Origin of the sequence: Kribbella antiqua, assembly GCF_004345665.1 — a bacterium.
GTDB lineage: Bacteria > Actinomycetota > Actinomycetes > Propionibacteriales > Kribbellaceae > Kribbella > Kribbella antiqua.
On record NZ_SLWR01000001.1, the window covers coordinates 56,983 to 504,091 of the forward strand.

A 447,109-nucleotide genomic window follows, 5' to 3' on the forward strand; every position below is an offset into this window, starting at 1 on the left:
ACCCTCGCCAACGTCAAACGACTCGGCCAACTCGTCTACCTCACCTCCAACCTCACCTGACCCGCGCTCTCTTGAACTGACCCAACTACCTCACTCAGGTGCGAGGTGGGCTGACCCGGGGCGATGGCATGCGCAGCACGCCGCGGGCCAGGGCGGTGCCCGGACCGGGCAGGCGGTGGACGCCGCCGATTCTGGCGCGCGGACTGGGGCGATAAGCGCGGCTCATCGGACCAGCGGACCTGCCAGCGTGCGCGACGGTCGGTAGGGCGGTAGAAACCTACGGGGCGGCGTGGCACGATCTGGGGTGTGACGGGCACGGGTGGGGATGGGCAGCGGCTGAGTGATTTGGCGCGGTTGCGGCGGGTGAAGGACCGGATCGACCGGGAGTACGCGCAGCCGCTGGATGTGGAGGCGCTGGCGCGGGGTGTGCACATGTCGGCCGGGCATCTGAGCCGTGAGTTCAAGCAGGCGTACGGCGAGTCGCCGTACAGCTACCTGATGACGCGGCGGATCGAGCGTGCGATGGCGCTGCTGCGGCGTGGTGACCTGAGCGTCACCGACGTGTGCTTCGAGGTCGGCTGCCAGTCGCTCGGCACTTTCAGCACCCGTTTCGCCGAGCTGGTCGGCGTGCCGCCCAGCGTCTACAAGCGCGAGGCGGCGAGCGCGACGGAGGGGATGCCGGCGTGCGTGGCGAAGCAGGTGACCAGACCGATCAGAAATCGAGAAGCGCCGGCGGCCGAGTCCCAACTAGCGTGACCGCCATGGACATCACCATTCACTCGACCTACCTCCCGCAGGACGACCCGGAAGCCGCGATCGCGTTCTACCGCGACGTCCTGGGCTTCGAGGTCCGCAACGACGTCGGCTACCAGGGCATGCACTGGATCACGGTCGGCGCGCCCGGCCAGCCCATCTCGATCGTCCTCTACCCGCCTGCCGCCACCCCGGGGCTCACCGACGACGAGCGCCGCACCATCACCGAGATGATGGCGAAGGGCACTTACGCCAGCATCAACCTGGCCACCAAGGACCTCGACGCGACCTTCGCGAAGCTCGAGGCCAGCGACGCCGAGGTCGTCCAGGAGCCGACCGACCAGCCGTACGGCGTCCGGGACTGTGCGTTCCGCGACCCCGCCGGCAACATGGTCCGCATCCAAGAGCTGCGCTGACCGACCGACGTGCCCCGTGATGCACGCCGCCTGGTCCCGGCCGCCTACCGGCCGCTCCTGGGAAACCGGATCTTCCGGCGGCTGATCCTAGGATTCGGCGTCTCGTCCCTCGGGGACGGGATGAGCTTCGTCGCGGTCGCGTGGCTCGCGATCGAGCTCGCGCCGCCGGCCAACGAAGGGTTGTGGGTCGGCGGCGCGGTGGCCGCGTACACCTTGCCCGGCGTCATCGGCGCACTGGCGTTCGGTCGCCGCCTGCGCCGGGTTTCGGCCAGACGGCTGCTGCTCGCCGACAACGTCGTACGCGGTGTGTTTCTTGGTGCTGTGCCGCTCGCGTGGTGGGCCGGGGCGCTGACGCCGCCGTTGTACGTCGTACTGCTCGCGGTCTCGTCGCTGCTTCACGCGTGGGGGAACGCGGGCAAGTACACGCTGCTGGCCGAGCTGCTGCCGGAGGAGCAGCGGCTGGCGGCCAACACCTTCGTGAGCACGCTCAGCTTCGCTGCCACCATTGCCGGGCCTGCGATCGCCGGTGTGCTGGTCACGTTCGTCAGCTCGGCGCTCGTACTCGGGCTGGATGCCCTGACTTACGTCTTCCTCGTCGTAGTCGTCGTACGCACGCGACTGCCGGAGTCGGGGCAGGTCTCACCGGTAGACAAGGCGGCACGTGGCGGGCTGGCGCTGCTGCGAGCCCGACCCGAGCTGCTCGGGCTACTGACTCTGACGTGGTTCTTCAACTTCCTGTACGGCCCGGTCGAGGTCGCGCTGCCGCTGCACGTGACCAATGACCTGCACGCACCGGGCACGCTGCTCGGCCTCTACTGGATGCTGTTCGGCATCGGCGCCGTACTCGGTGGGCTTGCGCTCGGTGCGTTGCAGCAGTTGCCGCTGTGGCCCGTGACGCTCGCGATCGTGGTCGGCTGGGGGCTCACTCTGCTGCCGTTCGGATTCAACGTGCCGACGGCCGTCACGGTTGCCTGCTTCACGCTCGGCGGTGTGATCTACGGACCGTTTGTACCGCTGTCAGTGACGCTGATGCAGGCGAAAGCACCACCGCAGCACCTGGCAGCGATGCTTGCGGCCAGTAACGCCGCACTGCTCACCGCGTCACCAGTCGGTACGGCGCTCGGCGGGCCACTCACCGCCGCCTTCGGCCCCCGTGCCACCCTTGGCGGCTCAGGACTCGCCACAGTGGCCCTCGCTGTGGTCGCAGGCATCCTGCTCCTGATCAGACGGTCAGGAATCGAGAAGCACCGAACCTGACGCCACAGCTAGCGTGTGGCGTGTACCAGTACCGCGCAACAGATGGAGAATGACGACCATGGCCACGAGGACCCGAACGCAGCCGCCCGCGCAACAGCATGTTGCCGACAGCCACGATCTGATCCGCGTGCACGGCGCGCGGGAGAACAACCTCAAGGACGTGGACATCGAGATCCCGAAGCGCCGGCTGACGGTGTTCACTGGGGTCTCCGGCTCCGGTAAGAGCTCGCTGGTGTTCGACACCATCGCGGCCGAGTCGCAGCGGATGATCAACGAGACGTACAGCGCCTTCCTGCAGGGGTTCATGCCGAACCTGAACCGCCCGGAGGTCGACGTACTGGACGGGCTGACCACCGCGATCATCGTGGATCAGGAGCGGATGGGTTCCAACCCGCGCTCCACCGTCGGTACGGCGACCGACGCCAACGCGATGCTGCGGATCCTGTTCAGCCGGATCGCCAAGCCGCATGTCGGGCCGCCGACGGCGTACTCGTTCAACGTCCCGAAGCGGACCGCGACCGGCTCGATGGTCGCCGACAAGGGCGCCGGCGAGAAGACCGTCGTACGCAACGCCGTCTACCACGGCGGCATGTGCCCGAAGTGCGAAGGCATGGGCTCGGTCAACGACTTCGACCTGACCGCGCTGTACGACGAGACCAAGTCGCTGAACGAGGGTGCGCTGACCATCCCCGGCTACAGCATGGAGGGGTGGTACGGGCGGATCTTCCGCGGCTCCGGCTACTTCAACCCGGACAAGCCGATCAAGAAGTACACCAAGAAGGAACTGCACGACCTGCTCTACCGGGAGCCGACCAAGGTCAAGGTCGAGGGGATCAACCTGACCTACAGCGGCCTGATCCCGCAGATCCAGAAGTCGTTCCTGTCCAAGGACGTGGACGCGATGCAGCCGCACATCCGCGCCTTCGTGGAGCGGGCGGTGACGTTCACGATCTGCCCGGACTGTAACGGCACGCGGCTCAGCCAGGAAGCTCTGTCGTCGAAGATCAAGGGCAAGAACATCGCCGACCTCTGCACGATGCAGATCAGCGACCTGGCCGAGTGGATCCGCGGCCTCGAGGACCGTTCGGTGGCGCCGCTGCTGACCGGGCTGCAGCACCTGCTCGACTCGTTCGCCGAGATCGGACTGGGGTACCTGTCGCTCGATCGGCCGGCGGGCACGCTGTCCGGCGGCGAGGCGCAGCGGACCAAGATGATCCGGCACCTCGGCTCGTCGCTCACCGATGTCACGTATGTCTTCGACGAGCCGACGATCGGCCTGCACCCGCATGACATCGAGCGGATGAACGGCCTGCTGCTGCAACTGCGCGACAAGGGCAACACCGTGCTCGTCGTCGAGCACAAGCCCGAGACCATCGCCATCGCCGACCACGTCGTCGACCTCGGCCCGGGCGCCGGTTCGGCGGGCGGAACCGTCTGCTTCGAGGGCACGGTGGAGGGGCTGCGGAAGAGTGACACCATCACTGGTCGCCACTTCGACGACCGGGCGCGGTTGAAGGACTCCGTGCGTACGTCGTCAGGCGCGCTGGAGGTGCGCGGTGCGACGACCCACAACCTCCAGGGCGTGGACGTCGACCTCCCTCTCGGCGTGCTCTGCGTACTCACGGGAGTCGCCGGGTCCGGCAAGAGCTCGCTGATCGACGGTTCGGTCGCCGGTCGCGAGGGCGTGGTGGTGATCGACCAGGCGGCGATCCGTGGCTCGCGTCGAAGCAACCCAGCGACGTACACCGGACTGCTCGACCCGATCCGCAAGGCGTTCGCGAAGGCCAACGGGGTGAAGCCGGCGCTGTTCAGCTCCAACTCCGAGGGCGCCTGCCCGACCTGCAACGGCGCCGGCGTGATCTACACCGACCTGGGTGTCATGGCGACGGTGGAGTCGACGTGTGAGGAGTGCGAGGGCAGGCGGTTCCAGGCGTCGGTGCTCGAGTACACGCTGGGCGGCCGGAACATCGCCGAAGTACTCGCTATGCCGGTGACGGAGGCTTTGGAGTTCTTTGGCGACGGCGAGGCCAAGACGCCGGCTGCGCACAAGATCCTCGACCGGCTGGCTGACGTCGGGCTCGGGTACCTTTCGCTGGGGCAGCCGTTGACCACGCTGTCCGGCGGTGAGCGGCAGCGCCTGAAGCTGGCCGCGCAGATGGGGGACAAGGGCGACGTCTACGTCCTCGACGAGCCCACGACCGGTCTGCACCTGGCGGATGTCGAGCAGCTGCTCGGTCTGCTCGACCGGCTCGTCGACTCTGGCAAGTCCGCCATCGTCATCGAGCACCACCAAGCGGTGATGGCGCACGCCGACTGGATCATCGACCTCGGTCCCGGCGCAGGTCACGACGGCGGCAAGATCGTCTTCGAGGGCACACCCGCAGAGCTCGTCGCCGCCAAGTCGACCACCACCGGCAAGCACCTGGCGTCGTACGTCAGCTGACCTCGGTGCTGGCGGACAGCAACCTGTCCGCCAGCACTCGGCAGCGATCCCTGAGCTCTGGCGGGTCGAGTGCCTCGAACGGGTGGCCCAGCAGGACAACGTGCATGAGCACGAAGTCGAGGCTGCCGGCACCACTCAGCACCTCGCAGGTCTCGCTGTCACGCTCTCGTACGACGGCAGCCGACGCCGGCAGCTGCGCACGCACAGTCTCAGCCGACGCATGCAGCAGGAAGCGCGCCTGGTACCGGTACACCCGGCTCGCCACACTCTCCTGCACGTACGACGCCGCGTCAGGAGCCTCACGTGGATGGAAGTGCCAGGTCCGCGCGGCCACCTCGGTCATCCGGTCGACTCGAAAGCTCCGCCAGTCGTCGCGATCCAGGTCGTACGCGAGCAGGTACCAGCGCCGGTCCGACGCGACCAGCCGATACGGCTCGACCCGCCGACGTCGTACCTCATCCCCAGACGGGTAGTCGAACCCAGCCTCGACCTCGTCGCGGCACGCCCTGGCCAGCGCCATCAGTACGTCGGAGTCGACCGGCGTCCGGCCTCCGCCGAACGACTCGACCGAACCGGACAGCGCCCGTACCTCGTGACGTAGCCGAGTCGGCAGCACCCGGTCGAGCTTGGTCAACGCCCGTACGGCGGCCTCGCCGGCTCCGGCGACCTCGCCACCCGCACCGGCGAGCAGGGAGACCGCAGTGGCGATCGCCTCGTCGTCGTCGAGCAGCAGCGGCGGCAGGTCCTGGCCGGGGCCGAGCTGGTAGCCGCCGCCGACGCCCTGGCTGGCGTGAACCTGGTAGCCGAGGGTGCGCAGCCGCTCCACGTCACGCCGTACGGTGCGCGGGGTGACGCCGAGACGGGCGGCGAGCTCGGGGCCCGTCCAGACCTGGCGTTGCTGGAGCAGGCCGAGCAGCGTGAGCACCCGCTCCGTCGTACCCCGCTCGTCCTCCATGGGCTCACTCTGCCAGAGATAGCGGACCGATCCTGTCCGCTAGAGGTGTCAGAGTGGCCCCATGAACGGAGTCAGGCACATTCAGGTCACCTTTGATGCACACGATCCGCAGGCGCTGGCGGGGTTCTGGCGCGAGGTGCTCGGCTATGAGTTTCCCGCGCCGCCCGGAGTCGAGCTGCCCGAGGGCGCCGACCCGCTGGCCGCGTGGGACGAGTTCCTCGACCGGATCGGCGTACCGAAGGAGGAACGCAACACTCGGTCAGCCCTCGAAGACCCAGCCGGCGAGGGTCCGCGTCTGTTCTTCCAGCAGGTGCCGGAGGACAAGGTCGCCAAGAACCGCGTCCACCTGGATGTCCGGGCAGCTCCTGGGCTCCAGGGCGATGAACGGATGGCGGCGCTGGAGGCCGAGTGCTCTCGCCTCGTCGCGTTGGGCGCAACGCGAGTGCAACGCTTCGACCCTGACCCACCACTGGGCTTCGGCACCATCGTCATGCAGGATCCCGAAGGCAACGAGTTCTGCCTGGACTGACGCGCTCGGTTGTTGAGGTCAGCCGCGGCCGCCGCGGTCGCGGCTGCTCTCGGTGCTGTAGCCCGATCGTCGCTCCTGCTCGCCCGACGCGGCCGGCTGGCGTTTCTCCAGGGACACTGGCGGGTTGAGCCCGGCATGCGCTGCGAGCGCAGTACTCTCATCGGCCACGCTGACGGCGGGATGCCGGGCGACCGTCAGCCACTTGTCGGTCTCCTGCACTTTGAGATCGGCCGTGGTCAGGTCGGTGTGGGCACGCTGATGGACATCCTCGAGCGACGGAACACCCGTTTTCTCGGGTTCCCCGAGCCGGGCCGGGGACATGGTCGCGTCGACGGACTTGAGCTTGGTCTCGACGCTCTCAAGACGTGCGACCGCGGTCTGTGCGGCGTCGCGAGCGTTCGTGGCGGCCAGCGAGAGCAGGTTCACCCGGTCGGACAGCACCTTGGCCAATTGCTGGTCGTGTCCTTCGATCTGCTGCAGTGACTCGAGCCCTCGCTGCGCGCTCTCGAGGCTCTTCACGGCCTTGTTCAGTTCGCCGAGGGCGGGAGGACCTGCGTAATAGAGACGGTTGAGGCTCGGGCCGCTCAGAGTACGCCGGGCGGTCTCGACGGCCTCGGAGAGGGAGCGCGAGAGGTCCCGGGCTCTGATTCTCCACTGATGCCGGCCGGGAAACTCGTCCTCGGCGACCTGGCGGGTGCTCAAGGCGGCGGTGAGCTGGTAGCTCAGGGTTCGCGTGTACGACGACTGCTCCAGCCTGAGCTTGGTCTTCTCGACGGTCTGCGCCGCGTTCCGCAAGGAGACCTTAGCCGCCTCGAGATCGCCCGCAATGCCGTCTGACAATGTCCTCGCTGCTTCGTCGGCCATCTGGGGAGCGTACTGACGCAGGAGTCCAATCAGCTTGGGAAGCGCGGCCGGTAGTCGCGCGTGACGTGGCGGATCTTTCGGTAACCCACGAAGGCGAGCAAGGCCACGGTCACGACCGCGGTGATGACACCGACGATCGTTCGGAGCGTGTCGCCGGCGCCCGAGGCCTCGCAGATGACGGCGGCCAGGACGCCGGTGACGACGGCGTTGATGGTGCCGATGACGACCGGTGATCCTGAGAGCCAGTGGGTCAGGCCGACTCGGCTGCGGAAGCTGTAGGTCTTCAGCATGCCTGGCGCGTCGTCGTGGTGGCTCGCGACGAAATACGGCTCGAGCTCTGGCGCGAGCTCGACGTATGCGTGCCGTAGGCGGTTCATCCCGATGACCAGCCAGGCGTCCTCGATGTCCGCCTCGATCAGGCGGAAGTACGTGCCGACGCCGACGAGTAGCGCCACCGGAAGAACCAGCAGCGCGAACGTCTGGAAGCTCTCTCCGAAGCCGGTCGCGTTCGCCACCAGCGAGAGCGCGATGACGGTAGCCGAAAGGACTGTCAGGTACGTCCCGGTCCGGCTGAAGATCTCGTTCCACGTCATACTGCGAGTCGCCAGCAGACTCCAATGCTCGGTCGCCAGAAACTGCGCGTGCGGTTTCGCCTCCAATTCGAGGCCGTCAAGCGTCGGCGGGTTCATTCGCCCACCATTCCCCGTCAACGAGCAGTGAACAAGACGGCGTTGAGGAAATGGCGAAGCGGCCCGCCGGGCGGACGGTTGGCAGCACGGCAGCCTACGGGGTTAGCGGTACTGGATTCTGTAGGCGGCGTGGGCGTCTCCCTGGGACAGGCCGACGTTCGAGATGCCGAGGACGAGTTGGTGGCCGTTGGCATCGTTGTGGTAGGTCACGTACGTCGTACCCGCAGCGCCTTCAGCCGCCACGCGGCGCCAGGACGGGCCGCCGGTGGGGGAGATGTGGGTGAGGCTGCTCACCACCGCCGGTGTTGCGTAGTACGACATCCAGGTCTTGTCGCCCCGGCCCCAAGCCCGCACCAGGTTGTCGGACCAGGCGACCGGGCCCCAGGCGCGTGGCTCTTCTTGGAACCGTGCCGTGTAGGCGGCGTGCCAGCCGTCCGATTCGCGCAGCCCGACGTTCTGGACGCCGATGGTCAGATTCCCACCGCGCGCGTCGTCGTGGTAGGTCACATAGATTGTCCCGGCAGCACCTTCGGCCGAGACCCGCCGCCAGTGAATACCACCCGGCGTCGCCTGCCCGAACAAGGTTCGGGCCGTTGCCGCGGACGCGTAGCAATCGGTCGCCGGGCGATCGCCGCGGCCCCAGGCACGTACCAGCCGATCGGCATAGCTGACAGCATCCAATCGCGCGGGCGATGCCATCCCATTACACGTCGCTGTCGTGACGGCAGCCGACGCCGCCGACCCACTAACCAGCACCAACGGCGCCACGATCGTCAACGCTGCCGCCGCTCCCAGAACCTTGATCCTTCGACGCACGATCGACCTCCCGAGTCGGATGTAGCCCTTACCCATGGGACGCCACAGCCCACCCCAGAGTTGGTTACAGCCGCCGCTCGATTGCCGACAACCGTCGTTCGGCGACGCCGGGGGCGGGAGCGGGTGAGGGGTAGCGTTAGGGGCATGCCTGACTTTGTTATGCGGCGGTGGGAGCTGACGCCGCATCCCTTTCCGCAGGCTCCGCTGCATGTTCATGACGGCGGCGACGAGGGGTTTGTTGTGCTGAGCGGACAGCTCGACGTCACGCTCGGGACCGACGTACGGAGGCTCGGTCCCGGAGAGTTCGTCGTGGTCCCAGCCGGTACGGCGCACACCTTCGCGACGGTCGACGACATTCGCAGCGTCGATTCTGGTGACGATGACACCGCAGATCGATGCTCTGGTGCGCGAGTTGCACCAAGTCCCCGAACACGAGCGTCCCCTGGTCTGGGCACGTCACAACTCCCGCCCGCTCTGACGCACGCCGCGACTCCACACTGGGGTTCCCTCAGGGGACTCAACATGCTACGGTCTCCTAAAGGAACTCCGGAAAGGATTACGACGATGCTGAACGCCGACGTACGACGCCACCTGGACGGCACCTCGATTGCTCACCTCGCCACCGTTCTGCCGGACGGTTCGCCTCACACCGTTCCGGTCTGGGTCGCGACGCATGGCGACAAGATCGTCTTCCTCACCGGCCCGAACTCCCGCAAGGCCCGCAACCTCCGCCGCGACCCGCGGGTGGCGCTGTCCCTGGCACCCGCCGACAACCCGTTCGAGCCCGTCGTCATCCGCGGCCGGGTCACCGAATGGATCGAGGGTGACCCGGCCTGGGAGATCATCGACCAGATCTCCGCGAAGTACATCGGTGCGCCGTACTCCCGGGACCTCGACCGCATCGTCGCCGTCGTGGAGCCCGAGCACCAGACCGTCGGCGTGAGCTAACTCGTGAGGACCACCAGCCGCTGAGTCGCCCGGGTCATCGCGACATAGCGGTCGACCGCCCCCTCGATCCCGTCGCCGAACGTCTCCGGATCAATCAGTACGACGAGATCGAACTCGAGCCCCTTCGACAGTTCCGGCGTCAGCGAGCGGACGCGGAGCGTCGTACCGAACTCGATGTCCTTGGCGCTGATCACGCAGGCGATGCCGTCGGAGTGCTCGGCGAGCCAGGCATCCAAGATCGACTCCAGTTCAGCGGTGGATCCGTGCGTGACGGGCACGCCGCTGCTGCGGATCGAGGTCGGCACGTTGGCGTCCGGAAGCACCGCACGGATGACCGGCTCGGCTTCGATCATCACCTCTTCCGGCGTCCGGTAATTGATGCTCAGGGACGCCAGGTTGATCCGGTCGAGCCCGATCCGCTCCAGCCGTTCCTGCCACGACTCCGCGAACCCATGCCTGGCCTGAGCCCGGTCCCCGACGATGGTGAAACTGCGGGACGGGCAGCGGAGCAGCAACATCTGCCACTCGGCGTCGGTCAGCTCCTGAGCCTCGTCCACGACGATGTGCGCGAACGGGCCGGCGAGCAGATCCGGGTCGGCGGTGGGCAACGCGGTCTCGTCGATCAGGGCCTCCCGGATGTCCTGCCCGCGCAGCATCGGCACCCAGCCCTCGTTGTCGTCATCGGCCTCGAGAATGTGGTCGATGACATCGGCCATGCGTTCACGTTCGGCCGCGGCGACCGCCTTTTGCCGGCGCTTCCGCCGGGAAGCCTCCGGGTCGCCGAGCCTCTGCCGCGCCGCGTCCAGGAGCGGCAGGTCGGACACCGTCCACGCCTGGGGATCCGCGCGCTGCAGCTTCTTGACCTCCTCCGGGCTCAGCCACGGAGCACACATCCGCAGGTACGCCGGCACCGACCAGAGATCGCCAACCAGGTCAGTCGGTTCGATCAGCGGCCACGCCTTGTTGAAGGTATCGACCAGATCCTCGTTCTGCTGAAGGGATCTGCGCAGCATCTCCTCCGAGACGTCGTCATCGTCGTACTCGTCCGCGTGCTTGTCCATCAGGATCGTGAGCAGCTCTTCCCACACCTGATCGCGCACCTCGTTGTGCGGCGTACTCGGATCTGCGGATCCAAACGCCTCGGCCCAGTCGGCAGGGCTGAGCCGGATGTCGGACCAATGCGTCTCGACCGTCATCCCCTTGGCCGGCACCTCTTCGTAGAGCAGTACGGCCGGTTCGATCGCCTTCACCATGTCCGCGGAAGACTTGAGCGCGGCCACAGTCGGGTCTTCTTCGTCCGGTGCCGTGGCTCCCTCGGGGAGGAGATCCCGCAGGGTGCAGGTCTGCACGCCTTCCTCGCCGAGGCTCGGCAGGACGTCGGAGACGTAGGCCAGGTAGGGCTGGTGCGGACCGACGAACAGTACGCCGCCACGGCGGTGCCCGAGGCGTGGGTCGGAGTACAGCAGGAAGGCAGTGCGGTGCAGGGCGACGACGGTCTTGCCTGTACCTGGACCGCCGTCGACGACGAGAGCGCCCCGGGATCCCGCCCGGATGATGGCGTCCTGGTCGGCCTGGATGGTGCCGAGTACGTCGCGCATCCGGTCGGAGCGGTTGCTGCCCAGGCTGGCGATGAAGGCTGACTGGTCGTCGAGCGCGGCGTGGCCCTCGAACCCGTCTTCGGTGAACACCTCGTCCCAGTAGTCGCTGATCCGGCCGCGCGTCCACCGATACCTGCGGCGGCTTGCCAGGCCCATCGGGTTGGCGTGGGTCGCGCCGAAGAACGGCTCGGCCGCCGGGGAGCGCCAGTCGATCAGCAGCCGGCGACCGTCGCTGTCGGTGAGGCCGAGCCGGCCGACGTACACGGTCTCGCCGTCGTCCGCGCTGACGATGCGTCCGAGGCACAGATCTAGGCCGAAGCGGCGCAGCGTGCGAAGGCGAGAGGTCAGCCGGTGGATCTCCAGGTCCCGGTCCAGCGCCTCCTGGCCGGAGCCGCCGGGGGCCTTGCGGGTGGCGTCCAGTCGGTCGGACAGGTCCGCGATCGACTGCTCGAGCGTTGTCGCGATGGCTGCGAAGTGCTGCTCGTCGCCGGCGATCAGGGTCGGGTCGGCCTTGGGGGAGAGGTTGTCGGGAAGGTCGAACGCGCTGGTGGTCAGGGGACTCATGGTCATCGACTCCTCTCGAGCAGCAGCTTGGCGGCGACTGCTGCGCCGTCAGTGCGGATCGTTGCGGCCATGCCGGTCGCACGCTCGGCGGTTTCGGGGCTTAGGGCCGTCTTGAGCGCTGTCGACAGCGACTCGAAGGTCGGCGTCGGTCCGTCGTGTGCCGCGCCGATGCCCAGCTCAGCCACTCGTCCGGCCCAATACGGCTGGTCTGCTCCCTGGGGTACGACCACCTGAGGCGCTCCGGCCCGGGTGGCCGTTGTCGTCGTACCTGCTCCACCGTGGTGTACGACGGTTGCCACCCGGCTGAACAAGGCCTGGTGATTGGCCTCGCCGACGGCGAAGCAGTCGTCCTGGTCGTCGATCAGGGCAAGGTCGGCCCAACCACGCCCGACGATCGCACGGCGGCCCTGCGCGCGAATCGCCTCGATAGCCACCTCAGCGGCGTCCGACGATCCCCGCATCGGCATGCTGCCGAAGCCGACGTACACGGGCGGTTCGCCGTTGCGCAGGAACGCTTGGAGGTCGGCCGGAAGTGGGCGTTCGTCCGGCAGAATCCACGCTCCGGTCTGTACGACGTCGAGCTCCGGATTCGGCCGCCACGGGTCCAGTGCCGGGTCTGTTGCCAGCCACGGCTGATCTCCGAGGACGTACGCGCGTACATCGTCCACCGGAAGCAGACCGATCGACGCCCGGTTGGTGTTGAGCGCATCACCGAACAGCACGTTGTTGCTCTCGGCATCCAAGTCCCACAGGACTCGGTTGTCGGTCACCTCCGGCGGGAACGCCCGGCCTGGATAGGTCAGTGGCGGGCGATGCGGCGATGGCACGGTGAGCTGCTGGAATGTGACGGACACGGAGTAGATGCCCAGCTTCTCGGCAACCGACAGCGCGCCCGCCGCGGCCGGCGTCATCCCGGTCGCCACCAGGGCGTCGCATCCCTCGGCCGCGGCGGTGACAGCGTCGAACTGGCTGGCGATGACCTCGGCCGCGCGTTGAGAGATGGATGACGGCTTCGGCGCCGACTTTGTCAGCGCTCGTGCTGACGGGCCGACCGGCACCATCGCTACGCCGACACCCGCGAGCCGCTGCGCGAAGTCCTCATCCGCCGGTGCACAGATCCGTACCTCCGCGCCTCGCTCCCGCAACCGAACCGCCAACGCCACCAGCGGCTCGACGTCCCCGCGCGACCCATACGTCGACAACACCACACGCATTCAGCGACTCCAATTTCCGCAGGTTTTGGCGTACGGTCCGCAATTTTGCGGCACAGACCGGGCCTTGCGGCAAGTCCCCCCATGCGCTATAAGTTAGACATGGCAAGGAGAGTATTTCCTCCTTGCTTTTTCTTTTGTGTCGGCTGCTTTACGGCGGCTAGCATCCGTGGATGAGCTTCCGGATCGATCGCGTCATCGAGGAACGGGCGCCTGGTGACGCCGGGCTGGCCGTGCTGCTGGGATCCGCGTTCGCCGAGCTCGTCGCGCGGTGCGCGCAGCCCGAGGCGATTGCGCTGTATGAGTCGAGCGGATACGTCCCGGCGGCGCCGTGGGGCAAGTACGTCGACCAGCCGCTGACCCGCTGCTACGCGAAGGCGCTGTAGCGGTGCACTTCAGCGAGTACGACACGAGGCTGGCGGCGTACGCCGTGATCGTTGACTCGGACAAGATCCTGCTGACTTGGTTCGTCGGCAATGACCACGCGCCGGCCTGCTGGTCGATGCCGGGTGGCGGTGTCGAGTTCGCCCAGTGGGTGCCACTGGGCGAAGCACGCTCGCTGTCGCCGCGCGCCGACATCGTCGACGTCGCTCTCAACACGACCCGTTGAAGGGTTCCGCGACCTCATCGTGGAACGGCAGCCGTTCCACGATGAGGTCGCGCGATGGAGTCAGCCGGCCTGAGGCTGCGGCTTGAAGCGGCGGACCTCATGCGGCCAACCGCATGCCTCCGCGACCTTGCCCGCCCACATCTTGGCGGCCTCGTCGTCGGCCACGTTCACCAGCGCGAACCCGCCCAGATACTCCTTGGTCTCGACGTACGGTCCGTCGGTGATCAACACGTCGCCACTGGTGGGGTCGGCGCTGTAGACCGGGCCGTCCTCCTCCTCCAGCCCTCCGGCGAAGACGTAAACGCCGGCAGCCTTCATCTCGTCCACGACCGCCCTGGCGAGTGGCCCACGCCCGCCGAACCACTCCTCGGTGTGGTCGCCCACCCACTGCTGGTTGAAGTAGATGAGGTACTCGGGCATGTCTGCTCCTTCAGCTCCAGCGGACCCGCTGTCCGCCTCCACCTACGCTACGAACGGCGTCCGGTCGATACGACAAGCGATCGGCAAGAAGTTTTCAGGACCTCCACCGCTCGGCCTCCGCCCCTGCAACTGGCTACGAGTAGCCAAACCGCAGACCTCAAGGCCCGACAAATGCACTCATCCCTTTGCTGAGGGAGTGGCAGAATGTTGTGGGGCCAGCACACAGAACTCGTTGCCGTCGGGGTCGGCCATGACGACCCAGTCGACGTCGCCCTGGCCGATGTCGATGCGCTTGGCGCCGAGTGAGATCAGACGGTCAACCTCGGCTTGCTGATCGCCGCCGGCCGGGGGAGCGAGGTCGAAGTGCAGCCGGTTCTTGCCGAGCTTCGGGCTCACCGGGGGACCGCCCCAGGTGATCTTCGGACCGCCGTGCGGCGAGCGGATCGCGGTCTCCTCGTCCTGGTCCCAGACCAGCGGCCAGTCCAGCGCCTTGCTCCAGAAGTACCCGACCTCCTGGGTGCCGTCGGACGAGAGCGCTCCGATGAATCCGCAGTCGGCAAGGAAGTTGTTTCCCGCCTCGATGACGCAGAACTCGTTGCCTTCGGGGTCCGCGAGTACGACGTGACCTTCTTCAGGCAGCTGACCGACGTCGATGTGCCGGGCGCCAAGTCCGAGTGCCCGCTCGACGATCACCTGCTGGGGCTCGAGATTGCTCGTCAGATCGAAGTGGGTCTGGTTCGGACCGGCCTTCGGTTCCTCGGTCGGAGCAAACCGGATCCGGAACCCGGTGTCGTCGTTCGGCAGGATCGCGATCTCGTCGTCAGCCATCTCCCAGCCCAGGACCCCAGCCCAGAACCGCGCGAGACGAACCGGCTCGTTTGCATCAAAGCAAAGCGCGAAAAGATGAGAAGTCATCGCAGTCCGCATCTCCGATCTGTTGACTCACGGCCGCGGATAGGGCCCGTCCTACCTACTCATGAGGAAACGAACGCTATGGCGCTCTGGTGCTGCGAAGCAACGCAATAAATTTGCCGGGCTGATGACGCCCGGTTGCTGTCACGCCGCGCCGCGGAAGCGGTAGCCGAAGCCGCGAACAGACTCGATCTGCACACACGTCGAATCGTGTGATTCGAGCTTTCGGCGGAGTCGGAGAACGGCGAACTTCACCCGTTCCAGGCCGAGACCGCTGGGGTCGTCCCACACCTGGGCAAGCAACTGGGTCGGGTTCAGGATCGAGCCCCGGTGCCGGACCAGGACGGCCAGCAGGCGGAACTCTGTCGGCGTCAGTCGCACGTCTAGACCGTCCAGCCGCACCGATCGCTGCTGCGGATCGATCCGCAGCCGGCCGTCGTCGTAGACCTCGATCGCCCAGGTCGGCGGCACCGTCCGGCGCAGCAAGGCTTCCAGTCGCGCCACCAGTTCGTTGCTGCCGAACGGCTTCGTGAGGTAGTCGTCTGCTCCTGCCCGTAGTCCACGGACCTTGTCGGCCTCCTGGCCATGTCCACTGAGGATGAGGATCGGCAGGTCGCTGATGTCCCGGACCCGCTCGAGAACCTGCCAGCCGTCCATATCCCGCAGCCCGATGTCGAGCACCAGGAGATCAGGGCGCAGGGAGTGCACGGCCCGCAGACCCGCCCGCCCGTCCTCGACATGGTCCACCTCGTAACCTGACCGGCGAAGAAGTACACCGAGCGCGAGCCCGACGTCGGCATCGTCCTCGATCACCAGGACGCGGCTCATCACCGCTCACCCGGTCGCCGCCAGGGAAGCCGCACGCTGATCGTGATGCCGCTGCCCGTGTTGGCGGCCCGGATGGTGCCCCCGTGACTTTCCGTGATCGCCCGGCTCAGCGCCAGTCCGAGCCCGGTCGCGGCTGTACCAGGCCGCGGCCGGCTGGATGTCTGGTGGAAGGCGGTGAAAAGCTGGTCGAGATCACCCTCGGGATTTCCGGTGCCGGAGTCGGTGACCTCGATCCGCCAACCGGTGGGCGCCGGCACGGCCCGGAGTGTCACGGCGCCGCCTGGCGTGGCGACATCGAGCCTGTTGATGACGAGACTGGTCAGCAACTGGTGCAGGCGGCCCCAATCACAGCTGATGCGCGGTCCGTCGACATCCTCGCCGCGCAGGGCGACCGCCGCGGACCGGGCGCGGGGTTGCTGCTCGGCTACGACAGCCCGCACCAGCTCAGGGATAGAGACGAGCGCCAGGTCCAACTGCAATTCCCCTGACTCCAGCCGAGCGATGAGAGCCAACTCGTCGATGACGGCGAGCATGCGATCGCTGGTACGCCGGATGATCTCGGCGAACTGGCGATTCTCCTCGGTCAGTTCGCCCTCCGCTGCGTCGGTCAGGAAGCCGGAGAAGGCGATCAACGATGTCAGTGAGCCCCGCAATGCATGGCACACGGCAGCGACGAAGTCGTTGCCGGCAGCCGGGCCGTCGGGATGCCTCACCCGCTCGGCGAGAACCTCTGCGAATGCGCCGAGTGCTGTCAGCAGCGCATCGTCGGTCGCCGCGCCAGTCGTACGAACCGACAGCAGTTGCCCGTCGCAACCAGTTCCGATCAGCCAGACCAGGTCGGTCGCTGCGTGTGAAGGCGGACCGACCCAAGCTGCGTCGAGTCGCGCGGAGCTGATGCTGGGCACCTCCGCCAACCGAGCGACCACCCCGTGGGCGTCATCCCTGCTGCGGATGGCCATGGCCGGGGCCAGCAGAGCGAGCACTGCTTGCAGATCGGCCCGCGTCGAGACAGGCCGACCGCCTGCGCCGATGTCGAGTCGCGCTGTTGTCATCTGTCTCGCCTGTCCGCTTGTGCCGGGCGCGGCATCCTCGAGTACGCCGCGGCCCGACCTTCACTATAGTCGATACATCAGCAATGAGTCGCGATTCGCTTACCTTGGGTGAGAATGACCCTGGACAGTCCTGACAGCAAGTCCATGGATCAGGGGAAGGTGTATGGCCGCAGCGGACATCGTGCTCGTCGTCGACGACGACGAGGACATCCGGGAGGCGATCCGGCGGATCGTCACCAAGTGCGGCTACTCGGCCCTCGCTGCCTCCGACGCCCGGGCCGCCCTGCGTGCCGCGCAGGCTGTGGGCGGTCCGATCAGATTGTTGCTCACCGATGTGTGGATGCCCGGACACATCAGCGCATCCACGTTGGCAGAACAGCTGACCGGCCTCCACCCGAACCTGAGCGTGGTCTACGTCTCCGGATTGCCCAAGGAGCTCGCGGTCGGCAGGGGACTTGTGGGCGCGGACGCAAGCTTCCTCGAGAAGCCGTTCACCCCAGCTCAGCTGGTGGAGGCGATCAGGGCGGCCCTCGGCGATAACGGGACCGGCACCCAGGTAGTCAGTTCGCCGCTGGGCCAGGCGCGTCCAGAACGGCGCGGACCATCTTGAGCAGCTCCGTCTGTGAGAACGGCTTCTCGATCAAGGCGACGCCCGGCTGCAAGGTCCCTTGCGAGGTCAGCACCGGCTGTGCGTAGCCGGACATGTAGAGCACGCGGATGCCGGGCCGTAGCACAGAGACCTTGTCCGCCACGTCCTTGCCCAGCATGCGCGGCATGACGACATCGGTGAGCAGCAACTGGATCGGTTCGTCGGTCGAGCTCAGCAACTCCAGCGCAGTGACACCGTCGGGCGCGGTCAGTACCCGGTAACTCTTCCGCATGAGCACGCGGCGGGTGACCTCGCGCATGGCGTCCTCGTCCTCGATCACGAGGATGGTCTCGCCCCCGACGGAGGGTCGGCCGGCAGACTGGGGCGGCGGCTCATGTTCTGCGGCCTCCACATCGTCCGCCGGGACCACCGTGGCCGGGATCAGCATGAAGAAGGTGCTGCCTTCCCCTGGCCGGGACATGATCTGTACGAACCCGTCCATTCGCATGATGATTCCGTAGACCGTTGCCAGCCCGAGGCCCGAGCCCTCGCCCTTCGGCTTGGTGGTGAAGAACGGTTCGAAGGCGTGCTCGATCACCTCCGCCGACATGCCATTGCCGTTGTCGCTCAGCCGGAGCCGGACGTACTGACCCGGGCTGAGGCCGTGATGGTTCGCCGCATAGGCCTTGTCCACAACGACATTCGCGGTGTCGATCCGCAGTACCCCACCGTTCGGCATCGCGTCCCGGGCGTTGACCGCGAGATTGACCAGGACCTGCTCGATCTGGCCGGGATCGGCCATCACCGGCCACAGATCCGGCGCCAGCTCGGCGACCAGGTCGATCTGTTCGTCCAGGGTCCGCTGGAGCAGGTGCTTCACGTTGCTCACGACCGCGTTGAGGGAGAGCACCCGGGGCCTGACTACCTCCCGGCGGCCGAAGGTGAGCAGCTGATGGGTCAGCCCGGCACCGCGTTCGGCTGCGCCCTGGATCTGCTGAAGGTCTTTCAAGGCCGCATCCCAGCGCCCCTGGTCGGCACCGCGCACGGCCTTGATCTCCTCTTCGACGAACGAGGCGTAGTTGAGGATCACGGAGAGAAGGTTGTTGAAGTCGTGTGCCACACCGCCGGCGAGCTGGCCCAGGCTTTCCAGTCGTTGCGACTGGTGCGACCGGTTCTCCGCCTGCTCTCGGTCCGCCTGAGCCCTGAGTACCTCGCGCTCGGCCTGCAGTTCGCGCCGCTCGGTGACGTCGCGGATCGCGGCGAAGGTGATGGTCCCATTCTCGGTCGCGATCGGCGACAGCGAGATCTCGGCCGGGAACTGAGTGCCGTCTTTGCGGCGGGCCGTGAGTTCGGAGCTCCCGTCCATCAGCCGCGGCCGGGGATCGACGACGTACCGAGCCCGTTTCGCCGGGTGCAGTGGGCGGGCGCCCTCCGGCACCAGGACCTCTACCGTCCGGCCGATCAACTCCTCGCGGGTGTAGCCGAACAAGGCCTCGACTCGGGCGTTCGCCAGAACAATGAGGCCGTCGGACGTGACGCCCACGATGGCGTCCGGAGCCACCTCAAGCCATCCCACCGGCAATTCTGTCGGCTGCTCGAGCATCTGTGCCACCCCCGTGTGACGACCTCTGCACTATAAGCAACCAGGCGACCGGGGTGCGGACCTGCGCAGAAATGACACCTGTTCTGCAACCTGACGGCACCGGCGCCCGCACCACAGGCGCCGCAGTCTCAGGACCAGGCGGAACCGACGCGCCTCCGCCCGAGCCAGGTCTACGCGACTCAACAGCATCACGTGCACCACGAAGGAGATTCTGATGTTCAAGATCCTGAGGAAGAAGCGAGTTTTCATTCCCCTGGCCGCCCTCGCGGTACTCGCCGTCAGCGGTATCGCCTACGCGTTCTGGACCACCAGTGGCGAGGGCGACGCAACGGGCACCACCGGCACCAGCACCGCGATGACGGTCACCCAGAACGGCGTGGTCAGCGGCATGACGCCGGGTAGCGCGGCGCAGCCCGTCAACTACACGATCACCAACACCGCCAGCACACCGCAGTACATCACCTCGGTGACGATCACGAAGGCGAGCGTCACCTACATCAACGCATCCGGCACAGGCACCGGAACCACTGCCGCCGACCATGCGGCCGGCGCGGTTGCCGAAGTGTGCACGACTGCCGACTTTGCCGTGGTTCAGCCGAGCGCGGTAGGCCTTGATCTTCCCAACGGCGACTCCGCCTTCACCCGGGATGCCGCTACGACGTACCAGGGCAGGCTGAGCGGCACGGTCCAGTTGCGCAACACCACCTCGAACCAGGACGACTGCAAGAACACCACCATCAACCTCACCATCACCGCCGCGTAGCAGCCCGGCTGTACACCAGCCAGTGGGGTGACGGGTGAGGCCGCCACCCCACTGGCTGCTCGACATCGACGTACCGCCGACGAGACCTCGGAGACATCATGAGCAAGACACTCCAACGGCGACACGGTCGATGGCTCACCTTCCCGCTCGTCGTCTTCGCCCTCAGCATGCTCACTGCCGTCGTTGCCGTGACCGCCGACGCCTACTGGCCCGGATCAGGTGATGGAAGCGCGGCCGGCACGGCTGGGGAAGCGCTGTCGATCACGATGACCGCCGGTACGGCGACCACCCAGCTCAGTCCGGGCGGTACCGCCGGCGTGGCGCTGACGATCTCCAACCCGAACTTGTTCGGCGTCCGGATCACCGAGCTGTCCTTGGACACGGGCGCCGGGACGGGCGGGTTCGCCGTCGACACCGCCCATGCCGGATGTGGCGTCTCAACGCTGAGCTACACCCGGCAAACCAATGGCGGAGCCGGCTGGACCATACCCGCGAAGGTCGGTGCTGTGAACGGCTCCCTGCCGCTGAATCTACCCGCTGCGCTGACGATGGCCGCCGCCGCGGCGAACGCCTGCCAGGGCGCAGGATTCACCGTATTCCTGTTGGCCGGCTGATGACGATCCATGCGGCTGCGCGCCATTCCACCCGATTCCGCCAGCCCTGGCGCCTCACCGGCATTGCTGTTGTTGTCGCCGTCACCATGATGCTGGTCGCCGGCAACGCTGCGGCGTACTGGACCAGCGGTTCCACCGCCGGAGCGGGCGGAGCCGCGGCAACGACGGTGAACCAGGGCGCGACACCCACCGCCAGCGGGGTCGGGAACACACTGACCGTCGACTGGGCCGCGAGCACCCTGGCGAACGGCACGGCAGTGGCGAACTACCTGGTCACCCGGTATGACGTCGCGACCCAGACTCCGCAACTCGTCTGCACAGTCACGGCCACGACGTGCACGGACTCGGCGGTGCCCTCGGGGCAGTGGGTCTATTCCGTCACACCACGCGTGGGGATCAACTGGCGCGGCCTCGAGAGTGCGAAGAGCAATCAGGTCGCGTCGGACCTCATCGCCCCCACGAACGCCGTCACCGTAGCCGTTGTCGCGGGCAACGCCGCCCTCAGCGGTGACACGATCTTCTACCGCGGGACGGCCGCGGGCTCCTTCCGGCTGCGCAACGCAGTGACCGACGCCGGATCAGGGCCTGCCTCGAGTACGACGACGCCCCTGACTGGCGGGCCGACCTGGACGCACAGCGCGTCGACCGTTTCCACGCCCGCGGGTGGGCCGTATCTATCCACCCCATTCACTTGGCCGGTCGCGACGACCAGTTCACCCACCGAGACCATCAGCGGTCGCGACGTCGCCGGCAACACGAGCACTCTGCCGCTGACCTTCGTCGACGATTCCACCGCACCGACCGGTGGCACCGTGAGCTACGCGGCGGGCTATCAGCCAGGCAAGTCGGTCCAGATCTCGTTCACCTCCGGAACCGACACCGGGTCGGGCATCGCCGGCCGGCAACTCCAACGATCCGCGGCAGCCTCGAACGCCGGCATCTGCCCAGCCATCGGCAGCTACAGCGCCTTCGTCGACATCGGCCCGCTCAACCCCGCCTCCCCGTACGTCGACAACCAGGTGACGACGGATATCTGCTACAGGTATCGCTACGTCATCACCGACCTGGTGGGCAACCAGTACATCGCGACGAACCCGAACGTCGCCATCGTCAGCTACGCCGGGGCCGTCAGCACGACAACTGGCGCTCTCAGCCTCTGGCGCTTCGGCGAAAGCACGACCGAGCTCATCTCCGCAGACAAGTTCACTGCCCCGACCGGCACGGAGTTGTCGGTCCACACCACCGATACCAGCTGGACCAGGTGGGGGGCGGACCTCAACACCGGCGTGATCACCGCTCAGGGCCGGCTTCGCCAGACTGCGGCGCTCACCGGGGCGGCCAGCTACTACACCTCGGCCACCCCGTCGAGCCCCGACTACTCAGTCGAGGCCGATATCACCGTCAAGTCGCTCCTGGCGATTGACGACGTCGGCATTGAAGGCCGCATCCAGCTCGGCAGCGGTCTGACCGGCACGTTCTATCTCGCCCGGTACCACATCGCCGCACTGGGCGTCGCCCAGTGGGAGCTGCGCCGAAACGTCGACGGCGGCAGCAGCTCGTTGGCAACAGTCCCGCAGTCGTTGACTGCCGGGCAGACCTACCGGCTCCGGCTGGACATGGTCGGATCGACGATCCGCCTGTTCGTCAATGGTGTCGTCATCGCAACAGTGTCCGACCCGTCTCCCATCAGTCCCGCCGGTCGGGCCGGCGTTCGACTCGGATCGACCGCTGCGATCCTCGGGCAGAGCGACACAACCGGTCTTCAGCTGGACAACTTCCAGGTGAACCTGTCGACGTACCCCCGCGCCGCGGACAGCCTGAGCACCAACACCGCCGACTACAAGAACGGCGTGACCCTCGGCGTCACCGGAGCACTTGCCGGCAGCACCGACACGGCCGCCAGATTCGACGGCCTCAACGACTTCCAGCAGGCGGCTGGAACAACTGGTCTCCCGGTCGGCGCCTCGCCCCGGTCCGTGGAGCTGTGGTTCAAGACGACGAGCTCGTCGCAGCAGATGTTGTTCGACTATGGCACGCCGGCGACGAACCAGAAGTTCTCCCTGAGCCTGAACGCCGGCGGGGCGTCGATGACGGCCTGGGCAGGAGGTTCGGGCTCGGACAAGACGTTCACGCCGGCGTCCGCCGTCAACGACGGCCTCTGGCACCATCTCGTGAAGACCTATGACGGCACCTCGATCGGGCTCTACGTGGACGGCGTCGCCCTGGCGCCGCAGGCTGCCGTCCGCGCGACGGTAATGGACCCGTACGGTTTCTCCATCGGCGCAGCGCTGAACACCTTGGACCCCAACTCACCCGCGTACTTCGACGGCACGATCGACGAGGTCGCCATCTATACCGCGGCGCTGAACCAGGCGACCGTCACCAACCACCACCAGTTCGGCACGCCCTGACCGGAAGCCTTCGGCTCGCTCGGAGATGTTCGAGTCCGGCGCAGGGTGCGGTGCACGTCAGGCGAGTCAGCGGTAGCCGGGGTCGATTGCGAAGTCGGGGGTGTCGAGGGTTTCGCAGGTGCCTGTCAGGACGTTGCAGCGCATTGCTGGGGTTTCCACGGAATTGGTTGAGGTGCGGGCGATCAGGATGTGTTCGGCGTCCTCCCAGACGGCTTTGTGTCGGGTGGTGACGCCTGCTGGGACCGTGTGGGTGGTCGACTTCCCGGTCTGGACGTCGTACGTCGTGAGGAGGTTTTGCTTGCCTCGCGAGTCGCTCGTCACCAGTATCGAGCCGTCCGGTGAGAGAGTGGCCCGAAGCAACATTCCGCAGCGTTCCTGCATCACCTCGTCGAGCTTGTTGCCAGCGGCAAGCGTCACGACGGACACACAGGGAAACGGCCTCGGACTGAGGTCGGAGAAGAGCATCCGATTGGTGGTGCGCCACACCGCCAGGATTCCTCCGTTGGTGTCGATGGTGATCGGATCGGCGCCGGGCTTCCAGAGCTTGACCCCATGATCCCAATACCAAACACCATCGGGATTCCAGCCGGTAAGCGCCGCCTGGGCGTCCGCCGGCACTGACGCGACCTGCCGGTCATCGGCGACTGATACGACCACCATGCGGGTGTCCGAGCCCGATCCGGTGATGAAGGCGACCCGGTCTCCTTCGGGCGAGAGTGCGATGCCGTCGCCTCTCGACTCGCCGTACGACTGGAAGGTGCCGTCGGGCAACAAGTGACCGACTTGGTCGCCACCGCCCCCGAGCACACCTACCCACCCGCACGCGACGCGGCCGTAGGACACGAACGACTGCCCAATTCGCAGCGGCACCCGAACATCGCCGTCCTGCAAGTACTTGGGCTCACCGTTGCGCGGGTCCACGAGGTACGGCACACGCGGCGGGTCGCCCGCTGGGACTCCGCCCGACGGGGAAGCCTTCGGCGGTGACGCGATAGCGCCGGCCGGGCATGTCGTCGTTGTCGGTCCGATTGCGGATTGGCGGACCAGGAGCGGTACGACGACCGCGGCGGCCACCGCGGCTGCTGCCACTACCATCCAGGCCCGGGCAGGCAGGCCTCGGCGCCGTACCGGAGTCTGAAATGCAGAGGCGGCCTCGTCGGGAACCGTGCCTGCAGCAGCTTCCAACGCATCCGTGAGCCGCGTCTCCAGGTCGTTCATCGGTTGTCCTCCAGTTTCCGGGCGAGGGCGGCCAGTCCGCGGGAGGCGGCTGAGCGGACACTCACCTCGCGGATCCCGAGCGTCGAGGCGATTTCGGGGTCGCTCAGGCGCAGGTAGAAGCGCAGGACGAGGACCTCGCGCTGGCGAGTCGGAAGGGTGTGCAGGGCCGCAAGCACCTCGCGGCGCTCCTCGCTGAGCATCGCCTCGGACTCCGTCGACCAGACTGGCGGCTCGGAGTGGACGAGCCGGCGTGCCGCCGTACGTCTCCTCAGTACCGTGCGACTGCCGTTGAGCACGCTGGACCGTAGGTACGACACGGCCTTGGTGTGGTCGACGATCCGGTCCCATCGCCGGTACAGGCCGGCGTACGCGTCCTGAACGACATCTTCGGCAGACGGCCGATCACCGAGCATCAGCAGAGCAAGCCGAACCATCCCCGCCCAGTGCTCGCGATACAGACCGCTGACCGCCTCGTCCCGCTCCTCAGCGGCGACGGGCGACAGATGGCGCCGGTTCAGGAACACCTCAGTCACACTCCAGAGACGCACCAACCGCGAATTTGTTGCACTGAGCGCCTCACCAAATGATCATCCAGGCGCAACGACCTGTCAGGAACGCGCGCGGGCACGCTGCAAGCTTTCGTACGATCGGTGCGTGGTTCAGCCGCCAGACGACAGCCGTGAGCGGGCGGCCGCTCGCATCGAGGCCGTCACACTCCAGTTCCACCCCGACTGGCCGTACCGCGGCGGCAAGGTCATCGAGTCGATGGCCGCCCACGGCCTCTACCGCTCCCAGTTCTCGACCGGCATCTCGAATGGAGGCCTCACGGCGTTCCCAGGTGGCGATCGCTGGCGCTGGGAAAGCCGCCTCTTCGTCGGCCGCTACGACGACGGTCCAACATCAGCTCGACCTGTCTACGGCGCGTGGAACAGGAGAGCCGATCCGTATGGCGGCGGGATCCGGTTCGGTTCCTCGTACGTGCGGCTTCGGCCAGAGGCCATGACTCGCGCAACGTTCTGCTTCCCCGACTCGGCGTTCGAACCGGCCGACGTCGGCGACCTCGACGTACTCCCGCACCTGTGCCGCCTGGCCGACGCATCCGGAGCCGACGACCTCGACGAATGCGTCGAAGCACACGTGCACGGACCACACATCGTCGACCTCGCGCGCTCCCTCGGCAACGAGCTGACGCCGAGCGTCGTCGGTACTGCCGCCCGGGCCCGCACCCACCCGCCGCAGCAGATCAAACAGGTCTGGCCCTGCCTCGCCCGCTTCGGAAGAACGCGCTAGTACGTCGAATAGTTGCCGTCCAGCATCGCAGATCCCTGCGAGGATGCGGGGATGGACGGATGGCAGGAACGCTTCCCGAAGTTGTTTGCGCCCTCAGCCTTTGAGTGGGGCGGCGTCGCGAACGGTGAGCTGGAGATTCAGTTCTCTCTGGAGCTTCCACCCGACGAACTGATCAGCAACGTCAAGGTCATCGGTCGGGCCGCCGGGGGAGTCGTGGTCTGCGAGAGCGACCAGGGCTGGCGATTCCTGCCAGGTGGGACTCGAGAGTACGGCGAAGCAGTCGCAGAGACTGCCCGGCGTGAACTACTGGAGGAAGCCGGCGCGTCGATCGTCGGCGAGCTGAACTGGATCGGCGCCTTCAAGGTCAACGACCCAAGATCCACTCCGTATCGCCCGCACGTTCCACATCCAATCTCATACTGGCTCTACGCCGTCGCCGATGTCGCCCTCAAGGCGCGCCCGACGAATCCAGCCGACGGCGAAGCAGTCACCGACGTACTCACGCTGCCTCCCGCCGAGGCGGTCGACTACCTGGTTGCCTTTGACAACGGCCCCCTCACAGACGTCCTACGCCTAGCAATTGCCATGGGCCACCTTCGCTGAACCACCCAGTCTGACCCGGCGGCGGTTCAGCGCTCGTACTGCGAAACACTGGCCGCATGGACATTCGCATTGCGGGTGAGGCGGACCTGGCGCACCTGGCTCGGCTGCTCTGGTTGAATGCCGCACCTGACGATCAGGCCAAGCAGTCCGTCGAGTCATTCACGGTTGACCTCGCCACGTGGTGGACCGACTCCCATTTCGCCTTCATTGCTCAAGTTGCCGAGTCCGAGGTCGTCGGCATGGCGTGGCTGGCGCTCGTACGTCGGCCGCCGAGGCCCGGCGCCACCAGTCGCCGCTCGGCGGACATTCAAAGCGTCTTCGTCGTACCGGAGCACCGCGGGAAGCGCATCGGCTCGGCGCTCGTACAAGCTGCAACGGACCACGCCCTGCGCCTTGGGGCGAGCCGAGTGACGGTTCACTCCGGCCGCAAGGCCGTGCCCGTTTACGAGAGACTCGGCTTCGCCCCCTCCCGTCAACTCCTCCAGAAAGAAGCCGAGTGAGTGCCGACGCCGGGGGAGCACATTAATCGCTGGCACTCGCGCACCTCGGCCTGCAAGGGTGCTGGATATGGCCGAGGTTGTGGTGCCCCTGACCGTTCGAGATCTGACCGAAGAGGACCTGCCGGCCTGCGGCTGGTACGGGACCGCGACGGCTCTCGCGTACGTTGCCGAAGCGATCGAACGCGCCCGCCGCGGCGAGGTCGACTACCTCGCGGTCTGCCCGCCGTCCGGTCTGCCGGTAGCGGTCGGCGGGGCCGACTACACCAAACCGCCTGGTGCGGCGACGATTTGGCAGCTTTCAGTCCAGCCGGCAATGCAGTCGTGCGGAATCGGCACGATCCTCGTACGCGCGTTGGAGCAGCGGATCCGCGCGCGCGGACTGCGCTGGGCCGAGTTGGGCGTGGACGACAACAACTCGCGACCGCGTGCTCTGTATGAACGGCTGGGCTACGTCGTAAGCGGCACCGAGATCGGCTCGTGGGACCAGCAGGCCGCGGACGGATCCGTGGCCCGCTACGAAACGCAGATCACTCTGCTGCGCAAGGAACTCACGTATGTGGATTGAAGTACGACCGCCGGCGGCGACTCAGGTCGGTGACGCGTTCGGTGTTGAGGTGGGGGAGTTGCGGGCGCATCCGGGTGGGTTCGAGGCGGACGCCGACCTCGACCAGCCATTCGGCGAAGTCGATTTGCCCGTGCCCCCTTGGACCTAAGGGCCGCCTCGGTGCTCGTTCCCGGGTGGCCGCCGGCATGGACGGCCCCTTCCATGAGGCCTACTATGAAAATAGTAGTCCAGTCCACGAAGGTGGCCATGGCCACGCCCGAGCCCCGCATCACCCGTGCCGCTGACGCCTCGGCCTGGTCGCCGCCGCTGCCGGAGGCGTCCGGCTTCGACCATCTCGTCGTCGAGACGCCCGGCCTGCAAACTCACGTCGCCACCATCGGCGAGGGCGAACCGGTCGTACTGTTGCACGGATTTCCCCAGCACTGGTGGCAGTGGCGCGCGATAGCTCCAGTCATCGCCGCACGCGGCTACCGCGTCATCTGCCCCGACCTGCGCGGGGCCGGCTGGACCGTGGCCGACGATCCGCGGATCGAACGCGAGACCAGGCTCCGCGACGTACTCGCCCTCTTCGACGTCCTCCAGCTCGAGCCCGCCCACCTCGTCTCCCACGACATGGGCGTCATCACCGCGATGCAGCTGACCTACGAGCACCCCGAGCGGGTCCGAACGGCAGTGCAACTCTCCGTGCCGCCGGGCTTCATGAAGTTCAGCCCGAAGCTCCTCCCTGCCTTCCAGCACCTGCCGCCGTTCATCTGGCACCGCCCGGGCGCCTCACTGCGCGGAACCTTCTCCGACAGGTACGTCGCACGTCCGATGTCGGAAGCAACGGTCGAAGCCCACCTCGCCCCGATGCGCCGACCCGACATCGACGCCGCGGTGCGTCCGCTCACCCGCGGCATGGTCCTGCCCGAAGCCATGCGCATGAGCCGCGGCGTCTACCGCCGCCGGCGGCTCACAGTGCCGACCCTCGTCGTATTCGGCCGCCGCGACCACCCCTGGGCCGAGCAACTGGGGAACGTCTGCCGCAATCCGGAGCGGTACGCCGATCGCATCGAGTTCGCCTACGTCGACAACGCAGCCCACTTCATCACCGACGACGCCCCCACCGAGGTCGCCGCCCTCACCCTCAACTGGTTCGCCCAAGCCGCCTAACGGACCGGCAACTCACCGCAAACACCCGCCAACAGTGGCCGGGCGGTGGCTACCGTCCGGTCGCCACGGCCAGGGCGGTCTCGTATTCGTCAGCCGTGATCCGGACGACGCCCGCTTGGAAGTCGGCCTTGGCAGTCTCGGACGGGCTGATTCGGGCCAGCACGGTTCGCATCGAGACGGGCGGGTTCCACTCCTCGACCTGAGCCAGCAACACTCCGCGAGCAGAATCGCCCGGGTACGCCTGCGCCTCGGATGGTGTCCACTCATGGACAGCCGAGGCCAGCTCGGCGCGGCCGATGAACACGCGCTCGGGTGCGCCCAGATAGATGAGGATCTGGTCTCCGGGCGCAAGTGCGTCGCCGTGAGCCTCGTCTGCGTCGACGCCCCACATGCTGACTCCCAGGAACCCCGCGGCCAGTTCGTGCAGGGCTGGGCCGTTCGCTGCGTCCCCCTTCACGAGGTTGAACAGGTAGTGCGCCACGCCCGGGATCGTACCTCTGCGGGGTGGCGCCTTGTGTCACCGATCGCGGTGGACTTCTTCGCGTATCCGCTCACATCGGTCAACGGCGCACCCGATAGCGCAGGTGAAGCACCCGGTTGCCCTGAATCACCACGTCAGGATCCTCCAACAGGTGCTGCGCGTGGACAGACCCGAAGTAGCGCTTGCCGGACCCGAACACGACGGGTGCGACGTCCATGCGCACCTCGTCGACCAGACCCGCGGCAAGCGCCTGGCCACCGACGTCGCCGGCGGCGACCTCGACCAGGCGGTCTCCTGCAAGCTCCTGCGCCTTGACCACGGCTGCCTCGACGCCGTCGACGAAGTGAAACGGCGCCTCGGGGTCCCAGCCCTCGGGCTTCGGCCGGTGCGACACGACGACCACGTGGTCGATCCCGCTCGGAGGCTTCCCGTCCCAGCCGTCCGTCAGGTCGAAGACGTGGCGGCCGGCGATTGTCACCCCGACCTGGTCCCAGTACGCCCGGGTGTAGTCGTAGGAGGTCTGCGACACCTTCACATAGCCGCTCTCGTCCAACGGCACGTCACCGCTGGACAACCAGTCGAACAGGGGACCGGGCTGGTCGTTATCGTCCGCGATGAAGCCGTCCACCGACACAGAGGCGTACATGACCACCTTGCCCACGGGGCTCTCCTTTACTTTGGGGTGCCCCAAAATTAGCGTGTCGTGAGCTGTCGCTCTTGTAAGAAATCAATCGGCCGGCAGCGGCCAGTTGTCCAGCACGTGGCCGGGATGTTCGCGCAGGAACTGCCGCCGGACTTCGACGTACCGGGTCGGCGCGAGCCCGGTGAACTCCCGGAACTCGTGGCCGAAGTGGGCCTGGTCGAAGTAGCCTGCGCTACTGGCGAGGCCGGCCCAGTCGATCGGTTCGGCGGGGTTGATCGAGAGCACGGTGGTGGCGAAGCGGTAGTTGCGGGCCAGCCGCTTCGGCGTGACGCCGATGATCTCCTTGAACCGCTGTGCCAGATGAGTGCTGCTGACACCGGCTGCCACCCTCAGTTCGTCGATCGCCACCGCCCCGCTGGTCGCCGCGATGACGCTGCTCGTGTGGCGGACCAGCCCCAGGCCGGCGGTGTCGCGCAGCCGTCGCAGTAGCTCCTCCTCGAGCAGTGTCAGCATCTGGTGCGGTCCGTACGCCGTGGCCAGCCGGTCCCGCAGCTCAGCAATGGCGGGCCGGCCCCACACCTGCTCTATCGTCACCGGCCGGTCACACAGCTCGGCCGCGGGCATCGGCAGGAACGGTGCCAGCCCCCACGGCTTGAAGTGCACGCCGACGGACCGGGTCCGGAGTGGGTAGCCGAACTCGAACGCGCGGGTGGGCGTGGTGACCACGCAGCCGTCGGCGTACTCGGCCGCCTCGTTGTCGGTGCCGGCGCGGATGAGGAACGGCGCCCCGAGGTTGACGATGAGCAGCGCCGCTGGGCTCGGCGGCAGCGTCAACCGGGCGTACGGCGGCACGCCCTCCAAGAAGTAGAGGTCGTCGATCAGCCAGTCCAGCGGCGGTCGCGGCACTCTGGACACGTACTCCACGCCCACAGCATCGCCGCCACCGTGTTCGCGATCAACCTCGCCGGCATCGCGCGCCGGGATGGTCCAGCCGCGCTGCCTACTGTCCGGCCAGCTTGGCCACAACCGGCGCGAGTGTGTCGGCGAAGTCGGCGCCGATGACGAAATAGGAGAAGCCGATCTCCTCGCGGCGTCGTTGGATTTCTTCGGCGGCTGCCGCGGGGTCACTCGGAAGGATGACGAGCGAGTCAGCCGCGCGAAGCGCCGCGGTGTCGAGGCCGGGCGCCGCCATGAACGGAGCGACGCCGTCACCGACAGCGGCGACGTGCTGGGCGAGTTCGATGTCCCGGCCGCCAGCAAAGTCGCGTACCCGCTTCGTGGTTTCGGCCCGATCATCATCCGATGGGAGTACGAACGTGACTGCGTCAGCGACTTCGAGCGCCAGCGCCTGCGACTTCGATCCGCTCACCGCCATGACAACCGGCGTGTGCAGATCGGGGCCGTCAAACGTACGCAGGGCGGCCACGGTCTCGCGCATCCTGGCACGACGCTCAGCAGGGGAGACGGCAGGCAGCCCCAGCTCGACTTCGATCCCAGGTCGCCCGGCGCCGATGCCCATTTCGAAGCGGCCTTCCGTGAGTACTGACAGTGAGTGGGCCTCCCATGCTGTGCTCCATGGTTCGCGCAGCGCGGCGGCATAGACCCACGAGCCGATCCGCAGGTCAGTGATCGCGGCCGCGGTTGCCAGCGTTGGGCCAAGTGCTGGTTGCCACGTAGGAACGTCGGGCATCAGCAACGTTGAGTAACCGCTGTCAGCGATGCGGCGCACGCGGTCTCGCCACGTCGGCAGGTCAGAACCGATCGGCGCAACGACCCCGAATCGGAATGGTCTGGTTACTCGGCTGGCCTGGTCGTTCATCGTGGTTCTCCTTGAGTCTGGGACTTGTTCGGTCCGGTTGCTCTATCCACGAACCCGCCACCCAGAATTCGACAACCTCGCCCAAGAACGTCGACAATTCAGGCACCGGCCTCGAGTACGGCGAGGTCGCGCACCGCATAACGGTGATGCTCGGCCTCTTCCTTGAGCACCACCTTGAGGCAGCGGCGCACGACGTATTCCTGGTCGGGATACGACTCCGCCGGCTTGCGACCACAGACCCGATCGAGCTCGGCCTCGGTGAGCCCGTCGACGACACGCCGCATCGCGGCCATCCGGGCGCGCCGAGCCGCCAGTACCTCGTCGAGCGTTGGGGTGGCTTCGATGGTGAGGCCGAGCTTCGCCGACGCCTCGGGCGGCATCCCGCCGGTGGGGAAGCCCAACGGGTGGTACGGCGCTTCCTCCTCGAGCACGGCATTGCCGAGCCAGGCATCGGCGCCGTGCAGCAGGTGTCGTTGGGTCTCGACGTACGACCACTCGCCGTTCACCTGCTCGTGCAACTTTGCCTCGGGCAACAGCCGGGCGCGGTCGAGCGTGGCCTGCCACATCCTCTCGATGGCATTCCAGGCAGCCCGGTAGTCGTCGGGAGACAGGGCGTCTCGCGCGAGTGCCCGCGTGGGGTGCTGCCGGTCGAGTTCGGCCTCGACGTAGGCGGTCACGTCGACGTCGTTGACGACGACACGCTCGAAGTCGCCACCGAGGGAGACGTCGTTGCCGAAGCAATCGACGATCTTCAGACCGCTGACCTCGCAATCGCGGATCTCGAGCCCGGCGAGCTCACTCGACCGGATGCGGGCACCACGGAACTGGTCACTCTCGGCGTACTCAGCAGACATCGAAGCAGTCTTTCGCACCCGCCCCGCCCACGCCAAGCAGCGACAACGTGTCAGCGCTCTGCAGTCTCATCCACTGCTTGCTACCCCGTCGTCGTTCAGCTGGTACCGCCGGATGTTTGGAGTGACGGGAGTAGCAGGTCAGTCTGAGCAGCGTCTTCTCGACCTCGTCCTGCTCGCCGAGCAGCTACCGCCACCTTCCCTGCATTGCCACAAGCTGCAAAAAGCTTCCGCTGTCGTGTTCGGCGGCCGCAGACTTCTCGTGACCAATGAACAACTCCAAGGAGTACATGTGCGACGACTTGTTGCGACTGGTGTCGGCCTGGTAGCCACTCTTGGGACGATCGGGGTTGCCGCGCCCGCCCAGGCCGCCGAACGGCAGCGAAACCCTTCAACCTGACCTACGGCGCCAGCTACTACACGGGCAGCGTCACCTTCTCTAACCGATCGGTCACGGCCACGGGCCTGCTCCACTCGGTCTCCGGAAGCGGTTGCCGATGGGTCTCAGTAACCCCCTACGTGGGGGACACGAAGTACACAACAATCATCAACAACGAAGGTCTGTGCAACGGCGCAACCGACACCGAGACCGTCGGTGCCACAGCCGACGTGCCCGGTGGCCCCACCAGTGTCGTGGTAGGCCTCTGGACCTCTGATTCCGATGGTTCGAACCTCACGCTCGTCAGGACCACGAGCCGCATCGCCCGCTGAAGCCCAGGCTCAACGCATGTGGTCCTCTCCGGTAGCGGGGAGGACCACTGTGGGTGGAGCCGCCTTCCCACACGTGTGTCCGCGCGGACCGGCTGTCGGACTGGCTACGTACTCGGCGTAGGTGGTGGCGGCGCCTTTGGCGTGGCGCTCGATGGTCTGGGCGGTATAGCCGAGAGCTTCAGCGATGATCGCGACCGGGGCGAGTTTGGTGAGCTCGTGCAGGGTGCCCAGGCGTCCTGCGCGTGGGCTGAAGAGCGGGTGTAGGCGTTCAAGGAGCTGGGCTGGGTTGATGTGCCGGCCGGGTGCGTAGCCGGGGAAGAACCACTTGCTGGCCGGGTGGGATGCGGTGTTGCTGTGGCTGCTCACGGCCAGTTCCCGGAACAGCTCGTCAAGTGGTGGCGGGATCTCGATCGCGGCCCACCTGATCACTTGCCCGCAGCAACGACACGGAGGCCGCCGCGCGACGGATCGCCGATGTGGGCTCTGACCTGCAGAGACACCGAAATCGCACGCAGACGGGAGTCTTTGCATCAGATGCAACTCCCGACGGTTGACTGGTATCGCCGGTTGTTGGAGTGACGGGAGTTGTCCCCGTGGAGCGCGGTCGGCGGACGATGTGCGCATGGCCCACCGCGTCGACGGTCTCCTCGAGGCCGTCGACGTCATGCATCTCGACCGCCGACGGCGCGAACCTCGAGGTGTGTTCGGCACGCTTCGCCTGCCGCTGGATACATCCCGACGCGACTTCATAGTCCCCGCTACGAGCGAAGCGCCTAGAGCCAGGGGGGTCGTATCGGCCCACATAGGCGCGTGCGCGTTCTGTGGGATCTGCCCAGTACTGGTGCGGTTGCCGATGCACGTGCTCTTCACAGAACTCCCGAAGGTCAGTTCTGATCGTCTCCACCTGACGGACGGGGAGACCCTCGAAATCGCTGTTGACCTGCAGGAGTTCGGACTCAAGGTTCCAACCGGACGCATCGAACGCCCACGTGCCCCACCTCGCGTACGTGTGAAGTGGATGCTCGTAGTCACCCAAGTACATCGCCGCCAAGGCGATCCCCTTATCGGGATAGAAATCCCTGCACGTCCAGGCCAGCACGTGGCATGCCCCACTCGAGAAGAAGGCCTGATCCGTTCGTTCCCAGGAGACTCGTTGATCTGCCCGCTCGATCGCGGTTCGTCGGAACACCCCAGACGCTGTCACTGCCACGGGACGATGCTAGCGAAGCGGTCCCTCTCGAGACGGGAGTTCCTGCTCTAATGCAACTCCCGTTGTTAACTGGCAGGGACGGGAGTTGATGTGCCGGGAGTGAGCGGGCGCGAGGGATCGCGGGTCCATCATCTGGGGGTGTAGGGCAGCAACGGCTTCTCAACCGTCAGGAGGTTTTCGATCGGGCCTAGCCAGCTCGACGGGACGAGGAGCTTGTAGGTAGGCGAGTGGGAGACGACGCTCGACACGCGGAGGTCGGCGATCAAGCTGAGGAGGGCGTTGGCCTGCTCGAAGCCGAGTTGCTGGGTGAACCCGAGGTGGTGGACGGCGTCGGAGATTGCTTGGGTGTAGGCGTCTCTCTCGGTGAAGCGGCTGCAGAGGTGGACGATCGCATCGGGGGTGCGGACGATGGGACGGTGCGGGGAGGTGGCGGGGGTCACCTCGACGGTGAGGTCGCACCAGGAGGCGATCTCAATGCCCTGGCCGCTGATTTCGCCATCGCCCATTGCGGCGTGCGCGTCGCCGATGACGAACCGGCCGGACCCGATTTCGTCGTAGAGATAGAGGGTCGAGCCAGGGGCGAACTCCTTGGTATCGAGATTGCCGCCGTGGTCCCAGGGGTCGGCGATCAGTTCGGGCCGGACCAGACCGAGCCAGCCGAGCATCGGGACAACTGGTACGACGTGTTGGCCGTCGAGGATCACCTGGTCGCTGCGGAGTTCGGCGCGGCCGGCGTATTCCTGGTCCGCGGACTCGCGGAGGACGCCGCCCCACGGCTCCCAGGGTTTGGTGGTGGTGGCGAAGCCGTAATGACCGACGGGGTCCAGTTCAAGGGCGTGGAGGTGGAAGGCGAGGGTGTCGCCAGGGCTTACGCCTTCGACGCGGAGTGGGCCGGTCAGGAAGGGGCAGTCCGACCCGGGCCAGGTGCGGATCCGGGTTCTTCGACCGGGCTGAAGAATCGCGGCGTCCGGGAGATTGTGGCAGTCCAGATCGACGGGCGGCGCAGCGATGGGGTCCACCACGGCACTGTAGGACCATCGAAGTGATGACACAGGCGATTATCAGATCGAGCGTGCTGGTGCGCCGATGAATGCGGCGAGCCGGCCAGTCGCGTCGTTCTGCTCCGGGCCGCTCAGCGGAGTGTTCTTGCCTCAGCCGACTGGGCGTCGTCCGCGGCAGCGACGTAGCGGGCGTAGGCGGTTGCCGAGTCAACGGCCTGTCGTTCGATCGTGGCAGGTGAGTAGCCAAGCGCCTCAGCCAGGATCGCGACGGGTGCGAGCTTGGTGAGTTCGTGCAGCGCTCCGAGTCGTGCGGCGCGGGTGCTGAGACATCGCGGAGCCGTGCTCGTAGGTGCGCGGAGCTGAGATGACGGCCGGGGGAGTGACCGCGAAAGACCCAATTGCTGGCGGGGTGAGTCGCGGTTAGGTCGTGGCCAGGATTTCCAGCCAACCGCCGCCATGGCTCGTCGAGCAGCGACGGCAGGGCGATCTCGATACTGCCGACCTGGACAGTGATGAGGTCGTCGCTCACTTCACGTCGTCCCAGGTCAGTTTGACGATGTCCTCTACCTGTTGGCCGAAGACGAGGATCAGGATCGCCGCGGCGCGATCACGCGGCGCGAGTTCGTCGGTGTGGACGACGCGCTGAACGATGACTTCTTGGGTGGCGGCGTCCATGCGCGGGCTGGTCCCACGTCGGAGAACGCCGCCAGCAACGCGCCGTACGAGGGGCAAACATCTAATCGAAGGCCTCGCTGACCTCCACAAACCGTTTCTACGTCCCGAGCCGGTAGTTCCTGCATCTAATGCAACCCCCGTGCTCTTAGCGCCGATAAGCGACATTATGTCAACTAGTAGCGTGTTGCACCAGATGAATCACGGCGGCTACGGCTGATCCACTACCCCGCGGGCGACGCGCAAGCGTCCTGCGAGCAACCGCGCGGTCCGGCCAGGGGCTGAGAGCCCGGTGTCTATACCTTGCTCGCGACCACCATGTAGTTCTCGGCCTCAAAATCGAACGTACTCACTTCCGTCCGGAGTCCGACCCGGTGCAGCTCGACTTCGAGTTCCTCGTACCGGTAGGGCCAGCAGGACAGCAGTTCTGAGCGGACAAGAACCAACCCAGTCGCATCAACTTGCGCGATCGCAATCTCGATGTGGTGCTCCTCCTCCCAATGCGGCGCAATCTCCCAGCGGTAGACCACGACGGCATCGCGACCGTTCCGGCGGACGAGTCGGTCACTGATGTCGAGCCTGGAACCTCTGGCCCTCACGAGTTCCCAAGTGCGGGATGTGAGTACCAAGCGCCCGCCAGGGCGCAGAAGGCGTGACATCGACTCCAGAGCAGCACCCCTGCCTGTCGCGCCCGCGGCATGGTGAAGCGAGTTGCCAACGCAGAACACCATGTCGAACGTGTCGTCCTCGAAATGGTCGGGCAATTCTTCCCAGTTCGCCCGCACGGCCCGGACGGATGCCCCGAACTCCTCAGACAACTCTGCAGTCCGACGAACCATCGCTTCGCTGGCGTCAGTCGCGACAACCTGCATGCCACGACCGGCGAGGCCAACCGCCAACTGTCCGGTTCCGCACGAACAGTCGAGGACGTGAGCGTTCGACGGCAGGAGACTGAGGACGTCATCGAACGACGCAGCGAACTCGGCTGGAGGCAACTTTGCATCTGAGATGAGCCATTCGTACACCTCGGCAAGCACGTCATAATCCGTCACAACCACTACCTCCGTCACGCGGCAGACTCACGGTGGGACGTCAGTCCATCAGCGGAGCGAGCCGGGCACCAATGGTTTTCGCAAGGACAACCCGTCCGCGCATGCCCGCGGATAGCGCGAGCTGATCCGCTCGGTCATTCGCCGTGTTCGGCGCTTCGGAACTATCAATACGTCCGAACCTGATACGCAGCGTGTCCAGTAGTGGTCGGGTAGTGCCTGTGATGAGTCGTTGCCGCCGGCTTCGCTCCACTACCCCGGCAGTGACGAGGAACCCACGTTGACCTGCGGAAATGCTGCGACGATACGGCGTCTTGCGGGCGCTGGCAGCGACCCGGCACGGCCAGATCAGTAGGCCTGGCGGCTCGTACGACCGAAGTCTGGCGGCATTTGCACTGATCGTCGCTATGTTCGGTTGAGCGCGCCCCCTGGACTGCCGAAGGGCTCGGCCCGGCGCGAAGCTCTTTCGCTTCTTCAAAGGAGTAGTAAATGCTCCTCAGGTTGCATTGAGGAGGATGTTCTTCAGTTCGATCAGAGTTTCGATTCGGTAGGTGGCCTGGGAAAAGTCGTGTGTTTTTGTGAACTCGTTGTGGACGATGGCACAGTCGATGCCGGCCGCCACGGCTGAGTTCAGGCCTCTGGATGAATCCTCTACGACCAGTGTCTCTTCTTTGGTGGCGCCGAGGCGCTTCAAGCCGGTCAGGTATGGTTCCGGGTGCGGCTTGGAGAGCTTGTAGTCTTCGCGTACAAGGACGAAATCCATGAATTTTCTGATTTGGCGCTTCTCGTGGATGATGTCAAAGTCCACCCGTTTTGCAGTCGTCACAATGGCCATGCGGACATATTGTGACAGTTGAGCAAGAGTGTCAACGACGCCTTCGATCTCAATGGCTTCTGTTCTCAGATACTCCTGATAATAATCATTGCGGACCTCACGCTGCCTGCTGATGATCTGTTCGTCGATACCTGCCGCCCGGGCTTGGGCCCACGTGCCCAGCCCCTGGCTCATGTCCCGGAGGTATTGATCCTTGTCCAAAGTCAAACCAATGTCCGCCAGGGCGCGTTCTCCAGCTTTGTAATACCAGAATTCGGTATCCACCAGAACACCATCATGATCGAAGAGTATGTACTTCTTCACTCTCTCTTGATCCCTTTCCTAGGAGAGGGCGGCGAGGCAGCGTGCGAATCTCGCGAGCGGCTTGCTGTGAGGAGGTAGGTGGCCGGAATATACGTCGCGTGGTCACCCAGTCCCGGGTATGAATCCGGATCGGGAAACTCCTGGAGAGATTCAAGCGTCAGGCCGGCGTGAAGGACAGCCGTGACCAGGCTGCCGAGACTCCAGACGTAGCTACGGTGCGGAACATCGGGAGTGCCGATCCGCCGGGTAATCTCCGGGGCTTTCAGCGGGTCGGCGTAGCCGTCCCGGCCGATTCCGAAGTAGTCACCGCTGACCGACAAGGCATCCTCACCGCGGACAGTCATGACTTCCCACAGCGGATGGTGTTCACTGATCACCAGGACACCGCCAGGGTCCATCCGATCAGCGACCAGTCGCGTCCACTCGGAGAGGTCAGGCACCCAGCACAGACCGCCCCAGGATATGTAGATCACGTCAAACCCGGTGATGCGCGGGTCCAGCGTCATCATGTCCTGCTCGACGAACTCGACATCCACACCCAGCGCTTCGGCCTTCGCTCGACCGGTCGCCAGGTGTGACGGTGCAATATCAACAGCGGTCACGGCAGCACCACGCTGTGCGAACGTCAACGCCTCGTCGCCCATCGAACACGCCAGCTGCAGCACCCGCCGACCGTGTACATCGCCGACGACCGCAAGCTCCGATTCCGTCAGCGCGCTGCCGCCATCCAAGAAGAACTGCACTGGTTCGCCGACACGATGCGGAGCCAGCCGTTCCCAGTACTCTCGATTTTGGCTCACAACATCGGAAGGTCTCTGCTCAGACACGGCGCCGACGGTATCCGCTACTGATGACCCGCGCACCACGATTTCAGAACCGGAGCCGATGAGTTGCTTCTAGTGCGGCAACTCGTCACCTGCCGCTGACCTCTCCCCTTTCGACGTACCCCGCAGAACGAGCTTCATCCTCGGGGCGGAGGTCAGCACGAAGCCGGCCTTGTCGTAGACGCGCTGCCCGGACCGCGTGGCGGCGCCTGGCAGACCACCCCCAGCCTGACCCTGCACCTGCAGGCACGCCTAATGACCCGGCCCGATGTCGCGTAGCTGCGCTTCCCTGGCTGCCTTTTCGATCTTCGAGCGATGCGCATCCCAGTCGTCATCGGAGGTCGTGACCGGGCCGGCCCCTACTCCCCCATCCAGTTGCTCGCGCAGGATGTCAGCGTTACCCGCGTGCCGGTTGGTTTCGGTCAGTACGTGCACCATCACGTTGAACAACTTCACGTTCGGCCGCGGCCACCACGGCACAAAGCCCGGAGCATCGATCGGCAGCGCCTCGATCGTCGCGTCGGCGTGCTGCCACGCACGCTTGTACCCCTCGACGATGTCAGCCCGGGATTCCTGCTCCGTGACCCACAGGTGGTCGCGGTTCGCGTAGCCGGGGTCGTCGAACCGGGGCAAGCGCTCCGGATACGGCCGATCGAAGATCTCGCCGAAGTACCGGGCTTCCGACAGCGTCAGGTGCTTGATCAGCCCGAGCAGGTTGGTTCCGGTCTTCGTGAGCGGACGGCGTACGTCGTACTCGGTCAACCCGTCCAACTTGAACAGGAGTGATTCACGAACCCAGCGCAGGTCGTCATGGAGGTAGGCCTTGGCGAAGTCGTCGATCATGCGGTTCAGCGTGCCAGACTCCCCCGAGGACATTTTCTTGCGGCAGGATGTCGAGAATGGTCCGGTGGCTTCGCTCACCAGGTGAAGGGCCTCGACAAGGCATGGCCCATGACGTCAGGAGATGACGATGCCGAAGTACCTGCTTTTGAAGCACTACCGCGGCGGCCCGGAGCAGATCCGCAAGGTGCCGCCGATGGACCAGTGGGCGCCTGAGGACATCGAGGCGCACATGGCGTTCCTCAAGCACGTCACCGAGCTGCTCGAGGAGAACGGCGAGTACGTCGACGCGCAGGGGCTCACCCCGGCGCGCACCTGGGTCCGGTACGGCGGCCCGGGCGCGGCGCCGGTCATCACCGACGGTCCGCTCCCGGAGACGAGCGACCTGGTCGCGGGCTGGTGGATGATCGACGTCGAGTCCCACGAGCGTGCGGTGGAGTTGGCGGCTTACGTCTCCTCCGAGCCCGGACCCGGCGGCACGCCTCTGTACGAGTGGATCGACGTCCGGGAGGTCATGTCCGTCGCACCGTCGGAGGACTGACCCGGCGTGATCGACGGACCGGTGCAACGGTGGGACGAGGGCGCGCTGCGTGCCCTCGTCCCCCGGGTACTCGCGGGCCTGGTACGCCGGGGTGAAGACTTCGACGTAGCCGAGGACGCGCTCCAGGAGGCACTGCTGGAGGCGCTCCGGGTCTGGCCCGACAACCCGCCACGCGACCCGCGCGCCTGGCTGATCACGGTCGCCACACGCCGGCTCGTCGACGCACATCGCAGCGAAGTCGCCCGGCGCCGCCGCGAGGATACGACGTACGCCGAGCCGCGGCCGGTCGCGACGGAGGAAGGCGACGACACCCTCTTCCTGCTCTTCTGCTGCTGTCACTCCGACCTCGCGCCCACGTCCCAGGTGGCGCTGACCTTGCGCGCCGTCGGCGGCCTCACCACCCGGGAGATCGCCGACGCCTTCTACGTGCCCGAGGCAACCATGGCGCAGCGGATCAGTCGCGCCAAGCGCACCCTTCGCGGTCGCCGTCTGGACCAGCCCGGCGACCTCGCCGTCGTACTGCGCGTGCTCTACCTCATCTACACGGCCGGCCACGCGGGCCGAGTGGACCTGGCGGCCGAGGCGATCCGGCTCGCCCGCCAACTCACCCTTGCTACGGACGAGCCCGAGGCGCGGGGCCTGCTTGCGTTGATGCTCCTGAACCACGCCAGGCTCCCGGCGCGGTTCGATCCCGAGGGCCGCATCGTCACGCTCGACCGGCAGGATCGCGGCCTGTGGGACACCCGCCAGATCGCCGAGGGCGTGCGCGTCCTGCAATCGGCACTGGCTGAGGAGCGTCCGGGTCGCTACCAGGTCGAGGCCGCCATCGCCGCCTTGCACGACGACGCGGCGAGCGCCGAGGAGACCGACTGGCCGCAGATCCTTGCCTGGTACGACGATCTCGTCGCACTGACCGAGGATCCCGTACGCCAGGACCCCGCCGCCGTACTAGGCCGCGCGGTCGCCGTCGGCCATGTCCTCGGTGCCGCCGCCGGCCTGCGCGAGACCGACCGCCTCCGCGAGGTGATCGGCGACCGCCACCGCTGGCACGCCGTACGCGGACACCTGCACGAACTCGCCGGCGACCTCCCCGCGGCGGCCACTGCCTACGCCGAGGCCGCCCGTCTAGCGACCAACGTTGCCGAACACAACCACCTGATCCACCAGGCTGCCCGAGCGCGAGCCTCTAGCGCATGATCTAGTGCCAATCGACGACGGCGACTGCTTGGCTTGGCGGGCGCCCTCGTGACGTCCGCTGTCGGCGGCTGTGCGCAACCCGCCGCGTAAAGCCCCACGACACCGCGCGCACCGAAGATCCTCGTGGCCTATTTCTGGCGTGCCGATGATCATGTCGACGTTCACCGAGAGCCACGACTTCACCGGCGCGACCGTGCACCCGTTCACGACGTACGCGATGAGCGGGCTCGGCACGACCGAACGCGACTACGCACGGTCCTGCCCAGGCGGCACAATCGGCGAAGGCCTCGCCGTCCGAGGCGAACAAGCCGGCCGGTGCGCGACCTCAGGTGACCGACTGGCTCCGCCGGATCGGCCTGACCACCAGATGATGTGGTTAGGGTTGGGCCCGTGAGCGGATGGGTGATTGTCCTCAACGGTGGGTCCAGCTCGGGGAAGGGTTCGATCGCGCGGTGCCTGCAGGCGGTGCTGCCCGAGCCGTGGCTGGCGTTCAGCGTGGACGATTTCGTCGACGCGTTGCCGGCCGCGATGCAGGCGTCGGACGACGGGATCGACTTCGGCCCGAACGGTGAGGTGAACGTCGGACCGGCCTTCAAGCAATTGGATGCGGCCTGGAGTGCGGGGATCGCCGCGATGGCGCGAGCCGGCGCCAACGTCATCATCGATGACGTGTTCCTGGGCGGAGCTGGTTCGCAGCAGCGCTGGATAGATGCCTTCGGCAACCTCGACGTGCTCTGGGTCGGCGTGCGCTGTGCTGCTGACGTCGCGGCGGAGCGTGAAGCAGCCCGAGGTGATCGGACTGTCGGCATGGCGGCTTTGCAGGCCGATATCGTCCACGAAGGCGTGCGGTACGACGTGGAGGTCGACACGACTCACGCGGAGTCCATCGACTGCGCGCATACGATCGCCGGCAAGCTCGCGTGAACCAGAGGTCCGAGACCGGCGCGCAATGGTAGTGACTGCCTCGCCACTGATACGTGAAGAGCTCCATTCACTAGTCTGTCCGGATGTCTGTGTGGCGTGAGGACCTTCGCGCGGTGCTGTTCGATCTGGATGGCACCTTGGTTGACCAGGAGTCGGCCGCGGCCGGAGCAGTTGTCGAATGGGCTGCGGAGTACGGGATCACGGGCCCTGGGGTCGCCGACAGGTGGGCGAAGCTTTCCGATCGGCACTACCAGGCATACCAGCGACGAGAGCTGACCTTCCAGGAGCAGCGGCGCCGGCGGGTGAACGAGTTCCTCGGCTTGTCGGTGGACGATGACGAGGCCGACGTGATCTTCAAGGGCTACTCGGCCCGGTACGAAGCCGGGTGGACGGTGTTCGACGACGCCGTACCGGCACTACGCCAGATACGCGCGGCCGGCCTGAAGGCAGCGGTGGTGACGAACGGCAACGCGGATCATCAACGCTACAAGCTCGAACGCCTCGGCCTCACCGACGAGATCGACGTACTGACAACCCCGGACGGTCTGCCGGCAGGAAAACCCCACCCACAGATCTTCCTGCAGGCCGTAGAGCAGCTGGGAGTCTCCGTCGCGGACGTCGTGATGGTCGGTGACTCGCTGGACAGGGATGTTCGTGGTGCTCTCGCGGTGGGCATCGACGCCGTACTCCTCGACCGGTACGACGTACACCCAGATGCCGACGTACCCCGGATCCGATCGCTTGACGGGTTCAGTCCTCCGCTACGTCGTCGCCAGTGACGGAGTTGCACCCCAGGCGGTCGATGCCCTGTCGTCAGTCCCCGGTGGTCGTGCCCACCTTCGCCAGTCGTGTGAGGCCAGAATGGTGGTGCCCCGGCTGGGCGGGGCCGGGGCACCACGGGGTAGGTTAGATCTTGCCGGTGCCGGCGCCGCCGGTGACGATCGACTTCACGCTTTCGGCGGCGTCCACGACGTACGAGTACGGGATCGCGGCGACGCTCGAGGCGTTGCGGGAGGCCGGCGTACCGGAGTTCACCAGGTAGTTGTTCAGCAGCTTCACATTGCCCTGCGGTGAGTCACCGGTCTGGGTGACCACCGTGCTGCCGACGTTCTCGAAGTAGTTGCGTTCCACATAGACGCCCGCGTTGCAGGTGGACGCGACGCCGTAACCGCTGTTGCCTCGGTAGTAGTTGTTGACGACGTGCACCGGGTTGCCGAACCGGACCCGTGGGTGCCGCTGCGTGGTCCCGTCGAACCAGTTGGCGTAGTAGGTCACCCGCAGCTTGCCGATGTCCTCGCCGCCGTTGTCGTCGCTGTGCCCGATCAGGCCGACCTTGTCGTGGTTGGAGAACTTGTTCCACGACACGGTGACGTAGTCGGACGCGCGCTTGATGTCGACGGCGCCGTCGTACCCGTTGCTGAAGCTGTTGTGGTCGACCCAGACGCGGGTCGAGTACTGGACGTTGATCGCGTCGTCGCCCCAGTTCCGGAAGTTGATGTTCCGGATGATCACGTTGCTGACGCTGGCCACGTTCAGGCCGCCGCCGGTGATCGCGGCACCGCTGCCGACGCCGATGATGGTCTTGTTGGACGCGACCTTGTTCATGCCGGACAGGGTGATCGTGCCGGAGACCCGGATCACCTTGGCACCGCTGGACTGCATTTCGCTGATCAGAGCCGAGGCAGTGGTCACCGTCACCGGTGAAGCACTGCCGCCGCCGGTCGTGCCGCCACCCTGAGTGGCCCAGCCCTGCAGGGCGAACGTCGATGCCGAGGCCTTCGGCAGCGACTCGGGTACGGCGACGGTCGACACCGCGGCCGCGGCGGCAACGGTCAACGCGGTGGCCGCCGCCAGGAACGGCAACCGTCGTCGACCGAATGAAGGGCGCGTTGGGGACGCGAAGAAGGACATGAGAGAACCTCCGATTGGGGCGGTTGGCAGGCATGCCGCAGTACGCCTCGGGCACGACGGCGATGCTTACCGGGATTAATCGGAAAGCGCTTTCCTATCTACCAAACCGTACAGAAACCGGTTTCTCCCTGTCAATAGCTCGTCACTGTTCGTGTGTCGAAGCGATTCGCTTGGAAGGTCCCAATCGGAAGATCAGCCGTTGAAGTCCACGTCAGCGGTGTCCTGTACGGCGGCTGTGCGGCCTGGAGCGCGGTGGTAGCGCCAGTACAGGTTCGTGTGCGCGATCACCTTGTCCGGCGGTGGTGCGCCATACTCGGTCAGGTCCTCGGTGGTGTGTGCGTCGCCGACCAACGTCACGTCGTACCCGCGGACGAACGCACCGTGGATCGTCGAGCGAATGCATTCGTCCGTCTGCGCACCGGTGACGAAGAGTCGCCCGATGCCCGCGCGAGCCAGGACCTCCTCGAAATCGGTTTCTTCGAAGGAATCGGCAAAAGTCTTGTGGACGAGCGGCTCGGACTCCTGGGGATCCAGCTCCGGGACGAACTTCCAGGCGTCACTGCCCTTCACCAGGTCGTCGCTCGAGTGCTGCACCCAGACGACCGGCACGCCGTCGGCGCGCGCCTTGCCGACCAGGGCGCTGATGTTCTTCACCACCTGGTCCCGCTCGTAGGAACCGCTGACGACGCCTTCCTGGACGTCGATCACCACCAAGGCCGTGTTCGGCCGATCCGGCAACGTGGACACCTTGTTCCCTCCCTCTGTTCGGGTTCGGAACGAACGCTAGACCTGCCCACCGACAGTCCAGCTCCGAAGCCGCAGCCGCACGGTCGGTACGTCGCCGTCGTCGAGCTCCTCGGCCCGCCGGACCGCCGCCTTCAACGGCAGGATGTACCGACCGTCCTTGGGGAACATCGAGGTATCCCACACCGTGTCGCCGATCTCGGCCTGGACCGGGATCATCCCCCAGCCGTAGGTGACGAAGTTCGACTCCGCCTCGAAGTAGGCGCACTCCTCCTCCGGCACGGTGATGAAGTACCACGGCGCCGGCCCACGCCAGAACCAGATCTCCCCGTCGAACTCGATCTCATGCACCGCTGCTTGCCTCCAGCAACCGTTGCCCGAGCAGCCGGGCGGCCTCCTGCAATTCAGCCGATCCTATGATCCGGTACGGCGCCTTGATCGCGGTCAACTGGGTGGCGTACCAGTCGGGCTCGTCGGTGCTGGCGATCAACCGGGTGTGGTCGGCGTCGATCTCCTCCAGCCGGCCCATGCTCCGGGCGATCCAGTGCCCGACCTGCTCCACCGGTGCGTCGATCATCACCTCGATCGGGTACTTCCAGCCGAGCGCCAGGTGCTCCTCCACGGCTGCCAGTGGGTCCAGCTCCGAGGGCGGGGTGAACAGACCGTCGAGTGCGGTGACCTCGGTGACCTTGTCGACGCGGAGGACGCGCTTGGCATCCTTCGAGTGCGACCAGCAGAGCAGATACCAGCGACCCCGGCGTACGACGACAGCCCACGGGTCGACCTCCATCGTCCACTCTTCCCCTGGGCAGCGCCGGTAGCCGATCCGAATCTGCCGGCAGGCGGTGCTGTGGGAGACCAGTTGCGCGGTGATCTCGGGGTCGGGGGTACGCGCGCCTGGGTCGGGCCCGCGCGCACTGACCCGTCGTACGGCGTCTGTGGACCGCGCGACCGACTCCGGCAGGACGCGGATGATCTTGCCGAGCGCGTTGTCGACCGGATCGTCGGCGCCGCGCGGGCCCTCCAGGATCGCCATCACCAAGCCGAGCGCCTCGGTCGGGGTGAACATCAGCGGCGGCAGGCGCAGGCCGCGGCCGACCCGATAGCCGCCGTACGGTCCGCGCACGGACTCGATCGGGATGTCCGCCTCGCGCAGGATCGCGACATACCGCCGGGCCGCCCGCTCTGAGACCCCGAGCTTGTCCCCCAGCTGCTCTGCTGTGATGCCCGGACTGTTCTGGATCAGCTCCAGCACCGTCAGCGTCCGAGCCGTCGGACTGATGTCGTACGCCATGCCCCTCACCATTCCGGAAGTCAACCGTCCGGAACCGACTGTAACCTCCCACCATGGAGAACGACATCCTTCAGGAGCCGCCGGTCGCCGGCACCGAGATCGACACCCTGCTGGGCGCCTTGGAGCGCAATCGCAGGACCTTCGCCTGGAAGTGCGGCGGGCTCGATGCGGACGGGCTGAACGCGAAGCACCCGCCGTCGACGGTGACGCTCGGCGGATTGTTGAAGCACCTCGCGCTCGTCGAGGACGAGTACTTCACCGGGCGCTTGCTCGGGCACGACCTACCAGCGCCGTGGGACTCGGTCGACTGGGACACCAACCCCGACTGGGAGTGGAGCTCCGCGACGGACGAGTCGCCCGAGCAGCTCATGTCGCTGTGGCAGGAATCCGTCGAGCGTTCGCGCGCAGCCGTTCGCGAGGCACTGGCCGCCGGCGGTGCGGATCAACTCGCGAAGTACGTCTCCAAGGACGGCCGCTCACCGAGCCTGCGCTACATCCTGGTCGACATGATCGAGGAGTACGCGCGGCACACCGGTCACGCCGACCTCATCCGCGAGTCCATCGACGGCCTCGTCGGCGAGGGCGTACCAAGCTGACCGCAAGAACCGCCCCGGGTAGCACCAGACGACTGTTGCCGCGAGCAACCCAACGGACGCCCCCTGCAACGGCCATAAGTGCTCAGCTGTTGAGCGGTTTGTCTGGCAGCATGGGCGCGTGCGGGCAGATCGGTTGGTGGCGGTGTTGCTGCTGATGCAGGCGCGCGGCCGGGTGACCGCGGCCGAGGTCGCCGCGGAGCTGGAGATCTCGGTGGCGACGGCGCGGCGGGATCTCGAGGCGCTGTCGACCGCTGGCATCCCGGTTTATCCACAGGCCGGGCGCAACGGCGGCTGGCAGTTGATCGGCGGGGCGCGGACCGACCTCAGCGGGCTGACCGCACCGGAGGCGCAGGCGTTTGTTCCTGCTGGTCGGGCCGGCGGCGTCAATCGCGCCGGACGCGAAGGCCGCGCTGCGGAAGCTGGTACGGGCGCTCCCCCAGACGTTCCGCGAACATGCCGAGGCAGCCGCCGAGGCGGTCGTGATCGACCCGGCGCGATGGGGCCAGCACGTCAAGGACCGTCCGGAGCTAGCCCAGCGGTTGCAGGATGCCGTCGTACGGCGTCTCAAGGTGCGACTGGTCTATGCCGGGCGGGGGCGGGATCAGTCGGAGCGGTTGGTCGATCCGCTCGGGCTCGTCGAGAAGGACGACATCTGGTACCTGATCGCGTGGACCGACAAGGGTCAGCGAACGTTCCGGGTCGAGCGGGTGGTGTCGGCCGAGGTGACTGGCGAGTCGTTCGAACGGCCCGCGGACTTCGATCTGGCCGAGGCGTGGAGCGAGATCGTGGACCGGATGGAGGACCGCCGATCCGGGCTCACCGCGACCGTGCTGATGGCCGAACGGCACGTGTGGGTGATGCAGGACCGGCTCGGGCGGAACTGTGAGGTCGACGGGATGGACGGCGACCGGGTGCGGCTGAAGATCACCGCACCGACTCCGCTGATGATCGCGCAGGAACTGGCGGGCTGGGGTACCTCGATCGAAGTGGTCGACCCGCCGTCGGTCCAGGCCGAGCTGGCCCGTCTCGGATCCGAGCTCGTCAGTCGTTACAGCGGTACGCAGTTATGCTCGCGTGGGTGAGGGAAGTACGTGATGCCGACCAGCCGGCCGTCCAGGCGGGCGCCCCTCACACCTGCCAGCCGATTAGACCTCTGGGGTGAGTAAGGTGCGGTGGTTCGTGTCCAACCGCCACAGAGTTTCAGGAAGCGTCCGTGACCACATCCCCTCCCCAGCCCCCGCAGAACCCGTACGCCGGCCAGCCGGGCGGTTACGGTCCGCCGCCGGAGCAGCAGTTCCCGCAGTACAACCAGCCGCAGAGCCAGCCCCAGCAGAGCGGTCAGGGTCAGTACGGCGGTCAGCAGCCACCCCAGTACACCCAGCAGCCGTTCCAGCAGCAGGCTCCGCAGCCACTCGCGCCGCAGCAGCACGGAGCGGGCCAGGCGCCGTATCAGCAGACCTTCCCACAGCAGGGCCAGCCTCAGGGCCAGTTCCCGCCGCAGCAGCAGGCCGGGTTCGCGCCGATGCCGCAGGGTGCGCTGCAGTGCCGGTTCTGTGGTGCCGTTCCAGCGGTGAACGCGACCGTGCGCGGTCACCAGGGCATGATCATCGTGATGCGATGGCTCAAGCTGCAGGGGCCGTTCTGCCGCACCTGCGGCATCGCGTCCGTGCGGGACATGACCGCGAAGAGCCTGGTGCAGGGCTGGTGGGGTGTCGGGTCGGCGATCATCAACCCGTTCATCATGCTGTCGAACCTCGGCCCGATGTCGCAGTTCAAGAAGCTGCCGGAGCCCGCTCCCGGCGCTCCCGGCCGGCCGATGAACCCGGGCAAGCCGCTGTTCCAGCGCCCGGCGATCGCGATGCTGCTGCTCCCGATCGCTCTGATCGTGGCGATCGTGGCGATCAACGTCACCACGACCACCACCTCCGAGGCGAAGGTCGGGGCGTGCGTGGTGAACAACGGCACCTCGACGAATCCGAACGTGAGTGTCGTCGACTGCGCCTCGTCCGAAGCGGAGTACAAGATCGTCGGCAAGCTCGACGACACCACGGACGACAGCCAGTGTGAGCAGTTCGCCGGCTACGAGGCGTCGTACACCTCGGAGGTCGGCTCCGATAAGTACACCCTCTGCCTCGCGCCGGTCTGATCCGCGCCGGGTGCCGGTCTAGGTGTAATAACCCTCGACCGGTACCCGGGCCTCGTCGTACAGGGCAGGGCCTTCCTGCGGTACGGCGGGGAAGCCGCCGGACGGCTTGAGTCCGTCGAGCTGCTCGCCGGACAGCGCGAAGACCACGCGGCCGAGGCCGGACCGGGCGAGGGCGCCGCCGCACATGCCGCACGGCTCGCAACTGGTGTACATCGTCGTGCCGGCAGCCGTCTCGGCGCCGAGCGATTGCGCCGCCCAGACCGCCAGCTTCAGTTCGGGGTGGAAGCTGATGTTGCCGTCCGTGATGGTCGAGTTCTGCGCTTCCGCGAGTACGTCGCCATCAGGCCCGACCAGCAGCGAGCCGAACGGCGGATTCCCGTTGCGGCGTGCTTCCGCTGCCAACTCGATCGCCCGCCGGAGAAAGTCTTCGGGTGTCACGTGTTCTCCCATCGTGTGTGCGCCGCGATGGTCGCGAGCGCCTGCCAGGCCGCCTCGGGCCGTTCCGTCTCAGCAGGATCCCCGACAAAGGGATCCAGTACGACGCTCCGCGCGCCGAGCTCACGGAGTACGTCGAGATCAGCGAGCACCTGATCGAGTGAACCCTCACCCGCGACTCGGTCGTCATCGGGCAGTGGCCCATCGGTCAGCCGGAGCAGGATCCGCGGCGCGAACTCCGGCACCGGCCGCTCCTCCTCCGCCGCGATGGCCCGCAGCCGATCCATTGCTGTGCGCAACCAATCGATCCGGTTCCGCAACGGGTGCCAGGCATCGCCGAAGCGGACGGCTCGGCGCAGTCCCGCCGTACTCTGACCGCCGACCCAGATCGGGATGTCGCCACCGCCGTAGTCCTTGTCGTTCTCCCAGGCGCGGCGGAGTTCGCGCAGTACGTCGTCGGTGATCTGCCCGCGCCGGTGGAAGTCGGTGCCGAGGGCATCGAACTCCTGCCGGGCCCAGCCGACGCCGATACCGAGCACGAGCCGGCCGCCGCTGAGTTCGTTGAGGTTCGCCGCCATTCTTGCCACCAGCAACGGATGCCGGTACGGCGCGATCAGCACGGTTGTCCCGAGCCGGATCCGATCGGTGATGCCGGCCAGCCAGCTGAGCGTCGTGAAGGGTTCGTAGAAGGGCGCCGGATATTGCGCCGCGACGTCCGGGGTGATCGCGACGTGGTCGGACACCATCAGCAGACCGTAGCCGAGGCCCTCGACCGTACGAGCCCAGTCGCGCAGCCGCGCCGGATTCGTGCCGGGGCCGAAGTTGGGGACATTCACACCGAGTTCCATGCCCGTCAGACTATCCAGGCGGGATGCCTATTCTGAAGGGCACATTCGCGGCGCACGACGGCTCTAGCCGGGGAATCGCCGGTATATTGGCCGTATGACCGAGAGTCTCGATCCGACCGACTGGGCCATCCTGGTCGAGCTGCAGCGCGATGCCCGGATCTCTCTGAGCGAGCTCGGCCGTCGCGTCAGCCTTAGCGCTTCAGCCACCACCGAGCGGGTACGCCGGCTGGAGTCGCTCGGCGTCGTCACCGGCTACCGCGCCGAGGTCGACCTGACGAAGGTGGGCTATCCGGTGCTGGCCGTCGTACGACTCAAATACCCGGGCAACAAGCACGAGCCCCTTCACCGCCTGCTCAGGGAACGCTCCGAGATCCTCGAGTGCCTCCGCACCACCGGTGACGACTGCTACACCCTCAAGGTCGCCGCTGCCTCGATGCCGCATCTGGAGGAGCTCGTCAACGAGCTGACTGAATTCGGCAGCACCACCACGAACCTCGTCTACTCCCAGACCCAGCCTTACCGCGGCCCGCAGACGCCCGCCAAAACCTTGTGACGGATTCCCGCGGAGATGCGAGCGTAGCCCGGTGAACGTTCTCGGGATCGATGTCTCCCCGGTGCTGCTGACGAAGTGGGTCGACTGGCTGGCGCCGGATGTCCAGCCGTTCTTCGTCACCGCTGAGCAGGCCCAGAACTGGAACCTTCCCACAGACGAGCGCGAGCCGACCGCCGAGCAGCGGGACACCTACCGGACGTACGGCGTGGACCGCATGGCTACCCGGGTGAGCTGGCTGGACGAGTCGACGTACTCGAATTTGCCGAAGGCAACCAGAGCCGCGCTGGTCCGGGCTCAGGTGAACCACAACCGAGGAGCTGTCCCGACGGTTCGCCGCTGGCAGGCCCTGCTCGGTCCCGAAATCAGACGGCAGGCCGACGGGCATCGGTTCGTCTGGTGGAAGTCGCTGCTGCGGGACTCGGCCGAGGTCGTCCTCCCCCGGATCGTGAGCGAGGACCTGCACTCGAGCCGCCACACCGAGGTCACGACCTGGCCGTCCACTTTGCCCCGCGCACGCGAACTCGCTGGCACCTTCCCAGCCGGAAGCGGCCCCAACTGCTTCGGCACGGTCATGGCCGCTGCCGGAGTCGAGGGAGCCGCCGACGTGTGGATGCAGCGCGAGCCCTTCGACACTTGGCTGGCCGACCACACCACGCCCGGCGGACGAGACGACGTACCAGGCACTGTCTTCGTCTGGCGCGACACCGCCGGCGCGGTCCAGCACGCAGCCATCACCATCGGCGACAACTGGATGCTCCACAAGCCATCCCAGTCGTGGATGACGCCCCGCAAGATCCGCACTGTCGCCGACGTCCGCCGCAGCACCAGAACAAGCGGCTGGCACCTCAGACGGCATCGGCTGCGGTGAAGGCGGAGAGCTTAGGATGCCTTCGTGAGGTTGCTCGTCACTGGGGCCGCCGGGTTGCTGGGGAGTGAGGTGCTGCGGCTGGCCGAGCACGAGGTGGTGCCGACCTATCACACAGAGCCAGTGCCGGGCGGGGTGCGGATGGATGTCCGGCGGCGGGACGAGGTCGACGAGGTCCTGCGAATGGTACGGCCGGACGGAATCATCCACGCGGCTTTCAGGCAATCGGACTGGGCGACCACAGCCGACGGGCCGGCGAACATCGTTGCTGCTGCCCGTGGCGCGCGGTTGGTATTCGTCTCGAGCGATGTCGTCTTCGGCGGCCGCCCGGCGCCGTACGACGAACACGAGCCGCCCTGCCCGGTGACGCCGTACGGCGCTGCGAAGGCGGCGGCCGAGACGGCGATCCGGGCGATCGACCCGTCCGCCGTCATCGCCCGTACGTCGCTCATCGTCGGGTACGACGGCAGGTCGTCACACGAGCGGTTCGTCCACGCGCTGGCAGCCGGTCAGCCGGGCTCCTTGTTCACCGCGAACGTCCGCTGCCCGGTCCACGTCACCGACCTCGCGACGGCTCTGCTCGAGCTCCTCACGTCCGACTTCAGCGGCACCGCCCACGTGGCCGGCCCCGAGGCGGCCAACCGCCTCGAGCTGGGCCGGCTGATCGCCATCCGGGACGGCCTCGACGCTGACGCGCTCGCCGAGTCGCCGGGCTCGCCGTCGGAGATCCGCCTCGACGGCGAACGCACCCAGAAGCTTCTCAGCACCCGGCTTCGACCGGTGAGCGAGTTCCTCAGGCCGTCTCGTCGACCGTAGTGGTCACCGGGGTGCCGATCTCGACCGTCCGGCTGACTGTGCACAGCCGGTCGTGGGACAGCTTCACCGAGCGCGGCAGTGCCTCCCGGGCCTTGTCACCGTCCTCGCCTTCGGGGAATCGGATGGTGAACTCGACCGCCAGGTTCTCCATCCGGTTGCCCTGCTCGGAGTCGCGGACCTTGTCACCGCGGACCACCGCGCTGAACTCGGTCGGCTCGGCGCGGCGGCTGACCACCACGTCGACGTCGATCGCCGAGCAGGTGCCGATCGCGGCCAGGAGCAGTTCGACCGGGGTGAAGTCGGTCGCGTCGCCGCCGGAGCCGACGGTGATGCTGCCACCGCGCGCGTTGTGGACCCGGTAGCTGCTGTTGGCGATGCGCTCGAAGTGCACCTGCCGGAGAGTGTCGCCCATATCCGTCACATTCTGTTGCCAGTGGCAACGTTAGAGGTTCTTCAGAGCCTGGCTCAGCGGGGTGTCTCCGCCGATCAGCTCCAGGGTCCGGCCGATCGAGGCCGGGGTGTCGCAGAGGCCGGCCAGCACCGCGGCCACGTCGTCGCGGCTGATGCTGCCGTTACCGGTCTTGTCTTCCAGCCGGACAGTGCCGGTGCCTGGGTCGTTGGTGAGCGAGCCGGGCCGCAGGACGGTCCAGTCCAGGTCGCGTCCGCGCAGGTCCTCCTCGGCTGCCCATTTCGCCTTCAGGTAGACCGTGAACACCTCGTCGTCGGTGAGCGAGTCGGCCCGGTCGGCGCCCATCGAGCCGACCTGGATGTGCCGCCGTACGCCGGCCTGCTCGGCCGCGTCCGCGAACAGCGCGGCCGCTCCCCGGTCGACCGTGTCCTTCCGCGCCTTCCCGCTGCCCGGCCCGGCACCAGCCGCGAAAATCGCCACATCAGCACCGGCCAGTACGTCGGCCACCGCCCCAGCGTCGACCGCCTCCAGATCCAGTACGGCGGCCTGTCCGCCGACAGCCGCGAGGTCACCGGAGTGGTCCGCGTTCCGTACGAGCCCGACCACCTCGTGCCCGTCGCCGGCCAGCAGCTTGGTGAGCCGCAGCGCGATCTGCCCGTGTCCACCCGCAATCACCACTCGCATGCCCCGAGCCTAACCCGCGGCCCAATCAGGCAGACTGCTCACCGTGCCGCACGCAACAACTGCCGATGGTTGCCTAATCGCCTGCCAGGTCCAAGGCGAAGGGCAACCGCTCGTCCTGCTGGCCGGGCAGTCCAACAACCACACCTGGTGGGACCCCGTCCGCGCCGACTTCGAGACGTCGTACCGGACGATCACACTCGACTGGCGCGGCACCGGCGACAGTGACAAGCCGGATGAGGTTTACAGCACGAAGGGCTTCGCCGACGACGTCATCGCAGTGCTCGACGACCTGGGCCTGCCCACTGCGCACGTCTACGGCACTTCGATGGGCGGCCGCGTCGCGCAGTGGGTCGCGATCAACTACCCGGAGCGGGTGAACGCGCTCGTGCTCGGTTGTACGTCGCCGGGCGCGGCGCACGGCTTCGAGCGGAGTCAGGAAATCCGCCGGCTGCTGGCCGATCCCACCCGAGCGGTCCGGGTGCTGCTGGACCTCATGTACACACCGGGATGGCTGAAGGCGAATCCGGGTCGGCATCCGGTGCTCGGCGATCCGGACATGCCGCCGTACGCCAGGAATCGGCACCTGGTGGCGAGCAACAGGCACGACTCGTGGGCGGAGCTGCCGAGCATCAAGGCGCCGACGCTGATCCTGCACGGGACGGACGACGTGTTCAGCCCGGCCGCCAACGCGCCACTGCTCGCCGACCGGATCCCCGGCGCGCGGGCCGAGCTCATCCAGGGCGCTCGACACGCGTACTTCCACGAATTCCACACCGTTGCCAGCCGATTGGTGCTCGACTTCCTCGCTCAATCGGACTGACGCAAGATCGGGCGAAGAGCGTCCAGTACGGCGGGATCCTCGATGGTGGACGGGACCGGCTCGTCGCGGCCATCGGCGATGCCACGCATGGTCTTGCGCAGGATCTTGCCCGACCGCGTCTTCGGCAGCGCCTCGACCACCGACACGTCGCGGAACGCCGCCACCGGCCCGATATCGCGTCGTACGGCGGCCACCAGCTCGTCCCGGAGCACATCCTCGGCGATGTCCGCACCTGCCTTGAGTACGACGAGGCCGCGGGGCAGCTGGCCCTTCAGCTCGTCGTGGACTCCGATCACCGCACACTCGGCGACGGCTGGATGTGCGGCGAGCACCGCTTCCATGCTGCCGGTCGACAGCCGGTGACCGGCCACGTTGATGACGTCGTCGGTGCGGCCCATGACGAAGATGTAGCCGTCCTCGTCGAGGTATCCGGAGTCGCCGGTGAGGTAGTAGCCGTCGTACCGGCTGAGGTAGTTGTCGATGTAGCGCTCGTCGTCGCCCCACAGCGTCGGCAGCGCGCCGGGTGGCAGCGGCAGCTTGATCGCGATCGCGCCCTCCTCCCCCGCGGCCTGCTGAGTGCCGTCAGCGTGCAGGATCTGCACGTCCCAGCCAGGCAGCGGGACGGTCGCCGAGCCCGGCTTGACCGGTAGCGGCTCGAGCCCGCGCGGGTTGGCGGCGATCGGCCAGCCGGTCTCGGTCTGCCACCAGTGATCCACAACCGGTACGCCGAGATGGCCGTGCGCCCAGTGATAGGTCTCCGGGTCGAGCCGCTCACCGGCGAGGAAAAGCGTGGTGAAGTCCTTCAGCTCGTATTGCGACAGCAGACGAGCTTCAGGGTCGACCTTCTTGATCGCGCGCAACGCGGTCGGAGCCGTGAACAATGCCTTCGCGCCGTGCTCGGAGATGACCCGCCAGAACGCCCCGGCGTCCGGCGTACCGATCGGCTTTCCTTCGTAAAGTACGGACGTAGCGCCGACCAGCAGCGGTGCATAGACGATGTAGGAGTGGCCGACGACCCAGCCGACGTCGGAGGCGGTCCACCACACGTCACCGGGCCCGATGTCGTAGACGGCTCGCATCGACCACGACAGCGCGACCGCGTGACCGCCGTTATCGCGGACGACGCCCTTCGGCTTACCCGTCGTACCGGACGTGTACAGGATGTAGAGCGGATCGGTCGCCGCCACCGGGACCGGGTCGGCAGGCTGGGCGCCCGCGGTGACAGCGGTCCAGTCGAGGTCGGTGTCGCCGAGCTTCGCGAGCGCCGCCGGACGCTGCAGGACGATCGTGTGCGCAGGCTGGTGTTCGGTGAGTTCGAGCGCGGCGTCGATGATCGGCTTGTACTCGACCACGCGCGTCGGCTCGATCCCGCACGACGCGGCGACGATCACCTTTGGCCTGGCGTCGTCGATCCGGGCGGCGAGCTCCTTCGGCGCGAACCCGCCGAACACGACCGAGTGAATCGCGCCGAGCCGCGCACACGCAAGCATCGTGATGACGGCCTCGGGCACCATCGGCATGTAGACGACGACCCGGTCGCCCTTGCCGACGCCGAGCGACGCGAGCCCGCCGGCGAAGAGCGCGACCTCGTCCCGCAGTTGTGAGTAGGTGAAGCTCCGGCCGCTGCCCGTCACCGGTGACTCGTAGATCAGCGCCGTCCGGTCACCGTTGCCCGCCTCGACGTGACGATCGAGAGCGTTGTACGACGTGTTCAGTTCGGCGTCCGGGAACCACCGGTAGAGCGGCTCGTTCGAGTCGTCGAGTGCCCGGGCCGGCGGCCGCGTCCACGAGATCGCCGACGCCGCCTCCAGCCAGAACCCTTCCGGATCCGCGAGACTCCTGCGGTAGCTCTCGTCGTACGCACCCATTGGCAAACCTCCCGATCTCATCGTGGCAGGGTTGAGGCATGACGGTAAGTGCGCAGGACGTCCGCGCCGCCGCGGAACGGATCGCCGGCCGGGTACGACGGACGCCGGTGATCGAGGTACGGCCGGGACTGACGTTCAAGCTGGAACACCTCCAGCACACCGGGTCGTTCAAACCGCGCGGAGCGTTCAACCGGTTGCTGACGGCGAAGGAACACGGCGAGCTCACCGGCCAGGGCGTCGTCGCGGCCTCGGGCGGCAACGCCGGACTCGCGGCTGCCTACGCGGCGCGGGAACTCGGCGTCCCGGCCCGGATCTTCGTGCCGGAGACCGCTCCCGCCCCGAAGGTCGCGAAGTTGCGCACTCTCGAAGCCGAGGTCATCCAGATCGGGTCCGAGTACGCCGAGGCCTATCAGGCCGCGGTCCAGGCGCAAGAGCAATCAGGCGCGCTGTTGCTGCACGCGTACGACCAGCCGGAGGTCGTCGCCGGGCAGGGCACCATTGGGCTGGAACTGCTCGAGCAGGCCGGCATGTTCGACACCGTGCTGGTCGCCGTCGGCGGCGGTGGCCTGATCGCCGGCATCGCTACGGCGATGGGCGACAACGCGCAGGTGATCGGCGTCGAGCCCGAACTGGCGCCGACGCTCCATCGGGCGCTGGCGGCCGGCGAACCCGTTGACGGCCCGGTCGGCGGAGTCGCAGCCGACTCGCTCGGCGCCCGGCGCATCGGAGACCTGGCGTTCGCGGCTGCCCGCGAGTACGGCGTGCGGTCGCTGCTGGTCGGCGAGGACGCGATTGTTGCCGCTCGCAAGGAACTGTGGATCGACCACCACCTGGCCGTCGAACACGGCGCGGCCGTCGCGTACGCCGCGCTCAAGTCAGGCGTCTACCGGCCGGTCGGCGGTGAGCGGGTCGTCGTGGTGGTGTGCGGCAGCAACACCGACCCCGCGACGCTTACTTGACTTTGACCTTCGGTCGATCGTCCGCCAGCACCCAGGCGGCGAGAACGCCGGCGATCGCGCCGAACAGATGGCCTTGCCAGGAGATGCCGTCCTGGGGTAGCAAGCCGCCGAGCAGCGCACTCCCCCACACCAGGACCACGAGTACGCCGACCAGCACCTGGCCGAGGCGGCGATTGAAGATGCCGCGCGCAATCAGATAGGCGGCGTACCCGAAGACCAGGCCGCTCGCGCCGATCGTGATGGTATTCGGCGGCGAGATCAGCCAGGTGCCGAGGCCGCCGACCGTGGTGACGAGTGCGGTGACCGCGAACAGGCGGACCGCGCCGCTGATGGCGATCAGTGCGCCCAGAGTGACCAGCGGCAGCGTGTTGGAGATCAGATGCCCGAAGCCGAGGTGCAGGAACGGCGCCGTGACGATGCCGACCAGCCCTTCGGGGTCGCGGGCGATGATGCCGTACTGGTCGAGCGCACCGTGCATCGCCGTGTCGACGATCTCGCTCAGCCACATCAGCCCCACGAGCACGGCGAGCAGCTTCAGCCCACTACCGATCCGGGCGGTGTCAACCGTCCGACCAGTCCGCTTCGCGGGTGTCTGAGAGCTCATGCATCCACGATGCCGTATCCACCCAAGTCTCAGCCTGCGATCTGGCGCGGCGACAGCGAATAGTCACCTCTGCAATACTCCCGGTGGCTGTCGATGAGGTGGGGGAACGCGATGCCGGTTGCTGTCTACGTCCTGGGGTTGAGCATCTTCGCTCAAGGTACGTCCGAGCTGATGCTCGCCGGACTACTGCCTGAGCTGTCAAAGAGTCTGGACGTCTCGATTCCGGCGGCCGGACTGCTCATCTCCGCGTTCGCCGCCGGCATGCTGCTCGGCGCCCCGGTGCTGGCGGTGCTCACGCTCAACTGGTCACGCCGTACGGCGCTGTTGCTCTTTCTCGGCGTGTTCGCGCTCGCACACGTCGCCGGAGCCCTCACCCCGAACTACGAGGTCCTGCTGGCCACCCGCATCATCGGCGCCTTCGTGTACGCCGGATTCTGGTCCGTTGCCGCGGTAACGGTCGTCGACGTGGTCCCGGCGGACAGCCGAGCCCGCGCGATGAGCGTCGTCACCGGCGGTCTCACGGTCGCCACGATCATCGGTCTTCCAGCGGGCACAGTCCTGGGCCAGCACCTCGGCTGGCGCGCCGCCTTCTGGACGGTCGCAGGTCTGTGCGTACTCGCGGCAGCCGGCGTCGTGGCCACGATCCCCGGCAGTCGACCCGAGCGCGCGCCTCGGCTCACCGACGAGCTGAAGGTGCTCGCCAACTCCCGGCTCTGGCTCGCCTTCGGCACCACCGCGCTGGTCACCGCGACCATCCTCGTGGTCTTCAGCTATCTCGCTCCCCTGCTGATCCAGACGACTGGGCTGCCACCTAGTGCGGTGCCTGGCGTACTCGCGCTCTACGGCCTCGGTTCATTCATCGGGATCACAATCGGCGGGCGGATCGCGGACGCGCTGCCGTTCCACACGCTGTTCACCGGAATCGCGGGACTGTGCGTGCTGTCCGCCGTACTGGCTCTCACCGCGACCGTTCCCATCGTCGCGATCGCGGTGATCGTCCTGCTCGGCGGTTTCGGGTTCGCGACCAACCCGGCCTTGAACGCGCGCGTCTTCAGCCTCGCCGGCGACGCGCCGACCCTGGCGACCGCGACCAACTTCTCCGCGTTCAACGTCGGTATCACCGTCGGTCCGTGGCTCGGTGGCCTCGCCATCGACGCTGGCACTGGCTACGCGGCGCTCGGCTGGATCGCGGTCGCCCTCGGGCTCGTTGCCCTCGGCACGGTTGTGCTTGCCGCCCTGCTGCCGGTCAGTTCACCGGACCGCTCGGGTCGATATGGCTCGGGTCGAACTCGGCGTGCCGCTTGAACACGTACTTGTTCAGCAGCCAGGTGATCGCCCACAGACCGACACCGATCAGCATCAGCCAGCCCGCGATCTTGTAGTCCGCCGATGCCCGCCCGGACAGCGGGCTGGCCAGGTAGACGCAGAGCACGGCACCCAGCACCGGCAGCGCGGTCGGCGCGTGGAAGTGCTTGTGCTCGACCCGATCCCGGCGCAGCACCAGTACGGCGACATTCACGATCGCGAACACACACAGCAGCAGGAACGCCGTCGTACCACCGAGCGCGGCCAGATCGGCGTACCCGATCAGGAAGAACGCCAGCAGCGTCGTGAACAGGATCGCGATGTACGGCGTACGGCGCTTCGGCAGCACGCGGCCGAGCGGACCGGGCAGGACCTGCTCGTGCGACATGCCGTACAGCAGCCGGCTCGCCATCAGCATGTTGATCAGCGCCGAATTGGCGACCGCGAACATGGTGATCCAGGCGAAGACCTCGAGCGGGAAGCCCGGGGCCCCGGCCTCGACCACCTTCAGCAGCGGGGTTGATCCCTTGTTCAGGTCCTCGGGCGACACCAAGGTGACCGCCGAGATCGCGACCAGCACGTAGATGAGACCGGTGATGCACAGGCCCGTCAGCATGATCTTCGGGAAGATCTTGACCGGGTTCTTGGTCTCCTCGGCCATGTTGACCGAGTCCTCGAAGCCGACCATCGCGAAGAACGCCAGTGCGGTCGCCGCGGTGACGGAGCCGAAGGCGGTTTCTCCCGATGGGGTGTTGAAGTCGGTCAGCCTGGAGGTGTCACCGTCACCGCTGCCGATCGCCCAGACACCGATCGCGATCACGATCAGCAGACCGGTCAGCTCGACACCCGTCAGGACGACGTTGGCCTTCACGCTCTCGCCGACGCCGCGCAGGTTCACCAGCGCGATCAGCGCCATGAACGACAGCGACGTGATCATCAGCAGCGACCCGCGCTCGGGGTCGATGTCGGCGGCGGAGAAGAAGTTCGCCGCGAATGCCTTCGACGCGCTCGACGCCGAGGTGAGGCCGGAGCACATCACCGCGAAGGTGAGCAGGAAGGTGAGGAAGTGGATCCCGAACGCCTTGTGCGTGTAGACCGCCGCGCCGCCGGCCTTCGGGTACTTCGTCACCAGCTCCAGATAGCTGGTCGCGGTCAGCAGCGCCACGATGAAGGCACACAGGAACGGCAGCCAGACCGCGCCACCGACCTCACCGGCGACCTTGCCGGTCAGTGCGTAGACGCCGGTGCCGAGGATGTCGCCGACCACGAACAGCAGCAACAATCCTGGGCCCATCACCCGCTTCAGTTCAGGTCGGTCGGTTTCTACAACTGTCATCCTGCCTCCCCAGAGTCGGCGTGACCGGCGGCCTGCGACGATATGGCCCGTGATGCACCTTCGGCTCATCGTCCCATCGGATCGCAGCGAGCGCGTCCTGAACACGCTTGTCGCCGACCCGCGGGTGACCAGCATCGTCCAGTTCCCCGGCGTCGCCCATCGACCCGTGGGCGACATGATCGAGTGCGACGTCACCCGCGAGGCCACTTCGGAAATCCTCGGTTTCCTTAAGGCTCAGGGACTGTACGACGAAGGGTCGGTGGCACTCGCCGACGTCGATGCTTCGCCTTCGCGGAACGCCCGGGAGACAGAGCGGGCCGCACCCGGCGCACCCGACGACGCGGTGATCTGGGACGCGGTCGTCGACCAGGCCTACAACGAGGCCAGCGGCTCGTGGGTGTACTACGCGTTCCTCACCCTGGCCACGATGATCGCGTCCGTTGCCGTGATCACCGATTCCTCGATCCTGGTCGTCGGCGCGATGGTCGTCGGTCCCGAGTTCGGCGTGGTCGCCGCGCTGGCCGTCGGCATCGCGCTGCGGAATCGCGGCTTGACCTGGCGATCGGCAGTGTTGCTCGTCTGGGGATTCTTGCTGGCGATCGTGCTCACTGCGCTCGCCGCGCTCCTCGCCCGGGCGGTGGGCTGGATCGACGTCGGGGATGTGACCGCGGCCCGGCCGCTGACCGGGTTCATCTGGCGTCCGGACAAGTGGTCGGCGGTGGTCGCCGTACTGGCTGGATGCGCGGGTGTGTTGTCGCAGACCGCTGGGCGGGCGAACGCGCTGGTCGGAGTGTTCATCTCCGTGACGACAGTGCCGGCAGCCGGGGATCTGGCGTTGTCGGTCGCGCTGTGGGCGCCGCATCAGATCGGCGGCTCGGCCGCGCAGCTCGGCATCAACCTGGCCGGGATGACTGCGGCCGGCGTGGTGACGCTGTTGTTGCAGCGGCTGATCTGGCGCAGCTACCTGCGGATCAAGGGACAGCGAGGGGCGGGCGCGCGCGTTGAGGCTTGACCGGGCGTCCCCTGTCCGGTCCGCGCGCGCCCTGCAGAGGTAGTCGTACCCCATTCCGGGGCAGTCCGCACTCACGGTCCGGATGACGTATCCCGGACATGGCGCGAAGTCGCCAATCCCGTGCGTGGCTCAAGGGACGAGATAGCCTGTTCAGGATCCGGGCTACGGGAGGGTGGATGCTGGAGTCGCTGGGCGTGGAGCCGGCGGACGAACAGGCGTATCGGGCGCTGCTGTCAGCGCCGGGCTGCGACCTCGCCGAGTTCGCCAAGCACCTCGACCGCGACGAGCGCGAGGTCGCCGCGACGGTCGGGCGGCTCGAGAATCTCGGCCTGCTGACCACCACCTCGGACCACCCGCCGCGGTTGCTGCCGACTCGTCCCGACGTCGCGGTCGACGCGCTGGTCGCCGTACGACGTGCTGAGCTCGACCGGGTACGCGCGGAAGCCCGGGTGCTGTTGTCGGAGCTTCGGGCGCAGGAGCAGCATCGGCCGGAGAACCTGGTCGAGGTGATCGTCGGTCAGGATGCGATCGCGGCACGGTTCGCGCAGCTGCTCAACGGGACGCGGGAACAGCTGCTGGTGCTCGACCGGCCGCCGTACGCGTCGCAGGTCGACGAGTCGGACACCCGCGTCCGTGGACTGCTCAACGAGGGAGTGGTTGTCCGGGGCATCTATTCGCCCGACTCGCTCGATGTGCCGGGTGGTGTGGACGAGGCGTACAGCGCGGCCGATGCCGGTGAGACCTCACGGGTGCATCCGCAGGTGCCGATGAAGTTGGCCGTCTTCGATCGCAAGGCCGCACTGTTGCCGCTGTCGGTGGACCAGTTGGTCGACAGTGCGCTCGTCGTACATCCGTGTGCGTTGCTTGACGCGTTGATCGAGATGTTCACGCTGCTCTGGGATCAGGCGGTGCCGGTCGTGCCTTCCGCGAAGGCGGATCCGCTCGATGCGCGGCTGATGACGCTGCTTGCGGCCGGGTTCAAGGACGACGCGATCGCGCGGCAGCTCGCGCTCAGCAGTCGTACGGTCGGACGCCGGGTGGCGGAGCTGATGGAGACGCTGGGCGCGCGGACCCGTTTCCAGGCCGGCATCCACGCCCAGCGCCGCCGGCTTCTGGACGACTAGATCAGCAGGTGCCGAGCATCTGCTGCAGGGCCGTCTTCTCCGCCGACTGCAGCGACAGGCCGTAGGTGTACTTCACCCAGATCCACTCGCGCGCGTAGATGCAGTGGACCGAGGTGTTCGTCGGCTTCCACGCCGACGGGTCCTTGTCACCCTTCGACCGGTTGCTCGACGCCGACACCGCGATCAGCTGCGAGATGCTCAGGTCGTTGGCGAACTGCTGCCGGCGCGACGTGCTCCAGGTGTTGGCACCGGACTCCCACGCCTCGGCCAGCGGGACGATGTGGTCGATGTCGACCGACGAGTCGTCGTTGACCCACGTTGCGTCGTACACGCTGTACCACCGGCCAGCGGTCGGCTCGCACTGGCTGTCGACTGTTACGCCGGTGCCGTCCCGCTTCAGCACCTGGTCGCGGGTGTCGCAGGTGCCGGACTGCGTGATCCAGTGTGGGAACAGGTCCCGGCTGTAGCCGGTGGTCGAGCCCTCGGTCTTGACCGTGAGGCTCGCGAGCTGGGCGGCCGCCGTACTGGCCGACGGTGGAGTCGGTGGGTAGGCGAGCGCCGGTCCGGTGCCGAGAATCCAGGCTGTCGTGGCGGCGACAGCAGTCATCGCGAGAGTGGTGATACGTCGCATCGGTCAGGCCTCCGAAGGGTCGGGCGGGTCCCCCCTGACGTGCTGCCCTCAGCCTTCCCCGATCACGCACTGTAAGAAACTACTCACTGATGAAACCCGCGTGAACGGCCTGCGGATCAGCTCGGCATGGGTGCCGCTCCGGCCGGCTCGAAGCTCGCGAGCATCTCCTCCAGGGCACGCTGATTCGGTCCGACGAACGGATCCGCCTGCGGCGCCGTCTCCAGCAGATCCAGGAACTGCGTCGTGTGTCCTGGTGCCGGAGGCAAATGGGTGCTGAGAATGACCTCCGGATCCATCTCCCTGAGCGGCTGCACGGTACGCCGGAACGCTTCCTGGTCGACGTTGTGCACCCACGGGCTGTCGAGAGTTGCCCACAGCAGCTGGCCGCCGCGCAGCGCGTCCCGCGGAGCGTCGCTGGCGTCGCCGCAATCGGCCAGTTCCGCCGTCGGCATCGGTGCGCCGAAACAGTCGGAGCTGAAGCACGCCCGCGACCGGTCGTCGTAGAACCCGACTGTCGCTGGGCTGTCGTACAACGGCGGCCGGAAGGCAGTCAGCGTCCGGTCGCCCAGCGCGAGCGTCTCGCCGGGATTCAGCAGATAGAGCCGGTCCATCGGCAGTGGCCGCTCGGTCGACATGATCCCGGCGCCGATGAAGGTCGTGATCAGGCGCGCCTGCGGTGCCGCCTCCAGTAGATCGAACAGCGAGCCGGTGTGGTCGCGGTCCGGGTGGGTCAGCCAGATCCACCGGACATCCTTTGGGTCGACCACCGTGCCGAGTGCATCCATGAAGCCCCGGTCCGGCAGGCTCAACCCGGTGTCGACCACCAACGGCTCGGCTCCAAGCAGTACGAACGCGTTCACGGGCAGGAAGCCGATACCCGGCACCGGCAGTTGGTCACTCAGCACGCTGATGTCAGCGCCGACACGGTTGATTCGCATGATGATTCCCCCTTGCAGTCCCGCCGTCACCCACGGCAAGAAGACCGAATCCAGCCTTCTTCGGACTGTCCGCCGCCCTCTCCACGGTGTCAAGAATTCGGCGCCGACATCCGCTGTTCACAGCTCTTCACGGCGGCGAAACGACCGGCCGGTATACAGGCGACACGATCCAGTTGGCCTGTGAGGAGATGCCGATGGCAACGATTGGTGAGTACGCCGCCTCCCTCCTGCGCTCCGGCCTCGGCCGCCGCGACTTCCTTCGTGCGACCGCCGCCGTCGGCGGAGTTGCCGTTTCCGCGAGTACGTCGGGACCGGCGCAGGCCGCCGTACCTCGAGAGATCCTCCAACCGGGCAAGGGACCGATTCACGGCAAGCACTATCTGAAGTCGACGCCGGACCAGGTGCGCTGGGGATATGTGCCGTCGCTGGACAGTGAGCCAGTCCTGCGGGTGCGCTCGGGAGACACCGTCACCGTCGACACCGTCTCGCACGAGGGCATCCTGGAGGACCAGGGCCGCGACCCGGTCGAGTACTTCGCCAAGCACGGCGTCGGGAAATCGTCGGTGCTGGCCGACGCCGCCGCGATCGCCCGCGACTACGACCGGACCACGCGGAACTTCGACGTCGACGGGCCGCACGTCGTCACCGGCCCGATCTTCGTCGGTGAAGCGAAGCCGGGCGACGTCCTCAAGGTCGAGATGCTGTCGATGCTCCCGCGCGTGCCGTACGGCGTGGTGTCGAGCCGGCACGGCAAGGGCGCACTCCCCCGGCTCGCCGGCGGCGCTGTCCCGGCCGGGATCACGCTCGAGGAGATCATGCCGCCTCCTGCGACGGACGGCCGGGCGACCGGCGATCCGACGAAGTACGGCAACGTCTCCGTGTTCACCCCGATCCGCGGCGGGCGTGGCGTGATGTCCGATGGCAGGGTGACGTTCCCGCTCGACCCGTTCATGGGGCTGATGGGGGTCGCGTTCGCGAGCTCGGCGGCGCTGACGGCGCCGGAGCTGAACTCGATCCCGCCGACCCTCGGCGGCGGCAACATCGACATCAACCTGCTGGGTGTCCGGTCCACCTTCTATCTACCGGTGTTCGCCGACGGAGCGCTGTTCCACGTCGGCGACCCGCACTTCGCGATGGGCAACGGCGAGGTAGCACTGACCGCCCTGGAGGGATCGCTGCGCGCGACCTTCCGCCTCACCGTCTGCAAGAAGGGCTCGGGCGACGCCCCGTCGGTCGCGTTCGGCTACCCGTTCGCCGAGACCTCCGAGGCATGGGTCCCGATCGGCCTCTCCGACCCCGACGGCAGCCAGAACGGCCAAGGCAACGACCTCAACATCGCCATGCGCCGAGCCGTAGTCAACGCCCTCGACTTCCTCGAAACCGACCAGGGCCTAGACCGCGCCACGGCGTACGCCTACCTATCCGCCGCCACCGACTTCATGGTCTCCCAGGTAGTCGACCGCACCACCGGCGTCCACGCCGTAATCCGAAAGTCCGACTTCGGCTAACCGGCTGATGAGCGGGATGCCACCCCGCTCCATTGCGGCCGGGTCACCGCGACAGCCGGGGTTTCGCAGCGCCACCGAGCCGAGGACCGGGTTCCGGCACGCGGCCAGGACCAGCACGCGGCCTCGGCGAGAGGTCCGGTTGCCTCAGGCAACGGGTGGTCCGGTATCCGGGCAGATCACCGGCAGCGGCCGCAACCTGAGACACCAAACCGGGACCTGGAACACGTTGTTGCAGGTCCCAGGCCCCCACTTCCTGTCCCCACCCCAGCCGAGCCACCCGGATCCGGCCCGGGAATCCCACCATCCGGACGAAACCGGCCACACTCCGGGCAACCCACCCATTCACCGAGCCCGGATAGCGGGTTGTTTCACCGCTAGCGTCAAACAACCGGCCAGCCATCACATAACCCGCTATCGAGCCGGGCCAGTCACCCAAAACCAGGCCCGGCAGCCCAACACCAGCCCGCCAATCACCTCAAGAGCCGAAACCGCCCGGGCAACCACCTCAACCCCCCGAACCCCGTCCGGCCCGCAACCATCCCCCCTTGGTTTCGGCACCGGATCCACCCCGGCACGTGACCACTCCGGTGAGCTGCTCCGGGATAGCTGCCTCCTTCCCTGGTCCGGGTGGTGGGAGTCAAGAGGCGAGCTTGCTCGCTCCCGCAGGGACGCCGACGAAGGAGGCGCTCTTGACTCCCACCAGCCGGACTAGCACACTCGAGCAGCCCGGAGCCGCGCCCCCACATCCACCCCGAACTTCCCGGAGCCGCGCCCCCACATCAACCCCCGCCGTAACACGGCCGCGCAATGCATCCACCTCACCATCCGGCCGGAGCCCCTGTTACCCCCGCATCCACCTCGCACCAGCCCGGGCCGCGCCCCGGCAGCGAACTCACGCCAGCCCTGAGCGCCGCACAAGTCGTCGCAACCCAACGACGCGACCCCGCTGGAAGGCCAGCTAGTCGCGTTCCACCACGGTGAGGGTCCAGCCGGTGCTGGTGCGGTCGAGTTCGGCGTTCCAGCGGTCGGAGATCAGCTTGTGCAGAGAATTCGGGGTGCCGGGGTCTTTGCCGGATTCGAGGAGGTGGCGGGCTACGAGGCCGCGGGTGTGCTTGGCGTTGTGGGAGACGACGGAGCGTACGCCGTCGCGTTCGCGGACGACGTTCACCGACACCCACTTCGCGGCCTGGTCGCCGGTGGGGCGCCAGGCGGCGACATAGGTGGATGACCGGCAGTCAACGATCACACCCTCGGCCGCCGACAGTACGGGGGTCAGCGGGTCCCGCCACACCGACGCCAGCGGCCCGAGCCCGGGCAGCGTCGTACCCATCGAGAGCCGGTACGGCGGTACGCGGTCGGCCATTCGCAACGCGCCCCAGGCGGCGGAGATGACGAGCAGGCGGTTCCCGGCCCGGCGCTTGCTGCCGGCGGACAACGTGGAGTAGCCGAGGGCGTCGTACAGGACCCCGGAGTACAGCTCCGACACCGGCACGGCCGGCTCGGTCCGCCACCGGGTGTTGCGGTCGACATCACCTTGCAGCGAAGCGCCCACGTTCAGTACGTCGTACGCGTCGGAGGAGGCGGACACCTTCGCCAACGTCTCGAGCACCTGCTCGCGGACCGGAGTGAGCTCCGGGAACGACAGGGACGAGTGGTCAACGGCGCGACCGCGGGACCGTCCGGTCTTGCCTTCCGAGGGTGGCAGGAGGATGAGTGTCACGTGAGCTCGTCCAGGGTGGCCAGGTCGGAAGGGCTTGGGTCCCAGAGGCCGGCCGCGACGTTTTGCGCGATCTGCTCGGGCTTCGTCGCGCCGGCGATGACCGACGCGACCGCGGGTTGCGCGGCCAGACCGCCGATGGCGACGTCGATCATGGTCAGGTCCCGCTCGGCCGCGAAGGTCTCGAGCGCCTCGATCTTGTCGAAGTCCGCCCGCGCCAGCCGCTCGGGCTGGGTCGCCAGCCGGGAACCCTCGGGCGCTGCCTCGCCACGCTTGTACTTGCCGGTCAGCAGGCCGGAGGCGAGTGGGAAGAACGGCAGGATGCCGATGCCGAGGTGCTCACAGGCCGGGACCAGTTCGTCCTCTACGTCGCGCTCGAGCAGGGAGTACTGGTTCTGCGCGCTGATGAAGTGCTCCAGGCCGGCGGTCTTCGCGACCCAGTCGGCGTCGACCACCTGCCAGCCGGCGAACTGGGAGCTGCCGATGTACCGGACCTTGCCCTCAGCAACCAATTCGGAGAGCGCGGCCAGCGTCTCTTCGATCGGGGTGACCGGGTCCGGGAAGTGGAGCTGGTAGAGGTCGATCCAATCGGTGCCGAGCCGCTGCAGGCTCGACTCGACGGCCTTGCGGATGTACCGGCGGGAGCCGCGGACACCCCAGTCCGGCCCGTTCACGCCCTGCATGTCGCCGCCGAACTTGGTCGCGATCACCACCTCGTCGCGACGGCTGCCGAGCGCCTTACCGAGCAATTCCTCGCTGAAACCGTGCTCACCGCGATAGATGTCCGCGGTGTCGAACAGCGTGATCCCGGCGTCAACCGCGGCGTTCACCACCGCCTCCGTCCGGCCCGCGTCCAGCCGCCGGCCGAAGTTGTTGCAGCCCAGCCCCACCACGCTCACCGTGAGGCCCGAGTCACCCAGCTGCCGGTACTCCATATCCGTCATGTGCTCAGCCTAATGACGGCATAGAGTTGCCAGCATGCCGAGTCTCACCGTCGATGGCGCCCGTACCCGGGCCGCCGCGCTCTCCGTCCAGTCCTACGACGTCGACCTCGACCTGACCCAGGGCGAGCGGACGTTCGGATCCACCACCACGATCCGGTTCACCGCGTCCAGTACGACGACCTGGCTCGACGTGAAACCGGACGAACTGATCTCCGTGACGCTGAACGGGACGCCCGTCGACGTCGCCGGACTCAACGACGGACGGCTCGAGCTGGCCGGCCTGCAGTCGGACAACGAACTGGTCGTGGTCGCGACGATGGCTTACTCCCACGACGGTGAGGGCCTGCACCGATCCGTCGACGCCGCCGACGGACTCGTCTACACCTACGCGATGTCGTTCCTCGACGCCGGGCCGCGGATCTTCGCGTGCTTCGACCAGCCCGACCTCAAGGCGCCGTACCGGATGAAGGTGACCGCGCCGCCGGAGTGGCTGGTGCTAGGTAATGGTGCCGCGACTCAGGTCGAGCCGGGCCGGTGGGAGCTGGCCGAGACGCCGCCGCTGTCGACGTACTTCGTCACCGTCGTGGCCGGGCCGTATCACCAGCTCACCGACGAGCACGACGGGATCGCGCTGAGCGTGGTGTCGCGGCAGTCGCTCAAGGAGGCGCTGGACCGCGAGGCCGAGGACATCTTCACGGTCAGCAAGCAGTCGTTCGACGAGTACCACCGGATGTTCGGCTATCGGTACCCGTTCGGCGAGTACCACCAGGCGTTCGTGCCGGAGTTCAACGCCGGCGCGATGGAGAACCCGGGCTGCGTGACCTTCCGCGACCCGCTCGTGTTCCGCTCGGCGGCCACTGACAGCGAACGCAGCACCCGGGCCAGGACCGTCGTCCACGAGATGGCGCACCAGTGGTTCGGCGACACGGTCACGATGAAGTGGTGGAACGACCTGTGGCTCAACGAGTCGTTCGCGGAGTACATGGCGCACCGGGTGGCGACAACCGCGACCGACTACACCGACAGCTGGATCGACTTCGCCTACGTCCGGAAGTGGTGGGGCCTGCAGGCCGACCAGCGGTCGTCGACCCACCCGGTCGCCGCAGACCCGGTGAAGGACGCGCGGGCCTCGCTGGAGGACTTCGACGGCATCTCCTACGCGAAGGGCGCCGCCGTACTGAAGCAGCTCGCGGCCTACCTCGGTGACGACGTCTTCCTGGCCGGAGTACGGGCGCACATCGTCTCCAACGAGTTCGGCAACGCCACCTTCGCCGACCTGGTCGCGAAGTGGACCGAGGCCGGCGCGGTCGACCTGGACTCGTGGGCCTCCAACTGGCTCCGTACGCCGGGCGTGGACACGATCAGCGCGGTCCGCACCGACGGCGGCATCAAGCTGCGACGTGTCGCCCCGGCCGAGTACCCGGCTGTCCGGCCCCACAAGCTGACCGTCGGTGGGTACGACGAAGCCGGCCGCGGTACGACGGTCGACGTACTACTGGATGCGGACGAGGTCGACGTACCGCTGGATCCGTCGGTCGCCGTGGTGATCCCGGACGCGGGTGACGACACCTGGGCGAAGATCCGGCTGGATGCCGACAGCCTGGCCAAGCTGCCGTCGGTGCTGCCGAAGATCGAGGACGGCGTGACCCGGGCGGTCGTGTGGAACAGCATCCGCGACGCAGTCAACGACGCGGAGCTCGACCCGAAGCTCGGATTCGACGTACTGGTCGGGATGCTGCCGCACGAGACGAGTGACATCGCGGTGCAGACGATGGTCGGCTGGTCGATCACGCACCTGCTCGGTGTCTTCCTCCCCTACGAGCCGTATCGCGGTCAGCTGGCCTCGGCCTTGAGCGACCGGCTGCGGACCGCGCCGGGTGGGAGCAGCCTGCAGCTTGCGGTTGCCCGCGGGTACGTGCGGTTCACCGACGAGGCCGACGTACTGCGTGGCTGGCTGAACGGGGACGGCGTGCCGGATGGTCTCGCGATGGATGCGGACCTGCGATGGCTGGTCCTGCTGCAGCTGGCCCGGCTCGGTGTCGTCGGCGATGCCGAGATCGACGCGGAGCTCGAGCGCGACACGTCCTCCGAGGGCCTCGTGCACGCGACCCGCTGCCGGGCCGCGTTGCCGACCGCCGAGGCCAAGGAGCGGGCGTGGACGGTGATCATGACGGATGCCGACGTGGCGAACTACGAGCTGTACGCCGCCTGCGAGGGCTTCTGGCATCCAGCTCAGGCCGAGGTCACCGCGCCGTACGTCGATCGGTACTTCGCCGAGATCGCCGGCACCGACAAGCTCCGCTCCGGCTGGGTGGTGTCGACCAACGCGAAGCTGTCCTTCCCCCGGTACGCCGTTTCGCCGCAGACCGTCGGCCGGGCGTCGGACCTGGTCGCGGACGATTCCGTTGCGGCGCCGATCCGGCGCGCTGTCGGGGACAACCTCGACGACCTGAAGCGTGCTCTTGCGGTGCGTTCGGCCTTCGGTGGCTGAGCTGTAGTTCGCAGTCACACCGTGTTGTGACTAATGTGACTGGTGTGATCACAAGGACCCTGGTGAGCAGGCAAGATGTGATTTCGTGACGTAACCTCCACAATGACCGCGCGGCACGGCGCGCCGGTCTTGGTCAGGCAGCACGTCCCGGGAGAGACTGTCGAGAACCGCACAGGAGAACAAGGCAATGCGCGAGGCGAGGCTCGTCGGTCTGAGCCAGGATGGCAAGCAACTCATCCTGGCGCTGGCAGAGACGGGTGAGGAGTTCGCCATCCCGGTCGACGACCGGTTGCGTGCGGCCCTCCGCGGCGACCGTGCCCGACTCGGCCAGCTGGAGATTCAAATGGAGAGCGCGCTGCGCCCACGAGACATCCAGGCTCGTATCCGCGCCGGCGAAAGTCCCGAAGCGGTCGCTGCCGTCGCCCAGATGCCGATGGAACGCGTGATGGCGTTCGCGGGCCCGGTGCTGGCCGAGCGCGACCACATTGCCAGCCTCGCCCAGCGCGCGTCCGTCCGCCGCCGGGGTGGCGCCGACGCCCCGGCCCGCAACCTCGGCGCGTGGGTGACCGAGCGACTCCGCACCCGCCAGGTCGACCCCGCGTCGGCCGACTGGGACGCGTGGCGCCGCGAAGACGGTCGCTGGGCGGTCCGCGTCTCCTACTTCGTCGAGGCCGACGACGAGGCGGAGCAGAAGGACGAGAAGATCGCCATGTTCGCGTACGACGCTCCTGGTCGCTACGCCGTACCGGACGACGACGAAGCCCGGTGGCTGGTCGGTGAGCAGGCCCAGGTCATGCCGCCGCCGGTCCAGCCCACGCATGTCCCGGGCGAACGGCGACTGAGCGCGGTCGCCGACATCGACCTGACGATCGCGCCCGACCACGGCGCCGACAGCTACGAAGCCGGCTTCGAGGACACCATCAGCCTGCCTCGCAGAAACCATCCGGTTTCCCGGGAGACTCCGCAGGAGCCTGAGCGTGGTCCACGCCGGGTGCACTCGGTGCCGAACCCGGACGAAGAGCCGACGCTGATCGACGTACCGATCGAGCAACCGCCGACGCTGCGTCCAGCAGTTCGTGCGGTGGAGCGTCCTGCGCAGCCGCCGGCCGAGGCCGCATCCTTCGCGCCGCCGGAGGAACGCGCCGCCGCCCCCGAGAACCCCTTCACCGAGCGCCGAGTCAGCCCGGACCGCACGCCTGCCCCAGTGCGGCAGGCGCCCGAGCCTCGCACTCCCGCTGAGCGTCCGGCGGCCGCTGCTCGCCCGACTCCAGTCGACCGCCCGGCTCCGGCCGACCGCCTCGCTCCCGCCGAGCCAGAGCAGCCGCCGCTGGAGCCGGCCCTTGAACCAGCCCAGCAACCGGCCTCCGAGCCACCCGCCGCCGAGGCGCCTGCCTCTGCGACGGAGCCGGCTGCCGCGGAAGAAGCGCCCGCCGAGCCCAAGAAGAAGCCGGCCCGCCGCAACGCCAAGCGTGCCTCGGTCCCGTCCTGGGACGAGATCATGTTCGGCAAGAAAGCGGACTGAACCCGCGGTCCAGTAGGTTCGCGGCCCATGGATCTCGAGCGGACCGCCCTGGAAGCCACACTGCTGGCAGTACGACGCGATCCACGCGCCCGTGAGGCGGTCGACGTGTGCTGCCGCCCGCTCCAATCCGGCGTAACGAAGGTGGACAGCGGAGCGCGCTACTGCTCGGCTGGGCCTGTGGTCGAGGAGGGGACCAGCGGATGGCCTAGATGCTCGCCGCTCGTTGACACATCACGGACAGTCGTCCCAGATCGCGGACAGTGTTTGGCATCGCGGGGCGAAGCTGTCATGATCTTCCGCATGCAGATCCTGCTGTGTTGTTGCTGTTGTCGCTGACGCGCGCCGTCTCCGGCGCACGAGGCCCTGTCCTATCCGAGGCCCGCCCGCCGACACCAGCACTCACAGGATCTTCCGCACATGAATCTCCCGGCCTTCGCTGATCTTCTCGCGTCCCGCGGCCTCCGGCTGCTGCCCGGCTCGCACGCGGTCCCCGTCGAGCTGCTCGTTCAGTTGCCTGACGCAACGATTGCCCGGTTCACCGCCCGCGGCACCACGCTCCGGCTGCGCCGCTACTCCCCCGACGCGCTGACCGCGATCACCATCGCCGCCGAGTGCGGCTGCGGCGACCACCACCCGCAGACCGGCCCGACCCGCGTCACCCTGGGCCGGTACGCCGTACCGTTCGACGAGCGCACCATCGACGGCGAGCTCCTGTTCGGCTGGCAGCACCACGAGGCCGGCCTCCTCCGCCTCCCCGACGCCGCCACCCACTTCTTCACCCTCCTCGACCAGCTCCACGCCCCCACCCGCGAGCTGGTCCGCGTCGCCTGAGCACTCTCCACCTTGAGCACCCACCGACCACTCGCGGAGGCGATTTCATGGTCGCTCCGACGGCGGACGCCGTGGTCGAGGCGGCACCACCTTGAGCACCCGCCAACCACCCGTGGGGCGATCTCATGGTCGGTGGATGCCCAAGGTCGCACGACGGCGTACACCGGGGTCGACGCGACAGCACCTTGAGCACCCGCCAACCACCCGTGGGGCGCCTTCGTGGTCGGTGGGTGCTCAAGGTCGCTCCGACGGGCGGACGCCCGTGTCGAGGCTGCACCACCTTGAGCACGCATCGACCACTCGTGGGGCATTTTCGTGGTTGGTGGATGCCCAAGGTCGCACCGACGGGCGGACGCCGGGGTCCAGGCGGCACCACCTTGGGCACGCATCGACCACTCGTGGGGCGCTTTCGTGGTCGGTGGATGCTCAAGGTCCCTCGACGGCGTACGCCGACGCCGGCGGGCCGCAGCGTGTGAGGGTTTAGGGGCGGCGGTGGGCGGGGGCGTGGGTGTCGAAGTGGTGGCGGGCCTCTTCGACCTTGGCGAGGTTGGGTGACCAGTCGGCGAGTGTGTGGAACAGCGGCGCCAGGCTCCGGCCGAGCTCGCTGATCTCGTACTCGACCCGCGGCGGCACCTCCGCGTAGTACGTCCGCATGATCAGTCCGTCGCGCTCCAGCTGCCGCAGCCGCTGCGTCAGCACCTTCGGCGTGATCACCCCGATCCGCCGCTCCAGCTCCACGAACCGCTGCCGCCCGTACTCGTTCAGCGTCCACAGGATCGGCGTCGTCCACCGGCTGAAGACCAGATCCACCACCGGCGCGATCGGACACGCCTGCACCGGCTCAATCGCTGTGCTCTCGCTCACAAAGACGCCTCTCACCCAGTACTTTCCTCTAGGTACCTACTATCCCACGACAAGTAGCGTCCTCGTCAGATCAACCGAACGAGGAGCAAACATGATCGTGGTCACCGGAGCAACCGGAAATGTCGGCCGCCCGCTTGTCCAGGCGCTGGCCGCCGCCGGGGAAGACGTGACGGCAGTGTCCCGCCGGATCGCCGAGGTCCCGGAGGGTGTACGACGCCTGCAGGCAGACCTCGCCGAACCAGAAACCCTCAAGCCCGCACTGCATGGCGCCAAGGGCGTCTTTCTGCTCACTTCCCCCGACTTCCTCGCCGCCGGAAACCTCAGCGACGCGCTGCGGGTCATCCGGGCAGCCGGAGTTCCCCGAGTGGTGCTGCTGTCCTCCCAGGGCGTCGGCACGCAGCGACACCCCTCGAACCTGGAGGACGCCGTCAGGGAGTCCGGCCTCGAGTGGACGATGCTGCGCCCGGGCAACTTCGCCAGCAACGCCTACCAATGGGCCGAATCGATCCGCACCCGACGAGTGCTGGAAGCACCGTTCGCCGACGTGGCTCTGCCGGCCATCGACCCACAGGACATCGCCGAGGTAGCAGCCGCGACGTTGCGCGAATCCAGTCACGCCGGAGTCATCTACACACTGACCGGGCCGGCGCCGATCTCACCCCGGCAGCAGGCCGAGGTGATCGGACAGGCAGTCGGCGAGCCAGTGCAGTTCAGGGAACTCAGCCGGGACGAAGCACGCAGCCGCATGCTCACCTATATGCCAGAGCCAGTCGTGGACGCCACTCTCGGCGTACTCGGTGAACCCTCCGCCGACGAACAGCGCGTCAGTCCCGACGTCGAGCAGGTCCTGGGCCGTCCGGCGCGCACGTTTGCGGACTGGGCTGCCCGGAACGTCGCTGCGTTCAGGTAACGAGCGGGAGGAAGACGTCGTCGACCAGCGACGTCAGGGTCTCCTCGGAGAGCGGTCCGCGGGTGAGCAGCATTTCGTGGCGGAGCAGGTTGGCCGGCGCGGTGAGTACGCGCGCGGGGAGGTCAGCGGTCGGGATCTCTCCTCGCGCGGCCGCTCGCCGGACGATCGTCGCCATCACTGGGGACATCCGGGTGAACACCTCCGGATCCAGATCCGGCGCCTCCGCCAGCAGTCCATGGATGACATCCGGGCCGATCGACTCGAACCGGTCCGCCATCCGCTGCAGTACCGCGAGTACGTCGCTCCGCAGGCTGCCGGTATCCGGGACATCGTCGGTGATCGACCCGGTCCGATGGCGCATGGCCGCGAGCACCAACTCGGCGCGGTTCTTCCAGCGCCGATAGAGCACCTGCTTCCCTGTCTTCGCCCGCGCCGCGACCGCCTCCATCGTCAGGGCCGAGTAACCGGACTCCATCAGCTCGTCCCAGGCGGCGTCGAGCAGGCCGGCCTCGAGCTCGGCACCTCGCCTTCGCTCCATCGATCTCCTTGGCACTTAAGAGACCTTGCGTCTCTTCACAGTCTGAGCTTACTCTGGCGACATAAGAGACGCAACGTCTCTTAGAAGCTCAGGGAGCCATATGACCATCACAAACCGCGAAACCAGCCGACTCGACCCCGCCGTGCTCAAGCTCGCCGGCGTTCTCGTCCTCGGCGCGCTCGCCCCGCTGCTCGACAGCACCATCGTCAACGTCGCCGTCCACACCCTCGGCGCCGAACTGCATGCCGCCGTGTCCACCGTCCAATGGGTCAGTACGGCGTACTTGCTCGCCCTCACGATCGCGATCCCGCTCACCGGCTGGTCGGCCAACCGGTTCGGCGCCAAGCGGATGTGGATCATCGCGCTGGCACTGTTTCTCATCGGCTCGATGCTGTGCGGCGTCGCCTGGAACATCGGCTCGCTGATCGCCTTCCGCGTGCTCCAGGGAATCGGCGGCGGGCTCATGCTCCCGATCCTCCAGACCCTGCTCATGCGCGCGGCCGGCCGGGAGCGGATCGGCCGGCTGATGGCCGTCGTCACCCTGCCCGCGATGATCGGCCCCATCCTCGGGCCCGTGATCGGTGGACTGCTGGTCGGCCACTTCAGCTGGCACTGGATCTTCTACGTCAACGTCCCGATCTGCATCCTGGCGATCATCCTCGCCGTACGCGTACTGGATCCTGACCCCGAGCCGACCACGGCCGCCCTCGACGTACCCGGCCTGGTCCTCGTCTCCCCCGCGCTGGCCGGCATCATCTACGGCCTCACCCAGGTCGGCGAGCGCGGCGGCTTCGGCCACTCAACCGTCCTCGTGCCGATCGCCGCAGGCCTGCTCCTGCTCATCGCCTTCGCCCTGCGCCGCACCGCCGAGCCGCTCATCGACCTCAGCCTCTTCCGGACTCGCTCCTTCGCCGCGTCGACCGCGCTGCTCTTCCTGACCGGCTTCTCCCTGTACGGCGCGATGCTCCTGCTGCCGCTCTTCTACCAGCAGGCCCGCGGCGAGGGCGTCATCGCGGCAGGTCTGCTCCTCATGCCGCAAGGCCTGGGCAGCTTGCTCGCCCGCGCCGCCGGCGGTCTCACCGACCGACTCGGCCCGAAGCCGGTCGTGATCGCCGGCATCCTGCTCACCGCGCTTGGGACCATCCCCTTCGCCCTCGCCGGTACGACGTACTGGCTGCTCGGCGCCGCGCTCGTCGTACGGGGAGCAGGGCTGAGCGGGGTCAATCTGGCTATGATGGTCGGCGCGTTCCGCGACCTTCAGCCGCAGCAGATCCCGCATGGGAGCAGCACGACCCGGATCATGCAGCAGCTCGGCGGATCGTTTGGCGCGGCGACCCTTGCGGTCATCCTGCAGAGCCAGCTGACCGCGCATCCGGCGGATGTCGCCTACGCGGACACCTTCTGGTGGGCGATCGCCTTTACGGTGGTTGCCGTAGTACCGGCGCTTGCTCTCCGCCGAGACGCGCCGTCGCCGCGACGGTCTTGACATCGTCGGATAGCGTTTTCCAGTGACCGGAAATTCTCTGCCAGGTAGGAGCGAGATGGCTGACTCGACAGACCACCAGGTCGCGATCGTGGGCTGCGGCATCATCGGCCGCACCCACGCCGACACCATCGCGGCGCGACCCGACGCGACTGTCACCGCACTCGTCGACGGCGATGCCGCCGCCGCGACGGCGCTCGCGGCCCGGCTGAAGGAAGCAGGTCAGCCCGAGCCCAAGGTGTACGACGACCTCACCTCGGCGCTGAGCGGATCGAACATCTCGCTCGTCGCGATCTGCACCCCGAGCGGCACCCATGCCGCCCTGGCCGAGCAGGCGCTCAACGAGAAGAAACACGTCGTCATCGAGAAGCCGCTCGACGTCGATCTCACGCGGGCTCGCCGGCTCGGCGCGGCCGCAACCCGCGCCGCGAGCCATGGCATCGTCTCCTCGGTGATCAGCCAGCACCGGTTCGACCCGGGCAGCGCGCTGGTCAGCCAGGCGATCCGCAGCGGCCGGTTCGGTCAGCTCACGTCCGCTGTCGCGACGGTTGCCTGGTGGCGCAGCGACGAGTACTACGCCTCGGCAGGCTGGCGTGGGACGTGGGCGCAGGACGGCGGCGGAGCGCTGATGAACCAGGGCGTGCACACCGTTGACCTACTGCTGTGGTTCATGGGCCGGCCGGTGAACATCCAGGCCCAGGCCATCCGCGCGGCGCATCACGCGATCGAGGTCGAGGACACCGTGGTCGCCACGCTGACCTTCGAGTCCGGCGCGGTCGCCACCCTGCACGCGACGACCGCGGCCTTTCCTGGTGGCCGGACGCGGGTGTCGGTGCACGGCACGCAGGGCGGCGCCGAGGTCGAGAATGACCGGCTCCGGCGGTTCAACGTCGACGGCGACAAAGAGGACGCCCCGGTCGACGCCGGCGAGCCCGGTGGCCACAAGGCGCAGTACGACGACATCCTCCGCGCGATCGCGGATGGCGAGCAGCCGGGCATCACTGTCCACGACGCGATCGACGCTCTCGCCACGGTCCGCGCCGTCTACATCGCCTCCACGCTGCAACGGCCGGTCAAGTTCCTCGACGTCCTCGAGGGCAGGTACGACGATGTCGAGGTCTCCCGCGGCATCGGGCTGCCACCGAGCTGAGGTTGTGTCACGGCTCGCGGGCTGAACCCCGTCAGGCGCCGGGCGCGCGGTCGTTGAGGATGCGCTGGTAGAGGTTGCAGTCCTGCCACTCGCCGGCGATGTGCAGGTACGTCGGAGCGAAGCCGATCTGAGCGAAGCCCGTCTTCTGCAGGACGCGCTGCGAGGCGGCGTTGTTCGCCAGGGTGCTCGCCTCGATGCGGTGCAGGCGGAGCTCGGTGTCCGCGATCTCCAGGACGGTCTCGACGGCACGCGTCGCCAGCCCGCGCCCGATCGCCTCGACGGCCAGCCAGTAGCCGACGTGGGCGCTGCGGAACGGCCCGGGGACGATGTCGTTCAACGTGATGGCGCCGACTACTCGGTCGCCCTCGACCAGCAAGAACGGAACCGTCTGGCCGACCTTGTACCGCTCGAGCTGGCCGCTGAGCTTCTCCTCCTGGCCGGCCGGGGTGAACCACTTCTCCGGCCGGTCCGGTTCCCAAGGTCGCAGGTGGTCCCAGCTGCGGGTGTAGGCGTCGGCGAGTGCCTTGGCGTCGTCGAGGGCCGCGAGACGGAGCTGAACGTCGGGCGTCAGCGGGCGGGGATCGATCACCTGCGTAGCTTAGAGCTCGAGCGGTAGCGTCGGCAGATCGAGTTCGTGCCGGGCCTGGAATCCGAGCACGGTCCGCGCCGCGGTCAGGTCGATCGGCACCTCACGCCCGACGAACCGCCGCAGCCGCGGCACACCCGGCGCGAAGGCATCCAGCAACGCCTCGGTCTCGTACGGCGTATTTGTGTTGCTCGCGGCAACGTAGAAGACATGGGCCCCGGACAACGTTGCCGTCAGCCCCAGTTCGATCGCGTACGCCGCATCGCGCGCATCCAGGTAGCTCCACCCCTCCCGCACGCTGGCCCGCGGGTCCTCACGCGACCACCCGGCGTGCTCCGCCACGATGTCGGCGGTGTTCGTGTGCGGGAAGCGGAACGCCACCACATCGATCCCCCACCGGCGCCATGCCATCCGCGCGGTGTTCTCGTCACTCTGCTTCGACAGCGAGTACGGATCGGCGATATCGGACGGCAGCTTCTCGTCCAACGGGTAGTAGGCCGGCAGCGGCTTGTGCAGGTTGAACGGAACCCCGGTCGCATTGATGCTGCTGGCAATCACCGCCCGCTTGATCCCGCGCTCCCCGGCCTGCGCAAGTACGTTGAACGTCGACACCACGTTCACGCTGTAGACGTCGTACGGCGTCCCCGCGGACGGGTGCGGCAACGCAGCAAGATGCACGACCAACTCAACATCCCGCAACGCCTCGGCGACATCGGCCTCGGACCGCGTATCGCCGGTCAGGATGCGGTCTGCCTTCAGGTCAGGGTGCTCGAGATTCGACAGCGTCGTGACCAACGCACCGGCCTCGGTCAAATACCGCGCCGTGGTCAGCCCGATCCGCCCGGTCGCACCGGTGACCAGCACCCGCCGTCCGTTGAGTGGTGAACTCACTCGTCGACCCTCCCGCCTCCGGAACACCAAGAACAGCATCACAAGTATCAGAAACACCAGCAGTTCAGCACTGTTTTTGCGGTGGCCTGAGATGCACATTTGAGCTCATGGGACACACCGTGCTGTTCATGTCCATGTCGCTGGACGGCTTCATCGCCGGCCTCGACGACGACCGCAGCCAGCCCTTCGGAGCCGGCGGCGAGCGGCTGTTCGCCTGGGACGCCTCGGACGACTCCGCCCGTGTCCATGCCGAGTACGACGCCACCGGCGCCGTACTGGCGGGACGTCGTACCTATGACCTCGTCGACGGGTGGGGCGGCGACCACCACGGCGTGCCGGTTGTCATCGTCACCCACGCTGCACCGGCCAAGGTACCCGACGGCCCGTCGTCATTCACCTTCGTCACCGACGGCATCGCACGGGCCGTGGCCCTGGCGAAGGAAGCAGCCGTCGGCAAGGATGTGCTCGTCCACGGCGCCGACATCGCCCAGCAACTGCTCCGCGCCGGCCTCCTGGACGAGATCCAGCTCCACCTCATGCCAGTCCTCCTAGGCCAAGGCCGCCCCCTCTTCGGCACCACCCCCGTCGAGCTCACCATCCTCCGCGTCGTCGACACCCCAGCCGCCACCCACATCCGCTACCGCGTCTCGAGGTAGACAGCCGAGGTCCTAGACCTCATGGAGGACCAGCACCTGGTGGGACCGGATGTGCCGGACAACCTCGTAGTCCTGCACCGCACCCACCTGAGGTGGCTCACCAGACCAGTCGACCACCGCGAACTCGTCCTCGCCGATCCGCACTGTGCATTCGCGGTTCGACAGATAGAGACCTGTCACGACGCCGGAAACAACCGTGCCGACGGGCTATCGGTCCGCCCGATTAGCGGGCCGGCGACGATCAGGAGCTCGCAATGCGGCGTCCAGTGGCCACAGCCTCACCTGTCCACGGCTGTGCTGGGTCACCTCAAAGGTCGCTTCGGTGCCGGCGGCCGGCCATGCGTTCGGGTCGATCGGCAGCGTGAGTACGTCGAGATAGCCGAACCGGTGGTCGCCGAGATCGACAACCATGCCCGCCGTTCCCGGGCGGTCCGGCAAGATCCACCGGACGAACCGGCCGCGCACCTCCGTGCCCAGCGGGTACCGAGCTCTAACCTCGTCGAGTTCGTCCGGCATTCAGTCCTTGCCGGTGGCTACTGGGCGGGTCGGGTCGGTGATCCATTCGGACCAGGAGCCGACGTAGAGGGTTGCGGGGATGCCGGAGATTTCGAGGGCCAGGGCTTCGTGGGCGGCGGTGACGCCGGAGCCGCAGTAGACGCCTACTTGGGTTGACTCGTTGGCGCCGAGCTTTTCGAAGCGTTCGCGGAGTTCGGCGGCGGGGAGGAAGCGGCCGGTCTCGTCGACGTTGGCGGTGGTGGGGGCGTTGACGGCGCCCGGGATGTGGCCGGCGACCGGGTCCATCGGCTCGACCTCGCCGGCGAAGCGCTCCGGTGCCCGCGCATCCAGGAGTACGCCGGATGCCGCCACCTCCGCAGCTCCAGAAGCGTCCAGGAGAGGGATGTGACCCGCCGTCGCGATGAAGGAACCGTTGCCGTCGGCAGGTACTTCGGCGGTCACCTCTCCCCCGGCCGCCTTCCACGCCGCGAGCCCACCATCGAGAACCCGCACGTCCCGCAGACCGAAGTACCGGAAGATCCACCAGGCCCGCGCGGCCGCCGTCGAGTTCGCCGCGTCGTACACGACGACCGGGGTGCTCGGACCGACGCCGGCACGCCGCAGCGCGCCGGTCACGGTGGTTGCTGCAGGCAACGGATGGCGTCCGGGTCCGGGCGGTCCGGCGAGCTCGGTGTCCAGGTCGACGAAGTACGCCCCCGGGATGTGGCCGGCGTCGTACGCCTCCCGCCCCGGCGGACCGGCCAGGTTCCAGGTGACGTCAATCAGCACAGGCTCCAGAGCCCGCAGCTCGTCGACGGTGATCAAGGGACTCACGATGCGGCTCCTCCGAATGGCAGTACCTCGGGTGACAGGGTCGCACGGGCCCGTGCCTGGGTGAGCCGGCGCCGGTGATGCCGCCGGCACAGCACCTCATAGGAGACCTCGTGGTCGTGCCTCTCGATGTCGCCGACCACTAGCTGCTCGCCCTCTGTCACCATCTCACCGCCGATCGTACGTGCGTTGTGGCGTGGCTCGCTCACCGCACCAGCACAACGCCTCGACCTGCAGCAGCTCCATCCGGTCCGCCAGCTCCACCAGCCGGGCCGAACCCGGGAAGAGCGTCGCGCGGAAGTCGGTCAGGATCCCGAAGCAGAAGACGTCGATCTGCAGCTCGTCCACCAGCCGGGCCAGCTGCTCGACCTGCAGCGGGCTGTAGAACTGCGCCTCGTCGCACACCACGTAGTCGATCCGGCCGCCGTGCGTCAGCTCACCGACGGCGTACTCCCAGAAGTCGAACTCCGTGCGTACCTCGATCGCCTTCGCGGCCAGTCCGAGCCGGGACGAGAGCACCGAGTCCCCGGCCCGGTCGTGGCTGGTGAAAATCCGCCCGATCCGTCCGCGCGCCTTGTGGTTGTGGTCCATCTGAAGCGCCAGCGTGGACTTGCCGCAGTCCATGGTCCCGGTGAAGTAGAGCAGCTCTGCCACGGGCGCACATCCTGCCAAGTCAGCGGTCCAGCCGGTACGGCGGGGTGGCCCGCCATAACGATCGCCGAGTCGACTTGGGTTCTGAGCCTCCGGGCGGTTTGAATGGATCGTGCGCAAAGCCCTGCTCCTATTCCTCGCGGCGTGTCTCGTCACCGCGTCCGCCACGCTGCCGACGGCTGCCGCCGTACCGTCCAAGGCCGAGGCCGGGCTCCGCGCGTACTTCGTCATCACCGAGCCGAAGCAGACCGCGAAGGTCACCAGCGCGGTCGCCGGCAACGGCGGAACGGTCTATGCCACCTACGACGCCATCGGCGTGATCGTGGCCCACTCCACCGACACCGAGTTCGCGAACAAGATGCGCGGCGTCGAGGGTGTCCAGAAGGCCGGAGCCACCCGGACGTCGGACCTGCCCGCGGATGTCGACAGTCCAGCACTGCCGTCGCCGGTCACCGAGGTGCCGAGCACTTCGCCGGAGACCGACCGCCCCGACATGGCCCAGATCGGCGCGGACAAGGCCTGGGCGAAGAACCCCGGCTCGAAGTCCGTCACGGTCGGCGTCCTCGACACCGGCATCGACGACCAGCACCCGGACCTGAAGGCGAACTTCGACGCCACCAAGTCCGCGTCCTGCGCCTACGGCAAGATCGACACCCGAGCGGGCGCGTGGCGGCCGGTCGGTGAGCACGGTACGCACGTTGCCGGCACGATCGCGGCCGCCAAGAACGGCACCGGCATGATCGGTGTCGCGCCCGGCGTGAAGGTGTCGTCGATCCGGGTCGCCGAGGCCGACAGCCAGCTGTTCTTCCCGGAGAACACGGTCTGCGCGTTCATGTTCGCCGCCGACAAGGGTGTCTCGGTCACCAACAACAGCTACTACACCGACCCGTGGCTGTACCTCTGCCCGTCGGACCAGGACCAGGACGCGATCTCTGAAGCAGTACGACGCGCGGTCGCGTACACGGACTCCAAGGGCGTGGTGAACGTCGCCGCGGCCGGCAACGAGGACTACGACCTGGCCAACAAGTCCGAGGACGACACCAGCCCCAACGACTCGACGCCGACCATACGCACGGTCACCAACGACTGCCTCAGCCTGCCGACCGAGCTGCCGAACATGGTCGTGGTCGCCTCCGTCGATAGCCTGAACGCCAAGTCCCGGTTCTCCAACTTCGGCGAGAACAAGATCAACGTCGCGGCCCCAGGTGAGAACGTCTACTCGACCGTTCCCGGCGGCGGCTATCAGCAGATGAGCGGTACGTCGATGGCGTCGCCACACGTCGCTGGAGTCGCGGCACTGCTCCGGAGCGCGAATCCCAAACTGACTGCCGCCCAGGTCCGCGGCAAGCTGGCGACTCAGGCCAACGACCTGGCCTGCCCGGCCGGCTCATCGGCCGAGTGCATCGGCGACGAGGCGAACAACTCCTACTATGGCGAGGGCCTGGTCGACGCCGCCGAGGCGGTCGGCGCAGCGTCCGCACAACCAGCAGGCGCTCTCGAGATCACCAAGCCGGAGGACCAGATCGGCTTCGGCGGCATCCCTGGGATTCCGCTGCTCCTGAAGGGCTCCGGCGGAAGCGGCGAGATCAGCTACACCGCGACCGGCCTGCCGCCGGGGCTGGCCATCGACAAGGAGCGCGGCTGGATCACCGGCGTGCTCACTCCGGGCTCCGGGCGCTACAAGGTGACCGTGACCGCCCGCGACGAGTCGAAGACGGCCCAGGCCACCTTCTACTGGAACGTCTGGAGCTTCTAGGCGTCGACCAGCAGCGGGATTGCCATTTCGTCGTACGTGAGCGATCCGTGCAGGCCGATGAGTCCGGCCTCTTGCGGATAGCGCCGGCTCGCGACCAGGGCGACCGGACCGAGCGTTGCGACCACGACATCGCCGAGTCGTGGCGCGACGCGATCCTCGACGGCGCCGAACCAACCCCGCCCGACCGCTTCTTCGCGACTCAGCACGAGTGCCTTGTCCCCAAGGCGTTCCCGGTACGCCGCTTCGACGCTGCGAGCGGCGCCGTCAACGCAGTACAGGTGCCGGAAGCGTGACTCGCCTGCGATGAGTCGCAACCCATCGGTCAGCTCCGGCTCCGCGTCGAGGTCGATCCGGTTCTCCGGCGCGACGTCGACCATGCCGTGGTCAGCGACGATCACCAGTACGGCGTCTCGCGGCAGCGAGGCGCGGACTCGCTGAGCCAGCACATCCGCCGCGGCCAGCTCCTTGCGCCACTGCCCGGATTCGCAGCCGTGGTTGTGGCCGGTGTAGTCGAGCTGGGAGTCATACACATACACCAGTGACGAGCTGCCCTCGCGACTCGCGAACCGGGTCGCGTCCAACCGATCCTCGACGGTGTCCGCGCCGCGATGCTTGCTGCCCCGGAAGGCGGCCGCCGTAAGACCGGAGGTGTCGAAGCGTGCCTTGCTGACGTTGCGCGTGGCGACGCCGGCTGCGGCGATCCGCTCGAACACAGTCCCGTGCGGCTGCCACTTGCGCGGGTCCACCGGCGCATCCCACGACAGTGCGTTCAGCAACGCACCGGACTCGGGCACGATCGACGTGTAGCCGACAATCCCGTGCGCACCGGGCGGCAGCCCAGTGCCGAGGCTGGTGAGGCTCACCGCGGTCGTAGACGGCACCCCGGCGGTCAGACTGCGCCCTGTCGGTAGCAGCGACGCCAAGTACGGCGCCGCGTCCGCGTGCCGCTGCAGCAGGTTCCACCCGAGCCCATCCAGCAGCAGTACGGCGTACCGCGGTGCTGGCGGTAGTCCGAGGACGTTCTGCTCGTTTGGCACCGACAGGGCGCCGGCAACCGATGGCAGCACGTCGGCGAGCGACCCACCGCCGTACTGTGGGGCTACCGGCGTCAGCACGGCACTACCTGCTGGTGGCGAACGACAGCGCCTGCGCGAAGTCGAGCACCTGCTGGATCCCGGCCGGTCCATCGGCGGCGGCACTGATCCGCAACGAGATGTCGTCGGCCGCGACCGAACCGGTGTAGCCGTGGTCGGCTTCGCAGTTCGGGTCGGCGCAGACGGCCGGCTCGAGGTCGATCCGGTTCACCATGCCCCAGCCGATGGTCAGCACGACCTCACCACCGCCGGCGACCGCCGGGTCGGACTTGCCGGAGGCGTAGCCCGCCGGGTTCGGCACGACCCGGTTGACCACGACCGCGTTGACCCGCTGTAGCGGGATCGCCTCGGTCGAGGTCGACGCGTACGGCGCTTGGATCAGGTCGTCGGCGGCGTGCTCGTCGGTGTGCCCGACGATCAGCCGGCTCGGGGTCAGCGCCAGGATGGTGATGTGCCGCCGGACCTCGTCGCGATCGAACGTCGGCTCGTGCTGGAGCACGAACGCGCGAATCGGTTCGCCCGCGATCGCCACCGCAAGCGAGTCCGTCACGACATCTGGGTAGTAGCCGCACCGGTCGATCGCCTCACGCAGCGCTGCCGAGGCGTCTGCGAGCTCCGGTGCATTCAGATCACGCATGCCCTCATCCTTGCACGAACCCGGCCCGGGGCAATTTGGCGTTGTGGACAACCGCGATCAGTTCGCACTTGCCTTCCGTAGTACCGGTGCACCGGCTGCACCCGCGACCGCGACCAGCACAAGTCCGGCCACCACTTGCCCGATCAGGAGGAGGACGCCGGAATTCCCCTGCGTGACGATCTTTCCTCCGCTCAGGGCCAGCCCACACAGGGCACCGAACCCGACCACTGGCAGACCGACGCCGATCACCGGTACGACGGCCGCGACTCGCGCCGAGCGTTCGATCACCTGCAACGGCACACCCGACCGCCTCAGCGCCCGCGCCGGAGCTGCCTGGTCCAGCGCCGTACCAACCGCACCGGCGGCCGTCGAAGCGGCAACAGTCAGGAAGACAAGGCTCAGCAGCAGCGCAACACCGATCCGCAGGTCGTGGAAGGTGGCCTCGTCCTGGCCCTGTCCGTTCGGCATGAAGACCGAGATGAAGCCGGTGACAAAGCCACTCAGCACCAGCGCAGCCACCGGGCGGAACGCGCCCTTGGGGTCGTCAGCCAACCGCCGTCCAGCAAGCAACGCCACCGGGCCGTTCGCCAGGCCTGCCATCGTCTTGCCGATCAGTTGCACCGCCCACGGCCCGACCACCCGTACGGCGAGCGCGGCCATGCCTACGCCAATCATCAACGGGATGACCGCAGCCTTCATGCCGTAGATCCCCAGCACCACCGGACCGATCACCAGCAACCCCAGCCGCAGTGCACTCGTCGCCTTACGAGTCTGACCGCGTACGACGCCCAGCGGCGTGATGCTGACACGTCCAAGCCCAATCAGAGCGCTGATGACAGACAGGATCGGCACTGCGACCAGTACGACAAGTACGAGCCACCAGCTGACGGTGATGTCGTGCACGTACCAGCGACCGCCGCCGAGCGGGATACGCGCGATGAGCGGGCTCAAGACCGTGTAGCCGACCAGTCCGACGACTGCACCGGCCAGTCCGACCACTGCCTGCTCTACTGCGCTCAGCCAAAGCACCTGGGTCCTGGTAGCTCCAGCCAGGCGGAGTGCGGCCAGGCGGTGCTCACGACGCTTGGCGGCGACACCCGCTGCTTGACCGACAAGACTGAGGATCGGGAAGAGCACCAGGGTGATGCCGAACGCCACAGCGATGAGCAGGCCCACCATGCGACTGTCCATGACCGAGTCACGCCAACTGCTGACGTACTGCGGGTCGTCGACGCGTGCGACTCCGCGGATGACGACCAGCTCCTCCGGCGAGGACAGGCCCTTGTCGCTGATCACTCCGGTCGGCTTGGGGCCGGGCCAGTGCTTGGCCAGCTCAGGCGAGACGAAGACTTCGCCAGGCTTGGGTGTGTGGTCGAGGCCGGGCGGTGGTGGTAGCTGGTTCGGCCGCATGGTTGCGAGGTCAATACGCAGTACTTGACGGCCGTCGACTGTCTCCTCGGTCTGGCCGATCGCACCGATCGCGGACGCCGGGTCGGCTTTGTCGGCGCCGCGCCAGCCGATCCGGTCGGAGCGGTGGACGAGGCCGAGTGATCCAGCGACTAGGAAGGTGAGGAGCAGCGCGACGACTGCGGTGGCGCCGAGGGCCGCGAGGTTGGCTGCCCGGCCGCCGGGGCCTGGTCGCCGTACGAAACGGAGACCGAGATCTGTCATCGGGCTCATCGGCTGCTCACCCGCCCGTCGACGATCTGCAGCACGCGGTTGCAACGGGCCGCGACGGCGTTGTCGTGGGTGACGACGACTACTGCCGCGCCGCGGTGGGTGGCGGCACCGACGAGCAGGTCGATCACCTGGGCACCGGTGGCCGCATCGAGCGCGCCGGTGGGCTCGTCGGCGAAGACGGCCTGCGGCTCGCCGACCAGCGCCCGGGCGATGGCGACACGCTGGGCCTGACCGCCGGACAGTTCACCCGGACGACGAGCTGCCTCCGCAGCCAGCCCGACCTGCGCGAGCATCATCCGCGCCCGGCCGATCGCATCCCGTCTACTCACGCCGTCGACCATCAGCGGCAGCGCGACGTTCTCATCGGCCGGCAACTCAGCCAGGAGCTGGTTGTCCTGGAACACGAACCCGAGCCGGCGACGTCGCAGTACCGTCCGCGCCGCGTCGTTCAGCTGGTCCACCCGCTCACCGGCCAGCCAGACCTCACCTTGGTCAGGCGTGAGGATGCCGGCCAGCACATGCAGCAGCGTGGTCTTGCCGTTGCCGCTCGGGCCCATCACCGCCAGCGCTTCTCCCGACCGTACGGCGACATCGACACCGGCCAGGCCGACGACAGGACCGTAGTACTTGACCAGACCGTGGCCGCTGAGGACAGCTTGCTGCTGCATGGGAGGCTGGACTACCTGGGGACTTTGAAAGCTCATGGTGATGAGCCTTCCTGGGATCGCCTGCCGGATCGTCGGCCCGCGGACCGGTCTTGCGACCGCCTTCGGGAGCGCTTTCGTCGGGCGCGCGTACGACTGCGGTCGTACGTCAGTCGACCCGGAAGGCTGAGGGGTAGGCGTCGCGGTAGCTGAGCAACCGGCCTTGCGCGGTCTCAACGGTCTCGGCGTTGAGCATCGCGTGCACGACCGCCCGCGTGAGCGTGCGCGCCGCCGCCGCGTAGACGGTCTCGAGCGGCATGACTGCGGCCGGGTCGGAGACGCTCAGCCTGGGCCGATCGTCGCCGGCGATCCGGGTCGAGAGCGCGAAGATGCTGTCGCCGTCGACCAGCGTGTGGATCGGATCGATGGCGCGGGCCAGCCCGTCGTGGGCGATCATCGCCATCCGCTTGGTCGCCGCTTTGTCCAGCGGTACGTCGGTCGCCACCACTGCGATCACCGTGTTCATCCCGGGCCGGGAAGAGTCCGGAGCCGGCGGTGGTGGCTCCGTCGGCGTCCGCAGGTGGGTGAACTCCTCGCCGAGTCCGTAGCGAGCGCCGTAGAAGTTGCCTTCCGCATCGACCGTCGAACCCGCCGCGTTCACGATCACCAGCGCGCCGACCGTCGTACCGTCATCCATCCGGACACTGGCCGACCCCACGCCGCCCTTGAGACTGCCCGCCCGCGCGCCCGCACCGGCGCCATGGTTGCCAAGGGCAACAGAATCGCCGGTCGCCGTGGCGATCGCATCGGCGCCCCAGGCCGGCTCCGGCCGAGCCTGGAAACCGCCACCACGACCGAGGTCGAAGATCACCGCGGTCGGCACGATCGGCACCACGTCCTTCTCCCCCGGCCCGACCCGCACGCCTTCACCGCGCTCCTCGAGCCACCGCATCACACTGCCGGCGGTGTCGAGCCCGTACGCACTTCCGCCGGTCAGCACAACCGCGTTGGCGCCCTGGTTCGAATTCACCGGCTCGAGCAGATCGGTCTCCCGCGTCCCCGGTGCACCACCGCGCACATCCACGCCGGCGACCGCCGTCCCGGGCACGTGCACAACCGTCGTACCAGTCAGGTACGGCGCATCGACCCGCTCCACCTGACCGACCAGAACCCCAGGCACATCCGTGATCGCGTTCTGCGGACCAGGCTTCATGCATCCTGTCTAACACACGAAATCCAGTTGCCACCCGCATTAGCGTGAAGCGTATGAACGCCGATCTGCTCTGTGGACTGCTGGCCGAACCGTCGAGGCTGCGGACGTACTCCGCCGTCGTCCTCGGCGCCACCACCCCCGACCAGATCTCGTCAGCAACCGGACTCCCCGCCGCCACGGTCGTCAAAGCCCTTCAGCGCTTGACGAAAGGCGGCCTGATCACCGCCGACCTCCAGGCAAACGAGTCAGCGTTCAAAGACGCCGTCCGCTCCGCCCGCCCCGAGCGCGAACCACTCGACCCGGACCCAGACCGCGACGCCGTACTCAAATCCTTCATCCGCGACGGCCGCCTGACCCACTTCCCGACCGTCCCGGCAAAGTTCCAGATCATCCTCGAGTACGTCGTCACCAGCTTCGCCCCCGGCCACCCCTACCCCGAACCCGAAGTCAACACCATCCTCAACCACTACCACCCCGACCACGCCACCCTCCGCCGCCAGCTGGTAGACGCCGGCCTCCTGACCCGCACCAACAGCACCTACACCCGGCCAACTGGACCTGCCACCTGAAAGAATCCACCCTCTGACTCCATGTGATCGCCGGAGGGTGCCTTGAAGCCGTTGGGAACGGCAGTCCCAAGTCAGGTCGGGCAGTACCGTGTGCTCGCCGAGCTGGGGCGGGGCGGCATGGGCCGCGTGTTGCTGGGCGGCGGACCTGATGGCCGCCTGGTCGCGCTGAAGCTGGTGCATGAGCAATTCGCCGGGGACGCTGGATTCCGGGCCCGATTCAGCCGTGAGGTCGATGCGTCCCGGGCCGTGTCCGGTGCCTACACCGCCGCTGTGGTCGACGCCGACCCGGACGCGCCGACACCGTGGCTCGCGTCCGTCTTCGTTCCCGGCCCCTCGCTGGCCGAGGCGATCCAGACCCTTGGTCCGCTGACGGAGCAGTCGGCACTGCGGCTGGCCGCCGGACTGACGACCGCGTTGATCCAGATCCACCGCGCAGGACTGGTTCATCGCGACCTGAAGCCGTCCAATGTGTTGCTCGCGGAGGACGGTCCCCGGGTGATCGACTTCGGCATCGTGCGCGCCGTCGATGACGACCGGGCGGACATCACCCGGACGGGATGGCTCGTCGGTTCGCCCGCGTTCATGTCTCCCGAGCAGGCGAAGGGGCAGCAGATCACCCCGGCCAGCGACGTGTTCTCGCTCGGCTCCGTGGTGGTTGCCGCGTGCACCGGTACGAGCCCGTTCACCGGCGCCACCGCGCTGGAGACACTCAACAACGTAACGCGAGCTGACCCCGACCTGTCCGGGGTCCCCGCCACCATCCGCCGCCTCGTCCAACCCTGCCTGGCGAAGGATCCGGCTGAACGGCCCACGCCGGCCGACTTGCTGACGTCGATTGGCCACATCGCTCCATCCACTCAGCCATGGCCTGCCGCCGTCCACGGCCTCATCGCTCAACGCCGGTCCGACCTCGCCGTCCTCCTCACCAAAGCCCCAGGGGAACCCACGGTGGTCGACGGGGCCAATGCTCCGACCGTCGCTCAAACCCGACTGGATTCGCCCGCCGGCGCGAGCGCACCAGTTCACGTGCCGTCGGTCCGGCGGATCCGGCGGCGGGTATACCTGAGTGCCGCCGTCGGTGCGTTGGTGCTGGCCGTCGTACTGGCCTGGAACTTGTGGCCGTCGGGTCTCACCGAGGTCGGCAAGGTGAGCGGCTTCGCGGAGGTCGACCAGGTGGTCTTCAGCCAGGATGGCAGCGTCCTGGCCAGCGTGTATGACGACAACACCATCGAAGTGTCGAACACCGAAACTCACCGGCGCACCGGTCAAATCATCGGCCCACTCGGAGGTGACAATGACCCTGAGGTGAACGATGCGGCCTTCAGTCCCGATGGCAAGGTCCTGGTCACTGTCAGCAGGCAAGCGTCCGGCGTCAGCGTGCAGCAATGGAACGTGGAGACCGGGGCGCAGATCGGGCAACCACTCATCGTCAGGGGCGGGGTTTCGGCCCTCAGCCAGGATGGCCGGAAGCTGGCGATCCTTGTCGCGGCAGCCCGCATGCAGGTCTGGGACGTGGCCGGCCGCCGGCAGATCGCGCAGGTCACTGGTACGCAGCCCGAAACCAAAAGTACGGCCTCGGTGTTCAGTCCCGATGGTCAGAGCATCATCGGTAGGCCGTGGGAAGTCTCAGGCGATCAGGCCGGCCTGAACAACCTGGTACTGAGCGATGTAGGCAGCCAGAGGCCCGAGGGCCGCACCATCCGTGCTCCTTCGGGGACCAAGTTCGACGTATACGCGTTCAGCCCGGACGGCCGCTTGCTGGTCACCGCGGGCACGGATGAGACCGTACGGTTCTGGGACGTGGCCACGCGGACTCAGACACTCCAGCCCGTCAAGGTTCCTGGCATGCTCTTCCAGGCAGCCCTCAGCCCGGACGGTCGTGCCCTCGCAACCGTCGAATTCTCCGACAAGCGCCGGCTACGGCTCTGGAACGTTGCTGATGGCAAACAAATCGGCCCCTCCATCGAGGGCGTCGTGATGATGGCCTTCAGCCCCGACAGCCACACCTTCGCCACCGCCGGCAAGGACCACACCACCCGCCTGTGGAGCGTCCCTGGTTAGGCCAACGACATCCGCAACCAGTGGAACCCCCAACCACAGCATCTACACTCGCGCTCCACCACGAGCCCTCCTGGCCGGGCCCGATAACGGGATATATGACGGATAGCCCTCTATTTACGCGCTATCGGTAAAACAATCCGCTATCGAGCCGCCGAACAGCACATCAGGTGAGTCGGCGGGCTGGAGTGTCCTGGCGTGGCTTTTCGTTTGGGGCGATGCGGATGGCGGTGTCCAAGACCGTAGCGCCGTGAGCTGATACCAAGACCGAGCGGAGGTCGAGTTTGACGACCTCCTCCAGGTCGAGGGTCAGGCGGGAGACGCGGTGCAGCAGGTCCTCGATCGCGGAGATGTCGACCGGGTCCGTGCCTCGGTAGCCGTAAAGCAGCGGCGCTGCCCGGACCTCGCGCACCATCTCCGCCGCGTCCCGGGTCGTCAACGGCGGCATCCGATAAGACCGGTCCCCCAGCAGATCAGTAGCAACGCCGGACAACCCAAACGTCACCACAGGCCCGAACGACACATCCTCCAACGCCGAAATCACCACCGGCACCCCAGGCGGTGCCATCTTCTGTACGACGAACTGCGCCCGCCCCGGGTCCGCGGCGACCCCGAAGGTCCGCGTCATCTCGTCCCAAGCCCCACGCATGTCGTCCTCGTCGTGGATATGGCGCCAGATGTCCGCGAGATCCGGCCGCATCCGCCACTGCTCAGCGGTCGCCTTCAGAATCACCTCGAAGCCGAGCTCAGAAGCCCGTGCCACCGCCTCGTCCTCGCTCTGCACCGGGAACGCCGGCAGCACCTTGATCCCGTAGAAGCTCAGCAACCGCTGCTTGTCCTCGTCGGACAGATCGTCGCCGGCCGGATGCCGCTGGAGGAACTCCGCGACGAAGTCCTCCGCAGCACGGGTGTCAACATCCGGCAAGTCAGGGATCCGCGAATCCGCCCGCCGCCGCCACTCGGCGTACTGCGTCGCCTTGGCCAGCGCCCCCACGGCGTACTGCGGGTTCAGGAACGACGGGATCGACCCACGCGCCGCACCACCTTCGCCGTCCGGCACGCGCAGCGCCTCGGGAACACTCCGCGACGCGAGGAACGTCGAAACGACCGGCTTGTCCGAACCAGCAGCGGCCGCGGCAACGACCCGCGCAACCTCGACGCCGTTCGACTGCACCGGCGGCGTGTAGATCACCACAACGGAATGTACCCGCTCGTCGGCGAACACTTCCCCCAACGCCGCGCCGAAGTCCTCGGCCGTCGCGTCCGCACTCAGGTTGCGTGGCTCCCCCGCCACATCCAGCCCACAACCCGCCATCGTGTCGAGCGCGAGCAGCGTCAAAGCGTCCGAGTTGCTGACGATCGCGACCCGGCGGCCCTTCGGCAGTGGCTGGTGCGCGAGCAGTTGAGCCACGTCGAACAGCTCACCGGTCGTGTCGACCCCGATCAGCCCGCTCTGCCGGAACATCGAGTCGATCGTTGCCGGCGGCAATTGACTGCGCCGTACCATCTGACCGAGCGGCACACCTTGCGTGGCGCGGCCCGACTTCAGCGCGATCACCGGCTTCCGCCCGGCCAGCCGGCGCGCGACCCGGCTGAACTTGCGCGGGTTGCCCAGCGACTCCAGATACAGCAGCACGACCTCGGTCGCCTCGTCGCCGTACCAGTACTGCATCAGGTCGTTGCCCGACACATCGGCCCGGTTCCCGGCCGAGACGAAGCTCGACAGCCCGAGACCACGCCCGACCATGTCGGCCAGGATCGGTACGCCGAGCGCGCCCGACTGGCAGAAGAACGCCACCCGCCCGCGGCTCGGCATCAACGGCGACAGCGTCGCGTTCAGCGTCACGCCGGGCGCGGTATTGATCACCCCGAGCGCGTTCGGCCCGATCACCCGCATCCCATACGACCGAGCCAGCCCGACCAGGTACCGCTGCCGCTTCCGCCCCTCGTCCCCGATCTCCGCGAACCCGCTCGACACCACGACCAGCCCACGCACCCCCTTGGCCGCACAGTCCAGTACGACGTCCGCCACCGTCTCAGCCCGTACGGCGACCACCGCCAGGTCGATCGTGTCGTCGACATCGCGGATCGTCGGAAACGCCGGCACACCCTCGATCTCGGCGGCGTCGGTGTCGGTGTTGACGGCGTACAGGCGACCGGGGAAACCGCCGTCACGCAGGTTGCGCAGCAGGGCGTTCCCGATGGTCCCCTCGCGCCGGCTGGCGCCGATGACGGCGACCGACGCCGGCGAGATCAGTCGCGCGATCGACATCGCCTCGGACCGCTGCTCTCGCGCCTGCATCACCCCGAACGACGTGTCGGTCGGCGCGATGTCGAACTCGACCACGATCACGCCGTCCTCGAACTCCCGGGCGACCTTGTACCCGGCCTCGGTGAAGACGGTGATCATCTTCCGGTTGTCCGGCAGCACCTCGGCGATGAACCGGGCGATCCCGTTCTCCCGGGCCGCCTGGGCGAGATGCTCGAGAAAGAGCTGCCCGAGGCCGCGGCCCTGGTGCGCGTCCTCGATCAGGAACGCGACTTCCGCCGTACGGCGACCGGTCCGCTCGTAGCGACCGACGCCGATCATCTCGTTGCCGACGGTCACGATCAGCGCCAGCCGGTCGTGGTAGTCGACCTGGGTGAATCGCGCCACATCGCGGTCCGAGAGCTGGGGATACGGGGCAAAGAAGCGGTAGTACTTCGACTGCTCGGACACCCGCGCGTAGAAAGCGACCAGCAGGTCGGCGTCGTCCGGGGTGATCGGCCGCAGGTGTGCGGTGGCGCCGTCGCGCAGGACGACGTCCGCCTCGTACTCCCTTGGATAGTCGGGCGGGAGCTCCGGGCCATACTGGCCCGGTTGCTGCGTCTGCTGCTCCGGCGGTGTCACGCGGCCAGCGTACTCAAAGAGATCCACCGGAGGTTGTGAATTCCATGAGCCCTACATGTGGTGGCTGAGCGCACTCGGTGGGCTCGCCGCGGTGGTTTCCGGGCTACTGGGGCTGTCCGACGCCCGTGATGTCCTCGAGCGGATCGCGCCCGTACTCGTCTTTCTGGTCGCCGTGACGGTGATCGCGGGCCTGGCGGACGCGGCGAAGGTGTTCGAGGTGGCTGCTCGGGAGGCCGCTCACCTGGCTCGCGGGCGGGTCTGGCGGCTCTGGCTGCTCGTTGTCGCGCTTGCCACGGCGCTGACGATCGTCCTGTCGCTCGACACTTCCGCTGTGCTGCTCACCCCGGTCGTGCTCGCGATGGCTCGGCAGCTCGGCCTCCCGCCGAAGCTGTTCGCCTTCACGACCGTCTGGCTGGCCGGTACCGCCTCACTGTTGCTGCCAGTGTCGAACCTCACCAACCTGCTGGCTCTGCATCACTTCGACGAGCTGCAGGACTACCTCGCACTGAGCTGGCGACCCGCGCTCGCCGCGATCCTGATCACGGTGGCCGTGCTGGCCGTGCTGTTCCACCGCGACCTCCGGCGGTCGTACGACGTACCGCCGACGCCGCGCGCGGACGACAAGGTGCTGTTCTGGGGTTCCGCCGGCGTGTGCGTGCTGCTGGGCCCCGCCTTCGTGTCGGGCGTGAACGTCGCTTGGCCGGCTTCCATCGGCGCGGTCGTGCTGGCGGTGTTGTTCGCCGTACGACGCCGCGAGGCGCTGAGGTGGTCGCTGATCCCCGCCAAGCTGGTGGTCACGGTGGTCGGGTTGTTCCTGGTCGTCGGCGCTCTCACCGCACACGGGCTCGAAGGGATCCTCAGCCGCGTCGCCGGCTCCGACTCCGAGCTGCGGCTGAGCATCACCGCCGCGCTGGGCGCGAACATTGTCGACAATCTTCCTGCCTACCTTGCGATGGAACCGGTTGCCTCGGCCGACGGTCACCGCATGATGGCGCTGCTCATCGGCGTGAACTGCGGCTGCCTGCTCACCCTCTGGGGATCGCTCGCGACCCTTCTGTGGCGCGACCGCTGCGACGCCGCCCGCGTCGACATCTCCTGGTGGTCCTTCCTCTGGCGAGGGCTGATCCTGACGCCACTCGTTGTGACAGGAGCCGTCGTCGCGCTCGGTGGGTAATGTGCGGGACATGGCTACGGAGCAGAGCACGGCGGACGTGACGCGGGAGTTCCGGGCGGCGCGGGATTTCCTGGTCGCGCATCGCGAGGACTACGAGACGGCGTACCGGGACTTCAGCTGGCCGGCGTTCGACCGGTTCAACTGGGCGCGGGACTGGTTCGACGCGCTCGCCGTCGAGCAGCCGGATGTCGCCGCGCTGACGATCGTAGAGGAGGACGGCGAGGTCATCTCGCAAACGTACGCCGAGATGGCCGAGCGGTCCGGCAAGGTTGCCGGCTGGCTCACCCAGGCGGGACTGCAGCCAGGCGACCGGGTGCTCATCGTGCTCGGTAACAGAGTCGAGCTCTGGGAGACCATGCTCGCCTGCATCCGGGCCGGCGCGGTGATGATCCCCGCGACCACACTGCTCACCGACGCCGATCTCGCCGACCGGATCGCGCGTGGCGGCGTACGGGCGGTTGTCACCAGCAGCACGGAGGCCGGGCGGTACAAGGGCATCGCCGACCACTGCCTGCGTGTAGCGGTCGGCGAGCCAGTGGACGACTGGCTCCACTACGACAGCTCGGCGCAGTACGACGGTCCCGCGCCGGAGGTCGACACGTCCGCCAACGACTCGCTATTGCTCTACTTCACCTCCGGCACGACCAGCCAGCCCAAGCTCGTCGAGCACACTCAGGTCAGCTACCCGGTCGGTCACCTCTCCACCATGTACTGGATCGGCCTCCAGCCCGGCGACGTCCACCTCAACGTGTCCTCCCCGGGTTGGGCGAAACACTCGTGGAGCAACGTCTTCGCGCCCTGGAACGCCGGCGCGACCGTCTTCCTCTACAACTACACGCGCTTCGACGCCGAGAAGATGCTCCAGATCCTGCAGACGTACGGCGTGACGACGTTCTGCGCACCACCGACGGTCTGGCGGATGCTGATCCAGGCTGACCTGTCCGCGGTGGAGGTGCAGATCCGCGAGTGCATCTCGGCCGGTGAGCCGCTCAACCCGGAGGTAATCGAGCAGGTCCGCAACGCCTGGGGTGTCACCATCCGGGACGGCTACGGGCAGACCGAGACGACCGCGCAGATCGGGAACCCGCCCGGCCAGCCGGTCAAGCTCGGCTCGATGGGCCGGCCGCTGCCCGGGTACACGATCGCGCTGATCGACCCGTCGACCGACGAGATCGGCGACGACGGCGAGATCTGCATCGAGCTCGCGCCCGCGCCGGTCCCGCTGATGCGCGGCTACCGCGACGCCCGCGAGCTGACCGACGAGGTCATGCGTGGCGGTTACTACCACACGGGCGACGTGGCGAGCCGGGACGCGGACGGCTACATCACGTACGTCGGCCGATCCGACGACGTGTTCAAGGCCAGCGACTACCGCATCTCCCCGTTCGAGCTGGAGTCGGTGCTGATCGAACACCCGGCCGTCGCCGAGGCGGCCGTCGTACCGTCGCCGGATCCGGTCCGGCTCGCGGTGCCCAAGGCGTACGTCGTACTGGCCGCCGGGCATGAGCCGTCGCGGGAGCTGGCCGGGGAGATCCTGAGCTTCTGCCGCGAGCACCTGGCGCCGTACAAGCGGATTCGGCGGATCGAGTTCGCCGAGTTGCCGAAGACGATCTCCGGGAAGATCCGCCGGGTCGAGCTGCGCGCGGACGAGGCAGCCAAGGTCGAAGCCGGCGAGCCCGCAGCACAGGCATACGACGAGGCCGACTTCAAGGAAGGCTGATACCGGGGGGCCGTGCTTCGAGGCGGGGCGATGCTCGGGCGGCGGTGAGGTGCGTGCTGGAATGGGCGGATGTCTTTCGACACCGGGCTGGGGCTTGCGGCCGTCGTTGTCCTCCCGCTGCTGATCGCGATCGGCGTCGGCGCTTCCCGGTACGCCGGTCTGCGGCATGACAAGGGCATCCTCACCGCGGCTTTGCGAGCCGTCGTGCAGCTCGCCGCGGTCGGCGCCGTCGTCGGAGTCGCGCTGCAGCACACGCTCGGCGCTCTAGGCTTCGTTCTTTTGATGTTCGTGGTCGCAACCTTCACGAGCACGAGGCGCCTCCGCTCCAGCGCGGTCGTCCCCCGGCAGTGGATGTACTGCGCCTGCGCGATCGGCGGCGGCGCACTCGTCGTACTGCTGCTGCTCATCCTGCCCGGCGTCGTCCCGCGCAACCCGGCGACGATCCTCCCGATGGGCGGCATCATCGTCGGCGGCGCGATGACCGCCACCACCCTGGCCGGCCGCCGTGTCCTCGCCGAGTACAGGACGAGGTACGGCGAGTTCGAGGCCGGACTGTCGATCGGCCTGCTCCAGCCGGACGCGTTCAAACTCGTCGCCGGCCCGGTCGCCGGCGACGCACTCCTCCCGGCACTCGACCAGACCCGCACCGTCGGCCTGGTCACCCTGCCCGGCGCCTTCGTCGGAATGGTCCTCGGCGGCGCCTCCCCGACCGCGGCCGCGGCCCTGCAACTCGTCGTACTGATCGGATTGGTCGCCGCCGAGTCGATCGCCATCCTCATCATCACCGAGTTGCTCTCCCGCTCGGCCCTCCCGGACGGGCGTACGGTGTCCTCATGAGCGACGACAAGAGCATCTTCGGCCGGATCGACGAGCTCGTGGCCGAGGAGCACGAGCTGCGGACCAAGCACGCCGCGGGAAACATGACCGACGCCGATGAGCACTCCCGGCTGCAGGCGCTGGAGGTCGAGCTGGACCAGTGCTGGGACCTGCTTCGGCAGCGCCGCGCCAAGCGTGAGTTCGGCGAGAACCCGGACGACGCCCAGGCGCGTGACGCCGGCACCGTCGAGGGTTATCTCGGCTAGAAACCGCGCAGTTTCTGCGGAGTGATCCGGACCAGGACCGAGTACGACGCATGGAACTGGTCCGGCGTCATCCCGAGGCCGGCGATCGCGTCGGCGTACTTCGCGTTGTACGCCGCCCGCGCCTCTCCACCGATCGGATCCGGCTCGATCACCGCCGTACCGGAAATGACCCCGACGTCACCGCCGCTGTGGGTCGCGTTGAAGTTCAGCGCCACCTGGGGATGCGCGGCCACATGACGCAGCTTCGCGGTGCCGGGCTGGCTGCTGACCAGGATCTGCCCGTCGTGCCAGAGGAACCAGACCGGCTTGGGTGCCGGCGTCCCGGACGTGCCGACCGTGGTCAGCCACAGCACTACCTCGTCGTCCAGCTGCCGGGTGATGCGCTTGCCGAAGTTGGTGGACGTGTCGATCGTGAACATCGGAGCCCTTCTCGTTTGATCATCCCCGCCCCACCGCCCCGGTCGGGGATTCAGGTCGGACCCAGCCGGCCCCACTCGATCGCCGGGCAGCGGTTCATCACCATCGTCAAGCCTGCCGCGGTCGTGCGTGTGTAGGCGTCCGGATCCACTACATCGAGCTGGAACCACACCGCCTTCGCGTTGATTCCCACCGCCTGGTCCGCGATGTCACCGGCCAGCTCCGACCGGACGAACACGTCCACACAATCCACCGGAAACGGGATCTCCGCGAGCGTCGCGTACCCCTGCTCGCCGTGCACGGTCTCGGCGTTCGGATGCACCGGCACGATCCGCTTCCCGTGCCCCTGCAGGAACCGCGCCACGCCGTACGCTGCCCGGCTCGTGTTGTTCGACAGGCCCACGACCGCCCACGTCTGGCAGTCGGCCAAGATCTTCCGGATGTCGGAATCCATACCTCGATCCTCTCTCAGCCGCGCAAATCAGCCCCGCAAGTACGTGAGCACCGCGGACACCCGGCGGTCCAGCCCGTCGTCCAGTTGCAGCTTCGCAAAGATGTTCCCGACGTGCTTCCGTACGGCGGCCTCGCTGACGACCAGCTGCTCAGCGATCGACGCGTTGACCCGGCCTTCGGCCATCAGCGCGAGCACCTCCAGCTCGCGCGGGGTGAGCGCCGACAACGGCCCGTCGTTCCGTCGCCGCGCGAGCAGCTGCCGGACCACCTCGGGGTCGACCACGGTCCCGCCGTCCGCGACCCGGTCGAGCGACTCGAGGAACTCGGTGACATGCCCGACCCGGTCCTTCAGCAGGTACCCGATCCCGCCGGTCGTTGTCTCGAGCAACGACGAGAGATAGGCGTCGGCGACGTACTGCGACAGCACCAGGATCCCGATCGTGGGCAGCTCGGCCCGGATCGCCGCGGCCGCCCGCAGCCCTTCGTCGCTGTGCCCGGGCGGCATCCGTACGTCGGTGATGACGACATCCGGCGGTTCCTTCCGTACGACGGCCAGCAGCGTGTCCGCATCGCCGACGGTGTCGCGTACCTCGTGACCGGCGTGGTCCAGGATGCTGGCAAGGCCCTCGCGCAGCAGCAGCGAGTCCTCCGCCAGCACGATGCTCAGTCGCCGAGTCGGCACGGGCACTCCATCCGCAAACGTGTCGGCCCACCAGCTGGGCTGTCGATGTCGAGTCTGCCTCCCAACGCGTCCAACCGGGTCACCAGCCCGGTGAGTCCCGTCCCGGCGCCAGCCTTGGCACCGCCGATGCCGTCGTCGACGATCGAGATGATCAGCCGCTCTCCCTCGATCCGGCCGCTGACCTCGCACGTCGTCGCCTGCGCATGTTTGGCGACGTTCGCCAGCGCCTCGCTCACGACGAAGTACGCCGCCGCTTCGATCGGCGGCGGCAAGCGCGTCGGCAGCTCCATCTGAACCATGACCGGCAGCGGACTCCGATCCGCCACCTCCCGTACGGCGGCCTCCAACCCATGGTCGACGAGGACGCGCGGATGAATCCCCCGGACCGCCTCGCGCAGATCCGCCAGCGCGGCCTCCGCCTCGGCATGCGCCTTCACCACCAACCGACGGCCCTCACCCTCCGGCAGATCCAGCTCCGCGAGCCCGAGTGTCATCGTCAGCCCGACCAGCCGCTGCTGTACGCCGTCATGGAGGTGCCGCTCGATCCGCACCCGCTCCGTCTCGAACGCGTCGACCAAATCGAGCCGCGACCGCCGCAACTCGGCCAGACTCCGCCGCAACTCCTCCTGCCGCGGCCCAAGCATCGCCCTGGCCAGCGCGGCCTCGGCTCCGGCCAGGACGCCGACCAGGTATGAGCTGACGACGTAGAAGATCGGGCCGAAGGCGAGCAGGAAGATGAACCCCTCCTGCGCGCTGTCCAGGATCCACGGGCCCATGCCCATCTCGTCGCCGTCGGCGATCACCGGCGCCGCCAGCGTGATGCCCATGACGGTCGCGCTGATGCCGGCGACCAGGGCGCTGACCGGGCAGACCAGGACACCAAGCCAGAAACCGTACCCAAGCTCCCGCAGCGACGCCCCCTCGCGCCGGCGGAACTTCAGCTTCTCCCACCGCCGCAGCGACCTCGGCATCTCGGCATGCGGGCTGTCGATGCCGTCGAGCAGCATGAGCCCCGCCCGCCACCGTTCCACCCAGCCGATCACCACGCCGAGCAGCGGCAACATCGTCACGGCCAGGATGCCGATCAAGACCGGGCTCAGCAGCGCGCTCACCGCCGCCGCACCACCGATGACGGTGATCGTCAACGCACCCACCGGCACTGACGTGAACAGATAGGCATAGCTACGCCAAGGCCAGGACGACACGAGATAGCGCGGCGACGCCATCGCTGCCCATACGGTCGTAGGTCTGTTCACGCTGCCAACCCTAGATCTGCGCCAGGCCGGTGGGCGGTAGCGTGCGCGCTACTTCACGTCTCGCCTGTAGGCCAGGGTGCGGGTCGGCGATCGGCTGTTGGCTGGTGCCATGACCGTATTGATGCCACGCCTCCGGCGCGGCGGGTCACGGGGCTTTGACTCCCGGCCTTCCCTCGTCACTCCGGTCGCTTCGCTCCCTCCGCTCCTCAGTCCAGGCCGGGAGGCCCCATGACCAGTACCGCGCCGACGTACCCAACCGTCGTACCGACTCAGCCGCCGGCTCTGCTGCTGGACGGCATCACCAAGACCTACCGGTCCAAGGCCGGGTCGGTCGACGCGCTGCGAGGCGTGACCTACCACTTCGCTCAGGGTTCGTTCACGGCCGTGATGGGGCCGTCCGGGTCCGGCAAGTCCACGCTGCTGCAATGCGCCGCCGGCCTCGACCAGCCCACCACGGGGACGGTCGTGCTCGGCGGGACCACCCTGTCCGGGCTGAACGAGGTCGCCCTGACGAAGCTCCGCCGCAACGAGATGGGCTTCGTCTTCCAGGCCTACAACCTGCTGCCGTCGCTGACCGTCTACGACAACGTGGCGCTGCCCCTGCGGCTGACCGGCCGGCGCCCGAGCCGTGGCGACGTACACCGGGTCCTCGATCAGGTCGGGCTGCAAGATAAGGCCAAGCGGCGGCCGGCCGAGCTGTCCGGTGGTCAGCAGCAGCGCGTGGCGATCGCACGGGCGCTGATCACCCGACCGTCGGTGTTCTTCGCCGACGAACCGACCGGCGCGCTGGACAGCGGCACCAGCCGGCAGATCCTGTCTTTGTTGCGCGAGGCAACCGAGAGGGCCGGGCAGACCGTGGTGATGGTCACCCACGACCCGGTCGCCGCCGCCTACGCCGAGCGGGTGCTGTTCCTGTCCGACGGTTTGATCGCGGGTCACCTCGACCGCGGAACTCCGGCCCAGATCGCCGCGGCGATGAGCTCGCTGGAGCGATGATGTTCTACCTCAGCCGCCAGACGGTCAGCCGTCATCGTTCCCTGTACGCCGGTTCGTTCATCGCACTGGCTGTCGGAGTCTTCCTACTCGGCCTCGCGGCGACCGCGACCGCAGCGACGATCGCCTACAGCGGACCGGTTGCGAGAAGCATCACCGTCACCACGCTGGGCGGACGGGATCTGGAGCCGCGCCAGGTCAGGGTGCCGCTGTCCGACGCCGATGTGTCCGGCCTGCAGACCGTACTGAGCCTGGTCGGCACGATCAGCGGGTTCATCACGATCTTCGTCATCGCCAGCACGTTCGCGTTCGCAGTCGCCTCGCGGCGCCGGGAGATCGGACTCCTGCGGCTGATCGGCGCGACACCTTCCCAGGTACGGCGAATGGTGCTCGGCGAGGTGCTGGTCGTCGCGCTCGCAGCCTCACTGACCGGGGCTGTCCTTGCTCAGCTCGCGACTCCCCTGCTGCTGAGCAAGGCGTCGTACACCGAGTTGGCGCCGGTGAAACTCGAGCCGGCCTCGCCGTGGGTCCCGCTCGCGATCGCGGTCGGCATCGGGCTGGTCGTTGCGATGCTCGGTGCCCGGTCAGCGGCGCGGCGTGCGGGACGGGTGGGGCCGGTCGACGCGTTGCGGGAAGCCGCGCTGGAGCCGCCACGCATCGGACCGGTGCGGATCACCTTCGGAGTGCTCTTCCTCGCCGGGTTCATCACGTTGCTGGCGCTGATCCGGCCGTCGACCGGCGAAGGAGTGACGCCGCTGGCGATGTTCACACCGATGCTGCTGGTGATCGCGCTGACGCTGCTCGCGCCGGTCGTGGTCCCGTGGGTCGGCCGGCTGTGGGCACTGCCGCTGATCGCGTGGACCCGGGTGTCGGGTCGGCTGGCCCAGAGCAACGTGGTCGCCGCACCACGCCGGAGCGCGTCGCTTGCTGCACCGATCCTGGCCATCTCCGCGATCGCCGGCTCGATGGTGTTGAGCCTCAGCTTCGCTGCCGACAGCGCCGAGGCGACCATCCGCGACACCCTCCGAGCGCCCATCGTGGTCGAAGGTTTCGCTGACCTTGGCGAGGTGCCGGGCGTGACGGCGGTGGACGCCGGAATCCCGCTCCAGCTCATCCGGATCAGCAGCGACGACGCCGAACTCGAAGATGCCGAAGGGATCGACCCAGCCGTCGCCAGCCGTACGCGCGACCTGACCGCGATCTCCGGCGATATAAGCCGGCTCACCGGCAACACAGTTGCCGTCAGCAAGGAAATGGCCGGCTTCGACAGCTACCAGGTGGGTGACGAGATCCCGGTGACCTTCACCGACCGAAGCGCCACGAAGCTCCGCGTCGTCGCCGTCGTCAAGGACGCCCAAGGCGTCAACCCCTCGATCCTCATCCCACTCGACCTCGTCCGCCGGCACGCCCCGACCGCCCAGCCGGAGCGCATCTTCGTCGACGGGGTCGACCTCACCACGCTCAACGAGCACCTCAGCGGTACGACGGCTCACGCCGTACCAGCCGCTGAGTGGGAGGCGGAGCAGGCCGAGGGAGTCCGCGAGGGCAACCGGCTCGGGCTGATCCTGCTGCTCGGACCAGCCGCGCTCTACAGCGCCATCGCGATCGCCAACACCCTGCTGATGGGCAGCCTGCAGCGGCGCCACGAGTTCATCACCTCTCGGCTGCTCGGGGCGACGCCTGCGCAGATCCGCCGGATGGTGCTGTGGGAGTCCGGGCTGGTCGGCGCGGTCGCGCTGAGTCTCGGTACGGCGATCACGCTGACGGTCGGGATCCTGATCCGGCATGCGATGAATTCCGGGCTGACCGACGTACCGATGACTGTGCCCTGGGCGGTGCTGACGGGTATCGCGGGAATCTGTCTGACCCTGGCGGTAGGGTCCGCTCTGGCCCCGACGACGTACATCCTGCGCCGGTCGCAGCCCTCCGCCGCGGTGGACTAGACCGCACAGGCAGGGCTGAACCGCCGGGATGGCGGGTCGTGGCCGGGCAAAGGTGAGTTCACCAGGGACAATGGGCACGGCGCCGGACCGTCGCGGCGCTGTACCGGTTTGATCGAGGAGTTCGTAGATCCGCATGGCACGCCGTACCAGCACCACCGCCGAGCCCGAGGACTTCGAGGAGCGCATCCTCGACGTCGACGTCTCCGACGAGATGCGCACCAGCTACCTGGAGTACGCCTACTCGGTGATCTACTCCCGGGCGCTGCCGGACGCGCGGGACGGACTGAAACCGGTCCAGCGGCGGATCCTGTTCTCGATGGCGGAGAACAACATCCGCCCCGACCGCGGTCACGTGAAGTCGGCCCGCGTCGTCGGTGAAGTGATGGGTAAGTACCACCCGCACGGCGACGGCGCGATCTACGACGCCCTGGTCCGGACCGCTCAGCCCTGGTCGATGCGAGTCCCGCTGATCGACGGCCACGGGAACTTCGGCTCCCTCGACGACGGCCCGGCCGCGATGCGGTACACCGAGTGCCGGATGGCGCCGCCCGCGCTGGCGATGACGAACGGCCTGGACGAGAACGTCGTCGACTTCCGGCCGAACTACGACGGCCAGGAGGAAGAGCCCGCGGTGCTGCCTGCCGCCTTCCCGAACCTGCTGGTCAACGGCGCCGCCGGCATCGCGGTCGGCATGGCCACCAACATGGCCCCGCACAACCTGGTCGAGGTGATCCAGGCGCTGCGGCACCTGATCAAGACCCCGGGCGCGGACCTGGACGACCTGATGCGGTTCATCCCCGGCCCGGACCTGCCGACCGGCGGCAAGATCGTCGGCCTGGAAGGCATCAAGGACGCCTACGCCACCGGCCGGGGCAGCTTCAAGATGCGCGCCACCGCCCGGATCGAGAACGTCACCCCGCGCCGCAAAGGCATCGTGGTCACCGAGCTGCCGTACGCCGTCGGCCCGGAGAAGGTGATCGAGAAGATCAAGACCCTGGTCCAGGCGAAGAAGCTGCAGGGCATCGCCGACGTCAAGGACCTGACCGACCGCACCCACGGCACCCAGCTGGTGATCGAGGTCAAGAACGGCTTCGTCCCCGAGGCGCTGCTGGAGCAGCTCTACAAGCTGACCCCGCTCGAGGACGCGTTCCACGTCAACAACGTCTGCCTGGTCGACGGTCAGCCCCGCACCCTCGGCCTGAAGGAACTCCTCGAGGTCTACCTCGGCCACCGGTACGACGTCACCCGCCGGCGCAGCGAGTTCCGCCGGAAGAAGGCGCAGGACCGGCTGCACATCGTCGACGGCCTGCTGATCGCGATCCTGGACATCGACGAGGTCATCCAGATCATCCGGTCCAGCGACGACGCGGCCGCCGCGCGGGCCCGGCTGATGGAGATCTACGACCTCACCGAAGTACAGACGAACTACATCTTGGACATGCCGCTGCGCCGGCTGACCAAGTTCTCCAAGCTCGAGCTCGAGACCGAGAAGGGCGAGCTGGAGCGCGAGATCGAGCGGCTGACCGCGATCCTCGAGGACGAGAACCTGCTCCGCAAGACGGTGTCGGAGGAGCTGGCCGAGGTCGCCAAGACCTACGGCACGCCGCGGCGGACCGTGCTGCTGGAATCGTCCGGTGCGACCAAGACCGCCGCCGTGCCGCTCGAGGTCACCGACGACCCGTGCTGGGTGCTGATGAGCTCGACCGGTCTGCTCGCGCGGACGAACGGTGTCGAGCCGTTCGGCACCGGCGATACCCGGGCCAAGCACGACGCGATCGTCTCCGCGGTGAAGAGCACCGCCCGCGGTCAGTACGGGCTGATCACCAGCGCCGGCCGGCTGATCCGGCTCGAGTCGCTCGACCTGCCCGCCGTACCGACGACCGCGAACGCGCCGAACCTGCAGGGCGGTGCTCCGATCGCGGAGTTCGTGTCGCTGGAGCCGGGAGAGAAGGCGCTGGCGCTGACGACGATGGATCCCGAGTCCGTCGGTGTCGCTTTGGGTACGACGGGCGGAGTCGTGAAGCGCGTCGTACCGGATCACCTGAGCAACCGCGACTCGTGGGAGATCATCCGGCTGAACGACGGCGACGAGGTGATCGGCGCGGTCGAGCTGGCCAGCGGCGACGAGGAGCTGTGCTTCATCACGTCCGACGCGCAACTGCTGCACTTCCCGGCGTCGGCGGTGCGCCCGCAGGGCCGTACGGCAGGCGGCATGGCCGGCGTACGGTTGGGCGCGGGCGCGAAGGTCGTCTTCTTCGGCGCGGTCGACACCGAACGCGAGGCCCAGGTCGTCACGATCGCCGGCTCGTCGTCCGCATTGCCTGGGACCGAGGTCGGCGCGGTCAAGGTGACGCCCTTCAGTGAGTACCCGGGCAAGGGTCGCGGGACCGGTGGTGTCAGGTGCCAGCGGCTGCTCAAGGGCGAGGACGGGCTGCTGCTCGGCTTCATCGGCGCGGCCCCGGTCCGGGCGAGCGCGAGCAGCGGCGCTCCGGTCGAGTTGCCCCCGATCGACCCGCGGCGCGACGGTTCCGGCGTGCCGGTGGCGCAGCCCATCGCTGCGTGCGCCGCGGACCTGGCAAGCTGACGCCATGAAGAGACTCGTCGCGCTCGGCGCGGTGCTCGTGTTGGCGCTGGCGGGCTGCAGCGACAAGAAGGATTCCGATGGCGGCGACGGCCGGACCGAGGAGGACCCGGTCGCGCTGCTGACGGCCGCCAAGAAGACCATCGACGAGGCGGCCAGCGTGCACATCGTGCTGACCGGGCGGGACCTGCCGGAAACCGCGCAGACACTGGCTAGCGGTGACGGCGTGGCCACGCACGCCCCGGCATTCAAGGGCAAGCTGACCGTCCGTGTGGGCGGCTCGCCGATCGACGCCGAAGTCGTTGCTGTCGGCAGCAAGGTCTACGCGAAGCTGCCGTACACGACGAAGTTCATCGAGCTCCCGCCGTCCCAGCTGGCCGGTCTGGGTGCACCCGATCCGGCGATCCTGCTGAATCCGCAGAAGGGCCTGACCGCCGTACTGCCGACGCTGAAGGACCCGAAGATCAAGGGCGAGAGCCGCGACGGTGCGAAGGTGCTGACCGAGATCACCGGTTCGGTCCAGGGCAAGTCGCTGCAGGGTATCTTCCCGAAGGCGCCCGCAGACCAGGACTTCCCCAGCACCTTCAAGATCGACAAGGACTCCAAGCAGTTGGTCTCGGCAACCATCACCGGCCCCTTCTACGCCGGCGCCACCAGCAGCTACGACATCACCCTCGACCGCTACGGCGAACAGGTGGAAATCACCAAGCCGTGAGCGCCATCGCCTACCAGGCCGCTGGCCTGTCGTGATCAGTACGGCGGCTCGGCCGCGGACACAGTTGACGCTTGCCTCGATCGCGGTCGCCTTCGCCGCGGCCGACACGTATGTCGTCGTACTGGCATTGCCGGACATGATGGCTGGGGTCGGGTTGTCGGCCGATCAGCTGCAGCGGGCGGCGCCGATCATCTCCGGGTTCCTGCTCGGCTACATCGCCGTACTGCCGCTGATCGGGCGGATCGCCGACGTGGTCGGTCGTACGCCCGTACTCGTCGGCGCGCTGGTGCTCTTCGCCGTCGGGTCGCTGATCACAGCCAGTGCGTACGACCTGTCGTTGATAGTCATCGGCCGGTTCCTGCAGGGCGTCGGGGGCGGTGGACTCGTGCCGGCAACGTTGGCGCTGGTGGCCGACCTCTGGCCGGCTGAGCGACGAGGGCTGCCGCTCGGCGTGGTTGGAGCAGTGCAGGAGCTCGGTTCGGTGCTCGGGCCGTTGCTTGGCGCCCTGGTCCTTGCTGTGGCGGACTGGCGGTACATCTTCTGGCTCAACCTGGCGGTAGCCGTCGTACTGGCTGTGCTGCTGCGTGGGTTCAAGCCGCCGCCGCTGTCCGCCGCGGTCGGCTTCATCGCGTGTGCCGCGATCGGCCTCACCCTCACCGCGCCCGAACGGCTGGCCACCGGCGTCACGCTTGGCATCCCGTTTGTACCGTTCGTCGGCGACTCACGTCTCCTGACACCGATCGGCGTCGCCAGCCTCGTGCTGGTGCTGCTCTGGGTCGCCCTACTGCTGCGCAAGACCAGGCTCCACGCGGTGGCTGGTCAGATCGACCTGGTCGGTGCACTACTGCTGGCTCTCGCACTCGCCGGGGTAGTGCTCGCCTTCGCGACCGCCGACCCTGAGCGTGAGCTGATGGCACCGGCCGGGCCATGGCTGCTGCTCGCTGCTGCGGTCTTCGGCGTCGGCTTCGCGTTCTGGCAGCGTCGTACGACGCGAGCGATCGTGCCGCGCGGGCTCCTAGGTCCAGCACCAGCGTGGGGTTCGCTGGTGGTCAGCTTCCTCGTCGGAGCCGCCCTCATTGCCGCACTGGTCGACGTACCGGTGTTCGCTCGCACCACTCAGGGTGGCGGACAGTTGGCTGCCGCGCTGGTCTTGCTGCGGTTCCTGATCGCGCTGCCCGTCGGTGCGGTGGTCGGTGGGTGGTTGACGCGGCGCTACGGGCTCGGGCTGATCACAGGCGTCGGGCTCGCGTTGGCGGGCGCGATGTTCGTCCTGATGGCGTTCTGGGACCGTGACGCGCTCGATCACGCGCCAGCTTCCGTCGTACTCGCGCTCTGCGGCTTCGGGTTCGGCCTCGCCCTGTCGCCGGTCAACACCGCCATGCTCGGCGCCACCCCCGCGGACAGCCACGGACTGGTCAGTGCCCTGGTCGTGGTCGCGCGGATGGTCGGCATGCTCGTCGGCGTCTCCGCACTCACCGCGATCGGGCTGCGGCGGTACTTCGCGATCGTCGAGGACATCCCGTCCCCGAACGAGCTGTGCCCGTCCACGCCTGGTTCGTGCCGGCCGTTCGTCGACGCGCTCCGGGACGCGGCCGTTTCACAAGTTCACGCGATCTTCGCCGGGGCCGCCGTCTGCGCGTTTCTGGCAGCCGTACTGGCCGTCCTGCTGCTCGGCCGACGTGGCGTTGTGCACACATCCTGATCATCATGAGGGACAGGCGTCTCACCTGCCGTACGGTGTTGCCGTGACCGCACGAACCGACGCGACCGGGCTGCCCGGCCTGTGCTCGACCTTCTGCCGGGAGCTGCGCGAGCCGCTCGCCGGTACGGCGGTCGTGGCCAACGGCTGGTTGCTGGTCGAACAACCGGGTCCGTGGGGTGCGAAGGCGCCGACGCAGAGCCACCTCGATCCCGCGCTCGGCGGTGCGATCGACGAGGCCTGCAAGAAGGCCGATGTCAGGTTCGGGTTGATCCGCTCCCCCGGCCGCCACCCGGATGCGGTCGAGCGGTCACACCAGGTGTACGTCGCCTCGACCTTTCCCGGGCGGACTTGGCTGCTCGGTGGTTGTGTCGACGACCCGGCCGCGCTGGAGCAACTCGACCTCGAGGCGATTGGCCGTGGGGACCGGGATGCCGTGATGACCTCGCTGCCGGCCCTGTCCGTCGTACCCGAGCCGGTGATGCTCGTCTGCACGAACGGGAAGCGTGACGAGTGTTGCGCAATCCTGGGCCGCCCACTGGTTGCAGGCCTGGCGGCTGTTGCGCCCGGACGCGTCTGGGAGGCGAATCACCTCGGCGGGCACCGGTTCGCGCCGACCGCGACCCTGTTGCCGGCCGGGACGATGCACGGTCATCTCTCGGTCGAAACGGCCGTAGCCGTGCTGGAAGCCGCCGACCGCGGTGAGACTGTGCTGACCGGTCTGCGTGGCCGGTCGACGTGGACCAAACGCGGTCAGGCCGCGGAGATCGCCGTACGTCAGCTCATCGGCGAGCTGGCGCTGGACTCCCTCGGCATCGTCGCCGAGGATCTGGAGTCCGTCACTGTCCGGCACCGCGACGGCCGGACGTGGACCGTGTCCGTGACGAGTGCGCCTGCTGATCCACCTCGTCCCGAGTCCTGCGGAAAGGAACCGTTCGCCATGTCGATCCTGCATGCCGGAACCCCTGTGGCTGGTGGAGTCCGATGAGTACCGGATTCGAAGACCTGCTTGCTGCCAACGCCGAGTACGCCGCCGACTTCCACTACGGCGGTTTCGACGGGATCGCCCACGCGGGCATCGGCGTCGTCACCTGTATGGACTCGCGCATCCCGCCGCTGGAGATGCTCGGGCTGAAGCCGGGGGACGCCAAGGTCCTGCGCAGCGCCGGCGGCCGCGTCACCGAGGTCACCATGACCGGGCTCGTGCTCGGTGTCCAGCTGCTCGGCGTCCGCCGGATCATGATCATCCCGCACACGCGCTGCGCGATGGCCGCGATGTCCGAGGACGACCTGCGCGCCAAGGTCGAAGCCGCGGCCGGCAAACCGGCCGGCTACCTGCCGATCAACGTCATCCCCGATCAGGAGGAGGCGCTCCGCCGCGACGTCGCCGCCGTCCGCGAACACCCGCTGATCGGCGACGACATCCTGGTCGGCGGCTTCATGTACGACGTCGACACCGGCCGCCTCACCCAGATCGACTGAAGTGGTGCAGTAACTCGGCCGCGTTCTTGCGGACTGCCTCGTCCGGGTCGTTCGCCCCCTGGTCCGCGACCAGGGCGAGCGACTCCGGGCTGGCGAGGTAGACCGTCGACCACGCCGCGGCGACCCCACCAACCGTCCGCTTTCAGGACCGAACCACCCTCAGCCGACCCTCGCTAGCGGCGTATGTCACCGATAGCCCCTTATTTAACCGCCAGCGGTCAAACAACCCGCTATCGGACCCAGCCGGAAACCGGCGCCGGCGAGGTCGAGGAGCAGCGCCTCGACAACTGCGTAGCCGGCGAGCCGTGCGGCAGGAACAAGGTCGCCGACACCGGCCCCAGACAGAACCCTCGGCCAGGGAAGCGTGTACGGGCAAGTACGTACCCCGCGCTGGAGGTGACTACTAAAGTGATCACTACCGTGCCTACGGTGATCAGTATTGTGTTCATGAAGGACCGGCCGAACGACGCCTCGCGCCACGCGTCCAGGTAGTTCGCCCAGAGGAAATGCGACGGCAGCGGGTTGAGCCCGCGCCCGAAGAACTCGTCGTCGCTCTTCAGCGAGCTGCCCAGCGCCCAGAACAGCGGGTACAGCCACGCCAAACCCGCTGACGAGTAAGGCAACATGCGTCATCACCGTCACCGCACGCCCGCGCCTCATGCCCCACCTGCCCGCCGCTTAGCGAGGGATCGCAGTACGACCACCTGCACCACCGAGAACATGAGCAGCAGCACGCCGTAGAGGAACGACGCCGCGACAGACCCGGCGCCCGGCCTCAGGCCGCCGTACCAACGTCATCGCCGGGCTCACCGGCCCCGAAGCCATCCTCACCGGCCTAGCCGGCATCCATCCCCACCCCAACGGCTCGCTCACCGTGAAACCCGTTGCCACCGGCAACCTCCAACTCCACGGCCTCCACTACCGCGGACGAACCATCGACCTGGACGTCGCGCAAGACGCCTGCGAGGTCCGCGTCGACGGCCGGCTGGTCTCCCCCGCTCCCGACGGCACCATCCTCGCCGTACCACCGCGAACTAGACCGTGACCTCGCGGGTGTAGTCGGAGCCGGTCATGTGGTCGCAGAGGGACTGGCAGGCGGTGAAGTGGGTGGCGAAGTTCGGGGACTGTTTCCAGGTGGTGCGGGATTGGGCGTCGGCCCACTCGGCGATGGATACGTAGTGTCCCGGGGTGTTCTCGTCCCGGAGCAGGGTCGCGGTGAGCATCGCTGGGTGATCTTTGCGGGTCCACTGGAGGAACTCGGTCCAGCGTTCGACGAACTCTTGCTCTTGTCCTGGCTTGACGTGCCAGTTGCCTGATGCGTAGTGCTCGGCCATCGTGCTTTCCCTTCTCGTGGCTCGATGCATCAGACGGTAGGCATGGGGTGTTCCCCGAGCGTTCCTCCTCGTCCTACCGTGACGGTGTGGCGGTGTGCGAGATCTCGCTGCTCGGGGGATTTGCGGTGCGGGTCGACGGCCAGGCGATTCCGGAAGGCGCCTGGCGGCACACCCGCGCGGCCCAGCTGGTGAAAGTACTGGCGCTCGCAGACGGGCACCGGCTACTCAGAGAACAGGCCATGGAACTGCTCTGGCCCGACCTCGACCCGGCCGCCGCGTCGGCCAACCTTCGCAAAGCACTTCACTACGCGCGACAGGCACTCGGCTCCCCGGCGTCGATCGCGGACCACGGCAACCAGCTGGAACTCTTCCCGGCGAGCGTCGTCGTCGACGCCGAGGTGTTCGAGCGGAACGCACGCCAAGCGTTGGCCGCCCACAGCGGCTACCAAGCTGTGCGCTACCCAGGTGACCTACTGCCGGAGGACCGGTACGCCGCCTGGGCCGAGGACCACCGTGATCGTCTCCGCGGACTCCACCTGGACCTCCTTCGAGCAGCCGGGCTATCGCACGACGTACTCGCCATCGACCCCGCCGATGAGGAAGCACATCGCGGTCTCATGCAACAGGCGCTCGACGCCGGAGACCGGAGTGCTGTCGTTCGACAGTTCGAGCAGTTGCGGCACCGGTTGCGAGCTGACCTCGGGGTCGGTCCGGACCGCGCCTCCATCACGCTGTACGAGAAGGCCCTCGCCCTCAGCCCAGGTCCCCCGCCGACCCCCGGGGAGATCACGCAAAGCCTGCTCGCGCGATCCCTCGTCCAGCTCAACTCCGGTCAGCTCGAGGACTCCGCGCGTACGGCGGGACGAGCCCGCGCGCTGGCGATCGCTGCTCAGCTGGGCCGCGAAGCGGGCGAGGCCAGCGCGATCCTCGGGATCCTGGCGAACCTGCGGGGCGAGTGGCGCGAAGCGTTCCGGGTCGACTTCGAGGACTCGGTCAGGCGCGAACCCCGGCTCGCGTCCTTCGTGTTCGACGCGCACACCTGCCTGGCGGAGTTCTCACTGTGCGGCCCGAATGGCCATGAGCAGTTCGCCGGCCTCGCCGCCGAGTTGGCCTCATCTGCCCAGCACCACCGATCCATCCAGGGCGAAGCGATCGGCGAGCTGCTCGCCGGCGAGATCGCGCTGTTCTCCGGCCGGCTCGACGACGCCCATCGACGGCTGACTCTGGCGTTGCAGTTGTACGAGCACGCCGGCGCCACGTCGGGGAAGGTGCTGACGATACAGCGGCTGGCCGAGCTCGCCGTACTGGACGGGGAACGCGGTCAGGCCACCCGACTGCTGTACGACGCCCTGCCGATGGCGCACGCGGCCTGGCTCGGACCCCACCTCGTCGTACGCACTCACGCCCTGCTGGTCGAGGCCAACGACTCGGTGCAGCTGATTGAGGCCGCGGATGGTGAACTGCAGGGCGCCAACGTCTGCCCGCCGTGCTCGCTGGGATACCTCGTCGCCACATCCAAGGCCTTCGCCCGTGGCGGCGACCTCACACAGTCGCAACGCAGGCTCGACGACGCCGAGCGATTGGCCGGTCTCTGGCCCGGCGGCGCCGCTCACGCGACCGTCTGGGAGGCACGCGCGGTCCTGCGGCAAGCCCACGGCGATTTCGACCGTGCCCGAGCGTTCTGGCAAGAGGCCGCCGACCGCTTCGCCGAAGTCGGCCGCCCCCGCGACCGCGACCGCTGCCTCTCAGCTGGCAAGGATGACCGCGAAGGCATCCACCACTGACCCAAAGTGATGATCCGCAACCGGCGTGTCGATCGGGTGCTTGTGGCCGATCCGAATGGCCTGCGAGATACAGCAGTAGTCCACCGCGTCGGCGATCTTGGTGTGCTCAAGCTTCCGGCGCTGCTGTACGACGTTCCCGTTCGTCACCACTGCCACGCGCCATCCCGCCGTACGCAAATCCGCAAGCTCATCAAGCACGGCCTGCTCCACCCAGGTGAACGACGGGTGCTCGCGGTCGTAGGCATGCACCAGCTCATCCACAGACGCCCGGTGACCGACCTCTTCCTTCAACGCTGCGAAGAGCTCAGAGCGCGGCGTGAACCCACCGTTGTCATGGGCAACCAACCACTCGACGGCGTCAAGGCCTTCGCGGTCGGACCACCACTGAGCCCACGCCAGGAACGCCGTCCCGATCGATCAGCGTGTTGTCGAGATCAAAGCAGGCCAGGCGTGGACTCATACGTCGATGCGGATCTCGTCCAGTTCGGACGGCGCCCCACTCTCATTCCCGCCGCCGAAGGCGGCGCAGCCGTCAGACGTCGATTCGGGTTTCGTCGAGTTCGTAGGCTCCCTGGACCAGGAATTCTTTGCGGGGGGCTACGTCGTTGCCCATCAGGAGATCGAAGACCTGGGCGGCGGCTTCGCCGTCGTCGACGGTGATGCGGCGCAGGGTGCGGTGCCGCGGGTCCATGGTGGTTTCGGCCAGCTGGTCGGCGTCCATCTCACCGAGACCCTTGTAGCGCTGCGGCGGCTCCTTCCAGCGGACGCCCTTCTTCATCAGCTCGGCCGTCTTCCGCTGGTACTCCGCGTCGCTGTAGGTGTACAGGTACTTGTCCTGACCCTTCTTCGGGTTCGTCAGCTCGAACCGGTGCAGCGGCGGTACGGCGGTGTAGACCCGGCCGGCATCGACCAGCGGCCGCATGTACCGGAAGAACAGCGTCGCCAGCAGGCACCTGATGTGGGCGCCGTCGGAGTCGGCGTCCGCCATGAAGATGATCTTCCCGTACCGGACCTGCTCGATGTCGAAGCTGCGGCCGGACCCGGCGCCGACCACCTGGATGATCGAGGCGCATTCGGCGTTCTTCAGCATGTCGCCGACCGACGCCTTCTGCACGTTCAGGATCTTGCCCCGGATCGGCAGCAGCGCCTGGAACTCGGAGCTGCGCGCCAGCTTCGCCGTACCAAGCGCCGAATCACCCTCGACGATGAACAGCTCGGACCGGTCGACATCGTTGCTGCGGCAGTCCGCCAGCTTCGCCGGCAGCGCCGAGGACTCAAGCGCGGTCTTCCGCCGCTGCAGCTCACGATGCTGACGCGCGGCGACGCGTGTCCGGGAAGCGGCGACGACCTTCTCCAGCACGGCGCGTGCCTGTGCCTTGTGCTCACGCTTGTTCGAGGTGAGGAACGCCTCCAGCTCGCTCTGCACGACCTTCGCGACGATCCGCGAGGCGGCCGGCGTGCCGAGCACCTCCTTGGTCTGGCCGTCGAACTGCGGCTCGGCGAGCCGAACCGTCACCACCGAGGTCAGGCCTTCGAGGACGTCGTCCTTGATGATCTCCTCGCCGCTCTTCAGCAGCCGGGTGCCGTCGAGAACACTGGTGAACGTCTTGGCCAGGGCGCGCTCGAACCCTGCCACGTGGGTGCCGCCCTTCGGCGTGGCCACGATGTTCACGAACGAGCGGAGCTCGGTCTCGTACCCATCGCCCCAGCGGACCGCGATGTCGACCTCCAGGTCGCGCTCGACGTCGGTCGGCGTCATGTGGCCGGCGTCGTCGAGCATCGGCACGGTCTCGGTGAAGTGCCCGGTACCGGTCAGCCGGATGACGTCGCTGACCTTCTGGTCGGTGGCCAGGAACTCGCAGAACTCGCTGATCCCGCCGTCGTGCTTGAAATGCTCCTCGGTGACCTCGTCGCCGCGCTCGTCCCGGATCACCAGCTCGAGGCCCGGCACCAGGAACGAGGTCTGACGCGCCCGGGTGACCAGCTCGTCGTAGTTGAAGGCCGCGTCGCGGGTGAAGATCTGCCGGTCCGCCCAGTACCGGATCCGCGTCCCGGTGACACCCTTCTTCGCCCGGCCGGCCTTGCGCAGACCCTTCGCCGGGGTGAAGCCGGCGTTCGCGCCCTCGCCGTCGAACTCACCGGCCACACCGCGCCGGAACGAGGTGGTCCAGACCACACCGCCGCGGTCGACCTCGACGTCGAGCCGCGCGGACAGCGCGTTCACCACCGACGCACCGACACCGTGCAGACCACCGGAGGCGTTGTACGAACCGCCGCCGAACTTGCCGCCGGCGTGCAGCTTGGTGAACACGACCTCGACGCCGCTGAGCTTGGTCTTCGGCTCGATGTCGACCGGGATGCCGCGGGCACGGTCCTTCACCTCGACCGAGCCGTCCTTGTAGAGCACGACGTCGATCCGCTCGCCGTGCCCGGCCAGGGACTCGTCGACGGCGTTGTCGATGATCTCCCACAGGCAGTGCATCAGGCCGCGGCTGTCGGTGGACCCGATGTACATGCCGGGCCGCTTCCGGACTGCCTCGAGTCCTTCGAGGACGAGCAGATGGCGGGCGTTGTACGTCGGGTCGAGCTCGGTACTGCGAGGCGTCGGGGCGGCCACTGGGCTCCTTCACTGGTTCACAAGCTAACTGCGCACATCCGGACCGACCGCCGGTCCGAACACCTGTTCACAGCCTATGCGTCCGTACCCCCAAAACCTTGCAAGCGGGGCCAGCCGCGTCGGCTGACCGGTACCGGCCAAAGCAGGTTGCAGGGGCTGCCGCCGGGGTACAGCGGAAGCACCAGAAAGCAGGTGGGGTAGGTGTTTTCGCAGGTATCGGTTCGGACTCAATCGGCATGTGGCGTACGACACTCCGATCATCAGCGCGGTGTGACGAAGTCATGGCGCACAGTGAAAGAGGACACGCCCGACACCCGCCGGAAACAAGAAATCACCCGCATCCGAAACGATTCCCCTTCAAGATGCGTCATAAGGGAACAGGTGGTTCGTCTCACATACGGACACGCTGCCCTACCGGGAAGCGATCCGTCTGTCAGGATGTTGCTATCTGGTGAGTACGGAACTAGATGAGATGAGGCCTCAATGACTACAGCACTCGCCCCGAGCTCGACTCTGTCGGCCGCGGATCGTTGTGACCGCTGCGGCGCGCAGGCCTACGTCCGTGTCACCCTGACCTCCGGTGGGGAGCTGCTCTTCTGCGCCCACCACAGCCGGGAACACGCGGAGAAGCTGCGCAACATCGCGATCACCATCCACGACGAGACGGGCAAGCTCGAAGACACCCCGGCCGTCGCGGCGGAAGACGATCGGTAAGCCCAAGCTTCATAAACGCGCCAACGACGGCGCCAAAGTCATAGAGGCTCCGATGGCGGTCACCGACAGGTGACCGCCATCCGTCATGTCAGACCAGAGGTACGGCGGGCGGCGGACCGTGGCGGCGCAACTCCTGCCAGGCCCGAGCCAGCCGATCGACCGCATCGTCGAGCACCGGCTCCGAGTACGCGAACGGCACCCGCAGGTAGTCGTCGTGCTCCCCCGTCGGATCCATCGCCCGGCCTGCCACGACCTCCACCCCATGCCGCAACGCCACCTGGGCGAACACCCGGGCATCGGTATCCGGCAGCCGGATCCACAACGCCGACCCGCCCTTGGGCGACGACCATTCCCATTCAGGCAGTCGCTCGGTCAGCAGCTGCCCCATCAGCTTCTTCCGCGCCGTCGCCACCCGCGCCCGCGCCGACGTCAGCTCCGTCAGTCGCGGCAGCAACCGCGCCGTCAACGCCTGATCGATCACCGGACTCCCGAGATCCGCCAGCGCTTTGTGCCGTGCCAACCTCTCCGCCAGCGGCCGCGACGCCCGGATCCACCCGATCCGTAACCCGCCCCACACCGCCTTCGACACCGACCCGATGGTCAGCACCTCACTCCCATCCGGCGCGTACGCCGCCAGCGGTGGCGGAATCGACGGCCCAGCCGGATCCCACGCCGAATACGCGTTGTCCTCCACGACCACAACGCCGTACTTCGCGGCAAGTTCTGCCACCTGCCGTCGACGGTTCGCGGACATCAGCCGTCCGGTCGGATTGTGGAACGTCGGCATCACGAACAACATCGCCGGCTCATGTGAAGCGAAGGCCGCGGTCAGCAGATCCGGCCTGATCCCGGCATCATCCAGCGGTACGCCGACCACCCGACCACCGGCGGCACCGAACAGATCGAAGCACCCCGGCCAACTGGGCTGCTCGATGACGACCGTGGCGCCACTGCGCAGATACATCTGCGTCACCAGCGCGATCGCCTGATGCGCACCGGTCGTCACGACGATCTCGTCCGGCGACGTCGGCAGACCGGACTCGGTGAAGTGCTCCGCTATCCGCTCGCGCAGCACTTGAAGACCGCGTGGGTGGTAGCCGACATGATCGAGCAACAAGGGCAGGTCACTGCTCGCGAGCTCGATCAGCTCATCGGCCAACTCCGGCAGGCCAGGATCGACGGCGTACGTCAGCGAGATCACCTCGCCGGCACCGACCGCGATCCGGTGGAACAGCGACTCGCCGTACCCCAGCGGCATCCGCTTGTCCGCTCGTGAACGACCACGTCCGGCGGCGCGGGCGACCGTCGTACCGCTCCCCCGACGGCTCTCGACGAGTCCGCGGGCGCGGAGTTCGTCGTACGCCGCGACGACGGTGGCGCGGCTGATCGCCAACGCGTCCGCGAGTCGGCGTTCGGCAGGCAGGCGTGCGCCGACCGGGAGTTCGGACGAGCCGATCTGCGCGGCAATGGCGTCGGCCAGACGGCGGTACAGACCTCCGCGGCCGGTCAGTCGGCTGCCGATCAGTTCGGCCAGTGCGGCGGCGTCTCCAGAACGGTCCACTTCTCCCTCGATTGGCTCGGGTGGACTGCTTCTTGCTTCGTCAGGCTAGTGCCTGGAAGCAGTCCAATTCGAGAGGGAGAGAGCAATGGGGATCGCGCAGCTGCTGGGATTCGCCGGCACGACGGTGGTGCTGGTCGGGATGCCGGGGCCGAACAACCTCTACATCTCGCTGCGTAGTCTCACCCAGGGGCGTCGTGCCGGCGTGGTCTCCGCCCTCGCCATCGAGACGGGCACGCTTGTCTACATCGTCGTCGCCGCGATGGGCCTGGCGACGCTGGTCAAGGCGTCTCCGGCGTTGTTCACCGCGATCACCGTGGCCGGCGCGCTCTACCTGGCGTTCCTCGGCGTGAAGGTACTCACGGCGCCGACCACCGAGCACGCCGGCCGCGTCCCGGCTGCTCCCCTCGGCAAGGTGTTCCGAGACGGCGTCGTGGTCAACCTCTTGAACCCGAAGGCCGCGCTGTTCTTCCTCGCCTTCCTCCCGCAATTCACCAGCCGCGGCGCCGGACCGGACCAGCTCCGCAACGAGATGCTGCTCCTCGGCGTCGGCGCGCTGTTGATCGGCCTGGCTCTCGACCTCAGCTACGCCGTCGGGGCCGACGCGATCGGCCGCCGCTTCCGCTCCGCCCGTACGACGACCCGCTGGCGCAACCGCTTCGTCGCAGCCGTCTACCTCGGGCTGTCGGCGGTCGCCCTCATCAGCGCGTTCTGAGGCGCCTCGAGTACGGCGAGCACACCCTCGTCCAGCCGCACCGACAGCACCTCGTCGCCGAGCCGAAGGCCACGGAGCTCGAGTCGCTTCCAGGGCAGGACTTCCGCCGGCGTGATCGTGATGGTCTCGCCAGGAACATCCGGCTCGATGCCGAGCGCCGCGACGATCACCGCGATCGCCGACGCCACCGCCCAGGCCTGCGGGCGACACGACAGCGGGTACGGCGTCGGTGTACTCTCCTCGCCCGTACCGCGGCCGCCGTACAACTCAGGCAGCCGGTAGTCGAAAGCCTCCGCCGCCTTGATTAGTCCACGTACGTACGACGTGGCGACGGCCGCATGGCCGGTCGCGAACAGGCCTTGGATCGTCATCGCGGTGTCGTGCGGCCAGACGCTGCCGGTGTGGTAGCCGAGCGGGTTGAACCGGGTCATTGCCGTCGACAACGTTCTCAGCCCGAACCCGCTGTCGAGATCGCTACCTGCCAGGATGTCGGCAACGGTCTGTTCTTCGTCGGCATCGAGCAGGCCGGTGCCGAGCAGATGACCCATGTTCGACGCGCGGCCGGCGACCGGGTCCTTCGCGCCGTCCAGGGCGATCGCCGGGTAGCCCTCGACCCAGAAGGCGCTGCGGAACCGTTCCTGCAGGGCTGCCGCCCATTCACGCCACTCGTCACCAGATTCGCCGTGGAACTCGAGCAGCTCGGCGCCCTTGACCGCGGCCGCGTAGGCATAGCCCTGCACCTCGCACAATGCGATCGGTGCGGTAGCCAGCGTGCCGTCCGGCCATTGCACAGCGTCGACCGAGTCCTTCCAGCCCTGGTTGGCCAGTCCGTGACCCGACTCGTCGACGTATTCGAGGAAGCCGTCATCGTCGGGATCGGCGTACTCCTTCATCCACTGCAGCGCGCGGCGGAGGTTCGGCAGTAGGTCGCTGACCTCCTCAGCCGGCATGCCCCAACGCCAGGCCTTATGCAGGGTCATGATCCAGAGCTGGGTCGCGTCGTGCGTGCCGTAATACGCGGCGGGCAGGACCAGGCCACCACCATGGTCGGCGACGTCGGCTCGCAGCTCGTGCGGGATCTTGCCAGGCTGCTCGGCCGACTCGGGATCGACCTTCGTTCCTTGCCAGGCGGCCAGCGCCCGCAATGTCCCAGCGGCCAGCGACGGGTCCACCGGGATCAGCATCCCCGACGAGATCAGCGAGTCACGACCGAACAGCGTGAGATACCAAGGCGGTCCGGCGCCAAGATAGCGATCGCTGCCCGCCGCAAGTTGCAGCGCTCGAGCATCGTCCAGCGACCGATTCACCCAACGCTCGACCCGCGTGTCGTCGCAGTCCACCTTCAACTCGTACGGCGCGCTGTCCGGCGCCGGCTCGATGCTGAAGCCGGTCGTGCCCTTCGGGAACTCGGCGGTGATCCGTGCGGTCAGGACAAACTCCTCCCCCGGCTCGAGCCGCGGGTTCGCGGTGACACCGGGGTCGAGGCGGGCGCTGACCCGGGTGCCGGAGTTGTCCCAGTGCAGCCGGGACGGACCGTCGTACGCCGGACTGAGCTCAGGCAGGTCAGCCGCCGCGCCGCTGCGGACGGCCGCCGTCCAGGCAAGATCGGTGCCCAGGGCAACATCAACCCGGCATTCGATGGTCGCGCGGGAGCTGTTGACCAGGCGGATGCGCTCGGTCAGGCCGTCGGTGTCGAGGTCGCGGCTGCGGTACACCATCACGGTCGGATCGTGCAGGTCGGAATCGCCCAGTCCCTCGACCATCGCGACGTACTCGTGTGAGTTCGCGGCGCGCTCGTCGGCATGCAGTGGGGTTGGCTCGCGGCCGTCGATCATCAGGCTCAGCCGGGACAGGACCCGCCGATCCCGGGCATAGACGCCCTCCGCGCCGGTGCCGGTCAACTGACCGGACGCGGGCGAGAGGACCACCCAGGGAGCAGCGAGTGCGGTGACCAAATCGTGCAGCTGAGGCATGTGTCCACCCTAAAGCCACTCCTTTGGGGCACAGTGTCGGTGTGAACTCTGTGGCGACGTTCCTGGTCGGGGTGGCGATCTTTGTCGGCATTCTGGGCATCGTCATTCCCGTCCTGCCCGGTGCGCTGCTGAGCCTGGCGGCGATCCTGATTTGGGCGCTGGAGGTGCAGAGCGCGACCGGCTGGATTGTGCTGTCCGCGGCGGTCGTCCTGATCGGTGCCAGCCAGGTGGTCAAGTACGTCGTACCGGAGCGCCGGCTGCGGGAGTCCGGGGTGCCCCGGCGGTCGATGTTCATCGGGGTCCTGCTCGGCATCGCCGGGTTCTTCCTGATCCCGGTGGTCGGCATGTTCGTCGGCTTTCCGGTCGGGGTCTATCTGTCCGAGCGGCAGCGGCTGGGCACGCATCAGGACGCGTGGACGTCGACGAAGCACGCGCTCCGGGCGACCGGGTTGTCGATCCTGATCGAGTTCATCGGTACGTCGCTCGCGGCGGCTGTCTGGCTGGTCGCCGTACTGTTCCTGGTCTAGTCACACTCCGCAGCCAAGTGATTGCCAGGGTTTTCTTATCCGCACCGAAGCCTGGTCCAAGGTTTAGGAGGCAAGCTGGATAAGAGCAGTGCCAGGTGTTCGGCCTGGCCCGCAGTACGGAAGGCAGTTCAGCATGGCGTCGTACCAGAAGCTCAAGGACAAGCGCTGGCAGTTGGCCGGCACAGCCGCCGCCGTGATCGCCACCACCGTGGCAGGCGGAGTCGCGTGGGCGACGACCAACGCGGACCCGACACCCTCACCCTCGGCGTCACCATCCACCTCACCGTCCACTCCGGCGCAATCCGGCGGTCCCGGCCACCACGGCGGTAAGGGCTTCCGCGGCGAGTTCGGCCTCGGCGGCGCGTTGCACGGTGAGTTCGTGGTGCAGAAGGAGGGCGGCGGCTACCAGACCGTCGCGACCCAGCGCGGCGAGGTGACCGCAGTCAGCAAGAACTCCATCACGGTGAAGAGCGAGGACGGGTACTCCCGGACCTACACCCTCACCGAGGACACCCTGGTGAACGCGGCCCGGGACGGCATCGACGACGTGAAGACCGGCAACCAGGTCACCGTCTTCGCGGTGGTCGCCGATGGCAAGGCGACGGCCAGTTCGGTGAACGACCAGACCGTGCGCCAGGCGGCCGGCAACAAGTGGGGCTTCAAGCACGGACCCAGGTGACTCGACCCAGACTCACAGCTGATTGCCAGGAAGCTTCCAGCGTTCACACGGGTGCAAGCGGCAGACTGAGGGCATGAGCGAGCGAGGCGAGTTCATCAAGCACAGCGCCCTTTGTGCCTCATCCGCGCCCGGAGCGAAGCGAGGACGCGGATGAGCCCGCATCTGCTGGTGGTCGACGACGAGCCGAACATTGTCGAGTTGCTGTCCGCGAGTCTGCGCTTCGCCGGGTACGAGGTGACCACGGCGACCCACGGGGCCGAGGCGCTGCGTAAGGCCCGCGAGGTGGACCCCGACCTGGTCGTGCTGGACGTGATGATGCCCGGCCTGGACGGCTTCGAGGTGGTCCGCCGCCTGCGCGGTGAGGACCGGCACGTGCCCGTGCTGTTCCTCACCGCGCGGGACGCGGTCGAGGACAAGGTGCTCGGCCTGCACACCGGTGGCGACGACTACGTCACCAAGCCCTTCAGCCTGGACGAGCTGGTCGCCCGCGTCCGGGCCTTGCTCCGGCGCTCCGGTCACCGCGAGCAGACGTCGACGGAGGCCGCCGTACTGCGTTATGCGGATCTCGAGCTGAACGAGGACAGCTACGAGGTGTTCAAGGCCGGGCAAGCGGTCCAGCTCTCGCTCACCGAGTTCAAGCTGTTGCGGTGCCTGCTGGAGAACGCCGAGCGGGTGATGTCGAAGGGCCAGATCCTGTCCGCGGTCTGGAACTACGACTTCGCCGGCGACGCGGGCGTGGTGGAGTCGTACATGTCGTACCTGCGCCGGAAGGTGGATACCGGCGACCAGAAGCTCCTGCACACCGTCCGCGGAGTCGGCTATGTCCTCCGCACCCCCAGGGTCCCCAACTGATGCAACTGACCCACCGGCGTTTCACCGACCGGTACCCGCTGCGCGTCACCATCGTCGTCGTACTCCTGACGTTGGTGGCGCTGGCGCTTGTGGCGTCGGGTGTGGTCGCGACCACCATCATGCGCGGCTATCTGATCGACCGGATCGACGAGGGACTGCGGCAGACCGCGATGCCGTTGCAGCACATCCAGCCCGACAACCGGCCGCGGCCGCCGGGCGCCAATGGCAGACGTCCGCTGCCGAGCCAGTTCGTGCTGCAGTTCAACGACTCCGAGGGCAACACCGACAACGGCCCGGTCGGCGCGCAGCTGGCCGAATCCGAACCGCTGCCTGTACTTCCGGTGCTCAACCTCAACCAGGTCCGAGCGCTCGAAGGTAAGTCGTTCAACGTCAAGGCGGAGACGGGTGGGACGACCTGGCGAGTCCTCGCGGTTCCGCTGGACGACGGCACCGGCTCGGTCATGGTCGCACAGAGCCTGAAGGACATGGACCACACGCTTCAGCGGCTGGTCGGCGTCCAGGCCGCGGCGGGGATCATCCTGCTCGTGTTGCTGGCCGGTGTTGGGACGTTCGTCGTACGGCGAAGTCTGCGCGGGCTGGAGGATGTCGAGCACACGGCGGTCGCGATCGCGGGCGGCGACCTGAGCCAGCGGGTGCCACAGCGTGATCCAAAGACCGAGGTCGGGCGGCTGTCGCTGGCGCTGAACCAGATGCTCGGTCAGATCGAGACGGCGTTCGCGCAGCGGACGGCATCGGAGCTGGCTGCCCGGCGGTCCGAGGACGCGGCGCGCCGGTCGGAAGAGGTCGCGCTCCGCTCCGAGGAGGCGGCGCGGCAGTCGGAGGACCGGATGCGGCGGTTCGTCGCGGACGCCTCACACGAGCTGCGTACGCCGTTGACGTCGATCCGCGGGTTCGCCGAACTGGTCCGGCAACGCGGTGACGGCGGCGACCGCGAGACGATGCGACGGATCGAGGACGAGGCCAAGCGGATGGGCTTGCTGGTCGACGACCTGCTGTTGCTGGCGCGGCTGGATCAGCAGCGTCCGCTCAAGATGGAGCCGGTCGACCTGCTGCCGATCGCGGCCGATGCGCTGCACAACGCTCAGGCGGTGCAGCCGGGGCGGGAGCTGTCGCTGCAGATCTTGCCGAACTCGGAGGCCCCGGTGGTGTCCGGTGACGAGTCGCGTCTTCGCCAAGTGCTGGGGAACCTGGTCAGCAATGCGCTGCACTACACGCCGCTCGAAGCCCCGATCATCCTCTCGGTCGGCACCCGCGACGGCGAAGCCATCCTGGAGGTCACCGACAACGGGCCCGGCCTCGACGACGAGCAGAAGGCGCGCGTCTTCGAACGCTTCTACCGAGCCGACTCAGCCCGAACCCGCTCCACCGGCGGCTCCGGCCTCGGCCTCTCGATCGTCGCCGCCCTGATCACCGCCCACCAAGGCCGAGTCACCGTCACCGACAACAAGCCCACCGGCGCCATCTTCACCGTCCACTTGCCCTTGGCAACCGACTCCTGACCACTCCGCCGCTTGAGCTTGCACGCTGAGCTGGAGGGTTGCCCACTGAAAGTCTCGGTGGGCAACCCTCCATCTGAGGGGTTGACCACGGAGTTGGAGGGTTGCCTGCGCACGGAGGGACAGGGCGGCCGTCAGAGGACGGGGAACTCGCGGTTGGCGGATTCGCCGTGTTCCAGGACCTCGGCTGCCGGGCCCAGGATCTTGGGGTCGGGGTTCCCGACCAGGTCGTGGTCCTTGTCCGAGTAGTCATAGAGGCTGAGGACGTGGCGCATCGCCTCGAGCCGCGCCCGCTTCTTGTCGTTGCTTTTGACAACGGTCCACGGTGCGTGCGGGGTGTCGGTGTAGTGGAACATGGCCTCTTTGGCCTCGGTGTAGTCGGCCCACTTGTCCAGTGACGCCAGATCCGTCGGCGACAGCTTCCACTGGCGGACCGGGTCGATCTGACGGATCGTGAAGCGGGTTTGCTGTTCGGCTTGCGACACCGAGAACCACAACTTCACCAGCAGGATCCCCGACCGCACCAGCATACGCTCGAACTCCGGTGCCTGCCGCATGAACTCGTCGTACTCGTCCTGCGTGCAGAACCCCATCACCCGCTCGACGCAGGCGCGGTTGTACCAGGACCGATCGAAGAGCACCATCTCCCCCGCGGCCGGCAGGTGTTCGACGTACCGCTGGAAGTACCACTGCGTCTTCTCGCGCTCGGTCGGCTTCTCGAGTGCCACGATGCGAGCGCCACGCGGGTTCAGGTGCTCCATGAAGCGCTTGATCGTTCCACCCTTGCCGGCCGCGTCGCGTCCCTCGAACACGATCACGAGCTTCTGCTGCGACCGCTTCACCCAGTACTGCAGCTTGAGCAGCTCGATCTGGAGCAGCCGCTTGTCCCGGTCGTACACCTCGCGTGCGAGGCGTTCGCCGTACGGATAACCCTCCCGCCAGGTGTCGACCGGCGTACCGTCGGCACGCAGCAGCACCGGGTCGTCGTCCTCCTCGTCGAGGACTCGGAAGCCAAGCTCTTGAACCAGATCAAAGGTGCTCATGAGGCCCAAGGTTCAACTTCTTCGGTGACCACCGGTCGACGCCTGGGTGAACATCTCAGCGGCGAGCCCTAGGATCAGGTACCGCGTGCGGGTGGTTCCGGGCGTCACACACTGGAATGAGAGAGCGTGAAAGAGATTCCGCTGACCGGCGGCGATGTGACCGAAGGTCTCGTTCGAGTCGGCGATACGGTACGGCGACCGCCCGGCGAGCGCGATGAACTCGTCCGGGCTGTGTTGCTGCACCTGGAGTCGGTCAGGTTCGACGGCGCGCCGCGGTTCCTCGGCGTCGACTCCGCCGGCCGTCAGACCCTGAGTTACGTCGAGGGTGAGGTCGCCGGCCGGCCGCGTCCAGGCTGGATCGCCGACGAGGACCGGATGATCTCGGTCGCTCAACTGGTCCGCGCGTACGACGACGCGGTCGAAGGCTTCGGCATCCCGGCCGGCTTGCCGGCGCCGATCGAGCCGCCGGGCCTGCCCGATCTCGCCGATCCACCGGAGCTCGTCGGGCATCAGGACATCACGCCCGAGAACGTGGTGTTCCGCGACGGCCGCGCGTACGCCTTGATCGACTTCGACCTGGCCCGTCCGGTCAGCCGGGCCCGAGAAATGGTCAACCTGATGCTGTGGTGGGCACCGCTCGGCGACGACGCCGATCTCGATCCCGGTTTCCGCGGGCTGGATCGTCCTCGCCGCTGCCGGCTGATCGCGGATGCCTACGACTTGTCACTCCCCGACCGGCAACGACTGATGGAGCTTGCGATCGGGCTGAACGAGCGAGCCTGGCACACGATGAAGTACCGGACCGAAACCCTCGGCGGCGGCTGGCAACGCATGTGGAGCGAGGGCGTCGGCGAGAAGATCACCCGTCGTCAGGACTGGCTCGAGTCCCACGCCGACGCCATCACCACCGCGCTCATCGCGTGATGGCCACCTCGGATCCGGTTTTGGCGGACTCGTAGATCGCGGTCAGGATGCGGGCCATCTCGAGGCCTTGTTCCGCTGTGGCGTCGGCCGGGATCTCGCGGCGGCAGATCTTCAGGAAGTGGTCGATCTGGTTGGCGAAGCCGACGGTGAAGTCGAAACCGAGGGAATCGATCTGTGGCTGGATGTGCAGCAGTGTGTCGTGCCGCTCGGTCACCATCAGCAACTCGGGCTCGATCTCCGCGCCGCCCTTGTCGCCGTGGATCTTCACGCTCGTCGCGTTCCGCGCGTGCAGCGAGTACGACGTGTCCACGTCGAGAACGGCCCCGTTCTCGAACCGGATCTGCGCGGTCGTGTAGTCCTCGACGTTGTTCACCCGCGTCTCGGACAGGGCCCGGTAGCGGGTCAGGTGCTGGATGTTGTCCCGGGCACCGAGCCGCGAGAACGTCGCCCCCGACACCGAGACCGCGGTCGGCATACCCATCAAGTACCAGCAGAGGTCGATGATATGGACACCCAGGTCGATCAAGGGGCCGCCACCCGAGATGTCGACGTCGCCGAACCATCCACCGGGGTTGCCGACGGCACGGATGATCGTGGCCCGGGCGGCATAGATGTCGCCGAACTCGCCCTCGTCCAGGAAACGCTTGGTCACCAAGGCGTTCGGGGCGAAGCGCCGTACGTAGCCGATCTGCAGGGCCTGCCCGGTCTCCTGCGTCGCCCGGACCAGCGACTCTGCCTCAGCGACTGTCACGGACATCGGCTTCTCGACCAGCACGTCCTTGCCGGCCAGCAGCGCCGCCTCCGCGATCTTGGCGTGCAGGAAGTTCGGCACGCAGATGCTCACGGCGTCGACGCCGGGATCGGCCAGGATCTCGTCGACGACGTCCGTCGCCTTGGGAACGCCGAACTTGTCGGCTTGCGCCTTGGCGCGCGTGCGGTCGATGTCGCACACGGCGACCAGTTCGGCCTGGGGGTTCTGCTGGTACGAGATCAGGTGCTGGGTGGCGATGGCGCCCACCCCGATGACAGCTATACGGGTCGTCATGTCAGGCGGCTCCTGCCAGTCTGAGGATGTTGTTGAGCGAGCGCTCGATGGCGTCCAGGGGCGACTCCAGGCCCTCGAACTCGAGGCTCACCGGTACGTCGGGCTTGGTGCTGACCAGAGCCAGCAGGCCCGCCAGGTCCAGATCTCCGTGCCCCGAGATCGTGCCGAGCAGGTAGTCCCCGGCCAGCGTCTTGAGCCAGCCGTCCCCTGCCGATCGGCGGATGTGGAAGTCCTTCACGCCCACAGACGCCGCGATGTCGATCAGTCCGGCGGCGGTCCGGCCAGGCACCTCGCCGACACAGAGTCCGTTGCCGAGGTCGAGCGTGACCCGGAAGTTCGGGCGGTCCACGGCGTGGACGAGCCGGGCCAGCCGGTCGCTCCCGTTCATGTAGAAGCCGTGGTTCTCGATCGTCGACACGATGCCTAGCTCCGCAGCGTGGTCGGCGACGGCCCGGCAGCCCTCCACGACCTTCTCGAACGTCGACTCGAACTCCCCCGGGTCCTGTTCACGCCACGCCCACGGCGCGACGTCGTGGCGGAAGATCCGAGCTCCGAACTGGTGCGCGACATCCAACTGCCGGCGGAGACGGTCGATCTCCTTGTCCTCCGCCGTCCGGAGGTCGCCGCTGACCAGGTAGTTCACAATCGGTACGCCGATGTCGCCGGCGTGCGTAGCCGTATCGCGGACGACGCCGGGGTTCTCCAGGTAGTACTCCCCGTCCATGCCGGCGATCTCGAGATGCTCGGCGGGTGATGCGGCAACCCAATCCAGGACAGCGATCAGGTCCATCTCGCCGCTGGCCATGAGCTGGCGAAAGCAGTACGAGCTGACTCCTAGCTTCACTTACTGGTCCTCTCTACGTCATGGGTGAGCTGGGTCCACGGACTCGGGTAGTCGTGAACCCCGTAGATGCCGGCACTGAACTGGTCGAACGCGTTTCCGACCGCCCCGAGCACCACGGCCTCCCGGCCCAGAGCCGAGGCGACGAACGGTGGGCGCTCGGGGAAGACCAACTCCTTCTCGACCGCGGCCGTCAGCGGACGAAGGAGCACCTCGCTGTCCTGCGCGAGCCCGCCCCGTACGACCACGACTTCGGGGTCGACGACCAGCAACACGGTGGCGATGCGGCCGGCGATCTGCGCGCAGAAATCCTCGATCTCGGTACGGGCGTCCGGGTCGCCGGCCGCTGCCGCCTCCAGCACGGCCTCGCCGGTCGGGTGCGACGTCCAGATCAACTGCCCTCGTTGCGCGTTCCGCGTCCAGCGCATGCCTCGCTGCGCGCCGAGTTCGCCGGCGAGCCGGTGGTGTCCCTGCCGGATGACGCCGTTCAGGACGATCGACACCGACAAGCGGCGACCGATCTGGAGGTAGACGACATCCGAGTAACCGCGCCCCGCACCGACGCGCTGCTCAGCGAGCGCTGCCAGCTTGATGTCGTTGTCGACGACCACCGGGCAATCCAGGTCCTGTGACACCGTGTCCGCGATCGGGAGGCCGACCAGCTCGGGCAGCGCGAGACTCGCCCGCAGGTGACCATTCGTCTCGATCACGCCAGGCAGAGCCACACCCACCGCACGAAGCTGCTTGACGTCGATCGAGCTCTCGTCCGCGACGGCCTGGATTGCGCGCTGGATCAGAGCAACGCCGGCGCGCCGGTCCCGCTTCAGTTCGGTGTACCCGAGCCGGCGGCCGGACAGGTCGCAGATGACGGCCCGTGCCCCGCGCGGCCCGAGGTCCACGCCGCCAACGAGCCCGGCCTCCCGGGCGAACCGAAAGGCACGCGCAGGCCGCCCCGGCCCGGCGGTCGACGGTTCGGTGGACACGACCAGACCGGCATCGAGGAGATCGTCGAGTACGGCGTGCACCGTGGGTCGCGACAGTCCAGTCTCCGCGCTGATGACGCCGACCGTTTGCGCTCCTCCGGTGCCGGCCAGGAAGCGCAAGCAGGCGACCTGGTTCTCCGACCGCTCAGCGTGCATTGATCCCCACTCGTTATGCAACCGCCTTTAATAAAGACGGTATCAGAACGCTCGCCGGAGCAGCAACGAATAACTCAGCGCTGGAGAATGGTGCGTTCGAGCACGGTCCACGTGGTTGTCGTGACGAGGTACAGGCCGGCCGCGAGCGGCACGAAGGCTGCCGTCGCCAGCGTGCCGAACGGGAGGACCATGGCGATCCGTCTGGTCAGCGGGGTTGCTGTCTCGTCGAGTTGGCGGAGTTGCAGGCGGGCCAAGAAGAACGCGACGACCGCCAGCAGGACGGCGAGCGCGAGAAAGGCCGGCGTTGCGGTGAAGACCGGCCAGTGCAGACCGAGTGGGGCACCGAGGAGGCTGCCACTGATCAGCTGGTTCGACTCCCCCGCGACGACCGCGCGGGAGAAGAGCGTGTACATCAACCAGAAGAACGGCAACTGCGCGAGCGTCGGCAGGAAGCCGGCGAACATCGAGGTGCCTGACTCGGCCTGCAGCTTGGCAATCTCGCGCTGCAGACGCTCAGGGTCGTTGCGGTGCCGTTCAGTGATCGCTTTCAGTTGCGGCATGAGCGCAGTACGTGCACGCAAGCCGCGGTATGCGCGAACGCTGAGTGGAAGGAGCAGGAGGCGTACGGCGAGAGTGCAGAGGACGATCGCGATGACGGCGGCGTAGGTGCCGGTGAGAGGTTCGATGGCGCTGACGAGGGACGTGACGAGGTGATAGGCACCGGTGACCGGTGCCTCCAGGAACGAAGGCATGACAGAACTCCACGAGTGAGAAGGAACAGGTAGCGGGGCGGGCTACTGTCCTGGTGCTCGTGGGCGTGGGCGTCCAGCGGCGTCAGGGTCGCAGAGGCGAAGGAAAGCAGTCTGTTCCGCACGGTCGCGGACCGAGGTGGCGATCGCCAGCAGTGGAGCGGTCGCGGGTGCGGAGGATCGGGCGACCAGCAGGAGTGCGAACAGCAAGGCCGCCGCCGTGAGTACGGCGGCGGCCAAGGACGCCGTATCGAGCACAGGGATCACCAGCGCGAGTACGCCGGCGATCCACTGTGTCATCGATCAGTCCAAGTAGTCCCGGAGAACCTGCGAGCGGGACGGGTGGCGGAGCTTCGACATCGTCTTGGACTCGATCTGGCGGATCCGCTCCCGGGTCACGCCGTACACCTTGCCGATTTCGTCCAGCGTCTTCGGCTGACCGTCGGTGAGGCCGAAGCGCATCGAGACGACACCCGCCTCGCGCTCGGAGAGCGTGTCCAGGACCGCGTGCAGCTGCTCCTGCAGCAGCGTGAACGAGACCGCCTCGGCCGGCACGATCGCCTCGGAGTCCTCGATCAGGTCGCCGAACTCGGAGTCGCCGTCCTCACCGAGCGGGGTGTGCAGCGAGATCGGCTCACGGCCGTACTTCTGCACCTCGATGACCTTCTCCGGGGTCATGTCGAGCTCCTTGGCGAGCTCTTCCGGAGTGGGTTCGCGACCGAGGTCCTGCAGCATCTGCCGCTGGACGCGGGCGAGCTTGTTGATGACCTCGACCATGTGCACCGGAATGCGGATGGTCCGGGCCTGGTCGGCCATCGCGCGGGTGATCGCCTGCCGGATCCACCAGGTGGCGTACGTCGAGAACTTGTAGCCCTTGGTGTAGTCGAACTTCTCCACCGCGCGGATCAGGCCCAGGTTGCCCTCCTGGATCAGGTCCAGGAACAGCATGCCGCGGCCGGTGTAGCGCTTGGCCAGCGACACCACCAGGCGCAGGTTGGCCTCGAGCAGGTGGTTCTTCGCGCGCCGGCCGTCCTCGGAGATCCACTCGTACTCGTCGCGGACCTTCTCCTTGAGCTTGGCGGCCTCGTCACCGATCTGCTCCTCGGCGAACAGGCCGGCCTCGATCCGCTTGGCGAGCTCGACCTCCTGCTCGGCGTTCAGCAGCGGGACCTTGCCGATCTGCTTCAGGTAGTCCTTGACCGGGTCCGCGGTGGCACCCGCGACCATCACCTGCTGCTCGGGCTCGTCGGTCTCGTCGGCCTCGGAGACGACGAAGCCCTCGTCCTCGGTGAGCTCCTTCTCCAGCGTCTGGACCGCTTCGGGCTTGAAGTCGGCCTCGTCGACGTCCTCGAGCGACCGCGGCTTGCCGGTCTTCGGGTCGATCGACAGCCCGGCCTCGGTGACTTTGCCAGGGACGGCCTTCTTCGCCGGCGACGACTTCTTCGCGGCGGCGGCCTTCTTCGCGGGGATACCGTCCTCCTTGGTGCCGGCGGGCTTCGCCGCGGCCTTCTTCACAGCCGCCTTCTTGGCAGCAGGGTCAGTCACTCGGGCGCTGGTCCTCGGAGCCGTGCTGCGGGCGGTGGCGGCCACGACCCGGGCGGACTCGGCGGGAAGATTCTCGGACGAGCTGGACGACACGAATTACCTCTCGTCTGACGCAGGGTTTGTTGTACGGCGATACGGCTTGTGGTGCAGGTTTTGCTTCGACTGTGTGCGGCTGCTCGCGGGTCAGGCGGCGGCAACACTACATTGTAATCCGCAGACCAAGCCCGAGCGCGCCACGACCCCCCGAACGGCGTGCTCAGGCCTCCACCGCAGCGGGATCTCCCGCCCGGCAGAGGCCTGAGCACTTCAGCGTTCAACCGTTCCGTTCTCAGCCGTTCCGTGTCTGCCGCAACGGCCGGGCCACGACCCGCTGCTGGACCAACTGCTGCTCCTGCTTGAACTGACGCACCTTCACCAGTGAGGCCACGTCGATCACGTCCGCGACGGACTTGTACGCGCCGTCCTCGCCGTACGGCTCGGAGGCCTCCCGCCAGCCGCGCGGCCGGACCTTGAGTTGCTTGCCCAGCAGCGCGACGAAGATCTTCGCCTTCTGCGCACCGAACCCGGGCAGCGCGGACAGCCTGGCCAGCAGGTCGTCCCCGGACTTCACATCGGACCAGAGCGCCGACGCGTTGCCGCCGTACTCCTCGTCCAGATGCTTGGCCAGGGTCTGGATCCGGGCCGCCATCGCGGTCGGGAACCGGTGCACCGCGGGCGGGCCAGCCACCACCTCGACGAAGGCGTCCGGGTCGTAGTGCGCCACCGTGGACGGGTCGAACGGGCCGTCCATCCGTTTCGCGATCGAGACCGGGCCCGCGAACGCCCGCTCCATCGGGATCTGCTGGTCGAGCAACATGCCCACCAGCAGTGCGAACGGATCTCTGCTCAGCATCTCGTCGGCGTCGGGCTGCTGTGCGAGGCACAGCTTCTTGCTGCGTGTCGAAGTCACCTCAGTCCTCCCCTTCCTCGGCCTTCACGGCCAGCACCGGGCACGGAGCGTCGAGCAGCACCCGCTGGGCGTTGCTGCCGAGGATGAGCTTGCCGACCGGGGACCGGCGGCGCAGGCCGATCACGATGAACTCCGCCTGCACCTGTTCGGCGACGGCCACCAGGTCCTCCGCCGGATCGAGTCCACGCACCAGTTGCCGCACCTCGTAGGGCACGCCGGTCGAGTCGAGCTGTTCCCGTACCTCCGTCAACGCGGCATCACTCGCCGCCGCCTCGTCGCTGTCGAAGCTGCGCCCACCCCGGTGTGAGTTCACCACCACCAGCTTGGCGTCACGCAGCGTCGCCTCCTCCGCCGCGCGCCGAAGAGCCGCACGGCCCTCGGCCTTCGGCACATAACCCACGACGATGGTCGTCATCGCCCTGCCTCACCTCCGGGTGTGTGTCGACCCGTTCCGAACGATACTGCTCCCGACCGTGGTCGGCATCCGCAAGATTTACACCTGCTGTGTCGCGGCCGTGACGGTCGGCTGATCGAGTGGCGGGTAGTACTCCACCACCGCCCCGGCCACTGTTGCGGCAGCCACGCCGGTGCCCGAGTACTACCCGCGACGGAACTCTCTAACCTTCCGGTGGCCACACCTTTGCAGGGCTGTCACCGAATGCGCCACCCCTGTAGGCCGGGTCGTTATCGAACCGGCAACCAAGTTGCCTTGGGCAAGGGCGTGCTGGTTCCACCCGATTGACCCCGGTTCCGGAAAATGAACCCCCGCCGAAGGGAGCCGTCGTCTTTCGTTGTCACACGGGAGCTAACCGGTTCAGTCGACCGGCCATTCGTGGACGGGCGTGTTCTCGTGCATGTGATCGCGATACCGCCGGAGCATCTCGCGCAGCGCGTCGCGGCGTCCGTGCGATCCCTTTGTATACAGTCGATGAAACTCGTCCGCCTGCCACTGCGCGCCGTTGCGATTGGTGAGGCATCGTTGCTCGATGATGCCCAGCAGCCGATCCCGTACGGCGGTGTCGACGCCCCACGCGTCGAGTCCACGCGATGCCAGTGGCAACAGCCGCCGCAGTACGAGCTCGGTCGCGCGTACCGTTCCGATCCCCGGCCAGAACACCTCGGCGTCGATGCCCTGCCGTGCCGAGGCGTGGAAGTTCTCCTCGGCCGCACTGAACGACATCTGCGACCAGATCGGCCGTTCGTCGTCGGCGAGCGCGCGTACCAAGCCGAAGTAGAAGGCGCCGTTGGCCATCGTGTCGACGACCGTCGGTCCGGCCGGCAGCACCCGGTTCTCCACCCGGAGATGCGGCTTCTCCCGGACAACGTCGTACACCGGGCGGTTCCAGCGATAGATCGTCCCGTTGTGCAGCCGCAATTCCGAAAGGGCTGGTGTATCACCGCGATCCAGTACGGCGATCGGATCCTCGTCGGAGGTGACCGGAAGCAGAGCTGGGTAGTAGCGCGAGTTCTCCTCGAACAGGTCGAAGATCGAGGTGATCCATCGTTCACCGAACCACACCCGCGGCCGGACGCCCTGCGTCTTCAGTTCGTGCGTCCGCGTGTCGGCGGCCTGCTCGAACAAGGCGATGCGGGTCTCCCGCATCAGCTCCTTGCCGAACAGGAACGGCGAGTTCGCACCGACCGCGAGTTGGACGCCGGAGATCGCCTGCGCCGCGTTCCAGTAGCGCGGGAACGCGTCCGGTGTCACCTGCAGATGGAACTGCGTCGACGTACAGGCGGCCTCCGGCACGATCGTGTCCGCGGTCACCGCCAAGCGCTCGATGCCGTCGATCGCGATCTGCACGTCCTCGCCGCGGGCGGCGAAGATCTGGTCGTTCAGCAGCGCGTACCGCGGGTTGGTGCTGAGCGCCTCGCGGTGGATGTGCTCGGTCAGCAGCGTCGGCAGGATGCCGATGATCACCATCATCGAGCCGGTCCGGGCCGCCTTCTCCTCGGCAGCGTTCAGGCTCTCGCGGATGTTGGCTTCCATCGTGTCCAGTCCGATGCCGTCGATCTGGCCGGGCGGCACGTTGATCTCGATGTTGAACTGACCGAGCTCGGTCTGGAACGCGTCGTCCTCGATCGCGCTGAGCACCTCGGAGTTCTTGAACGCCGGATCGCACCGCTCGTCGACCAGGTTCAGCTCGATCTCGATCCCGGTCATCGGCCGCTCGGGCGCGAACCGGGCCTCGCGCAACATCCGCGCGAAGGCGTCCAGGTTGCGATGGACCTGGTTGCGGAACGCGGTCCGGTCCGCCCGGGTGAACTCGACCTTGTCGACTTCCTCGCCCATAGCGCCTCCCTGGTGGCTCCTTGCCTCAGTCTGCCTGAAGGTGACCGTTCATGTGAGCCGCAAACGCGTGTGTGGTCACACCGGGTAGACAATGAAGTGGTCCCGGACGATCCGGAACGGCTCCGGGCCGGCCTCGTCGAGCACTTGGGCGAGCTCGGTCAGTACGTCGGGCCGCAGCTGCAGCACATGCTCATCGGGGTGCACCGCGGAGCCCATCTCGTAGTCCTCCCCCGGACGTTTCGTCAGCTCGATATGTGCGCCGACGATCCACTCGACCGGATTGCCCGCGGCAACGAAGGCCGCGAGCCGCCGGATGCTCGCCCGGAAGGCAGCCCAGTCGAAAACGTACAGCCGGCCCGGGTACAACGAATCGCCGCTGAACAGCAGCCTCGTCGCCCGGTCGTAGACGGCGATGTGCGATGCGTGATGCCCGGGGATCGGGACGATGTCGAGGACTCGATCGCCGAGGTCGAGCTCGACCACGTCGTTCGGCCAGTCCGTGATCCCGAAGTACGCCGCCACGTCCTCGGCGGACCGGCCGACCACATTCTCGAACTCGGCGTCGCCGCCGACATGGTCGCCGTGCGAGTGGGTGTGCGCGACGATCAGTTCCTGCCCGGTCAGCAGCTCGTCGACGATGGGCCGGAGCTTGGCATCTCCGGTGCCGGTGTCGAGCAGTAGCGCACGCTTGGTGCCGAGCAGCAGGTAGATGAACGGGCCTTCGAAGTTGGTCCGCAAGGCCTGCCGGATGATCACGGTCCGCTCGTCGTACCAGTGAACCTGGTGCTCGGGGCTCGCCGGATCGGTGCCGTCGTCCCACTGCTCGGGGAACCTGGTCATGGCCTTATGGAACCACCGCCACGAAATTGTCCGTGGCTCCGGGGAGACTAGGGCCGTGCGTGGTGAACCGTCGGTGCTGCATGTGGATCTGGACGCGTTCTTCGCGGCCGTGGAGCAGCGCGACAAGCCGTCGCTGCGCGGGAAGCCGGTGGTGGTCGGCGGGATCGGCCTGCGCGGCGTGGTTTCGACTGCGTCGTACGAGGCACGCAAGTACGGCGTCCGCTCGGCGATGTCGACGGCGGAGGCGCGGTCTCGGTGTCCGCACGCGGCGTACCTCGGTCCGCGATTCGAGGTGTATCGGCGGACCAGCCAGGCGGTGATGGCCGAGATGCGGGCGCTGTCGCCGCTGGTCGAGCCTCTGTCGCTGGACGAGGCGTTCATCGACCTGTCCGCAGCCGGCATCACCGGGCTGACCGACGACGACGTGCAAGCGATCGCGCAGGACCTGAAGGCAGCGATCACGAAGGCGAGCGGCGGCCTCACCGCATCGGTCGGTGCCGGTACGTCGAAGCTGATCGCGAAGATCGCCAGCGACCTGGACAAGCCGGACGGCGTGGTCGTCGTACCGGCCGGAACTGAAGCCGACTTCCTCGCGCCGATGCAGGTGACAGTCATCCCGGGCGTCGGTCCGGCGACCGCGCAGCGGCTGAGCATGGCCGGCGTACGCACGGTTGCGGACCTTCAGCAACTCAGCGAAGAGGAGCTGGTCCGGCAAGTCGGGTCCGCGCATGGCACGAGCCTGCACCGGCTCGCGATCGCGGCCGACGATCGCCCGGTGGTGAGCGACCGCGAGACGAAGTCGGTGAGCGTCGAGGACACCTTCGAGACCGACATAATCGACCGCCAACTGCTGGCCGCGATCGCCGACCGGATGGCGCATCGTGTCGCCGAACGCCTCGGCAAGGCACAGCTGTCCGGGCGGACCGTGACGGTGAAGACGCGCATGCACGACTTCACCACTCACACACGTTCGTCCACACTGGCGGGGCCGACCGACGACCCGCGGGTGATCGCTCGCGTTGCGCGGCGCCTGCTCGAGGACAGCGATATCTCCGGTGGGATCCGGTTGCTGGGAGTGGGCGTGTCGTCACTCGCCGATTGGATCCAGGACGATCTGTTCACCGACCTCGAGCACGACGACACGCCGCTCGAGGTGGTCGAGCTGCCCGAGCGAACTCGCGACCTGGCCGGCTACTACCCGGGCCAGGACGTCGTCCATCCGGACCACGGCCGCGGTTGGGTGTGGGGCTCGGGGCTCGGCCGGGTGACCGTTCGGTTCGAGACCGCGGACAGCCCGCCGGGACCTGTACGCACGTTCGCCGTCGACGATCCAGCACTGTCGAAAGCCTTGCTCAGCCCCGAAGACGAACCGACAGACACGTGACACAGCCTTCCAGCTTCTCGAACTCACCGATGTCGACAACGACCGGCGTGTAGCCCATGCCCTTGAACAGCTCGACCGACCTCGGCGCCGAAGCCGCCATCAGCAGACGCCCCTCCCCCAGCAGGACGACATGCGCCCCCGACTCCTCGGGCACGGCCTTGAACGCCTCGAACGCCGTCGGGTCGTCGACCAGCGGCTCGTAACCGATCACCGTCCCGTCAGGCAACGCGGTCACCGCCGACTTCAGGTGCAGCACCTTGCTGACCGGTACGGCGCGAACGTCCGCGCCCAACGGCTGCAGCGCAGCGCCGAGCTGGCGGATGCCTTCCTCGTTGGTGCGGCCGCCGAGTCCGGCGTACACGATCGAACCGATCTTGAGGATGTCGCCGCCGTCGAGCGTGCCGGGCTCTTCGATGTGCGCGATCCGGTAGCCCTGTCCGGCGACCGTCGCTTCGGCTGTCGCTGCCTCGGGGCGACGCTCGTCCGCTCCGGCGCGGGCGATCACCGCGAGATCGCCGTACACGACCATCGTGTCCTCGATGAAGACGCCGTCCGGGCATTCGTCGATGGCCGGCACCTCGACCGTCGTCCAGCCGGTGGCTTCGAGTGCGTCGACGTACTGCTGCCATTGGCGTACGGCGAGCTCCGCGTCGACCGGGGTGCGTTCGATGTGGGTGACGAGTCCGTCGGCGAGGCGCGGGCTGGGGCGTCGTACCAGGGCTGTCGGCATGCGTTGCAGGTTAGCGGGTACCGGCTGCGCGACCTTGTTCCTCGATGTTGGAGGCTGAGATGCCGAAGATCCTGCCTGCGACGGGTGGCGACGTGGTGGAGATCATCCTGGCGGACCACCGGTGGTTCGAAGAGGCACTGCGCGAACTCAGGGACGTGCGCAGCGACCGGGCCGCCGTACTGGCGGATCTGGCGACTGTCCTGATCGCACACGCGGAGGCAGAGGAGTCGAAGGTCTATCCGTCGCTCCGGCGCAAGGACGCAATCGACGCCGAAGAGGTCGAGCACTCGACGCACGAGCACGACGAAGGCAACGCGGCGCTGCTCGCGCTGATGGAGGTCGAGGACACCGACAGCGAGGAGTTCAGCTCGAAGACTCACGAGCTCTCCGAGGCCTTGAGCCACCACCTCGACGAGGAGGAGCGCGACGTCCTCAACCCGGCGCGGACCGACGTTTCGGAGGAGACCCGGAGGCTCCTCGGTGATGCCTTCGCCGAGGAACGCGCCCGGCTGATCGACTCCGGCTGCGGCGACATCGCGAACGTCCGCAAGCTGGTCGAGGCCGCCGACTGATCGATCGGCCGCGCCGCATAGGGTCTACGGCGTGGGCCGCCTCCTCGACCATCGCGGGTACGTCCGGTTCTGGATCGCGGACGCTGTCTCGACGGTCGGCTCCTCGGTCACCGCTCTGGCCCTGCAGGTCGTTGCCGTCGTCACCTTGCATGCGACCGGCACGGAAGTCGGCATCCTCAACGCCGCCCGCTGGCTGCCGTATCTCCTGCTCGGCCTGCTGGCCGGCGTGATCGTCGACCGCTACCGCCGCCAGCCGATACTCATCGGTGCCGACTTCGCCCGAGCCGTCGTACTCGGCGTCATCCCGCTCGCCGCGGCGTTCGACTGGTTGAGCCTCCCGCTGCTGATCGCCGTCGTACTCGTCTTCGGCACGCTCTCGTTGGCGTACGACGCCGCACACCAATCGTTCCCGCCTTCGCTCGTACCGCCTGAGCTGCTGACTCCGGCGTACGCGCGGTTGGAGCAGACCAGTGCGGTCGCGCAGACCGGCGGCCCGGTGTTCGCGGGTGCATTGATCAAGCTGATCGGAGCGCCGGCCGCGATCCTGGTGGATGCGGTGTCGTATCTGCTGTCCGGCGTCCTGCTCGCGACAGTCCGTCCCCGGACGCCGGAAGTTGCCGAGAGCACCGATCAGCCGCGGAGCCTGCGCCGCGAGATTCGCGAGGGACTGCGGTGGGTCTACCGCAGCAGCACCCTTGGGCGGCTGGCCATTACGTCCCACGTGTGGTTCGTGTTCCAAGGCGTGTTCACCACGGTCTACGTGTTGTTCGTGCTCAACTCCCTGCATCTGAACGCCTTCTGGCTCGGCGTCACCTACGCGTTCGGCGGCGTGGGGTCGGTTATCGGCGCGACCATGTCAGGTTGGGTCGGACGGCGGCTCGGCGTCGGCCCGGGGATCCTCCTGGGCCGCTGGATCACCCCGGTCGCCTTCCTGATGGCGCCGCTTGCCTCGGGCAACGGTCTGGGCATCGTTCTGCTGTGCGCCGGCTGGTTTCTCTTCGGCCTGGCGGTCGGCATCGACGGCCCGATCGAGATGGGCTACCGCCAGTCGATCACGCCGTCGAATCTGCTCGGCCGGATGAACGCGACCATGCGATCGCTCAATCGAGCCGCCATCGTCATCGGCGCTCCGGTCGGCGGTCTGCTCGCCGACCACCTCGGTCATCGCCCGACGCTCTGGATCGCTGTGGCCGGCATGGTCCTCCAGGCCGCGATGTTGCAGGGCTCCGCCTTCCGGCACGCTCGCCTCACAGCGTGATCGTGAGGCCCTCCTCGGCCGCGATCACCTCACCGCTGAATTCCTGCCGCGCCTCGGCGACCGACACCGCGCGATCCGATCCGGGCCAGAAGTGGGTCAGCAGCAGGCGGTTGGCTCCTCGTGCACCCCGGGCCGCCTCGGTGGCAGTCATCACGTACCGCGGGCTGCTCTGCGGCGACGGTCCTTGCAGGGTCGCGTCGGCGATGAACAAGTCGGTGCCCTGGGCAAGTTGTTGCAGCTCTGGCGCGGGCCCGCTGTCGCCGGTGTAGGCGACTGATACACCGGGTGCCGTCAGCCGGACGCCGAGGTTGGTCACGTAGTGCGGCAACTGAACAGTCTCCACCGTGAACGGGCCGATGTCTTTGGTGGCGGCAAGGTCGTGGATGGCGAAGATGCTCGCCGGGCCCGGGTTGGGCTCGAGAGCTCGCAGTATGTCGACGACGCCCGGCGGACTGTGCAGCGGGATCGGCTTGGCCTCTCCGTAGTAGCGGACTCGCGCGAGGGCGCTGACGTCGACGCAGTGGTCCGGATGCTGATGCGTGACGACGACCGCGTCGACCTCACCCTGCGGGCAGTGCCGCAGGAGTTGCGGCAGAGCGCCGTACCCGAGATCGAGGACGACTTTGAAGCCGTCGTACTCGAGCAGGAACCCGGCACACGCGCGTCCGGACTCGGGCCACGCGCCGCACGAGCCGAGGACGGTCAGCGACCTCACCGTACGGCGAAGGGCTGGTCGGTGGGCACGATCTCCTTGCCCAGCGGGAGCAGCGAGATCGGGATCAGCTTGAAGTTGGCCAGGCCGAGCGGGATGCCGATGATGCTCAAGCACAGCGCGATCCCGGTCGTCAGGTGACCGAGCGCCAGCCACCAGCCGGCCACCAGCACCCAGATGATGTTGCCGAGTACGGCGCCCGCGCCGGCGCTCGGCTTGTCCACCATCGTCCGGCCGAACGGCCACAGCGTGAACCCCGCGATCCGGAACGCCGCGATCCCGAACGGGATCGTCACGATCAGCACGCAGCAGATGATGCCGGCGATCGCGTACCCGACCGCCAGCCAGAACCCGGCGAGCACCAGCCAGATCAGGTTGAGAGGCGTCCTCATACCCTCAGCCTGCCACCCTCCGGGGCTGCAGCCCGCCCAACGGACCCCAACTCCGGGATCATTCCGGGCATCCCTGACGACCCCACCACCACCGGCCGGCCCGTGCGAGGTGATGCCGAAGGCGTGGATCCGGTGCCGGAACCAAGGCGGATGGTCGCGGGTCGGGCTCGGTGGTTGAGATGGGGTGGCCGGGCTGGTTCTGGTTGCCCGGCCTGGTTTTGGGTGCCCGGGGCCGGCCGATAGCGGGTTATGTGATGGCTGGCCCTTTGTTTGACGCTAGCGGTGAAACAACCCGCTATCGGCCCAAGGCGCCTGCGGTGAGGATGAGAGGTGTACGCGACCGGCCTCAGTACTCGTCGGTGCTGAGGGTTCGGAAGGTCATGCCGGCCCGGATCAGGCGTTCGCGGAGGGCGGGGCCCAGGGCTGCCGCGGTGGTGGTTTGGCCGGAGGTCTCTGGGAGGTCGTCGAGGGCCAGACACAGGGCGGACTCGGCCAGCATCTTCGCGGTTTCGTCGTACCCGGGATCACCGCCGGCGACCTCGGTGACGACCTGCTTGCCACCACCGCGCCCGACGAAGCGGACCTTGAACCACGACTTCGCCCGCCGCTCCGGACTCGGCCCATCGCCGGGCTGGAGCCGCTTCAGCAAAGCATTGCGGGCCGGCGGAATCTGCGCCGCGGCGATCAGCAGCGCTATCCCACCGATGCCTCCGGCAACAACCGGCAAGCGCTTGACCGCGGCGTAGTGCGAGTAGCGGAAATCCGACCCGTAGCGATCGAGCAAGCGGGCCGAGTAGCCGACGATCTGCGGGTCGATGGTCGGCAGCGGCACGGCCCAGAAGCCCGTCTCGCGATGCAGCTTTCCGGCCACGACCCGGGCCGACCGGCCTTCAGGAAGGGGTTCGGTACGACGGCGTGCGCGGTGAGCCTCGAGGTTCTGCTTCGGCCGGGAGAACGCCGTGATCGCGGTATGGAAAGTGCCGCCGGACGGCCGCCCGCCGGCGCGGATGAAACCGTCGACCTGGATCGGGACGCCCTCCGGAAGCTGCTCGACGGTGAATTGGACGCCAAGGTCATAAGGAATGGAGTCGAACCCGCACGCGTGGATGATCCGCGCGCCCGTCTCAACGGCCCGCTCGTGATGTCGCACGTACATCCGGTCGAGGAACTCCTGCTCCCCGGTCAGGTCGAGATAGTCGGTGCCGGCCTCCGCACACGCCGCCACCAGCGGTTCGCCGTACTGGATGTACGGGCCGACAGTGGTGACCACGATGCGCGTCGACTCCGCGAGTCGCTTCAGTGACGCGGGGTCGGTGACGTCGGCAACGACGACATCCTTGCCGAAGGCCTCGAGTTTCTGACGGTTGCGTCCGGCAACTGCCCACTTCAGCTCCGGCGGCGCGTGCTTGGCGAGGTACTCCGCTGTCAGAGCGCCGGTGAAACCCGACGCGCCGAGCAGCACAACGTCGTACTCGCGGCTCATCGTCCCGCGGCGTTCTCGGCGTCGGCCCGGCCGCCGGCACCGGCTGCGCGAGTGGATTCGGCACCGCGGGCCTCGATGTCGGCAAGTGCGGCCCGGTCTGCCTTCGGCACGCTGAACCGGGACCCGGCCTCGATCACGTGCGGGATCAACCAGCGGAATACCTTCATGGCACCGATCCAACCAGGCACGTGCACTACCCGCGAGCGCTTCGCGATCCCCTGCGCGAACTTGTCCACCGCGAAGTCCAGTGGGTACACCTTGCCCGCCAGCGGCACCCCGGTCCGCATGTTGCCGAACACCGGGTGCTCATCCACTCCACGCACCATGTCGGTGTCGACGAACGTCATGTGGGCGACACCGACCCGCACCCCCAGATGCTTGAGCTCAGCCCGCAGCGTGTCCCCCATCGCCTCCACGCCCGCCTTGGCGACGTTGTACGACGCCAGTCCGGGGATGTGGACGATCGCCGCCAGCGACGACACCAGGAGCAGGTAGCCCTTGCTCTCCAGCAGGTACGGCAGGGTCAAGTGGACCGTGCGCCAGACGCCGTACAGGTTGACGTCGAGGACGCGCTCCCAGACCTTCGGGTCCATGCTGCGGCTGAAGCCCGGTGCGGCGATGCCGGCGTTGGCCATCACCACGTCGATCCGGCCGTACCGCTCGACGACCGACTCGATCGCCGTACGCAGCGACTCGGTGTCGGTGACGTCGGCCTCCCACCAGCCCGCGTCCGGGCCGCAGTCCTCAGCGACCTTCTTCAGTTCGTCCGGCTCGAGCCCGATCAGCGCCAGCGTCGCGCCCTGGCTCGCGAGCTTCCGGGCAACCGCGGCCCCGATTCCCCGGGACGCGCCAGTGATGAGAACGACCTGGCCGCGCATCTGGACCTCCAGCTTGTTGAGTGGATGCTCAACAGTAGGTGCTTGTTGACCATTTACTCAATAGACTGGTCCTATGACCCAGACCTCGTCCGCCCGTCTCCGGCCCGACGAGCGACGTGCGCAGATCCTGCAGGCCGCTCGCCGACTGCTGGTCGCGGACCCGCACCGCGAATTGACCGTCGAGTTGGTCGCCGCCGAGGCGCAGGTCTCCCCCGCTCTCCTCTTCCACTACTTCGGCTCGAAGAAGAAGTTCCAGTACGCCGTCATCGAGCAAGCCGCGGCCGAGGTCATGCTCCGCACCGCGCCGGACCCTTCACTCCCGCCCGATGAGCAACTCCGCTCCGGCATCCGTGCCTTCGTCCGAGCCGTCCTCGAGGCACCCCAGCTCTACCGAGCCACCCTGCTCATGTCAGCCGCCGGCGATCCCGCCGTACGCGCGCTGCACTCGGACATCCGCCAAGTCTTCAGCACCTGGGTCATCGCCGCCGTCGCCGAGCGCGGCACCGACATCACGCCCACAGTCCAACTCGCCTGCCACGGCTGGCAGGGCTACGTCGAGCAAACCCTCCTCACCTGGATCTCCGATCCCACGATCAGTCCCGACGAACTGGTGGCCCTCTGCGAGCGGTCCCTCGACGCGATCCTCGCCACGACCACGTGACTTTCCGGAACTTAATTTGCGCTTGGCGGCGGAGAAGTTCCGGAAAGCGGCGGCGCGAAAGCCTCGAGCGCTTGGAGGGTCAGCGCCGTGAGGCGGCCTGCGTTCCCGGGGCCGAGCGACTCGCCCAGCTGCCGGTCCACCTGGCTCAGGACTGCCCGGCAACGGTTGAGTAGCTCGTGGCCTGAGGGTGTGACCTGGAGGTCTGCGGTGCGGCCTCGACCGGGGGCAGTGAGGCGTTCGACGGCGCCGAGCTGCTGGAGTTGGAGCAGGGTGGACTGCATGCTCTGGGTGGTGATGCCGTCTCGGCGGGCCAGTTCGCTGTAGGAGAGGCCGGGCTGGTGGGCGAGGTGGCCGAGGGCGGAAAAGTGGTGCTGACCGACTATTGGCTGATCGCGTCGATGGTGCTGACGGCAGCCGCTGCCGCCGTACTCGCGTTCGTCGTGTTGCCGGCCCAAGGTCGCGTGCTGGCTGCGGCTGACGGGTCGCCTGAGGTGCGGGACGGCGTACTGCCGCAGGCCAAGGCGCTGTCGATGACGACCGGCATCTTCGCGCTGCTGTGGGCCATCGTCGTGGTGCTGATGATCGTACGTCCCGGCTCGACGACGGGGGTCTGAGGATGATGGACGGGTATCTGGCGTTGCGCAAGCTGTCGGTGCCGGCGCGTTAAGGTTTGCGCGTGCTGACGGTCGCCACGGTGAATGTGAACGGGATCAGGGCTGCGTTTCGGCGTGGGATGGTGCCGTGGCTGGAGTCGACGGACCCGGATCTGCTGCTGATGCAGGAAGTTCGGGCCTCGGACGACGTACTGCGGGAACTCCTCGGCGGGGACTGGAACATCGCGCACGCCGAGCCGACGATCGACGGACACAAAGGCCGGGCCGGGGTCGCCATCGCCAGCAGGCGGCCGATCAAGGACGAGCGGATCGACGTCGGCCCGGCGCGGTTCGCCGGGTGTGGGCGGTGGATCGAGGCGGACGTCGTACTGGATGACGGGTCGGTGCTGACCGCGATCAGCACGTATGTCTTCACCGGCGAGTTCGAGACGCCGCCGCGGCAGGAGGAGAAGTACGCGTTCCTGGACGCGATCACCGCCCGGCTGACCGAGCTGCGGGCGGACGGGCGGCACGTGCTGATGTGCGGCGACCTGAACATCGCGCACCGCGAGGTCGACTTGAAGGCATGGAAGGCGAACCGCAAGAAGAGCGGCTTCCTGCCGCAGGAACGGGCCTGGATGGATCGTTTGTTCGAGGCTGGCTGGGTCGACCTCGGCCGCCGCTTCGGCGGTGAAGGGCCGGGCCCGTACTCGTGGTGGTCCTGGCGTGGCAGGGCGTTCGACAACGACGCCGGCTGGCGGATCGACTACCAGATCGCGTCGGTCGAGCTCGCGGCAGCGGCGACCGGATGTACGGTGCATCGCGCCCCGACGTACGCCGAACGCTGGAGCGACCACGCCCCGGTGGTGGCGACGTACGACGTCTGAGCTCCGGGCTGGGGAAATCCGCCCACCGGTTGTCGGCGCGGGCGGGTAGTCTCGCGACATGTCCGAGTTGAAGTCTTCTGTGAAACCCCCGGTCGCGGCCCGCAAGCCGGTCGAGCGCCGGCATCACGGCGATGTGTTCGTCGACGATTACGAGTGGTTGCGGGACAAGGCCGACGACGAGGTGCTGGGCTACCTGCGGGCCGAGAACGAGTACACCGAGGCGCGCACGGCGCACCTGGAATCGTTGCGCGAGGCAATCTTTCGGGAGATCTCGGACCGGACCCTGCAGACCGACCTGAGCGTGCCCGCCCGGCGCGGCGGGTTCTGGTACTACACCCGCACGATCGAAGGCAAGCAGTATTCGATCCACTGCCGGGTCAAGGTGGATGGCGACGAACCGCCGGTGACCGACGGCGACATCCCCGGCGAAGAGCTGCTGCTCGACGGCAACGAGGTGGCCGGCGACTCCGAGTTCTTCTCGCTCGGCACCGTCGACGTCTCCCCCGACGGCCGGCTGCTCGCGTACTCCGTCGATCTGAAGGGCGACGAGCGCTTCACCCTGCGGATCAAGGACCTGTCGACCGGAGAGCTGCTCCCGGACGAGCTGCCGGAGGTGCACTACGGCTCCGCGTGGTCCGCCGACGGGTCGACCATCTTCTACACGAAGGTCGACGACGCCTGGCGCCCGTACCAAGTCTGGCGGCACGCCCTCGGCGCGAGCACCGACGACGTACTGGTGAAGGAAGAGCCGGACGAGCGGTTCTGGGTCGGGGTCGACCTCACGCGCAACGAGCAGGCGATCCAGATCGCCCTCGGTAGCAAGCTCACCAGCGAGGTCTGGCTGCTCGACGCGAGCAACCCGGCCGGAGAGCCGGTCGTCGTCGCGCCCCGGCGCGAGGGCGTCGAGTACGACGTCGAGCACGCCGGCGATCAGCTGCTGATCACGCACAACGCCGACGCGGCCAACTTCTCCCTCGCGACGGCTCCACTCGACTCGCCAGGCGACTGGACCACGCTCATCGAGGGCGACGACACCAGCCGGCTGCTCGGTGTCGACGCCTTCGCGGACCACGTGATCCTGTATCGCCGCCGCGATGCGCTCACCGAGCTGGCGATCATGCGCCGTACGCCGGAAGGCTTCGGAGCGCCCGAGGTGCTCGAGTTCGACGAGCCGATCTACACGGTCTCCCCCGGCCGCAACGACGAGTGGCACGACACCCGGTACCGGTTCGGCTACACCTCCCTCGTCACACCCGGTTCGACGTACGACGTGGACGTCGCGACCGGCGAACGTCGCCTGCTCAAGCAGCAGCCGGTGCTCGGCGGCGTCGACCTTGGCGCGTACACGCAGTACCGGGAATGGGCGACCGCGCCCGACGGGACTGCAGTGCCTGTCTCCTTGGTGGCGCGCAAGGACGTCGCCAAGGACGGGAACGCGCCGGTCGTGCTGTACGGGTACGGCTCGTACGAGAGCTCGATGGACCCGTGGTTCTCGATCCCGCGGCTGTCGCTGCTCGACCGTGGCGTGGTGTTCGCGATCGCGCATGTCCGGGGCGGCGGAGAGCTCGGCCGGCACTGGTACGACGAAGGGAAAATGCTGGCCAAGCGGAACACGTTCACCGACTTCATCGCCGCGGCGGAGCACCTGGTCGCCTCGGGCTGGACGAAGCCGGAGCGGATCGTCGCGCAGGGTGGCAGCGCGGGCGGTCTGCTGATGGGCGCGGTGGCGAACCTGGCGCCGCGGGCCTTCGGCGGGATTGTCGCCGAGGTGCCGTTCGTGGACGCGCTGACCACGATCCTGGACCCATCGCTGCCGCTGACGGTGATCGAGTGGGAGGAGTGGGGCAACCCGCTCGAGGATGCGGCCGTGTACGAGTACATGAAGTCGTACTCGCCGTACGAGAACGTCACCGGGCAGGAGTATCCGCGCATCCTGGCGATCACCAGCCTCAACGACACCCGCGTCTTCTTCGTCGAACCGGCCAAGTGGGTGGCGAAACTCCGGGCCACCGCGATGGGCGAGGTCGACGTACTGCTCAAGACCGAAATGGAAGCCGGCCACGGCGGGCGATCCGGCCGGTACGACGCCTGGCGCGAACTGGCCTTCACCCTCGCCTGGGAGTTGGACACCCTCGACCTGGCCTGAGCAGCGGCTCAAGACGCCGCCGGCACTCGCCGTCCCCCTCAAGCTGTCGTTTGGGCGGGAACACGGCGGGTACCGGCGGCGTTGCTGTTCGATGGAGAGGCCAATGGTGTGTCGTCCAACACATTCCTGGGTTCGCGGTCCGCCGATTCTGCCGAGATTCTCAGGTTCCGCCAGGGGTGTGCCGCTGGACAGGTGAGCCGAATTTCCCAGAAAACCAGGGGTTTCCGCCCGATCGGGCCGAAATCTGCTCGCGCGGAGCCGGCGGCAGGCTGCCGGACAACGGTTTCCAGGGCGGATACCTGCCGGGAACTCTCAGGGAATGTTCAGGCTGTTTACACACTCGTCCTGGAATCTTGAACCGCACTCGAGCGTTGCTCTCCATGTAACGACGAAGGGAGTTTCGGTGGCTCGCACAACTCGTGTTCGCACCGCGGACGACGGTATCGACGGCAAGGACAGCGTCGGTCTCTATCTCGAGGAGATCGCGCGTACTCCCCTGCTGACAGCCGAGGAAGAGGTCGAGCTCGCTGAGACGGTCGAGGCAGGACTCCTCGCGGAGCAACTGCTGGCCGAGGGGCGGGTTGGACGTAAGAAGGGCGGAGCGCCCAAATATGCGACGGAGGAAGAGCTGGAGTGGCTGGCCGAAGAGGGCCAGCGCGCGCAGCAGCGGTTCGTGACCGCGAACCTCCGGTTGGTGGTCTCGATCGCCCGCCGCTACGGACGGTCCCAGATGCCGCTGCTGGACTTGGTCCAGGAGGGCAACACGGGTCTGATCCGCGCGGTGGAGAAGTTCGACTACCGGAAGGGATTCAAGTTCTCGACGTACGCGACCTGGTGGGTGCGGCAGGCCATCACCCGCGGTATCGCGCAGCAGGCCCGAGTGGTCCGGCTGCCGGTGCACGTGGTGGAGCAGCTGAACCAGATCGGGTCGGCGCGGCGGACGCTGGAGCGCAAGCTCGGGCGGGAGCCGGAGATCGACGAGATCGCAGCCGAGCTGGACCTGGACGAGGAGCGGGTCACCGAGCTGATCCGGATCGGCCGGGACCACATCAGCCTGGACAACCCGATCGACGACGAAGGCGAGACCTCGCTGGGTGACCTGATCGCGGCCGAGACCGCGCCCGGGCCGGACCAGCTGGTCGCGGACGCGTCGGACCGATCGGGCCTGTTCAGCCTGGTCGACCAGCTCGACCCGCGGTCGGCCGACGTGATCCGGCGCCGGTACGGGCTGCACGATGGCCGTCAGGCAAAGCTCGCCGACATCGGCGCCGTGCACGGCATCTCCGCCGAGCGCGTCCGCCAGATCGAACGCGAGGCCCTGGGCCGGCTGCGCTTGCTCGCCGACCCCACCCTCGCCGCATAACCCCCACGCCGAAACCCCCAGGACCCCCGAGCCGCCCTCCCGGCCCGGGGGTCCTTCTTTGTCCATACGGCTCTCCCGCCACCGCAGGACCTACCCACACCGGCTTCACTCGCCGCCCGACCCCCCAGGCACGGTGGCTTCACTCGCGGCTGCTCACGGTCGTGGTTTCGCCGAGTGTGAGGAGATTGTCGCCGGCAATCGATTGCTGGCGACACAGCAGTCACAGTCGATCGCACGCTCCTCACACTCGACCCCCACAACCCCGCGCGGGCGGGTCAGGAGAGGTGGATCCAGGATTCGACCGGGAGGTGGTCGCTGGGGAACTGGCCGTTCTTGCTGAAGGTGTTGATGCTCGCCTTGGAGACGCGGAGGCCGGGGGTGGTGAGGATCCAGTCGATGCGTTTGCCGTTCGGGGTGAGCGGCTTGTAGCCGTGGAAGGTGCCGTAGAGGGCACTGCGGCGTTCGGCCGTGACCCAGCTGTCGGCGAGCTTCCCGCTGGTGACGAGCTTGTCGTAAACGGTCAGACCGGGCGTCGCCGCCTCGTTGAAGTCGGCGGTCATCACCACCGGCAGCGCCGGGTCGAACGCCGCCATCCGCTGCAGGATCAGATCGGCCGACTTCGACCGGGCCGTCGCGTCGTACGCCTCCAGGTGCGTGTTGACGGCGTAGAACTCCTTCGACGTGAGCTTGTCCTTGAACCGGACCCACGTCACCATCCGCGGGCAGCACCCACCCCACGTCTTCGACCCGATCACCTCGGGCGTGTCCGACAGCCAGAAGTGGTCGTATTCCACCGGCTGCAGCCGGAACTTGTCGAAGAAGATCATCATGAACTCGCCCTTGCTACCGCCCTCGCGGCCGAGCCCGATCGAGTCGTACGCCGGTCCGAGGTCAGCGCTGATGTCTTGCAGCTGCGAGTACAGACCCTCCTGCGTGCCGAGCAACTGCGGCCGCGCCTGCCGGAGTTGCTCGCGCATCACCGGGCGCCGGTCGGTCCAGGTGTTCGGCGGAGTCTCGCTGGCGTAGCGCAGGTTGTACGACATCACATGCAAAGCTTTGTCGCCAGCGGGCGTCGCGCTGGGGGCAGCCGCTGAGACCCCGCTGGTGAGCGTCAGGCCGAGCGCCGCGGCCGCCGCGAGTACGACGAACCTACGACGAGTGCTGAGCCAACTTCTGAGCCCGATTCTGAGCATGGTCAAAAACCTCCATGGGCGGTTGCTCGGAGGTTGGACGTTAACCAGATTCGGTGACGAGTGGCTAGCCGTAGCGGGTCGAGCACATGACGTACCCGTTAGGCGGCCCAGGTGTCGATCAGCGCGGGCAGCTCGGACAGGCGCTGGATGGTTGCGTCTGGTTCGCCCTCGGTGTGGCCGATCTGGTCGCGTGGGATCGCGCTGTGTGGGATGTGCGCAGTACGCATGCCGACGTTCTTCGCGCCCCAGACGTCGTCGAACAGCCTGTCCCCCACGAACAGGCACTGGCCTGGCTCAGACACCCCGACCGCCCGCATCGCGGCGAGGAACGCCTCTGGGTGTGGCTTCGTGTACGGGATCTCGCTGGTGTAGACGGCCCCGTCGAGCAACTCCAGTACGCCGTCCCGCGCGAAGATCTCCTCGTGTCGCCGGCGCGACCAGAGCGTGTTCGACAACACTCCGACCTTGTAGCCACCCTCCCGGAGATCCCGCAGGGTCGACAGGGCGTCGGGCTCGAGCTCGGTGTGCGGGTGCCACTGGCGCTCGTACTCCGCCAGGGCGGCTGGTGTCATCACCACCTCGGCCAGGAGGCAGACCTCTTCGAGCGTGCTGCTCCGGTGTTCGTCACGGCATCGCGTCCAGACTGATCTCTCCGCTTCGACCAGCCGCGCCGCCAGCTCGTCCGCCCGGGCGTCGTCGATCAGCTCCGCCACTGACCGCCAGACGGCGTACAGGTCGATGTCGTGCCAGGTCGCCAGCGTGCCGCCCCAGTCGAACAGGACGGCTTCGATCTTCGTATTCGTCACGGCGGACACCTTGTCAGACCGCGCCGACAATTCAGCTCACGTGAGCGATCCGGTTCCGTTTGGACAGCCAGACCACGGTGGCCGCGAAGAACGCCAGGCACGGCACGTCGACCAGCACCAGCGTCCACGGCGCCCCGCCCTGGTCGGCCCAGCCGTCGAGCTGACCTGTTGCTGCCGGCAACAAGAAGGCGAGCAGGTTGTTCAGCGCGTGCAGCGCGATTCCGGCCTCGAGCCCACCGGTGCGCACGGTCAGCCAGCCGACGGTCACGGCGAAGAGGAAGATGTCCAGCATCGCCCAGCCGGTGTACCCGTGCGCCGACACGAACAACGCGCCGCTGATCACGATCCCGGGCCACGGCGTCCGCAGTGCCGTCCGCAGCCAGCGCGCCCGGCCGTCCTGCTGATCCGGACCGTAGGCACCGATCGCCTGGATCAGCCAGCCGCGGAAGACGAACTCCTCCGCCGCGGCCTGGAACGGCACCAGGCAGATGATGATCAGAGCCGGTACGACGAACTCGCCGAAGCCGACCCACGAGCCTTCGTCCGACGAGATCGGGTCGCCGGTCGGGAAGATCTGGTCGACCACGATGCCGAGCCCGTAGGACAGCACGAGGTAGCCGAGGCCGGGCAGGCAGCACAGCAACAGCCAGCGCCAGCGGATGCGGTTCAGTACGGACGCCACACTCCAGGCCGGCCGGCGCTGCACGAGCCAGACCGTGAGGGCAACAGCCGGGGTGAGGACGGCGAGCATCACGAGGGTCGCAGCGAGGTTCTCGAGCGCGCTCGGGAAGATGTCGTTGCCCTGCGGCTCTGGGATCTCACCGGTGATAAGGCTGTGGACGACGCCCCAGGCCACGATCACGGCGGCGGTGACGAAGAACGCCAGCGCGGCGAGGAACAGGGTGCCGATGAGCGGCCGCCACCACGCGTGTTTCGGTGTACGGGCGAGACGGTGGTACGGCGTACTCGACGGGGCAGGGATGATCCGCGGCTCACGGACGGCGAACTGGCCCGGCGGCCCACTCCACGGCGGCGGCTGCTGCGGCGACCAGTACGGCGACTGCCCTGGCGGGTAGTAGCCACCTGGCGGCTGCTGGGCCGGCGGGTACTGCCCAGGTGGGTACTGGCCGGGCGGGTATTGGCCGGGCGGGTATTGGGTCGGCGCCGCCTGGGCCGGCGGCGGGTACTGCGCCGGTGCCGGAGCTTGAGGCGGTGGCGGATACTGTCCGGGTTGCTGCGGGTATGGCGGGACCCACGGCGGAGGCTGGTGGCCGGGAGGCGGCTGGCTGCCCGGTTGGTTGCCGTGCGGCGGCGAGTCCTGCGGGCGCGGCTCACCTTGTTGCGGGTCCATGAATTGGACTTTAGAAGATCGGGGCAAGTAGCTGTGGCGCGACGCGAAGGAGAACACCGTGGTGACTGATCCGACCCCTGGACCGACCGCCTCGACGCGGGCCCTGCCGCAGTCGGTGCTGATGCCGTTGACCGGCTCGGCGATCTTCCTGGTGGTGCGGATCGAGCCCGGCGGCGAGGAGAAGACGCGCGATCTGCTCGAGCGGGTCAGCGGTCTCACCCGTTCGGTCGGCTTCCGCGTCCCGGCCGGCAACCTGTCCTGCGTCACCAGCATCGGATCGGACGCCTGGGACCGCTTGTTCGGCGGCCCGCGCCCGGCCGAGCTGCACCCGTTCATCGAGCTCGAAGGCGCCAAACACCGAGCGGTCTCGACGCCGGGCGACCTGCTCTTCCACATCCGCGCCGCCCACCTCGACCAGTGCTTCGAGCTGGCGAACCAGATCATGAGGGTCCTCGACGGCGCCGCGACCGTGGTCGACGAGGTCCACGGTTTCAAGTACTTCGAGATGCGCGATCTGCTCGGTTTCGTCGACGGCACCGAGAACCCGACCGGCTCCGAGGCGGAGGACGCCGTACTGATCGGGGCCGAGGATCCGGAGTTCGCCGGCGGGAGTTACGTTATCGTGCAGAAGTACGTGCATGACATGAACGCCTGGAACGCGCTGACCGTCGAGCAGCAGGAGCATGTCATCGGCCGGACCAAGCTCGACGACATCGAACTGGACGACGACGTGAAGCCGGGCAATGCGCACATCGCGCTGAACGTGATCGAGGACGAGGACGGCAACGAGTTGCAGATCCTGCGCGACAACATGCCGTTCGGCGAGATCGGGACGCAGGAGTTCGGGACCTACTTCATCGGCTACGCCAAGTCGCCCGCGGTGACCGAGCTGATGCTCCGCCGGATGTTCGTCGGCGAACCCGAGGGCAATTACGACCGCATCCTCGACTTCTCCACAGCTGTCACCGGCAGCCTCTTCTTCACCCCGTCGGCCGCCTTCCTGGACGACCTCCCCAAGGCGCCCTGACCCACGGCCTTTGTGGGTCCGGGTTTCTGTCGGTGGCATGGGTGAGACTGGATCCATGCTGCTCAACGACGTGGTGGAGACCTCGGCCGCCCTGGCCGGGACCCGGTCGCGGCTGAAGAAGGCCGAGCTGATCGCCGGGTTGCTGTCGACCGCCACCGAGCCGGACGAGACCGCGATCGTGGTGACGTACCTGTCCGGTGAGCTGCGACAGCGTCGGACTGGCGTGGGCTGGCGGACGTTGATGGATGCGCCGGAGCCGGCCGAGTCGCCGTCGCTGACCGTCGAGGAGGTCGACCAGGCGTTCGCGGAGCTGGCCGAGATGGCAGGGGCCGGATCGCAGGCGCGGCGCCGGGCGGCCGTCGACGCGCTGTTCGGTCGCGCGACCGAAGCCGAGCAGAAGTGGCTGCGCTTCCTCGTCGGGGGCGAGTTGCGGCAAGGCGCGCTGGACGGGGTGATGGCCGACGCGGTCGCGCGCGCGACCGGGATCCCACTGGAGAAGATCCGCGCGGCGACGATGCTGCGTGGTGCCGCGGCGCCGGTGGCGGTCGCCGTACTGACGCAGGGCGAAGCTGGGCTGGAGCAGTTCGGGCTGGAGGTCGGGCGCGGAGTGCAGCCGATGCTCGCGCAGTCCGCGACAAGTGTGGAGGAAGCGCTCGGCAAGACCGGTACGCCGGCCGCGCTCGAGTGGAAGCTGGACGGGATCCGCATCCAGGTGCATCGCGACGGCGAGAAGGTCGTCGTCTACACGCGGACGCTGGACGACATCACGAATCGCGTGCCCGAGGTGGTCACCGCTGTGCTGGAGCTGGACGCCCAGCAGGTTGTTCTGGACGGTGAGCTGATCGCGTTGCGCATCGACGGACGACCAGAGCCGTTCCAGGTCACCGGATCCCGTACGGCGACCCGCGCGGCGACCGGGCCGGAGTCGGTGCCACTGACGCCGTACTTCTTCGACATCCTGCATCAGGACGGCGAGGACCTGCTCGGGCTCGACGGCGCCGCACGGCACGAGTGGCTGAGCAAGCTGGTGCCTGAGGAGCGGCGGATCCCGCGGCTGGTGACCGATGACGCCGAGGCCGGTCACGCGTTCTTCCTCGACGCGGTGAAGCGCGGGCATGAGGGCGTGATGGTGAAGTCGTTGACCGTGCCGTACGAGGCCGGGCGGCGCGGGTCGGGCTGGGTGAAGGTGAAGCAGACGCACACTCTCGACCTGCTGGTGCTCGCGGCGGAGTGGGGTCACGGGCGGCGGACCGGCTGGCTCTCGAATCTGCATCTTGGTGCGCGGGACGAGGAGACCGGAGAGTTCGTCATGCTCGGCAAGACGTTCAAGGGCCTGACGGACGAGCTGCTCCGCTGGCAGACCGAGCGCTTCCAGGAACTCGAAGAGCGACGGGATTCGTACACCGTCTATCTCCGCCCGGAGGTCGTGGTGGAGATCGCCTTCGACGGAGTGCAGACGTCGCCGAGATACCCAGCCGGGATGGCACTGCGCTTCGCCCGCGTGTTGCGGTATCGCGACGACAAGACGCCGGAGCAGGTTGATACCGTCCAAACCGTGCGAGCAATTCACGAAGGCGGCGGCGAATGACCGAAGCGGAAGACCCGGACGTCGTGAGCCGGCGGATCGCCAAGGAATCGCTGGACCAGGACGATCCGACCGGCTGGTTCGAGCAGTTGTACTCGGCCGCTTCGGAGGGCGCCGCCGTTGTTCCCTGGGATCGCGGTACGGCGCACCCGTTGCTGAGCGAGTGGGTCGACGAGGCCCAACCCGATGGGTCGGGCAAGACGGCTCTCATCGTCGGCGCCGGGACCGGATGGGACGCGGAGCTCGTCGCCGACCTGGGCTACCAGACCACCGCATTCGACATCTCCGCGAGCGCCATCGAGACGGCCCACCGCAACCACCCGGACTCCAAGGCCCAGTACGTCGTAGCGGATCTCTTCAACCCACCGGCCGAGTGGCATCGAGCGTTCGACCTCGTGGTCGAGATCTACACGGTCCAGGCTCTGCCGATCTCGTTGCAGCCTGCTGCGATCAAGCAGATCACGGAGCAAGTGGGCCCCGGCGGGACACTGCTGGTCATTGCCGTCGCCCGGCCTGACGACGAGCCCGACGAGGAGGTCGAAGGTCCGCCGTGGCCGTTGACGCGCGCGGCGCTCGACTCGTTCACCACGCCCGACCTCCACCTGATCCAGCTAATCCAATCCCCCAGCCCGGTCGACCCCACCATCAACCGCTGGCGAGCCGAATACCTGCGCGACTGACGACCCGCCATTTCACACCGAACGACGTGGAGCTCTGGCTGTGCGGCGGGTCGGAGGCTGAACAGCAATCGGGGACAAGCGCGGGCGTTGTCTCTGCCGTAGCGTTCGACGTGGGGATCCGCGATCGACGAGGCGGGTGAGCATGGACTACGAGGCAATGGTGCGACAGGTGATTGCGGACCTGCAGGGCAGTCTGGACGATCCGCCGACGTTTCGGGAGCTCGCGGCCCGGTACTACGTGTCGCCGTACCACTTCCACCGGATCTTCCGGGCGATCGCAGGTGAGTCGTCGGCGGAGCTGACTCGGCGGCTACGACTGGAGCGAGGCGCGTGGGAGGTCCGGAACACGAGGGATCCGATCTCGGACATCGCGTTCCGATCCGGTTATGCGACGCATGAGGCGTTCACCAAGGCGTTTCAGACCGGGTTCGGCATGCCGCCATCCGTCTTCCGCGCTGGTCTGCGCGACTGTCCGGGCATCCGGAGCGCGAACGGCGTCCACTTCCACCCCAACGGTATGACCAGGTTTCACTTGGCCCAGAACGCAGGAGATGCGATGAAGGTAGACGTGGTCGACGTACCTGCGACACGGCTGGCTGCCGTGCGCCATCAAGGACCGTACGTCGAGATCGGCGCAGCGTTCGGAGTGCTGGAGCAGAAGGCCGCCGAACTCGGGCTCGGCAAGGAGCCGGAGGCGATCCGGGTCGCGATCTTCTACGACGACCCCGACGGCACACCTGCGGCAGAGCTGCGGTCGGTTGCGGCGATCACCGTGCCGGAGGACGCCGGCATCGGCGATCTCGACGAGGCTCGGCTGCCGACCGGGAAGTAACTTGCGTGCGGAGTTCGTCGGGCACTATGCGGGCCTGGAGGCGGCGTGGGGACGGCTGTACGGCGAGCATGTCGCGGCGGGCGGCTTCACGGTGCGAGACGGTGTGAACTTCGAGGTCTACCTCAACGACCACAGGACGCCTCCGGACCAGTTGCGCACCGATCTCTACTTACCGATCGAGTGAGCATGATCGTTGAAGGCAGTCTGTCGGAGACAGTTGATGCGGTCGCGGCGGTCGAGTGGGACGGTGGGAAGCTGCCGGCGGCGGAGCGCCTGCGGGTGGCGCGCTGGCTCGCCGCTCGTCAGGGCCTGCCGGGCGCATACGCCGGCACGTTCGGCGGCTTCCGTCGTGAACTGGAGGAGGGCATCGTCGTCTTCACCGGTGAGCGCATCACGTCGGCTTCGGCCAGGCACATCCTCGGGGAGGAGACGAGCCGCGCGCTGCGCTCGCTCGGTGTTGCGGATCCTGCCGTACGGGACGCGCTCGATCGGGCCGGTGAAGGTCTGATGCAGTGCCTGGAACGGGCGGCTCGCGCCAACCCGGGCACGTTCTGCTGTGGCAAGTGCACGGTCGGCCTGTGGCGCAATCTGGAAGCGGGCAACCTCGATCGGGGCGAGGAACGCCTCAGCAAGGGCATCGGGGAGCTTCGATTCCGTCGTACGAACGACGGCGAGTGGCAGGCGTATCCGTTCTGGTACACGGTGCTTGCGCTGACCGGAGTGGACATGCCGGAGGCCCGGCGGGAGCTCGAGTACGCCGCTTCGAAGCTCGAGACGGCTGCAGGGAAACGGCATGTGTCGACTCGCTCGGCACTGCGCCGCCAGGAGCTCGCACGCCGGGCGCTGGCGCGGGTTTGAGTGGCTCCGACGAAACCGCCGGTACGGCGTCCGGTGCGGAGCCGGACGCCGACACCGGTTTGGGTCAGGCCGGTGACGTGCTGAGGTGGCGGGCTAGGAAGTGTTCGTCGAGGCCGGACCAGCGGATGGTGCGGTGGTCGCCTGGGTTGGCGTGCAACGTCTTCTCCTTCGAGGCGAAGGCGTCGAACAACCCGAGAGCGGATTGGCGGTCGACGTGCTCGTCGTCCCACGGGAGCAGGAACTGGACCGGGACGGTGATTCGCCGCGCCGCCTCGAGCAGAGCGTCGTACACGACGAACCCGCCGCCGAAGATCGCAGCGCTGATCCGGGATTCGACCGCTGTCAGCGGTATCCCGATGCCGGTGCCCAACGTGATGCCGCCTCCGTAGCCGATCGGCGCATCAGCGCCGATCTCGGGCAACGCCTGAAGAGCGTCCAGGATCGCCTGCCATTCCGGCACCGCGCGCTCAGCCAATGAGACGCCGTACCGCACGCTGAGCGACCCCACCCGCTCGGTGTCGCCCGCCGCCATCGCCTCCTTGAAACCTGCGCGGATGTGCTCGTCCTCCGCGGTGCGCGGGCGGTCGCCGTGTCCGGGCGCATCGATGGCGGCGACCGTGAAGCCGTGGCTGATCACTGTCTCGTGCGCGCGGGCCATGAGTGCCGGCGTCTTCTTGTGCAGACCGCCCCCGTGACCCATCAGCACGAGAGGCGCGTGATCGCGGCCGGAAACGGGCGACCACAGTACGCCGGGGACTTCGCCGACGACGAAGTCGCGTTCGAAAACACCGTTCGATGCTGTCTCGCTGGTGAAACGCAAAGAATGCATAGCTTGGAGCCTTTCGGGAGTGTTGAGGCGCTCCCGACGACCCCTAGGTCAATCGCCCGGCCGTGCTGACGGGAGGAGCACCCACATGCGTACTGCGTTCATGGGTCTCACCTCCTCGCGTGGCGTCACGGTCCCGCGGACGCTACCAGCCCGAACGTCATCCCGACCAACCAATTTCAGGGCCGGCGGCCCGCAAGGACGCAGAACTCGTTCCCCTCCGGATCGGCGAGGGTCACCCAGCTCTCATCACCGGTTTGGCCGACGTCAGCGTGCCGAGCACCTAGATCGAGCAGGCGACGGACCTCTTCGTCCTGCTCCCTGTCGGTTGGGTTGACATCGATATGGAGCCTGTTCTTGACGGTCTTGCCCTCCGGCACACGCGCGAAGGTCAACGTCGGCGGCACCGGACCAAGGCGGTTCTTACCTTCAGGCACCAGCGGCGAGCCGATCGTGACAACACCGTCCTCTTCGTCTTGCACGTCGTACTCAAGGACCGAGCACCAGAACCGCGCGAGCCCGTCGGGATCGGCACAGTCGATCGCAAGCTCAGTGAACTTACTGGCCATCTGAGACCTCCCAGCCAAGTAGTGGATTGTAGGCATCTTGAAAACAAGCGCTCTGGAATTCGGCATCGAGGTAGTGCGACGGTTCGGCTTGTCCGATCCTGCCTGAAGAGGAAGCAACGATCGATGTCTGCTGCACGACCATCGTCAAACCTCATCCGTCTGCTGGACATTAGCTATGCCAGTCCTGATGGCGTTGACCTATGCCTCGACGTACTTGGACCGGCGGCAGTACCCACGTCTCCGCTTCCGACCATCGTGCGCATCGATGGCTGCCCAGGCTGGGGACCCGGCGATCGCTCTTCCGCATTGCTGCCGTTTGCGAATCCCGCACTCGCCCAAGCAGGCCTTCTGACCGTCGCCATCTCCGTCCGCCACAGTGGGCAAGCAGTCTTTCCGGCTCAACTGCATGACATCCAAGCCGCCCTGAGATGGCTACGACTCAACCCGCTTGGCCTTCCAATCGATCCTGACCGCATCGGCGTCTGGGGACACTCCGCCGGCGGGCACCTGGCGGCCATGGCCGGCTTGAACCCGGTTGGCGCGGACCGGAGCCCGCTTCCCGGCGCACCCCGAGATGACGTCCAGGCGGTCGTCACCATCAGTGGGCCAAGCGACCTTGCTCGACCGGGCGGAGCCATGCAGATCGATCGACCCTCCCCCGTCACCGCCTTGGTCGGCGGCGACGCGAGCACCCACCTCGAACAGTTGCGCGCTGCAAGCCCGCTTGCGCACGTCACCGCCGGCGCACCGCCGTTCCTGATCATCCACGGCACCGCAGACGAAACCGTCCCATACGAGCAGGCCGAACGACTCCATCACGCACTGCTGTCGGTGGGGGCAGACACTCGGCTGCTTCCGATCGCCGGCGGACATCACAACCTTCGCGATCCGCACGCGCGCTACGAGGGGCAGGTCTGGTACGACGTCGCACGTGAAGCCGCACGCTTCTTCCAACGCCGTCTCCTACGGCGCGAGGCCGACTGACTACTTCATAGAACACTCCTTGGACTAGAACATATGTTCGATAGTGATGTAGGCTTGGGGCATGGCGGGGCGTGGTGAGGTTGGGCCGACGGCGCTGCGGATGATGCTGGGGAGTCACCTGCGGCGGCTGCGCGAGCGGGCGGGGGTGAGCCGGTCGGATGCCGGGTGGGCGATCCGGGCGTCGGAGTCGAAGATCAGCCGGCTCGAGCTCGGTCGGGTCGGCTTCAAGGTCCGCGACGTCGAGGACCTGCTCAGCCTGTACGGCGTAACCGACGTACGCGAGCGAGAGCGTTTGGTGCAACTGGCCCAGGAGGCGAACAACCGCGGCTGGTGGCATCGGTACGGCGATGTCACGCCTGACTGGTTCGACGCGTACCTCGGGCTGGAGGCTGCGGCTGAGCTGATCCGGACCTATGAGATCCAGTTCGTGCCAGGGTTGTTGCAGACGGCGGATTACGCGCGGGCGGTGGCGCGTCTGACGCCGGGCGGCCGAGCTGACGAAGAGGTGGAACGCGTCGTCGCGCTCCGGACGCGGCGGCAGCAGGCTCTCGATCGCGAACCACCATTGAAGTTGTGGGCCGTCATCGAGGAGTCAGTCCTGCTTCGGCCGATCGGTGGTCCGGAGGTTCTCCGCGACCAGGTCGACGCTCTGCGGCAGGCGATCGAGCGGCCGAACATCACCTTGCAGATCATCCCCGTCGGCGGCCCCGGCCACGTTGCCACCGGCGGCGCGTTCACCATCCTCCGCTTCCCCCAGCGCGACCTCCCCGACGTCGTCTATCTGGAGCACCTCACCAGTGCCCTCTACCTCGACAAACGCGACGACGTCGAGACCTACACCCAAACCCTCGACATCCTCGCCTCCACCGGTCCCCCACCCCACACCGCCCACCACCAACTAACCGCCCTCCTCAACCAACTGACCCGCTGAACCGCCCCGCGGCCAGACTCGCGCGCTCGGCAGGTTCACCTGACGGGTCAGGTGTCGGGGTCGGCTTGGGATTTGAGGTGTTCTACGCGGCCTTGGTCTTCGGGAGCGTCGAGGAGGTTGTCGGCCGGCGCTTGGTTGTCCGGGTATTCGGTGAGGGCTATGGAGGCGTGGTGGAAGTCGAAGGCTGGGCTTTCGGAGCGGATGCGAGGGAGGCTGGTGAAGTTGTGGCGTGGTGGAGGTGAGCTGGTCGCCCACTCCAGCGACCGGCCCCAGCCCCAGGGGTCGTCGACGCCGACGCGTGGTGAGCGGCGGGACTTGTAGACGTTGTAGAGGAACGGCAACGTCGAGATCCCCAGCAGCATCGCGCCGACCGTCGACACCTGGTGCAGCGTGGTGAAGCCCTCATTCGCCCCATAGCGCGCGTACCGCCGCGGCATCCCCTCGACGCCCAGCCAGTGCTGCACCAGGAACGTCGTGTGGAAGCCGAGGAACAGCAGCCAGAAGTGCAGCTTCCCCAGCTTCTCGTCGAGCATCCGGCCGGTCATCTTCGGCCACCAGAAATAGAACCCGGCGAACATCGCGAACACGACCGTGCCGAACACGACGTAGTGGAAGTGCGCAACGACGAAGTACGTGTCGTTCAGCTGGTAGTCCAGCGCCGGCGACGCCAGGATGATCCCGGTCAGACCACCGAACAGGAACGTCACCAGGAAGCCGACGCTCCACAGCATCGGCGTATCCATCGACACCGAGCCGCCCCAGATCGTGCCTATCCAGTTGAAGAACTTCACCCCGGTCGGTACCGCGATCAGGAACGTCATGAACGAGAAGAACGGCAGACTGACCGCGCCGGTGGTGAACATGTGGTGCGCCCACACCGCGATCGACAGTGCCCCGATCGCGAGGGTCGCCGCGACCAGACCGTAGTACCCGAAGATCGGCTTGCGGCTGAAGACCGGCAGGATCTCGGTGATGATGCCGAAGAACGGCAGCGCGATGATGTAGACCTCGGGATGCCCGAAGAACCAGAACAGGTGCTGCCACAACAGCGCACCACCGTTGCTCGGGTGGAAGACCTGTGCACCGAGGTGCCGGTCGGCCTCCAGCATCAGCAGCGAAGCCGCCAGGATCGGGAACGCGATCAGCACCAGGATCGACGTGACCAGGATGTTCCAGCAGAAGATCGGCAGCCGGAACATCGTCATCCCGGGCGCGCGCATGGTGATGATCGTGGTGACGAAGTTGACGCCGCCGAGGATGGTTCCGGTACCGGACATCCACAGGCCCATGATCCACAGATCGGCGCCGACGCCGGGTGAATGCTGAGCCGTCGACAGCGGCGCGTACCCGGTCCAGCCGAAGTCCGCCGCGCCGCCCGGGGTGAAGAACGCCGCCAGCGTCAGCAGCCCGCCGAACAGGAACATCCAGTAACTCAGCATGTTCAGCCGCGGGAACGCGACGTCCGGCGAGCCGATCTGCACCGGCATGATCACGTTCGCGAAGCCGACGAACAGCGGCGTCGCGAACAGCAGCAGCATGATCGTGCCGTGCATGGTGAAGAGCTGGTTGTACACCTCTTCGTTCACGATCTGCAGTTGCGGTTCGGCGAGCTCGGCGCGGATGAGCAACGCCATCACGCCGCCGATCAGGAAGAAGACGAACGAGGTGATCAGGTACAGATTGCCGATCACCTTGTGGTCGGTGGTCGACAGCAGGCGCCCGATCACCTGCCCCAGCGGCCGCCGTACGGTGACGACGACCGCTGGTCCAGTGCGTTCGGTAATGCTGGTGCGTTCGCTGACGCTCGCCATGCCGCCCTCCCGTGGACGCGACTCGAGCGGAGTTCTTTCTTCGATTACACACCCGAGCGCGCCATGGGGACAGTGTTCAGCGACTTACTGCAGAGTCCCTACGAAATTCGTCTAACTGACAGTCAGCACCTTCGTCGGGGTCAGCGTGCCCTGGTGGTCGGCGTCGGCGAGCCAGACCACGCGGTACGAGTACTTGCCGCGCGCCGCCGGTGGCTTGACCGTGAAGGTGTACTTACCGTTCGACGCCACCTTGGCCGTCGCGACCCCACCCCAGGCCGTCCCGGTCCACCGCTGCAGGTAAATGCTCGTTCCCGCGTGCGGCGGGTTGAGGTAGCCGTAGAACACCGAGGTCGCACCGAGCTTGATCGTCGCCGGACTCAAGTACGCCGAGATCGTCGGCTTCACCTGGACCAGGTACGACGGACTCCGCGTGCCCAGCAACCCGGTCGAACCGTTGTAGCCCCACGTGTAGTACGTCGAAACGGTCGGCTTCTGCACCGAACTGACCGCGCCGCTCGTGTTGGTCGTCAGCGGGCCCACATAGGACCAGGTCGAAACGTTCTTGGCCCGCTTGTACAGGTAGACCGGTACGCCGGTCAGCTTGGCACCGGAGTCGATCCGCGTGAACGTCGAACTCAGGGTGACTGACCCGCCGTAGACGAGTGACGACGTACTCGCGGTCATCGTCGACTTCGTGCCGATCAGACGCGTGGTGACGCCCGGGCCGATCTTTCCGGTGCTGTCCTTCACCCACGCCTGGTAGGCATAACTGGACGAGTTCGCCAGGCCTGTCTGGGTGTAGGTGGTGCCGGTGCCCGCGTAGACCGCCGTACCGTATTTCGGCAGCGACGGGGCCGCGTTGCCCGAGGCGCCGCGGACGAGGATCTGGCCGAGCGTGGTGCCGGCCGGGTTCGTCCACTTCAGCGTGGCGCGGTTCACGCCACCGGTGACGCCGAAACCGGTGACCGGCGGTGGCGGCGGGGTCAGGTCGGCCCAGTTCTTGTCGATGTTGAGGCTCACACCGCCGTGCGTCTCGTTGACGTTGCCGGCGTACTGATGCACTCGCTGGTGGTTGGTCCAGTTGGTGCTCGAGATGTACTTGTCGTCGGTCACGTCCGCGACATTGTTCCAGCGGGCGAACCACAGGTTGTCGGGATGCGTGTACGACGTACTGCCGTAGGCGCTGTTCAGGTCGACGCCACCAGAGGCGGCCCCGACGTACGTACCGCCGAGGTAGCCGCGGGCATTGAGTTCCTGGGTCCAGCCGGTCAGGTAGGACAGCACAGCAGCCTTGCACGCAGCGGTGGAGGCGTAGGCCTCGATATCGCTGTAGATCGCGCTGCGCTGGGCGAAGCCGAGTGCCTGCGCGGCGGTCACGGCGTTGCCGGCCGCCGTCTTGCCTTGCGCGTAAGCGGTCGCCGGCACGGTCGACATCTTGCTGCTCAGGTTGCTGCACGGTGCCTGCAGGCCGACGTCGATCAGCAGGAACTGCCAGCCCTTGCCCGCGTTCGTGGACACCCAGTCCGCGGTCAGGTTCGGCTGGGCACACGCCCGCAGACCGCCGCTGATGTAGATGCCGAGAGCCTGGTAGTCGGGCAGCCAGGCATCCATCGTGGACTGCGGCGGCGCGGTGCAGGCATCGAATGCGCCACCCGTGAACTTGCCCGTGGCAACGATCGAGGGTGTGACCGCAGCGGGCTCGACAACCTGTGTGGATGCGGTCTTCGAAGTGACGCGGCCGGTGGCGAGCAGCTCGGTCGCCTCCTGCTCGTCGCCGGGTGCGTAGTACGCCGTCGCCAGTACGCCGGCATCCTTGACCGTACGGCGCATCAGGCCCGGCGCGGATGGTGTTGCCTTGGTCAACGGCTCCAGGACGATGCCCTCACTGCGGCCGACCGCGTGGGCCGGGCAGTCGGCCTGGGCGGTACTGCGGCCGAGGTACACGGCCGGCTGGTCGAGACGAACACACGTAGACGGGTTCTTGGCCAGGTCGATGACCGGCCAACTCGCCGGAACGGTGACCTGATAGCCGCGGTACGAGACCTTCTGGGTCTGCTCTGCGGCGGCCGGGCGAGTGATGGTCACCACGGCGGCCACTCCGGCGACCAATCCGAGGGCAAGGGCGATCACCCCGGGGCGGTACAGCCTCACTGAAGCTCCTCACGTTCAACGGACACGGCTGGTCCGGGGAGCGATCCCCCCAGCCCCAACCCCTCACGGATCCCCAGTCAAGGCGAGTGCCCGCGGCTCTGTCGAAGAGCTTCCGGCACTCGCCTTGATGCCCGGATGCTATCGACCCTGGTCACGCTCTCATCCGGAGGGCCGTTTTGGATCAAGCAGTCCATAACGTGCTACGGTGTCCGCATGGCCAGACCCCGGACCTTCTACGAGGATCACGCCGTCGCCGCGGCGATGAACCTGTTCTGGACGCACGGCTACGAGGGCACGTCGACGCAGGACCTCTGCGAGGCGACCGGGCTCGGCCGAAGCAGCATCTACAACACGTTCAGCAGCAAGCGCGACCTGTTCGATCGGGCGCTCCGGCAGTACATGGAGACCAAGACCGCGGCCCAGCTCGACCTGATTCAGAGCGAGCTGCCGATCCGGGAGCGCGTCCGGCGCATCCTCTGGGACGCCGTCGAGCCGGATCCCGCCGAACCGTTGGGCTGCCTGGTCGTGAACTCGCTGGTCGAACTGGCTCCGCATGACCGCGAGGTCGCCGACGCGCTCGACCGCGACCATGCCGTGAAGATCGCGGCACTGACGACCGCCTTCCGGGCCGCGCAGGCCTCCGGTGAGATCGACGCCGGCCACGACCCGGCCGCGCTCGCCGACTACGTGTACGTCGTACTCAGCGGGCTGCGGGTGTCGGCCCGCGGCGGGGCGAGCCGGGCGGCACAGGAAGCAGTCGTGACCGCGGCGCTGCGCACTTTCTGACCGCAGCAGTTGCCGGCAGATCTTTCCCCGCGTTTTGCACTGATTGATCCAATATGAGAGGAATCCGATGCCGCTCGCTGTCTATGTGCTCGGCCTGGCGATCTTCGCCCAGGGAACGTCCGAACTGATGCTGGCCGGTCTGCTCCCCGAGGTGGCCGGCGACCTGAACGTTTCGATCCCAGCCGCCGGTCTGCTCATCTCCGCGTTCGCGGTCGGCATGCTCATCGGCGCGCCGATCCTGGCCGTCCTCACTTTGCGATGGTCCCGCCGAGCCGCGTTGCTGTCCTTCCTTGCCGTCTTCGTGCTCACCCACGTCGCTGGCGCACTGACGCCCGGCTACGGCGTGCTCGTCGCGACGCGCGTCGTGGGCGCATTCGTGTACGCCGGTTTCTGGGCGGTCGCTGCGGTCGCAGCCGTCAACCTCAGCGGACCGCAGGCCCGCGGCAAGGCGATGAGCATCGTCGCCGGGGGCCTCACCGTCGCCACCATCGTCGGCCTCCCAGCCGGCACGGTCATCGGTCAGCACCTCGGCTGGCGGGCCGCCTTCTGGGCTGTCGCCGGATTGTCGACAATCGCGATGCTGCTGATCGTGGCAACCATCCCCGGTGGCCGATCCGACAGCACCCCAGAGCTCCGCCGGGAACTGCAGACCATGCGCAACCCCGACCTCTGGATCGCCTACGCCACCACGGCTGTCTCTACAGGCGCGATCCTCGTGGTCTTCAGCTACCTCGCTCCCCTGCTCACCGACACCACCGGGCTGTCCGCGGACTGGGTCCCGCTCGTCCTCGCCCTGTACGGCGTTGGCGCGCTGGCCGGCATCACCATCGGCGGCCGCACCGCCGACAGCCGGCCCTTCACCACCCTGCGCATCGCCACCATCGGGCTGATCGCGGCAGCCGTCGTACTCGCGCTGTGGACCAGCACCGCATGGGTCGCCGTGGCGGCGATCGCGCTCTTCGGTGGGTTCGGCTTTGCCAACAATCCTGCTGTCAACACTCGGGTCTTCGCCGTTGCGGGCGAGGCGCCGACGCTCGCGGCAGCGTTCAACATCTCGGCGTTCAACGTGGGCATCACTGTCGGACCCTGGCTGGGCGGTCTGGCCATCGACGCCGGGGCGGGCTATCCGTCGGTCGCCTGGATTGGGGCCGCGCTCGGGGTGCTTGCCCTGGTCACGATCGTGGTCGCCGAGGCGCGGAGCAGGATTGTCGACAATCAGCGTGTAAACGAGATGGCGAGTTCGATGACCGGGCGATAGAGCTCGAGGCGGTCGGTGGTCCAGGCATCTGGCCCGCCGGCCGCGTCGTCTGTGGTGATGCGGTAGATCAGCGCACGCACCAGCATCTGACCCCACTCGGGCAGGTGCGACCATCGAGCTGCCAGGTCCGGCGAGGCGTCGTACCAGCAGAGCGCGTCGGCGACCGCAACAGCCGCGGCCCAGGACGGCGGTCGCCAGTACACCGGCCAGTCGATGATCGCGGGCGGCAGCCCATCGGCGAACATGACGTTGCCGGGGAGGTCGCCGTGCACCACCTGCGCTCTCAGCTCAACCGGACGCCGGGCTTCAACCAGCCCCGCCACAAGTTGCTCGTACGACGGGCTTCCCGCGACCGGGAGCTCCTCCCAGGCGACGCGATCGCCGTACGACCACGGGTCGTCGCGGCGGTCCAGAAACTCCGGCCGAGGCAGCGAAGCGACGGCTTCATGAAACGCGAGGCCTGCCCGCAGTACGTCGTCCTGCCGCCGAACGTCAGTCTGTCCAGCCAGGAACTCGGTCGCCTCCCAGCCGTCGACCACCCAGGCACCATCACGGCTACGGACCGGACGGGCGACCCTGAACGCCGAGGACGAAGGCAAGTTCGTGAGCACCTCCGCCCGCCACGCCGCCTCAACCTCGAAGCCAGCCGGCTTCAGCACCAGCTCCCCAGCCCGCCACGTCTCCCCTTGGCCGCCGGGCATCAACACAGGCTCTTCCTGTGCCCCGAACGCCTCCAGCACCAACCCATCCGGCTTCATCCGCCCGATCGTAGAAGCTCCCGCACGCCCACATCCAACGAAATACCACGAGCCGCAGCCACGATGCTGCGAGCCGAGGTCGGCGGGCGGTCGGCGGCATTAAGTGCCCTGCGCAACCAATCCCACCTTGGCCTACTCCGTCCCAATGTGCAGCCGCAACTTTTCCTCGAAGACCGGCCACACGGCCGGCCGGTCTTCGGATGCCGAGGCAACTAGTACCGCGTCCAGAAACCTTGGGATCGTGGGCCCGGTCGCGCCAGCCGACCTGCCCGACCCACCACCCACCCGCCGCGGCCCATTTCATGGGTGGACGTCCGACCAGCCAAATGCGGCGCTCCTGCCAGGGCACCCCGGCAACCGGCGTCGACTGGGGAGTCTGACCTGTCGATTCAGGTGGGTAGCGCTCCCCAACCCGCTCAACGGCCTGTTCGGCCGCCACGGCGGCAGCGATTCCGGGCACCTGCCGGCGCATCTGCGGCCGGGTTGACCGAAAGGCCACCCACACATCGAGCAGGAGAGCCCCAGATGCGAGGGTGGCCGATCGAGGCGTACGGCGGACGCTGACTGCGGTGCTGTCGAGAGTGATGTCGAGCGTAGGCAGTGTGCCGAGTGTGCTCGCGTGTGTTGGCACCATGCCATCGCTGAACGTTTGACGGCCGCACAGTTCTTTCAGTCGATGGCAGCGGCCCGACACGACCCCAACGTTCCTTGACGCGGCGCTAGCTGCGGGTTTGCTTCTTTGTGCCGGGGTCCTTCGCGGTGTCGTCGGCGAGTTTTTGCATGCGGGTTTGGAACTCGTCGGCGTTGATGCGGGCGGCAGCGAGTTCGGCGAAGATGCTGCGGCTCGGCTTGTCCATCGTCGAGTACCAGCTGGCCCAGTACGACGTCCAGTTGTTCGTGCCGCCGGACTTGATCAGTCCGTCGGACGACGCGGCGCCCGGGCTCAGCGTCACGCCCTCGGTCGCACCCTTCACGACGGTCGGCGAGCCGGTGAGCTGAGTGAACTTGCCGGCTGCCTCCTTCGACAGCATGATCCGCAGGTACTCCAGACCGCCGGCCTTGTTCTTCGCCTTCGCCGGGACGATGAAGTTCTCACCGGCGTAGATGCGCGTGCAGTCGACCGGCAGCTTGGCGCCGTCGAGCAGCGGCGTGAAGGTCGCCGTGGTGACGAAGTCCTTCGGCGCGACGGTCTTCTGCTCGTTCTCGAGCCACGAACCCGAGGGGATGAAGGCGGCCTTGCCCTGGTTCCAGGCCGTCTGCGACTGGATGTGATCCAGCCCCTCGGTGCCCTGCATGATGTAGCCCTTGCCCTTGAGCTCGAGCAGCGCCTCGGCGGCCAGCTTGATCGACTCGTGCTTCCACGCGTTCGGCTCCAGCGAGTCGATCGCCTTGATCAGGTCGGGGCCGGCGTGCTTCACCGCCATGTCCATGACGACCGAACCGATGTAGTTGCCGTGCTTGCCCTGATGGGCCAGCGGCGCGATACCGGCCTTCTTGATCTCCTCGCACAGCGCCAGGAACTCGGTCCAGGTCTTGGCCGGCGCCCAGCCCTTCTCGTCGAAAAGCTTCTTGTTGTACCAAATTGCGTACACGGTCAGGACGTACTCGAGGACCTGCGGCTTCCCGTCCAGCATGGCCGCTTCGAGCGCGATCGGCTCGAGCGTGTCGCGTACCTTCGTGTTCGGGTCGTCGATCGACCCGGCATCGAACAGCTCGGTCAGGTCGGCCAGCTGGCCTGCGCTGGCCAGCGTCGACATCGGCAGCAGCGAAGCGCCGGAGTTGTCGATCACGTCCGGCGGGTTCCCGCCGTTGAACCGCGGCTGCAGCTGCGGGGTGATGTCGGTGATGCCGGCGTGCTTGATCGTCGCGCCGGCGAACTTCTTCTTGTAGAGGTCCTCGTGGGCCTTGGCGTAGTCGTCGCCGTACCCGCCCTTGAAGATGACCACGTCGAGCGGGTCGGATTCCTTCACCCCGAACGGGTTCTCCGCCGTCTTCTCGGCGCCGCCGCCACCGCCGGAGCTGCCCTCGTCGCTGCCGCCGCTGGCACAGGCCGAGAGCAGCGTGCTGCCGCCGGTCGCCAGCAGAGTGCCAACGGCAGCGCGCTGCAGGAACAGCCGCCGCGAGAGGTTGTTCGTCATGGGTCCCGCCCTTTCAAGGCAACAAATCACGTCCGCGACACGTAGGGAAGAATTTTTCCTACCGCTCCCCCGAAGTCAAGGGCGTTTCGGAAACTTCCGAAACTGCTGACCTGACGGACATCAACCGGCTGTTGGCCGCCACGACGAGCAACAACGGCACCAGCCCCGCGAACGTCCAGACCAGCCCGACCGCACCCGCGAAGGAGCCGACCACTGCCGGCCCGATCAGAATCCCGGCGTAGGTGAACGTCGTCAGCCGCGACACCGCGGCCGCGGCAGCATCCCCGCCGACTCGCCCAACCGCACTGAAGACGAGCGGCATCAGCACCGACCCACCGAGCCCGACCAGCGCGAATCCCCCGATCGAAACCAGCCACAGCGGTACGGCGATGACGACGACCAGCCCGCTGATCGAAATGACGGCTCCAGCCCGGAACACGACGTGAGCGCCGTACCGCGACGTGAGCCGGTCACCGACCAAGCGACCCACGGTCTGGAATGCGGTGTACGCCGTAAAGGCAAGTCCCGCTGTGGCCAGCCCGGCCCCGCGCGACTCGTGCAGCAGCACTCCGCTCCAGCTGATCACGGCCGCCTCCCCGATCATCACCACGAAGCCCATCGCCCCGAAGATCAACACCGGCCGAGTCCAGCCTGTCGTCCACGCCCGCTTGCCGCTCGTCGCCGTACGAGCGCGATCGGCCGAGGACGGGAGCAGGCCGTGAGTCGCGCAGAATCCAGCGATGAGCAGGGCGATTCCGGCGTACAGGAAGTGGGTGCCGAGGCCGACGCCGGCGCGGGTGACGGCGGCGCCGACGAGTGAGGCGAGGACGGCGCTGATGCTCCAGGCGGCGTGGCATCCGTTCATGATCGGCGCGCCGCGCGACCGCTCGACAGCGACCGCGTGCGCGTTCATCGAGACGTCGACGGCACCATGCACCAAGCCCATCAACACCAGCGCGATGCTGAGTTGTACGACGCCTCGAGCGTGCCCGACCGCGATCAGCAGCAGCGGTAGCAAGGCCAGCGCGATTCGGATCAACTGCCGGCTGCCGAATCTGGCGACGAGCCCGCCGACGAACTGCATCGACACCAGCGCCGCCGCGCCGAACACCGTGAGGACGACCCCCAGGGCGCTCTCGCTCAGCTGATATTCCACCTTCAGTGACGGGATGCGGGAGATGTAGCTCGACACCAGACACCCGTTCACGAAGAAGACCGCGGTCACCGACCAACGCGCCTTGTTCATCTGAACCTCCCTCACCGGGGCGCGCCCGCTGCGGCGCCCACGGGACGGACGTCGGAGCGGCCGGCGGGATGTTGCCAGTTCGGCGCGGGTCGGTCTGCGATCGGGAGGCGGAATCGCCATAGGATTCCGCGGTGACTGATCTGGAGTTGTTCGGGGACCTGGACGCGGCGGCGCTGCCGGAGCGGCAACAGCGAATCCTGGTGGTGATCCGGGATTGGGTGGTGCGGTACGGCTACCCGCCGAGCAGCCGGCAGATCGGTGAAGCGGTCGGACTGCGCTCCTCGTCGTCGGTGTCGAAGCACCTGGCGAGCCTGGAGGAGAAGGGCTTTCTGCGCCGGAGCCCGTCGGTCTCGCGGCCGATCGACGTACGGATGTTCCTGCAGGACTCCCCGGCGCGCGAGTCAGGCGACGATTCCGTGGCGGTCGCTGTCGTCGGTGACATTGCCGCCGGTACGCCGATCGCGGCCGTGGAGCACGTGGACGACGTACTGCAGCTGCCGCGCGGGCTGACCGGGCGCGGGAACGTCTTCGGCCTGCGAGTGCGTGGCGAGTCGATGATCGACGCGGCCATCTGCGACGGCGACATCGTCGTCGTCCGGCAGCAGTCCGAGGCGTACTCGGGTCAGATCGTCGCCGCGATGATCGACGACGAAGCCACCGTGAAGGTCTACCGCCGCCGCAACGGCCACGTGTACCTGGAGCCGCGCAACCCGGCGTACGACGTGATCGACGGCGACCGCGCCGTCATCCTCGGCATCGTCGTCTCGGTCCTCCGCAGCGTCTGAGGTCCTCCGCAGGGTCTGAGCATCAAGGGGCGTCATGCGGGCGTCAAGCGGGCGTCAAGATCGCTGCCGGGCGTGTGAGAGACGCATCAAGATCGCCACCGAGTCCTGCGAGTTTCAGGTGAGCTTGTCGCGTGAGCCGGATCCTTCAGTTGCCCAAGCGCATCCTGGTGGGTCGCCCGATCCGCAGTGAGCTGATCAGCGACCACCTTCTGCCCAAGAAGCTCGCGTTGCCGGTCTTCTGCAGTGACCCGCTGTCGTCGAACGCCTACGCGACCGAAGAGATCCTGCTGATGCTCAGCCTCGGCGGGATGGCGTTGTTCCACCTGACCTGGTGGGTCGCCGGGGCCGTCATCCTGCTGCTGCTCGTCGTCGTCGCGTCGTACCGGCAGACCTGCCACGCGTATCCGAACGGCGGCGGCGCCTACGCCGTGGCCGGTGCGAACCTGGGCCGGGATGCGTCACTCGTCGCGGCCAGCGCGCTGCTCGTCGACTACGTGCTGACCGTCGCGGTGTCGGTCGCCGCGGGTGTCGCGAACATCGTCGCGGCCTTCCCGGCGCTGGTGCCGCACGCCGTCTCCGTCTCGGTCGGGCTGGTCGTCGTACTGGCGCTGATGAACCTGCGCGGCGTCCGCGAGTCGGGCACCATCTTCGCGATCCCGACGTACGGCTTCGTGATCAGCGTGTTCATCATGATCGCGGTCGGCCTGGCCCGGATGGCCGGTGGTGACACGCCTACCGCCGAATCCGCGTCGTACGGGATCCAGCCGGATCACCACGCCTCCGGGCTGCTGCTGGTCGCCCTCGTCCTTCGCGCCTTTGCCTCTGGATGTACGGCGTTGACCGGCGTCGAGGCGGTGAGCAACGGCGTACCGCATTTCAAGAAGCCCAAGAGCGCGAACGCGGCGAACACGCTGAGCATCATGGGCGGCCTGACCGTCACCATGTTCGCCGGACTCACCGCGCTCGCCTTGGCCACCCACGTGCATGTCGTGGACAACGCGGCCCGGCTGATCGGTGCACCCGAGGGGTACTCGCAGCGGACCGTGATCGCGCAGCTGGGCGCGGCCGTGTTCGGCGGCAACTCGATCTTCTTCTACGTCGTTCAGGTGTTCACCGCGGCGATCCTGGTGCTGGCGGCGAACACCGCGTTCAACGGATTCCCGATCCTCGCGTCGATCCTGGGTGGGGACGGCTATCTGCCGCGGCAGTTGCACCGGCGCGGCGACCGGCTCGTGTTCAGCAACGGCATCGTCATCCTCGCCGCGCTGGCGGGCCTGCTGATCTGGGCCTTCGACGCCAGTACGACGCGATTGATCCAGCTGTACATCATCGGCGTCTTCGTTTCGTTCACGCTCAGCCAGTGGGGCATGGTCCGGCACTGGACAACCCGGCTCGACGGGAGCCCGAGTGGGGCCGCGCGGCGATCGATGCATCGCGCCCGGATCATCAACGGAGTCGGCGCGGTGTTCACCGCGCTCGTGCTGGTCGTCGTACTGATCACGAAGTTCACCCACGGCGCGTACATCGTAGTGATCGCGATGCCGCTGCTGTATCTGCTGATGCGCGGGATCCACCGCCACTACAGCCGGATCGCTCTCGAGACCACGCCGTCGGCCAGCGGGGTGACCTTGCCGGCCCGGATCCACGGCGTCGTACTGGTGTCGAAGCTGCATGAACCAACGCTGCGAGCACTCGCGTTCGCCCGGGCGACCCGCCCGACGACGCTCACCGCGGTGACCGTGCGGCAGAACCCGGAAGAGACCGATGCGCTGGTCCGCGAGTGGGACCTGCGTGGCATCCCGGTGCCGCTCAAGATCCTCAACTCGCCGTACCGCGATATCACTGGCCCGGTGCTTGCCTACGTCAAGGACATCGGGACCAAGAGCCCCCGCGACGTAGTGTGCGTCTTCATTCCCGAGTACGTCGTGGGTCATTGGTGGGAGCAACTACTGCACAACCAGAGCGCGCTGCGGCTGAAGGCACGGTTGCTGTTCCAGCCCGGCGTGATGGTCACCAACGTGCCGTGGCAGATGGGCTCCGCCGGACCCCGGACCGTTGAGGTGAACGCAGTGCCGGTGGAAGCAAGCTTGGACAGGGCTGACGAGCAGCGCACGCCTGTTGTGTCACGCTGAGCAATGTGGAACAGAGCGAGAGTCCAGCGAGAGCTCTGCCTCGCCCGGCGACCGGTCTCTCCCCCGTACGGCGGTCAGCCGGTTTCATCGCCGGGATCGCGGGCTTACCTATCGTCACCGCCATCCTTGTCGGCCTCCGCTCGCAGATCTCACTCGAGAGCGTCCTGCTGCTCTATCTGCTCGCGGTCGTCCTGGTCGCCGTCGTCGGTGGCATCCTGCCCGCCGTGGTGGCGGCGGTTCTGTCGGTGCTGCTCGCGAACTACTTCTTCACCCCGCCGTTCCACACCCTCTTCGTGGAGCAGCGCGACAGCGTGGTCGCGCTGGTCGTGTTCGTGATCGTTGCGCTGACCGTCAGCGTCACCGTCGACCTGGCCGCCCGCCGGCGCGTGGCCGCCGTACGGAGTCGGATCGAAGCGCAGATGCTCGCCGACCTCGCGGGACGGCCGGTGACCGAGAAGTCGCTCGAAGGCGTCCTCGAGCAAGTGCGCGATACCTTCGGGATGACCTCGGTGGCCCTGCTGGTACGACGCGATGAGCACGACGAAATCGGCGCGTTCGTCGGGCCACCACCGCAGGGGCATCCGACCATCACCGCCTCGGCCGGGCCAGGCCTCCGACTGGTTGCCGAAGGCCCCGAACTGTTCGCCGAGGATCGCGGACTGCTGAACCGGCTCGCCACCGCGGCAGGCCGGGCCTGGGATACCCAGCAGCTTGCCGGTGAGGCACGCGGCCTCGCCGAGGTGGACCGCCTGCGTACGGCGCTGCTGGCCGCGGTCGGCCACGACCTTCGCACCCCGCTGGCCGGGATCAAGGCCGCCGTCTCCACGTTGCGGCAACAAGACGTGTCCTGGACGGAGGCCGAACAGGCCGAGCTGTACGAGACCATCGAGGAGTCCGCGGACCGGCTCGACGACCTGATCTCCAACCTGCTCGCGATGAGCCGGCTGCAGGCGGGCGCGTTGTCGGTCCACCTCGTCCCGACGGCCCTCGACGAGGTGGTCGCCCAGGCCCTGATCCATATCCATGCCGATCGGGTGCACGTCGACGTACCCGATGATCTGCCGCTGGCGCTGATCGATGCCGGGCTGCTGGAGCGGGTCATCGCGAATCTGGTCGACAACGCACGCCGCCACGCACCCACTGTTCAGGTGAGCGGATCGTTCGATCCGCCTGGATTGGTGCAGTTGCGTATCGCCGACTCCGGTCCGGGGGTCGCGGCTGAGAACTGGGAGCGGATGTTCGCGCCGTTCCAGCGCCTTGACGACCGTTCGAAGGGCGGCGTCGGCCTCGGGCTCGCGCTGGCCCGCGGCTTCACCGAGGCGATGGGCGGCACCATCACTCCGTCGCAGACACCGGGCGGAGGACTCACCATGACCTTGTCCCTTCCGGTCGCGTCATGACCCGGGTTCTGGTCGTCGATGACGACACTCAGCTGGCGCGAGCGCTCCGGATCAACCTGCGTGCCCGGCAGTACGACGTCGACCTCGCGCCCGACGGCGCGACCGCGCTGACCGTCGCCGCGCGGTTCCCTCCCGACCTGGTGATCCTCGACCTCGGGTTGCCCGACATGGACGGCGTCGAGGTCGTCCATGCTCTGCGCGGCTGGTCGTCGGTGCCGATCCTCGTGCTCTCCGCACGCGGTGCGCAGGCGGAGAAGGTCACCGCGCTCGACGCCGGCGCCGACGACTACGTCACGAAGCCGTTCGGGATGGATGAACTGCTGGCTCGTATCCGCTCCGCCCTTCGCCGGTCCGCTCCGTCTGACACTGATCCAGTCATCCGCACCGAGGCGTTCACCATCGACCTGGCGACGAAGCGGCTGACCACTGACGAAGGCGAGGTCCGGCTGACCCCGACCGAGTGGCACCTGCTGGAGATCCTGGTCCGCAACCCCAACAAACTCGTCAGTCAGCGACACCTGCTGCAGGAGGTCTGGGGACCGGCGTACGAGACCGAGACGAACTACCTGCGCGTCTACATCGCGCAACTGCGGCGCAAGCTCGAGCCTGATCCGTCCCGCCCCCGGCACCTCCTCACCGAACCCGGGATGGGCTACCGCTTCGAGCCTTGACGCCGAACAGCGCCGACACTCCCGGCGTGGCGGACAGCAGCCAGGCCAGCGCCGCGGAAGTGACGAAGGCAGCCGGCATCAGTACGACGTACTTCGCCAGGATGCTCGCGTTCCACTGGACGACGAAGTACGCGATCACGAGGATGATCGGCTGGTGGACGATGAAGAACGGCATCGCCGCTTGGGCGAGCGGTCGGGGCAGCGGCCGCTGGAGCGCGGGAGCGCGCATGCCGAAAGCCAGCGCGGCGACGAGGAAACCCCACACCGCGAAGGTGATCAGCGTGAAGTACCAGATGTATGGCCAGGAGTAGCGCGGGTCGTCCCAGAAGTCTTCGAGGAAGTCCATGATTCCGGTCACCAGGCCGACGAGGAAGAACCCCAGACCGGCGATCAGCCCCGGTACGGCGTTTCGTCGTACCGCTGCGAGCAGCCGGTCGTCCGACATCACCAGGAACCCGACGGCGAAGAAGTCGAAGAAGAAGACGAACTCGCCCCAGCCGTGGTCGGGGCCGGGCGCGCCTTGGAAGATCAGGTGCACGGGCACGAGCGGGACTGCGAGCAGCAGGATCATGCCGCAGGTCTGCCAGCGATCCGCGAGCCAGTCGACCAGCCTTCGGCCGTGCGGGCCGCGCAGCCAGAGGAAGACCGGTAGGCCGAGCAGGGCGAACTGCAACAGGTACACCAGGAACCACAGGTGGTAGGTGTCGCGCAGCCACAGTGGGGCGTCGCCGGCCAAGTCGCTGAAGAAGGTCTTCACGTCACCGAAGAACGAGTTCGTCGAACGGCCCTGGTGGTGTTCCTCGATGAAGTACTGCGGTGGCGACAACAGCACGTACGCGACGACAAGCGGCAGCAGCAAGCGCAGCATCCGCTCTCGGAGGAAGCCCACCGCCGTACGCCAGCGAAGTGCCAGCCACGCGCCGGCGCCGGACAGCATGAAAAAGAACGCCAGCCCCCAGAGGCCGAGGAAGGCAATGCCGATCGAGATGCCCTCGCTGCGTTCGGCGTTCTTCACGTGCCAGTCGCCGTCGTCGAACGGCCGCAGGGTGTGGAACACGAACACCCCGAACACGGCCAGCACCCGCAGCCAGTCCAGGTAGCCCACCCGCTCGGGCGTCTCCCCCAGTTTCGTCATGCGGCCAGAATGGGCCCTCGCGTCGCACCGCACCACCTTGTCGACCGCCGCTGACTTGTCGACCGCCGCTGACAGGTGCTTCTTTTCGGATTTTGAATCAACTGTTTGAAACTTACGCGGCGCTGACCACGGGGTGGATGATGGCGGTGTGGCTCAGCCTGAGGAATCGGATCCTGAGGAATCGGATGCAGTGGCCGCCGCGGTGGACAGCCATCCGGCGGCTGATCACGCGGGCGCGGCCGTCTTCGGCCGGCTGGCGATGGACCTGCATGCCGTCCACGGTGTGGAAGAGACGGTCGAGGCGGTCGTTCAGTTCGCCGTCCATGCGCTTCAGTGCAACTACGCCGGTGTGTTGCTGATCGGCCGCGACCGGCGCCCACAGGTGCTCGCACAGACCGACCCTCGAGTCGCCGCGCTGTACCGGCTGCAGATCGACGCCGACGACGGGCCCCTGATCACCGCGATCCGGCAGGACAGCGTCGTCGTACTCGACGATGTCGACACCCAGACGACGTGGTCGACGGCGTGGGCCGATCGGGTGCGCGCCGCGGGCATCCGGAGCGCGGCTCACCTGCCGTTGCAGGTCGGTGGCCGGACGGTGGCGATTCTCAGCCTCTACAGCGACGTCCCGGATGCGTTCGGCACCGACGAGCTCGCGGTGGCGCACATCCTGGCCCGGCACGCGTCGGTCGCCATCGCGAACGCCCGCCAGCAGGCGTCCCTCGCGCAGGCGATCGACGCCCGCAAGCTGGTCGGGCAGGCGATGGGCATCCTGATGGAGCGCTACGACCTCGACGGCGACCGGGCCTTCGAGGTGCTGAGGCGCTACTCACAGCAGAACAACCGCAAACTCCGGGACGTCGCCCAGGAGTTGATCGACACCCGCCGCCTGCCGCAGTGACCTCTGGTCAGCTCTGTGCGCGGTTCGCGGGGGCCAGTGGGATGCCTTCGGATTCGGCCTTGGCGCGGATCGCGGCTTCGCTGCGTCCGAGCTTCACGATGATCACGCCCGTGGGCGTGTGGCCGGCGGCAAGCTCGCGCAGTTCCCGCACGTCGTCCTCGGTCCAGTCCCGTCCATTGCTCTGACTCGTCATCGGCTCGGCCCCTTCGTCGTGATGGTTGCCCACCGCACCGGTACCCCGGCGTCCCTTTCACAGTACGGCGACGCCGGGGTTGCCGGAAGCAAGCTGTTCGGGCGGGTCGCTCAGCGCCGGAACGGCCCGGGGTAGGTGTAGCCGGGGCCCCAGAACGGCGGATAGTCGTAGTACCCGTAAAGGTCCTCGTAGTAGCGCTTCTCCACCACCATCTCGGGGTCGTATACCGGCCCGCCGGCGACGTGCGTACGCTCCTGCGAGATCTGTACGACGTCGTCGTCGACCTTGATGATCGCGTCGACCGGAACCAGTTGCTTCTTCTCGCCGAGCCCGAGGAACCCACCCGAGCCGACCTCGAGGAACCGCACCCGGCGCTCCTCCTGGTCGATGATCAGCCCCTCGACGTCACCGACCTCGTCACCGTTGCGATCCACGACCTTCCGCCCCCGGACGTCATCGTCCGGGTCGGCCGGCGTCAGATCGGTATCCGTCATCCGCACCAGCGTGTGTGCCGCGTCGTTCATAAAAGTCTCCTTCGTCGCGGTGCACGTCCGGTACCCAGTCCGGACACCGCTGACGCTCAGGACTTCGCGGTGGGGTGATAGGCGCAGGCGTTGTCGAGGTTCTGGGTGGTGGCGGGGGTCTTCTTCGTGGCGGTGCCGGCCGGCTTCTTGGCCGTGGGGGTCGTCGTCTTCGGCGGGTTGATCGCCTGCTGGACGAGTTCGCGCATCGCCGCGTAGTCCGGGTTGCGGCCGTTCGGGAAGTTCTTGTCCTTGTCCAGGTCGACGTTGGAGACGTTCGCCTTCTGCACCTTGAGGCCGAGCGTGATCAAGGCCGGCAGCAGCTCCTGTGGGATGTCGGTGCGAAGCAATTGCTTGCCGGCCGCGGCGATTTGCTTGTACTTCGTCACCAGCGTCGCGGGGTTCGCACTGTTCACCAGCGCGTGGATCGTGCAGCGCTGCCGCTCCTGCCGGGACTGGTCGGTCAGGCCGTAGCGTCCGCGGGCGAACCACAAGGCGTCATGCCCGTTCAGCTTCTGGTTCGGCCCCGGCTGCAGGTAGCTCGACGGCAGCGTCGGTCCGTTGGTCCCCGCACCGACTCCATAGTCGCCGCCGATCGGCACCCTGTAGTTGATGTTCACGGTGATCCCGCCGAGCGCGTTGACGATCTGCTCGAAACCGGCCAGGTTGACCTGCATGTAGTAGTCGATGTCCAGCCCGAGCGCCGCACTTGCCGCCAGCTTCAGTACGTCCGCACCTTCGTTGTCGGTCTGGCCGAGGATCCCCGGATGCGCCTTCGGGATGTTGTCGTACATCGCGTCCAGGTAGTACTCCGGCTCCTCGACATTGACCTTCGACGGGTCCCAGTAGCCGTCCGGATACAGCTTGTACAGTGGCGAATCCTTGGGGAATGGCATCCGCATCCAGTTCCGGCTCAGCGAGATCAGCTTCGTGTCGCCCGTCAAGGTGTCGATACTCGCGACCATGACCGTGTCGGTCCGCGTTCCCTCCCGGCCGACGCCGTCATCGGCGCCGAGCAGCAGGATGTTCAGCCGCGGGATCTTCGCCCACGGATCGTTCTTGTTCACCGCCGGCCGGGTCGCGCTCTTCGAGTCACCCTCGGAAGCGAACACACTCCCGACCAGATCCCGCTGCGCCATCACCGTCTGCGCCGCCACTGTCGTCGGTACGGCGATCCCGAAACACAGCAGCCCCACGAACAACGACGCACCTAACCGTCCGCCGTACGACATCGTCACCGGGCGGATGAGCTTGTGCGAAGCCACCACGACCCAGATCCAGCACAGCCCGAGCAACACGACAACTGCCGTTGCCACCAGCAACCGCCGCGGCGACACCGCCACCGCAAGCACCTCATCACGCTGTGCAAGCCCGAAGTAGGCGCCGACCGCAACCAGCCCGGCACTGATCGTCAGCACCAAGGCGCCGAGCTTCTTCCGGCCGCCCATCACCAGCCCGGATCCGGGCAGCAGCGCACTCAGAAAGGTGAGACCGATCGCCTCGGCGGTCGTCCGGGTCCGGTGACCACGCCTTCTCGCGCGGCTGCCCGCCGTACGCCGGCCGGCTGCACGTCTGCTGCGCGACATCTCTCCCTTTCCTGCCGACCACCTAGGTGTCCCGAGCGTATGACGCGCACTCCGGTCTCCCGGTTGACAGGTGTGGCGGCGGTCACAAGATTTCGCCGTGTATATGCTCAGCTATGCATGGATGCACGGATGAGATCTGAGAACCGCGCTGAGGAGCCGACCGCCGACCAGGTGCGGGTGGCCGTGGACACCTTCCGCCTGCTCGCGGACCAGACCCGCGTGCGCCTGCTCTGGGCACTGGCTGACGGGGATGAGCTCGACGTCGGCACCTTGGCCGAGATCGCCGGCACAACGCAGCCCGCGACGTCCCAGCACCTGGCCAAACTCCGGCTGGCCGGCGCGGTCGACGTACGCAAGGACGGCCGCCGCGCACTGTACTCGATCCGTGGCGTACACCTCCGCCGCGTGATCGCCGAAGGCCTCTTCCACGCCGACCACACCCTCACCGGAGCCCCACCCCACAACTGACGAAACGGTTGCCCGGCGGGAAGGGTCACATTAATATGTGCGCATGCGCGCATATTTACATGGCCATGGGCACGGTCATGGGCACGAGCACCACGATGGGTTGCTGGGGAAGGTCAAGGAGATCTTCGTGCCGCACTCGCACGACAGTGCGGACAAGGTCGATTCGGCGCTCGAGGCGAGCAAGGACGGGATGCGCTGTCTGAAGATCAGCTTCGCCGGCCTGATCCTGACCGCGCTCATCCAGACCGTGGTCGTGTTCCTTACCAACTCCGTCGCGCTCCTCGGCGACACGCTGCACAACTATGCCGACGCGCTCACCGCGATCCCGTTGGCGATCGCGTTCGTCGTCGGCCGCCGGCTCGCGACCCGCAGCTACACCTATGGCTTCGGCCGGGCCGAGGACCTGGCCGGCATCGTCGTCGTGGTGCTGATCGCCGCATCGTCGGCGTACGCGGGCTACCAGACCGTGATGCGCTTCATCCACCCGGGCGACGTCCGCAACCTCGCCGTGCTCGCCGCCGCGGGGGTGATCGGATTCCTCGGCAACGAGATCGTCGCGCAGTACCGCATCCGCACCGGCCGCCGGATCGGTTCGGCCGCGCTGGTCGCTGACGGGCTGCACGCGAGGACCGACGGCTTCACCAGTCTGGCCGTGGTTTTCAGCGCGGTCGGTGCCTGGTTCGGCTTCCCGCTGGCCGACCCGATCATCGGCCTGCTCATCACGACCGCCATCCTGTTCGTCCTCCGCGACGCCGCCCGCGAGGTCTACCGACGGCTGATGGACGCGGTCGACCCGGAGCTGGTCGACCAGACCGAACAGGTCATCCGCTCAACCCCTGGTGTCGTCGACGTAGCAGGCGTTCAGCTGCGCTGGCTCGGCCACACCCTGCGCGCGGAGGCCCGCATCACCGTCGACTCCGCGACGTCACTCGTCGACGCCCACCTCATCTGCCATCAGGTGGAGCACGACCTGCTCCACGGCGTACAGCGGCTCACTTCCGCGACCATCCACGCCGAACCACTCGCCCAAGATTCCACCGCAGCACACGAACTCGTCAGCCACCATCGCTGAAGCCGATTCGGCTAGGCTCGGCGCTGTGAAGAAGGCTGTCCTGATCGCGCTCGGCGCGCTGCTCACTGCCACGGGTGGGATCTGGACTCTGCAGGGGCTCGGCTACCTCAAGGGCAGTTCGATGACGGGCAGCAGCTTCTGGGCCATGGTCGGCCCGATCGTCGCCGGGCTGGGCGTCGTCACCTTCCGCGGTCCGCAGCGACGCTAGTTGACGGCCTGCGCGGATTTCTCCCAGTTGTCGTGCAGGCGGGCGAGGTAGGACTGGGCCTGGGAGCCCGCTTTCACGCCCCGCGCGAACTTGCGCATGTTGCCGGCGCCCGTGTTGTAGCCGAGGGCAAGCAATTCGTCCTTGCTGTACCGGCTGCTCCGCTTGGCCGGCAGCTGCCTGGCCAGATCATGCAGATGCCAGGCTGCCGCTTCGATCGCCAACTCCGGGTGATCCGGCAGTTCCTCCCACTTCCGTACGGCGAACTTCCGGCCACGCTTGACGTCGTCGAACGCGGCCCGGTGCATGTTCGCGATGCCGAACGCCGGATCACTGTCGATCTGTGCCCAGGACCGCTCCAAGTCCGGGTCGTGCGGCTTGTACGACTCGTTGTAGAGAATCGCCATCAGCAGCGTCGGACTGATCCCGGCCCGGCGGGCGGACGCGCGTACCTGCGGGGCGAACTGTGCCGGGTCGTAATCCACCCACCAGTCCTTCTTCGCGGGCGGCGTCGTACTGGCAGTTCGCTGCGGAGTCACCGAAGCCTTGGGAGCCTGGGATGGCGCATCGACCGCCTTCGGCGTATCCCCATCGCGCGACGCGGCCCACGCCCCGACGGCGACGATCCCGACAGCGACCCACCACCACCGCTTCCCCACCCAAACCTCCCGTCCACGGCGGCGTACTCAGCCCACCCTAGTTGGTCGGCGTCGCTTCGATGAGGAAGAAGTCGGTGGTGGTCGGGATTGTGCGGGTGAGGTGGAATCCGGCCGCGGCGAGGAGGGCGCCGTACTCGTCTGTGGTGCGCTCCTGGCCGCCCGCCATGACGAGCATCGTGAGGTCGGAGAACGCCGTACGGACGGGATCCGGGGCCTGATCGAGTAGTTGTTCCACCAAGAGCAGGCGCCCGTACGGCGGCATCGCGCGCCGGCAGGTGTTCAGGATGTCGATCGACTCGGCGTCCGGCCAGTCGTGGATCACGGACTTGAGCACGTAGACGTCGCCATCCGGTGGTACCGAATCGAAGAAGCTGCCTCCGACCACCCGGCTGCGCTCCGCGACGCCCGCGAGCAACTCTTCGGCAGCCGCGACCACCTCGGGCCGGTCGAAGAGGACACCCTCGGCTGACGGGCAGCGCGCCAGAATCGCGGACAGCAGCATCCCGCGACCGCCGCCAACGTCGACGACCGTGCCGAACTGGCTGAAGTCGTACGCCTCGACGACCGCGTCCGACACCGTCCGGGACAACGCCGTCATCGCGCGGTCGAACACCTCCTGCTCGTCGGGATGCTTGGCGAGGTAGTCCCACACGGACAGCCCGTGGACATCCGCGAACGCGGCCTCACCCGTACGGACGCTGTGCTCGAGCGCACCGAACACCTGCCAATGGAACGGCCGGCCGACGAACCGCACCCAATCGGCTGCCGACCGCGGCGCATCGCTGCGGAACGCCTCACCGGTCTCGCTGTTCGCGAACCTCTCGTCGCCGACGCTCACATACAGCCCGACGGTGACCAGTCCCCGCATCAGCCGAGCCAGCGACCGCGCGTCCGCACCGGTCGCCTCGGCCAGCTCTGCGACGCTCTTCGGCCCATCGGCCAGCAGATCGCTCAACCCCAGCCTCGCCGCGACATGCACCGCCTGCGACACCTGATACCCGGTCACCAACCGATGCACCTGCCGAGCTGTCTCCATCGCAGACCACCCCCACCCCGAGTCTCGGCGTACGCCGAGCGCCGGTCAATGCGCCGGTTCCGGGGAGTCCAGGTTGTCGAGGCGGTGGAGCCGGTCCAGGAGGCGGACGATCAGGGTGCCGGCCAGGTCGGTCGGGTGATCGCCCGGTGACAGCTGGATGTAGTGCTCCAGGAGGTTCACCGCCGCGAGGATCTCGGCTTGGGTGAGCACCGGCAGCATCGGATCATCGTTGTCATCGGCAACATCCAGAGTCCCGGGCCGGACGGCGACGGGCGGGGCATGTAGGTGCTTCCTCCGGAACATGAGGCTCCTCCCCCTGGCTGCGGATCGCACTCGTTGTATCCGTCCACCGGCTCCGAGCGTTACAGCGCCGCTGGGAAGGTTGCTGGAGGCAAACGTCGACCACCCGTTGCCGTGTACGCCGTTTGTCGATAACATCGCTGAATGGCGATGGATGAGCAGGTGCTGGACGAGGCGGCGGCGTTGGCGGTGGCGGCGTGTCTGTTTCATGGATTCAGTGATTCGTCGCGGTTGGCGATCGTCAGGCACCTGGCGCTGGGCGAGCACCGGGTGGTCGAGCTGACGGAGCATCTGGGGCTTGCGCAGTCGACGGTGTCCAAGCATCTGGCGTGCTTGCGTGACTGCGGGCTGGTGGAGTCCCGGCCGCAGGGGCGCGCGTCGCTGTTCAGCCTCACGCATCCGGAGGCGACGCTCGAGCTGCTGGCCGCGGCGGAGCGGCTGCTCGGTTTGACCGGTGACGCGGTCGCGCTGTGCCCGAACTACGGCGTAAAGGCGACGGAGGCATGAGCAATCCACAGGAGTTGCAGCTGCTTCCAACTCGCTGGACGGCCGACCCTGAGCATCGGCGGCGGCTGAGCCGGCGGGCACAGCTGCTGGCCGGCGCATCGGTCGCGTACAACGTCGTCGAAGCCCTGATCGCCATCAGCGCCGGCCTGGTCGCTGGATCGGTTGCCCTGGTCGGCTTCGGCCTCGACTCGGTCGTCGAGGTCTCCAGCGGGCTGATCATCTTGTGGCAGTTCCGTCACCGCCTCCCCGAGACGCGCGAGCGACAGGCTTTGCGACTGCTGGCGTTCTCCTTCTTCGGTCTCGCCGCCTACGTCACCTTCGAGTCAATCCGGGCCTTCGTCACCGGTTCCGACCCCGACACCTCACCGGTCGGGATCGGTCTCGCGATCGCCTCCCTGATCGTGATGCCGTTCCTGTCCTGGGCCCAACGTCGTACCGGCAAAGCCCTTGGGTCCAACGCGGTTGTGGCCGACTCGACCCAGACGCTGCTCTGCACCTATCTGTCCGCCGTACTGCTCCTCGGTCTCGTCCTGAACGCCACCCTCGGCTGGGGCTGGGCGGACCCCGTGGCCGGCCTGATCATCGCCGCCGTCGCGGTCCGCGAGGGCGTCCAGGCCTGGCGCGGCGAAGGCTGCTGCTCCCCCACCAACGCATCCGACTGTTGCTCCCCCGACAGCGGATGCGCCTGCTAGAGCCAGTTTCACGTCGCTCCGCAGTCTGCCGTCAGCAGACGGTCTTCCGCAGCGGAGGTCCGCGGCGCAGGCTGGTGGCGTCGGCGATTGAACAGTACGGAGAAAGCCATGTCCCTGAGGAATCCAACCGCCAGTTGGCCGCCGGGGCGACCTGAAATACCACCGCCGTGGCCCCCGAAGGTGCCGCCGGAGCAACCCGCACCCACGCCGGTTCTGCCCTCGTGGCTGGAACCTGCTTCGACCGCGCTGGATCGCGATGTAGCGGACCGACTGCTCGAGCAGCGAGTGATCGTCGTCGGAGGGCGGCTCGACGACGCGGTCGCGAGCCGCGTAGCGGCGCAATTGCTGCTTCTCGACAGCCACGACGCGGACCCGATCACCGTGCACCTGGCTTGTGCGGACGCGGACCTGGAGCCGTCGCTCGCCCTTGCCGGCGCGATCGACCTCGTCGAGTCGCCGGTCCATGCGGTCGTGCGCGGAACGCTCCGTGGCCCCGCGATCGCCGTACTGTGTGCGGCACAGAAGCGGACCGCCCATCGGCACACGATGTTCATCCTGCTCTCGCCACGGTTCTCCGGCGACGGCACGACCGCCGAACTTCAAACGCTCGCCGATCAGCATGAACGCCAGGTCGCGCGGCTTCAGGACCTCATCGTTCGCGCAACCGGCCGCACTGCCCAGGAAGTCGCGGCCGATCTCGATTCCGGACGTGTACTGGACGCCGACGAAGCACGGGACTACGGCCTGGTCACCGAATTGCTGTAGCTCGTCTCAGGATCCGCAGAGCCGGGGCCACGTGGTGGGCGGGGTGAGGCGGGTTTGTCCGTCGGGAGACCGGCTGCGACCCAGGCCTGGAATCCGCCGATGACGTCAGTACTGACGGTCAGGCCGAGGCGGCGGAGGGAGTCGGCGGCCAGGGTGGAGGCATAGCCCTCGTTGCACAGGACGATCCAGCGGATCGCGGTGCTCGTAGCCTCCGGAATGTGGCCCGGGCTGGCCGGATCGAGGCGCCATTCCAGGTGGTTCCGCTCGATCACGATGGCGTCGGGAAGCTCGCCGCCTGCGCGTCGCTGGTACTCCGGACGAGTGTCCACCAGGAAGGCGCCAGGCTCCTGAGCCGCAGCATGCGCGGCGGCAGGCTCCAGGCGCGCCAAGCCGGCGCGGACCTCCTCCATCATCTCGTCGATGCCCATTTCGCCACCCCTATACAGCGATCGGAAGGTCGGCCAGGCGCCACTCCAGCATCCCGTCGGTCAGCCGGACCGCCTGAAGTCCTTCCGCGGTGAGCGCCCGGACCGCCTCATTGGCGAGCACGCAGTACGCGCCGCGGCAGTACGCCACGATTGTCGAGTCGGCAGGAAGCGACGCGATCCGTTCCGCGAGGTCGTCGAGCGGAATCGAGACAGCGCCGGGGATGTGGCCGGCGGCGTACTCCTCGACGGGCCGTACGTCGACCAGTGTGACGCCGCCCGCTTCCAGCCGAAGCAACAGCTCGTCACGGGTCAGCTCGTCGATGTCGTCATCACCTAGATAGGCGACCCTCGCGCGGTCCACCCCAGCGACATGGGTGGTCGCGACGCCCCGAAGCTGTGACCAGAGCCCGAGCACGTCGGCGCCGGCGAGCCGGTAGTACACCCTCGTGGCTTCCTTGCGGGTCACCACCAAGCCCGCTTGCCGGAGGATCTGCAGGTGATTCGACGCCGTGGTCAGGCCCAGCCCTGCGCGGCCGGCCAGGAGTTCGACCGATCGCTCTCCCTGCGCCAGCAGGTCCAGCAGTTCCAGCCGCTTGGCGCTGGCGAGCGCCTTGCCGACCTTCGCGAACTCCTCGAACAGCTCCGCCTTGCGGGTCGCGTCACCCATTGGCTTTCCTCCAGAGATTCGTGGAATAGTGTAAAAGTGGATGACGGTACCGGCAAGATGATCACTCCCGTGGTCGACGACGGACTGGGCAACTCGGCCTACCTGGTCGATCTGGGAGACGGGCGTGCGCTCGCTGTCGACGCATCACTCGACCTCCGAGCGCTCCAAGCCGAGGCAGAGCGCCGCAGACTCACGGTGTCGTTCGCGGCCGACACCCATCTGCACGCCGACTTCCTGTCCGGCGCCGTGCAACTGGCCGATGCCGACGGCGCCCAGGTGCTGGCGTCCCGGGCCGGGAACAGGACCTTCGACCACATCGGCCTCAGCGATGGTGACGAGGTCGACCTCGGCGGGCTGACCTTGCGCACGCTGGCCACGCCGGGCCACACCGGCGAGCACCTGGCCTTCGAGTTGCTCGACGGATCGGACCCGCTCGGAGTGTTCACCGGTGGATCACTGATCGTCGGCGGCGCCGCGCGTACCGACCTCTCGGGCAGCGGTCAGACCGAGGCACTCAGCCGCGCTCAATACCGATCGTTGCGGCGTCTCGCCGAGCTACCTGACGCGACGCCGATCTGGCCGACGCACGGCGCCGGATCCTTCTGTTCCGCTCCGATCGGCGGCGATCGGACGTCGACGATCGGGCGGGAGAAGGCGACCAACCCATTGCTGGCGGCACCTGACGAGGATGCGTTCGTCAAGGAACTCCTGGGCGGCCTCGGCAGCTTCCCGCCGTACTTCCTGCGACTCCCCGAGGAGAACCGTCGTGGCCCCACAGTGGACGGAGAGGCGCACGTGCCCGGGCTGGATCCGGCGCGGGTCGCCATGCTTGCTCAGCTGGGCGCCGTGGTCATTGACGTTCGACCGGTTCGGGACTTCGCGGCCGGTCACATCCCCGGTGCGCTGTCGATCCACCTCAGACCCCAGTTCGCCTCCTGGCTCGGCTGGCTTCTGGACCCACTCACGCCGTACGTCGTCATCCGCGATCCGAAGCAGGATCTGGCTGAGCTCATCTGGCAGGCCCTCAAGATCGGGTACGACGTACCCGTCGGCGAACTGGCCGGCGGGATGGACTCGTGGGACGGTTCGGCTACTCAGACCCCGCTGCTCACCGCGAGCGAGATCGGCGACAGTCGCGTGCTGGATGTTCGTCAGGACAACGAGTTCTACGATGGTCACCTCCCGGATGCGCTGCATGTCGAGTTGGGCGATGTGCCGGACCGCGTGGCCGACCTCCCTGCCGAGCCTGTCGTGGTGATGTGCGGTCATGGGGAACGCGCGATGACCGCCGCGAGCTTGCTGCGCCGAGCGGGTCATGTCGGCGTCCGGGTCCTGGCGGGCGGCGTGGACGACTGGGTGGCGGCCACCGGCAGATCGTTGGCATGACAGGCACACCGCAGCTGGGGCTGCGGGCCAACCTCGCCCAGTTCAGCTTGCTGGTCGCGGTCAACGCGCTGGTCGGCGGCATGCTCGGACAGGAGCGGGTCGTCCTGCCGTTGCTGGCCGAGCGCACCTTCCACCTCACCGCGTACACCGGCGCGCTGACGTTCATCCTCGCCTTCGGTCTGGTCAAGGCGCTCACCAACTTCTTCGCCGGCACCTGGTCGGATCGCTTCGGCCGCAAGCCCGTGCTCGTGGCCGGCTGGCTCATCGGCCTGCCGGTGCCGCTGTTGCTGATCTGGGCACCGACCTGGGGATGGGTGATCGCCGCGAACGTGCTGCTCGGCGTGAACCAGGGCCTCACCTGGTCGACGACCGTGATCATGAAGATCGACCTCGTCGGCCCGGCTCGCCGCGGCCTCGCCATGGGCCTCAACGAAGCCGCCGGGTACGTCGCCGTCGCCGCCACCGCAATGGCCACCGGGTATCTTGCAGACGCGTACGGGCTGCGGCCGGCGCCGTTCTTGCTCGGCGTCGCTTATGCGGCTCTCGGGCTCGGGCTGTCCACTCTCGTCGTACGCGAGACTCGAGCCCACGCGCTTCAGGAGGCCGGCACAACGCACCACGGGCTCACGACGCGCGCGGTCTTCACCCGGACCAGCTTCACGGAACCTGCATTGTCGTCGGCGTCCCAGGCCGGTCTGGTCAACAACCTCAACGACGGCTTGGCCTGGGGGCTCTTTCCGATCCTGTTCACCAGTCATGGGCTCGGGCTGGCCAAGGTGGGTCTGCTCGGCGCGCTCTACCCCGCTGTCTGGGGCTTCACCCAACTCGCGACCGGTTCCCTCTCGGACCGGATCGGACGCAAATGGCTCATCGCCGGCGGCATGCTCCTGCAGGCCGCGGCACTCGCGTTGGTTGCCGTCAGCACCAATTTCGCAGGCTGGATCGTCGCGGTGACAGCGCTCGGTCTCGGCACGGCAGCGGTGTACCCCACCCTGCTCGCAGCCGTCGGAGACGTCGCCCAGCCGACCTGGCGCGCCCGCGCCGTCGGCGTCTACCGCTTGTGGCGAGACGGCGGATTCGCCGCCGGCGCACTCCTGGCCGGCACCATCGCTGACCTCTGGGGCATCCCAACCGCCATCTGGACCGTCGCCGCGATCACCGCCATCTCCGGCCTTGTCGTCACCCTCCGCATGTACGAAACCCACCCCAGGAGCTTCCGATGAGGCCAAGTTTGTCGTATTCGCCGAGGCGCCGATCGTCTTCTCTGTGAAACCACCCCATTGAGGAGGAGCACACCATGCAAGCCAGTGTGAACGCGCTCGATATCGCGGTCGGCGATCTGGGCGCGGCGATCGAGTTCTACCGGCGGCTCGGGCTCGAGTTCGTCCGGGACGAGTACATGCCGGACTTCCACGCCGGGTGCGATCTGCCGAACGGGTTGCACCTGATGCTCGACACCGACGACTTCCGCGCCAAGTTCACCGCCGGCTGGAAACCACCGTCCGCCGGGCGAACCTTCCTCGCCATCCAGCTGGACACGCCGGATGCTGTCGACGCCAAGTACGCCGAGCTCACCGCCGACGGCGTCATCGGGTTGCAGGAACCCTTCGATGCACCCTGGAGGATGCGGTACGCGACCGTCGCCGATCCATCCGGCAACGGGGTCGACTTGTACGCCGACCTTCCGGCGAGCTGACCCGCGACCGGCCAGACTGAATACCGGAGGTGATGCAGTGAAGTACGTGCTCATGTTTGTCGAGACCGAGGAGTTCGCGAAGGAGCTCGAGGCGATGAGCCCGCCCGAGCTGGAGCAGGCGTATCAGCGCGTCAACCAGTGGTTCATCGACCATGCCGCGAAGATCACCAATCGCGGCGCCAAGTTGCAGGGCGCGCCGTCGGCCACGACGGTCCGGCTGGACGGCACCGAGCCGGTCACCACCGACGGCCCGTTCATGGAGGGCAAGGAGGTCATCTCCGGCTTTCTCGTGATCGACGTCGCCGACCTCGACGAGGCGCTGCGGGTGGTGAAGACCTGGCCGGGCTGCCCCGTGGTCGAGATCCGCCCTGTGGAGTCATGACGAGCGACACCGCTGCCGACGAGCTGGCCCGCGTCGTGCGTGAGCACGCGGGCCGGCTCGCCGCCTCGCTCGTGTCGCTGCTCGGCGACTTCCCGGCCGCCGAGGATCTGGTCCAGGATGCCGTCGAGATCGCGCTGCGGCGCTGGCCCGAGGAGGGCATCCCGGACCGACCCGACGCGTGGCTGTTCACGGTCGCGAAGCGGCGTGGCGTCGATGTTCTGCGTCGACAGGAGAACTACCGGACCAAACTCGCCCAGCTTCAATGGCCAGTCCCACCGGCATCGGACGATCGGCTCCGGCTGATCTTCACCTGTTGTCACCCCGCGTTGGCCCGGGAGGCACAGATTGCGCTCACGCTGCGCGTCGTCTGCGGCCTCACCACCGCCCAGATCGCGGCCGCATTTCTGGTCCCCGAGACAACCCTCGCGCAGCGGATCACCCGCGCCAAACGCAAGATCGCCGACGCGGGTATCCCGTATCGCATCCCGCGCGACGACGAGCTCGCCGTACGGCTGAATGAAGTGCTGGCCGTGATCTACCTGCTCTTCAACGAGGGCTATCTGTCGAGCACACCGGACCGCGCACACTCCCGCGACCTCGTCGATGATGCCGAATGGCTCACCGCTCTTCTCGCGGGTCTGCTACCCAACGAGCCCGAGGTCACCGGACTGCTGGCCCTGATCCGTCTGCACCGCGCCCGGGTTGCCGCGAGATTCACAGCCGACGGCGACCTCGTGCTGCTGCAGGACCAGGACCGCACCAAGTGGGACCACGCTGCGATCGCCGATGCCACTGCCTTGCTCACCCGTACGGCGCGCCGACACCGCTCCCCTGGCCCGTACCAACTCCAAGCCGCCATCGCCGCCTGCCACTGCGAAGCACCCACGTGGGCCGACACCGACTGGCATCAGATCCTCGTCCTCTACGACATGCTGCTCCTGGTGGAGCCCTCCGCCGTCACCCGCCTCCACCGCTCGGTCGCCGTACGGTATGTCCACGGTGTGCGAGCCGCACTCTCCGAACTCGACGACCTCGACGCCACTCTCCAGAACTATCCGCTCTACCACGCGATCCGCGCCGAACTTCTGCGAGCCGACGGCCGACCATCCGAAGCCCACGAAGCCGACCGCCACGCCATCGAGCTCACCAGCAATCCAGCCCAGCGGGACCTCCTCCACGCGCGCATCGCGAAGAACTGAGGGTCAGCGGTAGGCGCGGGCTTGGAGCTCGAAGAGGCGGGGCTGTACGACGTAGGACTGCCGGCGCGATCAGCCGAGGTAGCTCACGACCATCTCGACCAGGGCGTCGACGTCGGCCTTGACCATTGGCTCACCGGTCATGCCCATCCGGTGCAGCAACGTGCCGATCACGACGTCGACGAAGAAGAGGACCCGCTGCTCCGACTCCCCCAGCACCTCCTGGAGTACGAGCCGATAGGGATCCTGCAACTGCGTGGACAGGATCTCGCGCAACTCCGGATCGCTGATCGCGTCGGTGAACACACCTGCGAAGGCGGCGGCCAGCCCGGGTTCGGCGATGCGCAGCGCGCCGAAGCGGATGGCTGACGCGATCACCTCCTCACGGCTGTCGCCCGCCTTGATCGGCAACGGCCCGAAGGCATCCACGAGGCAGGCAGTGATCAGCGCACCCTTGGACGGCCAGCGCCGGTAGATCGTCGTTTTCGCGACGCCCGCCGCCGCGGCGATGCGGTCGACGGTGGCGTGTGTGTAACCGAGCTCGTCGACCGTGCGCAGCGTTGCCGCGAAGACCTCGGCGTCGATGCCCGCACGGGGGCGGCCGGGCGGTCTGGGCGGAGTGGTTGCTCTGGCCATGGTCCTACCTTAGCGAGTTATGCTACTTTCGGTATCGATACTTCTAGTAGCGAAATCTCGTGAGGAGCAGACATGAGCAATGCCACCGCCGTACGACAGCAGCCGCCACTAGGCGTCCGGCTGCTGCGCGGCCTGAGGAAAGAACCGGACTTCGACGCCCTGTCACACGAGGAGCTGGTCGCCTTCCGGGACGCGGAGAACCGCAGGCGGGCTTCCGGTCTGATCCGCGTGATCACCGGCTTCCCGGACCGTGGGGCGACGATCGAGTGGCAGCAGGTGGCGTTGCCCGGCCGAGTGCTCAAGGTCCGCATGTACCGGCCGTCGCGAGGCGGCTCCGAAGCCCTGCCGCTCGTCCTACATGTGCACGGCGGCGGATTCGTCGGTACGGCGGCGCAGAGCGACTGGATCAACAGCCACCTCGCCGCGCAACTGCCCGCGGTGGTCGTCTCGGTCGAACACCGCCTGGTCGACCGGGACACGCCGATGTCAGCGGCCGTCGACGACGGTTGGGACGTACTGCGTCATGTCATGCAGCGCGGCAAGCAGTGGGGAGTCAACCCGGCCCGGACCGCTGTGTTCGGAGAGAGTGGTGGTGCGCTGATCAATGCCCTGGCCGCGATCCGCGCCAAGGAGTCCGGTCTGTTGTTGCGGGCGCAGGTGCTGGTCAATCCCTGTGTCGATCTGACCTCGACGGCCTTCGACTACCTCTCGATGACCGAGTACGCCGACAGCCCGACCCTCACGCTGACGATGCTGGAGTGGTTCCGCCCGCTCGCCGTAGCAGGAACGGATCCACGTGCGGTGTCGCCGCTGTACGCCGAGGACCTGAGCGGACTGGCTCCGGCGCTCGTCGTCGTACCGACTCTCGACCCGATTGCCGACCAGGGCCGCGCGTACGCCGATCGCCTCCTCGACTCCGGCACACCCGTCGAGCTGGCCGAACACCCCGGCGCCGGCCATGGCTTCCTCAGCCTGCCGAGCCTCTTCCCGCAAGCCAAAGCCGCGCGGACTCAGATCACCGACTTCCTCCGCGACCAGCTCTAGATGTCGATGCCGAGTGCGCTGAATCTGGCAGCCAAGTCGTCGACCCATTCGGTCGGCGTGCGGTGATCCGGGAGGTGCACCCCTGCTTCGCTTCGCCACAATGCGTCTCCGAGGGCGGTGCGCAGATGCCAGGCCATCACCCGGTCAGTCGCCAGTGCGCGACCGGTGATGTCCTGGTAGTGCCGCATGGTTGCCGTCAGCAACTCGACCCCCGGGCCGGTACCGGGGAAGCACCGCAAGTCGTACTCCGGCTCCGCCAAACCAGCGGTTTCGAAGTCGACGACCACGCGGAGGTTCTCGCCATCCCAGACCTGATTGCCGCCGTGCAGATCGGCATGCACAAGTACGCTCGGGCCCGGGGACGCCAGTACGTCGTCAGCCCAGTCACACCATCGCCGGATGGCAGGACGCTGATCCGCCCGAGCCCACCGGTCGAACCTGTCACGCAGCAGGTCTGTCGTGGCCGGTTGCAGTGCCGCCGGGGCAAGCTCGCCGACGGCGGCCTCGACGCGCTTCCGGGTCGCCGGGTCGTGCAACTCGCCCAGAAAGCGTGCGAGCTGCCGGCCGGCGTGGTCCCGGTCGATGGAGTCGACGACCTCGAACAGCGCTGTACCCGGCACGATCCTGGTCACCAGCAGCAGCGGGTCGGTGCTGCTGGCAACCACCTCCGGCAGGTACGGGATAGCCAGCGCCCTCAATACGGCGATCTCGTGCGCCAGTCGGAGCGCCGCGGGCTCGGACCAGGCGAACTTCACGACGAACCGTCCGCCGACAACCGCACTCGCCGACCGCCAGAGCGGATCGTCCCCGCCCACCGGCTCCCGGACCACGACCGGTGCATCGGCAAGGTCGGGCGCGACGACCTTCAGCGCCGCGCTAACCTCCGCCGGCGAGTCCAGCCACCTCATCCCTCCAGGCCGTCCCACGACCAGCGTGGAATGGACAGGCCTGGAGGTACGTCGTCCGCGGAGCCGTGGTACTTCGTCATCGCGACCGTCGTCGCCCAGGTGAAGTAGTCGTGCAGAACATCTCGCAGCCGGGGATCGACGTCCAGGCCGGTGTCCGTCAGAGCTTCGTCGAAGCAGGCGATGGCGCGGCGGTCCATCTCCTCGTGCGGACCGTTCCCGCTGTGCAACCGGACGACCGACGTCTCGTCGCCGTACGAATCGGAGTACACCGCCGGCCCACCCAGTGCTTCACCCCAGTACGCTGCCAGCCGCACACTGTGGTCCGGTCGGAAGCCATGGCTGAACGCGTGGCTCACCACCTCGTCCGCCATCACCCGCTCATGCCACGCATGCGCCAGCCGCAGCATCCCGTCAGCCCCACCCGCCGCCTCGAAGACTGTGCTCATCCGCCCAGGCTGTCAGACCTGCCCGCGCTGTCAAGAGACTTTGAGCGGCTGGAGCTCCCACGCGTCGACGCTGAAGCCGCGCGCTTCCAGCCGCCAGGGCGAGTCGCCGACCGGGTAGAAGCGAACCGTGAGTACCTGACCGGCGGAGGTGAAGATTTCGGCAATGGACCGGTCGACAACCACGCGCAGCTCGCCACTGGGACACGGCATCCGGTAGGAGCCGCCGCGCGCCCGGGAATCCAGTGAGGCGTGGTCGCGGTCGACAACCACCTCGCCCGCCGCAAGGCGGATCTCGAGGTACTCGTCGACACCGGTGACCAGCTGCAGACTCCCCTCGCCGGTCGCCTCCAGGTCGAAGCTGCGCGGAACCTCGCCCAACTCCAGTTGTTCACCGCGCAATGCGAGTACTTCCTCGGCGGGTCGTTGGAACACCTCACCATCGACCACTGTGATCTCGCGCGGAATCGTGAGCACCCCGGCCCAGCCGTCCTCGTCGGACCACACCTCGTCTCGAGCCTCCCAAGACCAGCCCCACAGCAACCACCGGTCCCCAGGCCCACGCAGCAACGCCGGCGCATAGCAATCGGGACCGTAGTCCAGCAGCGCAGGTGGACCGGGCTCGAACGTGTCACCGTGTACGTCGCCAACCATCGCGACCACGCACCTCGGACCGTCATGGTCGTCCCACGCACTGACAATCAGCGCGCCGCGCCCCGATCCGGCCGGCAGGAACTGAGGACACTCCCACCCCTCACCGGTCAACATCTCCCGGACAGCCCTCGACTCACTGGCATGGAAGGGCCCTCGGTAGCTCCACGTCTCCAGGTCGGGCGACTCGTAGAGCAGAGCGGCCGCCCGGCCGTCGCTGAGTGCGGCGCCGACCAGCATCCGCCAGCCATCACCGTCCCGCCAGACGTACGGGTCGCGGTACATCGTGAAGCCTTCGGGCACCTCCGGGATGAGCAGGTCTCCACGGGCCCGGAAGGTGTGGCCACCGTCGTACGACGTTGCGGTGGTGACCGGCTGACTCCAGCGGTCCTGGCGGTTGGCGGAGTAGAAGGCGATCAGCCGGTCGCCATCGGAGACCGCGTTGCCCGAGAAGCAGCCGTCGGCATCCTCGCCCCCGGGAGTAGGAGTCAAGGCAAGTGGGAGGGCCTCCCAGCTCAGCAGGTCAGGGCTGCGGAAGTGGCCCCAGTGCATGTTCGCGTGACGGGCGCCGAAGGGGTTGTACTGGTAGCAGACGTGGTAGTAGCCGTCGTGGAAGACCAGCCCGTTGGGATCGTTGATCCAGTTGCGGGGCGGGCGTAGATGCGCGACGGGCCGATGCAGGTCAATGGACACGCAGGTGCCTTTCGGTGATCAACGGAAGGAGCCGGCCACGATTCCCTCGACGAAATAGCGCTGGGCAGCGAGGAAGATCAGCACACTGGGGATCAGGGCGATGATCACACCGGCCAGCACGATGGAGATGCTGCCGGTGCCGAGGGTTCCCTGCAGCGTCACCAGCCCCAGCGGCAAGGTGAACTTCGAGGTGGACTGCAGGAAGATCAACGGCCGGAAGAACTCGTTCCAGTACGCCGAGAACGTCAGTACCGCCAAGGTCGCCATCGGCGCCCGGGCCATCGGGGCGTAGATTCGGGCGAAGACTTGGAAGTGCGAGGCGCCGTCGACCCGGCCCGCTTCGCCGAGCTCCCGCGGCATCTGCAGGAAGTACTGCCGCATCAGGAAGGTGCCGAACGCGCCGCCGACCGCGGGCAGGATGAGTGACAGCCGGCTGTCGGTCAGGCCCAGATACTTGATGATCAGGAAGACCGGGATGATGGTCGTCTGGAGCGGCACCATCATGGTGGCCAGGATGATCCAGAACAGCGCCTTGCTGCCCCGGAAGCGGACCATGGCGAACGCATAGCCGCTCATGGTCGAGGTGATCAACTGGCCGACCACGATCAGCCCGGTGACGAGGAAGCTGTTCACGAAGAAGCCGGCCAGCGGGACCTGCTGGAAGACGGCCTTGTAGTTCGACCACACAGGATCGGACGGAATCCATTGCGGCGGCTGGTCGAACGAGGTGGCCGGCGTACGCAGCGAGGTGGCCAGAGCCCATGCGATCGGCGCCACCACCAGCACTGCCGCCGCAATCAGTACGACGAGCGACAACAGAGTCCCGAGCTTGATCCGGCGGCTCCGGGATTGGGTGCGCGCGGCAACCAAAGTAATCGCGGTCATGAGTAGAACACCCACTTTCGGCTCACCGTGAACTGCACGGCGGTGATGACCAGCAGTACGGCGAACAGCAGCACGGACATCGCCGACGCATAACCGAACTGCAGGTTCTGAAACGCCGTCTGATAAACGACCAGCACTGTCGTGTACGTCGCCTCACCCGGCCCGCCCTTCGTCATCACGTACGGCTGGTCGAACAGCTGCATCGTGTTGATCAGCCCCACTGTGCAGGCGAACAACACCGTAGGACTGATTAACGGCAGCTTGATCTGCCGGAACAACCGGGCGGACGAGGCGCCGTCGATCTGCGCCGCCTCGAGGACGTCCTGCGGCAACGATCCCAGCGCGGCGACGAAGAGGATGAACGTGAACCCCAACTGCTGCCACACCGCGACGAGCACGATCGTGGCCGTCGCTCCCCCGGCCGAGCTCAGCCACGGGACGGTGGGCAGATGAAGCGCACCGAGGTAGTAATTGATCACGCCGAAGTGGTCGTTGAACACGTACGTCATCACGATCGAGATCGACGCCGCGGACGCCAGCATCGGCAGGAAGAACGCCGCGCGGAAGAGATTGCGGACAATTGCCGACGCCCGCCGGGCCACCAGGAGTGCCAGCCACAGGCCGAGTGCGACCTGCAGGAAGACGATCATCACGGCCAGGCCCGCGGTCACCAGCAGCGAGTGGGTGATCGTCTTGTCCTGCAAGAGCGCTTCGAAGTTGTCCAGCCCGATGAACTGCGGGCTGGAGATGGCGTCCCACTTGAACAACGCGAGTACGAACGATCCGACGATCGGCGCGGCGGTGAAGACGAACACCACCACCAGGGACAGCGCGATCATCGCGTAGCCGAACAGGGCTTCGCGGCGCGCGCGGCTTCGGGCCGGCTGCATCGCGTCAGCTCGTCTTCGCGGCGGACTCGAGGTCGCTCTGCAACCCGTCCAGCGCCGACTTCGCATCGCCCGTCGACATGGCCTGAGTGGTGCGCTTGTTCAGCGCGATGGCCATGGCGTTGTAGTACGGCGGGGCCGGGATCGGCGCGGTGTCGTCGAACTTGGTCAGCGTGTCGTAGAAGACCTGCCAGTTCTTCGGGCCGGTACTCGCGTACCGCTGGGCCGTCATCATCGACTTCCGCGGGAACGTGGTGACGTTGCCCGGGGACAACAGGTCCATGTTCTTCGGAGTCACCAGGGTCTTCAGGAATTCCCAGGCCAGGTCCTTGTTCTTCGACGACTTGAGGATGCCGTAGCCGCCGGCGCCGAAGAGGTGGCGCTGTGACTTCCACTTGGGGAAGTACTGCACGTCGAAGGATCCCGGGGCCATACCGGCGTTGTGCAGGCCGCCGGCCCAGAATCCGCCGCCGATGGCCATGCCGATCTTGTTGCTGGCAAAGAGACCTTGCAACGTGCCGCCACCGCCGACGTCAGGCGTGGGCGACAGGCCCTCCTTCTGCAACTGGATCATGAAGTCGAGCGCCTCGACGACCGGCGTCGAGTTGGCGGTCGGATCCCCCCATTGCCAGCCGCCCTTGCGACCGGCCGCGGCCGGATCGTTCGGGTAGAAGGTGTTCCACAGCCAGTCGCCGCCGTCGTACTTGCCTTCGGTCAGCAGGTTGCCGCCGTTGGCGTACATCCAGGACGTCCAGCTGCCCCACAGCCGGACGACCCAGTTCCAGCCGACGACATTGTTGCCTTTGGCAGAGACTTTCCTGGCGATGTCGTAGAAGTCGTCCTTGGTCCAGTTGTCGGCCGGGCGTTCCACGCCGACGCTGCTCAGGAGCGACGTACTGTAGAACATGTTGCCGGCGTTGAAGTCGCTCGGCAGTTCGTACAGGTGGCCTTGGTACATCATCGCTTCCACCAGGGCCGGGTGGACGTCGGCGAAGTACGACTTGAGCTCGGACGCATCGCGCTTGACGTAGTCGTCCAGCGGCTCGGCCAGTTCCTTGGCCGCGAACAGTTGCAGACCTTCGGTGGCGACCGCGGCGATGTCCGGTGCGTTGCCGGCCGCGATCTGGGTGAGCAGCTTGCTGAAGAAGTCGTTCCAGTCCGTGCCCGTCGTACCGGTGAACTTCACCTTCACGCCGGGGTGGGCCGCCTCGAACGTCCCGGCCGCCTTGGTCAACTTGTTCGCCGACGCCTGATCGGTGAACACGGCAACGTTCAGCGTCTTCGGGCCGGACGGACTGGCCGAGTTGGATGAACAGCCGGTCAGGCCGGCCAGTACGGCGGAAGCGGCGCCTGCTTTGAGCAGGCCACGGCGGCTCAACGGCTCGGTGAAGAGGTTCGTGGACATGCGTGTACCCTCACTGTGTTCGAAGTACTGACAGGGATGACGACCGCTGCAACGGTCGCCTGTCGGGAGCGATTGCTTCGCCGTCCCGGGGTCAGAGCCGGGGCGGCGGAGCGACCGATGCTCTTGCCACCAAGGGGCAAGGCAGCATCTCTTGGGTGACGGTGCCTTCTAGGGTTCCGGTGAGTGCGAGCAACTGGGTGACGGCACGCACCCCCATCTCGTAGTGCGGAAGCTGGACAGTGCTCAGTGCGGGATAGATGGCCTCAGAGACCAGCTCCTGGTTGTCGAATCCCACCACCGACAGGTCGTCGGGGATGGACAATCCCAGCTCGGCGGCGGCCCGGTAGGCGCCGGCGGCCATGCGATCGTTGAAGCAGAACAGGGCTGTCGGACGCTGCCCGGACGTCAGCAGGCGCCGGGCGGCCCGGTAGCCCGCGGCTACATCGCCCCAGACCGTTCCGAGGATCTCGGTCGACTCGGCGACGACCAGAGCCGGATCGAAAGGTACGCCGACCTCCGCCAGCGCCGTGCGGTAGCCGTCGGTCCGGCCATGCCGTGCGGGGATGTCCTCGCCCAGCACCATCAAGCCGATCCTGCGGTGGCCGTGGTCGATCAGGTGTCGCACCGCCGTGTAGCCGCCCTGCACCTCATCGGGCACCACGGACGGAACGGTGAGGTCATCGGAACGCGCATCCACCAGAACGGTCGGCGTTGATCGCAGGTTCTTCGGCACCTGTACGACGCGGTGGTACATCGCCGCATAGAGCACGCCGTCGACCTGGCGCTGGAGCAGCGTCTCGATACCCCGGCGCTCCAGTTCGTCGTCTCCCCCGGTGTTCACCAACAGCAGCAGCACACCCTGCTCGGCCGCTGCCTCCTGGGCGCCGAGGATGATCCGGCCCGCGTTCGGGCTGGTGGCGACCTCGTCGCTGATGAAGCCGATGCTTTGCGAGCGTTGCAGCCTCAGCCCTCGGGCCAGCCCGTTGGGTGCGTACCCGAGCTCCTCGGCGATCCGCATGACTCGCTGCCGGGTCTCCACGCTGGCCCGTTTACCTTCGACGCCGTTGAGGATGTGCGACACGGTCGTGACGGAGACACCCGCCGCCGCGGCCACGTCCTTGATCCCGATCCGGCGCGCCATGACTCCTCGATCCAGTCTGGTTGGCCAATCGATTTGCCAACCGCGTGGACAGGAGCATGACCTCGGCCAAACGTTTTGTCAATGGCTCGTGGGCTACGTCTGGCTCAGGGCAGTCGGCAGGGGTGACGCGTGGACGATGTGGAGACGGCTGACGGCTCGCGTGAGTACGACGTACAGGCGATGGAGGCCGCGTGGTTCGGCGGCGACGATGCGGGCCGGCTCGGCGACCACGACGGCGTCGAACTCGAGGCCCTTCGCGAGGGTTGCCGGGACGCAGACGAGTCGTGTCGTGTCCATCTCCTCGTCGGTTTCGCCGAGAAGCGTGGGCTCGAGGCCGGCGGCTGAGAGTGCGTCGCGCAGATGCGAGATCTGGTCGTCGGCCGCGATCACCGCGACCGAGCCCTCACCGGCGAGGTCGGTCTTGCAGGCGGCAACGAGGGTGTCCACGAGCGATTGCTCGTCGGTCTCGACGATGGTCAGCGCGTCGGCGACCGTACGAACGCCACGCGGCACACCGAGCGTAGGTGCGATCTCGGGCAGCAGCTTGGCCGCGAAGTCGATGATCTGCTCCGGCACGCGGAAGCCCCGATCGAGCTCGGCCACGACGCCGTCCGTCTTGTCGAGATGAGCGAGGACCCGATCCCAGGGGCCTGCCGCCCAAGGGGTCGTTGCCTGGGCGAGGTCGCCGAGCACCGTCACCGAGCCCGTGCGGCAACGCCGGCCCAACGCGCGCAGCTGCATGGCCGACAAGTCCTGCGCCTCGTCCAGGACGAGATGTCCGAGTGAGCCGGTACGGCGCTCGATCAGGTCGTCGAGCTCGTCGAGCAAGACGGTGTCGGCGCCCGACCACTTCGCCGACTTCCACGAGCGAGCCGGCTTCTGCCACAGCAATGCGGCGCGTTCGTCTTCCGTGAGCTCGTCGCCTGCCGACTGCGCGAGGAAGTCGGCATCCGAGAACAGCCGGTGCAACACCTGTTCGGGCGCGACTCGTGGCCACACCGCATCGACCAGCTCCTTGACCGGCTTCGAGCGGGCCACGGCGTTCTGCACCCGGTCGTCCGGCGACTCACCACGCCGCTCCATCAGCACCAGTACGGCGTGCGCTATCCGCTGCGCAAGAGCAACCCGTCCCGGCGCGTATCTCGTCGACTCGCGCAGGGCGGACACGATCTCCACGGTCTCGTAGTCGTGCACGCGATAACGCTGGGATCCCTTGCTGTAAAGGATTCCGGCTGTCGGCGTACCGACGTACGACCACAAAGCCCGGTGCAAGATCCGTGCCATCCGGGCATCGCCCTTGACCCGCGCGGCCTCCGACTCGTCCGGCACCGCGGCGGGCTGATTGAACAGCTCGTCGATCGTGATCTGCCGTACGTCGACCTCGCCGAGCGCCGGCAGGACCTTGCGGATGTACGACAGGAACGACTTGTTCGGCCCGACGATCACGACGCCGCCACGGCTCAGCCGTTCCCGTTCGGTGTAGAGCAGGTAGGCCACGCGGTGCAGGCCGACCGCCGTCTTTCCGGTGCCGGGCGCGCCTTGTACGCAGACCGTCGGATGCAGCGGCGCGCGTACTAGATCGTCCTGCTCCGGCTGGATCGTGGCGACGATGTCACGCATCGGGCCGGTGCGCGGGCGTTCGATCTCGGCGCGCAGGAACGCGTCCGCCTGGTCGAGGTCGGCGGTCCCGATCAGCGGCTCGTCCTCGAAGCCGGTCAGCTCGGCCGCATCGGAGAAGCCGTAGCGGCGCCGCAGAAGCACGCGCTGCCGGTCGCTTCGGGTTGCTCGGTAGAACGGCACCGACACGGGCGCCCGCCAGTCGATGACGAGCGGGACGCCGTTGCCGTCGTGCACATGCCGGCGGCCGATGTAGATCCGGTCGAGCTCTTCGATCGTCCCGGCCTCGTAGTCGAGCCGGCCGAAGAACAACGGCACGTCGGGCAGGTCGATCAGCGCCCGGGTTCGCAGCTCGTAAGCGCGCTGATTGGCCTCGTTGGTGAACCGCTCGTCGTTGTCCTCACCACCGATCACCGGGATCTCGCGCCCGAACACTTCCTTGTACATCCGGGCCAGCGCCGCGCGGGCCTCGACCAGAAACGCCCGCTCGTCCTCGAGTTCCTGCGAGCCGGCCGGGCTGAGTGCGGATTCCACCATCGAAAGGAGCCTCGAATCGTCTAGAAGGATTGAAGAACGAGATCCCGCCCCGGAGCCATCCGGTTCGATTCGATCCTTGGAGGCACACCAGCCGCCCAAAAAGACAGGCCGAGCACGTTACCAACGACCCCATAGACCCGCCACCGAATATTCCAGGCACATTGTGGCGGCGCGATTCGTCGGTCCTCGAGAGGGCTGTCTCAGCGCACGCTTGAGAAGGGTCAGAAGGTGGCGATCGGGTTGACCGGGCTTCCGGACGTACCGGCGAAGCGGACCGGCGCGACGGCGAGGTGGAAGTCCCACTGGCCGAGCTCGGCGGCCGTCGTGGCGCACACCTCCAGGTCGCAGTTGTCGAGCAGCCACAGACCCATTGCAGCGAGACTCACGGCGTGAACCGGCATCAGCACATCTTCGTACCCCGACGGCTGAACCTCCTGGGGCGTGTCAGCGCCGATCAGCGCGACCTCCCGTTCGTGCAGCCACGGCAGGCAGGACGCGTGCCAGCCGGCCTGCGTGAAACCGGCGGCCGCACCGGCCTCGTGCCGGGCGCGGCCATAGCCGGTCCGCAGGAGTACTGCATCGCCGGATCGCACCCGCACACCCTGGCGACGCTCGGCCTCCTCGAGATCGTCGGGAAACACACCCTCCCCCGGTTCCAGCCACGGCACATCGCGGACCCTCGCAACGTCCAGCAGGACCCCACGCGTGATGATCCCGTTCGCCGCCGCCGTGACGGCCGCCCAGGCCGATCCCGTTGCGGCGTCGACCAACGAGTGCGACCGCCCGTTGTACATCGTGCCGTCCCAGAAGATGTGGCACGGCGAATCGACGTGAGTGATCGTGTTGCCGTGGAACATGATGCCGAGCCGCTCGTTCGAAAAGCCCCAGCGCCGGTCATTGTGAAACGGCGCCGGCATGTTCTCGGCACCCGGCATGTCGGCGGCGCACGGGCACGCCGTCGTCGACCGCTCCATCTCTTCTGGCACGGCGATGTCCCATGCGCACGACACGCTCCTGCCGTGGCGCACGGCCCGCGCCGCTGCCAGCCGGACGTCGTCGGTGATGTGGTTCAGCGTGCCGAGCTCGTCGTCGTCACCCCACCGTCCCCAGTTCGACAACGTGTCGAAGTACCCAAGCACGTCGTCCTGCGTGGGCACCGATGGCTCTGCCGTCATCCCAGCATTCAAACACGCTCTCAGGGAGAGGAAGGATGAGGATCACTCGCGTTGTAGGGCTGGTGGGTTGTGCGATTCTCACCGGAGTCGCCGCAACCGTGCTGGTCCTCGAGCTGGCGCTGCGGTCGCTTGATGGGCCGGCATACGTCGGTGTCCGGCAGGCTGAGTTCTGGTATTTCAACTGGTTCATTGGTCTGGTTTTTGTGCCGACGATTGTTGCTGTCGCGGTGCTTGTTGTTCAGGCGCGCAGGGCTCAGAGCACCGAGCGCCGGGCTGTCGTCATTGCACTCGTGCTGCTGCTGGTGGCCAGCGTCGTCACCGTTGTGGTCAATGGGCCGATCAACCTCGAGGAGCTGGGCTGGAACGTGCAGGCGCCGCCTGCTGACTGGGCACGGGTCCGCGACCGGTGGCTGATCGCTCACGCCGTACGAACTGTTGCGATTGCCGTTGCCCTCGGCTACCTCAGTGTCGCGACGCTCGGCCGCCGTACGACTTCCAAGTGATTCCGGAACTCTGCCTGTGGGTGTCTCGTTCAGAGGTGCGAGAGGGACCGTTGCGTCGGCGTGGCACACTTTGTGATGGCGTGAGTGCGCTTAGTGACCAGGCAGGAGAATGCAGTGAGCAGGCGTGTCGAACAGAAGGCGGCGGCCCGGGAGCGGATCGCTGCGCAGCTTGCCGCGCAGCAGCGGGCCGAGCGGCGCCGGCGGCTGTTGCTGGCGGTCGGTGCCGTCGCTGTCGTCGTGATCGTGGTGGGCGGGCTGGTGGTCATCCGCCTGACCGGTGGCGGGTCGAAGACCGCCCAGGCACCGTCGGGCTCCGCCGGCAGCCAGATCCTGACCGCGCTCAAGTCCATCCCGGAGTCGACGTTCACCGAGGCCGGCACCGACGCGGCCCAGGCCAGCCCGGCAGCGATCAACGCGCCTGCCTTGACCGCGAGCGGGAAGCCGAAGGTCCTCTACATCGGAGCCGAGTACTGCCCGTTCTGCGCAGCCGAGCGTTGGCCTGTCTCCGTGGCCCTGTCCCGATTCGGGACGTTCAGCAACCTCGGTACGACGCACTCCGCGTCCGACGACGTGTATCCGAACACGCCGACTCTCTCCTTCCACGGCGCCACCTACACCAGCCAGTACCTCGCGTTCACCGGTGTCGAGACCACGACCAACGAGAAGGTCAACGGCCAGTACGCCGTACTGGACACGCCGACGGCGGCCGACCAGCAGGTCTACGCCACCTACAACCAGCCGCCGTACGTGAAGAGCGGGGGCTCGATCCCGTTCGTCGACCTGGGCGGGAAGTTCGTAGCCTCTGGCGCGTCGTACAGCCCGGAGATTCTGGCCGGGAAGACCCAGAGCGAGGTCGCGGACGCGTTGAAGGATCCCTCGAGCCCGATCGCCAAGGCCATCGACGGTTCCGCGAACCTGTACACCGCCGCGCTGTGCAAGCTCACCAACAACCAGCCCGGCAACGTATGCACGAGCGCCGCGGTCACCGCGGCCGCCGGCAAGCTCGGGCAGAGCTGAGCCGCCCGGTGAGCAAGACCTCGCGCCAGGTCGCGACCACAACCCCGCCGCTGGGCTGGCTCCCCTGGACCACCTTGGCCGTGTCGGTCGTCAGCCTGGCGGTGGCGGCGTACCTGACCTACGAGCACTTCACCGCCGGCAGCACACTCGCCTGCCCGGACACCGGCGTCGTCAACTGTGTCAAGGTCACCACCAGCCAGTACTCAAAGTTCGCCGGGATCCCGGTGGCCCTGCTCGGCCTCGGGTTCTTCGCGGCGATGGTCGTGCTCTCGCTGCCAGCGGTCTGGCGTACGACGTCCCCGTGGCCGAGCCGCGTCCGGCTTGCCTCTGTCATCGTCGGAGTCGGCTTCGTCTGCTACCTGATCTGGGCCGAGCTCTTCCGCATCAATGCCATCTGCCTGTGGTGCACGGTCGTCCACGCACTGACGCTCGTACTGTTCGGCCTGGTCGTCATCCGCGAGGCGCTGGCTCCGATCGACTGACTCAGGCGCTGCAGACATCCTCGGCGAACCTCCCCCAGCGACCGTCGCGGAGTCTCCAGTCCAGAAAGCAAATCCCGGTGATCCAGGGGGTTCACCGCGTGTCTTGGTCCGCGACCTCCGCGACCTCCGCGACCTCGGCTTCGTCAACCGTCGAGTCAGCGGGCTTTTCGTTGTTGTCGGTCGCGAGCTGGGTGGTCAGTTCGTTGACGGCTTCCAGGGAAGCGGTCAGCTCGGTGGGGATGCGGTGGCGTTTGGTGAGCCAGGCGGGGTCGGTGTAACTCATCCAGACCGTGCCGTTGTCATCCATCCAGACCAGGAGCCGCAGCGGCAGATCGAGGGCTGCCAGCGGCGATGCAGCCAGGATCGGTGTCAGCGAGCGTGGATCACTGAAGCCCACCAACTTCGTGTCGCGCAGCTCGGTTCCGGCTCGATGTGCCTCACCGCTGTGGTCCACGACGAAGTACGGCGTACCGCCCGCGTGCTGGATCGCGCTTGTCAGCCGCAAGACCGTCTCGGCCACCGACAGCGGGCTCCGCTTGTGCACGACCCCGCTCATCGCCCGTACCCCAGCCGGACTGCCCTTCTGGTCCACGGTCATCTCGCACCTCCGTCGTCAGCCCCCTGCAGCCCAGAGTCGGTCACAGGGCCCTCGGCGTACAGAGGTGAGCGCACTCAGCGACGATCGCGCTGGGCCTCGGTAGCGCGGATGATCTGCTCACGCCAGCCGTAGGCCTGCTCCAGGGCCTGCACGCGCAGTGACTCGAGGACAGCTGCCGCGACCACCTTCAGTGCCGGCTCCTGATCGCGCCAGAAGTCACGAAGCGTTGCCGCCAGTTCCGTGGCAGTGATCTCCGATTGGCTTGCCCGCTGAAGTTGGAGCCTCAGCGCGTCGATGCTCGACTGCAGGCCTTCGACCCGAGCGGAGAAGGCCTCGTTGGGTTCCGTCGTCACGGCTGTACGGGCGTCGTCCGGCCACCGGCCGCGGATCCACCGCCGAGGCCCTGCAGCAGCCGGATGAGCGCGTCGATGAGGTTGCGGAGCAGGTCGCCGAGCGCACCACTCAGGTCGAAACCATCGAGCAGGCCGGCGATCGCACACAGCAGATTGCCCAGGAGGTTGCCGGGCCCGGGGATCGCGGTGATGTCGAGCACGACCTGGTTCAACTGCACGCGCAGGCCCAGCAGGTTCAAATCCAGCGGACCCAGTTCGAGATGGAGTATCGGGCAGACTTCTTGCCGGGGAGTTTCAGTCATATATCGATTGTGAGTCGCTGTGCAGCGACGATGCAATGCCGCGCGACGTCTTTTCCGTGGCATTTTCAGAATGCGTCGAGAATTTCAGCGCAAATGGAATAGACCGCACACAGATGGTGAAAGAGGAGCTACTCCGAAGCACCTCAACATTCAACCATGCAGCAAAGAGAGGCGGCGCCCGAGTGGCACCGCCTCCAGCACATCGCTCCGTCCGGTCGTCAGCCGCGGCGTACCGCCTTTTCGAGTTCGGCCTTCGTCATCTTGGAACGACCTTTGATGCCAAGGCGCGTGGCATCGGCGTACAGTTCCTCCTTCGTCCGGCCGACGTGCTCCGCGGCCCGGCTTGCGGTCCCGCGAGCCCGGCTTGCCGTCCCACGGGCCCGGCTTACCGTTGACGTCCGTGAGCGGGTACCCCGCCGGCTCTTTGCTGACTCCGAGCCGATGCCCGCCTTGGCCGCGAGGTCCTTGACGCCGGCCTTCGCCTGCTCAAGCTGCTCCTCGAGCTTGTTCCCCGCCTTCGAACCCCAAGTCTCATCTGGCATGGTCACTCCTTCCCGCGACTGCCATCACTGCGCTTCGGTACCCGCAAATTGCGGCTGACATGCGCTTTTGAACCGCGACCACACTGCGGCGTACTGCGCGCACAAAGTGCATTCATCAGAGCGATTGAATTGCCGATTCCGAGGATGATCCGTAACCTACTGAGCCATGACTTGGCTCAGGCGCCTGCACGAGGCGGCCGCGCGACAAGAGCTCACCATGCTGCGTGACCGCCTCACGCCGAACTTCGCCTCCTTGGAGCCGGCCCTGCACGCGGCCGTCGATCAGCATGCCGCGGCCATCCGGGACATCCTCGGACTGACGGCCGGTCGTGCAGGCCCGGTAGAGCTCGCCGCGTACGCCAGGGGTGTCCGCGACGTAGCGGCTGATCAGGGCTGGCAGACCGGTCGCATCGACTGGGTGACGATCCGGTTACTGGCCGCGGTGAGCCTCGCGCTCCCATCCCAAAGCCCAGTCCACGACCTGCCTGCAATCTGACCGATCACGTCGGCCGGCTGTCCCCCCGCGGCGGCGGTGGCGGCACCAGGCCGGTGGCCATCCCGCCCGTCGACGACTCGGTCGGCTCGCGTTGCCACTGGCTGCGGGCAGCGTCCTCGCGACCGCGCTGATACGCCTCTTCGCGCGATCGGGCGTTCGGGAAGTCTTCCTCGGCACGATCCAACCAGCGCTCCCACCGCTGCTGCATCGGCCGGATCATTCCGCCACCCATACCAACGACGATGACGCCGCCGACCGTCGCCAGGACCGCAATCAGGACCGGGGTTGTCACAGCGGTTGCCACGCCGATCTGGTTGAGCGCGGCGATGATGCCCAGCGCGATCACGAAGATCTGGACCGTCTTCGCCACCAGTTGTCCGTAACTGAGTGCGGACAGGGCGCTGCCGACCAGGTCACGCAACGCGTTGGCGATCGCCGCGGCGACGACCACGATCACGATCGCCACGACTGCCCGTGGCAGCCAGCCGACGATCGAGTCGAGGAGGTTGCTGACCGGGTTCGGACCGAACACCCCGAACGCGAACTGCAGCGCGATCAGGAGCACGAAGTAGTAGACCAGCGCGGCGATGAGACCGCTTGCGTCGTACTTCGACTGTTCGAGCGCTCGCCGGATGCCGCCGCGCTCGACGGCGCGGTCGAACCCGACGCGGTTCAGGACCACCTGGACGACCTTGCGCAAGGCCTTCGCCACCAGCCATCCGATCAGCAGGATGACCAGGAACACGGCGAATTTCGGCAAGAAGGTGATCACGTCATCGACCGCGTTGTTCCATGACTGGGTCAGATCCATCGTTCCGCTTCCCTTCGATCGACCCGGCTGATCCCCCCAGCGGACCGCGGGCAAGTTCAGATACTCAGTCGGTCTCGAGTTTGTCCGGCAAGAAGACGTTGACGAGCCAGCTGACAACCGTGATGATCAGCGCGCCGAGCAGGGCGGTGCCGAAGCCGTCGACCTCGAACGGGATATCCAGACCGTCACTGATCCAGGACGTGAGCAGCAACATCAGCGCATTGATGACGAAGATCAGCAGGCCAAGGGTCAGGATGATGAACGGCAGCGACAAGATCGTCGCCAGCGGCTTGACCAACGCGTTGACCACCCCGAAGATCGCCGCCACCACCAGCAGGGTGATGACCTTGCGTGTGGTGCTCGTCCCGCTCAAGGTGATGCCGCTCAGCAGCCAGGCGGCAGCGGCGAGGGCGATGGCGTTGACGACCAGCCTCATCACGAGCTTCATGTTCAGTCTCCCGTTCAGCGGTGGACCGCGTCGCCGACGCGGTGGAAGGCCTTGGTCAGCCTCTTGCGTCCCTTGCCCGCGGCCTTGCCGGCGTCATCGGCCACGCCGCCGGCCTTCTTCCGCAGCTTCCGGCCGGACTTCTTGCCGCGTTTACCCACCTGCTTGACGTCACCGGCGGCCGAGCCGCGTGCGCGCAGGCCGACGCCCTTGCGCATCCCGCGCTTGACGTCCTTCGCCCGCGGAATCATCAGCTGTACGCCGTACCCGTACAGGCGCAGCCCCAGAGCCATCAGGGGCAATCCCAGCGGCAGCAGGATCACCGTGATACACAACACGGCGGCCAGGATCATGACAACCGTGGCAAGCAGCCACACGAGCATGGCGCCGACTCCTCGCAAAACTTTCATGATTACCACGTCCAGCCAGATGCGAACCGCATTTCACGGTGGAAACGCGGTGAATCCCAACTACCTGTTCCCCGGCATTGCATTTCAAATCCGCTGCGGTTCAGTAATTACGTTTCGTGTGTGCCCGGTGACTCACTCGGCAACAGTGAGCCGAGTGGGCCGAGATCGATGTTCAGATCGGCCGTGCTCAGGCCGAACTGCTCCCGCAGCGCGGTCATGGCTTCCTCGAGTCGCATCAGACCGAGCCCGAGTTCTTCGACCTGCGTCGCGCTGAGGTCGCCCTGGTCCATCCGGCGGATCGCCTGGCGTTCCATCAACTGACGGACCAGCTCGACGATCGTCAGCACCAGCTTCAGCAACTCGCGTTCGACGGTGTCGGCATTGGCTTCGATCCGCTGAGTGATCGGCAGGATCGGCTCGGTCATGACAGTGGCTCCATTTCCGCGCGGACCGACTGGATGACCGCCGACAACTGAATCCGCACCAGGTCGACATCTGCCAACGAGATGACGATGTCGCCGGACAGCACGACCCCCTTGCCGAGCAACCGGTCCAGCAGGTCGACCAGGCTCGGCTCGGTCGCAACAGCGGTGGTGGCCTGGACCGTCACGGCTTCTCCAATACGGCGAAGGAGTACGGCGGCCAGGGCCCGTTCACCTCGATGTCGAACGACGGGTACCTGCCCCGCAGCTCGTCGACGAGCTGGAAGAAGTCGGTACTGCGGTCGTCGTCGACCAGGAACGTCGCGTTGAGAGACATCGTCTCCCGGCGGCCGGTGAGTCGTTGGTCCTGCGGCGCGAGCCGCCGCGTCGCAGCCGCACCGGGTACCAAGTCCCAGAACAGCTGGTCGGCAAGCATCTGCTGGTCCATTGTCGCCGCCTGCCGCCCGCGAATCTCGGCACGACGTCGCTCGAGATAGGCGACCCCTGAGCTGGAGCCCTCGGTCACGGGTGCGGCGGGTTTCGACGGCGCTTGGCTGTAGACCTTCACGCTCCACTCGCTGCGCCGGTCGATCCGGTCCAGTGCGACGACGAGGTCGTCGTACAACTCCTCGATCCGGTCGCGGGCGGCGTCGTCGGAGCGATAGATCGTGACCAACCGGAACGGCGCGAGGGCAGTGGTGATCGCCGCGGCCCGCCGGACGACCTCGTCATGCCGGCGTGCGGTCTTCTCCACCCAGCCGAGGTTCTCGAGGTTCTCACGCAGCGCCGACTCGCCGAACTCCTCCAGGTCGACAGTGCTCACCACAGCGGTCAGATCGCGATGCCCGATCGTCCTCACGGGAGTACCACCCACACCTTCGAGCGACGACAACACCTCCTCGTCCAGGTGCCGGCCGACCGCGTAGACGTACGTGCCGGTCTCAGCCACTGTCGCTCTCCAGTTCCTTGATCCGCTCCCGTAGCTTGCGGTTCTCGTCGGCCAGTTCCTGCTCGTCGCCAGACAGCATCGGGTCCCGGGTCCACCAGTCGATGCCCATCTCCATCGCCTTGTCGACCGAGACGACCAGCAGGCGGATCTTGACGGTCAGCAGCTCGATGTCGAGCAGGTTCACCCTGATGTCGCCGGCGATGATGATGCCCTTGTCCAGCACTCGCTCGAGGATGTCCGCCAAACCCTCCGGCCGGGGAGCGGCGGACGCGAAGCCGTAGCGGTCCATGCCGGCCCGGCGGGACGAGATCGTCGGTTCTGTCATCGCACGTCCCTCACTCCTGCATCCGCCCACGGACATAGCGGTCCAGCCGTCGGTAGCCGGTCACCACGCCGTCGGGGTCGACGTCGACCTCGTAGACGGCCATGATGTCGGTCGTCTCGGGGATACGGCGCGACTCGACCACCTGCACCTGGACCCGCCAGCCGTCCTCGACCTTCTCGACGGCGACGATGCTTTCGGGAGCCTGCCCAATCAGCTCAGACAGTTCGGAGGCGGCCGTCACCGCAATCGTGCGCAGCGACTTCGGTGTCGCTCGCCGACTCCGCGTCGTACCGGTGGACTCGCTTTGTCCGTCACTCGAAGCGCGAGTCGACGACGCCTTCTTCGCCGGCTGTCGCTTGGCCGGCGTATTCCGTTGCGTGGTCTTGCGTGGTGTGGTCTTGCGTGGCGTGGCCATGGACGATCAGACCTCTCCCTGCCGGCGGTCGTTGGCAACAAGCAGCCGAGCGATCAGTTCTTCCTCCATGGCAGCGGCGTCGTCCGGGCTGAGCGTCCCGTTCTCCCGGAGCGCCTCGATCTGCTCGAGTTGCAGCCGAATCCGCGCCGGGTCGTAGTACTCGCTCTCGGCCTGGCGGCGGATCTGCTCTGCCAAAGCGACCGTGGCTCGCACGGGTGCCAGTGGCAGGGTCAGGAGGTTCGTGATCAAGCCCATGCGTCACTCCCCCGCCGCGACGAAGTCGTACGGCGCGGTCGGCCCGATCAGCTTCAGCGTCGCCCGCCCGGCGAAGGCCTCGGCCAGCTTCTCCACGGCCTGCTCGAACTCCGCCCGCTTGCTGTCCTCGACCAGCAGCGCGACATCGAGCAGCCGATCCACTCCGGCGCCCTCGCGGATGTTGACGGCCGCCGCATGACGCTCGAGCTCAGTCAGCAGGTTGCGCCCGTCCTCCGCACTCTTGGCTTCGAGTGCTCGCGCGACCAACTCCCCGAGCCGGACACGATCGCCGTACGACGAATCGTCGGGCGCATCTCGCGTGGCAGCTCGAAGTCGCGCGATCTCGGCGTTCTCCGCCACGACCTCGGTCAGGACCTGCCGCTCGTCGTACCGCGCACGTACGACGAACTGCGACTGGCCGGCCACGTCGTCCAGCATCGCGTGGAAGCGATCCTGGTCAGGCTCCAGCAGGTTGGTCTTGACCGCGTCCCGATCCTGCATCACTGATCCGAACCGGATAGGCAGGACCGGCCCAACGGCCGCGACCGCATCGAGCACCCGGCTGTGGGCCATCAGATCGTCGCGTCCAGCCATGGTTCGGTCGCTGTCCATGAGACTCGTGACCGCGGCGACGTCGCCGTACGGAATCAGGCTCACGGCTTGGCCGGCGACCCCCTTGAGGTCCTTCGGCAGCACGAGATCCGCGGGTACGACTCCGTACACGTAACAGCCAAGGCCGACGTCACCCGGCGTGGCCACGGTCACTCCTCAGTCCTCCGACGACGCGCCGCGGCCTTCTTGGCGGGCCGGCGACGCGGGCGGGCTTCCTGGTATTCCTCTTCGCGCTCGTCCTCTTGCTCTTGCTCAGCGCGATCCTCGTCCCGTCCGAGCAGCGCTTCCTTCGCTCCGGACAGGAGACCGCGCGTCTTGCCCTGCGCGCCGCTCTCGCTCATCGACTCGACCATCCCCGGGAGCGTCTCGCCCCCCTTCTCGTACAGATCCAGGCGGTTCGTGGCTTCCGCGAAGCGCAGGTAGGTGTCGACACTCGCGACGACGATGCGGGCGTCGATGGTCAGCAGCTCGATGCCCACCAGGGAAACCCGGATGTAGGCATCGATGACGAGTCCCTTGTCGAGGATGCTGTCGATGACGTCGGCGAGGCTGCTCGGTGCGGGCCTCGACAGATAGCCACCTGAGCGTTGGCCTGCGGCCGCCATGGTCATGGGTCTCTACCTTCCAGTCGGCTAAGGGGCTCAGCTCGCGCGACGACGCGGGCGGGGTTCGGGTTCTTCCTCGTACTCTTCGTCTTCTTCCTCGTACTCGTCCTCAGGCTCCTCTTCCTCTTCTTCGCCCTCGTCCTCGTACTCGTCCTCTTCGTCGTACTCGTCCTCGTCGGCGGGCTCTTCGTCCTCGGCCGCCTCTTCCTCTTCTTCCTCGTACTCGTCCTCGGGCTGCTCTTCCTCTTCTTCGCCCTCGTCCTCGTACTCGTCTTCCTCGTCGTACTCGTCCTCGTCGGCGGGCTCTTCGTCCTCGGCCGCCTCTTCGTCTTCTTCCTCGTACTCGTCCTCGGGCTGCTCTTCCTCTTCTTCGCCCTCGTCCTCGTACTCGTCCTCTTCGTCGTACTCGTCCTCGTCGCCCGGCTCTTCGTCCTCTTCGTACTCGTCCTCAGGCTCTTCTTCGCCCTCGTCCTCGTACTCGTCTTCCTCGTCGTACTCGTCCTCGGCGCCGGCCTCCTGGTCGTTCTCCTCGTCCTCGGAGGCTTCCTCGTCGGTGCGCGTCACCTTCGACTCGTGAATCTCGCCGCGCCATCCGTCGACCTCGTCGGGATGCAGGATGACGTTCGTCATCACGTGCCGCTGGAACTGCTTGAGCTCCGCCCGTGCGCGACGCCCCTGCGCGCGCCAGATGTTCCCGACCCGCTCGAACATCCCCTGCGGGTAGTACTCGAGTACGACGAGAATCCGCGTCAGGGTGGGAGCCAGCTCGTGGAACGTCACGGAGCCGTCGACGTACCCCTTCTCCCCCTTCGAGCGCCAGACGATCTTCTCGTCCGGTACCTGCTCGAGGATGGTCGCCTCCCAGGTCCGGTGCGACCAGAGGATCTTCGCCTTGAAGGCGACCTTCTCGTCGGACTTCTGCTCCACGCTCTCGACCTTCTTCATGAAGCCGGAGAACTCCTGGAACTGCGTCCACTGGTTGTAGGCGACATCGAGCGGTACGCCGACATCGATCCCCTCGATGATCTTCGTCGCCTTCGTCGCCTTCTTGCCTTGTTTGCCGCCCGAGCCCGAGCCCCCGGAAGCGGCGTCCTTCACCATGTCCACGGCTCCCATGAACCCCCCTTTCAACGCTCCCATCAGAGGTGATCGCCCGGTCGCCGCCGCCTTGCCTCCCCCGACGAGCGCTTTCCGCGTGACACCACCGCTCGAGGCGACATCGACCAGCCGTTCGGTCAGGCCCGAAACCTTCTCCGCGGCCGCTTCAGCCGTGCGTCCGGCGGCGGCCGAGAGCGCGTTCTGCAGTTCGCTCTTCAACCGGTCGACCGGAAGTTCATCGACGATGGACTTCAGGCCGTTGTGCTCCCCGTTGTGCTTGCCGTTGCGCTCCCCGCTGCGCTCCTCGGTGCGCGATCGTTCGGCCATCTCGGTCACCCGCGCTTCCTCGCCGAGGATCCGCTCGCCGTGCTCTTCTTGGCCGCGGTCTTCTTCGCCGCGGTCTTTTTGGCGGCGGTCTTCCGCGGCGGTGAGGACTTCTTCGCGGCCGTCTTCTTGGCGGCCGCCTTCCGCGGCGGCGACGACTTCTTCGCGGTCGTCTTCTTGGCCGTGGTCTTCTTCGCCGGCGGGGTGCTCTTCTTGGCCGTGCTCTTCTTTGCGGAGGTCGTCTTCCGCGGGCTGGAGCCGGAGTCCGCGCTGGAGCCGGAGTTGCTGCTCGCAGCCTTCGCCGCGGTCTTCTTGGCGGGCCTCTTGCTCGTACGACGTGGGCCGGAGCTGTCAGACCGCTCCCGCGGCCGCCTGGAGCTCTCCTCCTCGGAGCCGCGCTCGTCGTCGCTCGACTGGCTGCGGCTGTCGTCGCCTTCGCGGCTTCTCCGCGCGCTCACGCCACGCCGCGGCCTTCTACGACGCCGCTTCGGACGCTCCTCGGGCTCGCTCTCGCCCTCACCCTCGCCATTCCCCACGGCGAGCAACCGGTCGGTGCGATCCCTGATCGAGTCGCTGACCCGGTTGAGCCGGTTGCTGGCCGCGGCCACCGCCGCTTCCCGGCCGGCCGTCACGAGCCTGCCCCGCACTTGATCGGACAGCTTCGACAGTTCGGGGTTCTGCTCGACGACGGTCGCGAGCTGCTGAACGATGGCGCGCGGGTCCGTCGCGATCCGCTTGCCGGCCAGCAGTCCACCGACAGTGATCGCCAGCCTGAGCTTCTTGGTGCGGCCGAGCAGGTAACCGCTCGCGACGGCAGCCGCCACCTTTGCGGTGCTATTCATGGACTCTCCTACAGAGCTGGTAGTGCCACCTCGGAGCAGTTCTCCGAGTGGCCTTCGGCAACGAACAGGCACCGTCCGGGCCTGGCCCGGATCAGTGAGCCAAGGCAGCGATCCGCCGCAGCATCGGGAGACTGGGATACGTTTCGCGATGAACCTTCCGCAGCAGGATGATGGCGTAGATCGGGACCTCGTCCGGCTGGAGCAGGGACTCGATCAGGTCGAGCATCGGGATCGACGGAAAGTGATCGTGCGCGACCTTGTCGAGCAATGCGTCCAGCAGCAACTCCCGGGCTTCGGGCGGCTTGCGTGCGTCAGACTGTGAATCAGCCTTGATCCAGAGCTCACTCATGGATGTCGCGCCGCTCGTGGACGGAGGTGTGTGACGTTCTGCTCCGCTGGTTCGCGAAGATCAGCGCCACGCCGAGACCGATCACGCCGGCCGCCATCAGTACATACCCGACCGCGGTCAGGTCCACTCCGCTGAGCCGATCCGACACGGCGAAGGCCAGAATTCCGCCAACGGCGAGCAGGAATACGGATACACCGATTCCCATGGGAAACCTCCTTACGACCCTCCCCGTTCCGAAATTGCGATTAACGACGCGGTACCCACGCAAAACCCGGCAAAACGACAATCTGTAACGCTTACTTTCCGCAAGAGCACCGAAGCATTGCGCGACTGTTGAAGCAATCGCTCATTTCAATCAGTCGAATGCCGGTTGAACTCAATTTCCGCATGAACGGTCACCCGGCGCAGTCGGCGCCAAGGTCAGGACTTCGGCTTCTTCGACTTGCCGGACTTCGACTTGTGCTCCTTCGAGCCCTCTCCGGCCTTCGCCTTGCCGGGTTTGCCCTGGGTCGACGGCTTCAGCTCGGATGCGGTCGTCGAGCGGGTGCTCGGTGGCTTCGTCGTCGGTACGACGGCCCGCGACGTACTCGGCGTAGTCGGCACTACCGCCGGAATAGTGGGATTCGGATTCAGCTCGTCCGTGGCCGGCAGATCCATCCCCTGTGTGTCCAGCACAATGCCGAGCGCTGCCGACACCGCCAATGCGATGCCGGCTGCAGCACCTGCGAGCACCGGCTTCCGTCGTACCGGCAAAACACTGGTGATCGCGTCGTCGACAGCCACTGGCCGGACGCCCGAGGCGACTTCATCGGCGGTCGGCCGGGCTGCCGGGTCCTTCGCGAGCATCCACAACGCCAGCGCCTCGACGTCGCCATCGAGCTCTGGCCGCAGCTCGCTCGGCGGGATCGGTGCACTCTGCACGTGCTGGTACATGAGCGATGCGGGCTGATCGGCCATGAACGGCGGATGCCCCGTGACCAGCTGATAGAGCACGCAACCGAGTGCGTAGATGTCTGACGCCGGGCCGGCCGGCTTGCCGCGCGCGCGTTCCGGCGCCAGGTAGGCACTCGTGCCGACGATCTGCCCAGTGGAGGTCAGCGTCGTCGTGGCGTCGTGAAGGAAGCTGACGATGCCGAAGTCGGCGATCTTCACCGTGCCGTCGTCGGACAACAGCAGGTTGCCGGGCTTGATGTCGCGGTGGACGATGCCAAGCTGGTGGATCGCGGCCAGCCCGGCCGCGGCCTGCCTGATGATGTGCTCGGCCCGCTCGGGCGAGAACAGGCCTTTGCGCTTCAACTCATCGGCGACTGTGTTGCCGCCCACCAACTCCATCGCCAGGTAGTAGCCGGCCCCGTGCGTACCGAAGTCGTAGGCAGCAACCACGTGCGGGCTACGAATCCTCGCCAGCGCTCGCGCCTCACGCTGAAATCGCTCCGCCGCCGCGAGGGTCTGCGGGACCGGCCTCATCAGTTTGATCGCGAGCTGACGCCCCAGCCGCTCGTCCGTCGCTCGATGGACCTCCCCCATCCCACCACGACCGATTACCTCGCCGATCCGGTATCGCCCGCCTATCAGAGCGTCATCCGTGGTCCTCACCGTCAATCGGTACCCGCTCCCCGGCGACGCATGTAACGATTTCCGGTCCGGCCACGATGTGGTGGGTGGAAGCTCCCATGAATTCGCGGAGTCTGTGGGGGTACCGCAGCAGTAAAGGAGTCTGGTCGCACGTGAGGCCGGGCTTCTCAGGTCTCGGCGTTCCGACCAGCAGCGCCGGGACCGTTCATGTGGTCCGATCGCTGTGTGCTGTCGGCCTTCTGGACGGTCCATCGGCGTACCGGCGCGTTCACACACCGCCTGGGAAAGCACAGTCGGAGAACCCAAGGATGTGCGAGACAGCACAGCGCCTCGTCGCGCTGCTACGAATGCTCGAGCAAGGGCCGGCCCCGTTCGGCGCCCTCGGCGACGACGCCATGCTCGACGCCTGGTTCGGGCACCGGTCACCACTCTTCCGCCCGGCCGATGCGGAACCCGGCCCGGCGGGACACCTGGCGACTTCTGTTTGACGGGTGGCATGGGGCTGGGTACCGGGACCAGCCATAGCCTGTGGGCTGTACCACGACCCTAGGACGCACCATGAGTGTTTCCATCCTCCGGATCAGTCGCCCGCGTGGCGACGCGCACCTGGTCTGCAGGTTCGTCCATCAACTCACCGTCCGCTCCGGGGTCCCGGTCAGCGCCCGGCCCTCGGCGACCACCCGTGGTCAGTGGCAGATCGTCTGGTACGACGGCCCGACCGTCATCGCCATGCGCCGGCACGCCGCAGAGCTGGGCCGGGCCGTGGTCGGCGTCGATCTCGACACCTTGACGTGGGAACGCACAGCCCGCGTGGTGCGGCCCGTCGTACAGACAGTTTCCGGGTACGGCGCCTGGGCACCGGCCGTCGAGGAGGTGGCGAACGATGACCGTGAAGCTGAACAAGAAAGCGTTCGACCACGCGAAGCGGCTCGTCCGTAACGGGCAGACAGCCATGGACGAGCGGGACGACTGGAGTGAGCACGCCCCCACCGCGGACCAGGAGAACGACTACCTGGACAAGCACGGCTGGCGCGAGTACGGCGAGTGGTACCTCGGGATCGACACCGAGATGGACGAGGAGACCAAGGGCCACTACAAGTTCCCGTACGGCGACTTCCGGCGGGTCCACCGCTGCGGCGTGATCAGCGCCGAGTCCCGGGCCGCCCAGAACGACTACGACGACATCACCAAGGCCGTCGAAGAACTCCACGAACTCCTCGACGGCGACCACGCCTGAGGCCCGTCGCACCCGGCCGTGAGTACTGAGGTGCCCTCGCTGGGCGACTGAGGGTAATATCGAAACGACACCGTACGTCGGCAACGCCTCTCGCGACGCCGATCGCGCCGCGAGCAGGACTCACAGCCATCCATCAGTGGGCGTCGCCCCGGTGGCGGGTTGTACTGGAATTCCGCATGTCGACCGCTCGCGGGTGACGGCGCCTTCGGCGCGGCCGCTCGCCGGCCGCGCGATGACGTGCGGGGTTGCGTGCCGCGGCAACAACCTGTCGCGGCAGTTCGGAGGAGGATTCTTTGGCCCAGCGAGGCCGGCGTCGGTCCGACGCCACCCGTAGTGCCACGCCGCCCCAGCGTCGGCGTCGTATTCGCGACGTCGAGGTCGAGGGCATGATGCCCGTTCTGGCCCGTGCCGTGCGGGAGGTCGAGGGCGCCGTCGAGCGCGGGGCGGTGCGGCCGTCCGTGCGTACCAAGTTCCAGGTCGTCGCGCTGCTGGTGCGCGAAGAGCGCGCCCGCGTGAACGCGGACAAATCCGCCAGTGACACCCACCGGGCCGAGCAGCTCAGGCGCCTCGACGGGATCGCGACGATCCTCGCCAAGACCGCGGCCCGCGAGCCCTCGCTGCTCGCCTTGCTCGCCGAGGACGCCGTGGTGTCCGACGCGGCGGCCGCGCTCAAGCGCCAGATGCTGGTCTCCGCCGGCGTCGAACCGCCTGAGGAGCCGGCTCCCAAGGAGCCGCCGGCTGCGGCTCCGACGACCGCGCGTCAGGTCGTGCCGCAGTCGGTCGTCGCTCGGCAACTCGCCAATCCCTTCCTGGCCCCCGACTTCTCCTCAGCCCCGCCTCGCGACGTACAGCCGCGGCGTTTGGCGGGCTGGGAGCTGATCACCCCGTTGCTCAAGTCCTTCGAGTACGCCACGGCGTCATCGACCAAGGCGCTGCCCAAGCCCACCTCCCTGCGCACCGCGAGCGGCGTAGACCTGATGCTCCATCAGGCGCAACTCGTCGCCGCTACCGCGGCGGGTCATCGGACCTTCCTGCTGGCCGACGAGCCTGGCCTGGGCAAGACCGCTCAGGCGCTCCTCGCCGCGCAGGCTGCCGACGCTTATCCTCTGCTGGCCGTCGTACCGAACGTCGTGAAGACGAACTGGGCCCGTGAGGCCGGCCTCTGGACTCCGCGAAAGACCGCCACCGTGATCCACGGCGACGGCGACACGATCGACGGCTTCGCCGACATCGTCGTGGTGAACTACGAGGTGCTCGACCGCCACGTCGGCTGGCTCGGGGACCTCGGCTTCCGCGGCATGGTCGTCGACGAGGCGCACTTCATCAAGAACAAGAAGTCCCAGCGATCGCAGAATGTGCTCCGGCTGTCCGAGCGGATCAGGAGCCGGACCGCGCGTCCCCTGCTGATGGCGCTGACCGGCACTCCGCTGATCAACGACATCGAGGACTTCACGCCGATCTGGGAGTTCCTCGGCTGGATCGACGAGACGGGACCGCGCGCCGAGCTGATGCAGTCGCTCGAGGAGACCGGCCTGACACCGGCCGACCCCGGCTTCTACGCGGCCGCCCGGGCCCGCGTGATCGACCTGGGCGTCGTTCGCCGTCGCAAGGTCGACGTGGCCGCCGACATCCCGGCCCGCCGGATCGCCGACCTGCCCGTCGAGCTCGACGACGCCGCCGGCCGGTCCATCCGCGAGGCCGAGCGCGAGCTCACCAACCGCCTCGTCGCCCGCTACGAGAGCGCACTCGCGACGCGAACCTCAGGCGACGTCGTCGACGGCATCGACCACGAGCTCGTACGACGGGTGGCCGGCTGGGAGCGCTCCGACCCGGACACCGCGAAGACCGGCGAGAACGTGTTCAGCCTGGTCCGTCGCATCGGCCGGGCGAAGGCGGGTCTGGCTGCCGACTACGCCGCGCAGCTGGCGCACAACGTCGGCAAGGTTGTCTTCTTCGCCCGGCACATCGAGGTGATGGATGCCGCCGAGAAGCTCTTCGCCGAGCGCGGCATCGCCTACTCCTCGATCCGGGGCGACCAAACCGCGAAGAACCGCCAGAAGAACATCGATGCGTTCGTGAACGATCCTGAGGTGTCCATCGCGGTTTGCTCGCTGCTGACAGCCGGCGTGGGTATCAACCTGCAGGTCGCGTCGAACGTCGTACTCGCGGAATTGTCCTGGACCAACGCGGAGCAGACGCAGGCCATCGACCGCGTGCACCGCATCGGCCAGGAGGAGCCCGTCACGGCCTGGCGCATCATCGCCGCCCAGACCATTGACACCCGGATCGCCGACCTCATCGACGCCAAGGCAGGCCTGGCCGCCAAAGCCCTGGACGGCTCTGACGAGGAGCTCTCGTCCTCCGCCGACCTTCAGCTCGAGGCCCTGGTCACCCTCCTCACCAACGCTCTCGGAGGCGATGGGTAAGCGCTATCCTGCGCAGGGTGATCTACGAACTGAACCACGTGGGTGGGCGCGTCAGAGACTTAACCACATCGGCTTCATGACCGACGACCTCGACGCGGACTACGCCCGCTTGATCGAACTGGGCTACACCGAGCTCACGGCCCCGAGGACCGCAAGCAGCGGCCAGGGGCGCCTGGCCTTCATTGCGGACCCGAACGGCGTCCGCGTCGAACTCCTCCAGCGGTCGGAGGACTTCCGGATCCCACCGATCGTCTCAGGCCCCGTCCGCCACTTCTCGTACGTCGCCCTGGCTGCTCCCGACCTCGAGGCCGCCGTCGAGTTCTATGGCACCCACCTGGGAATGCACTCTGTGCCGTCCGACTCCCCCACTTTCCGGATCGGCGATGACGCGGTCAAACTCTTGCCCGCAGCAACCACCCCGATCGACCACCTGGCCCTCGCCGCGACCGTCGCCCGCCCGGACGCCCGAGACCCGGACGGCAACCGCGTGATCTTTCAGGCTCATTCCTAGGAGACGCCGGGGTCGAGGCCAGTGTCTTTCCCTGGTGTGAGCGTGAGGCGGCCGCGGGACTGTGGTGACAGCACAGAGGAGGCAACTCATGAGGCTGTTCCGCGGCGCCGCCGTACCTTCGTCGGACACCCGCCCGATCTCGCCGGCTGGGCCTGACAACGGACCCGTTGTCGTCCTGGTCGACCCGCGTGGCTCCGACGGGGACGCGCTGGAGTGGGCCGCGGCCGAAGCTGCTGCGCGGGCATCCGAGTTGCGGATCGTCTACGCGTTCCGGTGGCCGCGGCTGCTCGACCCGCTCGGCAACCCGACAGTCGATCTTCACGTTCGCGAAGCTGCCGAGGCAGTCGTCACCGCAGCGATCGACCGGGCCCGCCGGATCGCGCCGTCGCTGCGGATCGCGACCACCGTTTACCCGGGTCGGCAGGTCGCGGCCCTGCTCAGCGAAGCCAGTGCTGGTGCTCTGGTCGTGCTCAGTCACAACACGAAGTCCCTCGAACGAACGCTGGCTCGGCGGTTGGTCCGCCGTACGACGGCGTCGCTGGCGGTGATCGGATTGTCGACTGCAGGCTCGGTCGGGCCGAATAGAGGGCGAGTGGTCGTCGGCGTTGACGACAATGGCGGGCCGTCGGCGGCGTTGGGATTCGCGTTCCGCGCGGCACAGCGCCGAGGCATCGGTCTGACCGTCGTACACGCGACGGCGTCGATCGGGCGCGGCGAAGTCGACGAAGTGGTGCGAATCTGGCGGATGGCTTACCCCGAGGTCGACGTTCGGTTGGAACTCGCTCGGGGTCCGGTCGATGGCGTCGTACTGGCGGAGTCGGTGGCTGCTGCTTTGACCGTGCTTGGTCCGGATCGTCACGGGGTGCTGCATCGGGCTGTGCGCGGATCGGCGTCGTACAACGTCCTCCGCCTGGCTCGTGGACCAGTGGTCGTCGTCGGACGGTCTGCGTTGCATCGAGGCGATGGCGGGTGAAAACCTGACCTGGTGGCGATGGCGGAGCGTGAACTGCGGGGGCGGCGGCGGGAAACCGCTGCACTGGACGGACTGATCAGTGCGGCGCGGACGGGCCGGAGTGAGGTGCTCGTTCTTCGCGGCGAGGCCGGTGTCGGCAAGTCGGCGTTGCTCGAGTCGCTGGTGGCACGCAGTGGTACGTGCCGGATCGCGCGAGCCGTCGGGGTGGAGTCCGAGATGGAGCTCGCGTACGCCGGACTCCATCAGCTCTGCCAGCCGTTCCTGGAGCTGACCGACCGCCTTCCGCGCCCGCAGCACGAGGCCCTCGGTACGGCGTTCGGCCAGCAGAGCGGACCTGCGCCGGACCGTTTCCTCGTCGGCCTCGCCGTCCTCAACCTGCTGTCCGACGCGGCCGCGGAGCAGCCGGTCCTGTGCGTGATCGACGACGCGCAATGGCTCGACCGGATGTCGGCGCGAATCCTCGCGTTCGTCGCCCGGCGACTGGCGGCCGAGTCGGTGGTCATGGTCTTCGCCGTCCGCGATGGTGAGGACCACGAATTGACCGGACTGGCGGAGCTCGAGATCCGCGGGCTGGGCGCTGCGGACGCGCGAGCGCTGCTCGATTCGGTGCTACCAGGGCCGGTCGACCCGCGGATCCGGGACCGGATCGTGGCTGAGACTAGGGGCAACCCGCTGGCCCTGCTCGAGCTACCCCACGCGTGGAGCCTGACCGAACTGGCGGACGGCGTCAGCCCGGGGACGCTGGCCAGCCGGATCGAAGAGGGCTTCGTACGACGCCTCGAGGTACTGCCGGCCGACACGCGACGACTCCTGCTCACGGCCGCAGCGGAACCCCTGGGCGACCCGGCTCTGCTCTGGCGTGCGGCGGAGTTGCTGGAGCTCGGAGCAGACCCCGCTGCAGCAGCGATCGAGTCTGGACTGATCACCTTCGGCCGGCACATCCAGTTCCGGCACCCGATGGTGCGGTCGGCGGCGTACCGGCTGGCGACACCGCAGGAACGGCAGGCCGTGCACCAGGCGCTGGCTGAGGTGACCGATCCCGACGCCGATCCGGACCGGCGCGCGTGGCATCGAGCCCACGCAACTGCCCGGCCCGACGAGGACGTCGCTGCCGAGCTGGAGCGGTCTGCGGTGCGGGCTCAGGCACGCGGTGGCTTCTTCGCGGCGGGCGAATTCCTGGAGCGTTCGGCGGCGCTGACGCTCGACCCGGACCGCCGGGCCCAGCGGCTGCTGGCCGCGGCTGCAGCGAAGCGCAGTGCGGGCGCGCTCGAGGCGGCGCTCGAGCTGATCAGTGGGGCGGTGGCCGGACCACCGAACGCGGTCTGCGAGGCCGAGGCCGAGCGGCTCCGTGGAGAGATCGCGTTCGATCAGGGGCGGGCTCGCGAGGCCGCGCGTACTCTGCTCGGCGCGGCGAGGCTGCTCGACCCACATGATCCGATCCGGGCGCGGGTGACTTATCTGGAGGCGATGTCGGCGGCGATCTGGGCCAGCGGTCCGGACGCGCCGGGCATCCTGGCGTTCGCCGCAGCCGCGGCTCCTCCTCCGGTCGACTCGAACCCGCCGGCCGACCTGCTGCTGCAGGCGCTCGCACTGCGGATCACCCGCGGGTATTCCGCTGCCGCACCGGACCTGATCAGGGCACTCGATCACGCCCGCCGAGCGGATATCGGCGCCGACGACATCGGCAGCTGGCTCTGGCTGTCCGGGAACCGGGTCAGCGGCATCGTCGCCATCGAGGTGTGGGACTTCGACGCCGCTCTCGAGCTCGCCCTCCGGCAGGACCGGATGGCCCGGGAGACCGGTGCGCTGGTGCAACTCCAGTTCGCCCTCAGCTTCCGCGCCAACCTGCAATGCCTGACCGGCGAGTTGTCCGCAGTGGCCGGTCTGGTCGACGAGGACCATCAGATCGCGGCGTCGACCGGGAATCCCCGGCTCGCGTACGGTGCTCTGCTGCTCGAGGCCTACCGCGGCAACGAAGTAGTCGCTCGGCAATTGATCGACGCAACCATCCGGGACGCGACCGAGCACAGCCAGGGCCGGATGGCGGCCTTCGCGACGTACGCGAACTCGGTCCTGCACAACGGTCTCGGCAAGTACGACGTCGCCCGGGACGCTGCGCTGCAAGTCTTCGAGCAGGACGTCGTCGGGTACGGCGTACTGGTCGTGGCCGAGCTGGCCGAAGCAGCCTCCAGGACCGGCGACACCAAACTCGTCGAGTCCGCGCTCGCCTGGCTGACCGAGCGCGTCACGACCACGCCGACAGCGTGGGGGCGCGGGATCGAGGCACGCGTCCGGGCCCTCCTCGGAGCGGACGAAAACGCCTACCTTGTGTCGATCGAGCACTTGAGTCAGACCAGCCTGGCCGTTGAGGTCGCTCGTGCCCATCTCCTGTACGGCGAGTGGCTGCGGCGCGAAGGTCGTCGCGTGGATGCTCGAGAACAACTGCGGACGGCTCACGAACAGCTGGAGGAGATGGGACTCGAGGCCTTCGCCGAACGTGCCCGGCACGAGCTGCTCGCAACCGGGGAGACAGTCCGCAAACGTACGCCGGACACGCTCACCGACCTCACTGCCCAGGAGGCACAGATCGCCGGGCTGGCCCGCGACGGCCTGACCAACGTCGAGATCGGAGCGCAGCTGTACATCAGTCCCCGCACCGTGGAGTGGCACCTCCGCAAGACGTTCTCCAAGCTCGGCATCAGCTCGCGCCGGCAACTCCGGAGTGCACTGGCCCGCTGAGGTGCACCAGGGATTTCCACGGGGGCGACGGCAGCGACCGGGACGGACGATCGTCACATGGACACCAAGCTCAAGGCCGTCGTCGTACCTGTATCCGACGTCGACCGGACCCGGCATTTCTACCGTGCCCTGGGTTTTCACCTGGATTCCGACCAGGCGGACGGCGAGGTCCGGGCCGTGCAGCTCACTCCGGCGGGCTCGTTGTGTTCGATCATCATCGGGACCGGCATCAGCCCGGCTGAGCCCGGGTCGGCCGTCGGCGTACTGAGGGTGAACGACCTGCGTGCAGCGGTCGCGGAGCTGCAGTCCCGCGGCGCGGCTCCAAGCCCGATCTCCCGAGATCCGGCCGGACTCGACCAGGCCTCCTTCACCGACCCCGACGGCAACCGGTGGCTGCTGGTCGCCTGAACACGCCGAACCGGCCGCAGTGAGAGGCGCCGGCGATCTCGACCTTCTTGGCGCCCGCCCGGGTCGCCATCGACCCCGCGCTGGTCACTCCTCGACCGGCAGGCGCCCGTAGCCTGACCCGGCACGACACCAGGGATAACCCCTGGGGTGAAGCCGTCCACGCGGCGCGACAGTAATTGATGTAACCACCCACCACAGGAGGAAGCAGTGAGCACCGATTTCAAGTTCGAGGCCGTCGTCATTCCCGTGACCGATGTCGACAAGGCGAAGGCGTTCTACCAGCAGCTGGACTGGCGGCTGGACGCCGACTTCGCGTTCGACAACGGCTTCCGGGTCGTCCAGTTCACCCCGCCGGGTTCGCCGGCCTCGGTTCAGTTCGGCACGAACATCACCACCGCCGAGCCGGGCTCGGCGCAGGGCCTGTACCTGATCGTCTCCGACATCGAGACCGCACGCGCCGAACTCGCCGCTCGCGGCGTCGAGGTCAGCGAGGCGTTCCACCCGTCGACGCCGGGCGCGCAGTTCCAGGCCGACGACACCAGCGGCCGGATCACCGGACCCGCCGATGAGCGTGCCAGCTACAGCTCGTTCGCCACGTTCAGCGACCCGGACGGCAACGGCTGGCTGCTGCAGGAGGTCACCAAACGGCTCCCCGGTCGCGTCGACCCCGCCGAGACGTCGTACACCTCGGTGGACGACCTGAAGCAGGCCCTGCAGCGCGCGGCAACCGCCCACGGCGAGCACGAGAAGCGCAACGGCGGTCAGTACGACGAGGCCTGGCCCGAGTGGTACGCCGCCTACATGGTCGCCGAGCGCACCGGTCAGGAGCTCCCCCAATGAGCGACTACGACGTCATCGTGATCGGCGGCGGCTCCCCCGGTGAGCACGCCGCCGGCGCCCTCGCCGAGGGCGGCCTGCGGGTCGCGGTCGTCGAGCGCGAACTGGTTGGCGGGGAATGCTCGTATTGGGCGTGCATCCCGTCCAAGACGCTACTGCGCCCGGGCGAGGCGGCTCAGGCCGCGAACGAGGCCGCCGCTCCCGCAACAGTCGACGTACCGGCGGCCCTCGCCTGGCGCGACTTCATGGTGTCGGACTACTCCGACGCCGGCCAGGAGAAGTGGCTCGCCGACAACGGCATCGACCTCATCCGTGGCCGCGGCCGGCTCGCCGGCACAGGTGTGGTCGAGGTCGACGGACGCCGCTACACCGCGGATCACGTCGTACTCGCGACCGGGTCCGAACCCGTCATCCCGCCCATCCCGGGCCTTCGTGAGCTCGACGGCATCTGGACCAACCGCGAAGCGACAAGCATGAAAGCGGTGCCTCGCCGCCTGGTCATCCTCGGCGGTGGAGCAGTCGGCGTCGAAATGGCACAAGCGGTACGGCGCTTGGGCGGCGAAGTCGTCCTAGTCGAGTCCACCGACCACGTCCTGTCGCGCGAGGCGGCACCGCTGGGCGAGGCGCTCGGCGAGGTCCTGCGCACCGACGGGATCGAACTGATCCTCGGAGCGCGGGCGAGCGCCGCCCGGCGCGACGGTAACGACTACGTGCTCGTGCTCGACGACGGTCGTGAGGTCCGCGGCGACCGGCTGCTCGTCGCCACCGGCCGTCGTCCGCGGGTCGACGGCATCGGACTGGAGACAATTGGTGTCACGGCCGACGCCCACGGGGTACCTGTCGACGCGCGGCTGCAAGTCGCGCCAGGTGCCTGGGCCGTCGGCGACGTCACCGGGATCTCGCTGTTCACCCACGTCGGCAAGTACCAGGGCCGCGTCGTGGCCGCCAACATCCTCGGCGGACACCGCGAGGCGAACTACGACGCCATCCCCCGGGTCGTCTTCACCGACCAGCAGGCCGCGGCAGTCGGAGCCACGGACGCGCCCGTCAGCGCGACCGTCGCGCTCCGGGATGTGGCGAAGACAGCGACGTACACCCGTGAGTACGCCGACAACAACGGATTCCTCACGCTGCTCAGCGACGGCGAACGTCTCACCGGCGCCTACGCACTCGGCCCGGAAGCCGGCGAGTGGCTTCAGCAGGCCACCCTCGCGATCCGCGCCCGCATCCCACTCGACGTACTGCGGGACACCATCCAGCCCTTCCCCACCTTCTCCGAGATCTACATCGCGGCCCTCAAGGCCCTCAGCAAGGAGTAAGCATGTCCACCATCCACCTGCACGCGAACACCACCGCCACACCCGCACAGTTCCTGGCCGCCCTCACCGACTTCGGTCCCGGCCGCTCGAAGACTTCGGCAACAGCGCCGACGACTACCTCAAGGTGCACGACCAAGGACCGCAGTACGCCGACGTCACCGAAGGCTCCGGCGGTATCTGGGAACGCCTCCACTACGACTGGTCCGACCCCAACCACATCGTCATGATGACCACGGACTCCAACGTCTGGGGCGGCAACTCCGGCCACACCTACACGTTCACCCGCCGGCCCGACGGCCTGACCAGCCTCGACGCCGTCGTCGTACGCCAGGGCAAGAACATCCGCGGCCGGATCCTCGGACTCGTCCTCGGGACCATCGGCACAAGCCTTCTCGCCAAGGCCTTCGCCAACACCGTCAAGGCCATCGAGACTCGCGCCACCACCCAGGTCGACTGAGGATCACGTCCTGGCGTCGTGGGGGATGCCGGCGGCGGCGTAGGCGTCGGCTTCGTCGAGGGTTTCGTGGCGGAGGAGCTGCTCGGCGATGCCGTCGAGACGTTCGCGGTTCTCGCGGAGGAGCCGTCTGGCTTCCTGGTAGCAGTCGTCGATGAGACGTCGTACCTCCGCGTCGACCGTATTGAGGAGTTCCTCGGAAGCGCTGGCCCGTGGATCGCCGTCCGCCGGGAGCACGGAGACGGGACCTACCGCAGCGGACATGCCCCAGCGACCGACCATCGACCGTGCGATCCGGGTCGCGGTCTCGAGGTCGCTCTCGGCGCCTGTGGTGACCACGCCGAGCACTTCCTGCTCGGCGGCCATCCCTCCGAGAGCTCCGATGATCCGGCCGCGCAGGTACTCGGCGTCGTACCCGTATCGGTCCATTTCCGGCGTGGACAGCGTGACGCCCAGCGCGCGTCCGCGGGGGATGATCGAGACCTTGCGCACCGGGTCCGCGCCGACCTGGATCATGCCCAGCAACGCATGACCGCCTTCGTGATACGCCGTACGACGTCGCTCCTCCTCGGGCATCACCACGTTGCGGGCCGTTCCGAGCTGGATCTTCTCCAGCGCATCGGTCAGGTCGTGCTGATGGATCTCCGGCTGGCCCAGTCGCGCGGCGGCCAAGGCAGCCTCGTTCAGCAGGTTGGCCAAGTCGGCGCCGGTCATGCCGGGAGTGGATCGGGCCATCGCGCCGAGGTCGACGTCCGCGGCCAGCGGTTTGCCCCGCGCGTGCACCCGCAGGATCGCCTCGCGCCCGGTCTGATCGGGCGCATGCACGGTGATCGTACGGTCGAACCGGCCGGGCCGCAGCAGCGCCGGATCCAGTACGTCGGGCCGGTTGGTGGCCGCGAGTACGACTACGCCCTCGGTGCCGGAGAAGCCGTCCATCTCGGTCAGGATCTGGTTCAGCGTCTGCTCCCCCTCGTCGTGACCGCCGAACGACCGCGCCCCACCCCGCGCCCGGCCGATGGTGTCGATCTCGTCGATGAAGATGATCGCGGGCGCGACCTTCCGCGCCTCCCCGAACAGTTGCCGTACCCGGCTCGCTCCCACCCCGACGATCGCCTCGATGAACTCCGACGCACTGGCCGAGAAGAACGGGACACCCGCCTCGCCCGCGGTGGCACGCGCCAGCAGCGTCTTGCCGGTGCCGGGCGCACCCGCGAGCAGGACGCCTTTCGGAGCCCGGGCGCCGAGCCGGCGGTACTTGTCCGGGTCTTTCAGGTAGTCGACGATCTCGGTGATCTCGGCCTCGACCTCGTCGATCCCCGCCACGTCGGCGAAGGTCGCCCGTACGCTCTCCGGATCGACCGGCTTTTTCTGCCCGCCGCCGAGCAGCCCGCCCAGGCCGCCCGGGCCTGCCCGTTGCTGACGCCGGAACAGCCAGAAGTAGAACCCGACCAGCAGCAGAATCGGCGCGAACGAGATCAGCAGGTTCCACAGAGCGCCGCGCTCCTGGACCACCGGGGTCGCCCGGACCGTGGTGCCGCTCTTCTCCAGAGCGCCGTACAGGTCGTCATTGGCGAACGTCGGCCGCTCGGTCGTGAACTTCGTGTAGTCGGTGTCGGTCTTGCCCGGTACGGACGCCGCCTGCTTGAGCCGACCCTCGATCGTGTCACCCCGGGCGAAGATCTCGGCGACGTTGCCCTTCTCCACCTGCGTGGTGAACTCGGTGTAGGCGATCGTCTCCGCTCCCCCGGACATCTGGTCCTGCATCGTGGTCAGCAGGAACAGCACCAGGTAGCCACCGACGATCCAGGCCACCCACCGCACCCATTGCGGCCGCCGCGGCCGATCTCCGGTGCCTTTCGGGAGCCCTTCGGTACGCCACGGCTCATCCCCGCGCCGCCGCGGCGACCCATCCGCCCGCTCATCCCGATCCCCGCCCGACTGCTCCCCTTGCCGCCGATCCTGCTCACTCATAGCCGCCTCCGTCGCTTTGGACGCTTCCCATCATCAGGCCAACCGACCCGATCGACGGAACAGCTCACGCGTCGGGATTTGCCTCGATTGTGTTGAGGTCCCGGGTGGCGTAGCGGTGGTGTTCCCATTCCTCTTCGAGGATGACGTGGAGGCAGGAGAGGACGGTCTCGGCGTGGTCGGGGGCGTGGGGGTTTCTGCGGGCTGCGGCCAGGGTCTCCGGTGTGACTGTGGAAAGGTAGTCACGGACCATCGCGACGCGACCGGCGCGCACGTCGAGGACCTCGGCGTACGACGGTTTGACGGTCGTGAAGATCGACGTGTCGAACCCGTCGTCCTCGGTGCCGGTGTCCGTCTGGCCGATGGGGTGGAATGGTTGCTCGATCTCGAGGATCGCCCGGCCCAGCCACATGTCGGTGGCAAGGACCAGGTGCCGCAGGGTCTGCGCGAACGACCACTCGCCGGCCACGGACACATCGACCGTACCAGGCGGCATCGCGGCGACACGGTCGAGCGTGGCCGCCCAGGTGCGCTCGAGCGCAGCCCAGGCTTCGCGCAGACCCGCCGGATCCCCGGCCCGCCGGTTGGCGCGGCCGGGGAATCGCCGGTCGAGTTCGGCTTCGACGTACGGGATCACGTCGACGCCGTTGACGCGGAAGAACGTCTCGCCGTCGGAGAGCCACGGCGCGTCGATGTCCGCCGCCCGCACTTCGACGCCGCGCATCACCACACCGGACAGATCAGACCCCACGAACCGGGCGTCACGCAGATCTACGTCGACGAACTCGGATCCCCGCAGCTCATCGGTCCGACTGAAAGTCGCCATGCAAGCAGTATGAACGCAAGCCCTCAGGTGCGTGGGACCTTGAGCTTGTCCCAGGTCTCCTTGCCGGGGATGCCGTCGGCATCGCTGCCGGGTTGGTCGACCGAGCCCTGGAAGCCGAGTTTGCGTTGCCAGGCCGAGTACGAGCGGAGATCGCCCGTACCCCAGACGTCCTTGTTCGTCTGCGTCTCGTACTTGTTGCACCCGACCGCCACCAGCCGATCGTGCATCGCCGCGATGATCGGGCTGCGGCGCCCCATCACGAAGAACGACTGACCGGGGAAGATGACGAATCCGGTCCGCATTCCCGGCGAGTGCTGGTAGCTGGGCCGCCCGTACCCGGCGATCCAGTTGGACTTGCGCACATGACGGTCACACACGTCGTCGTAGTTGCCCTCGATCGTGAAGACGCGCGAGCCGTCGACCCCCGTGACGATCCCCACGTGGTCGATGGCGGACTTCACGTCGGTACCGCCCCAGTCGAAGAAGACGATGTCACCGCGCTTGATCCCCGCGATGTCCACGTGCCACTGGCCGCGGGTCTTGAACGCGTGGGCATGTGCGGTGGTCAGCGCGTAGTCCTTGCCGAACGTCACGGCGTCTTCGTTGCCCGAGTGCCACGCCCAGTACGTGATCGAGGCATCGCACCACGGGAAGTTGCCGTTGAAGTCCGAGCCGTTGCGCTCGCGGTACCACTTCTGGATCTTGTTCGGCTCACCGAGGCCGAGGTCGAGCTCGGCCTGGTGGATCATGTCCTCGACACCACTCATGAGTCGGCCCTCCCGCCGTACTCGTAGTCACCCCGGCCGTAGCCGCCGTCCTTGTCAGGCGGTCCGAACTCGGCACGCAAGAGGTCGGCTTCGTCGTCGATCCGATGGTCGAAAGTAGGCTCGACCAGCAACCGGGCCTGCTCCTCCTGAGGCATCTCGTCCAGCTCCCCGGACGGATAGTTCCCCTGCATGTTCATCGCTACCACTCCCCCTGAAAACACCCCCAGGTCTTCCTGGCTTCAACGATGCCCCCAAACCTTCCGCCAGTCTTCAGAACGCTCCAGGAAATCGCGTGCCGAGCCGAAACCCAGCTGCTACGGTCGTCCGCAATGCCTCCCATCATCGAGGTCTCCGATCTCACCAAAGAGTTCACCCGCCCCGATGTGCGGCCGGGGCGTTTCGCCGGGACGAGATCGCTGTTCACCCGGGCCCGCAAGGTCACCACAGCCGTCGACGGGATCAGTTTCCAGATCGGCGAGGGCGAGCTGATCGGGTTCCTCGGGCCGAACGGCGCCGGGAAATCCACCACCATCAAGATGCTCACCGGCATCCTGGTCCCGACCTCGGGCACCGTCACGGTCGCCGGTCAGGTCCCCTGGCGCGATCGGCGCCGGAACGCGCGCAGCATCGGCGCGGTCTTCGGGCAGCGCACCCAGCTCTGGTACGACCTCCCGCTCAGAGACTCGTTCGAGATCATCCGGGACCTCTACAGCATGGATCCGGCGACGTACCGGACCCGCCTCGGCGAATTCACCGAGATCCTCGACCTGGACGAGTTCATCGACACCCCGGTGCGATCGCTGTCGCTCGGCCAGCGGATGCGTGGCGACCTGGTCGCCGCCATGCTGTACGCCCCGCCGATCCTGTATCTCGACGAACCGACGGTCGGCCTCGATGTCGTTGCCAAGGGCAAGATCCGGGAGTTCGTCGCGGAGATCAACGCCGGCCGCCGTACGACGGTCATCCTGACCACCCACGACATGGACGACGTCGAGCGGCTCTGCCGGCGCGTGGTGATCATCGACCACGGCAAGATCCTGTACGAGGGCGACGTCGAGATGCTCAAGGCGCAGTACGTCACCAGCCGGGACATCGTGGTGCACTGCACCGACTTCGACGCGACCACCATCACGTCCCCGTTCGCGCAGGTGGTTTCGGCCGACGCGTTCAAGGCGACTCTGCGGTTCGACCCGGAGAGGACCGCCGTACCGAAAGTCGTCCACGACCTCACCTCGCGCTACCCGATCACCGACCTCTCGGTGCTCGAGCCCGACCTCGAGGACGTGATCCGGCAGCTGTACACAGAACGCACGCCCAATGCCCGTTGACACGCTGAGCACGCGCCTGACCGGGCTCCGCGGCCTCTACCGGGCCGGCTACCGCTCGGTTCTCGTCTACCGTGCGGATCTCCTGTTCGGGATCGCCGGACTCGTCATCCAGGCCACCCTGACCGTTGTCGTCTGGCGCGTTCTGTACGACGGTCACGACGAGGTCGCCGGAGTCGGAGCCTCCACCGCGGTCGCGTACGCCGTACTGGCCGCATGTATTCAGTCCATCCTCATGCCATGGCAGTTCTCGTCGCTCCCGCTGCGCGTCCTGCGCGGGCAGATCGGCGTGGACATGATGCGGCCGCGATCGCTGATCAGCCAGAATCTCGCCCAAGCCGCAGGCACGATGGTGGGCAGGCTTCCCGTCGGGGCGGCGGGCCTGCTGACCGGCCTCGCGCTCGGCGGGGTGAAGGCGCCGCACACCCTGCCCGACCTGCTGGCCTGGGTCGTGTCGATGGTGCTCGGCATCGCGAACGTCATGATCATCAATCTGCTGGTGTCCATGATCGCCTTCTGGACCGTCGAGATCGGCGGAATCATGATCCTCTACCGGTTCGGGTCGGCGTTCCTGTCCGGCGCCCTGATTCCGCTGTGGTTCATGCCGGGCTGGCTGCAACCGATCATCAGCTGGCTCCCGTTCCAGGCGCAGATCTACGCGCCGCTGTCCATCTGGTTCGGGACCAGGCACGGCGTCGACCTGCTCGGCACACTCGCACTTCAGCTCGGCTGGGTGCTGGTGCTCTTCGTGCTCTTGCAGCTGGTCTGGCGTCGAGCCGTCCACAAGGTGGTGGTATTCGGTGGCTGAGCTGGTCCGGACCTGGTCCGTTGTCCGGGAGGATCTGCGCGCGAGCCGGATCCTGCTGCGAGCCGGCTGGCGCGCGGCGCTCGTCTATCGCGCCAGCTTCCTTTCGGCGATCGTCGGCGGCGTGGCGCTGCAGGGTACGCAACTGTTGTTCATCGGGGTGCTGCTGTCGAAGTTCAGTGTCATCGATGGCTGGCGATTGAACGACGTAGCGTTCCTGTTCGCCATGCGGCTGGCCGCGCATGCGTTCTACGTGGTCCCGTTCGGTGCGCTCGTGATGATCGACTACTCCATCCAGCAAGGCGAAGTCGACCGCTACTTGCTTCGCCCGGCCGGAATCTATCTGCAGGTCGTCACCCGCCACGCACCACTCATGGCCCTCGGCGACGCGCTTCTCGGCTTTGGCTCGCTGGCGATCTTCGCCGGTCAGTCCTCGGTGTCCTGGACGCCAGGAAAAGTGGCGTTCCTGATTGCCGCGGTGATCGGTGGCGGCCTTGTCGAAACCGGGATGCAGACGTTCCTGGCGGCATTCTCCTTCCGGATGACGTCCACCATCTCGCTCCGGATCCTCGCCGACGACACCATCACCCGCTTCAGCGGCTATCCCCTGACCATGTTCAACCGCTGGGGATTCCTCTCCCTCACCTTCGTCTTCCCGATGGCGTTCATCGCCTACCTGCCGGCCACCATGCTCCTCGGACGCACCGATCAGCTGCCAACCGCCACCTGGCTGGCAGCCATCTCACCGTGCGGCGGCCTCATCATCTTCACCATCGGCCTGACCTTCTTCAACTGGATGACCCGCAAGTACAACAGCCCTGGGAGCTAAGTCAGGCGGGGCAGCGAGTGTTGTGTGGCGGCACCGCAAAGCATCAGGTGTCGGATCTGGGTGAGGGCGTTCAACGGCCAAACCGGCGAGGACCCGATCTTCCAGGGCACGCCCGACTTTGACCTCGAACTCATCGAGACCCGCACCCTCGACGGCCACACCCAAGAACTCATCTACCGCCCCACCCTGCATATCCCCTGACGCACTACCAGCGTGTCGTGATCTCGGCTGGACCGGCACAGGACACCGCTTTAGTGTCGTAAAGGTGCCTCGACGACAGGCTGTTCCCCGGCAGATGGTGGCTGCACGTCTGTCGGCGTTTCTGCTTCTGGTCGTCGCTGGCGTGCTCGGCACCGCGCAACCGGGGTTCGCGAGTACGACGCAACAAGATGTCGGCTATCTCAACGCGGCGCACCAGATCAATCTGACCATCATTCAGGCCGGCCAGGCCGCCAAGACCCATGGCAAGAGTTCGTGCGTACGGCGCGTGGGCGCCCAACTGGAGCGTGACCACCGCAGGCTGGCCGCGCAGGAACTCAAGGCCGCCAGCCAACTCGGCGTCGGGCTGGTCCCCATACCTTCGCAGGAACAACGTCAGAAGCTCAACGCCCTCGCGGCCAAAGCCGGAACCTCCGGGTACGACGCCGCGTGGCTGGCGTTGCAGCGGCAGGAGCACCGGCAGTACCAGACGGCTATTTCAAGCGAACTCGCCAGAGGCCACGAGGCTGCCGTCAAGTCAGTGGCCAAAGGCGCCCAGTCCGTGATCCAGATGCATCTGCAGATGGTCGGAGGTCCCTGTCGCGTCGGAACCGACTCCCCCAGAGTGCCCACAGGCGACGGCGGCCAGATGGCCGACGCCCAGCGGATCCGCTCGCAGGCAGGATTGGTCCTCGTCGGACTCGGCGTACTTCTTCTCGCCGGCAAGCCGATCCGAGCGCGCCGGCACCTCCTCGGCCTCGCCGCGTCGGTCATCGGAGTCGCCCTGGTGTTCGCCGGGCCGCCCGGCGACGCCGGAAAGGTTCCCGAAGGACGCCCTTCCGCCGCGGAACGGGAAGCCGCCATACCACCGGTCCGGCTCACGCTCCCCGGTTTCGTGAACGCGCCAGTTGAACCGGTCGCGACCGCCCGCGACGGCCAACTCCAGGTGCCGAAGTCGCCTGCCGGCGTGGGCTGGTGGGCAGCAGGTGCGGCGCCGGGCTCGACCGCCGGCACTGTGCTACTTGCCGGCCACGTCGATACCGCCCAATACCGCCGGGGCGTTTTCGCCGCTCTGTCGACAGTCCCACTCGGCACCAACGTGACCGTGACAACCGGCGACGGACGCCCCCATCGCTACCAAATCGTGGCCCGCCGAACCTACCGCCAGGAAGCCCTGCCCACAGACCTCTTCCACGGCTCGTCACAACCCCGCCTGGCCCTGGTCACCTGCACCGGCCCCTACAACCACGAAACCCACCACTACACCCAAAACCTGGTCCTTTACGCCATCCCACTGGCCCGAAGCTGACTCGGTTTCGCTGAGCCCGCGACAGCTGAGTGATGCTCGCTCAGCGGTGGATCAGCTGGACCTGCGGTTGAGTGTGCGGTCCGTGAATCCGGCCTGTGGTCGACGACAGTCGTTGCCCGCTGGCGGCGCTGCGGTTCGCGATGATCTCCGCCGCGATCGAGATCGCGGTCTCCTCAGGGGTACGTGCGCCGAGGTCCAAGCCGATGGGTGAACACAGCCGGGCGAGCTGGGACTCGCTCACGCCCACCGCCCGCAACCGGGACAACCGATCCTCGTGGGTACGACGTGAGCCCATCGCTCCGATGTAGCCGGCGTCAGTACGCAACGCCACTTCCAGCAGCGGTACGTCGAACTTCGGGTCGTGGGTCAGCACGCACAGTGCGGTACGGCGATCGACCAGGCCCTGCTCGAGTGCCTCCGCAAGGAAGCGGTGAGGCCACTTGACCACCACCTCATCCGCCTCGGGAAACCGCAGCCGGGTGGCGAATACTCCCCGCGCATCGCACACCGTCACGTGATAGCCCAGGAACTTCCCGACCCGAGCCACGGACATCGCGAAATCGATCGCGCCGAACACGAACATCCGCGGCGGCGGCGTGAACGCCTGGACGAATACCGCGACCTCCGAACTCCCACACTCCCCCCGCGCGCCGTAGTACCGGATCGCCGTAGCGCCCTGCTCGAGCATGCCCGCAGCATCCTCCAGTACGGTGGCGTCCAGGCCGGGGTCACCGAGACCGCCGGCGACCCCGTCCGGCCAGACGACAAGTCGCCGACCCAAGCGATCTCCTACCGTGACCACGGTCGCGACGGCAACCGGCCGACCCGAGTCAACCGCATCGGCCACCGCGTCGAACTCGGCGTACGACGCCACGTCGACCGGCTCCACGAACACCTCGATGACGCCGCCACACGTCAGTCCTACGGCGAAGGCGTTGTCATCGGAGACGCCATAGCGCCGTACGGACGGTACGCCGGTCTCGATGACCTCGCGAGCCACCTCATACACGTCGGCTTCAACACAGCCGCCGGACACGCTGCCAACCGCGACGCCCAAACCGGAGACCGCCATGGCCGCGCCTGGCTGGCGCGGCGCCGAGCGGAAGGTGTCGATCACGGTCGCCACCGCGAACCGGTCGCCGTCGGCGTACCACTGCCGAAGGTGTGGGAGAAGGTCACTGACCATAGAGCTGCTCGCGCAAGGTCTTCTTGGAGAACTTTCCGGTGCTGGTCTTGGGGACCTCGTCGATGAACTGGATCTCGTCAGGCAGCCACCACCGCGCAACCCGCGGGCGCAGGTGTTCGAGGACGTCCTCGGCCGTGAGAACCGCGCCGGTCTTGACGACCACACAGGCGACTGGGCGCTCCGACCACTTGACGTCGGGCTTGGCGATCACAGCAGCCTCGGAAACCGAAGGGTGCGCCATGATGTGATTCTCCAACTCCACCGAGGAAATCCACTCGCCGCCGGACTTGACCAGGTCCTTGGCCCGGTCGACCAGCCGCAGGTAGCCGTCCTCCTCGATCACCGCCACGTCCCCGGTGCGCAACCAGCCGTCGTCGGTGAAGTTCGGATCATCGTGGCTGCCGAAGTAGCCGCTGGCGATCCAGGGACCGGAGGCGTGCAGCTCCCCCACCGAGGCCCCGTCCCAGGGCTGCTCGACGCCGCTGTCCGGGTCCACGACGCGCAGATCCACGAGCGGCACCGGCTGCCCCTGACTCGCTCGTACGTGTTGCAACTCCTCCTGCGTGAGATCCGCATGGTGCGACCGCAGGGTGGCCGCCGTCCCGATCGGGCTCGTCTCCGTCATCCCCCACGCCTGCGTGATCGGCAGCCCGATCGCCTCTCGCCACGCCTCGGACAACGTTGACGGAATCGCCGACCCGCCGCCGACGACCAACCGCAGGCTGCTCAGGTCATGCTCGTTCAACAACGGCACCGCGCCCATCCAGATCGTTGGCACCCCGGCGGTGAACGTCACCCGATGCCGCTCGATCAGCCCCAACAGCGCGACCGGCGTCATCGACGGCCCAGGAAACACCAGATCGGCACCAGCGAGTACGGCGGCATACGGCAGCCCCCACGCGTTGACATGGAACATCGGTACGACGGGCAGCAGCACGTCCCGCTCACTGAGCCCGAAAACGTCCGCGGTCAGCGGCATCAGCGAATGCAGCAAGGTGGACCGATGTGAGTAGAGCACCCCCTTGGGATTGCCGGTGGTCCCGGAGGTGTAGCACAGAGCGGCAGCAGTGTTCTCGTCGTCGATCTCGAAGCGACCCTGCTTCGGCGCGGCCTGGGCCAGCAGCGTCTCGTAGTCCCGCACCCGCGGGTCGTCCGGGATCGGTGTGTCGGCACCGTCGTCCATCACCACGAAGAGCCGCACTGACGGCAGCTGATCGGCCAGCGGCCAGAGAACCGGCAACAGCGACCGGTCCACGAAGATCACCTCGTCGTCGGCGTGCTGGACGATGTAGGTGAGCTGGTCTGCGAACAGCCGGATGTTCAGCGTGTGCAGGACTCGCCCGGTGCAGGGCACCGCGAAGTACAGCTCCAGGTGGCGGCCGGTGTTCCAGCCGAAGGTTCCGACGCGCGCCTGCGGACCAAGTCCGAGCTGGTCCAGAACGGTCGCGAGCCGTCGGACGCGCTGCGCCCACTCGGCGTAACTCATGGACTCCTCGCCGATGGCGGTCGCGGTCACGATGTTCTTGTGACCGAACAGCTGCTCGGCGCGGTGGAACACGTGCGGCAGCGCCAGCGGCCGATCCTGCATCAGGCCATGCATCACATGTCCTTGGCGCCGGCCTTGATGGCCTCGCGAATCCGGGAGTAGGTGCCGCACCGGCAGATGTTGCGCAGCTCGTCGAGATCCGCGTCGCCGATCTCGTGACCCTCCGCGTGGGCCTGCTTGACCTTGGCCACGGCGGCCATGATCTGGCCGGGCTGGCAGTAGCCGCACTGCGAGACGTCGTACTCCAGCCAGGCCTGCTGCATCGGGTGCAGGTCCTGGCCGACCGTCGCCGGCAGGCCCTCGATGGTGGTGATCTCATCGGTCGGCTCGATGTCCTTGACCGGCACCGCGCAGGGGTTGAACGCCTTGCCGTTGATGTGGGAGGTGCACGACTTGCAGACCTCCAGTGCGCATCCGTACTTCGGTCCGGTGACGCCGAGCAGATCGCGGAGAACCCACAGCAGCCGGACGTTGTCCTCGGCCTCGACGCTGATCTGCTTGCCGTTGAGCTTGAAACTGTGCGTAGGCATGGATTCCTCAGAAGGTGTGGTCGAGACCGTCGGTCGGTGACTGCGGGGTGGACGGCTCCAGCGGCAGCGGTTCGAAGCCGAGCGTGCCGTGGTTGATCGGGAAGTACGTCGGCATCGTGCCGGTGGCGCGGGCATAGGCACACGCGACCGCGGCGAACGCAGGGGCCACCGCCAGCTCACCGGCTCCGCTGGGCGTGTCGCTGGTGTTGGGCATGATGACCACCTGCACGTCCGGTGGGGTATTCCACTGGCGCGTGTAGAAGTAGTTGTCCCAGCTGCCTTCCAGCGGCATGCCGTTCTTGATGTGCAGGCTCGAGGTCAGCGCCAACGCGATGGCGTCCTGCAGACCGCCGATCATCTGCGCTTCCAGCCCGCGAGGATTGATGCAGAACCCTGGGTCGACCACGATCAGGGCCTTTGTCACCCGTGGTCCGGCCACGCCGTCCTGGATGGGCCGGTTCACCGTTTCGGGCCGGCAGTCGATCTCGACCAGCGTCGCGACCGCGCCGCGGTACTCCGCGTGCACCCCGACACCTTGCGCCGTACCTTTCGGCATCGCCTTACCCCATTGGCCGGCCTCGGCCGCCTTGTTCAGCGCCGCCAGCAAGCGCGGATCCTTGAGGAAGTTGCGGCGGAACCGGACCGGGTCCTGGCCCATCTTCGCGGCGAGCCGATCGACCACGAGCTCCTCGGCACACACCACGTTCGGCGAGTAGATGTTGCGCATGCTGCCGGTGTTGAACTTCAGCGGGATCTCGTTGAGCAGCTGCGTGGTGACGCCGAAGTTGTACGGCGAGGACTGGCTGAGCGCGAAGATCGTCTCGGCGAACGAAAGGTTGCCGCCGACCGGCAGGTGCGCGGCGGTCGAGGTGATCATCTCGCCGAGCCCGTGACCGAAGTCGGTCTGCACACTGGTGTGCCGCTGCTCGTAGCTGAGCACGTTGCCGGCCAGGTAGTTCACCCGTACGCGCGACGTGCACATCGGGTGGGTGCGCCCTTGGCGGAAGTTGTCGGTGCGCGACCAGGACAACTTGACCGGCTTGCCCATCTTCTGGGAGATCTCCGCCGCCTCGGCGGCCACGTCATGGAACAGGTGCCGCCCGAACGAACCGCCACCCTGGACGACGTGCACCAACACCTTGTCGATCGGGAGGCCGAGCTGTTTGGCGATGTCCTCCTGGGCGACGATCGGCACCTTGAGGCTGGACCAGATCTCCGCACTGTCCGGGCGGACGTCGGCGATCGCGCAATCCGGTTCGAGCGGGCTGTTGCTGGCGAAGGCGAAGACGAATTCGGCGTCGATCGTGTTGGACAGCAGCGGCGGCACGGTCATCGGCACCTGGGCGGCGCGTAGCTTCGCCAGCACGGTGGCGTCGGACTCTTTGTCCACCGTGCCAGGTCCCCAGGTCGCGTCGACCACCTGGATCGCGTCGATGCACTGGCCGAACGTGTCGCCCCGGATCGCCACACCGTGGGTGATCGCGACGACATCGGTGATGCCCGGCATCGCGCGTACCTCGGCGAGATTGTTGACCGACACCACCGTGCCGTTGATCGTCGGCGGCCGGGCCACCATGGTCGGCTTGGCGTTCGGGACCTGCAGGTCCATCCCGAATTCCTTGCGACCCGTGACGATGTCGTGAGCGTCGACGCGGTTGTGCGCGCGTCCGAGGATGGTGAACTGGGACTGGGATTTGAGCTGGGCGGAGACTGCGATCGTCTTCGTGCTGGCGGCCGCCTTCGCCAATGACCCGTACGTCGCGGTCCGTCCGTTCGGGCCACTGACCACACCGTTGCCCGTCGCCAGCTGGCCCGTCGGCACATCCCATTGCGCGGCGGCCGTCTCCACCAGGCGTTGCCGGGCGATCGCGGCGGCCGTGCGTACAGGCAGGTACATGCTGCGCATCGAGTTCGACCCGCCGGTCAGCTGATTCATCAGCAGCTCCGGCCGCGCGTCGGCGAGGCCGATGGTGATCTTGTCCATCGGCAGGTCCAGTTCCTCGGCGACCATCATCGCGATCGCTGTGGTCACGCCCTGGCCGACCTCGGCCCTGGGTACGGCGAAGAACGCCGTACCGTCGGTCTTCAGCTCGACCGAGATCAGGCCGGACGTCGGTGCGGCGGCGAGATTCTGCAGATCTCCGAGGTCGAAGATCTCCTCCGGCTGCGGCAGCGAGGGAACAGCCGCATCCGCCTTCCGCGGGTCCGAGGAGTCGGCGATCCAGCTCACGCCGACCGCCAAGGTGGGCGCGGCGAGCAGGTATCCGAGGACGCGACGGCGCCCCACCCGGCCGCCTTCGCCGGCGGGGCTCTCGGTGGGACGGTCCGGCGAACGACGGTGTTCGGCCATGAAGATTCCTCCGTGTTCGACCAATGCTGGAGACGCAGTCTGGCAGCGCAGGCGGCTTTCGCGGCATGGCCAGGACGCCTACGTTTTGCGCAGCCACACTGTGCACAACGCACAGCCGGAGGGATCGGTTACTGCGGCGGAAACAACCGGATGGCACGCAGCGCGAGACCGAGTTCCACGTGGGAGGTCACGTCGGTCAGGTTGCGGCCGGTGATCTGGTGGATCCGGTGGAGCCGATTGATCACCGTGTTGCGGTGGCAGTGCGCCAACTCGGCCGTACCGCGGATCGAACCGCCTGCGGTCACCCACTTCTCGAGGGTGTCGAGCAACAGCTCACGTTCGGCCGCGGGTACCTTCATCAACGGCACCAGCCACGCCTGGACGAGTTGCTCGGCCAGCTCCGGAGCACTGAGCAGCAACGCTTCGGGCAGCCGCTCCGTCAGCGACGCCACCCCGAGCTCACCAGCCGGCAGAGTCCGCCGCGCCAGCCTCGCCTGACGATACGCAACGTCAACATTCGCTAAACCTGTGACGACACCGGACATGCCCGCCGGCACCTGCAGGTTGTCGCGCAGCAGCCTGAGCACCACGTCCGGCGACTCGGTGCCTAGGGCAAGCAACCCGACGACCGCGCCGGCCCGCGTCTGCCAGGCCGAGCCGACTCGTACGACGGCCATCCGCCGTACGAGCGAAGTGGTCAGGCGGTCGTCGTCGGTCTGGGTGTCGATCGCCACCACCGCATAGGGGCCATTTACGGGGACGTCGAGGACCGTCGCCGCCTCATGGACGAAGGCCGGGTCCTTCGCGCGGCCGTGGAGCAGTCCCTCCCACAGCGTCGCCCGGCGCTGCTCGTCGGCGCGGACGAGTTGGCGTTCCGTGGTGTGATAGGCGACCGCGACCTGCGAGGAGGTGGTGTCGACAACCTCCCAGACCTTGCTCGCCACATCCAGCAGGACATCGGTGTCAGCCACACCCAGCGCGCGGGCCTCCTCGATCAGCGCCTCCCACACCAACCGCCCGCCGAGGCGGAACGAGCGGAGCACGTCGTCCAGGGCCATCCGCTGCTCGGCCCGGCGCCGCCCTGTCTCATGCGCGGCGTCGAAGTAGTCCTCGGTGACCGACCCGTCCGGGTGATGATCCGCTCCGGCGATCATCTGCACGACCCGGGCGATGTTGTCGTGACAGGACTGCCACAGGTCTTCCGCCGGAACCGAGTTCATCTCCCGGTAGGCCGGGTTCTGCTCGTAGATGGTCTGAACCAGCGCGTCGGTCACCGCCGGCAGTTGCGCCAGCATGCTCCTGGCCAGCGACTCCGCAGTCTGCGGCGCCACCGGCAGCACCGCGTCCTGACCTGCCACCTCGCCCATGGTTGGCACAGCATGGCACACCACCCCCACCCCTGACAGTCCTCGCGCGGTCCATCACGCCTTCCAGGGGCTGATGGGGAAGTCAAAATAGGTGTCGGGGTAAGGCTCGTCTTTGAGCGTGTAATGCCACCACTCGCAATCGTATGAGCTGAACCCGCTGGCCTCCATGATCGAACGAAGGTATTGACGGTTTCTCGCTTCGGCGTCAGAGATTCCTGTTGCTCCGTGATGCGAGACTGAATCCATCAAGTCATGGTCACCGCCCATCGGAGCCAGTTCACCGGTCGCCAGATGATAGAGCGTCAAGTCGACAGCACTGCCCCGGCTGTGACCAGACTTGACCGCCACATACCCTCTTTCAAACATCTCGGCGCGGTCGATCTTCGGATAGTGCCGCAACTTCGTGCGGCCGTCCTCCGGCTGTTTTGACCAGCGCAGGAAACAATCTACGGCGCGCTGCGGACGGTAGCCATCCCAAAGAAGCAAGCCGAAGCCAAGTGACGCGGCCGCCTCTCGGGCGCTTTCGAGGGCGGCACACAAGGCCCTCGTGCCAACAATCCGATTGGCCAGATATCCGTCCACCGGTCTGCCGGTGAAGTTGTCCCACGTCGCGTACTTGGAATCCCACCGCACTCCGGGGACAAACTCGTCCACGAAGACAAGGTCAGCTTGCATCGGCTTTACCTGTCAACGCCAACGACACCATCCGGTCGATCACCTCACCAAGCGGCAACCCGGCGGCCGCCATCATCCTCGGATAACGGCTGTACGACGTCATGCCAGGCAGCGTATTGACCTCGTTGAGGACCACAGTTCCATCTTCCTTGAGGAACATGTCCACCCGGGCCAGTCCCTTGCATCCCAAGGCACGATAGATGGCCTTTGCGGTCTCCTGCACGCGCGAGCGCATCTCGGCTGGAATGTCCGCGGGGACGATCGGAGTCGAGTTGTCGGAACCGCGTTCGGGCGTACTCTCCTGGTGGATTCTGAAAAAGCCATGGGACAGCGCAATCCGATCCACCTCTCCGGCAATCAGCTCGAGATCGTCACCCAGGATGGCGCATCCGACCTCGCTGCCGGCCACAGACTGTTCGATCAGCACCTTCGAGTCGTACTGCCGTGCGGCCTCCAGCGCACTCGGCAACTCTTCCTTGCGAGCGACCTTGCTGACGCCGAAAGACGAACCCGAGCGGGCAGGCTTGACAAAGACGGGATAGGTCAGCTGCTCGGGATCAACAGTCTCGTCAGCGGCGACGGTCCAGAATTTCGGCGTGGCGATTCCCGCGTTCTTGACGACGACGTAGGCAAGGGACTTGTCCATACACAGGGCAGAACTTGGGATATCGCAGCCCGCGTACGGGATGCCGGACAGTTCCAGCAAGCCCTGAATCGCGCCATCTTCGCCGAGCTTGCCATGCAGAACCGGCAACACCACGTCTAGCTCGATCGTCTCGCATCGCCCCTGTTCCAGGACCAGCAAGCCATGTGCGCCTCGGTCCGGCGACAGCACGGCGGGACGGCAACCGCCGCTCTCCCAGTCTGCGCCAGGGCCATCACAAAGCTGCCACACACCGTCCTTCGTGATCCCGAGATAGTACGGTTCATACTTTTCGGTATCGAGGTGTTTGGCGACCTCCTGCGCAGATTTGATAGAGATGGGATGCTCCTCGGAGCAGCCGCCGAAGATGATGCCGACTTTCAGTCTATCCACGCTGTTTCCTGCTTTCATACTTCAGGCAATTGATGATCGAGTTTTCAACGGTGTCGCTCAAGGCGCGGTCTGTGTAGTACGCGGTGTGCGGACTGATGAGCACGTTGGGCAGTTCGTGCAACCGCAGCAACAGTTCGCTTTCGATGGGTTTGTTTCTGCAGTCGGCGTAGAAGATTCCTTCCTCTCCTTCGACGACATCCAGCGCGGCGCCGCCCAATCTGCCGCTTTCCAGGGCTGGAACAAGGGTCTCGGTGTCGAGGAGAGCGCCGCGTCCAGTGTTGACAATGAACGCGCCGTGCTTCATCTGCTTGATACGTTGACGATTCAAGAGATGGTGCGTATCCGCGGTGAGCGGTGTATGGAGCGTGACGATGTCGCTGTGCTGTAGCAGTTCATCGAGAGGAACGTAGTTGGCCGAGGTCTTGGGACGATTGTCATAAGCCAGCACCCGGCAGCCGAAGCCTCGCAGCCTGTCCATGACCGCGGCGCCGATGCGACCTGTTCCGATGACGCCGACGGTGAGGTCGCGTAGTTCTTTCCCGCGCACGTCATTCAGGCGATAGTCATGGGCTTCGACACGACGGATGACGGACTTTGCCTGTCGCACCGCCATGAGCATCAGCATCAGCGTGTAGTCGGCGACACTGTCGGGCGAGTAGGTGACGTTCTCGACGAAGATCCCGACGCGCGCCGCATACCTCAGATCGATGTGGTTGTATCCGATGCTCCTGGTCGACATATACGTGACGCCGACCTGGCTGAGCGCCCGAAGAGTGGCGCTGGTGATCTGGCTCTTATGACCGACGCTGACGCACCGGTTGCCGAAGGCCAGCTCGACATTCGCCTGAGTGACCGCTGCCTCGGTGATGGTCGGCACCACCCCAAAGCGAGGCGCCAACTCCCGGAACAGGACAGCCTCATCCTGCCCACACCCAAAGACCGTGATTCCCGTTGCCGGCACGGCCGAGGAGGAAGCAGACACCAGCCACCGCTCAAGAGCCGCTGTCCGCACCGATTCGCTGTAGTCCATGCCAACCAGTAAAGGAGGCTTTGTGTTGTCACCACGTATGCGGTTTTCGATATGCCAACCACATGTTAACCGCGGGTAATATCACTTGGTACTGGAGCCGATCGCGGTTGGCCTGAGGACGCTCTGAACGTGGCGCGCCACCAGGGGCGGGATGCCACGGCGGACAGGACGGCGCCGGTGGTGTTGAGGAGTACGTCGTCTACGGAGGACACCCGGTCGAGTCGTAGGACGTACTGGGCGGCCTCGATCAGGATCGAGCAGCCCGCTGCGAGCGCCAGGATTCGCGGGACCGACGCTAGCGCTGGGAACCGCAGCGGGGTGAAGAAACCGAGGGCTGCGAAGATCAGTAGGTTGCCGATGACCTGGGGAGGCGACATCGTGAGCAGGTCGCGTAGCGGCACCAGGCTCACCCGGCCGGGGACGACGCCGGCCCCGCTGCCCGGCAGCATGGTCAGCCACACCCACGGCACCGTCCCGTAGACGATGCCCACCTCGGCCAGCGACGCGCGCCACGCCCACGCCGCCGTGACGCCGGTGACGCGCCGACGGCGTGCCAGAGCCCACACCGCGAGCGCCGCCAACGGCAAGGCGAGCACCGTTATGAGGACAACGCCATTGAACGTACCCAGCCACCCGTGCCACCCATTGATGCGCACCGCTACCTCCGCTTCATCTCGCGCCGGCTCATGTAGAGGTCAAAGGCCCGGTAGACCATCGGGCGCAGCGGCAGGTCCCACTCGCCGACGTACCGGACTGCCTCACCGCCCGTACCGACCTTGAACTGGATCAGCCCGACATGCGGGTCGTCGGCGTCGAGGGTGGGCGTGATGCCGCGCAGGTTGTAGACCTCGCAGCCGGCCGCCAGCGCATCGCGGATCATCGCCCACTGACAGGCGTTGGAGCCGCGCACCTCTCGCTTCGCGGTGGAGGAGGCGCCGTAGAGGTACGACGCGTGCGCGCCGGCGCGGACCATGATGGTGGCGGCGACCAGGTCGCCGTGATGATGGGCGAGGTAGAGCCGAATGCGGTCGGGGTCCTCAGCGCTCATCATCGCGAACATGGTCTCGAAGTAGCGCAGCCCACGGGGCGTGAAGCGGTCGCGCTCGGCCGTGTGCACGTAGAGGTCGTGGAACGCCTTCAGATCCTCGGCCTCGCCGACCGTGACCTCGACGCCCTCCTTGGTCGCCTTCTTGATGTTGCGCCGCCATAGCTGGTTCATCCCCCGGAGCAGGTCGTCCTCGGTCTTGCCGGCCAGCGGAAGCTCATATTTGAACTGCGGCTGACCGGCCCCGAAGCCGTCCTCCGGGCTCTGCGGCAGCCAGCCGGCGTCGCGCAGCTGGTTCGTCACGCGGGCGCCAACCGGGTCGACCTGCGCGGCCATGTCGGTGAGCCGCTCGATCCCCCGATCAGCGATGCCCTCCTTGACCTGGCCAGCGGTCCACGCATGCGTGCGTACTGGCGGACCGAGCCGGATCGCGAACGCGCCGTGCGCCTTGAGGTACGCCGCCAGCGGGTCGAGCCACGCGTCGATCTCGCCGGTCCAGTCGATGGCCGGGCCCTCGGGCAGATAGGCCAGCGTGTAGCGCTCGAGCCGCGGGACCGGGCGGTGAAGAACCAACCCGGCTCCGACCTGCTGCCCGTCGTCGTACCAGCCGAGGGACTCACTGCGCCACACGGTCTTGACGCGGCCCCACGCCGGCGTCTGCAGGAAGCTGACCGGCCGCTGTGTCTGCGCGAACGCCAGGTGCTCGGCGGCGCTGATCGGCCCGACGGTCCGACTCACTGCTGCATCCTGGGATCGTGCGTCGGATCGGCGTACATCCTGGGACAACCGTCCTCGACGGCTTCGGGACGCAGTTCGTAGTGCCAGGGTTCGTTCTTGTAGATCTGGCACAGCCCGTACCTGGCGCCGTGCTTGGACAGCCAGGCGGTGGCGTCGGAGCGCCCGATGTCGATCGCGTGCCCCGACACGTGTGGAGACGTCTCAGGGGTAGCCACCCATCGAGCGGCCTCCTTTTCCGAGCCGTATTTCGAGACCGCCTCACGGAGTAGTTGCTCCTGGTACGCCGGGGAGCGCCAGCCGCTGTTGACGAAAAACTCGACCCCGTCGTCCGCAGCATCCGTCGCAGCTCTGCGCAGGGCACGGAGCAGATCGGGGTCGAGGTTCGCAACAGCAGGAACTTCGTCATCGAAAACCGTCACACCGTCGGGCACGACGCCATCCGCCTCGCCGACTGCAGAGGGGTGAGTGTCGCTCGGCGGTGCGGAAGTGAAGGAGGACGGCGCCAGCACTTGGTGAATGAAGACGCCGACAAGCGCCACGTTGGCGACCACAAGGGCCGCGCGGATGATCAATTTGGTACGGCGACTTGCTGCGTGTACCGGTTCACTGGCGAGCATGCATCCAGTCAAGACAGCGTGGTGTTGTCACTACGTATGTGGTTTTCGATACGCGGACGATACGTTCCGCCTCGTACCATCGAGAGTGTGCGTGTATTGCTCGTCGAGGACGAACCCGATATGGCGGACGCCATTCGCGCCGGGCTGCGCCTGGAAGCGATCGCTGCCGACGTCGCCGGTGACGGTGACACCGCACTGGAATTGCTGAGCATCAACGCCTACGACATCGCCGTACTCGACCGCGACATCCCCGGCCCGTCCGGGGACGAGATCGCCAAACGGATTGTTGCCTCCGGCAGCGGTATGCCGATCCTCATGCTGACCGCCGCCGACCGGCTCGACGACAAGACCTCCGGATTCGAGCTCGGTGCCGACGACTACCTCACCAAGCCCTTCGAACTCAAAGAACTCGTACTCCGGCTCAGGGCACTCGACCGCAGGCGCGCCCACAACAGACCGCCCGTACGGGAGATTGCCGGCCTGCGGCTGGATCCGTTCCGCCGCGAGGTCTACCGCGACGGCCGGTACGTCGCGCTCACCCGGAAACAGTTCGCCGTACTCGAAGTCCTGGTGGCTGCCGAAGGCGGCGTCGTCAGCGCCGAAGAACTCCTGGAACGGGCGTGGGACGAGAACGCCGACCCCTTCACCAACGCCGTACGCATCACCGTCTCCGCACTGCGCAAACGCCTCGGCGAACCCTGGGTCATCGCCACTGTGGCAGGCGCCGGCTACCGCATCGACACAGCACCTGGCGCCGGACGTGAGGAAGGAGACCATGGATAGACAGCCTGGCTTGAGTGTTCGCCTCAAACTCACGCTCAGCTATGCGGGGTTCATCACGCTTGCCGGCTTCTTGCTGCTCGCGGTCGTGTGGGTGTTCCTGCTGCGCTACGTACCCGAGAGGCTCGAGCCCAGCCCGATGTCCATCCCCGACCGTGGCGCCCTGCAGCGAGCGTTCGCCCCGAAGGCAGCCGCGATGCTGACGCTCCTGGTGCTCTTCGGCCTCGTGGGCGGATGGATCCTGGCCGGCAGCATGCTCGCGCCCCTGACCCGCATCACCAACGCCACCCGCCTGGCCGCGAACGGTTCGCTCGCCCACCGGATCCAGTTGGAAGGCCCGAACGACGAGTTCCGCGAACTCGCCGACGCCTTCGACACGATGCTCGCGAAGCTCGAAGCACACGACGCCGAACAGCAGAGATTCGCGGCCAACGCCTCCCACGAACTGCGCACCCCACTGGCGATCACGCAGACACTGCTCGACGTGGCCCGCAAGGATCCCAACCACGACAGCGGCGAACTGATCGAGCGCCTCCACTACGTCAATACCCGGGCGATCGACCTCACCGAAGCATTGCTCCTGCTCAGCCGCGCCAACCAGCGGTCCTTCACCCGCGAACCCGTCGACCTGTCCCTCGTCGCGGAAGAAGCCGCCGAAACGCTCCTCCCCTTCGCCGAAAAGCGCGGCCTCACCATCGAGACCTCCGGCGACATCGCCCACACCATCGGCTCACACACGCTTCTGTTGCAGATGACAACGAACCTGGTCCACAACGCGATCGTTCACAACCTGCCCGACCAGGGCACCGTGTGGGTCACGACGAGCGTTCACCGACGTACGGCGACGCTCACGGTCGAGAACACCGGCGACAAGCTGACCCCACAGCTGGTCTCGACCCTCACCGAACCGTTCCAGCGCGGCACCCAACGCGTCCACACCGACCACGCCGGCGTCGGCCTGGGCCTGGCAATCGTCAAAAGCATCACCCAGGCCCACGACGGAACCCTCACCCTCACCCCCCGCCCCACCGGCGGCCTCCAAGCCAAAATCCAACTCCCCACCGCCCCATCTCCCACCACCAGATGACCAGACAGCCGATCTGGTCCTGTTGGACTCCGCCTACGGCGCTCCCTTCGGCGTAGGGTGCAGCCCGGTGATTGCCGCACGCAACTGCTCGACCGGCGGCACCGAAACCCGGCACCACAGACCACCCTCCCCCGCGACGCCGAACAGATCGACACCATCCACCAGCAGCGTCGGCGATCCTGTCATGCCCAACCGCGCGGCATCCTCGTCCGACTCGATCACCCGGGTCACCACGGGCAGATCCGTCACCTGCGCAAGACGTTCCAGCAGTGGAGACAAGTTCGGGCAATCCGGAACGTGCAGCACCTCGAGCCTCACAGCCCAACCAGCCAACTCACTCATCCGCATACCCCATCGTGAACCCCGTACCCAACTACGGAGTCAATCCCGCAACCGACGAGTCCCCGGCGTCGCCGCGACGATGTCCGTCGCCAGTACGACGCATTCGCTGCAGATCCGCACCCCAGGACCGTTCACCATGACCCGATCAACGTCAGCGCAACCGCAGAACGAGCACGCCCGCCCATCCCGGTCAGGCTTTCCAGTACGACGGCCTCGCCGCCCGGAGCGCGGTGGCGGCGGAAGCTGATCACTGAGCTCCTTCTTCACTCGCGCCGGATCAATCCCGAGGTCGTCGAGCACACGACGAGCCGACGAACCAGGATCGAGCGCCAGCACGAACAGCAGATGCTCCGTCCGCGTGAGGTTCTGGCCGCGACTGGCGGCGAACCGCTGTGCAGCCACCACCGTGGCCTCAGCCTCCCCGTCGCCGACCACATGCTCACCGTCGGTGTCACGAGACGTCAAAAGCCGGGCGCTCGCCGCTGCCACTGCGTCGCGCGTCACTCCAAGGCGGTCGAGCACATTCGCGGCCACGCCCACGTGCTGCAGCCCGAGCAGGAGATGCTGAGTGCCGGCCACAGTCCCGTGAGCTTCAGCCGCCGCCTGCGCGACCTCGACGCATGCCGACAATCGAGGCGCCAAGGCGGGAAGCTCCCCGCTCGCCGTACCGCTCTCCGCTTCCAACCGAGGCGAGAACCGCTGCCGCGCAGCCTGCTTGGAGACCCCTAACCGCTCCCCGATCACAGTCCACGACAACCCAGCCGCCCGCGCAGCCCCGACGTAGTGATCGACCATCGCATCGGCCATGCCACCAACCTGGCCGGCAACACTCACCGCCGTCTCCAGCAGTACGAGCGGATCCTGCGCAGAGGCCTGACCAGCCACAGCCTCGATCAACGCCCTGGTACTCATGTCCACCCGACAACACTAAGTTGTCGTCCTAGCGTGCGACAAGGTCCGGTTGTCGAGCGGCTTGGCGCGGGCGCGATCGCGGCCGACTATGAAACATGGAGCGGACTGTGGCGCACGAGGAATGGGAGCGGGCTCGACGCGAGTTCCACCAGCTCGTGGAGCAGGCCGACGACGCCGCCCTGCGCAGGCCGTCGAACGGCACGCGATGGAACAACCGGCAGCTGCTCTTTCACATGCTGCTCGGCTACCTGATTCTCCGCGCGTTGCTCGGACTTGTACGGGTATTCGGGCGCCTGCCGGTCGGAGTCAGCCGCGCGTACGCACGTCTACTGAACGCCGGGACAAAGCCGTTCGATGTGGTGAACTTTCTTGGCTCGTACGCCGCCGGCAACACGGTCAGTCCAGAACGCATGGTGGTGATGTTCGACCATGTCGTCGCCAAGCTGCACCGGCGGCTGGATGCCGAGCGTGAAGCGGACCTGTCGCGTGGGATGCACTACCCGACGCGCTGGGACCCATTCTTCAAGGACTACATGACCCTGGCCGACGTCTACAGGTTTCCGACACAGCACTTCGACTTCCACCGACGCCAGCTCACACTGGGCGCCTGATTCAGCAGCGGCGATACAGGGTCGACCAGACCTGAACCGGACGTCATCAACCGCAGCAGCTGGATTGGGTGGTGGGCTTGGTCTCGATGAGGGTGAGTAGGCCGCCGCCGATGCCGGTCGCCAGGCCGCGGCTGGTTGGAGCGTCGACTGTTTGAGGCGCTGGGCCGCAGCAGCCGCCGGCGTCTGCTTCGTCCGCCGAGCCGTACGCGAGGTTCGACGAGCACACGCCGGTCTCGGGCAGGTTCAGCTGGACGTCACGGGCAGACTCCCAGTCACCTGCGAGCGCGGCGACCACCGAACGCGCCTGCTCGTAGCCGGTGGCCAGCAGGAAGGTCGGCGCCCGGCCATAGGACTTCGCGCCGACCGCGTAGTAGCCCGGCTCGGGGTGGGTCAGCTCGTCGACGCCGTGCGGCGGGACGGTTCCACAGGAGTGCTTGTTCGGGTCGATCAGCGGCGCCAGCGCCCGGGTCGATCCTAGGATCGGGTCGAGGTCGAGCCGCAGCTCGCCGACCATGTCGTGGTCAGGACGGAAGCCGGTCGAGTTGACCACCGTGTCCGCGACCACCCGCCGGTCCCCCGCGACCAGCTCCACCCGGCCGTCCGTCGTACGCGCGATCGCCTCGATCCGGAAGCTACTCACCAGCTCGACGTGACCGGACTGCACCAGCTTCTTCAGCCGCAGGCCGAGCGCTCCGCGAGCGGGTAGCTCGTCGGCCTCGCCGCCGCCGTACGTGCGGGCCTGGTCAGAGCCGCGAACCACCCAGAGCACCTCAGTTCCCGGCTCCTGCTCGGCCAGTTCACCGAGCTCGAGCAGCGTGGTGGCTGCAGAGTGGCCGGCGCCGACGACCGCCGTACGACGGCCTGCGAAGCGCGCGCGGTCACGCCCCAGTACGTCCGGCAGGGCTCGTGCGATCGCGTCGGAGATCTCGGCCTCGCCGCGCGCCGGGATGCCCGAGCCGCCAAGCACGTTCGGCCGCCGCCAGGTCCCCGCGGCATCGATGACTGCACTCGCAAGGATCTCGTCACCGTCGCCCAGTCGAACCAGGAACGGCGCATCCTCACGGCCAACCGTCCGAACGCGGTCGAAGCCGACCCGCGTCACCGCGGTGACCTCAGCGCCGTATCGGATCCGGTCAGCCAGCTGCGGCGTCTTGGCCAGCGGCGCAAGGTAGGCGTCGACCAGATCTCCACCGGTCGGCAGGACGTCGAGGTCCGGCTCATCCCATCCGGCCTCTTCGAGCAGCCGACGCGCGGCGCCGTCGATGTCGTACCGCCACGGGCTGAACAGCTTCACGTGCCGCCACTCGTCGATCGCCGCGGCCACGCTCGGTCCGGATTCCAGTACGACGAACTCCAGCCTGCGCTCGGCCAAGTGCGCGGCCGCGGCCAGTCCCACCGGGCCTGCTCCGATGACTACCACCGGCTCTGTCACGATCATCCTCCGCGCTGTCTAGACGTTCATCTAATCAAGCAGCTTGCCCCTTGATTAGACGTAAGTCAAGATAGACGCATGTCAAAACAGGAGCTCTCGATCGAGACCGTCGACGGGTGCTGCGTTCCCATCATGGACGCGGCGCTCGACAGCACGGCCGCGGTCGAGGGCGCGACGGTGTTCAAGGCGCTCGCCGATCCGGTGCGGCTGCGGCTGATGTCGATCATTGCCTCGGCCGGTGCCGAGATCTGCGTTTGCGACATCACGCCGCAGTTCGACGTCTCCGGTCCGACGATCTCCCACCACCTGAAGGTGCTGCGCGAGGCCGGCCTGGTCGACTGCGAGCGCCGCGGCACCTGGGTCTACTACTGGCCACTCCCTGAGCGCCTGACTTGGCTCTCGACCCTGCTATCGGTACCGACGCCGGCCACCACCTGACCGCGACTGTCAGGCTTCGCGGAGTTCGCCAACCAGCTTCTCCACCCGGGAGCGGATTTCGTCGCGGACCTGGCGGACGACCTCGATCGGCTGTCCGGCTGGATCGGTGAGCTCCCAATCCTCGTACCGCTTGCCCGGGAACACTGGGCACGCATCGCCGCAGCCCATGGTGACGATCACGTCGCTACTCTTAGCCGTCTCGTACTCGAGCCGCTGCGGCACCGCGCCCGTGATGTCGATACCAACCTCGCGCATCGCCTCCACGGCGACCGGGTTGATCTGATCCTTCGGCTCCGATCCCGCCGAGCGGACCTCGACCGCGTCGCCCGCCAGCTGCCGCAACCAACCCGCGGCCATCTGAGACCGGCCGGCGTTGTGGACGCAGACGAACAGAACGCTTGGCTTGCTCATGTGGACGCTCCAGTCCTCGCAGGGCTATCAGTAGTCACGACGTCGTCTCCAGCCCTGGGATACAACAAGGCCAGCAAACCCACTCCGGCAATAGCGCCGACAACCTGAGCGATGACGAAGCCAGGCACGGAGGCCGGGGCGATCCCGGCGAAGGTGTCGCTGAACGCGCGTCCGATCGTGACCGCCGGATTGGCGAACGACGTCGACGAGGTGAACCAGTACGCCGATCCGATGTACGCACCGACCGCGGCCGGCGCGACCACCGCCCGCCCGGACGCAGCGAGCGCGAAGATCAGCACGATCAACCCGGCCGTCGCGACCACCTCACCAAGCCACAGATGCCCGGCACTGCGTTCCGTCGTCGCCCAGGACACCGCGGCTTCGCCGTACATGAGATTCGCGAGTACGGCGCCCAGCACCGCACCGACGATCTGCGCTGGGACGTAGGCAGCAAGGTCCTGCGCAGTCAGCCCGCGGCCGAGCCACCAGTCGACGGCTGACACCACCGGGTTGAAGTGTGCGCCGGATACCGGACCGATCATCAGGATCAGTACGGCGAGACCGAGTGCCGTCGCGAACGCGTTCTCCAGGAGTTGGAGTCCGACATCGTCAGGCGACAACTTCGCGGCGGCGATCCCCGAGCCGATGACGACGGTGACCAGCGACCCAGTTCCGATGCCTTCGGCAACTGCCCGGCGCCACCGGGGAACGGTCGTCACCGACCCCTCGCAGCGGGTACGGCGAGCTCGCCGAGCAGCCGACGAACCCGGTGCTCGATCTCGTCCCGGATCGGGCGAATCTCGGCCAACTCGAGCTCGGCCGGGTCGTCCAGGTCCCAGTTCTCGTACCGCTTGCCGGGAAAGATCGGGCAGGCGTCACCGCAGCCCATCGTCACCACGACATCCGCGGCACGCACGATCTCGTCGGTCCATGGCTTCGGATACTCCGTCGAGATGTCGATGCCACGCTCGCCCATCGCTGCCACCGCGGCGTCGTTGAGTTCGATATCCGGTTCCGAACCACCGGACCAGCCAACCGCCCGATCGCCGGCCAGACGCTCGAAGAACCCGAGCGCCATCTGGCTGCGCCCGGCGTTGTGCACGCAGAGGAACAGCACAACAGGCCGACTGTCATTGTGATGGCTCTCGACCTTGGCGAGCGCGGTCAGCCGCTGACGAGCGAACCGCTCAGCCAGCAACGGCAAGGAGTTCGGGACGGAGCCGGGGGTCGCGAACTGGTCATAACTCGAATGCAGGAACCACTCGATCGTGTCCGGCCCGTAAATGCCGGCGAAGTGCTCCCGCAACCGGTTGGCCGCCGTACGCAACGCAAGCTGCTGATCGATGGACAGGTCGTCCCGGTAGTACCGCGTAACTTGAGTCATTTCGCCGCTTCCTCCGCGGAAACCAATGGCGCCAACCGATCGATCCGGCCTGCGAGCTCGTCGTACGCAGCCTCGAAGGCCGCATCCGTGTCCGTCGCGGCCGGATCCGGCACCGACCAATGCACCCGCGGCCGGGCCTCGGACGGCAGTTGTTCATATGCGATGTCGCAGACCGCGATCACCAAGTCATCAGGCTTCACAACGTCACTCACCAGCGCGGTGCGCCACTTGGCCGGATCCAGCCCACGGCGCCGCGCCACTTTGACCGCCCGCGGATGCGCGCGCTCCGCAGGCCGTGTCCCCGCCGACGCCACCGGCACCCGACTACGCTGCGCCCAGATCGCCGCCGCCAGCTGCGACCGCGCCGAGTTGTGCGTACACAGAAACACCACTCGCGGCACCTCGCTCAACGAAGGACTCGCGGCCATCGCCAACGTCTCGGGAACCAAGTGCACGTAGGTCCGGCGCTGGTCGCCTTCAGACCTCCCGCGTACCACCAGGCCGGCGTCCTGCAGAACCTTCAAGTGATGCGCGACCAAGTTGGTGGGCATCTCCAGCAGCGCACTCAACTCCCCCGGCGCTGCATCCCCGACGATGAGCGCGTCCACGATCGCCAACCGCGCCGGATCCCCCAACGCGGCGTGCACCCGCGCCCGGCGTCCCAAAGACTCAGCATTCATTGACTCAATGGTCGCTGAGCTACTTCTGTCAGTCAACGACAGATCAAGGATGTTGATGTGACCAGCAGAGAATTGGCATTAGACGTCATACTGCGTCCGGTTCATGCTGCTTGACAGAAGGCTTACCGCGAAGGGGATGAGGAGCATGACCACACATCAGGGCAAGGTGTTCAGCGGTCTCACGATCTCGGCCGACGGGTACTCGGCTGGGCTCAACCAGACCGAGGAACGCCCGTTCGGCGACGACGGTGGCGACGGCTGGGGCGACAAGCTGCACGCCTGGTACTCCGAGACTCCCGACGAGAACCAGGCCGAGATCGACGAGGGCCTTGACGCCAAGGCCTTCATCATGGGGCGCAACATGTTCGGCCCGGTGCGCGGTGAATGGGATCGGGACTGGAACGGCTGGTGGGGCGACGAGCCGCCGTACCACGCCCCGGTCTTCGTGCTCACCCACCACGCGCGCGATCCGCAGCCGATGGCCGGTGGTACGTCGTACCACTTCATCACCGACGGGATCGAGTCGGCACTGGCTCAGGCGCGCGAGGCGGCCGGGGACGGCAACGTCGCGATCATGGGCGGGGCGACCACCATCAACCAGTACCTCACCGCCGGCCTGATCGACGAGCTGCGGCTGCACATCTCGCCGCTCATCCTCGGCGCCGGCACACGGCTGTTCGAGGGCGTCCCGCCGCTGAAACTCGAGCAGGTGAAGGCGCGGGCAGCGAGCCTGGTCACCCACGTGACCTACCGAGTGCTCTCCTGAGCTGAAACTGAATCCCGGATGGCTTGGATCAATGCCGTGGTGGCGGGCGGGTCTGGCGGCTCGCCGTACGTGACAGCGTAGATCCGGCGGTGGTAGCTGGTGAGTTCGGTGGCGTGGATGTCGGGTCGGCGATGGGCCTGGAGCGCAAAGCCGGGCAGGGTCGTGACGCCGATGCCTGCGGCGACCAGAGACTGTACGACGACCATGTCGTCGCTGAGTGAGGCGAAGCGTGGGGTGAAGCCTTCTCGCCGGCACACACTGACCAGCTCTTCCTGGCACCGCTCACAACCGCCGATCCAGGCGGAGTCACGATGGTTCGCCATGCTGTCGTCGGGTTGCCGGCTGATGAGGTAGATCGGGTCGTCGCAGATATGGACGAGGCGGAATCCGTCGTCCTCGACCGGGGCGTGGGCGTACCGGAAGACGAGGGCGACGTCGATCTCGCCGTGCCGCAGCATCTCCAGCGCTTCGACCGGGTGACGGTCGATCAGGCTCAGCTCGAGTCCTGGGTAGGCCTGCGCCGACAGGGCTGCCGCCTTCGGCACGATCGTGCTCAGCACCGACGCGTTGGCGGCCAGCCGAACCCTCCCGGTCTGTAGCCCGACTTGAGCCGCCAGCTCGTTGGTCGCCGAGTCGACGCGGCCGATGATCTCGGACGCCCGGTTGGCGAGCAGCCGCCCTTCCGGCGTCAAGCGGATCCCACGACCGATCCGCTGAACGAGCTTGACGCCAGTGGCTGCTTCCAACCGGGACAGGTGATGACTGACCGAAGGTTGCGAGTAGTGCAGCTCTCTTGCCGCCTCGGTCACGGACTCGTGTCGCGCCACCGCGGCCAGAACCTTCAGATGGACCAGGTTGAGCATAGATCAAAGATATCAATGTGTTCAGCAAAGAACTGGCATTAGACGTCATCAATCTGCCGATCCATGCTGGTTTGCAAGATCCCTACTGAGAAGGCAGAAACCGCGATGTCTGTACAAACCTCAGCACCAGAGGCCGCGGTGACCGACGCCGACGGTCCCGCGCCCCTGAACACGGGCCTGCTCTTCGGCGCCTCCGCCTACGGGATCTGGGGGTTGTTCCCCCTGTACTGGCGACTACTCGACAACGTCGGCGCGGTCGAGGCTCTCGCCCATCGGTTCGTCTGGGCGCTCGGCATCTGCGCACTGCTGCTGTGGGTACGTCCCCGCGCCGGCTGGTGGCGCGAACTGAAGCAGCGGCCCGCAGCGTTGCGGCTTCTCGCCGTGGCCGCGGTCGTCATCGCGTTCAACTGGTACATGTACATCTGGGGCGTCAACCACGCGCGAGTGGTCGAGACGTCGCTCGGGTACTTCATCAGCCCGTTGGTCACGGTCACGCTCGGAGTGGTGCTGTTCCGCGAGCGGCTACGGCGTCCGCAGTGGCTCGCCCTCATCTTGGCCGTCGCGGCGGTTGCTTGGCTGACCTTCGACTACGGTCGGGTGCCGTGGGTGGCGATCGGGTTGGCGCTGACCTTTGCGACGTACGGCGTACTGAAGAAGAAGGCGGCGACCGGGGCGGTCGAAAGCCTCGTCGTCGAGGCGACGGTCATCCTGCCGTTCGCACTGGGCTATCTGGTCTGGATGGACCTCATGGGCCGCGCCGCCTTCGGACACGCCGGATTGTCAACGACGCTGCTCCTGATCGCCGCCGGCCCGCTCACAGCAGTTCCACTCCTCTTCTTCGCCGGCGCGGCCACGCGGATCCCCCTCACCTACCTCGGCCTGCTGCAGTACCTCACCCCGTCGATCCAGTTCCTCCTCGGCGTCTTCGCCTTCAACGAGCCCATGCCACCCGCCCGCCTCACCGGCTTCGCCCTCATCTGGGCCGCCCTGGCCCTCTTCACCGGCGAAACCCTCCACCACCTCCGCAAGCTCCGCCGTCAAGCCCTGTCGGGATCATGATTGCCCGTCGGCCGGGAGGGAACTTGGCAGGTGAGAGGCGGCGATTGCCGTGTACGACGACGAGCAGCCAGATGCACAGTTGGAAGCCACGCCTAGGGCCTTGCCGAAGGAGGTCCAGGTCTTCATCGGTGGCCACTGGCTGAGCGCGACCGCCCACGCCACTCGCTATGGCCGCCGTGGGCATCAGGTGCTCATCGACCACTACGGGAGGCTCGTCTGGGTCAGCGCATCCCGGCTCCGCCCGTTGTCAGCGCGAGTTCCAAACCAAGCTGGTCACTCCGACGACGCCGCCCGGCCCTCGTGACCATGACCTGTCGGGTGGCTCTAGCGCACGCGGGCTGAGGTTTCCTCATGCCGGGCAACGTGGAGCTGGACGCGGTGGTGCAGGTCGTCGCGTCCGACGATGCGGTGCAGCTCGTGGCTGGCCTGTTCGGCTGCGGCTTGGACCGTGCCAAGGTCGGCGGTCGGTTCGATCGTGAGGTTCAGTTCGGCGACGAGCTGGCCCCGGTCTGCGACCACCCGTCCGGTCGAGCTGCGCACGCCAGCGGTCCGAGTGAGGGTGTGTCCGGCCGCGGTGGCGGCGGCGTTCGCGTCGGCGGTGAGCCGCCCGGTGTGGTCGCTGCCCAGCAGCTGCAGCCGGCCGACACCGCGGCTGCGGAAGTGCCTGATCAGCCAGGTCAGCCCGATCAGCACCAGGAGCACCCCGGCAGCGCCTGTTGCCCAGGGCCACCACTCGGTCTGGGTGGCGTCGGGTAGCCAGCTGAACCGCAGCCGCGCCGGTGCGTCGGGGATGAGGTCGTACCGCCATGCGAGGGCGCCGGCACCAGCCGCGATGAGCCCGACGCCCACCACGAACGCGGCCACCCGGTCCGCGACGATCACTCCACGTCCCATCTCAGTGCTCCTCGACGACCCGCCTGCGGATCCGCGGTGGTGGCGACAACACGGCGAGCCGTTGACCGATGGTGGTATCCAGATCCGTGGCGACCCGGTCGGTGTCGCCAGTGGCCCGGACCGTGATCCGCACCGTCCTCCGCCGGGACTTGGCCGTGGCCGAGATGACGGAGTCCACCGCCTCCGCAGATTCGGCGGCAAGACGCGCGATGTCGCGGCGGCGGATCCAGACGCCGTCCTGCCCGACAGCGACGTGGGTGACGCGGCGCGGTCTCAATGCTGCGACCAGGAACCACAGCCCGGCAACGACCGCGATGACGCCGGCCGGGATCATCCAGTCACCCGGTTGGACGGGCTCGACTTTGCCGGCCAGCCATCCGGTCCACGATGGTCCGCTCACCACGCCGGCGGCCTGCAGACTGTCACGGACACCGACCGCGCCGAGTGCGACGGTGGCCACGGCGGCCAAGACCCCGACCGGCGCGGCGGCGGCAGCGCCGACCGGCCGCTTGGCAGGTCCGTTGTTCATCTCACTCCCTCGTCTCCGTGCCGGTCAACGCAGGTGCATGCGGGTCGCTCGCGAAGGCCACGATGTCAACCGCCACTGCATCGACGACAAGCCCGGTGAGCTCGGAGACGTGTTCTGCTACCAGCGATCGGACAGCAGCGGCTGTCTCGGGCAGCGGCCGACCCCACCGCACGACGACGTCCACGTCCAGCCGGACATGTTGACCTGCCACCTTCGCGGTGGCGTGTGGTAGGCCGCGGCCGAAGGTAGCCGTCTGTCGCACCACCGCAGCCTCCCGCCGAGCGGCAACCTCGGCGATGCGTTCGACTGCCCGGGAACTGATCTCCAGGTGGCCCCGCCGGCCGCTGTCAACAGCCACGCCGGCAGACCGGCTTGGAATCAGGTCGTCTGGTGCTGCCGGCGGACCCGCCGAAGCCGAGGTGCTCATGTCAGGAAACGTCTCAGCCACGCCCGCGGCGCGACATCAAGTCGTCGAAGGGCCTCGATCCGCCGCCGGCGAACAGGCCGACGGCGAAACCGGTCGCACCCAGGACCAGGGCGAGCAGGAAGCCGATAAACCCGCCGGCGGCTGCCGCGACCGCGACGAGCAGCCCGGCAAACATGCCAATCACAGAGGTGTTCATGAATTCTCCTTCCGGGGGTGCCCAGCGTCCGACCGGCGCAAGTCTGGCGACCCGGCAATGGGCGGGTCACTCGCACGCTCGAATTCCCCTGGCCGCCGCTGTACGAGGTCTTCGACCGTCACATAGACCGGCTGGTCGACCAACGGTTCGACCGCGGATCGGACTGCGTCGGCGGTGGCGCGGACGGCGTACTCCCAATAGAGCGTGACGTGGACCTCGACCCGGTCGCCGGAGATCCGGATGCCGGCGACCCGGCCGCCGGGAAGGTAGGTCCCGATCTCGCCGAACATCCCACCGTGCAGGTCCGCGACACCCTCCACCGAAAGGGCCGCGGCGGCGATCTGCTCGGACAGCTCGGATGCCTCGGCAGTGGTCATTGGACCCGGGGCTCCGCCCGGACCTCGGCCTCACCGGTGTCGCCTTCGTCGTCGCCCTCGACGTGGATGTCGTTGACCGAGATATTCACCTCGGTGACCTCCAGCCCGGTCATCCGCTCGACCGCGCCGATCACGCTGCGCCGGATGCCCTGGGCGAGGTCGGCGATGCTGACGCCGTACTCCACCACAATCGCGAGATCGATCGCGGCCTGAGTCTCTCCGACCTCGACCCCGACCCCCTGGGACATGTTCGTCCGCGATCCCGGGATCCGTTCCCGCAGCATCCCCACCGCACGCGCCGTACCGCCGCCGAGATTGTGCACCCCGTTCACCTCGCGGGTCGCGATGCCGGCAATCTTCGACACCACGGTGTCAGCGATAGTGGTCTTGCCGTGCTCGCTGCCCAACGGTCCGCCGCCGGCAGCAACGGCCTTGTCACCGGAGGTCTTCACGGCGTCCGCGCTCGCCCTGGTCTCGGTCATCGGCTGGCCTTCTTCCTGTCTTTCCTGATTGGTCTCTCGTCGGGTTGGACGAGGCGACCGGCCGGAACCTCACGCAGCGACCCGCGGAAACTTTCTCGTCCCGCGGCAATCGGTTTGAATCATTGTGTGAACGGGGTTACCCCCACCCCTCAGCGCGCTGGACATCCCGAAGCAGAGACCTGGGCAAGCTCGAGTGATGCCACGCTCCGGCGCGCTGCGGCGCTCGGCGACATCGAGGCCTTCGCCGCGATCATCGACCGGCACGGACCGTCGATGTTCCGTTATGCCCGCCGTATGCTCAACGACCAGGGAGACGCTGAGGAGGTGGTGCAGGATGCCTTTGTCGCGGCCTGGAAAGCCCTCCCCGACTTCCGCGGTGACGCCCCGCTGCGGACGTGGCTGTTCACCATCACCGGACGCAAGGCCGTCGACCTGGTCCGTAAGAAACGCGCCATGCCGGTCGAGGAGACCACGCTCACCGACCTGCCCGCGCCCGGCACAGACCCGGCGGGGCAGGCCGTCCAGGCCGGACTGCTCGACGCACTCGGCGCGGCCTTGGCCGAATTGCCCTGGCTCCAGCGGGCCGTCTGGTTGCTCCGCGAGGTCGAACAGATGAGCTACGCCGAGATCGCCAGCGTGCTCAACACCACCCCCACCGTGGTTCGCGGTCAGCTCTCCCGCGCTCGGGTCGGGCTGCAACACCGGTTGGAGGCCTGGCGATGACGGACGATGTCCTGAGTCGTGCCGCACACGCGGCCCGCACCCAGACCGAACCAGGCTGGATCGACATCTCCGCCACCATCAAGCAGCGGCTCCGGACCATCACCCGGCGGTCGCGTCCGATCCGCGCCGCAGCTGACAACGGCGCCACGCTGTTCATCACCGACCAGGTGTTGATCAGCGCACTCCGCGTGGCCGTCGCCGAACTGCGCTGCGAACTGGACCGGGTCCAGCTGATCGGCGACGGCGACACCTGCACCGGCGCCGTGCTCGAGGTCGCGACCTTGTACGGCCTGGACCTCCACGCCCTCGCCGACCAGATCCGAACCATCGCCTACCGGGTCTTCGCCGACCTCCTCGGCCCGATCGATCCACCCTTTGGCACCGACGGAATCGACATCGTCATCACCGACCTCACAACCGACCCAGACCACCGCTGACTCGGCTTCACGCCGTCTCGCCTCGCTTAGGCCTTTGTCTTGCGCGCCCTCGGCTTGCGAGTGGAATGCGAGCTGTTGCCGTTGCCCTCGGTCTCGAGTTCGGCGGCGAACGGGATGAACGGCATGGTCAGCGGCAGGGCCGCCAGCCGCATCAGGAGCAGGACGTTGTCGTCACCGGCGGTCTTGTTGAGACGGAGGCGGCCGCAGTTGGTGCAGCGGTGGATGAGGACCCAACGGCCCTCGCCGCGGACCGTGACCGCGATTGGTTCCATCCCGCCGGTGCAGTCGGCCTTGCGATCACCCGGGACGTTGCGGTCAAGATGCCGCGACCACAGGCAGCTCGGGCAATGGTTGCGATGGGTGGTTCCAGGGGCGTCGAGTGAAACCTCTACGCCACAATGCTCACAGCTGAACGAACGTGCGAATGCCAAACCAGAGAACCTTTCAGAGCGAAGCTGCGGGACAGAACAGACATCTGCTTCCCTCCTTCCGGTCCGCGCCGGCCCATCCAGCGCACTGCCGCCAGCACACCAGCAAGCGTTCGCCAGCGTCAATCGATTAACGGCACAGCGGGTTCTGGTCAGTAGCGGCGATTGCCACGTTTGCTGGAGGTGAAGCCGGCCGGCTCCTCGTTGCCGATCCAGTCGCCGTCGGCCAGTCGGCGGAGGCTGCATTCGAGGTCGAAGGTGAGCCATCGGGAGAGCTGCGGGTGGGCGTGGTGTTCCCAGAGACCGTAGGGGCCTCGAACTGTTTCGAGCCAGGTGACGAGGTCGCGTACGCGGCGGTCAGCGGCGGAGACGCCGCATCGGGAGGCGAGATCGAGGAGGAAGGCGGGATCGAAGGTGACGTAGAAGGTGATCTGTCCCATGGCCCGTTCGAGCCCGACCAGGCGGGAGACTTCCCAGCCGAGGGTCGATTCGTCTCGCGTCTCGCGGGCGAGGAGATGGTCGACGCCGATACGGGCGGCGTCCGATCGTCTCCGTTCGGGGTGCAGCGCGAAGCAGGCGACCACACCGGTCGTCGCCGAGCGGCATCCAGCGCCTCGTGGGAGTCGCCTGTAGTCCTTCTCCGGCGGCGACGGGCGTCCGGGACCACCGAGATCGGCTTTAGGTCCCGCCGGCCAGGAGCCGTCCGGCAGGCGTTCGCGGAGGAGCCACTCGTACGCGCGTTCCGCACCAGGGTCGGCGGCAAAGCCCGCAGCGGCGATACCCCGCAACGGTACGACGGTCTGCATGGTTACGAATCGCGGACCGTCGGCTAACGGCTGCCCTTTCCGTGCGGGCTGGTCGCTGTCGTCATCGAGCCATACCACTGCGGGTTCTGGACGGGACTGGCTCGGTGAGGGAGCCTGGGCGGGCCACGAGCCATCCGATTGTTGGTGGGCGAACATGGCCTCGACTGCCATGGACAGCTCGGGGCCCCTATAGCCGAGGTATGCGAGCTGGCACAGCAGGTAGCCGGCAGCTGTAGGACGGTTGCGCGCGGCTTCAAGCCGCGCGAGGAGCGACCGAATTGCAGCACTCTCGCGGATCTCGGCGCACGACGCCTGCACGTCGTCATCGTCGTGCGCGATTCCCTCGAGCTCGACGGCCGCGCGCCATTGCAGCGACGGCGACGGGTCTCCGAGTAGCAGAGTGTTCATGTGAGGACCTCGCGTATGAAGGGCGCGGTGGCAGTGTCGGCCTTGGCGAGTTCTTCGGGTGGGCCTTCGAAGACGGTCGCGCCGCCATGGGGTCCTGCACCGGGACCGAGTTCGATGAGCCAGTCACAGGTAGCGAGCAACATCGGGTCGTGCTCGACGACGAGCACGGTGTTGCCGGCGTCGACGATCGTGTCGATGGAGCGCGCGAGTACGCCGACGTCGGTGACCTGCAAACCGACGGTGGGCTCATCGAGTACGTAAAGAGTGCCGGCCTTCGTGGACCGAGCGAGTTCCTTGGCGAGCTTGAGCCGCTGGGCTTCGCCTCCCGAGAGACTCCAACCGGGCTGGCGGACGATCAGGTACCCGAGGCCGAGCGCGATGGCTGCGTCGCCAACACGGCGCACCCGGTCGATATCGCCCCACTCCTCGACGAGTTCTCCGATGGTGAGGGCCTCGATATCGGCGAGGCTGCGGCCCCGCTCGGCAAGCGCGGCGACCTCGCGGCGATAGCCCGAGCCGCCGCACGCCTCGCAGGTCTGCGTCACCGAAGGGAGGAACGACAAGTCCTCTTGCCAGGTCCCTTTGCCGCGGCAGGCGTCGCAGCGGTAGGCGAGGTCCTTCATCGTGATGCCCTGCTCGGTCGCCAGCTCGCTCGCGGCGAACGCCTGCCGGACGCCGTGAATCAGCCCGAGGAACATGCCGGGTGAGGTGATCTCGGCACGCGATTGGTCGACTACGACAGTGCGAGCGGGCGCGCCGGAGATGGCGTCGTGAACGCCGGGCTCAACGCGGACCACACCGTGGCCCGGGATGTCGGTCTTTGGTCGCGTCAGGCCCAGGGCGATCGTGTCGACGGCGAGCGAAGACTTGCCCGAGCCCGACACGCCACACACGCCGACGTGCACTCCGAGCGGGATGCCCAGGTCGAGGCCGCGCAGGTTGTTCTCCCGCGCGCCGGTGACCCGCATCCACCCTGCTGGCTCGCGGCGGTTGCGGCGAGGGATCGAGTTGCGTCCGTCGCGCACTGCTCGGGTGACCGACTCGACGCTGTCGAGGTCGACGAGCCGGCCGCCGGCTCGTCCGGGCCCGGGGCCGATCTCGATGACGTCGTCGGCGGCACGAATGAGTGTGGCGTCATGTTCGACGGCGATGACGGTGTTGCCGGCGTCACGCAACTCGGCCAGCGTGCGGGCGAGCGCGCGTACTTCTGAGGGATGCAGGCCGCGGGACGGTTCGTCGAGCAGGACGGTCATGCCGACGAGTCCGCCGCCCAGCGCCGAGGCCAGCTTGATCCGCTGCGCCTCCCCCGCGGACAACGTCCAGGTCGCACGGTTCAGATGAAGGTAGTCGAGCCCGACAGAGCGCAGGAATCCGAGGCGATGCAACGCAACTGCGCGAGCGTGCGCCGCGTGCTTGTCGTCTGGGTCGTCCATGGCCGCGAGTACGTCTTCGAGCTCGGCGAACGACGCCGAGAACAACTCGCTGCGATCGCGCCCCTCGAGACGAATCGTCAAGTACGGCGCACGCAGCCGTTTGCCGCTGCACTCCCGACACGGGAACACCGTGGTCTCCGTGCCGCCCACGTCGAGCTGGGCCCAATGATTGAGCCCGACCCAGGACGAGTCGCCGTACAAGACCGCATGACGCACTTCGTCACTCAGCTCCGACCACGGCGTGGTGCTCGGGTCGAACTCGTACCGCTCCGCAAGGGCTTGCAACACCTCGTTGCTGCCGGTTCCTTCAGGACAGAACCACGCCAGACTTCCGACGAAGCAGCGATCGAGCGGTACGTCGGGCCGCAAGATCACGCTGAAGTCGAACTCCCGCTCAACGCCGAGTCCCAGGCACTGCGGACAGACGGCCACGGGCGACCCCATGAGGTGACGCGGCTCGATCGGTACTGCGCTCGTCGCACAGTCGTCGCATACGCACGCTGCTTCCGGCGTCGGTGACGACCGGCGAACGTTCTCCCCACCGCACGCGAGGCATGAGCGCACACCGCCGCGTGCAAGGACGAGCGAGATGAGGCGGTCGAGATCGCTGGACCCGCCGACGGTCGTACGGGCGGCATCCCAGCGTCCAGGCCCACCCGGCGGGAACGTCGTACCGGAAGCGTCGATGCTTATCGTCGGGCCCAGCCCGGTGAGCGAGTCGACTGGGGCTTCCGGTCCTTCACGCACCGACTGGCGCTCGTACACCGACAGGCACTCGAGCAGCCGCCGATTGGCCTCCGCCGCGACAACGTCGCCGACCAACGACGACTTGCCCGAACCCGAGACGCCGGTCACGACCGTGAATCGGCCCTTGGCGAACTCGACGTCGATGCCCTGCAGGTTGTTGGCGCGGGCGCCCCGCACTCGGATGACGTCGCTAGAGCGCCGGCCGGCCCGCGGCTTGGCGCGGGGCGTCACCCTTGGTCGTTTCTCGGCAACGGGCGGGCCGCAGTGCTGAAGGCGTCCGCCATCAGGGCCACCGCCCGGGCCGAGATCGATGCGCCAGTCGGCGGAGGCGATCACGTCGGCGTGGTGTTCGACGACGACCACAGTGCAGCCATTGGCCGTCAGCTTGTCGAGCACAGTGAGCAGCCGGTTGAGGTCAGCGGGATGAAGCCCCGTAGTGGGCTCGTCGAGCAGCACAAGGTCGCCCGTCTTGGCCTTGGTCACCTCGCGGGCGAGGCGAACCCGTTGTGCTTCACCGCCTGACAGGCTCGGCGACGGTTGCCCGAGCGTGACATAGCCGAGCCCAACCTCCTGCAGGGTTTCGAGGATGTGCGTCACCGCCTGGTGCTCGACGAACAGCGCGCTGGCCTCGTCAACGCTCAACTCCAACACATCAGCGATCGACAGACCTTTCCAGGTCGCTTCGAGGACCTCGGGCCGGTAACGGCGGCCCTCGCAGTCCTCGCACGGCACCCAGATGGGCGCCAGCTCGCCGAGGCTGATGGCGACCGCTCCCATCCCCTCGCACTCGGGACAAGCCCCTTCGGCTCGGTTGAACGTGAACTCCGACGCGGACCGCCCGGTCTCGTTCGCGAACACGTCGCGGATGCGATCGAAGACCTTTGTGTACGTCGCGGGATTCGACCGCGGGTTGTTGCCCAGCGGCTTCTGGTCGACAGCGATCGCGCGTACGGCGGGCGCCTCGTACGTCGCGCAGCCGATCGGCGCGTGCGCTCGGATCGACGCCAACAACACGTCGCGAGCGAGCGTGGTCTTGCCGGCTCCCGACGGACCCGTGATGACGGTGAGCGCTCCGATCGGGATCTCGCAATCGACTCCGCGAAGGTTGCGCATGGTGGCGCCGCTGATGCCGATCCGCTGATCACCGATCGCACGGGGTGCGCGCCGTACCCGGGCCGGCGCCGAAAAGCCGCGGCCCGATGCGGTGTCGGCGCGCCACAGTTCGGCGGGCGTCCCCTGGAAGACGAGTTCGCCACCACCGCGGCCTCCGGCAGGGCCGATCTCGACGACATCGTCCGCCATGGCGATCGCGGCCCGGTCGTGCTCCACCATCAGCACAGGGCCTGGCAGCGACGCCATTGCATCGAGCAACGGTTTGAGATCGGTGTGGTGCAGCCCGATGGTCGGCTCATCGAGGACGTGCAGCAGATCTTCGAGCCTGCCTCCGAGAACGACCGCGAGCCGGGTCCGTTGCGCCTCTCCACGCGACAGCGTCGGCATCGACCGGTCGAGTGCGAGATGACCGAGCCCCAACGCGACCATCGGCCGCAGTCGCCGCAAGAGCTCATCCTGAATTCGCGCCGCACGCAGGCCGACCGGAAGTTGCTCGACGAACTCGAGGACCTCGCTCAGCGGGCGAGCCAGCAACTCGGGCAAGGTCATGCCGGCGATGCGATGTGATGACGTGTCCACCGCCGGGTCACGAAATGCCATCGGCTCCAGCGGCCGGACCCACTCCGAGCAGCTCGGGCAGATTGGCGTCCGCAGCACCGGCGCACCGTCGAGACGAACCTCGGGCGAGCCCAACGCGTCGGCACGCTCGAGGGCGGCGCGAACCTCCGCCGCGGACGCTCCCGCTTGGAGCGTGGCGACGCGTACGACGACATCGTGCGGAACCGCCGGGTCAAGCCTCGGCACGCGGCTCGACTTGGTTGCGGCCCACGGACAGCCGTCGATCGTGACCGCGTCGAAGCGACCACGCAGGCCGGCGAGGAGACGCGCGTGGCTCCGGCGAAGCCCGCGCGCCACCGCGACCTCCACCGCGAGGCTGCCCGTGGTCGCGAGCATGTCCAAGGCGATCGCGAGCCGCTCTTCGCGCGACACCGACCGAACCGCCACCTCGCACCGCGGGCAGGTGACGTCCGCGAATCGCGCGTACAGAATGCGCAGGAACGGGTGCAAACCAACCGACGTCGCCACAGTCGACGACGGGTTGACGTTCAGCACGTTCTGGGCAATTGCGACCGCGGGCCCCAAGCCCTCGATTCCGCGCACCTGCGCGGCCGGAACGCGTGCCCCTCGACGTCCGAGGGCGAACGACTCGGTCAACCGGCGCCGTGCCTCGGTGTAGACGACGTCGAACGCCAGCGACGACTTCCCCGAGCCGGACACACCGACGACGGCGGTTACACCGGGTCCGAACGTGACGTCGACATCAAGCAGGTTGTGCTCAGACGCGCCGAGAACCTTCATGCCGCGGACGCTGTCTATCTGCGGAACGCGGCTCTGGTCGCGGCTGCAGTGGAACTGAAGTACTCCGGTGGTTCGATGAAGGCCCACTCGTCGAACGTCACGCCGTTGGCGATTGCACGCCGGTAGCCGAAGCAAACGAGGTACAGCGGTCGGATGTACATCACCGCTTCGAGTCGGTCGAGTTCGTCGTCGGTCAGCTCGACGTGCCGGCGGTAGGCGTTCACGGCCGCGTCGATGCACTCTTCGTTGGCGAGTCTCGAAGGAGACCAGTGCCCGGTGCCCCAGATCAAGTACGCGAAGTCGGCGAGGCGCGGTCCGCGTCCAGACGCCTTCCAGTTGATCGCCACTGGTCCTCGCTCGCCGACGACCACATGATCGGGGGCGTGCAGGAGGTTGCCGTGGAGCAAGCCCTCGGGAAGGCCGTCACCATCATCGGCCGAGCGCACCTGGTCCCGGAGCTGCTCGAATCGCTCGCGATCGGCCGTACCGACCTTCGTGTCCACCGCGTCGAGAAACGACAGGGCGGCCAGCAGGTCCTGACGCGGGGTCCCTTGACGGCTGGGGTCCTCGCCACTCGCCCCACCGGGCCGGCCGACGGACTCGTCGAGTGGCAACGCGTGCAGCCGTCCGAGCAGGTCACCCATGATGGCGAACTTCTCGGCACCACTGGGAAGTTGGACTCCTTCGACGAACTGACTCACGAGGACCGCGCTTCCGTCGAAGTCAGACACCGCGTCGTCGACCGCAAGACGCTCCGCGGGGAAGTCGTGCCGCTCCAGGAATCGCAGGATCGCGGCGTCCCCTTCAACGCCGGTCCTCGGACGCGCGGGAGGAAACGCACGCGCGATCCACGGCTCGCCGTCATTCCTGTCGATGCGGAACACGTAGGTCTTATGCACACTGACCTTCGTCGCCGCGACTGCGTCGATGCCGTAGCGATCCCTCAGGTGGGCGAGCAGTCGCTCAGCAACCGGCTCATGGTGCATTCGAGTACTGAGACCCTCGAGATCGGTCAGCGCCTCGGTATAGCGCTGCCCCGTCTCCGCAGCGTGACGCCGTACAACCTTCTTGAAGTTGCTGTCCCTGGTCACGACAAGCCTCCTCATCACACCCTCGTCCCCCAGCGACGCGGTGTTGAGAGATGGCCTGCTGACATCCATGACCGAGAGGGCAACTCCCCTTCGCCAATGGAACCCCGACTGGGGCGGATGTCCCACAGCTCGGCGACCGGTCGGCGCCGTCCCGCCAATCTCCCCGACCCGCGTCGCGCTTGTCAACCCTCAGCCGCGGAGGGCGGTGAGTACGGCGAGGACTCGGCGGTTTACGTCGGCTGACGGCTCCAGTTGGAGCTTGCGGAACAGGTGCGCGCAGGCCGCCTCGACGGTGCGCTCGCTGATGTGGAGTTCGCCGGCGATGGCCGAGTTGGACCGTCCCTCCGCCATCAGCGCCAGAATGTCTCGCTCCCGGCTCGTGAGCTGAGTCAGGGGTGAGTCCGGACGCCTTCGCCGCATCAGTCGCGCGACGATGGTTGGGTCGAGGACGCATTCGCCGTCGGCGACCCGCCGGAGTGCGTCTACCAGTACGGCGATGTCGGACACGCGTTCCTTGAGCAGATAGCCGACACCGCCGGGCTGATCCGCGAGCAGCCGCTGCGCATACCGGCTCTCGACGTACTGGCTCAGCACGACCACTGCCGTGTCGGGGTATCGCTCGCGGATCTGACGAGCCGCGACCAACCCTTCGTCGGTGTGGGTCGGCGGCATCCGGATATCGACGATGGCGGCGTCCGGCTTGCCGAGTGCGACCAAGCGCAACAGTTCGTCGGCGTCAGCGGCCTCACCGATGACCTCGATGCCAGTATCACCGAGCAGCCGCGCGATGCCCGAACGGATCAGCATGACGTCGTCCGCGATCACGACTCGCATGGGATCACCGCCGTCAGGACGTACCGGCCGGCCTCGGGATCCGACCAGGTGAGCTGTCCGCCGACGGCACCGACCCGATCGCCGATCGCCGTGAGATCCGGTGTCCGGATGGTCGCCGACTCCGTCTCCACCTTGACGATCAGCGACTCCGCGACCTGGCGGACCTCAATCCGGCAGCGCGTGGCGGCAGAGGGCGGTACGACGCTGTCGACCGCGGCAGCGACGGTCGCATAGGCAGCCATCGCCACCTCCGGAGCCAAAGCGTCAGTGAAGTGCATCGTGAGGTCCGCCGGTACGTCGGATGCCGCCACGAGCTCGACGAGCGCCTGCTCCAGACCCTCCGCGGCGAGCATGGCGGGAAAGACTCCGTGCGCCAGCCGACGCAACTGGCTGAGAGCATCGCCGACCTTGTTCTCCACCCTCTCGATCCTGATGCGCGCCTCCTGGTCGGCCTCGGCCCGGGCGATCCGCAACTGGAGACCTACGCCGACCAGCCGCTGCTGCGCGCCGTCGTGCAGATCTCGCTCGATCCGGCGGCGCTCGCCGTCCGATGCGGCGACGACCCGGCGCTGCGAGGCTCGCACCTCCGCAAGCCGCGCGAGAGCGACCGTCGACAACTGTGCGTTGCGAAGGGCCAACCGGGTGACCGGGGACAGGACCGCCAGTATCTCCGCCGGGTCCACGCTGCGAGCGATGACGAGCCGGACGGTCGGCTCCGAGCCGTCCGTCAGGACGACAGCTCCGGCCGGTTCGGGTAGGTCCACGACAGCAGCGCCGGACGCGTCGAGCCACCGGTCTTCGCCCGGGACTGCGAACTGAACATCGACCACGGGTCCGCGCAGTACGGACTCCGGCGACAGACCGGTCACCAGCCTGTCGACCGCGGCGCGGGTCCGAAGAACACGAAGATGCAGCAAGCACACCGACGCCCCGACGACAGCGACGGCAAGCGGCTCCAATGGGAGTCTGGCGGTGGAAGGCTCGGTGCTCCCGAAGGTCAGCCACCGGATGGCGCTCAGCCCTCCGAGCGCAGCCAGCGCAGCGACCGCCGCGACGCTCACCAGCCGGGATATTCGGGTCCTCGGAGTCGCTGCGACAGCCAGTCCCCCGATCACAGCGATAGTGACGATCGCCGCCGCGGTGATCGCCGTCAGGGCGCGTGTCCCGACCAGCCCGCCGAGAGCTGGGGCGAGGTCGGCACAGATCTGGGTGCAGCCCGGATCCGCGAAGGGGTCGTAGGCCAGCACATGAAGGCCGGCGGCAACGACGGCGATCCCGGCGATGACCGTCACGAGCCGGTTCGCTCGTGGCTCTGCTCTGGCGGGCCAGAGCAGAGCCGTGGCTGCGATCGCCGCCACGACCAACGGTGTCGTCGCGAGAGTAGCGGCGCGCAACGAGTCCGGCAGCCACTCTTGCGGGGCCCACAGCGGCAGGACGGCCGCAACGCCGGCCAGCGCGAGCGCTGCTGAGGCGGGGCCGCTGTGCGAGCGTGCCGCCCAGGCCCCGGCGACGGAGATCGTGGCGGCCACAGCGACGACCAGGACATACCAGGCCGGCAGCCGCTGGACCTGAGGTGAGTTCGGGTCGTCGAGCGCGAACGGCAGGACGCAGACCACCACGACCGCGGCCGCCAGCACCGTCGCGGACACAACCATGCCCGCACTGCGTGCCGCTACCACCGGACCCGCCCCCGCCATCATGGTCACGCTTCCCATTGTGCGCTTGTGAAGTCACAGTTGGGTGCAGTGGTAGCCACATTCGATCTCCGTGCCAGCACGGTCGGCAGACGAGGCCGCCGCTCCTAACGTCCGGAGTACCGGATGCAGCTCAGCGTCCGATTCTCTGGACGTCGAGGGGGAACCCATGAACGTACTGCGCAAACGCGGCCTCAGCTACGGCCTCGTCGCCATCATGCTGATGGCACCGCTTGGCTGTAATGGCGCGAAGCCAGTCGACAAGGCCGGTGGGGACAGCGCCGTACTGACGCTGGCCACCATCGACGACGTGAACAACAACGGTCAGTCGTTCGGTCCGCAAGCCTTTGTCGACAACCTCCGCACGGTGTCCGGCGGCCGGCTGAAGGTCGAGATCAAGACCAACTACGGCAATGGCGACGCAAAGGCCGAATCCGCCATCGTGAAGGCGATCGCGGCCGGCGAGATCGACGGTGGCTGGCCATCGACGCGGGCCTTCGCGGGGGCCGGTATCACCAGCCTCAGGGCCGTCGAGGCACCGATGACCATCACCAGTTATGCCGCGGAGAAGCAGTTGGCGACCGCACCGGTCGCCAAGTCCCTGCTCGCCACCTTGGACAGCACCGGTGTCGTCGGCCTCGGACTGGCGGTCGGACCGCTCCGCCGGCCGTTCGCCGCGAAGAAGCCGCTGCTCGGACCGGCTGACTGGACGGGTGCGCGGTTCCGGACCTACAACTCGCCCGTGCAGGAGGAGGCCGTCCGGGCGTTGGGCGGTACGCCGGTGAACTTCGGGCTGGACTGGGGCGCCGAGATCTACGCCGGTCGTCTCCGTGGCGCCGAGTTCGACGTCCCGCAGTACGCCAAAACCGACACCGCTGCCGCCCCCCAGGTCACCGCCAATGTCGTGCTCTGGCCGAAGGTCTTCGTCCTGAGCTTCAGCCGGCAACGGTTCGAGGCCCTGACCGACCAGCAAAGAAGCTGGATCCGGGATGCGGCGGAGCGGGCGACGAAGACCTCTGTCGACGCCACCTACGAGGAGTCGACCATCGCCGGCGACATGTGTAGCAGCGGTGTCCGTTTCATCAGCGCTGCACCAGGCGAGGTCGCGGGCCTGCGCAGGAAACTGCAGCCTGTACTCGACCGGCTTGCGGCCGATCCGAAGACCGGGCCGATGCTGAAGGACATCCAGGCCATCGCGACGGCCAATCCCCTGGCTGACGTCCCGAACGTGCCGGAGGCCTGCCGGCAGACGGGTAAGGAAGCTCCTGTTACCAAGATCCCTCAGCAGGTCTCCGCGCTTCCGAACGGCGTCTACCGGGTGGAACTCACCGTCCAGGACGTCCTGGCCGCAGGTCTGGACAACGGCGACGGAAATTCGGGGACCTGGACCATGACTGTTCGGAACGGAACGTTCGAGGTCCGGTGCCGGCCTATCGGCGAGTCAAACGACGACTGCGGTGGCACCATCACCGACGCTGCGCTCGCCAGTGGAGATCTCCGCGGCTCCGGTCACCAGGTCTGGCTCGTGCCCAAGGGGAAGGACCAGCCGGTCCGGCTCACCTGGGCGGTCGACGGCAACACTCTCGTTTTCAGTGAGTCATCCGCCTCAAAGGGGGCCGAGATGATCATCGAGCCGTGGCAGAAGATCGGTTAGCCGGCCGGCGCCGACACGGGACGGTGGCAGTCACCGTCGTACCGGCTCCGGGTGGACTGACCACCCGGAGCCTGCCGTCGAGGACGGCTAATCGGTCGGACAGGCCGGTCAACCCCGACCCGGAAGCGTCGGCTCCACCGCGCCCATTGTCGGTGATGGTGGCCTCCAGCAGATCGCCGTACCGGCGTACGTCGATCGTGATCCGGCCGGCCTCGGCGTGCTTGGCCGCATTGGCCAATGCCTCTGAGCAGACGTAGAACAACGCGGTCTCGGCGTCTGCGTCACCGGCAGAGTCGTCGCTGTAGCTGATCGCCACCTCGGCCGGGGCTCGTGCCGCGAGGATCTGAAGAGCATCGTGCAGCCGCCCCTCCCCCAGCGTGGCGGGTGGAATGCCTGCCACCAGGTCGCCGATCTCTGCGATCGCCGTAGCGAGTTCTGCCGCCACGATGTCCAGGGCGGTGTCTCTCCCGCTGACTTGCACTTCGGCCAGTTCAGCTTGGGCGTCACGCAAGAGGGCTGCCACGTTCTGCCCCAGTTCCTCCGCCACTTCCTCCCGTTGGCGGTCCGCGGCTGCAACGACCCGGGCTCGTGCTGCCTCCAGCTCGCGCAGCCGGGAGAGCTGCTCGTCCTGCAACCGGATGTTCGTCACCGCCAGCCTGACGGCTGTCTCGACCGCCCGGGCTGTGAGCGGATCCTCCAGCGCCGCCGACTGATGCGCGATCACAGCCACCGGATGCCCGGCCTCGTTCACCGTGAGCACTTGCCGGTCTGCCCGCCCCATTTGGTCCGGCCAGCGGTGGACTGTGAGGCTTGGATCGCCGAGCGCCTCCCCGAGTACCAAGGCGAAGCCGTCGAGTCCGGTCAACGGTCGACTAACCAGCACCGCGTCAGCGAGCCGTCGACGTACTCGCAGCGCCGACCAGTACGCGACGGGAAAGGTCACAGCGACCAGTCCGAGGACGACTTCATAGTCGAGGAGGGCGAGCGCCGGATCGAACGATTCCTGGACTCGAGCGACCGACCAGCTGACGCCAAGCGTCACCGCCACCGCGCCGGCTGCCGTCACCGGATACCAACGAGCACTTGGCGGGCGCATCGCGGCGCATACGGCGACCAGAGCGAAGAGCAGAGCCACCCCGGGTTGTGGGACGAGACCGACAGCAACTACTCCGGCGAGAGCTGCCACCAGCCAGGCGAATCGGCCGCGGATCTGGCCAGTCGGAAACGCCATCAACGCCACCGCGAGCACCGCCTGATGGAGCGAGAGGGTCTGCACGAAGACAGATCCGAGCAGCCAGGCACCCCCTACGGCGGCAACCATTGCCCGCTGACGAGAAGGCCCGATGGGCAAGGCCCCGGCGACGATGAAGACGACACCAACAGCGACGTCCACAGCCATCCGCCAGCCGTCGACCTGCGCCGCCAGGTCTGCTCGCACGGCCAGCATCACCAGCGCACCAGTTGCGACCACCCCAGCCGCGAGCCTGACCATGCATCCGACTGTCACCCGACCGGACCCCAAGAGCAAGTCCCACCAGGACCCGCCGGACCGGCGGCGGGATGGACTACCTGATCCGCATCCCGGAGACGGCTCTCCTTCTGGCTCGAACTTGAAGAACTGCGGACGTCTCTCAACGGTCTCGAAACTCGCAAGTCAGACCTCGAGAAGCAGCTGGGAGAAGAACGAAAGAGACTTCAATGTCGTTGCTCGGTCCTGGATGATCTCAGCATGCAGCTCGACGACAAGGTCTGGGAATTGACGTGCCCAGGGCTGCGCACACGGCGAGTTGATGCACCCCGCCCTGCCTATTACGTACCCCGACCCGGCCCTTCGTTGGTAGATCCCGCGAGCTGTCGTCCCACAGAAAGGACACCATGAACGCCCTGCAGAAGTTCTCCCTCGAGGGCAAGGTCGCTCTCGTCACCGGCGGCAGCCGGGGCCTTGGACGCGCGATGGCCGAAGCGCTCGGCGATGCCGGTGCGGCGGTAGCGGTCACAGCGCGAACGCTCGCATCGGCCGATGCCGCCGCCAAGGAGCTGAGCGAGCTCGGCATTCGCGCGTACGGCGTACAGCTCGAGGTGTCCGATGTCGAGGACGTCGAACGTGCGGTCGAGCAGGTGAGCACCGAGTTCGGCGAGATCGATGTGTTGCTCAACAACGCCGGCATCGGCGTCGCCGGTCGGGCCTTCGAGACGCCCGATTCCGCATGGCATGACGTGTTCTCCACCAATGTCGACGGGGTCTGGTACTGCAGTCGTGCGGTCGGACGCCGGATGGCGGAGCGGGGTGGAGGCACGATCGTCAACGTCGGCTCCATGTCGGCCGAGATCGTCAACCAGCCGCGCTGGCAGGCGTCGTACCTGTCGTCCAAGGCCGCCGTCCATCAATTGACCAAGGCGTTGGCGGCGGAGTGGGCGCCGTACGGGATCCGCGTGAACGCGATGGCGCCGGGATACTTCCTCACCGAGATGTCGCCAGTCGACCAGCCGGAGTTCAAACAGTGGTGCGTCGATCCCGCTGCCATGAAGCGCTATGGGCTGCCGCCAGAGCTGGGGCCGGTGGCAATCTTCCTGGCGAGCGAGGCGTCCAGCTTCATGACCGGCTCGATTGTCAAGGTCGACGGGGGCTTCACCTTGTTCTGAGCCGGCTTCCTCATCACTACTGCGTTCCTGAAGGGTCTTTCATGGTAACGATAGGCATCGTTGGCGCCGGACTGCGCGGGAGGCTGTTCGCCGAGGCTCTCCAGGGCCAGCCGGACGTCACCGTCGTCGGCCTCGCGGAGCCCTCGGCCAAGGTGGCCGAGGAGGCGAGGGGCGCCACGGGTCTACCTCTCGTCGCGTCGCACCCCGAGTTGCTCGAGGCATTCGATCCGGACGCTGTGATCGTGGCGACCCCTGACTTCGCCCATCGCCAGATTGCCGTCGACGTGGCCGAGGCCGGTAAGCATCTGCTGATCGAGAAGCCGGTCGCCACCAACCTGGACGACGCCCTTGCCATCGCCGCGGCGGTTCACCGCTCGGGCGTTCGATGCCTCGTCGGCTTCGAGAACCGTTGGAACCCGCACGTGGTGCAAGCCAAAGCGGCGATCGCGTCCGGGAGCCTTGGCGAGCCGATCACGGCATCAGCCACCCTGAGCAACTCCTTCTTCGTGCCGACCACCATGCTGTCGTGGGCGGCTCAGTCGTCGCCGGCCTGGTTTCTCATGCCGCACACCCTCGACCTCGTACTGTGGCTCACCGGCAGGAAGCCCGTATCGGTGAGCGCGGTGGGATCTCGTGGTGTCCTCGCCAAGCGCGGCATCGACACCTGGGACGTGGTGCATGCCCTGGTCACCTTTGACGACGGATCGACTGCGACGTTCTCATCGGCGTGGACGCTGCCGGATGCCGGTGACGGCATCGTCGACTTCCGGTTCCAGGTGATCGGCACCGAGGGGTCCGTGACCGCGGATCTGTCGCATCAGGGCCTCACCGTGGTGAGCGACAAGTACCGGTCAGCGTGGCCGGTCTCCGGTCGGATCGGGCGATCACAGGTCGGCCCTGCCGTATGGATGGTTCAGGACTTCGCGGCGGGACTCGTCGACGGCGGCGAACTCGGGCCGGGCATCGACCACGGCGTACTGGTCACGGAGATCATCTGCGCGATCGAGGACTCGATCAACACCGGACAGACCGTGGACCTGAGCGTTCCGATCACCCAGCCCACGGGCCGCGCCCGATAAGCCGCCAACCGACGTAACGCCCGACCCGAAGATAACGAAGAACCACTCCCCCAACTGGCCGCAGCCAATGGCGAGCACAAACTCCTACCTGATGCGCATGCCGGAGATGGCTCGGGCAATTACCAGGCGTTGGATTTCGCTGGTGCCTTCGAAGATGGTGTAGATCTTGGCGTCTCGGTGCATGCGTTCGACTGGGTATTCGCGGGTGTAGCCGTTGCCGCCGAGGATTTGGATGGCTTCTTCGGTGACGCGAACGGCCACCTCGCCGGCCTTCAGCTTTGCCATGGAGCCTTCGCCGTGGCGGTAGTCGGGGGTTTCGCCGCGCATCAGGGCTGCGGACATGTTGGCGGCGCGCCACACGAGTAGGCGGGCGGCGTCGATTTCGAGGGCCATGTCGGCGAGTTTGAAGGCGATGCCCTGGTTGTCGATGATCGGGCGGCCGAATTGTTCGCGGGTCTTGGCGTACTCCAGCGCCACCTCATAAGCGGCCCGCGCGATGCCGATCGCCTGGGCGCCGACGATGTGGCGGGTCATCTCGAAGGTGGCCATCGATGCGTTCCGGTTCCGGCTCTCCCCCGAGCGTGCGCGAGCCAGCCGCTCGTCCAACTTCTCCTTGCCGCCCAAAACATTCGCAGCAGGGATGCGGACGTTGTCGAAGAAGACATCCGCGGTGTGCGACGCCCGCAGCCCGTGCTTCCGCAGCTTGGTCCCCTGCTCAAGACCACGAACCTCAGACTTCGGTACGACGAACGCCGCCTGCCCCTTCGTCCCCAGCGACGGGTCAACGGTCGCCACCACCACGTGGATGTCGGCGATCCCGCCGTTCGTCGCCCAGGCCTTCTGCCCGTTGATTACCCACTCGTCAGTACGAGCGTCGTACGTCGCCCGCGTACGAATCGCGGACACATCCGAACCAGCCCCAGGCTCCGAAGAGCAAAAGGCCGCGACGCGAACGTCGTCCGGAGTTCCGTAGCAGCGGCCCATCCATTGGCTCCACTGCTCAGGCGTGCCGTTGGAGAAGATCGCGGACGACGCCAGCCCGGTCCCCTTCAGCGACATCCCGATCCCGGCGTCACCCCAGAACAGCTCCTCGTGGACCAACGGCATCAGCAGCCCAGTCGGGTCCACGAACAAGTTCACATTCATGTCCAGCCCATACAGACCGACCTTCGCGGCCTCCTGGATGACCGGCCAGGGCGTCTCCTCGCGCTCGTCCCACTCGGCGGCGGCCGGGCGGATCACGTCGGCGGCGAAGGTGTGGGCCCAGTCGCGGATCTCCTGCTGCTCGCTGTTCAAAGCGAGCGAGAAGTGGCTCCAGCCCGGCTTCGAGCGCTCGGCGCCGAGTTCGCCGGCCAGCGCCATCACGTCGGCGGAGACAACAGGGTCACTCATCAACATCCTCCAACCACAACAGCCACACGATCGGCATCGAGCACGAGGGCAATGTTACCGACGAGTGTAACCGTCGTTTGCACCAACGGGTACCACTGTGGCTAAGATCGATCCATGAGCTCCGCGCTACTCGCGATCGGACGCCGCCGGACCACGGCGGAGCGCCGCCGCGACCGGGAGCGGGACATCATCCGCGCCACTCGCGAGCTGTTCGACGAGCGGGGCACGATCGACGCCCAGATCGACGATATCGCCAAACGGGTCGGGATCAACAAGGCCCTGATCTACCGGCACTTCGCCGGCAAGGAAGAACTGTTCGCCCTCACCCTGGTCGACTACCTGGGCGAGCTGGACGAACGCCTGGCCACAGCAGACAGCCCAAGGAAAGCGCCGCTCAACCGGCTGAGAGCGCTCACCGAGGTCTTCGTCGACTTCTGCCTGGAGTACCCCGCCTTCGCCGACTGCGCCATGAGCCTGCTCCGACGTACGGGCGAAGAGCTGTTCGGCGAGATCACCGAGCCGGTGATGGTCAAGCTCGGTACGGCGATGGCGACAGCGCTGGAGCGGATCGCGAAAGTACTCGCGGCCGGGCAGAGCTCCGGGGTGTTCGACGACGTCGACACCGACTACCTGGCCAACCACCTCTACACCCAGACTCTCGGTTCGTTGCACATGGCAAGAGTCGGCCTGATCGTGTCGGGCCGCCAGCCGGAGCATCCGGTCGTGCATCATGCCGATATCGCCACCGTCCGGGCGACCGCGATCACCGCCACGCTCGCAACCGCAGTAGGCCGCAAGGCACTCCCGAAGAACAACACCCGCTCCAGCAGAGCAGGAGAGAAATCGTGACCGAGACCCGCAAGGTGGCCGTTGTCGCCGGCAACAGGATTCCGTTCGCCCGGCAGGACAAGACCTACCGGCACGCCTCCAACTCCGACATGCTCACTGCCGCGCTGAACGGCCTGGTCGACCGGACCGGTCTCGGCGGCCAAGAGCTCGGCGAAGTGGTGGCCGGCGCGGTGCTCAAGCACGCGCGCGACTGGAACATGGTGCGCGAGGTGGTCCTCGGCTCCAAGCTCGCGCCGACGACGCCGGCGTACGACGTCCAGCAGGCGTGCGGCACCGGTCTAGAGGCGGCCATTCTGGTCGGCAACAAGATCGCGCTCGGGCAGATCGACGCCGGCATCGCGGGTGGGGTCGACACGGCGTCCGACGCGCCGATCGCGGTCAACGACCGGCTCCGCAACATCCTGCTCGACCTCAACCGGGCCAAGACCTTCCAGGATCGCCTGAAGGTCCTCGCCCGGGTCCGCCCCAAGGACGTCGTACCGGAGATCCCGCGGAACGCGGAGCCGCGGACGCGGAAGTCGATGGGCGACCACGCGGCGCTGACCGCGTTGGAGTGGGGCATTACCCGGGAGGCGCAGGACGAGCTCGCGTACCGCTCTCACATCAACCTCGCGAAGGCGTACGACCGGGGCTTCCAGGACGACCTGCTCACGCCGTACCTCGGCCTCGAGAAGGACCAGAACCTCCGGCCGGACACCACGCTGGAGAAGCTGGCCAAGCTCAAGACCGTCTACGGCAAGGGCGAGACGGCGACGATGACGGCCGGCAACTCGACCCCGCTGACCGACGGCGCGTCGGCAGTCCTGCTGTCGACCGATGAGTGGGCCGCAGAACACGGGCTGAGGCCGCTCGCCTACCTGACCCACTCGCAGACGGCGGCGGTCGACTACGTGAAGGGCGCCGAAGGCCTGCTGATGGCCCCGGCGTACGCCGTACCGAAGATGCTGAAGAGGGCCAATCTGACCCTGCAGGACTTCGACTACTACGAGATCCACGAGGCGTTCGCGTCGCAGGTGCTGGCCACGCTGAAGGCGTGGGAGGATCCGATCTTCTGTAAGGAGCGGCTAGGCCTGGACGCGCCGCTGGGCGAGATCGACCGCGACAAGCTGAACGTGAACGGCAGCTCGCTGGCCGCGGGGCACCCGTTCGCGGCGACCGGCGGCCGGATCCTCGCCGCGCTGGCCAAGCAACTGGACGAGAACGGCGGCGGACGGGGCCTGATCTCGATCTGCGCCGCCGGCGGCCAGGGTGTCGTCGCCATCCTCGAGAAGTGAAGTAGGAGTTGAGATGACGGATCGCTACCAGACCTTCACCCGGACGCCGCTCGGCCAGACCCTGGTGAAGAACCTCGGTCTGCCCGACCCGACGCCCCTGCCGCGCTGGACCGAGGGCTCACCGGTGATCGACGGGCCGGTCGTCTTCGGCGCGATCGGCGAGACCGACGCGGGCAAGGCGATCCAGGCGTTGCTGCGTGACATCGGAGCGTCCTTCAGTACGGCGACCGAAGGCGTGGCCTCCAGCGAGATCCGGCCGAAGGCGCTCGTCTTCGACGCCACCGGCGCGACCTCGACGGCCGACCTGACCAGCCTGCAGCGGTTCTTCTCCCCCGTCATCCGTCAGCTGGCGCCGGCCGGCCGGGTGATCGTCGTCGGCCGTACGCCGGAGCTGGCGCAATCGGCTGAGCAGCAGATCGCGCAGCGTGCCCTTGAGGGCTTCACGCGAAGCCTCGGCAAGGAGGTGAAGCGCGGCGCGACGGTCAATCTCGTGTACGTCGCTCCGGACGCGCACGAGCAGCTGGATTCGACACTCCGCTTCTTCCTGTCGACCAAGTCGGCGTACGTCGACGCACAGGTCGTCCGGATCGGCACCGGGCCGCTGGTGAGCAACGACCCCGATCAGCCGCTGGCCGGCAAGACGGCGCTGGTGACCGGCGCGGCCCGAGGCATCGGCGCGGCGATCGCCGACACGCTGGCCCGCGACGGTGCGACCGTGATCGGCGTCGACGTACCGCAGAACGCGGACGCGCTGCGCACGGTGATCTCGAAGATCGGCGGCACCGAGCTGCTGCTGGACGTGACCGCGGTCGACGCGCCGCAGCGGATCGCAGCGCACGCCGTCGAACACCACGGTGGTCTCGACATCGTCGTCCACAACGCGGGCATCACCCGGGACAAGCGGCTGGCGAACATGCGCACCGACGCGTGGGACGCCGTACTCGATGTGAATCTGCGGGCGCCGGAGCGGATCACCAACCACCTGCTCGACTCCAACGCATTGAGAGACGGCGGGTCGATCATCGGAGTCGCGTCGATCGCCGGCATCGCGGGCAACAACGGGCAGACGAACTACGCGACCTCGAAGGCTGGCGTGATCGGCCTGGTCCAAGCGCTGGCGCCCAAGCCGATGCTGACCGAGCGGCAGATCCGGATCAACGCGGTCGCGCCCGGTTTCATCGAGACCGAGATGACGGCGAAGATCCCGTTCACGATCCGCGAGGTCGGCCGCAGGATCAACTCGCTGCAACAGGGCGGCCTGCCGATCGACGTGGCCGAGACGATCGCCTGGTTCGCCGATCCGGCCTCGGCCGGCGTGACCGGCAACGTGGTCCGCGTCTGCGGCCAGAGCCTGCTGGGTGCCTGACATGCCGAATCGAAAGTACGACCACACACCGGGATTCGGCCAGCTCTACGCCCGGACCGTACGGGCGACGCTGCGACGCGCGGACTACGAGCCCGACGCCGACGGGCTGACGCTGGAGCTCCCCCGCACCGCGATCGATCAGGACCATTTGACGGCGTACCGGGAGGTCACCGGCTTCAACGCTGGCCCGGCTTTGCCGGTGACCTACCCGCACGTGCTCGCGTTCCCGCTGCACCTGGACCTGATGTCCGACCCGTCGTTCCCGTACAAACCGATGGGCATCGTGCACCTGTCCAACGTGATCACCCAACTGCAGCCGATCCCGATCCACGCCGAGCCCGCGATCAAGGTGCACAGTACGGCGGAACGCCCGCATCCGAAGGGCACCGTCTTCGACGTGATCAGCGAGGTCAGCGTCGACGGCGAGGTGGTCTGGACCGACCTGACGACCCTTCTCAGCCGCTCGTCCGGGACGCCGACGGCGACCGTCGACCTGCTGCCGGATCCGTCTGTGGAACCAACCGCTTGGTGGGATCTGCGCGGCAACCTCGGCCGCCGCTATGCCGCCGCGTCCGGCGACCGTAACCCGATCCACCTGTTCAAGCTGACCGCGCAGGCATTCGGGTTCCCGCGCCAGATCGCGCACGGCATGTGGGCCAAGGCTGCCTCGCTCGCCTCGATCCAGCGCGGGACCAAGCTGCCCGACGCCTACACGGTCCGCGTCGACTTCCGCAAACCACTCCTCCTCCCCTCCCGCGTCCAGTTCGGCTCGAAGTCGTCCGGCAGGAAGACCGACTTCGCCCTGTACGACGAGAAACACGAGCTCACCCACCTGATCGGACAGCTCGAGCACATCTGAGCACACCCCCGGCCGCACGACCGCACGACCGGATCCGGCCATCCTGCGCCGTTGACAGCCACTGTTACCGGTAACAAGATGTTACCGGTAACAGCGCCCTTTCCCTGACGCGCTGTTCGTGCAGGTGATTCCGTGCGGTCCGCCTCGGCCGCGGCCGGATTCTGCCTCCATGCCGTTTCCAGGCCGTTCGGTGAGGAAGGAAAACAATGCCCATTCCAGGCGTAGCCATGACACGCCGTCGACTGCTCGGGCTGGCCGCCGCGTCGGCCGGCGCCGCATTCTCCGGGCCGGTCCTGACGGGCTGCAGCAAGGATTCATCCAGCGGCGGTGGCTCCACCTCGCTGACCTTCATGAATCAGTCCCGAGGTCAGGTCAAGGCACTCGAAAAACTGGTCGAGACCTATCAGAAGCAGACCGGCGTGAAGGTGGTCATCGACAGCCCGGGACCGTCGAACTTTCCGGCCAAGCTGCAGGCGAAGTCGCAGTCTGGCGATATGCCGGACATCTACTCGACGCTGACGCTGTCGGAGATGATTCCGTACTACAAGGCCGGCTGGGCGCTCAACCTCGAGCCGCAGCTGACCGGTGCCTGGAAACCGAACTTCTCGCCGACCGCGCTGAAGCTGACCACGGTGAAAGACGGCACGGTCGACGGCCTCGGGGCTGGGATCTATTCGGCGCACTGGGAGATCCAGACCAGCGGTCTTCTCATCAACACCAAGTCGTTCGAGTCGGCGGGCGTTGATCCGAAGGCTCCACCGGCGGCAACGGACGCCTGGATCGAGCAACTGAAGGCGATCTCGCAGAAGAGCGGCAACGGCGCGTTCCTGATGGCGTCGTCGTTGTCCCCGCAGTTCCTGCTCACCCACGCCTCGAACTGGCTGACCGATCAGGAGATCAACGCGACCCTCGCCGGGACAGCGAGCTGGAAGTCCGACGGCTGGCGCAAGGGCCTGCAGTTGCTCGCCGAGCTGACCGCCGCCGGAGTGATCGTGAACAAGGCGCTGCCGGGCGGCAACGGCGACAACCCGACCGTGGAGAAGTTCTTCTTCAACGTGCAGGACACCGCGACCATCTTCGACGGCTCGGTCGCGATCGGGGTCGCCCGGGCGACGGCGCCGGACTTCACCGAGTACACCTCCCAAGGCCTTCCCAAGGCGACCAACGGGACGCAGAAGGCCCGTGTCTCCGGCGGCGTCGGCAAGGGCGCCTGCATCAACCCGAAGGGGAAGAACGTCGATGCCGCGCTGAAGTTCGTCCAGTGGCTGACCGAGCCGGAGCAGGCGAAGGTCTTCGTCGACATGGTCGGGCTGATCCCTGCGAATCCTCAGGTGAAGGAGTCGGACGTCCCGGCTCAGGTGGCCGGGTTCGCGTCGCTGGTCGACACGCTCCAGATAGTTCCGACGCCGTTCGGCGCGGACGCGCGTACTGCGTTGATCAGCGGGGTTCAGGGTCTGGTGCTGAAGGAGAAGAACGTCGACCAGGTGCTCGAGGAGATGGACACAGCGCAGAAGAGGGCCAAGTGACCGCACGCTCGCTGGAAGGAGTCGTGCTCCCCCGGGCGCGAGCGACGGCTCGGCGAGGCAGCCCGCTGGCGCGCCGCCGGGCGCTGATGGCCTACGTGTTCCTCTTCCCGGCCGTGATTCTGCTGGCGGTCTTCACGCTGGTGCCGTTCGTTCAGGCCATCGTGTTGAGCTTCCAGGACTGGGACGGTGTCAGCGCCGGTACGTCGTACGTCGGCTTGGCCAACTACAAATTCGTGCTCCACGACACCGTCTTCTGGTCGTCGATGCGGAACGTGCTGATCTTCGGCGCGGCCGGCTTCCTCATCGGCAACGCGCTGTCGCTGGGGATGGCGATGGCAGTGAACCGGGTCCATCACGGCAAGGCCTTCTTCCGTACGGCGTTCTACCTGCCAGGCGTCTTCTCTGTCGTGGTCATCGGCATGATGTTCTCCTGGCTGCTCGCCCCCAACGCCGGAATCCTGAACCGCATGCTCGGCTCCGTCGGATTGTCCGGCCTCCAGCACAACTGGCTCGAAGACCCTGCCACCGCATTGCCAGCCGTGGCGGCCGTCTTTCTCTGGTATCACTGGGGATTCGGCTTCATCCTGTACCTCGCCGGCCTGCAGGACATGCCGGTCGAGCTCTACGAGGCAGCCAGTCTGGACGGCGCCCGCGGCTGGGCGACGTTCCGGTACGTCACGTGGCCTGAGCTGCTCCCGGTGACCGCGATCGTGTCGCTGTTGACGCTGCTCGGAGCGTTGCAGGTGTTCGGCACCGTGCAGGTGCTCACCAACGGAGGGCCGGCGGACCACACCATGGTGCCGACGCTGCGCATCTACGAGGAAGCGTTCACGAACCGGCGCTTCGGTTCCGCGGCCGCGATGTCGGTGATCTTCGGCGGTGCCCTGGTCCTGCTCGCCGTACTCCATCTGTGGTTCTCCCGGCGGAAGAGGTGACCAGGATGACGAAGAGGGTTGGACTCTACGGGTTGCTGTCGGTGGCTGCGGTCGGGGCCCTGTTCCCGATCGTGTGGCTCCTGATCGGATCGCTGCAGACGAGCGACGAGCTCTACCGCGGCAAGCACCTGTTGCCCGCGAAGCCGCAATGGTCGAACTACCTCACGGCGTGGACTGACGGCGATCTCGGTACCTATCTGCCGAACAGTGTGATCTACACGGTGTCCGCCGTCGCCGGCATCCTGGTGGTGTCGAGCATGGCCGGCTATGCCCTGGCCCGGATCGATTTCCGGGGCAAGGCCGCGGTCACCTTCGGGCTGCTAGCGGTGATGATCATCCCGGCGCCGGCGTCGTTCATCGCGCAGTACAAGCTGATGATCAGCCTCGGGATGACCAACAGCCGGCTCGGCTATGTGCTGATTCTGATTTCCGCCGGCATACCGATCTCGTCGTTGATCATGCGCGGGTTCTTCGCGAATCTGCCGAAGGACCTGGAGGAAGCGGCGGCACTCGACGGCAGTTCGTCGCTGAACACGTTCGCCCGGGTGATCCTTCCGCTGGCTCGTCCCGGTCTGATTGCTGTCGCGGTCATTCAAGGGCTGTCGGTGTGGAATGAATATCTGCTGGCGCTGGTCCTGTTCGACGACGACACGCTGATGCCGATCCAGCGCGGTTTGACGAACTTCGTCTCCGCGGAAACCCCGGTGCAGAACATTCTGCTGGCCGCGACCGCGATCTCTGTTCTGCCGGTCGTGGTGTTCTATGTCTTCGCCCAGCGGCAAGTCGTGCAAGGAATCAGCAGCGGAGCGCTCAAGTAGGCTGCCTCGCGAGCAGCAAAGGGAGGGAAAGCGTTGAGCGACGAGACGCCCCAAGTGGGCCGCCGGGCCACTCTGACGGATGTTGCCCGCGCAGCCGGGGTCTCCCGCCAGACCGCGTCACGGGTCGCCCGCGGCGGCGAGAACGTGAACGCACGGACGGCGGCCCGGGTCCGGCGCGCGATCAAGGCGCTCGGCTACCGGCCGGACCCGATCGCGCGCGCTCTGTCCACCGGGCGGGGACGGATCGTCGGATTGCTGACTCATCAGCTCACGCACCAGCGGACCGGCCTGGGCGCGGTCTCGATCATGATCGGCGTCGAACAGGCCGCGACCGAGCTCGGCCTCGGCGTCAGCATCGCGACCTTCGCCAGCTTCGATCGCGGCACGGTCCAGGACGCGGTGGACCGGCTCGCCCGGGCCGGATGCGACGGCGTGATCTTCATGGCGCCGTGGGTCTCGGCCGCGAAGACGCTGCGAGCCGTCGAGGCGACGCTGCCGATGGTCGCGACCAGTGAAGTGCCGGAGTACGACGGACTTGCCGTCCACGCGGACGCGGCCAAGGCAGCCGGAGATGTGGTGGATCACCTGGTGTCACTCGGGCACACCACGGTCCACCACGTCGGCGGACCGCCCGACTGGACGTCCAGCCGGCTTCGCCTGCTCGGCTGGGAGAACGCGTTGCGTCGTACTGGCGCCGAGGTGCCTGAACCGTTGATCGGCGACTGGACCGCTCGGTCTGGCTACGAGGCAGGGCTGCGACTGGCCGACGATCCTTCGGTCACCGCGATCTTCGCGGCCAACGACGAAATGGCCTTGGGGGTCATCTACGCCCTCATCGAGCGCGGCCGCCACGTTCCGGAGGATGTCAGTGTGGCCGGCTACGACGACGCTCCAGGGTCGGACTACCTGCGTCCACCGCTGACGACGATCAAGGTCGACGACGCCGAACACGGGCGGCAGGCGGTCGCGCAGCTGATTCTGCGGCTGAACGGCGAACCACCTTTGCCGTCCGCGGTCGTGCCGCACGAGCTGATCATCCGCGCGAGTACAGCTCCTCATGAGTGAAGGTCCGGAGGGCCTGCGGATCGACAGCGGCGGCGACCAATTCACGGTGTCGGGTCCGTCGCCTCGGCTGTCGTGGCGTGCGTGGACGGGGCAGTCGGCGTACGAACTCGAGGCCACGGTCGATGGCATCCCTACCGATCGGGTACGGCGGACATCCGCGGAACATCTGTTCATCCCGTGGCCGTGGGCGCCGCTGGACAGCTGTCAGCGGGTGACCTGGCGAGTCCGTGTGAGTGGCGAGCACGGATTCTCAGAGTGGTCTGCGGCGAGCAGCTTTGAGGTTGGGCTACTGCACGAAGACTGGACAGCCCGGTGGATCTCTCCGGTCGAGGCGGTCGACGAGGGTTATGGCAACCGGCCGGCCTACTCGCTGTCGACTCGGTTCGAACTGTCCGCGGACCTGCGTGATGCTCGGCTCTATGCCACCGCTTTGGGCGTCTATGAAGCGTTCGTCAACGGCGCGCGGGCCGGGACTGCCGAGTTGACGCCGGGATCGACGTCGTACGATCACACGCTCTACGCGCAGGCGATGGACGTCACGGACTCTGTACGCCGAGGCCGCAACGAGCTTGAGATCTTGCTGTCGGACGGCTGGTATCGCGGCAAGACCGGAGGCTTTCGCCTGCCGTCCGGATGGGGAACGGTGACGGCTGCCCAGGCTGAGCTTCATCTTTGGTTCCACGACGGTTCGCGGCAGGTCGTCCGCAGCGACGGCAGATGGACGAGTTCGCGATCGAAGATCACCCGCGCGGATCTGATGGACGGCCAATCGGTCGACTTCACCTTGAGTCCTGAGCCGCCACAGCAAGTGCTGGTCGACCAGGTGGTTGCCCCTGGCATCGACTGGTCCCCCGCGCCGCCGGTCCGGCGGATCGAATCCAGACCGCCGGTAGCGCTCGAGCAGGTCGAGCCGGGGGTCTGGGTGGCGGACTTCGGCCAGAACACTTCCGGCTGGATCTCGATCGGCGACCTCGGCCCGGCCGGCACCCGCACGATCATCGACTACGGCGAGGCCGTCACGCCCGACGGGGACCTGACGACCGCCCATCTGGATTCCGTCCTGCCGGGCGGACCGCCAGTCCTCTTCGTGCAGCGCGACGAGGTCGTCTCCGCGGGCGACGGTGAGGTCTTCGAGCCACGACACACCGTCCACGGTTTCCAGTACGCGCGACTCCGTCGTGACGGTGGTGGCCCGATCGACCCGGCCAGTCTGACTATGCACGTCGTACACACGGATCTCGAGCGGACCGGAACGTTTGCCTGCAGCAACGCTGATCTCAACCACTTGCACGACGTGGCGGTCTGGAGCTTCCGCGGCAACGCGGTGGATGTGCCCACCGACTGCCCCACGCGCGAACGCCTCGGCTGGACCGGGGACTATCAGGTCTTCGTGCCCACCGCGGCGCGGTTGTACGACGTCTATGGGTTCAGCCGAAAGTGGCTGCAGTCGGTGCGTGACGACCAACTGCCCGACGGACGGATCGCCAACTTCTCTCCGGACGGCCGGCGGACCAAGCTCCACCTCGAGGATCGCCTGGCCAAGACGACCGGATCGTCGGGCTGGGGAGACGCGATCGTCGCCGTACCGATGGAGCTCTACCGGACGTACGGCGACCGGCGGGTGCTCGCCGAGAACTGGGACGCGATGGTTCGCTGGGTGGATTGGGCCCTCGACGCTGCCCGGACCCACCGGCACCCGTCCCGGATCGAGCGCTCAGCCGAGCCGTTGCCGCACGAACAGTTCATCTGGGACGGCACGTATCACTGGGGCGAGTGGGCAGAGCCCATGCCGCCCGACCCCACGGCAGACAAGGGCGAAGTCGGAACCGCCTACCTCTATCGATCGACCGCCACCCTCGCGCAGATCGCCAAGATCCTGGGTCGACCCACGCGGTATGGCGAGATCGCCGAGCAGGTCCTTCATGCCTGGCGCACGGAGTTCCTCGACGGTGACGGGCGGACCACAGGAGACACTCAGGCAGGCTACGTACGCGCGTTGTCCTTCGGACTCGTCCCGGATCAGCTACGGCAAGGCGCCGTACGGCGTCTGGTCGAGCTGATCCGTGCCGCAGGCAACCATCTCGGGACCGGGTTCTTGTCAACTGGGGAGCTTCTTCCGGTGCTCGCTGACCTGGGGTTCACCGATGTCGCGTATGACCTTCTCTTCCAGCGCACGCCTCCGTCCTGGCTCGGGATGCTGGATCGCGGGGCGACGACGATCTGGGAGGACTGGGAGGGTGTCGACGACGACGGGAATCCGCATGATTCCCTCAACCACTACAGCAAGGGTGCGGTCGTCCACTTTCTGCATACGCACGTCCTCGGCCTGCGGCAGGCCGAAGGTTCGGTCGGATGGGAGTCGTTCGTCGTTGCCCCTCTGCATCATCCGGACATCGCGTGGGCAAGGGGAACACACGAAAGTCCGCACGGCCGCATCGAGGTCTCGTGGCGGATCGAAGGCGGTACGTTCGACATCACTGTCGACGTACCGCCTGGCTCGACCGCTGAAGTCGTCTGCCCGGACGGCAAGACGATGATGCTCGTTCCAGGGCGATTCACCGCGACCGGAGAGCTTCAGGCACACTGAGGTCCGCGATTCGGTCGAGCACCTCCCCAATCGGCTCGGCCTCGTGCTGTCGGCCGTTCCGCTCTCTGATCGACAGGGCGCGGTCGGCGACCTCGCGGGCACCGATCACCGCCTGGTACGGCGCCAGTCGGTTCTCGCGGATGCGAGCACCGAGGCTGCCTTCGTCGGCATGGGCGACCTCGACCCGCAGCCCGCGGTCGATGGCCCGCCGGGCAACCTCCCCGGCAGCCTTCTCCTCGTCGTCGGATATCGGCAGCACGACGAGTTGCGCCGGCGCGAGCCAGGCCGGGAAGGCACCGCCGTGTACCTCGATCAGTTGGGCGACGGCACGTTCGATGCTGCCGACGATCGCACGGTGCACCATCACCGGGCGATGCTTGTTGCCGTCGGCACCGACGTACTCGAGACCGAACCGCTCGGGCTGGTGGAAGTCGATCTGGACGGTCGACAGGCTGAACTCGCGGCCGGCCGAATCCTCATGCTGGATATCGATCTTCGGCCCGTAGAACGCCGCCTCGCCAGGTGCTTCCTCGTAGTCGACACCGGCGTCCTTCAAGACTTCCCGTAGCAATTCGGCGGCCTGCGCCCAGCTCGCCGCATCACCGACGTACTTGCTCGACGGATCGCCGAATGCAGCATCCTCCGACGGGAGCGCGAGTACGTAGCGGGACGCGCTGATGCCCATGTCGTCGTACGCCCGGTTGATGAGGCCCAGTGCTTGAGCGGCTTCCGACGCGACCTGGTCGAGGCGGCAGAAGATGTGCGCGTCGTTCAGCTGCATCGCACGAACCCGGCTGAGGCCGCCGATCGCTCCGGACAGCTCTGCGCGGTATTGGCCGCCGAGCTCGGAGATGCGCAGCGGTAGCTCGCGATAGCTGTGGGAGCGGGAGCGGTACATCAGCGCGTGGTGCGGGCATATGCTGGGACGCAGCAGGAGTTGCTCGCCGCCCATGTCCATCGGCGGGTACATGTCGTCGCTGTACTTCGCCCAGTGGCCGGAGATCTCGTACAGCTCGCGCTTGGCGAGGACAGGTGAGTACACCTGCTGATAGCCGGCTCTTCGCTCCACCTCAGCGATGTAGCTCTCCAAGGCGCGCCGAACCGCGGCACCAGCCGGCAGCCAGTAGGGCAGGCCGGCACCGATCAGTGGGTCGGAATCAAACAGACCGAGTTCACGGCCAAGCTTGCGGTGGTCGTACATGGTTTCCTCCATGGCGTGTGGGGCGAGCCACGGAGCGCACGAAAAAGCCCCGGGGCACTCGCCCCGGGGCTTGGTCAGACAGTCAGCTGTCAGCGCGCCGGGACGTACTCCGGCGTCGTCGTCACTACAGCGCGCTTCAACATGTCAACCACGGTATCAGAGAAAACGGGAAAGGAAGGCACGAGTTCTTTCGTGCTGGGGATTGTCGATCACCTGCTCCGGCGTGCCCTGCTCGATCACGAGACCGCCGTCCATGAACACCACCCGATCGGCGGCTTCCCGGGCGAAGCTGATCTCGTGGGTGACGACGACCATCGTGAGGCCCGCGGTCGCGAGCTTCTTCATCGTCACCAGCACCTCGCCGACCAGCTCCGGGTCGAGCGCCGAGGTCGGCTCGTCGAACAGCATCAGCTTCGGCCGCATCGCCAGCGCCCGCGCGATCGCCACGCGCTGCTGCTGACCACCGGACAGCTGCCGCGGATACGCCTTCTCCCGCCCGGCGAGCCCAACCTCGGCGAGCAGCTCGACCGCTCGCGCGGTCGCCTCCCGGCGCCCCTCCCCCAGTACGGCGATCGGCGCCTCGATGATGTTCTCCAGCGCCGTCATGTGCGGGAACAGGTTGAACTGCTGGAACACCATGCCGATGTCCCGACGCCGCCGGGCGATCTCGTTCGGCCGCAATTCGTGCAGCCGGCCGCCGCGTACGTCGTACCCGACATCGCGGCCGTCGACCGTGATCCGGCCCGCGTCGAGCGACTCGAGCAGGTTGACGCAGCGCAGGAAGGTCGACTTCCCGGAGCCGGACGGCCCAAGTACCACGACCGTCTCGCCGGAGTTGACGTCGAGGTCGATCCCTGACAGCACCTCGGTGTGGCCGAAGCTCTTGCGGACGCCGCGGGCCTGGAGAACGGCTGTACTCATGAGGCGCTCCCCTGTTGAGCTTTGGGTCGGATTCGCAGGAAGTCCCAGAAACTGGGTGCCTGGTGGCGGGCGCCTCGGCTGTAGTGCCGCTCGATGAACGACTGGACGACGTACAGGACCGAGGTGACCGCGAGGTACCAGAGGCAGACGACGATCAGCATCGGGATCGTCTCGAACGTGCGGTTGTAGATCGACTGCGCTGTGTAGAGCAGATCGGACAGCGCGATCACGCTGACCAGTGCGGTCGCCTTCACCATGCTGATCACCTGGTTGCCGGTCGGCGGGACGATGAACCGCATCGCCTGCGGCAGGATGATTCGCTTCATGATCCTGGCGTTCGTCATGCCCAGCGCCTGGCCGGCCTCACGCTGACCGGGATCCACCGACAGCAGGCCGCCGCGGACGATCTCGGCCATGTAGGCGCCTTCATTGAGGCCGAGCCCGAGGATTGCCGCGAGCAACGGAGTGATCAGGGTGTTCGTGTCGAAGCTGGCGAAGACCGGGCCGAACGGGATGCCAAGGTTCAGCTTCGGCAGCAGCGCGGACAGGTTGTAGAAGAAGATCAGCTGCACCAGCGTCGGCGTACCACGGAAGAACCAGATGTAGACACCGGCCGCACCGCGCAGCAGCGGATTGGCCGAGATCCGGCAGACCGCGAGCAGCACGCCGAGGACGACACCGATCACCATGGCCACGACGGTCAGCATCAGAGTCACGCCGAGACCGCGGACGATCGACTCAGCCCGCAGCCAGCTCGCGACGACGTCCCAGCCGAAGTTCTCGTTGGTGATCAGCATCTTCACCAGTTGCGCGGCGAACACGAGTACGATGAACGCGGACAACCAGCGCCAAGGGTGTTTCCTCTTCGCCGCGTCCCGGACATCGAGGTCCGGGGTGGTTCTCGGAGCGTCCTGCACGGTGGTCGCCATGGTCAGCTCTTCCCGAGGTTCAGGCCGGGTTTGGCCAGCTTGTTCTTCTCCAGACCCCACTTGGTCATGATCGCGTCATAGGTGCCGTTGGCATGCAGTTTCTCGATCGCGGCGAGCAGCACGTCGGCCAGCGGCGACCCGATCGGCACCAGTGCGCCCTGGAACAGGTCCTCGAAACCGTTGCCCTTGCCAACACCCGCCAGCTCCAGCTTGCCACCCGACTGCGCGACGAAGTAGGTCAGCGGCGCCTGCGAGGAGAAGAACGCGTCGGCCCGGTCGGACTGTACGGCGAGGATCGACGACGGCTGGTCCTTGTACGACTGGACCTGCACCGCCGGCTTCCCGGCCGCGACACACTTGGCCGACTGCCCCTTGATCACCTTCTCCGCCGACCCGGCCGCCTGGACCGCGATCCGCTTGCCGCACGCGGTGTCGAGCCCGTCGATCCCCTTCGGATTCCCCTTGTGTACGGCGAAGACGACGTACTCCTGGACATAGTCGATGAACGTCGCCTGCTTCTGCCGTTCGACGAAGTCACCGGTCGGGCCCATGTCGAGGTCGTACCGCTTGGCCTGCATGCCGGACAGAACGCTGGCCAGGCCGTCGACGGTGGTGTGCTCGATCTGGACGCCGAGCAGCTGGCTGACCGCCTGGGACAGATCGGCGGTGGCGCCCTCGACCGGCGCGCCCTTGTCGGTGCCGACGATCACGTACGGCGGGAACGATCCGTTGTTGACGGCAATGATCTTGCCGGCTGACTTGATCTTCTCTGGCAGCTGGTCGTGCAGCGCCTTGTCGACCTGCTGCTGCGGAATCGCGGCGGCCGGCGCCTTCGCGTTGGCGGACGACGAGGTGTCAACCGGGTCAGCGGTGCAGGCGGTGACGAGGAGGGCCATCGAGGCCAGTACGGCGGTTGTGCGGGGGATGGACACGTCTTGGCTCCTAGGCTGTGGGTGCTTCGACCGGTCGAGGCGTTGGGCTGACGGTGAATCGGCGGTTCTGCAGGACCGGCAGGCGGCGGCGCGCGTCGGTCAGACGCTGCTTGGAGACGACGGCCGAGATGGTGGCCGGTTCCTCTCCCGCCTGGGCGACCGGAACGCCGAGCGGGTCGACGATTACACTCTGCCCGATGTTCCGCTGGCCGCACTCACCGCTGGCGACGACGTACACGGTGTTCTCCAGCGCTCGGGCGGTCACCATGGTCTGCCAGTGGTGTTCCTTCAGCGGGCCTTTGACCCAGGCCGCTGGCAGCACGAGTACGTCGGCACCGTTTAGCGTGAGGAGTCGGGCGAGCTCGGGGAAGCGGACGTCGTAGCAGGTCATCAGGCCGATCTTGAAGCCGTTGACCTCGATCAGCTCGGGTACGACCTCGGCCGCGGTGACGTTGTCGGACTCGAGTTGGCTGAAGGCGTCGTACAGGTGGAGTTTGCGGTAGAGGCCTTTGATCTCTCCGTTGCTGAGGACAACGAGGGTGTTGTACGGCTTCTCGGTGTCCGACTTCTCGTGGATGCCGACGACAACGCTCCCTTCGAGGCCTTCGGTGGCTTTGAGAATGCCGGTGACGAAGGGGCCGTCGAGGGGCTGGGCGTGTTCGCGGATACGCTCGCGTTCCTCGATGAAGCGGGCCAGGACGCCTTCCGGGAAGACAAGGGGATCGATGCCGTCGGCATCGGCCTGCTTGATCTGCGCGGTGATCGTCTGGAGGTTCTCATGCCAATCGATGCTCGCGGCAAATTGGCTGGCCGAGACCTTGATCGTACTCATGCAGTCTGCTCCAACGGGTCGAACTGGAACGGGAAGAGTTCGTCGGCGGGGACCGGTTTGTCCAGTAGCTCCTGCGCTATGAGTTGCTGCTGGAACGCGGCGACCATGCGCCGGTCGGCCGAGACGCCGTACGGCATCCAATCGGGTCCGAAGACCTGGGAGGTGATGCCGACTTCCTCGTTGTGCCAGGGGGTGATGTCCATCAGCTTGTTGCGGCGCTGGAAGCTGAGCCGTTTGGCCTGCTCGAACAGGTCGATCAGCTGCTGCGCGATCTCCGACTTGGCGACTTCTTTGCGTAGGGCAAGGAGATGGATGCCCGGGACGAAGCCGTGTCGGCGGAAGTACTCGCGCTCTTCGGCGCGGGTGTCCTTGTACAGCGTGCGGAACGGCGAACCCTCGGCGTGGAAACCGGGCGGCATGAACGGCGTCATGACGGCGTCCAGCTCTTTGTCCTCGAGCAGATCCGTCAGTCGTGCACCGCCCGTCGTATGCCTCACGTTGTTGCCGACGGCAACGCCTCCGATGCGGTCGATGACCGGATGCGCTGCGGTGAGCGGGCCGACCTGCCAGTCGGCGTCGTGGATGCCGACGCCTGCCTCGCCGAGGATCGCACGGGTCCACGTGTTGCCGCTGTCAGGCCAGCCGGTCAGGCCGATCCGGGCGCCCTTCAGATCTGCCGCGGTCTCGGCAGTCGAGTCCTTGCGCACGATGATGCAGCGATGCCTGAATCCACGCATCAGGAACACCGGCAGCGCGACCACGCGATCGTCACCGGTCGCCCTGGCCCGGACGTATCGGCTGAACGACGTCTCGCCACCGTCGTACGCCGGTTCCGACCAGAGGTCGGGCGTCGCGTCCAGACGGGTGACGGTCGGGCCGTTGATATCGCCGATGGCCAGTGGGATGACGTGATCCCAGTGGCGAACGCCGAGATGGAGCTTCACGCGGTGGTTCCTTCTGCTGCCGGGACTCGATAGTCCAGGGCGGTCGCGACGGCACTGTCGCGAGCGGGAATACCGGGTAGCCTATGTTCAGAGTTGATGCTCGAACAATGATCTTGAATGTTACTGATCAAAAACTCTGGAGGCTGGGTGTCTGACGACGCTCCCCCACAGGACGGTCCGGCGGTGTCGTCTGCCTGGCTGGCCGAACAGATCACCGAACCCAGCGCGACCGGCATCGCGGCGGCGATCGCCCGGCTGGTCCGGCATGGCGATTTGGCCCCGCAGACGCGTCTCCCGACCGTACGGGCGCTCGCACCGCGGCTCGATGTGAGCCCGGCGACCGTGTCCGCCGCCTGGGCGACATTGCGGAAGCAGCGGGTGGTCGCGGGTGGTGGGCGGCAGGGCACGTGGGTGCTCGGCGGGCTCGCGGTTCCTCGGCCGGCGCGGTACGAGAACATTTCCCGGCTCTGGCCTGACCAGACCCTCAACCTCTCGCGGGCTGTGCCAGATCCCTTGCTGCTGCCGGACATGGAACCGGCCTTCGCGCATGCTTTGCGGGACCCGGACATTCATTCGTACGACGTTGTGTCGATCAGCGAGCCGTTGCGGGAGGCGGCTCGGCGGACCTGGCCGTTCGAGACCGATCACTGGATGTGCGTGAGTGGCGGTTACGAGGGATTGCTGTTGCTCATGCGGACCACCGTCGTACCCGGTGAGCATGTGGCAATCGAGGACCCGGCGACGCCGCGGATGCTGGACATCCTCGACAACGTCGGCGCGCGGGCTGTGCCGGTCGCTACCGATGCTTATGGTCCTGTGCCTTCGTCGCTGCGGGATGCGTTGCGGCACGACCCGGTGGCGTTCCTTTACGAGCCGCGTTCGAGCTCACGGCTTGGTGCTTCGGTGACAGTCGAGCGGCGTGACGAGCTTGCGGCGTTGCTGGCCGGCACTGACACGTTGGTGGTCGAGGACGACGGGCTGGGTGAGCTGAGCGCATTCGAGTACCACGGTGTGGCTGAGGTTTTGCCGGCTCAGAGCGTGCTGGTGCGCACGTACTCGAACTCCCACTCCCCTGACCTGCGGATCGCTCTGCTGGCCGGTGCGCCTGAGCCCATCGAGCGCATCCGGGTCTATCGGCAGTTCGGCTCGGGCTGGACCAGTCGGTTCTTGCAGAACGCGCTCGCTTGGCTTCTCTTGGACGATGGTGCCCAGGCGGCTGTCGCTCACGCTCGTACGACGTACCGCGAAAGGCGGGAGCACTTGGTGGGCTTGCTGGCCTCGCGTGGTGTGCAGTCGACTGGTGTGGATGGGCTGGCGATCTGGGTGCCGGTGCGCAGCGAACATGAAGCGCTGCTCGTTCTTGCCTCGCATGGGATCGCTGTCGCCGGGGCAAGCGCCAGTTGGACCAAGCCGGGTCCGCCTGCGATCCGGATAGCTACTGGGTTGCCGATTCCTGACGCTGAACGAGTGGCGGATGCGGTCGCTCTCGCCGTCCAGGCCAGATAACGTTGCCTACAGCACCAATCTCGCTACCAGACTTTCCGGGCCGATCGACGACGATCGCCGGATTGTGGATAAGTTGGCAGGAAGCGGCCAATCTCGGACTCCCTTATAGATAAGGGCTTTTCGACTCGAAAACTGTCGGTCGGTGTGTCTATCGTCTTCTGCATGGAACTGCTGGGTGAGCGACCGGTCTGGTCGATGAGCGGCGCCGAGATGCTGACCGCTCTCGACGCGCTGCAGGCTGAACTCACCCGCATCCAGGTCCGCCGGCTCGAACTGCTCGCCGGGCTCGACGCGAACGGACATGCCAAGGACATCGGCGCCCGCGACACCGTCCACCTGCTGTCGATGCGCCACCGCCTCGACCCTGTCGACGCATGTCGGGACCTTCGCCTCGCAACCGCACTGCACAAATACCCGACCGTGAAGTCCGCCCTCGGGCCCTCGCCGTCCAGTCATGCAGCCCGTGGCCTGGTGCTCAACCAGGCTCAGGCCGAGGCGATCGTGTCCGCACTGGAGAAGGTGCCGGCGATGGTTCCGGTCGAGGACCTGCAGGTCGCCGAGGAAGAAATGGTGAAGGCGGCCGCGCAGCTGGCGCCTGGCGACCTCCGAAAGCTCGGCACCGAAGTCCGCAAACGCCTCGACACCGACGGACCCCAACCCGACGACGACGACGCGGCCTTGTCCCGCGAGACGCTCTGGCTGAAAAAGGCCGACCAGGGTGTGACATTCGGGGGCTACCTCGCCGGTGAGAATGCCGAGCTCCTCGAGACGCTCATCTTCGCCGGAGCGAAGCCGCACAAGACCCCCGACGGTTCACCCGATCCCCGCACCCGCGGCAACCGCCAGGCCGACGCCCTCACCGCCATCCTCACAACCGCGGCCGCCACCGGAACCGCAGTCCCAGGACACGGCGGCATCAAACCGCACATCACCGTCACCATCGACCTCGAAGACCTCAAACGCGCCACCGGCCGGGGCGACCTCGTCCACGGCGATTCCCTCTCCGCAGCCGCCGTACGACGCCTGGCCTGCGACTGCGGCGTCATCCCCATCGTCCTCGGCTCGAACTCCGAACCCCTCGACGTCGGCACCGAACAACGCTTCGTCACCCCCGCGATGCGCCAAGCCCTCAACACCCGCGACAAAGGCTGCCTCATCTGCTCCGCACCCCCGGCCATGACCGAGGCCCACCACATCATCCACTGGTCCAACGGAGGCCCCACCTCCCTGGACAACCTCGTCCTACTCTGCAAACGCGACCACATCGCCACCCACCAAGGCCACTGGAAAATCCACCTCCACAACGGCCGCCCAGTGGCAACCCGCCCCACCTGGGCCGACCCAGACCCACCACCCCCACAACTCCTCCAAACCGGCTAGCCCGCCAGCCGTCGCCGCCGGCCCACCCGCCCCGGGCCGGCCGCACACCCCTGCCCACCCACTCTTTCGCCCCGCACCCACTTCCCCTTGCTCCGATCAACGAACCCCAACCCCGCCCAAACCTCCGTACCTCCCCGCCCCCGGTCGCGGGCAGGGCGTCACCTCCCCACTTCCGCTCTTCGAACACGGCGCCACGCCCCCGCTGCCGGGTCGGCGAACACAGCACCACCATCCCCGCCTCCGGATCGGCGAGCACGGCGCCCGTCCATCGCTTACGGCGGCGAACACAGCACCATCACCCCCGCCTCCAGTTCGGCGAACACAGCACCACCACCCCCGCCTCCGGATCGGCGAGCACGGCGCCCGTCCATCGCTTCCGGCGGCGAACACAGCACCATCACCCCCGCCTCCAGTTCGGCGAACACAGCACCACGTCCATCGCTTCGGTCGGTGGACACGGCACCACCTCCGGCGCCGGTTACTGCCCGCTTGCGTAGTTGGGCGGTCGGGGAGCCTTTGGGCGGGGTGTTAGGGGGTGAGGTCTGGGGGGACTGTGCCGGTTTCGAGGTTTACCGGGAGGGAGACGTGTTCGTGGGTGATCTGCCAGGAATCGGATGAGCGTCGGAAAGTCGACGTCGAGCGGACCCAGCGGTCTACGGTGGGGCCGTTCTTGAGCGCGCCGCCGGCTCGGATGAGCATCGAGGTGATCGCGAGGTCGCCGCTCGTCTCGACGGTCAGGTGGTGGATGTCCTGGCCGATCGGGCCGTCGAACCACTCCTGGAACCGGCCCCGGAGCGCCGCGGATCCGACGTACTGCAGCGGCGGCACGATGTCGAAGTAGATGACGTCGGGAGCGTAGAAGGACAACAGCAACTCGAGGTCCTTGACCCGGATCGCCTCGGAGCGCCTGTCCAGCACCTCGCTGATCTCGGACTGGCGCGACGCCATGCCTACTCCTCCAGGTCCAGGCCCACGGGGCGAATGAGGCCTTCTTGGGCAACTGATGCGACAAGGCGGCCGTCTTCACTGAAGAGCCGGCCGGTGGCGAAGCCGCGGGCGCCGGAGGCCGACGGGGACGCCTGGTCGTAGAGGAGCCACTCGTCCGCGCGGAAGTCACGGTGGAACCAGAGAGCGTGGTCGAGCGAAGCCGGCTGAATCCGGCGGTCGCCGATCACAATGCCGTGCGGGAGCAAGCTTGCCCCGAGCAACGTGAGGTCGCTGGCATACGCGAGTACGCAAGCATGCAAGGCGCGATCGTCGGGAAGCTTGCCGGCGGCCCGTATCCAAAACTGACGGCCAGTGACACCGGCCAGGCGTACGTCGAGGGCCGACCACTCCTTGTCCCAATCCGCTGCCCGCCGACCCGATCGAGCTTCGAGGACCGAGGCGAGCGTCGGCGCATCGTCCGGCGGGACCAGATCAGACGGCATCGGATCCTGATGGTCCAGGCCGGGCTCGGGACGCTGGAAGGACGCGGACATGTAGAAGATCGGCCGGCCGTTCTGGGACGCGACCACGCGGCGGCTGCTGAACGAGCCACCGTCCCTAGTCGGCTCAGGGCGATACACGATCGGAACGGCGGTGTCGCCCGCGCGGAGGAAGTAGCCGTGCAGCGAGTGCACGACCCGCTCAGGATCGACGGTCCGGCTCGCGGCCACCAGCGCCTGGCCGAGCACCTGTCCGCCGAACACGCGTTGCATCGCGGTCTGCGGCTGCCGGCCGCGGAACAGGTCGACGTCGATCATCTCCAGGTCGAGCAGCTCGACCAGATCCTCCAGCGACTCGGGCATGCCTCATCCTGACAGGTCGATCCGGTACGACGATGCGCGGCGGGCGACGGCGGGCGTCGTACTGACTGTGGTTCCGGTCACGCGGCAGCTTTCGGTGAGCTTTCGGTGGCCGTGGGTACGATACGGTTGAACACTCAATCACCAAGCGATCGTTTGAGGAGAATCTCTGTGAGCCTGACCCGCACTGCCGCCGCCCGCGATCTCGTGCTGTTGATCTCGAGGATCGGGCTGGGGGTCGTCTTCATTGCGCACGGGTGGCAGAAGTTCCACACCAACGGGCTGGACAAGACCGCCGCCGCCTTCGAGCAGATGGGCGTGCCGGCGCCGACGCTGTCTGCCTACTAACCGACTGGAATCGAGCTACTCGGCGGGGTTGCTCTGATTCTCGGGGTGCTGACGCCTGTGGTCGGCGTACTGCTGGCGCTGGACATGGCGGGGGCGCTGGCGTTCGTGCACCTGTCGAACGGGGTGTTCGCCGCCGACGGCGGGTGGGAGCTGGTCGGCGTACTCGGTCTGCTGTCACTGACCCTGGCGGCCGTCGGCGCTGGCCGGGTCAGCCTGGACAACATCTTCACCCGCTCCACCAGCCGAACCACAGTCGCCGCCTGACGTCTACGGACACGAACTGGGGACCTGAGACAGGCCGCAACCTGTCCCAGGTCCCCATGTGCTGTCCGCACCCCACACTAGGCCCAGCCCAAGCCGTGTCCCGCCGGGTCCAGCCCACGCGGGATCCGGCGGTCCAGCCCCAATCGCTCCGCCGGCCGGACCGACAGCCGCCGCCTGACAGTACTGCGCACAAGAACTGGGACCTGGGACAATTCACCCAGGTCCCAGATGCTGTGGGGATCCGGTGGACCCGGGCCATGTAGCTGTCCCCACGCCCGCCGAAGCCGGGTCTCACCCTCGCCGGTTCGGCCCTCGCCGGTTCGGCTGCAAGGGCTCTACCGGCCGAGCCAAATTCGCCTGACACCGCGCGGGGAGTTCTCGTGTGGGGAGCGCTGCGCGCCTGAAACGACACGTGGCTTTCCCCGAACCGGTTTAGGGGTCGAAGCTAAATCGGTTCGGGGAGCGCGGCGAAGCGCGGAGCGGCCGGTGGGACTCCCCGGTCTCGTCTTAGAGCCGCGGCGGCCTCACCGGCTGCTGGGTCAGTTGTCGTCTTCGCGGTTGAGGTCTGCGAGGAACTGTTCGACTTCGGCGCCCAGTTCTTCTGCGGAAGGGGTTGAGCCGGCGAGGAGGCTGCCGCGGCTGACGGAGCCGGCGGCGGCGTCGTACTGGGTTTCGAGGGCGTTGACGACCGCGCTCGCGTCCTCGGATGCCTCGACCTGCTCGTCGACCAGCCGGCCGGTGACGGCGGCCTCGTCGAGCAGGGCCTTGCTAGGGAGGAGCAGGCCGGTCGCCGCTGAGATCGCGTGGACCAGCGCCAGCGCCGCGCCCGGGAAGCGGTTCTCGGCGAGGTAGTGTGGGACGTGGACGGCGAAGCCCATGGCGTCCTTGCCGGCCTCGCCCAGGCGCACCTGCAGCATCGTCCCGGCGCTCGATGGCAGCCGCATCTCGCCGTCCCAGATGTTCGACCGCGTGACCAGTTCAGGCCGGGTCGCGTGGGCGGTGAGGCCGAGCGGGCGGGTGTGCGGGACGCCCATCGGGATGCCGTGTACGCCGATCGTCAGCGTCACGTTGTAGCGCTCGATCAGCTGCCGTACGGCGGCCGCGAACCGGTTCCAGTGGTTGTCCGGCTCGACGCCTTCGAGCAGCAGGAACTCCACGCCGGCGTCGTCCTTCAGCAGGTGCAGGTTCAGCTGCGGCGGGGTGTAGTCGATGAACCGGTCTTCGGCGAAGGTCACCTCGGGCCGGCGCGCGCGGTAGTCGTGCAGGAGGTCGACGTCGAACCTCGCGAGCAGCCGGCTGTCCAGTACCTCGAGCAGGTGGTCGGCCGTGGTCCGGCCCGCCTGGCCCGCGTCCATGAACCCGTCGAGGGAATGCACCAGCACCTTCGGCGTCGCCGCCGGGCCGGTCGCCACCGACTCGTCGACGATCTCGTAGAGGTCGTCCGGTCGCAGCATCATCGTCTCCTTCACAAGCGCCAACAGGGCGGGGGTGGCCCCTCTATCCCAGCACAACGTCCGCGCTTCGGGCACAAATTCCGGGCACCGGGATCTTTCAGGATTTTCCTAGCCTCCATCCTTGGCCCCTGGCAGGTGCGAGCAGGTGCGCGGCGGAGGGCGAGGCTCGGAGCGGGGTTCTCCCCTCCAACACGGCGATGTGCCGCGCAGCGTGGGCAGGAGCCGAGGATGGAGGTTCAAGATTCGGTATGCGACGAGACAGGGTTGGAAAGCGCTTGCTAAGTTGCTGGGGTGAGCACTGAGATGACGTTGACCGTGATGGTGGCGATGGCCGAGGACAGCAGGCGCCGAGTGCTGGTGCCTGAGGTGCAGGCCCGGCTCGAGGCGGTCGCGCACGTACTCGCGGTCGGTCCCGGGACGAGCTTCCTCGACGACGCAGAGGTCCGCGCCGCGTTGCCGGAGGTCGACGTACTGCTCACTGGGTGGGGTTGCCCGCGGATCACGCCCGAGGTGCTCGATGCCGCGCCGAAGCTGCAAGCGATCCTGCATGCGGCCGGAACGGTGAAGTCGATCGTCGACCCGTCCGCGTTCGACCGCGGCATCCGGGTGTCGTCGGCGGCCGAGGCCAACGCGCTCCCGGTCGCCGAGTTCACCGTCGCGGCGATTGTGCTTGCCGGCAAGCGGGCGTTCCGGCTGGCCGCGCAGTACCGGCTCGAGCGGCGGAAGGCGGATCCGCATGTGATGCCGGGCAGCTACGGTACGACGGTCGGCCTGCTGGGCGCGTCGCGGATCGGCCGGATGGTCGCCGAGCGCCTCAAAGGATTCGATCTGCGCGTCCTGATCAGCGACCCATATCTGACCGAGGCCGACGCGGCCGAGCTCGGCGCCGAACTGGTCGACCTCGACGCGCTGTTCAGCCGCAGCGACATCCTCAGCGTGCACGCGCCGCTGCTGCCGGAAACGACCGGGCTCGTCGACGCCCGGCTGCTGAGCCTGCTCAAGGACGGCTCGGTCCTGATCAACACCGCCCGCGGCAAGATCATCGACGCCGAGGCGCTGGAGCGTGAGTGCGTGGCCGGCCGCATCGACGCCGTACTGGATGTCACCGACCCAGAGCCGTTGCCGCCGGACTCGCCCCTCCTCGACCTGCCGAACGTCTTCGTCACCCCCCACGTTGCCGGTGCCGTCGGCAACGAAATCGCCCGCCTCGGCGAACTCGCTGTCGGCGAGTTAGAACGCCTCGCCACCGGCCAACCCCTCCAGCACGCCATCCACCCGGCCGAACTCGGGAGACTTGCATGACCCGCCTCGTCCTGCCTGACACCGATCGTGTTCTCTCCCGTCAGACCGGCTGGTCGCGTGCGCACTGGGAGGCGCTGGCGGACCACCTGCTGGACTCGCTCGTACCGTACTTCTCCCCCGGTGCGTCGCTAATCGCACTGCCCGGTCGGCCTAGTCGGTCCGGTACGGCGTCGGATCAGTTGGAGGGTTTTGCACGGTCGTTCATGCTGGCGGCGTTTCGGATCGGTGGGGTGCAGGGGAAGGGGTGCGAGGAGCTGATCGAGCGGTACGCGCGTGGTGTAGCGAACGGGGCGAATCCGGACCACCCCGAAGCGTGGCTGCGGCTGACCCCTCGCTCTCAGCAGATGGTGGAGGCTGCGGCGATCGCGGTCGCTCTGCACGAGACCCGCGAGTGGATCTGGGACCGGCTCGACACCCGCGCGCAGGAGCATGTCGCTGAATGGCTGGGCGGCTTCAACGGGTCTACGACGCACGACAACAACTGGCGGCTGTTCCAGGTCGTGAGTGAGCAGTTCCTGGCGTCGGTCGGAGCGCCGTACTCGCAGGAGGACATCGAGGGCGGGCTGGACCGGATCGAGGACTGGTACGTCGGCGACGGGTGGTACTCCGACGGCGACGGCCAGAACTTCGACAACTACATCGGCTGGGCTATGCACCTCTACCCAGGGCTCTGGACGCGGATGGCCACAGCCACCCCGGGTACGGCGTACGAGGACCGGCTCAAGCTCTATCGGGAGCGGCTGCGGCTGTTCCTGGAGGACGCTGTTCACCTGGTCGGCAACGACGGCGCTCCTATCTACCAGGGCCGCTCGCTGACCTACCGGATGGCTGCGGCTACGCCGTACTGGATGGGGGCGTTGCTGGATGCCACTCCCCTGGCGCCCGGGCAGACGCGGCGGCTGTGCTCTGGCATCGCGCGGCACTTCGTACAGCACGGCGTACCGGATGAGCGTGGGCTGCTGACGCTGGGGTGGTACGACACGTTCCTGCCGACTACACAGCAGTACTCCGGTCCTGGCTCGCCGTACTGGGCTTCGAAGGGGTTCATCGGGCTGTTGATGCCGCCGGAGCACCCGGTGTGGACGGACCCGGAGGGCTCTGTCCCGTTGGACGATGCGGACCAGGTACGCGCGATGCCGGCGCCGGGGTGGATCGTGCATGCGAGCCGGCACGACCAGATCGTGCAGCTGGTGAACCACGGCACGGACCACGCGCCGGTCGCCGAGCCGGAGGGTGTGGAGCCGGACGGCGATGCACATTACAACCGGCTGGCGTACGCGAACCACGCTGGTCCGGAGCTGGCCGATCACGCGCCGCGGATCGACAACCTGATCGCACTGGTCGATGCCGACGGGCGGTCGAGTTCACGCGGGCGGATCCGGCGGATCGCAGTTGGGTCAAGGACCGCTTCGTCGTGGCACAAGGCATGGCTCGGGTCCGAGGGTCCTTGGCGGATCGAGACGGCGTCGGTCGTGCACAGCGGCTGGGAGATCCGGTGTGCGCTGGTGGAGGGGCCGCATGGCGCGCTCGTCCGCAGCGGTGGGTTCGCGGTCGCCGGGGAGTCTTTGCCTGAGGCAACTGCTGGTGCGCGTTGGGCGTCGGCGCGGAACGACGACGGGGTGCTGTCGGCGGTGGTCGGATTGCACGGGTACGACGAAGCCGGCGTGCACCGCGGTCTTGGGGCGAACCCGTTCGGTGTGCACTCTGCTACGCCGTACCTGACTGCTCCGCACGACGGTGATCCGCTGGTGCTGGTGAGCGCCGTACTGCTGACCAGGGACGCGTTGCGGCCCGAGGCGCTTGCCGAGGGCATCGATGTGTCGGTGGACGGGGCAACGGTCCGGATCGCCTTGCCGGGTGGCGATACGGAGGTCGTCGTACTGGGATCGAATCGAGCGGGTTAGGCGAGGCTCGCCAAGGGTGAGAAATCCGGTCGGGACCATTAGATTGACGCAATGAGCACGTACGAGAAGCTTCTGCAAGAACAGATCCGTAACGAATTCACGGCGTCACAACAGTATGTGGCAGTTGCTGTCTGGTACGACGACCAGGACCTGCCGCGGCTGGCGTCGCACTTCTACAAGCAGGCGCTGGAAGAGCGGGACCACGCGATGATGATGGTCCAGTACCTGCTCGACCGGGACGTCCGGCCGCAGATCCCGGGCGTCGGCGAGGTGGAGTTCGACTTCAAGTCGCCGCTGGAGCCGCTGGAGCTGGCACTGCAGCAGGAGATCACCGTCACCAAGCAGATCGAGACGCTGGCGCGGACGGCGCGGGACGAGAACGACTACATCGGTGAGCAGTTCATGCAGTGGTTCCTGAAGGAGCAGGTCGAGGAGGTCTCCGCGATGACGACGCTCGTCAACGTCGCGAAGCGGGCCGGCGACAACCTCTTCCACCTCGAAGACTTCCTCGCCCGCGAAGGCGCCGGCGACGCCGGAGCCGAAGACCCCACGGCTCCCCCCATCGCCGGCGGCAAGGTCTGAACACCCGAAACAACAGCTGGTTTCCGCAGGTTTACCAGCTGCCGCCGCCTCCGCCGCCTCCGCCGCCGCCTGAGGAGCCGCTGCTGAAGCCGGAGGAGCTGCCGCCGCCGGAGCCGGAGCTGGCTGGGGCGGGTGGTGGGTCGAAGGTGTGGGCGACGGTTGAGCTGAGGGCTCCGGCTGTCCAGCCGGAGGTGTAGTACGACGGGCCGGTGTACCAGTACGGGTCTTCAGGGATCCGCCCAGCTGCCACCAGCTGGGCGCAGACCTTCTGCCAGCGGTCGGCGAGACCGAACGCGATCGCCCACGGCAGGTACTTGCTGAAGATGTCCTCGCCCTCCTCGAACCGGAGCTGATCCGCCTCCGCCGTCGCGAGGTACTTCCGGAACCCGATCACCTGATCGGCCACAGCCCGCCCAGCCGGGTTCCGCTGCCCCTTCCCCTTCTTGCCGACCCAGATGCCGAGGGCGACCACCACCGCGATCCCAGGAAGCAGCACCATGACAATCGGCCCAGGGCTCTTGGTGATCCCGCCGAGCACCCCGGTGGCGATGATGACGAGGACCGTGAGCACGCCAACGCATCCGCAGCCGATGCCGCCCGTCGGCTTCCCGATGGCGCTCGGCAGCCGCTGATACCACCCGCGCTGCTTCACCTGATCCTTCAGCGCCTTGAGCATCCCGTCGTGCGCACGCCGCATCGAGTGATCACCGACCGGCGCCCGCCGCAGCACGATCTCCTCCCCCGGCTGCAGTGACGGGAACAGCCCTGAGAGCAACGCCTGCTCATGCGGCGCCGTCGCCGCACGCGCGTCCAGCAACACCGCCTTCTGATCGTTGCCGGTGTTGTCGATCCGTACGCCGCGCCGTACCGCCAGGTCGATCAGCGTCGCCGCCGTCTCCGTCGTCGACACCTTCGAGTCGATCAGCAGACCACCCTCGGCCACCGGGATCTTCGGCGGCGCGAACGCGACCGGGATCTGGTCCTCGTCGAGGTCGTCCTTGACCGGCTGCGCCGCGACTCCCGTCGGCGGGAACGTGCCCGGCGGCTGACCGGCGAACCGCAGGTCCCGGTTCCCGTTCTTCGAGTACAGCACCGCGCCAACAATCGCTGCGACCGTCACCCCACCGGCAGCGGCGAGCCCCGGAACATTCAGCCCGGCCCGCTCCAGCAACGAAGGCGGGTCGACCACGATCGGCGCATCGTTGCTGACCACCCCGGCCTTGATCCCGGCAACGATCGTCAACTGCTCACCGGCCGAAAGGTCGGTCGCCGAGAACACGCCCTTCCCGCCGCTCACCGCCTTCTGCGGGCACGCGGCCGTCGATCCGGCCGGCCCGGCGAAGCACTGCACCTGCTGGACCCCGTCAGGCACGGCGACGTTGACAGTGACCTGGTCGATCTCCGCGTCCCAGCTCGACCCGGTCGCGTCCCAGTACAGCTCGCTGTGATCCGCGAAATGCCGCAGCGCGCCGCGGACGTCGTACTTGATCGTGTACGTCGCCTGGTCGCCGACCGTCTCGTCCTCGGAACCGATCTTGATCCGGAGGATCTGGTCGCGCTGAGCGTTCTTCTTGGTCGTCTCAGTGGTGAACTGGTCGGGTGCGTCCGGCGACGAGACGGAGATGTTCGAGACGTCGTACTTCTGGTCCTCCGAGTCGTGGTCGGCGTACGGCTCGCGGATGATCAGGTCCCGGTAGATGCCGTGCCGGCCGTAGCTCGCGAACGCGTACAGGATCGTCTCCTGCACCTTCAGTACGCCGTCCGGCGTGACCGTGTAGTCGATCTTGAAGCTCTTCACCACGTCGCCGGGGGCGGCCGACGCCGGTACGGCGAAACCGAGGAGGGCCAGTGCGGCGACCAGCATCGTGACGACGGTGAAGAGAGCCCTTCGCATGTCGTGACAGTAACTGGAAGAGGGGGCCGAGCGGCGGTACGACGGGCTGGGCGGACGCTGACGCCTCAGCGGATTCTGAGAACACGCGGTCCGAAGACTCTTGTGCTGAGTGGCCGTTGGGGGAATCGTGGGTGGACCAGGAGGAACGTCATGGCAGACAAGACGAACACTTCCCAGGGCACCGGAGCCGCCCCCGCTGTGGACAGCCCGGCCGCCATTCGCAACGTGGTGCTCGTCGGCCCGTCCGGTGCCGGCAAGACCACTCTCGTCGAGGCCCTGCTGGTGGCCTCCGGGGTCCTGACCAGACCCGGCACCGTCCTGGACGGAACCACTGTGTGCGACTTCGACGACGCCGAGATCCGGCAGCAGCGGTCGGTCGGGCTCTCGCTGGCCTCGCTGCCGCACGACGGCGTCAAGGTGAACCTGATCGACACGCCCGGGTACGCCGATTTCGTCGGCGAACTGCGGGCCGGACTGCGGGCAGCCGACTGCGCGCTGTTCGTGATCTCGGCGAGCGAGGGCGTCGACGAGCCGACCAAGGCGTTGTGGCACGAGTGCGACCAGGTCGGGATGCCGCGGGCCGTCGTGATCACCAAACTCGACCACGCCCGGGCGAACTACCAGAACGCGCTCGCCACCGCGCAGGCCGCGTTCGGCGACAAGGTGCTGCCGCTCTACCTGCCCGCTGGTGACGGGCTGATCGGGCTGCTCTCCCAGTCGTACTACGCCTACTCCGGCGGCAAACGGTCGACCTCGGAACCGGACCCGTCGTACGCGGACCAGATCGAGGAGCTTCGCGGCTCGCTGATCGAAGGCATCATCGAGGAGTCCGAGGACGAGTCGCTGATGGACCGGTACCTCGGCGGCGAGGACATCGACCAGAAGGTGCTGATCGACGACCTCGAACGCGCGGTCGCCCGCGGCTCCTTCTTCCCGGTCCTGCCGATCTGCAGTGGTACGGGCGTCGGCACCTTCGAACTGCTCGAGGTCGCGACCAGCGGCTTCCCGGCGCCACCCGAGCACAGCATCCCCGAGGTGTTCTCGCCCCACGGCGTACCGCGGAAGGGAATCACCTGCGACCCGAGTGGGCCGCTGCTCGCAGAGGTGGTGAAGACGACGTCGGACCCGTACGTCGGCAGGGTCAGCCTGGTCCGGGTGTTCTCCGGCACCATCAGGCCCGACGCGACGGTTCACGTGTCGGGCCATTTCACGTCCTTCTTCGGTGAATCGCAGACCCACGCCGACCACGACGAGGACGAGCGGATCGGCACGCTGTCGTTCCCGCTGGGCAAGCATCAGCGGCCGGCCGGCGAGGTGATCGCCGGTGATCTGTGCGCGATCGGACGGCTCACCCGGGCCGAGACCGGCGACACACTGTCGGACAAGGCGGATCCGCTGTTGCTGAAGCCGTGGGACATGCCCGAGCCGCTGCTGCCGATCGCCGTACAGGCGCATGCCAAGACGGACGAGGACAAGCTGAGCGGCGGGTTGCAGCGGTTGGCGGCCGAGGACCCGACGCTGCGGATCGAGCAGAACCCGGAGACGCACCAGATCGTGCTGTGGTGCATGGGCGAGGCGCACTCGGACGTCGTACTCGACGCACTTTCGAACCGGTACGGCGTCACCGTCGACACGGTGGAGCTACGGGTGCCATTGCGGGAGACGTTCGGCGGGAAGGCCAAGGGGCACGGGCGGCATGTGAAGCAGTCCGGTGGACACGGGCAGTACGCCGTCTGCGACATCGAGGTGGAGCCGTTGCCGGAAGGGGACTTCGAGTTCGTCGACAAGGTGGTCGGCGGGGCGGTGCCGCGGCAGTTCATTCCGAGCGTCGAAAAAGGCGTGCGGGCGCAGATGGAGAAGGGCGTCGCGGCCGGCTATCCAGTGGTGAACATCCGCGTCACCCTGCTCGACGGAAAGGCGCACAGCGTCGACTCGTCGGACATGGCGTTCCAGATGGCTGGTGGGCTCGCGTTGAGGGAGGCTGCTGCGGCGACGAAGGTCAGTCTGCTCGAACCGGTCGATCTGGTCTCGGTACTCGTACCGGACGACCTGGTCGGTGCGGTGATGAGCGATCTTTCCGGGCGGCGTGGGCGGTTGCTCGGGACGGACAAGGTGGGCGACGACCGGACGCTGGTGAAGGCCGAGGTGCCGCAGGTGGAGATCACCCGGTACTCGATCGACCTCCGGTCCCTCTCGCATGGGTCCGCGTCGTTCACCCGCTCGTTCGCGCGCTACGAACCGATGCCCGAGTCGGCCGCAACCAAGGTGAAGGCGTCTAGCTGAGGCGACGACGGACGTCGCGGCTGCGCAGGTAGGCCGCGACGTCGTCGTACCGTTCGCTCTGGTTGGCGAACTCGATGTACGACCGGACGCGGTGCAGCCAGTCGAGGGTCGACGGCTTCACCGTGGGCAGCGCCGCGGTGAGGTGCCGCATCGACAGCGGCGGCTCGCCACCGCTGGTGAGCGCCTCGTCGATCACCCGGTCGACGCCGCGCTCGACCAGCGCACGCAGATCCGCGCCGCTGAACATCGGCGTCTGCGCGGCGAGCGCCTTCAGCTCGAGTCCGTCGGCCGGCACGTCCTTGATCAGCACCGACAGGATGTCGGCACGCGCCGGCTCGTCCGGCGGCGGCACGAAGATCACCCGGTCGAATCGGCCCGGCCGCAGCATCGCCTCGTCCACGTCCCACGGCGCGTTGGTCGCGGCGAGGACGAGCAGGCCCTCGTTCTCGGAGCCGATCGCGTCGAGCTCCTGCAGCAGTACGTCGACCAGCCGGCGAGCCTCGGAACCACCGTGCTTGTGTCGCGCGAAGGCCAAGGCGTCCAGCTCGTCGAGGAACAGTACGCACGGGGCGTTCGCACGAGCGCGCTCGAAGGCGGCATGCAGGTTGCGCTCGGAGACGCCGAGGTACGGGTCCATCACGTCCTCGATCCGGACGTTGATGAACGGCAGCCCGCACTCCCCCGCGGTCGCCCGCGCCAGCAGCGTCTTTCCACAACCCGGCGGCCCGTAGAGCATCACGCCGCCGCCGGACTTCCGCCCGTACTTCTCGTACAGCTCCGGGCGGCTGAGCGGCAGGATCACCATCCGGTGGATGACCCGCTTGATGTCCTCCATCCCGCCGACCTGGTCGAAGGTCGTGGTCTCCTTCGGCGCCTCCACGTCGTACGGCGTCTCGGCCTCGGGCCCGAGCTTGATCTTGACCCCGCTACGCTCGGTGATCATCTCGTCGACCAGCTGCTGCAGCCGCCCGGTCCCCTCGACGACGCCCTTCTGCCGGGCCGCCTCGAGCAGGTTCCGCAGCAGCGCGAGGCGTCCATTGGCCGCGGCCAACTCGCCAACCGGCACGAACTGGTCGTCAGGCAATCCCTGCTGATCGAGGAGTACGACGTACTGGTCGAGGGCCGGCTCGATGTCGCCCGCGGTGACCAGCGACTCGGCCAGGACGAGCCTGAGCAAGACATCGTCCGGGTTGGCCTCAACTGCCTTCCGCAGGGCCGCGATGCGATCGTTGCTCATGCTCCCCACTTCCTGTTGATCCAGCGGCGTACCAAGGGCGGGGCCACCCACGAGTAGACGCAGAAGCCGAACCAGCCGATCGCGACGACGAAGGACAGCGGCGCCAGACCGGCGGCGCGGAGTCCATAGATGACCGCGACCGCGCCGATCCAGACGACCAGCGGATTGACGCGCTGGAACGGGCGGAGCGGGCGCATCAGCGGGTGGTTGATCAGCTTCGCCTCGCGGGCCGCCGCGCGCAGGTCCGCGTCGCCGGGCTGGGACGCGGCGGCCGAGGCGAGCGAGTTGTAGCCGGCGCGGGCGTCGCCGGTGAGCATCGACGCCGTACCGTGCAGGGCTCGGGCTCCGGGATCCTCGGGGTCGTGCGACAGCGCCTCGGTGCTGTGGCGGTGCATGTCCCGGTCCTTGCCGAGGGCGAACGCGACCTGGGCTCGGGCGGCTGAGACTGCGGCGCTCTCTGGCGCTTGGGAGGCGGCGCGTTCGACCAATGCGTTCGCCTTCTGTGCTTGGCCGGCGGCGAGGCACACCTGGGCGTAGCCGATCAGGAGGTCGGGATCGTTCGGGTCGAGGCTGAGGCCCTGCAGGAACGCGGCCTCGGCTTCCGGCAGGCGCCCTTCCGCGCGGAGCGACGACCCGAGCATGTGCAGCATCGGAAGGAACGGGCCGTGCTGCGCGAGTCCGTCCCGCAGTACGTCGATGGCCTCGCCGTTGCGGTCCAGCGCGTGCAGTGCGGCTCCACGGAACAGGTACGCACGGTAGTCGACGGCCGCGTCGCCCCAGAGGCCCTGGAGTTCGTCGAGGGTGCGTTCGGGGCGGCCGATCTGGAGCCAGTGACCGGCCATCTGGAGGCGGGACTCGGTTGGTTCGTTCACAGCGCCACCGCCACCAGGAGCAGGATCACGGCTTCGGCGATAGCGCCACCGATCGTCACGGCGATGCCGGGACCCCAGAGCGATGCGTAGTCCACGCCGCGGAGCTGGAACGCACGGTCCATCGGGCGCTGGATCCGAAGCTGGACCAGGCAGCACACGACCGCCACCGCGCGGATCGCCACTCTCAGCCCGGACGTAACGGAGCCGTCGGTGTGGAGCAGCGAGAACACCGCGATCACCGCGACCAGGCCGCCCGCGCCGGTGAGCAGGATCAGGCGGCGCTTGGCCGCGTCCACGCCGAGCCGCCGGGCGTTGAGGAACGCGATCACCGTCGATGCGATCACGCCGCCGAAGAAGGCGACGTACGTCTGGGACATCAGCCGCCACGGGCGCACCGTCAGGTCCATACCGGCGCCGATCGTCGGGCGCAACAGTTCGTCCGGCATGGGGCTCCTCGGCGGCCTCAGAATGAGCAGGGGTCCGGCTCGCGCAGTGTATAGCCTGGGCCGATGAGCGAGAACTGCCTCTTCTGCGGGATCGTGGCCGGGACCATTCCGTCGACGCAGGTCGCGTCGACCGACCGGGCGATCGCGTTCATGGACATCAACCCCGCGACGGCCGGTCACCTGCTGGTGGTGCCGCGCGCCCACTCGACCGACCTCCGCGAGGCCGACGCCGAGGACCTGACCGCGGCGACGCTGCTGGCGCAGTCGCTGGTCGGCCTGGTGATCGAACGACTCGACGCCGACGGCGCCAACCTGCTGAGCTGCATCGGCTCGGCTGCGTGGCAGAGCGTTTTCCACACGCACCTGCACGTCATCCCCCGCTACAAGGACGACCCGCTGCAACTCCCCTGGCACCCCACTTCGGGCGACATGGACGCGATCCAGGCGACCGCCGCCAAACTCCTGTAACACTTCCCCACCCTCATGACTCTGCAGAGCTGAACGGATAACCCGAGCCCTGCAGAGGTAGTCATGTCGAACGCGGTCGCCATCGCACCTGTAGAACCCTGCCTCGGGTTGAGGCAACGGATGCTGCCCTTGTGGGTGGGGACGTTTCTTCAAGGGTTTGCGTTGTGGGTGCCGGTGGAGAAGTTGTTCATGAGTGGGATCGGGTTCGACGCGGCGACGATCGGGGTGATGGTTGGGGCGTATGCCGCGTTGGTGCCGTTTGCCGAGGTGGTGTCGGGGGTGCTCGCGGATCGGTGGTCTCGGCGGGGGGTGCTGATGCTCGCGGGCGTGGCGATGCTGCTGAGTGTGTTCGTCGGCGCCGTGAGCTGGAACGTTCCGACGTACGTCGTGGCCGCGCTGCTGTTCGGCGTGTACTTCGCGATGTACTCCGGGACCGTCGAGGCGGTCGTGTACGACTTGGTGCTCGAGGAGACCGGGGACGGCGAGCGGTACGAGCGGGAGATCGGCCGGGTCCGGTTCGTCGAGAGCGTGGCGCTGGTGGCGAGCGCGCTGGCCGGTGGGTGGCTCGCCTCGGTGCTGTCGACTCGGGCGACGTACTTTCTGACGCTGCCGTTCGTGGTGCTGTACCTGGTCGCGATCAGCCGGTTCTGCGAGCCCCGCCTGCACCAGGCCGGTGAACGGACCTCGCTGCGCCAGCACGTCACCATCGCCTATCGCGCGATCACTCACCGCGGCCGGCTGGTCCCGATCGCGGCGGCGTCGATCATGGCGGCGATGATCCTGCAGGCGATGTTCGAGTTCGGCCCGTTGTGGCTGATCACGCTCGACGCGTCGGCCGTGTACTACGGCCCGTTCTGGGCCCTGCTGGTCGCGACTCTTGGGGCCGGCGGTTTGCTGGCCGGCCGGCTTCGCCTCGATCGGCCGGTGCCGGTGGCGATCGTCGTACTGGTCATGCTCGCGGCTTGCCTGACGCTGACGAGCAGCCGCGACCTCGCTGCGTTGACGATCGCGATGGTCGCTCTCACGTTCCTGCTGGTGGTGATCGGCATCCACGTGAGCCGGTTGATGCATGACGCCGTACCGTCGACGATCCGGACCGGTGTCGCGTCCGGGATCAGTGCCGTGTCCTGGCTGGTGTTCACACCGTTCGCGCTGGTGTTCGGTGCCGTGAGCAAGCAGTTCGGCGTCTATGTGTCCGGGTGGATGTTGACCGGTGCGGTCGCCTTGGCCGGTGCGGCGCTCGTCTGGGTCCGGCAGCATGCTCCACTACGCTGACTCGATGGCTGGGTTGCCGGCTGACGACGTACTGGTCGCGCGATTGCGGAGCGGCGACGAGGACGCGTTCGCGCTCCTGCTGGACGGGTGGTCGGGCGGGATGCTGCGGCTGGCCCGCTCGTTCGTGTCGACCGAGGCGTCCGCGGCGGAGGTCGTGCAGGAGACTTGGCTCGCCGTCATCGAGGGCATCGACGGGTACGAAGGCCGGTCGTCGCTCAAGACCTGGGTCTACCGGATCCTCACCAATACGGCCAAGCGACGCGGGATCCGGGAACACAAGGTTGTCCCGATGAGCAGCGTCGACGACTCCGGTCCGACCGTGGATCCGAGCCGCTTCCGCCCGGCCGGCGATCCTTTCGCCGGGCATTGGTGGCAGTTCCCGCCGTCCTGGCCGACCCCTGAGCAGGGTCTGATGAGCAGCGAGGTCCGGGCGTATTTGGCCGAGGCATTGGCCGGGTTGCCCGAGCGTCAGCGCCTGGTCGTCGTACTGCGTGATGTCGAAGGACGCCCGTACGACGAAGTGTGCGAACTGCTGGGCATCACGGCGGCGAACCAGCGGGTGCTGCTGCACCGGGCGCGAGCGTTCCTGCGCGGCAAACTGGAGGAGTACTACCTGGAGGAAGGTTCATGAGTCTTGATTGCCGGGATTTTGTCGAGCAGGTGACCCTGTTCCTCGACGGCGCGTTGGCGCCTGAGGCGGAGCAGGACATGATCGACCACCTCGCCCTGTGCGACGGATGTGAGCGCTATCTCGACCAGATGCGCCAGACCGCCCGCGCCCTCGAGGACCTTCCTGCCGACGCCTTGCCTGGGGATACCCGGAGCACGCTGATCGACACGTTCCGCTCCCGCCGGGCCTGACTCCCGGCCCGTTGGGTACCGGGTGGGCATGGCTGAGGGTGTGCCTGAAGGTGTCATGGTGTTCGCGCCGATGCCGCAGCTGACCGTGATGGTGGAGAAGCCGGGCGACGAGCCCGAACTGCACCTGCACGCGGGCGGTCAGGGGCTGTGGCAGGCGCGGATGATCTCGTCGCTGGGCGTACCGGTCACGTTCTGCGCCGTACTCGGGCAGGGCGAGGTCGGCCGGGTGCTGATCTCGCTGATCGAGGCGGAAGGGCTGACACTCAAGGCGGTACGGCGACACGCGGACAGCGGCTGGTACGTCCACGAGCGGCTTGGTGAGGAGCGCAACGTCCTCGCCGAGAATCCGGGGTCGCCACTCGGACGCCACGATGGCGACGAGCTCTACGCGCTGGCGCTGTCGGAGGGGCTGAAGGCAAACTTCTGCGTGCTGAGCGGAGCCGCCGATCCCAACCTCGTCCCGCCGGACGTCTACAGCCGCCTGGGACGCGACTTGCACAGCAACGGCACGCCGATCGCCGCCGATCTGGTCGGTGACCATCTCGAGGCCGTCCTGGACGCGAATCCGGTATTCATCAAGATCAGTGACGAGGAACTGCACGCGGACGGACTGGCCGACAAGGACGACGAGGAGACCATCGTCAAGGCCGGCCGGCAGCTGGTGGAGCGAGGCGCCGGGACTGTCGTCATCAGCCGGGCGGAGAAGCCGGCGATCGCGCTGACCGACGACTCGGCGTTCCATGTCGTCGTACCGGAGCTGAGCGTGCGCGATCACCGCGGAGCCGGTGACTCCATGACCGCCGGCGTGGTCGCGGTACTCGCGCAAGGCGGCGACATGCAGCAAGCGATCCGCACCGGAGCCGCGGCCGGTGCACTCAACGTCACCCAGCACGGCCTGGGCGCCGGTCGCCCAGACGCAATCGCCGAGCTGGTCAAGCTAGTCCGACTCGAACCACTGGAGTTCCCGTGAGAGTTCTGGTCACCAACGACGACGGCATCAAGGCTCCTGGTTTGCGGGCACTTGCTGGGGCCGCGCGGGAGGAAGGCTTCGAGGTCGTCGTTGCCGCGCCGGCCGAGGAAGCCAGCGGTGTGAGCGCGGCCATGAGTGCCTACCTCGAACAGGGCCAGGTGCCGATCACCCGGGTAGATCTGGCCGGGCTTGGCGGGATTCCGGCGTACGGCGTCGGCGCGTCGCCGGCGTACATCGTCGTACTGGCGACTCTCGACGCATTCGGGCCGGCGCCGGATCTGGTGCTGTCGGGGATCAATCGCGGCGCCAACGCCGGGCGGGCGATATTGCATTCGGGGACTGTGGGCGCGGCCTTCACCGCCGCGGCGTACGGGATGCCCGCGCTGGCGGCATCGCTCGACGTACTGTCGCCGCTGAGCGCCGAGCGCGGCGGCAACGCGCTCAAGGTGCTCGACGAGAGCAGTGACGAGGCGCACAACTGGCCGACCGCCGCTCAGTACGTCCGGGACCTGCTGCCTCGGCTCAGCGAGCTGGAGGACGGGTATGTGCTCAACCTCAACGTTCCGGACCGGCCGCCGGGTGAGGTGAAGGGGATGGAGCGGGCGACGCTGGCCCGGTTCGGTCAGGTGCAGATGGCCGTGGCGGAGTCCGGTGAGGACTTCGTACGTACGTCGGTGGAGGAGAACCGGGCCCGCGCGGACGAGGGCACCGACATCGCTCTCCTCACCGACGGCTACGCCACCCTCACCACAGTCCGCGCTGTCGCCGAGGTCTAGCGACGAGTTCGTAGACCGACATCAGCTCTGGGAGCAGCACTGACCAGTCATAGCGTTGTACGGCGGTCAGTCCGGCGGTGTGGAGCTTGAGTCGCTCGTCGGGCGTGCTCAGGAGCTTTAAAGCGCGGGCGGTCAGTTCGGTGTGGTCGCCGGGCTCGAACAGCTCCCCCAGCCTGCCGCCGTCGAGCACCTGCCGGAACGCGGGAAGGTCGCTCGCGACGACTGGCGCGCCCGCGGCCATCGCCTCGAGGAGGACGATCCCGAAGCTCTCACCGCCCAGGTGTGGGGCGACGTAGACGTCCGAACCCGCGAGCATGTCGGCGCGGGCCTCGTCGTCGATCGCGCCGAGGAAGAAGACGTTGTCGCGGCAGCGCGCCGGCAGGGAGCGGCTGGCTTCGTCGCCTTGACCAGTGCCGGCCACAAGGATCCGCAGATTGGGGCGTTCGGCAACCAGTGCCGGGACGGCTTTCAGCAGGACGCCGAGGCCTTTGCGGGGTTCGTCCATCCGGCCGAGGAAGCTGATGGTGCCGTCACTGCCCTGCCACTCGGAGCGTGGGGTGCCTTTGAAACGGGACGTGTAGAGGCCGTTCGGGATGACTACGGCCTCGCCGCCGACGTGCTGGACCATCATCGAGCGGGCGTTCTCGGAGACAGCGATCCGGGCGTCGATCTTCTCCAGCGCCGGGCGGAGCAGGCCGGCCGCGGCGCTCATCGCGCGGGATCGGACCTGCCAGGTGTGGAAGGTCGCGACGAACGGGCCTTCGGCGGACCACAGCGCGATGATCGAGGCGCTCGGGGTGGTCGGCTCGTGCACGTGGACGACGTCGAAGTTGCCCTCGGTCAACCAGCTCTTCACCCGGGCCGCGGTACGTGGGCCGAAGGTGACGCGGGCGACCGACCCGTTGTACGGAACACCGACAGCCCGGCCTGACGAGACGACGTACGGCGGGACTGTGTCGGCGGCGTCGACGGGTGCGAGGACAGAGACCTCGTGGCCGAGGGCAAGGAGCGCTTCGGCGAGGTCGCGGACGTGGTTCTGCACCCCGCCAGGCGTGCCCAGCGAGTACGGGCACACCACACCGATCCTCACGCCATGATTGTTACTCGGTCAGGAAAATCCTCTGCAGCATGTGCCAGTCTTCGGGGTGGGCGGCGATTCCCTGGGCGAAGGCGTCGGCACAGCGCTGGGTCATGGCGGTCGTGCCGCCGTCTTGGTCGACTGTGTCGTGGAAGGTGATGACCAGGTCCGGGCCGTCGTAGTGGAGGGTCGCGGGAATGAGCGGCGCGCCGGTTCGCAGGCTCAGCGCGGCCGGGCCGGCGGGCATCCGGGACGGGCGGCCGAAGAACGTCACCGGGACGCCGCGTTCGGACAGATCCCGGTCGGCGACCAGGCAGACGAAGCCGCCGGCTTTGAGGCGTTCCGCGAGTACGCCGACGACGTCTTGGTCGCTGCCGGTCAGCGGGAGGACCTCCATGCCGAGCTTCTTGCGGTAGGCAATGAAGCGGTCGAACAACGACTCCGGCCGCAGCCGCTCCGCCACAGTCGACACCGGCATCCCAGTCCGACCGGCCCAGGCGCCGGCGTGGTCGTAGTTCGCCAGGTGCGGGAGGGCGCAGATGACGCCGCGGCCGGCCGCGTAGGCGTCACGCAGAAGCTTCTCGTTGACGGTGCGGACGCGGCCGACGATCTCCGCGTCCGTCCACTCCGGCAGCCGGAACGCCTCCTGCCAGTACCGCAGGTACGACCGCATCCCGTCCCGCGTCAGCCTGTCCAACTCCGCCGCATCGGCATCCGGCCTCACCACAGCGAGGTTGCCCCGCAACCGCTGCGCGCCGCGCCCATCCCGCCGTACGACGAAGTCCGCGATACGCCGGAACAACCACGTGACGGTCCGCTCCGGCAGCCGCCGTACGAGCGCCCAGGCCAACGCAAACGCGAGGTCGACCACCCCGTGGCGAATGCCCTCCATCGCTCAGTCTTCAGAGCCCGGCTCAGCCGCGTCCGCAGGGGGCGGGGTGTCGAGGCCGGCGTTCGCGGGGTCCGCGAGGACCTGTTTGCGGACGGAGAGGGAGCGCTGGATGACGGTAATGGTGCTGGCGATGGCCAGCGCCCAGAGGACGATCTTCAGCAGGATCGGGAGGTTGAGGACGTCGGAGAAGAAGGCGATGACCAGCACCGAGACCAGGCGGTCGGAGCGTTCAGCCAGGCCGCCGCTCGCGTGCAGGCCGAGACTTTCCGCCTTGGCCCGCGCGTACGACGTGGTCGCGCCCATCACCAGCGCCCACAGCGTGACCGCCGCCATCAGGGTCGAGTCGCCGGCCTTCGAGTTGGCGTAGTACATCACCAGCCCGCCGAAGACCGCGCCGTCGCCGAGCCGGTCCAGGGTGGAGTCCAGGTAGGAGCCCCACTTCGACGACGTCCCGGACGTCCGCGCCATGTAGCCGTCGATCAGGTCCGAGAACACGAAGCAGGTGATGATCACCACGCCCAGCCACAGCTGGCCGCGCGGGAAGAAGATCAGCGCACCGGCGGACACCCCGATGGTGCCCACCAGCGTGACCGTGTCGGGTTTGACACCGAGCCTGAGCAGGAGGTTGGCGATCGGCGTGATCACCTTGGTCCAGAACTGCCGGAATCTGTTAAGCATGGCGACGCGATCGTAGTCCAGCCGGATCACTGTCCGGTCACATGCCACCCCACTGGCACCCTGCCATCCAGCCGTCCACCTGCGGGCGAGCCGGTTTCGGGCCATTCTTGGAGGAAGCACTCCTGCTGGAGGTGGCCGCATGCGAGTGAGGACGCTGCCGACCGCGGTGGTGGGCGTACTCGTCGCGTGCGCGCTGGCCGCCGGCTGCTCCGTGGCGCGCCGGGCCGACAGCGCCAGGCCACTCCCGTCCCCCTCGCCTGTGCCCGCCGTAGTACCCACCGTGATCGCTCCCCCACAGGCCGAGGGCCTCGACGGTACGGAGGGTGCACCCGGACCACAGGTGTGTACGGCGATCACCCACACCCTGACGGCTGAACTCCGCACCACTGTCGCGGCGAAGCCCAACGCCTGGAACGACGGCGGGCTGCCCGCGCTCGACCTCTGCACTCTCCTGGTCGAGCAACGCCCAGTCACTATCGGGGTGAGCGCACTGCCCCGCCAGCCGGACTCCGTGGAGCGGCTGCTCGCCGACGCCGGTACGACGGCACCGTTGGCCGAGCTCGGCCCGGCCGCGCAGATCGCGCAGTCCAGGATCGTCTTCGTCGTCGGCGATCGGGTCGTGCGGATCACCCCAGCGGGCGGCATCGACCGCCGTACCGCATCTGCCATCGACCGCGCCACGGCCGTCGCTATCGCCGAGGCGACGCGAGACGCCGTACCCCGGAATCTCCGGAATGCACGGCAGGCCGACTCGGCGTGCCAACTGGCGAACTCCGCAGCGGAGCGGTTCATCGGCCTGCAGGTCCAGCTGCGACGGGACTATCGGGTGCACGGTGCGCTCACGTGTATCTGGGGGTCGTACGCCGCGACTGTGTCGATCGTGGAGGCGTTCGACCAGCCGTCCATTCCGGAGGCGCAGCGCGTACCGCCACCACGTCTCGCGCCGATCGGGCAGCCTGGCTACTACCTGCCGGAGCAAGGCGAACTCGTCTTCCGCCAAGGCCGCCGGGTGGTGCGCGTCACCGGGCTCACCAACCCACCGGGCGCGGTCCCGCTCGACACGCTCCTCGAGATCGTCGACCCGCTCCTACCACTCTTTCTCCGGTGACGGCCGGCTGCGGGCAGCCCCTGTTACTCCGGTGATGGCCAGGACTTGGCCAGCAGGGCGCGGGTGTCCGGGAGGAGCTGCGGCAGCACCTTCGTGTGGGCGATCGCGGGCATGAAGTTGGTGTCGCCGGCCCAGCGCGGCACGACATGCTGGTGGAGGTGGGCGGCGATGCCGGCGCCGGCGATCTCGCCCTGGTTCATGCCGATGTTGAAGCCGTGCGCCCCCGACACCGTCCGGACCGCCTGCATCGCCTGCCGAGTCAGCGCCGCCACATCGGCGACCTCTTCGTCCGTGAGCTCGGTGTAGTCCGCGACATGCCGGTACGGCACGACCATCAGGTGCCCGGGGTTGTACGGATACAGGTTCAGTACGGCGTACGCCGCCGGCCCGCGCTGCACGATCAGCGCATCAGCGTCCGGCAATCCCGGCAACCGGCAGAACGGGCAGCCCGATCCCGCCTCGGAGCTGGTCGGCTTGTTCTCCCCCTCGATGTACGCCATCCGATGCGGCGTCCACAGCCGCATGAACGGATCAGGCACTCCGGCCCCGTCCTGCGCCAGCAACTCATCCGGCTCGTACGGCGACCCCGGCGCGCCGCCTGGATCGGCGGAGGACGGGAGCGGTTCGTCGGCGGAGGACGGCTGGTCGGGGGTACCCGTCATACCTGCTCGCGCTTCTCGACGGCTTCGACGATTGCGCTGACCGCGTCGGCGATCGGGACGCCGTTCTGCTGCGAGCCGTCGCGGTACCGGAACGACACCGACCCGGCGGCCATGTCGTCGTCACCGGCGATCAGCATGTACGGCACCTTGGACTTCTGCGCGTTGCGGATCTTCTTCTGCATCCGGTCGTCGGACGAGTCGACCTCGACCCGGATCCCCTGTGCCTTCAGCTGCGCGGCGACGTCGTACAGGTAGTCCACATGGCCGTCGGTCACCGGGATGCCGACCACCTGGACCGGAGCCAGCCAGGGCGGGAAGGCGCCCGCGTAGTGCTCGGTGAGGACGGCGACGAACCGCTCGATCGAGCCGAAGAGCGCGCGGTGGATCATCACCGGACGCTGCCGCGACCCGTCCGGCGCGGTGTACTCCAGCTCGAACCGCTCCGGCAGGTTGAAGTCCAGCTGGATCGTCGACATCTGCCAGGTCCGGCCGATCGCGTCCTTGGCCTGGACCGAGATCTTCGGACCATAGAACGCGGCGCCGCCCGGATCCGGGACCAGCTCCAGGCCGGAGCTCTCGGCGACCTCGCGCAGGGTCTCGGTCGCTTCCTCCCAGACCTCGTCGGAGCCGACGAACTTGTCCGGGTTCTTGGTGGACAGCTCGAGGTAGAAGTCGTCCAGGCCGTAGTCGGCGAGCAGGCCGAGCACGAAGGTCAGCAGGTTGCGCAGCTCGTCGCGCATCTGCTCACGGGTGCAGTAGATGTGCGCGTCGTCCTGGGTGAAGCCGCGGGCCCGGGTCATCCCGTGCACGACACCGGACTTCTCCATCCGGTACACCGTGCCGAACTCGAACAGCCGCAGCGGCAGCTCACGGTACGACCGGCCGCGGGCGCCGAAGATCAGGTTGTGCATCGGGCAGTTCATCGGCTTGAGGTAGTAATCCTGGCCCTGCTTGCGGATCTGCCCGTCCGCGCCGCGCTCCTCGTCCAGGTGCATGGGCGGGTACATGCCGTCGGCGTACCAGTCCAGGTGGCCCGAGGTCTCGAACAGCTGTCCCTTGGTGATGTGGGGTGAGTAGACGAACTCGTACCCGTCCTCGACGTGCCGCTGGCGGGAGTAGTCCTCCATCACCTTGCGCAGTACGCCGCCCTTTGGGTGGAACACGGCGAGGCCGGAGCCGATCTCGTCCGGGAAGCTGAACAGGTCGAGCTCCGTGCCGAGCTTGCGGTGGTCGCGCTTGGCGGCCTCCTCCAGCCGGGTCAGGTACGCCTTCAGCTCGTCCTTGGACTCCCACGCCGTACCGTAGATGCGCTGGAGCTGCGGGTTCTTCTCGCTCCCCCGCCAGTACGCCGCCGCGGTCCGCATCAGTTTGAAGTTGCCCAAGTACCCGGTCGCGGGGACGTGTGGCCCGCGGCAAAGGTCCTTCCAGGCGACGCTGTCGTCACGCCGTACGTTGTCGTAGATGGTGAGCTCGCCGCCGCCGACCTCGACGCTCGCGCCCTCGGCCGCGTCCGCTGCCGAGCCTTTGATGCCGATCAGCTCCAGCTTGTACGGCTCGCTCGCCAGTTCGCCGCGTGCGTCGTCGTCGGAGACCACCCGGCGGCTGAACCGCTGCCGCTCCTTGATGATCTGCTGCATCTTCTTCTCGAGCTTGCCCAGGTCGTCCGGAGTGAACGGCGTGGGCACGTCGAAGTCGTAGTAGAAGCCGTTCTCCACCGGCGGTCCGATGCCGAGCTTCGCCTCCGGGAACAGCTCCTGCACCGCCTGCGCGAGGACGTGCGCGGTCGAGTGCCGGATGATCGCCCGGCCGTCCTCGGACCCGGCCTTGACCGGCTCGATCTCGTCGCCGTCGGCGACCACCCGGGACAGGTCCCGCAGCTCACCGTTGACGCGGGCGGCGATGGCGGAGCGGTCCTGACCGAAGATCTCGGCGAACAGCTCCCCGATCGTCGTCGTCTCGGTCACACTCCGCTCAGCCTCGCCCTCGACGCCGATCAGATGGACCTTGACTTCCGACACGTTCACTCCTCTTTCCGTGGGCTCGCGGAACTGCGGGCCTTCACGCACAGATGGTATCCACTTCCGCGCCGCGTCCTGACGCCGTATCCACAGGGTCCGCTCCAGGGGTCCGCAGGACCTTACGAAAGTCGGGGGTAAGTCCCACCGTTGGTCCAATGCGGCGGCGGGGTCCGGATTCCTAGGTTCTAAGCAACGTTCCAGAACCAGGAGGGGCCACAGCGTGATCACGCTCGAAGGACTCAGCAAGAGATACGGCGACACCCTCGCGGTGGACACGCTGGACCTGACCGTCTCCCCGGGCCGGGTGACCGGCTTCCTCGGCCCGAACGGCGCGGGCAAGTCGACCACCATGCGGATGATCCTGGGCCTCGACACTCCATCGTCGGGCGCCGCGCTCGTCGACGGCCGCCCCTACGCCGCCTGGCCCGCACCACTCACCAAGATCGGCGCGCTGCTCGACGCGAAGGCCCTGCATCCACGCCGGAGCGCGCGCAATCACCTGGTCGCGATGGCGCAGAGCAACGGCATCTCGGTCAGCCGGGTCGACGAGGTGCTGTCGATCGTCGGCCTCGACTCGGTGACGCGGAAGCGAGCCGGGCAGTTCTCACTCGGCATGGGCCAGCGGCTCGGGATCGCCGGTGCGCTGCTCGGCGACCCCGAGGTGCTGATGTTCGACGAACCGGTGAACGGCCTCGACCCAGACGGGGTGCGCTGGGTCCGCCAGTTGATGCGCTCACTCGCCGTCGAGGGCCGGACGGTCTTCGTGTCCAGCCATCTGATGAGCGAGATGCAACTCACGGCGGATCAGCTGGTGGTGATCGGTCGAGGCCGATTGATCGCAGATGCCCCGGTGGCCGAGGTGATCGCCGGCTCGTCCCGGACGACGGTCGTCGTACGTCTGCCGGATCGGCGGGACTTCGCCGTACTGCGGGATCGGCTGGTGGCGGAGGCTGATCGGGTCGAGTCCGCCGGAGACCGATTGGTCGTGACCGGCGTGGTGGCAGAGCGGGTCGGGGATCTCGCGCATGAGCTCGGGGTGCGGCTGCACGAGTTGCACACCGAACGGGCCTCACTGGAAGAGGCGTACATGGAGCTGACGGCGGACAGCGTCCAGTACGGCGTGGTGACGTCATGAGCGACGCGATCTTGCACTTCACCGAAGAGCTCATGTCGTCGTGGTGGATCTATCTGGCGCTCTGGGGGTTCGCGGCGCTGGACGGGTTCTTCCCGGCGATCCCCAGCGAGACGCTCGTGGTCACGGCCGGCGTGTTCGCCGCCACCGGTGAGCCCGACCTGTACGGCGTCATTGTCGCCGCCGCAGTCGGGGCCTTCGTCGGAGACCACGTGTCCTATGCGCTCGGCCGTGGCGCGGGCGGACGGCTGCTCGACCGGCTGAAGCCAGGGACCAAGCGACACGCGATGAGCCTGTGGGCGCAGAAGGCGTTGACCGAGCGCGGCGGTCTCGTGCTCGTGGTCGCTCGCTACATCCCAGGCGGCCGGACCGCGGTCACGCTGACGATGGGGTCGGTGCGCTATCCCCCGCGCAAGTTCTCGTTCTTCGCCGGGCTCGCGGCGGTCAGCTGGGGCCTGTACTGCGCGCTGGTCGGCTACATCGGCGGCAAAGCCTTCGAAGACAACCCGCTGAAGGGCGTCATCCTCGGCATCGGCCTCGCCCTCGCGGTGACCTTGATCGTCGAGGTCGTCCGCCACCGGCTCCGCAAGCGTCGGGAAGCTCAAGCTCAGGTCGAGCCTCAACTCGTGAAAGCAGGCGAAAGATGAGTACGGCAACCATCACCCTCAGGTCGACCTCGGGACTCACCGATGCGGTCCGCTCGGAGTGGACCAAGCTGTGGACCGTCCGGTCCAGCTGGCTGAACATCGTGTCCGCCGCGGCTCTGACCGGTCTCCTCGGCCTCCAGTTCGGCTTCAACCTTGCCTATGACAACACGCACCTCGAAGCCGGTGAGACGGCTGTCCGGCAGGGCGTCGGCGAGTTCGGCATCTCGGTCGTCGTGATCGTGCAGGTCGTCGTCGCCGCCTTCGCCCTCCTGCCGGTCACCTCCGAGTACGCGACCGGCAGCATCCGCTCAACCCTCCAGTGGACGCCCGTACGACGCAACGTCGTCCTGGCGAAGGCGATCGCCTTGGCTCCAGTCCTGTTCCTCTACGGGTTGTCGATGGCCGGCATCGCGTCCGTGGCAGGCGGTCTGGCCGCGGGCGAATGGGCCGACTGGAGCGGCGGTGCGCTCGTTGCGGACCTGGTCTCAGTCGGCTTCTACCTGACCTTGGCCGGGCTGTTCGCGGCGGGCCTCGCGTGGGTGATCCGCAGCACGGCCGGCACCCTGACCGCCGCCTTCCTCTTCCTGCTGGTAGTCCCCATGATGCTCAGCCAGAGCACCCTCCGCCCTCTCGTCTGGACCGCAGCCCTACTCCCAGGCGGCGCCGGCCAGAACTACCTGACCGGCGCCACCGACCCGCTCTCCCCCACCTGGAGCGCCATCGTCCTACTAGCGTGGGCCGCCGTCAGCCTCATCCTCGGCACCCGCACCCTCACCCACCGCGACACCTGACCCGCCGGCTCCGCACCGCGGCTTCTACCTCGCCGCGCCCGGCGTCCTTCACCCCCGCGGGGCGGCGGCTCTACACCGACGCGGCTGCGGCTTCGACCTCGGCGCGGACCGCCGCCCCTACCCCGACGCGCCCGCCGCCTCCACCTCGGCGCGGGCTGCCGCCCCTACCCCGGCGCGCCTGGCGCCTTGACCCCGCCGCGGGCTGCCGCCTCGACCTCGCCGCGGGCTTCGGCGAGGGACTGTGCCGCCTGCTCGCGCTGGTCCGCGTGGTGCTGGACCAGGTTGGCCAAGGTCCGCTCGGCGGGTGATGACGTGGAGGTCTCGCACGCCGTGCTTGGTGAAGTACTCCCGCAGGTACGGCGTCTCGTAGTCCCAGCCTTCGCGTGGAGTGCCGGGACCGTAGGCGCCACCGCGGCTGGTGACGATCACCACCTTGGTGTTCCGCAGGACGCGCGTACGGCTGGATGGGTCGACGAGCGCGCCCGGGAAACTGACGCGGTCGATCCACGCCTTCAGTGCGGCCGGCAAGGTGTAGTTGTACATCGGCGCGCCGATCAGGACCGTCTGGCTCGACACCAGTTCGTCGATCAGCGGCCGGGTCAGCGCCCAGGTGGTCTCCTCGGCCTGGTTGTCGATCAGCGCATCCACCTTGGCCAAGGGCACGACGCCGTACCGCTCCGACCGTCGGCCCAGCGCGCAGTACGCCGTGTCGATGGGCGGCGCGGGCTCGACGGCGAGGTCGCGGTACCGATAGCCGGCCTGGCCGTAGAGGCACTGCCAGGTCTCCGCGAACAGCCGGGTCAACTGCCGTGTGACGGATTCGTCGGAGCGGTTGGCACTGGAATCAAGATGGAGCAAGGACGTCACTGCTACTCCCGTCACCTTCGTCATGTCGTGTTCGTCAGGTGGGGTGACGGCTCGCATCGAGGAAAGGTGACCAGTGGACGACCTGGCGGAACGGTTCCAGCAGGAACGCGGCAAGCTGCGCGCGGTCGCCTACCGGATCCTCGGCTCGGAAACGGAGGCCGAGGACGCATTGCAGGAAGCGTGGATCCGGCTCGGGCGCGTCGATGGGGTCGAGAATCTCGGCGGCTGGCTGCGGACGGTGGTGACGCGCATCTGCCTCGACATGCTTCGCTCGCGGACGGTACGGCGGGAAGACCTCGGCACGGTCCTTGACGAAGTCGCCGCGCCTCGCAGTACGCCGTCGCCGGAGGACGAGGCGCTGGTCGCCGACTCGGTCAGCCGGGCGCTGCTCGTCGTACTGGACACGCTAGAGCCGGCTGAGCGGATCGCGTTCGTGCTGCACGACATGTTTGCCGTACCGTTCGCCGACATCGCACCGATCGTCGAGCGGACGCCGGTCGCAACCAAGAAACTCGCCAGCCGGGCGCGGCAGAAGGTGCAGGGGTGTCCGGTCGTCCCCGCCGCCGAGCTGGACCGTCAACGCCGCACGATCTCCGCCTTCCTCAATGCCGCGCGCGCGGGCGACCTCACCGCCGTACTGGATGTGCTGGACCCGGACGTCGTACGCCGCGTCGACGCCACGGCCCTGGCACCCGGCATGTCCCCCGAACTCCGCGGCGCCCGAGCAGTCGCCGAAGGCACCGTCGCCCTGGCCGCCCGCTCTCAGCTGGCCGAACTCGCCCTCATCAACGGCCGAGCCGGCGTCATCCTCGCGCCGCACGGCCGCCTGCTCCTAGCCATCACCTTCACGATCCCCGCCAACAAGATCACGTCGTACGACGTCATCGCCGACCCCACCCGCCTCAGCCAACTGACGCTAGCTGTCCTCGACTAGCTCAGCCGACTGCTCCTCGCAGCACTCGAAGTCGCCCAGCTGGACGTACACAAGGACGGGGGAGGTACTCGGCATGCCGGGCTCGCGCCGCGCGTCGGCACGTGGCCAGAAGCCGCCTGCGTTCGAGTACTACCCGTTGTTCGGTACGCCTCTCGAACGACGTGATCGCAACCCCGCCCGCCTGAGTCGACTGGGGTTCTCGAGTAGTGGAGTTCTCCGGGGCCTGGGACAACCAGCGGAGACCTCGGACACCTTTGCGGTGTTCGAGGTCTCTGGTTGGCGTGCGAGTTGTATTACCGGGGGACGTTCAGGGCGATGGTGATCTGTTCGGAGACCTTCGCGGCCAGTTCGAGGGCGGCTCGGCGGGTGGTTGGCTGGAGGGCCGAGTGGTCGAGCGGGCCTTCGGCGGCGATGTGCTGGTCGGTCGGGATGTCGACCACGGCGGCCGCGCGGGACTCGAAGTACGGGCGGAGCTGCTTCTCGACTTCCTTGTTCACGTCGCCGGGGCCGTTCGACACCGCGATCACCGCGCGGCGGATCAGCCGCTGCGCCTCCGGGCCCTGGTTGTCGAGCTCCTCCAGCATCTGCACCGCGGCCGCGCAGGACAGGCTCTTCCACTTGATCGGGATGACGAGCGCGTCCGCCGCCTTCATCGCCTCGCGCCAGTTGCTGGAGCCCTCGTTGTTCCCGGTGTCGATCACCAGCACCTTGTAGAACCGGCTCAGCAGCCGGTGGATCTGGTCGAAGTCCTTGGCCTCGATCTGCGCGTACGTCGTCGTCGCCGACGTGAGTACGTCGTACTGACCGGCAACCTGATGCCGCAGGTACGCCGCCACGTCGCCGAGCCGCGCGTCGGGCTGGGTCAGCATCGGCATCGCCTGGAGCATGTCGGTGACCGTGGACCGGCTGTTCGTGTCGTGCGTACGCAGGTGCATGTTGCCGCGCAGCTCGTTGTTGTCCCACGCCACGACACCGCCGCCGCGAGCTTGACCGAGCGCACCGGCGAGCAGCAGCGTGGTCGGCGTCTTGCCCGAACCGCCCTTGGGGTTGGCGACCACGATCGTCACCGGCCGGCGGAACGCGGTCGCGGCGGTCGCCCGAGCGATCCGCTCCGAGCGCTCCGTACTGCCCGGACGCAGCCGCAGCACACTCCGTACGCCGCGCTCGGCCGGAGCTTCACGCGGGAGCGGCAGAGCCTGGATGAGCTCGTCCGTCCGGTACGAGACCTCGCGCTGCTGCGGTGGGTGCTGACCAGGGACGCCCTGCGGGAAGAAGTGCTGCGCGGCTGGCGACAACTGCCCGCCGTGCGCACCTCCCCGCGCACCTCCGTGCGCCCCAGGACCCACGCCCGGGCCACCCAGACCACCCGCGGCGGGACCGCCTGCGGTCTGACCACCTACGGTCTGACCGCCTGGCGCCGTACCACCGGCGGCCGGACCATCTGCGACTGCGCCGTCAGCGGCTGGACCGCCTATGGTGCCGCTGTAACCGCTGTAGCCGCTGCTGAAGGACGAGCCTCCGAAGATCGGTGCACCCGCCGCACCGCCGGACGTCGTACCGTCCGCTCCCCCAGCCTCGCCGTCGTGCTCCTGCTGGTCGTAGCCCGGGCCGTCGTGGCTGGCGTCGGTGTCAGCGTGCGTGCTCGTCGAGCCCGCCGCGCTGTCGGCGTCGTCGTACTCGTCGAAGTCGGCCGGCTCGGCGGCAGGCTGCGCCCACGAACCTGTCGACTCCGCCGCCGGCTGCGTCCAGGACGGAGCGGGCTGCTGCGACTGCGGCTGGGCCCACGGAGCAGCCTGGTGGTTTTGCGACGGGGCCTGCGGCTGGTTCCACGCGTCGCCTGGGAACTCCTGGGACAGGCCGTCCTGCTGGTCGTCGGCGTCTGCGGGCTCGGGGTCGCGTGCGGGCACCGGGTTCGGGTCCGGCTGGGTCCAGGAAGGGGTCGGTTGCCACATTCGCCGGACCTCGGCCGCCGCCGCTTCCCGGTCCTTGTGCTGTCCGGAGTTGTGCGAGTCGGTCACGACCTGGATCCCCGATTCTGTGAGGGGGCGGATGGGCCCCTGGAGTCTGCTGTTTCGAGTCCGGGAGGTGCGGTCCCCGGGAGAGGTCCACTATCCCATGACACGGAGTCCACACGATGTCACCACCCGGAGCGTCGGCCCACCACCCGCCAACACATTCTCCACAACATCACCCTCGATTCCCACGCCTGTCCCCAACCGGCCACGCAGGCGGCTGGACGGCGGTCAGGTGGTGGTTAGGCCGGCTTCGCGGGCGAGGATGGCGGCTTGGACTCGGTTGGTGACGTCCAGGCGGAGGAAGATTGCGCTGACGTAGGCCTTGACGGTGCCTTCGACCAGGAACAGGCGCTCGGCGATCACGTTGTTGGTGAGGCCGTCACCCAGCAGAGCCAGGACCTCGAGTTCGCGCGGGCTGAGCACGCTGACTCGTTCCTTGGCAGCCGCGGCCCGGGCCATGATGCCGCCACCCGGGCCGGAGCTGAGCTCGGCGATGACGCGTTTCGCGATCCGGGGCGAGAGATAGGCGGCGCCGTCAGCAACCGCCTTGACCCCCGCGATCAGTTCCCGGGGATCGCCGGACTTCAGCAGGAACCCGCTCGCGCCATCCCCCAGTGCGCGGGCAATATAAGCATCCTCGGAGAAAGTCGTCAGGATCACCACCGCCGTTTCCGGCACGCTGCTGCGGATCTCGGCAGCCGCGGCGAGCCCGTCCATCCGCGGCATCCGGATGTCGAGTACGGCGACATCCGGCCGGTGGTGCCGTACGGCGTCGATCGCCTCAACACCATCGGCGGCCTCCGCGACGACCTCGATCGCGTCGTCTGTGTCGAGGATCGCGCGTACGCCAGCCCGCACCATCGCCTCGTCGTCCGCCAGCAACACCCTGATCACTCAACCACCCCCGTCCTGTACTTCCTTCACCCACACGTCGTCAGTGACCTACCAGAGCCGGCTCATCCCGTGGCCTCCGGAGTTGGCGGCAGGGAGCCGGTTTGGACGATGGACTTGGCGGTGAGGGTGTTGTTGGTGAAGCAGAGGCGGTAGGCGTAGTTGATGGAGAAGGGTTCGTCGGGGCGGTAGTAGCGGCAGGTCCAGCCCGGCGGTGGCTGGTAGCCCTCGCTGGGTGGGTCGATCATCTGCATCGCTGGTAGGAGGCGCTCCACCTCCTCCTGCGGCTGGCCGATCGTCAGGGTGTCGTAGACGTTCGGCCGCAGGATCGAGCTGTAGCCGGCGATCAGGTAGTAGCCCATGGCAACCACCACGATCACTGTCCCGATCAGCACTGGCGCGGCCACCGCCATGATCAGCCCGCGCCGCGCGCTCCGTCGTACGGTCGCCCGTTCGACCGCGGCCGAAGCCACAACGGGCTCCGGCCGGCCGCCCAAGCGGGGCATCGTCGCGACCACCTCGAACCCGCCGCCGGCCCGCGGACCGGCGGTCAGCGTCCCACCCACCAACCGCACACGTTCGCGCAACCCGTCCAGCCCGCGCCCGCCAGAGGAGACAGACGGCACCAAGAGCGCCGCCCCCGTGTCCACGACCCGCACCTCTACATCGTCGGCTGCCGATGTCACCGTGACAGTCACCGACGCACCCGGCGCATGCTTGCTCGCGTTGGTCAGCGACTCCTGTACGACGCGATGCACAGCGCGATCCACCATAGGCGAGAGTTCAGCCTCACCCGAGGCCGAGACAACCAACCGCACATCAAGCCCCGAAGCGGCCGCGCGCGAGACCAGCGAAGGCACGCTCTCGTCGCGCGGGACGACCGGAACTGCAGCGTCCTCCCGCAGTACGCCGATGATCTCGCCCAGCCGATCCGTCGCGACAGCCGCCATCTCCCGCAGCTCGGCAGCCTGCCGGCGCTGCGCCGACGGCAGCGCCGGATCAAGCGAGAGCGCAGCGGCCCGGAGCGCGATCAGGCTCAGCTCGTGACCGACCGAGTCATGCATGTCCTGCGCGATCCGGGACCGTTCCCTGAGCCGTTCCTGATCGATCGCCATCCGGTGCTCACGCTCGATCCGCTCAGCCCGGTCCCACCCGGCCGACACCAGCAGCGCCTGCTGCGCGCGATACCGCCCGATCAACCACGGCAGTACGACGAGCAAGAGCGCGAGCAGCAGCATGATCAGCCAGCTGAGCACCGCCTCGGTCCGCTCGTCGCGACCCACGGTCAGCGCGAGCAGGAGCATCCCGAGCAGCGACCACGCGCACACCAACACAAAGTGCCTGACCAGAGTCTCTCGCCGGCCCGCAAGGTAACTCAGCAGCGCGATCGCCGGAACCAGCGCGATCTGCACGCCGCGAGACGTCCCGAGCGACACCGTCAGGATCACGATCTGCGCCCACGCAACCACCGCCAACGCCAACAGCGGATAGATCCGCCTCAAAAACACGCCGAAGAACAGCACCCCGATACACGCCGCCTGCACCCAGTACGGATCCTGGCGCGCACCGCTCTCCGCGAGCACGAGGGAGCTCAGCACGGCCCAGAGGCCGAGGTCTCCCACGCGTCGCCAGTTCATGTCCCGAACGCTACACAGTCGGCGTCCCGACGCCCTACTGACGAAAGTAAGGTCTTTACACCCCGTTGCCCGAGGCATCGATCAGCTCGAACGGGACGATCGACAGGTTCGGCACCGGCTCGCCGTGCAACTGGGCGAACAACAGGTCGACCGCCCGCCGGCCCATCTCCCGCTGGTTCTGCCGGACATGCAGGTACGGCGGCCCGCCGATCGAGTCCCCCGGCGAGTCGAAACACGCAACCAAAGCCTGCCGATCGAGCGCGCGATCCACCATCCGCGCCAGGTTGTACTCACACGCGATGTACGCCGTCACCGAAGGCTCCCGCTCACGGAACGCCCGGATCACCTCGATGTCCGCCGCCACGCTCTCCGACGTCGTCGAGCCAGGCAACGTACTGCGCAAATCAGTCAACTCGTAAGCCTGCCCGCGATCCCCGAACGCCGACCGGAACCCCTCCAGCCGGTCCTCGATCGACGACGTGTTCACCGGCGGCGGAGACACGAACGCGATGTGCTCATGCCCGCGATCCAGCAGCCGCGACGTCAACGCCCGCGAGGCCGCCACGTTGTCGGTGTGCACCGCCGCGACCGGGATCCCGGACAGATGCCGGTCGACCAGCACCACTGGATACCCGTCCAGCACTTGCCGCAACAGGCTCGCGTTGTAGAAGTCGCCGTACACCGGGAAGACGATCAGCCCGTCCACATCACCCGTCGCGACGAGCGAGTCGACCGCCTTCTCCTCCTCGGCCTGCCGCCCGCGCGTCCGCCGAACGATCAAATTCGCGCCCTGCTCGGCGCACCGCTCCTCGATCGCGAAGAGCAGGTCCAGGCCGTAGACCTCCGCCACATCCGGTACGACGAAAGCGATCGTGCGGGCCACATGCTTCGGACGCGGCAACCGGCCGCGGAGCGGGAACGTGACGCCGGTCAGATCGGGCAGGTGCCGTACGACGAAGGAGCCCTTGCCGCGGATCCGCTCGACCAGCCCGGCCTCGCGCAGTACCTCCAGCGCCCGCTTCGAGGTGATCCGGCTGACGCCGAACTGCGCCGCGAGTTCCATCTCCGACGGCACCCGGTCGCCGGGCCGCAGCGCACCGCGCCGGATCTGCTCCAGCACGTGCGTACTGATCCGCTCGTAGAGCAGGGCCACAGGTGTTTCACCTCATTTGTTGTCCGGTTGGCATATCAAATCATCCCCTGAACTGTCGGACCATCGTGGCAACGTGGTCCAGCATGGATATCAACGGGAAACGAGCAGTCGTTACCGGTGCCGCGGTCGGCATCGGCCGGGCGATCGCGCAACGGCTCGCCGCCGAGGGCGCTGCCGAGGTGGTTGTCGCTGACATCGACGAGTACGGCGGACGGCGCACCTGCGACCTGATCGGCCAACAGGCCAGATTCGTCCGCATCGACATGACCGACGACGACGCGGTCACCGACCTGATGGCATGCCAACCACAGATCCTGGTCAACAACGCCGGCGGCGGACCGGACCTCAAACCCTGCTTCCCAGAGGCCCCGAAGACACGCTGGTCGGCCTCGCTCGACCTCAATCTGCGCGCACCGATGCTGACCACGCAGCTCGCGCTCGAGCCGATGCATAAGCTCGGCGGCGGCGCGATCGTGAACGTCGGATCGACCGGAGGCTTGGGACTCGGGCCGCACTCGTCACCCGAGTACGCCGCCGCCAAGGCAGGACTGATCAAGTTCACCGCGACACTGGCGTCACTCAAGGACAGTCACAGCGTGCGGGTCAATTGCGTCGCGCCCGACTGGGTCGCGACCGAGCGCGGCCGACAAGAGCGCGAGGCACTACCAGAAGACGAACGCGGGCCCGAGCAGGTCTCCCTCGAGACCCTCACCGACACCGTCGTCCGGCTCGTCGAGGACGAGACGCTGGCAGGTCGCGTGATCCTGCTGGGACGCGCAGAAGCGCCATACTTCCTGAACTGAAACCACCGCACGACTCAAGCGGTCCTCACCGCGCTGCGGCGCATCGCTGGCTGACTTAGCCCCTGGTGACTGGCACTATTCCGGACATGACCGCCAGCCGCCCGTCGGTGCCTGCCTTTGCTGTCGCTCCCGTGTTCGCCGTGGCCGGGGTTGTGGCCACCGTACTCACGGCGCTGTCCGGGCGGTACGGGTACCACCGGGACGAGCTCTACTTCCTGGTGGCCGGCCAGAAGCTGTCGTGGGGGTACGTCGACCAGCCGCCGCTCACGCCGCTGATCGCGCGAGTGTCGTCGGAGGTCTTCGGCAACACGCCGATGGGGCTGCGGGTGGTGTCGACGCTGGCCTGCGCCGCCACAGTGGTTGTTGTCGCGTTGCTGGCCAGGGAGTTCGGCAGTGAACGGCGTGGGCAGGTGCTGGCTGCTGTGTGTGCGGCGGTGTCCGGGTTCGTGCTCGGTGTCGGGCATCTGGTGTCGACTGCGACGTACGACCTGCTGGCGTGGATGCTGATCTGCCTGTTCGCTGTGAAGCTGCTGCGGACCGGTGACGGGCGTTGGTGGCTCTGGTTGGGCCTGACCGCCGGCGTCGCTCTGGAGAACAAGTATCTGGTCGTGTTGCCGATCGGTGCGCTGCTCCTGGCGCTGCTGATCGTCGGACCGCGTGGCGTACTGCGCTCTTGGTGGCTGCTGGCGGGTGTGGCGGTTGCTGGGCTTGTGGCGTTGCCGAACGTGGTGTGGCAGTTCCAGCACGACTGGCCGCAGCTAACGGTCGCCGGCGGGATCAGTGAGGACGACGGCACCGAGAACCGCATCATGTTCATTCCGCTGCAGCTGCTGCAGCTCTCGCCGTTCCTGGTACCGGTCTGGGTCGCTGGCTTCATGCGTCTGTGGCGGATGCCGTGGGCCCGGGCCGTTGCCTTGGCGTACCCGCTGCTGTGCGTCGTCGTACTGGCTGTTGGTGGGAAGCCGTACTACGCCTTGCCGCTGCTACTGGTGCTCATCGCCGCAGGGTGCGAGCCGATGCTTCGCTGGCGTCGTACGACGCTTGTCGTTGGCCTGTCGTTGACTGCTGTGACGTCGGCGCTGTTCACGCTGCCGATCCTGCCGGCGTCCGCGGTCGACTTCGTCATACCGGTCAACAAGGAGCAGGGCGAGCAGATCGGGTGGCCTGCTCTCGCCACGTCTGTCGCCGGGGTGTGGAACACCATTCCGGCCGACCAGCGCGACCGCGCCACCATCTTCACCGGCAACTACGGCGAGGCTGGGGCACTGCGTCGCTTCGCTCCGGCGCTACCGACGTACTCGGGTCACATGAGCTTTGCCGACTGGGAGCATCCGGCCGACACACAGAACGGTCCAGTGCTGCTGGTGGAGATGGAGCGGACGCCGTCGTTCGAGACCCACTTCAATCGCTGTAGGCAGGTGGGGACGATCGACAACATCGTCTCCAACGACGAGGACGGTACGGCGCTGGTGCTGTGCGACTCCCCCGCCGAGCCGTGGTCCACCTTGTGGCCGAAGCTCCGCCGCTACTACTGACGGACCTATCGTTTCGCCCATGATGGTCGACATTTGCCCACCCGACCCGCTGGCCACACCACCTCAACGGCGCCCAACCCACCCCGCAGCGATCGACCCGAGCCCGGCGCCAGCCCTCCCGACCTCACCTTGAGAACCCCTCAACCATTCCGAGCGCACCGAAATGGTCGGTGCGTGCTCAAGGTCAGAGCTCGCGAAGGCGACGCCCCAGTCAGGGAGCCGGCCCGCGGCGAGCCACCCAAGCCCATAACTGTTCAGCGGCCCTCAGCCCAAACCGGGAACCACACCACCGCGTGCCCGGAAACCGAACCGCGGCGCCCAGCCCAAGCCGACAACCAAACCACGGCGAGCAACCCCAACCGGGAACCCAACCAGCACGGGCAACCCAAGCCGGCAACCGAACTGCGGCGGGCAACCCACGCCGGCCACTCAACCGCGGCGATCGGCCACCGGAGCCGAGCGAAGCGAAGGCGCAAGGGGGTGCGGGTGGCGAAGCCCCCGCCGCGCGGCAAGCGAAGCGCAGCCGCACAAATAACGAAGGCGAGGCGGTCTGCGCACTCCGCAGACACACCTCGCCCATCGCCTTCGTGGACGATACTGGGATCGAACCAGTGACCTCTTCCGTGTCAGGGAAGCGCGCTACCGCTGCGCCAATCGTCCAAAACCAAGAACCATGCGGGGTTCTCGAGGTGGAGACGGGATTCGAACCCGTGTACACGGCTTTGCAGGCCGTTGCCTCGCCTCTCGGCCACTCCACCACTGAGGCTGTTCGACACTTGAGGACGGTGGCCTGCCGAACCCTCTCCGAGCGGACGACCGGGTTCGAACCGGCGACCTCAACCTTGGCAAGGTTGCGCTCTACCAACTGAGCTACGTCCGCATCGCGACCGGCTTTTTGTTTCCCCCGGCGCGAGAAGAACATTAGCCCATCTCCGCCGGAGTTCAAAAATCGGGGTCCCCCGGACGTCGACGTACGGTCATCAACCGGTCACCTTCGGACTGCCTGACGAGCCCGGATCGCCTGCACACTAAGGTGTTCCGCGGAAGGAGCACCACATGCGTATCTGGCTGAACGGGGCCCTGCAGGACGACCAGGCGACGGTCTCGCCGCTGGATCACGGCCTGACCACCGGCGACGGAGTGTTCGAGACGATCAAGATCGTCCACGGCCGTCCGTTCGCGGTGACGAAGCATCTGGAGCGGCTGGTCCGGTCCGCGGTCGGCCTCGGTCTGCCGGAGCCCGAGGTGGCGCGGATCGAGGAGGGCATCGCGGCGGTGGTGAAGGCCGAGCCGGACATCCCGTTCGGCCGGCTGCGGATCACGTACACCGGCGGTGTCTCGCCGCTGTCGTCCGATCGCGGTACGTCCGGCCCGACGATCGTGGTCGCCGCGCAGGCGATCCAGCGGCCGGCGCCGACGTCGACGATCGTCACCGTGCCGTGGGTCCGCAACGAACGCAGCGCGGTCGCCGGTCTGAAGACGACGTCGTACGCCGAAAACGTCCGCGCGCTCGCCTACGCCAAGGAGCGCGGCGGCAGCGAGGCGATCTTCGCCAACACAGTCGGGAATCTCTGCGAGGGCACGGGTTCGAACATCTTCTGCGTGTACGACGGTGAGCTCGTCACGCCGACCCTGGAGTCCGGCGCACTGGCGGGCGTGACGCGAGCGCTCGTACTCGCGTGGTTCGGTGCAGTCGAGCGGGATGTGCCGATCGAGCGGCTCTACGAGGCCGAGGAGATCTTCCTCACATCGACCACCCGCGACATCCAAGCCATCCACCGCGTCGACGACCACAACCTCCCCGCCCCCGGCAAAATCACCACAGCCGTCGCGGAGGTCTTCAAAACCCGCTCAGCCGAAGACCCAAACCCGTAACAACCGTCAACCACGCAGACGCCAGACGGAGCCGGACGCTGAAGCCTTCGAATCGCCTGGTGACGCACCGCATGGGTGACCTGGCGTCGAGTGTCAGGACTGTGTCATCGACAGTGGCTACCTTGTCGCCGGCAATCGCTTACCGGCGACCATTTCCCCACAGTCGACAACATGACCCTCTTCAAGCGACCGCGACTGAAGCCACCGGCGCCGAGTCATTCCGCAGGAGGCTGGACCGCTGTCTGTGACTGGGGGCATCCGATCCAGCGCCAACTGAATGGCATTCGGGTTGCCGCGTCGTGGCCTGGCGGCACGCCGGTTTGAGGTGTAGTCAGTTCCGCAGCGCGCTTGGCCGGCGGCGTGCTCGGGCTTGCAGCGTGTCGCCGTACTGGCGCATCGCTGCGGGCTTGGGGTGGTTACTCGCCGGAGGCTTTGCGGCGTTCGCGGTAGGCGGCTACATGGAGGCGGTTGCCGCAGGTGCGGGCGTCGCAGTAGCGCTTGGAACGGTTGCGGGACAGGTCGATCAGGGCGTCGTCGCAGTCCGGGGCCTCGCAGCGGCGGAGGCGTTCGCGTTCGCCGGCCGAGATCACCTGGGCGAGCGCGATCCCGCACTCCACCGTGATCCGGCAGGCCAGCGACGCGCCGTCGCGCGAGTAATGGATGTGCCACGGATGGCCGTCATGGTTGGTCAACCGCGGCGTCGTCGTACCGCGCGCGACGATCGCGTTGATCATCGCCGCCGCGGTGGCGTCGGAGTCCGTGGTGAAGACCGGCGAGAACAGCGGCCGCAGATCCCGGACCTCGGCCAGGTCCTTCTCCGTCAGCGTGCCGACCGCGCTGAACTCCCGCTCCTGGACGAACTTCTCCAGCTCTTCGAGCGTGTCCATCGTGTCGACCTGGCTGTTCGGCCCGGGCAGCGTGTTCACCAGCCGGACCAGCGTGCCGAGCGCCTGCTCGGTGTCGTGCGAGAAAGTCACAATCACGTCTCCAACGCGACGGGGTCTCCGTCTTGCAGCAAGAGTAGCCCGGCCCGATTAGATCGTCGCTGAATGATGCGCTATGGTTTCACCCGCAAGGCACCACAAGGCAACATCAGTATCACCAGTACGGGCGATTGGCGCAGTGGTAGCGCGCTTCGTTCACACCGAAGAGGTCACTGGTTCGAACCCAGTATCGCCCACGAAGCCGAGAGGCGAGGTATGTCTGCGGAGAGCGCAGACGGCCTCGCCTTCGTCATTTGTGCGGCTTCGCTCCGCTCGCCGCGCGGCGGGGGCTCAGCCACCCGCCCCCCTTGCGCCTTCGCTTCGCTCGGCTGCTGTGGCTGAGCACGATGGATTGGTTGCCGGCGTGGGCTGGTCGCCACGGTTGTGTGGCCGGCTTGGGCTGAGCGCGCTGGTTTGGTTGCCGGCGTGGGTTGGCCGCGCGGTTTGTTGCCGGGCTTGGGCTGGTCGCCGCGGCTCGGTTGGCTAGGCACGCGGACTCTGTCGTCGCGCGCTGCATCTACAGCCCCGTGATGTCGCCTGCGCGCCACCCGTCACGCCGGCGGGACTTGACCCGATGTCTCTTGCTTGGCGATGCACGAGCCGTGACTGTGCCGGTACGACGCGGGCTGTAGAAGTGCCAGTCTCACGCGGACTCGCAGATGCAGAGTTGAAGCGGCGTATCCACGGCAAATGGTCGACCGGACCAATCGCCGAAGCGCTCGACGAGCCGAAGGCCCCCGAGCGAGACGAGCAGCGGCAGCTCCTGCGGGAAAATGCACCTGATTTCGAGCGGTGCGACGACGAAGTCGGGCTCGGAGTCAGTCGAGAGGTACCACGTCCCGCGGGTGACTTGCGCGGGCGCATCGTAGATCTCAGCGACATCGACGCTGACGTTGCCACGGTCAGGATCCATGAACGACAACGACTCCCGGGTGCGCCGCACGCCATCGGCTTCGGCAAGTAGGCGCACGCTCGGGTTGAATACATCGAAGACGAACCGTGCTCCAGGCGACAGGTGTCTTCGAACCGACCGGAAGCAGCTCACCAGATCCTCAGCCTCATGCAGATGCAGCAAGGAATTGGCTGTGATGAACACGAAGTCGAATGTGCGGCCCAGATCGAAGGCCCGCATGTCGCCCTGCATCCATTCCACCGCTACACCGCGCTCGTTCGCCTTACGCTGAGCCTCAGCCAGCATGTCCGACGAGAAGTCCAGGCCGACGCACGGATGCCCGTCGGACGCGATGGGGACCAGCTTGTCCCCGGTGCCGCACCCGAGTTCCAATACGCTCCCGCCTTGCCGATTGACGTCGGCCCGGTAGAAGTCGACTGCGGGCCCGCCGCCCGGGAACATCAGGTCGTACAGCCTCGCGTGCGAGTAGAACGCTTGACTCATTAAGCGCATCCTCCTTTCCAGCTCATCCGCAGTTGACCGTGTGGCGTGCTGATTCAAGCGAGTGCGCCGCCGACGTGTCTGCCGGTGGCTGCGTAGCAGGATACGAGCCTGGTAATGCCGGTGGTTGCGGTAGCCGCGTGAACACCAGCTCGGATGGCTGGCTGCCGACCGCTCGACCCACGCAGCAAGTGCCTTCAGGCTGAGTTGGAGTGTTTGGGTGAGACGATTGATGGTGGAGCCTGGGCGAGCAGAGTGGGCATTTGCTCGAGAGTGAGGTCGACGAGCTCATGGCAATTTGGTTGGGCGCATTCGCAATCGAATATGGCGGCCGGGCGGCTTCTTTCGGTTGATTGTTTGGCTAGTTGGCGGTTACTGATGCGAATTAAAGACTGTCGCTCGCTGATGGTGCGGGCTGCGGGGCTGGATTTCAGGATTGGGCCGAAGGACTGCTCTACCGCCATGAGGGTTTGCTCGATGGTTTGACCGTCGACCTCGATGACGGTTGCGGTGGTTCCCTCGAGTTGGGTGCGGACCAGGTCCCATCCCCAGACTTGGCCTTTGTGCGCGCCGCCTGGATTCCTGCGTTCCAGTCTTGTGAGTTGTTCCGCTTTGGAGGGCATCAGCCATACTGCGTTCTCGGCAACGCCGGCCATCGTGGGAGTGACGAATGCGCCTTCGACGACAACCGAGGTGTCCGTGGGCAATGACTGGATATCTTCCATGATCATCGGCTTGCGGTCGAAGTCGCCTGGACCGGTTCCCAGGACATGCAGTCCGGCCGCGGCTGCGCGCTTCTCATGGGCGAATGCATAAGCATCTACGCCGTACCAGAGAAATCCATGCTTTCGGGCGAGTAGACGGCTCACCGTGGTCTTGCCCGCCGCCGCGGGACCGCCCACCCAGAAGATGCCCGCGCGCTCGTTAATCATATGAGGAGAGTTTAACGGCGTGTCGGATCGGGGGTGGAGCGTTCGTGGGAGTGGTGAGAGGCTCCCACGAAGGGGGCCTCAGGACAGAGGAGATCGGTCATGAAGCTGACGACGGTTACGAATGTTTCTGTTGACGGGGTGATGCAGGGGCTCGGCGGGGCGGAGGAGGATCGTCGGGGTGGGTTTGAGCGCGGCGGGTGGGCCTTGCCGTTGTTTCGCGGGGAGGCGGAGAGGCTTCTCGGTGAGGTGTATCAGCGTGCCGAAGCGTTTCTGTTCGGGCGGCGGACGTACGAGATCTTTGCCGGCTCTTGGGGCGTGATGGAGGATCCGGGCAGTAGCCCGATCGGAGACGCTTTGAACTCGCGGCCGAAGTACGTCGCATCGGCCACGCTGACCGACCCGGAGTGGGCGGACACGACCGTCCTCGCCGGTGATGTCACGGCCGCCATCCGTGAGCTGAAAGCCAAGCCTGGGGGTGAGTTGCAGGTGCACGGCAGCGGCAAACTGGTGCGTTGGCTGTTCGACAATCAGCTTGTTGACGAGATCGTCCTGCTTACGTATCCCGTGGTGGTCGGCCAGGGCACGCGGCTGTTCTCTGACACGGGTCCGGACGCCGCGCTTGACGTGGTGGAATCGCGGTCCACACCGGAGGGGATCACGATCCAGGTCTACCGGCCCAACGGACGGCCCCAGTATGCAGAGTGAGATCGGTTAGACGAGCCAGGTGCCGTTTTTCATCAGGGTGCGGGTTTTCAGTTCGTTGACTTCGCGCCAGGCTTGGACCTTGGTGGGGGTCAGGCGGAAGTAGGGGTAGGGGTTGCCGGCCTGGCGGGGGTCGAAGCCGGCTTTGGCGGCGAAGGCTTCGGCTTCGGTGGGCGGTAGGTCAGTCGCGTGGATCAGGTCGGCGGTCGCGGTGATGTGGGTGACGTCTCGGGTGGGGCCGAGGGTCAGGTGGAGGGTGGGGTTCTGCGCAAGGTTCTGGGCGGTGGTGTTCGTGGCTGCCGTCGAGATCAGGAGGCTCTCGCCGTCCCAGAGGAACGAGAGGGGCATCAGGTACGGCGTACCGTCCGCGCCAGCCGTAGCCACCCAGGCGTCGACGTCTTGCTCGAGGCGGCGGAGGGTGTCTTGTTTGCGTACCGACAGGGGGCGGGCCGGGTCTGTCACGGTGAACTCCTTCGTCGCGGGTGTCACATGTGCGGGTGATTGTCCGTCAGACCGATGACGGCACGGGGCCGGAGTGTGTGACACGGTGAGAGGACTGTGGTCGAGATGGGTGAGCACGACTGGCTGGCAGCCCGGTTCGAGGAGAACCGGGAACACCTGGGCGCGGTCGCCTACCGGATCCTAGGATCCAGGGCCGAAGCCGAGGATGCGGTCCAGGAAACGTGGATCCGGCTCAGCCGGTCGGACGCCGGCTCGATCGAGAATCTCGGCGGCTGGCTGACCACGGTCGTCGGGCGAATCTGCTTGGACATGCTGCGGTTGCGGCGGGGGCGGCCCGAGCAACCGGTCGGCGACCACTCCCCTGTACTGGCGGATGACGACGTACAGGATCCTGAGCTCGAGGCGGTGCAAGCTGACTCGGTTGGGCTGGCGCTGCTCGTCGTACTGGAGACGTTGACGCCGGCGGAGCGGCTGGCGTTCGTGTTGCACGACATGTTTGCGGTGCCGTTCGATGACATCGCGCCGATCGTGGGCAAGTCGCCGGCGGCGGCGCGGCAGTTGGCGAGCCGGGCGCGGCGGCGGGTTCAAGGTACGCCGGAGCCGCCGGACACGGATGCGAGCCGGCAGAAGGCGATCGTCGCCGCGTTCCTCGCCGCGTCGCGTGGTGGGGACTTCGAGGCGCTGCTCGAGTTGCTCGACCCTGGCGTCGTACTGCGGGCCGACGAAGCGGTCGTGGCTCTCGGCGGCGCGGCCGCGATGGTGAGCGGTTCGGCTGCGGTCGCCGGGAACTTCTCAGGGCGGGCGCAGGCAGCCAAGCTCACCCTGGTCGACGGGCTGGCGGGTCTCGTCTGGTCGCAGCACGGCGAACCGCGCGTGGTCTTCGCGTTCACGATCGTCGACGACCGCATCACCGCGATCGAACTCCTCGGCGACCCGGACTACCTCCGTACGGTCGATCTCACTCCGATCGAAGCCTGAGTTGTTGCCGGAGTACGACGTCCTGCGGGAGCGCCGGCGGCTCGTCGACGGGTGAGACTGGTGTGACGGGTGGGGTGAAAATCACGCTCCGGCGGTCCGGATCGCGACACCCCGGAATCTGGTTTTTGCAGACGGGAAAAGTGCGCTACTGTTCTGCTCTCGCACCGAGCAGGAACACCCCGCCGGAGCGATGCGGACGTAGCTCAGTTGGTAGAGCGCAACCTTGCCAAGGTTGAGGTCGCCGGTTCGAACCCGGTCGTCCGCTCGGAGAGGGTTCGGCAGGCCACCGTCCTCAAGTGTCGAACAGCCTCAGTGGTGGAGTGGCCGAGAGGCGAGGCAACGGCCTGCAAAGCCGTGTACACGGGTTCGAATCCCGTCTCCACCTCGAGAACCCCGCATGGTTCTTGGTTTTGGACGATTGGCGCAGCGGTAGCGCGCTTCCCTGACACGGAAGAGGTCACTGGTTCGATCCCAGTATCGTCCACGAAGGCGATGGGCGAGGTGTGTCTGCGGAGTGCGCAGACCGCCTCGCCTTCGTTATTTGTGCGGCTGCGCTTCGCTTGCCGCGCGGCGGGGGCTTCGCCACCCGCACCCCCTTGCGCCTTCGCTTCGCTCGGCTCCGGTGGCCGGTCGCCGCGGTTGAGTGGCTGGCTGGGGTTGCCCGCTCCAGTTGAGTTGCCGGCTGGGTCGTTCGCCGCGGTTCGGTTCCCGGCGTGGGTTGCCCGTGCTGGCCGGCAGTCCGCTTGGGTTACTCGCCGCGGTTCGGTTGCCGGCTTGGGTTGCCCGTGCTGGTTGGGTTCCCGGTTGGGGTTGCCCGCCGCTGGCCGGCTGTCCGCTTGGGTTGCTCGCCGTGGTTTGATTGTCGGCTTGGGCTGAGCGCCGCGGTTCGGTTTCCGGGCACGCGGTGGTGTGGTTCCCGGTTTGGGCTGAGGGCCGCTGAACAGTTATGGGCTTGGGTGGCTCGCCGCGGGCCGGCTCCCTGCCTGGGGCGTCGCCTTCGCTGAGCTTTGACCTTGAGCACGCACCGACCATTTCGGCGCGGTCAGAATGGTTGAGGGGTGCTCAAGGTGAGGTCAGGAGAGCTGGCCGGGCTTGAGTTGCTCGCCTCTTGTTGGCTGCTGGCTGAGGCCTGGGGAGAACTTGGCGAGGTCCGCGGTCTGTAGCTTCCGGTGCATGACGTGGCTTCCGGTGGGGTTTGTTCATCCTGAGCGTGTGGTGGTGGCTGGTGGGTATCACTTGCGGCCCATTGGCGGGGGCGACGCCGAGTTCGACTATCCGGCTGTGATGGGGTCGCGGGAGCGGTTGTGGTCTATCTACGGCGAGGCCTGGGGGTGGCCGAAGGAATCCATGACGCCGGAGCAGAACCGGGACGACCTGGTACGCCATGCGGTCGAGATCGCCGCGCATGTGTCTTTCAACTACGCGCTGTTCGACGATGCGGAAACCGCCTTGCTCGGCTGTGTCTACATCGACCCGCCCAGGAAGGCCGGTGGTGACGCGGAGATCTCCTGGTGGGTCGTGGACGATCAGGTGGGTAGCGACCTTCAACGTTCCCTGGACGCACTCGTCCCACGGTGGATCGCCGAAGCCTGGCCGTTCGAGCGACCACGCCTCATCGGATACGACATCTCCTGGCAGGACTGGCTCGCCCTCCCCGACCACGCCTAGGCGTAGGCGGTGGAAGCGGGTAGTGGCCCGGGAGTGGGCACAGGGTTCCGGGGCCTGGCACAGGTTATTGCGTGTGTCAGGCCCCGGGTTCTTGTGTCGGCCCCCGGGTAGGGCCGGGGCTTGGGGGCTGGAGGGCTACTCGCGCATCGCTTGCGCCACGACAGCGGCCAGTAGTACGGCGGCGCCTGTGAGGTTGAGGGGGGTTAGGTGTTCGTGGAACGCGAGTACGCCGATTGCTGCGGCCAGGAGCGGCTCGATCAGGGCGATGACGGCTGCGGTGGAAGCGCGGACAGCGCGCAGGCCGGCGTAGAAGAGGGTGTAGGCGAGGGCGGTGGGGACCAGACCGAAGTAGGCGAGGAGGGGCCAGCTGGATGCTGCCGGCAGCACGCCTTCGATGATTGCTAGGGGCAACAAGAGGACGGCGCCGGCGGTGAAGCCGAGGAGGGCGCTGGTGGTGGGGTCGGACTGGTTTCGGTTGAGCAAGGTGGTGAGGGCGTAGCCGGCGGCCGAGAGGAGGGACAAGAGGATGCCGACGACGGAACCGTCGCCCCCGGAGCCGCCGCAAACAAGAAGGGCTAAGCCCAGTACGGCGAGCAGGAGGGCGGCGGTGATGCGTTCGCGGGCGCCCAGGGCGATCAGTAGCGGACCGGCGCCTAGGGCAACGACTGTGGAGATGGCTACGCCGATGTGCGGGATCGCGGCGAAGTAGCCGAGTTGGCAGACGGCGAGGCCGACGCCGCTCAGCAGATGGCGCATCGGGGCAGCGGCAAAGTGCTGGATGATCGGGCTGCGGCCGAGCAGACGGCAGGCCAGCGCCAGCCAGAGAGCTCCGCCAAGCAACCGCCAGAAGGAGACCGCGGTAGATCCGAGACCGCTGTGCGAGAACAGCAGGGCTCCTGTCGGGCCGCCGGTGCCCCAGGCGATGCCGGCGAGGGCGACGTACAGGAGACCGCGCGCCGACGAAGGCGCGAGACGGTGGTGCATCAGACACTCCAGGGGTGTTCGCGAGAAGAGATAGGGGCGTCTGCGAACAGCCCTGAGAAGCCCAGGTCAGAGACCTAGGCGATGAAGCCGTCCGCTAAGCGGCGGCCGGCGGAGTGATGATGCGATACATGTGCAGGACCTTAACCGATGAAGCCGACAGGTCTACATCCGGAGATGCGATCCGCCGTTGAAGTCGAGAACCGTGCCGGTGGCGAACTCGGCTTCCGGCGACGCGAGATACAGAATCGCTGCGGCGACCTCAGATGGGGCGGCGACGCGTTCCAGTGGGCTCTCGAGTCTGCGACGGTCGTAGCCCTCGCCAGTCAGGTGTACGGCGGCCATATCGGTCGTCGTCCAGCCGGGTGCGATGGCCGTGACCGCGATACCTTCCGGACCGAGGGCCCGCGCGAGTGACTGCGTGAACGAGACGATGCCGGCCTTCGAAGCGCCGTACGCGGGCTGGTTCGGCTCACCGCGGAACGCGCCGCGCGACGAAACGTTGATGATCCGCCCGCCGCGGCCCATGTGCTGGACGGCGCACCACGACACGTTCGCCGGACCGACCAGGTTGACCGCGAGGGTGTCGGCCCACGCCTGCTGCCATTCGTCGTACGACGCCTCGCGGATGCGGTGCGGGTGATACACACCGGCGTTGTTCACCAGTACGTCGATCCCGCCGAGCGCGGAGGCGGCGTCGTCGACCATGACCCGGATCGCGTCGGGGTCCGCAAGGTCGGCGTGCGCGAGGACGTGCCCGGAGCCCGGCAACTCCTTCAACACCATCGCAGCCGCTTCGGAAGACGAGCCGTAATGCACCGCCACCCGATCCCCCGCAGCGGCGAACGCATGTGCCACCGCCGCACCGATCCCCCGAGAAGCTCCCGTCACCAGCACCGAACGATCCATACTCTCGATCCTTTCACGACGGAAGAAACCGTGCGCCGGAAGGAGGCGCGACCGTCAGGGGCGTGGGTGGATGTCTCGGCGGTAGGACTTGGTTTGGCGGGCCCAGGCCTTCTTGGCTTCTGCGCGGAGGCGCATGTCGGTCCGGCGCGCCATGAACGCAGCTTCGCGTTGGAGCTTGGTCCAGCTCTCGTAGCGCCGTACGGGCAGGCTGCCATCCTCCAGCGCGGCCTGGACCGCGCAGCCAGGCTCAGTGACGTGAACACAGTCCTTGAACTTGCACTGCTCGGCCAGCGCGGTGATGTCCGGGAACGCCGCGGCCAGTCCCACGCCGGACTCCTGCAGCCCGATCCCCCGCAGCCCAGGCGTGTCGATGACGACTCCACCACTCGGCAGCACGATCAGCTCGCGCCGTACGGACGTATGCCGCCCCTTGCCGTCGTCACGGATCTCCTGCACGTCCAGCAGCTCCGCACCGGCCAGTGCGTTCACCAGCGACGACTTACCCGCACCACTCGCCCCAAGCAACGCCACAGTCGCGTCACCAGCCAGCAACTCCCCTACAGCCTCCAGGCCCTCACCTGTCGTCGCACTGCACACAAGTACGTCGGCACCCGGCGCAGCACGCGCCACGTCGTCAGCAACGGAGTCCGCATCGCCGACCAGGTCCGCCTTCGTCAGTACGACGACCGGCCGCGCACCGCTTTCCCACGCCAGCGCGAGGAACCGCTCGATCCGGCCGATGTTCGGCTCGGGGTGGAGCCCGACCACGATCGCGATCACGTCGACGTTGGCCGCCAGCACCTGCCCCTTCGACGTACCGCTGACTTCTGCGCGCACGATCGCCGTACGACGTGGAGCCACCGACTCGACGGTGATGCGTTCGTCCGGCCAGTACCGCAGTACGACCCAGTCCCCTGTACATGGGCCGGCCTGGGGGTCGCTGGCCATCGCGGCGAGGAGCGCACCGGACCACGTCGCGCGGACCGGACCGTCCTCGGTGAATACCGTCGCCAGGCCCCTGTCGACCCTGGCGACGCGTCCCGGCACACCCGGGAAGTCGTTCAGATACGAAGCCGTGGAGCTGTCGAGTCCCAGGGCCTGGAGTGTTGCTGACATGCGGCGAACCTTTCGGAGGGTCCGGCCGCGAGATTCAGCTCAGCGGACGGACAATGCGGGAGACGTCGGCCCCGTGGGCCTGGTCGAAGCTCATGGCGGGCGCCTCCCTTCTGAGTCCCGTGGTCCTGATCAAGAACCAGCTGATGCCGTCAGCGTAGGTCGTCGGATTCACTTTGCGCACCGGATTTTCCGACCGACGCGGGTTTCCGGACAACGGCCTCCCCATCGGACTCCGCAGACGACTCCGCAGGCGACTCCGCAGCCGATTCCGCAGTCGTGTCGGCAGCGGGCTCGGAGGCGGCCGCCGTGACTCCTTTACGAGTCGGTCGCCCGTCCGACCGTACGACGGCATCCGGCTGCTCGACCGGTGTCATCGGGTGCTCGTGGTGCGGCTCCGACTCGGCCTTCATCACCGGCTCGGCCTCGTCCTCGACAGCAGGCTCGTTAGCAGCCGCGGCAGCCTCCAAAGCTTCGGTCCGCGACTTGTGCGGCCACAGCCGGTCCACCACAGCGTTCAGCGCCGCCCCGATCAGTACGGCGATCGCCGTCATGTACAGCCACATCAGTACGGCGATCGGCGCCGCCAGCGGCCCGTAGATCGACGTACCGCCGACCGTGCTCTGCAGGATCCAGCGCAGCACGAAGCTGCCCAGGATCCAGATCGACAACGCCAGGAACGACCCGGGCAGATCGGACACCCACGGCGTCCGCACCGGTACCGACAAGTGGTAGAGGGTGTTCAGGAAGCCCGCCGACAGGATTGTCACCACGGGCCAGTACAGCTGGTTCAGGAAGTCGAGCCGGTGCGGCAGCAACGCGTCGACCGCGTCCGGACCGGCCAGCACCAGCGGCAGCACGATCACGCCGATCACGAGCGCGGCGCAGTACAGCGAGAAGGACAGCGCGCGGGTCCGGACGATGCCGCGCTTGCCGCCCATCCCGTACATGATCGTGATGGTGTCGACGAACACGTTCAGCGCGCGGCTGCCAGACCACAGGGCGAGGACGAAACCGATCGAGATGACGTCCGGCCGGCCGCCGTTCAGGACGCTGTTCAGGGTCGGCACGATGACGCTCTGGACCGAGTCGGCGGTCAGCGCCTGGGCCGCGAGGTCGACGATCTGCGACTTGATCTCTTCGATCGTCTCGACCTCGAAGTACTTGCTCGCGATGTAACCGAGACTTCCGGCCAGCCCGAAGATCAGCGGCGGCAGCGAGAGGATGGCGAAGAACGCCCCCTCGGCCGCGAGTCCGGTGACACGGTAGCGCAGGCAGACACCGACGGTCTGGGTGAGCAGCTTCCAGGTCGTCGCGGGAATCTTGCGGACCCAACCCAATGAGAGGGAGCTCCCACCGCGGGCTCCTGCCCCTGAACGTGCCATACCGCTTACCGTACTGACATGGCGGACCCATTCGCGGTAACGAACCAGGCTCCCCCACTGCGGGGCGTGAACTTCTTCACGCGGGACGCGGCACTCGGTGACGCTCTGCGTCCGTACGCCGACTTGTCCGGCGATCTGGGACTGGCGAAGATCGGCGAGCTGGCGGGCAGCGAAGAGGCGCTCGCGCACGCCCTTCCCGCGAACCAGCACCCGCCCGTCCTGCGCACCCACGACCGCTACGGCCACCGCATCGACGAGGTCGAGTTCCACCCGTCGTGGCACTGGCTGATGGAGCAGGCCGTCGGCTTCGGACTCCAGGCCGCGCCCTGGACCAGCGACCGACCGGCACCGCACCTCACCCGCGCGGCCGGCTTCTACGTCTGGTCCCAGGTCGAGCCCGGCCACGGCTGCCCGATCTCGATGACGTACGCCGCCGTGCCCGCGCTGCGAGCGGATGAACAGCTGGCGAAAGAGTGGGTGCCTCAGCTGGCTTCGACCCTGTACGACGTACGACGGCTGCCCGCGGCGGCGAAGAACGGCGTGCTGGCCGGGATGGGGATGACCGAGAAGCAGGGCGGATCCGACGTACGGGCGAACCTGACCACGGCGACGCCGACGGGTAGTGACGGTGAATATCAGCTGAACGGGCACAAGTGGTTCTGCTCGGCGCCGCAGGTGGATGTGTTCCTGGTACTCGCGCAGGCGCCGGAAGGACTGAGCTGCTTCGTCGTCCCGCGGGTGCTTGCCGATGGCAACCGGAACGCGTTCGCGCTGCAGCGTCTGAAGGACAAGCTCGGCAACCGGTCGAACGCATCCAGCGAGGTCGAGTTCCACAACACGATCGGCTACCGCCTCGGCGAGGAGGGCGCCGGCGTCCGCACCATCATCGATATGGTCGCCGCCACCCGATTGGACTGCGTCCTCGGCTCAGCCGCCCTCCAGCGCCGCGCTCTGGTGGAGGCCGTCTGGCACACCCGCCACCGCTCCGCCTTCGGCGGCCTTCTCGCCGACAAGCCCACGATGCAGAACGTACTGGCGGACCTTGCGCTGGAGAGTGAGGCGGCGACTGCGCTGGGAATGCGGCTCGCGGCTGCCGTCGACTCCGCGGTCCAAGGTGATGCCAAGGCGGCGGCATTTCGGCGGATTGCGCTTCCGTTGGCGAAGTTCTGGGTTTGTAAGCGGACGCCGTTCATGGTGGCTGAGGCGTTGGAGTGTCTTGGCGGGAACGGGTTTGTCGAGGAGTCCGGGATGCCGTTGTTGTTCCGGGAGTCGCCGTTGAACTCGATCTGGGAAGGGTCGGGGAACGTCAACGCGCTCGACGTCCTGCGAGCACTGAGAAGGCCCGAGTCGCTGGAGGCCTGGCTGACGGAGCTGGCCGCGTGCCAGGGTGCCGACCAACGGCTCGATGCCGCGGTCAACGACGTACTGCAAGCGCTTGCTGATATCGAAGGCGCCGAGGCCGGAGCGCGCCGGCTGGCCGCGCGGATGGCCGTGTGCCTCCAGGCATCGCTGCTCATCCGGCACTCGACGCCCGAAGTCGCCGACGCCTTCATCGCGTCCAGGCTGGCGAACGACTGGGGTGGTGTCTTCGGCACACTCCCGAGGACCACGCCGTTCCAGTTGATCCTCGATCGCGCGATAGGGTGAGGCGTCGCGACTGGCGCGCTGAGGTGGAGAACCACCGGGGAGCGAAGAACGCGGGCACCGTGCGCCTGGGTGCCGGCGACCCACTGCAACCGCAGGAGAGACAACGATGACTCAACCCTTCGATGCCGCCGCCGCATCGGCCGCGTACCGCAACGCGCTCGAGGTGATCGGCGCGGTGGAACCCACCATCGCCGGCGCGATCAAGGCCGAACTGGCCGACCAGCGCTCGTCGCTGAAACTGATCGCAAGCGAGAACTACGCCTCCCCCGCCACCTTGCTGACGATGGGCAACTGGCTGTCCGACAAGTACGCCGAGGGCACCATCGGGCACCGCTTTTACGCCGGCTGCCAGAACGTCGACACCGTCGAGCAGACCGCGGCCGACCACGCGAAGGCGCTGTTCGACGCGCCACACGCCTACGTCCAGCCGCACTCCGGCATCGACGCGAACCTGGTCGCCTTCTGGGCGATCCTGGCCCAGCGGATCGAGTCCCCGGCGCTGGCCGAGGCAGGCGCGAAGCACGTCAACGACCTGACCGACGAGGACTGGACCAAGCTCCGCAAGGCGCTCGGCGACCAGAAGATGCTCGGCATGTCGCTGGACGCCGGCGGTCACCTGACCCACGGCTTCCGGCCGAACATCTCCGGCAAGATGTTCAACCAGCACTCCTACGGCACCGACCCGGAGACCGGGCTGCTGGACTACGACAAGGTCGCCGCGACGGCGCGTGAGTTCAAGCCGCTGATCCTGATCGCGGGCTACTCGGCGTACCCGCGCAAGATCAACTTCGCGAAGATGCGCGCGATCGCGGACGAGGTCGGCGCGACTCTGATGGTCGACATGGCCCACTTCGCCGGCCTGGTCGCGGGCAAGGTCTTCACCGGCGACTTCGACCCGATCCCGCACGCGCACGTCACCACGACCACCACGCACAAGTCGCTCCGCGGCCCGCGCGGCGGCATGGTGCTGTGCCAGCCCGAGTACGCCGATTCCGTCGACCGCGGCTGCCCGATGGTCCTCGGTGGTCCGCTCAGCCAGACGATGGCGGCAAAGGCGGTCGCGCTGGCCGAGGCGCGGCAGCCGTCGTTCCAGGAGTACGCGCAGGCGGTCGCGGACAACGCGGTCTCGCTGGCCGAGGGCCTGATGAAGCGCGGCGTCAAGCTCGTCACGGATGGCACCGAGAACCACCTGGTGCTGCTGGACGTGTCGTCGTACGGGATCACCGGGCGGCAGGCCGAGTCGGCGTTGCTCGACGCGGGCATCGTGACGAACCGGAACGCCGTACCGCGGGACCCGAACGGCGCCTGGTACACCTCCGGGGTCCGGATCGGTACGCCGGCGCTGACCACGCGCGGCTTCGGGGCGGACGAGTTCGACCGGGTGGCCGAGCTGATCGTCGACGTACTGTCCTCGACCACGCCGACGACGACGTCCGCCGGTGCTCCGTCGAAGGCGAAGTACGTGCTCGCTGACGGCGTCGCCGACAAGACCAAGGCGGCGTCGGCCGAGCTGCTCGACAAGCACCCGCTCTACCCGGGCCTCGAGCTCAGCTGACCGTGTGCGGAGCGCCCGCTCCAGGGCGCTCCGCAACTATCACGAACGCGTGATAGTTGCGATAGCCTGCAGCCATGACTGATCCCACAGTCGAAGAGATCAGCCAGTTCGTCGAGCGGTTCGCCGGGGTGCTGGCGAACAGTGGGGTGCCGACGATGTCCGCGCGGGTGATGGGCCGGATGCTGGTCAGTCCGACCGGCACGTTGACCTCGGCCGAGCTGGCCGAGTCGCTGCGCATCAGCCAGCCGGCCGTGTCGGGCGCCGTACGGCAACTGCTGCAGGTCGGATTCATCTCGCGGGAGCGGATCCCGGGATCGCGCAAGGATCACTACCGGATCCGCGACGACGTGTTCGCCGCGATCCTCGAACGGCGCAACAGCGCGCTGGACGAGTGGGAGTCGACCAGCCGATCGGGCGTCGAGCTGTTCGGCGCCGACTCCCCCGTCGGCTGCCGGCTGGCCGAGGCGGCGGACTTCTTCGCCTTCATCCACAAAGACCTCGATCAGCTGATCAAGAGCTGGCGGGCGGAACACGGGCGGCCGTAGTGGATCGCGCTACGTCCGGGAACTTGGCGAGGAGGTCTTCGACGCGTTCCGACCGACCCTGGCGGCGGTGGGCCTCCCATTCCTCGGGTGACATCACGCCGTCGATCAGCTCGAGCGCCTCCGCGAGCTCCTCGTCCCGATGCGGGTTCGGCATCTCGAGGCGTTGCCCCATCGCCTCCTCCGCACCGAACAGGTGGGCAGCGCCGGCCGGATCGCCGCGCCGGAGGAGAATGTTCATCACGGTGTTCGCGAACGCCATGGTCAGGCTCGGGCTGCCGAGCGCCACGACCGTATCGACCAGACCGCCGGCCAGCTCGCTCGCCTCATCGAGGCGATTCGCGACTGCGAGCAGGTAGGCCAGGTTCTGGCCTTGCACCGCCGCCTCGTGAACGTCGCCGATGTCGTCGAGGATCGACAACGACTCCCTCATCAGTACCTCGGCGCGATCGAGTCGGCCCAGTTGCTCCTGCACACCGCCGAGGTGGCCCAGGACCCTTGCGAGTCCGCCCCTGTCGTCGAGTTTCCGCTGCAGGTCGAGAGCTTCCCGCAGCGTGTCGCATGCGGCTTCGGCGTCTCCAGCCCGGGCCTGAGCCGAGCCCAATAGGCTCAGCGCGAGAGCCACTCCGGGGCGGTCGTTCAGCGTCGTCGCCATCGCGAGGCTTCTGGTGGCCACTTCGTGCGCGCGTTCGATCTCGCCTTGCAGCAGAAGCAGATTCCCCAACCCCCGCAGGCAAGCGGCGAGGTCTCCTGACGGTACGTCGCCGGCCCGCTCGACGACCTGTTCGTACCAGCGCCGCCCCTCCGCGACGTACCCGCCCAGCACCCACATCCAGCTGAGGGCGGCGCACAGCCGGAGGCCGGTGGCAAGATCACCGGCGGCATCGTCCGGTTCTTCCAGCGGCATAGCCCAGGCGAGTGCGGCACGGAAGTTGCCCAGCTCGGCCGTGGCCAGCTCGAGACTTGTCCAGAGCGCGGACTCCCGCATCTCTCGCAGCTTCTCCGCGAGATCCGCGTAGTAGCCGGCGTGCGCGCGATGAGAGGCTTCCGCCTCGCCGGCCGCTCGTAGCTCGTCGTCGGCGTACCGGCCGATCGTCTGCAGCAGCGAAACCCTCGGTCCTCCGTCCGGACCTTCGGCGATCGTGACCAGGTTGGCATCATGAAGTTCCGCGATCACCTCGAGCGGGTCGCCTTGTTGCGAGGGTGCGAAGGCGACGGCGGCGACGGCATCGAGGTCGGCACCGGCGGAGAAGACTGCCAGCCGTCGAAAGACGCCGCGCTGCGCCGGGCTGAGCAGACGATACGACCACGCGATGGTCTCGCGGAGCGTCCGCTGCCGCTCGGGCGTCACGTTGCTCCGGGAGACGAGGTCGAGGGCTTGATCGATGCGATCGAGCAGCGCCTTGGTGCTCAGCACCTTGGCCCGAGTCGCACACAGCTCGATGGCGAGCGGCAGTCCGTCCAGACGGCGGCAGATCGCCACCACATCGGCGACGTTGCCTGCCGTGAGACTGAACCCGGGTCGCACGGCACGCGCGCGTTCGACGAAGAGCTGCACAGCTCCGGAGCTCTCGGCCGCGGACAAGGTCACGTCGTCCGGCAACGCCAGCGGCTGCACCGGGTACTGACGCTCGGCAGCCAGCCCGAGCGGCCGTCGCGACGTCGTGATGATGCCGACGCCCGGTGCCGCTTCGAGAATGCGGGCAACGACCGTGTCCGCGCCCTCGAGCTGCTCCAGATTGTCCAGCACAAGCAGCAGCGAGCGGCGCGCCAGATGGGCGAGCAGCCGCTCCGGCCGGCGCTCCCTCGGAGGGAGGTCGAGCACTTCGGCGATCGACGTCCACATCACCGGTTCGGTGACTACTGCCGTGAGGGGTACGAAGTACACGCCGTTGCCGAACCGGGAGGACAACCACTCGGCCGCCGAGCAGGCCAGCCGGGTCTTGCCGGCCCCACCGGGCCCGGTGAGTGTCACCAGGCGGACGTCCGGCGCACGGAAGATCTCCGTCAGTCGCGCATGGTCGTCGTCCCGGCCGATCAGGGGCGTCGCCGGCGCGGGCAGGCTGGTCGCCGTACCGACGGTGCGTAGTGGCGGGAAGTCCTCGCGCAGGCCCGCGACGGTCAACTGGTACAGGTGTTCCGGCTCGGGGATGTCCTTCAGGTGGTGTACGCCGAGATCACGCAGCGACGTGCCATCGGGCAACGCTCCGCGGACCAGGTCGCCGGTCACGGCCGAGATCACCACCTGGCCGCCGTGTGCGGAGGCGGCGATCCGTGCCGCCCGGTGCACATCCATGCCCCAATAGTCTCCATCCAGCACCGCGGGCGTACCTGCGTGGATGCCCATGCGCACGCGCAGCCGTTCACCTTCCGGCCAGTCATGGTCGTCGAGTCGCCGCTGTGCCGCTGCGGCCGCCTCGATCGCCTCGTGGGCCGTACGGAAGACGACGAAGAAGCTGTCCCCCTCGGTCGACATCTCCGTACCGCCGGTGGCCGCCCACACACTCCGCAAGATGCGGCGGTGGTCCTCCAGCACGTCGACATAACGGTGCCCCAGGCGGGTCAGGAGCACTGTCGACCCCTCGATGTCCGAGAACAACATCGAGACCGTCCCCATCGGCACACCACTCATCGACCTCACCCCCACGCCCCAGCAGTATCGCACCGAGCACCCTTCGACTCCCTAGACTGCTGAGGGATGAACCTGCATGATGCGAAGGCTCTGACCGGACCGGAGTGGCTGCAAAGTGCTGCTCGGATCGCTTGGGAAACCCGCATCATGCGCCGCCGGGTGCCGATCTACAAGGCGACGATCTGGGCCCTGCAACAGCTCAACAATCTGAGCCGGGGTCCTGATCGACCGTCGATGAAGGTCACCAACTGGGAGCGGATGGGGCCGGGCGGCAAGACCTTCTGGATGCCGAAGCTCGAGACGATGACTGGCCGGACCGACGACCCGATCACTTCTGCGCGGGAGCTGCGCACCCGGACGACGTTCGCGTCGCGGCTCGCCCGGGTGATCTCGGCCGATGAATGGCCGCAGATCATCGCGGAGTACCAAAGCCGAAAGCAGGGCAATCCGCCCCGGTTCCACTACATCAGTCACCGGCCGTTGAATCTGGCCTCGCACGAGTTGATGGACAAGGCCTGGGCCAGTGGCGAGCTCCCCACCCCGGAGTACCGGCGCTGGAAAGAAGAGGTGAAACTCAACGACGCTCCCGGCCTCTACAGCGAGTTCTACACGCACGGCGGATCGCGCACCATTCCCGGCGGTGAGACCAATCCGGCCTACCGGCTCGCCCGTCTCCTGTACGACGTCGCTTGGCGGGACAAAGCGTCGATGGGGAACGAGGTCCGCGTTCTCCGCAAGGCCCGGGTCCTGCGGGCTCAGCAAGTCGTCAAGTTCCTCAGGGCCGAGGTGTCCCAGGTCTTCAAGGGCGCCGGGACCGAACGACCGGCCGCACCGAAACCGGGAGACGTCCTCACCCCGGAAGTCATTGCCGCCGTGTACGACTTCACCAACCCACCCGAGCTTCGCAGTGCGGCCGCCCGTGGCGAGACCACACCGGACCGCGTCCACGCGAACGCCGTCGACCTCGCCACCACGGTCGCCCGTGCACTCCCTCCGCCCAGAGTCAAACGTGACCCGGAGGCAGCGCCCCCACCGGCAGCCCGCCCACCAAAGCATCCGCCGCGGAACGACCTGTCACGCTGATTCCCCCGACTGCAGTTGGGATCCTGGAGGGTTTTGCTCCATATAAGCAAGAACCCCTCCACCAATCGCCGCAAAACCCTCCATGGTCACCGGCTCAGCGCTTGGGTGGCCTCCGGCCGTACGCGCGCGGCCGACCAGATCATCAGGGCGGCGAACGCTGAGCCGAGCACGGCGCAGGCCAGCGGGATGCTGGTCAGGCTGATGAAGGCACCGAAGGCGGTCATCGCGACCGGCATCAACGCTTCGTCGGAGAGGTTGACGATGCTAGAGGTCCGGCCAAGGTACGACGGTTCGATCGTCTGCTGGAACGCGGCGGACAGCTGGGCGGAGGCCAGGCCGGCGGTGAATCCGATCATCGCCATGGCCAGGAACACGATGGTGCGTGGGACGACGCCGATCATCACGCAGCCGGCTGCCTGGATGATGAGCGCGAGCAGACCAGCCCTGGCCAGATTCCCTGGCTTCCAGCGCATGGCGAGGATCGCGCCGGCCGCGGCGCTGATGCCCGAGCAGGCCTGGAACCAACCAAGCGCCCCCGGACCCCAACCGGCCGAGTGAGTGCGCTGGACCAGCCCGACGGCGAGCACCGGACCGACGCAGAGGTTCAGGCCGAAGAACGCGATGACCAGGGTGCGTGCCCGCCCGTCCCGCCGCAGGTAGCCGAACCCGTCCCGCAGGTCGGCGCGGATCGACGTACCAGTTGAGGCGGCTCGTGGGAGACGTGGTCTGACCAGATACGCGAGGGCGAGCGCGATGACGGCGAAGGAGGCGGCGTCGACGAGCATGACCGTGGCCAGACCACCATGTGCCACCAGCAGAGCACCGAGCGGCGCACCGACGAAGACGGCCAATCGGTTGGCGAGTTGTGAACCGGCCGCGAGCTTGACCAGGTCGTCGGACCTGACCATCCGGCGCGGCAGCGTCCCGGAGGCGGGCGCGTAGATCGCGTCGACCGCACCGAAGACGACGGCGACCGTGAGCAGCAACGGCAGCGAGACGCCCCACAGCCCGACGACTGCGGCAGCAGCGGCAAGGACGACGATGCGGCCGAGGTTGGCCAGGATCATCGTCCGGCGTGCGTCGAAGCGATCCGCGAGCGCACCGCCGTACAGAAGGATCAGCGCCTTGGGCAGCGCGCCGATACCCATCACCAAGCCGACGCCGGCCGGGGTGGTCACCTGCGCCGCGCTCCACGCCAACCCGATGTACCAGGCCATGTCGCCGATCTGCGAGACGGCAGACGAGAAGACCCAGCCGTGCACCCGCCGATCCCGCCGCAGCGGCGGGAACTCCACGACGGTAGTCATGGCCGAGCCGGTACGGCGTGGGCGAAGACGAAGACCGTACGCGCGTCGTCGCCATCCGACGGGTTGTCGACGTACTCCTGGATGAGTTCCCCCATCCGGGTACCGAGTTCCTCGAGTCGCTCCGGTGTCAATGTGACCCAACTCTCGGTCGAGAACGCGGCCCGCAGCCAGGGCTCGCCGTACTCCCGCCGGCGATCGAACCACTGGCGCACCTTGGCCTCGTGATGCGCCAGGTTCGCCTCCTCGGCCGTCGCCGCGACGAGCTCGCCGGCCGGGTCCCCCTCGGCATCCGCGATCGACCACGAGTACGACGCCTTCGCCGCTCGCCACCACCGTTCGCGCCGGTTCTTGGCCAGCTCGGGAGCCTCCTCGATGACGCCCGCAGCGGCGAGCACCTTCAAGTGATGACTGACATTTCCGACCAGCTCGCCGGTCGCCTCGGCCAGCCGGGAGGCGGTCGCGGGGCCGTCGACACCGAGCAGGTCGATCAGCCGGCGCCGGAGCGGATGGTGGATCGCGGCGATGACGGAGGCATCGGCCGAGCGGCGGTTCGCGGGTGTCATGACGGTCACTCTAGATTCCACAAGAGTTCTTGCACAAGAGTTCTTGTGGAACAGATTTCACGCCTGGAACAATCCACACCAGACTGATCGAGATAGCCACATCGTGAGACCTAGTCTCGAAATGTGGTATTGGGAGTTGATTTGTCAGGCGTTGACGCTGACGCTTATGGACATGCTCGCTGCCCGCTCCACCCACCTGGTAGGTCGCATTCATGTCGACCTCGGGCGGATGCGCAGCGCCATCTGTTGTCCTTCGATGTTCTGACAGCCACCCCGCCGGGCCAATGACGGCCCCCTGATCACCCCCGATCACCGCTGGGTGCGCACCGCGGAACGCATCGAACCGACGACGCTTCGAGGCCGCCTCCCGCGGACGCACCTGTCACGAGGACAAGGACACGTTCCGGATGACTGGCGTCACGTCTGCTCCCCGCAAGCCCGCCCGCCCCCGCAAGGGCAAGGGCGAAGGTCAGTGGGCGCTCGGCTACCGCGAGCCGCTGAACAAGAACGAGGAGAACAAGAAGAACGACGACGGCCTCAACGTCCGCGCCCGGATCGAGAACATCTACGCGCACCGCGGCTTCGACTCGATCGACCCGGCCGACCTCCGCGGCCGCTTCCGCTGGTGGGGTCTGTACACCCAGCGCAAGCCCGGGATCGACGGCGGCAAGACCGCGACGCTGGAGCCGGAGGAGCTGGACGACCGCTACTTCATGCTGCGGGTCCGGATCGAGGGTGGACAGCTCAGCACCGAGCAGCTGCGGGTGATCGCCGAGGTCTCGGAGAAGTACGCGCGGGACACCGCCGACATCACCGACCGGCAGAACATCCAGCTGCACTGGATCCGGGTCGAGGACGTCCCCGCCATCTGGCAGAAGCTGGAGGCGGTCGGTCTCTACACCACCGAGGCCTGCGGCGACGTGCCGCGCGTCGTCATCGCCAGCCCGGTCGCCGGGATCGCGGCGGACGAGATCATCGACGGCACGCCGGCGATCAACGACATCGTCGAGAAGTACATCGGCAGCGACGAGTTCTCCAACCTGCCGCGGAAGTTCAAGACCGCGATCACCGGTCACCCGTCGCACGACGTCGTACCGGAAGTGAACGACATCGCGTTCGTCGGTGTGGTCCACCCCGAGCACGGCCCGGGCTTCGACCTCTGGGTCGGCGGTGGACTGTCGACGAACCCGATGCTCGCGCAGCGGCTGGGCGTGTGGGTTCCGCTCGAAGAGGTGCACGAGGCGTGGTGGGGCGTCACCAGCATCTTCCGCGACTACGGCTACCGCCGGCTGCGGACCCGGGCCCGGATCAAGTTCCTGGTCGCGGACTGGGGTGTCGAGAGGTTCCGCGAGGTGCTGGAGGAGAAGTACCTCAAGCGGAAGCTGATCGACGGGCCGGCTCCCGAGGTTCCCGCCGTACAGGGTGACCACGTCGGGGTGCACAAGCAGAAGGACGGCAAGTACTACGTCGGCGTCGCGCCGGTGGTCGGCCGGGTTTCCGGTACGACGCTGGCCAAGGTCGCCGACGTGGTCGCGGCGCACGGTTCGGACCGGATCCGGACCACGGCCCAGCAGAAGCTGATCGTTCTCGACATCGAGGAGTCGAAGGTCGACTCGCTGATCGCCGCGCTCGACGCGCTCGGGTTCAAGGCGAAGCCGTCGGCCTGGCGGCGGAACACGATGGCCTGCACCGGGATCGAGTTCTGCAAGCTGGCGATCGTCGAGACCAAGGCCAAGGCAGCACAGTTGATCGATGAACTCGAGGAGCGGATCCCCGACCTCGACGTACCGATCACCGTGAACGTGAACGGCTGCCCGAACTCCTGCGCCCGCATCCAGGTCGCCGACATTGGCCTGAAGGGCCAGCTGGTGATGGATGCCGACGGCAAGCAGGTGCCGGGCTACCAGGTACACCTCGGCGGTGGCCTCGGCCTGGACGCCGGCTTCGGCCGGAAGCTCCGCGGCCACAAGGTCACCGCGGACGGTCTCACCGACTACGTGGAACGCGTCACCCAGAACTACCTGAAGGAGCGCAACGAGGGCGAGCGCTTCGCCCAGTGGGTCACCCGTGCTGATGAGGAGGCTTTGCAATGAGCGAGAGAGCAGCACCTCTTTACTGCCCGTACTGCGGGGACGAGGACCTCCGTCCGTCGGAGGAAGGGCACGGCGCCTGGGAGTGCCGGCCGTGTGCACGGGTGTTCCAGCTGAAGATGATCGGGTTGCGGGTGACGGTGGAATGAGTACGGATCTGAAGACGCTGGCCGAAGAGGCCAACGAACGACTAGCCGACGCCTCGGCGCAGGAAGTGCTGGCGTGGGCGCGGGAGACCTTCGGTGACGAACTGGTGGTGACCGCCTCGATGGCAGACGGGGCCCTCCCCCACCTCGCGGCCGAGGCGGCCCCCGGGGTCGACGTCCTGTTCCTCGACACCGGCTACCACTTCGCCGAAACGATCGGCACCCGCGACGCGGTCGCCGCGACGCTGCCGATCAACCTGATCAACGCCCTCCCGAAGCAGACCGTCGAAGAGCAGAACGCCGAGTACGGCGAGAAGCTCTACGAGCGCGACCCGAACAAGTGCTGCGCCCTCCGCAAGGTCGAGCCGCTGAACCGGTACCTGTCCGGCTACAAGGCCTGGGTGACCGGCGTACGGCGGGAAGAGGCGCCGACCCGGGCCAACACGCAGGTCGTCGAGTACGACGAGAAGCGCGACATGGTGAAGCTCAACCCGATCGCGCCGTGGACCCAGGAAGACCTGGACGGCTACATCGCCGAAAACGGCGTACTGGTGAACCTGCTCCAGTACGACGGCTATCCGTCCATCGGCTGCGAGCCGTGCACCCAGCGCGTCGCCCCCGGCGAGGACCCGCGCAGCGGCCGCTGGGCCGGCACCGGCAAGGTCGAATGCGGGCTCCACACATGACCGCCACGATCGACACGCCAACAGCAACCATCGCCGCCCCGGAGGCACCCCTGAGCACCGCGACCGTCACCGAACTCGACGCCCTCGAGAGCGAGTCGATCTTCGTCTTCCGCGAGGTGGCGGCGGAGTTCGAGCGGCCGGTGATCCTGTTCTCCGGCGGCAAGGACTCGATCGTCATGCTGCACCTGGCCCGGAAGGCGTTCGCGCCGGCCGGGGTCCCGTTCGCGCTGCTGCATGTGGACACCGGGCACAACTTCCCGGAGGTCCTCGAGTACCGCGACGCGACCGTGAACGCGCTCGGCCTGCGGCTCGAGGTCGCGAGCGTCGAGGACTACATCGCCGACGGCCGGCTGCGCGAGCGGTCGGACGGCACCCGGAACCCGCTGCAGACAATTCCGTTGCTGGACGCAATCAACGGGCACCGGTTCGACGCCGTCTTCGGCGGCGGCCGCCGGGACGAGGAGCGGGCCCGGGCGAAGGAGCGGATCTTCAGCCTGCGTGACGAGTTCGGCCAGTGGGACCCGCGCAACCAGCGGCCGGAGCTGTGGTCGCTCTACAACGGCAAGCACCGGCCGGGTGAGCACGTGCGGGTGTTCCCGCTGTCCAACTGGACCGAGCTGGACGTGTGGAACTACATCGAGCGCGAGCAGATCCCGCTGCCGGGCATCTACTACGCGCACGAGCGGGACGTGTTCGAGCGCGACGGCATGTTGCTTGCCGTCGGCCCCTACTCCCAGCCCCGCGACGGCGAAACCGTCACCAAGCGGGTCGTCCGCTACCGCACCGTCGGCGACATGTCCTGCACCGGCGCGGTCGCCTCGACCGCGTCCTCCGCGGCCGAGGTCGTCGTCGAGGTCGCAGCCAGCGAGCTGACCGAACGCGGCGCGACCCGCGCCGACGACCGGGTCAGTGAAGCAGCCATGGAAGACCGCAAGCGGGAGGGGTACTTCTGATGAGCACGCTCCTGCGACTCGCCACCGCTGGTTCGGTGGACGACGGGAAGTCGACCCTGGTCGGGCGGCTGCTGCACGACTGCAAGGCGATCCTCGCCGACCAGATCGCGCACGTGAAGACGGTCTCCGAAGCCCGCGGCGGCGAGTTCGACTTCGCGCTGCTCACCGACGGCCTGCGGGCCGAACGCGAGCAGGGCATCACGATCGACGTCGCCTACCGGTACTTCGCGACCGACAAGCGCTCGTTCATCCTGGCCGACTGCCCTGGGCACGTGCAGTACACCCGCAACACCGTGACCGGCGCGTCCACCGCGGACGTGGTGATCATCCTGGTCGACGCCCGGCACGGCGTACTCGAGCAGACCCGGCGGCACCTCGCCGTGGCCGGTCTGCTCCGCGTCCCGCACGTCGTACTCGCGGTCAACAAGATCGACCTGGTCGGGTACGACGAGGCCGTCTTCACCGGCATCGCCAAGGACGTCGCGCAACTCGCCGACCAGCTCGGCATCGCCGACGTCCACGCGATCCCGGTCTCCGCGCTCGTCGGCGACAACGTGGTGGAACGCTCCACCGCGACCTCCTGGTATGACGGGCCGACCCTGCTGGAGTACCTGGAGAACGCGAACGGGCGGATCGACAACTCGGACGAGCCGCTGCGCTTCCCGGTCCAGTACGTGCTCCGCCCGCAGACCGACGACGAGTACCGCGACTACCGCGGCTACACCGGAACCGTTGCCTCCGGCACCGTCTCGGTCGGCGACCCGGTGATCGTGCTGCCGGCCGGCCGCCGTACGTCGATCGCCGGCATCGACAAACCCGTCGTCACCGCCACCGCGACCGCGGTCGCCGAACGGCCGTCCGCGGTCGCCGGCGAGGCCGTCACGGTCCGGCTCGCCGACGACATCGACGTGGCCCGCGGCTCGGTGATCGTCGCGGCCGACGCCTCCCCCGGCACCCGCCGGGAACTGTCCGCCACCGTGTGCTGGCTGTCGGACCGCCCGCTGACCGTGGGCGCCCGGCTGCTGATCAAGCACACCACGACCACCGCTCAAGCGATCGTCACCAAGATCAACGGGGCGCTGGACCTCGAAACGCTCGGAGTCATCGACGCCACCGGGCTCGACCTCAACGACATCGGCAAGGTGCAGCTCAAGGTCGCCGCACCGCTGGCCGCCGATCCGTACTCCAGCAACGCCATCACCGGATCGTTCCTGCTGATCGACGCCCACGACGGGTGGACGCTCGCGGCCGGCATGATCGACGACGAAGAAGGGGAACTGCTGTGACTGCTCCAGCGCTCGTGATCCTCGCCCACGGCAGCCGCGATCCGCGTTCGGCCGCCACCGTCCACGCTCTCGTCAAGTGCCTGCGCGACATGCGTGACGACCTGCGGATCGAAGCCTCCTTCCTCGACCACTGCCCGCCCACGCCGTACCAGGTGATCGGCAAGCTCGCCGCCGAAGGGGTGGAGGAAGTCGTCGTCCTGCCGCTGCTGCTGTCGTCGGCGTACCACGCCAAGATCGACGTCCCGGCCGTCGTCGACGAGGCCCGCAGCCGGTTCCCCGACCTGCGGATCATCGCTTCCGACGTGCTCGGGTACGACGAGTCGCTGCTCGACGTCCTGGATCGCCGGATGCGGGCCGAGCTCAAGGACGGCCGCGTGCGGGAACTCGACGCGCTCGTACTCGCGTGCGCCGGATCGAGCGACTCGCAGGCCAACGCCAGCGTGACCCGGCTGGCGCGGCTGTGGGGTCAGCGGCACAAGCTGCCGGTGACCACGGCATTCACCTGCGCGGCGTCGCCTTCGCCGGCTGAAGCTGTGCTGCAGTGGCGGCTCGAGGGTCGGCGGCACGTAGCCGTCGGTTCGCTGTTCCTGGCGCCGGGCGTACTGCCCGACCGGGCGGAGACGACCGCGCGGCGCGCCGGTGCCGTGGCGGTGTCACGGCCGCTGGGTGTGAGCGCCGAGGTCGCACGCCTGGTGCTCCTACGGTACGGCGTAGCCGGCCTGGACCTGCTCACTCTGGCCCCGGCAGCCCGCCCGACCGTCGTACGGCCTCAGCTGGTCCGGACGGCTTAGTCCGCGGACCTCCGTCACTCACGAACCCCGGCGGCCCTGGCTGGGCCGAGCGTGCCGCGCCCCACGAACGGCCGTGGGAGGCGGGTTGGTGAGTGCCACAGGTCCGAAGCGCGAGGGATCGATGAAGGAGGCGTCGGTAAACGGCGCCTCCTTTGTCGTGATCTGGGCCAACAGCTCGCCAAGCCCGGCACAGTGCTTGAAGCCGTGGCCGCTGTCGCCGCCGGCAATCAGCAGCCGGTCCTCGCACCGGCCAACCAGGAACTGGCCGTCCGGTGAGTCGGTGACCATGCACGGGATCACCTTCACCGGCTGCGGATCCAACTCCGGGAACGCGTGGCTGATCGCATCGGCCAGCGCGCCGAAATCGTCCTGCGGGTGGATGTAGCGATCAAGGTTGTCCGGGTCGAAGCCTGCTGCCTGGACAGCACCGTCGAGGCCGACCTTCACCAGGAAGTCGTCGCCGGACCCATGGCCCCACAACCCGCGGCCGTCCGCGAACTCCCAGATGAACGCCGGGAACCGCTCCAGCCGGAACGCGACGGACTCCGGATCCTTGGGCTCGAACCAGAACATCGGCGTACGCCTGGGCGTGAGCGGCAGCTCCGGCACCAGCTTCCCCAGCCAGGCGCCTGCGCAGACGACGACTTGGCCGGCCGTGAAGTCGACGGTCGGCGTACGGACGATCAACCCATCCGTGCCGAACTGGATGCCGGTCACCATCGTGTGCGGAAAGACCCTGGCACCGAGCCGTTCCGCCTCCGCGACGTGGGCGCGGACGGTCGGCTCGGCGTAACAGATCCCCGCGGCCGGATCCCATACGGCCACGTCGCTCTCCGCGAGACCGTACTGCGGGTATCGGTTTCGCAACTCGTGGTGGCTCAGCTCGGCGACCTTCGCGCCGGCCTCGGTCGCGGCGCGCAGGGAGCCCTCGACAGGGCGACTGCTCGACGTACCGACGTTGAGTGAGCCGGTCTGGCGGACGTAGGTGTCCCCGGTCTGCTCCCCCAGTTCGGTCCACAGCTCGAGCGACTTCTGCGCGATCGGGGTGAGCCCCGGATGCTCCATGCACGCGACCCGGAACAGCCGGGTGCTGCCGTGTGACGACCCGAACTCGTGCCCGATCGCCTGCCGCTCGATCCCGATGACGTTGACCCCTCGTGCCGCGAGGCGCCACAGCGCCGCCGAGCCGAAGGCGCCCAGTCCCACGACCACAACCTCAGCGCTGTCCATGGGCCAAGCCTTACCGGCTCACCTCTTTCGCACCAGTTGAACCGGGTTGCCGTCGGGGTCGGTGATCCAGGGGTCGATCCGCTTGATATCGTGATATCTTGCTAGCCATGGCGAAGGAAGCGACGAAGAACATCCTGTTGCGGCTCGACCCGGTGCTCGCCGAGCGGCTGCAGACAGTGGCGTCGGTCGAGGGCCGGTCGGTGTCCGACGTCGCGCGCGAGGCGATCGCTTCGCTGGTGGATCAGCGCCGCAGCGACAGCCGATTCAGCCGCCTGCTCGAGCAGAACCTGGCGCGTCACGAGGAGTCCCTCAACCGCCTCCGCGGAGACGACTGATGCGCTACCTCGACGAGTACGACGTACTCGCGGTGGCGGCCCGGGTCCTGCACTGCGACTCGGACACCGCCGTACGCCGGACGAATCTCGACGCCGTCCACGAGGTGCTGACCGACGTACGACGTACTCGCGGGCTGGCGGATGGGGTCGCCGTGCTGTTGTCGGGGCTGGTCCGGGCGCGGCCGTTCGATGGGGCGAACCGGGTGGTCGCGGTTGCCGTCGTACTGCAGTTTGCCGCGTTGAACCACGCCGAACTGCGGCTCGAGCCGGTCGACGAGCTGGACTCACTGCTGGATCGACTTGCCGAGGCTGCGCCGGACGAGGTGGTCGCGTTCGTGCGCGATCGGCTGGAGACGGTTTTCGGGGTTTCGAGGAGGGACGAGGACATGTTCGAGAAGTTCAGCGACGGGGCGCGGCGGGTGATCGTGCTCGCGCAGGAAGAGGCTCACGGGTTCCAGCACAACTTCATCGGGACCGAGCATCTGCTGCTGGGGCTGATCGAGGAGGGTCACGGCGCCGCGGCGAAAGTGCTGACCGAGAGCGGCTCGAGCAGTCCCTGGCGCCCGGCCGGGATGGGGATCTCGGCGCCGGCGGTCCGTGAGCTGGTGGTGGAGATCATCGGTCGCGGTGCTCAGGACTCCGGCGGTGGAACGGTGCCTTTCACGCCCCGAGCGAAGGCCACGCTGGAGTACGCCGCCACCGAGGCTCGCGCGCTGGGCGACGATCAACTCGACACCGAACACCTGCTGCTCGGCATCCTTCGCGACGGCGAAGGCGTCGGCGCCCAGATCCTGGTCAAACTCGGCGGCGACCTCGAGGACATTCGCCACAAGGTGATCGGCTGGCGCGAGCACAAACAACGCGTCGAACAAGCCGTCACCGGCTTCCTCACCGAAGAGGCCGCCACCACCTGGCCCACCTTCGGCCGCCGCCACCACCTCCTCGCCGAACTCAACGCCGTACTCGACGAAAACGAACACCTCCACGAAGAAGTAACCCGCCTCCGCACCCTCCTCCGCCACCACAACATCAACCCCGACGGCTGACCCCTCGCTCCCGCTGATCCGCTCCCGCACCAACCGCTAACGCGCTGGTCGGCATTGATCGACGTCACCGATCCCGAGGTCGCTAGCGACGGGCCAGCACGGTGTCGGTCAGCAAGGCGTTGAACTTCGCCGGCTCCTCGAACGGCATCAGGTGAGCCGACTGCTCGAACCAGTGCAGCTCCTTGACTGGTGCCTCGATCACGTCGAAGTACTCCACCGCGAGCTCGGCGGGCGTGTTCTGGTCGTGGCGCCCAACGACGATGTAGACCGGGATGTCGAACGTACGCGCTGTGCGATCGAGGTCGGCCGCGAGGATATCCGGCAGCAGGCAGCCGAACGAGAACTCCTGCGCGAGCGTCGAGAGGTCGCCGAAGTACTCGTGACGAAGCTCCTGCACAACGCGGTTGAACAGCGCCGCAGTGTCCCCGTTGACCGTGCCGCCGAATCGATCGAGCCAGGCCCGTTGAACGACGAGATCGGCGAACGTCAATCCACCCGACGGGGTGTACCGATCCTCGATCGCCCGCAGCGCGCTGATCGCCTCGCTGTTCTGGCGTTCGATCGCCCTCCGCAGGGTGAACGCGTACGACGCCTGCTCGTTGCGCATCCCGGCGACGAGCTGACCCACGCCGACGAACGCGTGCAACTTAGCCGGCCGCTCGCTGGCGAGCATCGCGCCGACCAGGCTGCCCCACGAGTGCCCGAGGAGGAAGACCTTGTCCTGGGCGAAGCGTTCGGTCAGCCAATCGATCAACTCGCCTGCGTCGGCGATGAACTGGCGCAGCGTCATCGACTCGGCCGGAATGTCGGAGGCATACGACCTCCCGGCGCCGCGCTGATCCCAATGCGCCACAAGGAAGTGCTGCTCCAAGTCCGCGTTGTACGCCGTGAACAGCGGCATCTCGGCGAACCCCGGACCGCCGTGCAGGATGAGCAGCAACGGATTGCCGGCGTCGGCGCCTCGTATCAAGACCTCTTGTGCAAGTCCGCCGAGCAGCACTCGCTGCCGGAGTTCCACGCGTTCCTTCACGGCGTGCCACACTACCCGCCGCACTCATCATCGGGATGCCGACTGAACTTTTGTGGTTCTCCTGCTTGATGTGTGGGTGGTTGAGCGCGTTTGGAGTGGCGCACGCCGTTCTCTGTCTAGGTTCCTGAGCTGTCTAGGAACAGGAACCTGGTGAACAGGAGAACGGCGTGCGTGGCGGCAGTTTATGGCGTGCGGTTTTGGGGGTCGACAAGACGATCATCGAGGACGTCTGGTTCGACGAGGACCAGTTGGTCCTGGTGGTCGATCACGACACCGGTCGGTTGCTGTGGGCCAAGGCCGGGCGCTCCAAGGACACCATGCGCGCCTTCTTCGCCGTCCTCTGCCCTGACCGCAGCCGGCAACTGACGCACGTGTCGTGCGACGGCGCCACCTGGATCACCACCGTCGTGGCAGAGCGTGCCCCGCAGGCCGTCTTGTGCGCCGACCCGTTCCACGTCGTGGCCTGGGCCACCGACGCCCTGGACACCGTCCGCCGCGAAGTCTGGAACATCGCCCGCCGCGCCCAAGGCGGATCACGCCGAGAAGACAAAGGACGATCCCGGCCCGTCAACATCGCCCAAGGCGACGCACGCGCACTCAAACGAGCCCGCTACATGCTCTGGAAGAACCCCGAGAACCTCACCAGCCACCAACGCACCAAACTCGCCTGGATCGCCAAGACCCACCCCTACCTGCACCGCGCCTACCTGCTCAAGGAAGGCCTCAGAACAGTCTTCAAACTCCCCGCCCCCGACGCCACACACGCCCTGCAACGGTGGCTGCAGTGGGCAGCCCGCTCCCGCATCCCCGAATACATCCAGCTCGCCCGCCGCATCCGCGATCACCTGCCCGCCATCCACGCCAGCCTCGACCACGGCCTGTCCAACGCCCTGATCGAATCCACCAACACCAAATCCGGCTCATCACCCGCATCGCCTACGGCTTCGCCAACCCCACCAACCTCATCGCCCTAGCACTACTCACCCTCGGCGGCCACCGCCCACCCCTCCCCGGACGCCCATAGCCCACACATCACGCAGAAGAGCCACTTTTGTTGCCTAAAGCAACACGGACTGATTGTCCACAGGCGTGGCTGGTTGTGGATAACGTCGTACGTCGAAATCCCTTGAAAATAAGGGGAATCGGGTTTGAAAACTGTCGGTGGGCATGCCTATCGTTGACGGCATGGAACTCTTGGGCGGGCGACCGGTGTGGTCGATGAGCGGCAGCGAACTGCTGTCGGGTATCGACACGCTGGACGCCGAGATCGCCCGCCTGCAGACCGACCGGCTGCACATGGTCGCCCAGGTCGACGAGATCGGGTACGCCGAAGAGCTCGGTGCCCGTGACACGGTCCAGCTGCTGCAGTTCCGGTACCGGATGAACGGCTACGACGCCCGCCGCGACGTCCGGCTGGCCCGGGCGTTGCCGAGGTACCACGGGGTCTCCGCAGCCCTCGCCGAACACGACACTCCTCGTGGCGACGACAGCCCCGGCGACGACAGCCCCGGCGACGACGACGGCCTGCAGACCGACAGGGATGTGGAAACCGACAGCGACCTCACAGCCGCCGGGGCCGACGGTGAAGGCGGCATGACCAGGAGCATCCACTGGATCCTGCGCCCGGCCCAAGCCGAGGCGATCGTGTCGACCCTGGAACGGTTCGCCTCCCGGATCTCGGTCGAGGACCGCGACGTCATCGAGCAGGAACTGGTGGGCCTGGCCGCGCACCTATCCCCGCAGGAACTGCGCAAGGCCGCGACGGAGTCGTGTGAGCTGATCGACGCCGACGGCCCCGAACCGGACGAGGCCAAGGCCTCCGAGCGCGAGTCGTTGAAGCTGTCGAAGGCCGATCATGGCGTGAAGTTCAACGGCTTCCTGGCCAACGACAACGCCGAACTGCTGCGTTCGTTGGTCGACGCCGGCGCCAAGCCCCGTAAGACCGTGACGGGTGAGTTCGACCCGCGGCCGCGGGACAAGCGCCAGGCCGACGCCCTATCCGCGGCGTTGTCCATCGCCGCAGCCGCATCCGACACCGGCTTCCCCACCCGCCCCGGCACGACCCCGCCGACAAGCACCACCGCCGAACCCGCCGCCGCATCCACCACCAACGACGCGTCGAGCAGCACTGCGTCCACCAGCGACGGCGAGTCCATCGAGGACACGCTCTTCGACACCGGCTGCGCAGACTCAACCAGCACCGCCGCCACAAACCCCATAGCCGCCGACACCACCGGCACCGGTGAGACCGGCGCACACCCCGCCGCCACCCCCGGGACAACCGGCGCCGCCAGCGGCGGTTGGGTCCCGGGGTTCGGTGCCAAGGCGAACATCACCGTCACCATCGACTACAACGACCTCAAGAACATCACCACGAACGCGACCGGACAACTCGTCTACGGCGACAACCTGTCCGCCGCCGCCATCCGCCGCCTGGCCTGCGACGCCAACATCATCCCCCTCATCCTCGGGTCCAACTCCGAACCACTAGACGTGGGCCGCTCCGAACGCCTGGTCAACCGGGCCATGCGCCGCGCCCTGAACGCCCGCGACAAAGGCTGCGTCGTCTGCGGCGCCCCGCCCATCTACTGCGACGCCCACCACCTCACCCACTGGATCGACGGCGGCGTGACCGCAGTCTCCAATCTGGTCTTGTTGTGCCGCCGGCACCACGTCGACCTGCACCACGGCCACTGGACCATCCAGATCATCGACGGCCTCGTCCACGTCGCCCGCCCCACCTGGGCAGACCCCCAACCCCGCCACAAACCGAAACCCGGCACATATCAACACCGCCTGCCCACCCCGGCCAGGCGGAGCAATCCCGACCCTCTGCTCGAGACCGGGCGGCCGTCACCCCGTGCCGAGACCTCACGTGCCGGTGACGTGACAATGAAAGCCACGACGTCCGTTGCAGCTGCTCAAGGGGCCAGCACCCGCGACAGCGCCGCCCGGAGCATTCGCGAGGCTGTCGAGCTGAGCCTGCGCACAGCCGTTCATATCGACCCCTGGGGCGAGCCGACCGACCCGAGGGACAGCGAGCAGCCCTCCCGCAACACAAAGGAATCCCGGTCCCGATGGCACGCTGATGACGAGGCACTCCAGGAAGCCGCCAGATTCGCCGTCTGGGGCGACACCTCGCCCAGCGACCTGAACCAGACCGACGAGCGCGACGCATCCCCGCACGCAACCGACCCCGACCGACGACACGACACCACTCTCCGCGCGGATACCGAAACGACCAGACTCGTATCGCATACCAAGCACTAGCCGCGCCGAACCAAACGCCCCGCCCGACTCGACCGGCATCACCTGCCTGACGACGCGCGCTGATGTTCCGGTCCTCCGGACAGCCCAGTACCCATGGGGACACTGCCCTGCGGCCTGGGAAAGCATGTGCTGTCCGAAAGCGGTTCTGTAAGGCTTCGAGGGTGATGGACGTGACAGATGTGGAGATCTCCTCGGCCAACTCCTCCAAGTCAAGACGCTGGGCGCCAGCCGTCGCGACGAGAACTACGCGCTCACCAGAGCCTTCTACCTCTCCGCAGGCTTCCTGCCGCTCGAGGAGCTCAAGACACTCTGGCCAGGCAATCCATGCTTGCTGATGGTGATGCCACTCGCCTGACACGGCGCCATCGGTGAGCGGATCCGGTCGGTGTCGTTGTTCCCGGGATCGAGCCACGCCTCCCAGCTGTCCGGTGTGACGGTCATCGGCATGCGTTCGTGGATGTGGCCGGCGCGGTTTGTCGGTGGCCGCTGGTAGATCTGGTCTTCGCCGTCCAGCGGGCCGAAGGAGGCTGTGATGCAGAAGCGACCGCGCGTGGTGGTCAGTGTGGGAGCCAGTGCCGACGGGAAGGTCGCTCTCACCCGAGACGCGCTCTTGATGCACCAGCCCAGTTCGGATCTGTGGGGATCGATGACGCCGCGTGCCGCCGATCCGGTGCGGATCGACATCCTCGAGGTGCTCAGAGAGCAGTACGGCTGCAATGCCATCCTGGAGGGCAGCGGCAGCTTGGTGAGCGAGGACGCGATTCCGGAGGAGCTGCCCACGTACGACGGTGACACCACCGGTCTCTACCGGCACTTCCTTCCACCGGAGATCACCGGACTTCCGTCGCCGCCGCACATGTGGTTCACCGTCGTCGACAGCCGCGGACGAGTGCGCTGGACCGAGAAACATCAGGACTGGGACGTGCTGGTCCTGGTGGCGCGGTCGACTCCGGCCGATTACCTCGGCTATCTCCGCCGGGAACGCATCTGCTATCTCGTCGTCGGTGAAGAGCGCGTCGACCTGGCGCGGGGGATCGTCGCGATGGGCACCGAGCTCGGCGTCAGTTGCGTCCTATCGACTGCGGGCGGCGGCCTCAACGGTGCGTTGTTGCGGGCAGGTCTGATCGACGAACTGCACCTGACGCTGGCGCCTGCTCTCATCGGCGGGCTCGGCACGCCGTCGGTCATGGATGGGCCACCGCTTGCTGTAGGCGAGCCTCCGACCCGATTGCAGTTGCTCTCGGTGCACGCTGATACCGGCGGCTCCGTTCGCCTGCACTACGCCGTGACCGAAAGCTGACCTCTCCTGCGACAGCTTGACCAATGATCACCGGAACTTGGCTGGCTGTTCAGTCCTTGATGCCGGATTGGGTTACGCCTTGGATCAGGTAGCGCTGGAGGAAGGCGAAGATGAGGACGAGGGGGAGGATGGAGACCGCTACGGCCATGAAGAGTTCGTGGATGTTGATGGTTTGGGCGGTGACGAAGGTGGACATCGCGACCTGAACGGTCCAGGACGAGGAGTCCTGGCCGATGACCAGGGGCCAGAGGAAGCTGTTCCAGTTGGCGATGAAGGTAATCGCGGCCAGGGCGGCGAAGAACGGCAACGAGTTGGGTACGACGATGCGCCAGAAGACGCCGAAGTAGCCGGCGCCGTCGACGCGGGCAGCCTCCTCCAATTCGCGGGGGAAGTTCAAGAAGTACTGGCGGAACAGGAATGCCGCGAAGCCGCTGAACAACGTCGGGATGATCAGCCCGCGCAAGGACGAGACCCAGCCCAGCGACGAGACGACGATGAAGCTGGGGATGAAGGTGACCGCGGCCGGGATCATCAGCGTGGCGACGATCGCGTAGAAGATCTTGTCCGCGTGCCGGTACGGGATGCGGGCCAGCCCGTAGCCGGCCATTGATGCCAAGAGCAACTGTCCCGCGGTGCCGAGGACGCCGACCACGGCGGAGTTGTATAGCGCGCGCGCCATCGGCACTTGGGCGTCATTGAAGAGCTCGCTGATGTTGCCCCACTGCAAATGCCGCGGGAACAGCGTCCACGAGGGTGCGGTGATGTCGGCCTCGGTGGACAAGGCGTTGCGCAGGATCAGGTAGAACGGCACCAGGAACAGCACCACCGCGATGAACAGCGCGATCCAGCGCAACCCCACCGCGACCCGTCCGAGCGGAGTCCGCGAGTACCCGATCGGTTGAGGTGCACCTGTGACGGACATCAGTCACCCGCCTTCCCGAATCCGAGGATCCTGCTCTGCAGCAGGGTGACGATCATGATGATCACCGCCAGGATCAGCGCGCCGGCCGACCCGTGCCCGAGGTCCTGGATCGTCCCGAGGGAGATCCCGTACAGATACACCAGCGGCGGCCGGGCGAAGTTCACATTGCCGAGGAGGTTGTAGAACTCGTCGAATGCCTGATACGCCGCGATCAGGTTCAGGATCAGTACGGCGACCGACGTCGTACGCAGCTGTGGAAGCGTGATGTAGCGGAACGTCTGCCACCCCGGCGAAGCGCCGTCGACGTACGCCGCCTCGTACAGCGTCGGCGAGATCCGCTGCAGTCCGGCGATGAACAGGATCATGTAGAACCCGAGCTGCAACCACAGGCGCACCGTCACGATCGGGATCCAGAACCAGGGCGGGTCGACGGTCGACAACCAGGCGATCCCGTCGATGCCGAACCAGCCGAGGATCGTGTTCGCCAGCCCGAACCGTACGCCGTTGAAGATCGACAGCCGCCAGATCAGCGACGCCACGACGTACGAGCAGGCGGTCGGCAGGAAGAACACCGACCGGAAGAACGCCCGCGCCACCTTGACCTGGTTCACCAGCAGCGCCAGCGCCAGCGACAACGCGAACGTCAGCGGCACGATGAACAGCGCGAAGATCGTGAACGTGCCCAGGCTGGACAGGAAGTTGTGGTCGGTCAGCATGTCGACGTAGTTCTGGAAGCCGACGAACTTCGAGGGCGTGACCGTGTTGTAGGCCTCGAAGAAGCTGAGGACCAGGCTCCAGATGATCGGCAGGTAGGAGAAGATCAGCAGACCGAGCACGAACGGCCCGACGAACACCCAGAACATCCGGGTGTTGCCGGTAATGCCGCGCGTGCGCGTCCGCGACGCTGCCCGCCGGCTCCCCCGCCGCTCACCAGTTGCGGCGGGGTCGGCGATCTTACTGCTCATCCGAACAGCCGGGTCAGTTCGGTGTTGACGGTCTTCTCGGCCTTGCTGATCTCGGCAGCGGGGTCGGCCCCCTTCCGGATGATGTTGGTGAGCATGTCGCCGAACGCCGTACCCATCTTCGGCGTCCAGGCCGGGTTGTCGGTATGGCCGTAGTCCTGGTTGAGCTTGACCGTCTCGGCCGCGACCCCGCTCTGCAGCTTGGACGCCTTGGCGGCCAGGCTCTTCCGCGGCGGGATGTGGAAGCCGTAGCTGAGCGACCAGTCCTCCTGGAAGTCCGCCTTGTCGATCCACAGCCACTTGACGTACTTCTTCGCGGCCTCGATGTTCGGGCTCTTGGCGGAGACGAACTGGGTCCAGCCGCCGGAGTACACCGCCGGTTTGCCCTCCGCGTCCAGCTTCGGGAACGGGATCACGCCGATGTCGTCGCCGAGCACCTTCTGCATGCCCGGCACCGCCCACATGCCGATCCACTGCATCGCGACCAGGCCCTGGGTGATCGCACCCGGATCCCACCAGTCCGTCGGCGCGCCGAGCAGCACGCTCTTGCTCGCGTACAGCTCGTGCAGCTTCGAGAACGCCTGTGCCGCACGAGCCCCGGTGAACCCAGGCTTATGGTCGTCGGTCAGGTAGGAGCCACCGGACGACCACAGCGCCGGACCGCCCATCGCGAGGCCGCCGTCGTTGCCGACGAAGATGCCCTTCACCTTGTTCGTGGTGAGTTCCTTCGCCGCCGCGATCAGGTCGTCGACGGTCTCCGGCGGCTTGATTCCGGCCTGGTCCAGCAGGCTCTTCTTGTAGTAGATGACCTGCGGGTCGACGATCATCCGGACGCCGTAGATCTTGCCGTCGATGGTGTTGGTGGCCAGGTCGCCCGGCTGGAAGTCGTCCTTGACGTCGGCCATGATGTCGTCGAGCGGGACCACCTGGCCGCTCTTCACCATGCCGATGTTGAGCTGGCTCTCGAAGACGTCCGGTCCCTTGTTGGACAGCAGGCCGGACGAGAGCTTGCTGCCGTAGTCACCCGGCGTCCACTGCACGGTGACGTTCGCGTCGGTGTAGGCCTTGGCGTATCTGAGCGCCGCTTCCTTGGTCCCGGCTTCGCCGTACTGGTGGTACCACTGCGCGAGGTTCACCTTCGCGCCGCTGCCGCCGCCACCGCTCGACGGTCGGCCGGTATTGCCGCCACAGGCGGCGGTGAGTGCGGCGAGCGCCGCCAGGCCACCCGTCCGCTTGAGCAGATCACGTCGGGTCAGGCCGGCGTTCGGAACATGTGCAGGCATGGCAACCACCTTCCCGAGGAACCATCTCCTCCAGGTCAATCGTTGGAGAAGTGCCTAGCACAATCGCTCAAAAGCGAGCGGCGCGCAAGAGTGAACGCGTCGTTATCTGTTGGATTTTGAGAAGGCTGCTCGGGTACTGCGCGCTGCCCCTCAGCCGAAGGTTTCGCCGACCTCCGCCTTCCGGACCAGCAGGGCCGGCGGCTCGAAGCGGTGCCCGTACGACGCCGCCAGTTCCCGCGCCCGTACGACGAACTCCGGTAACCCATAGGCATTGACGTACTGCAGAGCGCCACCATGCAGTGGCGGGAAGCCGATGCCGAACATGGAGCCGATGTTGGCGTCGGCGACGGAGCGTAGTACTCCTTCCTCCACGCACTTGATCGTCTCGAGCGACATCGCGAACGTCATCCGCTCCCTCACGTCGGCGACCGGGATCTCGGTCCGCGGGCCGAACTCCTTCCACAGGCCCGGCCAGAGATACTTCGCACCGACCTCCGGGTACTCGTAGAAACCCGCGCCGGCGGCCTTGCCCCGCCGGTCGAACTCGTTGACGAGCCGGTCGGTCACGGCCATCCCGGGGTGGTCGTCGAACGCGCCCGCGTTGTCGCCGGCGGCGCGAGCCGCGTCGCGGATCTTCTGCGGCAGCGTCAGGGTGACCTCGTCGAGCATCGCCAGCGGTGGCGCCGGGAAGCCCGCGGCAGTCGCGGCCCGCTCGATCGTCACCGGGTCGATGCCCTCGGCAACCATCGCGGCACCCTCCATCACCAGGGTGCCGAACACGCGGGAGGTGAAGAACCCACGGCTGTCGTTGACCACGATCGGGGTCTTCCGGATCTGCCGGACGATGTCGTACGCCTTGGCGATGGTGCGATCCGAAGTCTTCTCCCCCACGATCAGCTCGACCAGCTGCATCCGGTCCACCGGCGAGAAGAAGTGCATGCCGAGGAAGTCGTCGGGCCGGTCGATGCCGTCGGCAAGCGACGTGATGGGCAGCGTCGAGGTGTTCGAGCACAGCAACGCGTCCGGCTCGACCACGCCGGCGACCTCGGCGAAGACCTTCTGCTTGAGCTCCTCGCTCTCGAACACCGCCTCGATGACGAGGTCACAGCCGGCCAGGTCGTTCGGGTCCGCGGTCGGCGTGATCCGGCTGAGGAACTCCGCCACCTGATCCGCCGTCATCCGGCCCTTCTGCACCTGCTTCGCCAGCAGCTTCTCCGAGTATTCCTTCCCGCGAGCGGCCGCCTCCAGCGAAACGTCCTTGAGTACCACCTCGATGCCCACCTTCGCGCACACATAGGCGATTCCCGCGCCCATCATGCCCGCGCCGAGCACCCCGACCTTGCGGGCCTGATACTTGGGTACGCCGCTCGGCCGGGAAGCGCCGGCGTTGATCGCCTGCAGATCGAAGAAGAACGCCTGGATCATGTTCTTCGCGATCTGCCCGGTCGCCAGCGAGACGAAGTAGCGCGATTCGATCCGCGACGCAGTGGCGAAGTCGACCTGGCTGCCCTCGACCGCGGCGCTCATGATCGCCCGCGGCGCCGGGTACGGCGCGCCCTTCAGCTGCTTGCGCAGGTTCGCCGGGAAGGCGGGCAGGAACGCGGCCAGCTTCGGCGACGACGGCGTACCGCCGGGGATCTTGTAGCCGTCGCGATCCCACGGCTGCTTGGCATCACCGTCGTACGACGCGATCCACCGATGAGCCGCATCGAGCAAGTCTCCAGCAGGGACTACCTCGTCGACGATCCCCACCGAAAGGGCGTGCAACGGCTTCATCCGCTGACCCTGGAGCAGGACCTTCATCAGGGCGTCCTGCAGGCCGAGCATCCGGACCGTGCGGGTGACGCCACCACCGCCCGGCAGCAGGCCGAGGGTCACCTCGGGGACGCCGAGCTCGATCCGGTTGTCGTCGGCAACGATGCGGTGATGACAGGCGAGCGCGATCTCGAGCCCGCCGCCGAGCGCGCTACCGTTGATCGCGGCAACCACCGGGACGCCGAGGGTCTCGAGAATCCTCAGCTGACGCTTGACTTCCTCGACCGTCTCGAACACCTCGGCGGCGTCCGACGGCTGGATCCGCGACAGCAGCTGCAGGTTGCCGCCGGCAAAGAACGTCGGCTTGGCGCTGGTGATGACAACGCCCTTGAGATCGTCCTTCTCCGCCTGCAGCCGCTCGACCGCGGCACCCATTGCGGCGAGGTAGGCGTCGTTCATCGTGTTCGCCGAGGCCGACGGGTCGTCCATCGTCAGCGTGACGACACCTTCGACGTTCTTCCAGTCGATCATGCTGCAAGCCTCTCGATGATCGTCGCGACGCCCATCCCGCCGCCGACGCACAGGGTCGCCAGTCCGTACCGGAGTTCACGCCGCTCCAGTTCGTCCAGCAGGGTTCCGATCAGTATGGCGCCGGTGGCACCGAGCGGGTGACCGAGGGCGATCGCGCCGCCGTTCACGTTCACCTTCTCGTGCGGTACTCCGAGGTCCTTCATGAAGTGCAGCACCGCCGCCGCGAACGCCTCGTTCATCTCGAAGAGATCGATGTCGCTCACCGACAGCCCGGCCTTGGCCAGCGCTTTGCGGGCGGCCGGCGCGGGGCCGGTCAGCATGATGGTCGGATCCGCGCCGCTGACGCCGGTCGCGACCACCCGGCCGCGCGGCGCCTGACCAAGCGCCGCGCCGGCCCTCTCGTTGCCGACGGCAACCAGAGCCGCACCGTCCACGATGCCGGACGAGTTTCCCGCATGGTGAACGTGGTTGATCCGCTCGACGGTCAGATAGCGTTCCAGCGCGACCGAGTCGAAGCCGCCGTGCTCGCCGATCGCCGCGAACGACGGCTGCAGCCCGGCGAGTGTCTCGACCGTCGTCCCCGGCCTCACCAGCTGGTCGTGGTCGAGGATCTGCAGGCCGTTGCGGTCGACAACGGGGACCACCGAGCGGGCGAAGTACCCGTTGGCCCAGGCCTTGGCTGCCCGGGCGTGTGACTCGGCGGCGTACGCGTCGACGTCCGTACGGGAGAAGCCGTCGATGGTCGAGATCAGGTCCGCGCTGATGCCCTGTGGGATGAAGTTGGTCTGCAGCGCGGTCTCCGGGTCCATCGCCCAGGCGCCGCCGTCGGACGCCATCGGCACCCGTGACATCGACTCGACCCCGCCCGCGAGGATGAAGTCCTCCCAGCCGGATCGGACTCGTTGAGCCGCTTGATTCACCGCCTCCAGCCCGGACGCGCAGAAGCGGTTGAGCTGGACTCCCCCGGTCGTCTCCGGGTAGCCGGCCGCGAGCACCGCCGTCCGGGCGATGTCCATGCCCTGGTCGCCGATCGGGCTGACGACGCCCAGTACCACGTCGTCGATCGCGACCGGGTCGAGGTCAGGGTGCCGAGCACGCAGCTCGTGCAGGAGGCCGGTGATGAGCTGGATCGGCTTGACCTCGTACAGCGCGCCGGTCGGTTTGCCCTTGCCACGCGGCGTACGCATCGCGTCGTACAGGAAGGCTTCGCTGGTCATAGGCTTGATTGTGACAGTTGTGGTGTCACGGTAGTCAAGGTGGGCTCGTTATGATCTCGGCCATGTCGGAACTGGCGGGGGAAGCGACACTGACGGTCGACGAGTTGTCGGCGCGGGTCGGGATGACGGTGCGAACGTTGCGGTTCTACGCGGGCCGGGGGCTGATTCCGCCGCCGATCCGGCGTGGACGAGTCGGGTACTACGGTCCGGAGCACATCGCGCGGCTGGATCTGGTCCGGGAGCTGCAGGCGCACGGATTCACGCTGTCGGCGATCGAGGGGTACCTGGATCGGATCCCGGTCGACGCGACCCCACAGGACATCGCGCTGCACCGGACCCTGCTGACGCCCTGGATGCGTGACCTTCCGGAGACGCTCGACCGGTCCACGCTCGTACGACGTACCGGCCGGGAGCTGAGCGACGACGACATCGAGATGCTGGTCGCGCTCGGAGTGGTCGAGCCCACGCCGGACGAGGACGTCTTCCAGGTCGCGACGGCGCATCTCAGCCTCGGTGTGGAGCTGCTCGACCTGGACCTTCCGGTGGAGGCAGTGCTCGATGCCGGTCGGATCTTCACCGAGCACGGGCGGGCCATCGCGGAGGAGCTGACCGAGGTCTTCCGTACCAAGGTCTGGCCGCATTACCGCGACTCCGGTGGCCCGCCCGAACACATCCAGCAGCTCGTCGAGCGCTTCAAGCCAGTCACCATCCAGGGCTTGGTGCTCGCCTACGAACGAGCCGTCGGCGAGACCCAGCGCGACACCATCCGCCGTACCGGCACCAAGCCACCTCGCCGCTGACCGTCCCGGACGAACAGGAACACGGCGACCCCGGCGAACACCGCGAAGCTCGCCGCCACCACGAAGGTCCGGTCGAGGGCGTTGGCATAAGCCCGGTGCAGATCGTCACTGTCCAGCCCGCTGCGGAAGACCTGTCCGAGTACGGCGACTCCGAGCGCGTACCCGAGCTGACGGAACGTGTTGACGGCACCGGCCGCCATCCCAGCACGCGGGCCAGGAACCGCGGCCATCGCGGCTGCGGACAGCGGTCCGAGGACCAGCCCCGCACCCACACCGACGAGGAACAGCCCAGGAAGCAACGCCGCCCACCCGGATCCGGCGTCGATCACGGTCTGAGCGAGCACACCGGCCGCGATGAACAGCATCCCCGACCCGATCAGCAACCGCGCCGACGTCCTGTGCATCACCCGGCCGACCACGATCGACAGTACGAACGTCGTCAGGCTCACCGGCAGGAACACGAGGCCGGCCTCGATCGGGCTCAAGCCGAGGACCGACTGCAGCCAAAGCGTCTGGTAAATCCAGTACGCCCAGGCCGCCGCCGGCAGCAGCGCCGCCGTGACCAGCAGCGTCGGGAAAGCAGCAGTGCGGAACAGCGAGAGATCGAGCATCGCGTTCGGCCGGCGCTCGACGAAGACGAACACGGCCAACGCGGCAGCGGCCACAACGAACAGCCAGCTGGATTCGTTGATCAGCGCGTAGACGAGAGCCGCCGAGCCGACAGTGAAGCTCGCCATGCCGGCCAGATCGAGGCGGCGTGGCTGCGGGTCACGCGACTCGGGTACGGCGAGAGCCGTGAGTACCAGAGCAACGGCAGTGACCGGCAGGTTCACGAAGAAGATCCATCGCCAGCCGAAGCTGTCGGTCAGCAAGCCGCCGAGCAGCGGCCCGGCCGCCGAAGCAGCACCATTGACTGCGGCCCAGACGCCGAAGGCGATGCCTCGGTCGCGACCCTCATACGAGCTGGTGATCAGTGCGAGCGTCGTGGCGAACATCGCCGCAGCCGCCAGTCCCTGAAGACCTCGCGCTGCGATCAGCAGCCCGACGTTCGGCGACAGACCACAGACCAGCGAGGCGACCGCGAAGACCACGAGTCCGCCCAGGTAGACAGCACGCCGACCGAGACGGTCCGCGATCGAGCCTGCGGTGAGTACCAGCGAAGCCAGCACGAGCGCGTAGAGGCTGAGTACCCATTGCAGGTCCGCGAGCGAGGCGTTCAGCCCGCGGGCCATGTCGGGCAGGGCGACGGTCACGATCGTCACGTCGACCAGCAGCATGAAGGTTCCAGCGCATATCGCTACAAGCGGCAACCACTTGCGCATTGTCATGATCCTTTCCGGTTGGGTGAAACCCCCTCACAGGTGTGACACCCCGGATCGGATCGATGTGACCGGCGGTCAGCCGAGCACGGTCAGGTCCAGCCGGCCAAGCCGCGACGGGTCGGCCATCACGTTGATTTCGACGATCTTGCTCTGTACGACGGTGAATCCCATGACCGAGACCGGCCGCCCGTCGACGGTCACCACCACACCCGCGGCACCGTTCACCAAGGCCGGCCGGACGATCGCGCCACGCCGCTGCCCGAACATGACTGCTCGGCCGGCGACGGCAGCCGCCCCGTGGACAGTCACCACAGACGCAGCACCTTCGTCGGAGCGCAGTACGACGTCGGGATCCAGGACAGCGATGAGACCGTTGAGTTCGCCTTCATGCGCCGCGGCGAAGAAGGCCTCTACCACTTCCTGCTGCCCGCTCACATCGGGATCGGCGACCTCGGTGCCCTGCACCCGGCGCCGCGCCCGGCTCGCGAGTTGCCGTGCCGCGGCCGGCGTACGGCCCACCGTGGGAGCGATCTCATCAAACGGCAGATCGAACATGTCGTGCAGTACGAACGCCACCCGCTCAGCCGGAGCGAGGGTCTCGAGCACCACCTGAAGCGCGAGCCCGACCGCATCGGCCAGCAGCGCCGCGTCCTCGGGAGTGACACCGTCCGGATGGCTGATCACCGGGTCTGGCACATGCACGCCCATGAACTCCTCCCGCCTGCTCTTCCGCGCGCGCAGTACGTTCAGGCACACCCGGACGACGATCGTGGTCAGCCACGCGTCGATGCTGTCGATCCCGTCCGCACCCGCCCGGCTGGCCCGCAGCCAGGCTTCCTGTACGGCGTCATCCGCCTCGGCAAGCGAACCGAGCATCCGGTACGCCACCGCCCGCAGGCGGATCCGGTTCCGCTCGAAATCCTCCGCCAGCCAGTCCGGCTCAGTCATCGGTCACATTCCTCCGCGCGACATGTCATTGGGATGACACGTCACATCAGTGTGATGTGACAACGGTTCAAGCCCGGCCGTGGCTGGTGCGGGAGCGGCGGGCCCCAGCGATGCTACGGCTCGTCGATGTCTTCGTCGCGAGCCGCCCTCTGGCCCAACTCGTGACGTAACCGGCGCCGGTAGATCGCCAGCCTGAGGTCAATGACTCGGGCCTTGCCGTCCGATTGCCGGCGTCCCACGTCGAGTTCCTCGACCATGGCCAGAGCGGCTGCCAGTTCATCAGGTGGCCACGAATCCAGGGGCTCTGAGCGCGCGAGACGATCCAAAAACTTTGACGTCATCGCCGCGGCCTCCCAGGCACGTAGAATCGGCGCCGGGGTCTGGGGCACGCCCACACTATCGCCCGAAGCAGCGATGCACCAGACGAAACGATCACCCGCGCCGAGGACGCTCGTGCAGTCAGGCGCGACCGTGGCTGGTCCGGGAACGACGGGCCAGGGAGTCGACGCCGACCGCCAGCAGCAACACCACGCCGGTGACGAGGAACCGGTACGACGAGTCGAGGCTCCCCCCATTACGCAAAGAAACCCCCGGCCCATGCCTGGACCGCGGGCTAGCGAGTGACCCGAAAGTCGGTGAGACCGGTTGGTTGCTCCTCCGCCTCGTCGACCCGTTCGACTCGGGCATAAGGCGGACCATGCCGAGCCCACTCGACCATCCGTCGTACGTCGTCCTCGGAGCCCTCGAAGAGCGCCTCGACGGTTCCGTCCGGCCGGTTCCGCACCCAGCCACCGACACCGGCTTTCTGAGCCTGTCGCCGGCAGCTGTCCCGGAAGAACACGCCTTGGACGAGTCCGTGTACTACTACGCGGCGGCAGATCCTACTCATTCGGGACGCGGAGGTAGGTGAGGCCTCTGAGGTCCAGGTAGGTGTCGGTGGGCGTGGTCACCACCCGGAGCAGCACGGCGTCGCAGCCTGGGCAGCGCGCTACCAGGCCGGGTGCGTCCACGTAGAGGTGGGTGTCGGCGAACGGGCCGGTTTGGGCGCAGCCGGCACAGCGGGCGATGGCAGCGGTGATGTCGACCGTGAAGAGCTCGCTCAAGGCGCCGGCGGCCGCGTTTCCGTCGAGGTGAGTGGTCATCGAGGGCCTCCTGTCGGGCCGAAGCGTTCAGTTCTTACCGTGGCCGGATCGTGGCCTGCGGCAACCAATAGGTCGGCGACGGCTTCCACGAACGGGGTCGGGCCGCAGACGTACGTCGTCGGCGACACCGAAGGCTCGAAGGCGACGTGATCCAGCAGTTCCGCGTCGACCCGGCCCACCTGCTCCTCCGGTGCCGGCGCCTCCCGGGTGTAGCGCAGCCGTACGCCGACGTTGTCCGCCATCGCCAGCTTCTTCAACTCATCCGCGTAGATCACCGACGCAGGACGCCGTACGGAATAGAGCAATCGGACCGGAGCCGTGCTGGCTGCGGCCGAGTGAGCGCGCAGCATCGCCATCAGCGGCACGACACCCGAGCCGCCGCCGATCAGCTGGACAGGCCCAGGCTGTTCGGGCTTCCACACGAACCATCCACCGACCGGCCCACGGATCTCCAGCGGGTCGCCGACGTTCAGCACCTCGACCAAGTACGGCGAAACCTCGCCGTCCGGCACTTGCTCGACGGTCAGCTCGATGGTGTCACCGGTCCAGGCCGACGCGATCGAGTACGAGCGCGACGCCCGATACCCGTCCGGCGCGGTCAGCCGCACATCCAGGTGTTGCCCGGCCACGTGACCGGGCCACTCCGGGACCTGCAGGACCAATGTCCGCGCGGTCGACGTCTCACGCCGTACGTCGACAACCGTCGCCACCTGCCAGGTCAGTCGCCGGCGTATCGCTGTTCTCTCCATGGATCTCCGTACTCGTGGTAGCCGGCGGTCTCCCAGAAGCCGAGGTCTTCGGTATCGGACAGCACGAGGCCGCGGACCCACTTGGCGCTCTTCCAGAAGTACAGGTGCGGCACGAGCAGCCGGGCCGGGCCGCCGTGCTCCGGGTCGAGCGGCTCACCGTCGTACTCGTACGCAATCCAGGCCTGCCCGTCAAGCAGGTCGTCCAGCGGCAGGTTCGTCGTGTAGCCGCCGTAGCTGTGCGCGAGCGCGAAATCGGCGCCCGTCTCGACATCAGCGAGCACGGTGTCGAGCGAGACGCCCTTCCAGCTCGTCTCGAGCTTCGACCACCTGGTCACGCAGTGGATGTCTTTGGTGATCTCCTCGGCCGGCAGCGCGAGCAGAGCGGCCCAGTCCCACTTGCGCACCTCACCGGTCTCGGTGGTGACCGTGAACTCCCAGTGCTCGGTCCGGATGTGCGGAGTCGGCCCTGCCGACAGCACCGGGAAGTCGTGGGTCAGATACTGCCCCGGGGGCAGGTTCGTCCCTTCCCGGCGGCGCCCGGCGAACCCCGGCGACACAATCCCCATCGCGGCCCTCCCCTAGCTGATGCCTGAGGGAAGTCAATCACGCCGCGGTCAGATTCCGAGGGTTCGGCCGATGATTTCCTTCATGATTTCGGTGGTGCCGCCGTAGATGGTCTGGATGCGGGTGTCGAGGTAGGCCTTGGCGATCGGGTACTCGGTCATGAAGCCGTAGCCGCCGTACAGCTGGAGGCAGCGGTCGACGACCTTCTTCTGCAGCTCGGTGGTCCACCACTTCGCCATCGCGGCCTCGGCGACGGTCAGCGTGCCGGCGTTCAGCTCCTGGATGCAGCGGTCGACGAAGACCCGGGCGATGGTGGTCTCGGTGGCGAGCTCGGCGAGGACGAAGCGGCTGTTCTGGAAGGAGCCGATCGGGCGGCCGAACGCCGTACGGTCCTTCACGTACTCCAGCGTCGACGCGAGCAGGTTCTCGCAGGCCGCGGCTGCGACGACCGCGATGGCGAGGCGTTCCTGCGGCAGCTTCTCCATCAGGTAGCCGAAGCCTTTGCCCTCCTCGCCGAGGAGGTTCTCCGCCGGGACCAACACGTTGTCGAAGAACAGTTCGGCGGTGTCCTGCGCCTTGAGACCGATCTTGTCCAGATTGCGGCCGCGCTCGAAGCCGGGCATGCCCCGCTCGACGACGAGCAGCGAGATGCCCTGCGCGCCGGCCGCTGGATCCGTCTTCGCGACGACGATGACGAGATCGGCGAGGATGCCGTTGGAGATGAACGTCTTCTGACCGTTCAGCACGTAGTGGTCGCCGTCGCGGCGGGCCGTGGTCTGGATGCCCTGCAGGTCACTGCCCGCGCCGGGCTCGGTCATCGCGATCGCGGTGATCGTCTCGCCAGAGCAGAACCCGGGCAGCCAGCGTGCCTTCTGCTCGTCGTTCGCATAGGCGAGCAGGTACGCCGAGTTGATGTCGGTGTGGATGCCGAACCCGACCCCACTCGCGCGGGCCCGGGTCAGCTCCTCGGTCACCACCGCGTTGAACCGGAAGTCGCGGACACCACCACCGCCGTACTCCTCCGGCATCATGAACCCGAGCAGCCCGGCCCGGCCGGCCGCGGTCCACACCTCCCGCGGGACGATGCCGGCCTCCTCCCAGCTGTCGTGGTGCGGCACGATCTCCTTGTCGCAGAACGCCCGCACGGTCTCCCGGAAGGCGTCGTGATCGGCCTCGAAGAGCTGACGTTCCACGGTGGTTCTCCTAATCCTGTACGGCGGCCGCGGTCGCGAGCAGCTCGTCGATGCCAGTGATCCCCCAGTCGGCGAGGGCCTCGCGGGTGTGCTGCCCGGCCCGGGCCGGAGGTCGTTCGAGGCTCGTCGGCGTTCTGCTGAAGCGTGGCGCGGGTGCGGCCTGCCGGACGCCCTGATGCTCCACAAAGGTGCCACGGGCAACGAGATGCGGATGGTCGGCGGCCAGCGGGAGAACCGGCGCGACGCAGGCGTCCGAGCCGTCGAACACCTCCGCCCACTCGGCCTGGGTGCGCTGCAGGAACGTCTCGGCAAGCACCTTGCGGAGCTCCGGCCAGGTGGCCGGGTCGTTGCGATCCGGGCCGGTGATGCCGAGCTTGGTGATGAGCTCGTCGTAGAACGGCTGCTCCAGCGCGCCGACCGCGACGTGCTTGCCGTCCGCGGTCTCGTACACGTCGTAGAACGGCGCGCCGGTGTCGAGCAGGTTGGTCCCGCGCTCCTGCCGCCAGGTCCCGGCGGCCAGTGCGCCGAGCAACATCGTGGTGAGGTGCGCCGAGCCATCCACGATCGCGGCATCGACGACCTGGCCCTGCCCGCTCTGCCGTGCTTCGTGCAACGCGGCCAGTACGCCGATCACGAGGTAGAGCGAACCGCCGGCGAAGTCCCCCAGCAGGTTGGCCGGAATCTGCGGTGGTCCACCCGCGCGGCCGATCAGATGCAAGGCACCCGAGAGCGCGATGTAGTCGATGTCGTGCCCGGCGCTCTGCGCGAGCGGACCGTCCTGGCCCCAGCCGGTCATCCGCCCATAGACGAGCTTCGGGTTGATCGCGTGGCAGTCCTCCGGGCCAAGCCCCAGCCGTTCCGTGACGCCCGGCCGGAAGCCTTCGACGAGTACGTCGGCTTGTGCGACCAAGCGTCGTACGACGTCGATCGCCTGGGGGTTCTTCAGGTCCAGGGCGACGCTGCGACGGCCGCGGTTGACCAGGTCGAGCTCGGGCGGGCCGAGCGACAGCCCGCCGCCCGGGCGGTCGATCCGCAGTACGTCCGCGCCGAGCTCGGCGAGCATCATGCAGGCGAACGGCGCCGGCCCGAGCCCGGCAAGCTCGACGACCTTCACCCCCTGAAGTGGGCCCATGCCGCTATTGTGACAGTTCTACTGTCACAGTCGTCAAGTCATCCTGCGTACGGCGGCACGGTTCGGACATAGGTCTTCATGCCAGGTACTCGCCGAAGGTGATGCGACCGTACGGCGTCCCGTCGACGACCGCGGCCCCGTCCCTGAAGGCCCGGAAGATCTTGCCCGGGACGCGGACCGGCACCACCGGGCGCCGTGACCCCCGCGCAGCTCTCCAGGCGCGGGCGAGTTCCGGCACCGGCAGGATCTCCGGCCCACCGATATCAGCCGCCCGGCCGATCACCGGCTCGCCGACGAGCTCGGTCAAGCGTACGGCGACATCCTCGACCGCGATCGGCTGCAGCTTGGCCGCCGGTGCGAAGAGAGCCGGCAGCTTCACGCTGAAGATCCGGTCGAGCAGGGTGTGGAACTGCGTGGCCCGCAGGATCGTGTACGACGCCCGGGACTCGACCAGCCGCTCGGCCGCGAGCTTGTGGCGGTAGTACGCCAGTGGGATCCGGTCGATGCCGGCGATCGACATGTACAGGACGTGCGTCGTCGCCGGCGCGGCGTCGAGGAGGTTGCGGGTCTGCTGAACGTCTTTGCGTCCCTGCGCGGTCGCGAGGTGGACGATCTGGTCGACGCCGTCGACGGCCGCCTGGAGGCCGGTCCCGGTGGTCAGGTCGCCGGTGACGAGGCCTGGTCCGGTCCGGCGACTGAGCACCCGGACCGTGTGACCGGCGGCGCGAAGGTGTTCGACGGTGGGCCGGCCGAGGGCGCCGGTGCCGCCGGTGACAAGGAGGCCGGTCATTGGGCCTCCCGGCCTGGACTGAGGAGCGGAGGGAGCGAAGCGACTGGAGCGACGAGGGAAGGCCGGGAGTTCCAGCCCAATGACCCGCCGCGCCGGAGGCGTGGCATCAGTACTGTCATCTTGGTGTCCTTTCGGTTCACCAAGGAAGATCGGGTAGCCCTCCGATTCGTGACAGCTGTCCGGCCGCGAAGCCGAGTTTGTCCGGATTCATCACGAACCGGAGGTCGGTCACACCGCCGTCGCCGCCGTCGCCGCCGTCGCCGAAGTCGACGAAGCCGACGGCCTCGATGCCGCGGGGGCTGACGGCAAGGAAGGTGGGCTGCCCGTTCGCCTCGCCGAATGCGACCTCGATCCCGGCGCCGAACTTCTGCAAGGCGCCGACCAGATAGCGCGCGACCCGCTGACGGCCGGTGATGGCGTTCCGCGCCGCGAACACCTTGCCGCCGCCGTCGGCCCGCGTCACCACGTCCTCGGCGAGCAATGTCTCCAGCTCACCGATCTCCCCCAGCCGGGCGGCCGCGATGAACCGCTCGACCAGCCGGCGCCACTCGGCCCGGTCGACCCGGCGCTCGCGCTGCGGCTCAGCTGCGATCCGCTTGGCCGCGCGAGAGGCGAGTTGCCGGGCATTGGCCTCGGACGTGCCGATCAGCTCGGCCACTTCGCGATGGCTGTAGGCGAAGGCCTCCCGCAGTACGTACGCCGCTCGCTCGGCCGGAGTGAGCCGTTCGAGCACGACCAGCAACGCCATCGACACCGAGTCGCGCTCGGCGGCCACGTCCAGCGGGCCGAGCTCCTCGAAGCGTCCACCAGTGAGCACTGGCTCCGGCAACCACTCCCCGACGTACGTCTCCCGCCGAACCCGGGCCGAGGTGAGCTGCCTGATCGACAGATTGGTGACGATCTTCGCCAGGTATGCATCGGCGTCCTTCACCGTGTCCCGGTCAACAGCCTGCCAGCGCAGCCACGCCTCCTGGACAATCTCCTCGGCGTCGGCCGCCGTACCCATCATCCGATAGGCGATCCCGAACAGCCGCCCGCGCAGGCGCTCGACGTCATCCACCGCATCAGTCTGTCAGGAAGGTCTCCGCGGCCTTCTGGATGTTGGTGTAGAACTCGGTCCAGCCGGCTTCGTCGAGGGCGCCGTGGTCGGCCCCGCCTTGGCCGTCGATGAGTTCGCGGACTATGTCGGCGTGGCCGGCGTGGTGGGCGGTCTCGTCGACGACACGGACGAGCAATGCGCCGAAGGTCGTACTGCGGCCGCCCTCTGGCCAGTGTGGGACCTCGGCGGGCGTGTCGAGTGGGAGCTCGGCGATGCTGCGGTCGCTGTGGGCGCAGGCCTGCTTGTAGAGATCGGTGATGTACTCGGTCGACTCGGATGGCAGCGCCCACATGTCGGCGCCTCCCCAGACGGAGCCGTCCTCCTCCCAGGGCAGCAGCTTCTCCGGTGGCCGGCCGACGCTCGTGCCGAGGTAGACGTACTCGATCCCGACCAGGTGCTTGACCAGGCCGAGCAGGTTCGTCCCGGATGGCACCAGTGGGCGGCGCCGGTCGTACTCGGAGATCCCTTCCAGCTTCGCCAGCAGCAACGCACGCGTCCGCTGGAGGTAGTTCTGCAGCTCAACCGCGATCGGATCCGTCATGCCGAGGAGAGTAGTGGGACCCTCAGACAGTTTTCGGTGCGCCCGGTGGGATGAAGGGTGAAGCCGTCGGGCCGTGCTCGATCAGCTTCATCAGGGCGGCGGTGTCGACGTACTCGTCGATCGCGTCGGCGAGGCGGTCGAGGCGGGATTCGCGCAGCGCGGCGAACGAGACCGTGCCATCGGGCGCCGGCTTGCCGGTCAATTCGGCGACCTCGGTCAGGAACGCGTGACGTCGCGCGTCGTCGTCCAGCAGCCCATGCCAGATCGTTCCCCAGGTATTCCCGACCCGGCACCCACCCGGGAACTCCGCGGCCTCGCCCACCACGGTCGCCACTCCGTGATGGATTTCGTACGCCGTCCGCGCCGGCCGTGCGAGCACCTTCTCAGCAGCAAAAACCGTTGCGACGGGCAACAACCCGAGTCCTGTGTGTTCGCCACCGCCTTCGACTCCGTGCGGATCCGAGATCGCACCGCCCAGCAACTGATAACCGCCGCAGATCCCCAGCACCGGCCGACCCGCTGCAACCCGGCCCGCCACAGCCTCGGCAAGGCCCATCGACCGCAGCCACTCCAGATCGGACACGGTCGCTCGCGACCCCGGAAGCACGAGGAGATCGGCGTCGCGGACCTCAGCCGGGCTGGTCGTGAAGAAGACACTGTTGGTCGGCTCGACCGCGAGCGCGTCGAGGTCGGTGAAGTTGCTGATCCGCGGGAACCGGACCACCGCGATCGACAACACCTCCGCGCTGCCGGACGTCCGTCGTACCGGAACATCGAGGGCGTCCTCGGAGTCGAGCCAGAGCTCGGGCAGCCAGGGCAGCACGCCGTACGTCGGGCGGCCGGTTGCCGACGTCAGCATGTCGATGCCCGGCTGGAGCAGGGACGCGTCGCCGCGGAACTTGTTCACCAGGAACCCGCTGATCAGCGCCTGGTCCGCGGCATCCAGCAGCGCCACCGTCCCGAACATCGATGCGAACACTCCCCCGCGATCGATGTCGCCGACCACGACCACCGGCGCCTGGATGTGCTGCGCGAGCCCCATGTTGACGTAGTCGGACTGCCGGAGGTTGATCTCCGTCGGACTGCCCGCGCCCTCGCTGATCACCACGTCGTACCTGGACGCCAGATCGTCGTACGCCGCGAACGCCGCCTTGGCCAGCTCGGCACGCTCGGTCAGGAAGCCGCGGGCGGTGAGCTCACCCCACGGCTCCCCCATCAGTACGACGTGACTGCGGCGGTCGCTGCCGGGTTTGAGCAGCACCGGATTCATGGCGGCCTCCGGCTCGGCGCCGGCCGCAACAGCCTGGATCCACTGCGCGCGGCCGATCTCCGCGCCGTCCGCACAGACCATCGAGTTGTTCGACATGTTCTGCGCCTTGTACGGCGCGACGCGCACACCCTGGCGTGCCAGCCACCGGCACAGCCCGGTCACCACGGTCGTCTTGCCCGCGTCGGACGTCGTACCAGCAATCAGCAGTGAACCCACGCGCGTTACCTTAATGCGCGCATCACCAGCGCCAGGTAGAGCCGGTAGCGACCGTGCGGGTTGTCCAGCTCGAATCCGAGGACCTCTACGGCGTGCTCCAACCGGTAAGCGACCGTGCTGTGATGCCGGTACACCAGCGCGGCCGCCTTCCGCACCGAGTCGGTGAAGCAGTACGCACGGAGGATCGCGAGCAGGTCGTCACCGCCAGGCTCAGCGGCGATGCGGTCGAGGGCGGCGACATCCGGCGAGGTCGCGATGTCCTCCGGCCGCAGCCGCTCGGCGAGAACGAGCAGGCCACCGAGCTCGTCGGCTCGCACGACCGGCTCCTCGGGTGAGGCGAGCCGCAACGCTGTGCAGGCATCGCGCCACGACTCCGCCGCCCGGATGGCAGGCACCACGGGACCAACGCCCGTACGCACGTCCGGGTCCACATCGGCTCGGCCCGGCCACAAACTCACCGTGTGATCACCAATCGGCGCCGATAGCTGACGGGTGACCGGCGTACCTCTGGAGACCGCGACTTGGAGTGGCGCGCTTGGTGCGATGCCGAGCAGGTGCAGGGCGCGGGAGCGTTCGGCGATGCCCGCGGTGGCGGACACGACCAGCTCGACCAGGGCGGGATCACCGACTGCGGGAAGCTTGCTGACAGTGCGGTCAAGCAGGACCGCTCCGGTCAGCGCGAACCGTTCCAGCACGATCTCGTCCAGTGACAGTGGTTCTGCGTCCCGAGCCAGCCAGAAGACGGCGTCGCCGTACTCGCGGATCTGCGCCGCCGCGGGCGGTCCGGCGACGTCGATGGCGCCGGACGGCTCGGCCCGGAGGACCAGGCCGCGACCGGCCGCCTCGATCCCCACCGGACACTCGGCCAGCGCCGCCGTACTCTTCAGCAAGGTGTTGAGATCGGCCCGGTCCGTCATCAGCGCGTCGAAGAAGCCGATCACGCGCACGGCACTCTCCGCATCGGCATCCAGCGCCGACAACCGCAGTAACAGGCCCTTCATAAACCGAGGCTACCGGCCCCACGCGCTGAAAGAGTCCTCCGCCAGGCGGCGGAATCAACACCACGGATACCCGCCGGATGGCGGCTGTGGCGTGACATGGTGGAAACGCATGCTCGACTCACCCTCGAGCAAGGAGACAGCGCGATGACGGACTACCCGATCGACCCCGAACTCCAGCCCTGGCTGGCGATGCTGCCGGAAATCGACCTGGCCGACATCGTCGCCAGTCGGACGCAGTCCGACGAGCTGATCGGCCACCTGCCGCCGGTCGAGGTACCGGACGGCATCGCGATCCGCGAGGTGTCGATCCCGGGGCGCGACGGTGCCCCCGCCATCCGCGCGCGGATGTATGCACCGACCGACGCGAGCGACTCGCCGCGGCCCGGGTACGTGCAGATCCACGGCGGTGGCTTCGTGCTGGGTGATATCGACATGTTCGAGCAGGCTCCGGTCGACATCGCCGCGGCCTGTGGAGCGGTGGTCGTCGCCCCGGACTACCGGCTCGCTCCGGAGCACCCGTTCCCGGCCGGGCTCGAAGACTGCTACGCCACCCTGGAGTGGCTCGCCGCGCATGCCGACGAGCTCGGCGTCGACCGCGACCGGATCGCCGTCGGTGGCGAGAGCGCCGGTGGCGGTCTCGCGGCCGCCGTCGCACTACTCGCCCGGGACCGCCAAGGACCCGCGCTCTGCTTCCAAATGCTCGACATTCCCGAGCTCGACGATCGCCTCGACACCGACTCGATGACGAACTTCGTCGACACCCCACTGTGGAACCGTCCCGCCGCCGTACTCAGCTGGAAGTACTACCTGTCCGGCGACCCCGAGAAGCTCGGGCTGCAGTACGCCGCTCCGTCGCGGGCGGAGGATCTCACCGGTCTGCCGCCCGCGTACGTGGCGACCTGCGAGTTCGACCCGCTCCGCGACGAAGGGCTGATCTACGCGCAGCGCCTGCTCGCGGCGGGCGTCAGCACAGAGGTGCACCACTACCCGGGGACATTCCACGGCTGCTCCATGGTCAGGGGTGCGGCCGTCACCCAGCGGATGGAGGCCGACAAGTTGGCCGCCCTCCGCCGGGCGCTCAGCTAATCCCTACTCCGGAGACTGCCGCTCCCCCTGTTCGGCCTCCGGCCGGACCGGGGTGATGCGGCGGCCCTGGACGTCGGTGCTCGGCAGCCGTGGCGTCGGCCCCTGGAACCTGGTCGCACCCGCGCTTTCGCGCGCGGACAGCGGTTTGGCGATGTTCTCCAGCGACTTCCCCTCAGCGTCCACCCCGAAGATCCAGGCGATGACACCACCGATCAGCATGACCGCGGCGCCGATGATGTAACCGACCGTCAGCGGACCGCGGGCCGGATGGTCGCCCTCGCCGATCAGCGACGCGAACAGGAACGGCGCGATGACGCCACCGGTGAGCTGCGAGATCGCGAAGAAGAACGAGATCGCCTGACCACGCAGCTCGATCGGGAAGATCTCACTCACGGTCAGGTACGCCGATGACGCACCGGCTGAGGCGAAGAAGAACACCACGCACCACAGCCCGGTCAGCGACGCCGCGTTCAGCGCGCCGGAGTTGAACAGCAGCGCAGTGATGAACAGTACGACCGCCGAAACCGAGTAGGTACCGAGGATCATCTTGCGCCGGCCGATGGTGTCGAAGAAGTGGCCGAGCAGCAGCGGACCGGCCAGGTTGCCGATCGCGAACGGGAAGAAGTAGAGCGCGATGCTGGAGTCGTTCAGGCCGAAGTACGCCTTCAGCACCAGGGCGTAGGTGAAGAAGATCGCGTTGTAGAGGAACGCCTGGGTGACCATCATCGAGAAGCCGAGGAAGGACCGGCTGCGGTAGTCGCGCAGCATCACCCGGGCGATCTCGCGGTACGTCACCGGCGGGTAGTCGATCACGGCGATCGCCTCGTCCTCGCGGACGGCGCGCAGCTCACCGCCCTGCCGCCGTACCGTTTCCTCGATCTCGTCGACGGTCCGCTCGGCCCGCTCGACCTGGCCGTGGGTCATCAGCCAGCGCGGGCTCTCCGGGATGTGCCGGCGCAGGTAGATGATCATCAGGCCCATCACCGGACCGATCAGGAAGCACAGCCGCCAGCCCCACTCGATCGGGATGATGTTCTCGTTCAGGAACACCAGGCCGACCGCGGAGCCGATCAGCGCGCCGGCCCAGTAGGTGCCGTTCACGCCGATGTCGACCCGGCCGCGGTACCGCGACGGGATCAGCTCGTCGATGGCGGAGTTGATGGCGGCGTACTCACCGCCGATGCCCATCCCGGCGACGAACCGGCAGAGCGCGATCGACCAGAAGTCCCAGGCCAGGCCGGCCGCACCCGACGCGATCAGGTAGACCAGCAGCGTGATGATGAACAGGCTGCGCCGGCCCCACTTGTCGGTCAGCCGGCCGAAGACCAGCGCACCGACCACCTCACCGGCCAAGTAGATCGAGGCGAGCAGCCCGACCTCGGCCGTGCTCAGGCCCAGGGTTTGTGTCTCCTTGAGGACGTTGCCGACCAGGGAGACCAGCTGGATCTCCAGTCCGTCAAGGATCCAGGAGACGCCGAGCCCGACGACGATCATCCAGTGGAACCGCGTCCACGGCAGCCGGTCCATCCGGGCCGGCACGAGACTAGGTATCGCCCGTCCTTCTTCCAACGCGTGTTCTGTGCTCATGCCGCTCCTCCCGGCCTGTGTTCCGGATGTGCCCGGAAAGACACACCATCTCGGCCCGTACCCCGGGAGTAACGAACTCCAAACCCAATGTCACACGATTGCCAGCTCCGTGGTGACACGATTGCCAGCTCCGTGGTGACAGCAGCCCGAGGCCGCAGGCCAGTCCAGATGAATCAGCGCGTCGACGTCCTGTGGGGACCAGGAGTGGTCCTAGTCGTGCCTGATCACCAGTGCGTACTTCACGACGACGCCAGGTCGAGGACTTGGGCCGTGGGCAGTTTCGCGAGGTCAGCGCCGTCGACGACGAGCTTGGACGCACGGACACCGCTGCCGATGACGACCAGGGCGGCCCGTACCACCGCCTCGTCCACCAGCACGGGCCAGTCCGCGGGCAGCCCGATCGGCGTGATCCCGCCGTACTCCATCCCCGTCGAGCTCACCGCGTCGTCTTGCGCGGCGAACGAGATCTTCCGGACGCCGAGATGCTTGCGGATCACCCCGTTCACGTCCGCCCGATCGGTCGCTAGCACCATCACAGCCGCGTACGTCGACTCACCGGCCCGCTTGCCGTGCACGATCACGCAGTTGGCCGACGCCGCCATCGGTACGTCGTACTCCGCGCAAAAGGCGGCTGTGTCGGCCAGCCCGGGGTCGATCGCCGCCGCATACGCCTCGAGCGATCCGAGGCCGTCGCGAACCGGCGCTGCCAGCAACTCCGGCACCTCCGCGGCCGGCTGCCAGTCGAGCTTGCCCAGCATTGGAGCGGTCATTCGCCGGCTCGCTTGACGAGGTCGGCGTACTCGGGGTGTTCCTCGAGGTATTCCTGGTAGAACGGGCAGGCCGGTTTGACCCGCAGCCCGAGGGCCCGGGCGTCGTCGAGCGACTTCTCCGCGATCGTGCCCGCCACGCCGCCACCGCGGTACTCCGGCAGCGTCTCGGCATGCAAGAAGGCGATCACGCCGGGATACAGCTTGTAATCGACGAAGCCCATCAGGTTGCCGTCGCCGTCGAGCGCCTCGTACCGGCTCCGCTCGCGGGAGTCCACCACGCTGATCTCGTTCTCCATGCTCGTCACTCTAGCCAGCCCCACTGACAGCCCGCCGGTGCGCCGATCCGGCTTGGTCGTGGACACGGGGTAGCATCGCGGGCTGAAATGGGTGTGCACGGGTGGCGGGGTTGGGCGACTGGGTTCGACAACAGGGTTGGATGACAGGTGACGGTGGCGGGTGGTGACGGCGGACCGACCGCTCTCCGGATCATGCTCGGCGGACAGCTGCGGCGGATGCGGGAGTCGGCCGGGATCAGCCGTGCCGATGCCGGGTGGCAGATCCGCGCCTCGGAGTCCAAGGTCAGCCGGATGGAACTCGGCCGGGTCGGGTTCAAGGAGCGCGACGTCAGCGACCTGCTCGAGCTCTACGGCCTGGAGGACGGCGAGGAACGCGCCCGGCTGATGGAGCTCGCGCGGGCCGCCAACAACCCCGGCTGGTGGTCCCGGTACGGCGACGTGATGCCGACCTGGTTCAACAACTACGTCGGCCTGGAGGTCGCGGCGACGCTGATCCGGACGTACGAGGTGATGTTCGTCCCGGGCCTGCTGCAGACCCAGGAGTACGCGCGGGCCGTCGTACAGCTGGGCAAGTCGTATCTACCGGCCGAGGAGATCGAGCAACGGGTCCAGCTGCGGGTGACGCGGCAGCAGATCCTGACCCGGTCGTCGCATCCGGCCCGGCTCTGGGTGGTGATCGACGAGTCGGTACTGCGTCGTCCGGTCGGCGGCGACGACATCCTGCGCAAGCAGATCGAGCACCTGATGATGTGGGCCCAGGAGCCGAACGTCACGCTGCAGATCATGCCGTTCAGCAGCGTCGGTTACCCGGGCGCGGGCGGTGCGTTCAGCATCCTGCGGTTCCCGGACGGCGACCTGCCGGACATCGTCTACATCGAGCACGCCGCCAGTGCGCTGTACCTCGACAAGCTGGAAGAGGTCGACGAGTACGTCGCGATCATGGAGGGGCTCACGATCGCGGCCGCACCCGTCTCCCAGACCGAGGGCCTCCTGAAGGAAGCCCTCGCTCGCATGGATTGACGCTCAGGCGACCTTGAGGTCGACCTTGATGTTGCCGCGGGTGGCGTTCGAGTACGGGCAGACCTCGTGTGCCTTGGCCACCAGCTCCTCGGCGGCCGCGCGGTCGTCGATGCCCGGCAGGCTCACCTCGAGCACGACCTCCAGGCCGTAGCCGGCGCCACCGTTGATCGGGCCGATGCCGACCTGGGCGGTGACCGTCGAGCCGTCGGAGTCCTGGCGGGCCTTACGGGCAACCAGCTTCAGCGCGCTGTGGAAGCAGGCCGCGTAGCCGGCCGCGAACAGCTGCTCCGGGTTGGTGCCGTTGCCGCTGCCACCCATTTCCGCCGACGGCACGACGAGCACGTCGAGCTTGCCGTCGTCGGTGGCCACCTTGCCGTCACGACCACCGTGGGCAGTGGCGCGGGCGGTGTACAGAACCTTCTCTACTGCGATCGTCATAACAGTCTTCTCCAGAATCAGCGGGTGGGGTCGAGCACGAGCTTGCCGACGGTACGGCGGGCTCGCATGTCTTCATGGGCGGTCGCCACCTCGGAGAGGGCGTACTCGCCACCGACGATCGGGCGCAGCTTGCCCGACGCGGTCAGGTCGAACAGCTCGGCCAGCGGGTCGCCGAGCAGAGTGGGATTGGCGAAGCAGTCGGCCAGCCAGAACCCGGCGATCGTCTTCGAGCCCTTCATCAACCGGGTCGGGTCGATCGCCGCGGCGGACTGACGCGAGGCCGCGCCGAACGTCACCAGCCGGCCGAACCGGGCCAGCGCCGCGAACGACTCGTCGAACGTCGGTCCACCGACCATCTCCAGCACGATGTCGACGGGCTTGCCGCCGTTCGCCTCCAGGATGCGGTCCTTCAGGCCCTCCGGCTCGCCGTCGATCGCCGCGTCCGCGCCGAGCTCGAGCACCTGCTTGCGCTTCTCTTCGCTGGACGCGGTCGCGATCACCCGGCCGGCACCCCACAGCTTCGCCAGCTGTACGGCGAGGGACCCGACACCACCGGCACCGGCGTGCACGAGCACGGACTCACCAGGCTGGAGATGCGTCGACGTCTTCAACAGGTGCCAGGCCGTCGTGCCCTGCAACACCAGCGCGAGCGCGTCACCGTCGCTGACACCCTCAGGGACGTCGAACGCGTACGGCGCATGCGCCACCGCCTTCTCGGCGTACCCACCGGATCCGACCAGGGCCACCACGCGCCGACCGTCCTCGGTCCGCCCGACCACCTCACCGCCCGGGACCAACGGGAGCTCGGTCTTGGAGAGGTACGAGTTCTCGACCTGGTGCGTGTCCGCGTAGTTGATGCCGGCGCGATCGACGGTGATCAGGACCTGTCCCGCACCGGCGACCGGGTCCGCGACGTCGCTGATCTTGAGGACCTCTGGCCCGCCGAACTCAGTGATCTGAATGGCTCGCATACACCGTACTATACACTGTACGTTATGGATGTCGAAGGGAGCTGCGTCACATGGCCAGGACACCGCGGAACACGTTGAGCCCGGAGCTGATCGTGCGGACCGCGCTCGAGTTGATGGAGGCGAAGGGCGCCGACGCGTTCAGCCTGCGCGGTGTGGCGGCCGAGCTCGGTGTCGGGCCGATGGCGCTCTACACCTACTTCCGCAGCAAGGACGACCTGTACGACGCTGTGCGCAACCATCTGATGGCGCTGCTGCCCGCCGTACCGTCGAACGCGCCATGGCCCGACCAGGTACGCGCGGTCTGCCGGTCCCTGCGGCTGCTGATGCTGCAGCACCCTTGCCTTGCGCAACTACTCGCGAGTCGGCCGTTGAGTGGGCACGAGACCGCCCGCGTCGCCGAAGGCCTGCTCGGCGTACTGCGGAACGCCGGGTTCGATCCGGAGACGGCGGCGCGGACGCATACCACCCTGTTCACTTACGTGCTGGGGGCAACGTCGTGGGAGATCCAGATGGCGGCCGAGCGCCGTGATCCGGAGGCCTGGCGGCGACTCCGGATGACGATGGAGTCACTGTCGGCCCGGGAGTTCCCGACCGTGGTGGAGCTCGCGCCGGAGCTGGCCCGGACGACAGGCGGTGACGAGCAGTTCGACTACGGGTTGGATCTACTGCTGGCCGGCCTGCAGGTCAGAACACCATCGTGACGATGGCGACGATGCCGATGCAGACGATCAGTCCGCGCAACGCGATCGGCGGCAGCTTGCGGCCGTAGCGCGCGCCGAGGAAACCGCCGATGGTCGAGCCGACCGCGATCAGCCCGGCAGCCAGCCAGTTCACGTCGGCGACCACGATGAACAGCACCGCGGAGATCGTGTTCACGACCGTGGCCAGGACGTTCTTCAATCCGTTCATCCGCTGCAGGTTCGAGTCCAGGCCGAGGCCAAGGATCGCCATCAGCAGCACGCCTTGGGCGGCGCCGAAGTACCCGCCATAGATGCCAGTGGCAAACACCGCGGGCAGCACCCACCACGCGCCGCGGTGATGGTGCGACGGCACGCTGATCCAGCGCGACAACCAGGGCTGGAACGCGACCAGCACACACCCGAGCAGGATCAGCACCGGTACGACGGCATGGAACGCGGAGTCGGGCAGGGTCAGCAGCAGCACTGCCCCGACGACACCGCCGAGCAACGACGCCGGGACCAGCCGGACCATCCGGCCGCGCTGTCCTTCCAGTTCACGGCGATAGCCGATCGCGCCGGCCGCCGTACCAGGTGACAGGCCGATGGTGTTGCTGACGTTGGCGATCACCGGAGGGATGCCGATGGCAAGCAACGCGGGGAACGTCAGCAGGGTGCCCGAACCCACCACAGCGTTGATCGTGCCCGCGCCGATCCCTGCCGCCAGAACGAACAGCGCCTCGAACCATGTCATCGCTGCCAGACTTTACGCACCTGACCCACAGGCCCGCTCATCCGTCCGTCCGTTGAACAGGCAAAGAGCCTCCCCCGAAGGGAAGGCTCTTTGTGTTCTCAGCGTTCCAGCGGCGGTTCGGCCGACGGTGGTGCGACCGGGGGCTCCGGGGTCTGGGTGACCGCGGGCGGCGTCTGCTGCTGGCTGCGCGTGCTGACCGCGGCGTTCTGCGCCGCGGCGATCGCCTCCGCGACGGCGTTGTCGGCCTCGGCCACGGCGGCGTCCGGCGCGGCCGCGCTCTCGACCTCCGGCACCTGGCCGTTGCCGAAGTCCGGCGCCTGCCACGTGCCCTCGGCCTTGGCCGGGATGCCGGCCACCTGGCCGACGGCACTGCCAAGACCCTTGAGCGCGTCGCCGATCTCGCTCGGCACGATCCACAGCTTGTTCGCGTCGCCCTGAGCGATCGACGGCAGCATCTGCAGGTACTGGTATGCGAGCAGGCCCTGGTCCGGCTTGCCGGCATGGATCGCGTTGAAGACCGTGGTGATGGCCTGCGCCTCACCCTGCGCCTTCAGGATCCGCGCCTCCCGCTCGGCCTGCGCGCGCAGGATCCGGGACTCCTTGTCACCTTGCGCGGTGAGGATCGCGGACTGCTTCTGACCTTCGGCCGACAGTACGGCGGACTGCCGCATACCTTCGGCGGTCAGGATCGCGGCACGCTTGTCGCGGTCGGCGCGCATCTGCTTCTCCATCGAGTCCTGGATCGACGGCGGCGGGTCGATCGAGCGCAACTCCACCCGGTTCACCCGGATGCCCCACTTGCCGGTCGCCTCGTCCAGCACGTAGCGGAGCTTCTCGTTGATCTCCTCACGGCTGGTCAGCGTCTGCTCCAGGTCCATGCCACCGATGATGTTCCGCAGCGTCGTCATGGTCAGCTGCTCGATCGCCTGGATGTAGTTCGAGATCTCGTACGTCGCCCGGACCGGGTCGTTCACCTGGAAGTAGATGACCGAGTCGATCGACACCATCAGGTTGTCCTCGGTGATGACGCCCTGCGGCGGGAACGCGACCACCTGCTCGCGCATGTCGATGGTGTAGCGGACCTTGTCGACGAACGGGGTGAGCAGGTTCAGGCCCGGCTGCAGGCCGGTCTTGAACTTGCCGAACCGCTCGACGATCCCGACGGTCTGCTGCTGCACCACCCGGACGGACTTGATCAGTGTGACGATCACCAGTAAGGCGACCAGTGCCAGCACTACGAGGAACCCGGTCACGTGACCCTCCACTCGAATGAACCCTCAGGACGGACAGTCTTTCCTATCGACGGTCCACCCGACGTACCGGTTCCCGGCGCGTCGGCTACCTGATCGAGCAGGTACTTCCGCCGTCCCTCAATTCGACAGTACTGCGGCCGTTGCCCAACCCAACCGGAGGTCAGCTCTGGGGTGGATCGGTGGGCTTCGGCTCGGGGGCGTTGAGCTCGTGATGGAGTGGGTCGCTGACCGGATAGACGACCGCGGTGGCGCCGTCGATGGACATCACCTCGACGCGGGTCCCCGGCGCGATCGTCGACACCTCGTCGTACGGGCGGGCGGTCCAGAGCTCGCCGCCGAGACGGATCGAACCGCCACCGTCGGGGTGGATCTCCTTGACCACCGTGCCGGTGCGGCCGATGACGTGCGCGGAGCCGGTTTTCAGCTCGCCGCCGTGGTGGATCTTGCGGACGATCATCGGGCGGATCGCGGCCAGCATCGCGGCCGCGGTCACCAGGCCCACCACGATCTGCAGCCACAACAGGCCTGGGAAGACGGCCGCCACCCCAGCGGCCGTGAGCGCACCGGCGGCCAGCATCAGCAGGGTGAAGTCAAGCGATGCCAACTCGGCCAGACCGAGGACGGCGGCGATCGTCAGCCACGCCGCCCACATATTGTCCCGCAGCCAATCCATCATCTGCCAAGCCTATCCACGTTCGGGCCTCCAAGCAGATGTTTGGACGCGCCCCGCGGTGCGATGGATCCCTGGCTCAGAGGGCGCGGGCGGTGTACCTGCCGTCTTCGTGGTTCAGCGAGAGGGCCAGATCGAAGGTGTCGCTCAAGGTCTGGGCGGTGAGGGCCTGCTCGATCGGGCCGGCCGAGACGATGCGGCCCTGCTTCAGCAGCAGCGCGTGGGTGAAGCCCGGCGGGATCTCCTCGACGTGGTGGGTGACGAGGACCATCGCGGGCGAACCGACGGCGGTCGCGATCGCGCTGAGGGACCGGACGAGGTGCTCGCGGCCAGTCAGGTCGAGGCCGGCGGCCGGCTCGTCCATCAACATCAGCTCGGGGTCGGTCATCAGAGCGCGGGCGATCTGCACCCGCTTCCGCTCCCCCTCGGACAAGGTGCCGAAGGTGCGATCACTGAGGTGCGCGATGCCGAGCTCGGCCAGCAACTCCTTGGCCCGCTGGTGATCGAGTTCGTCGTACTCCTCACGCCATCGACCGAGTACGGCGTACGACGCGGAGACCACGACGTCGGACACCCGCTCGCCCCGCGGCAACCGGTCGGCGAGTGCTGCACTGGTGAGCCCGATCCGCGGCCGGAGCTCGAAGACGTCGATCGCGCCGAGCACTTCGCCGAGAAGTCCGGCGACGCCGCCGGTCGGGTGGATTTGCGCGGCCAGGATCTGCAGCAGTGTGGTCTTGCCGGCACCGTTCGGCCCGATCACCACCCAGCGGTCGGCCTCGTCGATGGTCCAGTCGATGTCGTCCAGCAGCCGCGCCTCACCCCGGACGACCGACACCCCGGCCAGCTCCACCACAGCAGTCATGCCCCAAAACCTACGGGGTCACTCTCCGCGGGTCGCCTTCGGGTGGTGAGAGACTTGCGGGCGTGTTGACCACCTCCGCCTCCGTCCGGTTCACGGTCTGGACGAACGCGATGCTGACAGGCGCCTGCGACCCCGACACCGCCGCACACAAGATCCTCGGCGACGACGTCGGTCACCATGTCGCGGGCCTGGCCGCGCATCCGGCGCCGGCGACATTGCCGGTGGCGCTGAACCTGCTGCGCGCGGCCGGCGCGACGCAGGCACACCTCGCGCTGCCGATCCCCGGCGATCCGATCGGGCTCGCTGGGCCACCGACCTTCAACGAGGCCGCCTTGGAGTCAGGCGAGGCCGTCGTACTGACCGGTGCAGAACTGGGGCTCGTTCCGGCGTACGTCGGTCCGGCCGTTCAATGGACGGTGATGTCGGCGGCGAGTCCGCTGCCGGCCGACTTCGGTGAGGCCGATCGTGGATTGCGGCTGGCGTTGATCGAAGCGGCCGAATCGCTGGCCGCGCTCGACGTCGCACGGTGGAAGCCGGAGGTCGCGGACGCGCTGATCGACATCCGCCGGATCGGCAGCGGCCGGAACGACGACCTTGCCCCCGGCTACCAACCGCGGGCGGTCAAGACGGCCGCCACCGCCCGGCGCTTGCTCGCGATCGCCGACGCCGCACTCGAGGACGACGGCGCCGCGGTCACCGGTGCCGAAGCCGACGCCCGTCGCCGTACTCTCGTCGACCTCGCCGCGGCCGCCCGTCGCGCCCTGGTCGCGGCATGTGGACCGCCTGTCCGCGACTGACCCGGCTTGGGTAGCGTTCGTCCTGCCATGACAGGACAGGGTGAGGTTGAGATGTCGTCGGCTGATCGGCCGACGCTGCTGGTGACATTGACGGGTACCGACCGGCCGGGGCTGACGTCCGCGGTGCTCTCGACGCTCGCCACCCGCGGGCTCGAAGTGATCGACGCCGAACAGGTGGTCCTGCGGGGTCGACTGGTGCTGGGCGTGCTGGTGTCCCAGCCGCGCGATCACAAGAACCTCAAAGAGGAACTGAAGGCGCTCGAGACCGTCCTCGACGTCGAGATCTCGGTCAAGAAGGGCATCGGCGACAACGAGCCCCGGCGCAAGGGCCGCAGCCAGGTGACCGTTCTCGGTCATCCGCTCCCGGCCGCCGGTCTGGCCGCGATCGCCGGCCGGATCGCCGACACCGGCGCGAACATCGACCGGATCAGCCGGATGGCGCGCTATCCGGTCACCGCGATCGAGATCGCTGTCTCCGGTGCCGATCCCGAGGCGTTGCGGACCGTCCTTGCGCTGGAGGGTGTGCGGCAGGGTCTCGACGTCGCCGTACAGGCAGGTGGTCTGTATCGGCGGGCCAAGCGGTTGATCGTGATGGACGTCGACTCGACGCTGATCCAGGGCGAGGTCATCGAGATGCTCGCCGGGCACGCTGGCCGGCTCGAGGAGGTCGCCGCCGTGACCGAGCAGGCGATGCGCGGTGAGATCGACTTCGCCGAGTCGTTGCGGAACCGGGTGGCCGCGCTCGAGGGTCTGCCGGCGACCGCGTTGGGCGAGGTGTACGACGCGATCCAGCTTGCGCCCGGCGCTCGTACGCTCGTACGGACTTTGAAGCGGCTCGGGTACCAGTTCGCCATCGTCAGCGGCGGCTTCAGCCAGATCACCGACAAGCTCGCCGCTGAACTCGGCATCGACTACGCCGCCGCGAACGAGCTGGAGATCGTCGACGGCAAGCTCACCGGCCGGGTCGTCGGCGAGATCGTCGACCGGGCCGGGAAAGCGACGGCGCTGCGGCGGTTCGCCGGGCAGTCCGGTACGCCGCTGTCCCAGACGGTCGCGATCGGGGACGGCGCCAACGACCTCGACATGCTCGCCGCGGCGGGCCTCGGCGTCGCCTTCAACGCCAAACCCGTCGTCCGCGCGGCCGCCGACACCCACTTGAGCGTCCCCTACCTGGACACGATCCTCTACCTCCTCGGCATCAGCCGCGAAGAGGTAGAAGCCGCCGACGCCGAGACCCCCACCTGACCCTGCAGCGCTGATCCGGAGGGTGACGAGGTGTTGACACTTTGGCATGAGAGCGCTCCCATGGACTCACCAATCCCTGGAGGTCGACATGCGTTTCCGCCCCCTTGTCACCGCATTGCTTGCTCCGATACTGGTTGTCGTGCCACTTGCTGCGCAGGCCGGCGTGCCGACGCCTCCGGCCGGCTGGACCGCCGTCTGGAGCGATGACTTCGACGGGCCCAGCGGCACGCTGCCGTCGAGTGCCAACTGGATCATCGACACCGGGCACGGGTACCCCGGCGGGCCCACCAACTGGGGCACCGGCGAGATCCAGAACTACACGAACAGCACCAGCAACCTCGCGCTCGACGGCACCGGCAACCTCCGCATCACGCCCCGGCGTGATGCGGCCGGCAACTGGACATCGGCCCGGATCGAGACCCAGCGGAGCAATTTCAAGCCACCGGCCGGCGGCGTACTCGCGATCGAGAGCCGGATCCAGATGCCCAATGTCACCGGCGACGCCGCCCTCGGCTACTGGCCGGCGTTCTGGGCGCTCGGAGCGCCGTACCGCGGCAACTACTGGAACTGGCCGGGCATCGGCGAGTTCGACATCATGGAGAACGTCAACGGGATCAACTCCGTCTGGGGCGTGCTGCACTGCGGCGTGAACCCCGGCGGCCCGTGCAACGAGACCACCGGCCTCGGCGCCAGCCGCGCGTGCCCAGGCTTGACCTGTCAGGCCGGCTTCCACACCTACCGGTTCGAGTGGGACACCAGCGTGTCGCCGAACCAACTCAGGTGGTACGTCGACGGCCAGCAGTTCCACTCCATCAGCCAGGGCCAACTGCCCGCCGACACATGGTCGAACATGACCTCACACGCCGGATACTTCATCCTGCTCAACCTCGCCATCGGCGGAGCCTTCCCGGATGCCCTGAATGGCCCGACCCCGCGCGCCTCGACCGCGCCGAACGTACCGATGATCGTCGACTACGTCGCAGTCACCTCAAAGGGCGGCGGTACGACGCCTCCCCCGCCCACCGGCAGCGCCTACGGCACTCTGCAGGCTGAGTCGTACGGCCAGCAGTCCGGCATGGGCGTCGAGACCACCACCGACACCGGCGGCGGCCAGAACCTCATGCAGATCAGCAACGGCGACTGGGCCCTCTACCGCGGCATCGACTTCGGCGGTACGGCGGCAACCCAGTTCGCCGCCCGCGTCGCGTCCGGTGCCGCCGGCGGAGTAAGCGGTCTGGTCGAAGTACGCCTGGACAGCCGCAGCAACGCCGCGATCGGCAGCTTCGCCATCGCCAACACCGGCGGCTGGCAGTCCTGGCGCACCGTGCCCGCCAACATCACCTCGGTCACCGGCGTCCACGACGTCTACCTGACCTTCACCAGCGGCCAGCCCGCCGACTACGTCAACCTGAACTGGTTCACCTTCGGACACTGACCGATTGCGGGCCCGCCCGGAGCCAGCACTTATCCTTCGCGTATGTCTCAACAGCAGGCCGGGCCGGGAGCTCTGTTCGCCATCGGCGGCGCCGAGGACAAGCTGAAGAAGCGGACGGTGCTGCAGGAGTTCGTCGAGGCCGCGGGTGGGTCGAAGGCGCGGATCGTGGTCGTCCCGACCGCGTCCTCGCTCGGCCCGGACGTCGTCGACGTGTACCACGCCCTGTTCGCCGCTCTCGGCGCCGAGAGCGTTGTCGGCGTCCGCCCGGAGAACCGGGAGGACGCCGACGACCCGGCCTTCCTCGAGCCGCTGAACGACGCCACCGGCATCTTCATGACCGGCGGCAACCAGCTCAAGCTGGCCGGAGTCGTCACTGGTACGGCGTTCGGCCGCGCAGTGACGGCTGCCCACGCGCGAGGAGCGGCCGTCGGCGGTACGTCGGCCGGCGCGAGCATCCTGGCCGAGCACATGATCGCGTTCGGCCGGTCCGGCGCGACCCCGCGGCAGCGGATGAGCCAGCTGTCCAACGGCCTCGGCCTGTTCCAGGGCGCGATCGTCGACCAGCACTTCGCCCAGCGGAACCGCTACGGCCGCCTGCTGTCGCTGGTCGCCCAGTCCCCCGGACTCCTCGGCATCGGCGTCGACGAGGACACCGCGGCAGTCGTCCGCGGCACCCACCTCGAGGTCGTCGGCCGCGGCGCCGTGACGATCTTCGACGGCAGCCGGATCACCTCCAACGCCCACTACGCCAAGCGATCCGAGCCGATCCTTGCGTCGGGCGTCGTACTGCACGTGCTGCCTGCGACCGCGACCTTCGACCTGCGGGACCGCGTCCTGCTGTCATACGGACCGCAGCCGCCGGCTGAGGAGATCGCCGTACTGGAGGCCGCTGAGGCGGACCTGCGCAAGCTGGCCAAGGAGATCGCGGCGGAGGGGGTATCTCCCAGGTACTACGAGCAGCACAAGAAGCGGGCGGGACGGCGTACGACGAAACGTCCCGCGGCCGCCGGGGAGTCCAGACCGGAGGCGACCGAGCCGATCACGGCCGGCGCCGAACTCGACACCCCCGACCGCACGCAATCAGACAGTGGAAGCGAATGACCACCGACATCACTGGCACCCCCGCCCCTGACCTCAAGATCATCGAGACCCGCGTTTACCGCGGTCCGAACGTATGGAGCTACGACCCCGCCATCCACCTCGTCGTCGATCTCGGTTCGCTGGAGAACTTCCCGTCGACCGCCATCCCCGGCTTCACCGAGAAGCTGCTCGAACACCTGCCCCGGCTCGACCAGCACCACTGCTCGCGCGGCCGTAAGGGCGGCTTCATCGAGCGGCTGCACGAAGGCACCTGGCTCGGCCACATCTCCGAGCACGTCGCGCTGCAACTCCAGCACGAGGCCGGCCACGACATGCGTCGCGGCAAGACCCGCCAGGTCAAGGGCGTGCCGGGCCGCTACAACATCACTTACGCGTACGCCGATGAGGCGGTAGGGCTGGCCGCTGGTGAGCTCGCGGTCCGGTTCGTCAACCATCTTGTGCAGCCGGATCCGGCATTCGACTTCACCACCGAGCTGGAGAAGTTCATCAAGCAGGCCGAGCGTACGGCGTTCGGCCCGTCGACCCAGGCGATCGTCGACGAGGCCGTGTCACGCGACATCCCGTGGATCCGGCTGAACAAGGCGAGCCTGGTCCAGCTCGGGCAGGGCGTGCACGCGAAGCGGATCCGGGCCACGATGACGTCGGAGACCGGGTCGATCTCGGTCGACATCGCCAGCGACAAGGACCTGACCACCCGGCTGCTCGCGTCCGCCGGCCTGCCGGTGCCGCGGTCGGAGTCGGTACGCACGGTCGACGAAGCGGTCACGATCGCGAACAAGATCGGCTACCCGGTGGTGTGCAAGCCGCTCGACGGCAATCACGGCCGGGGTGTCTGCCTGAACCTGCAGGACGCGGCCGCCGTACGGGAAGCCTTCCCGATCGCGGCCGAGCAGTCCCGCCGCGGGTTCGTGATCGTGGAGAACTTCGTCACCGGCAAGGACTACCGCTGCCTGATCATCAACGGCCGGATGGAGGCGATCGCCGAACGCGTCCCGGCGCACGTGGTCGGCGACGGTGTCCACACGGTGGCCGAGCTGGTCGACATCACCAACGCCGACCCGCGCCGCGGGGTCGGGCACGAGAAGATCCTGACCCGGATCACGATCAACAACGCCGCCCGCGAGCTGGTCCGCAGCCAGGGCTTCGAGCTGGACGACGTACCGCCGGAAGACGTGATGGTGAAGCTCACCCTTACCGGCAACATGTCCACCGGCGGGATCTCGATCGACCGGACCTTCGAGGCGCACCCGGAGAACGTCGAGATCGCCGAGGAGGCGGCCCGGATGATCGGGCTCGACATCGCCGGAATCGACTTCATCTGCCCCGACATCACCCAGCCGGTGCGCGAGACCGGCGGCGCGATCTGCGAGGTGAACGCGGCACCGGGGTTCCGGATGCACACCAACCCGACGATCGGCGAGCCGCAGTACATCGCCAAGCCGGTCGTCGACATGCTGTTCCCGCCGGGCGCGACCAGCCGGATCCCGATCGTCGCGGTCACCGGTACGAACGGCAAGACCACCACCTCGCGGATGATCAGCCATGTTTTCAAGGGCATGGGCCGCAAGGTCGGGATGACCTCGACCGACGGCATCGTGATCGACGAGCGGCTGGTGATCCGCCAGGACGCGTCCGGGCCGAAGTCCGCCCGGATGGTTCTGCAGAACCCGCGGGTCGACTTCGCCGTGTTCGAGGTGGCGCGGGGCGGGATCCTGCGCGAAGGTCTCGGCTACGAGCGCAACGACATCGCCGTCGTACTGAACATCCAGCCTGACCACCTCGGCATGCGTGGCATCGACACGCTCGAGCAGCTCGCCGACGTCAAGGCGGTGCTGGTCGAGGCCGTGCCGCGGACCGGGTACGCCGTACTGAACGCGGACGACCCGTTGGTGCGGAAGATGCGGCGGAAGTGCTCCGGCCAGGTGGTGTGGTTCAGCATGGCCGAGCCGGGTAGCGAGGTGCGCGAGTACATCGAGGGGCATTGCCGCCGGGGTGGACGGGCCGTCGTTCTGGAGCGGTCCGAGCTGGGCGACATGATCGTGGTCAAGCATGGCCGCCGGTCGATGCAGCTGGCCTGGACACACTTGCTGCCGGCAACGTTCGGTGGGCGAGCGATGATGAACGTGCAGAACGCGATGGCCGCGGCCGCTGCCGCCTTCGCCGCCGGTGCGCCGTTGCACGACATCCGTCAGGGCCTGCGCACGTTCAGTACGTCGTACTACCTCTCCCCCGGGCGGTTGAACGAGATCGACGTCGACGGCCGGACGGTGATCGTCGACTACTGCCACAACGCGCCCGCGATGCGGATGCTCGGCGACTTCGTCGACCGGCTCGGCGAGAGCCTGAGCGCGTCGTCCGAGCTCGGCCGGCCGTCCCGGATCGGCGTGGTCGCGACGGCCGGTGACCGCCGTGACGACGACATCCGCGAACTGGGTGAGGTCGCGGCCCAGCACTTCGACGTCGTGATCGCGCGCGAGGACGCCCGGCTACGCGGTCGCAAGGCAGGCGAGTCCGCGGCCCTGGTAGCCGCAGGTGTCCGGGCTGCGATGGAGAAGGGCGCTCGGTGCCGCCAGGTCGACACCGTGCTGGACGAACTGGACGCGATCCGGAACGCCCTGTCCCGGTCCAACCCCGGCGATCTCGTCGTACTGTGCGTCGACCAGCATCAGTCGGTCCTCGCCGAACTCGAGTCCGTCTCGCATCTCGCCCAGGCCGGCGCCCGCTCCGGCGACGAAGGCGGCGACCCCGACTTCGTCCAGCCCGACGAGGAGACGCTCGACGACTGACCGTCGTACATTCGAGCTGTGGGAGGCGATGACCGCGTCCGTACAGCCGAGGTGATCGCAGCGCTGTCCTTGGCGACGGATCTCGGGGTCGGGCTGCCGTTCGAGCACGGGCTGCAGAGCACGTTGGTCGCTCTGCGGCTGGCTGAGCGGCTTGACGTCGACTCCGGTACGGCGTCGGACGCGTACTACGGGTGCCTGTTGTTCTACATCGGCTGCACTGCCGATGCGGATCTCAGCGCCGAGCTGTTCGCCGAGGGCGCGCTGTTCTCGCACTTCAACCCGGTGGCGTTCGGATCGCCACTGCAGATCGTCACCGGGATCATGCACGCGCTGGCGGATCCAGACGCCGGTCTGGCGAGCAACACGCTGCGGATCGCCGGCCGACTGCCGCGGGCTATTCGGGGACATCAGGCGCACATCACCGCGCTCTGTGAAGTGGCGGTGATGCTGACCGACCGGCTGGGCCTACCTGCGTCGGTGCGCGACCTGTTCCGGTCCCTCATCGAGCGGTGGGACGGCAAGGGTCAGCCCGACGGGTTGCGGGGTGAAGACATCCCGCTCCCGCTGCGCATCATGCACGTCGCCCGCGACGCTATCTTCCAACAGTTGGTGGGCGGTACGTCGTACGCCGCTGGAGTGACCCGGGAACGCGCCGGGCATGCGTTCGACCCGCGGATCGCCCACCTGCTGGCCGACGAGGCCGAGGACATCCTGGCCTTCGACGACGACACGTCCGCATGGTCCGAGGTGCTCGACCGCGAACCTGGTGGCAGACCGGCCTTGGCGGGGACGGCGATCGATGACGCGCTGGCGGCGATCGCCGACTTCTCCGACCTGATTTCGCCGTACTTGGTGGGGCATTCGTCCGGGGTCGCCGAGCTGGCGGCCTCGGCCGGCCGGCTGTACGGCTTGTCCGAAGCCGCGGTGGTGGCGTTGCGGAGGGCTGCGCTGGTTCATGACGTGGGACGGGTCGGCGTATCGACGGGCATCTGGCAGAAGTCGGCACGGTTGACCGAGCACGAACGCGAGCAAGTCCGCCTGCACGCGTACCACTCGGAGCGAGTCCTGTGCAGGTCGCCGTTCCTCGCGGCCATCGCGCCGGTCGCGACGGCCCACCATGAGCGGCTCGATGGCTCCGGCTACCACCGGGGTACGACGGCAGCCGCGTTGACGCCCCCGGCCCGGCTACTCGCCGCCGCGGACGCCTATCACGCGATGACCGAGCCGCGCCCGTACCGCGAGGCGCTGACGCCCACACAAGCTGCTGACGTACTTGGAGCGGAGGCTCGTGCGGGGCGGCTCGATGCGGCGAGTGCCGATGCGGTGCTGGCCGCGGCCGGGCATCAGGTCCGCCGTCTCGACCGGCCGGCCGGACTGACCGATCGCGAGATCGAGGTCGTCGCATTGCTCGCGCGTGGCCTGCCGACCAAGCAGATCGCGCGAACGCTTGGGATCTCGGTCAAGACCGCCGATCGCCACCTGCAGAACGCCTACCCCAAGATCGGGGTGTCCAGCCGGGCCGCCGCCGCGCTTTTCGCCATGGAGCACGGGCTGATCCGATGGGGAGAATTCCCGATCGCGGGGTCTCACGGCCGCTCGTAGCGTCGTTGCCGAAGGTGCATTTCGGCAAGGAGGCGGCAATGAACACCACACGAATCGCATCGAGCGGCGTCAGTTCGTCGGCGTTGATCAGGCCGGCGGGCTGGGCCGGCGTCGTCGGGCCGGTTCTCTTCACCGCGGCCTTTCTGGCCCAGGAAGCCTTTCGCCGGGACGAGTACGACCCGTTCTCGGAACCGGTGAGCGCCCTGGAAGCCGGGCCCAACGGCTGGATCCAGCAGGCGAACTTCGTGGTCTTCGGGTTGCTCACGATCCTGTGCGGGATCGGGCTTCACCGGGGCCTGCAACCCACGAAGCGAGGCATCGCCGGTCCGGCACTGCTGTTCCTGAGCGGGATCGCTCTCGTCTGCGCCGGCGTGGTCTTCCCGCTGCGTGAGGACGCCGCGGGAGCGACCTATGACCCGGGTGGGCACGTCGTCGGAGGTTTCGTGTTCTTCAACAGCAGCGCGATCGCGCTCGTCGTCCTGTCCCGGCGGATAGCGCATGATCAGCGCTGGCGCGACCTCTCGACGTACGCCCTCATCGCGGGCGTGGTGGCGATGGCCTCCGCCGTCGTGATGGGCACGCTGGTGATTCCGGACGATGCCCCGCTCCACGATTGGGCCGGTGTGGCTCAGCGAGCGGTCATCCTGCTGGTGCTGTTCCCCTGTCGCGTCATTCTGTCCGCCCGGCTGCTGAAAATCGGAACTCGGGCCGGATGAAGGTCGTTGGACGGTCCGTGAAGATGAAGTTGCTGACGGCAATGCTGGCCGTTGTGTTGTTTTCCGCCTGCGGATCCACCGAGCAGCCTGCTACCCGGACCAGTGAAGAGCACTACCACCCAACCCCGACACCCACTGCGAAGTGACCACCCGACGACAGTTCTTCGGACTCGCCGGAGCGGCCGCCGCGGGTGCGGCCGTCTCCGCCGGTGCTGTGGTTGCCCTGGACAAGGATCAGCCGAAGCCGACCGTTGCCAGGGTCATCGATCCGTACGGCGATCATCAGCCTGGGATTTCCTCGCCTGCGCCGAAGCATGCCGAGTTGGTTGCTTTCACGTTGCGGAAGGACGCTGACAAGGCTGCGCTCGGGCGGTTGATGCGGTTATGGAGCAGCGACATTGTTGCTCTCGGCTCCGGTCGTCCCGCGCCCGGCGACACCGCCCCAGAACTGGCGATCGCCAACGTCGCCCTCACCACCACCGTCGGCTTCGGCCCGCGCGTCTTCACGCTGACCGGGAACAAGCCCGGCGGCCTCGACGACCTCCCGGTGATGAAGCACGACCGGCTCGACCCCGCCTGGTCCGGCGGCGATCTGCTGGTCATGGTCGGCCCAGACGACGCGGTCAGCGTCGTACACGCCGTACGACGACTAGTGGCCGACGCGAAGTCCTTTGCGACCCCGCTCTGGCGCCAGACTGGGTTCTGGAACGGCACCGGCTCCGACGGGCAACCAGTCACCGGGCGGAACCTCTTCGGCCAAGTGGACGGCACCGGCAACCCGGCCGTCGGTACGCCGGAGTTCGAGAGCACGGTCTGGTCGTCCGACGGTCCGGACTGGTTCCGCGGCGGTACGACACTCGTCGTACGGCGAATCCGGATGAACCTCGACACGTGGGACGAGCTCACCCGGTCCGAGCAGGAGCGTGCGGTCGGCCGGAAGCTGTCCAACGGCGCCCCACTGACGGGCGCGGCCGAACACGACGAACTCGACCTGGAAGCGCAGGACTCCGACGGGCGCCCGGTGATCGCCGAGAACGCCCACGCCCGGCTGTCACACCCGACCGAGAACGACGGGCGCCGGATCTTCCGCAAGGGCCTCAACTACGTCCATGACAGCGGCGCCGCCCGCGAGTCCGGCCTGATCTTCCTCAGCCACCAGGCCGACGTAGCCGGCCAATTCCTGCCACTCCTGATGCGCCTGGACGCGGCCGACGCCCTGAACGAGTGGACCACCACCATCGGCTCCGCCGTCTTCGCCCTCCCACCCGGCTTCCAAGCGGGCGGCTGGCTCGGGGAGAAACTTCTCGGCTGACCTGTCACCCTGCCACGCTGCAACTGCGCGACGGCGGCGCCGGCTAGGTAACCGGGTCCCGCCGCGGGAGGAGCCGGCGCTGCGGCTCCTCCCGGTCGATCCAGTCGAGATCGTCCGACAGTACGGCGTCGTTCGAGCGGTCGGCGTACGGATCGGGCGGCGGCGGTGGCGGCGGCAGGGCGCGGAGCTTGAGCGCGACCATCGGAATCGCCAGCAGTACGGCGAGCACCAGCCACGGCCAGTACTCCCGCAGGACCGGCTCGAACGACTGGAAGAACGCAGCGGTCGCGGCGTCGCCGACCTTGTCGATCGGCTGGCCGGAAGCCCGCGCAAGAGTCCGGACCGCCTCGACGATGCCGAAAGCAACCAGATAGATCCCTGCCAGCGGCAACCAGTAGTACGCCGACCGCCAGCCACGTTTCCAACAGGCGAGGTAAAGAAGAAGCGCCAGGCCGGCGCCGACGAGCAGGCCGTTCAGTTGCCACAGCCAACGCCAGTCCTCGAGTTGGTTGGCCGGGCGCAACGCGTACCAGGCGACCGGCACGGCCAGCGCGAAGGCGGCGACGACCGAACTTCGGGTGCCCAGAGCACCGAACAGACCGCCGACAGCGCTTGCTGCCAGCAACGTGATCAGCAAGTCCCTGTCGCTGAAGGCATTTCCGCTCAGCCACCACATGCCCACGGCAACGACCAGCACCAGCGGCACCGTGATCCGGATCCGCTGCACCAGCAGACCCGCCAGCACTCCCCCGGCGAAGCCGCCGAGCACGAGCAGGTCCAGCCGAGGCGGGACGAACAGCGTCGTACCGTCCGGGAGTCCCTTCAGATAGGTGACGGAGAATCCCGCCACGAACCAGGCGACGACCGCGGACGGTACCGACCACAGGTAGCGCATGACACCTCGATCCAGCCCTCAGCGGGCGGCCGAGGGTTAGTGCTGAGCTCGTTCGACCTTGGCCTTCAAGGTCTCCGGTGTGTCGACGGTAGCTCCCTCGGCCCGCAACCAGGCGTCAAGACTCGCCCGATCCTGCAGAGACATGACCGCGACCACGTCTCCGGGCTTAGCCTCCGCGACCAGCGCCTGCGCCGCCGCGAGCTCGGTCGGGTGCGCCGGTACGTCGTCCACGCCGACCGACGCGGCACCCTCCCGGAACACCGCCTCGAGTTCCTCCGGGGGCCGGCCGCGCAAGTATTCGGTCTTGTGGCCGATCATCACCCGGTCGGCTGCCCGCGCACCGATCGCGCCGAGTGCCGAGACCATCTCGTCGGCCCGGTCGCCCGGTGAGCCCATGGCCAGCAGCAACCGTCCGCCCGGCTCCCGGACGCCGTTCATGATCTCGATCAGCGCTTCCAGCCCCGCCTCGTTGTGGGCGAGGTCGATCACCACGGTGAAGTCGCGCAGCGAGTACATGTTCATCCGGCCGGGGTTGTTCTCGTTCGGTATGAACGTGGTCAGCCCCTCGACCACCGCCGCCCGCGGCAACCCGAGCCCGAGCGCCGCAGACACTGCGGCCAGCGAGTTCTCGACGTTGTAGTGCGACAGACCTGACAGAGTCATTGGTACGTCGACGACCTTCACCAGCGGTTCCGGGTCACTGGCCTGGTCGAGGACGGTGATGAAGCCGTCCAGCACGGTCGTCGCGCGACCGCCTTCGTCGAGCACGGTCCGGATCGACGGCGAGTCGGGATCGCGGGAGAACACCCAGCACTTCGCGGGCGACCCGAGCCGCATCGCGAACGTCCGCGGGTCATCGCCGTTCACGACGCACCACCCACGCGGCCGGGTGATCTGCGTGATCACCGCCTTCACCTCGGCCAACTGGTCGATCGTGTCGATCCCGCCGAGGCCGAGGTGGTCCGCGGTGACGTTCGTGACGACCGACACGTCGTTCGACGCCACGCCGACGCCGCGCCGGAGGATGCCGCCGCGGGCGGTTTCGGTCACCGCGAGCTGGATGCCCGGCTGAGACAGCACCTGCCCGGCGCCGCTCGGTCCGGAGAAGTCGCCGTACTTGACCAGCTTGCCGTCGAAGTAGACGCCGTCCGTGCTGGACCAGCCGACGTGCAGACCGGCCGCGCGACCGATGTGCGCGATCATCCGCGAGGTCGTGGTCTTGCCGTTCGTCCCGGTCACCGCGACCACCGGCACCTTGGGCCGCAGGGTCGGCGGCGGGTTCCCGGCCGGCTCGTTGCGGACCCGGTCCCCGACCGTCGCGACCAGCTCGGGCAGGTCCTCGGAGCCGAAGGCGTCGAGCACCTCCACGATCGCCGCTCCGAGTGCCCGCGCCCGGCCTTCATGCGCCCACGGGAACGCCACAACCAGCCGGTGTACGTCGGACTCCGGCCGCACGCGGACCCCGATTCGACCGATGCCGGCCTCGCGGGCGATCCGTCGTACGACGTGACCCGCGACGCGGATCGCGAACCGCTGCCGGAAGCCCGAGCCGATCCGTCCGGGACGCGTCGCGCCGAGACCGAGAGCCTGCGCGTACGCCTTCGCGGCGGGTGCCGGGGCGTCGACCAGTGCCGAGACGTCGAGCGTCAGCTTGACGGCGGCACGACTGAAGTAGAGGTTGGCACCGTCCAGGACGCGGAGCTCAACCAGAGATGTGGCCAACCCCTACGCTCCCATCGCGTGATAGCCGCCGTCGACGTGCACGATCTCGCCGGTGGTCGCGGGGAAGAAGTCACTGAGCAGGCCGACGATGGTCCGGCCGGTCGGCTCGAGGTCGGACGGGTCCCAGCCCAGCGGCGCCCGGTCCAGCCAGGGCTCCTCGAACTTCTCGAAGCCCGGGATCGCCTTCGCGGCAAGCGTCTTCAGCGGACCGGCCGAGACCAGGTTGCAGCGGATGCCCTGGGCGCCGAGGTCGCGGGCCAGGTACCGGTTCGTTGACTCGAGCGCGGCCTTCGCCACCCCCATCCAGTCGTACCCGGGCCAGGCGACGGTCGCGTCGAACGTCAGCCCGACCACGCTGCCGCCACGGCTCATCAACGGCGCGCAGGTGACAGCCAGCGCCTTCAGCGAGTACGCCGACACATGGACGGCCTGCGCCACGTCGTCCCACGGGCCCTCGAGGAACTTGCCACCCAGGATGGTCTCCGGGTTGCCATACGCGATCGAGTGCACGACCCCGTCGAGACCGTCCACATGCTCGCGTACGGCGTCCGGCAGCGCCGCGAGGTGGTCGGCATTCGTGACGTCCAGCTCCAGGACAGGCGGCTCGACCGGCAGGCGTTTGGCGATCCGTTTGGTGATGCTCAGCGCGCGGCCGAAGTTCGAGATCAGCACGGTGGCGCCCTGTTCCTGCGCCACCTTGGCCGTGGCGAAGCCGATCGAGGAGTCCAGCGTGACTCCGGCGACCAGGATCCGCTTGCCGTCGAGGATGCCCACGGGCGTCCCTTTCTAGGTAAGTGGGGTTGTTTGTTTCAGTTGCCCATGCCGATGCCGCCGTCGACCGGGATCACCGCGCCGGTGATGTACCCGGCCTCCTCCGACGACAGCCAGCGGACCGCGTTCGCGATCTCCTCGGTCAGCCCGAACCGGCCGAGCGGGATCTGGCTCAGGTACTGCTTCTGGGTCTCCTCCGGCAGCACCGCGGTCATGTCGGTCTCGACGAAACCGGGCGCGACCACATTCGCGGTGATGCCGCGGCTTCCCAGCTCGCGGGCCATCGACCGGGCCATGCCGATCAGGCCGGACTTGCTGGCCGCGTAGTTCACCTGACCGGGTGAGCCGAGCATGCCGACGACGGACGAGATGAACACGATCCGGCCCTTGCGCAGCCGGAGCATGCCCTTCGCCGCCCGCTTGGCGACCCGGAACGAGCCGGTCAGGTTCGTGTCGATGACCGCCGACCAGTCGTCGTCGGACATCCGGAGCAGCAGCGTGTCGCGGGTGATGCCGGCGTTCGCCACCAGCACCTCGACCGGGCCGTTCTCGTTCTGGATGGTGTCGAACGCCGCGTCGACCTGCTCCTGGTCGGTGATGTCGCACTTCACCGCGAGGAAGCCGTCCGGCGGAGGGCTGCTGTTGTAGGTGACGGCGACCTTGTCACCGGCCTCCCGGAACGCGGTCGCGATCGCCAGCCCGATCCCCCGGTTGCCTCCGGTCACCAACACCGACCTGCTCACAAGCCCTCCTCACACGACACCAGTCGGACGAACGCTATCGCCCGTCACCCGCAACTCCGGACGCCGGGGTCAACTCCCCCAGCCGTTTGATGGGTTCACCCACCAACTTGTGGGTTCCCTCCCGAAATACGGGCGGGGAACCCACCACTTGGTGGGTGAACCCGTCAAATCGTGCGGGTGGTCAGGAGTCTTCGAGGCGGAAGCCGACCTTCATGCCGACCTGGTAGTGGTCGATCTGGTTGTCGACGAGGTGCCCGCGGATCTCGGTCACCTCGAACCAGTCGAGGTGCCGCAGCGTCTCCCCGGCCCGGGTGAGGCCGTTGGTGATCGCCTGGTTCAGGCCTTCCTTCGACGTACCCACGATCTCGGTCACGCGATAGGTGCGGTCGGTCATCTGACGTTCCTTCCATCCTGGCTGCGCCCGGGCGACTGACGCGGCGTACCGTTGGTCCTGGTGAGGAGGATAGATGTCGAGACGCCACGAGCGGGGCGGCGAAACCGTCATTTCGGTGACGAGTGCGCAGCCCAGCCGGTCGGAGGAGCTGGACAGCCGGATCGCGCGCTACGCGTGGATGATGTCGATCCGGATCGTCTGCTTCGTGCTCGCCGTACTGACGCCGTCGCCCTGGCGCTGGATGTTCATCGTCGCGGCCGTGTTCCTCCCGTACATCGCGGTCGTCCTGGCCAACGCGCAGCGGACCCGCGGGCTGGCCGATGCCGACCCGTTCGTCGCTCCGCAACGGCCCGCACTGGACGCTCCGCACGACGTGATCAAGCCGTCCGATCCGGACCGGAAGATCGACACCGAAAAGTGATCTGCGTCGGGACTGGAAAGTCGGGCGGTGTTCATGTCAGAATCTCCCGCGTGCTCTGAAGTTCATCGGTGAAATTCAGGGACTTGATGCGGCGTCGGACGGCTCCCCCCGTGGCTGTCCGACGTCGCTTCATTTTGCCCACGCTTTTGATTATTGAGTTATCAGGAAACGACCGGGGCGGTGGGGTGTGGCCAGGAATTGAAGGAGCGCTAGATGACCGAGCAAGAGCTTCCGTCCGTCTGCTCCGCCAGGGGTTGCGGCACGCCGGCCACGTGGGCGCTGCTGTGGAACAACCCGAAGATCCACACGCCCGACCGGCGCAAGACCTGGCTGGCCTGTGACGAACACAAGGACAGCCTGTCGGACTTCCTGGCCCGCAGGTCATTCCTGCGTGAGGTCGAGCCTTTCTCCGGATGAAAGCCTGAAAAACCGCATTTCCGGATTGGGCCGGTATGGCGTTCAGCCGCCGATCGCGGACATAGGCCGGGTCGGCTGCAAGAAGCTCGGGTCGTTGATGCCGTGGCCCGGGAGTTTCTTCCACATCGCCCGCCGCCACCGGTCGGCCAGTTCCTCGTCACTCGCGCCGTCACGCAACGGCGTCCGCAGGTCCGACTCGGTCCGGGCGAACAGGCAGTCGCGGACCTGGCCGTCAGCGGTCAGCCGGACGCGGTCGCAGTCACCGCAGAACGGGCGGGTGACCGACGCGATGATGCCGACCGTCTGCGGGCCGCCGTGGACAGTGAACGACTCGGCCGGCGCGCTTCCCCGGGTCGCCGCGTCCGTCGGCTCCAGGCCGAACCGGTCGGCGAGCTGCTCGAGGATCTCGTCGGCGGTGACCATCGTGGCGCGGTTCCAGCCGTGCTGGGCGTCCAACGGCATCTGCTCGATGAAGCGCAGCTCGTAGCCGCGCTCCAAGCAGAACTCCAGCAGCTCAGGCGCCTGCTGGTCGTTCACGCCACGCATCAGTACGGCATTGACCTTGACCGGCGTCAGACCTGCCGTCTGGGCGGCTTCGAGACCGGCGATGACGTCCTTGATCCGGTCGCGCCGGGCCAGCTGCTGGAAAGTGTCAGGGCGAATGGTGTCGAGGCTGACATTGACCCGGTCTAGACCGGCATCCTTCAAGGCCTGTGCTTGCCGGGCGAGGCCGATCCCGTTCGTGGTCAGCGACACCTGCGGCCGCGGCGCGAGCTCCGTCGTACGGGCGACGATGCCGACCAGACCGCGGCGGAGCAGCGGCTCGCCGCCGGTGAAGCGGATCTCGTGCACGCCCAGCTGCCGTACGGCGATGGAGACCAGGCGGACGATTTCGTCGTCGGTGAGCAACTCCGGCTTGGACAGCCAGTCCAGGCCCTCCTCCGGCATGCAGTAGCTGCAGCGCAGGTTGCAACGGTCTGTGAGCGATACCCGCAGATCCGTGGCGACACGGCCGTAGCTGTCCGCCAGGCCCAGCTGAGTAGTCGTATCGATGGCTGTCACGGCTCCAGCCTACGTGCCGGGGACGGACAGTTTCAGGGGATGGCTTAAGTTCGAGATGTGGGTCGCCTGATGAATGTCCGCTGGATTGCCACCGCGCTGGCGGTCCTGGTGCTCGCCGCAGTCTGTGTTCAGCTCGGCCGCTGGCAGCTGCACCGGCTCGACGAGCGGAAAGCGCGTAACGAAGTCACCCGCACCAACCTGGCCGCTCCCCCGGCGCCGATCGACCAGATCGTCGGGCCGCAGGGCGTGGTCGGCGACCAGCACGCCTGGCGTACGGCGGTCGTGTCGGGCCGGTACGACGCCTCAAAGCAGGTCGTCATGCGGTATCGCAACGTGAACGACAGCCCCGGCTTCGAGATCGTCACGCCGCTGGTCCTCGCGGACGGCAAGGCGGTGCTGGTGGATCGCGGTTTCCTGGCCCGGCAGGGTGGTGAGCTCGCCCCCGGCCACATCCCCGCCGTACCGACTGGTGAGGTGACGATCACCGGCCGGCTGCAGCGCAGCGAGCGCGGCGGGCACACCAACGGTGGTACGCCGGACGACGGCACCGCGCGGCTGATCAACGGGCCGGACTTCGCCAAGGTGCTCGGGCTGAACCTGTACGACGGCTACCTCACCATCGACAAACAGGAGCCGGCGAACGACCCGGCGTTCGGCGGGTTCCCGGGACCGGAGATCGACGACGGGCCACACTTCTTCTACGCGCTGCAGTGGTTCTTCTTCGCCCTGTTGGCCCTCGGCGGGTTGGTCTACTTCTCCAGACAGGAAGTTCGCGGTGACAACAGCTCACGAGCCGGATCCCCCGAAGCCCCCAAAGCCGAAGCGCGTGCCGGAGCGGCGGATTGAGGACTATGCGCTGATCGGCGACCTGCAGACCGCGGCGCTGGTCTCGAAGGACGGATCGATCGACTGGTTGTGCTTCCCGCGGTTCGACTCGCCGGCCTGCTTCGCCGCACTGCTCGGCACCGACGACAACGGTCATTGGCGGATCAGCCCGCGCGACGGCGATGCGACGAGCAGCCGGCACTACCGCGGCGACACGCTCGTCCTGGAGACCGAGTGGTCCACCGACAGCGGCTCGGTCCGGGTGATCGACTTCATGCCGCCCCGCGACGCGGCGCCGGACGTCGTACGGATCGTGGTCGGCATCAGCGGCACAGTGTCGATGCGGTCCGAGCTGCGGCTGCGGTTCGACTACGGCCAGGTGGTCCCGTGGGTGCGCCGGGTCGACGGCCAGGTGGTCGCGATCGCCGGTCCGGACGCGGTGTCGCTGCGCTCCGACGTCCACCAGTACGGGCGCGACTTCGCGACGTACGCCGATTTCGAGATCTCCGCCGGTGACCAGGCCTGGTTCGTGCTCACCTGGCATCCGTCCCACCACCCGGTGCCGAAGGCGACCGACGCGATCGCGTCGCTGGAGCCGACCGAGTCGTACTGGACCGAGTGGATCGGCCGCAGCAAAGGCGTCGACGGGTTCACCGAGGAGGTCACCCGGTCGCTGCTCACGCTGAAGGCGCTGACCTACGCGCCGTCCGGCGGCATCGTCGCGGCGCCGACGACGTCCTTGCCGGAGGCCCTCGGTGGTGAGCGCAACTGGGACTACCGGTACTGCTGGCTGCGCGACGCAACGATGACCCTGGAGGCGATGCTCCGGTTCGGGTACAGCGAGGAGGCGCAGGCCTGGCGGGACTGGCTGCTCCGCGCCATCGCCGGTTCCCCGGAGGACCTCCAGATCATGTACGGCGTAACTGGCGAACGACGGCTGACGGAGTTCGCGGCGGACTGGCTGCCCGGGTTCGGATCCTCGGCACCCGTGCGGATCGGGAACGCGGCCGCTGAGCAGCTGCAGATCGACGTGTTCGGCGAGGTGATGGACGTACTCGCGCTCGCCCGCGAATCCCAGATCGGGCCGAGCGACGACGCCTGGTCGATGCAGCGCGGGCTGATACGGCGCCTGGCCGAGGTGTGGAAAGAGCCGGACGAAGGCATCTGGGAGGTCCGAGGCGGCCGGCAGCACTTCACCCACTCGAAGGTGATGGCGTGGGTCGCGTTCGACCGGGCGGCGCGAGCCGTCGAGCGATTCGGCATGAGCGGACCGGCGAAGCAGTGGCGCGCGACGGCCGACGAGATCCACCGGGAGGTCTGCACGAAGGCGTTCGACGCCGACCGGAACACCTTCACCCAAGCCTACGGCAGCAAGGCGCTGGATGCCGCCGTCCTGCTGATCCCGCAGGTCGGCTTCCTGCCACCTGACGACCCGCGCATCGTCGGTACGGTCGACGCCGTACAGAAGGAACTGGCGCGTGACGGCTTCGTCCGCCGCTACCACCCCGCGCACGTCGACGACGGTCTGGCCGACGAGGAGGGTACGTTCCTGATCTGCTCGTTCTGGCTGGCCGACGCGCTCGCGATGATCGGCCGGGTCGGCGAGGCGCGTGCGCTCTACGACAAGCTTGTTGCCCTGCGCAACGATGTTGGGTTGTTGGCCGAGGAGTACGACCCGGGGTCCGGCCGGATGCTGGGCAATTTCCCGCAGGCCTTCTCGCATCTCGGTCTGGTCAACACGGCCTGGCATTTGGCCAGCTCCGAGACGCCATTGCGTCGGTCGGCGTACTAGTTCTTTGCCGTCGGCCACCACCTGGACAGCGCGCGCATCGGGCGTGCGAGATCCGGTCCGGTGAGGCAGGATGGTGCCCGTGGACCTCGGACTGCGCGATCGCACCTACATCGTCACCGGCGCGAGCGCCGGCCTCGGCTTCGCCACCGCGAAGGCCCTTGCCGGCGAAGGCGCCCGGCTGGTGATCTCCAGCCGGAACGAGGAGTCGATCAGCCGCGCCGCAGCCGAGCTCGGCGAGAACGTGGTCGGCATTCCGGTCGACAACGCGGACCCGGAGAGCGCCGAGCGGTTGGCCGCGACGGCGATCGCCAAGTGGGGCGCACTGCACGGCGCGTTGGTCAGCGTCGGCGGCCCGCGGCCGGGTTCCGCCCTTGACACGGACGAAGAGGACTGGCGGAACGCCTTCGACAGCGTCTTCCTCGGCGGCCTGCGGATCGCGCGATCCGTCGCCCGCGCCGGCTCGGAGGGTACGTCGATCGCGTTCGTACTGTCGTCGTCGGTCAAGTCACCGATCAGCGGACTGGCCATCTCCAACGGCCTGCGGCCAGGCCTCGCGATGGTCGCCAAGACCCTCGCCGACGAGCTCGGCCCGAACGGCATCCGGGTCAACGGCCTGATGCCAGGCCGCATCGCCACCGACCGCCTCAAGGAACTCGACGCCAAGGGCGGCGACCCCGAGGCCGCACGCCGTGCCTCGGAGAAGACCATCCCGCTGCGCCGGTACGGCGACCCCGACGAGTTCGGCCGGGTCGCCGCCTTCATCCTCTCCCCCGCCGCCTCCTACATCACCGGCGCCATCATCCCCATCGACGGCGGGGCACTGCGGACCTTCTGACCGAGGCCATGCCTGGGTGGGGGTTGTGCGTTGTGGTTTGGGGTTGCGAGGTGCGGGAGGTGTACCGAAGAACGGGTAGTAGTTGGTGTGGTGGGGGTGTGGGCGGGGTGGTTTATGCGGGGATACGGGTGAGATTGGTGGGGTGGCGGCGACTACTACCCGTTGGTCGGTACACCTGCCGTTGGTCGGTAGACGTGGCAGCGCGAACATCGTGCGCCATGCCAGAGGGGCTCAGTTGGTGCCCAGTTCAGCAGGCGCCGGTAGGTGAGACCATCGGTCCCGGTATCCGGACCAGACCGGCCAACCGTCGGGGTCTTGTACCCCCGCTGGGGCCGGAGACAGGAAATATCAGGTCCCCCATCACCTGTCTCAGGTCCCCACGGTTGACTGGTTGCTGGCGCTGCTAGCCCCACTGGCCGGGGACGTAGGTGCCGGCGGGTTGCTGGGTGATGATGTTGAGGCGGTTCCAGGTGTTCATGATGGCGATCGTGCTGATGAGAGCGCCGAGTTGTTCCTCGTCGTAGTGCTTGGCGGCGTTGGCCCAGACGTCGTCGCTGACGCCGGGTGCGGCGTCGGCGATCCGGGTGCCCTCCTCGGCCAGCGCGAGCGCGGCGCGTTCGGGCTCGGTGAAGACCATCGCCTCGCGCCAGGTCACGACCAGATTGAGGCGTACGGCGCTCTCCCCGCGCTCGATCGCGTCTTTGGTGTGCATGTCGACGCAGACCGCGCAGCCGTTGATCTGGCTGATCCGCAATGCCATCAACTCGAGTGTCTCGATCGGTACCCCGGCCGTCCTCGACACGAGGCTCGCCGCGTTGACGTGCTTGATGAACTTCGCCGCAACGGGGTTGGTGAACAGATCCAAACGGGCGTCCATAGTGGTGTTTCTCCTTAGCAGGATGAATTTTCCAGCACCACTACGACGAGACAGCCCGGCATGGTGTGAGTCCGGCACGGTGTGAGTCCGGAGAAGGGTCAGTCCGGCGCGATCCGGTTGCCCTGCTCGTCCCAGTGCTCGGCAACCTTCTTGCTCGGCTGAACGCGGGGCGGCTCTCCCGGCATCTTCGGGTAGTCGGGTGGGAAGCTCAGCTCTCCGCCAGGGAGTTCCTCCCACAGGCGCAGCAGCGCGTCGAGCGGGTACGCCGTCTCGTCCATGTCCGCCCAGGGATCACCGTCGGCGAGGTAGTCCGGAACCGTGTGCAGGTTGAAGGCACGCGGGTCTTCGACCTCGGCAAGCCGGTCCCAGGTCATCGGCGTACTGACCGGCGCACCGGGCCGCGGTCGCAGCGACCAGGCGCCCGCGACGGTGCGGTCGCGGAGGTTCTGGTTGAAGTCCAGGAAGATCGAAGCCTCGCCGCGTTCCTCCTTCCACCAGGCCGTCGTCACACCGTCGTCGCGACGCTCGAGCTCGCGGCCGAGGCCGATCGCGGCGTGCCGGACCTGGTCGAAGGTCCACTCCGGCCGGATCCGCACGTAGATGTGGATGCCCCGGTTGCCACTGGTCTTCGGATAGCCCCGAAGGCCAAGCTCCTCGAGAAGTTCACGCACGACGCCGGCCACCCTCCGGGCATCGGCGAAGGTCGCGCCGGGCTGTGGATCGAGATCGAGGCGCAGCTCGTCGGGGTGGTCGAGATCGCTGCTGCGCACGGCCCACGGGTGGAAGGTCAGCGTGCCCATCTGGGCCGCCCACACCGCGGCGGCAGGTTCAGTCAGGCACAGCTCGTCGATCGGGCGGTCGTTCGGCGTCAGTACGCGGCAGGTCTGGAGCCAATCGGGAGCACCCTTGGGGAGACGCTTCGAGTAGAAGCCGTCCCCGGTCTGACGACCGCTCGCGTCCACTGACAGGGTCATTCCCTCGCGCCACCCACCGGGCCAGCGTTCCAACGCGACCGGACGGTCGCCCGAGGCTCGCATGAACGCGGGAGCCGCACCGATGAAGTACTCGCAGACCTGCAGCTTGGTGACCTCCGGAGCCCAGTCGGTCGCCTCGTAGACCACCCGTTCGGGGCTGGAGACCCGGACCTCGCGGTCTCCCACGGTGAGCATCACCGCTGTGCTCTTCGCCATGTCGCGACCGTATCGCCCCACGCCGGCCAAATGCCCGGGCGCGCGGGAATTTCGCCGGGACGAAGCGGAAAAGCAAGTTTTCCCGAACTCTGGCCACGCCCGGTGACCGAGCGGTAACGTTCCTGCACCTCGTTCCTGGGGCGTGAGGCCTCCGGGACACCTTTGAAGGAGCGCGAGGATGAACAGATCCGCCCTGTTCGCCGCTGCCACCGCAGTGGCGACCGCAACCGCCCTAGGTCTGACCAGCGCCACCACAGCCACCGGTGCACCGACGGCAGACCCCGTCCCCACACCATCAGCGGCCATCGCCCGGGCCAAAGCAGCCGTCACCGGCAACCTCGGCGTACTGCGGGCCACCACCGCCGACGCGTTCGTCGTACGGGATGTCATCGTCGACTCTGACGGCTCCAGCCACGTCCGAATGGACCGGACCATCGGCGGGCTCAAGGTGCTCGGCGGCGATGTCGTTGTCCACCAGGCCAAGGACGGCAGTTGGAAGGGCGCCAGCCTGACGCTCAGCCGCACTGCGGACGTCAGCCGTACGCCGAAGATCAGCATCGCCGCCGCCACCTCGAAGGCACTGACCCGCGGTCTGAAGGCCGAGGGCAAGCCCACGCTGGTGATTGAGGCCCGCAAGGGCGCGCCACGCCTCGCCTACCTGGTCACCACGGTTGGCACCCAGGCAGACGGTACGCCGAGCAACATCACGACCACCGTGGACGCGCTGACCGGTGCCAAGCTCGTCAGTGAGCAGCACATCGAGACGGCGACCGGCGATGGTCAGAGCCTCTACAGCGGGACGGTGCCGATCGACAGCACGCCGGCCACCGGTGGCTTCACGCTGACCGACCCGGTCCGCGGCAACGGCTACACCGCCGACGCGAATAACAAGACCGACTCCGTCTGGTGCCAACTGTTCGGCATCGGCTGCCCGGTGCCGACCCGGTTCACCGACGCGGACAACCACTGGGGCAACGGCCTGAACACCAACCGGGCCACCGCCGCCGTCGACGCGCACTACGGCGCCGCGACCACGTTCGACTACTACAAGAACACCCACGGCCGGAACGGCATCTTCAACGACGGCAAGGGCGTCCCGAGCCGCGTGCACTACGGCACCAACTACGTGAACGCCTTCTGGGACGGCAAGCAGATGACGTACGGCGACGGCGACAACGTCGTCGCGGGTCCGCTGGTGTCGATCGACGTGGCCGGCCACGAGATGTCCCACGGCGTCACCTCGGCAACCGCGAACCTCACCTACTCCGGTGAGTCCGGCGGCCTGAACGAGGCGACCAGCGACATCTTCGGCACCATGGTCGAGTTCTACTCGAACAAGGCCGCCGACCCGGGTGACTACTACATCGGCGAGGAGATCATGAAGGACCGCCCGGCGCTGCGGTACATGGACAAGCCGAGCAAGGACGGCAACTCCCCCGACTGCTACTCCTCCGGCATCGGCAACCTGGACGTGCACTACTCCTCCGGCGTGGCGAACCACTTCGTCTACCTCGCCTCCGAGGGCAGCGGCGCCAAGGTGATCGGCGGACTGCAGCACAACTCGCCGACCTGCAACGGCTCGACCATCACCGGCATCGGCAACGCCAAGGTCGGCAAGATCTGGTACCGCGCCCTGACCACCTACATGACGACCAGTACGACGTACGCCCAGGCCCGGACCGCGACCCTGAACGCGGCCACCGACCTGTACGGCGCCAACAGCACCGAACGCGCCACTGTCGCCGCGGCGTGGTCCGCGGTGAGCGTCAACTGACCGATTGAGCGTTCACCGGTCCTGTCCCACTGGGGCGGACAGGACCGGTGAACAAACGCTTTGTCCATTGCTCATCGCGTGAGGCGGACCTACCGTCGCAGCATGGGAGGGGAACCCCGGGGTAGGTCCAGCCTGCATAACGCGCGGCCGCTGTTACTGGTGGTCGACGCGGATCCCGAGCAGCTGGAACGGAGTGAGACAGAGCTCGAGCGCGCGTTCGGCGTCGATTTCAGAGTCCGCGGCGAGCTGACCGCCGCCGAGGCGTCGGAGTGCCTACAGCGCGCGTACGAGCTTGAGCAGCGGGTAGCAGTCGTGCTGGTCGATCACGGCCTGGACGACGAGGCTCGGGCCGGCATCTTCGAGCGGTCGCGGACGCTGCATCCCGACGCGCGGCGGGCGTTGCTGATCGAGTGGGGATCGTGGGCGGACCGTTCAACGGCGTCGGCGATCCTGTCCGCGATGGCGATCGGCGACATCAACTACTACGTGCTGAAGCCGTGGATCGAGCGCGACGAGCTCTTCCACCGGACGGTCGCGGAATTTGTCCAGGAGTGGTCCCGCTACGAGGTCGCCAACCTGCGTGAGGTCGTCGTCATCGCCTCCGACCATTCCGTGCGGGGCCAGGCGGTCCGCAGTCTGCTGGCCCGCAACGGGATCCCGAGCGCCTTCCGGGCTTGCGGTTCGGAGCTGGCGAACGCCGTCCTGCGGTGGATCGACGAACCGGATCCCGGTGAGGGTGTGCTGATGTGGATGCCGGCCGTCGGCGGCGCCGTACTGCATGATCCGACCGATGCCGAGATCGCCGAGGCGTGGGGGGTGCCGACGACGCTGGCCGACGGCGAGGACTCGTTCGACGTACTCGTGATCGGGGCCGGGCCGGGTGGGTTGGCCGCGGCTGTGTATGCCTCGTCGGAGGGGTTGCGCACGCTGGTGGTGGAGCGGGAGTCGATCGGCGGGCAGGCGGGGACGAGTTCGCTGATCCGGAACTACCTGGGCTTCTCGCGCGGGATCCGTGGGTCGGAATTGGCGCAGCGCGGGTATCAGCAGGCGTGGGTGTTCGGGGCGCATTTCGTGCTGATGCGGTCGATCGATTCGCTGGAGAAGCGGGGCGACCACTTCCGCGCGGTCATCGGTGACGTCGGCGAGGTGACGGCGCGGGCGGTCGTGCTGGCGACCGGGGTGTCGTACCGGCGGCTGAATGTCCCGTCGCTGGAGAAGCTGATGGGGGCCGGGGTGTACTACGGCGCGAACGTGTCGGAAGCCCATGGTTTGAAGGGCCTTGACGCTTGTGTCGTCGGTGGTGGGAACTCGGCCGGGCAGGCGGTGCTGCACCTGGCTCGCTATTGCCGGCAGGTCAGCTTGGTGATCCGGGGCAACGACCTGACGGCAAGCATGTCGAAGTACCTGATCGACACCATCGACGCGACGTCGAACATCACGGTGCGCGCCAATAGCGAGGTCGTCGACGGCGGAGGCGACGGGCGGCTCCAGCGGGTGACCTTGCGCGACCGGTTGACCGGCGCCGAGGAGTCGCTGGCGGTCGACGGATTGTTCGTGATGATCGGCGCGGTGCCTGGCACCGACTGGCTGCCGGACAAGGTGGGCCGGGACGGTCATGGCTTTGTGCTGACTGGATCGGATGCGGCGGCCGATCCGCAGTGGAGCGAGTCGCGGCCACCGCAGCCTTATGAGACGACGTTGCCGGGACTTTTCGCCATTGGCGACGTACGGTGCGGGTCGGTCAAGCGGGTCGCTTCGGCGGTCGGCGAGGGCTCCGTGGTGGTGTCTCAGATCCACACGCATCTGAAGGTTGTCGCAGATGCCTGAACGGCGGTTCGTCTACACCCCGGCGATGGTTGTCCTGACCGCGCTGGCTCTGCTCGTGCCGTTGGCGGGGCTGATTTTGCTGTTGCGGGACGAGCAGTTGGACGTGCATTGGGAGCATCACCCGGCGCACTTCTGGCTGGTGTTGGCGACCGCCGCGCTGAGCGCCGTACTGGCGTATCTGACGGGTGCGGCGGCGTTGCGGCGGGGTGATCCGCGGGTGTTGCTGGTGTCGCTGGCGTTCCTGTCCGCCGCGGGGTTTCTCGGGCTGCATGCGTTGGCGACACCGAAGGTCTTGCTCGACACACCGAATGCCGGATTCACTCTGGCGACGCCGGTCGGCGTTGCGCTGGCTTCGGTGTTCGCGTTCTTGTCCAGCTTGAACCTGTCCGGCGCGCGGGCCGTCAGTGCGGTCCGCTGGGGGCGGTGGCTTCGCGCTGGGTTGTTGACGCTGATGGTGTTGTGGGCAGTCGCCTCGGTACTGCGACTGCCTCCGCTGCACGCCACCGCCGTACCGGAGGATGCTGATGGCATCCTCAGTGCGCTCGCGGTGCCGGCGATCGTGCTCTATGCGGTCGCCGCGGGGCGATACCTCCGCACTTGGTGGGAACGGCCGTCGCTGATGCTGCTGTCGATGATCGCCGCATTCGTGCTGCTCGCCGAGGCGATGGTCGCGCTGGTGTTCGCGCGGAACTGGGCGCTGTCGTGGTGGGAGTGGCACGTGCTGATGCTGACCGCCTTCGGCCTGGTGGTGGCCGGCGTACGGATCCAGTGGTACGAGGAGCGGTTCGCCGACCTCTACCTCGAGGACACGGTGTCGGGACAGCGCGAGTTGAGCGTGCTGTTCGCCGATCTGCAGGGGTTCACGACGTTCTCGGAGAAGCACGAAGCGGGTGAAGTCACGGCGATGCTCAACACGTACTTCCAGGTCGTCGTACCTCCAGTCGTACGACGTCATGGCGGCGACGTGGACCGGATCATCGGCGACGCGTTGATGGTCACCTTCAACAAGCGCGGCGACCAGCCGGACCACGCGGCGCGGGCGGCTGCCGCGGGACTCGCCCTGCAGGAGGCAGCGACCTCCGTACAGGCAGCTCACCCCAACTGGCCGCGGTTCCGGGTCGGCATCAACAGCGGCATCGCGTCGGTCAGCCTGCTCGGCACCGAAGGCGGCCGCACCCACACCGTCATCGGCGACACGGTCAACGTCGCCTCCCGCATCGAAGGCAAGGCGCCGGCGGGCGGTGTCGCCATCACGCCGGCGACGAGGGATCTCCTCCCTGACGCGGTCACCGAGTCCCTGGGGCTACTGGAACTCAAGGGCAAGGCCGAGCCGCTCGAGGTCTATCGTCTGGTCTCGCTCAAGCACTCTTAGGAGCGCGCGGGGCGCGGAGGCCGAGGGCCCGCCGGCCGGTCTGGACGAGGTGCTCCTTCAGGTCTTCCTCATCGATCACGACCAGCAACTTGCCGGCCGCACCGACGATGCCGGACAGAACGACAGCGGCGCTGATGATCCCCGCCGGGCCGGGACTGACGTCGGCGAGCAGCTTGACCTGGCGATCGACCAGCTCGCCGAGATCATGCTGGGAGCGCAGCATGTCGATCACTCCGGTGTCGGCGGCCAGCACCGACATCAGGTCCCGGTTCCGCACGGCGAGGTCGACGTATCCGCTGAGCATGTACTCGGCGCGGGCAGACACCGAGCGCTGCGCCTCAGCTTCCTCGACGATGGTCCGGATCCGCTCCAGCAACGGCGCGAGTACGGCGTTCAGCAGGTCCTCGCGGGTGCGGAAGTGGTGATAGACGGCCGCCTTCGTCACCCCGACCTCGTCGGCGATCATCTGCAGTGACGTGCCCGCGAAGCTGTGCTGCGTGAACAGCCGCACGGCGACGTCGATGAAGCGCTGCCGGCTGTCGGGCGCCTTGCTGACCTCGGTGACCACGGTTCCTCCTCATCCCCAGAGTCCCGACAGCCTAGCTTGCCGATCGGCTAGTCCGCAACTTTACGACCGACTAGGACATGACTTTACGAACGGCAAGCAGAAACCTTTACGATCGACTAGTCAACAGCTAGCCGATCGGCTAGTCTCCTTCTCATCCAGGACGGAGCGCCCCGACGTCCGATCCCCGCTGAAGGAGCACATCTGATGGCTACGTTCCTGTTCCGGCTCGGCCGGTTCTGCTACCGGCACCGCTGGCAAGTGACCAGCGTCTGGGCGCTCGTCCTCGTTCTCACCGGCGTCGGCGCGGCCACGCTGTCCGGGACGATGTCGAACACGTTCAGCGTGCCCGGCACCGAATCCCAGCAGGCGATCAACCAACTCGCCGAGCGCTTCCCGCAGGCGCATGTCGGCGGGGCCACCGCGCGAGTGGTCTTCGTCGCCCCGTCCGGCACCAAGCTCGCCCAGACGGTCAACAAGACAGCTGTGGAACAGGTCGTCGCCAAGATGACCACGGCACCAGAGGTCGGCAGCGTCACCGATCCCTTCAAGTCCGGCGCCATCTCGGCCGACGGCCGGTACGCGATCGCGAACGTCACCTACAAGGTGCAGGGCACCGAGCTGACCGACGCCGACCGCGAAGCGCTGGCACAAACCTTCGAGACCGGCCGAGCCGCCGGCTTGACCGTTGAAGCCAGCGGCGACGCGCTGCCGGCCAGTGAGGCCGCCGGGGCGTCCGAAGGCATCGGGGTCCTGATCGCCGCGGTCGTGCTCGTGATCACCTTCGGCTCACTGATCGCGGCCGGACTGCCGTTGCTCACGGCAATCGTCGGAGTCGGCGTCGGTATCGCCGGTGTGACCACGCTGTCCGGCTTCGTCGACATCAACGCGAACAGCCTGATCCTCGCGCTCATGCTGGGCCTGGCCGTCGGCATCGACTACGCGTTGTTCATCGTCTCCAGATTCCGGCACGAACTGCAGGCAGGCAGCGACGGCCGTACGGCGGCCGGCCGCGCAGTCGGCACTGCCGGATCCGCAGTCGTGTTCGCCGGGCTCACCGTCATCATCGCGCTGGCCGGGCTGTCTGTCGTCGGTATCCCCGTCCTGGCCTCGATGGGCCTGGCTGCCGCCGGCACGGTCGCTGTCGCCGTACTGATCGCGATCACGCTCATCCCGGCGCTGCTCGGGTTCACCGGACGGCGGCTCGCGCGCGGAGGTCGTCGTACCAGTGAGAAGGGATCGATGGGTGAGCGGTGGGCGAAGTTCGTCACCCGGCGACGGGTGCCGGTCTTGATCGTGGCGCTGCTCGGCCTCGGCGCGATCGCGCTGCCGGCGACCCAACTGCGGCTCGGCCTGCCGGACGACGGCATGGCCTCGACCACTACGACGCAACGCAAGGCCTATGACCTGATCAGCAAGGGATTCGGGCCCGGCCTCAACGGTCCGCTGACGGTCGTGGTCAGCGGCTCCAACCGCACCGAGACCACCGCGGCGGCCACCCACACCGCCGCCACCATCAAGGCACTGCCGGACGTCACCGCTGTCACCCCGGCTGTCCTCAGCCCGGACGGCACCACCGCCCTGCTGAACGTCATCCCGTCCAGCGCCCCGACCGACCAGAAGACGACTGACCTGGTCAAGGTCATCCGCGCCCACAAGCAGACCCTGTACGACGAAACCGGGGCGCGGGTCTCGGTCACCGGGCAGACCGCGGTGAACATCGACGTCTCCGACACGATCGGCGGAGCGCTGCTGCCGTACCTGGCCATCATCGTCGGCCTGGCGATCGTGCTGCTGATGATCGTCTTCCGCTCGGTGCTGGTGCCGCTGAAGGCCACGCTCGGCTTCTTGCTCAGCACTGCCGCCACCTTCGGCGCTGTCGTCGCGGTGTTCCAGTGGGGCTGGCTGAGCAACCTGCTCGGGGTCAGTGAGACCGGGCCGATCATGAGCCTGCTGCCCGTCCTACTGGTCGGCATTTTGTTCGGGCTCGCGATGGACTACCAGGTCTTCCTGGTCACCCGGATGCGTGAGGACTACACCCACGGCGCCGGTGCTCAGGAGGCAGTCGTCACCGGCGTACGCCACGGTGCCCGGGTGGTCTCGGCCGCCGCGGTCATCATGATCAGCGTCTTCGGCGGCTTCATCCTGTCCGACGACGTGTTGGTGAAGTCCATCGGCTTCGCGCTGGCGTTCGGCGTACTCATCGACGCGTTCGTCATCCGGATGACCATCGTCCCGGCCGTCATGTCCCTGCTCGGCAACGCCGCCTGGTGGCTGCCGCGCTGGCTGGGCCGCATCCTCCCCCGCGTCGACGTCGAAGGCGAAGCCCTCGGCGAGACAACGCCTGCCGCGGACCGCACCCCCGAGCCAGTCCACTGAGAAGGGCGGCTCCTGGTTGTCCGCTCGGGTGGCTGTCTGAAGGATCACCCCTGCCTTTCGGGGACGTATCTGGTGTTCATGTGTTGGACCTTGGCGCGGCATGGTCCGGGTGTGAGAATCCGGCTCATGTCTGCCCTGAATCGATCACGGCGCCGCCTGGGCGCCCTCGTGATCAGCTCCAGTCTCGTGCTGGCCGGCGCCGCCGTGGCCATCGCCGCGCCCGCCGACGCCGCCTCGTCCGACGTGCTCATCACCGAGGTGTACGGCGGCGGCGGGAACTCCGGAGCGCCGTACACCAACGACTTCATCGAGCTGACCAACAACAGCGCGGCCGCGGTCGACGTGAGTGGCTGGTCCGTCCAGTACGCCTCGGCGACCGGCGGCAGCTGGCAGGTCACCAAGCTCAGCGGCAGCATCGCCCCGGGAGCTGTCTACCTCGTCCAGGAGGGCGCCGGCGCCGGGGCCGGACAGCCGATGCCCACGCCGGACGTCACGGGCACCATCCTGATGTCCGCGACCGCCGGCAAAGTTGCCCTGGTCACCAACCAGACAGCGCTGGCCTGTGGGACGACCTGCCACGCCGCCGACGGCGTCAAGGACTACGTCGGCTACGGCGCGACCGCGAACGACTCCGAGACCAGCCCGGCTCCTGGGCTCTCGAACACCACCTCCGCCACCCGGAAGGTCCCGACGACGGACACCGACAACAACAGCGCTGACTTCGCGGCGGCCAACCCGTCGCCGGGCACGCTGACCTCCACGCCGCCGGAGCCGGACCCGGTGGGCGCGAAGATCCACGACATCCAGGGCGCCGCGCACCTGTCGCCGCTGAACGGCAAGCTCGTCGGCAACGTCACCGGCGTGGTCACCGTCAAGAGCAGCAACGGGTTCTGGTTCCAGGACCCGCAGCCGGACGACAACCCGGCCACCAGCGAGGGCCTGTTCGTCTTTACCAGCTCCGCGCCGACCGTGGCCGTCGGTGACGCCGTGACGGTCCAAGGCACCGTGGCCGAGTTCCGCCCGGGTGGCTCCGGCGGCACGGACAACCTGACCACTACCGAGCTCACCAACCCGAAGATCACCGTGACCGGCACCGCGTCGGTGCCGGCGCCGACGATCGTCGGCCCGGGTGGCCGCGTCCCGCCGTCGACCGTGATCGACGACGACTCCTCCGGCAATGTGGAGACCACCAGCACGGCGTTCGACCCTGCCAACGACGGCCTGGACTTCTGGGAGTCGCTGGAAGGCATGTGGCTGGGCATCGACCAGCCGGAAGTCACCGGTCCCACCAGCTCGTTCCGTGAGCTGTCCGTCGTACCGGCTGGATCGTCGGTACGCACGGTCCGCGGCGGGATCCTGCTGCAGAAGACCGACAGCAACCCCGAGCGGGTCCTGCTGGACGACGTACTGACGCCGATCCCGGACGCGAAGACCGGCGACAAGCTGGCCGGTGTTGTGACCGGCGTACTGGACTACTCCTTCGGCAACTTCAAGCTGCTGCCGACGCAGACGCCGACCGTGATCGACGGCGGGGTGAAGCGCGAGACGACGCAGAAGTCCTCGCCGTTGCAGGTGTCGGTGGCGACGTTCAACGTGGAGAACCTGGACCCGTCCGACGGTGACGCCAAGTTCGACGGGCTGGCGCAGGCGGTGGTCAAGAACCTCGCGTCGCCGGACATCCTCGGGCTCGAGGAGGTGCAGGACAACGACGGCGCCACGAACTCGGCGACGACGTCCGCCGAGCTGACGCTGAACATGCTGCGGGACGCCATCTTGAAGGCCGGCGGACCGGAGTACGCCTGGCGGCAGATCGACCCGGTCGACGACCAGGAGGGCGGCGAGCCGGGTGGCAACATCCGGGTCGCGTTCATGTACCGGACGGACCGGCCGGTCCAGTTCGTCGACCGGCCGGGTGGCGGGTCGACGGTCGCCACGACGATCGTCACCGACCGGTTCGGCAGGCCGCACCTGAGCGCCTCGCCCGGCCGGGTCGACCCGGCCAACCCGGCGTGGGCAGCGACACGAGTACCGCTCGCCGGTGAGTTCAAGTGGCACGGGCAGAGCCTGTTCGTGGTGGTCAACCACTTCAGCTCCAAGGGCGGCGACGACCCGCTCTGGGGCCGGTGGCAGCCGCCGGTGCAGGTGACCGCGGCCAAGCGGCACCAGCAGGCTCAGGCAGTGCGGGGCTTCGTGGACCAGATCCTGGCGAAGGACTCCGGCGCCAATGTCGTCGTACTGGGTGATCTGAACGACTTCGACTGGTCCGAGACGGCCGACATCCTGGTCGGGGCGGGGAAGACGGCGCTGATCGACATGCCGCGGACGCTGCCGCTGCCGGAGCGCTACAGCTACGTGTTCGAGGGCAACAGCCAGATCCTGGACCAGATCCTGATCTCGCAGAACCTGAAGCCGGCTTCGTCGTACGACGTGGTGCACATGAACGCGGAGTTCCCGGACCAGATCAGCGACCACGATCCCCAGGTGGTCCGGATCACGCCGTACCCGTCCTGGGTGGGCTGATTTCGGGAGTCTTACGTCGGTCGCCCGGGCGGGGTTTTCCTTGCCCGGGCGCCGATACTGGTCTCGTGACTGATGACACCAAGCAGTACGCCGTGACCAAGTCCGAGGCGGAGTGGAAGGCGCAGCTGTCCCCCGCCGAATTCCAGGTACTGCGCAAAGCCGGCACCGAGCGGCCGTTCACCGGGGAGTACACCGACACCAAGACGGTCGGGGTTTACCGGTGCCGGGCCTGTGACGCGGAGCTGTTCCGCAGCGAGTCCAAGTTCGACTCCCACTGCGGCTGGCCGTCCTTCTTCGCCCCGCTGGCCGAGGACCGCGTCGAGTACATCGAGGACAGCACCCTCGGCATGAAGCGCGTTGAGGTCCGCTGCGCCAACTGCGGCTCCCACCTGGGCCACGTCTTCGAAGGCGAGGGCTACCCCACCCCCACCGACCTCCGCTACTGCATCAACAGCATCAGCCTCACCCTGTCGCCAGCCTGACCCAGCTCTGGGCTGGTGGGGAACTAGACTCTGCCAGCGCTGGGCAGCATGGGCTGGAAGGAATTGTGTGGCTGACGACACTCGGGTTCTTGAGGTACTTGGTGCGGATGAGGCCTGGGAGGTGCCGGACAGCTGGGTGGCTGGGATTCGTCGACAGCTGCGCGCCTGGGCCGACGACCCGGGCACACTGCGGCCGCCGCGGGCAGCTGCCTTTCCGGAGTTCGTCGCGGGTACGCCGGCCGCAGTGTGGTTCACGCATCAGGTCGCACCGCTGCTGACCGGCTGGATCCCCGCGTTGCACGGGGACTACGCCCACATCGGCGCCGAGCTGACCCGGGACTTCCACCGGCCGTCGGTCCGCTTCGGCGGCGCCGGACACCTGGTCTGGCTCGCGGCCACCGACTGGCCCCTGCAGGTGGTGTCGGGCGCGCGGAGCTTCGGCGAACCCGGCCGCCGGCAGGCACTGCAGCTGTCCCGCGACGTCGTGAGCCTGTTCGTCGACGCACCGCCGATGGCAGCCCGCGCCCGGGCCCTGACCAGCGCGTTCGACCGGGTGCTGGCCGACCGCGAGACCGCCCGCATGCACGCCACCGCCGGCTACGACACGATCGTCCAGTACTGGAGTACGGACGGACTTCGCGACGACGAGCGCGCCGTACTCCCGGAGCTGGCCGGCTCCACCTCGGCCCTGCGCTACTCGCTCAACACGCTGCGGAACACCCACGCCAAGCTGTTGCTGGCGAACTCGGACGACGACGCCGGCGACTTCGCGCTCCTGCTCGCCCGGCTGGTCCTGTCCTCCGGCCTCCGTCACCTCCCGCCCACGGCCGCCCAGATCCTGGGCAGCGCCACCTTGGACGTCGAGAAGGCCCTCGCCGACATCACCAGCACCTTCGCCCCCCACACCTGGCTGGCCGCCAACACCGAGTGGCTGGCCCGCGCCGTACGCCACGACCAGCGGGTGCTCGCGCGGTCCTGGGCGGCTGCCGCCACCCGGGTGTCGGTCCACCTGTCCGGCGTACTCGCGGATGGGCCATGGCCGGAGGTGCAGGTCCCGGACCTGGGCGCCCTTTTCCGCCTGCTCGACCGTGACCGCCTGCAGGTGGTCGACGCCGGTCGCCCGGAGGAGCCGGCAAAGTCGCTCTCGGTGGCCTGGGACTCCATCCAGGACGCCGCTCCCACCCCCGGCGAGCACGCTGCGCAGGATTCGCTGGACAACGGCGACAACCCGCTCGCCGAGCTCGACGCGCTGGTCGGGCTGGAGTCGGTCAAGGAGTCGGTACGCCGGATGGTGGCCGAGATCAAGACCAACCTGCGCCGCAAGGAGCTCGGCCTGCCGAGTCACGAGCGCGCCCGGCACATGGTGTTCGTCGGCAAGCCCGGTACGGCGAAGACCACGATCGCCCGGCTGCTCAGCCGGGTCTACAAGCAGCTGGGCGTGCTGGAGAAGGGCCACGTGGTCGAGGTCGACCGGTCCGACCTGGTCGGTCCGAGCGTCGGCACCACCGCACCGATGACCGCGGCCAAGTTCCGCGAGGCGCTCGGCGGGGTGCTGTTCGTCGATGAGGCCTACACCCTGGTGCCGGAGAACAGCCCGGGCGACTTCGGCCTCGAAGCGGTCGCGACCATCCTGAAGATGATGGAGGACCATCGCGACGACTGCGTCGTGATCGTCGCGGGGTACCACCGGGAGATGCAGCGGTTCATGGAGTCCAACACTGGTTTGGCCTCGCGCTTCCCCAAGCTGCTGTCGTTCAGCGAGTACGACACCGACCAGCTCGTCGCCATCTTCGAACTGCAGGCCCGGCAGCGCGGCATGATCTACACCGACGCCGTGCTCGACGTGGTCCGCCGGATCATCCCGCCGGCTCCCCGCGGCCACAACTTCGGCAACGGCCGCTTCATCCGGAACGTGCTCGAGGAAGCCATCTCCAACCAGGCGACCCGGCTCGCCGAGCGCGACCCGGACAGCCTGACCGAGCGCGACCTGAGCGAGCTCCTCCCGGTGGACGTCAAGGCGCCGACCTCGATGCGCGCCGAGGACTACCTCCTCCAGAAGCCGGGAACCTAGACCGGGGTGGCCAGGGCCACCGGGTTGTGGTCCGGGTCGGAGATGTAGGCCTGGCGTTCGCCCCAGGGCATAGTGGCGGGTTCCTGCAGGATCGTGTAGCCGGCGGCGCGGAAGGTCTCGACGGCGGCTTCCACGTCGTCGACGTACACGAAGAGTTCGAAGCGGGGCGCCGTACCGACGGTGATGCCGAGTTGGGCCTCGGGCCAGTTCGAGTCGGACACGCCCAGGGAGGACTCGCCGCGCTCGAGGCCGACGTAGTGCGGCTCGCCCTCGAGCGGGAACTGGTACGTCGGTTGGTAGCCGAGCAGCGCGTAGAACTCGACGGACCGCCGTACGTCGCCGACGTAGAGCACCGGGAAGGCTTTGCGGTGCCCAGAGCTAGACACGGGCGCTCAGGCCAGGTTGGCGACCAGCTCGCCGAGCTCGGTCCGCTTGCCCGTGTAGAACGGGACTTCCTCACGCACGTGCCGCCGTGCGGTGGACGCCCGCAGGTCGCGCATCAGGTCGACCATCCGGTGCAGCTCGTCGGCCTCGAACGCCAGCATCCACTCGTAGTCGCCGAGCGCGAACGACGCCACCGTGTTCGCCCGCACATCCGGGTATCCACGCGCCATCTTGCCGTGCTCGGCCAGCATGAACCGGCGGTCCTCGTCCGGCAGCAGGTACCACTCGTACGAGCGCACGAACGGGTACACGCAGACGTACGCGCGCGGCTCCTCGTCGGCCAGGAACGCCGGGATGTGGCTCTTGTTGAACTCGGCCGGCCGGTGCAGCGCCAGCTGCGACCAGATCGGCGCCAGGTGCCGCCCGAGCCGGGAGCGGCGCAGCGCGTGGTACGCCTTCTGCAGCGCGTCCGACGTCGGCGCGTGCCACCAGATCATGAAGTCGGCGTCCGCCCGGAATCCTTCGACGTCGTAAATTCCGCGGATCACCACATCGTCGGCGGCCAGCTTCGCGACCAGATCGGACAGCTCGGCGGTCAGCTCGTCCCGGTCCGCGTCGCCCAGCGGCGTGTCCACCTTGAAGACCGACCACATGGTGTAGCGGATCACATTGTTCAGCTCACGCGCCTTCGGCTTCTCCGTCACGAACCCATTGTCTCCAATGTCGCTAAATGAGCCCGCACCCGGGTGGCTGCCTTGGTGCCTGAAGCGACGCACGCAGCGATGCCCACGCCCCTGTACGCCGCTCCGCACACCGCCAGACCTGGCTCCGCCGCCACAGCCGCCTCGACGCGGTCCACACGCTCCAGATGCCCTACGGCGTATTGCGGTAGCCCGCCACCCCACCTGGTCACCAGAGCCCCCACCACAGGCGCCTGAAGCCCAATAGCGCGCTGCAGGTCCGCAGTGGCCAGCGCCACCAGCTCCTCGTCGGACCGCTGGAGCACGTACTCCTCCCCCAGCCGTCCGACCGAGGCACGCAGTACGGCGAGCTCTCCCCCGGCGTCAGCCGACCACTGCCACTTGGCGTGGGAGTACGTCGACGCCTTAATCGTCCGGTCCTCCACCGACGGCACGAGGAACCCGGACCCGGTGGCTGCGGCCGGCCAGTCCTGCTTGCGGACAGCCAGCGTCACGATCGCCATACTCGCGTACTCGATCGTCGCCAGCTCGGTCGAGGCCGCCGGCACCAACTCGGCCAGCATCCGGGCCGCAGGCGACGCCGGTACGGCGACGATCACCGCATCCGCCGTCAGCAACGTCGGAGCCGGCACTGGCCCGGCCTCCAGCGCATAACCGTCAGCCGTCCGCGTGATCCGCCGTACGGCGAGCTGCCGCCGGATCTCGACGCCACGAGCGGTCAGGTCCTTCTCCAGCGCCTCGATCAGCCGGTTGACGCCACCGACGATCCCGGCGAACACCGGCTGGCCCGCCCGCTTCTGACCCGCCTCCCGCAGTTCGGCGGTCGCCGCGAGCAGGCTGGGCGCCGTACGCAGCTTGGCGTAGAGCTCGGGCACTGCGGCGGCCAGCGAGATCTCCTCGGCCCGGCCGGCGTACACACCACCCAGCAGCGGGTCGATCAGCTTGTCCGTCACCGCCGACCCCATGCGCTCGGCAACAAACCGGCCGATCGCGACATCTTCGGTCAACGCAGGCGCGGGCAACTCGGCCTCGTGGGCGACCTGCTGAGCGGCCGCCTCCCCAAGCACGTCAGCGGCCGCGGCAGCATCGACCGGAACGCCCATCACCGTCGGCGGGATCGCCCGGATCCGGTCGCCGATCCACAGCCCGGCCGAGGTCGTTGCCGGGTGCACCAGCTCGTCGCCGAGCCCGACCGCCCTGATCAGCTCGACCGCCTCCGGCCGCCGGGCCAGCACAGACTCCGCGCCCAGATCCACCGGCACGCCCTCGAGCTCGTCACCCGCGAGCTTGCCGCCGAGCCGCGGCGAGCCCTCCAGCACGGTGATCTGCGGCGGATTCGGCCCGGTTGCCAGCGCGTGCGCGGCCGCCAGCCCGCTGATCCCGCCACCGACCACAACCACCCGGCTCAAGCGTCCTCCAGCTTCAACTCGTACCTCGTCCCCGGTCCCAGGTCGGTTTTCGACTTGCCGAACGGCCGGAAGCCGGCCCGCGTCAGGACTGCCTGCGACGCGGGGTTCCGGTCCGATGCCCCCGCCCACAGCCTGGTCAGCCCGTACTCCGACGCAGCGAGCTGGATGAGCGCGCGCACCGCGGCGGTAGCGAGTCCCCTGCCCGCGGCCTTCTCCGCCATCCGGTAGCCGAGCTCCGCCGAGCCGTTCTCGATGTCGACGAGATTCACCCGCCCGACCACATCGCCGGTGTCGTCCACCAGCACGTGAAACCGGCAGATTCCCGCCTCCTGCTCGGCCAGCAGCGCCTCGTGCCGAACCGCGAACTCCTGGAAGAACGCGTCGCCACGATCCTGGATCGACGCCGCGAAATACGCCCGGTTCTCGAGCTCGAACGCCAGTACGGCGTCGGCGTGCGCCGCGCTGAGCGGCTCCAGCGTCACCCCGTGATCAGGCAGGTACACGGGCCGACTTCTCCTGGACGTACCGGGCGATGCGGTGCAGCACCTCGGGGTCGGCATCCGGCGGCACCCCGTGGCCGAGGTTGAAGATGTGGCCCGGCGCCGCCTGACCCTCGGCGAGAATCCGGTCGATCTCGGGCTCCAGAGCGTCCCATCCGGCGAACAGCAGGGCCGGATCCAGGTTGCCCTGCACCGGCTTCGGACCCGATCCGGCCGCCGCGATCCGCCGTACGGCCTCGTCCAGCGGCACTCGCCAGTCGACGCCGACAACGTCCGCACCGGCTTCGCTCATCAGACCGAGCAGCTCGCCCGTGTTCACGCCGAAGTGCAACCGCGGTACGCCGTACGACGCCAGCGCCTCGAACACCTTCGCCGAGTGCGGCTGGACGAACTCCGCGTAGTCCCGCGCCGACAACCCGCCCGCCCAGGAGTCGAACAGCTGGATCGCGGACGCGCCCGCCTCGATCTGCACCGCCAGATACGCGATCGCGGAGTCGGCCAACCGGTCCGCCAGCGCGTGCCACAGCGCGGGGTTGCCGTGCATCAGCGCCTTCGTCTTCGCGTGATCCTTGCTCGGCCCGCCCTCGACCAGGTACGACGCCACCGTGAACGGCGCACCGGCGAAACCGATCAGCGGGGTGCCGTCGAGCTCCGACACCAACTGCTTGACGGAGTCCGTGGTGTACGCCACGTCCGCGGGAGTCACCGGGCGGACCGCGTCCAGGCCGGCCGCGTCCCGGATCGGCTCCGCGACCACCGGGCCCACCCCCGGCTTGATCTCGATGTCGAAGCCGACCGCCTTCAGCGGCAGCACGATGTCGGAGTAGAAGACGGCCGCGTCGACGCCGTAACGGCGTACCGGCTGCAGCGTTATCTCCACAACGAGGTCGGGCCGCATACAGGACTCCAGCATCGTGATCCCCTCGCGCACCTTGCGGTACTCCGGCAGTGCGCGCCCGGCCTGCCGCATGAACCACACCGGCGTATGCGGACCGGGCTCACCCCTGGCGGCCAGCAGGAAGGCGGAACGGTCGAGCGCACTGGGCTGGGTCACACAGCGATGATCCCACGCTCGTTCGCACCCGTTGCGGGGTGGTCGCGCGCGGTTACCGGCGCGTCGAGGCCAGCGTCTGTGAGTAATCAGTCGTAGGCTGCGGAGCATGGGTGCCCGCAAGCAGGTCGACGCGCCACCCGCCGAGTTCGCCGAGGCATTGACGCAACTGCGTGATGCCCGGTTCCGGCCCGAGGTCTTCGTCGAGGAGATGCCCGCGCCGCAGCGGATCGCTCCGCACGCGGCCGCGGTCAGCGCTGACGTGACGGTCGACGGCGACGACATCGCCACCGGCCGGCTGGTCGTCCTCTACGATCCGGCCGGGAACGACGCCTGGCAGTCGACCTTCCGCTGTGTCGCGTACGTGCGTGCCGCCGTCGAGCCGGAGATGGTGACCGACGCGCTGCTCGGCGGCGTGGGCTGGACCTGGCTGATGGAGGCTTTGGCCGACCGGGATGCCGAGTTCCTGGCCCCTAGCGGTACCGTCACCAGAGTGGTTTCGGAAAGCTTCGGCGGCATGGCCGACGACGAAGCGACGGCGGAGATCGAGATCCGCGCGTCCTGGAGCCCGGTGCCCGGACCTGGAGGCTTGGTGGATGTGACGCGGCACGCTGAGGCGTGGGGTGAGGTGCTCTGCACGGCGGCCGGCCTGCCGCCGGTGCCGCCGGGGGTGGTGGCGATGCCGACCCGGCGTGGACAGCGGGGCCGATGACTCCAGCCGAGACTCAGCAGCCGCAGCCCGTCCCGGACGACCCGACCGCGCACCTGCCCCTCCTCGAACTCCGCGACGGCCTCTCCGAGGTCGTCGATACTGATTCCGCGCTCACCGACGTGGTCGAGGCGTTCCGCTCCGGCTCCGGTCCGGTGGCCGTCGACGCCGAGCGGGCGTCCGGTTATCGGTACTCGCACCGCGCGTATCTCGTCCAGTTGCGCCGGGAGGGCGCCGGCTCCGCGCTGGTCGACCCGATCCCGTTCGGCGACCTGTCCGCGCTCGGTGACGCGATCGTCGACGCCGAGTGGATCATCCACGCGGCCAACCAGGACCTGGCCTGCCTGGCCGAGGTCGGGATGGTGCCGCGGAAGGTGTTCGACACCGAGCTGGCCGGCCGCCTGCTCGGCTACCCGAAGGTCGGTCTCGCCTCGCTGGTGAGCGAGGTTCTGGGCTATCGGATGCGCAAGGAGCACTCAGCGGCCGACTGGTCCACCCGGCCGCTGCCGGGGCCGTGGCTGATCTACGCCGCGCTCGACGTCGAGATGCTGATCGAATTGCGCGACGCGATCGAGGCCGAGCTGCGCCGCGAGGGCAAGTGGGAGTGGGCGGAGCAGGAGTTCGCCGCGATCCTGGCCGCGCCGCCGCGAGAGCCGAAGCCGGACCCATGGCGTCGTACGTCGGGAATGCACCGGGTGCGCAACCGTCGCAGTCTGGCCGTCGTACGGGCGTTGTGGGAGGCGCGGGACCAGATCGCGGAGTCCGCGGACATCTCCCCCGGCCGGATCCTGCCGGATGCGGCGATCGTCGAGGCCGCGGCGGCGATGCCGGCCGACCGGGAGACGCTGCAGCGGCTGACCGCCTTCAAGGGGCGGGGCGCGCACAGGCACATGCGGACGTGGTGGGAAGCGATCGATCATGCCCGCCGGCTCCCCGAATCCGAGCTCCCCAAGCAGGGTCCCCGGTACGACGGTCCGCCGCCGGCTCGGGCCTGGGCCGATCGGGACCCGGACGCTGCGGCTCGTCTGTCCGCGGCCCGGTCCGCTGTCGGCGAGATCGCCGAGGCGCATCGACTCCCGACCGAGAACCTGATGGCGCCGGACACCATCCGCCGACTGGCGTGGTCCCCGCCAAGCGATCCGACGCTCGAAGTGGTCAGCACCTTCCTGCGTGACCACGGCGCCCGCGAGTGGCAGATCGGCCTCACAGCCGAAGTCCTCACGGACGCCATGGCAGCAGAAGCCCCGGCGAAACCGCTCGACTAACCCGGCAGCTGGGCCTCGATTGCGGCGACTACCTCGTCCGACTCGGGCTCGGTGCGGGGGCGGAAGCGGGCGGCGACCGTGCCCTCCGGGCTGATCAGGAATTTCTCGAAGTTCCACTGGATGTCGCCGGCCTCGCCCGCGGCGTCCGGCGTCAGGGTGAGTTCGGCGTACAGCGGGTGGCGGTTGTCGCCGTTGACCTCGAGCTTGTCGAGCATCGGGAACGTCACGCCGTACGTCGTCGAGCAGAAGGTCGAGATCTCCTCCGACGTGCCCGGCTCCTGGCCGCCGAACTGGTTGCACGGGGCACCGAGCACGGTGAAGCCGCGGGAGGCGTACTGCTTCTGCAGGTTCTCGAGTCCCTCGTACTGCGGCGTGAGACCGCACTTCGAGGCGACGTTGACGATCAGGACGGCCTTGCCCTTGTACTCACCGAGCGAGGTGGGAGCGCCGGTAAGGGTGGTCAGCGGGATGTCGTACAGGCTCATGCGGCTCCTTGGGAGGTAGGAAGCTGACGGGAGAGGAACTCGACAGTACGCCGCCACGCCAGCTCGGAAGCTTCGGCGTGGTGGAAGGCAGGCATCGGGTTGTCGAACGCGTGACCGGCCCCGGGATAGCGGT

The 447,109-nt window shown here is 67.6% G+C and carries 453 protein-coding genes, 7 tRNA genes, 5 pseudogenes and 1 riboswitch (2 of these 466 running past the window's edge); of the genes and pseudogenes, 212 read left to right on the forward strand and 253 right to left on the reverse strand.

Translation table 11 applies throughout. The annotated features are described in order from the left end of the window. From EV646_RS00270 to EV646_RS00290, 5 genes are all read left to right on the forward strand, one after another. Positions 1-60, forward strand: the end of a protein-coding gene (locus EV646_RS00270) for a dihydrofolate reductase family protein (protein WP_132142684.1). 252 nt of this gene lie to the left of the window's left edge; only the last 60 of its 312 coding nucleotides appear in the window; its start codon lies beyond the left edge, outside the window; it ends in the stop codon at positions 58-60. Between the two features lie 246 nt (positions 61-306). Continuing rightward, positions 307-756 carry a helix-turn-helix transcriptional regulator gene (locus EV646_RS00275; protein WP_132142686.1) on the forward strand — a complete coding sequence of 150 codons (450 nt, stop codon included), beginning with the start codon at positions 307-309 and terminating at the stop codon, positions 754-756. Positions 757-761: 5 nt separating this feature from the next. Further along, a complete protein-coding gene (locus EV646_RS00280; RefSeq protein WP_132142688.1) occupies positions 762-1,169 on the forward strand; it encodes a VOC family protein in 408 nt (135 codons plus the stop codon). Positions 1,170-1,178: 9 nt separating this feature from the next. Continuing rightward, positions 1,179-2,426 carry an MFS transporter gene (locus tag EV646_RS00285; RefSeq protein ID WP_132142690.1) on the forward strand — a complete coding sequence of 416 codons (1,248 nt, stop codon included), beginning with the start codon at positions 1,179-1,181 and terminating at the stop codon, positions 2,424-2,426. Between the two features lie 58 nt (positions 2,427-2,484). After that, on the forward strand, positions 2,485-4,869 hold the full coding sequence (locus tag EV646_RS00290) for an ATP-binding cassette domain-containing protein (protein ID WP_132142692.1): 2,385 nt from the start codon (positions 2,485-2,487) through the stop codon (positions 4,867-4,869). Here the strand turns inward: EV646_RS00290 and EV646_RS00295 are convergent. Further along, the gene (locus tag EV646_RS00295; RefSeq protein WP_132142694.1) at positions 4,862-5,824 is read right to left on the reverse strand and encodes a helix-turn-helix transcriptional regulator; all 963 of its coding nucleotides are present in this window, start codon (positions 5,822-5,824) and stop codon (positions 4,862-4,864) included. The two genes, EV646_RS00290 and EV646_RS00295, sit on opposite strands and share 8 nt — an antisense overlap. A gap of 61 nt (positions 5,825-5,885) precedes the next feature. Here EV646_RS00295 and EV646_RS00300 point away from each other — a divergent pair, with 61 nt between their 5' ends. Further along, positions 5,886-6,353, forward strand: coding sequence for a VOC family protein (locus EV646_RS00300; protein WP_132142696.1), 468 nt, complete (start codon positions 5,886-5,888; stop codon positions 6,351-6,353). 18 nt (positions 6,354-6,371) lie between these two features. Here the strand turns inward: EV646_RS00300 and EV646_RS00305 are convergent, their stop codons facing one another. From EV646_RS00305 to EV646_RS38705, 3 genes are all read right to left on the reverse strand, one after another. Beyond that, positions 6,372-7,217 carry a hypothetical protein gene (locus EV646_RS00305; RefSeq protein WP_132142698.1) on the reverse strand — a complete coding sequence of 282 codons (846 nt, stop codon included), beginning with the start codon at positions 7,215-7,217 and terminating at the stop codon, positions 6,372-6,374. Between the two features lie 29 nt (positions 7,218-7,246). After that, positions 7,247-7,906, reverse strand: a complete 660-nt coding sequence (locus EV646_RS00310; RefSeq protein ID WP_158290863.1) for a hypothetical protein — start codon at positions 7,904-7,906, stop codon at positions 7,247-7,249. 102 nt (positions 7,907-8,008) lie between these two features. Next, a complete protein-coding gene (locus EV646_RS38705) occupies positions 8,009-8,722 on the reverse strand; it encodes a hypothetical protein (protein WP_158290864.1) in 714 nt (237 codons plus the stop codon). A 159-nt stretch (positions 8,723-8,881) separates the two neighbouring features. On the opposite strand from EV646_RS38705, the pseudogene EV646_RS40865 reads away from it, so the two are divergent. Both EV646_RS40865 and EV646_RS39725 read left to right on the forward strand, forming a co-directional pair. Then, positions 8,882-9,061 (forward strand): annotated as a pseudogene (locus tag EV646_RS40865) (cupin domain-containing protein); the annotation flags it as partial. Positions 9,062-9,286: 225 nt separating this feature from the next. Next, positions 9,287-9,670, forward strand: a complete 384-nt coding sequence (locus EV646_RS39725) for a PPOX class F420-dependent oxidoreductase (RefSeq protein ID WP_241995083.1) — start codon at positions 9,287-9,289, stop codon at positions 9,668-9,670. Here the strand turns inward: EV646_RS39725 and helR are convergent. Next, a complete protein-coding gene (gene helR, locus EV646_RS00320; RefSeq protein WP_132142704.1) occupies positions 9,667-11,832 on the reverse strand; it encodes an RNA polymerase recycling motor ATPase HelR in 2,166 nt (721 codons plus the stop codon). The genes EV646_RS39725 and helR overlap by 4 nt on opposite strands. 2 nt (positions 11,833-11,834) lie before the next feature. Continuing rightward, positions 11,835-13,046 (reverse strand): glycosyltransferase, encoded by a 1,212-nt coding sequence (locus tag EV646_RS40510; protein WP_132142706.1) that lies wholly within the window; start codon positions 13,044-13,046, stop codon positions 11,835-11,837. 170 nt (positions 13,047-13,216) lie between these two features. Between EV646_RS40510 and EV646_RS00330 the strand changes: the two genes are divergently transcribed. Both EV646_RS00330 and EV646_RS00335 read left to right on the forward strand, forming a co-directional pair. Next, positions 13,217-13,429: a hypothetical protein gene (locus tag EV646_RS00330; RefSeq protein ID WP_132142707.1), complete on the forward strand. Its 213-nt coding sequence runs from the start codon at positions 13,217-13,219 to the stop codon at positions 13,427-13,429. A gap of 2 nt (positions 13,430-13,431) precedes the next feature. Next, positions 13,432-13,653: an NUDIX hydrolase gene (locus EV646_RS00335; RefSeq protein WP_132142709.1), complete on the forward strand. Its 222-nt coding sequence runs from the start codon at positions 13,432-13,434 to the stop codon at positions 13,651-13,653. A gap of 60 nt (positions 13,654-13,713) precedes the next feature. Here EV646_RS00335 and EV646_RS00340 read toward each other — a convergent pair whose 3' ends face one another. From EV646_RS00340 to EV646_RS00355, 4 genes are all read right to left on the reverse strand, one after another. Continuing rightward, positions 13,714-14,073, reverse strand: coding sequence for a YciI family protein (locus EV646_RS00340; protein ID WP_132142711.1), 360 nt, complete (start codon positions 14,071-14,073; stop codon positions 13,714-13,716). A gap of 177 nt (positions 14,074-14,250) precedes the next feature. After that, positions 14,251-15,000, reverse strand: coding sequence for a VOC family protein (locus EV646_RS00345; RefSeq protein WP_338419234.1), 750 nt, complete (start codon positions 14,998-15,000; stop codon positions 14,251-14,253). Between the two features lie 129 nt (positions 15,001-15,129). Beyond that, entirely contained in the window at positions 15,130-15,813 is a 684-nt protein-coding gene (locus EV646_RS00350; protein ID WP_132142715.1) for a response regulator transcription factor, read from the reverse strand. Beyond that, entirely contained in the window at positions 15,813-16,865 is a 1,053-nt protein-coding gene (locus EV646_RS00355) for a sensor histidine kinase (RefSeq protein WP_132142717.1), read from the reverse strand. The genes EV646_RS00350 and EV646_RS00355 overlap by 1 nt, the downstream gene beginning before the upstream one ends. A 163-nt stretch (positions 16,866-17,028) precedes the next feature. On the opposite strand from EV646_RS00355, the gene EV646_RS00360 reads away from it, so the two are divergent. After that, positions 17,029-17,475, forward strand: a complete 447-nt coding sequence (locus EV646_RS00360; RefSeq protein ID WP_132142719.1) for a response regulator — start codon at positions 17,029-17,031, stop codon at positions 17,473-17,475. Here EV646_RS00360 and EV646_RS00365 read toward each other — a convergent pair. Next, positions 17,426-19,057, reverse strand: a complete 1,632-nt coding sequence (locus EV646_RS00365; protein WP_132142721.1) for a PAS domain S-box protein — start codon at positions 19,055-19,057, stop codon at positions 17,426-17,428. The genes EV646_RS00360 and EV646_RS00365 overlap by 50 nt on opposite strands. Before the next feature lie 214 nt (positions 19,058-19,271). On the opposite strand from EV646_RS00365, the gene EV646_RS00370 reads away from it, so the two are divergent. The 3 genes from EV646_RS00370 (at position 19,272) to EV646_RS00380 (ending at position 22,845) form a co-directional block, all read left to right on the forward strand. Then, the gene (locus EV646_RS00370; protein WP_132142723.1) at positions 19,272-19,820 is read left to right on the forward strand and encodes a hypothetical protein; all 549 of its coding nucleotides are present in this window, start codon (positions 19,272-19,274) and stop codon (positions 19,818-19,820) included. A 98-nt stretch (positions 19,821-19,918) separates the two neighbouring features. After that, the gene (locus tag EV646_RS00375; protein WP_199236729.1) at positions 19,919-20,434 is read left to right on the forward strand and encodes a hypothetical protein; all 516 of its coding nucleotides are present in this window, start codon (positions 19,919-19,921) and stop codon (positions 20,432-20,434) included. After that, positions 20,434-22,845: a LamG domain-containing protein gene (locus EV646_RS00380; RefSeq protein ID WP_132142725.1), complete on the forward strand. Its 2,412-nt coding sequence runs from the start codon at positions 20,434-20,436 to the stop codon at positions 22,843-22,845. Before EV646_RS00375 ends, EV646_RS00380 begins: the two co-directional genes overlap by 1 nt. A gap of 66 nt (positions 22,846-22,911) precedes the next feature. On the opposite strand, the gene EV646_RS00385 is transcribed toward EV646_RS00380, so the two are convergent. Both EV646_RS00385 and EV646_RS00390 read right to left on the reverse strand, forming a co-directional pair. Continuing rightward, the gene (locus EV646_RS00385) at positions 22,912-24,063 is read right to left on the reverse strand and encodes a hypothetical protein (protein WP_132142727.1); all 1,152 of its coding nucleotides are present in this window, start codon (positions 24,061-24,063) and stop codon (positions 22,912-22,914) included. Next, positions 24,060-24,596 carry a SigE family RNA polymerase sigma factor gene (locus EV646_RS00390; RefSeq protein WP_241995085.1) on the reverse strand — a complete coding sequence of 179 codons (537 nt, stop codon included), beginning with the start codon at positions 24,594-24,596 and terminating at the stop codon, positions 24,060-24,062. The genes EV646_RS00385 and EV646_RS00390 overlap by 4 nt, the downstream gene beginning before the upstream one ends. 121 nt (positions 24,597-24,717) lie before the next feature. Between EV646_RS00390 and EV646_RS00395 the strand changes: the two genes are divergently transcribed. From EV646_RS00395 to EV646_RS00415, 5 genes are all read left to right on the forward strand, one after another. Beyond that, on the forward strand, positions 24,718-25,353 hold the full coding sequence (locus EV646_RS00395; RefSeq protein WP_241995087.1) for a DUF3626 domain-containing protein: 636 nt from the start codon (positions 24,718-24,720) through the stop codon (positions 25,351-25,353). Positions 25,354-25,404: 51 nt separating this feature from the next. After that, entirely contained in the window at positions 25,405-25,956 is a 552-nt protein-coding gene (locus EV646_RS00400; RefSeq protein WP_132142729.1) for an NUDIX hydrolase, read from the forward strand. Between the two features lie 56 nt (positions 25,957-26,012). Then, complete coding sequence (locus EV646_RS00405) at positions 26,013-26,456, forward strand: GNAT family N-acetyltransferase (protein ID WP_132142731.1); 444 nt, start codon at positions 26,013-26,015, stop codon at positions 26,454-26,456. A 67-nt stretch (positions 26,457-26,523) separates the two neighbouring features. After that, the gene (locus EV646_RS00410) at positions 26,524-27,021 is read left to right on the forward strand and encodes a GNAT family N-acetyltransferase (RefSeq protein WP_132142733.1); all 498 of its coding nucleotides are present in this window, start codon (positions 26,524-26,526) and stop codon (positions 27,019-27,021) included. 246 nt (positions 27,022-27,267) lie between these two features. Continuing rightward, complete coding sequence (locus EV646_RS00415; protein WP_132142735.1) at positions 27,268-28,173, forward strand: alpha/beta fold hydrolase; 906 nt, start codon at positions 27,268-27,270, stop codon at positions 28,171-28,173. A 49-nt stretch (positions 28,174-28,222) separates the two neighbouring features. On the opposite strand, the gene EV646_RS00420 is transcribed toward EV646_RS00415, so the two are convergent. The 12 genes from EV646_RS00420 to EV646_RS00475 form a co-directional block, all read right to left on the reverse strand. Further along, positions 28,223-28,654, reverse strand: coding sequence for a hypothetical protein (locus EV646_RS00420; protein WP_132142737.1), 432 nt, complete (start codon positions 28,652-28,654; stop codon positions 28,223-28,225). Between the two features lie 79 nt (positions 28,655-28,733). Next, on the reverse strand, positions 28,734-29,315 hold the full coding sequence (locus tag EV646_RS00425) for a dihydrofolate reductase family protein (RefSeq protein ID WP_132142739.1): 582 nt from the start codon (positions 29,313-29,315) through the stop codon (positions 28,734-28,736). 66 nt (positions 29,316-29,381) lie between these two features. Beyond that, entirely contained in the window at positions 29,382-30,221 is an 840-nt protein-coding gene (locus tag EV646_RS00430) for a helix-turn-helix domain-containing protein (protein ID WP_241995089.1), read from the reverse strand. A gap of 76 nt (positions 30,222-30,297) precedes the next feature. Continuing rightward, positions 30,298-31,116: an LLM class flavin-dependent oxidoreductase gene (locus EV646_RS00435; RefSeq protein WP_132142741.1), complete on the reverse strand. Its 819-nt coding sequence runs from the start codon at positions 31,114-31,116 to the stop codon at positions 30,298-30,300. Between the two features lie 98 nt (positions 31,117-31,214). Then, entirely contained in the window at positions 31,215-31,970 is a 756-nt protein-coding gene (locus EV646_RS00440) for a DinB family protein (protein ID WP_132142743.1), read from the reverse strand. A 717-nt stretch (positions 31,971-32,687) separates the two neighbouring features. Further along, positions 32,688-33,107, reverse strand: a complete 420-nt coding sequence (locus EV646_RS00445) for a hypothetical protein (protein WP_132142745.1) — start codon at positions 33,105-33,107, stop codon at positions 32,688-32,690. Positions 33,108-34,016: 909 nt separating this feature from the next. Then, positions 34,017-34,907, reverse strand: coding sequence for an acetamidase/formamidase family protein (locus tag EV646_RS00455; protein WP_158290867.1), 891 nt, complete (start codon positions 34,905-34,907; stop codon positions 34,017-34,019). Between the two features lie 507 nt (positions 34,908-35,414). Continuing rightward, on the reverse strand, positions 35,415-35,564 hold the full coding sequence (locus EV646_RS38720) for a hypothetical protein (RefSeq protein ID WP_158290868.1): 150 nt from the start codon (positions 35,562-35,564) through the stop codon (positions 35,415-35,417). A gap of 293 nt (positions 35,565-35,857) precedes the next feature. Then, positions 35,858-36,631, reverse strand: a complete 774-nt coding sequence (locus EV646_RS00460; protein WP_241995091.1) for a class I SAM-dependent methyltransferase — start codon at positions 36,629-36,631, stop codon at positions 35,858-35,860. A gap of 475 nt (positions 36,632-37,106) precedes the next feature. Next, positions 37,107-37,748, reverse strand: a complete 642-nt coding sequence (locus EV646_RS00465) for an HAD family hydrolase (RefSeq protein ID WP_132142749.1) — start codon at positions 37,746-37,748, stop codon at positions 37,107-37,109. Continuing rightward, entirely contained in the window at positions 37,745-38,575 is an 831-nt protein-coding gene (locus EV646_RS00470) for a class I SAM-dependent methyltransferase (protein WP_158290869.1), read from the reverse strand. The genes EV646_RS00465 and EV646_RS00470 overlap by 4 nt, the downstream gene beginning before the upstream one ends. Positions 38,576-38,824: 249 nt before the next feature. After that, positions 38,825-39,415 carry a DinB family protein gene (locus EV646_RS00475; RefSeq protein WP_132142753.1) on the reverse strand — a complete coding sequence of 197 codons (591 nt, stop codon included), beginning with the start codon at positions 39,413-39,415 and terminating at the stop codon, positions 38,825-38,827. Between the two features lie 127 nt (positions 39,416-39,542). On the opposite strand from EV646_RS00475, the gene EV646_RS00480 reads away from it, so the two are divergent. The 5 genes from EV646_RS00480 (at position 39,543) to EV646_RS00500 (ending at position 42,853) form a co-directional block, all read left to right on the forward strand. After that, positions 39,543-39,953 carry a YciI family protein gene (locus EV646_RS00480; protein WP_132142755.1) on the forward strand — a complete coding sequence of 137 codons (411 nt, stop codon included), beginning with the start codon at positions 39,543-39,545 and terminating at the stop codon, positions 39,951-39,953. 6 nt (positions 39,954-39,959) lie between these two features. Beyond that, a complete protein-coding gene (locus tag EV646_RS00485) occupies positions 39,960-41,150 on the forward strand; it encodes an RNA polymerase sigma factor (protein ID WP_132142757.1) in 1,191 nt (396 codons plus the stop codon). A 145-nt stretch (positions 41,151-41,295) separates the two neighbouring features. After that, on the forward strand, positions 41,296-41,544 hold the full coding sequence (locus tag EV646_RS00490) for a flavodoxin (protein ID WP_241995342.1): 249 nt from the start codon (positions 41,296-41,298) through the stop codon (positions 41,542-41,544). Continuing rightward, a complete protein-coding gene (cpt, locus tag EV646_RS00495; protein ID WP_132142759.1) occupies positions 41,541-42,074 on the forward strand; it encodes a chloramphenicol phosphotransferase CPT in 534 nt (177 codons plus the stop codon). The genes EV646_RS00490 and cpt overlap by 4 nt, the downstream gene beginning before the upstream one ends. 83 nt (positions 42,075-42,157) lie before the next feature. Beyond that, positions 42,158-42,853 (forward strand): HAD family hydrolase, encoded by a 696-nt coding sequence (locus tag EV646_RS00500; protein ID WP_132142761.1) that lies wholly within the window; start codon positions 42,158-42,160, stop codon positions 42,851-42,853. A gap of 127 nt (positions 42,854-42,980) precedes the next feature. Here the strand turns inward: EV646_RS00500 and EV646_RS00505 are convergent, their stop codons facing one another. The 4 genes from EV646_RS00505 to EV646_RS00520 form a co-directional block, all read right to left on the reverse strand. Beyond that, positions 42,981-43,985: a pectate lyase family protein gene (locus EV646_RS00505; RefSeq protein WP_132142763.1), complete on the reverse strand. Its 1,005-nt coding sequence runs from the start codon at positions 43,983-43,985 to the stop codon at positions 42,981-42,983. Positions 43,986-44,177: 192 nt separating this feature from the next. Then, positions 44,178-44,732: a cysteine hydrolase family protein gene (locus EV646_RS00510; protein WP_132142765.1), complete on the reverse strand. Its 555-nt coding sequence runs from the start codon at positions 44,730-44,732 to the stop codon at positions 44,178-44,180. Positions 44,733-44,768: 36 nt separating this feature from the next. Beyond that, positions 44,769-45,080, reverse strand: coding sequence for a DUF1905 domain-containing protein (locus EV646_RS00515; RefSeq protein WP_132142767.1), 312 nt, complete (start codon positions 45,078-45,080; stop codon positions 44,769-44,771). Beyond that, entirely contained in the window at positions 45,073-46,023 is a 951-nt protein-coding gene (locus tag EV646_RS00520) for a helix-turn-helix transcriptional regulator (protein WP_132142769.1), read from the reverse strand. The genes EV646_RS00515 and EV646_RS00520 overlap by 8 nt, the downstream gene beginning before the upstream one ends. Before the next feature lie 53 nt (positions 46,024-46,076). On the opposite strand from EV646_RS00520, the gene EV646_RS00525 reads away from it, so the two are divergent. The 4 genes and pseudogenes from EV646_RS00525 to EV646_RS00535 all read left to right on the forward strand — a co-directional run bounded on the left by EV646_RS00525 (position 46,077) and on the right by EV646_RS00535 (position 48,765). Then, the gene (locus EV646_RS00525; protein WP_132142771.1) at positions 46,077-46,619 is read left to right on the forward strand and encodes a DinB family protein; all 543 of its coding nucleotides are present in this window, start codon (positions 46,077-46,079) and stop codon (positions 46,617-46,619) included. Between the two features lie 154 nt (positions 46,620-46,773). After that, positions 46,774-46,854 (forward strand): annotated as a pseudogene (locus EV646_RS39740) (DeoR family transcriptional regulator); the annotation flags it as partial. Positions 46,855-46,975: 121 nt separating this feature from the next. Continuing rightward, a complete protein-coding gene (locus EV646_RS00530) occupies positions 46,976-47,701 on the forward strand; it encodes a helix-turn-helix transcriptional regulator (RefSeq protein ID WP_241995093.1) in 726 nt (241 codons plus the stop codon). Positions 47,702-47,832: 131 nt separating this feature from the next. Then, entirely contained in the window at positions 47,833-48,765 is a 933-nt protein-coding gene (locus EV646_RS00535; protein ID WP_132142773.1) for an LppU/SCO3897 family protein, read from the forward strand. 18 nt (positions 48,766-48,783) lie between these two features. Here the strand turns inward: EV646_RS00535 and EV646_RS00540 are convergent, their stop codons facing one another. Then, a complete protein-coding gene (locus EV646_RS00540) occupies positions 48,784-49,203 on the reverse strand; it encodes a nucleoside deaminase (RefSeq protein ID WP_132142775.1) in 420 nt (139 codons plus the stop codon). Continuing rightward, on the reverse strand, positions 49,200-50,048 hold the full coding sequence (locus tag EV646_RS00545; protein ID WP_132142777.1) for an LLM class flavin-dependent oxidoreductase: 849 nt from the start codon (positions 50,046-50,048) through the stop codon (positions 49,200-49,202). The genes EV646_RS00540 and EV646_RS00545 overlap by 4 nt, the downstream gene beginning before the upstream one ends. A 94-nt stretch (positions 50,049-50,142) precedes the next feature. Between EV646_RS00545 and EV646_RS00550 the strand changes: the two genes are divergently transcribed. Genes EV646_RS00550 through EV646_RS00560 form a run of 3 tightly spaced genes read left to right on the forward strand, consistent with a single transcriptional unit; the run spans position 50,143 to position 52,282 of the window. After that, on the forward strand, positions 50,143-50,601 hold the full coding sequence (locus EV646_RS00550) for an Lrp/AsnC family transcriptional regulator (protein WP_132142779.1): 459 nt from the start codon (positions 50,143-50,145) through the stop codon (positions 50,599-50,601). Between the two features lie 31 nt (positions 50,602-50,632). Continuing rightward, on the forward strand, positions 50,633-51,469 hold the full coding sequence (locus EV646_RS00555; protein WP_132142781.1) for a hypothetical protein: 837 nt from the start codon (positions 50,633-50,635) through the stop codon (positions 51,467-51,469). A 24-nt stretch (positions 51,470-51,493) separates the two neighbouring features. Then, positions 51,494-52,282 (forward strand): SDR family oxidoreductase, encoded by a 789-nt coding sequence (locus EV646_RS00560; RefSeq protein WP_132142783.1) that lies wholly within the window; start codon positions 51,494-51,496, stop codon positions 52,280-52,282. On the opposite strand, the gene EV646_RS00565 is transcribed toward EV646_RS00560, so the two are convergent. Further along, positions 52,260-52,694, reverse strand: a complete 435-nt coding sequence (locus EV646_RS00565; protein WP_132142784.1) for an OsmC family protein — start codon at positions 52,692-52,694, stop codon at positions 52,260-52,262. The genes EV646_RS00560 and EV646_RS00565 overlap by 23 nt on opposite strands. 30 nt (positions 52,695-52,724) lie before the next feature. After that, a complete protein-coding gene (locus EV646_RS00570; RefSeq protein WP_132142786.1) occupies positions 52,725-53,375 on the reverse strand; it encodes an SDR family oxidoreductase in 651 nt (216 codons plus the stop codon). A 43-nt stretch (positions 53,376-53,418) separates the two neighbouring features. Between EV646_RS00570 and EV646_RS00575 the strand changes: the two genes are divergently transcribed. Then, complete coding sequence (locus EV646_RS00575) at positions 53,419-54,195, forward strand: alpha/beta fold hydrolase (RefSeq protein ID WP_132142788.1); 777 nt, start codon at positions 53,419-53,421, stop codon at positions 54,193-54,195. On the opposite strand, the gene EV646_RS00580 is transcribed toward EV646_RS00575, so the two are convergent. Further along, entirely contained in the window at positions 54,183-56,063 is a 1,881-nt protein-coding gene (locus EV646_RS00580) for a propionyl-CoA synthetase (RefSeq protein WP_132142790.1), read from the reverse strand. The genes EV646_RS00575 and EV646_RS00580 overlap by 13 nt on opposite strands. Positions 56,064-56,101: 38 nt before the next feature. Here EV646_RS00580 and EV646_RS00585 point away from each other — a divergent pair, with 38 nt between their 5' ends. Further along, complete coding sequence (locus EV646_RS00585; RefSeq protein ID WP_132142792.1) at positions 56,102-57,022, forward strand: threonine/serine dehydratase; 921 nt, start codon at positions 56,102-56,104, stop codon at positions 57,020-57,022. Here the strand turns inward: EV646_RS00585 and EV646_RS00590 are convergent. Further along, entirely contained in the window at positions 57,015-57,626 is a 612-nt protein-coding gene (locus EV646_RS00590; RefSeq protein ID WP_132142794.1) for a rhomboid family intramembrane serine protease, read from the reverse strand. The genes EV646_RS00585 and EV646_RS00590 overlap by 8 nt on opposite strands. A 111-nt stretch (positions 57,627-57,737) precedes the next feature. On the opposite strand from EV646_RS00590, the gene EV646_RS00595 reads away from it, so the two are divergent. Next, positions 57,738-58,931 carry a Cmx/CmrA family chloramphenicol efflux MFS transporter gene (locus tag EV646_RS00595; RefSeq protein ID WP_132142796.1) on the forward strand — a complete coding sequence of 398 codons (1,194 nt, stop codon included), beginning with the start codon at positions 57,738-57,740 and terminating at the stop codon, positions 58,929-58,931. On the opposite strand, the gene EV646_RS00600 is transcribed toward EV646_RS00595, so the two are convergent. Further along, positions 58,873-60,267, reverse strand: coding sequence for an APC family permease (locus EV646_RS00600; protein WP_132142798.1), 1,395 nt, complete (start codon positions 60,265-60,267; stop codon positions 58,873-58,875). The genes EV646_RS00595 and EV646_RS00600 overlap by 59 nt on opposite strands. A gap of 52 nt (positions 60,268-60,319) precedes the next feature. Between EV646_RS00600 and EV646_RS00605 the strand changes: the two genes are divergently transcribed. Continuing rightward, a complete protein-coding gene (locus tag EV646_RS00605) occupies positions 60,320-61,279 on the forward strand; it encodes a DUF389 domain-containing protein (protein WP_132144689.1) in 960 nt (319 codons plus the stop codon). Between the two features lie 176 nt (positions 61,280-61,455). Continuing rightward, positions 61,456-62,403, forward strand: a complete 948-nt coding sequence (locus EV646_RS00610; RefSeq protein WP_132142800.1) for a helix-turn-helix domain-containing protein — start codon at positions 61,456-61,458, stop codon at positions 62,401-62,403. A 1-nt stretch (position 62,404) separates the two neighbouring features. Here EV646_RS00610 and EV646_RS00615 read toward each other — a convergent pair whose 3' ends face one another. Then, complete coding sequence (locus EV646_RS00615; protein WP_132142802.1) at positions 62,405-63,034, reverse strand: HNH endonuclease family protein; 630 nt, start codon at positions 63,032-63,034, stop codon at positions 62,405-62,407. Positions 63,035-63,150: 116 nt separating this feature from the next. Then, complete coding sequence (locus tag EV646_RS00620) at positions 63,151-63,972, reverse strand: MBL fold metallo-hydrolase (protein WP_132142804.1); 822 nt, start codon at positions 63,970-63,972, stop codon at positions 63,151-63,153. Between the two features lie 194 nt (positions 63,973-64,166). Between EV646_RS00620 and EV646_RS00625 the strand changes: the two genes are divergently transcribed. Next, on the forward strand, positions 64,167-65,480 hold the full coding sequence (locus EV646_RS00625) for an acetamidase/formamidase family protein (RefSeq protein ID WP_132142805.1): 1,314 nt from the start codon (positions 64,167-64,169) through the stop codon (positions 65,478-65,480). A gap of 958 nt (positions 65,481-66,438) precedes the next feature. Here EV646_RS00625 and EV646_RS00630 read toward each other — a convergent pair. After that, positions 66,439-67,200: a YaaA family protein gene (locus EV646_RS00630; protein ID WP_132142807.1), complete on the reverse strand. Its 762-nt coding sequence runs from the start codon at positions 67,198-67,200 to the stop codon at positions 66,439-66,441. Further along, on the reverse strand, positions 67,197-68,141 hold the full coding sequence (locus EV646_RS00635) for an aldo/keto reductase (RefSeq protein WP_199236731.1): 945 nt from the start codon (positions 68,139-68,141) through the stop codon (positions 67,197-67,199). Before EV646_RS00635 ends, EV646_RS00630 begins: the two co-directional genes overlap by 4 nt. Positions 68,142-68,175: 34 nt before the next feature. Between EV646_RS00635 and pepN the strand changes: the two genes are divergently transcribed. The 3 genes from pepN (at position 68,176) to EV646_RS00650 (ending at position 72,985) form a co-directional block, all read left to right on the forward strand. Then, on the forward strand, positions 68,176-70,632 hold the full coding sequence (pepN, locus tag EV646_RS00640; RefSeq protein WP_132142809.1) for an aminopeptidase N: 2,457 nt from the start codon (positions 68,176-68,178) through the stop codon (positions 70,630-70,632). Positions 70,633-70,819: 187 nt separating this feature from the next. Continuing rightward, positions 70,820-72,154, forward strand: coding sequence for a septation protein SepH (gene sepH, locus EV646_RS00645; RefSeq protein WP_132142811.1), 1,335 nt, complete (start codon positions 70,820-70,822; stop codon positions 72,152-72,154). A 417-nt stretch (positions 72,155-72,571) separates the two neighbouring features. Further along, positions 72,572-72,985: a hypothetical protein gene (locus EV646_RS00650; protein ID WP_132142813.1), complete on the forward strand. Its 414-nt coding sequence runs from the start codon at positions 72,572-72,574 to the stop codon at positions 72,983-72,985. A gap of 480 nt (positions 72,986-73,465) precedes the next feature. Here the strand turns inward: EV646_RS00650 and EV646_RS00655 are convergent, their stop codons facing one another. Further along, complete coding sequence (locus EV646_RS00655) at positions 73,466-73,849, reverse strand: winged helix-turn-helix transcriptional regulator (protein WP_132142815.1); 384 nt, start codon at positions 73,847-73,849, stop codon at positions 73,466-73,468. Between the two features lie 91 nt (positions 73,850-73,940). Here EV646_RS00655 and EV646_RS00660 point away from each other — a divergent pair, with 91 nt between their 5' ends. Further along, the gene (locus EV646_RS00660) at positions 73,941-74,759 is read left to right on the forward strand and encodes an NAD(P)H-binding protein (protein ID WP_132142817.1); all 819 of its coding nucleotides are present in this window, start codon (positions 73,941-73,943) and stop codon (positions 74,757-74,759) included. On the opposite strand, the gene EV646_RS00665 is transcribed toward EV646_RS00660, so the two are convergent. Continuing rightward, positions 74,752-75,297 carry a TetR/AcrR family transcriptional regulator gene (locus EV646_RS00665; protein WP_132142819.1) on the reverse strand — a complete coding sequence of 182 codons (546 nt, stop codon included), beginning with the start codon at positions 75,295-75,297 and terminating at the stop codon, positions 74,752-74,754. The two genes, EV646_RS00660 and EV646_RS00665, sit on opposite strands and share 8 nt — an antisense overlap. Before the next feature lie 100 nt (positions 75,298-75,397). Here EV646_RS00665 and EV646_RS00670 point away from each other — a divergent pair, with 100 nt between their 5' ends. Both EV646_RS00670 and EV646_RS00675 read left to right on the forward strand, forming a co-directional pair. Further along, on the forward strand, positions 75,398-76,783 hold the full coding sequence (locus EV646_RS00670; protein ID WP_132142821.1) for an MDR family MFS transporter: 1,386 nt from the start codon (positions 75,398-75,400) through the stop codon (positions 76,781-76,783). A gap of 55 nt (positions 76,784-76,838) precedes the next feature. Continuing rightward, positions 76,839-77,930 carry a Gfo/Idh/MocA family protein gene (locus tag EV646_RS00675; protein WP_132142823.1) on the forward strand — a complete coding sequence of 364 codons (1,092 nt, stop codon included), beginning with the start codon at positions 76,839-76,841 and terminating at the stop codon, positions 77,928-77,930. Positions 77,931-77,961: 31 nt separating this feature from the next. Here the strand turns inward: EV646_RS00675 and EV646_RS00680 are convergent, their stop codons facing one another. Together EV646_RS00680 and EV646_RS00685 are read right to left on the reverse strand one after the other, a co-directional pair. Beyond that, on the reverse strand, positions 77,962-78,519 hold the full coding sequence (locus tag EV646_RS00680; RefSeq protein WP_132142825.1) for a GNAT family N-acetyltransferase: 558 nt from the start codon (positions 78,517-78,519) through the stop codon (positions 77,962-77,964). A gap of 9 nt (positions 78,520-78,528) precedes the next feature. Continuing rightward, entirely contained in the window at positions 78,529-79,407 is an 879-nt protein-coding gene (locus EV646_RS00685) for an NAD-dependent epimerase/dehydratase family protein (RefSeq protein ID WP_241995095.1), read from the reverse strand. A gap of 107 nt (positions 79,408-79,514) precedes the next feature. Between EV646_RS00685 and EV646_RS00690 the strand changes: the two genes are divergently transcribed. Next, complete coding sequence (locus EV646_RS00690; protein WP_132142829.1) at positions 79,515-80,063, forward strand: dihydrofolate reductase family protein; 549 nt, start codon at positions 79,515-79,517, stop codon at positions 80,061-80,063. A 12-nt stretch (positions 80,064-80,075) separates the two neighbouring features. On the opposite strand, the gene EV646_RS38725 is transcribed toward EV646_RS00690, so the two are convergent. The 4 genes and pseudogenes from EV646_RS38725 to EV646_RS00705 all read right to left on the reverse strand — a co-directional run bounded on the left by EV646_RS38725 (position 80,076) and on the right by EV646_RS00705 (position 82,043). Then, positions 80,076-80,243 carry a hypothetical protein gene (locus EV646_RS38725; RefSeq protein ID WP_158290870.1) on the reverse strand — a complete coding sequence of 56 codons (168 nt, stop codon included), beginning with the start codon at positions 80,241-80,243 and terminating at the stop codon, positions 80,076-80,078. 27 nt (positions 80,244-80,270) lie between these two features. Then, positions 80,271-80,579 carry a hypothetical protein gene (locus EV646_RS00695; RefSeq protein ID WP_132142831.1) on the reverse strand — a complete coding sequence of 103 codons (309 nt, stop codon included), beginning with the start codon at positions 80,577-80,579 and terminating at the stop codon, positions 80,271-80,273. Beyond that, the gene (locus EV646_RS00700; protein ID WP_132142833.1) at positions 80,580-81,392 is read right to left on the reverse strand and encodes a sulfurtransferase; all 813 of its coding nucleotides are present in this window, start codon (positions 81,390-81,392) and stop codon (positions 80,580-80,582) included. Then, positions 81,389-82,043, reverse strand: a pseudogene (locus EV646_RS00705) (thymidine kinase). The gene EV646_RS00700 and the pseudogene EV646_RS00705 overlap by 4 nt, the downstream one beginning before the upstream one ends. 109 nt (positions 82,044-82,152) lie before the next feature. On the opposite strand from EV646_RS00705, the gene EV646_RS00710 reads away from it, so the two are divergent. Continuing rightward, positions 82,153-83,796 (forward strand): S8 family peptidase, encoded by a 1,644-nt coding sequence (locus tag EV646_RS00710; RefSeq protein WP_241995097.1) that lies wholly within the window; start codon positions 82,153-82,155, stop codon positions 83,794-83,796. Here the strand turns inward: EV646_RS00710 and EV646_RS00715 are convergent. Genes EV646_RS00715 through EV646_RS00730 form a run of 4 tightly spaced genes read right to left on the reverse strand, consistent with a single transcriptional unit; the run spans position 83,793 to position 87,875 of the window. Further along, a complete protein-coding gene (locus tag EV646_RS00715) occupies positions 83,793-84,911 on the reverse strand; it encodes an alkaline phosphatase family protein (RefSeq protein ID WP_241995098.1) in 1,119 nt (372 codons plus the stop codon). The genes EV646_RS00710 and EV646_RS00715 overlap by 4 nt on opposite strands. A gap of 4 nt (positions 84,912-84,915) precedes the next feature. Continuing rightward, complete coding sequence (locus tag EV646_RS00720; protein WP_132142839.1) at positions 84,916-85,527, reverse strand: DUF5998 family protein; 612 nt, start codon at positions 85,525-85,527, stop codon at positions 84,916-84,918. Positions 85,528-85,584: 57 nt separating this feature from the next. After that, a complete protein-coding gene (locus EV646_RS00725) occupies positions 85,585-87,207 on the reverse strand; it encodes an FtsX-like permease family protein (protein ID WP_132142841.1) in 1,623 nt (540 codons plus the stop codon). Beyond that, positions 87,204-87,875, reverse strand: coding sequence for an ABC transporter ATP-binding protein (locus tag EV646_RS00730; RefSeq protein WP_132142843.1), 672 nt, complete (start codon positions 87,873-87,875; stop codon positions 87,204-87,206). Before EV646_RS00730 ends, EV646_RS00725 begins: the two co-directional genes overlap by 4 nt. A gap of 40 nt (positions 87,876-87,915) precedes the next feature. Between EV646_RS00730 and EV646_RS40515 the strand changes: the two genes are divergently transcribed. Next, positions 87,916-88,041 carry a hypothetical protein gene (locus EV646_RS40515; RefSeq protein ID WP_277875083.1) on the forward strand — a complete coding sequence of 42 codons (126 nt, stop codon included), beginning with the start codon at positions 87,916-87,918 and terminating at the stop codon, positions 88,039-88,041. Here the strand turns inward: EV646_RS40515 and EV646_RS00735 are convergent. Next, the gene (locus tag EV646_RS00735) at positions 88,021-89,064 is read right to left on the reverse strand and encodes a P1 family peptidase (protein ID WP_132142845.1); all 1,044 of its coding nucleotides are present in this window, start codon (positions 89,062-89,064) and stop codon (positions 88,021-88,023) included. The genes EV646_RS40515 and EV646_RS00735 overlap by 21 nt on opposite strands. A gap of 53 nt (positions 89,065-89,117) precedes the next feature. Here EV646_RS00735 and EV646_RS00740 point away from each other — a divergent pair, with 53 nt between their 5' ends. After that, positions 89,118-89,633 carry a DUF2087 domain-containing protein gene (locus tag EV646_RS00740; protein ID WP_132142847.1) on the forward strand — a complete coding sequence of 172 codons (516 nt, stop codon included), beginning with the start codon at positions 89,118-89,120 and terminating at the stop codon, positions 89,631-89,633. Positions 89,634-89,723: 90 nt separating this feature from the next. Further along, positions 89,724-91,694, forward strand: coding sequence for a WD40 repeat domain-containing serine/threonine protein kinase (locus tag EV646_RS00745; RefSeq protein WP_199236733.1), 1,971 nt, complete (start codon positions 89,724-89,726; stop codon positions 91,692-91,694). A gap of 163 nt (positions 91,695-91,857) precedes the next feature. Here the strand turns inward: EV646_RS00745 and EV646_RS00750 are convergent, their stop codons facing one another. Then, positions 91,858-94,581: a bifunctional acetate--CoA ligase family protein/GNAT family N-acetyltransferase gene (locus EV646_RS00750; protein ID WP_132142851.1), complete on the reverse strand. Its 2,724-nt coding sequence runs from the start codon at positions 94,579-94,581 to the stop codon at positions 91,858-91,860. A gap of 55 nt (positions 94,582-94,636) precedes the next feature. Here EV646_RS00750 and EV646_RS00755 point away from each other — a divergent pair, with 55 nt between their 5' ends. The 4 genes from EV646_RS00755 to EV646_RS00770 all read left to right on the forward strand — a co-directional run bounded on the left by EV646_RS00755 (position 94,637) and on the right by EV646_RS00770 (position 98,557). Further along, positions 94,637-95,755: an ArsB/NhaD family transporter gene (locus EV646_RS00755; RefSeq protein ID WP_132142853.1), complete on the forward strand. Its 1,119-nt coding sequence runs from the start codon at positions 94,637-94,639 to the stop codon at positions 95,753-95,755. 10 nt (positions 95,756-95,765) lie between these two features. Then, positions 95,766-97,475: an AMP-binding protein gene (locus tag EV646_RS00760; protein ID WP_132142855.1), complete on the forward strand. Its 1,710-nt coding sequence runs from the start codon at positions 95,766-95,768 to the stop codon at positions 97,473-97,475. A 69-nt stretch (positions 97,476-97,544) separates the two neighbouring features. Beyond that, complete coding sequence (locus EV646_RS00765; protein WP_132142857.1) at positions 97,545-98,312, forward strand: ABC transporter permease; 768 nt, start codon at positions 97,545-97,547, stop codon at positions 98,310-98,312. Continuing rightward, on the forward strand, positions 98,309-98,557 hold the full coding sequence (locus tag EV646_RS00770) for a DUF2630 family protein (RefSeq protein WP_132142859.1): 249 nt from the start codon (positions 98,309-98,311) through the stop codon (positions 98,555-98,557). The genes EV646_RS00765 and EV646_RS00770 overlap by 4 nt, the downstream gene beginning before the upstream one ends. Here EV646_RS00770 and EV646_RS00775 read toward each other — a convergent pair. The 4 genes from EV646_RS00775 to EV646_RS00790 are packed head-to-tail and all read right to left on the reverse strand — an operon-like array spanning position 98,554 to position 101,365. Then, complete coding sequence (locus EV646_RS00775; RefSeq protein WP_132142861.1) at positions 98,554-98,976, reverse strand: TIGR03667 family PPOX class F420-dependent oxidoreductase; 423 nt, start codon at positions 98,974-98,976, stop codon at positions 98,554-98,556. The two genes, EV646_RS00770 and EV646_RS00775, sit on opposite strands and share 4 nt — an antisense overlap. A 50-nt stretch (positions 98,977-99,026) precedes the next feature. Continuing rightward, on the reverse strand, positions 99,027-99,428 hold the full coding sequence (locus tag EV646_RS00780) for a CoA-binding protein (RefSeq protein ID WP_132142863.1): 402 nt from the start codon (positions 99,426-99,428) through the stop codon (positions 99,027-99,029). A 27-nt stretch (positions 99,429-99,455) separates the two neighbouring features. After that, positions 99,456-100,109, reverse strand: coding sequence for a response regulator transcription factor (locus tag EV646_RS00785; protein WP_132142865.1), 654 nt, complete (start codon positions 100,107-100,109; stop codon positions 99,456-99,458). Continuing rightward, positions 100,091-101,365, reverse strand: a complete 1,275-nt coding sequence (locus EV646_RS00790; RefSeq protein ID WP_132142867.1) for a sensor histidine kinase — start codon at positions 101,363-101,365, stop codon at positions 100,091-100,093. The genes EV646_RS00785 and EV646_RS00790 overlap by 19 nt, the downstream gene beginning before the upstream one ends. Before the next feature lie 228 nt (positions 101,366-101,593). Between EV646_RS00790 and EV646_RS00795 the strand changes: the two genes are divergently transcribed. The 7 genes from EV646_RS00795 to EV646_RS00825 all read left to right on the forward strand — a co-directional run bounded on the left by EV646_RS00795 (position 101,594) and on the right by EV646_RS00825 (position 110,778). Continuing rightward, a complete protein-coding gene (locus EV646_RS00795; RefSeq protein ID WP_132142869.1) occupies positions 101,594-102,361 on the forward strand; it encodes an ABC transporter ATP-binding protein in 768 nt (255 codons plus the stop codon). Continuing rightward, complete coding sequence (locus EV646_RS00800; RefSeq protein ID WP_241995100.1) at positions 102,358-104,301, forward strand: FtsX-like permease family protein; 1,944 nt, start codon at positions 102,358-102,360, stop codon at positions 104,299-104,301. The genes EV646_RS00795 and EV646_RS00800 overlap by 4 nt, the downstream gene beginning before the upstream one ends. A 133-nt stretch (positions 104,302-104,434) precedes the next feature. Beyond that, the gene (locus tag EV646_RS00805) at positions 104,435-106,885 is read left to right on the forward strand and encodes a DNA gyrase/topoisomerase IV subunit A (protein WP_132142871.1); all 2,451 of its coding nucleotides are present in this window, start codon (positions 104,435-104,437) and stop codon (positions 106,883-106,885) included. A 4-nt stretch (positions 106,886-106,889) separates the two neighbouring features. Beyond that, positions 106,890-107,597: an LppX_LprAFG lipoprotein gene (locus tag EV646_RS00810; protein WP_132142873.1), complete on the forward strand. Its 708-nt coding sequence runs from the start codon at positions 106,890-106,892 to the stop codon at positions 107,595-107,597. Positions 107,598-107,628: 31 nt separating this feature from the next. Continuing rightward, on the forward strand, positions 107,629-109,299 hold the full coding sequence (locus EV646_RS00815; RefSeq protein ID WP_241995108.1) for an MFS transporter: 1,671 nt from the start codon (positions 107,629-107,631) through the stop codon (positions 109,297-109,299). A gap of 43 nt (positions 109,300-109,342) precedes the next feature. Next, the gene (locus EV646_RS00820) at positions 109,343-110,284 is read left to right on the forward strand and encodes a sucrase ferredoxin (protein ID WP_241995110.1); all 942 of its coding nucleotides are present in this window, start codon (positions 109,343-109,345) and stop codon (positions 110,282-110,284) included. Continuing rightward, on the forward strand, positions 110,281-110,778 hold the full coding sequence (locus EV646_RS00825; protein ID WP_132142875.1) for a beta-class carbonic anhydrase: 498 nt from the start codon (positions 110,281-110,283) through the stop codon (positions 110,776-110,778). Before EV646_RS00820 ends, EV646_RS00825 begins: the two co-directional genes overlap by 4 nt. Positions 110,779-111,008: 230 nt before the next feature. Here the strand turns inward: EV646_RS00825 and EV646_RS00830 are convergent, their stop codons facing one another. Further along, positions 111,009-111,404, reverse strand: a complete 396-nt coding sequence (locus tag EV646_RS00830; RefSeq protein ID WP_132142877.1) for an ABC transporter permease family protein — start codon at positions 111,402-111,404, stop codon at positions 111,009-111,011. 248 nt (positions 111,405-111,652) lie between these two features. Here EV646_RS00830 and EV646_RS38730 point away from each other — a divergent pair, with 248 nt between their 5' ends. After that, positions 111,653-111,823: a hypothetical protein gene (locus EV646_RS38730; protein WP_158290871.1), complete on the forward strand. Its 171-nt coding sequence runs from the start codon at positions 111,653-111,655 to the stop codon at positions 111,821-111,823. Here the strand turns inward: EV646_RS38730 and EV646_RS00835 are convergent. Further along, a complete protein-coding gene (locus EV646_RS00835) occupies positions 111,813-112,112 on the reverse strand; it encodes a putative quinol monooxygenase (RefSeq protein ID WP_158290872.1) in 300 nt (99 codons plus the stop codon). The two genes, EV646_RS38730 and EV646_RS00835, sit on opposite strands and share 11 nt — an antisense overlap. Before the next feature lie 86 nt (positions 112,113-112,198). Here EV646_RS00835 and EV646_RS00840 point away from each other — a divergent pair, with 86 nt between their 5' ends. After that, a complete protein-coding gene (locus EV646_RS00840) occupies positions 112,199-113,896 on the forward strand; it encodes an AfsR/SARP family transcriptional regulator (RefSeq protein WP_132142881.1) in 1,698 nt (565 codons plus the stop codon). Here EV646_RS00840 and EV646_RS00845 read toward each other — a convergent pair. Both EV646_RS00845 and EV646_RS00850 read right to left on the reverse strand, forming a co-directional pair. Further along, positions 113,858-114,241 (reverse strand): HAD family hydrolase, encoded by a 384-nt coding sequence (locus EV646_RS00845; RefSeq protein WP_132142883.1) that lies wholly within the window; start codon positions 114,239-114,241, stop codon positions 113,858-113,860. The two genes, EV646_RS00840 and EV646_RS00845, sit on opposite strands and share 39 nt — an antisense overlap. Before the next feature lie 187 nt (positions 114,242-114,428). Further along, on the reverse strand, positions 114,429-116,513 hold the full coding sequence (locus EV646_RS00850) for a DNA gyrase/topoisomerase IV subunit B (protein ID WP_132142885.1): 2,085 nt from the start codon (positions 116,511-116,513) through the stop codon (positions 114,429-114,431). A 483-nt stretch (positions 116,514-116,996) separates the two neighbouring features. Here EV646_RS00850 and EV646_RS00855 point away from each other — a divergent pair, with 483 nt between their 5' ends. After that, positions 116,997-117,227 (forward strand): DUF7455 domain-containing protein, encoded by a 231-nt coding sequence (locus tag EV646_RS00855; protein WP_132142887.1) that lies wholly within the window; start codon positions 116,997-116,999, stop codon positions 117,225-117,227. An 88-nt stretch (positions 117,228-117,315) separates the two neighbouring features. On the opposite strand, the gene EV646_RS00860 is transcribed toward EV646_RS00855, so the two are convergent. Continuing rightward, complete coding sequence (locus EV646_RS00860) at positions 117,316-118,788, reverse strand: aminotransferase-like domain-containing protein (RefSeq protein ID WP_199236734.1); 1,473 nt, start codon at positions 118,786-118,788, stop codon at positions 117,316-117,318. Positions 118,789-118,873: 85 nt separating this feature from the next. Between EV646_RS00860 and EV646_RS00865 the strand changes: the two genes are divergently transcribed. Next, a complete protein-coding gene (locus tag EV646_RS00865; RefSeq protein ID WP_132142891.1) occupies positions 118,874-119,500 on the forward strand; it encodes a LysE family translocator in 627 nt (208 codons plus the stop codon). On the opposite strand, the gene EV646_RS00870 is transcribed toward EV646_RS00865, so the two are convergent. Then, a complete protein-coding gene (locus EV646_RS00870; protein WP_132142893.1) occupies positions 119,458-121,473 on the reverse strand; it encodes an amylo-alpha-1,6-glucosidase in 2,016 nt (671 codons plus the stop codon). The two genes, EV646_RS00865 and EV646_RS00870, sit on opposite strands and share 43 nt — an antisense overlap. 41 nt (positions 121,474-121,514) lie before the next feature. Between EV646_RS00870 and EV646_RS00875 the strand changes: the two genes are divergently transcribed. The 4 genes from EV646_RS00875 to EV646_RS00890 all read left to right on the forward strand — a co-directional run bounded on the left by EV646_RS00875 (position 121,515) and on the right by EV646_RS00890 (position 125,051). Beyond that, entirely contained in the window at positions 121,515-122,000 is a 486-nt protein-coding gene (locus EV646_RS00875; protein ID WP_132142895.1) for a DUF456 domain-containing protein, read from the forward strand. A 133-nt stretch (positions 122,001-122,133) separates the two neighbouring features. Continuing rightward, positions 122,134-122,679, forward strand: coding sequence for a hypothetical protein (locus tag EV646_RS00880; RefSeq protein WP_132142897.1), 546 nt, complete (start codon positions 122,134-122,136; stop codon positions 122,677-122,679). 150 nt (positions 122,680-122,829) lie between these two features. Beyond that, a complete protein-coding gene (locus tag EV646_RS00885) occupies positions 122,830-123,531 on the forward strand; it encodes a response regulator transcription factor (RefSeq protein ID WP_132142899.1) in 702 nt (233 codons plus the stop codon). Further along, a complete protein-coding gene (locus EV646_RS00890; RefSeq protein WP_132142901.1) occupies positions 123,531-125,051 on the forward strand; it encodes a sensor histidine kinase in 1,521 nt (506 codons plus the stop codon). The genes EV646_RS00885 and EV646_RS00890 overlap by 1 nt, the downstream gene beginning before the upstream one ends. A 131-nt stretch (positions 125,052-125,182) precedes the next feature. Here EV646_RS00890 and ppk2 read toward each other — a convergent pair whose 3' ends face one another. Next, positions 125,183-126,091, reverse strand: coding sequence for a polyphosphate kinase 2 (ppk2, locus tag EV646_RS00895; RefSeq protein ID WP_132142903.1), 909 nt, complete (start codon positions 126,089-126,091; stop codon positions 125,183-125,185). Between the two features lie 126 nt (positions 126,092-126,217). Between ppk2 and EV646_RS00900 the strand changes: the two genes are divergently transcribed. After that, the gene (locus EV646_RS00900) at positions 126,218-127,015 is read left to right on the forward strand and encodes a phosphotransferase (protein WP_132142904.1); all 798 of its coding nucleotides are present in this window, start codon (positions 126,218-126,220) and stop codon (positions 127,013-127,015) included. Here the strand turns inward: EV646_RS00900 and EV646_RS00905 are convergent. From EV646_RS00905 to EV646_RS00950, 10 genes are all read right to left on the reverse strand, one after another. After that, complete coding sequence (locus tag EV646_RS00905; RefSeq protein ID WP_132142905.1) at positions 127,005-128,060, reverse strand: Gfo/Idh/MocA family protein; 1,056 nt, start codon at positions 128,058-128,060, stop codon at positions 127,005-127,007. The genes EV646_RS00900 and EV646_RS00905 overlap by 11 nt on opposite strands. A 1-nt stretch (position 128,061) precedes the next feature. Next, entirely contained in the window at positions 128,062-128,904 is an 843-nt protein-coding gene (locus tag EV646_RS00910; RefSeq protein WP_132142906.1) for a sugar phosphate isomerase/epimerase family protein, read from the reverse strand. Next, a complete protein-coding gene (locus EV646_RS00915; protein WP_132142907.1) occupies positions 128,901-130,040 on the reverse strand; it encodes an ROK family transcriptional regulator in 1,140 nt (379 codons plus the stop codon). Before EV646_RS00915 ends, EV646_RS00910 begins: the two co-directional genes overlap by 4 nt. A gap of 74 nt (positions 130,041-130,114) precedes the next feature. After that, entirely contained in the window at positions 130,115-130,792 is a 678-nt protein-coding gene (locus tag EV646_RS00920) for a YidC/Oxa1 family membrane protein insertase (protein ID WP_132142909.1), read from the reverse strand. 42 nt (positions 130,793-130,834) lie between these two features. Continuing rightward, positions 130,835-131,089 carry a DUF6412 domain-containing protein gene (locus tag EV646_RS00925; RefSeq protein WP_132142911.1) on the reverse strand — a complete coding sequence of 85 codons (255 nt, stop codon included), beginning with the start codon at positions 131,087-131,089 and terminating at the stop codon, positions 130,835-130,837. 3 nt (positions 131,090-131,092) lie between these two features. Continuing rightward, complete coding sequence (locus EV646_RS00930; protein ID WP_132142913.1) at positions 131,093-132,427, reverse strand: RNA polymerase sigma factor; 1,335 nt, start codon at positions 132,425-132,427, stop codon at positions 131,093-131,095. Positions 132,428-132,662: 235 nt separating this feature from the next. Next, positions 132,663-133,283: an HhH-GPD-type base excision DNA repair protein gene (locus EV646_RS00935; RefSeq protein ID WP_132142915.1), complete on the reverse strand. Its 621-nt coding sequence runs from the start codon at positions 133,281-133,283 to the stop codon at positions 132,663-132,665. 1 nt (position 133,284) lies between these two features. Beyond that, positions 133,285-133,698 carry a universal stress protein gene (locus tag EV646_RS00940; protein ID WP_132142917.1) on the reverse strand — a complete coding sequence of 138 codons (414 nt, stop codon included), beginning with the start codon at positions 133,696-133,698 and terminating at the stop codon, positions 133,285-133,287. 399 nt (positions 133,699-134,097) lie between these two features. Then, the gene (locus EV646_RS00945) at positions 134,098-135,576 is read right to left on the reverse strand and encodes a glutamate-cysteine ligase family protein (protein WP_132142919.1); all 1,479 of its coding nucleotides are present in this window, start codon (positions 135,574-135,576) and stop codon (positions 134,098-134,100) included. A 75-nt stretch (positions 135,577-135,651) separates the two neighbouring features. Next, a complete protein-coding gene (locus EV646_RS00950; protein WP_132142921.1) occupies positions 135,652-136,416 on the reverse strand; it encodes an MBL fold metallo-hydrolase in 765 nt (254 codons plus the stop codon). A gap of 55 nt (positions 136,417-136,471) precedes the next feature. Between EV646_RS00950 and EV646_RS00955 the strand changes: the two genes are divergently transcribed. Next, a complete protein-coding gene (locus EV646_RS00955; RefSeq protein ID WP_132142922.1) occupies positions 136,472-137,800 on the forward strand; it encodes a DNA polymerase IV in 1,329 nt (442 codons plus the stop codon). Here the strand turns inward: EV646_RS00955 and ddaH are convergent. Further along, positions 137,769-138,530, reverse strand: coding sequence for a dimethylargininase (ddaH, locus tag EV646_RS00960; RefSeq protein ID WP_132142924.1), 762 nt, complete (start codon positions 138,528-138,530; stop codon positions 137,769-137,771). The genes EV646_RS00955 and ddaH overlap by 32 nt on opposite strands. A 59-nt stretch (positions 138,531-138,589) precedes the next feature. Between ddaH and EV646_RS00965 the strand changes: the two genes are divergently transcribed. After that, on the forward strand, positions 138,590-139,102 hold the full coding sequence (locus EV646_RS00965; protein WP_132142926.1) for a hemerythrin domain-containing protein: 513 nt from the start codon (positions 138,590-138,592) through the stop codon (positions 139,100-139,102). Positions 139,103-139,133: 31 nt separating this feature from the next. Next, positions 139,134-140,360 carry an MFS transporter gene (locus tag EV646_RS00970; protein WP_132142927.1) on the forward strand — a complete coding sequence of 409 codons (1,227 nt, stop codon included), beginning with the start codon at positions 139,134-139,136 and terminating at the stop codon, positions 140,358-140,360. Here EV646_RS00970 and EV646_RS00975 read toward each other — a convergent pair. From EV646_RS00975 to EV646_RS00990, 4 genes are all read right to left on the reverse strand, one after another. Then, positions 140,350-141,075, reverse strand: a complete 726-nt coding sequence (locus EV646_RS00975; protein WP_132142929.1) for an MBL fold metallo-hydrolase — start codon at positions 141,073-141,075, stop codon at positions 140,350-140,352. The genes EV646_RS00970 and EV646_RS00975 overlap by 11 nt on opposite strands. Next, the gene (locus EV646_RS00980) at positions 141,072-141,464 is read right to left on the reverse strand and encodes a YccF domain-containing protein (protein WP_132142931.1); all 393 of its coding nucleotides are present in this window, start codon (positions 141,462-141,464) and stop codon (positions 141,072-141,074) included. Before EV646_RS00980 ends, EV646_RS00975 begins: the two co-directional genes overlap by 4 nt. Before the next feature lie 346 nt (positions 141,465-141,810). After that, on the reverse strand, positions 141,811-142,947 hold the full coding sequence (locus EV646_RS00985; protein WP_132142933.1) for a saccharopine dehydrogenase family protein: 1,137 nt from the start codon (positions 142,945-142,947) through the stop codon (positions 141,811-141,813). Continuing rightward, positions 142,944-143,825 carry an SDR family oxidoreductase gene (locus EV646_RS00990; RefSeq protein ID WP_132142935.1) on the reverse strand — a complete coding sequence of 294 codons (882 nt, stop codon included), beginning with the start codon at positions 143,823-143,825 and terminating at the stop codon, positions 142,944-142,946. The genes EV646_RS00985 and EV646_RS00990 overlap by 4 nt, the downstream gene beginning before the upstream one ends. 73 nt (positions 143,826-143,898) lie before the next feature. On the opposite strand from EV646_RS00990, the gene EV646_RS00995 reads away from it, so the two are divergent. Next, positions 143,899-144,486 (forward strand): TetR/AcrR family transcriptional regulator, encoded by a 588-nt coding sequence (locus EV646_RS00995; protein ID WP_132142937.1) that lies wholly within the window; start codon positions 143,899-143,901, stop codon positions 144,484-144,486. Positions 144,487-144,497: 11 nt separating this feature from the next. Here EV646_RS00995 and EV646_RS01000 read toward each other — a convergent pair whose 3' ends face one another. Beyond that, positions 144,498-144,800, reverse strand: coding sequence for a hypothetical protein (locus EV646_RS01000; protein WP_241995344.1), 303 nt, complete (start codon positions 144,798-144,800; stop codon positions 144,498-144,500). Here EV646_RS01000 and EV646_RS39745 point away from each other — a divergent pair. The 4 genes from EV646_RS39745 to EV646_RS01015 all read left to right on the forward strand — a co-directional run bounded on the left by EV646_RS39745 (position 144,747) and on the right by EV646_RS01015 (position 149,475). After that, complete coding sequence (locus tag EV646_RS39745) at positions 144,747-145,100, forward strand: hypothetical protein (protein WP_241995430.1); 354 nt, start codon at positions 144,747-144,749, stop codon at positions 145,098-145,100. The two genes, EV646_RS01000 and EV646_RS39745, sit on opposite strands and share 54 nt — an antisense overlap. A 62-nt stretch (positions 145,101-145,162) precedes the next feature. After that, positions 145,163-145,966 carry an exodeoxyribonuclease III gene (locus EV646_RS01005; protein ID WP_132142939.1) on the forward strand — a complete coding sequence of 268 codons (804 nt, stop codon included), beginning with the start codon at positions 145,163-145,165 and terminating at the stop codon, positions 145,964-145,966. A 58-nt stretch (positions 145,967-146,024) separates the two neighbouring features. Further along, a complete protein-coding gene (locus EV646_RS01010; protein ID WP_132142941.1) occupies positions 146,025-148,112 on the forward strand; it encodes a S9 family peptidase in 2,088 nt (695 codons plus the stop codon). 403 nt (positions 148,113-148,515) lie between these two features. Next, positions 148,516-149,475, forward strand: a complete 960-nt coding sequence (locus EV646_RS01015; protein ID WP_132142943.1) for a sigma-70 family RNA polymerase sigma factor — start codon at positions 148,516-148,518, stop codon at positions 149,473-149,475. 275 nt (positions 149,476-149,750) lie between these two features. On the opposite strand, the gene EV646_RS01020 is transcribed toward EV646_RS01015, so the two are convergent. The 3 genes from EV646_RS01020 to EV646_RS01030 form a co-directional block, all read right to left on the reverse strand. Next, positions 149,751-150,668 carry an endonuclease/exonuclease/phosphatase family protein gene (locus tag EV646_RS01020; protein WP_132142945.1) on the reverse strand — a complete coding sequence of 306 codons (918 nt, stop codon included), beginning with the start codon at positions 150,666-150,668 and terminating at the stop codon, positions 149,751-149,753. Between the two features lie 98 nt (positions 150,669-150,766). Continuing rightward, positions 150,767-151,474 carry an HAD family hydrolase gene (locus EV646_RS01025; protein ID WP_132142946.1) on the reverse strand — a complete coding sequence of 236 codons (708 nt, stop codon included), beginning with the start codon at positions 151,472-151,474 and terminating at the stop codon, positions 150,767-150,769. A gap of 31 nt (positions 151,475-151,505) precedes the next feature. Continuing rightward, entirely contained in the window at positions 151,506-152,825 is a 1,320-nt protein-coding gene (locus tag EV646_RS01030) for a CPBP family intramembrane glutamic endopeptidase (protein ID WP_132142948.1), read from the reverse strand. Positions 152,826-152,886: 61 nt separating this feature from the next. Here EV646_RS01030 and EV646_RS01035 point away from each other — a divergent pair, with 61 nt between their 5' ends. The 6 genes from EV646_RS01035 (at position 152,887) to EV646_RS01060 (ending at position 157,807) form a co-directional block, all read left to right on the forward strand. Continuing rightward, positions 152,887-153,852 carry a Dyp-type peroxidase gene (locus EV646_RS01035; protein WP_241995111.1) on the forward strand — a complete coding sequence of 322 codons (966 nt, stop codon included), beginning with the start codon at positions 152,887-152,889 and terminating at the stop codon, positions 153,850-153,852. Positions 153,853-153,889: 37 nt separating this feature from the next. Then, complete coding sequence (locus EV646_RS01040) at positions 153,890-155,440, forward strand: ATP-dependent DNA ligase (protein ID WP_241995112.1); 1,551 nt, start codon at positions 153,890-153,892, stop codon at positions 155,438-155,440. After that, on the forward strand, positions 155,437-156,117 hold the full coding sequence (locus tag EV646_RS01045; RefSeq protein ID WP_132142952.1) for a class I SAM-dependent methyltransferase: 681 nt from the start codon (positions 155,437-155,439) through the stop codon (positions 156,115-156,117). Before EV646_RS01040 ends, EV646_RS01045 begins: the two co-directional genes overlap by 4 nt. Before the next feature lie 142 nt (positions 156,118-156,259). Further along, positions 156,260-156,949 (forward strand): AraC family transcriptional regulator, encoded by a 690-nt coding sequence (locus tag EV646_RS01050; protein WP_132142954.1) that lies wholly within the window; start codon positions 156,260-156,262, stop codon positions 156,947-156,949. Position 156,950: 1 nt separating this feature from the next. Continuing rightward, a complete protein-coding gene (locus tag EV646_RS40520; RefSeq protein WP_158290875.1) occupies positions 156,951-157,133 on the forward strand; it encodes a GyrI-like domain-containing protein in 183 nt (60 codons plus the stop codon). 2 nt (positions 157,134-157,135) lie between these two features. Beyond that, positions 157,136-157,807 carry a hypothetical protein gene (locus EV646_RS01060; RefSeq protein ID WP_132142957.1) on the forward strand — a complete coding sequence of 224 codons (672 nt, stop codon included), beginning with the start codon at positions 157,136-157,138 and terminating at the stop codon, positions 157,805-157,807. Positions 157,808-157,871: 64 nt separating this feature from the next. Here the strand turns inward: EV646_RS01060 and EV646_RS01065 are convergent, their stop codons facing one another. Further along, the gene (locus EV646_RS01065) at positions 157,872-158,636 is read right to left on the reverse strand and encodes an alpha/beta hydrolase (protein ID WP_132142959.1); all 765 of its coding nucleotides are present in this window, start codon (positions 158,634-158,636) and stop codon (positions 157,872-157,874) included. 176 nt (positions 158,637-158,812) lie between these two features. Beyond that, on the reverse strand, positions 158,813-159,268 hold the full coding sequence (locus EV646_RS01070) for a VOC family protein (protein WP_422386682.1): 456 nt from the start codon (positions 159,266-159,268) through the stop codon (positions 158,813-158,815). A 57-nt stretch (positions 159,269-159,325) separates the two neighbouring features. On the opposite strand from EV646_RS01070, the gene EV646_RS01075 reads away from it, so the two are divergent. Next, complete coding sequence (locus EV646_RS01075; RefSeq protein WP_132142961.1) at positions 159,326-160,186, forward strand: prolyl oligopeptidase family serine peptidase; 861 nt, start codon at positions 159,326-159,328, stop codon at positions 160,184-160,186. 61 nt (positions 160,187-160,247) lie between these two features. After that, positions 160,248-161,117 carry a helix-turn-helix domain-containing protein gene (locus tag EV646_RS01080; protein WP_132142963.1) on the forward strand — a complete coding sequence of 290 codons (870 nt, stop codon included), beginning with the start codon at positions 160,248-160,250 and terminating at the stop codon, positions 161,115-161,117. A gap of 47 nt (positions 161,118-161,164) precedes the next feature. On the opposite strand, the gene ctaD is transcribed toward EV646_RS01080, so the two are convergent. Beyond that, complete coding sequence (ctaD, locus tag EV646_RS01085; RefSeq protein WP_132142965.1) at positions 161,165-162,928, reverse strand: aa3-type cytochrome oxidase subunit I; 1,764 nt, start codon at positions 162,926-162,928, stop codon at positions 161,165-161,167. Positions 162,929-163,039: 111 nt separating this feature from the next. Beyond that, entirely contained in the window at positions 163,040-165,079 is a 2,040-nt protein-coding gene (locus EV646_RS01090; RefSeq protein ID WP_241995114.1) for a DUF1906 domain-containing protein, read from the reverse strand. A gap of 213 nt (positions 165,080-165,292) precedes the next feature. Here EV646_RS01090 and EV646_RS01095 point away from each other — a divergent pair, with 213 nt between their 5' ends. Further along, complete coding sequence (locus EV646_RS01095; protein WP_132142967.1) at positions 165,293-165,865, forward strand: TetR/AcrR family transcriptional regulator; 573 nt, start codon at positions 165,293-165,295, stop codon at positions 165,863-165,865. Between the two features lie 67 nt (positions 165,866-165,932). Further along, positions 165,933-167,123, forward strand: a complete 1,191-nt coding sequence (locus EV646_RS01100) for a Cmx/CmrA family chloramphenicol efflux MFS transporter (RefSeq protein ID WP_132142969.1) — start codon at positions 165,933-165,935, stop codon at positions 167,121-167,123. Here the strand turns inward: EV646_RS01100 and EV646_RS01105 are convergent. The 3 genes from EV646_RS01105 to EV646_RS01115 form a co-directional block, all read right to left on the reverse strand. Further along, positions 167,081-167,881 (reverse strand): TIGR02569 family protein, encoded by an 801-nt coding sequence (locus EV646_RS01105; protein ID WP_241995116.1) that lies wholly within the window; start codon positions 167,879-167,881, stop codon positions 167,081-167,083. The genes EV646_RS01100 and EV646_RS01105 overlap by 43 nt on opposite strands. 719 nt (positions 167,882-168,600) lie before the next feature. After that, entirely contained in the window at positions 168,601-170,019 is a 1,419-nt protein-coding gene (gene ngcE, locus EV646_RS01110) for an N-acetylglucosamine/diacetylchitobiose ABC transporter substrate-binding protein (protein WP_132142970.1), read from the reverse strand. A 58-nt stretch (positions 170,020-170,077) separates the two neighbouring features. Beyond that, entirely contained in the window at positions 170,078-171,265 is a 1,188-nt protein-coding gene (locus EV646_RS01115) for an MFS transporter (RefSeq protein WP_158290876.1), read from the reverse strand. Positions 171,266-171,396: 131 nt separating this feature from the next. Here EV646_RS01115 and lexA point away from each other — a divergent pair, with 131 nt between their 5' ends. From lexA to EV646_RS01135, 4 genes are all read left to right on the forward strand, one after another. Then, positions 171,397-172,050 carry a transcriptional repressor LexA gene (gene lexA, locus EV646_RS01120; RefSeq protein WP_132142974.1) on the forward strand — a complete coding sequence of 218 codons (654 nt, stop codon included), beginning with the start codon at positions 171,397-171,399 and terminating at the stop codon, positions 172,048-172,050. A gap of 131 nt (positions 172,051-172,181) precedes the next feature. Beyond that, positions 172,182-174,182: an APC family permease gene (locus tag EV646_RS01125; RefSeq protein ID WP_199236735.1), complete on the forward strand. Its 2,001-nt coding sequence runs from the start codon at positions 172,182-172,184 to the stop codon at positions 174,180-174,182. A 5-nt stretch (positions 174,183-174,187) separates the two neighbouring features. After that, positions 174,188-175,582, forward strand: coding sequence for a sensor histidine kinase (locus EV646_RS01130; RefSeq protein WP_158290877.1), 1,395 nt, complete (start codon positions 174,188-174,190; stop codon positions 175,580-175,582). Continuing rightward, on the forward strand, positions 175,579-176,253 hold the full coding sequence (locus EV646_RS01135) for a response regulator (protein WP_132142978.1): 675 nt from the start codon (positions 175,579-175,581) through the stop codon (positions 176,251-176,253). Before EV646_RS01130 ends, EV646_RS01135 begins: the two co-directional genes overlap by 4 nt. Here the strand turns inward: EV646_RS01135 and EV646_RS01140 are convergent. Further along, complete coding sequence (locus EV646_RS01140) at positions 176,216-177,388, reverse strand: acyltransferase family protein (RefSeq protein ID WP_132142979.1); 1,173 nt, start codon at positions 177,386-177,388, stop codon at positions 176,216-176,218. The two genes, EV646_RS01135 and EV646_RS01140, sit on opposite strands and share 38 nt — an antisense overlap. A 148-nt stretch (positions 177,389-177,536) precedes the next feature. Here EV646_RS01140 and EV646_RS01145 point away from each other — a divergent pair, with 148 nt between their 5' ends. Beyond that, complete coding sequence (locus EV646_RS01145) at positions 177,537-178,289, forward strand: GAF and ANTAR domain-containing protein (protein WP_241995118.1); 753 nt, start codon at positions 177,537-177,539, stop codon at positions 178,287-178,289. A 7-nt stretch (positions 178,290-178,296) separates the two neighbouring features. On the opposite strand, the gene EV646_RS01150 is transcribed toward EV646_RS01145, so the two are convergent. The 3 genes from EV646_RS01150 to EV646_RS01160 all read right to left on the reverse strand — a co-directional run bounded on the left by EV646_RS01150 (position 178,297) and on the right by EV646_RS01160 (position 180,589). After that, positions 178,297-178,482, reverse strand: coding sequence for a hypothetical protein (locus EV646_RS01150; protein ID WP_132142981.1), 186 nt, complete (start codon positions 178,480-178,482; stop codon positions 178,297-178,299). 110 nt (positions 178,483-178,592) lie between these two features. Then, positions 178,593-179,006: a PRC-barrel domain-containing protein gene (locus EV646_RS01155; RefSeq protein WP_132142983.1), complete on the reverse strand. Its 414-nt coding sequence runs from the start codon at positions 179,004-179,006 to the stop codon at positions 178,593-178,595. Positions 179,007-179,062: 56 nt separating this feature from the next. Beyond that, entirely contained in the window at positions 179,063-180,589 is a 1,527-nt protein-coding gene (locus EV646_RS01160; RefSeq protein ID WP_132142985.1) for an LCP family protein, read from the reverse strand. A 129-nt stretch (positions 180,590-180,718) separates the two neighbouring features. Between EV646_RS01160 and EV646_RS01165 the strand changes: the two genes are divergently transcribed. Genes EV646_RS01165 through EV646_RS01175 form a run of 3 tightly spaced genes read left to right on the forward strand, consistent with a single transcriptional unit; the run spans position 180,719 to position 182,337 of the window. Next, positions 180,719-181,057: an ArsR/SmtB family transcription factor gene (locus tag EV646_RS01165; protein WP_199236736.1), complete on the forward strand. Its 339-nt coding sequence runs from the start codon at positions 180,719-180,721 to the stop codon at positions 181,055-181,057. A gap of 43 nt (positions 181,058-181,100) precedes the next feature. Further along, positions 181,101-182,129, forward strand: coding sequence for a cation diffusion facilitator family transporter (locus EV646_RS01170; protein ID WP_132142989.1), 1,029 nt, complete (start codon positions 181,101-181,103; stop codon positions 182,127-182,129). 25 nt (positions 182,130-182,154) lie between these two features. Next, positions 182,155-182,337 carry a hypothetical protein gene (locus EV646_RS01175; RefSeq protein WP_132142991.1) on the forward strand — a complete coding sequence of 61 codons (183 nt, stop codon included), beginning with the start codon at positions 182,155-182,157 and terminating at the stop codon, positions 182,335-182,337. Here the strand turns inward: EV646_RS01175 and EV646_RS01180 are convergent. From EV646_RS01180 to EV646_RS01190, 3 genes are read right to left on the reverse strand one after another with little or no spacing between them, the layout of a single operon-like run. Further along, positions 182,334-182,993, reverse strand: a complete 660-nt coding sequence (locus EV646_RS01180) for a transglycosylase SLT domain-containing protein (protein WP_132142993.1) — start codon at positions 182,991-182,993, stop codon at positions 182,334-182,336. The genes EV646_RS01175 and EV646_RS01180 overlap by 4 nt on opposite strands. A gap of 37 nt (positions 182,994-183,030) precedes the next feature. Continuing rightward, positions 183,031-184,029 carry a methyltransferase gene (locus EV646_RS01185; protein ID WP_132142995.1) on the reverse strand — a complete coding sequence of 333 codons (999 nt, stop codon included), beginning with the start codon at positions 184,027-184,029 and terminating at the stop codon, positions 183,031-183,033. Between the two features lie 45 nt (positions 184,030-184,074). Continuing rightward, a complete protein-coding gene (locus tag EV646_RS01190; RefSeq protein ID WP_132142997.1) occupies positions 184,075-184,332 on the reverse strand; it encodes a hypothetical protein in 258 nt (85 codons plus the stop codon). Between the two features lie 141 nt (positions 184,333-184,473). Here EV646_RS01190 and EV646_RS01195 point away from each other — a divergent pair, with 141 nt between their 5' ends. The 3 genes from EV646_RS01195 (at position 184,474) to EV646_RS01205 (ending at position 186,293) form a co-directional block, all read left to right on the forward strand. Beyond that, the gene (locus EV646_RS01195; protein ID WP_132142999.1) at positions 184,474-184,836 is read left to right on the forward strand and encodes an ArsR/SmtB family transcription factor; all 363 of its coding nucleotides are present in this window, start codon (positions 184,474-184,476) and stop codon (positions 184,834-184,836) included. Next, positions 184,833-185,528 carry a cation diffusion facilitator family transporter gene (locus EV646_RS01200; RefSeq protein WP_132143001.1) on the forward strand — a complete coding sequence of 232 codons (696 nt, stop codon included), beginning with the start codon at positions 184,833-184,835 and terminating at the stop codon, positions 185,526-185,528. The genes EV646_RS01195 and EV646_RS01200 overlap by 4 nt, the downstream gene beginning before the upstream one ends. Positions 185,529-185,813: 285 nt before the next feature. After that, positions 185,814-186,293 (forward strand): ATP-dependent Clp protease proteolytic subunit, encoded by a 480-nt coding sequence (locus EV646_RS01205; protein ID WP_158290878.1) that lies wholly within the window; start codon positions 185,814-185,816, stop codon positions 186,291-186,293. Here the strand turns inward: EV646_RS01205 and EV646_RS01210 are convergent. Both EV646_RS01210 and EV646_RS01215 read right to left on the reverse strand, forming a co-directional pair. Further along, complete coding sequence (locus tag EV646_RS01210; protein ID WP_132143004.1) at positions 186,266-186,721, reverse strand: rhodanese-like domain-containing protein; 456 nt, start codon at positions 186,719-186,721, stop codon at positions 186,266-186,268. The two genes, EV646_RS01205 and EV646_RS01210, sit on opposite strands and share 28 nt — an antisense overlap. Before the next feature lie 10 nt (positions 186,722-186,731). Next, positions 186,732-187,388: an ArsR/SmtB family transcription factor gene (locus tag EV646_RS01215; RefSeq protein ID WP_132143006.1), complete on the reverse strand. Its 657-nt coding sequence runs from the start codon at positions 187,386-187,388 to the stop codon at positions 186,732-186,734. Positions 187,389-187,424: 36 nt separating this feature from the next. Here EV646_RS01215 and EV646_RS01220 point away from each other — a divergent pair, with 36 nt between their 5' ends. From EV646_RS01220 to EV646_RS01240, 5 genes are all read left to right on the forward strand, one after another. Next, positions 187,425-188,774, forward strand: a complete 1,350-nt coding sequence (locus EV646_RS01220) for an MBL fold metallo-hydrolase (RefSeq protein WP_241995120.1) — start codon at positions 187,425-187,427, stop codon at positions 188,772-188,774. After that, positions 188,771-189,997, forward strand: a complete 1,227-nt coding sequence (locus tag EV646_RS01225; RefSeq protein ID WP_132143008.1) for an MFS transporter — start codon at positions 188,771-188,773, stop codon at positions 189,995-189,997. The genes EV646_RS01220 and EV646_RS01225 overlap by 4 nt, the downstream gene beginning before the upstream one ends. 74 nt (positions 189,998-190,071) lie before the next feature. Next, positions 190,072-190,470 (forward strand): VOC family protein, encoded by a 399-nt coding sequence (locus EV646_RS01230; protein ID WP_132143010.1) that lies wholly within the window; start codon positions 190,072-190,074, stop codon positions 190,468-190,470. Between the two features lie 37 nt (positions 190,471-190,507). Then, the gene (locus EV646_RS01235; protein WP_132143012.1) at positions 190,508-190,852 is read left to right on the forward strand and encodes a YciI family protein; all 345 of its coding nucleotides are present in this window, start codon (positions 190,508-190,510) and stop codon (positions 190,850-190,852) included. Then, a complete protein-coding gene (locus EV646_RS01240) occupies positions 190,849-192,051 on the forward strand; it encodes an RNA polymerase sigma factor (RefSeq protein ID WP_132143014.1) in 1,203 nt (400 codons plus the stop codon). Before EV646_RS01235 ends, EV646_RS01240 begins: the two co-directional genes overlap by 4 nt. Positions 192,052-192,120: 69 nt before the next feature. Here the strand turns inward: EV646_RS01240 and EV646_RS01245 are convergent, their stop codons facing one another. After that, entirely contained in the window at positions 192,121-192,684 is a 564-nt protein-coding gene (locus EV646_RS01245; protein ID WP_132143016.1) for a TetR/AcrR family transcriptional regulator, read from the reverse strand. A gap of 72 nt (positions 192,685-192,756) precedes the next feature. On the opposite strand from EV646_RS01245, the gene EV646_RS01250 reads away from it, so the two are divergent. Next, positions 192,757-193,728 (forward strand): alpha/beta hydrolase, encoded by a 972-nt coding sequence (locus EV646_RS01250; protein WP_132143018.1) that lies wholly within the window; start codon positions 192,757-192,759, stop codon positions 193,726-193,728. Here EV646_RS01250 and EV646_RS01255 read toward each other — a convergent pair. The 9 genes from EV646_RS01255 to EV646_RS01295 all read right to left on the reverse strand — a co-directional run bounded on the left by EV646_RS01255 (position 193,725) and on the right by EV646_RS01295 (position 204,070). Beyond that, positions 193,725-194,636: a phosphotransferase family protein gene (locus tag EV646_RS01255; RefSeq protein WP_132143020.1), complete on the reverse strand. Its 912-nt coding sequence runs from the start codon at positions 194,634-194,636 to the stop codon at positions 193,725-193,727. The two genes, EV646_RS01250 and EV646_RS01255, sit on opposite strands and share 4 nt — an antisense overlap. Further along, positions 194,633-195,082 carry a group II truncated hemoglobin gene (locus EV646_RS01260; RefSeq protein ID WP_132143022.1) on the reverse strand — a complete coding sequence of 150 codons (450 nt, stop codon included), beginning with the start codon at positions 195,080-195,082 and terminating at the stop codon, positions 194,633-194,635. Before EV646_RS01260 ends, EV646_RS01255 begins: the two co-directional genes overlap by 4 nt. A gap of 30 nt (positions 195,083-195,112) precedes the next feature. After that, a complete protein-coding gene (locus EV646_RS01265; protein ID WP_132143024.1) occupies positions 195,113-196,423 on the reverse strand; it encodes a glycoside hydrolase family 32 protein in 1,311 nt (436 codons plus the stop codon). Between the two features lie 18 nt (positions 196,424-196,441). Further along, positions 196,442-197,308 carry a carbohydrate ABC transporter permease gene (locus EV646_RS01270; protein ID WP_132143026.1) on the reverse strand — a complete coding sequence of 289 codons (867 nt, stop codon included), beginning with the start codon at positions 197,306-197,308 and terminating at the stop codon, positions 196,442-196,444. Then, the gene (locus EV646_RS01275) at positions 197,305-198,198 is read right to left on the reverse strand and encodes a carbohydrate ABC transporter permease (protein ID WP_241995122.1); all 894 of its coding nucleotides are present in this window, start codon (positions 198,196-198,198) and stop codon (positions 197,305-197,307) included. The genes EV646_RS01270 and EV646_RS01275 overlap by 4 nt, the downstream gene beginning before the upstream one ends. Before the next feature lie 4 nt (positions 198,199-198,202). Further along, entirely contained in the window at positions 198,203-199,600 is a 1,398-nt protein-coding gene (locus tag EV646_RS01280; protein WP_199236737.1) for an extracellular solute-binding protein, read from the reverse strand. Positions 199,601-199,691: 91 nt separating this feature from the next. Next, positions 199,692-200,741, reverse strand: coding sequence for a LacI family DNA-binding transcriptional regulator (locus EV646_RS01285; protein ID WP_132143029.1), 1,050 nt, complete (start codon positions 200,739-200,741; stop codon positions 199,692-199,694). Positions 200,742-200,834: 93 nt separating this feature from the next. Beyond that, positions 200,835-202,895 carry a HelD family protein gene (locus EV646_RS01290; protein ID WP_132143031.1) on the reverse strand — a complete coding sequence of 687 codons (2,061 nt, stop codon included), beginning with the start codon at positions 202,893-202,895 and terminating at the stop codon, positions 200,835-200,837. Between the two features lie 221 nt (positions 202,896-203,116). Then, positions 203,117-204,070: a cyclase family protein gene (locus tag EV646_RS01295; protein WP_199236738.1), complete on the reverse strand. Its 954-nt coding sequence runs from the start codon at positions 204,068-204,070 to the stop codon at positions 203,117-203,119. 35 nt (positions 204,071-204,105) lie between these two features. Here EV646_RS01295 and EV646_RS01300 point away from each other — a divergent pair, with 35 nt between their 5' ends. The 3 genes from EV646_RS01300 (at position 204,106) to EV646_RS01310 (ending at position 206,072) form a co-directional block, all read left to right on the forward strand. Next, the gene (locus EV646_RS01300; protein WP_158290879.1) at positions 204,106-204,573 is read left to right on the forward strand and encodes an anthrone oxygenase family protein; all 468 of its coding nucleotides are present in this window, start codon (positions 204,106-204,108) and stop codon (positions 204,571-204,573) included. Between the two features lie 114 nt (positions 204,574-204,687). Next, positions 204,688-205,590 carry a DUF929 family protein gene (locus EV646_RS01305; protein ID WP_158290880.1) on the forward strand — a complete coding sequence of 301 codons (903 nt, stop codon included), beginning with the start codon at positions 204,688-204,690 and terminating at the stop codon, positions 205,588-205,590. An 8-nt stretch (positions 205,591-205,598) separates the two neighbouring features. Then, on the forward strand, positions 205,599-206,072 hold the full coding sequence (locus EV646_RS01310; RefSeq protein WP_241995123.1) for a vitamin K epoxide reductase family protein: 474 nt from the start codon (positions 205,599-205,601) through the stop codon (positions 206,070-206,072). A 91-nt stretch (positions 206,073-206,163) separates the two neighbouring features. Here EV646_RS01310 and EV646_RS01315 read toward each other — a convergent pair whose 3' ends face one another. The 4 genes from EV646_RS01315 to EV646_RS01330 form a co-directional block, all read right to left on the reverse strand. Beyond that, positions 206,164-206,670, reverse strand: coding sequence for a DUF302 domain-containing protein (locus EV646_RS01315; protein ID WP_199236739.1), 507 nt, complete (start codon positions 206,668-206,670; stop codon positions 206,164-206,166). A gap of 74 nt (positions 206,671-206,744) precedes the next feature. Continuing rightward, positions 206,745-207,023 (reverse strand): hypothetical protein, encoded by a 279-nt coding sequence (locus EV646_RS01320; RefSeq protein ID WP_132143039.1) that lies wholly within the window; start codon positions 207,021-207,023, stop codon positions 206,745-206,747. Further along, a complete protein-coding gene (locus EV646_RS39170) occupies positions 207,020-207,325 on the reverse strand; it encodes a hypothetical protein (protein ID WP_199236740.1) in 306 nt (101 codons plus the stop codon). Before EV646_RS39170 ends, EV646_RS01320 begins: the two co-directional genes overlap by 4 nt. 218 nt (positions 207,326-207,543) lie before the next feature. Continuing rightward, a complete protein-coding gene (locus EV646_RS01330; RefSeq protein ID WP_132143041.1) occupies positions 207,544-207,867 on the reverse strand; it encodes a hypothetical protein in 324 nt (107 codons plus the stop codon). Positions 207,868-208,033: 166 nt separating this feature from the next. Here EV646_RS01330 and EV646_RS01335 point away from each other — a divergent pair, with 166 nt between their 5' ends. Continuing rightward, positions 208,034-208,363 carry a DUF6401 family natural product biosynthesis protein gene (locus EV646_RS01335; protein WP_132143043.1) on the forward strand — a complete coding sequence of 110 codons (330 nt, stop codon included), beginning with the start codon at positions 208,034-208,036 and terminating at the stop codon, positions 208,361-208,363. Positions 208,364-208,367: 4 nt separating this feature from the next. On the opposite strand, the gene EV646_RS01340 is transcribed toward EV646_RS01335, so the two are convergent. The 16 genes from EV646_RS01340 to EV646_RS01415 all read right to left on the reverse strand — a co-directional run bounded on the left by EV646_RS01340 (position 208,368) and on the right by EV646_RS01415 (position 217,821). Further along, a complete protein-coding gene (locus tag EV646_RS01340) occupies positions 208,368-209,174 on the reverse strand; it encodes a mechanosensitive ion channel family protein (RefSeq protein WP_132143044.1) in 807 nt (268 codons plus the stop codon). A 64-nt stretch (positions 209,175-209,238) separates the two neighbouring features. After that, the gene (locus tag EV646_RS01345; RefSeq protein ID WP_132143046.1) at positions 209,239-209,622 is read right to left on the reverse strand and encodes a phage holin family protein; all 384 of its coding nucleotides are present in this window, start codon (positions 209,620-209,622) and stop codon (positions 209,239-209,241) included. A 14-nt stretch (positions 209,623-209,636) separates the two neighbouring features. Continuing rightward, positions 209,637-210,029 carry a hypothetical protein gene (locus tag EV646_RS01350; protein WP_132143048.1) on the reverse strand — a complete coding sequence of 131 codons (393 nt, stop codon included), beginning with the start codon at positions 210,027-210,029 and terminating at the stop codon, positions 209,637-209,639. Positions 210,030-210,136: 107 nt separating this feature from the next. Beyond that, entirely contained in the window at positions 210,137-210,454 is a 318-nt protein-coding gene (locus EV646_RS01355) for a gas vesicle protein K (RefSeq protein ID WP_132143050.1), read from the reverse strand. Beyond that, positions 210,451-210,639, reverse strand: a complete 189-nt coding sequence (locus EV646_RS01360; RefSeq protein ID WP_132143052.1) for a gas vesicle protein — start codon at positions 210,637-210,639, stop codon at positions 210,451-210,453. Before EV646_RS01360 ends, EV646_RS01355 begins: the two co-directional genes overlap by 4 nt. Continuing rightward, complete coding sequence (locus EV646_RS01365; RefSeq protein WP_158290881.1) at positions 210,636-211,400, reverse strand: GvpL/GvpF family gas vesicle protein; 765 nt, start codon at positions 211,398-211,400, stop codon at positions 210,636-210,638. Before EV646_RS01365 ends, EV646_RS01360 begins: the two co-directional genes overlap by 4 nt. Beyond that, the gene (locus tag EV646_RS01370; RefSeq protein ID WP_132143055.1) at positions 211,393-211,725 is read right to left on the reverse strand and encodes a gas vesicle protein; all 333 of its coding nucleotides are present in this window, start codon (positions 211,723-211,725) and stop codon (positions 211,393-211,395) included. Before EV646_RS01370 ends, EV646_RS01365 begins: the two co-directional genes overlap by 8 nt. A gap of 10 nt (positions 211,726-211,735) precedes the next feature. Further along, on the reverse strand, positions 211,736-212,140 hold the full coding sequence (locus tag EV646_RS01375; RefSeq protein ID WP_132143057.1) for a gas vesicle protein GvpO: 405 nt from the start codon (positions 212,138-212,140) through the stop codon (positions 211,736-211,738). A gap of 6 nt (positions 212,141-212,146) precedes the next feature. Continuing rightward, positions 212,147-212,395 (reverse strand): gas vesicle protein GvpG, encoded by a 249-nt coding sequence (locus EV646_RS01380; RefSeq protein ID WP_132143059.1) that lies wholly within the window; start codon positions 212,393-212,395, stop codon positions 212,147-212,149. Between the two features lie 3 nt (positions 212,396-212,398). Next, positions 212,399-213,154, reverse strand: a complete 756-nt coding sequence (locus EV646_RS01385) for a GvpL/GvpF family gas vesicle protein (RefSeq protein ID WP_158290882.1) — start codon at positions 213,152-213,154, stop codon at positions 212,399-212,401. A 2-nt stretch (positions 213,155-213,156) separates the two neighbouring features. Beyond that, a complete protein-coding gene (gvpJ, locus tag EV646_RS01390; RefSeq protein WP_132143063.1) occupies positions 213,157-213,618 on the reverse strand; it encodes a gas vesicle protein GvpJ in 462 nt (153 codons plus the stop codon). Positions 213,619-213,648: 30 nt separating this feature from the next. Then, positions 213,649-215,037, reverse strand: coding sequence for an SRPBCC family protein (locus EV646_RS01395; protein ID WP_132143065.1), 1,389 nt, complete (start codon positions 215,035-215,037; stop codon positions 213,649-213,651). A 5-nt stretch (positions 215,038-215,042) separates the two neighbouring features. Continuing rightward, a complete protein-coding gene (locus tag EV646_RS01400; RefSeq protein WP_132143067.1) occupies positions 215,043-215,876 on the reverse strand; it encodes a histone protein in 834 nt (277 codons plus the stop codon). Between the two features lie 91 nt (positions 215,877-215,967). Continuing rightward, the gene (locus tag EV646_RS01405) at positions 215,968-216,225 is read right to left on the reverse strand and encodes a hypothetical protein (RefSeq protein WP_132143069.1); all 258 of its coding nucleotides are present in this window, start codon (positions 216,223-216,225) and stop codon (positions 215,968-215,970) included. After that, entirely contained in the window at positions 216,218-216,430 is a 213-nt protein-coding gene (locus tag EV646_RS01410) for a DUF6458 family protein (protein ID WP_132143071.1), read from the reverse strand. The genes EV646_RS01405 and EV646_RS01410 overlap by 8 nt, the downstream gene beginning before the upstream one ends. Before the next feature lie 215 nt (positions 216,431-216,645). Then, the gene (locus EV646_RS01415) at positions 216,646-217,821 is read right to left on the reverse strand and encodes a serine/threonine-protein kinase (protein WP_241995125.1); all 1,176 of its coding nucleotides are present in this window, start codon (positions 217,819-217,821) and stop codon (positions 216,646-216,648) included. Positions 217,822-218,108: 287 nt separating this feature from the next. Here EV646_RS01415 and EV646_RS01420 point away from each other — a divergent pair, with 287 nt between their 5' ends. The 11 genes from EV646_RS01420 (at position 218,109) to EV646_RS01470 (ending at position 228,707) form a co-directional block, all read left to right on the forward strand. Next, a complete protein-coding gene (locus EV646_RS01420; protein WP_132143073.1) occupies positions 218,109-218,288 on the forward strand; it encodes a hypothetical protein in 180 nt (59 codons plus the stop codon). Positions 218,289-218,358: 70 nt separating this feature from the next. Beyond that, positions 218,359-218,739, forward strand: coding sequence for a hypothetical protein (locus tag EV646_RS01425; RefSeq protein ID WP_132143075.1), 381 nt, complete (start codon positions 218,359-218,361; stop codon positions 218,737-218,739). Further along, a complete protein-coding gene (locus EV646_RS01430; protein WP_132143077.1) occupies positions 218,684-219,037 on the forward strand; it encodes a hypothetical protein in 354 nt (117 codons plus the stop codon). The genes EV646_RS01425 and EV646_RS01430 overlap by 56 nt, the downstream gene beginning before the upstream one ends. Before the next feature lie 293 nt (positions 219,038-219,330). Next, complete coding sequence (locus EV646_RS01435) at positions 219,331-221,463, forward strand: DEAD/DEAH box helicase (RefSeq protein ID WP_132143079.1); 2,133 nt, start codon at positions 219,331-219,333, stop codon at positions 221,461-221,463. Further along, entirely contained in the window at positions 221,456-221,974 is a 519-nt protein-coding gene (locus tag EV646_RS01440) for a VOC family protein (RefSeq protein ID WP_338419235.1), read from the forward strand. The genes EV646_RS01435 and EV646_RS01440 overlap by 8 nt, the downstream gene beginning before the upstream one ends. Positions 221,975-222,062: 88 nt before the next feature. Continuing rightward, a complete protein-coding gene (locus EV646_RS01445) occupies positions 222,063-222,947 on the forward strand; it encodes a universal stress protein (RefSeq protein WP_132143083.1) in 885 nt (294 codons plus the stop codon). A gap of 18 nt (positions 222,948-222,965) precedes the next feature. Beyond that, positions 222,966-225,686 carry a helix-turn-helix transcriptional regulator gene (locus EV646_RS01450; RefSeq protein ID WP_199236742.1) on the forward strand — a complete coding sequence of 907 codons (2,721 nt, stop codon included), beginning with the start codon at positions 222,966-222,968 and terminating at the stop codon, positions 225,684-225,686. A gap of 57 nt (positions 225,687-225,743) precedes the next feature. Then, positions 225,744-226,094 (forward strand): VOC family protein, encoded by a 351-nt coding sequence (locus tag EV646_RS01455; RefSeq protein WP_132143087.1) that lies wholly within the window; start codon positions 225,744-225,746, stop codon positions 226,092-226,094. 207 nt (positions 226,095-226,301) lie between these two features. Further along, a complete protein-coding gene (locus EV646_RS01460) occupies positions 226,302-226,934 on the forward strand; it encodes a VOC family protein (protein ID WP_132143089.1) in 633 nt (210 codons plus the stop codon). Next, the gene (locus tag EV646_RS01465) at positions 226,931-228,250 is read left to right on the forward strand and encodes a dihydrolipoyl dehydrogenase family protein (protein WP_132143091.1); all 1,320 of its coding nucleotides are present in this window, start codon (positions 226,931-226,933) and stop codon (positions 228,248-228,250) included. Before EV646_RS01460 ends, EV646_RS01465 begins: the two co-directional genes overlap by 4 nt. A 124-nt stretch (positions 228,251-228,374) precedes the next feature. After that, the gene (locus tag EV646_RS01470) at positions 228,375-228,707 is read left to right on the forward strand and encodes a hypothetical protein (protein WP_199236743.1); all 333 of its coding nucleotides are present in this window, start codon (positions 228,375-228,377) and stop codon (positions 228,705-228,707) included. Positions 228,708-228,710: 3 nt separating this feature from the next. Here the strand turns inward: EV646_RS01470 and ftsH are convergent, their stop codons facing one another. The 4 genes from ftsH to EV646_RS01490 all read right to left on the reverse strand — a co-directional run bounded on the left by ftsH (position 228,711) and on the right by EV646_RS01490 (position 232,462). Continuing rightward, positions 228,711-230,675 (reverse strand): ATP-dependent zinc metalloprotease FtsH, encoded by a 1,965-nt coding sequence (ftsH, locus tag EV646_RS01475; protein WP_132143093.1) that lies wholly within the window; start codon positions 230,673-230,675, stop codon positions 228,711-228,713. Between the two features lie 64 nt (positions 230,676-230,739). Continuing rightward, complete coding sequence (locus tag EV646_RS01480) at positions 230,740-231,498, reverse strand: DinB family protein (protein WP_132143095.1); 759 nt, start codon at positions 231,496-231,498, stop codon at positions 230,740-230,742. Positions 231,499-231,521: 23 nt separating this feature from the next. Continuing rightward, positions 231,522-232,265 carry a peptidoglycan-binding protein gene (locus EV646_RS01485; protein ID WP_199236744.1) on the reverse strand — a complete coding sequence of 248 codons (744 nt, stop codon included), beginning with the start codon at positions 232,263-232,265 and terminating at the stop codon, positions 231,522-231,524. Beyond that, entirely contained in the window at positions 232,262-232,462 is a 201-nt protein-coding gene (locus EV646_RS01490) for a hypothetical protein (protein WP_132143097.1), read from the reverse strand. Before EV646_RS01490 ends, EV646_RS01485 begins: the two co-directional genes overlap by 4 nt. 132 nt (positions 232,463-232,594) lie before the next feature. On the opposite strand from EV646_RS01490, the gene EV646_RS01495 reads away from it, so the two are divergent. From EV646_RS01495 to EV646_RS01515, 5 genes are all read left to right on the forward strand, one after another. After that, positions 232,595-233,593, forward strand: a complete 999-nt coding sequence (locus tag EV646_RS01495) for an ABC transporter ATP-binding protein (RefSeq protein WP_132143099.1) — start codon at positions 232,595-232,597, stop codon at positions 233,591-233,593. Then, entirely contained in the window at positions 233,583-234,398 is an 816-nt protein-coding gene (locus tag EV646_RS01500; RefSeq protein ID WP_132143101.1) for an ABC transporter permease, read from the forward strand. The genes EV646_RS01495 and EV646_RS01500 overlap by 11 nt, the downstream gene beginning before the upstream one ends. Beyond that, positions 234,391-235,224 carry an ABC transporter permease gene (locus EV646_RS01505; RefSeq protein ID WP_132143103.1) on the forward strand — a complete coding sequence of 278 codons (834 nt, stop codon included), beginning with the start codon at positions 234,391-234,393 and terminating at the stop codon, positions 235,222-235,224. Before EV646_RS01500 ends, EV646_RS01505 begins: the two co-directional genes overlap by 8 nt. 60 nt (positions 235,225-235,284) lie before the next feature. Beyond that, the gene (locus EV646_RS01510; protein WP_241995134.1) at positions 235,285-235,425 is read left to right on the forward strand and encodes a hypothetical protein; all 141 of its coding nucleotides are present in this window, start codon (positions 235,285-235,287) and stop codon (positions 235,423-235,425) included. A gap of 94 nt (positions 235,426-235,519) precedes the next feature. Continuing rightward, the gene (locus EV646_RS01515) at positions 235,520-236,731 is read left to right on the forward strand and encodes a DUF4142 domain-containing protein (protein WP_132143105.1); all 1,212 of its coding nucleotides are present in this window, start codon (positions 235,520-235,522) and stop codon (positions 236,729-236,731) included. A gap of 40 nt (positions 236,732-236,771) precedes the next feature. On the opposite strand, the gene EV646_RS01520 is transcribed toward EV646_RS01515, so the two are convergent. From EV646_RS01520 to EV646_RS01570, 11 genes are all read right to left on the reverse strand, one after another. Beyond that, positions 236,772-237,917: an XdhC family protein gene (locus EV646_RS01520; protein ID WP_132143107.1), complete on the reverse strand. Its 1,146-nt coding sequence runs from the start codon at positions 237,915-237,917 to the stop codon at positions 236,772-236,774. Further along, positions 237,907-239,517 carry a long-chain fatty acid--CoA ligase gene (locus tag EV646_RS01525; RefSeq protein WP_132143109.1) on the reverse strand — a complete coding sequence of 537 codons (1,611 nt, stop codon included), beginning with the start codon at positions 239,515-239,517 and terminating at the stop codon, positions 237,907-237,909. Before EV646_RS01525 ends, EV646_RS01520 begins: the two co-directional genes overlap by 11 nt. Continuing rightward, entirely contained in the window at positions 239,517-239,993 is a 477-nt protein-coding gene (locus EV646_RS01530) for a (2Fe-2S)-binding protein (RefSeq protein ID WP_132143111.1), read from the reverse strand. The genes EV646_RS01525 and EV646_RS01530 overlap by 1 nt, the downstream gene beginning before the upstream one ends. 7 nt (positions 239,994-240,000) lie before the next feature. Next, positions 240,001-242,343, reverse strand: a complete 2,343-nt coding sequence (locus EV646_RS01535; RefSeq protein WP_132143113.1) for a molybdopterin cofactor-binding domain-containing protein — start codon at positions 242,341-242,343, stop codon at positions 240,001-240,003. A 128-nt stretch (positions 242,344-242,471) separates the two neighbouring features. Then, entirely contained in the window at positions 242,472-243,710 is a 1,239-nt protein-coding gene (locus tag EV646_RS01540; RefSeq protein ID WP_132143115.1) for a PucR family transcriptional regulator, read from the reverse strand. A 54-nt stretch (positions 243,711-243,764) separates the two neighbouring features. Then, the gene (vanX, locus tag EV646_RS01545; protein WP_132143117.1) at positions 243,765-244,385 is read right to left on the reverse strand and encodes a D-Ala-D-Ala dipeptidase VanX; all 621 of its coding nucleotides are present in this window, start codon (positions 244,383-244,385) and stop codon (positions 243,765-243,767) included. Further along, positions 244,375-245,421 (reverse strand): D-alanine--(R)-lactate ligase VanA-Sc, encoded by a 1,047-nt coding sequence (gene vanA-Sc, locus EV646_RS01550; protein ID WP_132143119.1) that lies wholly within the window; start codon positions 245,419-245,421, stop codon positions 244,375-244,377. Before vanA-Sc ends, vanX begins: the two co-directional genes overlap by 11 nt. After that, complete coding sequence (gene vanH / locus EV646_RS01555; protein WP_199236815.1) at positions 245,414-246,382, reverse strand: D-lactate dehydrogenase VanH; 969 nt, start codon at positions 246,380-246,382, stop codon at positions 245,414-245,416. Before vanH ends, vanA-Sc begins: the two co-directional genes overlap by 8 nt. A gap of 134 nt (positions 246,383-246,516) precedes the next feature. Next, positions 246,517-247,107 (reverse strand): VanZ family protein, encoded by a 591-nt coding sequence (locus EV646_RS01560; protein WP_132143123.1) that lies wholly within the window; start codon positions 247,105-247,107, stop codon positions 246,517-246,519. Between the two features lie 2 nt (positions 247,108-247,109). Then, entirely contained in the window at positions 247,110-248,234 is a 1,125-nt protein-coding gene (locus tag EV646_RS01565; protein WP_132143125.1) for a lipid II:glycine glycyltransferase FemX, read from the reverse strand. Next, positions 248,231-248,851, reverse strand: a complete 621-nt coding sequence (locus tag EV646_RS01570; protein WP_132143127.1) for a M15 family metallopeptidase — start codon at positions 248,849-248,851, stop codon at positions 248,231-248,233. The genes EV646_RS01565 and EV646_RS01570 overlap by 4 nt, the downstream gene beginning before the upstream one ends. Positions 248,852-248,938: 87 nt before the next feature. On the opposite strand from EV646_RS01570, the gene EV646_RS01575 reads away from it, so the two are divergent. Both EV646_RS01575 and EV646_RS01580 read left to right on the forward strand, forming a co-directional pair. Continuing rightward, positions 248,939-249,634 carry a response regulator transcription factor gene (locus EV646_RS01575; protein ID WP_132143129.1) on the forward strand — a complete coding sequence of 232 codons (696 nt, stop codon included), beginning with the start codon at positions 248,939-248,941 and terminating at the stop codon, positions 249,632-249,634. Further along, entirely contained in the window at positions 249,627-250,718 is a 1,092-nt protein-coding gene (locus EV646_RS01580) for a sensor histidine kinase (RefSeq protein ID WP_132143131.1), read from the forward strand. Before EV646_RS01575 ends, EV646_RS01580 begins: the two co-directional genes overlap by 8 nt. A gap of 33 nt (positions 250,719-250,751) precedes the next feature. Here EV646_RS01580 and EV646_RS39750 read toward each other — a convergent pair whose 3' ends face one another. Then, the gene (locus EV646_RS39750; protein WP_241995136.1) at positions 250,752-251,060 is read right to left on the reverse strand and encodes a hypothetical protein; all 309 of its coding nucleotides are present in this window, start codon (positions 251,058-251,060) and stop codon (positions 250,752-250,754) included. A gap of 39 nt (positions 251,061-251,099) precedes the next feature. Then, positions 251,100-251,972 (reverse strand): ClpX C4-type zinc finger protein, encoded by an 873-nt coding sequence (locus tag EV646_RS01590; RefSeq protein WP_241995346.1) that lies wholly within the window; start codon positions 251,970-251,972, stop codon positions 251,100-251,102. Between the two features lie 95 nt (positions 251,973-252,067). Here EV646_RS01590 and EV646_RS01595 point away from each other — a divergent pair, with 95 nt between their 5' ends. Beyond that, positions 252,068-252,583 (forward strand): DinB family protein, encoded by a 516-nt coding sequence (locus tag EV646_RS01595; protein ID WP_132143134.1) that lies wholly within the window; start codon positions 252,068-252,070, stop codon positions 252,581-252,583. Between the two features lie 46 nt (positions 252,584-252,629). On the opposite strand, the gene EV646_RS01600 is transcribed toward EV646_RS01595, so the two are convergent. Further along, the gene (locus EV646_RS01600) at positions 252,630-254,021 is read right to left on the reverse strand and encodes an FAD-dependent oxidoreductase (protein WP_132143136.1); all 1,392 of its coding nucleotides are present in this window, start codon (positions 254,019-254,021) and stop codon (positions 252,630-252,632) included. 72 nt (positions 254,022-254,093) lie between these two features. On the opposite strand from EV646_RS01600, the gene EV646_RS01605 reads away from it, so the two are divergent. Continuing rightward, entirely contained in the window at positions 254,094-254,453 is a 360-nt protein-coding gene (locus tag EV646_RS01605; RefSeq protein WP_132143138.1) for an ArsR/SmtB family transcription factor, read from the forward strand. Between the two features lie 9 nt (positions 254,454-254,462). On the opposite strand, the gene EV646_RS01610 is transcribed toward EV646_RS01605, so the two are convergent. From EV646_RS01610 to EV646_RS01625, 4 genes are read right to left on the reverse strand one after another with little or no spacing between them, the layout of a single operon-like run. Next, the gene (locus tag EV646_RS01610; protein WP_132143140.1) at positions 254,463-254,864 is read right to left on the reverse strand and encodes an arsenate reductase ArsC; all 402 of its coding nucleotides are present in this window, start codon (positions 254,862-254,864) and stop codon (positions 254,463-254,465) included. Next, positions 254,861-255,583, reverse strand: a complete 723-nt coding sequence (locus EV646_RS01615; protein ID WP_132143142.1) for an aquaporin — start codon at positions 255,581-255,583, stop codon at positions 254,861-254,863. The genes EV646_RS01610 and EV646_RS01615 overlap by 4 nt, the downstream gene beginning before the upstream one ends. Beyond that, complete coding sequence (locus tag EV646_RS01620; RefSeq protein WP_132143144.1) at positions 255,580-256,248, reverse strand: arsenate reductase ArsC; 669 nt, start codon at positions 256,246-256,248, stop codon at positions 255,580-255,582. The genes EV646_RS01615 and EV646_RS01620 overlap by 4 nt, the downstream gene beginning before the upstream one ends. Then, positions 256,245-256,928, reverse strand: coding sequence for an arsenate reductase/protein-tyrosine-phosphatase family protein (locus tag EV646_RS01625; RefSeq protein ID WP_132143146.1), 684 nt, complete (start codon positions 256,926-256,928; stop codon positions 256,245-256,247). The genes EV646_RS01620 and EV646_RS01625 overlap by 4 nt, the downstream gene beginning before the upstream one ends. Positions 256,929-257,073: 145 nt before the next feature. Here EV646_RS01625 and EV646_RS01630 point away from each other — a divergent pair, with 145 nt between their 5' ends. Next, a complete protein-coding gene (locus tag EV646_RS01630; protein WP_132143148.1) occupies positions 257,074-257,694 on the forward strand; it encodes a dihydrofolate reductase family protein in 621 nt (206 codons plus the stop codon). Here EV646_RS01630 and EV646_RS01635 read toward each other — a convergent pair. Next, the gene (locus EV646_RS01635) at positions 257,676-258,557 is read right to left on the reverse strand and encodes a LysR family transcriptional regulator (RefSeq protein WP_132143150.1); all 882 of its coding nucleotides are present in this window, start codon (positions 258,555-258,557) and stop codon (positions 257,676-257,678) included. The two genes, EV646_RS01630 and EV646_RS01635, sit on opposite strands and share 19 nt — an antisense overlap. Positions 258,558-258,662: 105 nt before the next feature. Between EV646_RS01635 and rarD the strand changes: the two genes are divergently transcribed. Continuing rightward, complete coding sequence (rarD, locus tag EV646_RS01640; RefSeq protein ID WP_132143152.1) at positions 258,663-259,616, forward strand: EamA family transporter RarD; 954 nt, start codon at positions 258,663-258,665, stop codon at positions 259,614-259,616. A 324-nt stretch (positions 259,617-259,940) separates the two neighbouring features. Here rarD and EV646_RS01645 read toward each other — a convergent pair whose 3' ends face one another. The 6 genes from EV646_RS01645 to EV646_RS01670 form a co-directional block, all read right to left on the reverse strand. After that, a complete protein-coding gene (locus EV646_RS01645) occupies positions 259,941-260,510 on the reverse strand; it encodes a hypothetical protein (RefSeq protein WP_132143154.1) in 570 nt (189 codons plus the stop codon). 1 nt (position 260,511) lies between these two features. Beyond that, complete coding sequence (locus tag EV646_RS01650) at positions 260,512-261,039, reverse strand: DUF6286 domain-containing protein (protein ID WP_132143156.1); 528 nt, start codon at positions 261,037-261,039, stop codon at positions 260,512-260,514. Position 261,040: 1 nt separating this feature from the next. Then, positions 261,041-261,397, reverse strand: coding sequence for an Asp23/Gls24 family envelope stress response protein (locus EV646_RS01655; protein ID WP_158290883.1), 357 nt, complete (start codon positions 261,395-261,397; stop codon positions 261,041-261,043). An 82-nt stretch (positions 261,398-261,479) separates the two neighbouring features. Then, the gene (locus EV646_RS01660; protein ID WP_132143160.1) at positions 261,480-261,662 is read right to left on the reverse strand and encodes a hypothetical protein; all 183 of its coding nucleotides are present in this window, start codon (positions 261,660-261,662) and stop codon (positions 261,480-261,482) included. After that, positions 261,659-262,039, reverse strand: coding sequence for an Asp23/Gls24 family envelope stress response protein (locus tag EV646_RS01665; RefSeq protein WP_199236746.1), 381 nt, complete (start codon positions 262,037-262,039; stop codon positions 261,659-261,661). Before EV646_RS01665 ends, EV646_RS01660 begins: the two co-directional genes overlap by 4 nt. Then, on the reverse strand, positions 262,036-262,521 hold the full coding sequence (locus tag EV646_RS01670) for an Asp23/Gls24 family envelope stress response protein (RefSeq protein WP_132143162.1): 486 nt from the start codon (positions 262,519-262,521) through the stop codon (positions 262,036-262,038). The genes EV646_RS01665 and EV646_RS01670 overlap by 4 nt, the downstream gene beginning before the upstream one ends. Positions 262,522-262,647: 126 nt before the next feature. Here EV646_RS01670 and EV646_RS01675 point away from each other — a divergent pair, with 126 nt between their 5' ends. Beyond that, on the forward strand, positions 262,648-263,244 hold the full coding sequence (locus EV646_RS01675; protein WP_199236747.1) for an RNA polymerase sigma factor: 597 nt from the start codon (positions 262,648-262,650) through the stop codon (positions 263,242-263,244). After that, positions 263,241-263,681 (forward strand): hypothetical protein, encoded by a 441-nt coding sequence (locus tag EV646_RS01680; RefSeq protein ID WP_132143164.1) that lies wholly within the window; start codon positions 263,241-263,243, stop codon positions 263,679-263,681. The genes EV646_RS01675 and EV646_RS01680 overlap by 4 nt, the downstream gene beginning before the upstream one ends. A gap of 26 nt (positions 263,682-263,707) precedes the next feature. On the opposite strand, the gene EV646_RS39755 is transcribed toward EV646_RS01680, so the two are convergent. From EV646_RS39755 to EV646_RS01710, 6 genes are all read right to left on the reverse strand, one after another. After that, complete coding sequence (locus tag EV646_RS39755; protein ID WP_338419236.1) at positions 263,708-264,376, reverse strand: RNHCP domain-containing protein; 669 nt, start codon at positions 264,374-264,376, stop codon at positions 263,708-263,710. Beyond that, complete coding sequence (locus tag EV646_RS01690; protein WP_132143167.1) at positions 264,262-265,323, reverse strand: hypothetical protein; 1,062 nt, start codon at positions 265,321-265,323, stop codon at positions 264,262-264,264. The genes EV646_RS39755 and EV646_RS01690 overlap by 115 nt, the downstream gene beginning before the upstream one ends. Then, complete coding sequence (locus tag EV646_RS40525) at positions 265,320-269,975, reverse strand: excinuclease ABC subunit UvrA (protein ID WP_132143169.1); 4,656 nt, start codon at positions 269,973-269,975, stop codon at positions 265,320-265,322. The genes EV646_RS01690 and EV646_RS40525 overlap by 4 nt, the downstream gene beginning before the upstream one ends. Before the next feature lie 14 nt (positions 269,976-269,989). Then, positions 269,990-271,066: a phosphotransferase enzyme family protein gene (locus tag EV646_RS01700; RefSeq protein WP_158290884.1), complete on the reverse strand. Its 1,077-nt coding sequence runs from the start codon at positions 271,064-271,066 to the stop codon at positions 269,990-269,992. 189 nt (positions 271,067-271,255) lie between these two features. Next, positions 271,256-271,900 (reverse strand): response regulator transcription factor, encoded by a 645-nt coding sequence (locus tag EV646_RS01705; RefSeq protein ID WP_132143173.1) that lies wholly within the window; start codon positions 271,898-271,900, stop codon positions 271,256-271,258. After that, positions 271,888-273,600: a sensor histidine kinase gene (locus EV646_RS01710; protein ID WP_241995347.1), complete on the reverse strand. Its 1,713-nt coding sequence runs from the start codon at positions 273,598-273,600 to the stop codon at positions 271,888-271,890. Before EV646_RS01710 ends, EV646_RS01705 begins: the two co-directional genes overlap by 13 nt. 163 nt (positions 273,601-273,763) lie before the next feature. On the opposite strand from EV646_RS01710, the gene EV646_RS01715 reads away from it, so the two are divergent. After that, positions 273,764-275,248 (forward strand): TRAP transporter substrate-binding protein, encoded by a 1,485-nt coding sequence (locus EV646_RS01715; RefSeq protein WP_132143177.1) that lies wholly within the window; start codon positions 273,764-273,766, stop codon positions 275,246-275,248. Here EV646_RS01715 and EV646_RS01720 read toward each other — a convergent pair. Next, positions 275,220-276,740, reverse strand: a complete 1,521-nt coding sequence (locus EV646_RS01720) for a sensor histidine kinase (protein WP_132143178.1) — start codon at positions 276,738-276,740, stop codon at positions 275,220-275,222. The two genes, EV646_RS01715 and EV646_RS01720, sit on opposite strands and share 29 nt — an antisense overlap. A 383-nt stretch (positions 276,741-277,123) precedes the next feature. On the opposite strand from EV646_RS01720, the gene EV646_RS01725 reads away from it, so the two are divergent. Together EV646_RS01725 and EV646_RS01730 are read left to right on the forward strand one after the other, a co-directional pair. Beyond that, the gene (locus EV646_RS01725) at positions 277,124-277,891 is read left to right on the forward strand and encodes an SDR family NAD(P)-dependent oxidoreductase (RefSeq protein WP_132143180.1); all 768 of its coding nucleotides are present in this window, start codon (positions 277,124-277,126) and stop codon (positions 277,889-277,891) included. 41 nt (positions 277,892-277,932) lie between these two features. Further along, a complete protein-coding gene (locus EV646_RS01730; RefSeq protein ID WP_132143182.1) occupies positions 277,933-278,970 on the forward strand; it encodes a Gfo/Idh/MocA family protein in 1,038 nt (345 codons plus the stop codon). 84 nt (positions 278,971-279,054) lie between these two features. On the opposite strand, the gene EV646_RS01735 is transcribed toward EV646_RS01730, so the two are convergent. Beyond that, positions 279,055-280,362 carry an acyl-CoA dehydrogenase family protein gene (locus tag EV646_RS01735; protein WP_241995141.1) on the reverse strand — a complete coding sequence of 436 codons (1,308 nt, stop codon included), beginning with the start codon at positions 280,360-280,362 and terminating at the stop codon, positions 279,055-279,057. Between the two features lie 114 nt (positions 280,363-280,476). Between EV646_RS01735 and EV646_RS01740 the strand changes: the two genes are divergently transcribed. From EV646_RS01740 to EV646_RS01780, 9 genes are all read left to right on the forward strand, one after another. Then, positions 280,477-281,211 carry a TetR/AcrR family transcriptional regulator gene (locus EV646_RS01740; protein ID WP_132143186.1) on the forward strand — a complete coding sequence of 245 codons (735 nt, stop codon included), beginning with the start codon at positions 280,477-280,479 and terminating at the stop codon, positions 281,209-281,211. Next, positions 281,208-282,485, forward strand: a complete 1,278-nt coding sequence (locus tag EV646_RS01745; RefSeq protein ID WP_132143188.1) for an acetyl-CoA C-acetyltransferase — start codon at positions 281,208-281,210, stop codon at positions 282,483-282,485. Before EV646_RS01740 ends, EV646_RS01745 begins: the two co-directional genes overlap by 4 nt. A gap of 13 nt (positions 282,486-282,498) precedes the next feature. Then, a complete protein-coding gene (locus EV646_RS01750) occupies positions 282,499-283,851 on the forward strand; it encodes a 3-oxoacyl-ACP reductase (RefSeq protein WP_132143190.1) in 1,353 nt (450 codons plus the stop codon). A gap of 1 nt (position 283,852) precedes the next feature. Further along, positions 283,853-284,710, forward strand: a complete 858-nt coding sequence (locus tag EV646_RS01755; RefSeq protein ID WP_132143192.1) for a MaoC family dehydratase — start codon at positions 283,853-283,855, stop codon at positions 284,708-284,710. Positions 284,711-284,937: 227 nt separating this feature from the next. Further along, positions 284,938-286,236, forward strand: coding sequence for an ABC transporter substrate-binding protein (locus EV646_RS01760; protein ID WP_158290886.1), 1,299 nt, complete (start codon positions 284,938-284,940; stop codon positions 286,234-286,236). Next, positions 286,233-287,171 (forward strand): carbohydrate ABC transporter permease, encoded by a 939-nt coding sequence (locus EV646_RS01765; protein ID WP_132143196.1) that lies wholly within the window; start codon positions 286,233-286,235, stop codon positions 287,169-287,171. The genes EV646_RS01760 and EV646_RS01765 overlap by 4 nt, the downstream gene beginning before the upstream one ends. Before the next feature lie 5 nt (positions 287,172-287,176). Further along, positions 287,177-287,989, forward strand: coding sequence for a carbohydrate ABC transporter permease (locus EV646_RS01770; RefSeq protein WP_132143198.1), 813 nt, complete (start codon positions 287,177-287,179; stop codon positions 287,987-287,989). Positions 287,990-288,022: 33 nt separating this feature from the next. Beyond that, on the forward strand, positions 288,023-289,054 hold the full coding sequence (locus EV646_RS01775; RefSeq protein WP_132143200.1) for a LacI family DNA-binding transcriptional regulator: 1,032 nt from the start codon (positions 288,023-288,025) through the stop codon (positions 289,052-289,054). Beyond that, entirely contained in the window at positions 289,047-291,641 is a 2,595-nt protein-coding gene (locus EV646_RS01780; protein ID WP_132143202.1) for a family 78 glycoside hydrolase catalytic domain, read from the forward strand. Before EV646_RS01775 ends, EV646_RS01780 begins: the two co-directional genes overlap by 8 nt. On the opposite strand, the gene thrS (EV646_RS01785) is transcribed toward EV646_RS01780, so the two are convergent. From thrS (EV646_RS01785) to EV646_RS01810, 6 genes are all read right to left on the reverse strand, one after another. After that, the gene (gene thrS / locus EV646_RS01785; RefSeq protein ID WP_132143204.1) at positions 291,610-292,842 is read right to left on the reverse strand and encodes a threonine--tRNA ligase; all 1,233 of its coding nucleotides are present in this window, start codon (positions 292,840-292,842) and stop codon (positions 291,610-291,612) included. The genes EV646_RS01780 and thrS (EV646_RS01785) overlap by 32 nt on opposite strands. Before the next feature lie 156 nt (positions 292,843-292,998). Then, on the reverse strand, positions 292,999-293,763 hold the full coding sequence (locus tag EV646_RS01790) for an amino acid ABC transporter ATP-binding protein (protein ID WP_132143206.1): 765 nt from the start codon (positions 293,761-293,763) through the stop codon (positions 292,999-293,001). Beyond that, positions 293,760-294,692, reverse strand: coding sequence for an amino acid ABC transporter permease (locus EV646_RS01795; protein ID WP_132143208.1), 933 nt, complete (start codon positions 294,690-294,692; stop codon positions 293,760-293,762). Before EV646_RS01795 ends, EV646_RS01790 begins: the two co-directional genes overlap by 4 nt. Positions 294,693-294,694: 2 nt before the next feature. Then, positions 294,695-295,624 (reverse strand): ABC transporter substrate-binding protein, encoded by a 930-nt coding sequence (locus EV646_RS01800; protein WP_199236748.1) that lies wholly within the window; start codon positions 295,622-295,624, stop codon positions 294,695-294,697. A 10-nt stretch (positions 295,625-295,634) separates the two neighbouring features. Next, complete coding sequence (locus tag EV646_RS01805) at positions 295,635-296,456, reverse strand: nitrilase-related carbon-nitrogen hydrolase (RefSeq protein WP_199236749.1); 822 nt, start codon at positions 296,454-296,456, stop codon at positions 295,635-295,637. After that, positions 296,453-297,400: a substrate-binding domain-containing protein gene (locus tag EV646_RS01810; protein WP_132143210.1), complete on the reverse strand. Its 948-nt coding sequence runs from the start codon at positions 297,398-297,400 to the stop codon at positions 296,453-296,455. Before EV646_RS01810 ends, EV646_RS01805 begins: the two co-directional genes overlap by 4 nt. Positions 297,401-297,547: 147 nt before the next feature. Between EV646_RS01810 and EV646_RS01815 the strand changes: the two genes are divergently transcribed. Next, positions 297,548-298,906, forward strand: a complete 1,359-nt coding sequence (locus EV646_RS01815; RefSeq protein ID WP_158290887.1) for an aminotransferase-like domain-containing protein — start codon at positions 297,548-297,550, stop codon at positions 298,904-298,906. A gap of 162 nt (positions 298,907-299,068) precedes the next feature. Beyond that, positions 299,069-300,286, forward strand: a complete 1,218-nt coding sequence (locus EV646_RS01820; protein WP_132143213.1) for an HNH endonuclease signature motif containing protein — start codon at positions 299,069-299,071, stop codon at positions 300,284-300,286. 272 nt (positions 300,287-300,558) lie between these two features. Here EV646_RS01820 and EV646_RS01825 read toward each other — a convergent pair whose 3' ends face one another. The 3 genes from EV646_RS01825 to EV646_RS01835 all read right to left on the reverse strand — a co-directional run bounded on the left by EV646_RS01825 (position 300,559) and on the right by EV646_RS01835 (position 302,076). Continuing rightward, a complete protein-coding gene (locus EV646_RS01825) occupies positions 300,559-300,744 on the reverse strand; it encodes a hypothetical protein (RefSeq protein WP_132143215.1) in 186 nt (61 codons plus the stop codon). Between the two features lie 70 nt (positions 300,745-300,814). Continuing rightward, on the reverse strand, positions 300,815-301,234 hold the full coding sequence (locus EV646_RS01830; RefSeq protein ID WP_132143217.1) for a YybH family protein: 420 nt from the start codon (positions 301,232-301,234) through the stop codon (positions 300,815-300,817). Positions 301,235-301,236: 2 nt separating this feature from the next. Continuing rightward, entirely contained in the window at positions 301,237-302,076 is an 840-nt protein-coding gene (locus EV646_RS01835) for an acyl-CoA thioesterase (protein WP_132143219.1), read from the reverse strand. A 204-nt stretch (positions 302,077-302,280) separates the two neighbouring features. Between EV646_RS01835 and EV646_RS40815 the strand changes: the two are divergent. Beyond that, positions 302,281-302,685: pseudogene (locus EV646_RS40815) on the forward strand (DoxX family protein). Positions 302,686-303,224: 539 nt separating this feature from the next. On the opposite strand, the gene EV646_RS01845 reads toward EV646_RS40815, so the two are convergent. Continuing rightward, positions 303,225-304,142, reverse strand: coding sequence for a proteasome assembly chaperone family protein (locus EV646_RS01845; RefSeq protein WP_241995147.1), 918 nt, complete (start codon positions 304,140-304,142; stop codon positions 303,225-303,227). 288 nt (positions 304,143-304,430) lie between these two features. Here EV646_RS01845 and EV646_RS01850 point away from each other — a divergent pair, with 288 nt between their 5' ends. From EV646_RS01850 to EV646_RS01860, 3 genes are read left to right on the forward strand one after another with little or no spacing between them, the layout of a single operon-like run. Then, the gene (locus EV646_RS01850) at positions 304,431-305,441 is read left to right on the forward strand and encodes a hydroxyacid dehydrogenase (RefSeq protein ID WP_241995149.1); all 1,011 of its coding nucleotides are present in this window, start codon (positions 304,431-304,433) and stop codon (positions 305,439-305,441) included. Beyond that, entirely contained in the window at positions 305,438-307,345 is a 1,908-nt protein-coding gene (locus tag EV646_RS01855) for a DUF2264 domain-containing protein (RefSeq protein WP_132143223.1), read from the forward strand. The genes EV646_RS01850 and EV646_RS01855 overlap by 4 nt, the downstream gene beginning before the upstream one ends. A gap of 51 nt (positions 307,346-307,396) precedes the next feature. Further along, positions 307,397-307,927, forward strand: coding sequence for a ferritin (locus tag EV646_RS01860; RefSeq protein ID WP_132143225.1), 531 nt, complete (start codon positions 307,397-307,399; stop codon positions 307,925-307,927). 31 nt (positions 307,928-307,958) lie between these two features. Here the strand turns inward: EV646_RS01860 and EV646_RS01865 are convergent, their stop codons facing one another. Then, positions 307,959-309,821, reverse strand: a complete 1,863-nt coding sequence (locus EV646_RS01865; RefSeq protein ID WP_132143227.1) for a DUF2207 domain-containing protein — start codon at positions 309,819-309,821, stop codon at positions 307,959-307,961. Between the two features lie 150 nt (positions 309,822-309,971). Here EV646_RS01865 and EV646_RS01870 point away from each other — a divergent pair, with 150 nt between their 5' ends. Next, positions 309,972-312,104, forward strand: a complete 2,133-nt coding sequence (locus EV646_RS01870; protein WP_132143229.1) for an elongation factor G-like protein EF-G2 — start codon at positions 309,972-309,974, stop codon at positions 312,102-312,104. Here the strand turns inward: EV646_RS01870 and EV646_RS01875 are convergent. From EV646_RS01875 to EV646_RS01885, 3 genes are read right to left on the reverse strand one after another with little or no spacing between them, the layout of a single operon-like run. Next, the gene (locus EV646_RS01875; protein ID WP_132143231.1) at positions 312,097-313,341 is read right to left on the reverse strand and encodes a tetratricopeptide repeat protein; all 1,245 of its coding nucleotides are present in this window, start codon (positions 313,339-313,341) and stop codon (positions 312,097-312,099) included. The two genes, EV646_RS01870 and EV646_RS01875, sit on opposite strands and share 8 nt — an antisense overlap. Further along, positions 313,338-314,213 carry a tetratricopeptide repeat protein gene (locus tag EV646_RS01880; protein WP_132143233.1) on the reverse strand — a complete coding sequence of 292 codons (876 nt, stop codon included), beginning with the start codon at positions 314,211-314,213 and terminating at the stop codon, positions 313,338-313,340. Before EV646_RS01880 ends, EV646_RS01875 begins: the two co-directional genes overlap by 4 nt. Beyond that, positions 314,210-314,659 carry a hypothetical protein gene (locus tag EV646_RS01885; RefSeq protein WP_132143235.1) on the reverse strand — a complete coding sequence of 150 codons (450 nt, stop codon included), beginning with the start codon at positions 314,657-314,659 and terminating at the stop codon, positions 314,210-314,212. The genes EV646_RS01880 and EV646_RS01885 overlap by 4 nt, the downstream gene beginning before the upstream one ends. Before the next feature lie 63 nt (positions 314,660-314,722). On the opposite strand from EV646_RS01885, the gene EV646_RS01890 reads away from it, so the two are divergent. The 6 genes from EV646_RS01890 (at position 314,723) to surE (ending at position 319,009) form a co-directional block, all read left to right on the forward strand. Then, positions 314,723-315,127, forward strand: coding sequence for an HIT family protein (locus EV646_RS01890; RefSeq protein ID WP_132143237.1), 405 nt, complete (start codon positions 314,723-314,725; stop codon positions 315,125-315,127). Between the two features lie 63 nt (positions 315,128-315,190). Further along, positions 315,191-316,402: an MFS transporter gene (locus tag EV646_RS01895; protein WP_132143239.1), complete on the forward strand. Its 1,212-nt coding sequence runs from the start codon at positions 315,191-315,193 to the stop codon at positions 316,400-316,402. A gap of 4 nt (positions 316,403-316,406) precedes the next feature. Further along, positions 316,407-317,033 carry an RNA polymerase sigma factor gene (locus EV646_RS01900; protein WP_132143241.1) on the forward strand — a complete coding sequence of 209 codons (627 nt, stop codon included), beginning with the start codon at positions 316,407-316,409 and terminating at the stop codon, positions 317,031-317,033. Continuing rightward, on the forward strand, positions 317,030-317,263 hold the full coding sequence (locus tag EV646_RS01905) for an anti-sigma factor family protein (RefSeq protein WP_132143243.1): 234 nt from the start codon (positions 317,030-317,032) through the stop codon (positions 317,261-317,263). Before EV646_RS01900 ends, EV646_RS01905 begins: the two co-directional genes overlap by 4 nt. A gap of 28 nt (positions 317,264-317,291) precedes the next feature. After that, positions 317,292-318,233 (forward strand): 1-phosphofructokinase family hexose kinase, encoded by a 942-nt coding sequence (locus EV646_RS01910; RefSeq protein ID WP_241995152.1) that lies wholly within the window; start codon positions 317,292-317,294, stop codon positions 318,231-318,233. Continuing rightward, complete coding sequence (gene surE, locus EV646_RS01915; protein ID WP_132143245.1) at positions 318,230-319,009, forward strand: 5'/3'-nucleotidase SurE; 780 nt, start codon at positions 318,230-318,232, stop codon at positions 319,007-319,009. The genes EV646_RS01910 and surE overlap by 4 nt, the downstream gene beginning before the upstream one ends. Here surE and EV646_RS01920 read toward each other — a convergent pair. The 3 genes from EV646_RS01920 to pgsA are packed head-to-tail and all read right to left on the reverse strand — an operon-like array spanning position 318,978 to position 321,657. Further along, a complete protein-coding gene (locus EV646_RS01920; RefSeq protein WP_132143247.1) occupies positions 318,978-320,099 on the reverse strand; it encodes a glycosyltransferase family 4 protein in 1,122 nt (373 codons plus the stop codon). The two genes, surE and EV646_RS01920, sit on opposite strands and share 32 nt — an antisense overlap. Positions 320,100-320,109: 10 nt before the next feature. Continuing rightward, positions 320,110-320,979 carry a phosphatidylinositol mannoside acyltransferase gene (locus tag EV646_RS01925; protein WP_132143249.1) on the reverse strand — a complete coding sequence of 290 codons (870 nt, stop codon included), beginning with the start codon at positions 320,977-320,979 and terminating at the stop codon, positions 320,110-320,112. Positions 320,980-320,982: 3 nt separating this feature from the next. Then, positions 320,983-321,657: a phosphatidylinositol phosphate synthase gene (gene pgsA / locus EV646_RS01930; protein WP_132143251.1), complete on the reverse strand. Its 675-nt coding sequence runs from the start codon at positions 321,655-321,657 to the stop codon at positions 320,983-320,985. A gap of 139 nt (positions 321,658-321,796) precedes the next feature. Here pgsA and EV646_RS01935 point away from each other — a divergent pair, with 139 nt between their 5' ends. Continuing rightward, on the forward strand, positions 321,797-322,765 hold the full coding sequence (locus tag EV646_RS01935; RefSeq protein WP_241995154.1) for a hypothetical protein: 969 nt from the start codon (positions 321,797-321,799) through the stop codon (positions 322,763-322,765). Positions 322,766-322,788: 23 nt separating this feature from the next. On the opposite strand, the gene EV646_RS01940 is transcribed toward EV646_RS01935, so the two are convergent. Beyond that, positions 322,789-323,289, reverse strand: a complete 501-nt coding sequence (locus EV646_RS01940) for an HIT family protein (RefSeq protein ID WP_241995349.1) — start codon at positions 323,287-323,289, stop codon at positions 322,789-322,791. A 134-nt stretch (positions 323,290-323,423) separates the two neighbouring features. Continuing rightward, complete coding sequence (gene thrS / locus EV646_RS01945) at positions 323,424-325,445, reverse strand: threonine--tRNA ligase (RefSeq protein WP_132143255.1); 2,022 nt, start codon at positions 325,443-325,445, stop codon at positions 323,424-323,426. A 220-nt stretch (positions 325,446-325,665) separates the two neighbouring features. On the opposite strand from thrS (EV646_RS01945), the gene EV646_RS01950 reads away from it, so the two are divergent. Genes EV646_RS01950 through EV646_RS01960 form a run of 3 tightly spaced genes read left to right on the forward strand, consistent with a single transcriptional unit; the run spans position 325,666 to position 328,015 of the window. Continuing rightward, a complete protein-coding gene (locus EV646_RS01950; protein WP_132143257.1) occupies positions 325,666-326,580 on the forward strand; it encodes an ABC transporter ATP-binding protein in 915 nt (304 codons plus the stop codon). Further along, a complete protein-coding gene (locus EV646_RS01955) occupies positions 326,577-327,224 on the forward strand; it encodes a DedA family protein (RefSeq protein ID WP_132143259.1) in 648 nt (215 codons plus the stop codon). Before EV646_RS01950 ends, EV646_RS01955 begins: the two co-directional genes overlap by 4 nt. Further along, positions 327,221-328,015, forward strand: coding sequence for an ABC transporter permease (locus EV646_RS01960; protein ID WP_132143261.1), 795 nt, complete (start codon positions 327,221-327,223; stop codon positions 328,013-328,015). Before EV646_RS01955 ends, EV646_RS01960 begins: the two co-directional genes overlap by 4 nt. A 117-nt stretch (positions 328,016-328,132) precedes the next feature. Here EV646_RS01960 and EV646_RS01965 read toward each other — a convergent pair whose 3' ends face one another. Beyond that, positions 328,133-328,939 (reverse strand): FMN-dependent NADH-azoreductase, encoded by an 807-nt coding sequence (locus EV646_RS01965; protein ID WP_199236750.1) that lies wholly within the window; start codon positions 328,937-328,939, stop codon positions 328,133-328,135. A gap of 16 nt (positions 328,940-328,955) precedes the next feature. Between EV646_RS01965 and EV646_RS01970 the strand changes: the two genes are divergently transcribed. Continuing rightward, on the forward strand, positions 328,956-329,816 hold the full coding sequence (locus EV646_RS01970; RefSeq protein WP_132143263.1) for a sigma-70 family RNA polymerase sigma factor: 861 nt from the start codon (positions 328,956-328,958) through the stop codon (positions 329,814-329,816). Positions 329,817-330,109: 293 nt separating this feature from the next. Here EV646_RS01970 and EV646_RS39780 read toward each other — a convergent pair whose 3' ends face one another. The 4 genes from EV646_RS39780 to EV646_RS01990 form a co-directional block, all read right to left on the reverse strand. Then, on the reverse strand, positions 330,110-331,834 hold the full coding sequence (locus tag EV646_RS39780; RefSeq protein ID WP_241995156.1) for a division plane positioning ATPase MipZ: 1,725 nt from the start codon (positions 331,832-331,834) through the stop codon (positions 330,110-330,112). A gap of 225 nt (positions 331,835-332,059) precedes the next feature. Then, entirely contained in the window at positions 332,060-332,725 is a 666-nt protein-coding gene (locus EV646_RS01980; protein ID WP_132143265.1) for a response regulator transcription factor, read from the reverse strand. Between the two features lie 62 nt (positions 332,726-332,787). Continuing rightward, positions 332,788-334,359, reverse strand: coding sequence for a sensor histidine kinase (locus EV646_RS01985; RefSeq protein WP_132143267.1), 1,572 nt, complete (start codon positions 334,357-334,359; stop codon positions 332,788-332,790). Positions 334,360-334,414: 55 nt separating this feature from the next. Then, positions 334,415-335,512 (reverse strand): GntR family transcriptional regulator, encoded by a 1,098-nt coding sequence (locus EV646_RS01990; protein ID WP_132143269.1) that lies wholly within the window; start codon positions 335,510-335,512, stop codon positions 334,415-334,417. Positions 335,513-335,595: 83 nt separating this feature from the next. Here EV646_RS01990 and EV646_RS01995 point away from each other — a divergent pair, with 83 nt between their 5' ends. Together EV646_RS01995 and EV646_RS02000 are read left to right on the forward strand one after the other, a co-directional pair. After that, positions 335,596-336,315 carry an SDR family NAD(P)-dependent oxidoreductase gene (locus EV646_RS01995; RefSeq protein ID WP_132143271.1) on the forward strand — a complete coding sequence of 240 codons (720 nt, stop codon included), beginning with the start codon at positions 335,596-335,598 and terminating at the stop codon, positions 336,313-336,315. Between the two features lie 86 nt (positions 336,316-336,401). After that, the gene (locus EV646_RS02000) at positions 336,402-337,850 is read left to right on the forward strand and encodes an ArnT family glycosyltransferase (protein ID WP_132143273.1); all 1,449 of its coding nucleotides are present in this window, start codon (positions 336,402-336,404) and stop codon (positions 337,848-337,850) included. 588 nt (positions 337,851-338,438) lie between these two features. Here the strand turns inward: EV646_RS02000 and EV646_RS02005 are convergent. The 3 genes from EV646_RS02005 to EV646_RS02015 form a co-directional block, all read right to left on the reverse strand. Then, positions 338,439-338,510, reverse strand: a tRNA-Val gene (locus tag EV646_RS02005). 27 nt (positions 338,511-338,537) lie between these two features. Continuing rightward, positions 338,538-338,608 (reverse strand) — tRNA-Cys (locus EV646_RS02010). A 49-nt stretch (positions 338,609-338,657) separates the two neighbouring features. Continuing rightward, a tRNA-Gly gene (locus EV646_RS02015) sits at positions 338,658-338,730 on the reverse strand. Between the two features lie 176 nt (positions 338,731-338,906). On the opposite strand from EV646_RS02015, the gene EV646_RS02020 reads away from it, so the two are divergent. Next, complete coding sequence (locus tag EV646_RS02020) at positions 338,907-339,725, forward strand: aminotransferase class IV (RefSeq protein ID WP_132143275.1); 819 nt, start codon at positions 338,907-338,909, stop codon at positions 339,723-339,725. Between the two features lie 416 nt (positions 339,726-340,141). Here EV646_RS02020 and EV646_RS02025 read toward each other — a convergent pair whose 3' ends face one another. After that, the gene (locus tag EV646_RS02025) at positions 340,142-340,708 is read right to left on the reverse strand and encodes a CGNR zinc finger domain-containing protein (protein WP_241995158.1); all 567 of its coding nucleotides are present in this window, start codon (positions 340,706-340,708) and stop codon (positions 340,142-340,144) included. A 125-nt stretch (positions 340,709-340,833) separates the two neighbouring features. Between EV646_RS02025 and EV646_RS02030 the strand changes: the two genes are divergently transcribed. Then, a tRNA-Val gene (locus EV646_RS02030) sits at positions 340,834-340,905 on the forward strand. A 446-nt stretch (positions 340,906-341,351) separates the two neighbouring features. Here EV646_RS02030 and EV646_RS02035 read toward each other — a convergent pair. Both EV646_RS02035 and EV646_RS02040 read right to left on the reverse strand, forming a co-directional pair. Beyond that, the gene (locus EV646_RS02035) at positions 341,352-342,104 is read right to left on the reverse strand and encodes a class I SAM-dependent methyltransferase (RefSeq protein ID WP_132143276.1); all 753 of its coding nucleotides are present in this window, start codon (positions 342,102-342,104) and stop codon (positions 341,352-341,354) included. A 194-nt stretch (positions 342,105-342,298) separates the two neighbouring features. Next, positions 342,299-343,033, reverse strand: a complete 735-nt coding sequence (locus EV646_RS02040; protein ID WP_132143278.1) for a P-loop nucleotide/nucleoside kinase family protein — start codon at positions 343,031-343,033, stop codon at positions 342,299-342,301. Between the two features lie 99 nt (positions 343,034-343,132). On the opposite strand from EV646_RS02040, the gene EV646_RS02045 reads away from it, so the two are divergent. Further along, positions 343,133-343,738, forward strand: a complete 606-nt coding sequence (locus EV646_RS02045; RefSeq protein WP_132143280.1) for a dihydrofolate reductase family protein — start codon at positions 343,133-343,135, stop codon at positions 343,736-343,738. Positions 343,739-343,744: 6 nt separating this feature from the next. On the opposite strand, the gene EV646_RS02050 is transcribed toward EV646_RS02045, so the two are convergent. Further along, positions 343,745-344,197, reverse strand: coding sequence for a pyridoxamine 5'-phosphate oxidase family protein (locus tag EV646_RS02050; RefSeq protein WP_132143282.1), 453 nt, complete (start codon positions 344,195-344,197; stop codon positions 343,745-343,747). A gap of 105 nt (positions 344,198-344,302) precedes the next feature. Here EV646_RS02050 and EV646_RS02055 point away from each other — a divergent pair, with 105 nt between their 5' ends. The 5 genes from EV646_RS02055 (at position 344,303) to EV646_RS02075 (ending at position 346,843) form a co-directional block, all read left to right on the forward strand. Continuing rightward, on the forward strand, positions 344,303-345,175 hold the full coding sequence (locus EV646_RS02055) for a sigma-70 family RNA polymerase sigma factor (RefSeq protein ID WP_132143284.1): 873 nt from the start codon (positions 344,303-344,305) through the stop codon (positions 345,173-345,175). A gap of 192 nt (positions 345,176-345,367) precedes the next feature. Next, positions 345,368-345,440: transfer RNA gene (locus EV646_RS02060), tRNA-Gly, on the forward strand. 49 nt (positions 345,441-345,489) lie between these two features. Next, positions 345,490-345,560 (forward strand) — tRNA-Cys (locus EV646_RS02065). Positions 345,561-345,587: 27 nt separating this feature from the next. Next, positions 345,588-345,659: transfer RNA gene (locus EV646_RS02070), tRNA-Val, on the forward strand. Between the two features lie 689 nt (positions 345,660-346,348). Next, entirely contained in the window at positions 346,349-346,843 is a 495-nt protein-coding gene (locus EV646_RS02075) for an N-acetyltransferase (RefSeq protein WP_132143286.1), read from the forward strand. A 135-nt stretch (positions 346,844-346,978) separates the two neighbouring features. On the opposite strand, the gene EV646_RS02080 is transcribed toward EV646_RS02075, so the two are convergent. The 4 genes from EV646_RS02080 to EV646_RS02095 all read right to left on the reverse strand — a co-directional run bounded on the left by EV646_RS02080 (position 346,979) and on the right by EV646_RS02095 (position 351,231). Continuing rightward, entirely contained in the window at positions 346,979-347,827 is an 849-nt protein-coding gene (locus EV646_RS02080; protein ID WP_132143288.1) for an EamA family transporter, read from the reverse strand. A 162-nt stretch (positions 347,828-347,989) separates the two neighbouring features. After that, positions 347,990-348,733, reverse strand: a complete 744-nt coding sequence (locus EV646_RS02085) for an SDR family NAD(P)-dependent oxidoreductase (RefSeq protein WP_132143290.1) — start codon at positions 348,731-348,733, stop codon at positions 347,990-347,992. A 54-nt stretch (positions 348,734-348,787) separates the two neighbouring features. Continuing rightward, positions 348,788-349,849 (reverse strand): ribosome small subunit-dependent GTPase A, encoded by a 1,062-nt coding sequence (gene rsgA / locus EV646_RS02090; RefSeq protein WP_132143292.1) that lies wholly within the window; start codon positions 349,847-349,849, stop codon positions 348,788-348,790. Between the two features lie 149 nt (positions 349,850-349,998). Then, the gene (locus EV646_RS02095) at positions 349,999-351,231 is read right to left on the reverse strand and encodes a YihY/virulence factor BrkB family protein (RefSeq protein ID WP_132143294.1); all 1,233 of its coding nucleotides are present in this window, start codon (positions 351,229-351,231) and stop codon (positions 349,999-350,001) included. A gap of 18 nt (positions 351,232-351,249) precedes the next feature. On the opposite strand from EV646_RS02095, the gene EV646_RS02100 reads away from it, so the two are divergent. The 3 genes from EV646_RS02100 (at position 351,250) to EV646_RS02110 (ending at position 354,978) form a co-directional block, all read left to right on the forward strand. Beyond that, positions 351,250-352,878 (forward strand): acyl-CoA dehydrogenase family protein, encoded by a 1,629-nt coding sequence (locus EV646_RS02100; protein WP_132143296.1) that lies wholly within the window; start codon positions 351,250-351,252, stop codon positions 352,876-352,878. Further along, positions 352,875-352,956, forward strand: a riboswitch (ZMP/ZTP riboswitch). It overlaps the preceding gene by 4 nt. Before the next feature lie 28 nt (positions 352,957-352,984). Next, positions 352,985-354,433, forward strand: a complete 1,449-nt coding sequence (locus tag EV646_RS02105; protein ID WP_132143298.1) for a glycine hydroxymethyltransferase — start codon at positions 352,985-352,987, stop codon at positions 354,431-354,433. A gap of 74 nt (positions 354,434-354,507) precedes the next feature. Continuing rightward, the gene (locus tag EV646_RS02110; RefSeq protein WP_132143300.1) at positions 354,508-354,978 is read left to right on the forward strand and encodes a GbsR/MarR family transcriptional regulator; all 471 of its coding nucleotides are present in this window, start codon (positions 354,508-354,510) and stop codon (positions 354,976-354,978) included. Here EV646_RS02110 and EV646_RS02115 read toward each other — a convergent pair. Beyond that, complete coding sequence (locus EV646_RS02115; protein ID WP_132143302.1) at positions 354,944-357,607, reverse strand: tetratricopeptide repeat protein; 2,664 nt, start codon at positions 357,605-357,607, stop codon at positions 354,944-354,946. The genes EV646_RS02110 and EV646_RS02115 overlap by 35 nt on opposite strands. A gap of 66 nt (positions 357,608-357,673) precedes the next feature. Between EV646_RS02115 and EV646_RS02120 the strand changes: the two genes are divergently transcribed. Next, positions 357,674-358,690 (forward strand): hypothetical protein, encoded by a 1,017-nt coding sequence (locus EV646_RS02120; protein ID WP_132143304.1) that lies wholly within the window; start codon positions 357,674-357,676, stop codon positions 358,688-358,690. Positions 358,691-358,776: 86 nt separating this feature from the next. On the opposite strand, the gene EV646_RS02125 is transcribed toward EV646_RS02120, so the two are convergent. Together EV646_RS02125 and EV646_RS02130 are read right to left on the reverse strand one after the other, a co-directional pair. Next, the gene (locus tag EV646_RS02125) at positions 358,777-359,997 is read right to left on the reverse strand and encodes an MFS transporter (RefSeq protein ID WP_132143306.1); all 1,221 of its coding nucleotides are present in this window, start codon (positions 359,995-359,997) and stop codon (positions 358,777-358,779) included. Next, positions 359,994-360,560, reverse strand: a complete 567-nt coding sequence (locus EV646_RS02130) for a winged helix-turn-helix domain-containing protein (RefSeq protein WP_132143308.1) — start codon at positions 360,558-360,560, stop codon at positions 359,994-359,996. The genes EV646_RS02125 and EV646_RS02130 overlap by 4 nt, the downstream gene beginning before the upstream one ends. A gap of 407 nt (positions 360,561-360,967) precedes the next feature. On the opposite strand from EV646_RS02130, the gene EV646_RS02135 reads away from it, so the two are divergent. The 6 genes from EV646_RS02135 to EV646_RS02155 are packed head-to-tail and all read left to right on the forward strand — an operon-like array spanning position 360,968 to position 366,512. Beyond that, positions 360,968-362,653 carry a nitrite/sulfite reductase gene (locus EV646_RS02135; RefSeq protein ID WP_132143310.1) on the forward strand — a complete coding sequence of 562 codons (1,686 nt, stop codon included), beginning with the start codon at positions 360,968-360,970 and terminating at the stop codon, positions 362,651-362,653. Next, the gene (locus EV646_RS39175; protein ID WP_166665480.1) at positions 362,650-362,799 is read left to right on the forward strand and encodes a hypothetical protein; all 150 of its coding nucleotides are present in this window, start codon (positions 362,650-362,652) and stop codon (positions 362,797-362,799) included. The genes EV646_RS02135 and EV646_RS39175 overlap by 4 nt, the downstream gene beginning before the upstream one ends. Beyond that, entirely contained in the window at positions 362,796-363,482 is a 687-nt protein-coding gene (locus tag EV646_RS02140; RefSeq protein WP_132143313.1) for a phosphoadenylyl-sulfate reductase, read from the forward strand. The genes EV646_RS39175 and EV646_RS02140 overlap by 4 nt, the downstream gene beginning before the upstream one ends. Further along, positions 363,479-364,435 carry a sulfate adenylyltransferase subunit CysD gene (cysD, locus tag EV646_RS02145; RefSeq protein ID WP_132143315.1) on the forward strand — a complete coding sequence of 319 codons (957 nt, stop codon included), beginning with the start codon at positions 363,479-363,481 and terminating at the stop codon, positions 364,433-364,435. The genes EV646_RS02140 and cysD overlap by 4 nt, the downstream gene beginning before the upstream one ends. Then, positions 364,435-365,721 (forward strand): sulfate adenylyltransferase subunit 1, encoded by a 1,287-nt coding sequence (locus EV646_RS02150; protein WP_132143317.1) that lies wholly within the window; start codon positions 364,435-364,437, stop codon positions 365,719-365,721. Before cysD ends, EV646_RS02150 begins: the two co-directional genes overlap by 1 nt. Beyond that, positions 365,718-366,512 (forward strand): sirohydrochlorin chelatase, encoded by a 795-nt coding sequence (locus tag EV646_RS02155; RefSeq protein WP_132143319.1) that lies wholly within the window; start codon positions 365,718-365,720, stop codon positions 366,510-366,512. The genes EV646_RS02150 and EV646_RS02155 overlap by 4 nt, the downstream gene beginning before the upstream one ends. 18 nt (positions 366,513-366,530) lie before the next feature. Here EV646_RS02155 and solA read toward each other — a convergent pair whose 3' ends face one another. Further along, positions 366,531-367,742: an N-methyl-L-tryptophan oxidase gene (gene solA / locus EV646_RS02160; RefSeq protein ID WP_132143321.1), complete on the reverse strand. Its 1,212-nt coding sequence runs from the start codon at positions 367,740-367,742 to the stop codon at positions 366,531-366,533. A gap of 107 nt (positions 367,743-367,849) precedes the next feature. Here solA and EV646_RS02165 point away from each other — a divergent pair, with 107 nt between their 5' ends. Both EV646_RS02165 and EV646_RS39785 read left to right on the forward strand, forming a co-directional pair. Continuing rightward, a complete protein-coding gene (locus tag EV646_RS02165; RefSeq protein WP_132143323.1) occupies positions 367,850-368,077 on the forward strand; it encodes a ribbon-helix-helix protein, CopG family in 228 nt (75 codons plus the stop codon). Continuing rightward, entirely contained in the window at positions 368,077-369,123 is a 1,047-nt protein-coding gene (locus EV646_RS39785) for a Clp protease N-terminal domain-containing protein (protein WP_241995161.1), read from the forward strand. The genes EV646_RS02165 and EV646_RS39785 overlap by 1 nt, the downstream gene beginning before the upstream one ends. 82 nt (positions 369,124-369,205) lie before the next feature. Here EV646_RS39785 and EV646_RS02175 read toward each other — a convergent pair whose 3' ends face one another. Then, complete coding sequence (locus EV646_RS02175) at positions 369,206-370,153, reverse strand: alpha/beta fold hydrolase (protein WP_132143325.1); 948 nt, start codon at positions 370,151-370,153, stop codon at positions 369,206-369,208. A 248-nt stretch (positions 370,154-370,401) separates the two neighbouring features. Between EV646_RS02175 and EV646_RS02180 the strand changes: the two are divergent. Further along, a pseudogene (locus tag EV646_RS02180) lies at positions 370,402-371,177 on the forward strand (ISL3 family transposase); the annotation flags it as partial. A 161-nt stretch (positions 371,178-371,338) separates the two neighbouring features. Next, entirely contained in the window at positions 371,339-373,423 is a 2,085-nt protein-coding gene (locus EV646_RS40530) for an HNH endonuclease signature motif containing protein (protein WP_199236752.1), read from the forward strand. Positions 373,424-373,687: 264 nt separating this feature from the next. Here EV646_RS40530 and EV646_RS40870 read toward each other — a convergent pair whose 3' ends face one another. Continuing rightward, a complete protein-coding gene (locus EV646_RS40870) occupies positions 373,688-374,020 on the reverse strand; it encodes an SOS response-associated peptidase family protein (protein ID WP_422386683.1) in 333 nt (110 codons plus the stop codon). On the opposite strand from EV646_RS40870, the gene EV646_RS02195 reads away from it, so the two are divergent. Further along, entirely contained in the window at positions 373,956-374,723 is a 768-nt protein-coding gene (locus tag EV646_RS02195) for a RibD family protein (RefSeq protein ID WP_132143331.1), read from the forward strand. The two genes, EV646_RS40870 and EV646_RS02195, sit on opposite strands and share 65 nt — an antisense overlap. A 49-nt stretch (positions 374,724-374,772) precedes the next feature. On the opposite strand, the gene EV646_RS02200 is transcribed toward EV646_RS02195, so the two are convergent. The 5 genes from EV646_RS02200 to EV646_RS02220 all read right to left on the reverse strand — a co-directional run bounded on the left by EV646_RS02200 (position 374,773) and on the right by EV646_RS02220 (position 381,393). Next, positions 374,773-375,645, reverse strand: a complete 873-nt coding sequence (locus EV646_RS02200) for a carbohydrate ABC transporter permease (RefSeq protein ID WP_132143333.1) — start codon at positions 375,643-375,645, stop codon at positions 374,773-374,775. Then, positions 375,645-376,610 (reverse strand): carbohydrate ABC transporter permease, encoded by a 966-nt coding sequence (locus tag EV646_RS02205; RefSeq protein WP_241995163.1) that lies wholly within the window; start codon positions 376,608-376,610, stop codon positions 375,645-375,647. Before EV646_RS02205 ends, EV646_RS02200 begins: the two co-directional genes overlap by 1 nt. After that, positions 376,607-377,890, reverse strand: coding sequence for an ABC transporter substrate-binding protein (locus EV646_RS02210; protein WP_132143335.1), 1,284 nt, complete (start codon positions 377,888-377,890; stop codon positions 376,607-376,609). Before EV646_RS02210 ends, EV646_RS02205 begins: the two co-directional genes overlap by 4 nt. A 150-nt stretch (positions 377,891-378,040) precedes the next feature. After that, positions 378,041-380,176, reverse strand: coding sequence for a 3-hydroxyacyl-CoA dehydrogenase NAD-binding domain-containing protein (locus EV646_RS02215; protein ID WP_132143337.1), 2,136 nt, complete (start codon positions 380,174-380,176; stop codon positions 378,041-378,043). Beyond that, positions 380,173-381,393: an acetyl-CoA C-acetyltransferase gene (locus tag EV646_RS02220; protein WP_132143339.1), complete on the reverse strand. Its 1,221-nt coding sequence runs from the start codon at positions 381,391-381,393 to the stop codon at positions 380,173-380,175. Before EV646_RS02220 ends, EV646_RS02215 begins: the two co-directional genes overlap by 4 nt. Before the next feature lie 62 nt (positions 381,394-381,455). Between EV646_RS02220 and EV646_RS02225 the strand changes: the two genes are divergently transcribed. Next, on the forward strand, positions 381,456-382,193 hold the full coding sequence (locus EV646_RS02225) for a MerR family transcriptional regulator (RefSeq protein ID WP_241995165.1): 738 nt from the start codon (positions 381,456-381,458) through the stop codon (positions 382,191-382,193). Here the strand turns inward: EV646_RS02225 and EV646_RS02230 are convergent. The 15 genes from EV646_RS02230 to EV646_RS02295 form a co-directional block, all read right to left on the reverse strand. Next, entirely contained in the window at positions 382,121-383,515 is a 1,395-nt protein-coding gene (locus tag EV646_RS02230; RefSeq protein ID WP_132143343.1) for an MFS transporter, read from the reverse strand. The genes EV646_RS02225 and EV646_RS02230 overlap by 73 nt on opposite strands. Positions 383,516-383,590: 75 nt before the next feature. Then, entirely contained in the window at positions 383,591-384,463 is an 873-nt protein-coding gene (locus EV646_RS02235) for a sigma-70 family RNA polymerase sigma factor (protein WP_132143345.1), read from the reverse strand. 113 nt (positions 384,464-384,576) lie between these two features. Then, on the reverse strand, positions 384,577-384,852 hold the full coding sequence (locus EV646_RS02240) for a hypothetical protein (protein ID WP_132143347.1): 276 nt from the start codon (positions 384,850-384,852) through the stop codon (positions 384,577-384,579). 70 nt (positions 384,853-384,922) lie between these two features. After that, positions 384,923-385,045: a hypothetical protein gene (locus EV646_RS40535; RefSeq protein WP_277875084.1), complete on the reverse strand. Its 123-nt coding sequence runs from the start codon at positions 385,043-385,045 to the stop codon at positions 384,923-384,925. Positions 385,046-385,076: 31 nt separating this feature from the next. Next, on the reverse strand, positions 385,077-385,352 hold the full coding sequence (locus EV646_RS02245) for an acylphosphatase (protein WP_132143349.1): 276 nt from the start codon (positions 385,350-385,352) through the stop codon (positions 385,077-385,079). Then, a complete protein-coding gene (locus EV646_RS02250) occupies positions 385,345-385,605 on the reverse strand; it encodes a DUF6510 family protein (RefSeq protein WP_132143351.1) in 261 nt (86 codons plus the stop codon). Before EV646_RS02250 ends, EV646_RS02245 begins: the two co-directional genes overlap by 8 nt. Continuing rightward, entirely contained in the window at positions 385,602-386,354 is a 753-nt protein-coding gene (locus EV646_RS02255) for a ferredoxin reductase (protein WP_132143353.1), read from the reverse strand. The genes EV646_RS02250 and EV646_RS02255 overlap by 4 nt, the downstream gene beginning before the upstream one ends. Beyond that, positions 386,324-386,920 (reverse strand): sulfite oxidase-like oxidoreductase, encoded by a 597-nt coding sequence (locus tag EV646_RS02260; protein WP_132143355.1) that lies wholly within the window; start codon positions 386,918-386,920, stop codon positions 386,324-386,326. Before EV646_RS02260 ends, EV646_RS02255 begins: the two co-directional genes overlap by 31 nt. Positions 386,921-386,968: 48 nt before the next feature. Continuing rightward, positions 386,969-388,111, reverse strand: a complete 1,143-nt coding sequence (locus EV646_RS02265; protein ID WP_132143357.1) for an acyl-CoA dehydrogenase family protein — start codon at positions 388,109-388,111, stop codon at positions 386,969-386,971. A 10-nt stretch (positions 388,112-388,121) separates the two neighbouring features. Next, positions 388,122-389,243 carry a CaiB/BaiF CoA transferase family protein gene (locus tag EV646_RS02270; protein ID WP_132143359.1) on the reverse strand — a complete coding sequence of 374 codons (1,122 nt, stop codon included), beginning with the start codon at positions 389,241-389,243 and terminating at the stop codon, positions 388,122-388,124. Positions 389,244-389,319: 76 nt separating this feature from the next. Next, positions 389,320-390,033: an SDR family oxidoreductase gene (locus EV646_RS02275; protein WP_132143361.1), complete on the reverse strand. Its 714-nt coding sequence runs from the start codon at positions 390,031-390,033 to the stop codon at positions 389,320-389,322. A 136-nt stretch (positions 390,034-390,169) separates the two neighbouring features. Next, entirely contained in the window at positions 390,170-391,093 is a 924-nt protein-coding gene (sigJ, locus tag EV646_RS02280; RefSeq protein WP_132143363.1) for an RNA polymerase sigma factor SigJ, read from the reverse strand. A 4-nt stretch (positions 391,094-391,097) separates the two neighbouring features. After that, entirely contained in the window at positions 391,098-391,673 is a 576-nt protein-coding gene (locus EV646_RS02285) for a DinB family protein (RefSeq protein WP_132143365.1), read from the reverse strand. Between the two features lie 22 nt (positions 391,674-391,695). Continuing rightward, on the reverse strand, positions 391,696-393,159 hold the full coding sequence (locus tag EV646_RS02290; RefSeq protein ID WP_132143367.1) for a cobyric acid synthase: 1,464 nt from the start codon (positions 393,157-393,159) through the stop codon (positions 391,696-391,698). Positions 393,160-393,164: 5 nt separating this feature from the next. Continuing rightward, complete coding sequence (locus EV646_RS02295; protein ID WP_132143369.1) at positions 393,165-394,160, reverse strand: helix-turn-helix domain-containing protein; 996 nt, start codon at positions 394,158-394,160, stop codon at positions 393,165-393,167. Between the two features lie 144 nt (positions 394,161-394,304). Between EV646_RS02295 and EV646_RS02300 the strand changes: the two genes are divergently transcribed. After that, on the forward strand, positions 394,305-395,246 hold the full coding sequence (locus tag EV646_RS02300; RefSeq protein WP_132143371.1) for an alpha/beta hydrolase: 942 nt from the start codon (positions 394,305-394,307) through the stop codon (positions 395,244-395,246). A gap of 3 nt (positions 395,247-395,249) precedes the next feature. On the opposite strand, the gene EV646_RS02305 is transcribed toward EV646_RS02300, so the two are convergent. The 3 genes from EV646_RS02305 to EV646_RS02315 all read right to left on the reverse strand — a co-directional run bounded on the left by EV646_RS02305 (position 395,250) and on the right by EV646_RS02315 (position 397,899). Then, on the reverse strand, positions 395,250-396,833 hold the full coding sequence (locus EV646_RS02305; RefSeq protein ID WP_199236754.1) for an MFS transporter: 1,584 nt from the start codon (positions 396,831-396,833) through the stop codon (positions 395,250-395,252). Positions 396,834-397,072: 239 nt separating this feature from the next. Further along, positions 397,073-397,603: a YbaK/EbsC family protein gene (locus EV646_RS02310; RefSeq protein ID WP_132143373.1), complete on the reverse strand. Its 531-nt coding sequence runs from the start codon at positions 397,601-397,603 to the stop codon at positions 397,073-397,075. Continuing rightward, positions 397,600-397,899, reverse strand: coding sequence for a GNAT family N-acetyltransferase (locus EV646_RS02315; protein ID WP_132143375.1), 300 nt, complete (start codon positions 397,897-397,899; stop codon positions 397,600-397,602). Before EV646_RS02315 ends, EV646_RS02310 begins: the two co-directional genes overlap by 4 nt. Positions 397,900-398,046: 147 nt before the next feature. Here EV646_RS02315 and EV646_RS02320 point away from each other — a divergent pair, with 147 nt between their 5' ends. Further along, complete coding sequence (locus tag EV646_RS02320; RefSeq protein WP_422386684.1) at positions 398,047-398,919, forward strand: helix-turn-helix domain-containing protein; 873 nt, start codon at positions 398,047-398,049, stop codon at positions 398,917-398,919. A gap of 3 nt (positions 398,920-398,922) precedes the next feature. On the opposite strand, the gene EV646_RS02325 is transcribed toward EV646_RS02320, so the two are convergent. Beyond that, positions 398,923-399,357, reverse strand: a complete 435-nt coding sequence (locus EV646_RS02325; protein ID WP_132143377.1) for an organic hydroperoxide resistance protein — start codon at positions 399,355-399,357, stop codon at positions 398,923-398,925. 17 nt (positions 399,358-399,374) lie between these two features. Then, entirely contained in the window at positions 399,375-400,328 is a 954-nt protein-coding gene (locus EV646_RS02330) for a quinone oxidoreductase family protein (RefSeq protein WP_132143379.1), read from the reverse strand. A gap of 50 nt (positions 400,329-400,378) precedes the next feature. Here EV646_RS02330 and EV646_RS02335 point away from each other — a divergent pair, with 50 nt between their 5' ends. Then, positions 400,379-401,029, forward strand: coding sequence for a TetR/AcrR family transcriptional regulator (locus EV646_RS02335; RefSeq protein WP_132143381.1), 651 nt, complete (start codon positions 400,379-400,381; stop codon positions 401,027-401,029). On the opposite strand, the gene EV646_RS02340 is transcribed toward EV646_RS02335, so the two are convergent. The 4 genes from EV646_RS02340 to EV646_RS02355 form a co-directional block, all read right to left on the reverse strand. Further along, entirely contained in the window at positions 401,013-401,759 is a 747-nt protein-coding gene (locus EV646_RS02340) for a sulfite exporter TauE/SafE family protein (protein WP_132143383.1), read from the reverse strand. The genes EV646_RS02335 and EV646_RS02340 overlap by 17 nt on opposite strands. 98 nt (positions 401,760-401,857) lie before the next feature. Beyond that, complete coding sequence (locus EV646_RS02345; RefSeq protein WP_132143385.1) at positions 401,858-403,012, reverse strand: SPFH domain-containing protein; 1,155 nt, start codon at positions 403,010-403,012, stop codon at positions 401,858-401,860. A gap of 160 nt (positions 403,013-403,172) precedes the next feature. Continuing rightward, complete coding sequence (locus tag EV646_RS02350) at positions 403,173-403,688, reverse strand: NfeD family protein (protein WP_132143387.1); 516 nt, start codon at positions 403,686-403,688, stop codon at positions 403,173-403,175. Between the two features lie 73 nt (positions 403,689-403,761). Then, positions 403,762-404,544, reverse strand: coding sequence for an ABC transporter ATP-binding protein (locus tag EV646_RS02355; RefSeq protein WP_132143389.1), 783 nt, complete (start codon positions 404,542-404,544; stop codon positions 403,762-403,764). A 62-nt stretch (positions 404,545-404,606) separates the two neighbouring features. Between EV646_RS02355 and EV646_RS02360 the strand changes: the two genes are divergently transcribed. The 8 genes from EV646_RS02360 (at position 404,607) to EV646_RS02395 (ending at position 415,538) form a co-directional block, all read left to right on the forward strand. Next, positions 404,607-405,341 (forward strand): hypothetical protein, encoded by a 735-nt coding sequence (locus tag EV646_RS02360; protein WP_132143391.1) that lies wholly within the window; start codon positions 404,607-404,609, stop codon positions 405,339-405,341. A 27-nt stretch (positions 405,342-405,368) separates the two neighbouring features. Further along, on the forward strand, positions 405,369-406,586 hold the full coding sequence (gene serB / locus EV646_RS02365) for a phosphoserine phosphatase SerB (protein ID WP_132143393.1): 1,218 nt from the start codon (positions 405,369-405,371) through the stop codon (positions 406,584-406,586). Positions 406,587-406,725: 139 nt separating this feature from the next. Then, the gene (locus EV646_RS02370) at positions 406,726-408,021 is read left to right on the forward strand and encodes a glycoside hydrolase family 16 protein (RefSeq protein WP_241995169.1); all 1,296 of its coding nucleotides are present in this window, start codon (positions 406,726-406,728) and stop codon (positions 408,019-408,021) included. Positions 408,022-408,063: 42 nt separating this feature from the next. Beyond that, positions 408,064-409,122: a cyanophycinase gene (locus EV646_RS02375; RefSeq protein WP_132143397.1), complete on the forward strand. Its 1,059-nt coding sequence runs from the start codon at positions 408,064-408,066 to the stop codon at positions 409,120-409,122. Then, positions 409,119-411,908 carry a cyanophycin synthetase gene (gene cphA / locus EV646_RS02380; protein ID WP_132143399.1) on the forward strand — a complete coding sequence of 930 codons (2,790 nt, stop codon included), beginning with the start codon at positions 409,119-409,121 and terminating at the stop codon, positions 411,906-411,908. The genes EV646_RS02375 and cphA overlap by 4 nt, the downstream gene beginning before the upstream one ends. A gap of 18 nt (positions 411,909-411,926) precedes the next feature. Further along, a complete protein-coding gene (locus tag EV646_RS02385; protein ID WP_132143401.1) occupies positions 411,927-413,510 on the forward strand; it encodes an HD domain-containing phosphohydrolase in 1,584 nt (527 codons plus the stop codon). A 38-nt stretch (positions 413,511-413,548) separates the two neighbouring features. Then, positions 413,549-414,226, forward strand: coding sequence for a DUF998 domain-containing protein (locus EV646_RS02390; RefSeq protein WP_132143403.1), 678 nt, complete (start codon positions 413,549-413,551; stop codon positions 414,224-414,226). Between the two features lie 142 nt (positions 414,227-414,368). Beyond that, complete coding sequence (locus tag EV646_RS02395; protein ID WP_132143405.1) at positions 414,369-415,538, forward strand: Dyp-type peroxidase; 1,170 nt, start codon at positions 414,369-414,371, stop codon at positions 415,536-415,538. A 43-nt stretch (positions 415,539-415,581) separates the two neighbouring features. On the opposite strand, the gene EV646_RS02400 is transcribed toward EV646_RS02395, so the two are convergent. The 5 genes from EV646_RS02400 to EV646_RS02420 form a co-directional block, all read right to left on the reverse strand. Beyond that, complete coding sequence (locus tag EV646_RS02400; protein ID WP_132143407.1) at positions 415,582-416,433, reverse strand: hypothetical protein; 852 nt, start codon at positions 416,431-416,433, stop codon at positions 415,582-415,584. A gap of 36 nt (positions 416,434-416,469) precedes the next feature. Beyond that, positions 416,470-418,155, reverse strand: coding sequence for a Mur ligase family protein (locus EV646_RS02405; RefSeq protein ID WP_132143409.1), 1,686 nt, complete (start codon positions 418,153-418,155; stop codon positions 416,470-416,472). A gap of 3 nt (positions 418,156-418,158) precedes the next feature. Next, positions 418,159-418,929 carry an enoyl-ACP reductase FabI gene (gene fabI / locus EV646_RS02410; protein ID WP_132143411.1) on the reverse strand — a complete coding sequence of 257 codons (771 nt, stop codon included), beginning with the start codon at positions 418,927-418,929 and terminating at the stop codon, positions 418,159-418,161. Between the two features lie 35 nt (positions 418,930-418,964). Further along, entirely contained in the window at positions 418,965-419,669 is a 705-nt protein-coding gene (fabG, locus tag EV646_RS02415; RefSeq protein ID WP_132143413.1) for a 3-oxoacyl-[acyl-carrier-protein] reductase, read from the reverse strand. A 181-nt stretch (positions 419,670-419,850) separates the two neighbouring features. Further along, complete coding sequence (locus tag EV646_RS02420; protein WP_132143415.1) at positions 419,851-420,063, reverse strand: dodecin; 213 nt, start codon at positions 420,061-420,063, stop codon at positions 419,851-419,853. Between the two features lie 73 nt (positions 420,064-420,136). On the opposite strand from EV646_RS02420, the gene EV646_RS02425 reads away from it, so the two are divergent. Together EV646_RS02425 and EV646_RS02430 are read left to right on the forward strand one after the other, a co-directional pair. Further along, positions 420,137-420,484, forward strand: a complete 348-nt coding sequence (locus EV646_RS02425; RefSeq protein ID WP_132143417.1) for a DUF3099 domain-containing protein — start codon at positions 420,137-420,139, stop codon at positions 420,482-420,484. 213 nt (positions 420,485-420,697) lie between these two features. Next, positions 420,698-420,901 carry a hypothetical protein gene (locus EV646_RS02430; RefSeq protein WP_132143419.1) on the forward strand — a complete coding sequence of 68 codons (204 nt, stop codon included), beginning with the start codon at positions 420,698-420,700 and terminating at the stop codon, positions 420,899-420,901. Between the two features lie 42 nt (positions 420,902-420,943). On the opposite strand, the gene moaA is transcribed toward EV646_RS02430, so the two are convergent. Beyond that, positions 420,944-421,954, reverse strand: coding sequence for a GTP 3',8-cyclase MoaA (gene moaA, locus EV646_RS02435; protein ID WP_241995354.1), 1,011 nt, complete (start codon positions 421,952-421,954; stop codon positions 420,944-420,946). A 66-nt stretch (positions 421,955-422,020) separates the two neighbouring features. Here moaA and EV646_RS02440 point away from each other — a divergent pair, with 66 nt between their 5' ends. The 3 genes from EV646_RS02440 (at position 422,021) to EV646_RS02450 (ending at position 425,415) form a co-directional block, all read left to right on the forward strand. Then, positions 422,021-422,809, forward strand: coding sequence for an SURF1 family cytochrome oxidase biogenesis protein (locus EV646_RS02440; RefSeq protein WP_241995170.1), 789 nt, complete (start codon positions 422,021-422,023; stop codon positions 422,807-422,809). After that, positions 422,739-424,580 carry a glycoside hydrolase family 15 protein gene (locus tag EV646_RS02445; protein WP_241995171.1) on the forward strand — a complete coding sequence of 614 codons (1,842 nt, stop codon included), beginning with the start codon at positions 422,739-422,741 and terminating at the stop codon, positions 424,578-424,580. Before EV646_RS02440 ends, EV646_RS02445 begins: the two co-directional genes overlap by 71 nt. A gap of 70 nt (positions 424,581-424,650) precedes the next feature. Further along, entirely contained in the window at positions 424,651-425,415 is a 765-nt protein-coding gene (locus tag EV646_RS02450) for an SDR family oxidoreductase (protein ID WP_338419237.1), read from the forward strand. A gap of 403 nt (positions 425,416-425,818) precedes the next feature. Here the strand turns inward: EV646_RS02450 and EV646_RS02455 are convergent, their stop codons facing one another. Both EV646_RS02455 and EV646_RS02460 read right to left on the reverse strand, forming a co-directional pair. Further along, a complete protein-coding gene (locus EV646_RS02455) occupies positions 425,819-426,292 on the reverse strand; it encodes a carboxymuconolactone decarboxylase family protein (protein WP_132143425.1) in 474 nt (157 codons plus the stop codon). A 98-nt stretch (positions 426,293-426,390) separates the two neighbouring features. Further along, a complete protein-coding gene (locus EV646_RS02460) occupies positions 426,391-427,482 on the reverse strand; it encodes a DNA polymerase domain-containing protein (protein WP_132143427.1) in 1,092 nt (363 codons plus the stop codon). A gap of 178 nt (positions 427,483-427,660) precedes the next feature. On the opposite strand from EV646_RS02460, the gene EV646_RS02465 reads away from it, so the two are divergent. The 3 genes from EV646_RS02465 to EV646_RS02475 all read left to right on the forward strand — a co-directional run bounded on the left by EV646_RS02465 (position 427,661) and on the right by EV646_RS02475 (position 432,455). Beyond that, the gene (locus EV646_RS02465; protein ID WP_132143429.1) at positions 427,661-429,256 is read left to right on the forward strand and encodes a M4 family metallopeptidase; all 1,596 of its coding nucleotides are present in this window, start codon (positions 427,661-427,663) and stop codon (positions 429,254-429,256) included. A gap of 102 nt (positions 429,257-429,358) precedes the next feature. Continuing rightward, positions 429,359-431,083 (forward strand): NAD(P)/FAD-dependent oxidoreductase, encoded by a 1,725-nt coding sequence (locus EV646_RS02470; protein ID WP_132143431.1) that lies wholly within the window; start codon positions 429,359-429,361, stop codon positions 431,081-431,083. Continuing rightward, complete coding sequence (locus EV646_RS02475) at positions 431,076-432,455, forward strand: adenylate/guanylate cyclase domain-containing protein (RefSeq protein WP_132143433.1); 1,380 nt, start codon at positions 431,076-431,078, stop codon at positions 432,453-432,455. Before EV646_RS02470 ends, EV646_RS02475 begins: the two co-directional genes overlap by 8 nt. Here the strand turns inward: EV646_RS02475 and EV646_RS02480 are convergent. Further along, positions 432,442-433,023: a TetR/AcrR family transcriptional regulator gene (locus EV646_RS02480; protein WP_132143435.1), complete on the reverse strand. Its 582-nt coding sequence runs from the start codon at positions 433,021-433,023 to the stop codon at positions 432,442-432,444. The two genes, EV646_RS02475 and EV646_RS02480, sit on opposite strands and share 14 nt — an antisense overlap. A gap of 204 nt (positions 433,024-433,227) precedes the next feature. Here EV646_RS02480 and EV646_RS02485 point away from each other — a divergent pair, with 204 nt between their 5' ends. The 4 genes from EV646_RS02485 to EV646_RS02500 all read left to right on the forward strand — a co-directional run bounded on the left by EV646_RS02485 (position 433,228) and on the right by EV646_RS02500 (position 440,472). Then, positions 433,228-435,399: an MMPL family transporter gene (locus tag EV646_RS02485; protein WP_132143437.1), complete on the forward strand. Its 2,172-nt coding sequence runs from the start codon at positions 433,228-433,230 to the stop codon at positions 435,397-435,399. A 126-nt stretch (positions 435,400-435,525) separates the two neighbouring features. Further along, positions 435,526-437,919, forward strand: coding sequence for a lamin tail domain-containing protein (locus EV646_RS02490; RefSeq protein WP_132143439.1), 2,394 nt, complete (start codon positions 435,526-435,528; stop codon positions 437,917-437,919). A gap of 65 nt (positions 437,920-437,984) precedes the next feature. After that, positions 437,985-438,401 (forward strand): peptide-methionine (R)-S-oxide reductase MsrB, encoded by a 417-nt coding sequence (gene msrB, locus EV646_RS02495; RefSeq protein ID WP_132143441.1) that lies wholly within the window; start codon positions 437,985-437,987, stop codon positions 438,399-438,401. A 67-nt stretch (positions 438,402-438,468) separates the two neighbouring features. Continuing rightward, positions 438,469-440,472: an AAA family ATPase gene (locus tag EV646_RS02500; RefSeq protein WP_132143443.1), complete on the forward strand. Its 2,004-nt coding sequence runs from the start codon at positions 438,469-438,471 to the stop codon at positions 440,470-440,472. Here EV646_RS02500 and EV646_RS02505 read toward each other — a convergent pair. Genes EV646_RS02505 through hemE form a run of 5 tightly spaced genes read right to left on the reverse strand, consistent with a single transcriptional unit; the run spans position 440,469 to position 444,520 of the window. Next, positions 440,469-440,858, reverse strand: coding sequence for a VOC family protein (locus EV646_RS02505; RefSeq protein WP_132143445.1), 390 nt, complete (start codon positions 440,856-440,858; stop codon positions 440,469-440,471). The two genes, EV646_RS02500 and EV646_RS02505, sit on opposite strands and share 4 nt — an antisense overlap. 6 nt (positions 440,859-440,864) lie before the next feature. Continuing rightward, positions 440,865-441,560: a hydrogen peroxide-dependent heme synthase gene (gene hemQ, locus EV646_RS02510; protein WP_132143447.1), complete on the reverse strand. Its 696-nt coding sequence runs from the start codon at positions 441,558-441,560 to the stop codon at positions 440,865-440,867. Further along, positions 441,557-442,957, reverse strand: a complete 1,401-nt coding sequence (gene hemG, locus EV646_RS02515; protein WP_241995371.1) for a protoporphyrinogen oxidase — start codon at positions 442,955-442,957, stop codon at positions 441,557-441,559. The genes hemQ and hemG overlap by 4 nt, the downstream gene beginning before the upstream one ends. Before the next feature lie 5 nt (positions 442,958-442,962). Continuing rightward, positions 442,963-443,469, reverse strand: coding sequence for a GNAT family N-acetyltransferase (locus EV646_RS02520; RefSeq protein WP_241995172.1), 507 nt, complete (start codon positions 443,467-443,469; stop codon positions 442,963-442,965). Beyond that, positions 443,456-444,520, reverse strand: a complete 1,065-nt coding sequence (gene hemE, locus EV646_RS02525) for a uroporphyrinogen decarboxylase (protein ID WP_241995173.1) — start codon at positions 444,518-444,520, stop codon at positions 443,456-443,458. Before hemE ends, EV646_RS02520 begins: the two co-directional genes overlap by 14 nt. 106 nt (positions 444,521-444,626) lie before the next feature. Here hemE and EV646_RS02530 point away from each other — a divergent pair, with 106 nt between their 5' ends. Beyond that, positions 444,627-445,229, forward strand: coding sequence for a DUF3000 domain-containing protein (locus EV646_RS02530; protein WP_132143455.1), 603 nt, complete (start codon positions 444,627-444,629; stop codon positions 445,227-445,229). Beyond that, positions 445,226-446,491, forward strand: a complete 1,266-nt coding sequence (locus EV646_RS02535) for an HRDC domain-containing protein (protein ID WP_132143457.1) — start codon at positions 445,226-445,228, stop codon at positions 446,489-446,491. The genes EV646_RS02530 and EV646_RS02535 overlap by 4 nt, the downstream gene beginning before the upstream one ends. Here the strand turns inward: EV646_RS02535 and EV646_RS02540 are convergent. Together EV646_RS02540 and EV646_RS02545 are read right to left on the reverse strand one after the other, a co-directional pair. Further along, entirely contained in the window at positions 446,488-446,976 is a 489-nt protein-coding gene (locus EV646_RS02540; RefSeq protein ID WP_132143459.1) for a glutathione peroxidase, read from the reverse strand. The genes EV646_RS02535 and EV646_RS02540 overlap by 4 nt on opposite strands. Then, positions 446,973-447,109, reverse strand: the final stretch of a protein-coding gene (locus tag EV646_RS02545; RefSeq protein ID WP_132143461.1) for a dienelactone hydrolase family protein. The gene runs 541 nt beyond the window's last position; only the last 137 of its 678 coding nucleotides appear in the window; its start codon lies off the right edge, out of view — the gene reads right to left on this strand; it ends in the stop codon at positions 446,973-446,975. Before EV646_RS02545 ends, EV646_RS02540 begins: the two co-directional genes overlap by 4 nt.

Excerpts from the sequence above, each read along its gene's own strand:
- EV646_RS01495 (WP_132143099.1), top strand. The coding sequence starts at position 232,595 with ATGCCTCCCATCATCGAGGTCTCCGATCTCACCAAAGAGTTCACCCGC.
- EV646_RS00385 (WP_132142727.1), bottom strand. The coding sequence starts at position 24,063 with ATGAACGACCTGGAGACGCGGCTCACGGATGCGTTGGAAGCTGCTGCA.
- EV646_RS00310 (WP_158290863.1), bottom strand. The coding sequence starts at position 7,906 with ATGAACCCGCCGACGCTTGACGGCCTCGAATTGGAGGCGAAACCGCAC.
- EV646_RS01410 (WP_132143071.1), bottom strand. The coding sequence starts at position 216,430 with ATGGGAATCGGTGTATCCGTATTCCTGCTCGCCGTTGGCGGAATTCTG.
- EV646_RS00735 (WP_132142845.1), bottom strand. The coding sequence starts at position 89,064 with ATGAAGCCTGGTCCGCAGAACGCGATCACGGATGTGCCTGGGGTTCTG.
- EV646_RS02350 (WP_132143387.1), bottom strand. The coding sequence starts at position 403,688 with ATGATGGATTGGCTGCGGGACAATATGTGGGCGGCGTGGCTGACGATC.
- EV646_RS38720 (WP_158290868.1), bottom strand. The coding sequence starts at position 35,564 with ATGGACGCCGCCACCCAAGAAGTCATCGTTCAGCGCGTCGTCCACACC.
- serB (WP_132143393.1), top strand. The coding sequence starts at position 405,369 with ATGACAGGACAGGGTGAGGTTGAGATGTCGTCGGCTGATCGGCCGACG.
- EV646_RS01925 (WP_132143249.1), bottom strand. The coding sequence starts at position 320,979 with ATGGAGGGCATTCGCCACGGGGTGGTCGACCTCGCGTTTGCGTTGGCC.
- EV646_RS01420 (WP_132143073.1), top strand. The coding sequence starts at position 218,109 with ATGTGCGAGACAGCACAGCGCCTCGTCGCGCTGCTACGAATGCTCGAG.
- EV646_RS00590 (WP_132142794.1), bottom strand. The coding sequence starts at position 57,626 with ATGAGCTCTCAGACACCCGCGAAGCGGACTGGTCGGACGGTTGACACC.
- EV646_RS01080 (WP_132142963.1), top strand. The coding sequence starts at position 160,248 with ATGGCGGGGCGTGGTGAGGTTGGGCCGACGGCGCTGCGGATGATGCTG.
- EV646_RS01345 (WP_132143046.1), bottom strand. The coding sequence starts at position 209,622 with ATGAAGCTCGTGATGAGGCTGGTCGTCAACGCCATCGCCCTCGCCGCT.
- EV646_RS00825 (WP_132142875.1), top strand. The coding sequence starts at position 110,281 with ATGAGTACCGGATTCGAAGACCTGCTTGCTGCCAACGCCGAGTACGCC.
- EV646_RS01395 (WP_132143065.1), bottom strand. The coding sequence starts at position 215,037 with ATGGCCGAACGATCGCGCACCGAGGAGCGCAGCGGGGAGCGCAACGGC.
- EV646_RS01940 (WP_241995349.1), bottom strand. The coding sequence starts at position 323,289 with ATGCGGCTGTGGACGCCGCATCGGATGGCGTACATCGAGGGGGAGAAC.
- EV646_RS00345 (WP_338419234.1), bottom strand. The coding sequence starts at position 15,000 with ATGCGGACTGCGATGACTTCTCATCTTTTCGCGCTTTGCTTTGATGCA.
- EV646_RS02425 (WP_132143417.1), top strand. The coding sequence starts at position 420,137 with ATGTCGAGACGCCACGAGCGGGGCGGCGAAACCGTCATTTCGGTGACG.
- EV646_RS00740 (WP_132142847.1), top strand. The coding sequence starts at position 89,118 with ATGAACGCCGATCTGCTCTGTGGACTGCTGGCCGAACCGTCGAGGCTG.
- EV646_RS01720 (WP_132143178.1), bottom strand. The coding sequence starts at position 276,740 with ATGGTCAGGCTCGCGGCTGGGGTGGTCGCAACTGGTGCGCTGGTGATG.
- EV646_RS00805 (WP_132142871.1), top strand. The coding sequence starts at position 104,435 with ATGGCACGCCGTACCAGCACCACCGCCGAGCCCGAGGACTTCGAGGAG.
- EV646_RS01170 (WP_132142989.1), top strand. The coding sequence starts at position 181,101 with ATGCGCGCATATTTACATGGCCATGGGCACGGTCATGGGCACGAGCAC.
- EV646_RS02225 (WP_241995165.1), top strand. The coding sequence starts at position 381,456 with ATGTCGGAACTGGCGGGGGAAGCGACACTGACGGTCGACGAGTTGTCG.
- EV646_RS01400 (WP_132143067.1), bottom strand. The coding sequence starts at position 215,876 with ATGAATAGCACCGCAAAGGTGGCGGCTGCCGTCGCGAGCGGTTACCTG.
- EV646_RS00635 (WP_199236731.1), bottom strand. The coding sequence starts at position 68,141 with ATGACGGATATGGAGTACCGGCAGCTGGGTGACTCGGGCCTCACGGTG.
- EV646_RS00490 (WP_241995342.1), top strand. The coding sequence starts at position 41,296 with ATGATCATGTCGACGTTCACCGAGAGCCACGACTTCACCGGCGCGACC.
- EV646_RS40525 (WP_132143169.1), bottom strand. The coding sequence starts at position 269,975 with ATGAAGGTTCTCGGCGCGTCTGAGCACAACCTGCTTGATGTCGACGTC.
- EV646_RS02315 (WP_132143375.1), bottom strand. The coding sequence starts at position 397,899 with ATGGAGAACGAGATCAGCGTGGTGGACTCCCGCGAGCGGAGCCGGTAC.
- ctaD (WP_132142965.1), bottom strand. The coding sequence starts at position 162,928 with ATGGCGAGCGTCAGCGAACGCACCAGCATTACCGAACGCACTGGACCA.
- EV646_RS02460 (WP_132143427.1), bottom strand. The coding sequence starts at position 427,482 with ATGGCGAAGAGCACAGCGGTGATGCTCACCGTGGGAGACCGCGAGGTC.
- ddaH (WP_132142924.1), bottom strand. The coding sequence starts at position 138,530 with ATGCCGACAGCCCTGGTACGACGCCCCAGCCCGCGCCTCGCCGACGGA.
- EV646_RS02125 (WP_132143306.1), bottom strand. The coding sequence starts at position 359,997 with ATGACTACCGTCGTGGAGTTCCCGCCGCTGCGGCGGGATCGGCGGGTG.
- EV646_RS01445 (WP_132143083.1), top strand. The coding sequence starts at position 222,063 with ATGAGGCTGTTCCGCGGCGCCGCCGTACCTTCGTCGGACACCCGCCCG.
- cysD (WP_132143315.1), top strand. The coding sequence starts at position 363,479 with ATGACCGCCACGATCGACACGCCAACAGCAACCATCGCCGCCCCGGAG.
- EV646_RS01190 (WP_132142997.1), bottom strand. The coding sequence starts at position 184,332 with ATGTTCCGGAGGAAGCACCTACATGCCCCGCCCGTCGCCGTCCGGCCC.
- EV646_RS02200 (WP_132143333.1), bottom strand. The coding sequence starts at position 375,645 with ATGTCCGTCACAGGTGCACCTCAACCGATCGGGTACTCGCGGACTCCG.
- EV646_RS01290 (WP_132143031.1), bottom strand. The coding sequence starts at position 202,895 with ATGGTGGAATCCGCACTCAGCCCGGCCGGCTCGCAGGAACTCGAGGAC.
- EV646_RS00480 (WP_132142755.1), top strand. The coding sequence starts at position 39,543 with ATGCCGAAGTACCTGCTTTTGAAGCACTACCGCGGCGGCCCGGAGCAG.
- EV646_RS01240 (WP_132143014.1), top strand. The coding sequence starts at position 190,849 with ATGACGAGCGACACCGCTGCCGACGAGCTGGCCCGCGTCGTGCGTGAG.
- EV646_RS01340 (WP_132143044.1), bottom strand. The coding sequence starts at position 209,174 with ATGGATCTGACCCAGTCATGGAACAACGCGGTCGATGACGTGATCACC.
- EV646_RS02255 (WP_132143353.1), bottom strand. The coding sequence starts at position 386,354 with ATGGAGAGAACAGCGATACGCCGGCGACTGACCTGGCAGGTGGCGACG.
- EV646_RS01875 (WP_132143231.1), bottom strand. The coding sequence starts at position 313,341 with ATGAGCAACGATCGCATCGCGGCCCTGCGGAAGGCAGTTGAGGCCAAC.
- EV646_RS00675 (WP_132142823.1), top strand. The coding sequence starts at position 76,839 with ATGGCTGACTCGACAGACCACCAGGTCGCGATCGTGGGCTGCGGCATC.
- EV646_RS02355 (WP_132143389.1), bottom strand. The coding sequence starts at position 404,544 with ATGACTGCTGTGGTGGAGCTGGCCGGGGTGTCGGTCGTCCGGGGTGAG.
- EV646_RS01895 (WP_132143239.1), top strand. The coding sequence starts at position 315,191 with ATGTCGAACGCGGTCGCCATCGCACCTGTAGAACCCTGCCTCGGGTTG.
- EV646_RS00660 (WP_132142817.1), top strand. The coding sequence starts at position 73,941 with ATGATCGTGGTCACCGGAGCAACCGGAAATGTCGGCCGCCCGCTTGTC.
- EV646_RS01665 (WP_199236746.1), bottom strand. The coding sequence starts at position 262,039 with ATGACCACTGCCGAGGCATCCGAGCTGTCCGAGCAGATCGCCGCCGCG.
- EV646_RS01715 (WP_132143177.1), top strand. The coding sequence starts at position 273,764 with ATGAACGTACTGCGCAAACGCGGCCTCAGCTACGGCCTCGTCGCCATC.
- EV646_RS00965 (WP_132142926.1), top strand. The coding sequence starts at position 138,590 with ATGCCGAAGATCCTGCCTGCGACGGGTGGCGACGTGGTGGAGATCATC.
- EV646_RS01855 (WP_132143223.1), top strand. The coding sequence starts at position 305,438 with ATGACCCGCCTCGTCCTGCCTGACACCGATCGTGTTCTCTCCCGTCAG.
- EV646_RS01645 (WP_132143154.1), bottom strand. The coding sequence starts at position 260,510 with ATGGGACGTGGAGTGATCGTCGCGGACCGGGTGGCCGCGTTCGTGGTG.
- EV646_RS01705 (WP_132143173.1), bottom strand. The coding sequence starts at position 271,900 with ATGCGAGTCGTGATCGCGGACGACGTCATGCTGATCCGTTCGGGCATC.
- EV646_RS01020 (WP_132142945.1), bottom strand. The coding sequence starts at position 150,668 with ATGCTCAGAATCGGGCTCAGAAGTTGGCTCAGCACTCGTCGTAGGTTC.
- EV646_RS01115 (WP_158290876.1), bottom strand. The coding sequence starts at position 171,265 with ATGAACAAGGCGCGTTGGTCGGTGACCGCGGTCTTCTTCGTGAACGGG.
- EV646_RS00300 (WP_132142696.1), top strand. The coding sequence starts at position 5,886 with ATGAACGGAGTCAGGCACATTCAGGTCACCTTTGATGCACACGATCCG.
- EV646_RS01230 (WP_132143010.1), top strand. The coding sequence starts at position 190,072 with ATGCAAGCCAGTGTGAACGCGCTCGATATCGCGGTCGGCGATCTGGGC.
- EV646_RS00890 (WP_132142901.1), top strand. The coding sequence starts at position 123,531 with ATGCAACTGACCCACCGGCGTTTCACCGACCGGTACCCGCTGCGCGTC.
- EV646_RS00380 (WP_132142725.1), top strand. The coding sequence starts at position 20,434 with ATGACGATCCATGCGGCTGCGCGCCATTCCACCCGATTCCGCCAGCCC.
- EV646_RS00580 (WP_132142790.1), bottom strand. The coding sequence starts at position 56,063 with ATGGGTGCGTACGACGAGAGCTACCGCAGGAGTCTCGCGGATCCGGAA.
- EV646_RS00665 (WP_132142819.1), bottom strand. The coding sequence starts at position 75,297 with ATGGAGCGAAGGCGAGGTGCCGAGCTCGAGGCCGGCCTGCTCGACGCC.
- EV646_RS02535 (WP_132143457.1), top strand. The coding sequence starts at position 445,226 with ATGACTCCAGCCGAGACTCAGCAGCCGCAGCCCGTCCCGGACGACCCG.
- EV646_RS02295 (WP_132143369.1), bottom strand. The coding sequence starts at position 394,160 with ATGAAGGGCCTGTTACTGCGGTTGTCGGCGCTGGATGCCGATGCGGAG.
- EV646_RS00525 (WP_132142771.1), top strand. The coding sequence starts at position 46,077 with ATGGAGAACGACATCCTTCAGGAGCCGCCGGTCGCCGGCACCGAGATC.
- EV646_RS01515 (WP_132143105.1), top strand. The coding sequence starts at position 235,520 with ATGGTGGCTGCACGTCTGTCGGCGTTTCTGCTTCTGGTCGTCGCTGGC.
- EV646_RS01030 (WP_132142948.1), bottom strand. The coding sequence starts at position 152,825 with ATGGACCCGCAACAAGGTGAGCCGCGCCCGCAGGACTCGCCGCCGCAC.
- EV646_RS01760 (WP_158290886.1), top strand. The coding sequence starts at position 284,938 with ATGACACGCCGTCGACTGCTCGGGCTGGCCGCCGCGTCGGCCGGCGCC.
- EV646_RS02080 (WP_132143288.1), bottom strand. The coding sequence starts at position 347,827 with ATGCACCACCGTCTCGCGCCTTCGTCGGCGCGCGGTCTCCTGTACGTC.
- EV646_RS02215 (WP_132143337.1), bottom strand. The coding sequence starts at position 380,176 with ATGATCGACTGGAAGAACGTCGAAGGTGTCGTCACGCTGACGATGGAC.
- EV646_RS02305 (WP_199236754.1), bottom strand. The coding sequence starts at position 396,833 with ATGAGCACAGAACACGCGTTGGAAGAAGGACGGGCGATACCTAGTCTC.
- EV646_RS02205 (WP_241995163.1), bottom strand. The coding sequence starts at position 376,610 with ATGAGCAGTAAGATCGCCGACCCCGCCGCAACTGGTGAGCGGCGGGGG.
- sepH (WP_132142811.1), top strand. The coding sequence starts at position 70,820 with ATGCGCGAGGCGAGGCTCGTCGGTCTGAGCCAGGATGGCAAGCAACTC.
- EV646_RS01955 (WP_132143259.1), top strand. The coding sequence starts at position 326,577 with ATGAGCGACGCGATCTTGCACTTCACCGAAGAGCTCATGTCGTCGTGG.
- EV646_RS02485 (WP_132143437.1), top strand. The coding sequence starts at position 433,228 with ATGGCTACGTTCCTGTTCCGGCTCGGCCGGTTCTGCTACCGGCACCGC.
- EV646_RS00985 (WP_132142933.1), bottom strand. The coding sequence starts at position 142,947 with ATGAGCCGCGAGTACGACGTTGTGCTGCTCGGCGCGTCGGGTTTCACC.
- EV646_RS01490 (WP_132143097.1), bottom strand. The coding sequence starts at position 232,462 with ATGAACATGCAGGGGAACTATCCGTCCGGGGAGCTGGACGAGATGCCT.
- EV646_RS39170 (WP_199236740.1), bottom strand. The coding sequence starts at position 207,325 with ATGACTGAAACTCCCCGGCAAGAAGTCTGCCCGATACTCCATCTCGAA.
- EV646_RS01525 (WP_132143109.1), bottom strand. The coding sequence starts at position 239,517 with ATGCATGGCCTGATGCAGGATCGGCCGCTGGCGCTGCCGCACGTGTTC.
- EV646_RS02530 (WP_132143455.1), top strand. The coding sequence starts at position 444,627 with ATGGGTGCCCGCAAGCAGGTCGACGCGCCACCCGCCGAGTTCGCCGAG.
- EV646_RS02135 (WP_132143310.1), top strand. The coding sequence starts at position 360,968 with ATGACTGGCGTCACGTCTGCTCCCCGCAAGCCCGCCCGCCCCCGCAAG.
- EV646_RS39175 (WP_166665480.1), top strand. The coding sequence starts at position 362,650 with ATGAGCGAGAGAGCAGCACCTCTTTACTGCCCGTACTGCGGGGACGAG.
- EV646_RS01200 (WP_132143001.1), top strand. The coding sequence starts at position 184,833 with ATGAGCAATCCACAGGAGTTGCAGCTGCTTCCAACTCGCTGGACGGCC.
- EV646_RS01520 (WP_132143107.1), bottom strand. The coding sequence starts at position 237,917 with ATGGTCAGTGACCTTCTCCCACACCTTCGGCAGTGGTACGCCGACGGC.
- EV646_RS02150 (WP_132143317.1), top strand. The coding sequence starts at position 364,435 with ATGAGCACGCTCCTGCGACTCGCCACCGCTGGTTCGGTGGACGACGGG.
- EV646_RS00435 (WP_132142741.1), bottom strand. The coding sequence starts at position 31,116 with ATGAACGACCAGGCCAGCCGAGTAACCAGACCATTCCGATTCGGGGTC.
- EV646_RS00925 (WP_132142911.1), bottom strand. The coding sequence starts at position 131,089 with ATGACACAGTGGATCGCCGGCGTACTCGCGCTGGTGATCCCTGTGCTC.
- EV646_RS00780 (WP_132142863.1), bottom strand. The coding sequence starts at position 99,428 with ATGGATTCCGACATCCGGAAGATCTTGGCCGACTGCCAGACGTGGGCG.
- EV646_RS01455 (WP_132143087.1), top strand. The coding sequence starts at position 225,744 with ATGGACACCAAGCTCAAGGCCGTCGTCGTACCTGTATCCGACGTCGAC.
- EV646_RS01245 (WP_132143016.1), bottom strand. The coding sequence starts at position 192,684 with ATGGCCAGAGCAACCACTCCGCCCAGACCGCCCGGCCGCCCCCGTGCG.
- thrS (WP_132143204.1), bottom strand. The coding sequence starts at position 292,842 with ATGTACGACCACCGCAAGCTTGGCCGTGAACTCGGTCTGTTTGATTCC.
- EV646_RS00775 (WP_132142861.1), bottom strand. The coding sequence starts at position 98,976 with ATGTTCACGATCGACACGTCCACCAACTTCGGCAAGCGCATCACCCGG.
- EV646_RS01260 (WP_132143022.1), bottom strand. The coding sequence starts at position 195,082 with ATGAGCACAGTCTTCGAGGCGGCGGGTGGGGCTGACGGGATGCTGCGG.
- EV646_RS01105 (WP_241995116.1), bottom strand. The coding sequence starts at position 167,881 with ATGAAGCCGGATGGGTTGGTGCTGGAGGCGTTCGGGGCACAGGAAGAG.
- EV646_RS01050 (WP_132142954.1), top strand. The coding sequence starts at position 156,260 with ATGGACTACGAGGCAATGGTGCGACAGGTGATTGCGGACCTGCAGGGC.
- cphA (WP_132143399.1), top strand. The coding sequence starts at position 409,119 with ATGACCACCGACATCACTGGCACCCCCGCCCCTGACCTCAAGATCATC.
- EV646_RS01380 (WP_132143059.1), bottom strand. The coding sequence starts at position 212,395 with ATGGGCTTGATCACGAACCTCCTGACCCTGCCACTGGCACCCGTGCGA.
- EV646_RS02105 (WP_132143298.1), top strand. The coding sequence starts at position 352,985 with ATGACTCAACCCTTCGATGCCGCCGCCGCATCGGCCGCGTACCGCAAC.
- EV646_RS01210 (WP_132143004.1), bottom strand. The coding sequence starts at position 186,721 with ATGGGCATCGACGAGATGATGGAGGAGGTCCGCGCCGGCTTGGCGCGC.
- EV646_RS01755 (WP_132143192.1), top strand. The coding sequence starts at position 283,853 with ATGCCGAATCGAAAGTACGACCACACACCGGGATTCGGCCAGCTCTAC.
- EV646_RS00405 (WP_132142731.1), top strand. The coding sequence starts at position 26,013 with ATGGACATTCGCATTGCGGGTGAGGCGGACCTGGCGCACCTGGCTCGG.
- EV646_RS01605 (WP_132143138.1), top strand. The coding sequence starts at position 254,094 with ATGTCAAAACAGGAGCTCTCGATCGAGACCGTCGACGGGTGCTGCGTT.
- EV646_RS01315 (WP_199236739.1), bottom strand. The coding sequence starts at position 206,670 with ATGACCGTGGACCAGAAGGGCAGTCCGGCTGGGGTACGGGCGATGAGC.
- EV646_RS00415 (WP_132142735.1), top strand. The coding sequence starts at position 27,268 with ATGGCCACGCCCGAGCCCCGCATCACCCGTGCCGCTGACGCCTCGGCC.
- EV646_RS01610 (WP_132143140.1), bottom strand. The coding sequence starts at position 254,864 with ATGAGCAAGCCAAGCGTTCTGTTCGTCTGCGTCCACAACGCCGGCCGG.
- EV646_RS01835 (WP_132143219.1), bottom strand. The coding sequence starts at position 302,076 with ATGCCCGAGTCGCTGGAGGATCTGGTCGAGCTGCTCGACCTGGAGATG.
- EV646_RS01425 (WP_132143075.1), top strand. The coding sequence starts at position 218,359 with ATGAGTGTTTCCATCCTCCGGATCAGTCGCCCGCGTGGCGACGCGCAC.
- EV646_RS01790 (WP_132143206.1), bottom strand. The coding sequence starts at position 293,763 with ATGAGTACAGCCGTTCTCCAGGCCCGCGGCGTCCGCAAGAGCTTCGGC.
- EV646_RS01910 (WP_241995152.1), top strand. The coding sequence starts at position 317,292 with ATGGCTGAGGGTGTGCCTGAAGGTGTCATGGTGTTCGCGCCGATGCCG.
- EV646_RS00520 (WP_132142769.1), bottom strand. The coding sequence starts at position 46,023 with ATGGCGTACGACATCAGTCCGACGGCTCGGACGCTGACGGTGCTGGAG.
- EV646_RS01300 (WP_158290879.1), top strand. The coding sequence starts at position 204,106 with ATGAGGATCACTCGCGTTGTAGGGCTGGTGGGTTGTGCGATTCTCACC.
- EV646_RS00400 (WP_132142729.1), top strand. The coding sequence starts at position 25,405 with ATGGACGGATGGCAGGAACGCTTCCCGAAGTTGTTTGCGCCCTCAGCC.
- EV646_RS02455 (WP_132143425.1), bottom strand. The coding sequence starts at position 426,292 with ATGGACGCCCGTTTGGATCTGTTCACCAACCCCGTTGCGGCGAAGTTC.
- EV646_RS01485 (WP_199236744.1), bottom strand. The coding sequence starts at position 232,265 with ATGAGTGGTGTCGAGGACATGATCCACCAGGCCGAGCTCGACCTCGGC.
- EV646_RS02000 (WP_132143273.1), top strand. The coding sequence starts at position 336,402 with ATGACCGCCAGCCGCCCGTCGGTGCCTGCCTTTGCTGTCGCTCCCGTG.
- EV646_RS01750 (WP_132143190.1), top strand. The coding sequence starts at position 282,499 with ATGACGGATCGCTACCAGACCTTCACCCGGACGCCGCTCGGCCAGACC.
- EV646_RS02475 (WP_132143433.1), top strand. The coding sequence starts at position 431,076 with ATGCCTGAACGGCGGTTCGTCTACACCCCGGCGATGGTTGTCCTGACC.
- EV646_RS01010 (WP_132142941.1), top strand. The coding sequence starts at position 146,025 with ATGTCCGAGTTGAAGTCTTCTGTGAAACCCCCGGTCGCGGCCCGCAAG.
- EV646_RS01530 (WP_132143111.1), bottom strand. The coding sequence starts at position 239,993 with ATGCCTACGCACAGTTTCAAGCTCAACGGCAAGCAGATCAGCGTCGAG.
- EV646_RS02275 (WP_132143361.1), bottom strand. The coding sequence starts at position 390,033 with ATGACCGGCCTCCTTGTCACCGGCGGCACCGGCGCCCTCGGCCGGCCC.
- EV646_RS01535 (WP_132143113.1), bottom strand. The coding sequence starts at position 242,343 with ATGGCCGAACACCGTCGTTCGCCGGACCGTCCCACCGAGAGCCCCGCC.
- EV646_RS01155 (WP_132142983.1), bottom strand. The coding sequence starts at position 179,006 with ATGAACGACGCGGCACACACGCTGGTGCGGATGACGGATACCGATCTG.
- EV646_RS00355 (WP_132142717.1), bottom strand. The coding sequence starts at position 16,865 with ATGACAACAGCGCGACTCGACATCGGCGCAGGCGGTCGGCCTGTCTCG.
- EV646_RS00370 (WP_132142723.1), top strand. The coding sequence starts at position 19,272 with ATGTTCAAGATCCTGAGGAAGAAGCGAGTTTTCATTCCCCTGGCCGCC.
- EV646_RS01270 (WP_132143026.1), bottom strand. The coding sequence starts at position 197,308 with ATGACCGCGATTACTTTGGTTGCCGCGCGCACCCAATCCCGGAGCCGC.
- EV646_RS00615 (WP_132142802.1), bottom strand. The coding sequence starts at position 63,034 with ATGCGACGTATCACCACTCTCGCGATGACTGCTGTCGCCGCCACGACA.
- EV646_RS02120 (WP_132143304.1), top strand. The coding sequence starts at position 357,674 with ATGAACCTGCATGATGCGAAGGCTCTGACCGGACCGGAGTGGCTGCAA.
- EV646_RS01375 (WP_132143057.1), bottom strand. The coding sequence starts at position 212,140 with ATGGCCACGCCACGCAAGACCACACCACGCAAGACCACGCAACGGAAT.
- EV646_RS02100 (WP_132143296.1), top strand. The coding sequence starts at position 351,250 with ATGGCGGACCCATTCGCGGTAACGAACCAGGCTCCCCCACTGCGGGGC.
- EV646_RS01465 (WP_132143091.1), top strand. The coding sequence starts at position 226,931 with ATGAGCGACTACGACGTCATCGTGATCGGCGGCGGCTCCCCCGGTGAG.
- EV646_RS01280 (WP_199236737.1), bottom strand. The coding sequence starts at position 199,600 with ATGTCCACGAACCTCTTCACCGAGCCGTTGAGCCGCCGTGGCCTGCTC.
- EV646_RS01570 (WP_132143127.1), bottom strand. The coding sequence starts at position 248,851 with ATGCTCGCCAGTGAACCGGTACACGCAGCAAGTCGCCGTACCAAATTG.
- EV646_RS01630 (WP_132143148.1), top strand. The coding sequence starts at position 257,074 with ATGACCACACATCAGGGCAAGGTGTTCAGCGGTCTCACGATCTCGGCC.
- helR (WP_132142704.1), bottom strand. The coding sequence starts at position 11,832 with ATGAGTCCCCTGACCACCAGCGCGTTCGACCTTCCCGACAACCTCTCC.
- ppk2 (WP_132142903.1), bottom strand. The coding sequence starts at position 126,091 with ATGAGCACCTTTGATCTGGTTCAAGAGCTTGGCTTCCGAGTCCTCGAC.
- EV646_RS02375 (WP_132143397.1), top strand. The coding sequence starts at position 408,064 with ATGTCTCAACAGCAGGCCGGGCCGGGAGCTCTGTTCGCCATCGGCGGC.
- EV646_RS01890 (WP_132143237.1), top strand. The coding sequence starts at position 314,723 with ATGAGCGAGAACTGCCTCTTCTGCGGGATCGTGGCCGGGACCATTCCG.
- vanX (WP_132143117.1), bottom strand. The coding sequence starts at position 244,385 with ATGCAAGCTGACCTTGTCTTCGTGGACGAGTTTGTCCCCGGAGTGCGG.
- EV646_RS01150 (WP_132142981.1), bottom strand. The coding sequence starts at position 178,482 with ATGACGAGTCAGAGCAATGGACGGGACTGGACCGAGGACGACGTGCGG.
- EV646_RS02340 (WP_132143383.1), bottom strand. The coding sequence starts at position 401,759 with ATGACATGGTTCGAGGCGCTGTTCGTTCTGGCGGCAGGGATCGGCGCG.
- EV646_RS01450 (WP_199236742.1), top strand. The coding sequence starts at position 222,966 with ATGGCGGAGCGTGAACTGCGGGGGCGGCGGCGGGAAACCGCTGCACTG.
- EV646_RS00625 (WP_132142805.1), top strand. The coding sequence starts at position 64,167 with ATGGCAACGATTGGTGAGTACGCCGCCTCCCTCCTGCGCTCCGGCCTC.
- EV646_RS01680 (WP_132143164.1), top strand. The coding sequence starts at position 263,241 with ATGACGGACGATGTCCTGAGTCGTGCCGCACACGCGGCCCGCACCCAG.
- EV646_RS02210 (WP_132143335.1), bottom strand. The coding sequence starts at position 377,890 with ATGCCTGCACATGTTCCGAACGCCGGCCTGACCCGACGTGATCTGCTC.
- EV646_RS02465 (WP_132143429.1), top strand. The coding sequence starts at position 427,661 with ATGAACAGATCCGCCCTGTTCGCCGCTGCCACCGCAGTGGCGACCGCA.
- EV646_RS39785 (WP_241995161.1), top strand. The coding sequence starts at position 368,077 with ATGCGCTACCTCGACGAGTACGACGTACTCGCGGTGGCGGCCCGGGTC.
- EV646_RS39755 (WP_338419236.1), bottom strand. The coding sequence starts at position 264,376 with ATGGCTCACCTTCGACCTCGAATGCAGCCTCCGCCGACTGGCCGACGG.
- EV646_RS01095 (WP_132142967.1), top strand. The coding sequence starts at position 165,293 with ATGGCCAGACCCCGGACCTTCTACGAGGATCACGCCGTCGCCGCGGCG.
- EV646_RS02110 (WP_132143300.1), top strand. The coding sequence starts at position 354,508 with ATGACTGATCCCACAGTCGAAGAGATCAGCCAGTTCGTCGAGCGGTTC.
- EV646_RS01740 (WP_132143186.1), top strand. The coding sequence starts at position 280,477 with ATGAGCTCCGCGCTACTCGCGATCGGACGCCGCCGGACCACGGCGGAG.
- EV646_RS00545 (WP_132142777.1), bottom strand. The coding sequence starts at position 50,048 with ATGGAACTCGGTGTGAATGTCCCCAACTTCGGCCCCGGCACGAATCCG.
- EV646_RS01830 (WP_132143217.1), bottom strand. The coding sequence starts at position 301,234 with ATGGCGTCGCGCCAGTCCGAGATCAGCGAGGTGCTGGACAGGCGCTCC.
- EV646_RS00330 (WP_132142707.1), top strand. The coding sequence starts at position 13,217 with ATGAGCTTCCGGATCGATCGCGTCATCGAGGAACGGGCGCCTGGTGAC.
- EV646_RS00650 (WP_132142813.1), top strand. The coding sequence starts at position 72,572 with ATGAATCTCCCGGCCTTCGCTGATCTTCTCGCGTCCCGCGGCCTCCGG.
- EV646_RS01405 (WP_132143069.1), bottom strand. The coding sequence starts at position 216,225 with ATGAGTGAGCTCTGGATCAAGGCTGATTCACAGTCTGACGCACGCAAG.
- EV646_RS02300 (WP_132143371.1), top strand. The coding sequence starts at position 394,305 with ATGACGGACTACCCGATCGACCCCGAACTCCAGCCCTGGCTGGCGATG.
- EV646_RS00600 (WP_132142798.1), bottom strand. The coding sequence starts at position 60,267 with ATGACAGTTGTAGAAACCGACCGACCTGAACTGAAGCGGGTGATGGGC.
- EV646_RS01625 (WP_132143146.1), bottom strand. The coding sequence starts at position 256,928 with ATGAATGCTGAGTCTTTGGGACGCCGGGCGCGGGTGCACGCCGCGTTG.
- EV646_RS01870 (WP_132143229.1), top strand. The coding sequence starts at position 309,972 with ATGGCAGACAAGACGAACACTTCCCAGGGCACCGGAGCCGCCCCCGCT.
- EV646_RS02470 (WP_132143431.1), top strand. The coding sequence starts at position 429,359 with ATGGGAGGGGAACCCCGGGGTAGGTCCAGCCTGCATAACGCGCGGCCG.
- EV646_RS01965 (WP_199236750.1), bottom strand. The coding sequence starts at position 328,939 with ATGCGAGCCGTCACCCCACCTGACGAACACGACATGACGAAGGTGACG.
- EV646_RS01250 (WP_132143018.1), top strand. The coding sequence starts at position 192,757 with ATGAGCAATGCCACCGCCGTACGACAGCAGCCGCCACTAGGCGTCCGG.
- EV646_RS40530 (WP_199236752.1), top strand. The coding sequence starts at position 371,339 with ATGGAACTCTTGGGCGGGCGACCGGTGTGGTCGATGAGCGGCAGCGAA.
- EV646_RS01650 (WP_132143156.1), bottom strand. The coding sequence starts at position 261,039 with ATGAACAACGGACCTGCCAAGCGGCCGGTCGGCGCTGCCGCCGCCGCG.
- EV646_RS02390 (WP_132143403.1), top strand. The coding sequence starts at position 413,549 with ATGAACACCACACGAATCGCATCGAGCGGCGTCAGTTCGTCGGCGTTG.
- EV646_RS01690 (WP_132143167.1), bottom strand. The coding sequence starts at position 265,323 with ATGAACACTCTGCTACTCGGAGACCCGTCGCCGTCGCTGCAATGGCGC.
- EV646_RS01820 (WP_132143213.1), top strand. The coding sequence starts at position 299,069 with ATGGAACTGCTGGGTGAGCGACCGGTCTGGTCGATGAGCGGCGCCGAG.
- EV646_RS01330 (WP_132143041.1), bottom strand. The coding sequence starts at position 207,867 with ATGCCAGATGAGACTTGGGGTTCGAAGGCGGGGAACAAGCTCGAGGAG.
- EV646_RS02430 (WP_132143419.1), top strand. The coding sequence starts at position 420,698 with ATGACCGAGCAAGAGCTTCCGTCCGTCTGCTCCGCCAGGGGTTGCGGC.
- EV646_RS00565 (WP_132142784.1), bottom strand. The coding sequence starts at position 52,694 with ATGGGCGACACTCTCCGGCAGGTGCACTTCGAGCGCATCGCCAACAGC.
- solA (WP_132143321.1), bottom strand. The coding sequence starts at position 367,742 with ATGGACAGCGCTGAGGTTGTGGTCGTGGGACTGGGCGCCTTCGGCTCG.
- EV646_RS01620 (WP_132143144.1), bottom strand. The coding sequence starts at position 256,248 with ATGACTCAAGTTACGCGGTACTACCGGGACGACCTGTCCATCGATCAG.
- EV646_RS00950 (WP_132142921.1), bottom strand. The coding sequence starts at position 136,416 with ATGACCAGGTTCCCCGAGCAGTGGGACGACGGCACCGATCCGGCGAGC.
- EV646_RS00410 (WP_132142733.1), top strand. The coding sequence starts at position 26,524 with ATGGCCGAGGTTGTGGTGCCCCTGACCGTTCGAGATCTGACCGAAGAG.
- EV646_RS01885 (WP_132143235.1), bottom strand. The coding sequence starts at position 314,659 with ATGCCGGACGAACTGTTGCGCCCGACGATCGGCGCCGGTATGGACCTG.
- rarD (WP_132143152.1), top strand. The coding sequence starts at position 258,663 with ATGTCTGTACAAACCTCAGCACCAGAGGCCGCGGTGACCGACGCCGAC.
- EV646_RS01590 (WP_241995346.1), bottom strand. The coding sequence starts at position 251,972 with ATGAGTACCAGGGCGTTGATCGAGGCTGTGGCTGGTCAGGCCTCTGCG.
- EV646_RS00730 (WP_132142843.1), bottom strand. The coding sequence starts at position 87,875 with ATGCAGCAGCAAGCTGTCCTCAGCGGCCACGGTCTGGTCAAGTACTAC.
- ftsH (WP_132143093.1), bottom strand. The coding sequence starts at position 230,675 with ATGAGTGAGCAGGATCGGCGGCAAGGGGAGCAGTCGGGCGGGGATCGG.
- EV646_RS40510 (WP_132142706.1), bottom strand. The coding sequence starts at position 13,046 with ATGCGTGTGGTGTTGTCGACGTATGGGTCGCGCGGGGACGTCGAGCCG.
- EV646_RS01355 (WP_132143050.1), bottom strand. The coding sequence starts at position 210,454 with ATGACCGAGCCGATCCTGCCGATCACTCAGCGGATCGAAGCCAATGCC.
- EV646_RS02035 (WP_132143276.1), bottom strand. The coding sequence starts at position 342,104 with ATGAGTCAAGCGTTCTACTCGCACGCGAGGCTGTACGACCTGATGTTC.
- EV646_RS00830 (WP_132142877.1), bottom strand. The coding sequence starts at position 111,404 with ATGTTGCCTTACTCGTCAGCGGGTTTGGCGTGGCTGTACCCGCTGTTC.
- EV646_RS02330 (WP_132143379.1), bottom strand. The coding sequence starts at position 400,328 with ATGCGAGCCATTCAGATCACTGAGTTCGGCGGGCCAGAGGTCCTCAAG.
- EV646_RS02325 (WP_132143377.1), bottom strand. The coding sequence starts at position 399,357 with ATGACGATCGCAGTAGAGAAGGTTCTGTACACCGCCCGCGCCACTGCC.
- EV646_RS01595 (WP_132143134.1), top strand. The coding sequence starts at position 252,068 with ATGGAGCGGACTGTGGCGCACGAGGAATGGGAGCGGGCTCGACGCGAG.
- EV646_RS00440 (WP_132142743.1), bottom strand. The coding sequence starts at position 31,970 with ATGTCTGCTGAGTACGCCGAGAGTGACCAGTTCCGTGGTGCCCGCATC.
- EV646_RS00595 (WP_132142796.1), top strand. The coding sequence starts at position 57,738 with ATGCCGGTTGCTGTCTACGTCCTGGGGTTGAGCATCTTCGCTCAAGGT.
- EV646_RS01635 (WP_132143150.1), bottom strand. The coding sequence starts at position 258,557 with ATGCTCAACCTGGTCCATCTGAAGGTTCTGGCCGCGGTGGCGCGACAC.
- EV646_RS00550 (WP_132142779.1), top strand. The coding sequence starts at position 50,143 with ATGACCGAGAGTCTCGATCCGACCGACTGGGCCATCCTGGTCGAGCTG.
- EV646_RS39725 (WP_241995083.1), top strand. The coding sequence starts at position 9,287 with ATGCTGAACGCCGACGTACGACGCCACCTGGACGGCACCTCGATTGCT.
- EV646_RS02040 (WP_132143278.1), bottom strand. The coding sequence starts at position 343,033 with ATGATTAACGAGCGCGCGGGCATCTTCTGGGTGGGCGGTCCCGCGGCG.
- EV646_RS01480 (WP_132143095.1), bottom strand. The coding sequence starts at position 231,498 with ATGGCGACTTTCAGTCGGACCGATGAGCTGCGGGGATCCGAGTTCGTC.
- EV646_RS02420 (WP_132143415.1), bottom strand. The coding sequence starts at position 420,063 with ATGACCGACCGCACCTATCGCGTGACCGAGATCGTGGGTACGTCGAAG.
- EV646_RS02220 (WP_132143339.1), bottom strand. The coding sequence starts at position 381,393 with ATGACCAGCGAAGCCTTCCTGTACGACGCGATGCGTACGCCGCGTGGC.
- EV646_RS00810 (WP_132142873.1), top strand. The coding sequence starts at position 106,890 with ATGAAGAGACTCGTCGCGCTCGGCGCGGTGCTCGTGTTGGCGCTGGCG.
- EV646_RS01865 (WP_132143227.1), bottom strand. The coding sequence starts at position 309,821 with ATGCGAAGGGCTCTCTTCACCGTCGTCACGATGCTGGTCGCCGCACTG.
- EV646_RS00755 (WP_132142853.1), top strand. The coding sequence starts at position 94,637 with ATGTGGTGGCTGAGCGCACTCGGTGGGCTCGCCGCGGTGGTTTCCGGG.
- EV646_RS00795 (WP_132142869.1), top strand. The coding sequence starts at position 101,594 with ATGACCAGTACCGCGCCGACGTACCCAACCGTCGTACCGACTCAGCCG.
- EV646_RS00610 (WP_132142800.1), top strand. The coding sequence starts at position 61,456 with ATGCTGGAGTCGCTGGGCGTGGAGCCGGCGGACGAACAGGCGTATCGG.
- EV646_RS02085 (WP_132143290.1), bottom strand. The coding sequence starts at position 348,733 with ATGGATCGTTCGGTGCTGGTGACGGGAGCTTCTCGGGGGATCGGTGCG.
- EV646_RS02140 (WP_132143313.1), top strand. The coding sequence starts at position 362,796 with ATGAGTACGGATCTGAAGACGCTGGCCGAAGAGGCCAACGAACGACTA.
- EV646_RS01670 (WP_132143162.1), bottom strand. The coding sequence starts at position 262,521 with ATGACCGAGACCAGGGCGAGCGCGGACGCCGTGAAGACCTCCGGTGAC.
- EV646_RS02270 (WP_132143359.1), bottom strand. The coding sequence starts at position 389,243 with ATGGGCCCACTTCAGGGGGTGAAGGTCGTCGAGCTTGCCGGGCTCGGG.
- EV646_RS00980 (WP_132142931.1), bottom strand. The coding sequence starts at position 141,464 with ATGAGGACGCCTCTCAACCTGATCTGGCTGGTGCTCGCCGGGTTCTGG.
- EV646_RS01430 (WP_132143077.1), top strand. The coding sequence starts at position 218,684 with ATGACCGTGAAGCTGAACAAGAAAGCGTTCGACCACGCGAAGCGGCTC.
- EV646_RS00290 (WP_132142692.1), top strand. The coding sequence starts at position 2,485 with ATGGCCACGAGGACCCGAACGCAGCCGCCCGCGCAACAGCATGTTGCC.
- EV646_RS00915 (WP_132142907.1), bottom strand. The coding sequence starts at position 130,040 with ATGCACGCTGAGCGGTCGGAGAACCAGGTCGCCTGCTTGCGCTTCCTG.
- EV646_RS01780 (WP_132143202.1), top strand. The coding sequence starts at position 289,047 with ATGAGTGAAGGTCCGGAGGGCCTGCGGATCGACAGCGGCGGCGACCAA.
- EV646_RS00375 (WP_199236729.1), top strand. The coding sequence starts at position 19,919 with ATGAGCAAGACACTCCAACGGCGACACGGTCGATGGCTCACCTTCCCG.
- EV646_RS01725 (WP_132143180.1), top strand. The coding sequence starts at position 277,124 with ATGAACGCCCTGCAGAAGTTCTCCCTCGAGGGCAAGGTCGCTCTCGTC.
- EV646_RS00760 (WP_132142855.1), top strand. The coding sequence starts at position 95,766 with ATGGCTACGGAGCAGAGCACGGCGGACGTGACGCGGGAGTTCCGGGCG.
- EV646_RS00880 (WP_132142897.1), top strand. The coding sequence starts at position 122,134 with ATGGCGTCGTACCAGAAGCTCAAGGACAAGCGCTGGCAGTTGGCCGGC.
- EV646_RS02055 (WP_132143284.1), top strand. The coding sequence starts at position 344,303 with ATGGGTGAGCACGACTGGCTGGCAGCCCGGTTCGAGGAGAACCGGGAA.
- EV646_RS01660 (WP_132143160.1), bottom strand. The coding sequence starts at position 261,662 with ATGAACACCTCTGTGATTGGCATGTTTGCCGGGCTGCTCGTCGCGGTC.
- EV646_RS01580 (WP_132143131.1), top strand. The coding sequence starts at position 249,627 with ATGGATAGACAGCCTGGCTTGAGTGTTCGCCTCAAACTCACGCTCAGC.
- EV646_RS00870 (WP_132142893.1), bottom strand. The coding sequence starts at position 121,473 with ATGCCTCAGCTGCACGATTTGGTCACCGCACTCGCTGCTCCCTGGGTG.
- EV646_RS02245 (WP_132143349.1), bottom strand. The coding sequence starts at position 385,352 with ATGAGTAGGATCTGCCGCCGCGTAGTAGTACACGGACTCGTCCAAGGC.
- EV646_RS00365 (WP_132142721.1), bottom strand. The coding sequence starts at position 19,057 with ATGCTCGAGCAGCCGACAGAATTGCCGGTGGGATGGCTTGAGGTGGCT.
- EV646_RS01225 (WP_132143008.1), top strand. The coding sequence starts at position 188,771 with ATGACAGGCACACCGCAGCTGGGGCTGCGGGCCAACCTCGCCCAGTTC.
- EV646_RS00995 (WP_132142937.1), top strand. The coding sequence starts at position 143,899 with ATGACCCAGACCTCGTCCGCCCGTCTCCGGCCCGACGAGCGACGTGCG.
- EV646_RS02260 (WP_132143355.1), bottom strand. The coding sequence starts at position 386,920 with ATGGGGATTGTGTCGCCGGGGTTCGCCGGGCGCCGCCGGGAAGGGACG.
- EV646_RS00695 (WP_132142831.1), bottom strand. The coding sequence starts at position 80,579 with ATGCCGGACGAACTCGACGAGGTTAGAGCTCGGTACCCGCTGGGCACG.
- EV646_RS02235 (WP_132143345.1), bottom strand. The coding sequence starts at position 384,463 with ATGACTGAGCCGGACTGGCTGGCGGAGGATTTCGAGCGGAACCGGATC.
- EV646_RS39750 (WP_241995136.1), bottom strand. The coding sequence starts at position 251,060 with ATGAGTGAGTTGGCTGGTTGGGCTGTGAGGCTCGAGGTGCTGCACGTT.
- EV646_RS01335 (WP_132143043.1), top strand. The coding sequence starts at position 208,034 with ATGACTTGGCTCAGGCGCCTGCACGAGGCGGCCGCGCGACAAGAGCTC.
- EV646_RS01040 (WP_241995112.1), top strand. The coding sequence starts at position 153,890 with ATGGGTGAGACTGGATCCATGCTGCTCAACGACGTGGTGGAGACCTCG.
- EV646_RS01900 (WP_132143241.1), top strand. The coding sequence starts at position 316,407 with ATGGCTGGGTTGCCGGCTGACGACGTACTGGTCGCGCGATTGCGGAGC.
- EV646_RS01215 (WP_132143006.1), bottom strand. The coding sequence starts at position 187,388 with ATGGGTGACGCGACCCGCAAGGCGGAGCTGTTCGAGGAGTTCGCGAAG.
- EV646_RS02130 (WP_132143308.1), bottom strand. The coding sequence starts at position 360,560 with ATGACACCCGCGAACCGCCGCTCGGCCGATGCCTCCGTCATCGCCGCG.
- pgsA (WP_132143251.1), bottom strand. The coding sequence starts at position 321,657 with ATGCTTAACAGATTCCGGCAGTTCTGGACCAAGGTGATCACGCCGATC.
- EV646_RS02095 (WP_132143294.1), bottom strand. The coding sequence starts at position 351,231 with ATGGCACGTTCAGGGGCAGGAGCCCGCGGTGGGAGCTCCCTCTCATTG.
- EV646_RS01295 (WP_199236738.1), bottom strand. The coding sequence starts at position 204,070 with ATGACGGCAGAGCCATCGGTGCCCACGCAGGACGACGTGCTTGGGTAC.
- EV646_RS01135 (WP_132142978.1), top strand. The coding sequence starts at position 175,579 with ATGACCCGGGTTCTGGTCGTCGATGACGACACTCAGCTGGCGCGAGCG.
- EV646_RS00505 (WP_132142763.1), bottom strand. The coding sequence starts at position 43,985 with ATGTCCTTCTTCGCGTCCCCAACGCGCCCTTCATTCGGTCGACGACGG.
- EV646_RS00340 (WP_132142711.1), bottom strand. The coding sequence starts at position 14,073 with ATGCCCGAGTACCTCATCTACTTCAACCAGCAGTGGGTGGGCGACCAC.
- ngcE (WP_132142970.1), bottom strand. The coding sequence starts at position 170,019 with ATGACGAACAACCTCTCGCGGCGGCTGTTCCTGCAGCGCGCTGCCGTT.
- EV646_RS01160 (WP_132142985.1), bottom strand. The coding sequence starts at position 180,589 with ATGTCGCGCAGCAGACGTGCAGCCGGCCGGCGTACGGCGGGCAGCCGC.
- EV646_RS00945 (WP_132142919.1), bottom strand. The coding sequence starts at position 135,576 with ATGGGCGAGGAAGTCGACAAGGTCGAGTTCACCCGGGCGGACCGGACC.
- EV646_RS01140 (WP_132142979.1), bottom strand. The coding sequence starts at position 177,388 with ATGACGAAACTGGGGGAGACGCCCGAGCGGGTGGGCTACCTGGACTGG.
- EV646_RS01075 (WP_132142961.1), top strand. The coding sequence starts at position 159,326 with ATGTCTGCTGCACGACCATCGTCAAACCTCATCCGTCTGCTGGACATT.
- EV646_RS01730 (WP_132143182.1), top strand. The coding sequence starts at position 277,933 with ATGGTAACGATAGGCATCGTTGGCGCCGGACTGCGCGGGAGGCTGTTC.
- EV646_RS01805 (WP_199236749.1), bottom strand. The coding sequence starts at position 296,456 with ATGAGTACGATCAAGGTCTCGGCCAGCCAATTTGCCGCGAGCATCGAT.
- EV646_RS00905 (WP_132142905.1), bottom strand. The coding sequence starts at position 128,060 with ATGACGACCCGTATAGCTGTCATCGGGGTGGGCGCCATCGCCACCCAG.
- EV646_RS02075 (WP_132143286.1), top strand. The coding sequence starts at position 346,349 with ATGACGTGGCTTCCGGTGGGGTTTGTTCATCCTGAGCGTGTGGTGGTG.
- EV646_RS01165 (WP_199236736.1), top strand. The coding sequence starts at position 180,719 with ATGAGATCTGAGAACCGCGCTGAGGAGCCGACCGCCGACCAGGTGCGG.
- EV646_RS01060 (WP_132142957.1), top strand. The coding sequence starts at position 157,136 with ATGATCGTTGAAGGCAGTCTGTCGGAGACAGTTGATGCGGTCGCGGCG.
- EV646_RS01735 (WP_241995141.1), bottom strand. The coding sequence starts at position 280,362 with ATGAGTGACCCTGTTGTCTCCGCCGACGTGATGGCGCTGGCCGGCGAA.
- EV646_RS02165 (WP_132143323.1), top strand. The coding sequence starts at position 367,850 with ATGGCGAAGGAAGCGACGAAGAACATCCTGTTGCGGCTCGACCCGGTG.
- EV646_RS01995 (WP_132143271.1), top strand. The coding sequence starts at position 335,596 with ATGGATATCAACGGGAAACGAGCAGTCGTTACCGGTGCCGCGGTCGGC.
- EV646_RS02335 (WP_132143381.1), top strand. The coding sequence starts at position 400,379 with ATGGCCAGGACACCGCGGAACACGTTGAGCCCGGAGCTGATCGTGCGG.
- gvpJ (WP_132143063.1), bottom strand. The coding sequence starts at position 213,618 with ATGACCATGGCGGCCGCAGGCCAACGCTCAGGTGGCTATCTGTCGAGG.
- EV646_RS01440 (WP_338419235.1), top strand. The coding sequence starts at position 221,456 with ATGGGTAAGCGCTATCCTGCGCAGGGTGATCTACGAACTGAACCACGT.
- EV646_RS02230 (WP_132143343.1), bottom strand. The coding sequence starts at position 383,515 with ATGCGCAAGTGGTTGCCGCTTGTAGCGATATGCGCTGGAACCTTCATG.
- EV646_RS02195 (WP_132143331.1), top strand. The coding sequence starts at position 373,956 with ATGCAGAAGCGACCGCGCGTGGTGGTCAGTGTGGGAGCCAGTGCCGAC.
- EV646_RS00920 (WP_132142909.1), bottom strand. The coding sequence starts at position 130,792 with ATGCCTTCGTTCCTGGAGGCACCGGTCACCGGTGCCTATCACCTCGTC.
- EV646_RS01255 (WP_132143020.1), bottom strand. The coding sequence starts at position 194,636 with ATGAGGTGGCTGGACTCGCCGGCGGAGGTTAGCGCGGCGCTGAAGGTC.
- EV646_RS01370 (WP_132143055.1), bottom strand. The coding sequence starts at position 211,725 with ATGACAGAACCGACGATCTCGTCCCGCCGGGCCGGCATGGACCGCTAC.
- EV646_RS00990 (WP_132142935.1), bottom strand. The coding sequence starts at position 143,825 with ATGCGCGGCCAGGTCGTTCTCATCACTGGCGCGTCCCGGGGAATCGGG.
- EV646_RS01500 (WP_132143101.1), top strand. The coding sequence starts at position 233,583 with ATGCCCGTTGACACGCTGAGCACGCGCCTGACCGGGCTCCGCGGCCTC.
- EV646_RS02400 (WP_132143407.1), bottom strand. The coding sequence starts at position 416,433 with ATGCGCTACCTGTGGTCGGTACCGTCCGCGGTCGTCGCCTGGTTCGTG.
- EV646_RS00475 (WP_132142753.1), bottom strand. The coding sequence starts at position 39,415 with ATGATCGACGACTTCGCCAAGGCCTACCTCCATGACGACCTGCGCTGG.
- EV646_RS01195 (WP_132142999.1), top strand. The coding sequence starts at position 184,474 with ATGGCGATGGATGAGCAGGTGCTGGACGAGGCGGCGGCGTTGGCGGTG.
- EV646_RS40515 (WP_277875083.1), top strand. The coding sequence starts at position 87,916 with ATGAGCCTTCCTGGGATCGCCTGCCGGATCGTCGGCCCGCGGACCGGT.
- EV646_RS01935 (WP_241995154.1), top strand. The coding sequence starts at position 321,797 with ATGCGAGTGAGGACGCTGCCGACCGCGGTGGTGGGCGTACTCGTCGCG.
- EV646_RS00605 (WP_132144689.1), top strand. The coding sequence starts at position 60,320 with ATGCACCTTCGGCTCATCGTCCCATCGGATCGCAGCGAGCGCGTCCTG.
- EV646_RS02020 (WP_132143275.1), top strand. The coding sequence starts at position 338,907 with ATGCGTATCTGGCTGAACGGGGCCCTGCAGGACGACCAGGCGACGGTC.
- EV646_RS00885 (WP_132142899.1), top strand. The coding sequence starts at position 122,830 with ATGAGCCCGCATCTGCTGGTGGTCGACGACGAGCCGAACATTGTCGAG.
- EV646_RS01540 (WP_132143115.1), bottom strand. The coding sequence starts at position 243,710 with ATGGGCGAGGTGGCAGGTCAGGACGCGGTGCTGCCGGTGGCGCCGCAG.
- EV646_RS00720 (WP_132142839.1), bottom strand. The coding sequence starts at position 85,527 with ATGCGTGATCTGAATGCACCGGAGCTCGCAGACGCCTCGGCAGCGCTG.
- EV646_RS00295 (WP_132142694.1), bottom strand. The coding sequence starts at position 5,824 with ATGGAGGACGAGCGGGGTACGACGGAGCGGGTGCTCACGCTGCTCGGC.
- EV646_RS00940 (WP_132142917.1), bottom strand. The coding sequence starts at position 133,698 with ATGACGACCATCGTCGTGGGTTATGTGCCGAAGGCCGAGGGCCGTGCG.
- EV646_RS00570 (WP_132142786.1), bottom strand. The coding sequence starts at position 53,375 with ATGCGAGTGGTGATTGCGGGTGGACACGGGCAGATCGCGCTGCGGCTC.
- EV646_RS00690 (WP_132142829.1), top strand. The coding sequence starts at position 79,515 with ATGGGACACACCGTGCTGTTCATGTCCATGTCGCTGGACGGCTTCATC.
- EV646_RS00765 (WP_132142857.1), top strand. The coding sequence starts at position 97,545 with ATGTCTTTCGACACCGGGCTGGGGCTTGCGGCCGTCGTTGTCCTCCCG.
- EV646_RS00305 (WP_132142698.1), bottom strand. The coding sequence starts at position 7,217 with ATGGCCGACGAAGCAGCGAGGACATTGTCAGACGGCATTGCGGGCGAT.
- EV646_RS01275 (WP_241995122.1), bottom strand. The coding sequence starts at position 198,198 with ATGCAGCCGGCCCGAAGCCGCGCGCGCCGCGAAGCCCTGTTCGGCTAC.
- pepN (WP_132142809.1), top strand. The coding sequence starts at position 68,176 with ATGCCGAGTCTCACCGTCGATGGCGCCCGTACCCGGGCCGCCGCGCTC.
- EV646_RS00620 (WP_132142804.1), bottom strand. The coding sequence starts at position 63,972 with ATGCGAATCAACCGTGTCGGCGCTGACATCAGCGTGCTGAGTGACCAA.
- EV646_RS02045 (WP_132143280.1), top strand. The coding sequence starts at position 343,133 with ATGAAGCTGACGACGGTTACGAATGTTTCTGTTGACGGGGTGATGCAG.
- EV646_RS01960 (WP_132143261.1), top strand. The coding sequence starts at position 327,221 with ATGAGTACGGCAACCATCACCCTCAGGTCGACCTCGGGACTCACCGAT.
- EV646_RS01845 (WP_241995147.1), bottom strand. The coding sequence starts at position 304,142 with ATGATGCTGCGACCGGACGACCTCTACGAGATCGTCGACGAGTCGGTG.
- EV646_RS01905 (WP_132143243.1), top strand. The coding sequence starts at position 317,030 with ATGAGTCTTGATTGCCGGGATTTTGTCGAGCAGGTGACCCTGTTCCTC.
- EV646_RS01770 (WP_132143198.1), top strand. The coding sequence starts at position 287,177 with ATGACGAAGAGGGTTGGACTCTACGGGTTGCTGTCGGTGGCTGCGGTC.
- rsgA (WP_132143292.1), bottom strand. The coding sequence starts at position 349,849 with ATGTCAGCAACACTCCAGGCCCTGGGACTCGACAGCTCCACGGCTTCG.
- EV646_RS01070 (WP_422386682.1), bottom strand. The coding sequence starts at position 159,268 with ATGCCGAATTCCAGAGCGCTTGTTTTCAAGATGCCTACAATCCACTAC.
- EV646_RS01185 (WP_132142995.1), bottom strand. The coding sequence starts at position 184,029 with ATGGAGACAGCTCGGCAGGTGCATCGGTTGGTGACCGGGTATCAGGTG.
- EV646_RS01285 (WP_132143029.1), bottom strand. The coding sequence starts at position 200,741 with ATGGCGCGCCGGATCGGGATCAAGGACGTGGCCGCGGCGGCGGGTGTC.
- EV646_RS00835 (WP_158290872.1), bottom strand. The coding sequence starts at position 112,112 with ATGGCCGAGCACTACGCATCAGGCAACTGGCACGTCAAGCCAGGACAA.
- EV646_RS01985 (WP_132143267.1), bottom strand. The coding sequence starts at position 334,359 with ATGAACTGGCGACGCGTGGGAGACCTCGGCCTCTGGGCCGTGCTGAGC.
- EV646_RS02310 (WP_132143373.1), bottom strand. The coding sequence starts at position 397,603 with ATGACCGCTCCAATGCTGGGCAAGCTCGACTGGCAGCCGGCCGCGGAG.
- EV646_RS01045 (WP_132142952.1), top strand. The coding sequence starts at position 155,437 with ATGACCGAAGCGGAAGACCCGGACGTCGTGAGCCGGCGGATCGCCAAG.
- EV646_RS00360 (WP_132142719.1), top strand. The coding sequence starts at position 17,029 with ATGGCCGCAGCGGACATCGTGCTCGTCGTCGACGACGACGAGGACATC.
- EV646_RS00800 (WP_241995100.1), top strand. The coding sequence starts at position 102,358 with ATGATGTTCTACCTCAGCCGCCAGACGGTCAGCCGTCATCGTTCCCTG.
- EV646_RS00770 (WP_132142859.1), top strand. The coding sequence starts at position 98,309 with ATGAGCGACGACAAGAGCATCTTCGGCCGGATCGACGAGCTCGTGGCC.
- EV646_RS01600 (WP_132143136.1), bottom strand. The coding sequence starts at position 254,021 with ATGATCGTGACAGAGCCGGTGGTAGTCATCGGAGCAGGCCCGGTGGGA.
- EV646_RS02250 (WP_132143351.1), bottom strand. The coding sequence starts at position 385,605 with ATGACCACTCACCTCGACGGAAACGCGGCCGCCGGCGCCTTGAGCGAG.
- EV646_RS02285 (WP_132143365.1), bottom strand. The coding sequence starts at position 391,673 with ATGACGGATCCGATCGCGGTTGAGCTGCAGAACTACCTCCAGCGGACG.
- EV646_RS00670 (WP_132142821.1), top strand. The coding sequence starts at position 75,398 with ATGACCATCACAAACCGCGAAACCAGCCGACTCGACCCCGCCGTGCTC.
- EV646_RS01100 (WP_132142969.1), top strand. The coding sequence starts at position 165,933 with ATGCCGCTCGCTGTCTATGTGCTCGGCCTGGCGATCTTCGCCCAGGGA.
- EV646_RS01065 (WP_132142959.1), bottom strand. The coding sequence starts at position 158,636 with ATGCATTCTTTGCGTTTCACCAGCGAGACAGCATCGAACGGTGTTTTC.
- EV646_RS00855 (WP_132142887.1), top strand. The coding sequence starts at position 116,997 with ATGACTACAGCACTCGCCCCGAGCTCGACTCTGTCGGCCGCGGATCGT.
- EV646_RS00865 (WP_132142891.1), top strand. The coding sequence starts at position 118,874 with ATGGGGATCGCGCAGCTGCTGGGATTCGCCGGCACGACGGTGGTGCTG.
- EV646_RS02115 (WP_132143302.1), bottom strand. The coding sequence starts at position 357,607 with ATGAGTGGTGTGCCGATGGGGACGGTCTCGATGTTGTTCTCGGACATC.
- EV646_RS01710 (WP_241995347.1), bottom strand. The coding sequence starts at position 273,600 with ATGATGGCGGGGGCGGGTCCGGTGGTAGCGGCACGCAGTGCGGGCATG.
- EV646_RS01795 (WP_132143208.1), bottom strand. The coding sequence starts at position 294,692 with ATGGCGACCACCGTGCAGGACGCTCCGAGAACCACCCCGGACCTCGAT.
- EV646_RS02490 (WP_132143439.1), top strand. The coding sequence starts at position 435,526 with ATGTCTGCCCTGAATCGATCACGGCGCCGCCTGGGCGCCCTCGTGATC.
- EV646_RS02450 (WP_338419237.1), top strand. The coding sequence starts at position 424,651 with ATGGTGCCCGTGGACCTCGGACTGCGCGATCGCACCTACATCGTCACC.
- EV646_RS00350 (WP_132142715.1), bottom strand. The coding sequence starts at position 15,813 with ATGAGCCGCGTCCTGGTGATCGAGGACGATGCCGACGTCGGGCTCGCG.
- EV646_RS02540 (WP_132143459.1), bottom strand. The coding sequence starts at position 446,976 with ATGAGCCTGTACGACATCCCGCTGACCACCCTTACCGGCGCTCCCACC.
- EV646_RS00725 (WP_132142841.1), bottom strand. The coding sequence starts at position 87,207 with ATGAGCCCGATGACAGATCTCGGTCTCCGTTTCGTACGGCGACCAGGC.
- EV646_RS01860 (WP_132143225.1), top strand. The coding sequence starts at position 307,397 with ATGAGCACGTACGAGAAGCTTCTGCAAGAACAGATCCGTAACGAATTC.
- EV646_RS00585 (WP_132142792.1), top strand. The coding sequence starts at position 56,102 with ATGACGGTAAGTGCGCAGGACGTCCGCGCCGCCGCGGAACGGATCGCC.
- EV646_RS00500 (WP_132142761.1), top strand. The coding sequence starts at position 42,158 with ATGTCTGTGTGGCGTGAGGACCTTCGCGCGGTGCTGTTCGATCTGGAT.
- EV646_RS01350 (WP_132143048.1), bottom strand. The coding sequence starts at position 210,029 with ATGAAAGTTTTGCGAGGAGTCGGCGCCATGCTCGTGTGGCTGCTTGCC.
- EV646_RS00280 (WP_132142688.1), top strand. The coding sequence starts at position 762 with ATGGACATCACCATTCACTCGACCTACCTCCCGCAGGACGACCCGGAA.